At 52.5% G+C, this 461,373-nt stretch carries 395 protein-coding genes, 15 tRNA genes, 12 rRNA genes, 6 pseudogenes and 2 riboswitches (1 of these 430 running past the window's edge); of the genes and pseudogenes, 246 read left to right on the top strand and 182 right to left on the bottom strand.

The window, feature by feature from the left end; translation table 11 throughout:
* Nucleotides 1–43: 43 nt before the first annotated feature.
* From GFB57_RS04530 to GFB57_RS04515, 4 genes are all read left to right on the top strand, one after another.
* A complete protein-coding gene (locus tag GFB57_RS04530; RefSeq protein WP_003023840.1) occupies nt 44–1,225 on the top strand; it encodes an MFS transporter in 1,182 nt (393 codons plus the stop codon).
* Nucleotides 1,194–2,153 carry an HTH-type transcriptional regulator YidZ gene (gene yidZ / locus GFB57_RS04525; protein ID WP_003023837.1) on the top strand — a complete coding sequence of 320 codons (960 nt, stop codon included), beginning with the start codon at nt 1,194–1,196 and terminating at the stop codon, nt 2,151–2,153. The genes GFB57_RS04530 and yidZ overlap by 32 nt, the downstream gene beginning before the upstream one ends.
* A 166-nt stretch (nt 2,154–2,319) precedes the next feature.
* A complete protein-coding gene (locus GFB57_RS04520) occupies nt 2,320–3,066 on the top strand; it encodes a 4'-phosphopantetheinyl transferase superfamily protein (protein WP_003023834.1) in 747 nt (248 codons plus the stop codon).
* Nucleotides 3,067–3,096: 30 nt separating this feature from the next.
* Nucleotides 3,097–3,663: an NADPH-dependent FMN reductase gene (locus GFB57_RS04515; RefSeq protein WP_003023832.1), complete on the top strand. Its 567-nt coding sequence runs from the start codon at nt 3,097–3,099 to the stop codon at nt 3,661–3,663.
* Between the two features lie 54 nt (nt 3,664–3,717).
* Here GFB57_RS04515 and adeP read toward each other — a convergent pair whose 3' ends face one another.
* Nucleotides 3,718–5,055, bottom strand: a complete 1,338-nt coding sequence (adeP, locus tag GFB57_RS04510; protein WP_003023830.1) for an adenine permease AdeP — start codon at nt 5,053–5,055, stop codon at nt 3,718–3,720.
* Nucleotides 5,056–5,222: 167 nt separating this feature from the next.
* On the opposite strand from adeP, the gene yieH reads away from it, so the two are divergent.
* Nucleotides 5,223–5,888: a 6-phosphogluconate phosphatase gene (yieH, locus tag GFB57_RS04505; protein ID WP_003023827.1), complete on the top strand. Its 666-nt coding sequence runs from the start codon at nt 5,223–5,225 to the stop codon at nt 5,886–5,888.
* A gap of 84 nt (nt 5,889–5,972) precedes the next feature.
* Here yieH and phoU read toward each other — a convergent pair whose 3' ends face one another.
* From phoU to asnC, 20 genes are all read right to left on the bottom strand, one after another.
* Nucleotides 5,973–6,698: a phosphate signaling complex protein PhoU gene (gene phoU / locus GFB57_RS04500; RefSeq protein ID WP_003023824.1), complete on the bottom strand. Its 726-nt coding sequence runs from the start codon at nt 6,696–6,698 to the stop codon at nt 5,973–5,975.
* Nucleotides 6,699–6,712: 14 nt separating this feature from the next.
* Nucleotides 6,713–7,486, bottom strand: a complete 774-nt coding sequence (gene pstB, locus GFB57_RS04495) for a phosphate ABC transporter ATP-binding protein PstB (protein WP_003023821.1) — start codon at nt 7,484–7,486, stop codon at nt 6,713–6,715.
* Between the two features lie 46 nt (nt 7,487–7,532).
* On the bottom strand, nt 7,533–8,423 hold the full coding sequence (gene pstA, locus GFB57_RS04490) for a phosphate ABC transporter permease PstA (RefSeq protein ID WP_003023819.1): 891 nt from the start codon (nt 8,421–8,423) through the stop codon (nt 7,533–7,535).
* Nucleotides 8,423–9,382, bottom strand: coding sequence for a phosphate ABC transporter permease PstC (pstC, locus tag GFB57_RS04485; protein WP_003023817.1), 960 nt, complete (start codon nt 9,380–9,382; stop codon nt 8,423–8,425). Before pstC ends, pstA begins: the two co-directional genes overlap by 1 nt.
* Nucleotides 9,383–9,526: 144 nt before the next feature.
* Nucleotides 9,527–10,567, bottom strand: coding sequence for a phosphate ABC transporter substrate-binding protein PstS (gene pstS, locus GFB57_RS04480; protein ID WP_003023814.1), 1,041 nt, complete (start codon nt 10,565–10,567; stop codon nt 9,527–9,529).
* A 334-nt stretch (nt 10,568–10,901) separates the two neighbouring features.
* On the bottom strand, nt 10,902–12,731 hold the full coding sequence (glmS, locus tag GFB57_RS04475; RefSeq protein ID WP_003023813.1) for a glutamine--fructose-6-phosphate transaminase (isomerizing): 1,830 nt from the start codon (nt 12,729–12,731) through the stop codon (nt 10,902–10,904).
* 224 nt (nt 12,732–12,955) lie between these two features.
* Nucleotides 12,956–14,326 (bottom strand): bifunctional UDP-N-acetylglucosamine diphosphorylase/glucosamine-1-phosphate N-acetyltransferase GlmU, encoded by a 1,371-nt coding sequence (glmU, locus tag GFB57_RS04470; RefSeq protein WP_003023811.1) that lies wholly within the window; start codon nt 14,324–14,326, stop codon nt 12,956–12,958.
* Between the two features lie 646 nt (nt 14,327–14,972).
* The gene (locus GFB57_RS04465) at nt 14,973–15,392 is read right to left on the bottom strand and encodes a F0F1 ATP synthase subunit epsilon (protein WP_003023809.1); all 420 of its coding nucleotides are present in this window, start codon (nt 15,390–15,392) and stop codon (nt 14,973–14,975) included.
* 20 nt (nt 15,393–15,412) lie between these two features.
* Nucleotides 15,413–16,795, bottom strand: coding sequence for a F0F1 ATP synthase subunit beta (atpD, locus tag GFB57_RS04460; protein ID WP_003023806.1), 1,383 nt, complete (start codon nt 16,793–16,795; stop codon nt 15,413–15,415).
* A 26-nt stretch (nt 16,796–16,821) separates the two neighbouring features.
* Nucleotides 16,822–17,685, bottom strand: coding sequence for a F0F1 ATP synthase subunit gamma (gene atpG, locus GFB57_RS04455; RefSeq protein WP_003023804.1), 864 nt, complete (start codon nt 17,683–17,685; stop codon nt 16,822–16,824).
* Nucleotides 17,686–17,735: 50 nt separating this feature from the next.
* Nucleotides 17,736–19,277 carry a F0F1 ATP synthase subunit alpha gene (gene atpA / locus GFB57_RS04450; RefSeq protein ID WP_003023802.1) on the bottom strand — a complete coding sequence of 514 codons (1,542 nt, stop codon included), beginning with the start codon at nt 19,275–19,277 and terminating at the stop codon, nt 17,736–17,738.
* 12 nt (nt 19,278–19,289) lie between these two features.
* Entirely contained in the window at nt 19,290–19,823 is a 534-nt protein-coding gene (gene atpH / locus GFB57_RS04445; protein ID WP_003023799.1) for a F0F1 ATP synthase subunit delta, read from the bottom strand.
* Between the two features lie 14 nt (nt 19,824–19,837).
* Entirely contained in the window at nt 19,838–20,308 is a 471-nt protein-coding gene (gene atpF / locus GFB57_RS04440; RefSeq protein ID WP_003023796.1) for a F0F1 ATP synthase subunit B, read from the bottom strand.
* Nucleotides 20,309–20,367: 59 nt separating this feature from the next.
* A complete protein-coding gene (gene atpE / locus GFB57_RS04435) occupies nt 20,368–20,607 on the bottom strand; it encodes a F0F1 ATP synthase subunit C (RefSeq protein ID WP_003023794.1) in 240 nt (79 codons plus the stop codon).
* Between the two features lie 46 nt (nt 20,608–20,653).
* Nucleotides 20,654–21,469, bottom strand: a complete 816-nt coding sequence (atpB, locus tag GFB57_RS04430; protein ID WP_003023792.1) for a F0F1 ATP synthase subunit A — start codon at nt 21,467–21,469, stop codon at nt 20,654–20,656.
* A 7-nt stretch (nt 21,470–21,476) separates the two neighbouring features.
* A complete protein-coding gene (gene atpI, locus GFB57_RS04425; protein ID WP_003023790.1) occupies nt 21,477–21,857 on the bottom strand; it encodes a F0F1 ATP synthase subunit I in 381 nt (126 codons plus the stop codon).
* Nucleotides 21,858–22,471: 614 nt separating this feature from the next.
* Nucleotides 22,472–23,095 carry a 16S rRNA (guanine(527)-N(7))-methyltransferase RsmG gene (rsmG, locus tag GFB57_RS04420; protein WP_003023788.1) on the bottom strand — a complete coding sequence of 208 codons (624 nt, stop codon included), beginning with the start codon at nt 23,093–23,095 and terminating at the stop codon, nt 22,472–22,474.
* Between the two features lie 101 nt (nt 23,096–23,196).
* Nucleotides 23,197–25,086 (bottom strand): tRNA uridine-5-carboxymethylaminomethyl(34) synthesis enzyme MnmG, encoded by a 1,890-nt coding sequence (mnmG, locus tag GFB57_RS04415; protein ID WP_290366937.1) that lies wholly within the window; start codon nt 25,084–25,086, stop codon nt 23,197–23,199.
* A 372-nt stretch (nt 25,087–25,458) separates the two neighbouring features.
* Nucleotides 25,459–25,908 (bottom strand): FMN-binding protein MioC, encoded by a 450-nt coding sequence (gene mioC / locus GFB57_RS04410; RefSeq protein WP_003023782.1) that lies wholly within the window; start codon nt 25,906–25,908, stop codon nt 25,459–25,461.
* Between the two features lie 88 nt (nt 25,909–25,996).
* The gene (gene asnC / locus GFB57_RS04405) at nt 25,997–26,455 is read right to left on the bottom strand and encodes a transcriptional regulator AsnC (protein WP_003023780.1); all 459 of its coding nucleotides are present in this window, start codon (nt 26,453–26,455) and stop codon (nt 25,997–25,999) included.
* A 151-nt stretch (nt 26,456–26,606) separates the two neighbouring features.
* Here asnC and asnA point away from each other — a divergent pair, with 151 nt between their 5' ends.
* A complete protein-coding gene (gene asnA / locus GFB57_RS04400) occupies nt 26,607–27,599 on the top strand; it encodes an aspartate--ammonia ligase (protein WP_003023777.1) in 993 nt (330 codons plus the stop codon).
* 3 nt (nt 27,600–27,602) lie between these two features.
* On the opposite strand, the gene viaA is transcribed toward asnA, so the two are convergent.
* The gene (viaA, locus tag GFB57_RS04395) at nt 27,603–29,054 is read right to left on the bottom strand and encodes an ATPase RavA stimulator ViaA (RefSeq protein WP_003023773.1); all 1,452 of its coding nucleotides are present in this window, start codon (nt 29,052–29,054) and stop codon (nt 27,603–27,605) included.
* Nucleotides 29,048–30,544, bottom strand: a complete 1,497-nt coding sequence (gene ravA / locus GFB57_RS04390; RefSeq protein ID WP_003023770.1) for an ATPase RavA — start codon at nt 30,542–30,544, stop codon at nt 29,048–29,050. The genes viaA and ravA overlap by 7 nt, the downstream gene beginning before the upstream one ends.
* Before the next feature lie 329 nt (nt 30,545–30,873).
* Here ravA and kup point away from each other — a divergent pair, with 329 nt between their 5' ends.
* The 7 genes from kup (at nt 30,874) to rbsR (ending at nt 38,820) form a co-directional block, all read left to right on the top strand.
* Nucleotides 30,874–32,742, top strand: coding sequence for a low affinity potassium transporter Kup (gene kup / locus GFB57_RS04385; protein WP_003023768.1), 1,869 nt, complete (start codon nt 30,874–30,876; stop codon nt 32,740–32,742).
* Between the two features lie 192 nt (nt 32,743–32,934).
* On the top strand, nt 32,935–33,354 hold the full coding sequence (rbsD, locus tag GFB57_RS04380; RefSeq protein WP_003023766.1) for a D-ribose pyranase: 420 nt from the start codon (nt 32,935–32,937) through the stop codon (nt 33,352–33,354).
* Between the two features lie 7 nt (nt 33,355–33,361).
* Nucleotides 33,362–34,867 carry a ribose ABC transporter ATP-binding protein RbsA gene (gene rbsA, locus GFB57_RS04375; RefSeq protein ID WP_003023764.1) on the top strand — a complete coding sequence of 502 codons (1,506 nt, stop codon included), beginning with the start codon at nt 33,362–33,364 and terminating at the stop codon, nt 34,865–34,867.
* Between the two features lie 5 nt (nt 34,868–34,872).
* Nucleotides 34,873–35,838 (top strand): ribose ABC transporter permease, encoded by a 966-nt coding sequence (gene rbsC, locus GFB57_RS04370; RefSeq protein WP_003023762.1) that lies wholly within the window; start codon nt 34,873–34,875, stop codon nt 35,836–35,838.
* A gap of 24 nt (nt 35,839–35,862) precedes the next feature.
* On the top strand, nt 35,863–36,753 hold the full coding sequence (gene rbsB, locus GFB57_RS04365) for a ribose ABC transporter substrate-binding protein RbsB (protein ID WP_003023760.1): 891 nt from the start codon (nt 35,863–35,865) through the stop codon (nt 36,751–36,753).
* Between the two features lie 141 nt (nt 36,754–36,894).
* Complete coding sequence (gene rbsK, locus GFB57_RS04360) at nt 36,895–37,824, top strand: ribokinase (RefSeq protein WP_003023758.1); 930 nt, start codon at nt 36,895–36,897, stop codon at nt 37,822–37,824.
* A gap of 3 nt (nt 37,825–37,827) precedes the next feature.
* Nucleotides 37,828–38,820, top strand: a complete 993-nt coding sequence (rbsR, locus tag GFB57_RS04355) for a ribose operon transcriptional repressor RbsR (RefSeq protein WP_003023757.1) — start codon at nt 37,828–37,830, stop codon at nt 38,818–38,820.
* Here rbsR and mdtD read toward each other — a convergent pair.
* Together mdtD and GFB57_RS04345 are read right to left on the bottom strand one after the other, a co-directional pair.
* On the bottom strand, nt 38,786–40,213 hold the full coding sequence (mdtD, locus tag GFB57_RS04350; protein WP_003023755.1) for a multidrug transporter subunit MdtD: 1,428 nt from the start codon (nt 40,211–40,213) through the stop codon (nt 38,786–38,788). The two genes, rbsR and mdtD, sit on opposite strands and share 35 nt — an antisense overlap.
* Nucleotide 40,214: 1 nt before the next feature.
* Nucleotides 40,215–40,919, bottom strand: coding sequence for a FadR/GntR family transcriptional regulator (locus tag GFB57_RS04345; protein ID WP_003023753.1), 705 nt, complete (start codon nt 40,917–40,919; stop codon nt 40,215–40,217).
* Between the two features lie 478 nt (nt 40,920–41,397).
* Between GFB57_RS04345 and GFB57_RS04340 the strand changes: the two genes are divergently transcribed.
* The 6 genes from GFB57_RS04340 to GFB57_RS04315 all read left to right on the top strand — a co-directional run bounded on the left by GFB57_RS04340 (nt 41,398) and on the right by GFB57_RS04315 (nt 46,692).
* Nucleotides 41,398–42,939 (top strand): 16S ribosomal RNA (locus GFB57_RS04340).
* An 85-nt stretch (nt 42,940–43,024) separates the two neighbouring features.
* Nucleotides 43,025–43,100 (top strand) — tRNA-Glu (locus GFB57_RS04335).
* A 219-nt stretch (nt 43,101–43,319) separates the two neighbouring features.
* Nucleotides 43,320–46,226 (top strand): 23S ribosomal RNA (locus GFB57_RS04330).
* A 90-nt stretch (nt 46,227–46,316) separates the two neighbouring features.
* Nucleotides 46,317–46,432, top strand: a 5S ribosomal RNA gene (gene rrf, locus GFB57_RS04325).
* The 16S, 23S and 5S rRNA genes sit together here with 3 tRNA genes alongside, the layout of an rRNA operon.
* A gap of 55 nt (nt 46,433–46,487) precedes the next feature.
* Nucleotides 46,488–46,564, top strand: a tRNA-Asp gene (locus tag GFB57_RS04320).
* A 52-nt stretch (nt 46,565–46,616) separates the two neighbouring features.
* Nucleotides 46,617–46,692 (top strand) — tRNA-Trp (locus tag GFB57_RS04315).
* Nucleotides 46,693–46,791: 99 nt separating this feature from the next.
* On the opposite strand, the gene hdfR is transcribed toward GFB57_RS04315, so the two are convergent.
* A complete protein-coding gene (hdfR, locus tag GFB57_RS04310; RefSeq protein ID WP_085952510.1) occupies nt 46,792–47,637 on the bottom strand; it encodes an HTH-type transcriptional regulator HdfR in 846 nt (281 codons plus the stop codon).
* Between the two features lie 106 nt (nt 47,638–47,743).
* On the opposite strand from hdfR, the gene maoP reads away from it, so the two are divergent.
* Complete coding sequence (gene maoP / locus GFB57_RS04305; protein WP_003018025.1) at nt 47,744–48,082, top strand: macrodomain Ori organization protein MaoP; 339 nt, start codon at nt 47,744–47,746, stop codon at nt 48,080–48,082.
* A 24-nt stretch (nt 48,083–48,106) separates the two neighbouring features.
* Here the strand turns inward: maoP and GFB57_RS04300 are convergent, their stop codons facing one another.
* Entirely contained in the window at nt 48,107–49,627 is a 1,521-nt protein-coding gene (locus GFB57_RS04300; RefSeq protein ID WP_003018022.1) for a YifB family Mg chelatase-like AAA ATPase, read from the bottom strand.
* Between the two features lie 351 nt (nt 49,628–49,978).
* On the opposite strand from GFB57_RS04300, the gene ilvL reads away from it, so the two are divergent.
* The 6 genes from ilvL to ilvA all read left to right on the top strand — a co-directional run bounded on the left by ilvL (nt 49,979) and on the right by ilvA (nt 56,531).
* Nucleotides 49,979–50,077, top strand: coding sequence for an ilv operon leader peptide (gene ilvL, locus GFB57_RS04295; RefSeq protein ID WP_001311244.1), 99 nt, complete (start codon nt 49,979–49,981; stop codon nt 50,075–50,077).
* Nucleotides 50,078–50,216: 139 nt separating this feature from the next.
* A complete protein-coding gene (gene ilvG, locus GFB57_RS04290; protein WP_003018020.1) occupies nt 50,217–51,863 on the top strand; it encodes an acetolactate synthase 2 catalytic subunit in 1,647 nt (548 codons plus the stop codon).
* Entirely contained in the window at nt 51,860–52,123 is a 264-nt protein-coding gene (gene ilvM / locus GFB57_RS04285; RefSeq protein ID WP_003018017.1) for an acetolactate synthase 2 small subunit, read from the top strand. The genes ilvG and ilvM overlap by 4 nt, the downstream gene beginning before the upstream one ends.
* Nucleotides 52,124–52,140: 17 nt before the next feature.
* A complete protein-coding gene (locus GFB57_RS04280; RefSeq protein ID WP_003018014.1) occupies nt 52,141–53,070 on the top strand; it encodes a branched-chain amino acid transaminase in 930 nt (309 codons plus the stop codon).
* Nucleotides 53,071–53,130: 60 nt separating this feature from the next.
* Nucleotides 53,131–54,981: a dihydroxy-acid dehydratase gene (gene ilvD / locus GFB57_RS04275; RefSeq protein WP_003018008.1), complete on the top strand. Its 1,851-nt coding sequence runs from the start codon at nt 53,131–53,133 to the stop codon at nt 54,979–54,981.
* 5 nt (nt 54,982–54,986) lie between these two features.
* Nucleotides 54,987–56,531: a threonine ammonia-lyase, biosynthetic gene (gene ilvA, locus GFB57_RS04270; protein ID WP_003018007.1), complete on the top strand. Its 1,545-nt coding sequence runs from the start codon at nt 54,987–54,989 to the stop codon at nt 56,529–56,531.
* A 63-nt stretch (nt 56,532–56,594) separates the two neighbouring features.
* Here ilvA and fabV read toward each other — a convergent pair whose 3' ends face one another.
* Nucleotides 56,595–57,788 carry an enoyl-ACP reductase FabV gene (fabV, locus tag GFB57_RS04265; protein ID WP_003018005.1) on the bottom strand — a complete coding sequence of 398 codons (1,194 nt, stop codon included), beginning with the start codon at nt 57,786–57,788 and terminating at the stop codon, nt 56,595–56,597.
* 172 nt (nt 57,789–57,960) lie between these two features.
* Nucleotides 57,961–58,863, bottom strand: coding sequence for an HTH-type transcriptional activator IlvY (gene ilvY / locus GFB57_RS04260; RefSeq protein WP_003018003.1), 903 nt, complete (start codon nt 58,861–58,863; stop codon nt 57,961–57,963).
* 164 nt (nt 58,864–59,027) lie between these two features.
* On the opposite strand from ilvY, the gene ilvC reads away from it, so the two are divergent.
* Nucleotides 59,028–60,503 carry a ketol-acid reductoisomerase gene (ilvC, locus tag GFB57_RS04255; protein WP_003018001.1) on the top strand — a complete coding sequence of 492 codons (1,476 nt, stop codon included), beginning with the start codon at nt 59,028–59,030 and terminating at the stop codon, nt 60,501–60,503.
* A 119-nt stretch (nt 60,504–60,622) separates the two neighbouring features.
* Here the strand turns inward: ilvC and ppiC are convergent, their stop codons facing one another.
* The gene (ppiC, locus tag GFB57_RS04250; RefSeq protein ID WP_003017999.1) at nt 60,623–60,904 is read right to left on the bottom strand and encodes a peptidylprolyl isomerase PpiC; all 282 of its coding nucleotides are present in this window, start codon (nt 60,902–60,904) and stop codon (nt 60,623–60,625) included.
* A gap of 84 nt (nt 60,905–60,988) precedes the next feature.
* On the opposite strand from ppiC, the gene rep reads away from it, so the two are divergent.
* Nucleotides 60,989–63,010: a DNA helicase Rep gene (rep, locus tag GFB57_RS04245; RefSeq protein ID WP_003829018.1), complete on the top strand. Its 2,022-nt coding sequence runs from the start codon at nt 60,989–60,991 to the stop codon at nt 63,008–63,010.
* A 47-nt stretch (nt 63,011–63,057) separates the two neighbouring features.
* On the opposite strand, the gene gppA is transcribed toward rep, so the two are convergent.
* Together gppA and rhlB are read right to left on the bottom strand one after the other, a co-directional pair.
* Entirely contained in the window at nt 63,058–64,539 is a 1,482-nt protein-coding gene (gene gppA / locus GFB57_RS04240) for a guanosine-5'-triphosphate,3'-diphosphate diphosphatase (RefSeq protein WP_003017996.1), read from the bottom strand.
* A gap of 136 nt (nt 64,540–64,675) precedes the next feature.
* Complete coding sequence (rhlB, locus tag GFB57_RS04235; protein ID WP_003017994.1) at nt 64,676–65,944, bottom strand: ATP-dependent RNA helicase RhlB; 1,269 nt, start codon at nt 65,942–65,944, stop codon at nt 64,676–64,678.
* A gap of 143 nt (nt 65,945–66,087) precedes the next feature.
* Here rhlB and trxA point away from each other — a divergent pair, with 143 nt between their 5' ends.
* The 20 genes from trxA to GFB57_RS04135 all read left to right on the top strand — a co-directional run bounded on the left by trxA (nt 66,088) and on the right by GFB57_RS04135 (nt 83,250).
* On the top strand, nt 66,088–66,417 hold the full coding sequence (trxA, locus tag GFB57_RS04230; RefSeq protein WP_001280776.1) for a thioredoxin TrxA: 330 nt from the start codon (nt 66,088–66,090) through the stop codon (nt 66,415–66,417).
* Nucleotides 66,418–66,547: 130 nt separating this feature from the next.
* Nucleotides 66,548–66,667 (top strand): rho operon leader peptide, encoded by a 120-nt coding sequence (locus GFB57_RS04225; protein WP_071524464.1) that lies wholly within the window; start codon nt 66,548–66,550, stop codon nt 66,665–66,667.
* 87 nt (nt 66,668–66,754) lie between these two features.
* A complete protein-coding gene (rho, locus tag GFB57_RS04220; protein WP_002437993.1) occupies nt 66,755–68,014 on the top strand; it encodes a transcription termination factor Rho in 1,260 nt (419 codons plus the stop codon).
* A 238-nt stretch (nt 68,015–68,252) separates the two neighbouring features.
* Entirely contained in the window at nt 68,253–69,356 is a 1,104-nt protein-coding gene (gene wecA / locus GFB57_RS04215; RefSeq protein ID WP_003017991.1) for a UDP-N-acetylglucosamine--undecaprenyl-phosphate N-acetylglucosaminephosphotransferase, read from the top strand.
* A 12-nt stretch (nt 69,357–69,368) separates the two neighbouring features.
* On the top strand, nt 69,369–70,415 hold the full coding sequence (gene wzzE, locus GFB57_RS04210) for an ECA polysaccharide chain length modulation protein (protein WP_003017986.1): 1,047 nt from the start codon (nt 69,369–69,371) through the stop codon (nt 70,413–70,415).
* Nucleotides 70,416–70,470: 55 nt separating this feature from the next.
* Complete coding sequence (wecB, locus tag GFB57_RS04205) at nt 70,471–71,601, top strand: UDP-N-acetylglucosamine 2-epimerase (non-hydrolyzing) (RefSeq protein ID WP_003017984.1); 1,131 nt, start codon at nt 70,471–70,473, stop codon at nt 71,599–71,601.
* A complete protein-coding gene (gene wecC / locus GFB57_RS04200) occupies nt 71,598–72,860 on the top strand; it encodes a UDP-N-acetyl-D-mannosamine dehydrogenase (protein ID WP_003017982.1) in 1,263 nt (420 codons plus the stop codon). Before wecB ends, wecC begins: the two co-directional genes overlap by 4 nt.
* The gene (rffG, locus tag GFB57_RS04195) at nt 72,860–73,927 is read left to right on the top strand and encodes a dTDP-glucose 4,6-dehydratase (protein WP_003017979.1); all 1,068 of its coding nucleotides are present in this window, start codon (nt 72,860–72,862) and stop codon (nt 73,925–73,927) included. The genes wecC and rffG overlap by 1 nt, the downstream gene beginning before the upstream one ends.
* Before the next feature lie 33 nt (nt 73,928–73,960).
* Complete coding sequence (gene rfbA, locus GFB57_RS04190; protein ID WP_003017976.1) at nt 73,961–74,842, top strand: glucose-1-phosphate thymidylyltransferase RfbA; 882 nt, start codon at nt 73,961–73,963, stop codon at nt 74,840–74,842.
* Nucleotides 74,820–75,497, top strand: a complete 678-nt coding sequence (gene rffC / locus GFB57_RS04185) for a dTDP-4-amino-4,6-dideoxy-D-galactose acyltransferase (RefSeq protein WP_003017975.1) — start codon at nt 74,820–74,822, stop codon at nt 75,495–75,497. Before rfbA ends, rffC begins: the two co-directional genes overlap by 23 nt.
* A 4-nt stretch (nt 75,498–75,501) precedes the next feature.
* Nucleotides 75,502–76,632: a dTDP-4-amino-4,6-dideoxygalactose transaminase gene (rffA, locus tag GFB57_RS04180; RefSeq protein ID WP_003017973.1), complete on the top strand. Its 1,131-nt coding sequence runs from the start codon at nt 75,502–75,504 to the stop codon at nt 76,630–76,632.
* 1 nt (nt 76,633) lies between these two features.
* The gene (wzxE, locus tag GFB57_RS04175) at nt 76,634–77,884 is read left to right on the top strand and encodes a lipid III flippase WzxE (RefSeq protein WP_003017971.1); all 1,251 of its coding nucleotides are present in this window, start codon (nt 76,634–76,636) and stop codon (nt 77,882–77,884) included.
* Nucleotides 77,881–78,960, top strand: a complete 1,080-nt coding sequence (locus GFB57_RS04170) for a TDP-N-acetylfucosamine:lipid II N-acetylfucosaminyltransferase (protein WP_003017969.1) — start codon at nt 77,881–77,883, stop codon at nt 78,958–78,960. The genes wzxE and GFB57_RS04170 overlap by 4 nt, the downstream gene beginning before the upstream one ends.
* Entirely contained in the window at nt 78,957–80,312 is a 1,356-nt protein-coding gene (wzyE, locus tag GFB57_RS04165; protein ID WP_003017967.1) for an ECA oligosaccharide polymerase, read from the top strand. Before GFB57_RS04170 ends, wzyE begins: the two co-directional genes overlap by 4 nt.
* Nucleotides 80,312–81,052, top strand: a complete 741-nt coding sequence (gene wecG, locus GFB57_RS04160; RefSeq protein WP_003017964.1) for a lipopolysaccharide N-acetylmannosaminouronosyltransferase — start codon at nt 80,312–80,314, stop codon at nt 81,050–81,052. Before wzyE ends, wecG begins: the two co-directional genes overlap by 1 nt.
* A gap of 277 nt (nt 81,053–81,329) precedes the next feature.
* A complete protein-coding gene (locus tag GFB57_RS04155; RefSeq protein WP_003017961.1) occupies nt 81,330–82,715 on the top strand; it encodes an amino acid permease in 1,386 nt (461 codons plus the stop codon).
* A 102-nt stretch (nt 82,716–82,817) separates the two neighbouring features.
* Nucleotides 82,818–82,894: transfer RNA gene (locus GFB57_RS04150), tRNA-Arg, on the top strand.
* A gap of 56 nt (nt 82,895–82,950) precedes the next feature.
* Nucleotides 82,951–83,026, top strand: a tRNA-His gene (locus GFB57_RS04145).
* 20 nt (nt 83,027–83,046) lie between these two features.
* Nucleotides 83,047–83,132, top strand: a tRNA-Leu gene (locus tag GFB57_RS04140).
* 41 nt (nt 83,133–83,173) lie between these two features.
* Nucleotides 83,174–83,250: transfer RNA gene (locus GFB57_RS04135), tRNA-Pro, on the top strand.
* Between the two features lie 455 nt (nt 83,251–83,705).
* Here the strand turns inward: GFB57_RS04135 and hemY are convergent.
* Genes hemY through hemC form a run of 4 tightly spaced genes read right to left on the bottom strand, consistent with a single transcriptional unit; the run spans nt 83,706 to nt 87,783 of the window.
* Nucleotides 83,706–84,905 (bottom strand): protoheme IX biogenesis protein HemY, encoded by a 1,200-nt coding sequence (hemY, locus tag GFB57_RS04130; RefSeq protein ID WP_003017958.1) that lies wholly within the window; start codon nt 84,903–84,905, stop codon nt 83,706–83,708.
* A gap of 2 nt (nt 84,906–84,907) precedes the next feature.
* On the bottom strand, nt 84,908–86,083 hold the full coding sequence (gene hemX / locus GFB57_RS04125) for a uroporphyrinogen-III C-methyltransferase (protein ID WP_003017955.1): 1,176 nt from the start codon (nt 86,081–86,083) through the stop codon (nt 84,908–84,910).
* A 21-nt stretch (nt 86,084–86,104) separates the two neighbouring features.
* A complete protein-coding gene (hemD, locus tag GFB57_RS04120) occupies nt 86,105–86,845 on the bottom strand; it encodes a uroporphyrinogen-III synthase (RefSeq protein WP_003017952.1) in 741 nt (246 codons plus the stop codon).
* On the bottom strand, nt 86,842–87,783 hold the full coding sequence (gene hemC, locus GFB57_RS04115) for a hydroxymethylbilane synthase (RefSeq protein ID WP_003017949.1): 942 nt from the start codon (nt 87,781–87,783) through the stop codon (nt 86,842–86,844). Before hemC ends, hemD begins: the two co-directional genes overlap by 4 nt.
* 390 nt (nt 87,784–88,173) lie before the next feature.
* Between hemC and cyaA the strand changes: the two genes are divergently transcribed.
* Nucleotides 88,174–90,720: a class I adenylate cyclase gene (cyaA, locus tag GFB57_RS04110; protein ID WP_003017946.1), complete on the top strand. Its 2,547-nt coding sequence runs from the start codon at nt 88,174–88,176 to the stop codon at nt 90,718–90,720.
* Between the two features lie 94 nt (nt 90,721–90,814).
* Here the strand turns inward: cyaA and cyaY are convergent, their stop codons facing one another.
* Nucleotides 90,815–91,135 carry an iron donor protein CyaY gene (gene cyaY / locus GFB57_RS04105; protein WP_003017943.1) on the bottom strand — a complete coding sequence of 107 codons (321 nt, stop codon included), beginning with the start codon at nt 91,133–91,135 and terminating at the stop codon, nt 90,815–90,817.
* Nucleotides 91,136–91,273: 138 nt separating this feature from the next.
* Here cyaY and GFB57_RS04100 point away from each other — a divergent pair, with 138 nt between their 5' ends.
* The 8 genes from GFB57_RS04100 to corA all read left to right on the top strand — a co-directional run bounded on the left by GFB57_RS04100 (nt 91,274) and on the right by corA (nt 98,206).
* The gene (locus tag GFB57_RS04100) at nt 91,274–91,477 is read left to right on the top strand and encodes a lipoprotein (protein WP_003017937.1); all 204 of its coding nucleotides are present in this window, start codon (nt 91,274–91,276) and stop codon (nt 91,475–91,477) included.
* Nucleotides 91,478–91,526: 49 nt separating this feature from the next.
* The gene (dapF, locus tag GFB57_RS04095; protein WP_003017933.1) at nt 91,527–92,351 is read left to right on the top strand and encodes a diaminopimelate epimerase; all 825 of its coding nucleotides are present in this window, start codon (nt 91,527–91,529) and stop codon (nt 92,349–92,351) included.
* Nucleotides 92,348–93,055 carry a DUF484 domain-containing protein gene (locus tag GFB57_RS04090; RefSeq protein WP_003017931.1) on the top strand — a complete coding sequence of 236 codons (708 nt, stop codon included), beginning with the start codon at nt 92,348–92,350 and terminating at the stop codon, nt 93,053–93,055. The genes dapF and GFB57_RS04090 overlap by 4 nt, the downstream gene beginning before the upstream one ends.
* On the top strand, nt 93,052–93,954 hold the full coding sequence (gene xerC / locus GFB57_RS04085; RefSeq protein ID WP_003017928.1) for a tyrosine recombinase XerC: 903 nt from the start codon (nt 93,052–93,054) through the stop codon (nt 93,952–93,954). The genes GFB57_RS04090 and xerC overlap by 4 nt, the downstream gene beginning before the upstream one ends.
* A complete protein-coding gene (yigB, locus tag GFB57_RS04080) occupies nt 93,954–94,670 on the top strand; it encodes a 5-amino-6-(5-phospho-D-ribitylamino)uracil phosphatase YigB (protein ID WP_003017925.1) in 717 nt (238 codons plus the stop codon). The genes xerC and yigB overlap by 1 nt, the downstream gene beginning before the upstream one ends.
* 64 nt (nt 94,671–94,734) lie before the next feature.
* Entirely contained in the window at nt 94,735–96,897 is a 2,163-nt protein-coding gene (gene uvrD / locus GFB57_RS04075) for a DNA helicase II (protein ID WP_003017922.1), read from the top strand.
* Nucleotides 96,898–97,045: 148 nt separating this feature from the next.
* Nucleotides 97,046–97,102, top strand: coding sequence for a YsgD/CorL family protein (gene ysgD, locus GFB57_RS04070; protein ID WP_212723238.1), 57 nt, complete (start codon nt 97,046–97,048; stop codon nt 97,100–97,102).
* Nucleotides 97,103–97,255: 153 nt separating this feature from the next.
* Nucleotides 97,256–98,206, top strand: coding sequence for a magnesium/cobalt transporter CorA (gene corA / locus GFB57_RS04065; protein ID WP_003017920.1), 951 nt, complete (start codon nt 97,256–97,258; stop codon nt 98,204–98,206).
* A 73-nt stretch (nt 98,207–98,279) separates the two neighbouring features.
* Here the strand turns inward: corA and rarD are convergent, their stop codons facing one another.
* Both rarD and yigI read right to left on the bottom strand, forming a co-directional pair.
* Complete coding sequence (gene rarD, locus GFB57_RS04060; RefSeq protein WP_003017918.1) at nt 98,280–99,173, bottom strand: EamA family transporter RarD; 894 nt, start codon at nt 99,171–99,173, stop codon at nt 98,280–98,282.
* Between the two features lie 51 nt (nt 99,174–99,224).
* Complete coding sequence (yigI, locus tag GFB57_RS04055; protein WP_003017917.1) at nt 99,225–99,692, bottom strand: acyl-CoA thioesterase YigI; 468 nt, start codon at nt 99,690–99,692, stop codon at nt 99,225–99,227.
* Between the two features lie 165 nt (nt 99,693–99,857).
* Between yigI and pldA the strand changes: the two genes are divergently transcribed.
* The 3 genes from pldA to rhtC all read left to right on the top strand — a co-directional run bounded on the left by pldA (nt 99,858) and on the right by rhtC (nt 103,329).
* On the top strand, nt 99,858–100,727 hold the full coding sequence (pldA, locus tag GFB57_RS04050) for a phospholipase A (RefSeq protein WP_003017916.1): 870 nt from the start codon (nt 99,858–99,860) through the stop codon (nt 100,725–100,727).
* 88 nt (nt 100,728–100,815) lie between these two features.
* Entirely contained in the window at nt 100,816–102,645 is a 1,830-nt protein-coding gene (gene recQ, locus GFB57_RS04045) for an ATP-dependent DNA helicase RecQ (RefSeq protein WP_003017915.1), read from the top strand.
* Nucleotides 102,646–102,708: 63 nt separating this feature from the next.
* Nucleotides 102,709–103,329: a threonine export protein RhtC gene (gene rhtC, locus GFB57_RS04040; RefSeq protein WP_003017914.1), complete on the top strand. Its 621-nt coding sequence runs from the start codon at nt 102,709–102,711 to the stop codon at nt 103,327–103,329.
* Between the two features lie 48 nt (nt 103,330–103,377).
* Here rhtC and rhtB read toward each other — a convergent pair whose 3' ends face one another.
* A complete protein-coding gene (gene rhtB, locus GFB57_RS04035; RefSeq protein ID WP_003017913.1) occupies nt 103,378–103,998 on the bottom strand; it encodes a homoserine/homoserine lactone efflux protein in 621 nt (206 codons plus the stop codon).
* Between the two features lie 110 nt (nt 103,999–104,108).
* Between rhtB and pldB the strand changes: the two genes are divergently transcribed.
* From pldB to GFB57_RS04020, 3 genes are all read left to right on the top strand, one after another.
* Nucleotides 104,109–105,125 (top strand): lysophospholipase L2, encoded by a 1,017-nt coding sequence (gene pldB, locus GFB57_RS04030; protein ID WP_003017911.1) that lies wholly within the window; start codon nt 104,109–104,111, stop codon nt 105,123–105,125.
* 15 nt (nt 105,126–105,140) lie between these two features.
* The gene (gene yigL / locus GFB57_RS04025) at nt 105,141–105,941 is read left to right on the top strand and encodes a sugar/pyridoxal phosphate phosphatase YigL (RefSeq protein WP_003017910.1); all 801 of its coding nucleotides are present in this window, start codon (nt 105,141–105,143) and stop codon (nt 105,939–105,941) included.
* Between the two features lie 75 nt (nt 105,942–106,016).
* The gene (locus GFB57_RS04020) at nt 106,017–106,916 is read left to right on the top strand and encodes a carboxylate/amino acid/amine transporter (protein ID WP_003017909.1); all 900 of its coding nucleotides are present in this window, start codon (nt 106,017–106,019) and stop codon (nt 106,914–106,916) included.
* Here the strand turns inward: GFB57_RS04020 and metR are convergent.
* Nucleotides 106,804–107,757, bottom strand: coding sequence for an HTH-type transcriptional regulator MetR (gene metR, locus GFB57_RS04015; protein ID WP_003017908.1), 954 nt, complete (start codon nt 107,755–107,757; stop codon nt 106,804–106,806). The genes GFB57_RS04020 and metR overlap by 113 nt on opposite strands.
* A gap of 235 nt (nt 107,758–107,992) precedes the next feature.
* Between metR and metE the strand changes: the two genes are divergently transcribed.
* Nucleotides 107,993–110,254, top strand: a complete 2,262-nt coding sequence (gene metE / locus GFB57_RS04010; RefSeq protein ID WP_003017906.1) for a 5-methyltetrahydropteroyltriglutamate--homocysteine S-methyltransferase — start codon at nt 107,993–107,995, stop codon at nt 110,252–110,254.
* Nucleotides 110,255–110,308: 54 nt separating this feature from the next.
* Here the strand turns inward: metE and GFB57_RS04005 are convergent, their stop codons facing one another.
* Nucleotides 110,309–111,115: a dienelactone hydrolase family protein gene (locus GFB57_RS04005; protein WP_003017905.1), complete on the bottom strand. Its 807-nt coding sequence runs from the start codon at nt 111,113–111,115 to the stop codon at nt 110,309–110,311.
* A gap of 265 nt (nt 111,116–111,380) precedes the next feature.
* Between GFB57_RS04005 and udp the strand changes: the two genes are divergently transcribed.
* From udp to tatD, 9 genes are all read left to right on the top strand, one after another.
* Nucleotides 111,381–112,142, top strand: coding sequence for a uridine phosphorylase (udp, locus tag GFB57_RS04000; protein WP_003017903.1), 762 nt, complete (start codon nt 111,381–111,383; stop codon nt 112,140–112,142).
* Between the two features lie 140 nt (nt 112,143–112,282).
* Entirely contained in the window at nt 112,283–113,713 is a 1,431-nt protein-coding gene (rmuC, locus tag GFB57_RS03995; protein ID WP_003017901.1) for a DNA recombination protein RmuC, read from the top strand.
* 94 nt (nt 113,714–113,807) lie between these two features.
* Nucleotides 113,808–114,563 carry a bifunctional demethylmenaquinone methyltransferase/2-methoxy-6-polyprenyl-1,4-benzoquinol methylase UbiE gene (ubiE, locus tag GFB57_RS03990; RefSeq protein ID WP_003017897.1) on the top strand — a complete coding sequence of 252 codons (756 nt, stop codon included), beginning with the start codon at nt 113,808–113,810 and terminating at the stop codon, nt 114,561–114,563.
* A 13-nt stretch (nt 114,564–114,576) separates the two neighbouring features.
* Complete coding sequence (ubiJ, locus tag GFB57_RS03985; RefSeq protein ID WP_003017894.1) at nt 114,577–115,182, top strand: ubiquinone biosynthesis protein UbiJ; 606 nt, start codon at nt 114,577–114,579, stop codon at nt 115,180–115,182.
* Entirely contained in the window at nt 115,179–116,819 is a 1,641-nt protein-coding gene (gene ubiB, locus GFB57_RS03980; protein ID WP_003017891.1) for a ubiquinone biosynthesis regulatory protein kinase UbiB, read from the top strand. The genes ubiJ and ubiB overlap by 4 nt, the downstream gene beginning before the upstream one ends.
* Nucleotides 116,820–116,897: 78 nt before the next feature.
* Complete coding sequence (gene tatA, locus GFB57_RS03975; protein WP_003017888.1) at nt 116,898–117,152, top strand: Sec-independent protein translocase subunit TatA; 255 nt, start codon at nt 116,898–116,900, stop codon at nt 117,150–117,152.
* 3 nt (nt 117,153–117,155) lie between these two features.
* Entirely contained in the window at nt 117,156–117,704 is a 549-nt protein-coding gene (gene tatB / locus GFB57_RS03970) for a Sec-independent protein translocase protein TatB (RefSeq protein WP_003017886.1), read from the top strand.
* 2 nt (nt 117,705–117,706) lie between these two features.
* Entirely contained in the window at nt 117,707–118,498 is a 792-nt protein-coding gene (gene tatC, locus GFB57_RS03965; RefSeq protein WP_003017884.1) for a Sec-independent protein translocase subunit TatC, read from the top strand.
* Between the two features lie 41 nt (nt 118,499–118,539).
* Nucleotides 118,540–119,322, top strand: coding sequence for a 3'-5' ssDNA/RNA exonuclease TatD (tatD, locus tag GFB57_RS03960; protein ID WP_003017882.1), 783 nt, complete (start codon nt 118,540–118,542; stop codon nt 119,320–119,322).
* Between the two features lie 5 nt (nt 119,323–119,327).
* On the opposite strand, the gene rfaH is transcribed toward tatD, so the two are convergent.
* Nucleotides 119,328–119,816, bottom strand: a complete 489-nt coding sequence (gene rfaH / locus GFB57_RS03955) for a transcription/translation regulatory transformer protein RfaH (RefSeq protein ID WP_003017881.1) — start codon at nt 119,814–119,816, stop codon at nt 119,328–119,330.
* A 204-nt stretch (nt 119,817–120,020) separates the two neighbouring features.
* On the opposite strand from rfaH, the gene ubiD reads away from it, so the two are divergent.
* The 4 genes from ubiD (at nt 120,021) to GFB57_RS03935 (ending at nt 124,386) form a co-directional block, all read left to right on the top strand.
* Nucleotides 120,021–121,514: a 4-hydroxy-3-polyprenylbenzoate decarboxylase gene (gene ubiD, locus GFB57_RS03950; RefSeq protein WP_003017878.1), complete on the top strand. Its 1,494-nt coding sequence runs from the start codon at nt 120,021–120,023 to the stop codon at nt 121,512–121,514.
* 40 nt (nt 121,515–121,554) lie between these two features.
* The gene (fre, locus tag GFB57_RS03945) at nt 121,555–122,256 is read left to right on the top strand and encodes an NAD(P)H-flavin reductase (protein ID WP_003017873.1); all 702 of its coding nucleotides are present in this window, start codon (nt 121,555–121,557) and stop codon (nt 122,254–122,256) included.
* 227 nt (nt 122,257–122,483) lie between these two features.
* Complete coding sequence (locus tag GFB57_RS03940; RefSeq protein WP_003017871.1) at nt 122,484–123,398, top strand: ROK family protein; 915 nt, start codon at nt 122,484–122,486, stop codon at nt 123,396–123,398.
* A 7-nt stretch (nt 123,399–123,405) separates the two neighbouring features.
* The gene (locus GFB57_RS03935; protein ID WP_290366936.1) at nt 123,406–124,386 is read left to right on the top strand and encodes a LacI family DNA-binding transcriptional regulator; all 981 of its coding nucleotides are present in this window, start codon (nt 123,406–123,408) and stop codon (nt 124,384–124,386) included.
* Nucleotides 124,387–124,564: 178 nt separating this feature from the next.
* Here GFB57_RS03935 and fadA read toward each other — a convergent pair whose 3' ends face one another.
* Complete coding sequence (fadA, locus tag GFB57_RS03930; RefSeq protein ID WP_003017858.1) at nt 124,565–125,728, bottom strand: acetyl-CoA C-acyltransferase FadA; 1,164 nt, start codon at nt 125,726–125,728, stop codon at nt 124,565–124,567.
* Between the two features lie 9 nt (nt 125,729–125,737).
* Nucleotides 125,738–127,927 (bottom strand): fatty acid oxidation complex subunit alpha FadB, encoded by a 2,190-nt coding sequence (gene fadB / locus GFB57_RS03925; protein WP_003017855.1) that lies wholly within the window; start codon nt 127,925–127,927, stop codon nt 125,738–125,740.
* A 189-nt stretch (nt 127,928–128,116) separates the two neighbouring features.
* On the opposite strand from fadB, the gene pepQ reads away from it, so the two are divergent.
* The 9 genes from pepQ to rrf (GFB57_RS03880) all read left to right on the top strand — a co-directional run bounded on the left by pepQ (nt 128,117) and on the right by rrf (GFB57_RS03880) (nt 137,677).
* Nucleotides 128,117–129,448, top strand: a complete 1,332-nt coding sequence (gene pepQ / locus GFB57_RS03920) for a Xaa-Pro dipeptidase (RefSeq protein ID WP_003017853.1) — start codon at nt 128,117–128,119, stop codon at nt 129,446–129,448.
* A complete protein-coding gene (locus tag GFB57_RS03915) occupies nt 129,448–130,062 on the top strand; it encodes an IMPACT family protein (RefSeq protein WP_003017851.1) in 615 nt (204 codons plus the stop codon). The genes pepQ and GFB57_RS03915 overlap by 1 nt, the downstream gene beginning before the upstream one ends.
* A 38-nt stretch (nt 130,063–130,100) precedes the next feature.
* Nucleotides 130,101–131,552: a Trk system potassium transporter TrkH gene (trkH, locus tag GFB57_RS03910; protein WP_003017848.1), complete on the top strand. Its 1,452-nt coding sequence runs from the start codon at nt 130,101–130,103 to the stop codon at nt 131,550–131,552.
* Nucleotides 131,553–131,563: 11 nt separating this feature from the next.
* Nucleotides 131,564–132,109 carry a menaquinone-dependent protoporphyrinogen IX dehydrogenase gene (gene hemG / locus GFB57_RS03905; protein WP_003017846.1) on the top strand — a complete coding sequence of 182 codons (546 nt, stop codon included), beginning with the start codon at nt 131,564–131,566 and terminating at the stop codon, nt 132,107–132,109.
* A gap of 375 nt (nt 132,110–132,484) precedes the next feature.
* Nucleotides 132,485–134,026 (top strand): 16S ribosomal RNA (locus GFB57_RS03900).
* Between the two features lie 71 nt (nt 134,027–134,097).
* Nucleotides 134,098–134,174, top strand: a tRNA-Ile gene (locus tag GFB57_RS03895).
* Between the two features lie 108 nt (nt 134,175–134,282).
* Nucleotides 134,283–134,358, top strand: a tRNA-Ala gene (locus GFB57_RS03890).
* Between the two features lie 206 nt (nt 134,359–134,564).
* A 23S ribosomal RNA gene (locus GFB57_RS03885) occupies nt 134,565–137,471 on the top strand.
* 90 nt (nt 137,472–137,561) lie between these two features.
* Nucleotides 137,562–137,677: ribosomal RNA gene (rrf, locus tag GFB57_RS03880) — 5S ribosomal RNA — on the top strand.
* A gap of 299 nt (nt 137,678–137,976) precedes the next feature.
* Here rrf (GFB57_RS03880) and mobB read toward each other — a convergent pair.
* Nucleotides 137,977–138,480 carry a molybdopterin-guanine dinucleotide biosynthesis protein MobB gene (gene mobB, locus GFB57_RS03875; protein ID WP_003028613.1) on the bottom strand — a complete coding sequence of 168 codons (504 nt, stop codon included), beginning with the start codon at nt 138,478–138,480 and terminating at the stop codon, nt 137,977–137,979.
* Entirely contained in the window at nt 138,477–139,061 is a 585-nt protein-coding gene (gene mobA, locus GFB57_RS03870) for a molybdenum cofactor guanylyltransferase MobA (protein ID WP_003028614.1), read from the bottom strand. Before mobA ends, mobB begins: the two co-directional genes overlap by 4 nt.
* Before the next feature lie 69 nt (nt 139,062–139,130).
* Here mobA and GFB57_RS03865 point away from each other — a divergent pair, with 69 nt between their 5' ends.
* The 3 genes from GFB57_RS03865 to dsbA all read left to right on the top strand — a co-directional run bounded on the left by GFB57_RS03865 (nt 139,131) and on the right by dsbA (nt 141,103).
* Entirely contained in the window at nt 139,131–139,400 is a 270-nt protein-coding gene (locus GFB57_RS03865) for a YihD family protein (protein ID WP_003028616.1), read from the top strand.
* Between the two features lie 76 nt (nt 139,401–139,476).
* Nucleotides 139,477–140,463 carry a serine/threonine protein kinase gene (locus GFB57_RS03860; RefSeq protein ID WP_003028618.1) on the top strand — a complete coding sequence of 329 codons (987 nt, stop codon included), beginning with the start codon at nt 139,477–139,479 and terminating at the stop codon, nt 140,461–140,463.
* Between the two features lie 16 nt (nt 140,464–140,479).
* Nucleotides 140,480–141,103 (top strand): thiol:disulfide interchange protein DsbA, encoded by a 624-nt coding sequence (gene dsbA / locus GFB57_RS03855; RefSeq protein ID WP_003028621.1) that lies wholly within the window; start codon nt 140,480–140,482, stop codon nt 141,101–141,103.
* A 13-nt stretch (nt 141,104–141,116) separates the two neighbouring features.
* Here the strand turns inward: dsbA and GFB57_RS03850 are convergent, their stop codons facing one another.
* The gene (locus GFB57_RS03850) at nt 141,117–142,052 is read right to left on the bottom strand and encodes an acyltransferase (RefSeq protein WP_003028622.1); all 936 of its coding nucleotides are present in this window, start codon (nt 142,050–142,052) and stop codon (nt 141,117–141,119) included.
* A gap of 363 nt (nt 142,053–142,415) precedes the next feature.
* Here GFB57_RS03850 and polA point away from each other — a divergent pair, with 363 nt between their 5' ends.
* Nucleotides 142,416–145,202, top strand: a complete 2,787-nt coding sequence (polA, locus tag GFB57_RS03845) for a DNA polymerase I (protein WP_003028623.1) — start codon at nt 142,416–142,418, stop codon at nt 145,200–145,202.
* Between the two features lie 333 nt (nt 145,203–145,535).
* Here polA and yihA read toward each other — a convergent pair whose 3' ends face one another.
* On the bottom strand, nt 145,536–146,168 hold the full coding sequence (gene yihA / locus GFB57_RS03840) for a ribosome biogenesis GTP-binding protein YihA/YsxC (protein ID WP_003028625.1): 633 nt from the start codon (nt 146,166–146,168) through the stop codon (nt 145,536–145,538).
* Nucleotides 146,169–146,428: 260 nt separating this feature from the next.
* Between yihA and GFB57_RS03835 the strand changes: the two are divergent.
* From GFB57_RS03835 to hemN, 3 genes and pseudogenes are all read left to right on the top strand, one after another.
* Nucleotides 146,429–146,563 (top strand): annotated as a pseudogene (locus GFB57_RS03835) (hypothetical protein).
* Nucleotides 146,564–146,731: 168 nt separating this feature from the next.
* Nucleotides 146,732–147,241, top strand: a complete 510-nt coding sequence (yihI, locus tag GFB57_RS03830) for a Der GTPase-activating protein YihI (RefSeq protein ID WP_003028627.1) — start codon at nt 146,732–146,734, stop codon at nt 147,239–147,241.
* Between the two features lie 188 nt (nt 147,242–147,429).
* Entirely contained in the window at nt 147,430–148,803 is a 1,374-nt protein-coding gene (hemN, locus tag GFB57_RS03825) for an oxygen-independent coproporphyrinogen III oxidase (protein ID WP_003028629.1), read from the top strand.
* An 89-nt stretch (nt 148,804–148,892) separates the two neighbouring features.
* Here the strand turns inward: hemN and GFB57_RS03820 are convergent, their stop codons facing one another.
* From GFB57_RS03820 to glnA, 4 genes are all read right to left on the bottom strand, one after another.
* Nucleotides 148,893–149,003, bottom strand: coding sequence for a YshB family small membrane protein (locus GFB57_RS03820; protein ID WP_003028631.1), 111 nt, complete (start codon nt 149,001–149,003; stop codon nt 148,893–148,895).
* A gap of 111 nt (nt 149,004–149,114) precedes the next feature.
* Nucleotides 149,115–150,524, bottom strand: coding sequence for a nitrogen regulation protein NR(I) (gene glnG / locus GFB57_RS03815; protein WP_003028633.1), 1,410 nt, complete (start codon nt 150,522–150,524; stop codon nt 149,115–149,117).
* A gap of 10 nt (nt 150,525–150,534) precedes the next feature.
* Nucleotides 150,535–151,584 (bottom strand): nitrogen regulation protein NR(II), encoded by a 1,050-nt coding sequence (glnL, locus tag GFB57_RS03810; RefSeq protein WP_003028636.1) that lies wholly within the window; start codon nt 151,582–151,584, stop codon nt 150,535–150,537.
* Between the two features lie 281 nt (nt 151,585–151,865).
* Nucleotides 151,866–153,275 carry a glutamate--ammonia ligase gene (gene glnA / locus GFB57_RS03805; protein WP_003028638.1) on the bottom strand — a complete coding sequence of 470 codons (1,410 nt, stop codon included), beginning with the start codon at nt 153,273–153,275 and terminating at the stop codon, nt 151,866–151,868.
* A gap of 380 nt (nt 153,276–153,655) precedes the next feature.
* On the opposite strand from glnA, the gene typA reads away from it, so the two are divergent.
* Nucleotides 153,656–155,479, top strand: coding sequence for a ribosome-dependent GTPase TypA (gene typA / locus GFB57_RS03800; RefSeq protein WP_003028641.1), 1,824 nt, complete (start codon nt 153,656–153,658; stop codon nt 155,477–155,479).
* A gap of 70 nt (nt 155,480–155,549) precedes the next feature.
* Here the strand turns inward: typA and ompL are convergent, their stop codons facing one another.
* From ompL to yihU, 8 genes are all read right to left on the bottom strand, one after another.
* A complete protein-coding gene (gene ompL, locus GFB57_RS03795) occupies nt 155,550–156,242 on the bottom strand; it encodes a porin OmpL (protein WP_003028643.1) in 693 nt (230 codons plus the stop codon).
* A gap of 66 nt (nt 156,243–156,308) precedes the next feature.
* A complete protein-coding gene (locus tag GFB57_RS03790) occupies nt 156,309–157,730 on the bottom strand; it encodes an MFS transporter (protein ID WP_003028645.1) in 1,422 nt (473 codons plus the stop codon).
* A gap of 46 nt (nt 157,731–157,776) precedes the next feature.
* Entirely contained in the window at nt 157,777–159,159 is a 1,383-nt protein-coding gene (locus GFB57_RS03785; RefSeq protein ID WP_003028647.1) for an MFS transporter, read from the bottom strand.
* A 45-nt stretch (nt 159,160–159,204) separates the two neighbouring features.
* On the bottom strand, nt 159,205–161,241 hold the full coding sequence (locus GFB57_RS03780; RefSeq protein WP_003028650.1) for an alpha-glucosidase: 2,037 nt from the start codon (nt 161,239–161,241) through the stop codon (nt 159,205–159,207).
* A 48-nt stretch (nt 161,242–161,289) separates the two neighbouring features.
* A complete protein-coding gene (locus GFB57_RS03775; protein WP_003028652.1) occupies nt 161,290–162,132 on the bottom strand; it encodes an aldose-1-epimerase in 843 nt (280 codons plus the stop codon).
* Between the two features lie 18 nt (nt 162,133–162,150).
* Complete coding sequence (yihS, locus tag GFB57_RS03770) at nt 162,151–163,392, bottom strand: sulfoquinovose isomerase (protein WP_003028654.1); 1,242 nt, start codon at nt 163,390–163,392, stop codon at nt 162,151–162,153.
* A 14-nt stretch (nt 163,393–163,406) separates the two neighbouring features.
* Complete coding sequence (yihT, locus tag GFB57_RS03765) at nt 163,407–164,282, bottom strand: sulfofructosephosphate aldolase (protein ID WP_003028656.1); 876 nt, start codon at nt 164,280–164,282, stop codon at nt 163,407–163,409.
* 10 nt (nt 164,283–164,292) lie between these two features.
* A complete protein-coding gene (gene yihU / locus GFB57_RS03760) occupies nt 164,293–165,189 on the bottom strand; it encodes a sulfolactaldehyde 3-reductase (RefSeq protein WP_008323155.1) in 897 nt (298 codons plus the stop codon).
* Between the two features lie 166 nt (nt 165,190–165,355).
* Here yihU and GFB57_RS03755 point away from each other — a divergent pair, with 166 nt between their 5' ends.
* The 6 genes from GFB57_RS03755 (at nt 165,356) to fabY (ending at nt 170,080) form a co-directional block, all read left to right on the top strand.
* A complete protein-coding gene (locus GFB57_RS03755) occupies nt 165,356–166,252 on the top strand; it encodes a sugar kinase (protein ID WP_003028660.1) in 897 nt (298 codons plus the stop codon).
* Between the two features lie 33 nt (nt 166,253–166,285).
* Entirely contained in the window at nt 166,286–167,089 is an 804-nt protein-coding gene (locus tag GFB57_RS03750; RefSeq protein ID WP_003028661.1) for a DeoR/GlpR family DNA-binding transcription regulator, read from the top strand.
* A gap of 105 nt (nt 167,090–167,194) precedes the next feature.
* Complete coding sequence (gene yihX, locus GFB57_RS03745) at nt 167,195–167,794, top strand: glucose-1-phosphatase (protein ID WP_003028663.1); 600 nt, start codon at nt 167,195–167,197, stop codon at nt 167,792–167,794.
* Nucleotides 167,788–168,660: a virulence factor BrkB family protein gene (locus GFB57_RS03740; RefSeq protein WP_290366935.1), complete on the top strand. Its 873-nt coding sequence runs from the start codon at nt 167,788–167,790 to the stop codon at nt 168,658–168,660. Before yihX ends, GFB57_RS03740 begins: the two co-directional genes overlap by 7 nt.
* Nucleotides 168,657–169,094, top strand: coding sequence for a D-aminoacyl-tRNA deacylase (gene dtd / locus GFB57_RS03735; RefSeq protein ID WP_003028671.1), 438 nt, complete (start codon nt 168,657–168,659; stop codon nt 169,092–169,094). The genes GFB57_RS03740 and dtd overlap by 4 nt, the downstream gene beginning before the upstream one ends.
* Before the next feature lie 44 nt (nt 169,095–169,138).
* Entirely contained in the window at nt 169,139–170,080 is a 942-nt protein-coding gene (fabY, locus tag GFB57_RS03730) for a fatty acid biosynthesis protein FabY (protein ID WP_003825286.1), read from the top strand.
* A gap of 150 nt (nt 170,081–170,230) precedes the next feature.
* Here the strand turns inward: fabY and GFB57_RS03725 are convergent, their stop codons facing one another.
* A complete protein-coding gene (locus tag GFB57_RS03725; RefSeq protein ID WP_003028676.1) occupies nt 170,231–171,139 on the bottom strand; it encodes an alpha/beta hydrolase in 909 nt (302 codons plus the stop codon).
* Between the two features lie 205 nt (nt 171,140–171,344).
* On the opposite strand from GFB57_RS03725, the gene GFB57_RS03720 reads away from it, so the two are divergent.
* Nucleotides 171,345–171,587: a CopG family transcriptional regulator gene (locus GFB57_RS03720; RefSeq protein ID WP_162009218.1), complete on the top strand. Its 243-nt coding sequence runs from the start codon at nt 171,345–171,347 to the stop codon at nt 171,585–171,587.
* Nucleotides 171,587–171,961: a type II toxin-antitoxin system VapC family toxin gene (locus tag GFB57_RS03715; RefSeq protein ID WP_003028682.1), complete on the top strand. Its 375-nt coding sequence runs from the start codon at nt 171,587–171,589 to the stop codon at nt 171,959–171,961. Before GFB57_RS03720 ends, GFB57_RS03715 begins: the two co-directional genes overlap by 1 nt.
* A 36-nt stretch (nt 171,962–171,997) precedes the next feature.
* Here the strand turns inward: GFB57_RS03715 and fdhE are convergent, their stop codons facing one another.
* The 4 genes from fdhE to fdnG are packed head-to-tail and all read right to left on the bottom strand — an operon-like array spanning nt 171,998 to nt 177,521.
* Nucleotides 171,998–172,927: a formate dehydrogenase accessory protein FdhE gene (gene fdhE / locus GFB57_RS03710; RefSeq protein ID WP_003028685.1), complete on the bottom strand. Its 930-nt coding sequence runs from the start codon at nt 172,925–172,927 to the stop codon at nt 171,998–172,000.
* A complete protein-coding gene (gene fdoI / locus GFB57_RS03705) occupies nt 172,924–173,559 on the bottom strand; it encodes a formate dehydrogenase cytochrome b556 subunit (RefSeq protein ID WP_003028686.1) in 636 nt (211 codons plus the stop codon). The genes fdhE and fdoI overlap by 4 nt, the downstream gene beginning before the upstream one ends.
* Nucleotides 173,556–174,458, bottom strand: coding sequence for a formate dehydrogenase O subunit beta (gene fdoH / locus GFB57_RS03700; RefSeq protein WP_003028691.1), 903 nt, complete (start codon nt 174,456–174,458; stop codon nt 173,556–173,558). Before fdoH ends, fdoI begins: the two co-directional genes overlap by 4 nt.
* 12 nt (nt 174,459–174,470) lie before the next feature.
* Nucleotides 174,471–177,521, bottom strand: coding sequence for a formate dehydrogenase-N subunit alpha (fdnG, locus tag GFB57_RS03695; RefSeq protein ID WP_085952512.1), 3,051 nt, complete (start codon nt 177,519–177,521; stop codon nt 174,471–174,473).
* Nucleotides 177,522–177,713: 192 nt separating this feature from the next.
* On the opposite strand from fdnG, the gene fdhD reads away from it, so the two are divergent.
* Nucleotides 177,714–178,550 (top strand): formate dehydrogenase accessory sulfurtransferase FdhD, encoded by an 837-nt coding sequence (gene fdhD / locus GFB57_RS03690; RefSeq protein WP_003028711.1) that lies wholly within the window; start codon nt 177,714–177,716, stop codon nt 178,548–178,550.
* A 128-nt stretch (nt 178,551–178,678) separates the two neighbouring features.
* Complete coding sequence (locus GFB57_RS03685) at nt 178,679–178,891, top strand: DUF1471 domain-containing protein (RefSeq protein WP_003825262.1); 213 nt, start codon at nt 178,679–178,681, stop codon at nt 178,889–178,891.
* A 42-nt stretch (nt 178,892–178,933) separates the two neighbouring features.
* Here the strand turns inward: GFB57_RS03685 and GFB57_RS03680 are convergent, their stop codons facing one another.
* Together GFB57_RS03680 and GFB57_RS03675 are read right to left on the bottom strand one after the other, a co-directional pair.
* On the bottom strand, nt 178,934–179,257 hold the full coding sequence (locus GFB57_RS03680; protein ID WP_003028717.1) for an AzlD domain-containing protein: 324 nt from the start codon (nt 179,255–179,257) through the stop codon (nt 178,934–178,936).
* Entirely contained in the window at nt 179,257–179,916 is a 660-nt protein-coding gene (locus tag GFB57_RS03675; RefSeq protein ID WP_003028720.1) for an AzlC family ABC transporter permease, read from the bottom strand. The genes GFB57_RS03680 and GFB57_RS03675 overlap by 1 nt, the downstream gene beginning before the upstream one ends.
* A gap of 101 nt (nt 179,917–180,017) precedes the next feature.
* Here GFB57_RS03675 and GFB57_RS03670 point away from each other — a divergent pair, with 101 nt between their 5' ends.
* Nucleotides 180,018–180,566, top strand: a complete 549-nt coding sequence (locus GFB57_RS03670; protein ID WP_003028726.1) for an XRE family transcriptional regulator — start codon at nt 180,018–180,020, stop codon at nt 180,564–180,566.
* Nucleotides 180,567–180,623: 57 nt separating this feature from the next.
* Here the strand turns inward: GFB57_RS03670 and rhaM are convergent, their stop codons facing one another.
* From rhaM to rhaB, 5 genes are all read right to left on the bottom strand, one after another.
* Entirely contained in the window at nt 180,624–180,938 is a 315-nt protein-coding gene (rhaM, locus tag GFB57_RS03665; RefSeq protein ID WP_003028728.1) for an L-rhamnose mutarotase, read from the bottom strand.
* Nucleotides 180,935–182,083 (bottom strand): lactaldehyde reductase, encoded by a 1,149-nt coding sequence (fucO, locus tag GFB57_RS03660; RefSeq protein WP_290366972.1) that lies wholly within the window; start codon nt 182,081–182,083, stop codon nt 180,935–180,937. Before fucO ends, rhaM begins: the two co-directional genes overlap by 4 nt.
* A gap of 11 nt (nt 182,084–182,094) precedes the next feature.
* Nucleotides 182,095–182,919, bottom strand: a complete 825-nt coding sequence (gene rhaD / locus GFB57_RS03655) for a rhamnulose-1-phosphate aldolase (RefSeq protein ID WP_003028730.1) — start codon at nt 182,917–182,919, stop codon at nt 182,095–182,097.
* Between the two features lie 143 nt (nt 182,920–183,062).
* Nucleotides 183,063–184,322, bottom strand: a complete 1,260-nt coding sequence (gene rhaA / locus GFB57_RS03650) for an L-rhamnose isomerase (RefSeq protein WP_003028731.1) — start codon at nt 184,320–184,322, stop codon at nt 183,063–183,065.
* Nucleotides 184,319–185,788 carry a rhamnulokinase gene (gene rhaB / locus GFB57_RS03645; RefSeq protein WP_003028733.1) on the bottom strand — a complete coding sequence of 490 codons (1,470 nt, stop codon included), beginning with the start codon at nt 185,786–185,788 and terminating at the stop codon, nt 184,319–184,321. The genes rhaA and rhaB overlap by 4 nt, the downstream gene beginning before the upstream one ends.
* Before the next feature lie 303 nt (nt 185,789–186,091).
* On the opposite strand from rhaB, the gene rhaS reads away from it, so the two are divergent.
* Together rhaS and rhaR are read left to right on the top strand one after the other, a co-directional pair.
* The gene (gene rhaS, locus GFB57_RS03640) at nt 186,092–186,940 is read left to right on the top strand and encodes an HTH-type transcriptional activator RhaS (protein WP_003028734.1); all 849 of its coding nucleotides are present in this window, start codon (nt 186,092–186,094) and stop codon (nt 186,938–186,940) included.
* Nucleotides 186,941–187,097: 157 nt separating this feature from the next.
* Nucleotides 187,098–187,946, top strand: a complete 849-nt coding sequence (gene rhaR / locus GFB57_RS03635; protein WP_003028735.1) for an HTH-type transcriptional activator RhaR — start codon at nt 187,098–187,100, stop codon at nt 187,944–187,946.
* Here the strand turns inward: rhaR and rhaT are convergent.
* Nucleotides 187,943–188,977 (bottom strand): L-rhamnose/proton symporter RhaT, encoded by a 1,035-nt coding sequence (gene rhaT, locus GFB57_RS03630; RefSeq protein ID WP_003028737.1) that lies wholly within the window; start codon nt 188,975–188,977, stop codon nt 187,943–187,945. The two genes, rhaR and rhaT, sit on opposite strands and share 4 nt — an antisense overlap.
* Nucleotides 188,978–189,178: 201 nt before the next feature.
* Nucleotides 189,179–190,600, bottom strand: coding sequence for an L-fucose/L-arabinose isomerase family protein (locus tag GFB57_RS03625; protein WP_016151266.1), 1,422 nt, complete (start codon nt 190,598–190,600; stop codon nt 189,179–189,181).
* 255 nt (nt 190,601–190,855) lie between these two features.
* Here GFB57_RS03625 and sodA point away from each other — a divergent pair, with 255 nt between their 5' ends.
* Together sodA and kdgT (GFB57_RS03615) are read left to right on the top strand one after the other, a co-directional pair.
* On the top strand, nt 190,856–191,476 hold the full coding sequence (gene sodA, locus GFB57_RS03620) for a superoxide dismutase [Mn] (RefSeq protein WP_008323178.1): 621 nt from the start codon (nt 190,856–190,858) through the stop codon (nt 191,474–191,476).
* A 233-nt stretch (nt 191,477–191,709) separates the two neighbouring features.
* A complete protein-coding gene (kdgT, locus tag GFB57_RS03615) occupies nt 191,710–192,693 on the top strand; it encodes a 2-keto-3-deoxygluconate transporter (RefSeq protein WP_003028743.1) in 984 nt (327 codons plus the stop codon).
* 41 nt (nt 192,694–192,734) lie between these two features.
* Here kdgT (GFB57_RS03615) and GFB57_RS03610 read toward each other — a convergent pair whose 3' ends face one another.
* Nucleotides 192,735–193,631 (bottom strand): dihydrodipicolinate synthase family protein, encoded by an 897-nt coding sequence (locus GFB57_RS03610; protein WP_003028746.1) that lies wholly within the window; start codon nt 193,629–193,631, stop codon nt 192,735–192,737.
* 152 nt (nt 193,632–193,783) lie between these two features.
* Between GFB57_RS03610 and yiiM the strand changes: the two genes are divergently transcribed.
* From yiiM to GFB57_RS03590, 4 genes are all read left to right on the top strand, one after another.
* Nucleotides 193,784–194,458: a 6-hydroxyaminopurine reductase gene (gene yiiM / locus GFB57_RS03605; protein ID WP_003028749.1), complete on the top strand. Its 675-nt coding sequence runs from the start codon at nt 193,784–193,786 to the stop codon at nt 194,456–194,458.
* A gap of 228 nt (nt 194,459–194,686) precedes the next feature.
* Nucleotides 194,687–195,391, top strand: a complete 705-nt coding sequence (locus GFB57_RS03600) for a GntR family transcriptional regulator (protein ID WP_003028751.1) — start codon at nt 194,687–194,689, stop codon at nt 195,389–195,391.
* 8 nt (nt 195,392–195,399) lie between these two features.
* Nucleotides 195,400–196,356 (top strand): TIM barrel protein, encoded by a 957-nt coding sequence (locus tag GFB57_RS03595; protein WP_003028753.1) that lies wholly within the window; start codon nt 195,400–195,402, stop codon nt 196,354–196,356.
* A gap of 117 nt (nt 196,357–196,473) precedes the next feature.
* Entirely contained in the window at nt 196,474–197,724 is a 1,251-nt protein-coding gene (locus tag GFB57_RS03590) for an MFS transporter (RefSeq protein ID WP_085952513.1), read from the top strand.
* Nucleotides 197,725–197,767: 43 nt separating this feature from the next.
* Here the strand turns inward: GFB57_RS03590 and cpxA are convergent, their stop codons facing one another.
* Together cpxA and cpxR are read right to left on the bottom strand one after the other, a co-directional pair.
* The gene (gene cpxA / locus GFB57_RS03585; protein WP_003028758.1) at nt 197,768–199,141 is read right to left on the bottom strand and encodes an envelope stress sensor histidine kinase CpxA; all 1,374 of its coding nucleotides are present in this window, start codon (nt 199,139–199,141) and stop codon (nt 197,768–197,770) included.
* Nucleotides 199,138–199,836 carry an envelope stress response regulator transcription factor CpxR gene (cpxR, locus tag GFB57_RS03580; protein ID WP_003028763.1) on the bottom strand — a complete coding sequence of 233 codons (699 nt, stop codon included), beginning with the start codon at nt 199,834–199,836 and terminating at the stop codon, nt 199,138–199,140. Before cpxR ends, cpxA begins: the two co-directional genes overlap by 4 nt.
* Nucleotides 199,837–199,986: 150 nt before the next feature.
* On the opposite strand from cpxR, the gene cpxP reads away from it, so the two are divergent.
* Nucleotides 199,987–200,487, top strand: coding sequence for a cell-envelope stress modulator CpxP (gene cpxP, locus GFB57_RS03575; RefSeq protein WP_003028767.1), 501 nt, complete (start codon nt 199,987–199,989; stop codon nt 200,485–200,487).
* Nucleotides 200,488–200,693: 206 nt separating this feature from the next.
* Here cpxP and GFB57_RS03570 read toward each other — a convergent pair whose 3' ends face one another.
* Together GFB57_RS03570 and GFB57_RS03565 are read right to left on the bottom strand one after the other, a co-directional pair.
* Nucleotides 200,694–201,053 carry a putative T6SS immunity periplasmic lipoprotein gene (locus GFB57_RS03570; protein ID WP_003028770.1) on the bottom strand — a complete coding sequence of 120 codons (360 nt, stop codon included), beginning with the start codon at nt 201,051–201,053 and terminating at the stop codon, nt 200,694–200,696.
* Nucleotides 201,050–201,613: a hypothetical protein gene (locus GFB57_RS03565; protein ID WP_003028772.1), complete on the bottom strand. Its 564-nt coding sequence runs from the start codon at nt 201,611–201,613 to the stop codon at nt 201,050–201,052. Before GFB57_RS03565 ends, GFB57_RS03570 begins: the two co-directional genes overlap by 4 nt.
* Before the next feature lie 327 nt (nt 201,614–201,940).
* Between GFB57_RS03565 and fieF the strand changes: the two genes are divergently transcribed.
* The 6 genes from fieF (at nt 201,941) to GFB57_RS03535 (ending at nt 209,000) form a co-directional block, all read left to right on the top strand.
* Nucleotides 201,941–202,843, top strand: coding sequence for a CDF family cation-efflux transporter FieF (gene fieF, locus GFB57_RS03560; protein WP_003028775.1), 903 nt, complete (start codon nt 201,941–201,943; stop codon nt 202,841–202,843).
* Nucleotides 202,844–203,026: 183 nt separating this feature from the next.
* Nucleotides 203,027–203,989: a 6-phosphofructokinase gene (gene pfkA, locus GFB57_RS03555; protein WP_003028778.1), complete on the top strand. Its 963-nt coding sequence runs from the start codon at nt 203,027–203,029 to the stop codon at nt 203,987–203,989.
* A gap of 203 nt (nt 203,990–204,192) precedes the next feature.
* Nucleotides 204,193–205,182: a sulfate/thiosulfate ABC transporter substrate-binding protein Sbp gene (gene sbp / locus GFB57_RS03550; protein WP_003028779.1), complete on the top strand. Its 990-nt coding sequence runs from the start codon at nt 204,193–204,195 to the stop codon at nt 205,180–205,182.
* Between the two features lie 104 nt (nt 205,183–205,286).
* On the top strand, nt 205,287–206,036 hold the full coding sequence (locus GFB57_RS03545; protein WP_003028780.1) for a CDP-diacylglycerol diphosphatase: 750 nt from the start codon (nt 205,287–205,289) through the stop codon (nt 206,034–206,036).
* 73 nt (nt 206,037–206,109) lie between these two features.
* A complete protein-coding gene (locus tag GFB57_RS03540; RefSeq protein ID WP_003028781.1) occupies nt 206,110–207,414 on the top strand; it encodes an SLC13 family permease in 1,305 nt (434 codons plus the stop codon).
* A 113-nt stretch (nt 207,415–207,527) separates the two neighbouring features.
* Complete coding sequence (locus GFB57_RS03535; protein WP_003028782.1) at nt 207,528–209,000, top strand: DASS family sodium-coupled anion symporter; 1,473 nt, start codon at nt 207,528–207,530, stop codon at nt 208,998–209,000.
* A gap of 39 nt (nt 209,001–209,039) precedes the next feature.
* Here GFB57_RS03535 and tpiA read toward each other — a convergent pair whose 3' ends face one another.
* Together tpiA and GFB57_RS03525 are read right to left on the bottom strand one after the other, a co-directional pair.
* A complete protein-coding gene (gene tpiA, locus GFB57_RS03530; protein ID WP_003028783.1) occupies nt 209,040–209,807 on the bottom strand; it encodes a triose-phosphate isomerase in 768 nt (255 codons plus the stop codon).
* A gap of 111 nt (nt 209,808–209,918) precedes the next feature.
* On the bottom strand, nt 209,919–210,515 hold the full coding sequence (locus GFB57_RS03525; RefSeq protein WP_003028785.1) for a YiiQ family protein: 597 nt from the start codon (nt 210,513–210,515) through the stop codon (nt 209,919–209,921).
* A gap of 100 nt (nt 210,516–210,615) precedes the next feature.
* On the opposite strand from GFB57_RS03525, the gene GFB57_RS03520 reads away from it, so the two are divergent.
* Entirely contained in the window at nt 210,616–211,044 is a 429-nt protein-coding gene (locus GFB57_RS03520) for a DUF805 domain-containing protein (RefSeq protein ID WP_003028787.1), read from the top strand.
* 63 nt (nt 211,045–211,107) lie between these two features.
* Here GFB57_RS03520 and fpr read toward each other — a convergent pair whose 3' ends face one another.
* The 4 genes from fpr to GFB57_RS03500 form a co-directional block, all read right to left on the bottom strand.
* Nucleotides 211,108–211,854: a ferredoxin--NADP(+) reductase gene (gene fpr, locus GFB57_RS03515; RefSeq protein ID WP_290366934.1), complete on the bottom strand. Its 747-nt coding sequence runs from the start codon at nt 211,852–211,854 to the stop codon at nt 211,108–211,110.
* Nucleotides 211,855–211,949: 95 nt separating this feature from the next.
* Entirely contained in the window at nt 211,950–212,960 is a 1,011-nt protein-coding gene (gene glpX, locus GFB57_RS03510) for a class II fructose-bisphosphatase (RefSeq protein WP_003028790.1), read from the bottom strand.
* A gap of 135 nt (nt 212,961–213,095) precedes the next feature.
* On the bottom strand, nt 213,096–214,604 hold the full coding sequence (glpK, locus tag GFB57_RS03505) for a glycerol kinase GlpK (RefSeq protein ID WP_003028792.1): 1,509 nt from the start codon (nt 214,602–214,604) through the stop codon (nt 213,096–213,098).
* A 21-nt stretch (nt 214,605–214,625) separates the two neighbouring features.
* Nucleotides 214,626–215,471 carry an MIP/aquaporin family protein gene (locus tag GFB57_RS03500; protein WP_003028793.1) on the bottom strand — a complete coding sequence of 282 codons (846 nt, stop codon included), beginning with the start codon at nt 215,469–215,471 and terminating at the stop codon, nt 214,626–214,628.
* A gap of 428 nt (nt 215,472–215,899) precedes the next feature.
* Here GFB57_RS03500 and zapB point away from each other — a divergent pair, with 428 nt between their 5' ends.
* The 3 genes from zapB to GFB57_RS03485 all read left to right on the top strand — a co-directional run bounded on the left by zapB (nt 215,900) and on the right by GFB57_RS03485 (nt 217,292).
* Nucleotides 215,900–216,145: a septal ring assembly protein ZapB gene (gene zapB, locus GFB57_RS03495; protein ID WP_088732415.1), complete on the top strand. Its 246-nt coding sequence runs from the start codon at nt 215,900–215,902 to the stop codon at nt 216,143–216,145.
* A gap of 92 nt (nt 216,146–216,237) precedes the next feature.
* On the top strand, nt 216,238–216,906 hold the full coding sequence (locus tag GFB57_RS03490; protein ID WP_003028796.1) for a hypothetical protein: 669 nt from the start codon (nt 216,238–216,240) through the stop codon (nt 216,904–216,906).
* Complete coding sequence (locus tag GFB57_RS03485; protein ID WP_003028797.1) at nt 216,903–217,292, top strand: hypothetical protein; 390 nt, start codon at nt 216,903–216,905, stop codon at nt 217,290–217,292. Before GFB57_RS03490 ends, GFB57_RS03485 begins: the two co-directional genes overlap by 4 nt.
* A gap of 37 nt (nt 217,293–217,329) precedes the next feature.
* Here GFB57_RS03485 and rraA read toward each other — a convergent pair whose 3' ends face one another.
* The 7 genes from rraA to priA all read right to left on the bottom strand — a co-directional run bounded on the left by rraA (nt 217,330) and on the right by priA (nt 225,322).
* A complete protein-coding gene (rraA, locus tag GFB57_RS03480; RefSeq protein ID WP_003028798.1) occupies nt 217,330–217,815 on the bottom strand; it encodes a ribonuclease E activity regulator RraA in 486 nt (161 codons plus the stop codon).
* A gap of 92 nt (nt 217,816–217,907) precedes the next feature.
* Nucleotides 217,908–218,837: a 1,4-dihydroxy-2-naphthoate polyprenyltransferase gene (gene menA, locus GFB57_RS03475; RefSeq protein ID WP_003028801.1), complete on the bottom strand. Its 930-nt coding sequence runs from the start codon at nt 218,835–218,837 to the stop codon at nt 217,908–217,910.
* A 67-nt stretch (nt 218,838–218,904) separates the two neighbouring features.
* Nucleotides 218,905–220,236, bottom strand: coding sequence for an HslU--HslV peptidase ATPase subunit (hslU, locus tag GFB57_RS03470; protein WP_003028803.1), 1,332 nt, complete (start codon nt 220,234–220,236; stop codon nt 218,905–218,907).
* 9 nt (nt 220,237–220,245) lie between these two features.
* On the bottom strand, nt 220,246–220,776 hold the full coding sequence (gene hslV / locus GFB57_RS03465) for an ATP-dependent protease subunit HslV (RefSeq protein ID WP_003028805.1): 531 nt from the start codon (nt 220,774–220,776) through the stop codon (nt 220,246–220,248).
* 91 nt (nt 220,777–220,867) lie between these two features.
* Nucleotides 220,868–221,848 carry a cell division protein FtsN gene (gene ftsN / locus GFB57_RS03460; protein WP_003028806.1) on the bottom strand — a complete coding sequence of 327 codons (981 nt, stop codon included), beginning with the start codon at nt 221,846–221,848 and terminating at the stop codon, nt 220,868–220,870.
* Nucleotides 221,849–221,941: 93 nt separating this feature from the next.
* Nucleotides 221,942–222,967 carry a DNA-binding transcriptional regulator CytR gene (gene cytR / locus GFB57_RS03455; protein ID WP_003028807.1) on the bottom strand — a complete coding sequence of 342 codons (1,026 nt, stop codon included), beginning with the start codon at nt 222,965–222,967 and terminating at the stop codon, nt 221,942–221,944.
* A 156-nt stretch (nt 222,968–223,123) separates the two neighbouring features.
* Entirely contained in the window at nt 223,124–225,322 is a 2,199-nt protein-coding gene (gene priA, locus GFB57_RS03450) for a primosomal protein N' (protein ID WP_003028808.1), read from the bottom strand.
* Nucleotides 225,323–225,526: 204 nt separating this feature from the next.
* On the opposite strand from priA, the gene rpmE reads away from it, so the two are divergent.
* The 3 genes from rpmE to GFB57_RS03435 all read left to right on the top strand — a co-directional run bounded on the left by rpmE (nt 225,527) and on the right by GFB57_RS03435 (nt 228,259).
* Nucleotides 225,527–225,739, top strand: coding sequence for a 50S ribosomal protein L31 (gene rpmE / locus GFB57_RS03445; RefSeq protein ID WP_003028810.1), 213 nt, complete (start codon nt 225,527–225,529; stop codon nt 225,737–225,739).
* A 336-nt stretch (nt 225,740–226,075) separates the two neighbouring features.
* Nucleotides 226,076–226,756, top strand: coding sequence for an oligogalacturonate-specific porin KdgM family protein (locus tag GFB57_RS03440; RefSeq protein WP_003028811.1), 681 nt, complete (start codon nt 226,076–226,078; stop codon nt 226,754–226,756).
* Between the two features lie 78 nt (nt 226,757–226,834).
* Nucleotides 226,835–228,259 (top strand): MFS transporter, encoded by a 1,425-nt coding sequence (locus GFB57_RS03435; RefSeq protein WP_290366933.1) that lies wholly within the window; start codon nt 226,835–226,837, stop codon nt 228,257–228,259.
* Nucleotides 228,260–228,311: 52 nt separating this feature from the next.
* On the opposite strand, the gene metJ is transcribed toward GFB57_RS03435, so the two are convergent.
* Nucleotides 228,312–228,629 (bottom strand): met regulon transcriptional regulator MetJ, encoded by a 318-nt coding sequence (metJ, locus tag GFB57_RS03430; protein WP_003028816.1) that lies wholly within the window; start codon nt 228,627–228,629, stop codon nt 228,312–228,314.
* Nucleotides 228,630–228,893: 264 nt separating this feature from the next.
* Here metJ and metB point away from each other — a divergent pair, with 264 nt between their 5' ends.
* Nucleotides 228,894–230,054, top strand: a complete 1,161-nt coding sequence (metB, locus tag GFB57_RS03425; protein ID WP_003028818.1) for a cystathionine gamma-synthase — start codon at nt 228,894–228,896, stop codon at nt 230,052–230,054.
* 2 nt (nt 230,055–230,056) lie between these two features.
* Complete coding sequence (gene metL, locus GFB57_RS03420) at nt 230,057–232,489, top strand: bifunctional aspartate kinase/homoserine dehydrogenase II (protein WP_003028820.1); 2,433 nt, start codon at nt 230,057–230,059, stop codon at nt 232,487–232,489.
* Between the two features lie 35 nt (nt 232,490–232,524).
* Here metL and GFB57_RS03415 read toward each other — a convergent pair whose 3' ends face one another.
* Nucleotides 232,525–233,700 (bottom strand): hypothetical protein, encoded by a 1,176-nt coding sequence (locus GFB57_RS03415; RefSeq protein ID WP_003028822.1) that lies wholly within the window; start codon nt 233,698–233,700, stop codon nt 232,525–232,527.
* Nucleotides 233,701–233,833: 133 nt separating this feature from the next.
* On the opposite strand from GFB57_RS03415, the gene GFB57_RS03410 reads away from it, so the two are divergent.
* Nucleotides 233,834–235,390: a bifunctional UDP-sugar hydrolase/5'-nucleotidase gene (locus tag GFB57_RS03410; RefSeq protein ID WP_003028824.1), complete on the top strand. Its 1,557-nt coding sequence runs from the start codon at nt 233,834–233,836 to the stop codon at nt 235,388–235,390.
* Nucleotides 235,391–235,428: 38 nt separating this feature from the next.
* Here the strand turns inward: GFB57_RS03410 and GFB57_RS03405 are convergent, their stop codons facing one another.
* Nucleotides 235,429–235,806, bottom strand: coding sequence for a carboxymuconolactone decarboxylase family protein (locus GFB57_RS03405; RefSeq protein WP_003028825.1), 378 nt, complete (start codon nt 235,804–235,806; stop codon nt 235,429–235,431).
* Between the two features lie 89 nt (nt 235,807–235,895).
* On the opposite strand from GFB57_RS03405, the gene GFB57_RS03400 reads away from it, so the two are divergent.
* The 3 genes from GFB57_RS03400 to katG all read left to right on the top strand — a co-directional run bounded on the left by GFB57_RS03400 (nt 235,896) and on the right by katG (nt 240,196).
* The gene (locus GFB57_RS03400) at nt 235,896–236,804 is read left to right on the top strand and encodes a LysR family transcriptional regulator (RefSeq protein ID WP_008323183.1); all 909 of its coding nucleotides are present in this window, start codon (nt 235,896–235,898) and stop codon (nt 236,802–236,804) included.
* A gap of 157 nt (nt 236,805–236,961) precedes the next feature.
* A complete protein-coding gene (metF, locus tag GFB57_RS03395; RefSeq protein WP_003028830.1) occupies nt 236,962–237,849 on the top strand; it encodes a methylenetetrahydrofolate reductase in 888 nt (295 codons plus the stop codon).
* A gap of 166 nt (nt 237,850–238,015) precedes the next feature.
* Nucleotides 238,016–240,196, top strand: coding sequence for a catalase/peroxidase HPI (gene katG, locus GFB57_RS03390; protein WP_003028832.1), 2,181 nt, complete (start codon nt 238,016–238,018; stop codon nt 240,194–240,196).
* Nucleotides 240,197–240,282: 86 nt separating this feature from the next.
* Here katG and GFB57_RS03385 read toward each other — a convergent pair whose 3' ends face one another.
* From GFB57_RS03385 to argE, 6 genes and pseudogenes are all read right to left on the bottom strand, one after another.
* Complete coding sequence (locus GFB57_RS03385; protein ID WP_003028836.1) at nt 240,283–241,386, bottom strand: glycerol dehydrogenase; 1,104 nt, start codon at nt 241,384–241,386, stop codon at nt 240,283–240,285.
* A 12-nt stretch (nt 241,387–241,398) separates the two neighbouring features.
* Complete coding sequence (gene fsa, locus GFB57_RS03380; protein ID WP_003028839.1) at nt 241,399–242,061, bottom strand: fructose-6-phosphate aldolase; 663 nt, start codon at nt 242,059–242,061, stop codon at nt 241,399–241,401.
* 252 nt (nt 242,062–242,313) lie between these two features.
* Nucleotides 242,314–243,156: pseudogene (locus GFB57_RS03375) on the bottom strand (AraC family transcriptional regulator); the annotation flags it as partial.
* A 151-nt stretch (nt 243,157–243,307) separates the two neighbouring features.
* The gene (locus tag GFB57_RS03370) at nt 243,308–245,041 is read right to left on the bottom strand and encodes a phosphoethanolamine transferase CptA (protein WP_008323184.1); all 1,734 of its coding nucleotides are present in this window, start codon (nt 245,039–245,041) and stop codon (nt 243,308–243,310) included.
* A 212-nt stretch (nt 245,042–245,253) separates the two neighbouring features.
* Nucleotides 245,254–247,905 carry a phosphoenolpyruvate carboxylase gene (gene ppc / locus GFB57_RS03365; RefSeq protein ID WP_003028845.1) on the bottom strand — a complete coding sequence of 884 codons (2,652 nt, stop codon included), beginning with the start codon at nt 247,903–247,905 and terminating at the stop codon, nt 245,254–245,256.
* Between the two features lie 269 nt (nt 247,906–248,174).
* Nucleotides 248,175–249,326 (bottom strand): acetylornithine deacetylase, encoded by a 1,152-nt coding sequence (gene argE, locus GFB57_RS03360; RefSeq protein WP_003028848.1) that lies wholly within the window; start codon nt 249,324–249,326, stop codon nt 248,175–248,177.
* 155 nt (nt 249,327–249,481) lie between these two features.
* Between argE and argC the strand changes: the two genes are divergently transcribed.
* The 4 genes from argC (at nt 249,482) to oxyR (ending at nt 253,932) form a co-directional block, all read left to right on the top strand.
* A complete protein-coding gene (gene argC, locus GFB57_RS03355; RefSeq protein ID WP_008323185.1) occupies nt 249,482–250,486 on the top strand; it encodes an N-acetyl-gamma-glutamyl-phosphate reductase in 1,005 nt (334 codons plus the stop codon).
* 9 nt (nt 250,487–250,495) lie between these two features.
* Complete coding sequence (gene argB / locus GFB57_RS03350; RefSeq protein ID WP_003028854.1) at nt 250,496–251,269, top strand: acetylglutamate kinase; 774 nt, start codon at nt 250,496–250,498, stop codon at nt 251,267–251,269.
* A gap of 108 nt (nt 251,270–251,377) precedes the next feature.
* Complete coding sequence (argH, locus tag GFB57_RS03345) at nt 251,378–252,751, top strand: argininosuccinate lyase (protein ID WP_003028856.1); 1,374 nt, start codon at nt 251,378–251,380, stop codon at nt 252,749–252,751.
* A gap of 263 nt (nt 252,752–253,014) precedes the next feature.
* Nucleotides 253,015–253,932 (top strand): DNA-binding transcriptional regulator OxyR, encoded by a 918-nt coding sequence (oxyR, locus tag GFB57_RS03340; protein ID WP_003028858.1) that lies wholly within the window; start codon nt 253,015–253,017, stop codon nt 253,930–253,932.
* Here oxyR and sthA read toward each other — a convergent pair.
* Nucleotides 253,915–255,315 carry a Si-specific NAD(P)(+) transhydrogenase gene (gene sthA / locus GFB57_RS03335; RefSeq protein ID WP_003028860.1) on the bottom strand — a complete coding sequence of 467 codons (1,401 nt, stop codon included), beginning with the start codon at nt 255,313–255,315 and terminating at the stop codon, nt 253,915–253,917. The two genes, oxyR and sthA, sit on opposite strands and share 18 nt — an antisense overlap.
* Nucleotides 255,316–255,506: 191 nt before the next feature.
* Here sthA and fabR point away from each other — a divergent pair, with 191 nt between their 5' ends.
* On the top strand, nt 255,507–256,142 hold the full coding sequence (gene fabR / locus GFB57_RS03330) for an HTH-type transcriptional repressor FabR (protein WP_003028862.1): 636 nt from the start codon (nt 255,507–255,509) through the stop codon (nt 256,140–256,142).
* Between the two features lie 15 nt (nt 256,143–256,157).
* Nucleotides 256,158–256,517, top strand: a complete 360-nt coding sequence (locus GFB57_RS03325; protein WP_003028863.1) for a YijD family membrane protein — start codon at nt 256,158–256,160, stop codon at nt 256,515–256,517.
* Between the two features lie 82 nt (nt 256,518–256,599).
* Here the strand turns inward: GFB57_RS03325 and trmA are convergent, their stop codons facing one another.
* Nucleotides 256,600–257,700 carry a tRNA (uridine(54)-C5)-methyltransferase TrmA gene (gene trmA, locus GFB57_RS03320; protein ID WP_003028866.1) on the bottom strand — a complete coding sequence of 367 codons (1,101 nt, stop codon included), beginning with the start codon at nt 257,698–257,700 and terminating at the stop codon, nt 256,600–256,602.
* Nucleotides 257,701–257,815: 115 nt separating this feature from the next.
* Nucleotides 257,816–258,003: riboswitch (cobalamin riboswitch) on the top strand.
* Between the two features lie 64 nt (nt 258,004–258,067).
* On the opposite strand from trmA, the gene btuB reads away from it, so the two are divergent.
* The 9 genes from btuB (at nt 258,068) to birA (ending at nt 268,506) form a co-directional block, all read left to right on the top strand.
* Nucleotides 258,068–259,924 (top strand): TonB-dependent vitamin B12 receptor BtuB, encoded by a 1,857-nt coding sequence (btuB, locus tag GFB57_RS03315; protein WP_003028868.1) that lies wholly within the window; start codon nt 258,068–258,070, stop codon nt 259,922–259,924.
* On the top strand, nt 259,869–260,720 hold the full coding sequence (gene murI, locus GFB57_RS03310) for a glutamate racemase (RefSeq protein ID WP_003028870.1): 852 nt from the start codon (nt 259,869–259,871) through the stop codon (nt 260,718–260,720). Before btuB ends, murI begins: the two co-directional genes overlap by 56 nt.
* A gap of 378 nt (nt 260,721–261,098) precedes the next feature.
* Nucleotides 261,099–262,640, top strand: a 16S ribosomal RNA gene (locus tag GFB57_RS03305).
* A 71-nt stretch (nt 262,641–262,711) separates the two neighbouring features.
* Nucleotides 262,712–262,788 (top strand) — tRNA-Ile (locus GFB57_RS03300).
* A gap of 108 nt (nt 262,789–262,896) precedes the next feature.
* Nucleotides 262,897–262,972, top strand: a tRNA-Ala gene (locus GFB57_RS03295).
* 206 nt (nt 262,973–263,178) lie between these two features.
* Nucleotides 263,179–266,085: ribosomal RNA gene (locus GFB57_RS03290) — 23S ribosomal RNA — on the top strand.
* A 90-nt stretch (nt 266,086–266,175) separates the two neighbouring features.
* Nucleotides 266,176–266,291 (top strand): 5S ribosomal RNA (gene rrf, locus GFB57_RS03285).
* 227 nt (nt 266,292–266,518) lie between these two features.
* Nucleotides 266,519–267,547, top strand: coding sequence for a UDP-N-acetylmuramate dehydrogenase (murB, locus tag GFB57_RS03280; protein ID WP_003031102.1), 1,029 nt, complete (start codon nt 266,519–266,521; stop codon nt 267,545–267,547).
* Nucleotides 267,544–268,506: a bifunctional biotin--[acetyl-CoA-carboxylase] ligase/biotin operon repressor BirA gene (gene birA, locus GFB57_RS03275; protein WP_003031105.1), complete on the top strand. Its 963-nt coding sequence runs from the start codon at nt 267,544–267,546 to the stop codon at nt 268,504–268,506. Before murB ends, birA begins: the two co-directional genes overlap by 4 nt.
* A 31-nt stretch (nt 268,507–268,537) precedes the next feature.
* On the opposite strand, the gene coaA is transcribed toward birA, so the two are convergent.
* Nucleotides 268,538–269,488: a type I pantothenate kinase gene (gene coaA, locus GFB57_RS03270; RefSeq protein ID WP_003031107.1), complete on the bottom strand. Its 951-nt coding sequence runs from the start codon at nt 269,486–269,488 to the stop codon at nt 268,538–268,540.
* 302 nt (nt 269,489–269,790) lie between these two features.
* Nucleotides 269,791–269,859: pseudogene (locus GFB57_RS03265) on the bottom strand (hypothetical protein); the annotation flags it as partial.
* Nucleotides 269,860–269,878: 19 nt separating this feature from the next.
* Between GFB57_RS03265 and GFB57_RS03260 the strand changes: the two are divergent.
* The 13 genes from GFB57_RS03260 (at nt 269,879) to rpoC (ending at nt 284,068) form a co-directional block, all read left to right on the top strand.
* Nucleotides 269,879–269,954: transfer RNA gene (locus GFB57_RS03260), tRNA-Thr, on the top strand.
* Between the two features lie 8 nt (nt 269,955–269,962).
* A tRNA-Tyr gene (locus GFB57_RS03255) sits at nt 269,963–270,047 on the top strand.
* 114 nt (nt 270,048–270,161) lie between these two features.
* Nucleotides 270,162–270,236, top strand: a tRNA-Gly gene (locus GFB57_RS03250).
* Nucleotides 270,237–270,241: 5 nt separating this feature from the next.
* Nucleotides 270,242–270,317 (top strand) — tRNA-Thr (locus GFB57_RS03245).
* A 118-nt stretch (nt 270,318–270,435) separates the two neighbouring features.
* The gene (gene tuf, locus GFB57_RS03240) at nt 270,436–271,620 is read left to right on the top strand and encodes an elongation factor Tu (RefSeq protein WP_003031109.1); all 1,185 of its coding nucleotides are present in this window, start codon (nt 270,436–270,438) and stop codon (nt 271,618–271,620) included.
* A 230-nt stretch (nt 271,621–271,850) separates the two neighbouring features.
* The gene (secE, locus tag GFB57_RS03235; RefSeq protein WP_003033128.1) at nt 271,851–272,234 is read left to right on the top strand and encodes a preprotein translocase subunit SecE; all 384 of its coding nucleotides are present in this window, start codon (nt 271,851–271,853) and stop codon (nt 272,232–272,234) included.
* Between the two features lies 1 nt (nt 272,235).
* On the top strand, nt 272,236–272,781 hold the full coding sequence (gene nusG / locus GFB57_RS03230; protein ID WP_003033125.1) for a transcription termination/antitermination protein NusG: 546 nt from the start codon (nt 272,236–272,238) through the stop codon (nt 272,779–272,781).
* Between the two features lie 154 nt (nt 272,782–272,935).
* Entirely contained in the window at nt 272,936–273,364 is a 429-nt protein-coding gene (gene rplK / locus GFB57_RS03225; RefSeq protein ID WP_003033122.1) for a 50S ribosomal protein L11, read from the top strand.
* 3 nt (nt 273,365–273,367) lie between these two features.
* A complete protein-coding gene (gene rplA, locus GFB57_RS03220; RefSeq protein WP_003033119.1) occupies nt 273,368–274,075 on the top strand; it encodes a 50S ribosomal protein L1 in 708 nt (235 codons plus the stop codon).
* Nucleotides 274,076–274,489: 414 nt separating this feature from the next.
* Entirely contained in the window at nt 274,490–274,987 is a 498-nt protein-coding gene (rplJ, locus tag GFB57_RS03215; RefSeq protein WP_001207203.1) for a 50S ribosomal protein L10, read from the top strand.
* Nucleotides 274,988–275,053: 66 nt separating this feature from the next.
* The gene (rplL, locus tag GFB57_RS03210) at nt 275,054–275,419 is read left to right on the top strand and encodes a 50S ribosomal protein L7/L12 (RefSeq protein ID WP_003033114.1); all 366 of its coding nucleotides are present in this window, start codon (nt 275,054–275,056) and stop codon (nt 275,417–275,419) included.
* Between the two features lie 320 nt (nt 275,420–275,739).
* A complete protein-coding gene (gene rpoB / locus GFB57_RS03205) occupies nt 275,740–279,768 on the top strand; it encodes a DNA-directed RNA polymerase subunit beta (RefSeq protein WP_003033111.1) in 4,029 nt (1,342 codons plus the stop codon).
* A 76-nt stretch (nt 279,769–279,844) separates the two neighbouring features.
* Nucleotides 279,845–284,068, top strand: a complete 4,224-nt coding sequence (rpoC, locus tag GFB57_RS03200) for a DNA-directed RNA polymerase subunit beta' (protein WP_003033107.1) — start codon at nt 279,845–279,847, stop codon at nt 284,066–284,068.
* A gap of 111 nt (nt 284,069–284,179) precedes the next feature.
* Here the strand turns inward: rpoC and GFB57_RS03195 are convergent, their stop codons facing one another.
* Nucleotides 284,180–284,497, bottom strand: a complete 318-nt coding sequence (locus tag GFB57_RS03195; protein ID WP_003033104.1) for a PTS lactose/cellobiose transporter subunit IIA — start codon at nt 284,495–284,497, stop codon at nt 284,180–284,182.
* Nucleotides 284,498–284,501: 4 nt separating this feature from the next.
* Entirely contained in the window at nt 284,502–284,807 is a 306-nt protein-coding gene (locus tag GFB57_RS03190; protein WP_003033102.1) for a PTS sugar transporter subunit IIB, read from the bottom strand.
* A 1,091-nt stretch (nt 284,808–285,898) separates the two neighbouring features.
* On the opposite strand from GFB57_RS03190, the gene cspG reads away from it, so the two are divergent.
* The gene (gene cspG / locus GFB57_RS03185; RefSeq protein WP_003033098.1) at nt 285,899–286,111 is read left to right on the top strand and encodes a cold shock protein CspG; all 213 of its coding nucleotides are present in this window, start codon (nt 285,899–285,901) and stop codon (nt 286,109–286,111) included.
* Between the two features lie 119 nt (nt 286,112–286,230).
* On the opposite strand, the gene thiH is transcribed toward cspG, so the two are convergent.
* The 7 genes from thiH to GFB57_RS03150 form a co-directional block, all read right to left on the bottom strand.
* Nucleotides 286,231–287,364: a 2-iminoacetate synthase ThiH gene (gene thiH, locus GFB57_RS03180; RefSeq protein ID WP_003033093.1), complete on the bottom strand. Its 1,134-nt coding sequence runs from the start codon at nt 287,362–287,364 to the stop codon at nt 286,231–286,233.
* The gene (gene thiG, locus GFB57_RS03175) at nt 287,361–288,131 is read right to left on the bottom strand and encodes a thiazole synthase (protein ID WP_003033091.1); all 771 of its coding nucleotides are present in this window, start codon (nt 288,129–288,131) and stop codon (nt 287,361–287,363) included. The genes thiH and thiG overlap by 4 nt, the downstream gene beginning before the upstream one ends.
* A gap of 1 nt (nt 288,132) precedes the next feature.
* The gene (thiS, locus tag GFB57_RS03170; RefSeq protein WP_003033088.1) at nt 288,133–288,333 is read right to left on the bottom strand and encodes a sulfur carrier protein ThiS; all 201 of its coding nucleotides are present in this window, start codon (nt 288,331–288,333) and stop codon (nt 288,133–288,135) included.
* The gene (locus GFB57_RS03165; protein WP_003033085.1) at nt 288,314–289,072 is read right to left on the bottom strand and encodes a HesA/MoeB/ThiF family protein; all 759 of its coding nucleotides are present in this window, start codon (nt 289,070–289,072) and stop codon (nt 288,314–288,316) included. The genes thiS and GFB57_RS03165 overlap by 20 nt, the downstream gene beginning before the upstream one ends.
* Nucleotides 289,065–289,700: a thiamine phosphate synthase gene (gene thiE / locus GFB57_RS03160; protein WP_003033082.1), complete on the bottom strand. Its 636-nt coding sequence runs from the start codon at nt 289,698–289,700 to the stop codon at nt 289,065–289,067. Before thiE ends, GFB57_RS03165 begins: the two co-directional genes overlap by 8 nt.
* Entirely contained in the window at nt 289,700–291,598 is a 1,899-nt protein-coding gene (thiC, locus tag GFB57_RS03155; RefSeq protein ID WP_003033079.1) for a phosphomethylpyrimidine synthase ThiC, read from the bottom strand. Before thiC ends, thiE begins: the two co-directional genes overlap by 1 nt.
* Nucleotides 291,599–291,678: 80 nt before the next feature.
* Nucleotides 291,679–291,904, bottom strand: a riboswitch (TPP riboswitch).
* Nucleotides 291,905–291,954: 50 nt separating this feature from the next.
* Nucleotides 291,955–292,443, bottom strand: coding sequence for an Rsd/AlgQ family anti-sigma factor (locus GFB57_RS03150; RefSeq protein ID WP_003033077.1), 489 nt, complete (start codon nt 292,441–292,443; stop codon nt 291,955–291,957).
* 96 nt (nt 292,444–292,539) lie between these two features.
* On the opposite strand from GFB57_RS03150, the gene nudC reads away from it, so the two are divergent.
* The 6 genes from nudC (at nt 292,540) to GFB57_RS03120 (ending at nt 296,905) form a co-directional block, all read left to right on the top strand.
* Entirely contained in the window at nt 292,540–293,313 is a 774-nt protein-coding gene (gene nudC / locus GFB57_RS03145) for an NAD(+) diphosphatase (RefSeq protein WP_003033074.1), read from the top strand.
* 50 nt (nt 293,314–293,363) lie between these two features.
* Nucleotides 293,364–294,428 carry a uroporphyrinogen decarboxylase gene (gene hemE / locus GFB57_RS03140; RefSeq protein WP_003033073.1) on the top strand — a complete coding sequence of 355 codons (1,065 nt, stop codon included), beginning with the start codon at nt 293,364–293,366 and terminating at the stop codon, nt 294,426–294,428.
* Nucleotides 294,429–294,437: 9 nt separating this feature from the next.
* On the top strand, nt 294,438–295,118 hold the full coding sequence (gene nfi, locus GFB57_RS03135) for a deoxyribonuclease V (protein ID WP_003033072.1): 681 nt from the start codon (nt 294,438–294,440) through the stop codon (nt 295,116–295,118).
* Between the two features lie 33 nt (nt 295,119–295,151).
* Nucleotides 295,152–295,742, top strand: coding sequence for a YjaG family protein (locus GFB57_RS03130; RefSeq protein WP_003033071.1), 591 nt, complete (start codon nt 295,152–295,154; stop codon nt 295,740–295,742).
* Between the two features lie 186 nt (nt 295,743–295,928).
* On the top strand, nt 295,929–296,201 hold the full coding sequence (hupA, locus tag GFB57_RS03125; RefSeq protein ID WP_001044509.1) for a nucleoid-associated protein HU-alpha: 273 nt from the start codon (nt 295,929–295,931) through the stop codon (nt 296,199–296,201).
* An 11-nt stretch (nt 296,202–296,212) separates the two neighbouring features.
* Complete coding sequence (locus tag GFB57_RS03120; RefSeq protein WP_003033064.1) at nt 296,213–296,905, top strand: DUF1481 domain-containing protein; 693 nt, start codon at nt 296,213–296,215, stop codon at nt 296,903–296,905.
* A gap of 61 nt (nt 296,906–296,966) precedes the next feature.
* Here GFB57_RS03120 and zraP read toward each other — a convergent pair whose 3' ends face one another.
* Nucleotides 296,967–297,410 carry a zinc resistance sensor/chaperone ZraP gene (gene zraP, locus GFB57_RS03115; RefSeq protein ID WP_003033063.1) on the bottom strand — a complete coding sequence of 148 codons (444 nt, stop codon included), beginning with the start codon at nt 297,408–297,410 and terminating at the stop codon, nt 296,967–296,969.
* An 18-nt stretch (nt 297,411–297,428) separates the two neighbouring features.
* Nucleotides 297,429–297,617, bottom strand: a complete 189-nt coding sequence (locus GFB57_RS03110) for a hypothetical protein (RefSeq protein WP_153983833.1) — start codon at nt 297,615–297,617, stop codon at nt 297,429–297,431.
* Between the two features lie 58 nt (nt 297,618–297,675).
* Here GFB57_RS03110 and zraS point away from each other — a divergent pair, with 58 nt between their 5' ends.
* Complete coding sequence (zraS, locus tag GFB57_RS03105; protein ID WP_003033061.1) at nt 297,676–299,061, top strand: two-component system sensor histidine kinase ZraS; 1,386 nt, start codon at nt 297,676–297,678, stop codon at nt 299,059–299,061.
* Between the two features lie 5 nt (nt 299,062–299,066).
* Complete coding sequence (gene zraR, locus GFB57_RS03100; RefSeq protein ID WP_003033059.1) at nt 299,067–300,392, top strand: sigma-54-dependent response regulator transcription factor ZraR; 1,326 nt, start codon at nt 299,067–299,069, stop codon at nt 300,390–300,392.
* On the opposite strand, the gene purD is transcribed toward zraR, so the two are convergent.
* Both purD and purH read right to left on the bottom strand, forming a co-directional pair.
* The gene (purD, locus tag GFB57_RS03095; protein ID WP_003033057.1) at nt 300,389–301,678 is read right to left on the bottom strand and encodes a phosphoribosylamine--glycine ligase; all 1,290 of its coding nucleotides are present in this window, start codon (nt 301,676–301,678) and stop codon (nt 300,389–300,391) included. The two genes, zraR and purD, sit on opposite strands and share 4 nt — an antisense overlap.
* A 15-nt stretch (nt 301,679–301,693) precedes the next feature.
* The gene (gene purH / locus GFB57_RS03090; RefSeq protein WP_003033054.1) at nt 301,694–303,283 is read right to left on the bottom strand and encodes a bifunctional phosphoribosylaminoimidazolecarboxamide formyltransferase/IMP cyclohydrolase; all 1,590 of its coding nucleotides are present in this window, start codon (nt 303,281–303,283) and stop codon (nt 301,694–301,696) included.
* Nucleotides 303,284–303,904: 621 nt separating this feature from the next.
* Here purH and GFB57_RS03085 point away from each other — a divergent pair.
* The 3 genes from GFB57_RS03085 (at nt 303,905) to rrf (GFB57_RS03075) (ending at nt 308,792) form a co-directional block, all read left to right on the top strand.
* Nucleotides 303,905–305,446: ribosomal RNA gene (locus GFB57_RS03085) — 16S ribosomal RNA — on the top strand.
* Between the two features lie 233 nt (nt 305,447–305,679).
* Nucleotides 305,680–308,586 (top strand): 23S ribosomal RNA (locus GFB57_RS03080).
* Nucleotides 308,587–308,676: 90 nt separating this feature from the next.
* Nucleotides 308,677–308,792: ribosomal RNA gene (gene rrf, locus GFB57_RS03075) — 5S ribosomal RNA — on the top strand.
* A 258-nt stretch (nt 308,793–309,050) separates the two neighbouring features.
* Here rrf (GFB57_RS03075) and GFB57_RS03070 read toward each other — a convergent pair.
* On the bottom strand, nt 309,051–309,488 hold the full coding sequence (locus GFB57_RS03070; protein ID WP_003031603.1) for an acetyltransferase: 438 nt from the start codon (nt 309,486–309,488) through the stop codon (nt 309,051–309,053).
* Nucleotides 309,489–309,644: 156 nt separating this feature from the next.
* Between GFB57_RS03070 and metA the strand changes: the two genes are divergently transcribed.
* The 4 genes from metA to aceK all read left to right on the top strand — a co-directional run bounded on the left by metA (nt 309,645) and on the right by aceK (nt 315,631).
* Entirely contained in the window at nt 309,645–310,574 is a 930-nt protein-coding gene (gene metA, locus GFB57_RS03065) for a homoserine O-succinyltransferase (RefSeq protein WP_003031605.1), read from the top strand.
* Nucleotides 310,575–310,842: 268 nt separating this feature from the next.
* Nucleotides 310,843–312,444 carry a malate synthase A gene (aceB, locus tag GFB57_RS03060; RefSeq protein ID WP_003031607.1) on the top strand — a complete coding sequence of 534 codons (1,602 nt, stop codon included), beginning with the start codon at nt 310,843–310,845 and terminating at the stop codon, nt 312,442–312,444.
* A 31-nt stretch (nt 312,445–312,475) separates the two neighbouring features.
* Nucleotides 312,476–313,780, top strand: coding sequence for an isocitrate lyase (aceA, locus tag GFB57_RS03055; protein WP_003031609.1), 1,305 nt, complete (start codon nt 312,476–312,478; stop codon nt 313,778–313,780).
* 102 nt (nt 313,781–313,882) lie between these two features.
* Nucleotides 313,883–315,631 (top strand): bifunctional isocitrate dehydrogenase kinase/phosphatase, encoded by a 1,749-nt coding sequence (gene aceK / locus GFB57_RS03050; protein ID WP_003031611.1) that lies wholly within the window; start codon nt 313,883–313,885, stop codon nt 315,629–315,631.
* 21 nt (nt 315,632–315,652) lie between these two features.
* Here aceK and iclR read toward each other — a convergent pair whose 3' ends face one another.
* Entirely contained in the window at nt 315,653–316,477 is an 825-nt protein-coding gene (iclR, locus tag GFB57_RS03045; RefSeq protein WP_003031613.1) for a glyoxylate bypass operon transcriptional repressor IclR, read from the bottom strand.
* Between the two features lie 194 nt (nt 316,478–316,671).
* On the opposite strand from iclR, the gene metH reads away from it, so the two are divergent.
* Both metH and GFB57_RS03035 read left to right on the top strand, forming a co-directional pair.
* Complete coding sequence (gene metH, locus GFB57_RS03040) at nt 316,672–320,355, top strand: methionine synthase (RefSeq protein WP_003031615.1); 3,684 nt, start codon at nt 316,672–316,674, stop codon at nt 320,353–320,355.
* 239 nt (nt 320,356–320,594) lie between these two features.
* Nucleotides 320,595–322,226, top strand: coding sequence for a Na/Pi cotransporter family protein (locus GFB57_RS03035; RefSeq protein WP_003031618.1), 1,632 nt, complete (start codon nt 320,595–320,597; stop codon nt 322,224–322,226).
* A gap of 65 nt (nt 322,227–322,291) precedes the next feature.
* On the opposite strand, the gene pepE is transcribed toward GFB57_RS03035, so the two are convergent.
* Nucleotides 322,292–322,981: a dipeptidase PepE gene (gene pepE, locus GFB57_RS03030; protein ID WP_003031620.1), complete on the bottom strand. Its 690-nt coding sequence runs from the start codon at nt 322,979–322,981 to the stop codon at nt 322,292–322,294.
* 212 nt (nt 322,982–323,193) lie between these two features.
* On the opposite strand from pepE, the gene GFB57_RS03025 reads away from it, so the two are divergent.
* Together GFB57_RS03025 and GFB57_RS03020 are read left to right on the top strand one after the other, a co-directional pair.
* A complete protein-coding gene (locus tag GFB57_RS03025) occupies nt 323,194–323,553 on the top strand; it encodes a type II toxin-antitoxin system RelE/ParE family toxin (protein WP_003031622.1) in 360 nt (119 codons plus the stop codon).
* Nucleotides 323,543–323,860 carry a helix-turn-helix transcriptional regulator gene (locus GFB57_RS03020; RefSeq protein ID WP_003031625.1) on the top strand — a complete coding sequence of 106 codons (318 nt, stop codon included), beginning with the start codon at nt 323,543–323,545 and terminating at the stop codon, nt 323,858–323,860. The genes GFB57_RS03025 and GFB57_RS03020 overlap by 11 nt, the downstream gene beginning before the upstream one ends.
* A gap of 9 nt (nt 323,861–323,869) precedes the next feature.
* Here the strand turns inward: GFB57_RS03020 and GFB57_RS03015 are convergent, their stop codons facing one another.
* Nucleotides 323,870–324,148, bottom strand: a complete 279-nt coding sequence (locus GFB57_RS03015) for an addiction module antidote protein (protein WP_008324306.1) — start codon at nt 324,146–324,148, stop codon at nt 323,870–323,872.
* 57 nt (nt 324,149–324,205) lie between these two features.
* Here GFB57_RS03015 and GFB57_RS03010 point away from each other — a divergent pair, with 57 nt between their 5' ends.
* Complete coding sequence (locus GFB57_RS03010; protein ID WP_003031631.1) at nt 324,206–324,388, top strand: hypothetical protein; 183 nt, start codon at nt 324,206–324,208, stop codon at nt 324,386–324,388.
* 45 nt (nt 324,389–324,433) lie between these two features.
* Here GFB57_RS03010 and GFB57_RS03005 read toward each other — a convergent pair whose 3' ends face one another.
* The 8 genes from GFB57_RS03005 to GFB57_RS02970 all read right to left on the bottom strand — a co-directional run bounded on the left by GFB57_RS03005 (nt 324,434) and on the right by GFB57_RS02970 (nt 330,979).
* Nucleotides 324,434–325,246: a shikimate 5-dehydrogenase gene (locus GFB57_RS03005; protein ID WP_003031633.1), complete on the bottom strand. Its 813-nt coding sequence runs from the start codon at nt 325,244–325,246 to the stop codon at nt 324,434–324,436.
* A gap of 1 nt (nt 325,247) precedes the next feature.
* Entirely contained in the window at nt 325,248–326,471 is a 1,224-nt protein-coding gene (sorE, locus tag GFB57_RS03000; protein WP_003031639.1) for an L-sorbose 1-phosphate reductase, read from the bottom strand.
* Between the two features lie 67 nt (nt 326,472–326,538).
* A complete protein-coding gene (locus GFB57_RS02995; protein ID WP_003031641.1) occupies nt 326,539–327,363 on the bottom strand; it encodes a PTS system mannose/fructose/sorbose family transporter subunit IID in 825 nt (274 codons plus the stop codon).
* A gap of 11 nt (nt 327,364–327,374) precedes the next feature.
* The gene (locus GFB57_RS02990; protein ID WP_003031643.1) at nt 327,375–328,172 is read right to left on the bottom strand and encodes a PTS mannose/fructose/sorbose transporter subunit IIC; all 798 of its coding nucleotides are present in this window, start codon (nt 328,170–328,172) and stop codon (nt 327,375–327,377) included.
* A 65-nt stretch (nt 328,173–328,237) separates the two neighbouring features.
* Nucleotides 328,238–328,732 carry a mannose/fructose/sorbose PTS transporter subunit IIB gene (locus GFB57_RS02985; protein WP_003031646.1) on the bottom strand — a complete coding sequence of 165 codons (495 nt, stop codon included), beginning with the start codon at nt 328,730–328,732 and terminating at the stop codon, nt 328,238–328,240.
* On the bottom strand, nt 328,732–329,139 hold the full coding sequence (locus GFB57_RS02980) for a mannose/fructose/sorbose PTS transporter subunit IIA (RefSeq protein ID WP_003031647.1): 408 nt from the start codon (nt 329,137–329,139) through the stop codon (nt 328,732–328,734). Before GFB57_RS02980 ends, GFB57_RS02985 begins: the two co-directional genes overlap by 1 nt.
* Nucleotides 329,140–329,148: 9 nt before the next feature.
* Nucleotides 329,149–329,955, bottom strand: a complete 807-nt coding sequence (locus GFB57_RS02975; RefSeq protein ID WP_003031649.1) for an SDR family oxidoreductase — start codon at nt 329,953–329,955, stop codon at nt 329,149–329,151.
* A 70-nt stretch (nt 329,956–330,025) separates the two neighbouring features.
* Nucleotides 330,026–330,979, bottom strand: coding sequence for a sugar-binding transcriptional regulator (locus tag GFB57_RS02970; RefSeq protein WP_003031652.1), 954 nt, complete (start codon nt 330,977–330,979; stop codon nt 330,026–330,028).
* A gap of 469 nt (nt 330,980–331,448) precedes the next feature.
* Here GFB57_RS02970 and rluF point away from each other — a divergent pair, with 469 nt between their 5' ends.
* Nucleotides 331,449–332,330 (top strand): 23S rRNA pseudouridine(2604) synthase RluF, encoded by an 882-nt coding sequence (gene rluF, locus GFB57_RS02965; protein ID WP_003031653.1) that lies wholly within the window; start codon nt 331,449–331,451, stop codon nt 332,328–332,330.
* On the opposite strand, the gene GFB57_RS02960 is transcribed toward rluF, so the two are convergent.
* Nucleotides 332,327–332,599: a DUF3811 domain-containing protein gene (locus tag GFB57_RS02960; protein WP_003031655.1), complete on the bottom strand. Its 273-nt coding sequence runs from the start codon at nt 332,597–332,599 to the stop codon at nt 332,327–332,329. The two genes, rluF and GFB57_RS02960, sit on opposite strands and share 4 nt — an antisense overlap.
* Nucleotides 332,600–332,790: 191 nt before the next feature.
* On the opposite strand from GFB57_RS02960, the pseudogene GFB57_RS02955 reads away from it, so the two are divergent.
* A pseudogene (locus tag GFB57_RS02955) lies at nt 332,791–333,143 on the top strand (type II toxin-antitoxin system RelE/ParE family toxin).
* Nucleotides 333,140–333,478 (top strand): XRE family transcriptional regulator, encoded by a 339-nt coding sequence (locus GFB57_RS02950; protein ID WP_003031661.1) that lies wholly within the window; start codon nt 333,140–333,142, stop codon nt 333,476–333,478. The pseudogene GFB57_RS02955 and the gene GFB57_RS02950 overlap by 4 nt, the downstream one beginning before the upstream one ends.
* 20 nt (nt 333,479–333,498) lie before the next feature.
* Here the strand turns inward: GFB57_RS02950 and rtcR are convergent, their stop codons facing one another.
* Complete coding sequence (gene rtcR, locus GFB57_RS02945) at nt 333,499–335,085, bottom strand: RNA repair transcriptional activator RtcR (RefSeq protein ID WP_008324298.1); 1,587 nt, start codon at nt 335,083–335,085, stop codon at nt 333,499–333,501.
* Nucleotides 335,086–335,533: 448 nt separating this feature from the next.
* Between rtcR and GFB57_RS02940 the strand changes: the two genes are divergently transcribed.
* Entirely contained in the window at nt 335,534–336,661 is a 1,128-nt protein-coding gene (locus tag GFB57_RS02940) for a slipin family protein (RefSeq protein ID WP_008324295.1), read from the top strand.
* Between the two features lie 5 nt (nt 336,662–336,666).
* On the top strand, nt 336,667–337,452 hold the full coding sequence (locus tag GFB57_RS02935) for a nucleotidyltransferase domain-containing protein (RefSeq protein ID WP_003031665.1): 786 nt from the start codon (nt 336,667–336,669) through the stop codon (nt 337,450–337,452).
* 42 nt (nt 337,453–337,494) lie between these two features.
* Here the strand turns inward: GFB57_RS02935 and lysC are convergent, their stop codons facing one another.
* Nucleotides 337,495–338,844: a lysine-sensitive aspartokinase 3 gene (gene lysC, locus GFB57_RS02930; RefSeq protein WP_003031667.1), complete on the bottom strand. Its 1,350-nt coding sequence runs from the start codon at nt 338,842–338,844 to the stop codon at nt 337,495–337,497.
* A gap of 314 nt (nt 338,845–339,158) precedes the next feature.
* Between lysC and pgi the strand changes: the two genes are divergently transcribed.
* The 5 genes from pgi (at nt 339,159) to GFB57_RS02905 (ending at nt 345,058) form a co-directional block, all read left to right on the top strand.
* The gene (pgi, locus tag GFB57_RS02925) at nt 339,159–340,808 is read left to right on the top strand and encodes a glucose-6-phosphate isomerase (RefSeq protein ID WP_003031668.1); all 1,650 of its coding nucleotides are present in this window, start codon (nt 339,159–339,161) and stop codon (nt 340,806–340,808) included.
* Between the two features lie 419 nt (nt 340,809–341,227).
* Nucleotides 341,228–341,470 (top strand): exopolysaccharide production protein YjbE, encoded by a 243-nt coding sequence (gene yjbE, locus GFB57_RS02920; RefSeq protein WP_003826562.1) that lies wholly within the window; start codon nt 341,228–341,230, stop codon nt 341,468–341,470.
* A gap of 119 nt (nt 341,471–341,589) precedes the next feature.
* On the top strand, nt 341,590–342,228 hold the full coding sequence (locus GFB57_RS02915) for a YjbF family lipoprotein (RefSeq protein WP_003031669.1): 639 nt from the start codon (nt 341,590–341,592) through the stop codon (nt 342,226–342,228).
* Nucleotides 342,225–342,962, top strand: coding sequence for a capsule biosynthesis GfcC family protein (locus GFB57_RS02910; protein WP_003031670.1), 738 nt, complete (start codon nt 342,225–342,227; stop codon nt 342,960–342,962). Before GFB57_RS02915 ends, GFB57_RS02910 begins: the two co-directional genes overlap by 4 nt.
* Entirely contained in the window at nt 342,962–345,058 is a 2,097-nt protein-coding gene (locus tag GFB57_RS02905) for a YjbH domain-containing protein (protein WP_003031671.1), read from the top strand. The genes GFB57_RS02910 and GFB57_RS02905 overlap by 1 nt, the downstream gene beginning before the upstream one ends.
* A gap of 97 nt (nt 345,059–345,155) precedes the next feature.
* Here the strand turns inward: GFB57_RS02905 and GFB57_RS02900 are convergent, their stop codons facing one another.
* Nucleotides 345,156–345,611, bottom strand: a complete 456-nt coding sequence (locus tag GFB57_RS02900; RefSeq protein WP_161799279.1) for an acyltransferase — start codon at nt 345,609–345,611, stop codon at nt 345,156–345,158.
* 135 nt (nt 345,612–345,746) lie between these two features.
* Here GFB57_RS02900 and psiE point away from each other — a divergent pair, with 135 nt between their 5' ends.
* Nucleotides 345,747–346,157 carry a phosphate-starvation-inducible protein PsiE gene (psiE, locus tag GFB57_RS02895; RefSeq protein WP_003031674.1) on the top strand — a complete coding sequence of 137 codons (411 nt, stop codon included), beginning with the start codon at nt 345,747–345,749 and terminating at the stop codon, nt 346,155–346,157.
* 44 nt (nt 346,158–346,201) lie between these two features.
* Here the strand turns inward: psiE and xylE are convergent, their stop codons facing one another.
* The 4 genes from xylE to malE all read right to left on the bottom strand — a co-directional run bounded on the left by xylE (nt 346,202) and on the right by malE (nt 351,773).
* Nucleotides 346,202–347,677 carry a D-xylose transporter XylE gene (gene xylE / locus GFB57_RS02890; RefSeq protein WP_003031675.1) on the bottom strand — a complete coding sequence of 492 codons (1,476 nt, stop codon included), beginning with the start codon at nt 347,675–347,677 and terminating at the stop codon, nt 346,202–346,204.
* Between the two features lie 324 nt (nt 347,678–348,001).
* On the bottom strand, nt 348,002–348,892 hold the full coding sequence (gene malG, locus GFB57_RS02885) for a maltose ABC transporter permease MalG (RefSeq protein ID WP_003031677.1): 891 nt from the start codon (nt 348,890–348,892) through the stop codon (nt 348,002–348,004).
* A gap of 14 nt (nt 348,893–348,906) precedes the next feature.
* On the bottom strand, nt 348,907–350,451 hold the full coding sequence (malF, locus tag GFB57_RS02880; RefSeq protein WP_003031679.1) for a maltose ABC transporter permease MalF: 1,545 nt from the start codon (nt 350,449–350,451) through the stop codon (nt 348,907–348,909).
* A 131-nt stretch (nt 350,452–350,582) separates the two neighbouring features.
* Nucleotides 350,583–351,773 (bottom strand): maltose/maltodextrin ABC transporter substrate-binding protein MalE, encoded by a 1,191-nt coding sequence (gene malE / locus GFB57_RS02875; protein ID WP_003031680.1) that lies wholly within the window; start codon nt 351,771–351,773, stop codon nt 350,583–350,585.
* A gap of 360 nt (nt 351,774–352,133) precedes the next feature.
* Here malE and malK point away from each other — a divergent pair, with 360 nt between their 5' ends.
* The 9 genes from malK to GFB57_RS02830 all read left to right on the top strand — a co-directional run bounded on the left by malK (nt 352,134) and on the right by GFB57_RS02830 (nt 363,005).
* Nucleotides 352,134–353,243 carry a maltose/maltodextrin ABC transporter ATP-binding protein MalK gene (gene malK / locus GFB57_RS02870; protein ID WP_003031682.1) on the top strand — a complete coding sequence of 370 codons (1,110 nt, stop codon included), beginning with the start codon at nt 352,134–352,136 and terminating at the stop codon, nt 353,241–353,243.
* Between the two features lie 78 nt (nt 353,244–353,321).
* The gene (locus GFB57_RS02865) at nt 353,322–354,677 is read left to right on the top strand and encodes a maltoporin (protein WP_003031683.1); all 1,356 of its coding nucleotides are present in this window, start codon (nt 353,322–353,324) and stop codon (nt 354,675–354,677) included.
* Nucleotides 354,678–354,790: 113 nt separating this feature from the next.
* Nucleotides 354,791–355,738 (top strand): maltose operon protein MalM, encoded by a 948-nt coding sequence (gene malM, locus GFB57_RS02860; RefSeq protein WP_003031686.1) that lies wholly within the window; start codon nt 354,791–354,793, stop codon nt 355,736–355,738.
* A 180-nt stretch (nt 355,739–355,918) separates the two neighbouring features.
* Nucleotides 355,919–356,416: a chorismate lyase gene (gene ubiC / locus GFB57_RS02855; RefSeq protein WP_003031688.1), complete on the top strand. Its 498-nt coding sequence runs from the start codon at nt 355,919–355,921 to the stop codon at nt 356,414–356,416.
* 13 nt (nt 356,417–356,429) lie between these two features.
* Nucleotides 356,430–357,302, top strand: a complete 873-nt coding sequence (gene ubiA, locus GFB57_RS02850; protein WP_003031690.1) for a 4-hydroxybenzoate octaprenyltransferase — start codon at nt 356,430–356,432, stop codon at nt 357,300–357,302.
* A gap of 725 nt (nt 357,303–358,027) precedes the next feature.
* Nucleotides 358,028–358,591 carry a fimbrial-like protein gene (locus GFB57_RS02845; protein ID WP_003031691.1) on the top strand — a complete coding sequence of 188 codons (564 nt, stop codon included), beginning with the start codon at nt 358,028–358,030 and terminating at the stop codon, nt 358,589–358,591.
* 170 nt (nt 358,592–358,761) lie between these two features.
* Nucleotides 358,762–361,209, top strand: a complete 2,448-nt coding sequence (locus GFB57_RS02840) for a fimbria/pilus outer membrane usher protein (protein ID WP_231877175.1) — start codon at nt 358,762–358,764, stop codon at nt 361,207–361,209.
* Nucleotides 361,210–361,215: 6 nt separating this feature from the next.
* Nucleotides 361,216–361,962, top strand: coding sequence for a molecular chaperone (locus tag GFB57_RS02835; RefSeq protein ID WP_003031695.1), 747 nt, complete (start codon nt 361,216–361,218; stop codon nt 361,960–361,962).
* A complete protein-coding gene (locus tag GFB57_RS02830; protein WP_003031697.1) occupies nt 361,962–363,005 on the top strand; it encodes a hypothetical protein in 1,044 nt (347 codons plus the stop codon). The genes GFB57_RS02835 and GFB57_RS02830 overlap by 1 nt, the downstream gene beginning before the upstream one ends.
* Nucleotides 363,006–363,044: 39 nt before the next feature.
* On the opposite strand, the gene plsB is transcribed toward GFB57_RS02830, so the two are convergent.
* Nucleotides 363,045–365,465 (bottom strand): glycerol-3-phosphate 1-O-acyltransferase PlsB, encoded by a 2,421-nt coding sequence (plsB, locus tag GFB57_RS02825; RefSeq protein ID WP_003031699.1) that lies wholly within the window; start codon nt 365,463–365,465, stop codon nt 363,045–363,047.
* A gap of 171 nt (nt 365,466–365,636) precedes the next feature.
* Here plsB and GFB57_RS02820 point away from each other — a divergent pair, with 171 nt between their 5' ends.
* The 4 genes from GFB57_RS02820 (at nt 365,637) to GFB57_RS02805 (ending at nt 368,520) form a co-directional block, all read left to right on the top strand.
* The gene (locus GFB57_RS02820) at nt 365,637–366,005 is read left to right on the top strand and encodes a diacylglycerol kinase (RefSeq protein ID WP_003031701.1); all 369 of its coding nucleotides are present in this window, start codon (nt 365,637–365,639) and stop codon (nt 366,003–366,005) included.
* Between the two features lie 109 nt (nt 366,006–366,114).
* Nucleotides 366,115–366,723, top strand: coding sequence for a transcriptional repressor LexA (lexA, locus tag GFB57_RS02815; protein WP_003031703.1), 609 nt, complete (start codon nt 366,115–366,117; stop codon nt 366,721–366,723).
* A 131-nt stretch (nt 366,724–366,854) separates the two neighbouring features.
* Entirely contained in the window at nt 366,855–368,174 is a 1,320-nt protein-coding gene (dinF, locus tag GFB57_RS02810) for an MATE family efflux transporter DinF (protein ID WP_003031705.1), read from the top strand.
* A 136-nt stretch (nt 368,175–368,310) separates the two neighbouring features.
* On the top strand, nt 368,311–368,520 hold the full coding sequence (locus GFB57_RS02805) for a CsbD family protein (RefSeq protein WP_003031706.1): 210 nt from the start codon (nt 368,311–368,313) through the stop codon (nt 368,518–368,520).
* Nucleotides 368,521–368,568: 48 nt separating this feature from the next.
* Here the strand turns inward: GFB57_RS02805 and zur are convergent, their stop codons facing one another.
* Nucleotides 368,569–369,087, bottom strand: a complete 519-nt coding sequence (gene zur, locus GFB57_RS02800; RefSeq protein ID WP_003031709.1) for a zinc uptake transcriptional repressor Zur — start codon at nt 369,085–369,087, stop codon at nt 368,569–368,571.
* 115 nt (nt 369,088–369,202) lie between these two features.
* On the opposite strand from zur, the gene GFB57_RS02795 reads away from it, so the two are divergent.
* The 3 genes from GFB57_RS02795 to pspG all read left to right on the top strand — a co-directional run bounded on the left by GFB57_RS02795 (nt 369,203) and on the right by pspG (nt 371,173).
* On the top strand, nt 369,203–369,691 hold the full coding sequence (locus tag GFB57_RS02795; protein ID WP_003031710.1) for a cupin domain-containing protein: 489 nt from the start codon (nt 369,203–369,205) through the stop codon (nt 369,689–369,691).
* 107 nt (nt 369,692–369,798) lie between these two features.
* The gene (gene dusA, locus GFB57_RS02790) at nt 369,799–370,797 is read left to right on the top strand and encodes a tRNA dihydrouridine(20/20a) synthase DusA (RefSeq protein ID WP_003031712.1); all 999 of its coding nucleotides are present in this window, start codon (nt 369,799–369,801) and stop codon (nt 370,795–370,797) included.
* A gap of 133 nt (nt 370,798–370,930) precedes the next feature.
* Complete coding sequence (pspG, locus tag GFB57_RS02785; RefSeq protein ID WP_003031713.1) at nt 370,931–371,173, top strand: envelope stress response protein PspG; 243 nt, start codon at nt 370,931–370,933, stop codon at nt 371,171–371,173.
* A gap of 301 nt (nt 371,174–371,474) precedes the next feature.
* Here pspG and GFB57_RS02780 read toward each other — a convergent pair whose 3' ends face one another.
* Entirely contained in the window at nt 371,475–372,458 is a 984-nt protein-coding gene (locus tag GFB57_RS02780; RefSeq protein WP_003031714.1) for a quinone oxidoreductase, read from the bottom strand.
* Between the two features lie 64 nt (nt 372,459–372,522).
* Here GFB57_RS02780 and dnaB point away from each other — a divergent pair, with 64 nt between their 5' ends.
* The 5 genes from dnaB to GFB57_RS02755 all read left to right on the top strand — a co-directional run bounded on the left by dnaB (nt 372,523) and on the right by GFB57_RS02755 (nt 377,801).
* Nucleotides 372,523–373,938, top strand: a complete 1,416-nt coding sequence (gene dnaB, locus GFB57_RS02775) for a replicative DNA helicase (RefSeq protein WP_003031715.1) — start codon at nt 372,523–372,525, stop codon at nt 373,936–373,938.
* A gap of 16 nt (nt 373,939–373,954) precedes the next feature.
* The gene (alr, locus tag GFB57_RS02770; protein ID WP_003031716.1) at nt 373,955–375,034 is read left to right on the top strand and encodes an alanine racemase; all 1,080 of its coding nucleotides are present in this window, start codon (nt 373,955–373,957) and stop codon (nt 375,032–375,034) included.
* A gap of 128 nt (nt 375,035–375,162) precedes the next feature.
* Nucleotides 375,163–376,356: an aromatic amino acid transaminase gene (gene tyrB, locus GFB57_RS02765; RefSeq protein ID WP_008324291.1), complete on the top strand. Its 1,194-nt coding sequence runs from the start codon at nt 375,163–375,165 to the stop codon at nt 376,354–376,356.
* A 247-nt stretch (nt 376,357–376,603) separates the two neighbouring features.
* The gene (gene aphA, locus GFB57_RS02760; protein WP_003031718.1) at nt 376,604–377,317 is read left to right on the top strand and encodes an acid phosphatase AphA; all 714 of its coding nucleotides are present in this window, start codon (nt 376,604–376,606) and stop codon (nt 377,315–377,317) included.
* 127 nt (nt 377,318–377,444) lie between these two features.
* Entirely contained in the window at nt 377,445–377,801 is a 357-nt protein-coding gene (locus GFB57_RS02755; RefSeq protein ID WP_003031719.1) for an MmcQ/YjbR family DNA-binding protein, read from the top strand.
* Nucleotides 377,802–377,916: 115 nt separating this feature from the next.
* Here the strand turns inward: GFB57_RS02755 and uvrA are convergent, their stop codons facing one another.
* The gene (gene uvrA / locus GFB57_RS02750; RefSeq protein WP_003031720.1) at nt 377,917–380,739 is read right to left on the bottom strand and encodes an excinuclease ABC subunit UvrA; all 2,823 of its coding nucleotides are present in this window, start codon (nt 380,737–380,739) and stop codon (nt 377,917–377,919) included.
* Nucleotides 380,740–380,990: 251 nt separating this feature from the next.
* Here uvrA and ssb1 point away from each other — a divergent pair, with 251 nt between their 5' ends.
* Together ssb1 and GFB57_RS02740 are read left to right on the top strand one after the other, a co-directional pair.
* On the top strand, nt 380,991–381,515 hold the full coding sequence (ssb1, locus tag GFB57_RS02745) for a single-stranded DNA-binding protein SSB1 (protein WP_003031723.1): 525 nt from the start codon (nt 380,991–380,993) through the stop codon (nt 381,513–381,515).
* 481 nt (nt 381,516–381,996) lie between these two features.
* A complete protein-coding gene (locus tag GFB57_RS02740; RefSeq protein ID WP_290366932.1) occupies nt 381,997–384,306 on the top strand; it encodes an autotransporter outer membrane beta-barrel domain-containing protein in 2,310 nt (769 codons plus the stop codon).
* Nucleotides 384,307–384,390: 84 nt separating this feature from the next.
* On the opposite strand, the gene GFB57_RS02735 is transcribed toward GFB57_RS02740, so the two are convergent.
* Nucleotides 384,391–384,672 carry a YjcB family protein gene (locus GFB57_RS02735; RefSeq protein WP_003031727.1) on the bottom strand — a complete coding sequence of 94 codons (282 nt, stop codon included), beginning with the start codon at nt 384,670–384,672 and terminating at the stop codon, nt 384,391–384,393.
* A gap of 551 nt (nt 384,673–385,223) precedes the next feature.
* On the opposite strand from GFB57_RS02735, the pseudogene GFB57_RS02730 reads away from it, so the two are divergent.
* A pseudogene (locus GFB57_RS02730) lies at nt 385,224–386,810 on the top strand (EAL domain-containing protein).
* 2 nt (nt 386,811–386,812) lie between these two features.
* Here the strand turns inward: GFB57_RS02730 and soxS are convergent.
* Nucleotides 386,813–387,136, bottom strand: a complete 324-nt coding sequence (gene soxS / locus GFB57_RS02725; protein ID WP_003031731.1) for a superoxide response transcriptional regulator SoxS — start codon at nt 387,134–387,136, stop codon at nt 386,813–386,815.
* 86 nt (nt 387,137–387,222) lie between these two features.
* Between soxS and soxR the strand changes: the two genes are divergently transcribed.
* From soxR to GFB57_RS02710, 3 genes are all read left to right on the top strand, one after another.
* The gene (gene soxR, locus GFB57_RS02720) at nt 387,223–387,681 is read left to right on the top strand and encodes a redox-sensitive transcriptional activator SoxR (protein WP_003031733.1); all 459 of its coding nucleotides are present in this window, start codon (nt 387,223–387,225) and stop codon (nt 387,679–387,681) included.
* A 713-nt stretch (nt 387,682–388,394) separates the two neighbouring features.
* Nucleotides 388,395–389,744, top strand: coding sequence for a guanine/hypoxanthine transporter GhxP (ghxP, locus tag GFB57_RS02715; RefSeq protein WP_003031735.1), 1,350 nt, complete (start codon nt 388,395–388,397; stop codon nt 389,742–389,744).
* Nucleotides 389,745–389,901: 157 nt separating this feature from the next.
* Complete coding sequence (locus GFB57_RS02710; protein WP_003031737.1) at nt 389,902–391,548, top strand: Na+/H+ antiporter; 1,647 nt, start codon at nt 389,902–389,904, stop codon at nt 391,546–391,548.
* Nucleotides 391,549–391,631: 83 nt separating this feature from the next.
* Here the strand turns inward: GFB57_RS02710 and GFB57_RS02705 are convergent, their stop codons facing one another.
* Nucleotides 391,632–392,522, bottom strand: coding sequence for a LysR family transcriptional regulator (locus tag GFB57_RS02705; protein WP_003031740.1), 891 nt, complete (start codon nt 392,520–392,522; stop codon nt 391,632–391,634).
* 101 nt (nt 392,523–392,623) lie between these two features.
* Between GFB57_RS02705 and GFB57_RS02700 the strand changes: the two genes are divergently transcribed.
* Entirely contained in the window at nt 392,624–393,034 is a 411-nt protein-coding gene (locus tag GFB57_RS02700) for a CidA/LrgA family protein (protein WP_003031742.1), read from the top strand.
* A complete protein-coding gene (locus tag GFB57_RS02695) occupies nt 393,027–393,716 on the top strand; it encodes an LrgB family protein (RefSeq protein ID WP_003031745.1) in 690 nt (229 codons plus the stop codon). Before GFB57_RS02700 ends, GFB57_RS02695 begins: the two co-directional genes overlap by 8 nt.
* Nucleotides 393,717–393,761: 45 nt before the next feature.
* Here the strand turns inward: GFB57_RS02695 and actP are convergent, their stop codons facing one another.
* From actP to acs, 3 genes are all read right to left on the bottom strand, one after another.
* Entirely contained in the window at nt 393,762–395,411 is a 1,650-nt protein-coding gene (gene actP, locus GFB57_RS02690) for a cation/acetate symporter ActP (RefSeq protein ID WP_003031747.1), read from the bottom strand.
* Nucleotides 395,408–395,722: a DUF485 domain-containing protein gene (locus GFB57_RS02685; RefSeq protein WP_003031750.1), complete on the bottom strand. Its 315-nt coding sequence runs from the start codon at nt 395,720–395,722 to the stop codon at nt 395,408–395,410. Before GFB57_RS02685 ends, actP begins: the two co-directional genes overlap by 4 nt.
* Before the next feature lie 236 nt (nt 395,723–395,958).
* Nucleotides 395,959–397,917 (bottom strand): acetate--CoA ligase, encoded by a 1,959-nt coding sequence (gene acs, locus GFB57_RS02680; protein ID WP_003031753.1) that lies wholly within the window; start codon nt 397,915–397,917, stop codon nt 395,959–395,961.
* A 433-nt stretch (nt 397,918–398,350) separates the two neighbouring features.
* Here acs and nrfA point away from each other — a divergent pair, with 433 nt between their 5' ends.
* From nrfA to gltP, 7 genes and pseudogenes are all read left to right on the top strand, one after another.
* Nucleotides 398,351–399,787 (top strand): ammonia-forming nitrite reductase cytochrome c552 subunit, encoded by a 1,437-nt coding sequence (gene nrfA, locus GFB57_RS02675; protein ID WP_003031755.1) that lies wholly within the window; start codon nt 398,351–398,353, stop codon nt 399,785–399,787.
* Between the two features lie 44 nt (nt 399,788–399,831).
* Nucleotides 399,832–400,398 (top strand): cytochrome c nitrite reductase pentaheme subunit, encoded by a 567-nt coding sequence (gene nrfB / locus GFB57_RS02670; RefSeq protein WP_003031758.1) that lies wholly within the window; start codon nt 399,832–399,834, stop codon nt 400,396–400,398.
* The gene (nrfC, locus tag GFB57_RS02665) at nt 400,395–401,066 is read left to right on the top strand and encodes a cytochrome c nitrite reductase Fe-S protein (RefSeq protein WP_003031761.1); all 672 of its coding nucleotides are present in this window, start codon (nt 400,395–400,397) and stop codon (nt 401,064–401,066) included. The genes nrfB and nrfC overlap by 4 nt, the downstream gene beginning before the upstream one ends.
* Nucleotides 401,063–402,019: a cytochrome c nitrite reductase subunit NrfD gene (nrfD, locus tag GFB57_RS02660; protein WP_003031764.1), complete on the top strand. Its 957-nt coding sequence runs from the start codon at nt 401,063–401,065 to the stop codon at nt 402,017–402,019. The genes nrfC and nrfD overlap by 4 nt, the downstream gene beginning before the upstream one ends.
* Nucleotides 402,020–402,027: 8 nt before the next feature.
* Nucleotides 402,028–404,254: pseudogene (gene nrfF, locus GFB57_RS02655) on the top strand (heme lyase NrfEFG subunit NrfF).
* The gene (gene nrfG / locus GFB57_RS02650) at nt 404,254–404,865 is read left to right on the top strand and encodes a heme lyase NrfEFG subunit NrfG (protein ID WP_003031771.1); all 612 of its coding nucleotides are present in this window, start codon (nt 404,254–404,256) and stop codon (nt 404,863–404,865) included. The pseudogene nrfF and the gene nrfG overlap by 1 nt, the downstream one beginning before the upstream one ends.
* Before the next feature lie 344 nt (nt 404,866–405,209).
* Complete coding sequence (gltP, locus tag GFB57_RS02645) at nt 405,210–406,523, top strand: glutamate/aspartate:proton symporter GltP (protein WP_003031773.1); 1,314 nt, start codon at nt 405,210–405,212, stop codon at nt 406,521–406,523.
* Nucleotides 406,524–406,627: 104 nt separating this feature from the next.
* On the opposite strand, the gene yjcO is transcribed toward gltP, so the two are convergent.
* Nucleotides 406,628–407,317 carry a Sel1 family TPR-like repeat protein YjcO gene (gene yjcO / locus GFB57_RS02640; RefSeq protein ID WP_003031775.1) on the bottom strand — a complete coding sequence of 230 codons (690 nt, stop codon included), beginning with the start codon at nt 407,315–407,317 and terminating at the stop codon, nt 406,628–406,630.
* 103 nt (nt 407,318–407,420) lie between these two features.
* Entirely contained in the window at nt 407,421–409,568 is a 2,148-nt protein-coding gene (gene fdhF / locus GFB57_RS02635) for a formate dehydrogenase subunit alpha (RefSeq protein WP_080602221.1), read from the bottom strand.
* Nucleotides 409,569–409,855: 287 nt separating this feature from the next.
* Between fdhF and GFB57_RS02630 the strand changes: the two genes are divergently transcribed.
* Nucleotides 409,856–410,587, top strand: a complete 732-nt coding sequence (locus tag GFB57_RS02630; RefSeq protein WP_003031783.1) for a response regulator transcription factor — start codon at nt 409,856–409,858, stop codon at nt 410,585–410,587.
* 48 nt (nt 410,588–410,635) lie between these two features.
* On the opposite strand, the gene GFB57_RS02625 is transcribed toward GFB57_RS02630, so the two are convergent.
* The 3 genes from GFB57_RS02625 to GFB57_RS02615 are packed head-to-tail and all read right to left on the bottom strand — an operon-like array spanning nt 410,636 to nt 413,195.
* A complete protein-coding gene (locus tag GFB57_RS02625; protein ID WP_085952516.1) occupies nt 410,636–411,640 on the bottom strand; it encodes a carbohydrate kinase family protein in 1,005 nt (334 codons plus the stop codon).
* The gene (locus GFB57_RS02620) at nt 411,637–412,497 is read right to left on the bottom strand and encodes a ketose 1,6-bisphosphate aldolase (protein ID WP_003031787.1); all 861 of its coding nucleotides are present in this window, start codon (nt 412,495–412,497) and stop codon (nt 411,637–411,639) included. Before GFB57_RS02620 ends, GFB57_RS02625 begins: the two co-directional genes overlap by 4 nt.
* Before the next feature lie 14 nt (nt 412,498–412,511).
* Nucleotides 412,512–413,195: a D-lyxose/D-mannose family sugar isomerase gene (locus GFB57_RS02615; protein ID WP_003031789.1), complete on the bottom strand. Its 684-nt coding sequence runs from the start codon at nt 413,193–413,195 to the stop codon at nt 412,512–412,514.
* Between the two features lie 549 nt (nt 413,196–413,744).
* Here GFB57_RS02615 and vgrG point away from each other — a divergent pair.
* From vgrG to GFB57_RS02580, 7 genes are read left to right on the top strand one after another with little or no spacing between them, the layout of a single operon-like run.
* The gene (gene vgrG, locus GFB57_RS02610) at nt 413,745–416,285 is read left to right on the top strand and encodes a type VI secretion system Vgr family protein (protein ID WP_008324248.1); all 2,541 of its coding nucleotides are present in this window, start codon (nt 413,745–413,747) and stop codon (nt 416,283–416,285) included.
* Nucleotides 416,278–418,374: an alpha/beta hydrolase gene (locus GFB57_RS02605; RefSeq protein WP_003031793.1), complete on the top strand. Its 2,097-nt coding sequence runs from the start codon at nt 416,278–416,280 to the stop codon at nt 418,372–418,374. Before vgrG ends, GFB57_RS02605 begins: the two co-directional genes overlap by 8 nt.
* Nucleotides 418,375–418,383: 9 nt before the next feature.
* A complete protein-coding gene (locus tag GFB57_RS02600; protein ID WP_003031795.1) occupies nt 418,384–419,163 on the top strand; it encodes a hypothetical protein in 780 nt (259 codons plus the stop codon).
* Between the two features lie 46 nt (nt 419,164–419,209).
* The gene (locus GFB57_RS02595) at nt 419,210–419,995 is read left to right on the top strand and encodes a hypothetical protein (protein WP_048231907.1); all 786 of its coding nucleotides are present in this window, start codon (nt 419,210–419,212) and stop codon (nt 419,993–419,995) included.
* Between the two features lie 46 nt (nt 419,996–420,041).
* On the top strand, nt 420,042–420,821 hold the full coding sequence (locus tag GFB57_RS02590; protein ID WP_009364108.1) for a hypothetical protein: 780 nt from the start codon (nt 420,042–420,044) through the stop codon (nt 420,819–420,821).
* Between the two features lies 1 nt (nt 420,822).
* Complete coding sequence (locus GFB57_RS02585; RefSeq protein WP_003031798.1) at nt 420,823–421,083, top strand: PAAR domain-containing protein; 261 nt, start codon at nt 420,823–420,825, stop codon at nt 421,081–421,083.
* A complete protein-coding gene (locus tag GFB57_RS02580) occupies nt 421,080–422,486 on the top strand; it encodes a hypothetical protein (RefSeq protein WP_003031800.1) in 1,407 nt (468 codons plus the stop codon). The genes GFB57_RS02585 and GFB57_RS02580 overlap by 4 nt, the downstream gene beginning before the upstream one ends.
* A gap of 81 nt (nt 422,487–422,567) precedes the next feature.
* Here GFB57_RS02580 and GFB57_RS02575 read toward each other — a convergent pair whose 3' ends face one another.
* The 3 genes from GFB57_RS02575 to GFB57_RS02565 form a co-directional block, all read right to left on the bottom strand.
* On the bottom strand, nt 422,568–423,509 hold the full coding sequence (locus tag GFB57_RS02575) for an ABC transporter substrate-binding protein (protein WP_003031801.1): 942 nt from the start codon (nt 423,507–423,509) through the stop codon (nt 422,568–422,570).
* Nucleotides 423,510–423,597: 88 nt separating this feature from the next.
* On the bottom strand, nt 423,598–424,593 hold the full coding sequence (locus GFB57_RS02570; protein WP_003031803.1) for a ribose ABC transporter permease: 996 nt from the start codon (nt 424,591–424,593) through the stop codon (nt 423,598–423,600).
* Entirely contained in the window at nt 424,586–426,109 is a 1,524-nt protein-coding gene (locus GFB57_RS02565) for a sugar ABC transporter ATP-binding protein (protein ID WP_003031804.1), read from the bottom strand. Before GFB57_RS02565 ends, GFB57_RS02570 begins: the two co-directional genes overlap by 8 nt.
* A gap of 114 nt (nt 426,110–426,223) precedes the next feature.
* Here GFB57_RS02565 and GFB57_RS02560 point away from each other — a divergent pair, with 114 nt between their 5' ends.
* Together GFB57_RS02560 and yjdP are read left to right on the top strand one after the other, a co-directional pair.
* Nucleotides 426,224–428,488: a hybrid sensor histidine kinase/response regulator gene (locus GFB57_RS02560; protein ID WP_003031806.1), complete on the top strand. Its 2,265-nt coding sequence runs from the start codon at nt 426,224–426,226 to the stop codon at nt 428,486–428,488.
* A 69-nt stretch (nt 428,489–428,557) separates the two neighbouring features.
* Nucleotides 428,558–428,887 (top strand): DDRRRQL repeat protein YjdP, encoded by a 330-nt coding sequence (yjdP, locus tag GFB57_RS02555; RefSeq protein WP_003031807.1) that lies wholly within the window; start codon nt 428,558–428,560, stop codon nt 428,885–428,887.
* 201 nt (nt 428,888–429,088) lie between these two features.
* On the opposite strand, the gene phnP is transcribed toward yjdP, so the two are convergent.
* The 16 genes from phnP to GFB57_RS02475 all read right to left on the bottom strand — a co-directional run bounded on the left by phnP (nt 429,089) and on the right by GFB57_RS02475 (nt 441,078).
* A complete protein-coding gene (gene phnP, locus GFB57_RS02550; RefSeq protein WP_003031808.1) occupies nt 429,089–429,847 on the bottom strand; it encodes a phosphonate metabolism protein PhnP in 759 nt (252 codons plus the stop codon).
* Nucleotides 429,848–429,855: 8 nt separating this feature from the next.
* Entirely contained in the window at nt 429,856–430,290 is a 435-nt protein-coding gene (phnO, locus tag GFB57_RS02545; RefSeq protein WP_003031809.1) for an aminoalkylphosphonate N-acetyltransferase, read from the bottom strand.
* The gene (gene phnN / locus GFB57_RS02540) at nt 430,277–430,831 is read right to left on the bottom strand and encodes a ribose 1,5-bisphosphokinase (RefSeq protein WP_003031810.1); all 555 of its coding nucleotides are present in this window, start codon (nt 430,829–430,831) and stop codon (nt 430,277–430,279) included. The genes phnO and phnN overlap by 14 nt, the downstream gene beginning before the upstream one ends.
* A gap of 2 nt (nt 430,832–430,833) precedes the next feature.
* Nucleotides 430,834–431,970 (bottom strand): alpha-D-ribose 1-methylphosphonate 5-triphosphate diphosphatase, encoded by a 1,137-nt coding sequence (gene phnM / locus GFB57_RS02535; protein WP_003031811.1) that lies wholly within the window; start codon nt 431,968–431,970, stop codon nt 430,834–430,836.
* Entirely contained in the window at nt 431,967–432,647 is a 681-nt protein-coding gene (gene phnL, locus GFB57_RS02530; RefSeq protein ID WP_003031813.1) for a phosphonate C-P lyase system protein PhnL, read from the bottom strand. Before phnL ends, phnM begins: the two co-directional genes overlap by 4 nt.
* A gap of 89 nt (nt 432,648–432,736) precedes the next feature.
* Entirely contained in the window at nt 432,737–433,495 is a 759-nt protein-coding gene (gene phnK, locus GFB57_RS02525) for a phosphonate C-P lyase system protein PhnK (RefSeq protein ID WP_003031816.1), read from the bottom strand.
* The gene (gene phnJ / locus GFB57_RS02520) at nt 433,492–434,283 is read right to left on the bottom strand and encodes an alpha-D-ribose 1-methylphosphonate 5-phosphate C-P-lyase PhnJ (protein ID WP_230472398.1); all 792 of its coding nucleotides are present in this window, start codon (nt 434,281–434,283) and stop codon (nt 433,492–433,494) included. Before phnJ ends, phnK begins: the two co-directional genes overlap by 4 nt.
* Nucleotides 434,284–434,329: 46 nt before the next feature.
* Nucleotides 434,330–435,397, bottom strand: a complete 1,068-nt coding sequence (locus tag GFB57_RS02515; RefSeq protein ID WP_003031821.1) for a carbon-phosphorus lyase complex subunit PhnI — start codon at nt 435,395–435,397, stop codon at nt 434,330–434,332.
* Nucleotides 435,397–435,981 carry a phosphonate C-P lyase system protein PhnH gene (gene phnH / locus GFB57_RS02510; protein ID WP_003031824.1) on the bottom strand — a complete coding sequence of 195 codons (585 nt, stop codon included), beginning with the start codon at nt 435,979–435,981 and terminating at the stop codon, nt 435,397–435,399. Before phnH ends, GFB57_RS02515 begins: the two co-directional genes overlap by 1 nt.
* Nucleotides 435,978–436,430, bottom strand: coding sequence for a phosphonate C-P lyase system protein PhnG (gene phnG, locus GFB57_RS02505; RefSeq protein ID WP_003031825.1), 453 nt, complete (start codon nt 436,428–436,430; stop codon nt 435,978–435,980). The genes phnH and phnG overlap by 4 nt, the downstream gene beginning before the upstream one ends.
* Entirely contained in the window at nt 436,431–437,156 is a 726-nt protein-coding gene (gene phnF / locus GFB57_RS02500) for a phosphonate metabolism transcriptional regulator PhnF (protein ID WP_003031826.1), read from the bottom strand. It lies immediately after the preceding gene.
* A 20-nt stretch (nt 437,157–437,176) separates the two neighbouring features.
* Nucleotides 437,177–437,956, bottom strand: coding sequence for a phosphonate ABC transporter, permease protein PhnE (gene phnE, locus GFB57_RS02495; RefSeq protein ID WP_003031827.1), 780 nt, complete (start codon nt 437,954–437,956; stop codon nt 437,177–437,179).
* 104 nt (nt 437,957–438,060) lie between these two features.
* Nucleotides 438,061–439,077, bottom strand: coding sequence for a phosphonate ABC transporter substrate-binding protein (gene phnD / locus GFB57_RS02490; RefSeq protein ID WP_003031828.1), 1,017 nt, complete (start codon nt 439,075–439,077; stop codon nt 438,061–438,063).
* 155 nt (nt 439,078–439,232) lie between these two features.
* Nucleotides 439,233–440,021, bottom strand: coding sequence for a phosphonate ABC transporter ATP-binding protein (gene phnC, locus GFB57_RS02485; protein ID WP_003031830.1), 789 nt, complete (start codon nt 440,019–440,021; stop codon nt 439,233–439,235).
* 132 nt (nt 440,022–440,153) lie between these two features.
* A complete protein-coding gene (yjdN, locus tag GFB57_RS02480; RefSeq protein WP_003031832.1) occupies nt 440,154–440,603 on the bottom strand; it encodes a VOC family metalloprotein YjdN in 450 nt (149 codons plus the stop codon).
* 139 nt (nt 440,604–440,742) lie between these two features.
* Complete coding sequence (locus GFB57_RS02475; protein ID WP_003031835.1) at nt 440,743–441,078, bottom strand: zinc ribbon domain-containing protein YjdM; 336 nt, start codon at nt 441,076–441,078, stop codon at nt 440,743–440,745.
* Nucleotides 441,079–441,617: 539 nt separating this feature from the next.
* On the opposite strand from GFB57_RS02475, the gene crfC reads away from it, so the two are divergent.
* Together crfC and GFB57_RS02465 are read left to right on the top strand one after the other, a co-directional pair.
* Nucleotides 441,618–443,975 carry a clamp-binding protein CrfC gene (crfC, locus tag GFB57_RS02470; protein ID WP_003031837.1) on the top strand — a complete coding sequence of 786 codons (2,358 nt, stop codon included), beginning with the start codon at nt 441,618–441,620 and terminating at the stop codon, nt 443,973–443,975.
* Nucleotides 443,972–444,865 carry a diguanylate cyclase regulator RdcB family protein gene (locus GFB57_RS02465; protein ID WP_008321467.1) on the top strand — a complete coding sequence of 298 codons (894 nt, stop codon included), beginning with the start codon at nt 443,972–443,974 and terminating at the stop codon, nt 444,863–444,865. Before crfC ends, GFB57_RS02465 begins: the two co-directional genes overlap by 4 nt.
* A gap of 30 nt (nt 444,866–444,895) precedes the next feature.
* Here GFB57_RS02465 and kdgT (GFB57_RS02460) read toward each other — a convergent pair whose 3' ends face one another.
* Nucleotides 444,896–445,894, bottom strand: a complete 999-nt coding sequence (gene kdgT, locus GFB57_RS02460; protein WP_003031841.1) for a 2-keto-3-deoxygluconate transporter — start codon at nt 445,892–445,894, stop codon at nt 444,896–444,898.
* Nucleotides 445,895–446,593: 699 nt separating this feature from the next.
* On the opposite strand from kdgT (GFB57_RS02460), the gene proP reads away from it, so the two are divergent.
* Together proP and pmrR are read left to right on the top strand one after the other, a co-directional pair.
* Nucleotides 446,594–448,096 carry a glycine betaine/L-proline transporter ProP gene (gene proP, locus GFB57_RS02455; protein ID WP_003031844.1) on the top strand — a complete coding sequence of 501 codons (1,503 nt, stop codon included), beginning with the start codon at nt 446,594–446,596 and terminating at the stop codon, nt 448,094–448,096.
* A 157-nt stretch (nt 448,097–448,253) separates the two neighbouring features.
* On the top strand, nt 448,254–448,343 hold the full coding sequence (gene pmrR, locus GFB57_RS02450) for an LpxT activity modulator PmrR (RefSeq protein ID WP_008321468.1): 90 nt from the start codon (nt 448,254–448,256) through the stop codon (nt 448,341–448,343).
* Here pmrR and pmrB read toward each other — a convergent pair.
* From pmrB to melR, 7 genes are all read right to left on the bottom strand, one after another.
* Nucleotides 448,337–449,419, bottom strand: a complete 1,083-nt coding sequence (gene pmrB, locus GFB57_RS02445) for a two-component system sensor histidine kinase PmrB (RefSeq protein ID WP_003031847.1) — start codon at nt 449,417–449,419, stop codon at nt 448,337–448,339. The two genes, pmrR and pmrB, sit on opposite strands and share 7 nt — an antisense overlap.
* On the bottom strand, nt 449,420–450,088 hold the full coding sequence (gene pmrA / locus GFB57_RS02440; RefSeq protein WP_003031849.1) for a two-component system response regulator PmrA: 669 nt from the start codon (nt 450,086–450,088) through the stop codon (nt 449,420–449,422).
* Nucleotides 450,089–450,092: 4 nt separating this feature from the next.
* Complete coding sequence (gene eptA, locus GFB57_RS02435; RefSeq protein WP_003031851.1) at nt 450,093–451,730, bottom strand: phosphoethanolamine transferase EptA; 1,638 nt, start codon at nt 451,728–451,730, stop codon at nt 450,093–450,095.
* Nucleotides 451,731–451,876: 146 nt separating this feature from the next.
* Complete coding sequence (gene adiC, locus GFB57_RS02430) at nt 451,877–453,214, bottom strand: arginine/agmatine antiporter (protein ID WP_003031853.1); 1,338 nt, start codon at nt 453,212–453,214, stop codon at nt 451,877–451,879.
* Nucleotides 453,215–453,341: 127 nt separating this feature from the next.
* A complete protein-coding gene (locus GFB57_RS02425) occupies nt 453,342–454,103 on the bottom strand; it encodes an AraC family transcriptional regulator (protein WP_003031855.1) in 762 nt (253 codons plus the stop codon).
* Nucleotides 454,104–454,414: 311 nt separating this feature from the next.
* Entirely contained in the window at nt 454,415–456,682 is a 2,268-nt protein-coding gene (gene adiA / locus GFB57_RS02420; protein WP_008321469.1) for an arginine decarboxylase, read from the bottom strand.
* Between the two features lie 237 nt (nt 456,683–456,919).
* Complete coding sequence (melR, locus tag GFB57_RS02415) at nt 456,920–457,852, bottom strand: transcriptional regulator MelR (RefSeq protein ID WP_003031859.1); 933 nt, start codon at nt 457,850–457,852, stop codon at nt 456,920–456,922.
* A gap of 269 nt (nt 457,853–458,121) precedes the next feature.
* Here melR and melA point away from each other — a divergent pair, with 269 nt between their 5' ends.
* From melA to GFB57_RS02400, 3 genes are all read left to right on the top strand, one after another.
* Nucleotides 458,122–459,477, top strand: coding sequence for an alpha-galactosidase (gene melA / locus GFB57_RS02410; protein WP_003031864.1), 1,356 nt, complete (start codon nt 458,122–458,124; stop codon nt 459,475–459,477).
* A 92-nt stretch (nt 459,478–459,569) separates the two neighbouring features.
* Nucleotides 459,570–461,000 (top strand): melibiose:sodium transporter MelB, encoded by a 1,431-nt coding sequence (gene melB, locus GFB57_RS02405; protein WP_290366931.1) that lies wholly within the window; start codon nt 459,570–459,572, stop codon nt 460,998–461,000.
* 2 nt (nt 461,001–461,002) lie between these two features.
* On the top strand, nt 461,003–461,257 hold the full coding sequence (locus GFB57_RS02400; protein WP_003031867.1) for a SemiSWEET transporter: 255 nt from the start codon (nt 461,003–461,005) through the stop codon (nt 461,255–461,257).
* A gap of 20 nt (nt 461,258–461,277) precedes the next feature.
* Here GFB57_RS02400 and GFB57_RS02395 read toward each other — a convergent pair whose 3' ends face one another.
* Nucleotides 461,278–461,373 carry the end of a DUF2238 domain-containing protein gene (locus GFB57_RS02395; RefSeq protein WP_003031870.1) on the bottom strand. It continues 528 nt past the right edge of the window, so only the last 96 of its 624 coding nucleotides appear in the window; the start codon falls outside the window, past its right edge; it ends in the stop codon at nt 461,278–461,280.

Below are 461,373 nucleotides of genomic sequence, written 5' to 3'. Positions count from 1 at the left end.
TCTCTGACCGTATGCTTAGCGCCACATTTCTCATGAGGTCGCTATGACACGCTTTCTAATCTGCAGTTTCGCCCTGGTTCTTCTTTATCCTGCCGGTATTGATATGTATCTGGTGGGGCTGCCCCGTATTGCGGCCGATCTACAGGCCAGCGAGGCGCAACTGCATATCGCGTTTTCGGTTTATCTGGCGGGAATGGCGACGGCGATGCTTTTCGCCGGAAAAGTTGCCGACCAGTCAGGACGTAAACCAGTCGCCATTGTCGGTGCACTCATCTTTATTTTCGCCTCTGCGCTGTGTTCATTTGCCGAGAGCGGTACGCCGTTCCTGGTAGGCCGCTTTATTCAGGGTGTGGGCGCCGGCTGCTGTTATGTGGTGGCTTTCGCTATTCTGCGCGATACGCTCGACGATCGTCGCCGGGCGAAGGTACTGTCGTTGTTGAACGGTATTACCTGTATCGTGCCGGTGCTGGCTCCGGTGATGGGGCATCTGATCATGCTCAAATACCCGTGGCAGAGCCTGTTCTACACGATGATGGGAATGGGTGTGGCTGTTTGCCTGCTGTCGGTGTTTGTCCTGCGAGAATCGCGCCCACCAACGCTTATGGCGACGATGGAAAAGAACCACACAACCGAATCACTGGTAAACCGCTTTTTCTTAAGCCGTCTGGCCATTACCACCCTCAGCGTGTCGGTGATCCTGACCTTTGTGAATACGTCTCCGGTGCTGCTGATGGAAGTGATGGGCTTCGACCGCGGCGAGTACGCCACTACCATGGCCATGACCGCTGGCATCAGTATGGCGGTCTCTTTCTCTACGCCATTTGCTCTGAGCGTGTTTAAGCCTCGCGTTATGATGCTGACCTCGCAGGTGCTCTTTCTGTGTGCTGGCGTGGTGTTAACCCTTGCTACTTCACACGCAGTAACGTTGTTCGGGTTAACCTTAATCTGCGCCGGATTCTCGGTCGGTTTCGGTGTTGCGATGAGCCAGGCGCTGGGACCGTTCTCGCTGCGCGCGGGCGTCGCCAGCTCGGCATTAGGTATTGCACAGGTTTGCGGTTCCTCGCTGTGGATTTGGCTGGCGGCTGTTCTTGGCCTTGATGCGCTGAATATGCTGATCGGGATTCTGATTGGCTGTAGCATAGTGAGTATCATGCTGATTATCACTGTTGCACCTAACCGGTCCGCGCCAACTCATGAAGAAATCCCTCAGCAGTCTCGATCTTAATTTATTGCTCTGTCTGCAGCTGTTGATGCAGGAACGCAGCGTCACTAAAACCGCTAAACGGATGAACGTCACACCGTCGGCGGTCAGTAAGTCGCTGTCGAAGCTGCGGGCCTGGTTTGACGATCCCTTGTTTGTGAACACCCCGCTGGGGCTATCGCCGACGCCGCTGATGGTCAGCATGGAGCAGAGCCTGGCTGAATGGATGCAGATGGGCAATCAGCTGCTCGATAAGCCGCACCATGAATCGCCGCGCGGGCTGAAGTTTGATCTGGTGGCCGAAACGCCGCTGGTGATGATCATGTTCAACGCGCTCTCCCGGCAGATTTACCAGCGCTATCCTCAGGCGACGATCAAAATACGCAACTGGGACTATGATTCGCTGGATGCCATTATTCGCGGTGAAGTGGATATTGGCTTTACCGGACGCGAAAGTCATCCGCGTTCGCGAGAACTGCTGAGTTTGTTGCCATTGTCGATCGACCATGAAGTGCTGTTTTCCGATCTGCCCTGCGTCTGGCTACGTGAAGATCATCCCGCACTGCAGGAAGAGTGGAATCTGGACACCTTTCTGCGCTATCCGCACATCAGCATTAGCTGGGAGCAAAGCGATACATGGGCGCTGGATGAAGTCCTGCAAGAAATGGGGCGCGCACGCAATATCGCGTTATGTCTGCCTGGTTTTGAGCAATCGCTGTTTATGGCAGCGCAGCCAGATCACGCGCTGATTGCCACCGCACCGGTTTATTGCCAGCGTTATAACCAACTCCATCAGCTTCCACTCGTTGCGCGGCCGATGCCATTTGATACGGCGCAACTGGAAAAAATGCGCGTACCGTTTACTCTTCTTTGGCATAAACGCAACAGCCACAATCCTAAGATCGTCTGGCTAAAAGACACGATCAAGGCGCTTTATCGCGATATATCCTGACGATCCGTCATTTTGGTGTTTCTAAATCGACCATTCTGGCAACAGAAATGTAAATATCGCGTAATGTATCCCATTTCCGCTTATTTTTTGGGCAGCAAAGCCTGCCCGGAAGCCGTGTAAATGTTACTCTGGTGATAATCACGGACCATTAATCACGGAGCGAAAAATGGCGACACATTTTGCCAGAGGGATTCTTACGGAGGGACACCTGGTTTCAGTTCGTCTCCCTACTCCATGTCACATTGAAGCAAGAGATCTACCCGCCCACCGCCGAACACGCTTCCTGGCCTCCCGAAGTCTTCTCGCCGAACTGATGTTCATGCTTTACGGCACCAGCACGTTACCTGAGATTGTTACTGAGGCGAAAGGTAAGCCCGTTTTTCGCGATAAGAATCTACCGGGATTTTCGATCTCTTATGCCGGAAATATCGTCGGCGTTGTGCTAACGACTGAAGGAACTTGCGGCCTGGATATGGAACTTCAGCGGGCAACCCGCGGGTTTAACAATCCAAATTCAGCGGAAACGTGGCGCTTCTCCAGTAACGAAAACCTGTGGATCAATAATCAAAACGACCCCAATGAAGCGCGTGCGCAGCTCATTACATTGCGCCAGAGCGTACTCAAACTCACTGGCGATGTATGCAATGACGATCCGCGCGAGCTCCAGCTTTTACCCGGCGCAGGACGACTGAAATGTGCCCATGTGGCGCAGGTTGAAGCCATTTGCGATGCGGAAGATGTACTGGTGTGGTCAGTTGCGGTTACGCCAACCATTGAAAAACTCAAGGTTTGGGAGTTTGATAGTAAACAGGACTGGAAAAGTTTGCCTGATATCCAGACTCGCGCCAATGAGCCAACGGGTCGTCTGATCCGGTTCTCTCAATTATGCGCAGCGAAAAGCCATACGCTTTGATTTAACCTTCATGATGAAACAGGAGTCACCATGTCTGAAACATTGAATGTTGTTACGTTACTGGGAAGTCTGCGCAAAGGTTCGTTTAATGGAATGGTTGCCCGTACACTGCCCAAGATTGCTCCCGCAGGAATGGAAGTGAGCGCGTTACCGTCGATTGGTGATATCCCACTGTACGATGCCGATCTCCAGCAGGAAGAAGGTTTTCCGGCCAGCGTAGAAGCACTGGCTGAGCAAATCAGAAAGGCTGACGGTGTCGTCATCGTCACACCTGAATATAACTATTCTGTTCCGGGCGGACTGAAGAACGCCATCGACTGGCTGTCTCGCCTGCCCGATCAGCCATTATCCGGCAAACCGGTGCTGATCCAGACCAGCTCCATGGGTGCCATTGGCGGCGCGCGCTGCCAGTACCATCTGCGTCAAATCCTGGTGTTCCTCGACGCCATGGTAATGAACAAGCCGGAATTTATGGGCGGGGTCATTCAAAACAAGGTGGATCCGCAGACGGGTGAAGTGATTGACCAAAGCACGCTGGACCATCTGACCGGCCAGTTGACCGCATTTGGCGACTACATCCAACGCGTGAAAGCCTAAAAGAAAACGCCCGCCAGCAACGATGCCTGGCGGGCAGTTGTCCAGACCGATATTTTAGTGCGCGTCGATAAACACAATCTTCAGTACAAACAGCAGCGCGACAACGATGACGCACGGGCTGAGATCGCGGAAACGTCCAGTACCGATTTTCATCACGCAGTAAGAGATAAAGCCCAGCGCAATACCTTCGGTAATTGAGAAGCTAAACGGCATCATCACGGCGGTAATAAACGCCGGAACCGCTTCAGTCAGATCATCCCACTTCACGCGAGACAGGCTTGATGTCATCAGGACGCCAACGTAAATCAGCGCACCTGCAGCTGCATAGCCCGGAACCATTCCCGCCAGCGGCGACAGGAAGATAACCAGCAGGAACAACAGGCCAACAACGACTGCAGTCAGGCCGGTACGGCCACCAACCGACACCCCGGAAGAGGATTCAATATAGGCGGTAACGGAAGAAGTCCCGATAAACGCCCCGGTAACCGACGACACGCTATCCACATACAGCGCCTGCTTCATGCGTGGGAACTTGCCCTTCGCGTCCGCCAGACCGGCTTTATCCGTCACACCAATCAGCGTACCGGAGGAGTCAAACAGGTTGACCAGCATGAACGAGAAAATCACACCCGCCAGGCCAATGTTAAACGAACCGGCCAGATCGACATGTCCGATAACGGACATCACGCTCGGCGGTGCAGAAACGATACCGTTGTAATGGACATCGCCCAGCATCCAGCCCAGCAGCGTGGTTACAATGATGGAAATCAGCACCGCCGCATGAATGTTACGTGACGCCAGAATCGCGATGATAAAGAAGCCCAGAATACCGAGCAGTACGCTGTGGGACGTCAGGTTACCGATAGACACCAGCGTGTCTTTGTTGGCGACGATAACACCTGCGTTTTTCAGCCCCATCATGCCGATGAACAGACCGATACCGCTGGTGATCCCCACGCGCAGGCTCACCGGGATATTGGCAATCATCCAGTAACGTACGCGGAAAATGGTCAGCAGCAGCAGACCTACCGCGCCCCAGAAGATAGCACCCATACCGATCTGCCATGACAGGCCCATCGCGCCGACGACCACGAAAGCGAAAAATGCGTTCAGGCCCATAGCAGGCGCAAGTGCGACCGGCAGGTTAGCAAATAGCCCCATCAGGATGCTACCAAAGGCAGCAATAAGGCAGGTGGTAACAAAGACGGCGCTGGTATCCATGCCAGCCACGCCAAGAATTTGCGGGTTAACAAAAACGATATACACCATCGTCAGGAAGGTGGTTAAACCGGCGATCACTTCGGTCCGTGCCGTCGTGCCATGTTCGCGCAGTTTGAACACGCGTTCCAGCATCCCCTGGCCAGAAGCCTGGGTTGTGTGTTGTTGACTCATTATCAATTTCCGAACAAGGAGGGAAAATTCGTCGCTATCCTATACCAAAATGCGACAATAGGGTTGGGTTATGAGCAACTTTTTTCATTGATTTTGCTTATACGGCAACGATTGCGTCGCCCAATAATGCATTACGAAAACGTTAAACTTGTTAAAACGGAAATGACATGTCCCAGATAGAAGCCGTATTTTTTGACTGTGACGGTACCCTTGTCGACAGTGAAGTGATTTGTTCTCGCGCGTATGTCAGCATGTTCCAGGCGTTTGGCATTACGCTCGATCTTGAAGAAATTTTCAAACGCTTCAAGGGGGTAAAGCTGTACGAGATCATCGACATTATCAACGAAGAGCACGGTATCGAACTGGCAAAAGCCGATTTAGAACCGGTTTACCGCGCTGAGGTCGCACGTCTGTTCGATACCGAGCTGGAAGTCATTGCTGGTGCGAACACGCTGCTGGACAGCATGGCTGTGCCAATGTGCGTGGTGTCTAACGGTCCGGTCAGCAAAATGCAGCATTCGCTGGGTAAGCTGGGCATGTTGCACCATTTTCCTGATTTACTGTTCAGCGGCTACGATATCCAACGCTGGAAGCCCGATCCGGCCCTAATGTTCCATGCGGCAAAAGCAATGGACGTTAATGTTGAGAACTGCATTCTGGTTGATGATTCCAGCGCAGGCGCGCAGGCGGGGATTGCGGCGGGGATGGAAGTGTTCTACTTCTGCGCAGATCCGCATAACAAACCGATCGATCATCCCAAAGTCACGACTTTTACCGATCTGGCACAGTTGCCGGAATTGTGGAAGGCGCGGGGTTGGGATATTACCCGGTAATTTTTTGTAGGCCCGGTAAGCTTGCGCCACCGGGCAATTGCCGGATGGCGCTAACGCTTATCCGGCCTACTTTCTACGTTTTTATCACTCTTTAGGATCTTTGCCCGCCAGCAGCTTATCCAGCTCATCGCCGCCCACGTGACGGAAGTCTTGTCCCTTCACGAAATAGAAGATGTATTCGCAGATATTCTGGCAGCGGTCACCGATACGTTCGATGGAACGTGCGCAGAACAGCGCGGTCAGCACGCTTGGAATGGTACGTGGGTCTTCCATCATATAAGTCATCAGCTGACGCACGATGCCTTCATACTCCTGGTCGACTTTCTTATCTTCGCGATAAATACGTACCGCTTCGTCGAGATCCATACGCGCAAACGCATCCAACACGTCGTGCAGCATCTGCACGGTGTGACGACCCAGCGACTCCAGACTTACCAGCAGCGGCTGGTGCTGTTGCGAGAACTTCTCCAGCGCGGTGCGGCAAATTTTATCTGCCACGTCACCAATACGTTCCAGCTCAGCGATGGTTTTGATAATCGCCATCACCAGACGCAGGTCGCTCGCTGTCGGTTGACGCTTGGCGATGATACGCACGCAGGCTTCGTCGATCGCCACCTCCATCATGTTGACGTTCTTATCGCCTTCAATGACGCGCTTCGCCAGCTCGCTGTCCTGGTTGTGCATCGCCGTGATTGCATCAGAAAGCTGCTGCTCGACCATGCCGCCCATGGTCATCACCTGGGTACGGATGCTTTCCAGCTCTGCATTGAACTGGCCGGAAATATGTTTATTAAGGTTAAGGTTATCCACAACAAGCTCCTGAATCAGCCGTAACGACCGGTGATGTAATCTTCAGTTTGTTTCTTCGCGGGCTTGGTGAACAGATCGTCCGTGTTACTGAACTCAATCAACTCGCCCAGGTACATAAATGCCGTGTGATCGGAACAACGCGCAGCCTGCTGCATGTTGTGGGTAACGATAACGACGGTGTAATCCTCTTTCAGCTCAGTGATCAGCTCTTCGATACGCCCGGTAGAAATAGGGTCGAGCGCTGAACATGGCTCATCAAGCAGAAGCACTTCCGGGCGAATGGCGATGCCACGCGCAATACACAGTCGCTGCTGCTGACCACCCGAGAGAGAGTACCCGCTCTGGTGTAATTTATCTTTGGTTTCATTCCACAATGCGGCCTTGGTCAATGCCCACTGCACGCGTTCGTCCATATCCGCACGCGAGAGTTTCTCAAACAGACGTACGCCAAAAGCGATGTTGTCGTAGATGGACATCGGGAACGGCGTGGGCTTCTGGAATACCATGCCCACTTTGGCACGCAGCAGAGCGATATCCTGGGTATTGGTGAGAATATTGTCGCCATCCAGCAGAATTTCACCTTCCGCACGCTGCTCCGGGTACAGTTCAAACATTTTGTTGAACGTACGCAGCAGCGTCGATTTACCACAGCCAGAAGGCCCGATAAACGCCGTTACCTGGTTTTTCGCGATATCCAGGTTGATGTTCTTCAGGGCATGGAATTTGCCATAGTAGAAGTTCAAATCACGAACCTGAATTTTACCTGGGGCAGTATCAACCATACTCATTTCAATCTTTTCCTCATCCGGCGCCGCATCAGCCACGCCGTAAAAATTAACCGTGTTTCTTCTTCGCGAAAATGACGCGCGCCAGAATGTTCAGCAGCAGTACGCACAGGGTAATAATCAGTACCCCGGCCCAGGCCAGTTGCTGCCACTCAGCAAACGGGCTCATCGCAAACTTAAAGATAGTGACCGGCAGGTTGGCGATAGGCTGCATCATGTCGGTGCTCCAGAACTGGTTGGAGAGCGACGTAAACAGCAGCGGAGCCGTTTCACCTGCGATACGAGCAATTGCTAACAGAACACCTGTAATGATCCCCGAGACAGATGCCTTCAGGGTGATCGCAGAAATCATCTTCCATTTCGGCGTACCCAGTGCATAGGCGGCTTCACGCAGACTATCTGGCACCAGCTTGAGCATGTTCTCTGTGGTACGAATAACAATAGGCACCTGCAGCAGCGCCAGCGCGATCACGCCCGCCCAGCCGGAGAAATGCTCCATTTTTGCTACCACGATGGTGTAAACGAACAGACCGACCACGATAGATGGCGCAGAAAGCAGGATGTCATTGATAAATCGGATGACCTCAGCCAGCCAGGACTTACGCCCATACTCCGCCAGGTAGATACCCGCCATAATACCGAGCGGGGTACCAAACACGGTCGCCCACAGAATCAACAGACCGCTACCGGCCAGGGCGTTCGCCAAACCACCGCCCGCCGTATTCGGCGGCGGCGTCATTTCGGTGAACAGCGCCAGCGACATACCGTCAATACCGCGGGTGATCGTGGACATCAGGATCCAAATGAGCCAGAACAGACCGAACGCCATGGTCGCCATAGAGAGCGTCAGCGCGATGCGGTTTTTCAGACGACGACGCGCCTGCATTTTACGGCGGGATTCCGCAAGCTGAGCGGTGTTTTGCATTTCAAGCGTAGCCATTAGCGTGCCCCCTCGTTCTTCGCAAGGCGCATGATCATGAACTTAGACGCAGCCAGCACGATGAAGGTGATCACAAACAGAATCAGACCCAGCTCCATCAACGCTGCAACGTGCAGCCCAGATTCCGCTTCGGCAAATTCATTCGCCAGCGCAGAGGTAATACTGTTGCCCGGCATGTACAGCGAGGCACTGTCGAGCTGGTAGGTGTTACCGATGATAAAGGTCACCGCCATGGTTTCACCCAGCGCACGCCCCAGACCCAGCATCACGCCGCCGATCACGCCATTTTTGGTGAACGGCAGGACGATACGCCAGATAACTTCCCAGGTGGTACAGCCGATGCCGTAGGCCGACTCTTTCATCAGTACCGGCGTTTGTTCGAACACATCACGCATAACCGCCGCAATGTACGGGATGATCATGATGGCGAGGATCACGCCAGCCGCCAGAATACCGATACCAAAAGCTGGGCCGGAGAACAGTGCGCCAACAAACGGAATGTTGGAAAGGATGTTTCCGACCGGCTCCTGGAAATAAGTCGCAAACAGCGGGGCAAAGATAAACAGCCCCCACATGCCGTATACGATACTCGGAATTGCCGCCAGCAGTTCAATAGCGATACCCAGCGGGCGACGCAGCCAGCCAGGTGCAAGTTCAGTCAGGAACAGCGCAATGCCGAAACTCACCGGAACGGCAATCAGCAGTGCAATAAGTGAGGTAACCAGCGTACCGTAAATCGGTACTAAAGCACCGTAGATATCGTTCGGCGCATCCCAGTCTTTGGTCCACAGAAAGGAGAAACCAAATTTCTGAATGCTTGGCCAGGAGGAGATAACCAGAGAGACAATAATGCCACCCAACATCAATAGCACAATCAGCGCAGCCAGTCTTACCAGCGCGCTGAAGATCATGTCACCCTTTTTACCCGGTGGGTTAAAAGCAGGCTTGGTTGCAGCCATAAATCACTCTTTAAGTTAAACGCGTTTACGAAGTTGCCCATGCCGGATGGCGCTACGCTTATCCGGCCTACAAAGCGGGCCTACAGTCGAAACCGTAGGGCGGATAAGCGTAGCGCCATCCGCCAACTCGTTAAAGATATTCTATTAGTACAGCGCTTTACCGCTGCTGTCTTTCACGTTGGTCTTCCATGCAGCACGAACCTGCTCAACCACGCTGTCTGGCAGGCTGGCGTAATCCAGGTCGTTAGCCTGTTTGCCGCCATTTTTGTACGCCCAGTCGAAGAACTTCAGCACTTCTGCGCTCTGCTCTGGTTTCTTCGACTCTTTATGGACCAGGATGAAGGTGGTGGAGGTGATTGGCCACGCGTCGTCACCTTTCTGGTTAGTCAGATCCTGAGCGAAGGTTTTGCTCCAGTCAGCGCCTTTTGCGGCGTTAGCAAAGCTCTCTTCTGTCGGGCTTACCGGTTTGCCATCAGCAGAGACCAGCTTGGTGTACGCCAGGTTGTTCTGCTTAGCGTAAGCGTACTCAACGTAGCCGATAGAACCCGGCAGACGCTGTACGAACGCAGCGATACCGTCGTTACCTTTACCGCCCAGACCGGTCGGCCAGTTCACGGTAGAGCCGGAACCAATTTTAGATTTCCACTCTTCGTTTACTTTTGCCAGGTAGCTGGTGAAAACGAAGGAAGTACCGGAACCGTCAGCGCGACGCACAACGGCGATATTCTGTGAAGGCAGCTTCAGACCCGGGTTCAGTTTGGTGATGGCTTCATCATCCCACTTCTTAATTTTACCGAGGTAGATGTCACCCAGCGTTTTACCGTCCAGCACCAGCTCGCCGGATTTCAGGCCCGGGATATTCACAGCCAGCACTACGCCACCGATCACGGTCGGGAACTGGAACAGACCTTCTTGCGCCAGTTTTTCGTCAGACAGCGGTGCATCAGAAGCGCCGAAATCAACGGTATTGGCCGTAATTTGTTTTACACCACCGGAGGAGCCGATACCCTGGTAGTTTACTTTGCTACCGGTCTCTTTCTGATAGGTATCTGCCCATTTGGCATACACTGGCGCAGGGAAGGTTGCACCTGCACCTGTCAGGCTCGCTGCTGCAAACGCAGAGAACGCGCTCATGGATAAGGTCGCGGCGACAACAGTTGCGACAGTGGTACGCATAACTTTCATAATGTCTCCTGCACGGTTTTCGTAAATCGTTGTTTGAGTTGCTACTGTGAGCAAAATAGGACAAACAGGTGACAGTTAAATGTACGAAATATGACAGTTTTATGACAACGAAAAATACGGGAAGTTTTTTATCTAAAAACACATTCAAAACAAAAAGTTAGTCGATATCATGACAATAACATTTCGTTAAAATTTTCTTTTTATGACACTGAAAACAGTAGTTGAAGATGACGGTTTGTCACATAAAACAGGCGGGATAATTGATTAAAAACAGAACAAGTTTAAAAAAATGCCCCGCTTGTAGCAGGGCATTTCCAGTTCAGTTAAGCACGGATTACTCTACGGTAACTGACTTCGCCAGGTTACGCGGCTGATCGACGTCGGTGCCTTTAATCAGTGCCACATGATACGCCAGCAGCTGCAGCGGAACGGTGTAGAAGATCGGTGCAATCACCTCTTCCACATGCGGCATCTCGATGATGTGCATGTTTTCGCTGCTGGTAAAGCCAGCATCCTGGTCAGCAAAGACGTACAGCTGACCGCCACGGGCGCGAACTTCTTCAATGTTGGATTTCAGTTTTTCCAACAGTTCGTTGTTCGGCGCAACCACGATAACCGGCATATCGGCATCAATCAGGGCCAGCGGACCGTGTTTCAGTTCACCTGCGGCATAAGCTTCAGCGTGAATATAAGAGATCTCTTTCAGCTTCAGCGCGCCTTCCAGCGCAATTGGATACTGATCGCCACGGCCAAGGAACAGCGCATGATGTTTGTCAGAGAAACCTTCTGCCAGAGCGGCAATGCGTTTGTCCTGAGACAACATCTGCTCAATACGACTCGGCAGCGCCTGCAGACCGTGAACGATCTCCTGCTCAATAGACGCATCAAGGCCTTTCAGACGGGACAGTTTCGCCACCAGCATCAGCAGAACGGTCAACTGAGTGGTAAATGCCTTCGTGGAGGCCACACCGATTTCGGTACCGGCATTGGTCATCATCGCCAGGTCAGATTCACGCACCAGAGAAGATCCCGGTACGTTACAGATAGCCAGCGATCCCAGATAGCCCAGCTCTTTAGATAAGCGCAGGCCCGCCAGGGTATCCGCCGTTTCACCAGACTGAGAAAGGGTAATCATCAGGCTGTTACGACGCACGGCGGATTTGCGATAGCGGAATTCGGAAGCGATTTCGACATCACAAGGAATACCCGCCAGCGATTCAAACCAGTAGCGGGACACCATACCGGAGTTGTAAGACGTACCGCAGGCGATAATCTGGATATGCTCAACCTGAGACAGCAGCTCGTTGGCACGCGACCCCAGCTCGCTTAAATCCACTTCACCGTGGCTAATGCGCCCGGTCAGCGTATTTTTAATCGCGTTCGGCTGTTCGTAGATCTCTTTCTGCATGTAGTGGCGATAAATACCTTTTTCGCCCGCGTCATACTGCAGATTCGATTCGATATCCTGACGTTTCACTTCTGCGCCAGACTTGTCGAAAATAGAGACAGAACGACGAGTCACTTCCGCGATGTCACCCTCTTCCAGGAAGATGAAGCGACGGGTTACCGGCAGCAGCGCCAGCTGATCGGAAGCGATGAAGTTTTCGCCCATACCCAGACCAATCACCAGCGGGCTACCAGAACGGGCCGCCAGCAGAGTTTCCGGGTTACGGGTATCCATGATCACTGTGCCGTAGGCACCGCGCAGCTGCGGAATAGTACGCAGCACGGCTTCACGCAGCGTTCCACCCTGTTCCAGTTCCCAGTGCACCAGGTGAGCAATCACTTCGGTGTCGGTTTCAGAAACAAAGGTATAGCCACGCGTTTTCAACAGCTCACGCAGTGGTTCATGGTTTTCAATGATGCCGTTATGCACCACAACAATGTGTTCAGAAACATGGGGATGCGCGTTCGCTTCTGAAGGTTCACCGTGTGTCGCCCAGCGGGTGTGAGCGATACCTGTACCACCATGCAACGGATGTTCTTCCGCAGCAGCAGTCAGCATCTGCACTTTACCCAGACGACGCAGACGGGTCATGTTACCTTCAGCATCGACGACGGCCAGACCAGCAGAGTCATAACCACGATATTCCAGACGACGTAAACCTTCGAGAAGGATTTCAGCTACATCACGCTGCGCGATAGCGCCAACAATTCCACACATATTTTTTGATTCCGAATTTAGGCATTATGCCTGTCGTTGTCGCTGACCTGTATTTGCCCATTTCGGGCGCCCCGAGCCTTGTAGAGAGTGGGGTTATTTTTATGGTACTGCTTGTTGAGCGGAGGATTATGTTATCCCCTCATCTCTTGTGTGCCTGATGGCGCTTACGCTTATCAGGCCTATAGAACGTCACCGCACGTAGGCCGCCATCCGGCAAAAATCACTTACTTCTTCTTCACCGGACGCTGCCAGCCCTGTTTATGGACCTGAGGTACACGGCTTAATACCAGTTCGTTATCGGCGACATTACGCGTTACGGTGGTTCCGGCGGCGATCGTTGCACCTTTACCCACGGTGACAGGCGCCACCAGCTGAGTATCAGAACCCACAAACACATCATCACCAATAATGGTTTTAAACTTATTGGCGCCATCGTAGTTGCAGGTAATCGTACCCGCGCCGATATTCACGTTATCGCCAATTTCCGCATCGCCCAGGTAGGTCAAATGACCGGCTTTGGAGCCTTTACCCAGACGCGCTTTTTTCATTTCGACGAAGTTACCCACGTGTGCGCCTTCCTGCAGCTCAGCACCCGGGCGCAGACGTGCGAATGGACCAATGGTGCAAGCGGCTTCCAGATGGGCATCTTCCACCACACTGTATGGGCTAAGCTCGCAACCCTCACCAATCACGCTGTTTTTGATGATGCAACCGGCGCCAATCTTGACGCGATCCCCAACGGTTACGTTACCTTCAATGATAACGTTAGTATCAATTTCAACATCGCGCCCGTGAATAAGCGTACCGCGAAGATCAAAACGTGCCGGATCGCGCAGCATCACGCCTGCCAGCAGCAGTTTTTCTGCCTGCTCGGACTGATAAACACGTTCCAGACGGGATAGCTGAAGACGGTTATTCACCCCTTCAGTTTCGCTAATGCGTGCCGGATGTACTGCAGCAATTTCACGTCCTTCCTGATACGCCATCGCGATGATATCGGTGATGTAGTATTCACCCTGCACGTTGTTGTTGGTCAGTTTAGACAGCCAACGCTTCATGTCAGCGCCGTTGGCAATCAGGATACCAGTGTTTATTTCCTGGATTTGACGCTGCTCGTCGGTGGCATCTTTATGCTCAACGATACCCGTGACATTGCCGTTATCGCGGGTAATTCGGCCATAACCGGTTGGGTCATCAAGTTTTACCGTTAGCAAGCCAATGCCGCCCTGCGGTTTGGCTTCACGCAGGCGACGTAAGGTATCGGTAGAGATCAGCGGCACATCGCCATAGAGCATTAAAATGTCTTCATCATCACCAAAGAATGGCGCCGCCTGCTGCATTGCATGGCCGGTACCCAACTGTTCCGCCTGCAGAACCCAGTTCAGATTGCCATCTTTCAGCGTCTGCTTGAGCAAATCACCACCGTGCCCGTAGACCAGATGTACGTGAGTCGCACCTAATTCATTAGCAGCATCAATGACATGCTGAACCATCGGTTTTCCTGCGAGGGTATGCAGCACTTTAGGGAGATCGGAATACATACGCGTGCCTTTGCCTGCGGCAAGGATCACGACGCTCATAGCTTTATTCAACATACACGTCCTGACTGTAATTTGAGAACGAATTTATACCGTTTCACATTGAAAATACTACATTTTTTTCATCGTGAAATGGACCGAAGATAAAACGTTCAACAGGGGTAATTCCCCATCTGATAACTCACTATTTTCGTCTAAATCAGTGTCTTTTGTCTGCCAAAAACCTGGGGTCTGCTCTTATTAAAGCCTTAGGTTAATGTTTTTGCTATTTTTTTACCGCATGAATAAAGAGTTACACATGCAAAGCCCGATTTTATTTATGTGATTCAGTGAGAAACCGAAAATGCGTACGCGAAATAAAAAGTTGAGGGAGAAGAGTAGGGGAGGGGATTTATAACAACAAGTGGCGCTGACTGATAAACCATATCAAGCATCGCGCCAGAGGATAGGCAGGTAAGTCTAAAAGCTCATATTGCTGAACATGGCGATGATTTTATTGAGTAATTTCATGTTGGCATCTCTTTTTATCTGATTTTATTATGTGACATACATCACATAAAAAGAGTCTACGCCGCATTTTTTAGCCAATCAATATTTTTATGATCTAAATCACAAAACAGCTTTCAATTTAAATGTTCTTGCAGCAAAAACAAAAAAAGCCAGCCTGGAAACCAGACTGGCCTTTGTGCTTTTCAAGCCGGTGTTACATCGCTTTTTTGGTCAACTCGATAACGCGCAGTTTCGCGATCGCTTTGGCCAGTTCCGCAGATGCCTGAGCGTAATCCACGTCACCATGAGAGCTCTTGATGTGCTCTTCAGCCTTACGCTTCGCTTCCAGGGCTCTCGCTTCATCGAGATCCTGTCCGCGAATCGCGGTATCAGCCAGAACGGTCACGCTGCCAGGCTGCACTTCGAGAATGCCGCCGGACAGGTAGATAAACTCTTCATGACCGAACTGTTTAACGATGCGGATCATACCAGGCTTAATGGCGGTGAGCAGCGGTGCGTGACCAGGGAAAATACCCAGTTCACCTTCACTACCCGTTACCTGGATTTTCTCGACCAGACCAGAGAACATTTGTTGCTCTGCGCTGACGACGTCCAGGTGGTAAGTCATTGCCATATCACCCTCCGATTAAGGCGTTAAAGTTTTTTGGCTTTTTCCACGGCTTCGTCGATAGAACCAACCATGTAGAACGCCTGCTCTGGCAGGTGGTCGTATTCGCCTTCCATGATGCCTTTAAAGCCACGGATGGTGTCTTTCAGGGAAACGTATTTGCCCGGAGAACCGGTGAATACTTCCGCAACGAAGAACGGCTGGGACAGGAAGCGCTGAATCTTACGTGCGCGTGCTACCACCAGTTTATCTTCTTCAGACAGTTCATCCATACCCAGGATGGCGATGATGTCTTTCAGTTCCTGATAACGCTGCAGCAGGGACTGTACGCCACGCGCGGTGTCGTAGTGTTCCTGACCAACAACCAGCGGATCCAGCTGACGGCTGGTGGAGTCCAGCGGGTCAACTGCCGGGTAGATACCCAGAGATGCGATCTGACGGCTCAGTACCACGGTTGCATCCAAGTGAGCAAAGGTGGTTGCTGGGGATGGGTCAGTCAAGTCATCCGCTGGTACGTATACCGCCTGAACGGAGGTGATAGAACCGGTTTTGGTGGAGGTGATACGTTCCTGCAGAACACCCATCTCTTCCGCCAGGGTCGGCTGGTAGCCTACCGCTGATGGCATACGACCCAGCAGTGCAGATACTTCTGTACCGGCCAGGGTGTAACGATAGATGTTATCAACGAACAGCAGAACGTCACGACCTTCGTCACGGAACTTCTCAGCCATGGTCAGACCGGTCAGCGCAACACGCAGACGGTTTCCCGGCGGCTCGTTCATCTGGCCATATACCAGGGATACTTTGTCCAGAACGTTGGAGTCGGTCATTTCGTGGTAGAAGTCGTTACCCTCACGAGTACGTTCACCTACGCCCGCAAACACGGAGTAACCGGAGTGTTCGATCGCGATGTTACGGATCAGCTCCATCATGTTTACGGTTTTACCTACCCCCGCACCACCGAACAGACCAACTTTACCGCCCTTAGCGAACGGACACATCAGGTCGATAACTTTGATACCGGTTTCCAGCAGTTCCTGAGAGCTTGACAGCTCTTCGTAGGAAGGTGCTGCACGGTGGATAGCCCAACGCTCTTCTTCACCGATATCGCCTTTCATGTCGATCGGGTGACCCAGGACGTTCATGATACGACCCAGCGTTGCTTTACCTACCGGGACTTCGATCGGGTGCTCGAGGTCTTTAACTTCCAGACCACGACGCAGACCGTCAGAAGAACCCATGGCGATGGTACGTACGATACCGCCGCCGAGCTGCTGCTGAACTTCCAGCACCAGGCTCTCTTTACCATTCATAACCTCAAGAGCATCGTACACGCGCGGTACGGCATCCTGAGGGAATTCGACGTCAACCACGGCGCCGATTACCTGGACAATTTTTCCAGTAGCCATCTTGAATCCTCTACGAATTAACCTGGTTATACCGCGGATGCACCACCGACGATTTCGGTGAGTTCCTGAGTAATGCTGGCCTGACGAGCTTTGTTGTATACCAACTGCAGCTCTTTAATCAGGCTGCCGCCATTGTCGGTCGCGGCTTTCATCGCCACCATACGTGCGGCCTGCTCGCTGGCCAGGTTTTCTACCACGCCCTGATAAACCTGAGACTCGACATAACGACGCAGCAGGGTATCCAGCAGCGCTTTCGGGTCTGGCTCATACAGGTAATCCCAGGATTTACGCTTCAATTCATCATCATCTGATGCCGGCAGAGGCAGCAGTTGGGTGATGGTTGGCGTCTGAGACATGGTGTTAATAAATTTGTTGCTGACAACGTACAGTCTGTCCAGGCGACCTTCATCGTAGGCCTGCAGCATCACTTTAACCGGACCGATCAGTTCGGACAGGGAAGGGTTATCCCCCATACCGGTTACCTGAGCAATCACATTACCGCCAACGGAGTTAAAGAAAGACACGCCCTTAGAGCCGATCATTGCGATATCGCACTGAACGCCTTTATCGGACCATGTTTTCATATCCGCCAGCAGCTTTTTGAACAGGTTAATGTTCAAGCCACCGCACAGACCACGGTCGGTCGACACCACCAGGTAGCCCACGCGTTTAACGTCGCGTTCTTCCAGGTAAGGGTGCTTATATTCCAGATTACCATTCGCAAGGTGACCAATCACTTTGCGCATGGTCTCTGCATAAGGACGGCTGGCCGCCATGCGATCCTGCGATTTACGCATTTTGGAAGCGGCGACCATCTCCATCGCTTTAGTGATCTTCTGCGTGTTCTGGACGCTTGCGATCTTACTACGTATCTCTTTTGCGCCGGCCATGAGCTTCTCCTCAATGCCTTGCGGTCCACCCTAAAGCAGACCGCCAGACGTTACCAGGACTGGGTTGCCTTGAAGGAATCGAGGATAGCTTTCAGCTTGCCTTCGATTTCATCGTTATAGCCACCGGACTGGTTGATCTCTTGCATCAGCGGAGCGTGGTCACGGTCAACGTAAGCCAGCAGAGCGGCTTCGAAGCTACCGATTTTCGCCAGTTCCACATCTTCGAGGTAACCGCGTTCAGCCGCGAACAGCACCACACCCTGCTGTGCAACAGACATTGGCGCATACTGTTTCTGCTTCAGCAGTTCAGTTACTTTCTGACCGTGGCTCAGCTGCTTACGAGTAGCTTCATCCAGGTCGGAAGCGAACTGAGAAAACGCTGCCAGTTCACGATACTGCGCCAGTGCGGTACGAATACCACCGGACAGTTTCTTGATGATCTTGGTCTGCGCTGCACCACCAACACGAGATACGGAGATACCCGGGTTAACTGCCGGACGAATACCGGAGTTAAATAGGTTGGTTTCCAGGAAGATCTGACCATCGGTAATAGAAATTACGTTGGTCGGAACGAACGCAGAAACGTCACCCGCCTGGGTTTCGATAATCGGCAGAGCGGTCAGGGAGCCAGTTTTACCTTTAACTTCACCATTGGTGAACTTCTCAACGTATTCCGCGTTTACGCGGGATGCGCGTTCCAGCAGACGGGAGTGGAGGTAAAATACGTCGCCCGGGAATGCTTCACGTCCTGGTGGACGACGCAGCAGCAGGGAAACCTGACGGTAAGCAACAGCCTGTTTAGACAGGTCATCGTAAACGATCAGTGCATCTTCACCGCGGTCACGGAAGTATTCGCCCATTGCGCAACCGGCATATGGCGCCAGGTATTGCAGTGCAGCAGATTCAGACGCGGTCGCCACAACAACGATGGTGTTGGACAGTGCGCCGTGTTCTTCCAGTTTACGAACCACGTTAGAAATGGTGGACGCTTTCTGGCCGATAGCCACGTACACACATTTGATGCCGGAATCACGCTGGTTGATGATGGCATCGATTGCCATCGCGGTTTTACCTGTCTGACGGTCACCGATGATCAGCTCACGCTGGCCACGACCGATTGGGATCATGGCATCAACAGATTTATAACCGGTCTGTACTGGCTGGTCGACGGACTGACGTTCGATTACGCCTGGTGCGATAACTTCGATTGGCGAGAAGCCATCGTTATCAACCGGACCTTTACCGTCAATCGGGGAACCCAGAGTGTTCACCACACGACCCAGCAGGCCACGGCCAACCGGAACTTCCAGAATACGACCCGTACACTTAACCTTCATGCCTTCGGCGAGGTCAGCGTATGGACCCATCACAACTGCACCTACGGAGTCGCGCTCCAGGTTCAGTGCGATAGCGTAACGGTTACCCGGCAGGGAAATCATCTCACCCTGCATACAATCGGCCAGGCCGTGAATGCGGATAACACCGTCACTTACAGAAACAATAGTACCTTCGTTGTGAGCTTCGCTCACAACATTGAACTGAGCAATGCGCTGCTTGATCAGTTCGCTGATTTCGGTGGAATTCAGTTGCATGCTCCAGTCCCCTTAAGACTGCAAGACGTCTGCAAGGCGTTCAAGACGGCCGCGTACGCTGCCATCAATGACCATATCACCCGCTCGGATGATTACGCCTGCCATTACAGACTTATCGATTTTGCAATTCAGCTTAACTTTGCGTGACAGACGTTTTTCCATCGCTGCGCTAATCTTCTTAAGCTGTTCATCACTCAGTGCATTGGCAGAAGTAACTTCTACCTCAGAGATAGCCTCACTGGCTGCACGCAGGTGAATAAACTGCTCAAGAACATCCGGGAGCGCATTCAGACGGTTATTTTCAGCCATTACCCGAATCAGGTTTTGGCCGCTTTCGTCCAGTTGCTCACCGCATACGGCGATAAACGACTCAGCGAGCGTTTCCGGCGCCAGCGCGCCAGAGAGAAGCTCTGCCATTTGTTCGTTTTTTGTCACCTCAGCGGCAAACATCAGCATATCCTGCCAACGGTCAACGCTTTGGTGCTCAACGGCAAAGTCAAAAGCTGCTTTGGCGTAGGGGCGAGCTACCGTAACAAATTCAGACATCAGCCCCTCCCTCCTTACAGTTCAGCGACAAGTTTGTCCACGATGTCGCTATTAGCAGCTTCATCCACGGAACGTTCGATGATCTTCTCGGCGCCAGCAACAGCCAGGATAGCAACTTGCTTACGCAGCTCTTCGCGAGCACGTTTACGCTCGGCTTCAATTTCCGCCTGCGCCTGTGCCACGATTTTAGTACGTTCCTGCTCTGCTTCAGTTTTAGCTTCGTCCAGGATCTGAGCACGGCGTTTGTTCGCCTGCTCGATGATTACCTGAGCTTCCGCCTTCGCTTTTTTCAGCTGGTCGGTCGCGCTGGCCTTTGCAAGGTCAAGATCCTTATGTGCTCGTTCTGCAGAAGCAAGGCCGTCAGCAATTTCTTTTTGACGTTTTTCGATGGCAGCCATTAAAGGCGGCCATACGTACTTCATGCAGAACAGAACGAACAGGACAAACGCGATGGCCTGGCCGAGGATTGTTGCGTTAAGATTCACAGCACAATGCCTCTATCTAGTTAACGTTCTGATATTGCTCTTAATTCAAGCAACGCTTACTACGCGACAGCAAACATCACGTACAGACCCAGACCTACAGCGATCATTGGGATTGCATCCACCAGACCCATAACGATAAAGAACTGAGTACGCAGCAGAGGAATCAGATCCGGTTGACGCGCTGCGCCTTCCAGGAATTTACCCCCGAGGATGCCGATACCGATCGCAGCACCGATTGCCGCCAGACCCATCATCACAGCGGCAGCAATGTACAGCAGATCCATATTCAGGTTTTCCATGACAGTCTCCAGTTTGTTTCAGTTAAAACGTAGTAGTGTTGGTAAATTAATGCTCTTCAGATGCCATCGACAGATAGACAATCGTCAGAACCATAAATATGAAGGCTTGCAGCGTGATAATCAGTATGTGGAAAATGGCCCACGGCACATTCAGGATCCACTGTGACCACCACGGCAACAGACCAGCAATCAGAATGAAAATCAGCTCACCAGCGTACATGTTACCGAACAGTCGCAGACCAAGTGAGATTGGTTTGGACAGCAGGCTTACCCCTTCAAGGATTAAGTTGACAGGGATGAACGCCCAGTGATTGAACGGCTGCAGCGTCAACTCTTTCGCGAAGCCACCGATGCCTTTCATTTTGATGCTGTAGAACAGAATGAGGATAAATACGCCCAGCGCCATCGACAGGGTGATGTTCACGTCAGCAGACGGAACCACACGCAGAGCCGGTAGGCCAAAGATATGCTCACCGATGTACGGCAGCAGGTCGATAGGCAGCAAATCCATCAAGTTCATCAGGAATACCCAGACGAAAATCGTCAGGGCCAGCGGAGCAATCAGCTTGCTTTTGCCATGGTACATGTCTTTCACGCTACCATGCACAAAGCCGATTACCAGCTCAATCGCAGTCTGAAATTTACCTGGTACGCCGCTGGTCGCCTTTTTGGCTACGCTACGGAACATAAGCAGGAACAACAGACCCAGAACCACCGAGAAGAAAATGGAGTCAATATTGAGCGTCCAGAAGGTGGCTGGGGGGTTGTGCGGATCCACCAGCGAGAATGTACGTAGGTCCAACTGAAGGTTATTCAGATGGTGTCCTATGTAATCCTGCGGCGTCATATTTTCTGAAGCCATGATGCCTTTACCCTTTGTTGTTAATTACAGCCGGCGCCAGTATCTGAACCACCAGCACCAAAACCCACGTAACGATCAGCGGCATGAATACCGCTTTCAAAACAGCCAACGCCACCACCAACAACACCAGCATAGCTAATACCTTGAAGGCTTCGCCGAAAGCGAACGTCCAGGCTACTCGGCCTTTAGCTGGTGTATGTGCCTGGTGACGCCAGGCAAATATCATAAACAACACATTAGGCAGTAACACTGCCAATCCACCGCACAATGCGGAGATGCCCCAGAAAGGGTCTTTGAGGCTAAATAGCAGTCCACTTGCTATTACCGCCAGAAACTGTGTGAGCAAAAGCTTACGAGCAACGTTTCGACTCAAGAGCGACATAGACATCACGTTTTTACTCCTGCTCCCTTCGAGGTATGCCGCGTGTCGTATAAAACGTTCTTTATGGCTTAGAGTCAAGCATCAAAAAGCGGTCAAATTATACGGTGCGCCTTCTCGATTTCAAACAATAAGTAGCTAAAAAGTGAATAAATGTTTAAATATTTTTCGCTACGCCACATTTATCACTTTTATGCAAACTGTGAACGATCATGCAAAACTGCAAAAGCCGCGTAAACACTGGCTGCAAAGCGTGCACCAGATCACATATTAAGCATATTCGCCCCGGCACTATTTATTTACTTGGCAAATGATGCCATTTCAACTTTTTGATATTTAAGCCTAAAATTCGTTACTGTTTTAAAAATAGCGAATAACAACAAAAAAACCACCCATTGACATTTATAATAAAAAATTAACACGAGCGGTGATTCTTTGATTCTATTTTTAGCAGGCTGATATTTTCACAGCTGACTTGTTTCACTTTTAACAAAAAACGGTACGTTATAGTTATGATGCAAAACCGTAAGGCATTAGTGAAATGTAACGACATTTAACCACACTATTCCTTATGACTTTTAACACCCGAAGAACCGTTTTTTTTCTATTTTTTTTGATAAAAATTAAATTTTGTTTGGCTTAATAACCACCAGATGACGTTCACCATCCAGTTGCGGAACGCGTAATTTTTCGACCGACTCGACGCTGAATTCTGCAGGCAACGAGGCAATTTCATCTTCAGGCAACTGCCCTTTTAGCGCATAAAAACGCCCTTCCTGACCAGGCAAATGATGGCACCAGCTCACCATATCATTGAGTGACGCGAAAGCACGGCTAATCACCCCATCAAACGGCGGCTCTGAAGGGAATTCTTCAACGCGACTTTGCACTGGAGTGATGTTAGTAAGCGCAAGCTCATGCTGCACCTGGCGCAAGAAACGAACGCGTTTTCCCAGGCTATCCAGCAGTGTGAAATGCGCTTCAGGACGTACGATGGAGAGAGGGATTCCCGGTAGGCCCGGACCAGTGCCGACATCGATAAAACGCTCGCCCTTCAGGTACGGCGCGACGACAATGCTGTCCAGAATATGGCGCACCAGCATTTCGTTGGGATCACGCACCGACGTCAGGTTGTACGCTTTGTTCCATTTATGCAGCATATCGACATACGCAATCAGCTGATTTTTCTGGTGATCGGTAAGAGAAATACCGGCATCAGCCAGCAGACGAGAGAGTTTGTTGAGCACGGTCGTTACCTGTAAATAATCTATTGCCCGACGCGCTGTCGCTTATCGGGCCGACAAATTTGTAGGGCGGGCAAACGAAGCACTCCCGCCAAAAAGTGATATCAAGCGCTGCGACGCAGCATACCTTGTTTTTTCAGCCATACCAGCAGAATGGAGATGGCGGCAGGTGTTACGCCGGAAATACGCGATGCCTGGCCGATCGATACCGGTTTGTGATCGTTCAGTTTGGCAATGACCTCATTCGACAAGCCGGAGACCTGACGATAATCCAGCGTTGCAGGCAACAGGGTGTTCTCATTACGCTGTTGTCTCTCGATCTCTTCCTGCTGACGGGCGATATATCCTTCGTATTTCACCTGAATTTCAACCTGTTCCGCGGCCTGAGCATCATCAAGCGCAGGTGCAAACGCAGATAAAGAGGTCAACTGAGCATAGGTCATATCCGGGCGACGCAGCAGATCTTCACCGCTCGCTTCACGTGACAGAGGTGTCGCCAGGTGAGCATTCACTTCTGCAGCGGACTCCGCTAACGGATTCACCCAGGTTGATTTGAGACGCTGGCGTTCTTGTTCAATACGCTCCAGCTTCTCGTTGAAGCGAGCCCAACGCTCATCGTCCACCAGTCCCAGCTCACGGCCAATTTCGGTCAGACGCAGGTCGGCGTTATCTTCGCGCAGCATCAAACGGTATTCCGCGCGTGAGGTGAACATGCGGTACGGTTCTTTGGTGCCCAGCGTACACAGATCGTCCACCAGCACACCAAGATAAGCCTGATCGCGGCGCGGCGCCCAGCCGTCTTTGTCAGCAGACAAGCGTGCGGCGTTCAGACCAGCCAGCATCCCTTGCGCGGCAGCTTCTTCATAACCGGTCGTACCGTTGATCTGACCAGCAAAGAACAGACCCTGGATGAATTTGCTTTCCAGAGTAGGTTTCAGGTCGCGCGGATCGAAGAAATCATACTCAATCGCGTAGCCAGGACGGACGATTCTGACATTTTCCATCCCCTGCATGGAACGGACTATTTGCATCTGCACATCGAACGGCAGGCTGGTGGAGATGCCATTCGGGTAAATTTCGTTAGACGTCAGTCCTTCCGGTTCGAGGAAGATCTGATGCTGGTTACGATCGGCAAAGCGCATCACTTTGTCTTCGATCGACGGGCAATAGCGTGGGCCGATACCTTCGATCACGCCTGCGTACATCGGGCTACGATCGAGGTTATTACGGATCACATCATGGGTTTTTTCATTGGTATGCGTGATATAACACGGCATCTGGCGCGGATGTTGAGATGCATCGCCCAGGAATGAGAAGACCGGCATCGGGTTATCGCTGTTTTGCTGGCCGAGCACGCTGAAATCAATCGTGCGCGCATCGATTCGCGGCGGTGTACCGGTTTTCAGGCGACTGACGCGCAGCGGCAGTTCACGCAGACGACGTGACAGCGGAATAGACGGCGGATCGCCAGCGCGGCCACCGCTGTAGTTGTCCAGACCAATATGAATTTTGCCGTCGAGGAAAGTCCCCACGGTTAACACGACCGCTTTGGCACGGAACTTCAGTCCCATTTGGGTCACTGCGCCCACGACACGATCGTTTTCAACAATCAGATCTTCAACCGCTTGTTGGAAGATCATCAGGTTGGGTTGATTCTCCAGTGCGGTACGTACCGCCTGTCGATAGAGCACACGATCGGCTTGAGCGCGAGTAGCACGAACGGCAGGCCCTTTGCTGGCGTTTAGTATCCTAAACTGGATACCCGCATGGTCGATCGCTTTTGCCATCAACCCACCAAGCGCATCCACTTCTTTTACCAGGTGTCCCTTCCCAATACCGCCGATCGCCGGGTTGCAGCTCATCTGTCCCAGAGTGTCGATATTGTGTGTCAAAAGCAGAGTCTGTTGACCCATTCGCGCCGCGGCCATTGCGGCCTCGGTGCCTGCATGACCCCCGCCAATGATGATGACGTCAAAAGGATCCTGATAAAACATGGTGATTGCCTCGCATAACGCGGTGTGAAAATGGATTGAAGCCCGGGCCGTGGATTCTACTCAACTTTAGTCGATGGAGAAAGACCTGGGATCCTGGGCATTAAAAAGAAGATCTTTTTATTTAGAGATCTGTTTTATTGTGATCTCTTATTAGGATCGCACCTTTCTGTGGATAAGGTCGATCCTTTAAGTAAGATCAACAGGTTGCTGAGGATCATTAGCTGTGAATGATCGGTGATCCTGGTCCGTATAAGCTGGGATCAGAATGAAGGGTTATACACAACTCAAAAACTGAACAACGGTTGTTCTTGGGATAACTACCGGTTGATCCAAGCTTTTAACCAGAGTTATCCACATAAAAAAGTACGATCTTTACAAATCTCTGAGCAACGGATGCCACGATCCCAGCCAAATTTCAGCCGGATCTTCCGGAATTTCATGTTCCAGTACGTTGATCCTGAGTGTTTCGCCGATCTGTTTTGCCCCACAGGCCTTCAATTCGGCTTCCAGCTTGTCGATTGCGCCGCAAAAGGTGTCATATTCACGACTGCCGATCCCGATTGCACCAAAGTGCACTTGTGACAGGTTCGGTTTCTGCTCGCGTAAGGCATCATATAAAGGCTGCAGGTTGTCAGGAATGTCTCCTGCTCCGTGTGTGGAGCTGATAATCAGCCAGATCCCGTCAGTCGGAACCTCTTCAAGCATTGGCCCATGCAGTATTTCGCTGGAAAAACCGGCGTCGTCCAGCTTTTCAGCCAGATGCTCTGCTACATATTCCGCACTGCCAAGCGTACTACCGCTGATAAGAGTGATGTCTGCCATGATCGCCCACCTTTATAAAGAGGGCGTATTGTACGCTGTGTGCGAGCTGGGATCTACCTGTGGAAAAATAGGGGATTAAAAAAACCGATCATGGCTTGATGGTACGCATAATCGGGTTCTGCAAGACGATCAGGGTTTCAGTGGACTGAATTTCGTCAATTGTTTGGATCTTGTTGATAAGTACCTGCTGCAACGCGTCGATCGATTTGCACATTACCTTAATAAAGATGCTGTAGTGCCCGGTGGTGTAATACGCTTCGGTCACTTCATCGAGGCTTTCCAGTCTTGCAAGTGCTGACGGATAGTCTTTCGCACTTTTCAGAATGATGCCGATAAAGCAGCCGACGTCGTAACCCAATTGTTTGGGACTAACATCAATCCGCGCGCCGGTAATGATCCCGGCCTGCTTCATCTTTTCTACGCGAACGTGAATTGTTCCTGGGCTGACGCCGAACTGTTTGGCTAATTCTGCGTAGGCAGTACGGGCATTTTCCATCAGGGCATCAAGAATGCCGCGGTCCAGATTGTCGATCTGATAATTTTCCATAGGTTTTTCTTATGTAGATTAATGATTCCCTCTATTTTAGTCGTTAATTTTAACGAATCAAAATCGAAGTCGGCTTTTTGTTTGTTGATTATTGAATATTACCTCCATTCTGTTGCTTAATCATAGGCAACAGGACACAGGAGTACACATAATGAAAACCGCTTACATTGCCAAACAACGTCAAATTAGCTTCGTAAAATCTCATTTTTCTCGCCAGCTGGAAGAGCGTTTAGGTCTGATCGAAGTTCAGGCTCCGATCCTCAGCCGCGTTGGAGATGGCACGCAGGATAACTTGTCGGGCTGTGAAAAAGCGGTGCAGGTGAAGGTTAAAGCATTGCCAGACGCTCAATTCGAAGTGGTTCATTCACTGGCGAAGTGGAAGCGTCAAACGTTAGGACAACACGACTTTAGCGCAGGCGAGGGGCTGTACACGCATATGAAAGCCCTGCGTCCCGATGAAGATCGCCTCTCCCCGCTGCACTCAGTGTACGTTGACCAGTGGGACTGGGAGCGCGTGATGGGCGACGGTGAGCGTCAATTCTCCACTCTGAAAAGCACGGTAGAGGCTATCTGGGCGGGAATTAAGGCCACCGAAGCTGCGGTTAGCAAAGAGTTTGGTCTGGCACCGTTCCTGCCAGAGCAGATCCACTTTGTTCATAGCCAGGAGCTGTTATCTCGTTATCCGGATCTTGACGCAAAAGGTCGTGAACGTGCGATCGCTAAAGAGCTGGGCGCGGTATTCCTGGTGGGAATCGGCGGTAAGCTCAGTGACGGTCACCGTCATGATGTACGTGCGCCGGATTATGATGACTGGAGTTCAGAGTCTGAGCTGGGTCATGCCGGTCTGAACGGTGATATTCTGGTCTGGAACCCGGTTCTGGAAGATGCGTTTGAGCTGTCTTCTATGGGGATCCGTGTGGATGCTGACGCTCTGAAACACCAGCTGTCTTTGACTGGTGATGAAGATCGCCTGAGTCTGGAATGGCACCAGGCGCTGCTGCGTGGTGAAATGCCGCAGACGATTGGTGGGGGGATTGGGCAGTCGCGTCTGACCATGCTGTTGCTGCAATTACCGCACATTGGCCAGGTTCAGTGTGGCGTATGGCCGGCCCAGGTACGTGAAAGCGTCGCTTCTCTGCTGTAACAATTAACGCCGCCAGCGTCTGAGCAGGCGGCTTCGCATCCCGGTATCAAAGCGCCAGATATGATCGAAAATGCGCATGATGCCGGGTTTGCCATGTGCTGACATCGCTACCGCATGAAAACGGTGCTGGTGCACCCGCTGTAATTCCCCCACTTTGCTGACGACTTCATCGGGTAATCGCTGAGCGATAAAATCTGAGATAACCACCGCATCGGCATCAAACCATTCCCGACCCTGCATGCGTTCAATAATGGCGCGAAAACAGCTGGCAATATCAGTGCCACCACGAAAGCGTTGACTTAAAAAGCGGATCGCCTGTTCGATGCCCTCCGGACCGGAAAGCTCATAGCGCACCACTTCTGTTGAAAACAGCATAATGAAACAACGCCGGTTATCGGCAAGGGCGACGCGCATTAGCGCCAGGCAAAAGGCTTTCGCACACTGCTCATTAAACCCGCCCATCGATCCTGATGTATCAACGCAGACGATAAAAGGTCCGCGCGGCTGCTCGTCAAAATCCTGATGCACCACCGGACGTTCTGTTACTTTCTCACGCCATGCTTCGCCGTGCAGGCGGTAGGTCAGCAGTTGCTTTTCCACCAGCCGTCGGTAGAACTCGTATTCCAGTTCGGTAATGCCCAACGTGGCCAGTTCTGGCGGTAGCAGGCGCAGGATATCGTCACTTTGCTGGATGCCATCCACCTGCTCCGGGACGGTTGCCGGTTCGCGCACCAGGGTACGGAAGGTTTCCATTGGCGCATCTTTACGCGGCACGGATTTCGCCTCTCTGGAACGACCTAACTGCTCGGCCAGGCGCTGGAGTTCGGGTTGTTGCGTCAGAAATTCACCGTATTTCACCATCAACTGATAATCACCTCGCTTGATTTGGCCCGCGCTCATATCCCACAACCGGCCTGCAGCGTTGTCATTTTCCGCCAGAACGGGTTCCAGTTGTCCGCTAAGGGTCATCCGTTCCTGTACTTCACTGAGCAAATGCTCGCGCTCTTCTTCCAGCAGTTGCTGATTCAGCGTTGTGGTTTGCACCACCAGGCTCAGGCGCCAGCGCTGGAGAAAAAGCGTATGCAGGGCGGGCGTAAAGGTGCTGTTGTCATTGACCAGTTGCTGCGCTTGCCCAGCCCAGGGCGAATGGAGTCGGTGCAATAGCGATAATATTTGCGGTAGTTGAACGATAAACTGCGCATGAGAGAGGAGCTGGCTTTGTTGATAACAAATGACCTCTTCTGCCAACTCTGGCGGCACATGGGTATCTTTGAGGCGGCTACGCAAAGATTCGCGCCAGCGGGGAATATCGTCAGTGATCGCTTTTTTAAGGCGAGGAAATTTTTTAAAAAATACCACCATCTTTGGGGAAGCCAACAGGGCGACGATCATCTCTTCGATCATCGCCTCTTCGCTGACTGCCAGCATTATGTTGAGTGTATCAAGGGTCAGCATTGTTGCGCCTGGCGGATTTGCGCCCCGACATCCTGCAGGCTGGCCTCAATGCGGCCTAACCAGTCGCTATGAATAAACAGGCATTTTTGCTGTTCGCTGAATGCGCTGTGCTGCTGATGCCACTCGTTATCGAGGGCTTCAAGCTCCTGTTTTATCTCTGCGGGCATACTCTCTTGCGAAGCCCCCGGCAGCGCCAGGCGAGAACCCTGTAAACTGACATCGCGCACAACCAGATGCTGTGCACTATCGACTTCCATATTCAGCGTTTGGGCAAAGCCGATCCCGTTTAATTTTCCGCGGATTTCACCGCCTTTTGTTAGCCACAGTTCCAGCGCACTGCGTTCGAAAGCAATATGGATAACTTCCATATCATGCAGCTTTAATGGCTTTTGTAGCAGTAATGTCACGACTGAGGACGTAGCTTCCGGTGGTAAATCATAATGAGGACGACGACTGAACATGCCACCCTGACGGATTACCGTGAACGCCGTTTTGTCGCTTTGTTGCTGCTGGAGTTGAATGCGGCGCTGCACAATACTGCCCAGGCGCGTCAGCATGGCTTGCTGCTGCCAGGCGTGTCCGGTCATCAATATTTCAAGCTGCTGTTGCATCAGATTCAGGCTTTGCGCGTCGTACCACAGACAATCTTTCAGCAGGATCAGGTCGATAGGTACTACCGCATCACGTCCGCTAAAGAAAGCGCTGGCCTGGAGTAAGCGGATCGCTTTTTTCCAGCGACGATCGGACACGTAGGGGGCATTCGGTAGCGTGTCCAACTGCTGGCGTAGGGTGAAAATAAGCTCAAACACGCGATCGGGAAGCTTGATGGCGCCAATGTCTTTTTGCCACTGGTGATACTCTTCATCCGTCACCTGCAATGATGCGGGGACCGGGTTGTCGCTTTCATCCTGCTGACTTAGCAGCATGGAGCGGAAATTGGCCTTGTCCTGAACTTTATCCAGCCACAGACGAATCAGCATTCGGTCGTACAGTGCTTCCAGGCTGCTGTCGGCTTCAGGCAGTTCGTTGGATGCGGCCACCAGCAAACGCATCGGAATTTTTTCTTCATACGCGCCGTTGCGAAAGTGACGTTCGTTAATGGCGGTCAGCAGGGTGTTAAGAATTGCCGGGCCTGCTTTCCAGATTTCATCGAGAAAAACGATTTCAGCTTCAGGAAGATAGCCCGCCGTTAAGCGTTCATAGCGACCTTCGTCTTTAAGGGCCTGAATGGACAGCGGGCCGAAAACTTCTTCCGGCGTAGAGAAGCGCGTCATCAGGTATTCAAAAGCGCGTGCATTTTGGAAGGCAAACTTTAGTCGGCGGGCAATTAAGCTCTTTGCGATCCCCGGGGGCCCTAATAAGAAAACGCTCTCGCCGCTGAGTGCTGCCAGCAGACACAGACGAATGGCGTGGCTACGTTCATAAAGTCCCTTTTCCAGCGCATTGCTCAGACGGGAAATTCTTTCCGCTAATAAATGTGGGTGAGCCATAATGAAGTGGCGTCCTTTCGCCAAATGTACTGCATAAACTGCGAGTATAGATGCTTCACACCATTGCAGTAATAGACTGAAGGTGCGCTTATTTTTCTTTGAGCCAGATTAATCTGGTCTCATTTAGGGGTACGATTTTGTGATTAATCGTGCATACTGTGCGCCTTTTTGTGGGCCAAGGGACGACGCACACATTTCTTATATATACACCAAATCAATCAAGCTGCACCAAGGCGGCAATGGAGTTTTCTCCTGGGATGGGGGGAATAACGAATGCAGCCCACACGGAGTGGCTTGAAAGATGATGTGTATAAACGAAAGACGAGTCTATGAGCACTGATAATAAACAATCATTGTCTGCGATTACCCTTGCAGCCATTGGGGTTGTCTACGGTGATATTGGTACCAGCCCACTTTATACGCTTCGTGAATGTTTGTCCGGCCAGTTTGGTTTTGGCGTTGAACGTGATGCCGTATTTGGTTTTCTCTCGCTGATTTTCTGGCTGCTGATCTTTGTTGTCTCCATTAAATACCTGACGTTTGTCATGCGCGCAGATAACGCCGGAGAAGGCGGGATCCTGACGCTGATGTCATTGGCCGGGCGCAATACCTCGGCGCGAACAACCTCCATGCTGGTCATTATGGGATTGATAGGCGGCAGCTTCTTCTATGGTGAAGTGGTGATTACGCCAGCCATTTCTGTGATGTCTGCGATTGAAGGTCTGGAGATTATTGCCCCGCAACTGGATACTTGGATTGTTCCGCTCTCGATAATCGTACTGACCCTGCTGTTTTTGATTCAAAAACACGGTACCGGCATGGTCGGTAAGCTGTTTGCGCCGATTATGCTGCTGTGGTTCCTGACGCTGGCGGTTTTAGGCGTGCGCAGTATTATTGGCAATCCGGAAGTACTGCAGGCGCTAAATCCGTATTGGGCGGTGCATTTCTTCCTCGAATTCAAAACGTTGTCTTTTATTGCGCTAGGTGCGGTGGTGCTGTCGATTACCGGTGTTGAAGCGCTGTATGCGGATATGGGCCACTTCGGTAAGTTGCCGATTCGCCTGGCATGGTTCTCTGTGGTGTTGCCTTCACTGGTACTGAACTATTTTGGTCAGGGGGCGCTATTGTTAAAGCATCCTGAAGCGATCAAAAACCCGTTCTTCCTGTTGGCGCCAGACTGGGCGTTGATCCCGCTACTGATCCTCGCCGCGCTGGCGACGGTTATCGCTTCGCAGGCGGTTATATCCGGTGTCTTCTCGCTGACGCGTCAGGCCGTGCGTTTGGGATATTTATCGCCAATGCGCATTATCCATACCTCGGAAATGGAGTCGGGCCAGATCTACATTCCTTTCGTTAACTGGATGCTCTATTTTGCGGTGGTTATCGTGATTGTGAGTTTTGAACACTCCAGTAATCTGGCCGCGGCGTACGGGATTGCGGTAACGGGGACGATGGTGCTGACCTCTATTTTGTCGACCACCGTGGCGCGCAAAAACTGGCACTGGAATAAATACTTCGTCTTCCTGATCCTGGTGGCATTCTTGTGCGTTGATGTTCCGCTGTTCTCCGCGAACCTCGATAAACTGATTTCCGGCGGTTGGCTGCCTCTGACGTTGGGTCTGGTGATGTTCACCATCATGACCACCTGGAAAAGTGAACGCTTCCGTCTGCTGCGTCGCATGCATGAGCACGGTAACTCTCTGGAGGCGATGATTGCTTCTCTGGAGAAATCGCCACCGGTACGCGTGCCGGGAACGGCGGTGTATATGTCCCGCGCACTGAACGTCATCCCGTTTGCGCTTCTGCATAACCTCAAACATAACAAGGTGCTGCATGAGCGCGTTATTCTGCTGACGCTGCGCACGGAAGATGCGCCCTATGTTCACAACGTGCGTAGGGTGCAGATTGAGCAGTTATCGCCCACCTTCTGGCGCGTAGTTGCCAGCTACGGTTGGCGTGAAACGCCGAACGTGGAGGAAGTGTTCCATCGCTGCGGTCTGGAAGGCTTAAGCTGCCGGATGATGGAAACCTCCTTCTTCATGTCGCACGAGTCGCTGATTGTCGGCAAACGACCGTGGTACTTGCGTCTGCGCGGTAAGCTGTATCTGCTGCTACAGCGCAATGCGCTGCGTGCGCCGGACCAGTTTGAAATCCCACCGAACCGGGTTATTGAGCTCGGTACTCAGGTCGAGATTTAATCTCATCGACGCCCTCTTTCATCGCGAAAGGGGGCGTTTTGTTTTGCCCCTCCCAGTTTTCATTTCATCTAATGATAATCCTTGCGAAACGTTTCGATGGCGATCACATTTTCGTAACGTCGCGGTGGTTTTCTGTCCACTCTTCGCACTACACTTATCTCCAGCGAAACGTTTCGCTAGTGGGGAAAGAAAATGAAGAAAGGCACGGTACTCAACTCTGAAATTTCATCGGTGATCTCCCGTCTGGGGCATACCGATACGCTGGTGGTGTGTGATGCAGGTTTACCCATCCCGAACAGCACAACGCGTATCGATATGGCATTAACCCAGGGCGTACCTTCTTTTATGCAGGTACTGGATGTGGTCACACGTGAAATGCAGGTCGAGGCGGCCATTCTCGCGTCGGAAATTAAACAACATAATCCGCAACTCCACGAAACGTTGCTCAGCCACATTGAGCAACTGCAACAACACCAGGGAAACACCATAGAAATTCGTTACACCACGCATGAACAATTCAAAAAACAAACCGCAGACAGTCAGGCGGTAATTCGCAGCGGAGAGTGTTCTCCGTATGCGAATATTATTCTCTGTGCTGGCGTCACGTTCTGAGGCCATCATGAACGCATTACTGCAACTCAAAGGGATCGATAAAGCGTTCCCGGGCGTAAAAGCGCTATCCGGCGCCGCGCTGAATGTCTACCCAGGCCGCGTAATGGCGCTGGTGGGCGAAAACGGCGCGGGTAAATCCACCATGATGAAGGTGCTGACCGGAATCTACACCCGTGATGCCGGTTCCTTATTGTGGCTGGGGAAAGAGACCACCTTTAACGGCCCGAAATCCTCCCAGGAAGCCGGAATCGGTATCATCCACCAGGAGCTGAACCTGATCCCGCAACTCACTATCGCTGAAAACATTTTTCTCGGTCGTGAGTTTGTGAATCGCTTTGGCAAAATTGACTGGAAGAAGATGTACGCCGAAGCCGATCTGCTGCTCGCCAAACTCAATCTGCGCTTTAAAAGCGACAGGCTGGTCGGTGAGCTGTCGATTGGCGATCAGCAGATGGTCGAAATTGCTAAAGTGCTGAGCTTTGAATCGAAGGTCATCATTATGGATGAACCGACGGATGCCCTCACCGATACTGAAACCGAATCCCTGTTCCGCGTCATTCGCGAACTGAAATCCCAGGGACGCGGCATTGTCTATATTTCTCACCGCATGAAAGAGATCTTCGAGATTTGCGACGACGTAACCGTCTTCCGCGATGGGCAGTTTATTGCCGAGCGTGAAGTCGCATCGCTTACCGAAGACTCGCTGATTGAAATGATGGTGGGACGTAAGCTGGAAGATCAGTACCCGCGTCTGGAAAAAGCGCCGGGTGATATTCGCCTGAAGGTCGATAATCTGTGCGGTCCTGGCGTAAACGATGTGTCATTCACGCTGCGTAAAGGCGAGATCCTTGGCGTATCGGGGCTGATGGGGGCCGGACGTACCGAGCTGATGAAAGTGTTGTACGGCGCATTGCCACGCACCAGCGGCTACGTCACGCTTGATGGCCATGAAGTGGTTACCCGTTCGCCGCAGGATGGACTGGCTAACGGCATCGTCTATATTTCTGAAGACCGTAAACGCGATGGTTTAGTGCTCGGCATGTCGGTGAAAGAGAACATGTCACTGACCGCGCTGCGCTATTTCAGCCGTGCAGGCGGAAGCCTTAAACATAAAGATGAGCAGCAGGCGGTAGGGGATTTTATTCGCCTGTTCAATGTTAAAACGCCATCGATGGAACAGGCTATCGGCCTGCTCTCCGGCGGTAACCAGCAGAAAGTGGCGATTGCGCGCGGTCTGATGACCCGGCCAAAAGTGCTGATCCTTGATGAACCAACGCGCGGCGTTGACGTTGGGGCCAAGAAAGAAATCTATCAGCTTATCAACCAGTTTAAGGCCGATGGGCTGAGTATCATTCTGGTCTCTTCTGAGATGCCAGAAGTATTGGGCATGAGCGATCGAATTATCGTTATGCATGAAGGGCATCTCGGCGGTGAATTCACTCGCGAGCAGGCCACTCAGGAAGTATTAATGGCTGCCGCTGTGGGCAAGCTTAATCGCGTGAATCAGGAGTAAAAAAGATGACTACCCAGGCTGTTTCTGGTCGCCGTTATTTCACTAAAGCATGGCTTCTGGAGCAAAAGTCGCTCATCGCTCTGTTAGTGCTGATCGCGATTGTTTCCACCATGAGCCCTAACTTTTTTACCGTTAATAACCTGTTCAACATTCTTCAGCAAACGTCGGTGAACGCCATCATGGCGGTTGGCATGACGCTGGTTATCCTGACGTCGGGTATCGATCTGTCCGTCGGTTCATTGCTGGCGCTGACCGGTGCGGTTGCGGCTTCGATTGTAGGGATTGAAGTCAATGCGCTGGTGGCTGTTGCTGCGGCCCTGGCGCTCGGCGCTGCCATTGGCGCGGTGACCGGAGTGATTGTCGCGAAAGGTCGCGTGCAGGCGTTTATCGCGACTCTGGTTATGATGCTGCTGCTGCGCGGTGTGACCATGGTCTACACCAACGGCAGTCCGGTAAACACCGGGTTTACTGACAATGCCGATCTGTTTGGCTGGTTCGGGATTGGTCGTCCGTTAGGCGTCCCTACGCCGGTGTGGATCATGGGGATTGTCTTCCTCGCGGCGTGGTACATGCTGCACCACACGCGTCTGGGGCGTTATATCTATGCGCTGGGCGGTAACGAAGCGGCAACGCGTCTGTCCGGTATCAGCGTCAGTAAAATCAAAATTATCGTTTACTCACTGTGCGGCCTGCTGGCATCACTGGCGGGCATCATTGAAGTTGCGCGCCTCTCCTCTGCGCAACCGACGGCAGGTACTGGCTATGAGTTGGATGCTATCGCTGCGGTGGTATTAGGCGGAACTAGCCTGGCGGGTGGTAAAGGACGAATTGTTGGGACGCTGATCGGCGCATTGATTCTTGGTTTCCTCAATAATGGGTTGAATTTGTTAGGTGTATCCTCCTATTACCAGATGATCGTCAAAGCGGTGGTGATTTTGCTGGCGGTACTGGTAGACAACAAAAAGCAGTAACAACGATTACAGGACATCTTAAATATGAACATGAAAAAACTGGCTACCCTGGTTTCTGCTGTTGCGCTGAGCGCCACCGTGAGTGCGAATGCGATGGCGAAAGATACCATTGCGCTGGTGGTCTCCACCCTCAATAACCCGTTCTTTGTTTCTCTGAAGGATGGGGCGCAAAAAGAGGCGGATAAGCTGGGTTACAACCTGGTGATTCTGGACTCGCAGAACAACCCGGCGAAAGAGCTGGCTAACGTTCAGGACTTAACGGTTCGTGGAACTAAAATTCTGCTGATCAACCCAACCGACTCTGATGCCGTTGGTAATGCTGTGAAGATGGCTAACCAGGCAAAAATTCCGGTTATTACCCTTGACCGTGTTGCCTCCAAAGGCGAAGTGGTAAGCCACATTGCGTCTGATAACGTGTTGGGCGGCAAAATTGCGGGTGATTACATCGCGAAGAAAGCTGGTGAAGGCGCAAAAGTTATCGAACTGCAGGGGATTGCCGGAACTTCAGCGGCGCGTGAGCGTGGCGAAGGTTTCCAGCAGGCCGTTGCGGCACACAAATTTAACGTACTGGCCAGCCAGCCGGCAGACTTCGACCGCACTAAAGGTCTGAACGTTATGCAGAACCTGCTGACCGCGCATCCTGATGTGCAGGCCGTATTTGCTCAGAACGATGAAATGGCGCTGGGTGCGCTGCGCGCACTGCAAACCGCGGGTAAATCTGATGTGATGGTGGTTGGATTTGACGGCACTCCAGATGGCGAAAAAGCAGTAAATGATGGCAAACTGGCTGCGACCATTGCTCAGTTGCCGGATCAGATCGGCGCGAAAGGCGTTGAGACTGCGGATAAAGTCCTGAAAGGCGAGAAGGTTCAGGCTAAATATCCGGTTGACCTGAAGCTGGTCATCAAGCAGTAATACCGATTCAGGTCGCTCGCGGCCTGATGGAGACATAAATACGCCATCCCCGTATCTGGTTTTGGGGATGAAAGCGTAAAAAGAAAAGCAGGGCACGCGCCACCCTAACCCGGTGGCGCACTTTGACTTGGAACACCAAATATGAAAACCGCAGGCAACCTCGTTGTTCTTGGCAGTATCAATGCCGATCACATCCTTAATCTTAACTCTTTCCCGACACCTGGTGAAACCGTAACCGGTAGTCATTATCAGGTCGCATTTGGCGGTAAAGGCGCGAATCAGGCTGTTGCTGCGGGTCGTAGTGGTGCGAATATCGCATTCATTGCCTGTACGGGCGATGATGATATTGGCGAAAGTGTGCGTAAACAGTTAGCCAAAGACAACATTGATATTGCGCCGATTAGCGTAATTTCGGGGGAATCGACCGGTGTTGCGTTGATTTTTGTGAATGGTGAAGGTGAGAACGTTATCGGCATTCATGCTGGAGCTAACGCAGCTCTTTCGCCAGCGCTGGTGGAAGCACAGCATGAGCGTATTGCGCAGGCGTCCGCTTTACTGATGCAGCTAGAGTCGCCGATCGAAAGCGTTCTGGCTGCGGCAAAGATTGCACATCAAAATAAGACCATGGTCGCCCTAAACCCGGCTCCGGCACGTGAACTTTCTGACGAGCTGTTGGCGCTGGTAGATATTATTACCCCGAATGAAACCGAGGCTGAAAAGCTGACGGGGATCCGGGTTGAAAATGATGAAGACGCGGCCAAAGCGGCGCAGGCATTGCATGCTAAAGGAATCCATACTGTACTGATTACCTTAGGGAGTCGCGGTGTGTGGGCCAGCGTGAATGGCGAAGGTCAGCGAGTGCCCGGTTTTAAAGTGGAAGCCGTTGATACTATTGCCGCCGGAGACACCTTTAATGGCGCGTTAATTACAGCGTTACTGGAAGAGACTCCACTGCCTGAAGCGATCCGTTTTGCGCATGCCGCTGCGGCGATTGCGGTTACCCGTAAAGGCGCACAGCCTTCCGTTCCGTGGCGCGAAGAAATAGAAGCGTTTTTAAGTCAACAGAGGTAACGCTTGGCTACAATGAAGGACGTCGCCCGCCTGGCGGGTGTTTCCACGTCGACGGTTTCTCACGTCATTAATAAAGATCGCTTTGTCAGTGAGTCTGTCACTGACAAAGTAGAAGCTGCGATTAAAGCGCTTAACTACGCTCCCTCCGCGCTGGCGCGTAGCCTCAAGTTAAACCAGACCCGCACGATTGGCATGTTAATCACTGCCAGTACCAATCCCTTCTATTCTGAGCTGGTGCGCGGCGTTGAACGTAGCTGTTTTGAGCGCGGCTACAGCCTGGTGCTGTGCAATACCGAAGGCGATGAACAGCGCATGAACCGTAATCTGGAAACGCTAATGCAAAAACGCGTGGATGGCTTGCTGCTGCTCTGCACGGAAACACATCAGCCTTCCAGAGAGATAATGCAGCGTTATCCTTCTATACCGACCGTGATGATGGACTGGTCGCCCTTTGATGGTGAAAGCGATCTGATTCAGGATAACTCCCTGCTGGGCGGGGATTTAGCCACGCAACATCTTATCGAAAAAGGTTTTACGCGCATTGCCTGCATCACCGGGCCGCTGGATAAAACCCCGGCGCGTTTGCGCCTGGAAGGATATCGGGCGGCAATGAAGCGGGCGGGCTTGCCTGTCCCGGAAGGCTACGAGATTACCGGTGACTTTGAGTTCGGTGGCGGCTTTGAAGCTATGCAAACGTTGCTGTCGCATAAACAGCGACCGCAGGCCGTTTTTACCGGTAATGATGCAATGGCGGTTGGCGCGTATCAGGCTCTGTACCAGTCGGGATTGCGCATTCCGCAGGATATGGCGGTGGTGGGTTATGATGATATCGAGCTGGCGCGCTATATGACGCCTCCGCTGACGACCATACATCAACCAAAAGATGAATTGGGCGAACTGGCCATCGATGTATTAATCCATCGGATGGCCCAGCCCGCATTACAGCAACAGCGTTTGCAGCTTACTCCTGTTTTGATGGAGCGGGGGTCGGTTTAGGTTTATGCCGATCTTTGATCAGGTTACGTCCATCTTTGGCTTTTAGCAGCATGAACATCAGCGCGGATATTACCGTGATAGCGCCCATCGTCATAAAGGTGTAATGGAATTGCTCGACCGTATTAGTTCCTTCCATACCTTCATAGATACGTAGAACGGCGGCGCTGATGGCAACCCCTAAACTGATTGATAACTGCTGAGTAACGGCCAATACGCTGTTGCCGCTGCTGGCGTTTTCATCGGTCAGATCCGCCAGAGTGATAGTATTCATTGAGGTAAACTGGGTGGACATTGCCATACCTAAAATGAACAACGGCAGGATCAGCATCCAGACCGGCATGGCAGGAGATTGCAAAGCGAACTGCGCAATCATCAGGCCGATAAAAACCGTAACACCCACCAATGTGGTCCTGTAGCCGAGTTTGCGCAGAACCTGCGTCACCATGGATTTTGCCAGAATTGAACCCAACGCCGTTGGCGCCATCATACAACCAGCTATCAGAGCCGGATATCCAAAGCCTACCTGCAACATCAGCGGCATTAAGAAGGGCACGCAGCCTGTGCCCAGGCGAGTGGCGAGGTTGCCGGCGATCCCAACAGAAAAGGTTCGAGTCTTAAATATCGGAAGAGATATAAGTGGCGTTGGGTGACGACGAGCATGGCGAATATAGGCGAGTAGTAACAACACACTGGCAAGAATAATACCGAGTGCGATCCAGGTAGCGACAAGCTTCTCACCGAACAATTCAACGCCGCTGGAAAACAACACCAGGCTCAAACCAAACAGAAAGAAACCGGTCATATCAAAACCGCGGCGTGGGGTGGTGAAGTTCGGCATATATTTGCGGGCATAGAAGATACCGGCAATGCCAATTGGAATATTAATCAGGAAGATCCAGTGCCAACTGGCCCATGTAACCAGTACACCGCCCAATACCGGACCTAAAATCGGCCCCACAAGTCCAGGCATGGTGACGAAGTTAAGCACGGGAAGCAGTTCACTGCGAGGGTAGGCACGCAATAACGCCAGACGGGCAACGGGCATCATCATGGCGCCACCGATCCCCTGAATGACACGGAAAATCACCAGCTCGCTTAGGGAGCTGGACAGCGCACAGGCCAGCGATCCCAACGTAAACAGGCTAACAGCAATCATAAAGACGCGTCGGGTACCAAATCGGTCTGCCAACCAACCACTTACCGGGATCAGCATCGCGACCGTCAGGGTATAGCTGATAATGGCCGACTGCATGGCGAGCGGAGAGCGGTTAAGACTATGTGCTATTGCGGGTAGGGCGGTATTGAGGATAGTGGCGTCTAGTGCCTGCATAAAAAAGGCCATGGCTGCTATCCACGGTAGCCCGGCCATACTGCGTGATTTCTTTTCTGACATATTATTTATCCGGTAGCACGTTCGGTGCTATCAGCAATGCCTGACAAGCAGCAAAGGCACGATCGCCATCGTTATCATCTATTGCATCGACAATGGCCTGGTGCAAATCCAGTTTCACCACATCGTTATAGGTAATAGAGGTAAAGTAGGTCTGGTAAACCGAATGGAACAGAGATGCAAAGGAAATAAGGAACGGATTCGCACTCATTTCATAGATGTGTTCATGCCAGGCGATATCAACCTCAATCCAGCGTTCGCGTCTGAAGTTTCTTTTCAGCTCGACCATCTCTTCCATCAGCGTGTTGAGGTGCGCTTTCTGTTCAGCCGTACCAATGGTCGCCGCCAGTAAACACGCCTGAGGCTCCAGGCTGATACGCATCACCAGAAAATGTTTAATGACCTGCGGGAAATTATCTTCCGTCATCCACCAGGTGAGCAGCTCCTGATCGAGGAAGTTCCAGTTTGCTTGCGGCATGACGCGTGTGCCGATACGTGGGCGTGGTAATACCATACCTTTTGCCGTTAACGTTTTTACCGCCTCTCTTACCGCGGTGCGACTCACACCAAACTGATCGCCCAGCTCTATTTCGCCAGGCAATATAGCGCCCGGCGCGTATTCACCTTTTAATATTCGCTGAGCCAGCTTTTCGGCCAGAACGTAGGACAAGTTTTTCTGTGCGGCTAGCTGTTGGGCATTTAATGGCATGAATGTTCTTCCTTACTCTTTTTCTTATTCATTAGTATGCCACCTGGAAGTGTGATTGCGGCTGCAAAAACGGCAATTTGCTTATTTTATGGCATGTTAATGGTTGTTTTGGTGAAAAAACACGCACTCAGAAAGTTATTTTAAATTTCTCCTTGTCAGCCTGAAATAACTCCCTATAATGCGCCTCCACTGACACGGAACAACGGATTACAAGCCGCCGGGTCAGCGGGGTTCCACTGAGAACTTCGGCGAAGAAAGCGAAATTAAATGCTTGACTTCGTAGCGGGATGGCGTAATATGCACACCCCGCGCCGCTGAGAAAAAGCGAAGCGGCACTGCTCTTTAACAATTTATCAGACAATCTGTGTGGGCACTCGAAGATACGGATTCTTAACGTCGCAAGACGAAAAATGAATACCAAGTCTCTGAGTGAACATACGTAATTCATTACGAAGTTTAATTCACGAGCATCAAACTTAAATTGAAGAGTTTGATCATGGCTCAGATTGAACGCTGGCGGCAGGCCTAACACATGCAAGTCGAACGGTAGCACAGAGGAGCTTGCTCCTTGGGTGACGAGTGGCGGACGGGTGAGTAATGTCTGGGAAACTGCCCGATGGAGGGGGATAACTACTGGAAACGGTAGCTAATACCGCATAACGTCGCAAGACCAAAGAGGGGGACCTTCGGGCCTCTTGCCATCGGATGTGCCCAGATGGGATTAGCTAGTAGGTGGGGTAACGGCTCACCTAGGCGACGATCCCTAGCTGGTCTGAGAGGATGACCAGCCACACTGGAACTGAGACACGGTCCAGACTCCTACGGGAGGCAGCAGTGGGGAATATTGCACAATGGGCGCAAGCCTGATGCAGCCATGCCGCGTGTATGAAGAAGGCCTTCGGGTTGTAAAGTACTTTCAGCGAGGAGGAAGGCGTTGTGGTTAATAACCGCAGCGATTGACGTTACTCGCAGAAGAAGCACCGGCTAACTCCGTGCCAGCAGCCGCGGTAATACGGAGGGTGCAAGCGTTAATCGGAATTACTGGGCGTAAAGCGCACGCAGGCGGTCTGTCAAGTCGGATGTGAAATCCCCGGGCTCAACCTGGGAACTGCATCCGAAACTGGCAGGCTAGAGTCTTGTAGAGGGGGGTAGAATTCCAGGTGTAGCGGTGAAATGCGTAGAGATCTGGAGGAATACCGGTGGCGAAGGCGGCCCCCTGGACAAAGACTGACGCTCAGGTGCGAAAGCGTGGGGAGCAAACAGGATTAGATACCCTGGTAGTCCACGCCGTAAACGATGTCGACTTGGAGGTTGTGCCCTTGAGGCGTGGCTTCCGGAGCTAACGCGTTAAGTCGACCGCCTGGGGAGTACGGCCGCAAGGTTAAAACTCAAATGAATTGACGGGGGCCCGCACAAGCGGTGGAGCATGTGGTTTAATTCGATGCAACGCGAAGAACCTTACCTACTCTTGACATCCAGAGAACTTAGCAGAGATGCTTTGGTGCCTTCGGGAACTCTGAGACAGGTGCTGCATGGCTGTCGTCAGCTCGTGTTGTGAAATGTTGGGTTAAGTCCCGCAACGAGCGCAACCCTTATCCTTTGTTGCCAGCGGTTAGGCCGGGAACTCAAAGGAGACTGCCAGTGATAAACTGGAGGAAGGTGGGGATGACGTCAAGTCATCATGGCCCTTACGAGTAGGGCTACACACGTGCTACAATGGCATATACAAAGAGAAGCGACCTCGCGAGAGCAAGCGGACCTCATAAAGTATGTCGTAGTCCGGATTGGAGTCTGCAACTCGACTCCATGAAGTCGGAATCGCTAGTAATCGTGGATCAGAATGCCACGGTGAATACGTTCCCGGGCCTTGTACACACCGCCCGTCACACCATGGGAGTGGGTTGCAAAAGAAGTAGGTAGCTTAACCTTCGGGAGGGCGCTTACCACTTTGTGATTCATGACTGGGGTGAAGTCGTAACAAGGTAACCGTAGGGGAACCTGCGGTTGGATCACCTCCTTACCTTAAAGAAACGTTCTTTGTAGTGCTCACACAGATTGTCTGATGAAAAGTAAATAGCAAGGCGTCTTGCGATTGAGACTTATACGTCCCCTTCGTCTAGAGGCCCAGGACACCGCCCTTTCACGGCGGTAACAGGGGTTCGAATCCCCTAGGGGACGCCACTTGCTGGTATGTGTGAGTGAAAGTCGCCGACCCCAATATCTCAAAACTTACCTTCGGGTGACGTTTGAGATATTTGCTCTTTAAAAATCTGGATCAAGCTGAAAATTGAAACGACACACTGTTTCATTTCTCCGTAATAAGAAATGAAAAGCGGTGTGTTCGAGTCTCTCAAATTTTCGCAACACGATGGTGTTTTACGAAACATCTTCGGGTTGTGAGGTTAAGCGACTAAGCGTACACGGTGGATGCCCTGGCAGTCAGAGGCGATGAAGGACGTGCTAATCTGCGATAAGCGTCGGTAAGGTGATATGAACCGTTATAACCGGCGATTTCCGAATGGGGAAACCCAGTGTGTTTCGACACACTATCATTACGTGAATACATAGCGTAATGAAGCGAACCGGGGGAACTGAAACATCTAAGTACCCCGAGGAAAAGAAATCAACCGAGATTCCCCCAGTAGCGGCGAGCGAACGGGGAGCAGCCCAGAGTCTGAATCAGCTTGTGTGTTAGTGGAACGGTCTGGAAAGTCCGACGGTACAGGGTGATAGTCCCGTACACCAAAATGCACAGGTTGTGAACTCGAAGAGTAGGGCGGGACACGTGGTATCCTGTCTGAATATGGGGGGACCATCCTCCAAGGCTAAATACTCCTGACTGACCGATAGTGAACCAGTACCGTGAGGGAAAGGCGAAAAGAACCCCGGCGAGGGGAGTGAAAAAGAACCTGAAACCGTGTACGTACAAGCAGTGGGAGCCTCTTTATGGGGTGACTGCGTACCTTTTGTATAATGGGTCAGCGACTTATATTCTGTAGCAAGGTTAACCGTATAGGGGAGCCGAAGGGAAACCGAGTCTTAACTGGGCGTTAAGTTGCAGGGTATAGACCCGAAACCCGGTGATCTAGCCATGGGCAGGTTGAAGGTTGGGTAACACTAACTGGAGGACCGAACCGACTAATGTTGAAAAATTAGCGGATGACTTGTGGCTGGGGGTGAAAGGCCAATCAAACCGGGAGATAGCTGGTTCTCCCCGAAAGCTATTTAGGTAGCGCCTCGTGAACTCATCTTCGGGGGTAGAGCACTGTTTCGGCTAGGGGGTCATCCCGACTTACCAACCCGATGCAAACTGCGAATACCGAAGAATGTTATCACGGGAGACACACGGCGGGTGCTAACGTCCGTCGTGAAGAGGGAAACAACCCAGACCGCCAGCTAAGGTCCCAAAGTCATGGTTAAGTGGGAAACGATGTGGGAAGGCACAGACAGCCAGGATGTTGGCTTAGAAGCAGCCATCATTTAAAGAAAGCGTAATAGCTCACTGGTCGAGTCGGCCTGCGCGGAAGATGTAACGGGGCTAAACCATGCACCGAAGCTGCGGCAGCGACACTATGTGTTGTTGGGTAGGGGAGCGTTCTGTAAGCCGTTGAAGGTGTATCGTGAGGTATGCTGGAGGTATCAGAAGTGCGAATGCTGACATAAGTAACGATAATGCGGGTGAAAAACCCGCACGCCGGAAGACCAAGGGTTCCTGTCCAACGTTAATCGGGGCAGGGTGAGTCGACCCCTAAGGCGAGGCCGAAAGGCGTAGTCGATGGGAAACAGGTTAATATTCCTGTACTTGGTGTTACTGCGAAGGGGGGACGGAGAAGGCTATGTTAGCCGGGCGACGGTTGTCCCGGTTTAAGCATGTAGGCGGAGGTTCCAGGTAAATCCGGTACCTTTTTAACGCTGAGGTGTGATGACGAGGCACTACGGTGCTGAAGTAACAAATGCCCTGCTTCCAGGAAAAGCCTCTAAGCATCAGGTAACACGAAATCGTACCCCAAACCGACACAGGTGGTCAGGTAGAGAATACCAAGGCGCTTGAGAGAACTCGGGTGAAGGAACTAGGCAAAATGGTGCCGTAACTTCGGGAGAAGGCACGCTGATATGTAGGTGAAGTGATTTACTCATGGAGCTGAAATCAGTCGAAGATACCAGCTGGCTGCAACTGTTTATTAAAAACACAGCACTGTGCAAACACGAAAGTGGACGTATACGGTGTGACGCCTGCCCGGTGCCGGAAGGTTAATTGATGGGGTTATCCGTAAGGAGAAGCTCTTGATCGAAGCCCCGGTAAACGGCGGCCGTAACTATAACGGTCCTAAGGTAGCGAAATTCCTTGTCGGGTAAGTTCCGACCTGCACGAATGGCGTAATGATGGCCAGGCTGTCTCCACCCGAGACTCAGTGAAATTGAACTCGCTGTGAAGATGCAGTGTACCCGCGGCAAGACGGAAAGACCCCGTGAACCTTTACTATAGCTTGACACTGAACACTGGTCCTTGATGTGTAGGATAGGTGGGAGGCTTTGAAGTGTGGACGCCAGTCTGCATGGAGCCATCCTTGAAATACCACCCTTTAATGGCTGGTGTTCTAACGTGGACCCGTAATCCGGGTTGCGGACAGTGTCTGGTGGGTAGTTTGACTGGGGCGGTCTCCTCCTAAAGAGTAACGGAGGAGCACGAAGGTTAGCTAATCCTGGTCGGACATCAGGAGGTTAGTGCAAAGGCATAAGCTAGCTTGACTGCGAGAGTGACGGCTCGAGCAGGTGCGAAAGCAGGTCTTAGTGATCCGGTGGTTCTGAATGGAAGGGCCATCGCTCAACGGATAAAAGGTACTCCGGGGATAACAGGCTGATACCGCCCAAGAGTTCATATCGACGGCGGTGTTTGGCACCTCGATGTCGGCTCATCACATCCTGGGGCTGAAGTAGGTCCCAAGGGTATGGCTGTTCGCCATTTAAAGTGGTACGCGAGCTGGGTTTAGAACGTCGTGAGACAGTTCGGTCCCTATCTGCCGTGGGCGCTGGAGAATTGAGGGGGGCTGCTCCTAGTACGAGAGGACCGGAGTGGACGCATCACTGGTGTTCGGGTTGTCATGCCAATGGCATTGCCCGGTAGCTAAATGCGGAAGAGATAAGTGCTGAAAGCATCTAAGCACGAAACTTGCCCCGAGATGAGTTCTCCCTGAGACTTTAAGTCTCCTGAAGGAACGTTAAAGACGATGACGTTGATAGGTCGGGTGTGTAAGCGTAGCGATACGTTGAGCTAACCGATACTAATGAACCGTGAGGCTTAACCTTACAACGCCGAAGATGTTTTGGCGAAGAGACGACATTCAGCTTGATACAGATAAGATTAACCGGCGAAAAGCGGGTTAATAACAGAATTTGCCTGGCGGCTGTAGCGCGGTGGTCCCACCTGACCCCATGCCGAACTCAGAAGTGAAACGCCGTAGCGCCGATGGTAGTGTGGGGTCTCCCCATGCGAGAGTAGGGAACTGCCAGGCATCAAATTGCAGTAAACCGGGATGAAGAATCCGGGTAGTGACAAAGAAATTCGGTGGAGCGGTAGTTCAGTTGGTTAGAATACCTGCCTGTCACGCAGGGGGTCGCGGGTTCGAGTCCCGTCCGTTCCGCCACTTATTAGAAAATTAAGCCTGCTTAGTAGCAGGCTTAATGATAAGAAAATTTAGGGGCGTAGCTCAGTTGGTAGAGCACCGGTCTCCAAAACCGGGTGTCGCGAGTTCGAGTCTCTCCGCCCCTGCCAGAAACAATCCTTAGCATTCTTGCTAAGGATTTTTTTTATCTGCAATTTGCGCTGTGCCTTCCAGTTGTTTTATTCCCGGCATCCTTGCCCGTATTTTCTTTAATCTTCCAGAATATTCGTTCTCAGCAAGTCGCAAATCAGTGCATGTTTATCGCTGTTTTGCAGCCAAACTGCATATAACGGGCGCGAAAGGGTTGTACTGTCAGTAACCGTATGGAGATCGCTTTTACCTTTAGCCCAACTGACCGGAAGCCAGCTAAAGCCTCTAAGGACTGAAAGTTGCTGCCTGGCCAATTCTGCCGAACTGGTGGTGAGTACCGGCACTTCATCTCCCGCAATCAATCCCGCTTCGTGTTGCTGAAAGTCAGGTCCCCATTCCAGACGCAGATAATTCAGTTCATCCTTGGTTTGCGAAGGAGAACTGCAATAGAGCGCCAGCGTGAAATATCCCAACAGTTGGCTGCTAAATTCGTCCATTTTGGGCGTTTCGGTAGTAATCAGTAGATCAAGCTGTCGTTCATGGAGCTGTTTTACTAACGACTGTCGCTGAGCGATCCTCGCTTCAAACTGCAGGCTGGATTGCGGCTCCTGGGATTGGTACAAACGCCCCAGCCAGCCATTAAGCATGCATTCCCAGAGGGATGCGCTGGCACCAATAGAAAACTCGTTATGCCGCGAGGTATTCGCAACCTCCTTACGTGCGGCTTGCCACGTATTCATCAGCGTTTCAGCGTAAGGCAGTAATTTTTCACCTGCAGCGGTTAAACGGATATTGTTTCTGTGTCGGGTGAACAGGTTTACACCCAATTGATTTTCCAGTTGTCTGATCCGGAAACTAACCGCTGATTGGGTCAGATAGAGCGCTTCAGCAGCTCTGCCAAAGTGGCGTGTCCGGCTAACTTCCAGGAAAGTTTTTAACAATTCCGTATCCACAACTCGCTCCATAAAATTATTTGTCGTTATGATTTAAATCTTTTGTTTGACGCTCTGTCAAGCGTAACTAATACTCCGCGCCATAAATAGCTCGGCCAAAGAATTAGGAGCGTGCAGGATGGCGGAAAGCTTTACGACGACTAATCGATATTTCGATAATAAATATTATCCCCGCGGATTCTCCCGTCATGGTGATTTCACCATTAAAGAAGCACAACTGCTTGAGCGTCACGGTTATGCTTTCAATGAGCTGGATCTGGGCAAGCGTGAGCCGGTAACGGAAGAAGAAAAACTGTTTGTTGCGGTATGCCGTGGTGAGCGCGAACCGGTTACCGAAGCTGAACGTGTGTGGTCCAAATACATGACGCGCATTAAGCGTCCAAAACGCTTCCACACGCTGTCAGGCGGGAAACCTCAGGTGGAAGGTGCGGAAGACTACACCGAATCTGATGATTAATAAAAAAGGGCGAAAGCCCTTTTTTTATGCCAGTAGTTTTTGCAAATGAATGAGTAATCTGTCTATCGCCCGATACCCAACAGCCTCCTGTAAGTGCTGGCGAGAGATATGGTCAGATTGTTCTATATCCGCGATCGTTCGAGCAACCTTTATCAGGCGTAACCAGGCGCGGATAGATAATCCGAGATGCGCGAGCGTTTCTTCAAGCCACTGTGCATCGTCGCTGCGCAGTGGACAGTATTTATGGATATCCTGACTGTCCAGATGCGCGTTTAACTTATTTTGTCGTCGATACTGACGATCTCGCGCTGCCATAACACGTTGCTTCACCGTTGCGCTATCTTCCCCTTTTACCTGGTTCTGGCTGAGTATCCCGGGCGGTGGCAAAGGGATTTCGAGAGAGAGATCGAAGCGGTCAAGAAATGGACCGGATAATCGATTGAGGTAGCGTAGCGTCTGCTCTGGGGTACAGCGGTTATGGTTCCCCTGATAATGGCCTGTTGGGCTGGGATTCATGGCGGCTATGAGTTGAAAGCGAGCGGGATAGGTGATTTTTGCTCTGGTGCGGGATAGATGTATCTGTCCGGACTCAATGGGTTCGCGCAGTGCATCCAGCGTGCGTCGCTCAAACTCGGGTAGTTCATCCAGAAATAGTATGCCGTTATGCGCCAGAGAGATCTCGCCTGGCGCAGGAATAGAGCCTCCACCGACCATGGCGGTTAATGAAGCACTGTGATGCGGAGAGCGAAAAGGGCGTTGTTTCCACTGTTTCTGTAGCGTGTCGGAATTGACCAGACTAAGAATCGCGGCGCTTTCCAGTGCCTCATCGTTACTCAGTGGCGGAAGCAATCCTCTCAGGCGACTGGCCAGCATGGTCTTACCCGTACCCGGAGGGCCGATGAGTAAGAGGTTATGACCGCCAGCAGCGGTAAGCTCCAGCCCGCGTTTACCCTGTTCCTGGCCGATAACATCGCTCAGATCATCTGCTAATGCGCAGGGGGTAAAATCTGCCGATGATGGTTTGTCTAAATCATGCTTACCTTCGAGGAATGCGCATACTGTCTGTAGATGATCGGCTATCAGGCACCCTTCACCGTGTATTAGTCCAACTTCAGCTGCATTCTCTTTTGCGACAATAATTCTTCTGCCTGCGCGAATGGCTTCGGTTGCACTTGATATCGCACCGGGAACGCCGCGTAACGCGCCTGTAAGCGCTAATTCGCCTACCAGCTCATATGTATCGAGATTATGGGGAGTAAGCTGCTCAGAAGCGGCCAGAAGCGCAACTGCGATAGGTAAATCATATCGTCCCCCTTCTTTTGGGAGATCGGCTGGAGCGAGGTTTATGGTTATCTTCTTTGCCGGGAATTCATAACCGCTATTAATTACCGCACTGCGAACCCGATCGCGGGCCTCTTTCACCGTTGTTTCGGGTAATCCCACCATGGTTAAACCAGGCAAACCATTGCTGATATGTACCTCGATGGTAATGGCCGGCGCATTCACGCCCAGCGCAGCGCGTGTGTGAACAATCGATAGTGACATAAGCCCTCCTGATGAAAGCATTATGTCGCAATACATCGCGGCAAGATTTCACATAATTACGGTTTTTAGAGGCTTATTCCCGTGTTTTTATGTGGCTCAACACTGATTACATTAAGTCTGGAATAGCGCTCGCAAACGCTTTTGAATGGCGTTTTTAGTAGGGAATGGTTGCCGAGAATCACCTGAAACGTGAAATATTTTCACCTTTGATTTTTTGTTTAAAAAACAACGATATTTATCTAAACCGTTAACGTCGTCAGAAAAACGAATAAAAAAATATCTTGTGTCATTTGCAAATTCTATGGTAACTCTTTAGGTATTCCTTCGAACAAGATGCAAGAAAATACAAAAATGACAGCCCTTCTACGAGTGATTAGCCTGGTCGTGATTAGCGTGGTGGTGATTATTATCCCACCGTGCGGGGCTGCACTTGGACGAGGAAAGGCTTAGAAAACAAGCCTTAACGAACTAAGACCCCCGCACCGAAAGGTTCGGGGGTTTTTTTTGACCTTAAAAACATACACGAGGAGCAGAAAGTGAACGGTAGCATAAAATTCTGTTTCTCAAGATTTCCGGCGGGGATGTAACTATGAATGGGGCACAGTGGGTGGTACATGCGTTGCGTGCACAAGGGGTTCAAACCGTCTTTGGTTATCCTGGTGGCGCAATTATGCCGGTTTACGATGCGTTATATGACGGCGGCGTAGAACACCTGTTGTGCCGACACGAGCAGGGCGCGGCAATGGCAGCAATTGGCTATGCCCGTGCGACCGGTAAAACCGGCGTGTGTATCGCCACTTCCGGGCCTGGTGCTACCAACCTGATCACGGGCCTTGCTGATGCGCTGTTAGATTCAGTTCCTGTGGTGGCGATCACCGGCCAGGTGGCATCACCTTTCATCGGAACGGATGCGTTCCAGGAAGTGGACGTTCTGGGTATGTCTCTGTCCTGCACCAAACACAGTTTCCTGGTGCAGTCACTGGAAGAGCTGCCGCGCATCATGGCTGAAGCTTTCGCTGTAGCGAATTCCGGTCGTCCGGGGCCGGTTCTGGTTGATATCCCGAAAGACATCCAATTGGCCAGCGGTACGCTGGAGCCGTATTTTACGACAGTCAAAAACGTAGAGGTTTTCCCGCACGCTGACGTTGAGCAGGCGCGTAAAATGCTGGCACAAGCGCAGAAACCTATCCTGTACGTAGGTGGTGGCGTTGGTATGGCGCAGGCGGTCCCGGCCCTGCGTGAATTTATCGCGGTAACCCAAATGCCGGTCGCCTGCACGTTGAAGGGGCTGGGCGCAGTAGAGGCTGACTACCCATACTATTTGGGTATGTTGGGAATGCACGGCACTAAAGCGGCAAATTTCGCGGTGCAAGAATGTGATTTACTGATTGCAGTGGGCGCGCGTTTTGATGACCGGGTGACCGGCAAGCTGAATACCTTCGCACCAAACGCCAGCGTGATCCACATGGATATCGACCCTGCGGAAATGAACAAGCTGCGCCAGGCGCACGTAGCATTGCAGGGTGATTTAAATTCTCTGCTGCCGGCATTGCAGCAATCGCTGAAGATTGACGCATGGCGTCAGCATAGTGCTGAACTGCGCACAGAGCATACCTGGCGCTATGATCATCCCGGTGAGGCTATCTACGCACCACTGTTGTTGAAGCAGTTGTCCGATCGCAAACCCGTGGACAGCGTAGTGACAACGGATGTTGGCCAGCATCAGATGTGGTCGGCGCAGCATATGACCTACACCCGCCCGGAAAATTTTATCACCTCGAGCGGCCTGGGTACGATGGGCTTTGGCTTGCCAGCAGCGGTTGGCGCGCAGGTTGCTCGCCCGAACGATACGGTAATCTGTATCTCCGGTGACGGTTCCTTCATGATGAATGTACAGGAGCTCGGCACCGTAAAACGCAAGCAGTTGCCGCTGAAGATAGTTTTACTCGACAACCAGCGGTTAGGCATGGTGCGACAATGGCAGCAGCTGTTTTTCCAGGAACGTTATAGCGAAACCACCCTTACCGATAACCCCGATTTCCTCATGTTGGCCAGCGCCTTCGGCATACCAGGTCAACACATCACCCGTAAAGACCAGGTTGAAGCGGCACTCGACACCATGCTGAACAGCGAGGGGCCATACCTGCTTCATGTCTCAATCGACGAACTTGAGAATGTCTGGCCTCTGGTACCGCCAGGTGCCAGTAACTCAGAAATGCTGGAGAAATTATCATGATGCAACATCAGGTCGCCGTTGAGGCTCGGTTCAATCCGGAAACGTTAGAACGTGTTTTACGCGTGGTACGCCATCGCGGTTTTCAGGTGTGCTCCATGAATATGGAAGCTGCCAGCGATGCGCAGAATATAAATATCGAATTGACCGTTGCCAGCCCCCGGTCGGTCGACTTACTGTTTAGTCAGTTAAGTAAACTGGTAGACGTTGCACATGTTGCTATCTGCCAGAGCACAACCACATCACAACAAATCCGCGCCTGAGCGCAAAAGGAAGAAAAATGACGACGAAAAAAGCTGATTACATTTGGTCTAATGGCGAGATGATTCGTTGGGAAGACGCTAAGGTTCACGTGATGTCCCACGCGCTGCACTACGGTACTTCTGTATTTGAAGGCATCCGTTGCTACGATTCTCACAAAGGGCCGGTGGTGTTCCGTCATCGTGAACATATGCAGCGTCTGCGTGATTCAGCCAAGATCTATCGTTTTCCGGTTTCTCAGAGCGTTGATGAGCTGATGGAAGCTTGCCGTGAGGTGATTCGTAAAAACAATCTGACCAGCGCCTATATCCGTCCGCTGGTGTTTGTTGGCGACGTGGGGATGGGCGTTAACCCGCCAGCGGGATACACCACTGACGTGATCATCGCTGCGTTCCCGTGGGGCGCTTACCTTGGTGCTGAAGCGCTGGAACAGGGGATCGACGCGATGGTTTCTTCCTGGAACCGCGTTGCGCCGAACACCATCCCTACAGCGGCTAAAGCGGGCGGTAACTATCTGTCTTCGCTGCTGGTGGGTAGTGAAGCGCGTCGTCATGGCTATCAGGAAGGTATTGCGCTGGATGTGAATGGTTACATCTCTGAAGGCGCGGGTGAAAACCTGTTTGAAGTAAAAGACGGCATTCTGTTTACCCCGCCGTTTACCTCTTCTGCACTGCCGGGTATCACCCGTGACGCGATCATTAAGCTGGCGAAAGATCTCGATATCGAAGTGCGTGAGCAGGTGCTGTCCCGTGAATCGCTGTACCTGGCCGACGAAGTGTTCATGTCCGGTACCGCGGCCGAAATCACCCCAGTACGTAGCGTCGATGGTATCCAGGTGGGCGAAGGCCGCTGTGGTCCGGTCACCAAACGCATCCAGCAGGCCTTCTTTGGCCTCTTTACCGGTGAAACGGAAGATAAATACGGCTGGTTGGATCAGGTTAATCAATAAACATAAATTTGGGACGGCACGCACCGTCCCAATTATTAGACAGACGGGAGTTAATCAAGCATGCCTAAGTATCGTTCTGCTACCACCACCCACGGCCGCAATATGGCGGGTGCCCGCGCACTGTGGCGCGCCACCGGGATGACCGATGATGATTTCGGTAAACCGATTATCGCTGTGGTGAACTCTTTTACCCAGTTTGTGCCGGGTCACGTCCACCTGCGCGATCTCGGTAAACTGGTTGCCGAACAAATCGAAGCCTCAGGCGGCGTGGCGAAAGAGTTCAACACCATTGCTGTGGATGATGGTATCGCCATGGGGCACGGTGGCATGCTGTATTCACTGCCGTCGCGCGAGCTGATCGCCGATTCAGTGGAGTACATGGTTAACGCCCACTGCGCCGATGCGATGGTCTGTATCTCTAACTGCGACAAAATCACCCCTGGGATGTTAATGGCCTCTTTGCGCCTGAATATTCCGGTGATCTTTGTTTCCGGCGGTCCGATGGAAGCCGGGAAAACCAAGCTCTCTGACCAAATCATCAAGCTCGACCTGGTTGATGCGATGATTCAGGGCGCTGACCCGAAAGTCTCCGACTCACAAAGCGAGCAGGTTGAACGTTCCGCCTGTCCAACCTGCGGCTCCTGTTCCGGCATGTTCACCGCCAACTCGATGAACTGCCTGACCGAAGCGCTGGGCCTGTCGCAGCCGGGTAACGGTTCGCTGTTGGCGACTCACGCCGACCGTAAAACGCTGTTCCTTAACGCGGGTAAACGCATCGTCGAGCTGACCAAACGCTATTACGAGCAGGATGATGCCTCCGCCCTGCCGCGCAACATTGCCAGCAAGGCGGCGTTTGAGAATGCCATGACGTTGGATATCGCCATGGGCGGCTCCACCAACACCGTTCTGCACCTGCTGGCGGCAGCGCAGGAAGCGGAAATCGACTTCACCATGAGTGATATCGACAAGCTGTCCCGCAAAGTCCCACAACTGTGTAAAGTGGCGCCGAGCACGCAGAAATACCATATGGAAGACGTGCACCGCGCAGGCGGCGTACTGGGTATTTTAGGCGAACTGGATCGTGCCGGACTGCTGAACCGCGACGTGAAAAATGTGCTGGGTCTGACTCTGCCGCAAACGCTTGATCGGTATGACGTGATGTTGACCAAAGACGACGCGGTGAAAAAAATGTTCCGCGCCGGACCGGCGGGCATCCGTACCACCCAGGCGTTCTCGCAGGACTGCCGTTGGGATACGCTGGATGACGACCGCGCTGAAGGCTGCATCCGCTCGCTGGAACATGCTTACAGCAAAGATGGCGGTCTGGCAGTCCTGTACGGTAACTTTGCGGAAAACGGCTGTATCGTAAAAACTGCAGGCGTGGATGACAGTATCCTGAAATTCACCGGCCCGGCAAAAGTGTATGAAAGCCAGGACGATGCGGTTGAAGCAATCCTCGGCGGTAAAGTGGTGGCTGGCGACGTGGTTGTCATTCGCTACGAAGGGCCGAAAGGCGGGCCAGGCATGCAGGAAATGCTCTACCCAACCACCTTCCTGAAATCGATGGGCCTCGGCAAGGCTTGTGCGCTGATTACCGATGGTCGTTTCTCCGGCGGTACTTCGGGGCTTTCCATCGGTCACGTTTCCCCGGAAGCGGCCAGCGGCGGTAATATCGCGATTATCGAAGATGGTGACATGATTGCCATCGATATCCCGAATCGTGGCATTCAACTGCAACTGAGTGATGCGGAAATCGCAGCGCGCCGTGAAGCGCAGGAAGCTCGCGGTGACAAAGCCTGGACGCCAAAATATCGTCAACGTCAGGTCTCCTTTGCACTGCGCGCCTATGCCAGCCTGGCAACCAGTGCCGACAAAGGTGCGGTGCGCGATAAGTCGAAGCTCGGGGGATAATGACCATGGCGGATTCACAACCTCTATCCGGTGCTCCTGAGGGCGCTGAATATCTCAGAGCGGTACTGCGTGCGCCGGTATACGAAGCGGCACAGGTAACGCCGCTACAGAAAATGGAAAAGCTCTCTTCGCGCCTCGATAACGTCATTCTGGTGAAGCGCGAAGACCGTCAACCCGTTCATAGCTTCAAGCTACGCGGTGCCTATGCCATGATGGCGGGCTTGACCGAAGAGCAAAAAGCGCATGGGGTCATTACCGCATCGGCGGGTAATCATGCTCAGGGTGTCGCGTTCTCTTCTGCGCGATTAGGCGTGAAGGCGCTGATTGTCATGCCAACGGCTACCGCCGATATCAAAGTCGATGCCGTTCGCGGCTTCGGCGGAGAAGTGCTGTTGCACGGCGCGAATTTTGATGAAGCCAAAGCCAAAGCGATTGAACTGTCACAGCAGCAGGGTTTTACCTGGGTTCCACCGTTTGATCATCCGATGGTGATTGCCGGGCAGGGCACGCTGGCGCTGGAGCTGCTCCAGCAGGACGCTCATCTCGATCGCGTATTCGTGCCTGTTGGTGGTGGCGGATTAGCGGCAGGTGTTGCGGTGCTGATTAAACAGCTGATGCCGCAAATCAAAGTGATTGCCGTGGAAGCGGAAGATTCGGCCTGCCTGAAGGCGGCGCTGGATGCCGGTCATCCGGTGGATCTGCCGCGTGTGGGTCTCTTTGCCGAAGGCGTAGCGGTGAAACGTATTGGCGATGAAACCTTCCGTCTGTGCCAGGAATATCTCGACGATATTATCACTGTCGATAGCGATGCTATTTGTGCGGCAATGAAAGACCTGTTCGAGGATGTACGTGCGGTGGCTGAGCCTTCCGGGGCGCTGGCGCTGGCGGGGATGAAAAAATACATCGCCCAGCATAATATTCGCGGCGAGCGTCTGGCGCATGTTCTTTCCGGCGCTAACGTTAACTTCCACGGCCTGCGCTACGTTTCCGAACGTTGCGAGCTGGGGGAACAACGTGAAGCCCTGCTGGCGGTGACCATCCCGGAAGAGAAGGGAAGTTTCCTGAAGTTCTGCCAGCTGTTGGGTGGCCGTTCGGTAACGGAGTTTAACTACCGCTTTGCCGATGCGAAAGACGCCTGCATTTTTGTCGGTGTACGCCTGAGCCGTGGGCTGGAAGAGCGTAAGGAAATCCTGCAACTGCTCAACGAGGGCGGCTACAGCGTGGTGGATCTGTCTGATGACGAGATGGCGAAGCTACACGTGCGCTATATGGTCGGTGGACGTCCGTCGAAACCCTTACAGGAACGTCTCTACAGCTTCGAATTTCCTGAATCGCCGGGGGCGTTGCTCAAATTTCTGCATACCCTGGGGACGCACTGGAATATTTCATTGTTCCACTATCGCAGTCACGGTACCGACTATGGTCGCGTACTGGCGGCGTTTGAGTTGGGTGAACACGAGCCTGATTTCGAAACGCGGCTAAATGAACTGGGTTATGACTGTCACGATGAAACACATAACCCGGCGTTCAGGTTCTTCCTGGCGGGTTAACAACAGCCATTAAAAAAGGGTTCATGTAAAAACATGAACCCTTTTTGCTATTGTATCAGCAGATTACAGCGTGATAACGTCGAATTCGACTTCGGTGTTCACGTCAGCGTCGTAGTCCACGCCGTCGAGGCCAAAACCGAACAGGTTCAGGAATTCCTGCTTGTAGCCTGCATAATCGGTTTCTTGCGCCAGGTTTTCGGTGGTGATCAGCGGCCACAGGTCGCGACATGCCTGCTGAATGTCATCACGCAGTTCCCAGTCATCCATACGGATACGCTGGTTGTCATCAAGCGCCACTTTGTCACCGTACAGGCTGGTGGTCATCAGACGGTTGATTTGCTCGATACAACCTTCATGAATCCCCTGTGCTTTCATCAGCTTGAAGACCATGGAGATGTACAGCGGCATCACTGGAATGGCGGAAGACGCCTGAGTGATAACGGATTTCAGTACGGCAACGTTCGCGGAACCGTTCAGCGGAGCCAGCTGGTTACGCAGTTCGCCCGCGGCGCGATCAAGGTCTTCTTTCGCTTTGCCCAGCGCGCCGTGCCAGTAGATTGGCCAGGTCAGGTCGGTACCGATGTAGGAGTAGGCTACGGTTTTCACTCCGTCAGCCAGCACGCCCGCTTCGCTCAGCGCGCCCATCCACAGTTCCCAGTCCTCGCCGCCCATTACGGTAACGGTGTTCTGCACTTCTTCTTCGGTTGCCGGCTCAATGCTGGCGGTGATGATCTGATCTTTGTTGGTATCGATCGCTTTAGAAGTGTAAACCTCACCGATTGGCTTCAGCGCAGAACGGACGATTTCACCGGTTTTCGGCATTTTACGCACTGGGGAAGCCAGTGAATAAACGACCAGGTCAATCTGACCCAGGTCTTCTTTTATCAGTTTGATCACTTCATCACGGCATTCGTCAGAGAACGCATCGCCGTTGATGCTTTTGGCGAACAGACCTTCACGCTTAGCGGCTTCATCGAAGGCGGCAGAGTTATACCAGCCTGCGGAACCCGGTTTGGTATCCGTGCCCGGTTTTTCGAAAAATACGCCGATAGTGGCGGCTCCGCTGCCAAAGGCGGCAGAAATTCTGGAAGCCAGACCGTAACCGGTGGAAGCACCGATCACCAGCACGCGGGACGGGCCGTTCTCGATTTTCCCGTTCTGCTTAACATACTCGATCTGCTTTTCCACGTTGACTTTGCAGCCAGTCGGATGGGTCGTTGTACAGATGAATCCACGAATTTTTGGTTTGATTATCATAATGATGGCTAATTAAGTTTGTATTTTCGCTGTCAAGTGCGCAATGACACCGTCTGTTCTGGCCTGCTTAACGCGATGGTTAACAAGCCCCCCACTACAATGGATCACGACATTATACAGAAAAGGAGCGCCAATACTGAATCTACCACTGATTTTAGGCCTGACGCTGGCGCTAGTCGGCAGATTTACGTTCCAGAACAATCTTCCAGAACGCGTCGATCAGCGGTTCATGCAGCCGCTTTTTCGGCGCGCAGACGCCGAGCTCGAACGGCGTTTTCTCGTCGCTGCGTTCTAAAATCATCACGCGGTTACGTACCGGCTCTGGGCTGTTTTCCAGCACCACTTCCGGCAGCAGCGCCACGCCGCAGCCCAGCGCCACCATTGAGACCATCGCTTCATGACCGCCTACCGTAGCGTAAATCGATGGGTTGCTGATTTTGTGACGGCGGAACCACAGCTCAATGCGGCGGCGGACCGGCCCCTGGTCGGCCATGATAAACGGCACCGTCGACCAGTCGGGTTTCTCGACGGAAACCTGATTACGCACCGGGCAGGGCAGCGCCGGGGCGATCAGCACCACCGTCAGATTCTCCAGCATCGAGAACGCTACCGCGCCGGGCAGTGTCTCGGGCTTACCGGCAATCGCCAGATCGGCTTCACCAGTGACCACTTTGTCCATCGCATCGGCGGCATCGCCGGTGGTGAGCTTGATTTCAACCGACGGGTGTTCAGCGCGGAAGCGATCAAGTATCGGTGGCAGGTGGCTGTACGCGGCGGTGACGGAGCAGAAGATATGTAACTCGCCTGACAGTGACGGTCCTTGCTGATCGAGGGTGTGGCGCAACTGCTGGTATTGCAGCAGCGTCTGCTGGGCGAATACGCGCAGCTCTTCGCCCGCTTCGGTCAGCGTGACCGTACGGTTATCGCGCACAAACAGCGGCTGGCCGAGATCTTCTTCCAGGCGCTGAATCTGGCGCGAAAGCGTGGAGGGGCTGACGTGCATTGCCCGTGCGCTGCGGCCAAAGTGGCGACTTTCAGCCAAATGCAGGAACATTTTCAGATCGCGTAAATCCACAGACGAGCCTCCGATTTTCTACGTTGCATAAATTGCAACGTGATGTTGTGAATATATCAATTTCCGCAATAAATTTCCTGTTGTAATGTGGATTCAATCTCGCAAATACAAATCTGCGAACCGAATAATAAGCACCACAACACAACATCACGGAGTACACCATCATGGCTAACTACTTTAATACACTGAACCTGCGCCAGCAGCTGGCACAGCTGGGTAAATGTCGCTTTATGGGCCGCGACGAATTCGCCGATGGTGCGAGCTACCTTCAGGGTAAAAAAGTGGTCATCGTCGGCTGTGGCGCTCAGGGTCTGAACCAGGGCCTGAACATGCGTGACTCCGGTCTGGATATCTCCTACGCACTGCGTAAAGAAGCCATTGCTGAGAAGCGTGCTTCCTGGCGTAAAGCGACCGAAAACGGCTTCAAAGTGGGTACCTACGAAGAGCTGATCCCGCAGGCTGACCTGGTGGTTAACCTGACGCCAGACAAGCAGCACTCCGACGTTGTACGTTCGGTACAACCGCTGATGAAAGATGGCGCGGCGCTGGGCTATTCACACGGCTTCAACATCGTCGAAGTGGGCGAGCAGATCCGTAAAGACATCACCGTTGTGATGGTGGCACCGAAGTGCCCGGGTACTGAAGTTCGTGAAGAGTACAAACGTGGCTTCGGTGTACCGACCCTGATCGCCGTTCACCCGGAAAACGATCCGAAAGGCGAAGGTATGGCGATTGCTAAAGCCTGGGCTGCGGCCACCGGCGGTCACCGTGCGGGCGTGCTGGAGTCCTCCTTCGTTGCGGAAGTGAAATCTGATCTGATGGGTGAGCAGACTATCCTGTGCGGTATGCTGCAAGCCGGTTCTCTGCTGTGCTTCGATAAGCTGGTGGAAGAAGGTACTGACCCGGCATATGCTGAAAAACTGATTCAGTTCGGCTGGGAAACCATCACCGAAGCGCTGAAGCAGGGCGGCATCACCCTGATGATGGACCGTCTGTCTAACCCGGCGAAACTGCGTGCTTATGCGCTGTCCGAACAGCTGAAAGAGATTATGGCGCCGCTGTTCCAGAAACACATGGACGACATCATTTCCGGCGAATTCTCTTCCGGCATGATGGCTGACTGGGCTAACGACGATAAGAAACTGCTGACCTGGCGTGAAGAGACCGGTAAAACCGCGTTCGAAACCGCCCCGCAGTTTGAAGGTAAAATCGGTGAGCAGGAGTACTTCGATAAAGGCGTTCTGATGATTGCGATGGTGAAAGCGGGCGTTGAGCTGGCGTTCGAAACCATGGTGGATTCCGGCATCATCGAAGAATCTGCGTACTACGAATCACTGCACGAGCTGCCGCTGATCGCGAATACCATCGCCCGTAAGCGTCTGTACGAAATGAACGTGGTTATCTCCGATACCGCAGAATACGGCAACTACCTGTTCTCTTACGCTTGCGTACCGCTGCTGAAAGAGTTCATGACCACCCTGCAGACCGGCGACCTGGGCAAAGCGATTGCCGAAGGTGCGGTAGACAACGCGCAGCTGCGCGACGTGAACGAAGCAATCCGTAGCCACGCTATCGAGCAGGTTGGTAAGAAACTGCGCGGTTACATGACCGATATGAAACGCATTGCCGTTGCTGGCTAAATAGGATGTCGGGTGGCGCTTGCGCTTACCCGACCTACGCACAGCAGATGTAAGCCGGATAAGGCGTAGCCGCCATCCGGCAAAAAAATCCCGGTGCCTGAACGCTCCGGGATTTTTTATTAGTTACGGTACAGCACCTTAATGATGTGATAACCGAACTGGGTATGCAGCGGGCCGGTCGGCTCCAGCACCGGGCAGGAGAAGACGACTTTATCGAACGCCGGAACCATCTGGCCCTGACGGAATTCACCTAAATCACCGCCGCGTTTGCCTGATGGGCAGATAGAGTGTTTCTTCGCCAGTTTGCCGAAGTCTGCGCCGTTTTTAATCTGTTCCAGAAGATCCAGTGCCAGTTTCTCTTCTTTAACAAGGATATGCACTGCTGCTGCTGTTTTTGCCATGATCGTGCCTTGAGTGGGGTGGTTAAGGCTGGCTATACTACCACGCTGTTATTCTCCCCTCCCGACTTTCATGAGTGACCCTTTATGCGTTTGAACCCCGGACAACAACAAGCCGTCGAATTCGTCACCGGACCTTGCCTGGTGCTGGCGGGAGCGGGTTCCGGCAAGACGCGTGTTATCACCAACAAAATCGCCCATCTGATCCGTGAATGTGGTTATCAGGCACGCCATATTGCAGCCGTGACCTTTACCAATAAGGCTGCGCGCGAGATGAAAGAGCGCGTGGCGCAAACGCTGGGTCGTAAAGAGGCGCGTGGGTTGATGATCTCCACCTTCCACACCCTGGGACTGGATATCATTAAGCGTGAATATGCGGCGCTGGGGATGAAGTCTAACTTCTCGTTGTTTGACGATACTGACCAGGTGGCCTTGCTCAAGGAACTGACCGAAGGGCTAATCGAAGACGATAAGCTTATCCTCCAGCAGTTGATCTCGACGATCTCCAACTGGAAAAACGATCTGATGACTCCGGCACAGGCGGCAGCCAGCGCCAAGGGCGAGCGCGATCGTATTTTTGCCCACTGCTATGGTCTGTATGACGCGCATATGAAGGCGTGTAACGTCCTCGATTTTGACGATCTGATCCTGCTTCCCACGCTGCTGCTACAGCGCAATGAAGAAGTGCGTGAGCGCTGGCAAAACAGAATCCGCTACCTGCTGGTGGATGAATATCAGGATACCAACACCAGCCAGTACGAGCTGGTGAAGTTGCTGGTAGGTAAACGCGCGCGCTTTACCGTCGTGGGCGATGACGATCAGTCGATCTACTCCTGGCGCGGCGCCCGTCCACAGAACCTGGTACTGTTAAGCAAAGATTTTCCGGCTTTGCAGGTGGTGAAGCTGGAGCAAAACTACCGTTCATCAGGTCGCATCCTGAAGGCGGCGAACATCCTTATTGCGAACAATCCACACGTCTTTGAAAAGCGACTCTTTTCCGAGTTGGGTTACGGTGCTGAACTGAAGGTACTGAGTGCCAATAATGAAGAGCACGAAGCGGAACGCGTGACCGGGGAATTAATTGCCCATCATTTTGTGAACAAGACGCAGTATAAAGACTACGCCATCCTGTATCGCGGTAATCATCAGTCGCGCGTGTTCGAAAAGTTTCTAATGCAGAACCGTATCCCGTACAAAATTTCCGGCGGAACGTCGTTCTTCTCGCGTCCGGAGATTAAAGATCTGCTGGCTTATCTGCGCGTGCTGAGCAACCCGGATGACGATAGCGCATTTTTGCGGATCGTAAACACGCCAAAACGTGAAATCGGCCCGGCCACGCTGCAAAAGTTGGGGGAATGGGCGATGACACGTAATAAAAGCCTGTTTACCGCCAGCTTTGATATGGGGCTTAGCCAGACACTAACCGGGCGCGGGTATGATTCTCTGACTCGCTTTACGCACTGGCTGGGGGAAATTCAGCGTCTGGCGGAGCGTGAGCCGGTTGCCGCTGTGCGCGATCTTATCCACGGTATTGATTACGAATCCTGGCTGTATGAAACCTCGCCGAGTCCGAAAGCGGCTGAAATGCGTATGAAAAACGTCAATACGCTGTTCAGTTGGATGACGGAGATGCTGGAAGGCAGTGAGCTGGAAGAGCCAATGACCCTGACCCAGGTTGTTACCCGCTTTACCCTACGCGACATGATGGAACGTGGAGAGAGTGAAGAAGAGCTGGATCAGGTGCAATTAATGACACTGCATGCCTCAAAAGGGCTGGAGTTCCCATACGTGTTTATGGTGGGAATGGAAGAAGGATTTTTGCCGCACCAGAGCAGTATCGATGAAGACAATATCGACGAAGAACGTCGTCTGGCTTATGTAGGGATTACGCGTGCACAAAAAGAGCTCATCTTCACGCTATGTAAAGAGCGTCGTCAGTACGGTGAGCTGGTGCGTCCGGAACCGAGTCGTTTCCTTCTGGAGCTGCCACAGGATGACGTTATCTGGGAGCAAGAGCGAAAAGTGGTGAGCGCAGAGGAACGGATGCAAAAAGGTCAGGCCAGCATCGCTAATATTCGGGCAATGATGGCGAAAGCTAAAGCGAAGTAGGTATTTTATGGGCCGGATATGTGTAAGCACTATCCGGCAACCAACATCTAATGAACGTCCAGCGGCCAATGGACATAGCTTTGCCACTGGCTTTCCTGATCGATTAACTCTTTACCCAGCGGATGATGTTCCAGCCAGCCTTCTGGTAGAGTGACCGTCAGGTGCTCGTTTCTTGCATCCAATTGAATTTCCGGCACAAGATCGTCACGGCGACGACTGGCGAAGATGATCGCCAGGCGTAGCAAACGACAAAGATGCTCCGCGATGCGCGGTGGCACTGCGTTTTGCTGGTGGAGCGAAGAGAGATCGACGGGATTGGTCTGGTTGAGTAACAGCGTCGCTAGCAGTTTCTTTTGCGCAGGGGTAAAACCCGGGAGATCGAGATTGCGCACCAGATAAGCGGCATGCTGTGGTGCCTGTTTAAAATCAACGCTTAGGCCAATTTCATGCAGCTGACAGGCACTAATCAGTAATTCGCGGCTAATCGGTTCAAGATGCCACTTTTTTTCTACCTGATCGAGAAATTTAGTCGCTAAATTGGCAACGCGATGTGCTTGCTCTGTATCGACCATAAAGCGACGCTGGATATTGCGTAATGTGCGGCTTCGAATATCCTGATCCACCGCCAGATGCAGCATACCGTAGACCAGACCTTCACGTAATGCGCCGCCGGCCAGGGTCATGCATTGAATGTTCAGTTCGGTGAAAATAGCAATCAGAATGGCCAGCCCGCTGGGGAAAACCAGCGCACGTTCCAGCGTTAACCCTTCGATTTCCAGCTCTTCCAGACGACCGCAGTGAATGGCGCGCTGCTTAAGCTGCTGAAGTTTGGCCAGCGTAATGCGCTCATCCATGCCCTGCGCCATCATGATTTCCTGCAACGCCTGGACGGTGCCAGAGGCACCAACGCAAACTTTCCAGCCATGAAAACGCAGTTTGTCGGCGACCGGGCGCAGAACTTCGCGAGCCGCTTTCTCGGCCTCGTCAAAGTTTTCCTGTGCCAGATTACGATCGGTAAAATAGCGTTCGAGCCAGGTGACGCAGCCCATTGACAGGCTGAACAGGGAAGTGGTTTGCGCGCCAGAACCGGTAACCAACTCTGTGCTGGCCCCGCCAATGTCGACGACCAGACGCTGATCTGCGCCGCCGGTAGTGTGGGCCACACCTTGATAAATCAGGCGCGCTTCTTCTTCACCGCTAATCACCTGGACAGGGCAGCCGAGGATCTCTTGCGCTTTAGCAATAAACACATCGGCATTTACGGCGATGCGTAATGTTGCCGTGGCGACCACGCGGATTTGTGGATGCGGGATATCCTGCAGACGTTCTGCAAACAGGCGCAAACATTGCCAGCCGCGCTCCATTGCTTCAACAGAGAGCTCGTTGTCACCGTTGAGTCCAGCAGCCAGACGCACTTTGCGTTTGATACGAGTGAGCGTCTGGATGCTTCCTGCCACCTCGCGTACAACCAGCATATGAAAACTATTTGATCCGAGATCGATTGCCGCATACAGCGAAGTAGAATTCATACACTTCATCCTTCAACCTGTATCTGTGTTGGCTGCGTTCTCTCACCCGAATCACTTACTAAAGTAGGTTCATCAGGATTCGTTTTCTTGCCGCCTTGATACAGGCTGAATGATTTTGTGTATGGCATAACTTTTTTTAACCTGAACGACGACGATTACGCGGAGCACCACCGGTACGGCGTGGGCCATTGCCTGTGCGCGGGCGCGTTAAGCGCAAAGGCTTCGGCAGATCGGTCATCAGCGCATCCGGGTTATATTTGCTGACCGGAATCGAGTGGCCGATATAGGTCTCGATTGCGGGTAAATTTAGCGCGTACTCTTCACAAGCGAGGCTGATAGAGTGACCGCTTGCGCCAGCACGACCGGTACGACCGATACGGTGAACGTAATCTTCACAGTCATCCGGCAGGTCATAGTTAAATACGTGCGTTACGGCTGGGATATGCAGACCACGTGCAGCAACATCCGTCGCAACGAGAATGTCGATATCGCCACGGGTGAATTCATCAAGGATTCGCAGACGTTTTTTCTGCGCCACGTCACCGGTCAGCAGACCGACACGATGGCCGTCTGCAGCAAGGCTGCCCCAGATATCTTCACAACGATGCTTGGTGTTAGCAAAAACAATGGCGCGATCTGGCCACTCTTCTTCAATCAGCGTTTGCAGCAAACGCATTTTCTCTTCGTTGGAGGGGTAGAAGAGCTCTTCTTTAATGCGATGGCCAGTTTTCTGTTCCGGTTCGACTTCAACGTACTCAGCGTTATTCATTTGTTCGAACGCCAGTTCGCGAACGCGATAAGAGAGGGTTGCAGAAAACAGCATATTCAGACGTTGGGTGGTTGGCGGCATACGACGGAACAGCCAACGGATATCTTTAATAAAGCCCAGATCGTACATACGATCGGCTTCATCCAGCACCACGACCTGAATCGCGCCCAGATTAATGTGGTTCTGTTTTGCATAGTCGATGAGACGACCGGTCGTGCCGATAAGAATATCGACGCCGCTTTCCAGCACTTTCAGCTGTTTATCGTAACCGTCGCCGCCATACGCCAGGCCTAATTTCAGACCAGTGGTCTGTGCCAGCGGCTCGGCATCGGCGTGGATCTGCACGGCTAACTCACGCGTTGGCGCCATAATTAACGCACGCGGTTGGTTCACCTTGCGATCGGCAATCGCGGGATGAGAGAGAAGATAATGAAACGTTGACGTCAGGAACGCCATCGTTTTTCCGGTACCGGTTTGCGCCTGCCCGGCAACATCACGACCAGCCAGCGTTAGCGGCAGCGCGAGGGCCTGAATGGGCGTACAGTTATGAAAGCCTTTGTTTTCAAGGGCTTCTATCACCTTTGGGTGCAGGGCGAAGTCGGAAAACTTCTGTTCTGTTAAATGTGTTTTGCTCATAGTGTGGTAGAATATCAGCTTACTATTGCTTTACGAAAGCGTATCCGGTGAAATAAAGTCAACCTTTAGTTGGTTAATGCTACATCAACACGTCGTTGATTAATGCTACACCAATGCACCAGGCTTATTCCTGTGGAGTTATTATGAGCGATAAAATTATTCACCTGACTGACGACAGTTTTGACACGGATGTACTCAAAGCGGACGGAGCAATCCTCGTTGATTTCTGGGCAGAGTGGTGCGGTCCGTGCAAAATGATCGCTCCGATTCTGGATGAAATCGCTGACGAATATCAGGGCAAACTGACGGTTGCTAAATTGAACATTGACCAAAACCCAGGCACCGCGCCGAAGTATGGTATCCGTGGCATCCCGACCCTGTTGCTGTTTAAAAACGGCGAAGTTGCGGCGACAAAAGTCGGCGCGCTGTCCAAAGGTCAGTTGAAAGAATTCCTCGACGCTAATTTAGCGTAAGGAAGTCTCATGATCGGGCGACCATACTTCGAAATGATTCGGATGACTGGACGCCCGACTTGAGTCGTGCTAAGTTAGTGTTGACTTCGTATTAAACATACCTTATTAAGTTTGAATCTAGTTATATCCAATACTTCCCGTTGTTTATCGCGCGAGAAGTGGACAGATTCCTGGCTTGTCACTCAATCCGTCTTGTCGTTTCAGTTCTGCGTACTTTCCTGTGACCAGACAGCGAACAGACATGAGTTGATGGCCGTAAACAGGCATGGATGACCCTGCCATACCATTCACAACATTAAGTTCGAGATTTACCCCAAGTTTAAGAACTCACACCATTATGAATCTTACCGAATTAAAGAATACGCCGGTTTCTGAGCTGATCACTCTCGGCGAAAATATGGGCCTTGAAAACCTGGCTCGTATGCGCAAGCAGGACATTATTTTTGCCATCCTGAAGCAGCACGCAAAGAGTGGCGAAGATATCTTTGGTGACGGTGTGCTGGAGATATTGCAGGATGGATTTGGTTTCCTCCGCTCTGCAGACAGCTCCTACCTCGCCGGTCCTGATGACATCTACGTTTCTCCCAGCCAAATCCGCCGTTTCAACCTCCGCACTGGTGATACCATTTCTGGTAAGATTCGCCCGCCGAAAGAAGGTGAACGCTACTTTGCGCTGTTGAAAGTTAACGAAGTTAACTACGACAAACCAGAAAACGCCCGTAACAAAATCCTCTTTGAGAACTTAACGCCGCTGCACGCAAACTCTCGTCTGCGTATGGAGCGTGGTAATGGTTCTACTGAAGATTTAACGGCGCGTGTACTGGATCTGGCATCGCCGATCGGTCGTGGCCAACGTGGTCTGATTGTTGCTCCGCCGAAAGCGGGTAAAACCATGCTGCTGCAGAACATCGCGCAGAGCATTGCATACAATCATCCTGACTGCGTGTTGATGGTGCTGCTGATTGACGAACGTCCGGAAGAAGTTACCGAGATGCAGCGTCTGGTGAAAGGTGAAGTGGTTGCGTCTACCTTTGACGAACCTGCCTCCCGCCACGTTCAGGTTGCGGAAATGGTTATCGAGAAGGCGAAACGTCTGGTTGAACACAAGAAAGACGTTATCATTCTGCTTGACTCCATCACCCGTCTGGCACGTGCATATAACACCGTGGTTCCTGCTTCCGGTAAAGTACTGACCGGTGGTGTGGACGCCAACGCCCTGCATCGTCCGAAGCGTTTCTTTGGTGCTGCACGTAACGTGGAAGAGGGCGGTAGCCTGACCATCATCGCGACTGCGCTGATTGATACCGGCTCTAAAATGGATGAAGTTATCTACGAAGAGTTTAAAGGTACCGGCAACATGGAACTGCATCTCTCCCGTAAGATTGCTGAAAAACGCGTCTTCCCGGCTATCGACTACAACCGTTCTGGTACCCGTAAAGAAGAGCTGCTCACCACCCAGGAAGAGCTGCAGAAAATGTGGATCCTGCGCAAAATCATCCATCCTATGGGTGAAATCGACGCAATGGAATTCCTCATTAACAAACTGGCGATGACCAAGACCAATGACGACTTCTTCGATATGATGAAGCGTTCCTGATTCGGGCATCATCTGAAAACGCCACGTTTTTACGTGGCGTTTTGCTTTTGTGGATGTAATCTTAACGACACAATAATAATAATCCGGTATGACATACCGCCTGGTGACGAAGGGTTGTAATTCGTATTTTGTGGTTAATAATCATACAGAACCACCTGATATGGAGTCGGGTTTCTCTTCTGAATAATCGCCTGGATGGTTATACTTCATATATTGATATTCTCTGAGAGTATGTATAGTGAATTTACTGACAGCAAGTACTGATCTCATCAGTATTTTTTTATTCACAACGCTGTTTCTTTTCTTTGCCCGCAAGGTTGCGAAAAAGATTGGATTGGTGGATAAACCCAACTTCCGTAAACGTCATCAGGGACTGATTCCGCTGGTTGGGGGGATTTCGGTTTACGCAGGCATTTGCTTTACCTTCCTCATCGCCGATTATTATATCCCGCATGCTACTCTCTACCTGGCCTGTGCCGGTGTACTGGTGTTTATCGGTGCCCTGGACGATCGTTTTGATATCAGTGTAAAAATCCGCGCGACCATCCAGGCCCTTATTGGCATCATTATGATGTCAGTGGGCAAACTCTATCTGCTAAGCCTTGGCTATATTTTCGGCCCTTGGGAGATGGTGCTCGGTCCTTTTGGTTATTTCCTGACCCTGTTTGCCGTCTGGGCGGCGATTAACGCCTTCAATATGGTCGATGGGATCGATGGTCTGCTCGGTGGGCTATCCAGCGTCTCATTCGCAGCGATGGGGCTTATTCTGTGGTTCGATGGCCAGACAAGCCTGGCAATCTGGTGTTTTGCCATGATCGCCGCCATTCTGCCTTACATCCTACTGAACCTGGGGATTCTCGGACGCCGCTATAAAGTCTTTATGGGGGATGCAGGAAGTACGTTGATTGGCTTCACGGTGATTTGGATTCTGCTGGAGACTACCCAGGGGCCAACGCATCCTATTAGCCCGGTCACGGCTCTGTGGATTATTGCCATTCCGTTAATGGATATGGTGGCAATTATGTATCGCCGTTTACGTAAAGGCATGAGCCCTTTCTCCCCGGATCGTCAACATATTCACCATTTAATCATGCGCGCCGGGTTTACTTCCCGACAGGCTTTTGTCCTGATTACGCTGGCTGCTGCGATCCTGGCTTCTATCGGCGTGTTGGCTGAATATTCTCGTATTGTCCCGGAATGGGTGATGTTGGTGCTCTTTTTACTGGCGTTTGTCCTGTACGACATCTGTATAAAACGCGCCTGGAAGGTGGCGAGATTTATCAAACGCTGGAAGCGCAAGTTGCGTAGAAACCGTGACAGTAAACCAAACTTAACCAAATAAATTGAGGGTACGATGACACAACCATTACCGGGGGAACATGCCATGAGCGCTGAAAATGAACTGGACATCCGTGGGTTGTTTCGTACTTTGTGGACAGGGAAGGTGTGGATCGTCGGTATGGCTCTCGCCTTCGCGTTAGTCGCTCTCGCCTATACGTTTTTTGCTCGTCAGGAGTGGAGCGCAACGGCGATTTCAGACAGGCCAACGGTTAATATGTTGGGCGGCTATTACTCTCAGCAGCAGTTCTTACGTAACCTGGACATCAAGGCCAGTCTTGCATCAGCGGATCAGCCGTCAGTGATGGATGAAGCCTATAAAGAATTCATCATGCAACTTGCTTCCTGGGATACGCGTCGTGAATTCTGGCAGCAGACTGATTATTACAAGCAACGTATGGTGGGTAACAGCAAAGCCGATGCGGCGATGCTGGATGAACTGATCAATAACATTCAGTTTATGCCTGGCGATGCGGTTCGTAATACCAATGACAGCGTGAAGCTGATTGCCGAGACGGCGCCTGATGCTAACAATCTGCTGCGTCAGTACGTCGCGTTTGCCAGCCAGCGCGCAGCGCGTCATCTGAATGATGAGTTGAAGGGCGCCTGGGCTGCACGCACCGTGCAGATGAAGGCGCAGGTTAAACGTCAGGAGGAAGTGGCGAAATCGATCTTCTCTAGCCGTGTTCACAACATTGAGCAGGCGCTCAAAATTGCGGAACAGCATAATATTTCGCGTACTTCTACGGATGTTCCTGCTGAAGAATTACCCGATTCTGAACTGTTCTTGCTTGGACGTCCTATGCTGCAGGCGCGACTCGAGAACCTGCAATCTGTTGGTCCCGATTTCGATCTGGACTACTTCCAAAACCGAGCCATGCTTAACACACTGAACGTTGGGCCAACTCTGGATCCGCGTTTTCAGACCTATCGTTATTTGCGTACGCCGGAAGAACCGGTAAAACGTGACAGCCCTCGTCGTGCTTTCCTGATGATTATGTGGGGCATCGTTGGGGCTCTGATCGGTGCTGGTGTCGCGTTAACCCGCCGCCGCACGATCTAGCAATATCGTTGCAGTGAGGGGCTGGGCCCTCACTGCCAATCCGAAGAGAATCGATGTGAAAGTACTGACTGTATTTGGCACGCGACCGGAGGCCATAAAAATGGCACCTCTGGTTCATGCGTTGGCAAAAGATCCTGATTTTGATGCAAAAGTTTGCGTCACGGCGCAGCATCGGGAGATGCTCGATCAGGTGTTGAACCTCTTTTCCATTGTACCTGACTACGATCTCAACATTATGCAGCCAGGTCAGGGACTAACAGAAATTACCTGCCGAATACTGGAAGGATTAAAGCCAATTCTGGCTGATTTTAAACCTGATGTGGTGTTGGTTCATGGTGATACCACAACGACCATTGCCACGAGTCTGGCGGCGTTCTATCAGCGCATCCCGGTGGGGCATGTAGAGGCTGGTTTACGTACTGGTGATCTCTACTCTCCCTGGCCAGAAGAGGCGAATCGGACGCTGACCGGGCGTCTGGCTATGTATCATTTTGCGCCAACAGAAAACTCGCGCCAAAATTTGTTACGGGAAGCTATTCCCGAAAATCGTATTTTCGTCACAGGCAATACGGTGATTGATGCGTTGATCTGGGTTCGCGACCGCGTACTGGCGAACGATGAATTGCGTGCTGAATTAGCAGAGCATTATCCTTTCCTGAGCTCGGATAAAAAGATGATACTGGTGACCGGTCATCGTCGTGAAAGCTTCGGTCGCGGTTTTGAACGCATATGCCACGCGCTGGCGGAAATTGCTGCGGCTAATCAGAACGTACAGATTGTCTATCCGGTGCACCTGAATCCTAACGTTAGCGAACCGGTTAATCGCATTCTGGGTCACGTTGAAAACGTCATCCTGATTGAACCGCAGGATTACATGCCGTTTGTCTGGCTGATGAATCATGCCTGGCTGATCCTGACCGACTCCGGTGGGATTCAGGAAGAAGCCCCATCTTTGGGGAAACCGGTACTGGTGATGCGCGAAACGACGGAACGTCCGGAAGCGATTACTGCAGGTACAGTACGTCTGGTAGGGACAGACCCGCAGCGTATTGTCGAAGAAGTCACGCGTTTGCTGCATGACGATAATGAATATCAGACCATGAGCCGCGCCCATAATCCGTATGGTGACGGGCAGGCATGTGGCCGCATTTTACACGCGTTAAAAAATAATCGGATATCGCTATGAGTTTTACGACCATTTCTGTCATTGGGCTGGGTTATATCGGACTGCCGACGGCGGCTGCCTTTGCTTCCCGTCAAAAGCATGTGATTGGCGTAGATGTAAATCAACACGCGGTGGATACCATTAATCGCGGTGAAATTCATATCGTTGAGCCAGATTTGGGCGTCGTGGTGAAAACGGCGGTCGAAAATGGATTTCTGCGTGCGACCACAACCCCTGTAGATGCGGATGCCTTTCTGATTGCTGTGCCTACTCCGTTTAAGGGGGAGCACGAACCCGATATGGTTTATGTGGAAGCCGCAGCCAAGTCTCTTGCTCCGGTGCTGAAAAAAGGCGCGTTGGTGATCCTTGAATCGACGTCGCCTGTCGGGGCTACCGAACAGATGGCCACATGGCTGGCTGAAATGCGTCCTGATTTGACTTTCCCGCAGCAGGTCGGTGAACAGGCTGACGTCAATATTGCCTATTGCCCTGAACGCGTGCTGCCAGGTCAGGTGATGGTTGAACTGATTAAAAACGACCGCGTGATTGGGGGAATGACCTCCGTCTGTTCCGCGCGTGCTAGCGAACTGTACAACATTTTCCTTGAGGGTGAATGTGTCGTGACCAACGCGCGCACAGCGGAAATGTGCAAGCTGACTGAAAATAGCTTCCGCGACGTCAATATCGCCTTCGCTAATGAGTTGTCGCTGATTTGCGCCGATCAGGGGATCAACGTCTGGGAACTGATTCGCCTGGCAAATCGCCATCCGCGCGTGAATATTTTGCAACCGGGTCCGGGTGTTGGCGGGCACTGTATCGCGGTTGATCCGTGGTTTATCGTGGCGCAGAACCCGCAACAGGCTAAATTGATCCGTACCGCGCGTGAGGTAAACGACGGTAAGCCTCATTGGGTGGTCGATCGGGTAAAAGCTGCCGTGGCCGACTGTCTGGCGGATACCAATAAACGGGCCAGCGAAGTGAAAATTGCCTGTTTTGGTCTGGCATTTAAACCGAATATTGATGATTTACGTGAAAGCCCGGCGATGGGAATTGCGCAAAGTATCGCGCATTGGCACAAAGGCGAAACATTGGTGGTGGAACCGAATATCCATCAACTGCCGAAAAAACTGGACGGTCTGTGCCAACTGGCAACGCTGGACGATGCCCTGGGAAGCGCCGATGTGCTGGTCTTGCTGGTCGACCACAATGAATTTAAAGCCATTAAAGGCGATGCGGTTCACCAGCAATATGTCGTTGATACCAAAGGGGTCTGGCGCTAATGAAACGAATTCTGGTTACCGGTGGAGCTGGATTCATCGGATCTGCGGTTGTTCGGCATATCATTCAGGAGACTCAGGATGCGGTAGTTGTGGTCGATAAGCTGACCTATGCCGGAAACCTGATGTCGCTGGAGTCGGTTGCACAGAATCCTCGTTTTGCTTTTGAGAAAGTCGATATCTGCGATCGAGCTTCGCTTGACAGGGTGTTTCAACACTATCAACCGGACTGCGTGATGCATCTGGCGGCAGAAAGCCACGTCGATCGCTCCATTGATGGTCCGGCCGCCTTTATCGAAACTAACATTGTGGGAACCTACACGCTGTTGGAAGCGGCGCGTGCTTACTGGAGTTATTTAACCAGCGAGAAAAAATCAGCGTTTCGTTTCCACCATATCTCGACTGACGAGGTGTATGGTGACCTGGAGTCTACGGATGATTTCTTCACCGAAACCACACCGTATGCGCCGAGCAGCCCTTATTCCGCGTCGAAAGCCAGCAGCGATCATCTTGTCCGTGCCTGGCTACGTACCTACGGTCTGCCAACACTGATAACCAACTGTTCTAACAACTATGGTCCGTACCATTTCCCGGAAAAACTGATTCCGCTGATGATCCTTAATGCATTGGCGGGAAAAGCGTTACCGGTATACGGCAATGGACAACAGATCCGTGACTGGTTGTATGTAGAAGATCACGCAAGGGCGCTCTATTGTGTGGTGAAAGCGGGCGCGGTGGGAGAAACTTATAATATTGGTGGCCATAACGAGCGTAAAAACCTGGAGGTTGTCGAAACGGTTTGCAGCCTGTTGGAAGAGCTGGCACCGCAAAAGCCGCAGGGTATCGCGCAGTACCGCGACTTGGTCGCTTTTGTGGACGATCGCCCGGGTCATGACTTGCGTTACGCCATTGACGCGTCGAAAATTGCGCGTGAACTAGGCTGGATGCCGAAAGAAACGTTTGAAAGCGGAATGCGCAAAACCGTGCAGTGGTATCTGGCTAATCAGGCATGGTGGAAACCCGTGCAGGACGGCAGTTACCAGGGCGAACGTTTAGGTCTGAAGGGCTAACAGCCTGGTTTTGGCTCCCGGAGGAGACAACGCATGAAAGGTATCATTCTGGCGGGGGGCTCAGGTACTCGCCTGTATCCCATTACGCGTGGCGTATCGAAGCAGCTATTGCCTATTTACGATAAGCCGATGATTTACTACCCGTTATCAGTATTGATGCTGGCGGGAATTCGCGAAATCCTGATTATCACTACACCGGAAGATAAAGGCTATTTCCAGCGCTTACTGGGCGATGGATCTGAGTTCGGCATTGAATTGCACTATGCTGAGCAACCCAGTCCGGATGGATTAGCACAGGCGTTTATCATTGGTGAAACGTTCCTTAACGGTGAACCATCATGTCTGGTGTTAGGAGACAATATCTTCTTTGGTCAGGGATTCAGTCCAAAACTGCGTCACGTAGCCGCCAGAACGCAAGGCGCGACGGTGTTTGGTTACCAGGTGATGGATCCTGAACGTTTTGGTGTTGTTGAGTTTGACGAAAATTTTCGCGCAGTCTCACTGGAAGAGAAACCGAAAGAACCGAAGTCTAACTGGGCGGTGACAGGACTCTATTTCTATGACAGTAAAGTGGTGGAATATGCAAAACGCGTAAAACCGTCTGAGCGTGGAGAACTGGAGATTACGTCCATTAACCAGATGTATCTTGATGACGGACACCTGACGGTAGAGTTGCTTGGGCGTGGTTTTGCCTGGCTTGATACCGGTACGCATGACAGTTTGATCGAAGCGAGTACTTTTGTGCAGACGGTAGAGAAACGCCAGGGCTTTAAAATAGCCTGTCTGGAAGAAATCGCCTGGCGTAACGGTTGGCTGGATGACGAAGGCGTGAAGCGTGCCGCCAGTTCACTGGCCAAAACGGGATATGGCCAATATTTGTTGGAGCTGCTCCGTGCTCGTCCGCGCCAGTATTGAGCCGCTTAGCTGGGAAAATACGTTCTTTGGCGTGCATAGCGCTATTGTGCGTTTTGACCAACACGCGTCGGTTCTGACTGCGGATGCGTTGCAGCCCTGGTCGCGGGTACAGGCAAAAATACCTGCCGCCAATACCCAAGCATTAGATGCCCTGCAACAGCTGGGCTTCTCACTGGTTGAAGGTGAAGTGGATTTTGTGCTGCCAGTGACGTGTGCGCATGGTGACCCCGGTGCGCAGGTCGCACAAACTACGGATATCCCTGCATTACGCCATCTGGCAGGACAGGCGTTCGCGCAAAGTCGTTTTCGCGCCCCGTGGTATGCCGCAGATGCCAGCGCGCGTTTTTATGCGCAGTGGATTGAAAACGCGGTGCTGGGGACGTTCGATCATCAATGCCTCGTTTTTCGTACACCAACAGGTGAGATTCGTGGCTATGTCTCGCTGCGTGAACTGAATGCGACCGAGGCGCGAATTGGCCTGCTAGCTGGGCGTGGGGCGGGAGCAGAACTGATGCAGGCTGCGCTTTGCTGGGCGCAGGCTCACGGTAAAACAGCACTGCGTGTGGCGACCCAAATGGGCAATACCGCCGCGCTTAAACGTTATATACACAGTGGTGCGAATGTGGAAAGCACCGCGTATTGGTTATACAGGTGACACGATGATTCCATTTAACGCACCGCCGGTGGTGGGCACTGAACTCGATTACATGCAGGCTGCGATGAACAGCGGCAAACTGTGTGGCGACGGCGGTTTTACCCGTCGCTGCCAGCAGTGGCTGGAACAGCATTTTGGCAGCGAGAAAGTATTGCTGACGCCTTCCTGCACCGCATCGCTTGAGATGGCGGCATTGCTGCTGGATATCCAGCCTGGCGATGAAGTCATTATGCCAAGCTATACGTTTGTCTCCACGGCCAATGCTTTCGTGCTGCGAGGCGCGAAAATTGTCTTTGTTGATATCCGCCCGGATACCATGAACATTGACGAAACGCTGATTGAAGCGGCGATCACCGACAAAACCCGCGCGATTGTGCCGGTGCATTACGCGGGCGTGGCCTGCGAAATGGATACTATTATGGCGCTGGCGACCAAACATAACCTGTTTGTGGTGGAAGATGCGGCCCAGGGCGTTATGTCGACTTACAAAGGTCGGGCGCTGGGGACGATTGGTCACATCGGTTGCTTTAGCTTTCATGAGACCAAAAACTATACCGCAGGTGGTGAAGGCGGCGCGACGCTGATTAATGATAAAAAATTAGTCGAACGTGCAGAGATCATCCGTGAAAAAGGGACAAACCGCAGCCAGTTTTTCCGTGGCCAGGTAGATAAATATACCTGGCGTGATATCGGCTCCAGTTATTTGATGTCCGATCTACAGGCCGCCTATCTGTGGGCGCAACTGGAAGCAGCGGACCGCATTAACCAGCAGCGTCTGACTCTGTGGCAGAACTACTATGATGCTCTTGAACCGCTGGCGCGTACCGGACGTATCGAGCTGCCTTCTGTACCGGACGACTGCGTGCAAAACGCCCATATGTTTTACATCAAGCTGCGCGATATCGACGATCGCACGGCGTTGATTAACTTCCTGAAAGAAGCTGAAATTATGGCGGTGTTCCACTATATCCCGCTGCATGATTGCCCGGCTGGCGACAAATTCGGCGTATTTGCCGGTGTTGATCGTTACACCACCAAAGAGAGCGAGCGTTTGCTGCGTTTACCGTTGTTCTACAACCTGTCGCCGGTCAACCAGCGAACGGTAATTTCGACCTTACTCAACTACTTCGCCTGAAATGTCGCTTGCTAAAGCGTCCTTATGGACGGCAGCCAGTACGCTGGTAAAAATTGGTGCGGGTTTGCTGGTCGTGAAGCTGCTGGCGGTGTCGTTTGGCCCGGCAGGCGTGGGGCAGGCGGGTAACTTCCGCCAGATGGTCACCGTGCTTGGTGTCCTGGCGGGGGCCGGCATTTTCAACGGCGTCACGAAATATGTTGCGCAGCACCATGACGATCCGACCCGGCTCCGCAAGGTCGTCGGTACATCTTCCGCGATGGTGCTGGGATTCTCTACGCTGATGGCGGTGATTTTTCTGCTGGCGGCCGCACCAATCAGTCAGGGGTTGTTTGGTCATACTCATTATCAGGGGCTGGTAAGACTGGTTGCGCTGGTGCAGATGGGCATTGCCTGGGCGAATCTGCTGCTGGCGTTGATGAAGGGTTTTCGCGATGCGGCGGGTAACGCGCTGTCGCTGATTGTGGGTAGCCTGGTGGGCGTAGTGGCTTATTATGGCTGTTATCGCCTGGGAGGGTATGAAGGCGCTTTGCTGGGTCTGGCGTTAGTGCCCGCGTTGGTCGTTATCCCCGCCGCTATTATGCTGATTAAGCGTGGGGCGATTCCGCTGCATTACCTGAAACCCTCGTGGGATAACGGTCTGGCTGGACAGCTAAGCAAGTTTACGCTGATGGCGCTGATTACCTCCGTAACGCTGCCTGTGGCATACGTGATGATGCGAAACCTGCTGGCGGCGCAGTACAGTTGGGATGATGTGGGGATTTGGCAGGGGGTAAGCAGTATCTCTGATGCTTATCTGCAATTCATTACCGCTTCATTCAGCGTTTACTTGCTGCCGACGTTGTCGCGACTGACTGAAAAGCGCGACATTACGCGCGAGGTGGTTAAGTCGCTGAAGTTCGTGTTACCAGCAGTTGCCGCTGCGAGCTTTACCGTTTGGCTACTGCGTGACTTTGCTATCTGGCTGCTTTTCTCCGCAAAATTCACCGCCATGCGCGATCTGTTTGCCTGGCAACTGGTTGGCGATGTACTAAAAGTTGGGGCGTATGTCTTTGGGTATCTGGTGATCGCGAAAGCATCACTGCGGTTTTATATTTTGGCTGAAATTAGCCAGTTCATGTTATTGACGGTGTTTGCTCACTGGCTGATCCCTGCACATGGTGCGCTGGGAGCGGCACAGGCTTATATGGCAACGTACATCGTCTATTTTTCTCTTTGTTGTGGCGTGTTTTTACTCTGGCGTAGGCGGGCATGACTGTACTGATTCACGTTCTGGGATCGGATATCCCTCACCATAACCAAACCGTGCTGCGGTTTTTCAACGACTCGCTTGCCGCGACGAGCGAGCACGCGCGCACGTTTATGGTTGCCGGTCAGGATGCGGGATTCAGTGAGAGCTGCCCGGCGTTATCGCTGAGTTTCTACAGCGGGAAAAAAGCGTTAGCCGAAGCAGTTATTGCGAAAGCAAAAGCGAATCGCCAACAGCGATTCTTCTTCCACGGTCAGTTCAACACCAGCCTGTGGTTGGCGCTGCTGAGCGGGGGAATTAAACCGACGCAGTTTTACTGGCATATCTGGGGTGCTGATTTATACGAAGTCTCCAGTGGGCTGAAATTCCGCCTGTTTTACCCGATTCGCCGCATGGCGCAGAACCGCGTGGGCTGCGTATTTGCCACGCGGGGCGATTTACGTTATTTCGCCGAGCAACATCCGCATGTACGGGGTGAGTTGCTCTATTTCCCAACGCGAATGGATCCTTCACTCAATAACATGAGCAATGATTGTCAGCGCAGCGGCAAGATGACGGTGCTGGTTGGCAACTCTGGCGATTGCAGCAATGAGCATGTTGCCGCGCTGCGTGCTGTCCATCAGCAGTTCGGCGACACAGTGAACGTGATTGTGCCGATGGGTTACCCCGCCAATAATGATGCCTATATCGACGAGGTTCGCCAGGCCGGTATGGCATTATTTAGCGCTGATAATCTGCAAATTTTAAGTGAAAAGCTGGAATTTGATGCCTATCTAACATTATTGCGGCAATGCGATTTGGGTTACTTTATTTTTGCCCGGCAGCAGGGGATCGGTACCCTGTGTTTGCTGATCCAGGCGGGTATCCCGTGCGTGCTCAACCGTGAAAATCCCTTCTGGCAGGATATGGTGGAACAGAATCTTCCAGTGTTATTTACCACGGATGATCTCAATGAAGGCGTCGTACGTGAAGCGCAGCGCCAGTTGGCATCGGTAGATAAAAACACGATTACCTTCTTTAGCCCGAATTATCTGCAGCCGTGGTATAACGCGCTGCGCATTGCTTCAGGAGAAACCGTATGAGCCTGATGCAATTCAGCGGTCTGCTGGTAGTCTGGCTGCTCTCTACCTTATTTATCGCCACGCTGACCTGGTTTGAGTTCCGCCGCGTACGTTTTAACTTCAATGTTTTCTTCTCATTGTTGTTCTTGCTGACGTTCTTCTTCGGATTCCCGTTAACCAGCATCCTGGTGTTCCGCTTTGATGTGGCAGTGGCTCCGCCGGAGATCCTGCTGCAGGCCTTGCTGTCAGCAGCCTGTTTCTATGCCGTCTACTACGTGACGTATAAAACGCGATTGCGTAAGCGAGTAGAGGGTAAGCCGCGCAGGCCGCTGTTTACCATCAATCGCGTTGAAGCCCATTTGACCTGGGTTATCCTGATGGCGATTGCGCTGGTGAGCGTGGGCGTCTTCTTTATGCACAACGGATTCCTGCTGTTCAGACTGCAATCCTATAGCCAGATTTTTTCCAGCGAAGTCTCTGGGGTCGCTCTGAAGCGTTTCTTCTACTTCTTCATTCCGGCCATGCTGGTGGTTTATTTCCTGCGTCAGGACAGCAAAGCGTGGTTGTTCTTCCTGGTGAGTACCGTCGCGTTTGGTTTGCTGACCTATATGATTGTGGGTGGGACGCGCGCCAATATCATTATCGCGTTTGCCATCTTCTTGTTTATCGGCATTATTCGCGGCTGGATTTCGCTGTGGATGTTGGTCGCAGCAGGCGTGCTGGGTATTGTCGGGATGTTCTGGCTGGCGTTGAAGCGCTACGGAATGAGCGTTAGCGGCGATGAGGCGTTCTATACGTTCCTGTACCTTACGCGCGACACCTTCTCGCCGTGGGAGAACCTGGCGCTGTTGCTGCAGAATTACCACAATATTGAGTTCCAGGGGCTGGCGCCGATCGTCCGTGACTTCTACGTCTTTATTCCTTCCTGGCTGTGGCCTGGGCGGCCGAGTATTGTACTCAACTCAGCGAACTACTTTACCTGGGAAGTGTTGAACAACCACTCAGGACTGGCGATTTCGCCGACGTTAATTGGTTCGCTGGTGGTGATGGGCGGGGCGCTTTTTATACCATTAGGCGCGATTGTCGTTGGACTCATTATCAAGTGGTTCGACTGGCTGTATGAGCTAGGTAACCAAGAAACCAATCGCTATAAGGCGGCGATTTTGCACAGTTTCTGTTTTGGCGCCATTTTCAATATGATCGTGTTGGCACGTGAAGGGCTGGATTCGTTTGTCTCGCGAGTGGTCTTTTTCCTCGTGATTTTTGGCGTTTGCCTACTGATGGCAAAACTGCTGTTTTGGCTATTCGATAGCGCAGGACTCATCCATAAACGAATCAAGTCGCTGCCCCGGACACAAATTGAAGGATCGTAATGACAGATAACACAACTGCGCCGCTGTATTCGCTGCGCGGATTACAACTGATTGGCTGGCGCGATATGCAACATGCGCTGAATTACCTGTTTGCCGAAGGACACCTCAGGTCAGGAACGCTGGTGGCTATAAACGCTGAGAAAATGCTGACAGCAGAAGATAATCCTGAAGTGAGGGAGCTGATCAACGCCGCGGAGTTCAAATATGCGGATGGGATTAGCGTGGTGCGTTCGGTGCGCAAAAAATTCCCGCAGGCGCAGGTTTCACGTGTGGCCGGTGCTGACCTTTGGGAAGCGCTGATGGCGCGAGCTGGGCAAAACGGAACGCCTGTTTTCCTGGTTGGTGGCAAGCCTGAAGTTCTGGCGCAAACAGAAGCAAAACTACGTGCACAGTGGCGTGTGAACATTGTGGGTAGCCAGGATGGTTATTTTACCCCAGAGCAGCGTCAGGCGTTATTTGAGCGTATTCACGCCAGCGGCGCGCAAATTGTGACGGTGGCGATGGGGTCGCCGAAACAAGAGATCTTTATGCGTGATTGCCGCAAGACTCACCCTGACGCGCTGTATATGGGCGTGGGTGGCACTTACGACGTCTTTACCGGTCACGTTAAGCGTGCGCCTAAAATCTGGCAAAATCTGGGGCTGGAGTGGCTGTATCGCTTATTGTCGCAACCGAGCCGTATTACTCGACAACTTCGCTTATTACGCTATCTCCGCTGGCACTATACAGGCAACCTCTGACGCCCTCTCTCCTCTGATAAGTAGCGTGATCTGCTAATTACGCTACTTATTTACAACATAATCGCTGCTTTCTCGCACAATATATTCATTTTTTGAATGCTTTAATTGCCATTTAGGTGATTTTAGGAAACCATTCGCAACAATCATTCCAGTGCCGTGGAGTTTTGACGCCAACCGCTAAGCGGTCGGTGTCGTATGGCCTGTTATGACATAACAAGATGTACCCATAACGAGAACCGGTAATACCGGACAGCATGCAAACACAACAAGAGGATTTATGGCCGAGAACAAACCTGAGCTACAGCGTGGGCTGGAGGCTCGTCACATCGAATTAATTGCCCTCGGGGGCACTATTGGCGTCGGGCTGTTTATGGGGGCCGCCAGTACCCTGAAATGGGCGGGACCTTCGGTTCTGCTGGCGTATATCGTCGCCGGGCTGTTCGTATTTTTCATTATGCGTTCTATGGGGGAGATGTTATTCCTCGAGCCGGTTGCCGGTTCATTCGCTGTTTACGCTCACCGTTATATGAGCCCCTTCTTTGGCTATCTCACCGCCTGGTCATACTGGTTTATGTGGATGGCGGTGGGGATCTCAGAGATTACCGCCATCGGGGTGTACGTCCAGTTCTGGTTCCCGGAAATGGCGCAATGGATACCCGCACTGATCGCGGTCGGATTGGTTGCATTGGCGAACCTCGCCGCAGTTCGCTTGTATGGTGAAATTGAGTTCTGGTTTGCCATGATCAAAGTGACCACCATCATTGTGATGATCGTCATTGGGTTAGGGGTGATTTTCTTCGGTTTTGGTAATGGCGGTCAGGCGATCGGCTTTGGCAACCTGACCGAACACGGCGGTTTCTTTGCTGGTGGTTGGAAGGGCTTCCTGACGGCATTGTGTATTGTCGTGGCTTCTTACCAGGGCGTGGAGCTGATCGGCATTACTGCAGGTGAAGCGAAGAACCCACAGGTCACGCTGCGTAGCGCGGTAGGTAAAGTGCTGTGGCGTATCCTGATTTTCTACGTTGGCGCAATTTTTGTTATCGTCACTATTTTCCCGTGGAATGAGATTGGCAGCAACGGCAGTCCGTTTGTTCTCACCTTTGCCAAGATTGGTATTACCGCCGCGGCGGGGATTATTAACTTTGTGGTCCTGACGGCGGCGCTGTCTGGCTGTAACAGCGGCATGTACAGCTGTGGGCGTATGCTCTACGCGCTGGCCAAGAATCGCCAACTCCCCGCCGCTGTTGGGAAAGTTTCTCGCCATGGCGTACCGGTTGCCGGCGTGGCCATTTCTATCGCGATCCTGCTGATTGGTTCGTGCCTGAACTACATCATTCCCAATCCGCAGCGCGTGTTTGTTTATGTCTATAGCGCCAGCGTGTTGCCGGGGATGGTGCCGTGGTTTGTGATCCTGATAAGCCAGCTGCGTTTCCGTCAGGCGCATAAAGCGGCGATTGCCAGTCATCCATTCCGCTCCATTCTGTTCCCGTGGGCGAATTATTTGACGATGGCGTTCCTGATTTGCGTATTAATTGGCATGTACTTTAATGAAGATACCCGAATGTCGCTTTTTGTTGGCATGGGTTTCTTGTTGGCCGTGACGTTCATTTATAAGGTTTTTGGTCTGAATCGTCATGGCACAGCCCATAAATTGCGGGAATAAGCGACAAAACGCACAAACCATGACCAAACGATAATTTATTTTAAAAAAGCACTAGACAGAAGACCGAGACCTCCGTAATATCCAGCCCCGCAACGGCGCTAAGCGCCCGTAGCTCAGCTGGATAGAGCGCTGCCCTCCGGAGGCAGAGGTCTCAGGTTCGAATCCTGTCGGGCGCACCATTTAGTAGGGTGCCAGAGCTGCGGTGGTTTTAATACCGCGTAAAAGATTTGCAGTGGTGGCTATAGCTCAGTTGGTAGAGCCCTGGATTGTGATTCCAGTTGTCGTGGGTTCGAATCCCATTAGCCACCCCATTAATTTAAAGTTGTGAAATGCGAAGGTGGCGGAATTGGTAGACGCGCTAGCTTCAGGTGTTAGTGTCCTTAGGATGTGGGGGTTCGAGTCCCCCCCCTCGCACCACGACTTAAAGAATTGAACTAAAAATTCAAAAAGCAGTAAAACGGCGAGTAGCGCAGCTTGGTAGCGCAACTGGTTTGGGACCAGTGGGTCGGAGGTTCGAATCCTCTCTCGCCGACCAATTTTGAACCCCGCTTCGGCGGGGTTTTTTGTTTTCTGATTTTCCCTTCTCTGCCTTTATTCCCGCGAATTACCTGATGTCTTAAAAAGTCCGAATACCTGGTTTTTGCAGTGCAATCGTGGCATGCCTTGTGCAATAATATGCAGGTAGATGCTCATTCCATCTCTTATGTTCGCCCTCTGGCCTCATAAACTCAGGAATGATGCAGAGCCGTTTACGGTGCTTATCGTCCACAGACAGATGTCGCGTAGCCTCATCAAACACCATGGACATAACGTTGAGTGAAGCACCCATTTATGTTGTCATACAGACCTGTTTAACGCCTGCTCCTTACCGAGCGGGCGTTTTTTTATGCATACACAAAATCCTTCGAGCTGCTTCTCGAATGATTTTGTGTATACGAGATGAAAAATATGTAGGCCCGGTAAGCGAAAGCGCCACCGGGCATTCAGGAGTTACTGCGGGGGATTGTTGTTCTGCAACGTCAACATCAGGCCATCACGACGCATGGTGGCGGCTTCTTCCGGCTGATGCAGTCTGTCCAGCGCGTCAGCAAGCCAGGCGTAGTCATAGGCATCCGGGCGCTGTTTGAGAGCGGCACGGAAGGCGAGCGTGGCTTCCTGCCATTCCCCATGCTTCATTAACGACTGACCCAGCGTACTCCACAGCAACGGGCGATCGCCCACGGCTTTAATCTGCTGGCGCAGCACTTTTTCTATCTGTTCCGGATTATTGGTTTTCAGACGCGGGATTGGCAGCACCAGGCGGTCATCGTACTGACGTTTCAAACCATCAATGATGACCTGCTGCGCCGTATCGTGATCGTCACACTCAATCAGATGTTCAGCCATTGCTACCTGCAAAGCAACCTGATGACGGGTTTTACGGTTCTGGTTTTTCCACCATGCACGCAGCCCCTCGCTGCCCTGATCGGCACGGACCTGATCCATCAAGCCAACCCATGCCTGTTGTTCCAGCATAGCGCGGTGCTCGTCATCACCCACATGCGCTTTTGCCATGGATGGGATGATATCCAGCAAGGAACTCCATGCGCCGGTGCGAATGTAGGCCTGCTCAGCCAGACGCAGCACCTCCGGATGACGTGGCGTTACTTCCAGCAGTTTGTCTATGCTGTGGCGTGCGGCGTGATTTTCATTACGCGCCAGTTGCAGGCGAACGCGAGCGATTTCTACCGGGATCGTATCATTTCCCGCCAGTTCGGCAGCACGCTCAAGGTGTTGGTTGGCGCGAGCTTCGTCACCGCGCTGCTGAGCCGCTTCTGCCGCCAGCAGGTAATTCACTACTGGCTGTTCTGCATGATCGGCATTTTTCGACATCAGCTTCTCAACCTGCTGATAGTCACCTTCTGCCAGTTTGAGCAGCGCCTGTTCGGTCTGCTTACGGGCGCGACGACGTTTACGACCCACAAACCACCCACGGGTATGTGCGCCAGTGCGGAAAATTCGGCGCAACAGCCATTCAATCGCAAACAGGACGACCATAGCGACGATCAGGATGATCACCAGGCCCGTCACACTGGTTTCGATATTGTAGTTATCCGTCTGGATCAACACGTAGCCCTGATGACCGGCTATCATCGGACCGACGACGATCCCGGCGATCAACAGCACAAAGAGCAACAATACTTTTAGCATCATTATTCTCCTTGCGGCGCGGTTGCCGGAGCGTCTGTCGAAGGCGCTGGCGCTGCTGCTACCGGTGCTGTGGCAGGTTGCGCCAGTAAATTACGTACGCGGGTCTGCATTAACTTGTCGAGAATAGCCTGACTCTGCAGCGTTTCCGGGACATCCATACTGATGCTTTGCTGGCTCAGTTGGTCTACTTCTTCAAGGAACGCTTTGGTCGCTGCATCGTCGGTGTCGTAGTAAGCACGCACCCATGTGGAGACATTTTCCAGCGCCTGGCGGTATGTCTCTTCCTGATGACGCGGCACGGCCTGGGCCGCTACTAACAGGCGGGAACGGATATTTTCACGTAAGTAAACGTCCTGGTTCGGTGCCAGCAGCGGTACGGCAGTTTCATCACGACGGCGCACGGTGATAAAGCTGTCCATAAAGTTCTGCCAGCTTTTTTGCAGATTGACGCGCCATTCGCTAATCGAGCTGGAAAGCTCGCTGCTGTCCGAGTCCATCGGTGAATCGTCGGTGTCGTTGTCGGCCAAACGCAGGTTATCGATCTGATTAGAGAGTTGATTCACTTTCAGGATAATGCCGTCATAGTCGACCTGAGTCACCGCGGAGAGGCTCGCGATATCGTCAGTAATCGCACGTCGCGCGGTAATTAAGCTCGGGTCGTTCATATCTGCCAGACTGGCATCGGCGCTTTTCAGCAGCGCCGCGGCGGTAGTGACGTCCTGATCGCTCCATAATTTGCGACCAGCCAGTTTCACCAGGAAATCAGCCTGCGCCAGCAGCCATGTTCCAGCATCGCTGCCGGAGATGGTGGCGACTTTTTGCTGGACTTCATCAAGCTGTTTGACCAGCGCGGCCTGCTGGCGAGTGGCTTCATCCAGCTGCGTTGCCTGCTGTTTAATAATACCTTCCAGCTCAGCTTTCTGGCTTTCCTGCGCTTTTTGCAGTGCCGTCAGCTGGTTCGCCAGCGCATCGCTGGTTGCCGTTTGTGTTGTTGCCTGTTGTTTCCCCCAGCCGTACAGCCCAACGCCTGCTGCCAGCGCAATAGCAATCGCCACAGCGCTCAGAATCAGCGCCGTGCTGTTCTTACTCTTTTTTTCAGTATTAACTGGCTGTGACGTGGTTTCCACGGCCTCCCTGGTCTCTTCAACCACGGCGGAGGATTTTTCTTGTTCCGTCATTATGGCATCCCATTATGAGAGTTATTGTAATGCGCGTAGTAGCGCATCGTTGTCGGCGTTATCAGCGACCTTAATATCTTGCCAGCCCAGTTCCCGGGCGAGGTGCGCCAGACGCTCACTGACGACCAGCAGCCGACAGCGTAGTAACCAGTGCTCACGATACCACTGTGGAATGAGCGTCCAGAGCTGTTGTAGCATCTCTCCGCTAGTGACAACCACCGTGGTTACGCCACGGGATTGCCAGCGCATCGCTTCTTCTGCACCATCGTAATATTTTGCACTGCGTTGATAACATTCACAAAAATCGACATCGGCTCCGCGTGCCGTCAGGGTTTCACCTATCAGCTCACGGCCACCGTTGCCGCGTAATATAAGCGCGCGTTTTCCCGCAATATTTTGTAATTCAGGTAATTGTAGCAAGACTTCGCTAATTTCCCGATCCAGAGGGTAGTGAATATTGAAGCCGCTAACAGTATGCAGCGCCAGCGCCGTTGTACGGCCAATGGCAAAATATTGCGGAAGGGATGGCCAGCTTTTCTCTTGCTGCTGAAGCTCGGCATCTGCAAAGGTAACGGCGTGCTGCGAGAGGGCGAAGACCAGATCGTTCTCCGTCAGCGCCGACAGTCGGGAAGCAAGCGTTGCCAGTTCCCGACCAGGTGAAAACTCGATGAGCGGAAAACTCCAGGCCACCTGCCCCAGTGTGCGCAGACGGCTCACTAACTCTTCCCCAGCGGGAGACGGGCGGGTGACCAGAATACTCATGCGGGTGCTTCTCCGTTATAAACTTCAGCCAGAATGGCGCGCGCACCGTTCTCCAGCAGTTCTTCTGCCAGAGAGATGCCCATCTGTTCGGCATCCTGTGTGGTGCCGCGACGTTCTCCGCATACCATCTGTGAACCGTCTGGCGCGCCGACCAGCGCACGTAGCCAAATCTCACCGTCGATGATTTCGGCATAGCTACCAATAGGTACCTGACATCCCCCTTCCAGGCGGGTGTTCATGGCGCGTTCTGCTTTGACGCGTAGCGCGGTTTCTTCATGGTTGAGCGGCGCTAACAGCGCCTGAGTGCGCATATCATCCAGTCGACATTCTATGCCTACTGCGCCTTGTCCGACAGCGGGCAGGGAGACTTCCGGCGGCAGAGCGGTACGGACTCGCGACTCAAGACCTAAACGTTTTAATCCAGCGACCGCCAGAATAATGGCGTCATAATCGCCGTTATCCAGTTTGCTGAGGCGCGTGCCTACGTTGCCGCGCAGCGAACGGATGACGAGATCCGGGCGACGCTTCGCCAACTGGCACTGGCGACGCAAACTGGATGTCCCAACGATGCTGCCTGCGGGGAGTTCATCCAGCGTGTTGTACTTATTTGAGACGAAAGCATCACGCGGATCCTCTCGCTCGCAAATGGTGACCAGTCCAAGACCGTCAGGGAATTCAACCGGCACATCCTTCATGGAATGCACGGCGATATCGGCGCGTTTTTCCAGCAGCGCGACTTCCAGCTCTTTAACAAACAACCCTTTCCCTCCGACTTTCGCCAGCGGGGTATCAAGGATCACATCGCCACGGGTTACCATAGGAACCAGTTCCACGATCAGACCTGGGTGGTTTGCCATTAAGGCGTCTTTGACATAATGTGCCTGCCAGAGCGCAAGGGGGCTTTGGCGTGTGGCAATTCTCAAAACATTGTCTAACATGCTTGTTACCGTCATTATCAATCATTGACCATCCTAACATCCTTATCAAAGGGATGTCAGCGTTACGCTCAAACGTAAGTGAGAGGAAAGGCGCTGCATCATCACTGTCAGTGAATAATGACGAGAAAAACCTCCCGACCGTATGAAGGAATTTACACGTAACGAACGGTGCTACACTGGTATGTAGCGCATCTTTCTTTACGGTCAATGAGCAAGGTGTTAAATTGATCACGTTTTAGACCATTTTTTCATCTGTAACTAATAAAAGTGCAGGGGAAAAAGGTAACGGTTATTTTTGACATACGGTTTATCCGGACTGATGACGAGGGTGGTGAGCGTTTGCGCCGCCGCTATCGACGCCATGACGGATGCAACATCAGGCGATACGTCTTGTACCTCTATATTGAGACTCTGAAACAGAGACTGGATGCCATAAATCAACTGCGTGTGGATCGCGCGCTTGCTGCCATGGGACCTGCTTTCCAGCAGGTATACAGTCTGCTGCCGACATTATTGCACTACCACCATCCGCTGATGCCGGGTTACCTTGATGGTAACGTTCCCAAAGGCATATGCCTTTACACGCCTGATGAAACCCAACGCCACTACCTGAACGAACTGGAACTGTACCGCGGTATGTCGCCGCAGGACCCGCCGAAGGGCGAACTGCCGATCACCGGCGTTTACTCGATGGGCAGTACCTCTTCGGTAGGGCAAAGTTGTTCGTCTGACCTTGATATCTGGGTCTGCCATCAATCCTGGCTGGATAGCGAAGAGCGCCAACTGCTGCAGCGTAAATGTAGCCTGCTGGAAAGCTGGGCGGCCTCGTTGGGCGTGGAAGTCAGTTTCTTCCTGATTGACGAAAACCGTTTCCGTCACAATGAAAGCGGCAGTCTGGGTGGTGAAGACTGTGGCTCGACGCAGCATATCCTGTTGCTGGATGAATTCTATCGCACCGCTGTGCGCCTCGCGGGTAAACGTATTCTGTGGAATATGGTGCCGGGCGACGAAGAAGAGCACTACGACGATTACGTCATGACGCTCTACGCACAGGGGGTGTTAACGCCAAACGAATGGCTGGATCTCGGCGGACTCAGTTCGCTTTCCGCCGAAGAGTACTTTGGCGCCAGCCTCTGGCAGTTGTACAAGAGTATCGACTCCCCGTACAAAGCGGTGCTGAAAACGCTGTTGCTGGAAGCCTATTCCTGGGAATATCCCAACCCACGCCTGTTGGCGAAAGACATTAAACAGCGCTTGCATGATGGCGAGATCGTCTCTTTTGGTCTCGACCCTTACTGCATGATGCTGGAGCGCGTTACCGAGTACCTCACGGCGATCGAAGATCCGACGCGCCTGGATTTAGTACGTCGATGTTTCTACTTAAAAGTGTGCGAGAAACTGAGCCGTGAGCGCGCCTGCGTGGGCTGGCGTCGTGAAGTATTAAGTCAGTTAGTGAAAGAGTGGGGCTGGGATGACACTCGTCTGACCATGCTGGATAACCGCGCTAACTGGAAGATTGACCAGGTACGTGAAGCGCATAACGAACTGCTCGATGCGATGATGCAGAGCTATCGTAACCTGATCCGCTTTGCGCGGCGCAATAACCTCAGCGTCAGCGCCAGTCCGCAGGATATCGGTGTGCTGACCCGTAAGCTGTATGCTGCGTTTGAAGCGTTGCCGGGTAAGGTCACGCTGGTGAACCCGCAGATATCTCCGGATCTCTCGGAACCGAATCTGACCTTTATCCATGTACCGCCGGGTCGTGCCAACCGTTCGGGTTGGTATCTCTACAACCGCGCGCCTAACATGGACTCGATCATCAGCCATCAGCCGCTGGAATATAACCGCTATCTCAACAAGCTGGTGGCGTGGGCCTGGTTCAATGGCTTGCTGACCTCGCGTACGCATTTGTTTATTAAGGGCAACGGCATTGTTGATTTGCCGAAGCTGCAGGAAATGGTCGCCGACGTGTCGCACCACTTCCCACTGCGACTGCCTGCGCCAACGCCGAAAGCGCTCTATAGCCCATGCGAAATTCGCCATCTGGCGATTATCGTTAACCTCGAATATGACCCGACGGCAGCGTTTCGCAATCAGGTGGTGCATTTTGATTTCCGTAAGCTGGACGTCTTCAGTTTTGGTGAAGAGCAAAAATGCCTGGTGGGTAGCGTAGACCTGCTGTACCGCAACTCGTGGAATGAAGTGCGTACGCTGCACTTCAACGGCGAGCAGGCGATGATTGAAGCGTTAAAAACGATTCTGGGCAAAATGCACCAGGATGCCGCGCCGCCAGATAGCGTCGAGGTTTTCTGCTATAGCCAGCATCTGCGCGGTTTAATTCGCACCCGCGTTCAGCAACTGGTGTCTGAGTGCATTGAATTACGCCTCTCCAGCACCCGTCAGGAAACCGGACGTTTCAAAGCGCTACGTGTTTCCGGCCAGACGTGGGGATTGTTCTTCGAGCGCCTGAACGTCTCGGTGCAGAAGCTGGAAAACGCGATTGAATTCTATGGCGCGATTTCACATAACAAACTGCACGGGCTTTCCGTCCAGGTTGAGACCAACCATGTGAAACTGCCGTCGGTGGTAGACGGTTTTGCCAGTGAAGGGATTATTCAGTTCTTTTTCGAAGAAACGGGTGATGAGCAGGGCTTTAATATCTACATTCTGGACGAAAGCAATCGGGCTGAGGTGTATCACCACTGCGAAGGTAGTAAAGAGGAACTGGTACGCGACGTCAGCCGTTTCTACTCATCGTCGCACGATCGTTTTACCTACGGCTCCAGCTTCATCAACTTTAACCTGCCGCAGTTCTATCAGATTGTGAAAACCGACGGGCGCGCGCAGGTGATTCCGTTCCGCACCCAGCCGATTAGCGCTGTTCCGCCCGTCAATCAGGACAACGACGCGCCGCAGTTGCAGCAGTACTTCTCTTAAGCATAGTGCCGGATGGCGGTGTAAACACTTTATCCGGCCTCCAAATGCGCGAGATATCCAGGCCGGATAAGCGAAGCGCATCCGGCAATCACACTTAGTGGAAGCTCACCTCTTCACCTGCCTGCTGCGTTGCCGCCTGTTCCAGCAGATCCCAGAACGTTTCGCCGCTTCGGTCGCAGATCCACTCGTCGCCTTTCAGGTCAAAGTGGTAGCCGCCCTGTTTGGTCGCCAGCCATACCTGGTGCAGCGGCTCCTGACGGTTAATGATAATTTTGCTGCCGTTTTCGAAACTGATGGTCAGAACGCCGCCGTTGATCTCACAATCAATATCGCTGTCGCCATCCCAGTCATCCAGACGTTCTTCAATGGTCATCCACAGGGTGTCAGCAAGGCGATGAAATTCACTGTCGTTCATTTTCTTATCCTATTTTTCGTGATGCCCGCAGTATAACGTGGAATAAATCGCGATGCAGTTTTTAGCCAAACTCTTGCTTTTACGCCTTCTCCTGCGATGATAGAAAACAGAAAGCATGAACTTTACAGGCAATCAATAATGAAAAACGTGTTAAAGCCACTCGCTGTCATTTTTACTCTGTTCAGCCTGACGGGCTGTGGGCTAAAAGGCCCGCTCTATTTCCCGCCAGCTGATAAAACCGCGCCGCCTCCGACCAAGAGCGTTCAGCCGCAATCGCAATCCACCACGCCTGAGAAAAACGATCGTGGGATTAGTGATGGGCCTTCTCAGGTGAATTACTAACGGCAGGAATAGATTTTACATTTCTGTACCCGCGTGAACGGAGTGAATGATGCAATTCTCTAAAATGCATGGCCTTGGCAACGATTTTATGGTCGTCGACGCGGTAACGCAGAATGTCTTTTTCTCACCAGAGCTGATCCGCCGCCTGGCCGACAGACATCTCGGCGTTGGATTTGATCAACTGCTGGTGGTTGAACCTCCGTATGATCCGGAGCTGGATTTCCACTACCGTATTTTTAATGCCGACGGCAGTGAAGTGTCACAGTGCGGCAATGGCGCCCGCTGTTTTGCCCGTTTTGTTCGCCTGAAAGGGCTGACCAATAAGCGCGATATTCGCGTCAGTACAGCGAATGGTCGTATGGTATTAACCGTAACCGACGACGAGCTGGTGCGAGTGAATATGGGCGAACCCAATTTTGAACCCTCGCAAGTTCCTTTTCGCGCTAATAAAGCAGAGAAGACCTATATTATGCGCGCGGCCGAACAGACAGTATTGTGCGGCGTGGTTTCAATGGGGAACCCGCACTGCGTGATTCAGGTTGATGATGTTGATACGGCCACGGTAGAAACACTGGGACCGGTTCTGGAAAGCCATGAACGCTTCCCTGAACGCGCCAACATCGGATTTATGCAGGTGGTAAAACGCGAGCATATCCGACTGCGCGTCTATGAGCGCGGCGCGGGTGAAACGCAGGCCTGCGGCAGCGGTGCATGCGCAGCCGTTGCAGTCGGTATCCAGCAGGGGCTGCTGGCAGAAGAAGTGAGGGTGGAATTACCGGGCGGTCGACTTGATATCGCCTGGAAAGGTCCGGGTCATCCGCTGTATATGACTGGCCCGGCGGCACATGTCTACGACGGATTTATTCACTTATGAAGCAACCAGGGGAAGAACTACAGGAAACGCTCATGGAGCTCGACGATCGGGCGGTCGTCGATTATCTGCAACGTAATCCTGAGTTTTTTATCCGTAATGCCCAGGCCGTTGAAGCGATGCGAGTTCCGCACCCAGTGCGGGGCACGGTCTCTTTAGTGGAATGGCATATGGCGCGGGCGCGTAATCATATTAACGTGCTGGAAGAGAACATGGCGTTGTTGATGGAACAAGCCAACGCCAATGAAAGCTTGTTCTATCGTCTGTTAAGTCTGCAAGGCCGGCTGGTGTCGGCCAGCAGTCTTGACGACATGCTGATGCGCTTGCATCGCTGGGCGCGTGAGCTAGGGCTGGCCGGAGCGACGGTTCGTCTGTTCCCGGATCGCTGGCGACTTGGCGCGCCATCAAAATTCACCCATCTGGCATTAAGCCGTCAGGCTTTTGAACCGTTGCGTATCCAGCGTTTGGGCCAGTCGCAGCACTATCTTGGGCCGCTCAATGGTCCTGAATTGCTGGTGATGATGCCGGAGGCGAAAGCCATAGGCTCAGTCGCGATGTCGATGCTCGGGCAGGATGGATCCCTTGGCGTGATGCTGTTTAGCAGTCGTGATGTTAATCATTACCAGCAGGGGCAAGGCACGCAATTGCTGCAGGAAATCTCGCTGATGTTGCCGGAGCTGCTGGAGCGCTGGATTGAACGCGTATGACCGATTCACCCCTTTCTCAGGATGTGGCCCGCTTTTTGCGCTATCTGGGCGTTGAGCGTCAGCTTAGCCCGATCACCTTGCTTAATTATCAGCGTCAGCTTGATGCCATCATTGCGTTAGCTGGAGAGACCGGTCTGCAAAGCTGGCAACAATGTGATGCGCTCATGGTCCGCAGTTTTGCTGTTCGCAGCCGTCGTAAAGGACTGGGGCCGGCGAGTCTGGCACTGCGTCTCTCCGCGTTACGCAGTTTCTTCGACTGGCTGGTTAATCAGGGCGAACTGAAAGCCAATCCGGCAAAAAGCGTTTCCGCGCCGAAAGCACCGCGTCATCTACCTAAAAATATCGATGTCGACGACGTTAATCGTCTGCTGGATATCGATCTCAACGACCCCCTTGCCGTGCGCGATAGAGCGATGCTGGAAGTGATGTACGGCGCGGGTCTGCGTTTATCTGAACTGGTTGGGCTGGATATTAAACATCTCGATCTCGACACCGGCGAAGTGTGGGTGATGGGTAAGGGCAGTAAAGAGCGTCGCCTGCCGATTGGCCGCAATGCGGTGGCGTGGATTGAGCACTGGCTGGATCTACGCGGGCTATTTGGCAGCGATGACGATGCGCTATTTCTGTCAAAACTGGGCAAACGCATCTCGGCGCGTAACGTGCAGAAACGCTTTGCTGAATGGGGTATCAAGCAGGGGCTGAACAGCCACGTACATCCCCACAAATTACGCCACTCCTTTGCGACGCATATGCTGGAGTCGAGCGGCGATCTGCGCGGAGTGCAGGAGTTATTGGGTCATGCCAATCTCTCCACAACTCAAATCTATACCCATCTTGATTTTCAACACCTGGCTTCAGTGTACGATGCGGCGCATCCGCGCGCCAAACGGGGGAAATAATGCGTTTTTACCGGCCTTTGGGGCGCATTTCTGCGCTCACCTTTGACCTTGATGACACCCTTTACGATAACCGTCCCGTTATCACACGCACCGAGCAGGAAGCGCTCGCGTTTGTACAGAATTACCATCCGGCGTTGAATTCGCTGCAAAATAGCGACCTACAGCGCTTGCGTCAGGCCGTTCGCGACGCCGAGCCGGAAATCTATCACGATGTTACCCAATGGCGTCACCGGGCCGTAGAACGCGCTATGCTGGAGGCGGGTTTGTCAGCGGCAGAAGCCAGAATGGGGGCGAATGCGGCGATGATGAATTTTGCCAAATGGCGTAGCCGCATTGAAGTCCCACAGACGACGCATGACACGCTGAAAGCGCTGGCTCGCAAATGGCCGCTGGTGGCGATCACCAACGGTAACGCGCAGCCGGAACTGTTTGGCCTGGGTGATTACTTTGAGTTTGTGCTGCGCGCCGGCCCCGACGGACGATCAAAACCGTTCAGCGACATGTACACGCTGGCGGCGGAAAAACTGAAAATGCCTGTAGGTGAGATCCTGCATGTGGGTGATGACCTGACGACAGACGTCGCGGGCGCCATCCGTTGTGGTATGCAGGCCTGCTGGATCAAACCGGAAAATGCCGACCTGATGCACACCGCAGACAGTCGTTTGCTGCCGCATATCGAAATTTCACAGTTGGCATCTCTGACCTCGCTGATATAATCACCAACAACTCTGTATAAATTCCCAGGGGTCCGGCTGGGCCCTGTTGATTCCGGCGGTGCCAATGGACGTTTCTTACCTGCTCGATAGCCTCAATGACGAACAGCGCCAGGCTGTGGCCGCGCCACGCAGCAACATGTTGGTTCTGGCAGGCGCGGGGAGTGGTAAAACGCGCGTGCTGGTGCACCGTATCGCCTGGTTACTGACGGTAGAGAACAACTCGCCGTATTCGATTATGGCGGTAACCTTTACCAATAAAGCGGCGGCGGAAATGCGCCACCGTATTGGTCAGATCATGGGAACCAGCCAGGGCGGTATGTGGGTGGGGACGTTCCACGGTCTGGCGCACCGTCTGCTGCGCGCGCACCATATGGATGCCAACCTGCCGCAGGATTTCCAGATCCTCGACAGCGAAGACCAATTGCGTCTGCTTAAGCGCCTGATCAAGGCGATGAACCTGGATGAGAAGCAGTGGCCGCCGCGTCAGGCGATGTGGTTTATTAATAGTCAGAAAGACGAAGGGCTGCGCCCGCACCATCTGCAGAGCTATGGCAACCCGGTTGAGCAAACCTGGCAGAAAGTGTATCAGGCTTACCAGGAAGCGTGTGACCGCGCCGGGTTGGTTGATTTCGCCGAGCTGCTGCTGCGCGCCCATGAACTGTGGCTCAACAAGCCGCATATCCTGCAGCACTATCGCGAACGCTTTACCAATATCCTGGTGGACGAATTTCAGGATACCAACAACATTCAATACGCCTGGATCCGCCTGCTGGCGGGCGATACCGGTAAAGTGATGATCGTGGGTGATGACGACCAGTCGATCTACGGCTGGCGCGGGGCGCAGGTGGAAAACATCCAGCGCTTCCTCACCGATTTCCCGGGTGCAGAAACCATTCGTCTGGAGCAGAATTACCGCTCGACCAACAATATCCTCAGCGCAGCTAACGCCCTGATTGAGAACAACAACGGGCGTCTGGGTAAAAAGCTGTGGACCGACGGTGTCGACGGTGAACCGATCTCGCTTTACTGCGCGTTCAACGAACTTGATGAAGCGCGTTTTGTGGTTAACCGCATCAAGACCTGGCAGGACAACGGCGGCGCACTTGAACAATGCGCTATTCTGTACCGCAGCAACGCCCAGTCGCGCGTACTGGAAGAGGCGTTGTTACAGGCCAGCATGCCGTATCGGATTTATGGCGGGATGCGCTTCTTCGAACGCCAGGAAATCAAAGATGCGCTCTCTTACCTGCGCCTGATCGCTAATCGCAATGACGACGCCGCATTTGAGCGCGTGGTGAATACACCGACCCGCGGGATTGGCGATCGTACTTTAGATGTGGTGCGTCAGACCTCCCGTGACCGCCAGCTAACGTTGTGGCAGGCTTGTCGTGAGCTGTTGCAGGAAAAAGCCCTCGCGGGGCGCGCTGCCAGCGCCTTACAGCGTTTTATGGAGCTGATTGACGCCCTGGCCCAGGAGACCGCCGATATGCCGTTGCACGTGCAAACTGACCGGGTGATTAAAGACTCCGGCCTGCGCATGATGTACGAGCAGGAAAAAGGCGAGAAGGGCCAGACGCGTATCGAAAACTTAGACGAACTGGTGACGGCAACGCGCCAGTTCAGCTACAACGAGGAAGATGAAGACTTAATGCCGCTGCAGGCGTTCCTGTCTCACGCCGCGCTGGAGGCGGGCGAAGGGCAGGCGGATACCTGGCAGGATGCGGTTCAGCTGATGACCCTGCACTCGGCGAAAGGTCTGGAGTTCCCGCAGGTGTTTATCGTCGGCATGGAAGAAGGCATGTTCCCCAGCCAGATGTCGCTGGACGAAGGCGGACGTCTCGAAGAGGAACGCCGCCTGGCCTACGTCGGCGTGACCCGCGCGATGCAAAAGCTGACGCTGACCTACGCCGAAACGCGTCGTCTGTACGGCAAAGAGGTTTACCATCGCCCGTCGCGCTTTATTGGTGAACTACCGGAAGCGTGTGTTGAAGAGGTACGTCTGCGCGCCACGGTCAGCCGCCCGGTAAGCCATCAGCGAATGGGCACGCCAATGGCGGAAAACGATACCGGCTATAAGCTTGGCCAGCGCGTACGCCATGCCAAGTTTGGCGAGGGCACCATTGTCAATCTGGAAGGCAGCGGCGAGCACAGTCGTTTGCAGGTCGCGTTCCAGGGGCAGGGGATCAAATGGCTGGTGGCGGCCTATGCCCGACTGGAAACGGTATAACTTTCAGAAAAATATCATTATTTTGTAACGATCTGCTAGCCTTACTGATGAGCAGGTAATTTATCCAGGCTAGCGTTTCGTTGCGTGTTGACGTCAAAATTTTGCTGGCGTAACATGCGCGCACGATTACGCTAAGAGGACATTCGCCTTGGACACACCCAGTAGATACTGGCTCATTATCCTGTCATCCAGGATCAACTCCTAAGGCTATCCCTTTTTGCTGATAGCCTTCGCGGTTGTCAGCGACCTTCTGTTTTTCCCGTCGCGCTGAGTCAGGCTGTTTAATGGTCTGAAACCCAATTTGTTTCTGTGTGCCCTCCGAACTGTCCGATAATTTTTTGCATTGGGAGTCCCGGTCATGCTGAGCGCATTTCAACTGGAAAACAATCGTTTAACTCGCCTTGAGGCAGACGAGATCGAGCACCTTGCCAGTTCGGTTTGGGTCGATTTAGTCGAGCCGGATGACGAAGAACGAAACCGTGTGCAAAAGGACTTGGGCCAGAATCTGGCTACGCGCCCTGAACTGGAAGACATCGAAGCATCCGCGCGTTTTTTTGAAGACGAAGACGGTCTGCACATTCACTCCTTCTTCTTTTATGAAGACGCCGACGATCACGCGGGTAACTCAACCGTCGCATTTACTATTCGCGAAGGCCGTCTGTTTACCCTGCGCGAGCGCGAATTGCCGGCCTTTCGCCTGTACCGCATGCGTGCGCGTAACCAGGCTATGGTGGATGGCAATGCCTACGAGCTGTTGCTCGACCTGTTCGAAACCAAAATTGAACAGCTGGCGGATGAGATCGAAAACATCTACAGCGACCTGGAAAAACTCAGCCGTGTGATCATGGAAGGGCGTCAGGGCGATGAATATGACGAAGCGCTGTCGACGCTGGCGGAACTGGAAGATATCGGCTGGAAGGTACGCTTGTGTCTGATGGATACCCAACGCGCACTGAACTTCCTGGTGCGTAAAGCGCGGTTGCCGGGCAGTCAGCTGGAGCAGGCGCGTGAGATCCTGCGCGATATCGAATCTCTGCTGCCGCACAATGAATCGCTGTTCCAGAAGGTTAACTTCCTGATGCAGGCGGCGATGGGTTTTATTAACATCGAGCAGAACCGCATCATCAAGATCTTCTCGGTGGTTTCTGTGGTGTTCCTGCCCCCGACGCTGGTGGCGTCCAGCTATGGGATGAACTTTGAGTTCATGCCGGAACTGCACTGGAGCTTTGGTTATCCTGGGGCGATTGTCTTTATGATGCTCGCCGGTCTGGCGCCGTATCTGTACTTTAAGCGCAAGAACTGGCTGTAATGGCGGTGACTTATCCGGCCTACGGTGATGTGCTTTTGTAGGCCGGATAAGCAAAGCGCCATCCGGCAATCCCCTAGCTCCGATGTACCCGTCGTTGCGTATAAATCGCATCCATTACGAAAATCGCCAGCGCGACCCAGATAAACGCGAAAGTAACCATCTTGTCCGCACCCGGTACTTCACCGTAGAACGTTATCGCCAGCAGGAACATCAGCGTAGGGCCAATGTACTGGAAAAAACCCAGCGTCGACAGACGCAGGCGGGTTGCCGCGCCGGTAAAGCACAGCAGCGGTATGGTGGTCACGACACCCGCAGCAATCAGCAGCAGATTAAGCGACATCGGGTTTTGCCCCATATGGCTGGTTGGGCTGTCCGCAATGCCAAACAGATAGATGGCTGCAACGGGTAAAAGCCACAGGGTTTCGATCAGCATGCCGGTTTGTGCTTCGACCGCAATCTTCTTGCGCACCAGGCCATAGAACGCAAAGCTGAACGCCAGTCCCAGCGCGATGATTGGCAGCGATCCGAAGGTCCACAGCTGTACCAGCACGCCGCAGGCGGCTAACAGTACCGCCAGCCACTGCATGCGACGAAATCGCTCACCGAGGAATAGCATTCCCAGTACAATATTCACCAGCGGGTTAATAAAATAGCCGAGGCTGGCTTCCAGCATATGGTGATTATTGACTGCCCAAATGAACAGCAGCCAGTTTCCGCCGATGAGCACGGCCGAGAGCGCCAGCAGGAAGATCTTCTTTGGCGTTTGGAGCAGCGTTTTGACACCCGACCATTGGCGGCTGATGCTCATCAGCACCACCATGAAGAAAAATGACCAGATGACGCGGTGCGTCAGGATCTCATCCGCCGGGACATAGTAAATCAGCTTGAAGTAGGCAGGTGCGATACCCCAAATAAAATAAGCAGCAAGAGCGAGTAACACGCCCTGCCGCGTTTGTTTAGCATCCATCGGGAAAACTCATTGCAGAAATGTAACAGCAGTTTACCTTTTTTTGGCTGCTTACCCCACCATATAAGTGGCGGTTGCGCTGGCAATATAAAGCTGTTCTTCGTTATGCAGTTCCACGCGTGCCACGGCGACTTTATTACCCGCCCGCAGCAGGCTGCTGGTGGCGGTAAAGCGATTCCCTCTCCCTGGACGCAGGTAATCAACGCGCAAATCGATGGTTCCCATGCGTGACATCCGCTGACGCAGTTCGTCCTCACTGATCGTCTCATGGCGGGTTAGCGTACTGCCAACGCACACCAGTCCGGCGGCGACGTCCAGCGCCGAGGCGATCACGCCGCCATGCAAAATGCTTTGCGCCCAGTTGCCGACCATCATCGGTTGGTTATTAAAGGCTAATTGAGCGAATTCTTTCTCATAGCGTTCAAGCTCCAGTCCCAGTGCCCGGTTAAACGGCATATGATAGACGAACATTTCACCCACTAACTTCAGCGCTTCCTCAGCAGTAAGTACGGCAGACATATGATCCCTACATCCTAATGGTTAATGAAATGTTGATATTATGCTTATTGTTTGTTGTTTTCTACTTTAGGACGGGATAACTAACGAGGAACTCGCTAAGTATGTAGAATACTTGCCAGATAATTATACAATTCATCAATATTTTGGTTCAGGAGAACAGTACCGATGCGGGCGATTCTGGGATGGTTACTACCAGCAGTCATGCTGCCGTTGACCGCGTATGCGCAGGAAGCGACAGTGAAAGAGATTCATGATGCACCGGCGGTTCGTGGCAGTATTATCGCCAACATGCTGCAGGAACATGACAACCCTTTCACGCTTTATCCTTATGACACTAACTATCTTATCTACACTAATACCAGCGACATGAACAAAGAGGCGATCAGCAGCTATAGCTGGTCCGAAAATGCGCGCAAAGATGAGGTTAAGTTTCAGCTAAGCCTGGCGTTTCCGCTCTGGCGCGGGATATTAGGCCCAAATTCGGTACTCGGCGGCTCCTATACCCAGAAATCCTGGTGGCAGCTTTCTAACAGTGAAGAGTCTTCACCGTTTCGCGAAACCAACTACGAACCGCAATTGTTCCTCGGTTTCGCCACCGACTACCGCTTTGCCGGTTGGACGCTTCGTGATGTCGAAATGGGTTATAACCATGACTCCAACGGTCGCTCCGATCCCACTTCACGTAGCTGGAACCGTCTTTATACTCGTCTGATGGCTGAAAACGGTAACTGGCTGGTGGAAGTTAAGCCGTGGTACGTCATTGGCAGCACTGATGATAACCCGGATATCACAAAATATATGGGCTACTATCAGCTCAAACTGGGTTATCACCTCGGTGACGCCGTCTTAAGTGCGAAAGGTCAGTACAACTGGAATACCGGTTACGGCGGCGCTGAGTTGGGTGTCAGTTACCCCATTACGAAGCATGTACGTCTTTACACCCAGGTTTACAGCGGTTACGGCGAATCGCTGATTGACTATAACTTCAATCAGACCCGTGTTGGTGTGGGCGTGATGCTCAACGATATCTTCTGATAAGTATTGAGAGTATTTTAATCATTGCAGTTTCTCTCTCAGGCGCTGAAAATAGCGCCTGTTTTTATTTCAGGCTAATGGGGTTAATGTGGCGCAGGCGGAAGTGTTGAATCTGGAAATGGGCGCTAAACAGGTTTTGCAAGAAACCTTTGGCTACCAACAGTTTCGCCCTGGTCAGGAAGAAATCATTGATACCGTGCTCTCTGGTCGCGACTGCCTGGTCGTTATGCCGACCGGCGGCGGTAAATCCCTGTGCTATCAAATTCCCGCATTATTGCTAAACGGACTCACCGTTGTTGTTTCTCCGCTGATTTCCTTGATGAAGGATCAGGTCGATCAACTGCTGGCCAACGGCGTGGCGGCGGCGTGCCTTAACTCTACTCAAAGTCGTGAGCAGCAGCTTGAGGTGATGGCAGGCTGTCGTACAGGACAGATTCGCTTACTGTACATTGCGCCCGAACGCCTGATGCTGGATAACTTCCTTGAGCATCTGGCGCACTGGAATCCGGTGCTGCTGGCGGTTGATGAAGCGCACTGTATTTCGCAGTGGGGGCATGATTTCCGCCCCGAATACGCGGCGCTGGGACAGTTGCGCCAACGTTTCCCAACCCTGCCGTTTGTGGCGCTGACCGCGACCGCGGATGAGACAACCCGGCTGGACATTGTGCGTCTGCTGGGACTCAACGACCCGTTAATTCAGATCAGCAGCTTTGACCGCCCGAACATTCGCTACATGTTGATGGAGAAGTTTAAGCCGCTCGATCAACTGATGCGCTACGTGCAAGAGCAGCGCGGTAAGTCTGGCATTATCTACTGTAATAGTCGCGCTAAAGTCGAGGACACCGCCGCGCGTCTGCAAAGCCGTGGCATCAGCGCCGGGGCTTATCATGCCGGGCTAGAAAATGCCGTACGCGCCGAGGTGCAGGAGAAATTCCAGCGCGACGATCTGCAAATCGTGGTGGCGACCGTGGCGTTCGGTATGGGGATCAACAAACCTAACGTACGCTTCGTGGTGCATTTCGACATTCCGCGCAATATCGAATCCTATTACCAGGAAACCGGCCGCGCCGGGCGTGATGGCCTACCGGCGGAAGCGATGCTGTTTTACGATCCGGCTGATATGGCATGGCTACGCCGTTGCCTCGAAGAGAAACCCGCCGGACAGTTGCTGGATATCGAACGGCATAAGCTCAATGCGATGGGGGCATTTGCCGAGGCGCAAACCTGTCGTCGCCTGGTGCTACTGAATTATTTTGGCGAAGGGCGTCAGGAGCCGTGTGGTAACTGCGATATCTGTCTTGACCCGCCAAAACAGTACGACGGACTCATGGATGCGCGTAAAGCGCTGTCGACGATTTACCGTGTTAACCAACGCTTCGGCATGGGGTACGTCGTGGAAGTGCTGCGCGGAGCGAATAACCAGCGTATTCGCGAACTGGCCCATGACAAACTGCCGGTCTATGGCATTGGTCGCGAGCAAAGCCACGAACACTGGGTGAGCGTTATTCGCCAGCTTATTCACCTGGGCCTGGTGACGCAGAATATTGCTCATCACTCCGCGTTACAGTTAACCGAAGCCGCGCGTCCGGTGCTACGCGGTGACGTTCCACTACAGCTTGCCGTGCCGCGTATTGTGGCGCTGAAACCGCGCGCGATGCAGAAATCCTTCGGCGGCAACTATGACCGCAAACTGTTCGCCAAATTGCGTAAGCTGCGTAAAGCCATTGCCGATGAAGAGAACATCCCGCCGTACGTGGTGTTCAACGACGCCACGCTGATTGAAATGGCGGAGCAGATGCCAGTTTCACCGAGTGAAATGCTAAGCGTTAACGGTGTGGGGATGCGTAAACTTGAGCGTTTCGGTAAAGAGTTTATGGCGCTTATTCGCGCACACGTTGATGGTGACGACGAAGAGTAGTCAGCCGGGCAAAAAAGTGCCAGGATGGTGACTCACTGAACTATTCCCCCGCGAGTCATTTTTATGTTAACGCTATTTTTCACCGTTGCGTTGGTGCACATCGTTGCGCTGATGAGTCCCGGTCCCGATTTCTTTTTTGTTTCTCAAACTGCGGTTAGCCGTTCGCGCAAAGAAGCGATGATGGGCGTGCTGGGTATTACCTGTGGCGTCATGGTCTGGGCTGGCGTGGCGCTTCTCGGCCTGCATCTGATTATCGAAAAAATGGCCTGGCTGCATACCATTATTATGGTAGGTGGGGGGCTGTATCTGTGCTGGATGGGTTATCAGATGCTGCGCGGCGCATTTAAAGAACAGGATGTTGCAGCTCCCACTCCGCAGGTGGAGCTGGCGCAGAGCGGACGCAGCTTCTTGAAAGGTCTGCTGACCAATCTGGCGAACCCTAAAGCCATTATCTATTTTGGCTCCGTCTTCTCATTGTTCGTTGGCGATAACGTGGGAACGGGCGCGCGTTGGGGGATTTTTGCTCTGATTATCGTGGAAACGCTGGCGTGGTTTACCGTGGTCGCCAGCCTGTTTGCGCTACCGAAGATGCGTCGTGGCTATCAGCGTCTGGCGAAGTGGATTGATGGTTTTGCTGGCGCGCTGTTCGCGGGTTTCGGCATCCATCTGATTATTTCGCGCTAAGTGATTGGCCCACTCGGTATTGGGTGGGCCCAGTATTTTTATCTGCTTTTAAGCATGCCTTGCCGATGCCAGCAGGGCGCCTATCAGCATAAACAGCGAGCCGAACACTTTGTTCAGCGCCTTCATTTGCTTTGGCCCTTTAATCCAGCCAGCAATGCGCGTGGCCAGCGTTGCGTAACCGATCATCACAATGATATCGACCACGATGGTCGTAACGCCAAGCACCACGTACTGCATCAGTTGCGGTTCCTGCGGCAGGATAAACTGCGGGAACAGGGCGGCAAGAAAAACAATGCTCTTGGGGTTGGTCAGATTCACAAAGACCGCGCGTTTGAACAGGCGGCTGCGTGATTGTGTATTCGCTATGGTGTTCAGATCGATAGCGCCCGCAGCCCGCCATTGTTGAATACCCAGCCAAATCAGATAGGCCGCTCCCGCCCACTTCAGCACCTCAAACGCGATCACCGAACGTGAAAATAGCGTTCCTAGCCCCACGCCTACCAAAACGATATGAATGCCCAGCCCTGTCTGTAAACCTGCAATCGACGCGCTGGCACCGCGATAACCATGGCTGATGGCAGTGGTCATAGTGTTGATTGCGCCAGAGCCTGGAGACAAGCTCAAAATAATAGAGGTCAGCAGGTAGGCGAACCACCATTCAAAGGTCATGAGAAACTCCCGGATTGTCTATTTTTATGCCACAATACGCTACTGTCGTTAGGTTGTATCAGCGACGGCGAAAAAAACGATTTTACTTGGTCAGCGAGGCTGGATACCCGATGTTTCAGCAGCAAAAGGACTGGGAAACAAGAGAAAACGCGTTTGCTGCTTTTTCCATGGGGCCACTGACAGATTTCTGGCGTCAGCGGGAAGAAGCGGAATTTACGGGTGTGGATGATATCCCCGTACATTTTGTGCGTTTTCATGCAGAAAAAAACGATCGCGTCATCGTCGTCTGTCCTGGACGCATTGAAAGCTATGTGAAATACGCTGAACTGGCGTATGACCTGTTTCATTCTGGTTTTGACGTGCTCATTATCGATCACCGTGGTCAGGGGCGTTCCGGGCGAATGCTTTCGGATCCACATCGCGGTCATGTCGATAACTTTAATGACTATGTCGACGATCTAACCGCCTTCTGGCAGCAGGAGGTGCTACCCGGCCCGTGGAGAAAACGCTATATCCTGGCGCATTCAATGGGCGGGGCGATTGCCACATTATTCCTGCAGCGCCACCCGAATCAGTGTGATGCCATCGCGCTTTGTGCACCGATGTTTGGTATTGTGATGCGCTTTCCCGACTGGATGGTGCGCCACATTCTGGACTGGGCTGAAGGGCATCCGCGGATCCGCGAAGGCTATGCGATGGGAACTGGGCGCTGGCGGGCGCTGCCGTTCGGTATGAATGCGTTAACCCATAGTCGACAGCGCTATCGGCGCAATCTACGCTTCTATGCTGATGAGCCGCGGTTGCGCGTTGGCGGTCCCACCTATCACTGGGTACGCGAAGGGATTCTGGCTGGTGAACAGGTTTTGGCTGGCGCTGGGGATGATGCGACGCCGACGCTGCTGATTCAGGCTGAAGAAGAACGTGTAGTGGATAACCGCATGCACGATCGTTTTTGTGAACTCCGCGCCGCAGCGGGCCATCCTGTAGAAGGAGGTCAGCCGCTTGTCATAAAAGGCGCGTACCATGAGATCCTTTTTGAAAAGGACGCCATGCGCTCAGTCGCGCTTAACGCTATTGTCGAATTTTTCGACAAGCATAACTCATCCAGCGGAACCCGCTTTGCCTAGAGGTTGAATTTTCTTATGTATCAGGTTGTTGCGTCTGATTTAGACGGTACGCTGCTTTCCCCCGACCATACTCTGTCCCCTTATGCCAAAGAGACGCTGAAGTTATTGACCGCTCGCGGCGTTAACTTCGTGTTTGCGACTGGCCGTCATCATGTTGATGTGGGGCAAATTCGCGATAACCTCGGCATTAAAACCTACATGATCACGTCCAACGGCGCGCGGGTGCATGATTCTGACGGGAATCTGGTTTTTTCCCATAACCTGGATCGCGACATTGCCAGCGACCTGTTTGGCGTAGTGAATGCAAACCCGGACATCGTGACCAACGTTTATCGCGATGATGAATGGTTTATGAATCGCCATCGTCCGGACGAAATGCGATTCTTCAAAGAAGCAGTGTTTAATTATTCCCTGTTTGAACCTGCATTACTGGAGCCTGAAGGCGTCAGCAAAGTGTTCTTCACCACCGACTCTCACGAAAGACTGCTACCGCTGGAGCAGGCGATTAACGCCCGCTGGGGCGATCGCGTCAACGTCAGCTTCTCTACGCTTACCTGTCTGGAAGTCATGGCGGGCGGCGTGTCGAAAGGTCATGCGCTGGAAGCGGTAGCGAAAGCGATGGGCTACAGCCTGAAAGACTGCATCGCTTTTGGCGACGGGATGAACGATGCGGAAATGCTCTCCATGGCGGGCAAAGGCTGCATCATGGGCAATGCCCACCAGCGCCTGAAGGATCTGCATCCGGAGCTGGAAGTCATCGGACTCAACGCCGACGATGCCGTGCCGCACTACCTGCGCGATCTCTTTTTAAAGTGATTGTTCTTTAGTTGACCAGTTGTCAACTAAACTCTCCGCTACAATGGATGTTCCCTGTTCTAAGAGACATCCATTGTGGCGCTACTCATCATTACCACTATTTTGTGGGCATTTTCCTTCAGCCTGTTTGGCGAGTACCTTGCCGGTCATGTCGATAGCTATTTTGCGGTGCTGGTGCGCGTTGGACTCGCGGCGCTGGTGTTCCTGCCGTTTTTACGAACCCGTGGGCACAGCGTAAAAACGATCGCGCTGTATATGCTGGTGGGGGCCATGCAGCTTGGCATTATGTATATGCTGAGTTTTCACGCCTACCTGTATCTGACGGTTTCAGAGCTGTTGCTTTTCACCGTGCTGACGCCGCTCTACATCACGCTGATTTATGACCTGATGAGCGGACGTCGTCTGCGCTGGAGTTATGCCTTTAGTGCGTTACTGGCGGTGATTGGCGCGGGGATAATTCGTTACGATCAGGTGACCAGCCACTTCTGGACCGGTCTGCTGCTGGTACAGTTGTCCAATATCAGCTTTGCTATTGGTATGGTGGGCTATAAACGTCTGATGGAAACGCGGCCAATGCCGCAGCACAACGCCTTTGCCTGGTTTTACATGGGGGCCTTTATGGTGGCGGTAGTGGCCTGGTTCATGCTGGGCAATGCGCAGAAAATGCCTGCAACCACGCTACAGTGGGGAATTCTGGTCTTTCTTGGCGTGGCAGCGTCCGGCATTGGTTACTTTATGTGGAACTACGGCGCGACCCAGGTGGATGCGGGCACGCTGGGCATCATGAACAATATGCATGTCCCGGCCGGGCTGTTGGTTAACCTGGCTATCTGGCATCAACAACCTCACTGGCCAAGCTTCATCATTGGTGCGGCTGTGATAGTGGCTTCACTGTGGGTACATCGAAAGTGGGTCGTTCCGCACTCCGCACAAACGGCAGATGATCGCAGGCGTGATTCCGCGCTGAGCGAATAAACGCTTCTGTGACCGGCTGTCGCTGCTCGCCATCACGCACGGCGGCGTACAGTCGGCTCCACAACCCATCACCCAGGGTTTTAGTCACTACTAAACCCTGGCGTTCAAAACTCTCCACCACCCAGTGCGGTAACGCCGCGATACCCATTCTGGCTGCAACCATCTGAATCAGCAGCAGGGTGTTATCCACGCTCTTCAGCGACGGACTAACACCTGCAGGCTGCAGGAAATGCCGCCATACATCCAGTCGACTCCGTTGCACTGGGTAAATGAGCAGCGTCTCGCTGGCCAAATCTTCCGGCGTGATTTGTGTTTTGCTGGCCAACGGATGGTCCGGCGCCAGTACCAGGCGGACTTCAAAATCAAACATCGGTGAGTAGTGCAATCCGCTGCGCGGCAGGATGTCGGAGGTTAATACCAGATCCAGCTCATCCTGCTGTAGCGCTGGTTGCGGATCGAACGTCACGCCGGATTTAAAGTCCATCTCCACCTGTGGCCAGTTGGCACGAAAATTCTCCAGCGCGGGCGTCAGCCATTGAATACAACTGTGGCATTCAATTGCGATTCGCAGCCGGGTTTGCTGCGGTTCGTTGCAAGCCTGCAGCGCGCGACCAATTTGCGGCAACACCTGATTGGCTAACTGCAGCAGGATTTCTCCCTGCGGCGTAAAGCGCAGAGGCTGGCTTTTACGGATAAAAAGTCGAAAGCCAAGGCGCTGCTCCAGATCGCTGAACTGGTGAGAAAGAGCGGATTGGGTCTGATGCAACGTCGCCGCGGCGGCTGCCAGCGAACCACTATTCCGCAACGCCTGGAGCGTTTTCAGGTGTTTAATCTCGATCATGAAAGTCCTTCACTTCGGCATGAACAAATTGCGCTTGAGGAATATACAGTAACTGCCAAATATAGATGTGTAAACATCTGGACGGCTAAAATCCTTCGTCTTTTAAATTTATGGTGCGTTGGCTTCGTTTCCCCACCCCAGTCACTTACTTCAGTAAGCTCCTGGGGATGAGTAAACTTGCCGCCTTCCCTAAATTCAAAATCCATAGGATTTACATATAATTAGAGGAAGAAAAATGACAATATTGAATCACACCCTCGGTTTCCCTCGCGTTGGCCTGCGTCGCGAGTTGAAGAAAGCGCAAGAAAGTTACTGGGCGGGAAATTCTTCCCGTGAAGATTTGCTGACCGTTGGCCGCGAGCTGCGTGCCCGCCACTGGGATCAGCAGAAGCAGGCGGGTGTTGACCTGCTGCCGGTAGGTGATTTTGCCTGGTACGATCACGTGCTGACCACCAGCCTGCTGCTCGGCAACGTTCCGGCTCGTCATCAGAATAAAGACGGCTCGGTGGATATCGATACCTTATTCCGCATTGGCCGTGGCCGCGCACCGACCGGTGAGCCAGCGGCGGCGGCAGAAATGACCAAATGGTTTAACACCAACTATCACTACATGGTACCGGAGTTCACCAAAGGCCAGCAGTTCAAACTGACCTGGACGCAACTGCTGGATGAAGTAGACGAAGCGCTGGCGCTCGGGCACAAGGTGAAACCTGTGCTGCTGGGGCCGGTAACTTACCTGTGGCTGGGGAAAGTGAAGGGCGAACAGTTTGACCGCCTGAGTCTGTTGAACGACATTCTGCCGGTTTACCAGCAGGTGCTGTCTGAGCTGGCAAAACGGGGTATTGAATGGGTGCAAATCGATGAACCTGCACTGGTACTGGAGCTGCCGCAAGCGTGGCTGGATGCCTTTAAACCGGCTTATGATGCCCTGCAGGGCCAGGTGAAGCTGCTACTGACCACCTACTTCGAAGGCGTAACGCCAAACCTGGATACCATTACCGCGCTGCCGGTGCAGGGACTGCACGTTGACTTCGTGCACGGTAAAGATGATGTCGCCGAGCTGCACAAACGTCTGCCTGCCGACTGGCTGCTGTCAGCGGGCCTAGTGAACGGACGCAACGTCTGGCGCGCCGATCTCAGCGAAAAATACGCGCAAATTAAAGATATCGTCGGGAAACGTGACCTGTGGGTGGCTTCTTCCTGCTCCCTGCTGCACAGCCCCATCGATCTCAGCGTGGAAACCCGCCTTGATGCAGAGGTGAAGAGCTGGTTTGCCTTCGCCCTGCAAAAATGCGGCGAGCTGGCGCTGCTGCGTGATGCGTTGAACAGCGGTGATACGGCGGCAATTGTCGAATGGAGCGCACCGATTCAGGCTCGTCGTCACTCTACTCGTGTCCACAACGCCGCAGTGGAAAAACGTCTGGCGGCAATCACCGCCCAGGACAGCCAGCGCGCCAACGCTTACCCGGTTCGCGCCGAGGCTCAACGTGCCCGCTTTAATCTGCCGGCATGGCCGACCACGACTATCGGCTCATTCCCGCAAACCACCGAAATTCGCGGTCTGCGTCTGGACTTCAAAAAGGGCAACCTGGATGCCGGTAACTACCGCACCGGTATTGCGGAACATATCAAACAGGCGATCGCCGAACAGGAGCGTCTGGGGCTCGACGTGCTGGTACACGGTGAAGCCGAGCGTAACGACATGGTGGAATACTTTGGTGAGCATCTGGACGGGTTCGTCTTTACCCAGAACGGTTGGGTGCAGAGCTATGGCTCCCGTTGCGTGAAGCCACCGGTAGTCATTGGCGACGTCAGCCGCCCGGAAGCGATCACCGTGGAGTGGGCGAAGTATGCCCAGTCGCTGACCGACAAACCGGTAAAAGGTATGCTGACCGGTCCGGTGACCATTCTTTGCTGGTCATTCCCGCGTGAAGACGTGACGCGTGAAACCATCGCGAAGCAGATTGCGCTGGCGTTGCGTGATGAAGTGGCGGATCTGGAAGCGGCGGGGATCGGCATCATCCAGATTGATGAGCCGGCACTGCGTGAAGGTTTACCGCTGCGTCGCAGCGACTGGGCGGCGTATCTGGAATGGGGCGTGGAGGCTTTCCGCATTAACGCGGCAGTGGCGAAGGATGAAACCCAGATCCACACCCACATGTGTTACTGCGAGTTCAACGACATCATGGACTCCATTGCGGCGCTGGACGCGGACGTGATCACTATTGAGACTTCACGTTCTGATATGGAGCTGCTGGAGTCGTTCGAAGAGTTCGACTATCCGAACGAAATCGGGCCGGGCGTCTACGACATTCACTCGCCGAACGTCCCGAGCGTGGAGTGGATTGAAGCTTTGCTGAAGAAAGCCGAGCAGCGTATTCCGGCAGAGCGTCTGTGGGTGAACCCGGACTGCGGTCTGAAAACGCGCGGTTGGCCGGAAACCCGCGCCGCGCTGGCAAACATGGTTAAAGCGGCGCAGAATCTGCGTCAGGCTTAAAAACAAAACGGAGGCTGATGCCTCCGTTTTGTTTATTGGTTTGCCTGGCGGGAATTATTTCTTCCCACCGTATTGCGCGAACCACTCCAGCATTCTCTGCCAGCCGTCTTTCGCGGACTCTTCGTGATAGCTCGGGCGATAATCAGCGTTGAAGGCATGTCCGGCATCGGGATAGACCACGATTTCCGCTTTCGCATTGGCGGCGCGCAGCGCCTGACGCATTGTTTCAACGGTATCTTGCGGAATGCTGGTATCCTGGCCGCCATAAAGTCCCAAAACGGGGGCGTTAAGATCGGTTGCGATATCAACGGGATGTTTCGGCGAGTTGAGGGTTTTATCACCCACCAGTTTGCCATACCACGCCACGGCCGCTTTTAACTGCGGATTATGTGCGGCATACAACCAGGTAATGCGTCCACCCCAGCAGAATCCAGTGATCATCAGTTGGTGCGCATCTCCTCCGTTGCGGGAGGCCCAGCTGGCGACGTGGTCCAGATCGGCCAGTACCTGAGAGTCAGGCACTTTGGCGACAAGGCCGCTGAGCAGCGTGGGGATGTCGGCAAAGTCATTGGGATCGCCTTCGCGAAAATAGAGTTCTGGTGCGATAGCCAGATACCCTTCCAGAGCCAGACGGCGGCAAACGTCACGAATGTGCTCATGAATACCAAAAATCTCCTGCACGACAATGACCACGGGAAGCAGGCCATCGGTTTGTTTTGGTCGTGCGTGATACGCTGGCATATCATCGCCTTGTGAAGGTATGGACGTTACACCGGCGATAATCGCGTTATCCGGAGTGTGAACCGTGGTAGACGTCGGTGGAGATACAGCAGGTGCAAAGCCAGATTGTTGTGTTGTCATGGTATTCTCCGTACCCTTAAATATTCAGCCAAAAAGCGCATTGTTAACTATAGACACATGCAACGAACCACATTGCCTTAAACGGGCTATCTTTTGTGCAGGGCTTCCTTACATCGCATCATTTATGTGATATACATCACTTTTTGATGGTAATTGAATGCAATTGATTTACATCAGAGTGATGACTGTCACGAAAATATGTTCATGCCTTCGGTAAAGTGTATTTTTGCTTCTTCTGACAAAACCGATTCACAGAGGAGTTTTTATGTCTAAGTCTGATGTTTTTCATCTCGGCCTCACTAAGAGCGACTTACAAGGGGCTACGCTTGCTATCGTCCCTGGCGACCCGGAGCGGGTGGAAAAGATCGCCGCGCTGATGGATAAGCCGGTTAAGCTGGCATCTCATCGCGAGTTCACTACCTGGCGTGCTGAGCTGGATGGTAAAGCCGTGATCGTTTGCTCTACCGGTATCGGCGGCCCGTCAACCTCTATTGCCGTAGAAGAACTGGCACAGCTGGGCATTCGTACCTTCCTGCGCATCGGTACGACTGGCGCTATCCAGCCGCATATCAACGTGGGCGATGTCCTGGTTACCACGGCGTCTGTCCGTCTGGACGGCGCAAGCCTGCACTTCGCGCCAATGGAGTTCCCGGCCGTTGCGGACTTCGAGTGCACCACTGCGCTGGTGGAAGCGGCGAAATCTATCGGCGCCACTACCCACGTGGGCGTTACCGCATCTTCTGACACCTTCTACCCGGGCCAGGAACGTTACGACACCTTCTCTGGTCGCGTCGTGAGCCGTTTCAAAGGCTCGATGGAAGAGTGGCAGTCTATGGGCGTTATGAACTACGAAATGGAATCTGCCACGCTGCTGACCATGTGCGCAAGCCAGGGTCTGCGTGCCGGTATGGTCGCGGGTGTTATCGTGAACCGTACTCAGCAAGAGATCCCTAATGCGGAAACGATGAAACAAACAGAAAGCCATGCGGTAAAAATCGTGGTGGAAGCTGCGCGTCGTTTACTGTAATTCTCCCGTCTATTCAAAAAGGCCGACGCGTTCGGCCTTTTTATTTTGCGTAGTACCTCGCAGGAAATTCCTTTTAAACTGGACGTTTATACAGCACAATTCTATTTTGTGCGGGTAAGTCGTTGCTGTAAGGGGGCGTTGTGGATATTTCAATTATGATGAGTGCCGTGCTGGCGTTAGCCGCAGGGCTGCTGGTTGGGTGGCTGGCAACAAAAGCACACGCCGACAGGATCCGTGCCGATCTCATCGAAGAACGACGTGAACTGGATATCGCGCTAAGTGCCGCCCGGCAACAACTCTCACAGGAAGCCCACTGGCGTGATGAGTGCGAACTGCTTAATAACGAATTGCGCAGCCTGCACAGTATCAACACCTCTCTGGAAGCTGATCTCCGTGAAGTCACTACCCGGCTGGAAGCAACGCAACAGCATGCGGAAGATAAGATCCGTCAGATGATCAACAGCGAACAGCGCCTGAGCGAGCAGTTTGAAAATCTGGCGAACCGTATATTCGAGCACAGCAATCGCCGCGTAGATGAGCAAAACCGCCAAAGCCTGAACAGCCTGCTGGCACCGCTTCGCGAACAACTGGACGGTTTTCGACGCCAGGTTCAGGACAGCTTTGGTAAAGAGGCACAGGAACGTCATACTCTGGCGCACGAAATTCGTAATCTCCAGCAGCTGAATGCGCAGATGGCACAGGAAGCGGTAAACCTGACGCGGGCATTAAAAGGTGATAACAAAACGCAGGGGAACTGGGGCGAGGTGGTACTCACGCGGGTGCTTGAGGCTTCTGGTCTGCGCGAAGGCTATGAATACGAAACCCAGGTCAGCATCGAAAACGACGCCCGTTCGCGGATGCAGCCAGATGTTATTGTCCGATTACCGCAGGGCAAAGATGTGGTGATTGATGCGAAAATGACGCTGGTCGCCTATGAACGCTATTTTAACGCTGAAGATGAATTCACCCGTGAGAGCGCGTTGCAGGAGCACATCGCCTCGGTGCGCAACCACATTCGTCTACTGGGCCGCAAAGACTATCAGCAGCTTCCGGGGCTGCGTACTCTTGACTATGTGCTGATGTTTATCCCCGTTGAGCCCGCTTTTTTGCTGGCGCTCGACAGACAGCCCGAACTGATTACCGAAGCGCTTAGAAATAACATTATGCTGGTGAGTCCTACCACGCTGTTGGTGGCATTGCGCACGATCGCCAACCTGTGGCGCTACGAGCATCAGAGTCGTAATGCGCAACAAATTGCCGATCGGGCCAGCAAACTTTATGACAAGATGCGGTTGTTTGTGGATGATATGTCGGCAATAGGTCAAAGCCTGGACAAAGCCCAGGACAACTACCGACAGGCGATGAAAAAACTCTCTTCAGGCCGTGGAAACGTCCTGTCGCAGGCAGAAGCGTTTCGCAGTTTAGGGGTGGAAATTAAGCGCGAGATTAATCCTGAGCTGGCTGAACAAGCCACTACGCAGGATGAAGAGTACCGTTTGCGCTCGGTCCCTGAGACGCAACAAGATGCGTCTTACCCTGATGGTGAAGCGGTAAATCAGCAATCAAACTAGTCCATTTGGGGTAGTTGAACCCGGCAGAAGGGTAGGGCAAATTGGCCCAATCTGTTACACTTCTCGAACATTTTTTGAATGAGCAGGCACTGAGATGGTGGATAATTCACAAGAAACGACGCACTTTGGCTTTCAGACCGTCGCTAAAGAGCAGAAAGCTGACATGGTGGCCCACGTTTTTCATTCTGTGGCCTCTAAATATGACGTTATGAATGACTTAATGTCATTCGGCATTCATCGTTTGTGGAAGCGCTTCACCATTGACTGCAGTGGCGTGCGTCGCGGGCAAACCGTTCTCGATTTAGCAGGCGGTACCGGCGATCTGACGGCGAAATTCTCTCGCATGGTAGGCGAAACCGGCAAAGTTGTGCTGGCGGATATCAATGACTCAATGCTCAAAATGGGTCGCGAAAAGCTGCGCAATATTGGTGTGGTGGGTAACGTTGAGTATGTTCAGGCGAATGCGGAAGCACTACCTTTCCCTGACAACACGTTTGACTGCATCACCATCTCTTTCGGTCTGCGCAACGTTACGGATAAAGACAAAGCATTACGCTCCATGTACCGCGTATTGAAGCCGGGCGGACGTCTACTGGTGCTGGAATTCTCCAAGCCGATTATCGAACCGTTGAGCAAAGCCTACGACGCGTACTCTTTCCATGTTCTGCCGCGTATAGGTTCAATGGTAGCAAGCGATGCGGACAGCTACCGCTATCTGGCGGAATCCATCCGCATGCATCCCGATCAGGACACCTTAAAAGCAATGATGCAAGATGCCGGGTTCGAAAGCGTTGATTACTACAACCTGACAGCAGGTGTCGTTGCGCTGCATCGTGGTTACAAGTTCTGACAGGAGAGTGGGGATGCCTTTAAAACCCTTAGTGACCGCAGGCGTTGAAAATCTGCTCAACACCTTTCTGTACCGCTCTCCTGCGCTCAAGTCAGCCAGAACGCGTTTACAGGGTAAAGTGCTACGTGTTGATCTCAAAGGATTTTCAACATCGTTAGTCCTGGTGTTTAGTGAGCGCCAGGTCGATGTGCTGGGGGCGTGGGAAGGCGAAGCCGATTGCACCGTAATCACATATGCCAGTGTGTTACCGAAATTGCGTGACAGACAGCAACTCACCACGCTTATCCGCAGCGGTGAACTGGAAGTCCAGGGTGATATCCAGGTAGTACAGAACTTTGTTGCGCTGGCCGATCTGGCCGAGTTGGATCCTGCAGAACTGTTAGCACCCTATACCGGCGATATCGTCGCGGAAGGGGTCAGCAAAGTCTTGCGTGGTGGAGCGAAGTTCCTGTGCCATAACTTTCAGCGCCAGCAGCGCTATGTCGCCGAAGCGATCACCGAAGAGTGGCGCATGGCTCCTGGCCCACTAGAGGTTGCATGGTTTGCTGAAGAAACGGCAGCCGTTGAGCGCGCGGTTGAATCTCTGGCCAAACGGCTGGAAAAACTGGAGGCCAAATGACGCCAGGTGAAGTACGGCGCCTTTATTTCATCATTCGCACTTTTTTAAGCTACGGTCTTGATGAACTCATCCCCAAAATGCGAATCACGCTGCCGCTTCGGTTGTGGCGTTACTCGTTGTTCTGGATGCCTAACCGACATAAAGACAAACCGCTGGGAGAAAGGCTGAGACTGGCTTTACAGGAACTCGGCCCGGTGTGGATCAAGTTTGGGCAGATGCTCTCCACCCGTCGTGACCTTTTCCCTCCGCACATCGCCGATCAGCTTGCGCTATTGCAGGATCGTGTTGCCCCGTTTGATGGGCTTAGAGCGAAAAAACAAATCGAAGAGGCCATGGGCGGGCTGCCCGTCGAGGAATGGTTTGATGATTTTGAAATCACGCCGCTGGCATCTGCGTCTGTTGCTCAGGTTCACACTGCGCGATTGAAATCGAATGGCAAAGAGGTGGTGATCAAAGTTATTCGCCCGGACATACTGCCGGTCATCAAAGCGGATTTAAAACTGATCTACCGCCTGGCTCGTTGGGTTCCTCGTCTGCTGCCAGATGGGCGTCGCCTGCGACCAACAGAAGTCGTCCGTGAATATGAAAAAACGTTGATTGATGAGCTAAATCTGCTGCGCGAATCGGCGAACGCCATTCAGCTACGACGTAATTTTGAAGATAGCCCGATGCTGTACATCCCGGAAGTGTATTCCGACTATTGCAGTCAGAACATGATGGTGATGGAGCGCATTTACGGTATCCCGGTTTCAGATGTCACCACGCTTGAGAAGAACGGCACCAATATGAAGTTGCTGGCTGAACGTGGTGTTCAGGTCTTCTTTACTCAGGTTTTCCGCGACAGCTTTTTCCATGCGGACATGCACCCCGGGAACATTTTTGTCAGTTATGAGCACCCTGAAAACCCGAAATACATTGGTATTGATTGTGGGATTGTGGGCTCTTTAAACAAAGAAGATAAGCGTTACCTGGCTGAAAACTTCATTGCGTTCTTTAACCGCGATTACCGCAAAGTTGCTGAACTGCATGTGGATTCTGGTTGGGTTCCACCGGATACCAACGTAGAAGAGTTTGAATTTGCCATTCGTACCGTGTGCGAGCCGATTTTTGAAAAACCGCTGGCGGAGATTTCCTTTGGTCATGTGCTGTTGAATTTGTTCAACACTGCGCGCCGCTTCAATATGGAAGTCCAGCCTCAACTGGTATTGCTACAGAAGACGCTGCTGTACGTTGAGGGTGTCGGACGACAGCTCTACCCGCAGTTAGATTTGTGGAAAACGGCTAAGCCATTCCTCGAATCCTGGATTAAAGATCAGGTCGGTATTCCGGCGCTCGTTAGGGCATTTAAAGAAAAAGCACCGTTCTGGGTCGAAAAAATGCCAGAAATACCTGAACTGGTGTATGACAGTTTGCGCCAGGGCAAATATTTACAGCACAGTGTTGATAAGATTGCCCGCGAGCTTCACGCGAATCATGTACGCCAGGGACAATCCCGTTATTTATTGGGCATTGGCGCAACATTGTTGCTAAGTGGAACATTCCTGCTGGTAAGCCGCCCTGAGTGGGGGCTTATGCCGGGCTGGTTGATGGTAGGCGGTGTCTTAGCCTGGTTAATCGGCTGGCGCAAAATGCGCTGAATTTTTCATCGCCCAAGGCAGGCCGTGTAACGTATACTACGGCCTTATTAATTCATCATCTATGACAGAGGAACATGTATGGGTGGTATCAGTATTTGGCAGTTGTTGATCATTGCCGTCATCGTTGTACTGCTATTTGGCACCAAGAAACTCGGCTCCATCGGTTCCGATCTTGGCGCATCGATTAAAGGCTTCAAAAAAGCGATGGGTGATGATGAGCCTAAGCAAGATAAAACCAGCCAGGACGCTGATTTTACAGCTAAATCCATCACCGATAAGCAGGGCGAAGTGAAAAAGGAAGACGCCAAAAGCCAAGATAAAGAGCAGGTATAATCCGTGTTTGATATCGGTTTTAGCGAACTGTTATTGGTGTTCGTGATCGGCCTCATTGTCCTGGGGCCGCAACGATTACCCGTAGCGGTAAAAACGGTTGCTGGCTGGGTGCGTGCTTTACGTTCCCTGGCAACTACTGTTCAGAATGAACTGACCCAGGAGCTTAAGCTTCAGGAGTTTCAGGACAGCCTGAAGAAAGTAGAGAAAGCGAGCCTGACAAATCTGACCCCGGAGCTGAAAGCGTCAATGGATGAGCTGCGTGAAGCGGCGGAATCGATGAAGCGTTCATACAGCGTGCACGATCCTGAGAAAGCGAGCGATGAAGCGCACACTATCCATAATCCGGTGGTGAAAGAAGGTGAAGCGCAGCGAGAAGGGGTCACCCCTGCCGCCGCTGAAAATCAGGCCAGTTCGCCGGAGCAAAAACCGGAATCCACGGGTGCTAAAACGCCAGAGCCGACGGAAAACGCTTCCGCCACGTTGATGGATGCAGAAAAGAAAGCCGCCGCACCTGTTGTCGAATCCTCACCCTCGTCGAGTGATAAACCGTAAACATGTCTGTAGAAGATACCCAACCGCTCATCACGCATCTTATTGAGCTGCGTAAGCGACTCCTGAACTGCATTATTGCGGTAATCGTGATCTTTCTGGCGTTGGTTTATTTTGCCAACGACATTTACCATATGGTTGCAGCGCCGCTGATTAAACAGATGCCGCAGGGCGCAACGATGATCGCCACCGATGTGGCTTCGCCGTTCTTTACGCCAATCAAGTTGACCTTCATGGTGTCGCTGATCCTGTCAGCGCCAGTGATCCTCTACCAGGTATGGGCATTCATTGCGCCTGCTTTGTACAAACATGAACGTCGCTTGGTTGTGCCGCTGCTGGTCTCCAGTTCGTTGCTGTTCTACATCGGCATGGCATTCGCCTATTTTGTCGTCTTCCCGTTGGCGTTTGGTTTTCTGGCTAACACGGCTCCGCAAGGCGTGCAGGTATCAACGGACATTGCCAGCTATCTCAGCTTTGTAATGGCGCTATTTATGGCTTTCGGTGTCTCTTTTGAGGTCCCTGTCGCCATTGTGCTGCTATGCTGGATGGGCATTACGACGCCAGACGATTTACGTAAGAAACGACCTTACGTTGTGGTGGGAGCATTCGTCGTCGGGATGTTACTGACCCCGCCAGATGTCTTCTCGCAAACGTTGTTGGCGATACCGATGTACTGCCTGTTTGAAGTGGGCGTTTTCTTCTCTCGTTTCTATGTCGGCAAGCGACGTACGCGAGATGAGGACAACGAGGCTGAAGAAGCAAAAGAAGCCGAAGCCACCGAGAAAACAGAAGAGTAAATTCAACCGCCCGTCAGGGCGGTTGTCATATGGGAGGTAGCATGTTTGACATTGGCGTTAATTTAACCAGTTCACAATTTGCAAAAGACAGGGATGATGTTGTGGCGCGCGCCTTTGCTGCGGGCGTAAACGGTATGCTTCTGACTGGAACAAACCTGCACGAAAGCCAGCAGGCGCTAAAGTTGGCACAGCATTATCCGCATTGCTGGTCCACGGCTGGCGTGCACCCGCATGACAGCAGCCAATGGCAGTCCTCAACGGAAGACGAGATTATCGCGCTGGCAAACCAGTCTGAGGTGGTCGCTATTGGCGAGTGCGGTCTGGATTTCAATCGCAATTTCTCCACGCCGCAGGAGCAGGAACGTGCTTTTGAGGCGCAGCTGCGCATTGCTGCTGAACTGCAGATGCCGATTTTCATGCATTGTCGGGATGCCCACGAGCGTTTTCTGACGTTGCTGGAGCCGTGGCTGGATAGCCTCCCAGGCGCGGTGCTGCACTGTTTTACCGGAACGCGACAGGAGATGCAGGACTGCGTGGACCGGGGACTCTATATCGGTATCACCGGCTGGGTCTGTGATGAGCGCCGGGGGATGGAACTGCGGGAACTGCTGCCGTTTATTCCGGTGGAAAGGCTGCTGATTGAAACCGATGCGCCTTACCTACTCCCTCGCGACTTAACGCCTAAACCGACGTCACGGCGCAATGAACCGGCGCACCTGCCACATATTCTTGAGCGTATTGCCCACTGGCGCGGTGAAAATCCTCAATGGCTGTCAGCAACCATTGATGCTAACGTCCGAACGCTGTTCGAAGTGACCTTCTAAACGGCTTAAATTTTTCGAAAGCCGGTATTTTTCACGCTCTGCTTAACCTCTTTATTCAACAGGTTAAGCAGTAGCATGGAACGCGCTTCGCCATCCGGTTCGGTGAAGATCGCTTTTAGCCCCTCAAACGCCCCTTCAGTAATAATCACGCTGTCCCCTGGCTGAGGAGTTTGCGGGTCAACAATTCCTTCAGGCTTGTAGATAGAAAGCTGGTGAATAACGGGAGAAGGAACGGTCGCAGGCGTCGCGCCAAAACGGACGAAATGGCTGACACCACGCGTGGCATTGATAGTCGTGGTGTGGATCACTTCCGGGTCGAACTCGACAAACATGTAATTAGGGAATAGTGGTTCACTGACTGTGGTACGTTTACCGCGCACTATTTTTTCCAGGGTGATCATAGGCGTCAGGCAGTTCACCGCCTGTCTTTCCAGGTGTTCCTGGGCTCGCTGAAGTTGCCCACGTTTGCAGTACAGTAAATACCAGGATTGCATAATAACTCTTATCCGCTTGTTCTGAGCGCCAGCATAGCAAAAGCCATGCGTTAAGTTAATTATACCCGCCTCAACGCAGGCTGAAACCCAATGGGTATATACTCCCAGGGCTTATATGTATCGCCAGAGTTCACGCTAATTTAACAAAAATACAGCATCACAATGATGAACGCCGTATAATGAAGCGCTTACGAAGAGGCCACAATGGACGCCATGAAATATCACGATTTACGCGACTTCCTGACGCTGCTTGAACAGCAGGGCGAGCTCAAACGCATTTCGCTTGAGGTGGATCCCCACCTGGAAATTACTGAAATTGCCGATCGCACTCTGCGTGCCGGTGGGCCTGCGTTACTGTTTGAGAATCCGAAAGGCTATTCAATGCCGGTGCTGTGTAACCTGTTTGGCACACCAAAGCGTGTTGCGATGGGGATGGGACAAGAAGATGTCTCGGCGCTACGAGAAGTCGGTAAACTGTTGGCGTTTTTGAAAGAGCCAGAGCCACCGAAAGGATTCCGCGATCTGTTTGATAAGCTGCCGCAGTTTAAGCAGGTGTTGAACATGCCGACTAAGCGGTTGCGCGGTGCGCCTTGTCAGCAAAAAATCTACTCAGGCGATGACGTTGATTTAAACCGCATTCCGATTATGACCTGCTGGCCGGAAGATGCCGCGCCGCTGATTACCTGGGGACTCACCGTCACGCGTGGTCCGCATAAAGAGCGGCAGAATCTGGGCATCTATCGCCAGCAGCTGATTGGTAAAAACAAGCTTATTATGCGCTGGTTGTCCCATCGCGGCGGCGCGCTTGATTATCAGGAATGGTGCGCGGCGCATCCTGGCGAACGTTTCCCGGTTTCAGTGGCGTTGGGGGCCGATCCTGCGACCATTCTGGGGGCTGTGACACCCGTTCCTGATACATTATCCGAGTACGCATTTGCCGGGCTGTTGCGCGGTACCAAGACCGAAGTGGTCAAATGTATTTCCAACGACCTGGAAGTGCCTGCCAGCGCAGAAATCGTACTGGAAGGGTACGTCGAACCGGGCGAGCTGGCTCCAGAAGGGCCCTATGGCGATCATACCGGCTACTACAACGAAGTAGATAATTTCCCGGTCTTTACCGTCACCCACATTACCCAGCGTGAAGATGCTATTTATCACTCTACCTATACCGGACGCCCGCCTGATGAGCCAGCAGTGCTCGGCGTGGCGCTGAACGAAGTATTCGTTCCTATTCTGCAAAAGCAGTTCCCGGAAATCGTCGATTTTTACCTGCCTCCGGAAGGCTGTTCATATCGTCTGGCCGTGGTGACGATGAAAAAACAGTACGCAGGCCATGCCAAACGCGTCATGATGGGTGTTTGGTCGTTTTTGCGCCAGTTCATGTACACCAAATTTGTTATTGTCTGCGATGATGACGTTAACGCGCGCGACTGGAATGATGTAATTTGGGCTATTACTACCCGCATGGACCCCGCCCGGGATACGGTACTGGTAGAGAATACGCCAATTGATTACCTGGACTTTGCCTCGCCGGTTTCCGGCCTTGGTTCAAAAATGGGGCTGGATGCCACAAATAAATGGCCGGGCGAAACCCAACGCGAATGGGGACGTCCGATTAAAAAAGATCCTGAAGTGACTGCGCGTATTGACGCAATTTGGGATGAACTGGCCATCTTTAATGACGGCAAAAGCGCCTGAGGCGCGATCGTTTTGCCTATTGATCCGACAGAGAGAGCGCATGACAACCTTAAGCTGTAAAGTGACCTCGGTAGAAGCTATAACTGACACCGTATATCGCGTTCGTTTAGTGCCAGACGCGGCGTTTTCCTTTCGTGCTGGCCAGTATTTAATGGTCGTGATGGACGAAAGGGATAAGCGTCCGTTCTCCATGGCATCAACGCCGGACGAGCAAGGATTCATTGAGCTGCACGTTGGCGCCTCTGAGCTAAATCTTTACGCCATGGCCGTGATGGACCGTATTCTGAAAGACCGGGAAATCAAGGTCGATATTCCGCATGGCGAAGCCTGGCTGCGTGATGAAGACGAGCGCCCGCTGATCCTGATTGCCGGAGGTACAGGATTCTCTTACGTGCGTTCTATTCTGCTTACCGCGCTGGCACGCAATCCCAACCGCGATATCACGATTTACTGGGGCGGGCGCGAAGAGAAGCATCTCTACGATCTCTCAGAGCTGGAAGCATTGTCGGTGAATCACCCGAACCTGCGTGTTGAGCCGGTGGTAGAGCAGCCTGAAGACGGCTGGCGTGGTCGTACGGGAACCGTGTTAACGGCAGTATTGCAGGATTACGGTACTCTGGCGGAACACGATATCTACATTGCTGGTCGTTTTGAGATGGCAAAAATCGCGCGCGACCTGTTCTGTAATGAGCGTCAGGCACGTGAAGATCGCCTGTTTGGCGACGCGTTCGCGTTCATTTAAGCGCTGTGCGCCGGAGTCCTTCCGGCGCATCCATCACCAACCTTACTTCTTCTAACAGGGTGCAAGCCCGGTCTCACAGCTCCTCTTTTCAGAACATTTTTAGTAAACATGTTTTTCCTATCTATTAACCATAAAACTGATTTTTTGTGACGGGTCTCATTTTGTTTAGTAAACAAAATAGGCAAGCTGTATCGCATCACATTGCTGGACATCAACGAGGGAAAACCATGAGGCTCGGACTGGATATCGGCGGGACTAAAATTGAAGCGGTGGTGATTGATAACGCGGGTGAAATTGTTTACCGCGAGCGATGTGCGACACCAAAGCAGAGTTACGGTGATTTTTTCCAGGCCGTGACGGAGATGATTTCTAAGGCCAGACTGGCCGTTAATCAGTCTTTATCGGTTGGTGTTGGAGTGCCTGGCGCGGTGGATAGCGAAGGTTTGATTAAGAATTCGAACATCCTGGTGTTGAATCAGCAGGCTTTTGCTCAAGACCTTGAGCGAGCGTTAGGAATACCCGTGCCTGTTACTAATGATGCCAACTGCTTTACCCTGTCGGAAGCGATGGACGGTAGCGGAAACGGGCATAGCGTGGTATTTGGCGTGATCCTCGGTACCGGTTGCGGCGGTGGACTATGCATCGATAATCGTTTGATCTCTGGGCCTAACGCCTGTGCAGGAGAGTGGGGACATAATGCATTGCCGCGCTACCACGAATCTCGGGATGGGGCTGAAGTGACATGCTATTGCGGACAGGTGAACTGTATTGAGAGCTTTATTTCCGGCAGCGGCCTGGAGCGTCAGTATATGAATCACACCGCGCAACATGCAGGTGTGCCACATATTATGCAGCGGGTAGAATCGGGTGATGTAGATGCCTGTTTGTTATGGGAACGCTATTGCGATCAGCTGGCGCGCGCGTTGGCGGGGGTGGTGAATACGCTCGATCCCGATGTTATCGTGCTGGGCGGTGGGGTATCCAATATCACTTTACTGTACTCAGGCTTGCAGGCGCGAGTGGCGCAGTACGTATTTGGTAAACAGTGCCGTACGCCGATCGTTCAGGCCCGACACGGTGACAGCAGCGGCGTACGCGGCGCGGCCTGGCTGGGGGCGCAAAAGGCCAGCGTAAATCAATGAGAGTGACATGACGAAAGCTGTACGTATCAGGGATATTGCCGAAGCTTGTGGTGTCTCGGTTGGCGCGGTTTCCCGCGCCTTGAAAGGGCAGCCAGGGCTACGTGAAGATACCCGGCTGCGCATTATTTCTGTGGCGCAGCAGCAGGGTTATGATTTTTCTCGCCTGCGTGCAGACAAGATCAAACGCGTCCTGTTTTTGCTGCACCGCCAGCACAATATCAGCCGGGCATTGCCGTTTTATTCTCAACTGCTGCTGGGGATAGAAGATAACTGTCGTGACCATGGTATTGCGCTGAGCTTTCTCTCCATTGGTCCAGGCGATGCAGTGAGTGAGCAGGTGATGTTGCACCAGCCTGATGCGCTGATCTGCGCGGGATTTTTTGAGCCTGAATTACTTGGCTTGCTGCAACAGATGAAACTTCCGTTGGTGCTGGTGGATCTCTGGGCGCCGGGCCTGCCTTGCGTGAACCCGGACAATACCCAGGGCGGTTATCTGGCCACGCAACATCTGATTGCGCAAGGGCGCAGCCGTATCGCTTTTCTTGCCAGTTCGCTTGCACACTACAGCATCCGTCAGCGCGAGAAGGGCTACCGTCAGGCATTGTATGAAGCCCGTTTGCTGATGCCGCCAGAGTATGAAGCCATTGCGCCGCCACTGCTGGATACCGAGCAATCTTTGGTGGAGGCGATTAATGAATTGCTCAGCCTGCCAGAGCCGCCCGACGCTATTTTTGCCTATAACGACGCGGCAGCGCTGGTTGTTCAACGGGTGTGTGCGCAGCAGGGTATACGTATCCCGGAAGATCTTGCGTTGGTGGGGTTTGATGATATTGATGCTGCGGCCTGGTCACATCCACCACTCACCACCATTGCGGTTGATAAACAACAATTGGGGCGTGAAGCGCTGCGTTTATTGCTGGAAGAAAATCAGGAAGAGAATCTGCTGTTGCCGGTGCAGTTAGTGGTGCGTGGTAGTTCAGGGAAATAAAAAACCCGCCCCTGACAGGCGGGAAGAACGGCAACTAAACCTTTCCCCGTCATAATTCACACTGCCTCTTTGTTGGCTGCCTTTGCTCACCCCGGTCACATAGTTATCTATGCTCCCGGGGATTCGCTCAGTTGCCGCCGCGATGCAGCGCGAATTATTTAGGGGAATTTATCTTTGATTAAACTCGCTCAAATACCGTCGCGATGCCCTGACCTAACCCGATACACATCGTCGCCAGGCCAAACTGTACGTCTTTGCGTTCCATCAGGTTGAGCAGGGTGGTGCTGATACGTGCCCCGGAGCATCCCAGTGGGTGGCCCAGAGCGATCGCGCCGCCGTTGAGGTTGATCTTCTCGTCTATCTGCTCCATCAGTCCCAGATCTTTAATGCACGGCAGGATCTGAGCGGCAAAGGCTTCGTTCATCTCAAACAAGCCGATGTCGCTGGTGGAGAGTCCCGCTTTTTTCAGCGCCAGCTTTGAGGCTGGAACCGGACCGTAACCCATGATTGACGGGTCGCAGCCAACAACAGCCATCGAACGAATACGGGCTCGTGGCGTCAGACCCAGCTCACGGGCGCGACTTTCACTCATCACCAGCATCGCCGCTGCGCCGTCGGAGAGCGCGGAGGATGTACCGGCAGTGACCGTTCCACTAACCGGATCGAACGCCGGGCGCAGGGTGGAGAGCGCTTCAACGGTTGTCTCCGGGCGGATAACCTCATCGTAGTTAAACTGCTTCAGCACGCCGTCGGCATCATGACCGCCGGTTGGGATGATTTCGTTTTTAAATGCGCCAGACTGTGTTGCAGCCCAGGCGCGAGCATGTGAACGTGCGGCGAAAGCATCCTGCATTTCACGGCTGATGCCGTGCATGCGGGAGAGCATTTCTGCGGTCAGACCCATCATCCCCGCCGCTTTTGCTACGTTGCGGCTCATGCCCGGATGGAAATCAACGCCGTGGCTCATTGGTACATGGCCCATATGCTCCACGCCACCAATCAGGCATGCCTGAGCATCGCCGGTCATGATCATACGTGCCGCGTCGTGCAGCGCCTGCATTGATGAACCGCACAGGCGGTTCACGGTGACCGCCGGAACGGAGTGCGGAATTTCCGCCAGCAGCGCGGCGTTACGGGCGATGTTGAAACCCTGCTCCAGCGTTTGCTGCACACAGCCCCAGTAAATGTCATCCAGCGCGGTTGGATCCAGTGCCGGATTACGCGCCAGCAGGCTACGCATTAAGTGTGCGGAGAGATCTTCTGCCCGCACGTTACGAAACGCCCCCCCTTTTGAACGGCCCATCGGGGTACGGATCGCATCAACAATTACAACCTGTTCCATTGTGTCTCCTTAAGCCGTTTTCAGGCTGCCAACCGGGCGGGCAGGCTCAACCTGGGGATAATACGGTTCGTTATGGCGCGCCTTATCACGCAGACCAGCCGGAACTTCATACAGCGCTCCGAGGTGCTGATACTGCTGGGCCATATCGAGATACTTCGCGCTGCCGAGCGTATCCAGCCAGCGGAACGCGCCGCCGTGGAACGGAGGGAAGCCCAGGCCATACACCAGTGCCATATCGGCTTCTGCCGGGCTGGCTATAATGCCTTCTTCCAGGCACCGTACCACTTCGTTGACCATTGGGATCATCATGCGAGCGATAATCTCTTCATCACTGAATTCGCGTTTCGGCTGGCTGACTTCTGCCAGCAGATCATCAACGGTGGCATCCTCTTCTTTTTTCGGCTTGCCCTTGTTGTCTTCTTTATAACGCCAGAATCCAAGACCGTTTTTCTGTCCGAAACGGTTAGCATCAAACAGGGCGTCTATCGCGTCGCGATAATCTTTCTGCATACGCTGAGGGAAGCCTGCGGACATCACTGCCTGCGCGTGATGTGCGGTATCAATTCCCACCACGTCCAGCAGATAAGCCGGGCCCATCGGCCAGCCAAACTGTTTTTCCATGACTTTATCGACTTTGCGGAAATCCGCCCCATCGCGCAGCAGCTGGCTGAAACCGGCAAAATACGGGAACAGCACGCGGTTCACGAAGAAACCGGGGCAGTCGTTGACCACAATTGGCGTTTTGCCCATCTGGCTTGCCCATGCGACAACTTTGGCGATGGTTTCATCCGAGCTTTTCTCGCCGCGAATGATCTCAACCAGTGGCATGCGGTGTACTGGGTTAAAGAAGTGCATCCCACAGAAGTTTTCCGGGCGCTTGAGCGCGCTGGCCAGCTCGTTGATTGGGATGGTCGAGGTATTCGACGCCAGTACGGTGTCCGGGCGTACCTGATCTTCGGTTTCCGCCAGTACCGCTTTTTTCACTTTCGGGTTTTCCACGACCGCTTCAACCACCACGTCCACACGCTCAAAACCGCTATAGTCGAGGGTTGGATGAATAGTGGAAATCACGCCCGCCATTTTCAGACCGTCAATTTTGCCGCGCTCAAGCTGTTTGTTCAGCAGTTTGGCCGCTTCGGTCATGCCCAGCGTTAATGATTTGTCGTTGATATCTTTCATGACAACCGGCACGCCTTTCCAGGCTGACTGGTAAGCGATGCCGCCGCCCATAATGCCTGCACCCAGCACTGCCGCTTGCTTTGGTGCTTCAATATTTTTGGTGAGCTTTTTGGCTTTGGCTTTCACGAACTGATCGTTAAGGAAGATCCCAACCAGCGCGCGAGCTTCACTGGTGTGCGCCAGTGGCACAAAGCTTTTATTTTCCAGATTCAGCGCTTCTTCACGGCCAAAACGAGCCGCTGCTTCAATAGTTTTTACCGCGGTAATCGGTGCGGGATAATGCTTACCTGCCGTCTGTGCCACCATGCCTTTGGCGATGGTAAAGCTCATAGCCGCTTCAATTTTGCTGAGTTTCAACGGCTCCAGTTTCGGCTGACGTTTGGCTTTCCAGTCGAGGTCGCCGTTAATCGCCTGACGTAATACCGCGATCGCGCCATCAAGCAGTTTGTCTTGCTTCACTACGCCATCGACCAGACCGATTTTTAGCGCCTGCTCAGCACCAACGTCTTTACCTGCCGCAATAATTTCCAGAGCGCTGTCCGCACCCAGCATACGTGGCATACGCACAGAGCCGCCAAAGCCCGGCATAATGCCCAGCTTGGTTTCCGGCAGGCCAATGCGCAGGTCCGGCGTTGCCAGACGATAATCGGTTGCCAGGACACACTCGCAGCCACCGCCCAACGCATAACCATTTACCGCTGAGAGGGTCGGAACAGGTAGATCTTCGAGGCGGTTAAAGACGCTGTTGGCAAAATGCAGCCACTGGCTCAGTTGCTCTTCAGGCACGAGGAACAGTGAAAGGAATTCGGTGATATCGGCACCAACAATAAAGGCTGCTTTGTTAGAGCGCAGAAGCAGCCCTTTTAAATTCGGTTGTTTTTCCAGCACATCAAGCGCATGGCCCAGGCTGGCAACGGTGGCCGTGTCGAGTTTATTGACCGAACCAGGGGCATCGAACACCAGTTCGGCGATGCCATCTTCCAGCCAGTCGAGGTACAGGGTGTCGCCTTTGTAAAGCATGTCAGTCTCCTGAATCCGCAAGGTGATCTGGTCATACCAGATGAATCGAAGTGTGTGTTTTATGTTAATAAAATGCAAATGAATGATTAAAGAAATGACGATTCGATCACGCTCGGCAGAAATCACGCACTCACAAAGCGATGTGCTAAGATGCGGAGACTTGAGGTCAAAAAAACAGAAGGGTAGAAAATGGAATCACTGGCCGCACTCTATAAAAATCATATCGTTACCTTACAAGAACGGACGCGCGACGCGCTGGAGCGCTTCAAGCTGGATGCGTTACTTATTCACTCAGGCGAACTTGTTAACGTCTTTCTCGACGATCATCCGTACCCGTTTAAGGTCAATCCGCAATTCAAAGCCTGGGTGCCTGTCACGCAGGTTCCTAACTGCTGGTTGCTGGTGGATGGCGTAAACAAGCCGAAACTGTGGTTCTACCTGCCGGTCGATTACTGGCACAACGTTGAGCCGCTGCCTACCTCTTTCTGGACGGAAGAAATCGAGATCATCGCGCTGCCGAAAGCGGATGGTATCGGTAGCCAACTGCCAGCTGCTCGCGGCAATATCGGTTACATTGGCCCGGTTCCGGAACGTGCCCTGCAACTGGACATCGCGGCCAGCAACATCAACCCGAAAGGGGTGATTGACTACCTGCATTATTACCGTGCCTATAAAACGGACTACGAACTGGCCTGTATGCGCGAAGCGCAGAAAATGGCGGTAAATGGACACCGTGCAGCAGAAGAAGCGTTCCGTTCCGGAATGAGCGAGTTTGACATCAACCTCGCTTACCTGACTGCCACCGGTCACCGCGACACCGACGTGCCATACAGCAACATCGTGGCGCTTAACGAGCATGCTTCGGTTCTTCATTACACCAAGCTGGATCATCAGGCGCCGTCTGAAATCCGCAGCTTCCTGCTCGACGCTGGCGCGGAATACAACGGCTATGCGGCAGACCTGACGCGTACCTGGTCGGCGAAAAGCGACAACGACTATGCGCATCTGGTGAAAGACGTTAACGACGAAGAGCTGGCGCTGATTGCCACCATGAAAGCAGGTACCAGCTACGTGGATTACCACATTCAGTTCCATCAGCGCATCGCGAAGCTGCTGCGTAAGCATCAAATCATCACCGATATGAGTGAAGAGGCGCTGGTAGAAAACGATCTTACCGGGCCGTTTATGCCACACGGCATTGGTCACCCGCTGGGCCTGCAGGTACATGATGTCGCTGGCTTTATGCAGGATGACAGTGGTACCCATCTGGCCGCGCCGTCGAAGTATCCTTACCTGCGTTGCACCCGCGTATTGCAACCGGGCATGGTTCTGACCATCGAACCGGGCATTTACTTCATTGAATCTCTGCTGGCGCCATGGCGTGAAGGGCAGTTCAGCAAACACTTCAACTGGCAGAAAATTGAAGCCCTGAAACCGTTCGGCGGTATTCGTATTGAAGACAACGTGGTGGTCCACGAAAACAATATCGAAAACATGACGCGGGATTTGAAACTGGCGTAATGGACAGTTGGTTAATCCCTGCGGCGCCGGTTAGCGTCGTCGAAGAGATCAAAAAAAGCCGCTTCATTACGCTGCTCGCCCATACGGACGGCGTTGAAGCGGCCAAAGCGTTTGTTGAGTCAGTCAAAGCGGAACACCCGGACGCCCGCCACCATTGCGTGGCATGGGTGGCGGGTGCGCCCAATGACTCGCAGCAGCTGGGATTTTCAGACGATGGCGAACCGGCGGGTACGGCAGGTAAACCGATGCTCGCACAACTGATGGGGAGCGGTGTCGGTGAGATTACCGCTGTAGTCGTGCGCTACTACGGCGGTATCCTTCTCGGTACTGGAGGGTTGGTAAAAGCCTACGGCGGCGGTGTGAATCAGGCGTTGCGCCAGTTAACGACACAGCGCAAGACGCCATTAACCGAATATACTTTGCAGTGTGAGTACGGTCAGCTGGCAGGCATTGAAGCCTTGCTGGGGCAGTTTGACGGTAAAGTTGTTGCCAGTGATTACCAGGCTTTTGTTCGACTCAGGGTGGCGCTTCCTTTTGCCAAAGTGGATGAGTTTTCGGCAAAACTGGCGGATTTTAGTCGTGGTTCATTGCAATTGTTAGCGATTGAAGAATAATCCCCACCTCATTTTAAAGAACTAAGGAAGCGGCAGAGATGCATTTTCGCGCCATCACCCGAATCGTTGGACTACTGGTCATCTTATTCTCGGGGACAATGATTATCCCTGGACTGGTAGCGCTCATCTACCGTGACGGGGCAGGGCGTGCATTCACCCAAACTTTCTTCGTTGCTTTGGCGATCGGCTCCATGCTGTGGTGGCCAAACCGTAAAGAGAAGGGCGAGCTGAAATCGCGCGAAGGATTTCTGATTGTCGTTTTGTTCTGGACCGTTCTGGGCAGCGTGGGTGCGCTACCGTTCATCTTTGCGGAAAGCCCTAACCTGACGATAACCGACGCTTTTTTTGAATCCTTTTCCGGATTGACCACTACCGGTGCGACGACGCTGGTGGGGCTGGATTCATTGCCACACGCGATTCTCTTCTATCGCCAGATGCTGCAATGGTTCGGCGGGATGGGGATCATCGTGCTGGCGGTGGCTATCCTGCCTATTCTTGGCGTGGGTGGGATGCAGCTCTATCGGGCAGAAATGCCGGGGCCGCTGAAAGATAATAAGATGCGCCCGCGTATTGCCGAAACGGCGAAAACGCTGTGGCTTATCTATGTATTACTGACGGTGGCGTGCGCGCTGGCGCTATGGTTTGCCGGGATGCCCGCGTTTGACGCCATTGGGCACAGTTTTGCCACGATTGCCATCGGTGGTTTTTCCACACACGATGCCAGCGTGGGGTATTTCGACAGTCCCACGATTAATACGATTATTGCTATCTTCTTGCTGATCTCCGGTTGTAACTATGGTCTGCACTTCTCTTTATTAAGTGGGCGTAGTCTGAAGGTTTACTGGCGCGATCCGGAATTCCGCATGTTCATCGGCGTGCAGTTGACGCTGGTGGCTGTCTGTACGTTGGTGCTGTGGATACACAATACCTATGGCTCGGCGCTCACGACGATCAACCAGGCCTTTTTCCAGGTGGTATCGATGGCGACGACTGCCGGATTTACCACGGACAGTATTGCCCGCTGGCCGCTGTTCCTGCCGGTGCTGCTGCTGTGTTCTGCTTTTATCGGCGGCTGTGCCGGGTCGACGGGGGGGGGCTTGAAGGTGATTCGTATCCTGCTGCTGTTTAAGCAAGGCAACCGCGAATTGAAACGACTGGTTCATCCGAATGCGGTTTACAGTATCAAACTGGGTAACCGTGCGTTGCCGGAGCGAATTCTTGAAGCCGTATGGGGATTCTTCTCTGCCTATGCGTTGGTCTTTATTATCAGTATGCTGGCGATTATTGCGACCGGCGTTGATGACTTCTCCGCGTTTGCCTCTGTTGTGGCAACGTTGAATAACCTGGGGCCTGGACTGGGGGTTGTTGCCGACAACTTTGCCAGTATGAACCCTGTGGCGAAGTGGATCCTGATTGCCAATATGCTGTTTGGTCGTCTGGAGGTCTTTACTCTGCTGGTGCTCTTTACCCCTACCTTCTGGCGTGAATAATGGAGTAACACGTGAAAACACTGATTCTTTTTTCTTCCCGGGACGGACAAACGCGTGAAATCGCGGAATATCTGGCTTCTGAACTCAAAGAGCTGGGCGTTTGGGCAGATGTTGTTAATTTGCATCGTACCGCGGAGCCGGACTGGCAAAATTATGACAGCGTGGTGATTGGCGCCTCGATTCGCTATGGTCATTACCATGCTGCTTTTCAGGAGTTTGTGAAAAAGCATGCCACACGGCTGAATTCGATGCCGAGTGCGTTCTACTCCGTAAACCTCGTTGCCCGTAAACCGGAGAAACGTACGCCGCAAACCAACAGCTATGCGCGTAAGTTCCTGATGAGTTCGCCGTGGCGACCAGATCACAGTGCAGTCATTGCGGGTGCTTTGCTGTATCCCCGCTATCGCTGGTATGACCGCGTTATGATCCAACTGATAATGAAGATGTCAGGTGGTGAAACGGATACGAATAAAGAAGTGGTGTATACCGATTGGGAACAGGTTGCGAGATTCGCGCGGGAAATAGCCCAATTAACCAACAAAACGTCGTTAAAATAAACGTAAAGAATAAAAAACACGCACTCGGAAGATTATTTTAAATTTCCCCTTGTCAGCCTGAAATAACTCCCTATAATGCGCCTCCACTGACACGGAACAACGGATTACAAGCCGCCGGGTCAGCGGAGTTCCACTGAGAACTCCGGCGAAGAAAGCGAAATTAAATGCTTGACTTCGTAGCGGGATGGCGTAATATGCACACCCCGCGCCGCTGAGAAAAAGCGAAGCGGCACTGCTCTTTAACAATTTATCAGACAATCTGTGTGGGCACTCGAAGATACGGATTCTTAACGTCGCAAGACGAAAAATGAATACCAAGTCTCTGAGTGAACATACGTAATTCATTACGAAGTTTAATTCACGAGCATCAAACTTAAATTGAAGAGTTTGATCATGGCTCAGATTGAACGCTGGCGGCAGGCCTAACACATGCAAGTCGAACGGTAGCACAGAGGAGCTTGCTCCTTGGGTGACGAGTGGCGGACGGGTGAGTAATGTCTGGGAAACTGCCCGATGGAGGGGGATAACTACTGGAAACGGTAGCTAATACCGCATAACGTCGCAAGACCAAAGAGGGGGACCTTCGGGCCTCTTGCCATCGGATGTGCCCAGATGGGATTAGCTAGTAGGTGGGGTAACGGCTCACCTAGGCGACGATCCCTAGCTGGTCTGAGAGGATGACCAGCCACACTGGAACTGAGACACGGTCCAGACTCCTACGGGAGGCAGCAGTGGGGAATATTGCACAATGGGCGCAAGCCTGATGCAGCCATGCCGCGTGTATGAAGAAGGCCTTCGGGTTGTAAAGTACTTTCAGCGAGGAGGAAGGCGTTGTGGTTAATAACCGCAGCGATTGACGTTACTCGCAGAAGAAGCACCGGCTAACTCCGTGCCAGCAGCCGCGGTAATACGGAGGGTGCAAGCGTTAATCGGAATTACTGGGCGTAAAGCGCACGCAGGCGGTCTGTCAAGTCGGATGTGAAATCCCCGGGCTCAACCTGGGAACTGCATCCGAAACTGGCAGGCTAGAGTCTTGTAGAGGGGGGTAGAATTCCAGGTGTAGCGGTGAAATGCGTAGAGATCTGGAGGAATACCGGTGGCGAAGGCGGCCCCCTGGACAAAGACTGACGCTCAGGTGCGAAAGCGTGGGGAGCAAACAGGATTAGATACCCTGGTAGTCCACGCCGTAAACGATGTCGACTTGGAGGTTGTGCCCTTGAGGCGTGGCTTCCGGAGCTAACGCGTTAAGTCGACCGCCTGGGGAGTACGGCCGCAAGGTTAAAACTCAAATGAATTGACGGGGGCCCGCACAAGCGGTGGAGCATGTGGTTTAATTCGATGCAACGCGAAGAACCTTACCTACTCTTGACATCCAGAGAACTTAGCAGAGATGCTTTGGTGCCTTCGGGAACTCTGAGACAGGTGCTGCATGGCTGTCGTCAGCTCGTGTTGTGAAATGTTGGGTTAAGTCCCGCAACGAGCGCAACCCTTATCCTTTGTTGCCAGCGGTTAGGCCGGGAACTCAAAGGAGACTGCCAGTGATAAACTGGAGGAAGGTGGGGATGACGTCAAGTCATCATGGCCCTTACGAGTAGGGCTACACACGTGCTACAATGGCATATACAAAGAGAAGCGACCTCGCGAGAGCAAGCGGACCTCATAAAGTATGTCGTAGTCCGGATTGGAGTCTGCAACTCGACTCCATGAAGTCGGAATCGCTAGTAATCGTGGATCAGAATGCCACGGTGAATACGTTCCCGGGCCTTGTACACACCGCCCGTCACACCATGGGAGTGGGTTGCAAAAGAAGTAGGTAGCTTAACCTTCGGGAGGGCGCTTACCACTTTGTGATTCATGACTGGGGTGAAGTCGTAACAAGGTAACCGTAGGGGAACCTGCGGTTGGATCACCTCCTTACCTTAAAGAAGCGTTCTTTGTAGTGCTCACACAGATTGTCTGATGAAAATTAGCAGTAAGAAAATCTCTGCAGGCTTGTAGCTCAGGTGGTTAGAGCGCACCCCTGATAAGGGTGAGGTCGGTGGTTCAAGTCCACTCAGGCCTACCAAATTCGCATCCGTGCTGTGTTACGGCGATGCTCGCATACTTCAGTATGCTTCGCACCACCGCGCCTTGCCCGGAAACGAATTAGGGTACAGAGATTAGCATTTACGATGGGGTTATAGCTCAGCTGGGAGAGCGCCTGCCTTGCACGCAGGAGGTCTGCGGTTCGATCCCGCATAGCTCCACCATCTTTACTGCAAAAACACAAGAAAACTTCAGAGTGTACCTGAAAAGGTTCACTGCGAAGTTTTGCTCTTTAAAAATCTGGATCAAGCTGAAAATTGAAACGACACACTGTTTCATTTCTCCGTAATAAGAAATGAAAAGCGGTGTGTTCGAGTCTCTCAAATTTTCGCAACACGATGGTGTTTTACGAAACATCTTCGGGTTGTGAGGTTAAGCGACTAAGCGTACACGGTGGATGCCCTGGCAGTCAGAGGCGATGAAGGACGTGCTAATCTGCGATAAGCGTCGGTAAGGTGATATGAACCGTTATAACCGGCGATTTCCGAATGGGGAAACCCAGTGTGTTTCGACACACTATCATTACGTGAATACATAGCGTAATGAAGCGAACCGGGGGAACTGAAACATCTAAGTACCCCGAGGAAAAGAAATCAACCGAGATTCCCCCAGTAGCGGCGAGCGAACGGGGAGCAGCCCAGAGTCTGAATCAGCTTGTGTGTTAGTGGAACGGTCTGGAAAGTCCGACGGTACAGGGTGATAGTCCCGTACACCAAAATGCACAGGTTGTGAACTCGAAGAGTAGGGCGGGACACGTGGTATCCTGTCTGAATATGGGGGGACCATCCTCCAAGGCTAAATACTCCTGACTGACCGATAGTGAACCAGTACCGTGAGGGAAAGGCGAAAAGAACCCCGGCGAGGGGAGTGAAAAAGAACCTGAAACCGTGTACGTACAAGCAGTGGGAGCCTCTTTATGGGGTGACTGCGTACCTTTTGTATAATGGGTCAGCGACTTATATTCTGTAGCAAGGTTAACCGTATAGGGGAGCCGAAGGGAAACCGAGTCTTAACTGGGCGTTAAGTTGCAGGGTATAGACCCGAAACCCGGTGATCTAGCCATGGGCAGGTTGAAGGTTGGGTAACACTAACTGGAGGACCGAACCGACTAATGTTGAAAAATTAGCGGATGACTTGTGGCTGGGGGTGAAAGGCCAATCAAACCGGGAGATAGCTGGTTCTCCCCGAAAGCTATTTAGGTAGCGCCTCGTGAACTCATCTTCGGGGGTAGAGCACTGTTTCGGCTAGGGGGTCATCCCGACTTACCAACCCGATGCAAACTGCGAATACCGAAGAATGTTATCACGGGAGACACACGGCGGGTGCTAACGTCCGTCGTGAAGAGGGAAACAACCCAGACCGCCAGCTAAGGTCCCAAAGTCATGGTTAAGTGGGAAACGATGTGGGAAGGCACAGACAGCCAGGATGTTGGCTTAGAAGCAGCCATCATTTAAAGAAAGCGTAATAGCTCACTGGTCGAGTCGGCCTGCGCGGAAGATGTAACGGGGCTAAACCATGCACCGAAGCTGCGGCAGCGACACTATGTGTTGTTGGGTAGGGGAGCGTTCTGTAAGCCGTTGAAGGTGTATCGTGAGGTATGCTGGAGGTATCAGAAGTGCGAATGCTGACATAAGTAACGATAATGCGGGTGAAAAACCCGCACGCCGGAAGACCAAGGGTTCCTGTCCAACGTTAATCGGGGCAGGGTGAGTCGACCCCTAAGGCGAGGCCGAAAGGCGTAGTCGATGGGAAACAGGTTAATATTCCTGTACTTGGTGTTACTGCGAAGGGGGGACGGAGAAGGCTATGTTAGCCGGGCGACGGTTGTCCCGGTTTAAGCATGTAGGCGGAGGTTCCAGGTAAATCCGGTACCTTTTTAACGCTGAGGTGTGATGACGAGGCACTACGGTGCTGAAGTAACAAATGCCCTGCTTCCAGGAAAAGCCTCTAAGCATCAGGTAACACGAAATCGTACCCCAAACCGACACAGGTGGTCAGGTAGAGAATACCAAGGCGCTTGAGAGAACTCGGGTGAAGGAACTAGGCAAAATGGTGCCGTAACTTCGGGAGAAGGCACGCTGATATGTAGGTGAAGTGATTTACTCATGGAGCTGAAATCAGTCGAAGATACCAGCTGGCTGCAACTGTTTATTAAAAACACAGCACTGTGCAAACACGAAAGTGGACGTATACGGTGTGACGCCTGCCCGGTGCCGGAAGGTTAATTGATGGGGTTATCCGTAAGGAGAAGCTCTTGATCGAAGCCCCGGTAAACGGCGGCCGTAACTATAACGGTCCTAAGGTAGCGAAATTCCTTGTCGGGTAAGTTCCGACCTGCACGAATGGCGTAATGATGGCCAGGCTGTCTCCACCCGAGACTCAGTGAAATTGAACTCGCTGTGAAGATGCAGTGTACCCGCGGCAAGACGGAAAGACCCCGTGAACCTTTACTATAGCTTGACACTGAACACTGGTCCTTGATGTGTAGGATAGGTGGGAGGCTTTGAAGTGTGGACGCCAGTCTGCATGGAGCCATCCTTGAAATACCACCCTTTAATGGCTGGTGTTCTAACGTGGACCCGTAATCCGGGTTGCGGACAGTGTCTGGTGGGTAGTTTGACTGGGGCGGTCTCCTCCTAAAGAGTAACGGAGGAGCACGAAGGTTAGCTAATCCTGGTCGGACATCAGGAGGTTAGTGCAAAGGCATAAGCTAGCTTGACTGCGAGAGTGACGGCTCGAGCAGGTGCGAAAGCAGGTCTTAGTGATCCGGTGGTTCTGAATGGAAGGGCCATCGCTCAACGGATAAAAGGTACTCCGGGGATAACAGGCTGATACCGCCCAAGAGTTCATATCGACGGCGGTGTTTGGCACCTCGATGTCGGCTCATCACATCCTGGGGCTGAAGTAGGTCCCAAGGGTATGGCTGTTCGCCATTTAAAGTGGTACGCGAGCTGGGTTTAGAACGTCGTGAGACAGTTCGGTCCCTATCTGCCGTGGGCGCTGGAGAATTGAGGGGGGCTGCTCCTAGTACGAGAGGACCGGAGTGGACGCATCACTGGTGTTCGGGTTGTCATGCCAATGGCATTGCCCGGTAGCTAAATGCGGAAGAGATAAGTGCTGAAAGCATCTAAGCACGAAACTTGCCCCGAGATGAGTTCTCCCTGAGACTTTAAGTCTCCTGAAGGAACGTTAAAGACGATGACGTTGATAGGTCGGGTGTGTAAGCGTAGCGATACGTTGAGCTAACCGATACTAATGAACCGTGAGGCTTAACCTTACAACGCCGAAGATGTTTTGGCGAAGAGACGACATTCAGCTTGATACAGATAAGATTAACCGGCGAAAAGCGGGTTAATAACAGAATTTGCCTGGCGGCTGTAGCGCGGTGGTCCCACCTGACCCCATGCCGAACTCAGAAGTGAAACGCCGTAGCGCCGATGGTAGTGTGGGGTCTCCCCATGCGAGAGTAGGGAACTGCCAGGCATCAAATAAAAGCGAAAGGCCCGGTCGAAAGGCCGGGCCTTTTGTTTTATCTGTGGTCTGTCGGTGAGCGCTCTCCTGAGGAGGACAAATCCGCCGGGAGCGGATTTGAACGTTGCGCAGCAACGGCCCGGAGGGTGGCGGGCAGGACGCCCGCCATAAACTGCCAGGCATCAAATAAAGTGAAGAAGCCCATCCTGACGGATGGGCTTTTTTGCGTGTGTGCGGGGTAAAACCGCCGGGCTGAATGTATTGTGCAGGCCTGATAAGCGCAGCGCATCAGGCAGATCACGACACCGCAGTTATCTTCTGGCCCATTGCGTAACAAAATCAGCTACTTGCTGTATGTTGTTGATATCTAACAATGGAACATCCACCGCCAGCGGAACGTCACTGGCAACCGCTATAACATAGTCATCCATCACCAATTCCTCAGGACTATGCCCGCAGCCTTCGCGGAAAAGTAGGATCTTAGCGACAGGTTCATGCTTAAATCCCTCAACCAACACCATATCCAACGTTGAAGCGTCCATCCGGCTTACCAGATACGCTAAATCCAGTTCGGGCTCTTCCGGTGTTTCTACCATTAATGCCCAACGTTGCTGGCTGGCGACCAGAGTTTGTGCTGCACCAGCTTTGCGTAACTCATAGCTATCTTTACCGGGCTTGTCGACATCCATCTTGTGATGAGTATGCTTAATCAATCCGGGACGTATACCTCTGGCACGTAGTTCCGGGATCAACTTTTTGAGCAGCGTGGTTTTTCCCGTGCCGCTCCATGCCGCAATGGCGAGTAATGGGATCATGATTTTTCCTGCCATTTTGCGAGCTCTTCGGGGGTGTTCACGTTTACGAACGCATCTTTATGATCGCTGAAATCGACAGCATGACCGCCTGCCAAACGCATAAAGACCATAACGCGTCGTTCACCGGACTGAAGATAATCCTGCAGTAAAGGCTGCATAGAGCGGTGCATCAGCGCAATGGTTGGGTGATCTCTTTCGCCATCATGCACCCAGACAACCGGTGCTGCTTTGCGCTGCTCTTTTAAACGAGCGACCAGATCGTGAGGAATATAAGGCATATCGCACGGGCAGAACAAAAACCATTCCCCCGTTTGCTGCAGGAATACCGATAGCATCCCGGCCAGTGGGCCAGGGAAATCGGCCAATGAATCGGGAATAACTTTCAGGCCGCTTTGCTGGTATATATCCCTGTGGCGATTGGCATTAACCACCACGGTTTCGACCTGCAAAGCGAGAATGTCGGCCACATGTCGCCAAAGAGGTTTACCGTCCAGCTCAAGCAGACCTTTATCGGTTCCGCCCATCCGTCTGGCCTTACCGCCAGCCAGCACAACCCCTGTTATTGCACTATCCAGAATCACTGATATCGCCTCTTTTAATGTGGGATTGACCCTGCTAACGTATCTGTATTGAGCCTAAGGAGCACAACCATGAAATGTAAACGTCTGAATGAAGTTATTGAACTCCTCCAGCCTGCCTGGCAGAAGGAACCCGATCTTAACCTGATGCAATTTTTACAGAAACTGGCGCAAGAGTCAGGTTTTGACGGCGAACTGGCGGATTTAACTGATGACATTCTGATCTATCACCTGAAAATGCGTGACTCGGCGAAAGATGCGGTCATTCCAGGTATTCAGAAAGATTATGAAGAAGATTTTAAAACTGCACTACTCCGCGCACGTGGCGTAATTAAAGAGTAAAAGCTTGTAATCGCCGCCACCGAAAGCGCTGCGAAATGATATCCTGAATCATTCGTAGTATTTTCCGGATGATGGGATGAACGACAACGCTTTTAATTTCCAGACGCTACACCCGGATACCATCATGGATGCACTGTTTGAGCAGGGGATCCGGGTGGACTCCGGGCTTACCCCGCTTAACAGCTATGAAAACCGTGTCTATCAATTCCAGGACGAAGACCGTCGACGCTTTGTCGTTAAGTTTTATCGCCCTGAACGTTGGTCTGTCGATCAGATCCAGGAAGAGCACCAGTTTGCTCTGGAACTGGTAAGCGATGAAGTCCCGGTAGCTGCTCCGCTGGTATTCAGCGGCCAAACGCTATTAAGCCATCAGGGTTTCCATTATGCGATCTTCCCCAGCGTCGGTGGACGCCAGTTTGAAGCCGACAACATCGATCAGATGGAGGCGGTGGGGCGCTATCTCGGGCGTATGCACCAGACCGGATGCAAGCGTACTTTTGCCTTCCGCCCAACGATCGGCCTTGAAGAATACCTGACTGAGCCACGTAAAGTTTTTGAACACGCACAGCTAATCCCATCAGGGCAAAAAGCGGCCTTCCTGAAAGCAACGGATGCGCTTATCGCGATCGTTACCGAACGCTGGCATACGCGTTTTACCACGTTACGCCTGCACGGTGATTGTCATGCCGGTAATATTCTGTGGCGCGATGGCCCGATGTTTGTCGATTTAGATGATGCCCGCAACGGTCCGGCTATTCAGGATTTATGGATGCTCCTCAATGGCGATAAAGCTGAACAACGTATGCAGCTTGAAACCATTATCGAGGCTTATGAAGAGTTTAGTGAGTTCGACATCTCTGAAATCGGACTGATAGAACCTTTACGCGCTATGCGTTTAGTTTATTATCTTGCCTGGCTAATTCGACGTTGGGCTGACCCTGCATTTCCAAAAAACTTCCCGTGGTTAACCGGGGAAGACTACTGGCATCGTCAGACCGCGACCTTTATTGAGCAGGCAAAAATTCTGCAAGAGCCCCCCTTACAATTAACGCCAATGTATTAACCGGAGAAACTTGAACATGAAAAAAATATGGCTGGCGCTGGCTGGTATGGTCTTAGCTTTTAGCGCATCTGCAGCGCAGTTCCAGGATGGCAAACAATACATCACTCTGGAAAAGCCAGTTGCGGGTGAACCGCAAGTGTTGGAGTTCTTCTCCTTCTACTGCCCGCACTGCTACCAGTTTGAAGAAGTGCTTCACGTATCTGATAATGTGAAGAAAAAGCTGCCGGAAGGCACCAAGATGACCAAATACCACGTCGAGTTTCTCGGGCCTTTGGGTAAAGATCTGACGCAGGCATGGGCGGTTGCAATGGCGCTGGGTGTTGAAGATCAGGTCACCGTTCCGCTGTTTGAAGGCGTTCAGAAAACCCAGACCGTTCAGTCTGTTGCTGATATCCGTAAAGTGTTTGTCGACGCAGGTATTAAAGGCGAAGATTATGATGCGGCATGGAACAGCTTCGTGGTGAAATCACTTGTGGCACAGCAGGAAAAAGCGGCGGCTGATTTACAGCTGCAGGGCGTTCCGGCGATGTTCGTGAATGGCAAATATCAGGTCAACCCGCAGGGCATGGATACCAGCAGCATGGATATCTTCGTACAACAGTATGCGGATACCGTGAAGTACCTGGTTGGTCAGAAATAAAAGCAAAAGCCGGTCACTGACCGGCTTTTTTATTTGAGGCTTTAATCGCGTCGAGCTGCGCGTCTTTCTCACTCCATAGCGTATTTAGCCAGAGCTGAAACCGACGCTTGAATCCCTTATCGTTCACGTAATCACCGTGCAACTCTTCATGAATTGGCTCCAGATTCACCCGCACGACAATCCGCGTTAACTTACCGCTCAGCATGTCGTAGAACGGTCGACTGCTGTTTTCCGGATAGCACAACGTGACGTTCAACATTTTATCGAACTGTGAACCCAGTACATTCAATGCCATTGCAATACCGGCCGCCTTAGGAGGGAGCAGGTTTTGATAGGGCGAGCGGGTTTGCTCACGTTTATCTTTGGTAAAGCGCGAACCTTCGACAAAATTCACAATGGTTGTCGGGTGTACGCGAAATTTCTCGCAGGAACGACGCGTTGTTTCGACATCTTTACCACGGCGTTCCGGATGGCGAAGCAGATAGCCACGTGAATAGCGTTTCATAAATGGCATATCCAGCGCCCAGCAGGCCAGGCCAATAAAGGGTACCCAGGCCAACTGCTGCTTGAGGAAATATTTATTCATCGGGATGTGCTTACGGAACAGAACGCAAAGCACAACGATATCGGCCCAGCTGTAATGATTACAAATGAGCAGATACCAGTTTTTCTTGCTAAGACCTTCCAGTCCTTCAACATCCCACTTTAGCCGTGGATTAAGGTGCAGCAGTAGCGCCAGACCTTCACACCAGCAGTACATCATGAAATTACAGAAGACAGAAACCTTGCGCCAGACGACAGGAATAGGCAAAAGGAGTTTCACAACCCCGGCAAGGATGATCGGCACAGAACAAAAAATCGTGACCAATATGGTCAATACGATACTCAGCAACAGCGTTATCGCAGCGAGTATTCTCGTCATAATTAAATTATTCAAAAGGTTAGCCATAGACAGTGCGCGAAAGAGGCGCAAGGGGCTGATTTTATCAGAAAACGAACCAAATGATGGATCTTCCCTCAATAGAAAAAAGAGGAATATCTATCCACATCAGGATATAAGCTGTAAAAATGGAATAAAATGCTGTGTATTTATTTAATTTATTGAAATACATATAAAAATATTATGAGGCAGTAATTGCCTTGTTATATTTAAAGAGCTGTAAATTATTTATTCACAAAGTTATCCACAGATGTCTTTGCGAGCAAAGCAGAAGATCTACAAAAGTTTTTCGACAAATGCGGCGAAAAACTCATGTTTTCATCCTGTCTGTGGCATCCTTTACCCATAATCTGATAAACAGGCACGGACATTATGGTTCAGATCCCAGAAAACCCACTTATCCTTGTAGATGGCTCATCTTACCTGTATCGCGCATACCACGCGTTCCCACCGCTGACTAACAGCGCAGGAGAACCTACGGGCGCGATGTACGGTGTCCTCAACATGCTGCGTAGCTTGATTTTGCAATATCAGCCGACCCACGCGGCGGTGGTATTCGACGCCAAGGGTAAAACCTTCCGTGATGAGTTATTCGAACACTATAAGTCGCACCGCCCACCCATGCCGGACGATCTGCGTGCGCAGATTGAACCTCTGCATGCGATGGTAAAAGCGATGGGGCTGCCATTGCTGGCGGTTTCTGGCGTGGAGGCGGATGATGTCATCGGTACGCTGGCGCGGGAAGCGGAGAAGGTGGGTCGTCCGGTGCTGATTAGCACTGGTGATAAAGATATGGCTCAGTTGGTGACGCCGAATATCACTCTTATCAACACCATGACCAATACGATCCTCGGCCCGGATGAAGTGGTGAATAAATACGGTGTCCCGCCGGAACTGATCATCGATTTCCTGGCGCTGATGGGGGATTCCTCAGATAACATTCCTGGCGTTCCAGGCGTAGGTGAAAAAACTGCGCAGGCTCTGCTGCAGGGGCTGGGTGGGCTGGATACTCTCTATGCTGAATCAGACAAAATTGCGGGGCTGACTTTCCGTGGTGCGAAAACCATGGCGGGTAAACTTGAGCAGAATAAAGAGGTGGCGTACCTCTCTTATCAATTGGCTACTATCAAAACGGATGTTGAGCTGGAGTTGACCTGCGAGCAGCTGGAAGTCCGTCAACCGGCAGCAGAAGAACTGCTTGGCCTGTTTAAACAGTATGAATTCAAACGTTGGGTTACTGACGTTGAAGCGGGTAAATGGCTACAGGCGAAAGGGACGAAGCCGGCGGCAAAACCGCAAGAAACTATTGTCGTCGATGAAACGCCTGAGGAGCCGGCTACGGTTCTTTCGTATGATAACTATGTGACGATTCTGGACGAAGCGACGCTGGAAGAGTGGATCGCGAAGCTGAAAAAAGCACCTGTCTTTGCCTTCGATACGGAAACTGACAGCCTGGACAATATTTCCGCGAATCTGGTTGGCCTGTCTTTTGCCATTGAACCGGGTGTGGCGGCATATGTTCCTGTTGCCCACGATTACCTGGATGCCCCCGATCAAATAGCTCGCGATCGCGCGCTGGAGCTGCTGAAGCCGCTGCTTGAAGATGAGAATGCGCATAAAGTCGGGCAGAACCTGAAGTACGATCGCGGTATCCTGGCGAACTATGGCATCGAGCTGCGCGGCATCACCTTTGACACCATGCTTGAATCCTACATTCTTAACAGTGTCGCTGGCCGACACGATATGGACAGCCTGTCGGACCGCTGGCTTAAACATAAAACCATCACCTTTGAAGAGATCGCTGGAAAAGGCAAAAACCAGCTGACTTTTAACCAGATAGCATTGGAAGAAGCCGGGCGTTACGCTGCGGAAGACGCCGACGTTACGCTACAGCTGCATCTGAAAATGTGGCCAGAATTACAGCAGCATAAAGGGCCACTGAACGTCTTTGAAAATATCGATATGCCGCTGGTGCCAGTTTTGTCTCGTGTTGAGCGCAACGGTGTGAAAATCGATCCGGCTGTTCTGCACAAGCATTCAGAAGAACTGACGCTGCGTTTGAACGAGCTGGAGCAAAAAGCGCACGAGATCGCCGGAGAAGCGTTTAACCTGTCTTCCACCAAGCAACTGCAAACCATCCTGTTTGAAAAGCAGGGTATTAAGCCGCTGAAGAAAACGCCGGGCGGCGCACCATCAACGTCGGAAGAGGTGCTGGAAGAGTTAGCGCTGGATTATCCGTTGCCGAAAGTTATCCTGGAATATCGTGGGTTAGCCAAACTGAAGTCGACCTATACGGATAAGCTTCCGTTGATGATTAACAAGAAGACCGGGCGCGTGCACACTTCCTATCATCAGGCAGTTACCGCAACGGGTCGCTTGTCTTCAACGGATCCGAACCTGCAAAACATCCCGGTACGTAATGACGAAGGTCGTCGTATTCGTCAGGCGTTCATTGCGCCAGAAGACTACGTGATTGTCTCTGCGGACTACTCACAGATTGAACTGCGTATCATGGCGCACCTTTCACGTGATAAAGGTCTGCTTACCGCGTTTGCCGAAGGGAAAGATATTCACCGCGCAACGGCGGCAGAAGTCTTTGGTTTACCGCTTGATTCTGTGACCAGCGAGCAACGCCGCAGCGCGAAAGCCATCAACTTCGGTTTGATCTACGGGATGAGCGCTTTTGGTCTGGCGCGCCAGTTGAATATTCCGCGTAAAGAAGCACAGAAGTACATGGATCTCTACTTCGAACGCTACCCAGGCGTGTTGGAATATATGGAACGCACCCGCGCGCAGGCGAAAGAGCAGGGTTATGTAGAAACGCTGGAAGGTCGCCGTCTCTATTTACCGGATATTAAATCCAGTAATGGTGCTCGTCGTGCAGGTGCAGAACGCGCGGCAATTAACGCCCCGATGCAGGGTACTGCCGCAGACATTATCAAACGAGCGATGATTGCGGTGGACAGATGGCTGCAAACCGAGCAACCGCGTGTGCGTATGATCATGCAGGTACACGATGAACTGGTGTTTGAAGTGCATAAAGATGACCTCGAAAGCGTCTCTAAAAAGATCCACCAACTGATGGAAAACGAGACCCAGATTGACGTGCCGTTGCTGGTGGAAGTCGGTAGTGGCGAAAACTGGGATCAGGCGCACTAAGGGTTTACTGAATAACGGCTATTTTTCGTAACTAAGCAACATAAGAGAGAACTTTTTGTGATGTCCATTAGAATTCCCTATGTAAGGAATGAAAAAAAATTACAAAAAGTGCTTTCTGAGCTGCTCAAAAAAGAGTAAAGTTATTCTCGTAGGGTACAGAGGTAAGATGTTCTATCTTTCAGACCTTTTACTTCACGTAATCGGATTTGGCTGAATATTTTAGCCGCCCCAGTCAGTAATGACTGGGGCGTTTTTTATTGTGCGAAAGAAAAGTTTTGTACATGCTGTAGGCCGGATAAGACGCGCAGCGGCGCCATCCGGCAATACGGTGGGTTATTCCCCTTCCTGCATCTCTTCAACCGGTGCCAGTTCACTAAACCAGCTATCCAGTTTTTGCCGCAGTTTGTCCACACCCAGCTTTTTCAGCGATGAAAATGCTTCTACTTGCACATCACCGTTAAATGCCAGTACGGCTTCGCGTACCATATTCAGTTGCGCTTTGCGTGCACCGCTGGCCAGCTTATCTGCTTTAGTCAGCAGTACCAGAACCTGAACGTTGCTCTCAACCGCCCACAGGATCATCTGTTGATCGAGATCTTTTAACGGGTGACGAATATCCATCAGTACCACCAGACCTTGCAGACTCTGACGTTTTTCCAGATATTCAGCCAGCGCGCGCTGCCATTTACGCTTCATCTCTTCTGGAACTTCGGCATAACCGTATCCTGGCAAATCGACCAGGCGTTTGCCGTCAACGACTTCAAACAGGTTGATGAGCTGAGTACGACCTGGCGTTTTAGATGTACGCGCCAGACCCTTTTGATTCGTCAGGGTATTTAGCGCACTGGATTTGCCTGCGTTGGAACGGCCAGCAAAAGCCACTTCTATACCAGCGTCGGAAGGTAAGTGGCGAATATCAGGCGCACTCATCACAAAGTGCGTCTGTTGATAATTCAAGTTAGTCAAAGCAGTCCTCTCCATCAATCAGGGCTTTGCAGCGATTATACCTGAACCCCAGCAAAAGGCTGGTTTTTCGACGAGTGGGCTGTGTGAGTAAAAACCCCGCGCTTTGTGAGACATTGCCGACAGTTTCTATACGAGATGACAGAGTAAAAAATGACAGAACTAAAATAAATCATAGAGTTACATTTGGGCGCTATTCTTAAAATCAGAAATTGTTACCCAGGTTACTTGTACGTTTAAACCAAAACGGTAAAGTAGCGTCCATAGCGAGGAAGCTGACAGGATAGACGACTCAGGATGAGGGTCAGGAGCGCCAGGAGGCGAAGACACAGGATTGTCAGGAAGACAAACGTCCGGAGACGTTAGTAAAAGGAAATGGAAACAACACGGAATGTTAGAGGCTAAGGGAAAAACAGGGTGTGTTGATAGCCAATAGGGATTGTAGAGCCCGTAAGGGTTGAGAGTCAGGAAAAAAGGCGACAGATTACTCTGTCGCCTTTTTTCTTTATTTCTGCTAGATTCCGGCGCAATTATATACTGAATAAAACAGCCAAAGACGAATCATGATGAAACCAACTTCTACACCACGCGGTAAAGGTCCTGCAAAAGCGCGTCGTAAAACACGCGAAGAAATTAACCAGGAAGCCCGCGACCGTAAGCGCCAGAAAAAACACCGTGGTCATGCGGCAGGTAGCCGTGCGTCCGGTAGCGAAGGCGCATCTGGTGGCGGAAACCAAAATAAGCAAAAAGATCCTCGTATTGGCAGCAAAACCCCCATTCCATTGGGCGTGACCGAAAAAGTCACCAAACAGCACAAACCGAAGAGTGAGAAACCTATGCTTTCACCACAGGCTGAGTTGGATTTACTGGAAACGGATGAGCGCCTGGATGCGCTGCTGGAGCGTCTTGAAGCAGGAGAGACCCTGAGCGCGGAAGATCAGTCCTGGGTTGATGCTAAGCTGGACCGCATTGATGAGCTGATGCAAAAGCTGGGTCTTTCTTACGATGACGAGGAAGAAGAGGAAGAAGAAGAAAAGCAGGAAGACATGATGCGCCTGCTGAAAGGCGGCAACTAACGGTTTTACACCGTGGGTCTTCCCGTCCTGCTTATAACCCTTCCGGTTATATGTTATCTGGTGTGGTTATTCGTTAAACTACAGCGGTTGTCGCGGCGACAGAAGTGGCTGCGCAACCGACTTATCACCCGTACTGGGGTTAAGTCGGTACGCCGTACCCGCCAGAGACGCCATCGGAAGGAGTGAGCATGTCAGAGCAGTTAATAGACTGGGACCTGGCCCTGATCCAGAAATATAACTATTCCGGGCCACGATATACCTCGTACCCGACCGCGCTGGAGTTTTCTGAAGACTACGGCACTGATGCATTTCTAAAGGCCGTAGCGCGTTATCCTGAGCGTCCTCTCTCGCTGTACGTTCACATCCCGTTCTGCCACAAGCTGTGTTATTTCTGCGGCTGTAACAAGGTCGTGACTCGCCAGCAGCATAAAGCCGATCAATACCTCGATGTCTTAGAACAAGAAATTATTCATCGCGCACCGCTGTTTGCCGGACGTCATGTCAGTCAGCTGCACTGGGGCGGCGGCACGCCAACGTATCTGAATAAAGCGCAAATCAGCCGTTTGATGTCGCTGCTGCGTGGCAACTTTAACTTTAACGACGACGCCGAAATCTCGATCGAAGTGGATCCGCGTGAAATTGAGCTGGATGTGCTCGATCATTTACGCGCTGAAGGTTTTAACCGCCTGAGCATGGGGGTGCAGGACTTCAATAAAGAAGTTCAGCGCCTGGTGAACCGTGAGCAGGATGAGGAGTTTATCTTTGCGCTGCTGAATCATGCGCGTGAGATTGGCTTTACCTCAACGAATATCGATCTGATTTATGGTTTGCCAAAACAGACGCCGGAAAGTTTCGCCTTTACCCTGAAACGCGTTGCTGAGCTGAATCCAGACCGACTGAGCGTCTTCAACTACGCGCACCTGCCGACGCTGTTTGCCGCTCAGCGCAAGATTAAAGACGCCGACCTGCCCAGCGCGCAGCAGAAGCTGGATATCCTGCAGGAAACCATTTCTTCACTGACCGAAACCGGTTATCAGTTCATTGGTATGGATCACTTTGCTCGGCCGGATGATGAGCTGGCGATTGCTCAACGCAAGGGTGTGCTGCATCGTAATTTCCAGGGTTATACCACCCAGGGTGATACCGATCTGCTGGGAATGGGCGTGTCAGCCATTAGTATGATTGGTGACAACTACGCACAGAACCAGAAAGAGCTGAAGCGCTATTATCAGCAGGTAGACGAGCAGGGGAATGCACTGTGGCGCGGAATTGCCCTGACCCGCGATGACTGCATTCGTCGTGATGTTATTAAGCTCCTGATCTGTAACTTCCGCCTCGACTATGCCGCTGTGGAACAGCAATGGGATCTGAACTTCGCTGACTATTTTGCCGAAGACCTGAAACTGCTGGCACCACTGGCGAAAGATGGGCTGGTGGATGTGGATGAGAAGGGGATTCAGGTTACGCCGAAGGGGCGCCTGTTGATCCGTAATATTTGCATGTGCTTTGATGCTTATCTGCGGCAGAAAGCACGCATGCAGCAGTTCTCCCGCGTCATTTAACCGGGTTGCCCGGTGGCGCTACGCTTACCGGGCCTACACGTCGCAATAATCTGTAGGCCGGATAAGCGTTAGCGCCATCCGGCGCGCCTTCAGCTGAACAGCCCAACCAGCGCTGCACACAGCACTGCGGCAACCGCAGTTTGTGGCGTATGGCTTTCGACCGCACCGCTCGACAGCAGATTAATCATTGATTCCAGCATGATGACTTCCCCCGTTTGCCGGGCACGATCATACTTAACTCATCGGAACAGTAAAGCGCAAAATAGCAGCAATTTGCGCTCAATTATCAATCTTTACACAGTGACGAATCGTCACTCCATTCCGAGTTCTTTTAACTTACGCGTCAAGGTATTACGGCCCCAGCCAAGCAGGCGTGCGGCTTCCTGTTTGTGCCCCTGGGTATGACGTAGCGCGGTGGTCAACAGCGTGCGCTCCATTTCCGGTTGAGCCTCAGAAAGCAGGTTTTGATGACCGGAACGCAAGGCCCGGTCTGCCCACTGTGCCAACAGGGTTGCCCAACTGTCTGGTTGCATATGGGACGGTGCGTCAGGCACGGTGGTTTCAAACAGCTCGGCTGGTAAGTCCTGAATTAGTACTTCCTGGCCGGCGGCCATGACGGTTAACCAGCGGCAGGTGTTCTCAAGCTGACGCACGTTACCCGGCCAAGCCAGACGGGTCAGCGCCGCCTCGGTCTCCGGGTGTAATTGTTTGGCTTCAACCCCCAGTTCGTGCGCGGCCTCCTGCAGGAAATGGCGCGCCAGACGTGGGATATCTTCCCGACGTTCACGCAGCGGCGGCAAATGCACGCGGATGACGTTCAGACGATGGAATAAGTCCTCGCGGAATTTGCCTTCCTGTACGCGTAGTTCCAGATTCTGGTGCGTGGCGGCGATAATACGTACGTCCACCTTCACGGGCGCATAGCCGCCAACGCGGTAAAACTGTCCATCGGCTAATACGCGCAATAAACGCGTTTGCACGTCCAGCGGCATATCACCTATTTCATCGAGAAATAGCGTACCGCCGTCGGCCTGTTCAAAGCGGCCCTGACGAATGGTATTCGCCCCGGTAAACGCGCCTTTCTCGTGACCAAACAGCTCAGATTCGATCAAATCTTTTGGGATTGCCGCCATGTTCAGGGCGATAAACGGCGCTTTGACGCGTGGGCTATGACGGTGCAGCGCATGGGCGACCAGCTCTTTACCGGTCCCGGACTCCCCGTTAATCAATACGCTGATTGACGATCGGGACAGGCGGCCAATAATGCGAAAGACGTCCTGCATTGCCGGCGCTTCGCCGATGATGTCGGTTGTTGGGCCGTTGATCTGAACATTGCGCGGCTGCTGCTGTTCCTGATAATGGCTGATGGCACGTTCGACCAGCGCCACGGCTTCATCAATATCAAAAGGTTTGGGCAGATAATCAAACGCCCCTTGCTGATAGGCGCTGACGGCAGCATCCAGATCGGAGTGCGCGGTCATTATGATGACCGGAAGCATCGGATGCCGCTGTTTAATCTGTTTTAACAGCGTTAGACCGTCCATGCCCGGCATGCGAATATCCGACAACAGTACGTCAGGCGTTTTGCTGGCCAGCGCGTCCAGCACCTCTTTACCACTTTCAAATGTGGTACAGCTTAGCCCTGCCCCTGCGAGCGCACGTTCAAGCACCCAACGGATGGAACTATCGTCATCAACGACCCAGACTATTCCTCGTTGCATAAACGTCACCTTATTTCCTGATAGGCAGGTAAACCGAGAACTCGGTATGACCCGGCCAACTGGTAAATTCAATTTTGCCGGAATGTTGATCAATTAAATTGCGGGCGATGGATAATCCAAGCCCGGTACCGCCTTCGCGACCGCTGACCATTGGGTAGAACAGCGTGTCCTGCAAATGCGAGGGAATACCCGGACCGTTGTCCTCAACATCAATCCGTGCCGCCAGGCGATAACGTACGCCGTGCAGCGTGAGCTGAAACGCGGTGCGGGTACGCAGAATGATCTCACCGCCTTCCGCTCCCAGCGCCTGCAAAGCATTGCGCACGATGTTTAACAGAACCTGCTCGATCTGGTCCGGGTCGTGCAGTAATTCGGGCAGACTCGGGTCGTAATCACGAATCAGCGTGACGTTTTCCGGGAGCTCCATTGAGACCAGCGCCACCACGCGCTCCGCCACCTTGTGAATACTTTCTGTGACATGCATGCCAGGCTGTTGTGGTCCCAGCAGACGGTCGACCAGATTACGCAGGCGGTCGGCCTGCTCAATAATGACTTTGGTATATTCGGTCAGCGCCGGGTCCGGAAGCGCTTTACTGAGAAGTTGCGCCGCACCGCGCAATCCACCCAGCGGGTTTTTTATTTCATGTGCCAAACCGCGCACCAGATCGCGGGCGGCAATCTGCTGAGCGTGCTGGAGCTGCTCCTGACTCAGACGGCGCTGGTTATCCATTGGCGCCATCTCCAGCAGGATAAGGCCATCAGGCAGCCTCTGAGCGGTCACTGAGAGGATATGTGAGTGGCTGTCTATCACCAGCGTCACTTCGTTATCCGTAAAGCCCTGGCCTGCTTCCAGGCTCTCTCGCATCAGCCCGATGTTTAAGGAGAAATAACTCAACAGATCGGGAAGCGGTGTACCAAACAGTTTGCGGGAGCTTTGGGCGAGCAGCTGCTGTGCCGCCGGGTTGGCGTAATGTACCGCCAGTTCATCGTCGACGAGCAAAATGCTGTTGATTAAAGAATTGAGGATCTGCCCAGCATCGGGCAGCGTGCCGGTTGCCATTCAGCAGTCTCCTGAAAAGTGTTGCACCAATTTAGTGCATTATAGCTTTTTACATCAAAAAAGCGCGAGAAAGCAGGTTGTTAGTGGAGAAAAAAGCCCATCCTGGGATGGGCTACAGATGACTGGCAAACGCAGATGCCGGATGGCGGCTTTGCTTTATCCGGCCTACAAGGTGATGTTACCGGTAGGCCTGATAAGCTTGCGCCATCAGGCGTCCTATCATTCGCCATCGATCTCAAGCCTGCCTGAGCAGGCTAAAAGTTCCACGGCAACTCAAACGATTAAACGCTGTAGTACAGCTCAAACTCTACCGGGTGCGGAGTCATACGCACACGGTCATCTTCTTCGCGACGCAGCGTAATGTACGCATCGATCGCTTCATTGGTGAACACGCCGCCTGCAGTCAGGAACTCACGGTCCAGATCCAGTTCTTTCAGTGCTTCTTCCAGAGAACCAGCAACCTGTGGGATCTCTTTCGCTTCTTCCGGCGGCAGGTCGTACAGGTTTTTGTCCATGGCTTCGCCCGGGTGGATCTTGTTCTTGATACCGTCAAGACCAGCCATCAGCAGTGCTGCGAAGCACAGATACGGGTTAGCAGCCGGGTCCGGGAAACGCACTTCAATACGACGCGCTTTCGGAGAAGCAACCACCGGAATACGGATAGAAGCAGAACGGTTACGGGCAGAGTAAGCCAGCATTACCGGCGCTTCGTAACCTGGGACCAGACGCTTATAGGAGTTGGTGGTCGGGTTAGCCAGGGCGTTGATCGCTTTAGCGTGCTTGATTACACCGCCGATGTAGAACAGCGCCTGCTCAGACAGACCCGCATATTTGTCGCCAGAGAACAGGTTTACGCCGTTCTTGGACAGGGACATGTGGCAGTGCATACCGGAACCGTTATCACCGAACATCGGTTTTGGCATAAAGGTCGCGGTTTTACCGAAACGGTGCGCAACGTTGTGCACGACGTATTTGTAGATCTGAATTTCGTCCGCTTTTTTGGTCATGGTGTTAAAGCGGGTCGCGATTTCGTTCTGGCCAGCGGTCGCCACTTCGTGGTGATGCGCTTCAACAACCAGGCCCATCTCTTCCATGATCAGACACATGGTAGAACGGATGTCCTGAGAAGAATCTACCGGAGGAACCGGGAAGTAACCGCCTTTCACACCAGGACGGTGACCTTTGTTACCACCTTCGTATTTGGTGGAGGAGTTCCATGCGCCTTCGATGTCATCGATTGCCACGTGGGAACCGGAAATAGACGCGCCGAAACGGATGTCGTCAAACAGGAAAAATTCTGGCTCTGGCCCGAACAGAACGGTGTCTGCGATGCCGGTAGAACGCAGATACTCTTCAGCGCGTTTTGCGATGGAGCGCGGGTCGCGGTCATAGCCCTGCAGTGTACCGGGTTCCAGGATATCGCAACGGATGATCAGGGTAGACTCTTCATAGAACGGGTCGATGAGTGCAGTCGACGCATCTGGCATCAGAACCATGTCTGATTCGTTAATGCCTTTCCAGCCACCGATTGAGGAGCCGTCAAACATTTTGCCTTCTTCAAAGAATTCGGCATTTACCTGATGAGCAGGAATAGTGACGTGCTGTTCTTTACCTTTGGTATCAGTGAAGCGCAAATCAACAAACTTCACTTCGTGTTCGTTCAGCATCGTCAAAACGTGTTCAGCGGACATACTTACTCTCCCGGATTGGTCATGGTCGTCGTGGTAACGAAGTCTTCAATTCTGCAAAAAATTGGCCGTGTCGCCGTAAAAAATATAAAGCGAAATCTGTGCCAACTTTTAAATTGCCCCTAAAAGGCGTTATCATGCGCACTATCGTGCAAAGGGGCTGCACCATGAAGGTTGTATTGCACCATTATAGTGCTTTAATGTGAACATTAAGCACCATATTGGTGCAAAGCATGTCAGATTACCCCTTTTAACGCTCCGTGAATGTGATCACAAAGAAACTCTGCAATACTTGTTTGCGGAGGATGTTTGTGATCCTGTTTTGTACTGCGATTAATCCGTGTACAATAACGCGCTATTTCTAAAATGCCTGAGGCAAAGTTGTGATCGAAAATTTGCGTAACATCGCCATCATCGCGCACGTAGACCATGGTAAAACGACCCTGGTAGACAAGCTGCTCCAACAATCCGGTACGTTCGATGCACGTGCTGAAACCCAAGAGCGCGTGATGGACTCCAACGATTTGGAGAAAGAGCGTGGGATTACCATCCTCGCTAAAAACACCGCTATCAAATGGAATGACTACCGCATCAACATCGTTGATACCCCGGGGCACGCCGACTTCGGTGGTGAAGTTGAACGTGTAATGTCCATGGTCGACTCCGTGCTGCTGGTGGTGGATGCAATGGATGGTCCGATGCCGCAGACGCGCTTCGTGACCAAAAAAGCCTTTGCCCATGGCCTGAAGCCAATTGTTGTTATCAACAAAGTTGACCGTCCTGGCGCTCGTCCTGACTGGGTTGTTGATCAGGTATTCGACCTGTTCGTTAACCTCGACGCTACCGACGAACAGCTGGACTTCCCGATCGTTTACGCTTCCGCGCTGAACGGTATCGCAGGTCTGGATCACGAAGATATGGCTGAAGACATGACTCCGCTGTATCAGACCATCGTTGATCGTGTACCGGCTCCGAACGTAGACCTTGATGGCCCGCTGCAGATGCAAATCTCTCAGCTGGACTACAACAACTACGTTGGCGTAATCGGCATCGGCCGTATTAAACGCGGTAAAGTTAAACCGAACCAGCAGATCACTATCATTGATAGCGAAGGCAAAACCCGTAACGGTAAAGTCGGTAAAGTTCTGACTCATCTGGGTCTGGAACGTATCGAGAGCGATATTGCCGAAGCCGGCGATATCATCGCGATTACCGGTCTGGGCGAACTGAACATCTCCGACACCATCTGCGATCCGCAGAACGTCGAAGCGCTGCCGGCTCTGTCCGTTGATGAACCGACCGTAACCATGTTCTTCTGCGTAAACACCTCTCCGTTCTGTGGTAAAGAAGGTAAATATGTTACCTCTCGTCAGATCCTTGACCGCCTGAACAAAGAGCTGGTGCACAACGTTGCGCTGCGCGTTGAAGAAACCGAAGATGCGGATGCGTTCCGCGTATCCGGTCGTGGTGAGCTGCACCTGTCTGTTCTGATTGAAAACATGCGTCGTGAAGGTTTCGAAATGGCGGTTTCCCGTCCGAAAGTTATCTTCCGCGAAATCGATGGCCGTAAACAAGAGCCGTTCGAAAACGTAACGCTGGACGTCGAAGAGCAGCATCAGGGTTCTGTCATGCAGGCTCTGGGTGAGCGTAAAGGCGACCTGAAAAACATGAATCCAGATGGCAAAGGCCGCGTACGTCTTGACTACGTGATCCCAAGCCGTGGTCTGATCGGTTTCCGTTCAGAATTCATGACCATGACTTCCGGTACCGGTCTGCTGTACTCCACCTTCAGCCACTACGACGATGTTCGTGCGGGTGATGTGGGTCAGCGTCAGAACGGCGTACTGATCTCTAACGGCCAGGGCAAAGCAGTTGCGTTCGCACTGTTCAGCCTGCAGGACCGCGGTAAGCTGTTCCTGGGTCACGGTGCTGAAGTTTACGAAGGCCAGATCATCGGTATTCACAGCCGCTCTAACGACCTGACTGTAAACTGCCTGACCGGTAAGAAACTGACCAACATGCGTGCGTCCGGTACTGACGAAGCAACGGTTCTGGTTCCGCCGGTTAAGATGACTCTGGAGCAGGCTCTGGAATTCATCGATGACGACGAACTGGTAGAAGTTACTCCAACCTCTATCCGTATTCGTAAGCGTCACCTGACTGAAAACGATCGTCGCCGTGCAATGCGTGGCGCGAAAGAAGAGTAATTAACGCTCTTTCTCAGGTAAGCATAAAAAAGCCGCTGATTATCAGCGGCTTTTTTTATCATCAGCAGTATCAGAAGAAATACTTTGCCCCAACACGAATCTGGTTTTGTTCGCGATGATAAGGTTCAACATTGCGATCTAACCAGCGTAATTCCAGGTAGGGCAACCAGTGTTCATTGATCCGATATTTAAAGGTATTGGTAATTTCCCAGTGATGATCTTTTCCGTTGCTGCTATTGAAGTCATTGACTCGCATAAAATAGTGCGGTTCAAAGGTATAGGAAAATTTATCGGTAATGGCAAAGTTCCAGTAGTTACCTATTTCATAGGTATCATTATTATCCAGGTCACCGTTCAGGTCGGTTGAACTGTAGTTATTATGATTATATCGATTACGCACGGTAAGATTAAACCATGGTGTAAATTTATAGTTAACATCCAGATAAACAGCACCGCCAGAACCAATACTCTTATCGTTTATTAGCCCGCCAGGTTGGATTGTTAATTTATCTGTCGGTTTAAATAACGGATACCAGCCCTCTATTTCGTTATAGCCGTGTTTTAGCTCATCCTTGCGTTGCATCGTGTAGGTGTTGGTGAGCATGATACCTGCGCCCATATCAGAGTTATAGCCGACGCGCATCATGACCTCTATTTGATCGGACGCCAGATTATATGCTTCCCGGTTTTCTACATAGGCTCCAGCGAAAGCAGAGGTTGATACCACAGAGGATAAGAAAATTATTGTCGTTAATTTTTTCATGATAAATCCATTTTTTAAGCGTAGGGAGGCCGCCATCCATTGGGATGGAATAGGCGGCTATTATTTTTATACGTTTACAGCAGAGGTATTCTTTTTATTGGTAATAGGGTCCGGTTGGATATTGTTTTTCTTCCGTTGGCTGATTTCCTCAATAATAAAAGCAAAACGTGTTTCGTTGAGTTTATAAAAGAAGCCCATTGTGAGTGCTGCAATAATTGCAAGTCCGCAAGGCCAGAGAAAAATGAGTTGACGCAAACCGAGCAGGGTAGCATCGCTCTGGGCTATGTTGGGGATATAACCGATTTGTGTCAGCATAATCCCAGGCAGGAAGCCTGCGAGCGCCGCGGAAATTTTGCGCGAAAAGGTATAACCCGTATATACCGAACCTTCCGCACGGATCCCCGTCTTCCATTCGCCATAATCGACCGTATCCGGAACCAGCGCCCAGTTCAGGCTGTTAACAAAAGCGGTTCCGAAGAAGGCCATGCAAGAAAACATCACGAATAAAAATGACGTGCTGCCCCAGAAAAAGTTCAGCACATCGCCGATTGCCCATAGCGCCAGACCGCCGAGGTAAACCTGTTTTTTACCGAAGCGTTTTACAGCTGTGGGAACCAGCAGTACCCCAACCAGAATGCATCCCATGCTGAAGAAACCCATCCACGACAGCAGATGTATATCGTTCAGCACGTACTGGGTGTAATACACCTGAATCGCCAGCTTAATGTTGAATGCCGCCAGCGTGCACAAGTTGGCAACACATAGCACCAATAGTGGAGGGTTACGGAAAATGGCGCAGAACGATTTGAGAATACTGGGTTTATGGTGATCCGGTACGATTTCGATATAGCGTTCCTTCACACCGCTAAAGCACCACCACATACTGAACAGTCCGCAGACAGAGAAGAGCAGTGCGGCAATCAGATAACCCAGCGAAGGCGAACTGACAAATAGCGCCTGAATTGGCATAAAGCCAACGGTACACAGTAACAGGCCTACGGTAGCGCCGCCCTGACGCCAGGCGGCGAGCTGAGCGCGTTCATGTGGATTTTTAGTAATTGCAGGCACCATCGCGCCGTAGGAACAGTTCATCAGGCTATAGAACAGGCCGAACAGCATGAACAACACCGTTGCCAGTCCCGTTTTCACTGTTAGCGTAAATCCTGTCGCTAAAAACTGCGCGCTGGCGACGACGGCGACAGGAAATGACGCATACAAAATAAAGGGTCTGAATTTCCCCTTTGCGCCAATATTACGCCTTGAGTCCAGCAACACGCCGGTCAGAATATCGGTGAAGGCGGTGAAGAACTTCGCTACTAAAAAGATAATCCCACCGTACCAGGCCGGCATCCCTAGTTCATCGGTATAAAATTTAAGCAGATACAGCGTGCCGATACACAGCATCAAATTTGAGCCGAAGTCACCCACTCCGTAGGCGAATTTTTCACGCAGGCTCAGTTTTAGCGTTAGCGGATCATGAAAAGACATAATCGCTCCTCAATAGCGCCCCGTAGAGCGCTATTCATTATTATTATCAAACGGTTTGTTTACGCGCTTCTATCTCTTCAACGATGCGGACATACATCTTCTCGTTAAGGTTGTAGAAACAGCCCATAGCTACAATGGTGATCACCGCCAACGCGCAGGGATAAATAAAGATCAGCTGACGCAATCCTTCGACCGTACTGGCAGATTGCACCACGTTGGGGACATAGCCGATTTGCGTCAGCATCCAGCCGGGGAAGAATCCTGCCAGCGCTTGTGACACTTTACGAAAGAAGGTGAAGCCGGTGTATACCGTTCCTTCCGAACGTACGCCGGTACGCCATTCGCCATATTCCACCGTGTCAGAAACCAGTGCCCAGTTCAGGCTGTTGACGAATGCTGAGCCGAAGAACGCCAAGCACGAGAAAGCGACAAAGCTGACGGAACCGCCGCCAAAGAAGTAGTTCAGCAGATCGCCCGCGACCCAAATCAACAAACCGCCGATGTAGACCTTTTTCTTGCCGAAACGTCTGACCATTCCCGGCATCAAGAAGACACCGATGAAGATACAGCCCATGCTGAAAAAGCCCATCCAGGAAAGGAGGATCGGGTCGTTCAGTACGTACTGGGTGTAATAGACCTGAATCGCCAGCTTGACGTTAAACGCGCCAAGTGTGCAAAGGTTGGCAACGCACAGAATAAACAGCGGGCGGTTACCTGCGATGGCGCGGAAGGATTGCAGCAATCCCGGTTTTTGCGCGGCATCAACGGGTTTCACTTCCACGTAGCGTTCTTTAACCCCGGCATAGCACAGCCACATAAACAGCAAGCCGAACAGAGAGAATAAGGTGGCGGCGAAGATATAACCCAACTGTGAGTTGCCTTCGATCAGGTTCATTACTGGCACAAAACCGACGGTGCACAGCAGCAGGCCAAGAGTGGCTCCGCCCTGTCGCCAGGCTGCCAGCGAGGCGCGTTCGTCCGGGTTTTTGGTGATCGCGGGGACCATCGCACCGTAAGAGCAGTTCATCATACTGAAGAACAGTCCGTACAGCATAAACAGTACCGTTGCCATCACCGTTTTACCGGTGACTTCAAATGGTGTACCGACAAAGTTCGCAATCGCCAGCAGCGTCACTGGAAATGCGGCATACAGAACGAACGGGCGGAATTTGCCTTTCGGGCCGATTTTGCGGCGCGAGTCGAGCATAATCCCAGTCCCCATATCGGTAAACGCGGTAAAAAACTTGGCGATAAGGAAAATGATACCGCCATAAGTTCCAGGTAAACCAAGAACATCGGTATAAAACTTGAGTAAATAGAGCGTACCTATGTCCAGCAGGATATTGGAACCTAAATCACCCATCCCATAGGCGAGTTTTTCTTTGAACGGCAAGCGTAGGGTTGCCGGATTAGAAGAGGTCTGACTCATTATTATTCTCCATGTGCCCGTGAGTCTCCCCACGGGCGAGCCGTTTTAGATGTTGCGTAAAGTGGCAAACAGTGACGCCCATTCACTCTTCGCGCGATAAAACACCGGAGGCTTGCCAATCGGCGCATCCACGGTAATTTCACCGCCCTGATAGGTTTCCCCGGTCCAGACATTTATCCAGCTATCTTCCGGCAGATACAGGGTCCAGTCGGATTTGCCTTGCTCGTGAACTGGCGCGACCAAAAGATCTTGTCCCAGCAGATACTGATATTTCAGGGTATAGGTACGCGCATCGTCTTCGTAATGCAGGAACAGCGGACGCATCACCGGCAGACCGGTAGCGCTGTTTTGCGCGACGGCCTGTTTGAGATACGGTTTCAGGGTGGTAAACACGGTGGTCATTCGTGCAAAGTGGGCGATGGTTTCAGCATCACCATCAAACTGCCAGTTATCGCTTGGGCGGTTACCCTCGTGGGTACGCATCATCGGCGTGAAGGCGCTGAAGTCACACCAGCGCAGCAGCAGTTCTTTGCTGCGTTTCATGTCAAACAGGGTGGTGTAGCCGCCGATATCGCTGTGGTGCAGACCGTGACCGGTCATCGCCAGTGAGAGCGCCGCAGGAACGACGGAAGCCAGACCGTCGTCAAGGCTCCAGTCCACGTTCTGATCGCCCGCCCACATCATTGTGGAGTATTTCTGGCTGCCGGTGTAACCCGCACGCATAAAGAACAGGATCTCGCCGAGTTTGCCGGTCTCCTGTAGCGCTTCGTAGTTACATTTCGCCCACAGTGCGGGCCAGGCGTTGTGCATGATCTCGGCGCTGACGCCGTTGTGCAGATACGTATCTGTCGGCAGGTATTCGCCAAAATCTGCCATCCAGCCGCCGCAGCCCAGTTCGATCATGTTTTTCTTGATGACCTCTTTGAACCAGTCGTAGGCTTCCGGGTTGGTCAGATCGACCACGCCGCCGTAAAACTCGCCAAACTCTACGAGGTAATCGCCGCCGGATGCATCTTTCGCCAGATAACCGTGTTTGGCCGCTTCGGCACAGAGATCTTTATCGCTGGCAACATACGGGTTGATGTAGGAGAGGAACTGCACGCCTTCTTCTTTCCACTGCTTAATACGGCTATCCAACTGCGGATAATTGTCGCTGTTCCATTTCCAGTTCCACATCACGCGCTTGCCAAAGGAGGTCATGCGGATCCCGGACCAGTCCTGCGCCCAGATGCCGTTTACTTTCACGCCTGCGTTACGCATGGTGTCCAGTTTGCTCTGGCAAACCTCAGTACCGCCCTGAATACCGAGCGTGACGCCATCGTAGATCCAGTCCGGCAGCTCCGGCTGGCGTCCTAACAGCGCAGTCAGTTTTTCCAGCAGAGAGATGTAGGTATCAGCGCACTCAAAGCGCAGGGTGGTTTTGTCCTCCCACAGCGCCAGTTCGTGATACTCCGGCGCGCTGAAGTCGAAATTCATATAGCAACTGTTATCAACGTGGCAGTAGTACTTCTGCGTGCTGACGAAGGTCGGCTGTGGGAAGAAGGTCCAGTAGTAGTCGCCACCGGCGTTCTCTTTACAGTCGGCTTGCCAGGTGACATAGCTGTTTTTGTTTCGGCCCACGCCCTGTTCGCTGGTCCACAGCGGGAACGGCTTACCGCGTAAGTCGAAATAAGAGAACTGTTCGCCGCAGCCGTAAATATGATCGTCCGCCCTGGCGGCCAGACGCAGCCAGATGCGGTTATGGTTGAGATCGCCGTTGTGCAGATCCAGCTTCAGGCGACCCTGTTCATCGGTGGAAATATGCAGCGTGGCGTTGATGGTATCACCGCGGCTGAAATGCACCCGCCAGCCGTCTGGGGACTCGCTTACCGTGGCGCCAGTTAGAGCAATCTTCTCATTGAGCCTGTCTTTAATGCTGAAGTTGCCGCGAAACATGTCAATGTCGGCAACGCCAGCGCCGACCCACAGGCAGGGCGTTTCTGTGCTGTGGCGTAAAATCAGGCGTTGGTGGTACGTTAAAGCAAATCCATCAGGTAATGATTTGAGTTCTAAGGCGGTTGACCGTTGTTGTAGCGAATTCATTGTCGTCTCCGTAAAAATAGGGTAATTCGGTAATTTGTCGGAAATCTGTTATTCACTGCCGATTAAAAAATGCATCTGATGTTGTTCTCCGGGCGCGAGATGAATCAGGCTAATTCCGGAGTTAAAGGCGTCAGGCGGGCAGGTCATCGGTTCAACCGCCAGGCCACGCCGTGCTAATTTTTCGCCGGTATACACTTGCAACCAGGGCTGGTGGCTGCGTAAAAAAGTGGACATGTTTTGCGATGGGCTGGTCATCCTGACTTCCCACTCAGCGTCAGGTGGCATAGTCCTGAACGTATGATCGATAGCGGTCTGCGCAATGCGTTGCGGCTTGGTGAAATATCGTTCATCACATGTTTCTTCACTCACCGGGAGTGTTAATTCACAGTCATCAATAGGTTGCAGATTGCAGGTTAAATAGGGATGTGCTCCCGCGCCATACGGCGCGATTTCATCACCCACATTCTGTGTGCGGATAAAAACTTGCAGTCCACGGGTTGCCTCCAGTCGGTAAATCACCTCTGAAACCAGCGCGAAGGGATAACCATAAGAAGGCGGCAGAAAAATCGTCAGCGACACTTCCGATGCCGACTGCTGGTTAATCTGCCAGTCCCGCCAGGCCAGTAACCCATGAATGGCGGTATGAGAAACCGAGTCGTTAACGGCAAGCTGGTAATCCTTGCCGTTATAGTGATAGCTGCCGTCTACAACGCGGTTTGGCCAGGGGATTAACACTTTCCCCAAGTGTGCCAGCGGCATTTCTTCCGGTTTGTGGGGAATAACGATATGACGCCCACGGTGCGTCAATTCCGCTAGCCCAGCGCCAACCGTGACGATTTTCGCCTGGTAGTGTCCGGCCTGAAGATGAATGGTTTTTCCACCGCTATGCATGGCAGCCCACCTTGTTACTTATTTAGCGTTGATATCCAGCAGACCGGCGGCAACAGCCGGAGCAAGGCCCGGAGCCAGCGGCAGACGTGGGATCACCAGGCAGTGCAGCAGGTGATAAATATCCTGCTTGCCGTCCCAGACTTTGGTGGTCACCTTGTTATCGGTGTCCAGCTCCTGCCACCATGAACCGGTCTCGTAATCCATCAGGTAGGTGATGCAGTAATCCCACCATTTCTGGTACCAGGCTTCGTACTGGCTGTCGCCTGTGAGGGTGTACAGGGCGTAGGCGGTACCCATCGCTTCGACTATCGGCCAGCGCACTCTTTCGCGAACGATCGGTTTGCCATCCCAATCCACCGAATAGACAAAACCGTCTGCGCCGTCCGGTGCCCAGGCGTCGCGGATAGTGGCGTGGAAAAGTCCTTTTGCATCTTCCAGCAGCCAGGCAGGAGGCGTTTCGAAGCGAGCTTCCAGCGCGGCATGTAGATGCAGCATCAGGCGGCCCCACTCGATCCAGTGACCCGGCGTGCCACCGTAGGCGCGGAAACGGTGAGCTGGGTTGTCCTTGTTGTAATCGCGGATTGGATTCCACTGTGAATCGAAGTGTTCATTGACGCGGTACTCCCCGCTACGGGCCACGTCGTGAATAATCACCGAAGCGATACGCAGTGCGCGATCGAGCCATTTACGGTCATGAGTCACGTCATACACGATCAGGAAAGCCTCGACCGCGTGCATGTTAGCGTTGCCGCCGCGATAATCTTCTGTCTGGCTGAAGGCTTCGTCCCAGGACTCCAGGCACATTTGTTCGTCTTCGCTCCAGAAGTACTTCTCAATCACCTCTATGGCGTCATCCAGCAATTTTCTGGCCTGTGGATGACCGGTAGTGACCGCGCTTGCCGCGCCAAGTAAGACGAAGAAATGCTGATAACCCTGCTTGGAGGCATCCATCACTCCTTCGTCATTGACGCAGGCGTACCAACCGCCGTAGCGTGTGTCGCGTAGCGCGCCGTTCAGCGCCTTAATGCCGTGGTCGACGAGTTGATATGCACCTGGGCGACCCATGGAGGCGGCAACGGAATAGACGTGCAGCATGCGGGCGGTGATCCACAGATGTGTTCCCATATCCGCTCTGACCTGACCACTGTTTCCTAACCAACCAAACCCGGTGGGCACCGCCGCGTTCTTACCAAAGTTAAAGATGCGATCGGTTTCTTGTTCCAGCCAGCGGTTGTGGCTTAGGGTGTTAAACCATTTCATGCTTTGATCCTCTATTAGCGGCGGGCCATCATTTCGTCGACGATATCGCCCAGACGCTGCAACTTCGGTGCGGAAACATCACGCAGCATCAGTTCGGTATCCGGCAGACCCACGACGGATGACCAGACCGCACGCCCGGCCAGGAAGCCGGATGCGCCTGCGGTCATTGCTACGCTGACCGCGCGTGGGAACAGTTTTTCATCCACACCAGAGGAGAGAATGACCCACGGCATGTTGATGTTTTCATTCAGGCGCTGAGAGGCGCTAAGCAATTCCTGTTGGGTTCCTTTGCCGTACAGCGGCATTTCGACCTTGTAGAGATCGGCACCGCTGTCGCCCAGCTCTTTCGCGGCATCGATGATGGCCTGTTCACGGCAGAACTTATCGCCACGACGCGGTGGGCGAACAACCGGCTCGATGATGCTCAGTAGCCCATTGGAATGGCATAACTCATTGAATTCTTTCACCATGTCCAGGCGCTGTTGGGCATCTTCATCGCTACGCCACAGCACCAGCAGTTTGAGAGCCTTAGCACCATCTTGCTTCACAGCCTGCGGGTTGATTTTTTTATCAATCACTACGCTATCGACCGGAATTCCGTTACCCGGAATAAACTCATCAGCGGCCACAATCATGGCGCAGCTTTTGGCAACCGCGTTTTGCTCTACAACCTGGCGGTAGCAGAACTGCTGATCGACCAGAATGGCGGAGGCATAGGGGGACAGGATCTTTGCCGCATTGACTTTGAAATCGGTCAGCACGCTGTCATTGACCGGGGATTTTGCACCCGCAGCGGCAAACATTAAGCGCATGGCTTCGCGCTGATCGACCGCCAGCATGGCAAAACCGCCGGAAGCTCGGGTGATATCTTTCAGGGTGTACTTCGTCATTGTTCAGTCCTTACTTATCTGTGTGTTTATTTAGCCCGGCGGATGCGCGAACCTGTTCAAGAATGGCCGTCCAGTCTTCCCGGCCACGTCCAGCGGCGCGTGCCTGGTTATAGACTTCGCGGGAGGCGGCACCGAGCGGCATCGGCACATGTAGTTGGTTGGCAACGTCCAGCGCGATGCCAAGATCCTTGTGAGCTAAATCGATCATGAAGGCCGGGGAAAGATCGCCTTTCAGCACTTTGTTCGGCCAGGAGGTAGTGAAGTGGCCTTTCCCGGCGGGAGTGCCGCTCATGACTTGCAAGGCCACATCGAAGGAGAGGCCGAGCGCTTCGCACAACACGGCGGCTTCAGCAGACAAGGCGTTTAACGCGATGCTCATGTAGTTGTTGATGAGCTTGACGCGAATGCCCATGCCGGGACCGCCTGCGTTGATCAATTCATTACCCATCGCCATCAGAACCGGTGTGGCGCGTTCTACCTGCTGTGCCGTTCCACCTGCCAACAGCAACAGCGTTCCCGCGATAGCGTGATCGGAGGTACGTCCAACCGGGCAATCCATCATGTCGAAGCCTTTGTCACGCATATCGGCGATCAGTTTGTCGGTTTGCAGTGGGTGAATAGTCGACATATCAATCACTAATGCCTGTGGGGAAAGGCTTTCACAGATACCCTGCTCGCCGAACAGTACGCTGCGCACCAGATCGCCGTTTGGCAGCATTGTGATGACAAATTCTGCCCCTTTTACTGCCTGAGCCGGGCTGCTGGCAGGTTGGGCTCCTTTTTCCACCAGGCGCTGAACGGCATCCGGGTTAACGTCAAAGACGCTGAGTTGATGACCCTGCTTCAGCAAGTTGCTCGCCATGGGTGAACCCATCTGACCTAATCCGATAAATGCTATAACTGCCATAACGTTCTCCTGAGACGTGGATGTCATTTTTTGTCATTTAAGGTCGTTTGTTTTTGTCTGTTTTTGATCGTATTTGTAATTTATGGTCAAAAAATTGACAGCCGTCACTTTTTAAACATTTTGTGAAATTAAAATGATCCCATCTTGAAACGCCTAAGGAATGACCATGATTCGTATTGCTTGTGTAGGTATTGCCGTGATGGATCGCATCTATTACGTGGAAGGTTTACCGACCGAAGGAGGTAAGTATGTGGCGAAGCGTTATACGGAAGTGGGCGGCGGGCCTGCTGCAACGGCCGCAGTGGCTGCAGCGAAGCTGGGCGCGCAGGTGGACTTTATTGGCCGTGTGGGCGATGACGACACCGGAAATAGCCTGCTGGCAGAGCTGGAATCCCTGGGGGTAAACACCCGCTACACCCGGCGCTATGCGGGGGCAAAATCTTCGCAATCGGCAATTATGGTTGATGCGCAAGGAGAACGGATTATCGTTAACTATCCCAGCCCGGATTTACTGCCGGATGCTGCCTGGCTGAATGAGATCGATTTTTCCCAGTGGGATGTGGTGTTGGCGGATGTTCGCTGGCACGAAGGTGCCAGGCAGGCGTTCACGCTGGCGCGTCGGGCGGGAGTGATGACGGTACTGGATGGTGACGTCACGCCACAAGATATCAGCGAGCTGGTGGCGTTGAGCGATCATGCGGCGTTCTCTGAACCGGGTCTGGCGCGTTTAACCGGGATAAATGATTCTGAAGCTGGACTTAAACAAGCAAAAACGCTCACAAATGGTCATGTCTATGTGACACGAGGGAGCGAAGGCTGTGACTGGATAAAAAATAATACGTTGCAGCATCAATCTGGATTTAAAGTCGATGTTGTGGATACTACGGGAGCTGGGGATGTTTTCCACGGTGCGCTCGCATTCAGCCTGGCGGGTGGCGATGCTCCAGAAGAGGCCGTCAGGTTTGCCAGTGGGGTTGCTGCGTTAAAATGCACTCGCCCGGGAGGAAGGGCCGGAATCCCTGACTGTGATCAAACCCGATCTTTTCTGTCACTTTTTGTATAAAATGCCAGGGCAATGGTTTTTCGAGGAAATTTCATGAGTCTTACCGAACTGACCGGTAACCCGCGGCACGATCAGCTGTTGATGCTGATTAGCGAGCGCGGTTATATGAATATCGACGAGCTGGCGAGCCTGCTGGACGTGTCCACGCAAACTGTGCGTCGTGATATTCGTAAACTCAGCGAGCAGGGATTAATTACGCGTCATCATGGTGGCGCGGGCAGAGCCTCCAGCGTGGTGAATACGGCGTTTGAGCAGCGTGAAGTTTCCTGGACGGAAGAGAAGAAGGCCATCGCGGAAGCGGTGGCTGACTACATTCCCGATGGATCAACGGTGTTTATTACCATTGGCACCACCGTTGAGCAGGTGGCCCGCGCGCTGTTAAACCATAATCATTTGCGCATTATTACCAACAGCCTACGCGTGGCGCACATTCTGTATAACAACCCACGTTTTGAAGTTATGGTACCAGGTGGAACGTTACGCCCGCACAACAGCGGCATCATTGGCCCTTCTGCTTCAGCATTTGTGGCTGATTTTCGGGCCGACTACCTGGTTACCAGCGTTGGTGCGATCGAAAGTGATGGCGCGCTGCTGGAGTTTGATGTCAATGAAGCCAGCGTAGTGAAAACGATGATGTCCCATTCAAGACACATTCTGCTGGCAGCGGATCATACGAAATATACGGCTTCTGCCGCGGTAGAAATTGGTAACGTGTCTCAGGTGACTGCGTTGTTTACTGATGAATACCCAGATCCGGCATTACACAATTTACTCCAGTCACAGCAGGTTGAAATTGTGCAGGTGAGTCCTTCACAGGATGATGCTCTGGCCGTGTAATTCCTTCTAATGATGGCTTGATAAGTTCGTAGCCATCACTCTCGCATAGTCAAACTTCTCCTTTCCCGCTACAGTTATTCATCCACGGCGAATAAGGAGAAGGGCATGCTCTATATCTTTGATTTGGGTAATGTGATTGTCGATATCGACTTCAACCGCGTGTTGGGCACATGGAGCGATCTAAGTCGTGTACCGTTGGCTTCGCTAAAGCAAAGTTTCACCATGGGGGAGGCTTTTCACCAGCACGAGCGAGGTGAAATAACGGATGAAGCCTTTGCCGAGGCGCTATGTCATGAGATGGCGCTGCCGCTAAGTTACGAGCAGTTCTCTCACGGCTGGCAGGCCGTTTTTGTCGCCTTGCGCCCTGAGGTCATCGACATCATGCAAAAGCTGCGTGAGCAGGGGCATCGGGTGGTCGTCTTGTCGAATACCAACCGCCTGCACACCACGTTTTGGCCGGATGAATATCCCGAGATCCGTCAGGCTGCTGACCATATTTACCTTTCCCAGGAACTGGGCATGCGTAAACCGGAAGCGCGGATTTACCAGCACGTCCTGCAGTCTGAAGGTTTTTCTGCGCACGATGCGGTCTTTTTTGACGATAACGCCGATAATATTGAAGGGGCTAACCGGTTAGGGATCACCAGTATCCAGGTCGTCGATAAAAAGACCATTCCTGACTATTTCGCGACGTTGTTATGCTAAAAAATGTTCAGCAGCAAGCCAGGCATCATACGCGTCCTGTACGAGACTGGCTGAAGCTATTATGGCAGCGGATTGATGAGGACAATATGACGACGCTGGCAGGGAATCTTGCCTACGTTTCGTTGCTCTCATTAGTGCCGCTTATTGCCGTCGTATTTGCGCTTTTCGCCGCATTTCCGATGTTTTCCGACGTCAGTGTCCAGTTACGTCATTTTATTTTCGCAAACTTTATCCCGGCAACGGGAGACGTCATTCAACGTTATATCGAACAGTTTGTCGCCAACTCGAACAAAATGACGGCAGTCGGGGCATGTGGGCTGATTGTCACAGCGTTATTGTTGATGTATGCCATTGATAATGCGTTGAATACTATCTGGCGCAGTAAGCGTACTCGCCCTAAAGTTTACTCTTTCGCCGTCTACTGGATGATTTTAACGCTGGGGCCGCTGTTGGCGGGGGCCAGTCTGGCGATCAGCTCTTATCTGTTGTCATTGCGCTGGGCCAGCGATCTCAACACGGTGATTGATAACGTCCTGCGTATTTTCCCGCTGGTGCTTTCCTGGCTCTCGTTCTGGCTGCTTTACAGCATTGTACCGACTGCGCGTGTACCCAACCGTGATGCGGTTATTGGTGCCTTTGTGGCTGCTGTGTTGTTCGAAGCCGGAAAGAAAGGATTTGCGCTCTATATCACGATGTTCCCGTCTTATCAGCTCATTTACGGTGTTCTGGCGGTGATCCCCATTTTATTTGTCTGGGTATACTGGACCTGGTGTATCGTCTTGCTAGGCGCGGAAATAACTGTCACTCTCGGGGAATACCGCAAACTTAAACAAGCCGCAAAAGAAGAAGAAGCAGAGCAACCATGATTGCATTAATTCAGCGCGTAACCCGTGCCAGCGTCACCGTGGAGGGCGAGGTGACGGGTGAAATTGGCCCAGGACTTTTGGTCCTGTTAGGTGTCGAAAGGGATGATGACGAACAGAAAGCGAATCGCCTGTGCGAGCGTGTACTCGGTTATCGAATCTTTAGCGATGCCGAAGGTAAAATGAACCTCAACGTGCAGCAGTCAGGCGGCAGCGTGCTGGTGGTTTCACAGTTTACGCTGGCGGCAGATACCGAGCGTGGCATGCGCCCGGGGTTTTCGAAAGGCGCAGCGCCCGAGCGTGCAGAAGCGCTGTATGAATACTTTGTTGAGCGTTGCCGCCAACAGGAAATGAATACGCAAACCGGTCGATTCGCTGCGGATATGCAGGTTTCACTGGTTAATGATGGCCCGGTGACGTTCTGGTTACAAGTATGAACCAGCTACCGGTATGGCCGCGGACAACAAGAGAGAATACGACTATGTATCACCTTCGAGTACCGCAAACAGAGGAAGAATTGGAGCGTTACTACCAGTTTCGCTGGGAGATGCTGCGTAAACCATTGCACCAGCCAAAAGGCTCCGAACGGGATGCCTGGGACGCGATGGCGCATCACCAGATGGTGGTGGACGAAGAGGGGAATCTGGTTGCGGTAGGGCGTCTGTATATCAATGCGGATAATGAAGCTTCCATACGCTTTATGGCCGTAGACCCTTCCGTGCAAGAGAAAGGGTTGGGCACGCTGATGGCGATGACTCTGGAGTCTGTGGCGCGTCAGGAAGGGGTCAAACGCGTAACCTGTAGTGCCCGTGAAGATGCGGTCGAATTTTTCGCCAAGCTCGGTTTTGTGAGCCAGGGGGAAATCACCACGCCGCAAACCACGCCGGTGCGCCACTTTTTGATGATTAAGCCCATTGCGACGCTGGACGATATTCTCCATCGCGGTGACTGGTGCGGACAGTTACAACAAGCCTGGTACGAACATATTCCATTGAGTGAGAAAATGGGCGTACGCATTCAGCAGTACACTGGGCAGAAATTTATCACCACGATGCCCGAGACAGGCAATCAGAATCCGCACCATACCCTGTTTGCCGGTAGCCTGTTTTCACTGGCTACGCTAACGGGCTGGGGACTTATCTGGCTGATGCTGCGCGAGCGTCATCTGGGTGGGACAATAATCCTGGCCGACGCGCATATCCGATACAGCAGGCCGATCACCGGGAAACCAACTGCTATTGCCGATCTGGGGTCGTTGAGCGGTGACCTCGACCGCCTGGCAAGAGGTCGCAAGGCGCGAGTTCAGATGCAGGTCGGGGTGTTTGGCGATGACACTCCGGGCGTCGTGTTTGAAGGTACTTACATTGTGCTACCTGCGAAACCGTTTGGCGCATATGAAGAAGGCGGTAACGAGGAAGAGTAGGTCCTCTGGCTAAAATGTAATGTTGGGTTCATTTGCTGATGTAAAATGCGGATTATGAAAATGCCATAATCCGCATTTTGATAAAAATCGCATGCTGTCGATGATTGTATTGACGGGTACCTTCCTTAATTTCAGAACTCATGAACATCCTTATTGGCCAAGCCTCCAGGCCACATCTCGCATCACATTTCGTGCCGCCGGGCTCACCCCTGCCAACTGGAAAAAACCGTGGATGACGCCGAGATAGCGTTGGCAAGAGCACTCCACGCCTTGCTTCAGGAACCGTTGATACAGGGCTTCACCCTCATCTCGCAGTGGGTCGAATTCAGCAGTAATGATGTGCGTGGGCGGTAAACCGTTGAAGTCTTTGCGCCAGAGTGGGCTGACTTCGGGATGTAATGGATCGGTTTTCGGCATATACATTTCGTAGCCCGAAAGCAGTGTGTCGCGAGTGATAATGTAATCCCGTCCATTATGGTCATAGCTCGCAAAGCTGGCGGTTGCGTCCAGCATTGGGTAGATCAGCATAAGCTGCGTAGGTTGCCATTGCCTGGTAGCTTTCAGGCGTAGTGCGGTGACCAGCGCCAGGTGTCCACCTGCGCTGTCGCCAGCAAGCGTAATGTTGTCCCGGTCTACTCCCAGTTTCTGGGCATACTTCCAGATAATGTTGGCCCCGGTTTCAGCATCGTTATGTGCTGCCGGGAAGGTATGCTCTGGTGCGAGACGATACTGCACCGCAATGACCCGACAGCCGCTGTACCAGGCGAGTTGCCTTAGCTGGTTATCATGTGTGGCAAATCCACCGCTGACAAAGCAGCCGCCGTGATAATAGATAACGCAGGGGAGATTTCCCGTGCTGTCCCGCGGCGAAATAACGCGAAATGCCATGGCATCGAGTTCAATATCTTCAGCCTGTACGCGGGTTTCAGTTTCTCCGGCCAGCGCCGTACTGGCAATATAGGCCGCTCTCCGGTCATCAATATTTTGCTCACGGGAAGAAGGGCGTCCCGCCGCGATAAATGCCTCAACTAACTGCGCAATCCCGCTTTCCAGTGCCATTTTTAAATACTCTTATCTGTATGGATATACAGGTTTATAACCTGGATTACTAAGAATGAAAATGGGAAAAATAGGGGTGGGAATGAATCTGGAAAGCGGCTCGCAAAAGTAAAAATCGTTCGCGTGGAGGCTATTTTCTCGCTTTTTTCAGGTGTATGTTGTGTGGAAATTAATCGCTGATGATATACTGGAGGTATATATGAGTATGATGGCTGGGGTGGATATGGGCAGAATTTTACTCGATTTATCAGATGAAGTGATTAAACGTCTTGATGATCTCAAGGTGCAGCGCAACCTGCCGCGAGCAGAACTTTTACGGGAGGCCGTTGAACAGTATCTTGAGAGACAGGATCAGGCTGAAACCACAATTTCACGTGCTCTTGGGCTGTGGCAAGGCTGTGAGGAAGATGGTGTTGAATACCAGCGTAAACTCCGTGAGGAATGGTAATGGTCAAAGGATCCGCGCTTTTTGATACCAACATCCTCATCGATCTGTTTAGTGGGAGAAATGAAGCAAAACTAGCGATAGAAACATGGCCGCCGCAGAATGCAATCAGCCTCATTACATGGATGGAGGTGATGGTGGGTGCAAAAAAATACCATCAGGAAGCCCGTACTCGTGTTGCGCTAGGTGCTTTTAACGTGATCGGCGTTTCACAGGATATTGCTGAACGAAGCGTGAGTATCAGACAGGAATATGGGATGAAATTGCCGGATGCCATTATTTTGGCAACAGCACAGATTCATCGTCTTACGCTGGTTACGCGAAATACTAAGGATTTTGCAGGCCTATCCGGTGTGGTCACACCGTATACATTATAACCCGGGCGACTTACGCCGCCCGGTAGTGCGAAGAACTTACTCCCCTTCACCCGGGAACAGGAACGGGTTGATGGAGCTGCGGGCAAAGCCCTCTTGCTCCATGTGCGCGTCCAGCATCAGTGAGGCGAGATCGTCGGCCACGGCTTCGACTTTCGGGTCTTTTTCCTGATAGAGAATCTTCAGGTAAGTCCCGCAGTCGCCGCAGCTTTCAGCTTTGATTGCCGCCTGTTCGTTATCCAGTGACCAGTAGTTCAAATCACGGCTCTGCTCGCAGTTGCTGCACTTCACGCGCACCACGTGCCACTCGGTTTCGCACAGGTTGCAGTGCAGATAACGCAGACCCTGGGTGGTACCGATTTGCACCATGCTGGAGACCGGCATTGAACCACACACCGGGCAGTACTGACGCTGTTCACCGTATTCCGCACGGGCTTTGCCGGGGATCAGGCTTGCCATCTGCGCCCAGTAGAGCGACAGGGCAGCCCAAATGAACGGTGCTTTGTCGCTGCTGACGGAGGCAAAATCAGAGGCAAACAGCGCGCTGGCCATCAGCTCCAGTTCTTGCTCTGAGGCTTTTTCCAGATTCTCGATCACCGCTAACGCGGGACCGCTCATCTCTGGCTTCAGCTCAGCAATCAACGACTGCAGCAGCTTTTGCCAGTGCTTGTCGCGTGGCAGGACGTGGATATCCAGCGGCGGTTTGCCCTGATCGTTCGCTTCTTTGATGCGCGCGGTCAGATCCATCTGCAGCGGATGGTCGTACAGCACCACTTCCTGCGCGTGGGCGATCAGCGCGGCAAAGCGCAGGTAGTCGCCCAGCGGGTTGTTCTCGGCCAACTCGCGCAGGCGCTCAGCACGGCGGTTATACAAATTTTTGAGTCTGGGGAATAATAACGGCGGAATCATATCCGCCGTGCGTTTCTCGCTCTTCTCCAGCTCATCTTGCGGGATTATGCGAATACTCATTCAGATGACTTTTCCTGTTTCTGGCGGACTTCACGGTACCAGCGCGGGTGATGTTTCTTCGCCCATGAGCTGGTAACCCATCCTTCCACCATCGCGGTAATGGTGCCTTTCACCCAAAGGGCGGCGTAAATGTGCACCATGATAACCACAATTAGCGCTACTGCGGCAAATGAATGCAGCATTAACGCGAATCGGATCACCGGGATTGAGAAAGCAGGTGCAAAATACGGACGCCAGATGACCACTCCGCTCACCAGCAACAGGACCAGGAAGATAATCGCCGCCCAGAATACGCATTTCTGGCCGAAGTTATAACGTCCCGTGTCACCTACTTCCTCGTTGACGACAATCTTACGAATATTCTTCGCCCAAAAGATATCATCCCGATTGATTAGATTGTGGTGCCAGTAACGGAAAAACATGATGATAAACGAGGCAAACATGATCACGCCGACAAACGGGTGCACAATTCGCGCCAGTTGCGGAGTGCCCATGATGTGCATCAGCCAGTTAAAAGACGGGAAGAGAAAGCCCATCCCGCTCACTGCCGCCAGAATGAAGCAGAAGGCAGTGATCCAGTGGTTGATGCGTTCCGGCGCCGTGTAGCGCACGATGGTGTCACGTCGTTTCATTTGCGCACCTCGTCTTTTTCTTCATGCAGGTTGTCTTCTTCCTCTTCCGCGCGGTTCGGGCCTACACCGACGTAGTGGAAGATACTGGCCGCAAATGTCGCTGCAAAGCCGACGGCTGCGAGAGGTTTCCAGATGCCTTTCCAGAATTTCACGGTGGCGCTGATTTCCGGGTTCTCCGGCAGGCCGTGATACAGATTCGGCTTGTCAGCATGGTGCAATACGTACATGACGTGCGTACCGCCAACGCCTGCCGGATCGTACAGACCCGCGTTTTCGTAACCACGCGTTTTCAGCTCCGCCACACGCTCGCCTGCCAGCGTTTTCATCGACTCTTTAGTACCGAAATGAATCGCGCCGGTTGGGCAGGTTTTCACGCAGGCCGGTTCTTGCCCGACCACGACACGGTCAACGCACAGCGTACATTTGTAGACGCGATTGTCTTCCGGGTTGAGGCGCGGCACGTCGAACGGACAGCCTGCGATACAGTAGCCACAGCCGATACACTGCTCGGACTGGAAGTCGACGATACCGTTGGCATACTGAATGATTGCGCCTTCAGCCGGACACGCCTTCAGGCAGCCCGGATCGGCACAGTGCATACAGCCATCCTTGCGGATAAGCCACTCCAGTTTGTCGTTTTGTTCCACTTCTGAGAAGCGCATTACCGTCCAGGATTTAGCGGTCAAATCAGCTGGGTTGTCGTACACCCCAACGTTGTTGCCCACTTCATCACGGATGTCGTTCCATTCTGAACACGCCACCTGACACGCTTTACAGCCGATACAGGTGGTGACGTCGATAAGCTTCGCCACCTCTTCCTGATGGTCCCGCGCCTGAGGCGCGGGGGTGAAACCGTTAGTGGCGGAACGACGAATGATGTCTTGCGATTGATAAGCCATAGGTCGTCTCCGTTACACCTTTTCCACGTTCACGAGGAAGGACTTAAATTCCGGCGTCTGCGTGTTCGCATCACCGACGAATGGCGTTAACGTGTTAGCGATAAAGCCTTTTTTCGCCACACCTTCGTAGCCCCAGTGAATCGGAATACCGATGGTGTCGATATCCTGACCGTTGGCCTTCAGCGTGCGAATACGTTTAGTCACCACTGCTTTGGCTTTAATGTAGCCGCGGTTAGAGGAGACTTTGACGGTATCGCCGTGAGAGATACCGAGTTTATTCGCCAGCTTCTCGCCAATTTCCACAAACTGTTCCGGCTGTGCGATGGCATTGAGCAGCGCATGCTTGGTCCAGTAGTGGAAGTGCTCGGTCAGACGATAGGTCGTACCGACGTACGGGAATTTATCTGCTTTACCCAGTGCTTCCGCGTCACCTTTAAAGATGCGCGCGGCAGGGTTAGAGATAACGTTCGGGTGCAGCGGGTTAGTCCCCAGCGGCGTTTCAAACGGCTCGTAGTGTTCCGGGAACGGACCTTCCGCCATCTTATCGATAGCAAACAGGCGTCCCATCCCTTCCGGTTGCATGATGAACGGCCCAACGTTGCTGCCAGGTGCGGCGGCGCTGTAGTCCGGAATATCCATCCCGCTCCATTTCGCCCCATCCCATTTCAGGATCTGACGTTTTGGATCCCACGGATTCCCCTGCGGATCAGCGGAAGCGCGGTTATACAGAATGCGTCGGTTGAGCGGCCACGCCCATGCCCAGCCCAGCGTGTTGCCAAGGCCTGATGGGTCGGCGTTATCGCGACGTGCCATCTGGTTGCCTTCCGGCGTCCAGCTACCGGCAAAAATCCAACAGCCGCTGGAAGTGGTGCCGTCGTCACGCAGTTGGGCGAACGAGCTAAGCTGTTGGCCTTTCTTAACGATGACTGCACCTGTTGCCGGGTCGATAATGTCGGCCAACGCTTTACCGTTGCTCTCCATCGCCACTTCTTCCGAAGCCGGTTCGTGTGGTGTGGAGTAGTTCCAGGTCATGCTCAGCACCTGTTCCGGGTTCGCGCCACCCTGCTCGGCATACATCTTGCGCATGCGCAGGAAGATACCGGCGAGGATTTCACCATCGGTAACGGCAATCCCCGGGGCATCCGCGCCTTTCCAGTGCCACTGCAGCCAGCGACCGGAGTTAACGATAGAACCGTTCTCTTCGGCGAAGCAGGTGGACGGCAGACGGAATACTTCGGTCTGGATTTTCGACGGGTCAACATCGTTCGACTCACCGTGGTTCTGCCAGAAGGTAGACGTTTCGGTGTTGAGTGGGTCGATGGTGACCAGGAATTTCAGTTTGGACAGTGAAGCCACGACCTTGTTTTTATTCGGGAATGACGCGACCGGGTTAAAGCCCTGGCAGATATAGCCATTCACTTTGCCCTGGTTCATCATCTCGAAGTACTGCAGCACGTCGTACCCTTTATCCCACTTCGGCAGCAAATCGAAGCCCCAGCTGTTTTCCGCTGTCGCTTTATCGCCAAAGAAGGCTTTCATCATCGAAACGAAGAATTTCGGGTAGTTACCCCAGTAGTTCACCTGACCTTCCAGCAACGGTTTTGGCGTGTTGGCGGCAAGGTAGGTTTGCAGGTCAGTCTGTTTTTCGCTCGGCAGTGTCATATAGCCCGGCAGGCTTTGTGACAGCAGGCCTAAGTCGGTCAGACCCTGAATGTTGGAGTGACCGCGCAGGGCGTTAACACCGCCGCCGGCCATCCCCATGTTGCCAAGCAGCAACTGGATCATCGCCATGGTACGGATGTTCTGCGCACCTACGGAGTGTTGTGTCCAGCCAAGGGCGTACAGGAACGACGCGGTTTTATCTTTGGCACTGGTTTCTGCGATGTACTCACAGACCTTCAGGAAGTCAGCCTTTGGCGTACCGCAGATATTTTCTACAACGTCCGGCGTGTAGCGGGAGACGTGCTGTTTCAGCAGGTTCCACACGCAGCGCGGGTGTTGCAGGGTGACATCGCGTTTGGCGAAGCCTTTTTCATCCAGCTCGTAGTTCCAGCTGGTTTTGTCATACTTGCGTTTGTCCGCGTCGTAGCCAGTGAACAGGCCATCTTCGAAACCGTAATCCTCACGCACGATCAGGCTGGCGTTGGTATAGGCCTCAGTGTATTCGCGGTTGAATTTTTCGTTGTTCAGCAGGTACAGCAAGACGCCTGACAGGAAAGCAATGTCAGTACCGGAACGAATCGGCGCATAGAAATCAGCCACCGCTGCGGTTCGCGTAAAGCGCGGATCGATCACAATCAGCTTCGCGCCGTTGTGAATTTTAGCTTCCATCGCCCAGCGGAATCCGACCGGGTGAGCTTCAGCGGCGTTACCGCCCATCACCACAACGAGGTTGGCGTTTTTAATGTCGACCCAGTGGTTGGTCATCGCACCGCGACCAAATGTTGGAGCAAGACTTGCTACCGTTGGTCCGTGTCAGACGCGTGCCTGGTTATCGACCGCGAGCATACCGAGCGCGCGGGAGAATTTTTGCGTTAAATAGCCGGTTTCGTTACTGGAAGCGGAAGCACACAGCATCCCGGTGGAAAGCCAGCGGTTAACGGTTACGCCTTCGGCGTTTTGTGCAACGTAGTTTGCGTCGCGGTCTTCTTTCATCAGCTTAGCGATGCGGTCAAATGCCTCATCCCAGCTTATCTGTTGCCACTTATCAGAGCCTGGTGCGCGGTATTCCGGGAATTTCAGACGACTTTCGGAGTGGATGAAGTCCACAAGTCCTGCCCCTTTCGGGCACAGCGCGCCACGGTTAACCGGGTGATCCGGGTCCCCTTCAATATGGAAGATGGATGCTTTGGCGTTTTTTGCTCCGTCACCGAGACTGTACATTAACAGTCCACAGCCAACGGAACAGTAAGTGCAGGTGTTACGGGTTTCGCGGGTACGCAGCAGTTTATATTGCCGTGTTTCCGCGAGCGCTACGCCGGGTGCAAAACCCAGTGCCGCTGCCGTGGTGCCTGCCATACCGCCAGCGCAGATCTTAAAGAACTGCCTTCTGCTGACCTGCATGGTTTGCTCCTTTTTCGACATTGTCACGTTCCCTCACTTTTCCGTTACTCGAGCGTGAGGGAAGTGGTTGTTATTTTTCTTTGCGGACGGGACCGCAAAGGTCCAGAATTGGGTGAATTTCCCTCCGTCCAGGAGGGATTTGTAAAGAATACCACAATGTTGGTATGCGTGTTCCAATATGGTTAAAAGAAAGTGAATAAGATTATTCGAGAAAACATCAAAAATGTGACGACTTTGACAGGATCGCGCCAGTTGACCCTCTGGAAACGCGAGGATTTGCAACATCCTCAGCCGGATGTCGTCGCTGAAGAAGTACCGGTTGCGCTGGTTTACAACGGGATTTCACACGTGGTAATGATGGCGTCACCGAAAGATCTTGAGCACTTTGCGATGGGCTTTTCACTTTCTGAAGGCATTATTGAGCGCCCACAGGATATCTACGCAATGGAAGTGGTTCCTTCCTGTAACGGATTAGAAGTGCAGGTTGAGCTGTCCAGTCGTCGATTTATGGGGCTGAAGGAGCGTCGTCGCGCGCTGGCCGGTCGCACCGGTTGCGGCGTTTGTGGCGTGGAGCAGCTCAATGACATTGGCAAGCCAGTCCAGCCGCTGCCGTTTACCCAGACATTCGATCTGGTGAATCTCGATCACGCTTTACGACATCTCAATGATTTTCAACCCGTGGGGCAACTGACAGGCTGCACGCACGCGGCTGCCTGGGTACAGCCGTCAGGTCATCTGGCGGGCGGGCATGAAGATGTTGGGCGTCATGTTGCGCTGGATAAACTGCTGGGGCGACGCGCAATCGAAGGCGAAACCTGGCAACAGGGTGCGGTATTAGTCTCCAGCCGCGCCAGCTACGAGATGGTGCAGAAGTCGGCGATGTGCGGCGTGGAGATCCTGTTTGCTGTTTCTGCGGCGACAACGCTGGCGGTAGAAGTTGCCGAGCGCTGCAACCTGACGCTGGTGGGCTTTTGCAAACCGGGCAGGGCGACGATTTATACACACCCTGAGCGTCTGATAGCTGAATAACAAGCATTCAATTATTTTGAATAAGACTGGCAAATCCTTCCGCTTTTAGTTGTGCGATGTGAGGGCTATTATTTATCACATCAAGGCACGGTGCCTTACTCAAACAACTAAGTTAAAGGGTTTATATCATGAAAAGCATCAAAACTTTTGTCGCAGTTATCGCTCTGGCTACTTCTTTCGGTTCTTTCGCTGCTCAGACAGTTACCGCAACCGGTTCTACGCTGGAAAGTGCTGAAGCAAAAATTGCCGCCCAGGCTGAACGTGCAGGCGCCAGCGATTATAAAATCACTCAGGCTTACACCGGCAACCGCGTGCACATGACTGCTGAACTGCTGAAATAAGATACCTCAGTACTGTCGAAAGAGCGCCCTTGGGGCGCTTTTTTAGTTTATGCCCGCTATTCTCAGCAATGCGGTCACCACCGCGGCGGCAACGATCACCACAATTAGCGGCAGCTTGCGCCAGGCGAGAAATACCGCGAAGCCAACCCCAAGAACCCGCGCCATACCGGCAAAGTGTTCGCCTTCGTAAAAGGTGGTCGCCAGCGCAACGGAGAACAGTAATACCGTTGCGGCGTCGGAAAGCAGCGCCTGCGAGCGTTCCGAGAACGCTAAACGACCCCCAAGCTTCGCTCCGCCTAAACGCATTAAATAGGTTCCCAGAGATAAGATGGCGATACCGATGATAAACAGCGTCATGTTGCCCATTATTTTTTCCTCGTCAGTAAGCCAAACAGTGAGAGCAAAACCGGTAAACCGACCGGCGCAAAGGGGATGGCGGCAAGCGACAACCCGGCACCGCTACAGGCGCGAATCAGCGTGGTGCGGTTTTTAAAGGCCGGGACCACTAAGGCCAATAAAATAGCAGGGAAGACGGCATCCAGACCGATGGTTTCTGGGGCGGGGAGCAGTTTGCCGACGCCCGCGCCGATCAGTGTGCCAACAGGCCAGAAAATAGCGACGCCCAGACCGCACAGCCAATAGGCTGCTTTACGTTGTTCGGGTGTTTTTTGCGACAGGCCGAATACTACGCTTTCGTCGTTCATGATATGACAGCCGAGGAAACTCGCAGCCCGGGAGCCCACAAGATCGCGCACCGTGACGCCAAACGGGATGTGTCGGGCGTTGACCAGTAAACCGGCAGCCGCAGCCGCCAGTGGGTTACCGCCGCTGGCGACGATGCCGATAAACATAAACTCGGATGCACCCGCTAGCACGGTAATTGAGAGCACAAACGGTACCCACAGCGGGAAGCCGTAGGCCATTGCCAGCGAGCCGTATGACATGCCGACTACGCCGACGGCCAGACAGACTAAAAATATTGCTTTTATTGTGTCGCCTTTGAGACTGGAAAAATAATGTTTCATACCATTTTAGCCATATCGAACGAATTTCCATTATAATGAACGCGACCAGTTAATATTACAAGTCGAACGATTCGTTCGATATAAAGAACATGGAGTCGTGAATGACCCAGCCCATCAGTATGATCGCGAAAAGCCTGGTGCGTGAACGTCAGCGCACCGGTTTGTCATTGGCAGAGATTGCCCGTCGCGCAGGGATTGCAAAATCGACACTCTCGCAATTGGAAGCGGGCAATGGCAATCCTAGCCTGGAAACGCTCTGGTCGCTGTGTGTGGCGTTGGATATTCCCTTTGCGCGCCTGCTGGAACCGCAGGAACAAAAAACGCAGGTGATTCGCCGCGGCGAAGGAACAAAAGTCGTGGCTGAGCAGGCCCACTATCAGGCCATTTTACTGGCCGCCTGCCCACCGGGGGCACGGCGGGATATCTATCTGCTGCTAACGCAGCCGGGCGCGGATCGGATTTCACAGCCGCATCCACCGGGATCGGTTGAACACATCATCGTGACGCAGGGTAAGGCGATGGTGGGATTGACGGAAGCGCCGGAGGAGTTAGGCGAGGGCGACTATATTTGTTACCCCGCTGACCAGGCCCATATCTTTAAAGCGCTGGAGCCTGACACCCAGGCGATTCTGGTTTCTGAGCAGAACTAACTGTTATGTTGCGTTGTGCCGGATGCGGCGCGTTAGCGCCTTATCCGGCCTACAAGACTACTGCAAATAAAACACTTCTTTTAGCTCTGCGCTGACCGGACTGTTGTCTGGGTTGGCCAGCATTACGTCGCGCATATGCTTCCACCAACGTTGGCAAACGTCGGTGCTGGCAATGGCATTCCAGCGTTCTTCGGACTCAATCTCAACGGTGGCGAACAGCAGATTGCGCGCCTGATCGAGATAAATCGCGTAGTGATGGGCGCCGTGTTCTTTCAGCACTTTTTCCAGTTCTGGCCAGATGGGGTTATGACGACGCTGGTACTCAACGTGCGCGTCGGCATTCACCTGCATTATAAAGGCCTTGCGAATCATAACGCCTCCAGATACAGCTCGCGGACCTCGTCGCAGCTGGCGGTGCGCGGGTTGCACGGCGCACACGGATCGGCCAACGCTTTATCCAGCCAGCCCTCAATATCCTCTTTCGTCACGCCAAGTGAACTAAAGCCCGCAGGAATACCGACACGCTTGCTGAGTGCACGAATCGCGTTGATGGCCTCCATACTTGCCGCTTCATCGCTCATGTCACGGGTATCGACGCCCATCGCCTGCGCTACGCGGGCAAAGCGCGCCACGGCGTTTGGACGGTTAAAGTTTTCGATTACCGGCAGCAGGATGGCGTTGCAGACGCCGTGTGGCAGATTATGGGTTGCGCCCGGCTGGTGCGCCAGCGCATGCACCAGACCGAGACCAGCGCTGTTAAAGGCCATCCCCGCCAGATACTGACCAAATGCCATTTGCTCACGCGCGTCGAGATTATGACCGTCGTCGACCGCTTTTGGTAGCCACAGGTTGATCAGGCGAATCGCTTCCAGCGCGTTAGCGTCGGTGAGCGGATGCGCACCAACGGAAACATAGGCTTCCACCGCGTGGGTTAAGGCGTCCATACCGGTTGCGGCGGTGACGGATGCCGGAATGTCCAGCATGACGCTGGCGTCATCCACGGCGATATCCGGGATGATATTCGGGTCGATGATCACCTCTTTGACCTTACGAGCAGAGTCGATAATGACCGCGTTGCTGGTCATCTCTGCTGCCGTACCGGCGGTGGTATTGATGGCGACCAGCGGTACACCCGCATTTTTAACTTTGCCTACGCCGGAGTAAGCAGTAGAAGGGCTGGGGTTGGCGGTCAGGATCTTCACCGCTTTAGCGGTATCGATCGGGCTACCGCCACCGAAGGCAATAATGTAGTGACATTCTGCGTCCTGATACGCCGCGAAACCTTTCTGCACCAGCTCTTCCGTCGGGTTTGGAAACACTTCATCAAACAGGTGGTAAGACATCTGATGTTCATCCAGCGCGGCAAACAGGCTATCCAGCAGGCCCAGTTTTACCAGTTGACCATCGGTGACGATCAGCGCTTTGCCCCATTGTTTATTCGCCACGAGGTTCGCCATATCGGCAATCGCGCCGGTGCCATGCAGGCTAATTTTTGGCAGTGCCAACATAAAGCTCATCATTATTCTCCTTACAATGCCAGTGCGCTTGCCAGCGGCGTCACGCCGAAGCGTTTGCCAAGTGCGATCAGCTCTGCACGCGTAATGGTCTGCTTCATACCGCCCATCGAGTAAATCTTGACCAGAACCTCAGCGGATTTCTCTGCGGTATCGATCAAACCGAACGCTTCGTCGAGGGTGGGTCCACTGCCGAACACGCCGTGGAATGGCCACAGTACCAGCGAGTGTTTCTGCATTTTCTCGGCGGTCGCCTGACCAATTTCATCTGTACCTGGCACCATCCACGGCAGAATGCCAACGCCATCCGGGAACACCACCAGGCACTCGGTGCTGCCTTCCCACAGCTTGCGGGTAATCAGCGCGGTGTTGTTTTCCAGCACGTAGGTCAGAGCGATCAGGTTGGTGGCATGGCAGTGCATGATCACGCGGTCTTTACCGTTCGTCGCTTTAATGCGTTCGCAGTGAGAGAGGAAGTGAGCCGGCAGTTCAGAGGTCGGTACAGCCTCGTGATTCAGGCCCCAGAGGATGTGGTAGCCCGCACCGTCGCTGTCGATTTTCACCACGCCCAAATTGGCTGCTGGATCGAGCTGGACGTTGCGGAAAAATTTCCCCGAACCGGTGACGATAAACGGCGTATTCGCCAGCAGCGGCATCGGCTGACTCAGCGCGATATAGCGTGGTTTTTCGTGGAAATCGGCGCTAAATGGCGCGATATCTGCTTCATCAAGACGCAGCGTCAGGTTACCGCCGTTACGCTCGTCCCAGCCTTTCAGCCACGCATCAGAAGTGGCTTTGATCATCCCCTGGACGAACCAGGAAGTAGTAATGTTTTGCATGTTCGGTGTTCCTGTTTATTGCCCGAACGTTATCGGGTCTTACGTAGGCCGGATAAGCGAAGCACCATCCGGCAATCGTGTTTCATTCATTGCCGGATGGCGACGCGGGGCGTCTTATCCGGCCTACAAGCCTGGTGTCACGGTTAGCTACGTTTGCTCAAAATCTCTTTTTCATAAGTGCGCACGCTGTCCAGCCACTGGCTGCCCGCTGGCGTGTCGTGACGCTGGCAATACATCTCCCAGACGGCCTGCCACGGCAGCGATTTTTGCTCTTCCAGCAGGGCCAGGCGTGCGGTGTAGTCGCCGCTGGCTTCGAGCTGGCGCAGTTGCTCGGTCGGTTCTAACAGCGCGCGCAGCAGGGCTTTTTTCATATTGCGGGTACCGATCACCCACGCGGCGATGCGGTTAATGGAGGCGTCGAAGAAGTCGAGGCCGATGTGTACGCGGTCAAACAGGTTGTGGCGCACGATCTCGCTGGCAATCGCCTGCGTTTCATCATCCAGCAGCACCACGTGATCGCTGTCCCAACGCACCGGACGGCTGACATGCAGCAGCAGGCGCGGCACGTACAGCATGGCGGCGGAGATTTTGTCGGAAATCACTTCGGTCGGATGGAAGTGACCCGCATCCAGACACAGCGCCGTCTGGCGACTGGTGGCGTAACCCATGTAGAACTCGTTAGAGCCGACGGTGTAGCTTTCCGCACCGATGCCAAACAGCTTGCTTTCGACGGCATCGATATGGTGCGCCGGGTCTAGTTTCTCGCTGATCACTTCGTCCAGCGCATCCAGCAGACGCTGGCGCGGCGCTAAACGATCAACGGTGATATCTTTCATGCCATCCGGGATCCAGATGTTCATCACTGATGGCGTACCCAACTGCTCGCCAAAATACGCCGAGACGCGACGGCTGGCTTTGCAGTGATCGATCCAGAACTGGCGAATGGTGTCATCGGCGTGGGCCAGCGTGAAACCGTCGGCGCTCAGCGGGTGTGAGAAGCAGGATGGGTTGAAATCCAGTCCTAACTGATTCGCTTTCGCCCACTCCACCCAGTTTTTAAAGTGCTCAGGTTTGATTTGATCGCGGGCAACCGGCGTATCAGATTCCAGATAGATCGCGTGCAAATTCAGACGTTTTGGACCCGGAATCAGGCTCAGCGCCTGCTCCAGATCGGCCCGCAGTTCGGTGGCGTTACGCGCTTTACCCGGATAGTTACCGGTAGCCTGAATACCGCCAGTGAGCGAACCTTCCGGATTTTCGAAACCGGCGACATCATCGCCCTGCCAGCAGTGCATGGAGACTGGCAGACGATCGAGCTGGCGTAAGGCCGCCTCGACATCAATGCCTACCGCGGCGAAACGCAGTTTTGCCAGTTCCCAGGCTTGTTCAAGTTGAGTGGTCATGCGCAAAGCTCCTTTGTCTGTCGTAGTGATTGAAACTGCGCCTGGTAGCGGGCAATTTCACTTTCAGGATTGGGAATGAAGGTGGTCAGTTCGTAGTTAGCGCGCACCACCTGACGGAAATCATCAACGTTGTTCAGCTCGTCCAGCGTCATCAGCTGGATGCCAATATTGCCGAGCGTGGAGGCCTCAATTGGCCCGGATACCACGCGAATACCGCAGGCATCTGCACACAACTGGTTCAGTAAGGTGTTCTGGCAGCCGCCACCGACAATGTGCAGTTGGCTAAATGCTGCACCACGCAGTTGTGCCAGCTCTTGCAGGATGTCGGCGTACAGCAACGCCAGGCTGTCGAAGATACAGCGCGCCAGTTCGGCGTTTTGCAGGGGTACGGGTTGGCCTGATTCACGGCATGCTGCCTGAATTTCTGCACTCATATCGTCGGGGTTGATAAAGCGGTCGTCGTTCGGGTTTATCAGGAATTGACAGGCCGGCAGCGCTTGCGTTTGGCTGATAAGCGTTGGCAGGTCGGAAATCTGGCGCTCTTTTAATACGCGCTGGAGCAGCCACAGCCCCATAATATTTTTCAGGACACGGTAGCGCCCTTCCGCGCCGCCTTCGTTGGTGATATTCGCCGCCAGCGCCGCATCGTTGGTATACGGCGTTCTGCTCTCAAAGCCCATCAGCGACCAGGTTCCGGAAGAGAGATAGGCGCTGTTTTTGTCGGCCAGCGGAGAAGCTATGACCGCGCTGGCCGTGTCGTGACTGGCGACGGCTACGACCGGAATTTGATTTTTCTGCGGGCAAATCCAGTGACCAATTACGTTCCCCGGATGCGTCGGACGACCAAACCAGGCTTTGTCTGCTCCGGTCCACGCCAGCAGAGTGTCATCCCAGTCGTCGGTATTGATATTGACTAACTGGGTGGTGGTGGCATTGGTGTATTCCCAGTTCATTTTGCCGGTCAGGCGAAAGCTGAAGTAGTCGGGGATCAGTAGGGCATGGGCCACCTGCGGGAGCAGTTCTGGCTGTTGTTCAACCAGCGCACGCAACTGATACAGGGTGTTAAAGGGCAGAAACTGAATGCCGCTACGGCGGTAAATTTCACCTTTACCCGGCTGCGCCATCGCTTGCGCCATAATGCCGGTCGTGCGGCTATCACGGTAAGAGACCGGCAGACCGACACGTTGACCGACGTTATCGATCAGAACGTAATCCACGCCCCAGGTATCAATGCCGATGCTGTCTATCCGAATGCCTTCATCGCAGACTTTTTTCAGGCCAAGACGAATATCGTTTTCCAGGCTGTCGATGTCCCAGGTGTCAAAACCGTCTGTTTTTTGCAGGCAGTTCACGAAGCGGTGGATTTCACGCAGCGTCAGGGTGCTGTGTTCACTGTCGTAACGCGCCAGCATTACGCGCCCACTGGATGCGCCGAGATCGACTGCGACACAATGGCGAAAAGTCATAGCGAGGTCCTTCTGAGTTTTATTGCACTCAGTCTAAGAACCCCAGATAACGCGTACCTTCTTGACAGTGACAGCCACAATTAGCGGCTGGCAACATGGCAAAGGTGAATGTGATGCTGTTCACAATTTCTATTAATAGGGTCGGTTTTAGCGGATGTGACGTCTTCCGCAATTCCCGATCTTTCCCGCCATTTCTTGAAGAATTGACCGTGTTTACGCACTTTGGCGTCAAAAATTTAAGGTGAGGGTGATAACCCTTAATTACTATTCAGCCATGTTCATTTGATCGGGAAGGATGTCATCATGACGATATTGCATTGCGTGGATTTTTTTCCGACAGGTAAAGCGCCAGTGGCTATTGAACCGCGGCTTCCTCAACCTGCGTTTCCAGAACATCATCATGATTTTCATGAAATTGTGGTGGTCGAACATGGAACGGGGATCCATGTGTTCAACGGACAGCCTTACACCATCAGCGGCGGTACGGTGTGTTTCGTTCGCGATCATGACCGGCATTTATATGAACATACTGACAATCTGTGCCTGACCAATGTGTTGTATCGCTCCCCGGATGCGTTTCAATTTCTGGCTGGGCTGAATCAGCTTTTACCTCAGGAACAGAATGGGCAGTATCCTTCGCACTGGCGGGTGAATCAGGGTGTGTTGCAGCAGGTTCGACAACTGGTGGGGCAGATGGAAGCGCTCGGTGAGGGGATGGACACACCAACGGCGGCAAATCGCGAGATCCTGTTTATGCAGCTGCTGGTGCTGCTGCGTAAAAGCAGCCTGATGGAAGCAGCGACCGATAACGACGCGCGGCTTAACCTCCTGATGGCGTGGCTGGAAGATAACTTTGCCGACGAGGTATGTTGGGAGGCGCTGGCCGAGAAGTTTTCCCTCTCTTTGCGTACTCTTCATCGCCAGCTCAAACAGCAAACCGGATTGACGCCGCAGCGCTACCTTAACCGCTTGCGGCTGATCAAGGCTCGGCATCTGCTTCGTCACAGTGATGATAGCGTGACAGACATCGCTTATCTCTGCGGATTCGGCGACAGTAACCACTTTTCGACGCTATTTCGCCGTGAGTTCGAGTGGTCGCCACGCGATATTCGTCAGGGGCGCGATCTCATGGCGGGAAGCAGCCTGCAGTAACGCGAAAGCTATCACCGTTTTTTACCGCCCGTTTGCTGATAATCATACCCTTTCATGCCGGATGGCGGCTGCGCCTTATCCGGCCTACGTAGATGCCCTGCCCGGTAGGCCGGATAAGCGCAGCGCATCCGGCAAGCGTTCAGGTTGAGGTGATGTGATGGCGGATCATCTGATCCTTCTGAAATCAGACTTTTTTGCGCATGAGCAGCAGGCTGTTGCCGTGGCTGACCGCTATCCGCAGGATGTCTTTGCTGAGCATACCCATGAATTTTGCGAGCTGGTTCTGGTCTGGCGCGGTAATGGCCTGCATGTCCTTAACGATCGCCCGTACCGGATAACCCGTGGCGATCTGTTTTACATTCGCGCCGAAGATAAACACTCCTACACTTCCGTTAACGACCTTGTGCTGCAAAATATCATCTACTGTCCGGAGCGGTTGACGCTGAATGTTGACTGGCAAGGGGCGATCCCCGGATTTGATGGTGCGCCAAGGCACCCGCACTGGCGACTCGGTAGCGTTGGCATGAGCCAGGTCAGACAGGTGATAAGCCAGCTTGAGCATGAAAGTAATCAACGGGATGCGCAGGCTTTTACCATGGCTGAGCTGCTGTTCGGGCAACTGGTGACCCACCTTAAGCGGCATCGTTATGCCACGGATACGCTCCCGGCGACGTCGAGCGAAACGCTGCTGGATAAACTGATCACCGCGTTAGCCGGTAGCCATGAGCATGCGTTCGAACTGAATAAGTTTTGCGAGCGCGAACGGTGCAGCGAGCGCGTTTTGCGCCAGCAGTTTCGCAGCCAGACCGGCATGACCATCAACCAGTATCTCCGCCAGGTGCGGGTTTGCCATGCGCAGTATCTTCTCAAGCATAGTCGGTTGATGATTAGTGAGATTTCCATGCGCTGCGGCTTTGAGGACAGTAACTACTTTTCGGTGGTGTTCACGCGCGAAACCGGGATGACGCCGAGCCAGTGGCGTCATCTCAGCACCCAACATGATTAGCTGGCCATTCCCAGACCCACAATGTTTGCCGCGACAATGATCACCACGCAGCCAAGGCTTAGCACACTGACCGGACGTCGTCCTGCATTGCTCCACTCTTTCATGATCAGGCCCACGATACCACCGCACAGGACGTAGAAGCTCATGTGCAGCATCCAGCTCATATAGTCATATTGCGCTGGAATTTTGGCATGGCCCCAGGCGTAAAAGAAGAACTGGAGATACCACATCAGACCAGCAAGCGCCGAGAACAGGATGTTGCTGATAATCAGCGGTTTGGCTAACGAGAAGTCGGCTTTTACTGACAGATTTTTCATTTTTGCCAGACGAATGAAGCAGTATCCCAGATTGATTACCGCACCGCCGCCCATGATGACGACGTAGCTTGGCAGGGCGACATACAGCGGATCGATACCGAGTGCTGCAGCGGCTTCGTGCATGGGTTTAGCGGCATCCATAGCAAAGGACATCCCCGCGGAGAAAAAGCCGCACATCACCGCCAGTATCAGACCTTTTTTCAGATTGAACTCTTCGGCTTTGATGCCCATCTTGCGCTCTTTTAACTGTCCGGCACGGGTGACAATCGCCACGCCGATCAGGGCGACCAGCACGCCGAGCAGGGTCATTCGCCCACCAGGCGTGCCGATGAGCACGTCAAATTTACCGGCAATGATTGGCGTCATTAAGGTGCCAACAATCAGCGTAATGCCGATAGCGATCCCGATCCCCATCGACATACCGAGGTAACGCATGGTCAGACCATAGTTGATGTTACCAATCCCCCACATGGCACCGAACAAAAATACCGGCAGCAGTGTGGACGCGCTAAATGAACTGTAATAGGTCCAGAAGTCCGGCAGCAGGATCGCGCTGACGAGCCAGGGAAGGATTAGCCATGATACAAAGCCACCGATGGACCACATGGTTTCCCAGGACCAGTGTTGTACCTTTTTAAAGGGGGCATAGAAACAAGCGGCACTAGCGGCACCGATAAGATGCCATATTATCCCCATCGTAATTGCGTTACCCATTCTGTTTCCTTTTGAATTATCGATTTGGCAGGATGAAAATCACCCGTTTTGATATTCAAAAGTCTAAAGAGTGAGCAATAAATTAACCTTCAGCATGCTGCCGCGTGATGAGTAATGCTGGCAAAATTCAGGGGATGAAAGGGATGTTGATCACAAATGCAGCTCCGCCCCTCTTTTTGTGAAGGGCGGAAATATTGAGGATTAGCAGATTCTTACTGCCTGAATACCCAGTAACCAGGCGAGTTTTTCCAGTACCTCACCATGATGCCCCAGGCCAATACTGCAATGATGGGCTGGGCCGCCCATGCACCATTGCGTGGTGAACTCGCGAGCCGATAACGGGAAGCGATAGCGGCTGTTGGTGTTGCCGATATCCAGAACTTCGCCTGCCACAGCTTCACCTTCGGCATACTGTAAACGCACCCCGTTTTCGGCATCTTCAATTACCGAAAGAAAGGTTACCGGGCCAGACTTCACGGTCATCTGGATGGACACACCTTTGCCGGGTTTACCATGATAAACCGGCAGCGGCACCAGACTCACCGGACCATCCGCCATTAGAGGATGCGCCGGACCGTCATGTCCCCACAAAACAACGTCATCGATAAATTCAATACCATAGGGTTCTGAGAATGAACCTCCAGCCCCTAAAAGTTGCTGAATTTTCATCGCCAGCACATTTTTGATTTCATATTCTCCCGCTACGGGAATACCACGGTGGGTAAGCAGCGTATTGCCGAGAATGATTGAGGTGATGATGTTCTCGTAAGCGTTACCGTTACGACCCTCATAGTAATAGGCGAGTGCGCCAAGCTTATTCCGGGCAATCAGTTTATCCATGGCACAGGCAGTGGTGAGTGCGCGGTCAAGCTCTGCAGGCTCGCATGCTGCATCCAACTGAAGTACACGGTGCATTTCCTGTTGTTTAGCATGGAGGTCTGTCTCGCTGACCTGCTCGCGATATTCCGCCAACTCACACATCTCCAGCGGCTTAAAGCGAACGCCCATTTTGGCGGACAAGTTCGTCATATTGCTGTAAACGTCCACCATGCCGTCATAATAGTGTCCGAGGACGCCGACCTGACAATTTGCCAGCATTTGTCGCGTGTTAAGGGCTTGTAGCCACTGCGCAGTTTGTTGCCAGACGTACTCATCACCCTGTAGTGCGCCAACGATCAATTGAAAGCGGATATTCGCACGGTTAAACACATTTGCCAGTTCGGGGGCGCTGCAGGCCTGACAGTGCGCCAGCCACTCTCCAGTACGCCCGCCCCGATCGGGAATTTGACGGATAGTTGAATAGGGCAGTCCTGGCTCTGGCTGTAGGGCCAGAATAATGACCGGTTTATTGATGCTCTGCACAAGGGGGAGCACCGTTGAGCTGAGCGCGTAGGTGCTGATGTAAAGGCAGACCGCATCGACTGACTGCTGTTGCAACCGCTTGATAAGGGCATCGGCTTTATCGACGTTATCAATCAGGCCGCCATTAATCACGGTGGCTTGTTGTGCCGTCAGACGCTCATCAATTGTTTGCAGATAGCCCTGAAGACGTGACTCCAGGCCTGTAAACTGGGGCCAGTATGTGTCGAGGCCGATACCAAAAAGGGCAATGTTGACAGACATAGCAATATTTCCTTGTGAGATAATTCTCAGACTATGTCGTGCTTTATCTCCCATGTCCTTCATGTCGCTGCCTGTTTTCTACACAGGTTGGCAAAATTCACCTGATTTTCCCAGTGATGCTCACACTTTTACCGCATAATAGCCCTGTAAAAAGTACGGCATTGATAATCATTTTCAATATCATTTAATTAACTATAATGACCCAACTGCTTACGCGGCGTTAACACAGGCCGCCCGACAATACTGGAGATGATTATGAGTTATACACTGCCATCCCTGCCGTACGCTTATGATGCCCTTGAACCGCACTTCGATAAGCAGACGATGGAAATCCACCATACCAAACACCACCAGGCTTACGTAAACAACGCGAACGCTGCGCTGGAAAGCCTGCCAGAATTCGCCAGCCTGTCCGCTGAAGAGCTGATCACCAAACTGGATCAACTGCCAGCAGACAAGAAAACCGTACTGCGTAACAACGCGGGCGGTCACGCTAACCACAGCCTGTTCTGGAAAGGCCTGAAAATCGGTACTACGTTGCAGGGTGACCTGAAAGCGGCTATCGAACGTGACTTTGGCTCCGTTGACAACTTCAAAGCTGAATTTGAAAAAGCAGCGGCAACCCGCTTTGGCTCCGGCTGGGCGTGGCTGGTGCTGAAAGGTGACAAACTGGCTGTTGTTTCCACCGCCAACCAGGATTCCCCGCTGATGGGTGAAGCTATCTCTGGCGCTTCCGGTTTCCCAATCGTGGGCCTGGATGTTTGGGAACACGCGTACTACCTGAAATTCCAGAACCGTCGCCCGGACTACATCAAAGAGTTCTGGAACGTCGTGAACTGGGACGAAGCTGCCGCGCGTTTCGCAGCAAAAAAATAAGTTCTATGCTTTAACGAAGCCCTGCAAGCGATGCTTGTGGGGTTTTTTTGTGATCAAACTCAATATAAAAACAATGATCCACTTAAATTGAAACAATGTTTTATTATGCGAGTGGGATCACTTTTATAGTCTCTATGAATGTCTATCTTCTTTTCATCAAGACGGGCGCATCTCAAAGCAAGATGCAATCGCCCATAAAAATTGCCCCATTTTTATGTCTACAGGTGATGGAAATGCAGATCAAACGTACGATAGAGAAAATCCCAGGCGGTATGATGCTGGTGCCGCTTTTCCTGGGCGCGTTGTGTCACACCTTTTCCCCCGGCGCCGGGAAATACTTCGGCTCCTTTACCAACGGTATGATCACCGGTACGGTACCTATCCTGGCGGTCTGGTTCTTTTGCATGGGGGCGTCGATCAAGCTAAGCGCCACCGGCACCGTGCTGCGTAAATCAGGTACGTTAGTCATAACCAAGATTCTGGTGGCGTGGGTGGTTGCAGCGATTGCCTCACGCATTCTGCCGGAACATGGCGTAGAGGTCGGATTCTTCGCTGGGTTGTCTACGCTGGCGCTGGTGGCCGCCATGGATATGACCAACGGCGGGTTGTATGCCTCGATTATGCAGCAGTACGGCACCAAAGAAGAGGCTGGGGCGTTTGTCCTTATGTCGCTGGAGTCTGGCCCGCTGATGACCATGGTGATTCTGGGAACTGCCGGGATCGCGTCGTTTGAACCGCACGTATTTGTTGGCGCAGTATTGCCGTTCCTGATTGGCTTTGCGCTGGGGAATCTGGACCCTGAACTGCGGGAGTTTTTCAGCAAAGCGGTGCAAACACTGATCCCGTTCTTTGCCTTCGCATTAGGTAACACTATTGATTTGAGCGTGATTGCTCAGACCGGCGTGCTGGGTATTTTGCTGGGCGTGGCAGTGATTATCATCACTGGTATTCCATTGATTATCGCCGATAAACTGATTGGTGGTGGCGATGGTACGGCGGGGATTGCGGCTTCCAGTTCTGCGGGGGCAGCGGTTGCTACGCCTGTGCTGATTGCTGAAATGGTTCCGGCATTTAAACCGATGGCACCGGCAGCAACTTCCCTGGTCGCCACGTCGGTGATTGTGACCTCCATTCTGGTGCCGATTATCACGTCTATCTGGTCGAAAAGGGCCAAAGCAAGGGCGGCAGAAATTGATCTTCGTGGCACCGTGAAGTAAGTCTCTTAAGCCGGATGGTCTGCACCATCCGGCTTAATTATTTACCCTTTGACGACAAACACCTCATCGATTGTTCTACACTCACTCTCGTTCAACTCTCCACCGGCATTACGTGACACGCCGGAGCAATAGCCAAACTTACGCGATACCACGGTTTTGATGGTGGTGACAAAATCTTCGCCGATGGCATAGATGGACATATAGGTGCCAATCTGGTCCTGAATATCGCGAAGCGCTGCCAGGTCGCCCTGTTTAAACGCTTCCCGCGCGCTGACAAACAGTTCCGGCATGACGTTGTTCAACCCTGAAATAATCCCTGCGCCACCTGCCAACAGGTTGGGAATATAGTATTCGTCGTAGCCGGACAGCACGGCAAAATCCTCCCGCACGGCGCGGGTGGTCTGAATCATACTGCGAGTATGAGACTGGCAGTCGACGGTGTCTTTGATACCAGCGAAATTCGGGAACTCAGCGGCGAGGGAGGCAACCAGCTCGGGGGTTAAATCGCAGCCGGTGCGTGCCGGGAAGTTATAGGCAAACCATTTGCCGCTGAGTTTCTGCCCCAACTGACGGAAGTAGCTCAGCAGCTGTTTCGCCGTTTGTCCGTAGTAGTAGGGCGGCAGGATCATCACGGCATCGTAACCTGAGCGATACGCTTCCTGCGCCATCAACAATACATCATTCTGGCAGGTGGATGAGACGTTGGCGACCATCTTCAGCGAGCTCATGGCGCGGGCCTCGCGGATCAGCAGCAGCCTTTCTTCGAGCGTAAAGGAAGCAAATTCCCCGATGCTGCCCATCAGCAAAATCACGTCGATTTTGGCCTCGGTAAGGCGTTTGAGATGCTGGCTTAGACCGTTGAGATCGATCTTACCGTCATTGTCCATTGGCGTAATGGAAGGACACCAGACGCCAGCAAATTGCGATTGATCAGTCACGTTGTCGACTCCTTATTTGAAATGATGTTTCAAAACCAGCTTACATTGATAGCATGTGTCCCTAAGTTTCATGTGAACCGTGCTCTCATTTTGAGCGACTGGGGTAAAATAAATGTGGTGTAATGGGGGAAATTTATCGGGAGAGGGAACAGATGCGATATCCGGTCGATGTTTTTACGGGCAAAGTTCGGGACTACACGGGAAGCCGTCCCAGCGCGATTGCTAAAGTCCAGATTGACGGCGAGCTGATGCTGACCGAACTGGGGCTGACGGGAGATGAACAGGCGGAAGCGAAAATTCATGGCGGGCCGGATCGCGCGCTGTGTCACTATCCGCGTGAACACTATCAGCACTGGAGACAAGCGTTTCCGGAGCAGGCGGAGCTATTTGTCGCGCCCGCGTTTGGTGAGAACCTCTCTACTGAGGGGCTGACTGAAGAGAATGTGTATATTGGTGACATTTTCCAGTGGGGAGAGGCGTTGATTCAGGTCACGCAGCCGCGCTCGCCGTGCTTTAAGTTGAATTTCCATTTTGGCATCAGCGATATGGCCTGCCAGATGCAGGATGCAGGTAAGACGGGCTGGCTGTGCAGCGTCGTCGCGGCAGGGCTGGTATCTGCAGATGCGCCGTTGATCCTGGCGTCACGCGTGAGCGACGTCAGCGTGCGGGAGGCAATTGCTATCGCCTGGCATATGCCGTTTGATGATTCGCAATATCACCGTTTACTGTCGGCTGCCGGGTTATCAAAAAGTTGGACCAGAACGATGCAAAAGCGTCGTTTAAGCGGCAAGATCGAAGACAATTCCCGCCGTTTGTGGGGGAAATAGCCCACGTCAGTCCCTGCAATTAAATCAGGTGGCGACACCTGATTTACCTCTCCCCCGCGGTTCATTTCCCTGCATACAAAACCGGGCAAAAACCTGCCGGTCACGGTTTGCTTCAAAGCCATTCTTGATACCTGGTCCACAAAAAGAAACTCTGCGTTGAAAAAAAACTTGAGTATTTCCTGCACTCAAATATCTTAGCTTCAAATTGGTTTAAACCAGATTAGCGAAATGAAAAAGAAAAACAATGTTGATGTGCTCAGAGAGCGCTTTGAAAGCTGGTTAAACGAGAAGAATTTACCAGCGGGGTCCAAACTGCCTTCGGAGAGGGAGTTATGTGAGCTTCTGGATGCAAAGCGTATGACCTTACGTCAGGTTTTGATTGAGCTCGAGATCGATGCGCGTATTTTCCGCAAGAACCGCAGTGGTTGGTTTATTTCGTCGAAGCGATTTATTTATAACCCTAAATCACTTTCCAGCTTCAATGCTGAAGCCTGTGCTCAGGGACGTGAACCTTTTTGGGATTATTTAACCAAAGAAACCATTGAAACAGCCCCGCATCATGTTGATGATGTTTTTCTCTCCTCCGGCGATCGCTATTTAGTTACTGGCTGGTGCGGTCTTGATTCACATAAAGTGTTTTACCATGAATCCTATATTGATGCCGATGTTGCGCCTGGATTCATTAATAAATTGGGCAATCAGTCTTTTGCCAGCGTCTGGGAAGATGCATTTGGCTATGTTTTAAATATCAAAGAAATGATTTTTAAACCGGTCAATATGCCAGAAGTGGCCTGCAAAGAGCTGGGAGTTGCGCCTAATACGTATGGAATTTTAGTAGAAAAACATCGGGCTACCCAAGATAAAAAAGTGGTTCAGGTTGATTTCGAATACTGGCGACTTGAATCAGTGGAGCTTGTTATTCGTGATGAATGAGAAAAATAATGGGAAAATATAACAAAGAACTTCTTGCCGAACGCGCGAGAAATATACCGCTGTACCTACATGCTTATGCTTTTCATCTGAATATGCGCTACGAGAGAGTCCTGCCGGGGGATCTTCTGGATATTGCGTATCAGCAAAAATTGAAGGGTGTAAAAATACATGTTGAGGATGGTGAGTCCCAATCACTGCAGAAACTGAACGATCAGCAGCTACACGATTTTAAAGAGAAGGCCAAAAAATATAATCTGGATGTGCATATCGAAACGAGCGCATCGGATAAGGCGACATTGACGGATGCAATCCGTATTGCTGTTGCTACTGGTGCAACTTCAGTGCGTTTCTACCCGCGTTATGAAGGGCATCTGAACGATGTTATGGCGAAGATTGCCAATGATATTGCGTGGCTGTCTCAGTATGACGATTGCGGACTAAGCTTTACTATCGAACAGCATGAAGATCTGCAAGGCCATGAGCTGGTGACGCTGGTTAACAATAGCGGGATGAAAAATCTCTCTATTCTGTTTGATTTTGGCAACATGATTAATGCTAATGAACAGCCGCTTTCTGCGTTAGAGGTTATGTCTCCATTAATCACTCAGGTGCATATCAAAGACGCCAAAATTATTAAAGAAGGTAAAGGCTGGGGGCATGAGGCTTGTCGTTCAGGACACGGCGATTTACCTATGGAAGAGATGCTCAAGGCATTATTACTTTTAGGTGAAGATAAACCGCAAGTACATGCTTTTGGTCTGGAAGAAGAAGTTGAATATTATGCCCCTGCATTTCGCTTCGACGATGAGGGTGATAATCCCTGGATCCCATGGCGCGATGCAAGTTATACACCGCTGCCTGACAGTAATATGATTGATGCGCGACTGGCGCAGGAAAAAGAGCATGCTCTTGCGCAAATCAAATATATTCGCGATTTATGCGATAAATTTATAACTAATCAATAAATTTCTTTAAATATTATTAAATGTAAGAATGACTATGCAAATAGTCTATCTGTTTTATTGATTAAATATTTTAATTAAATATTTCTCTCAACAAGCAATGAGGGTTTAATTATGTTCATGAATAAATGGGCAAGGCTCTGCTTTTTAATTTTAGGCGGCGGCACGATATTCAAGCTTTCAAGTATGAAAGATGTTTTCTATGTGCCAATGCAGAATGACTGGGGTTTAACCAATACGCAAATTGGCTTGAGTTTTACGGTTTATACGATTGTTCAGACAACCGGGCTTTTTCTTTCGCTCTATATCGCAGATCGTTACTCCAAGAAAATATTATTACCGTTAGGTCTGATTGGTGTTGGGTTATGTGGCTTATATCTGGCAACGCTACCGTCATTTACCGGCTATCTCATTTGCTTTGCCGCGATGGCTTTCTTTGCCGATGTGGTTTATTGGCCGGTATTACTGAAAGCCGTACGTCTGCTGGGAACGAAAGAAGAACAAGGGCGCATGTTTGGCTTTTTGGAGGCTGGACGCGGTGTGGTAGACGTCATTGTCGCTTCTGGTGCCCTGTTTGTCTTCGTCCATTTTGGTGAGGGGAAAGCGGGCATGCAGGCGGGGCTGCTGTTTTATACGCTCATCACCATTGCGGCTGGTATTGTGACCTACTTTATTGTCGATAATGACGAAGTTAAAGGCGGCGAGAAAACCAGTGCCAACATGGAAGTGTTAAAGGGTATCAAACATGTTTTATCCTGCCCTAACGTTTGGCTGGCTTCTTTAGGTATTTTCTTCGTTTACGCCGCGTACTGTGGACTGACTTACTTTATTCCGTTCTTAAAAGATATCTATATGCTGCCGGTAGCACTCGTTGGCGCGTACGGCATCATCAACCAGTATGCGTTAAAAATGGTAGGTGGGCCGATTGGTGGAATGTTGGCAGATAAAGTTGCTAAATCACCGACAGTGTATCTGAAGTGGACGTTCCTGATCTCTGCTGTTGCGATGCTTGTGTTCATGCAGTTACCGCATCAAACAATGAACGTGTATATCGGTATGGTGGCGACATTAGGGTTCGGAGCGATTATCTTCTCACAGCGCGCCATTTTCTTCGCGCCGATGGATGAGATCGGTACCCCACGTGAGTATGCGGGCTCGGCAATGGCATTTGGTTGCATCATCGGTTATATGCCAGCGATGTTTGCGTACACCTTGTACGGCTATTTGCTGGATACCAATAGCGGCATCACTGGCTACAACTATGTCTTTAGCGTGATGATTGCGTTCAGCTTAATGGGCTTTATCTGCTCGACCATTCTGGTGAAGCGAATTAAAAAGCAAAAGCTAGCGGCTGCAGCTGCGGCGGCATAACGTGAATGCTTCCCCGGTAATCATGTCGTACCGGGGAAGCCTGTTAAGCGCGTTTATACAGCGGTAACCAAATCACCAGCCGTAAACCACCCAGCGGGCTGTCTTCGGCCTTCACCCAGCCACGATGCTGCTGGATTGCGGTTTCAACAATCGCCAGACCCAGACCTGTTCCGCCAGACTCGCGATCGCGCGCCTCATCGGTACGATAGAACGGACGGAAAATCTGTTCTCTGTCTTCAGGGCTTACACCTGGGCCATCGTCGTCCACGGTGATGGTAATCCCGTCGATATCCACCGCGAAGCCAACTTCAATCTTCGTATGTGAATAGCGCAGGGCATTGCGCACAATGTTTTCCAGCGCACTTTCCAACGCATTTGGGTTACCGTACAGCGGCCACGGGCCCGGCGGGAAATTCACCGTGAGCGATTTACCCATCTGCTCAGCTTCAAAGGCGGCGTTATCCAGCACTTCGCCCCACAGCTGATTAGCTTTCACCGTTTCACTGACCAGCGCGTTTTTCTGCTGATTACGTGACATCACCAGTAGGTCGTTGATCATGCTGTCTAGTCGGTGTGCTTCTGTTTCAATGCGCTCCAGCTCTTTGCTCTCACCGCTACGACGGCGCAGCAGAGCGGTGCCTAGTTGCAGACGCGTTAGCGGTGTTCTCAGCTCGTGAGAGATGTCCGACAGCAGACGTTGCTGCGTGGTCATCATCCGTTCCAGCGCCGTCACCATCTGGTTAAAGCTGGCACCTGCCGCCAGAAACTCCTGCGGACCGGCTTCCAGCTCCGGATGTTGACGCAGGTTGCCCTGGGCCACTTCATCCGCCGCGTTTTTCAACTTACGCGCTGGTTTCGCCAGACTCCAGGCAAGCCAGAGCAATAGCGGAGAGCTGACTAACATGGTGACGATCAGCAACAACAGCGGTCGGTCAAACAGCAGGTTGATAAAGTCAGATTGTGAGCTGCTGGCTGGTCGAATGAGATACAGCTGGTAGTTATCTTCACCGTCTCTGACGGAGAAAGGCCCGACCATCTCAACGCGACCGTATTTTTTCTTTTGCGGATGGTCGGCGTTATCGGCCTGACCAATAAAGTTACGAATGATCTGCATTTCATTGCGTTCTGCGCCGATCACGCGTCCTTCCGTCGTAACAAGTAATAACCGCTGTCCTGGCGGCGCCCACTTGTCTATCGCCCGAAACAAGCGACGCCACCACATCAAATCGTTGGGTGGATCGTTCGCCAGTTCAGCTTCAACGTGTTGCTCAATCATTAACCCCTGGCGCTGCTCGCTGTCCAGTAGCTCGGTCATCTGGCGTGAGTCGAGCTTGGGTAACATCAGTACCAACATCAACACCAGTGCCAGCGTCAACCAGAAGATGGCAAAGATGCGCGCGGTTAAGCTCCCTATCATGAAGCGGAAACCATCAGGTAGCCGCGACCACGCAGGGTTTTAAACCACGGGTGTCCGTCTTTACGCTCTGGCAGCTTACGACGCAGGTTCGAGATATGCATATCGATAGCGCGATCGAAAGGCGTCAGGCGTTTACCCAGCACTTCCTGGCTCAGGTGCTCACGCGAAACCACCTGACCGAGATGCTGTGCCAGCAAATAAAGCAGGGTGAATTCGGTGCCGGTGAGCTCCAGGATTTGCCCGTCAAAGCTGGCTTCCTGGCGACCAGGATTAAGGCTTAACGCATCTACTTCCAGAGTCGGCGAGCCGTTATCGCTGTTCTGCTGCTGTTCGCTCCAGTGTGAGCGACGCAGAATAGCGCGGATGCGCGCGACCAGTTCACGGTCGTTAAACGGTTTGGGTAAATAGTCGTCCGCGCCCAGCTCAAGGCCAAGTACGCGATCCAATTCGCTGCCGCGAGCGGTCAGCATGATTACGGGTGTCTGGTGTGTCTGACGAAGTGCTTTCAGCGTATCAATGCCGTTTTTCTTCGGCATCATGACGTCGAGCAAAAGTAAATCGATGCTGTCATCCAGAAGCTCAAGCGCCTGTTCCCCATCATAGGCAACCAGCACATCGAAACCTTCCATTTCGAGCAACTCCTTTAACAGGGAAGTCAGCTCTCGGTCATCATCAACTAACAGGATTTTATTCATTGTTTACGTACCTCCGAGGCAGAAATTACGTCATCAGGCGTCGCTAATCTATGACTTTACGTTGTTTTACACCCCCTGACGCATGTTTGCAGCCCGAATCGTAAACTGTCTCTCGTTGAATCGCGACAGAAAAGATTTTGGGAGCAAGTGATGGGCAAAGTTAGCGCTGCCGTCATGGCCTCAACGCTGGCACTCAGTACATTTAGCCATGCAGCTGAAGTCGTCACAGGCGATCACTGGCACCTGGGTGAAGGCTCATCGCAACGTAGCGTTCAGAGCCACATGTTTGACGGTATCAGTTTAACCGAACATCAACGTCAACAGATGCGAGATTTAATGCAGCAGGCAAGACACGAACAGCCTCCTGTTAATGTTAGCGAAATGGAGACAATGCATCGCCTTGTCACCGCAGAGAAATTTGATGAAAGCGCAGTGCGCGCTCAGGCAGAAAGAATGGCGCAAGAACAGGTTGCCCGCCAGGTTGAAATAGCCAGGATCCGCAACCAGATGTATCGCCTGTTAACGCCCGAGCAGCAAGCGGTTTTAAATGAGAAACATGAACAACGAATGGAGCAACTGCGCGACGTAGCGCACTGGAAAAAAAGCTCATCGTTGAATTTATTGAGTAGTAGCAACTCACGTTCCCAGTAGTAACCCTGTTTTCCTTGCCATAGACACCATCCCTGTCTTCCCCCACATGATGTGGGGGTTTTTTTTGCCCAAATTAAATCGGATTACCAAAGATAAGCAGCTACTTACAGAAGATATTTGGAGCTTATAAACGCTTTTGTTATGCGTGATTGACCTCAATGTAACTGACTGCCTTTATGTAGAGCCGTGTAATCTGATAATAATGCTTAGCTTTTTCCTAAATCCAACACAGTACCATCATTGGTAATGATAAAGGTGTAGTAGCGGTTTTTTCCATTTAAGGTATAGCTTGCGCCATACACTAACCCTTTTTCTAAATTTACCGTAAAGCAGGTACTTGGGTAGGTGAGATACTTAAAATCGCCGACTAATAATTTTTTATATTCTCTACCATTAGTTGATAGAATATAGCGGGTTAATACATCATTTTTATCTATGGTAAAGCAAACGCGACTGCCATCTACGTAGATCGCCCGTCGTTCGCCGGACTCTGCACCCTCTCTACCTTTCCCTGGGCATCCGGCCAGAAATAAAAGTATAGGAAGAAAAAAGATCGACTTCTTCATATCGGAAAATCCCCTAATACCTTTTCATATTTCTGTATTAACTCCAGCTCAGGTTCTTCTGGGTCATAATCACGGTAAACATACAGATCGCTATGTCCATCAAACCCATAATGCTTTAACAACCAGTAATCGCTGACTAATGATGCTTGCTGCTCCAGCCTGCAATCAAGTAAGTTTTTTTCATTTAGGCTGTATGTATAATCAGCTGCCCATGAGAACGCCCCGCGTGTTCGTACCCACATTCCATATTGGTGCTGCCAAACATGCATCATTTCATGTAAAAAAAGATGCTGAGCATTTGGAGTTTGCTGTTTTGTTGGCATCGAGAAATCATCTTCGTATTTTATTTTTCTAAACCACATTTCGCCGTTGGGCGTCATCGCCTGGCCGGGGTTTTGACTATCAAAAGGAAGATAACTTTCCAGATGAACCCAAACTTGATGGTAAAGAATGCTGAAGCCAAAGAGCGAGTTTGCAAGATTTATCTCGCCAAGCCTTAACCTACGCAGCCCTCCTTCTTGGATCGGTTTCCAGTCAATAGAATTAGGGTAATACGTCATCTTAATCCCTCAAGATATGTTGATTGAGTGTTTATCGTACACCTAAAGTAAATCAGCATTGGAAGAGTTATAGAGAGGTCTTAAAAACTCAGAATAAAACGTATTCAGCTGACGTATGGTCATGCTGATCCGGCTGTAAGATAGGCCGTAATGTAGATTTTTTATTAGAATAAATTTTTAATTTAAGTGTTGCTATGTATTGCTACAACATTCCATCCCTGTCTTCCCTCACATGATGTGAGGGGGGGCCAAAATTTGTCACTCGGTTATTGCCTGACTGTTTTACTTCATCCGTTATACTAGCGGCATATTCTGGCTGGAGTGTTTATGAATCATACCTATGGGCGGCTGGTGAGCCGGGCGGCAATCGCGGCGACCGTGATGGCATCGCTGTTACTTTTGATCAAAATTTTCGCGTGGTGGTACACCGGATCGGTCAGTATTCTGGCTGCACTGGTGGATTCTCTGGTGGACATCGCGGCGTCGTTAACCAACCTGTTGGTGGTGCGCTATTCGCTGCAACCGGCCGATGATGAACATACGTTCGGACACGGAAAAGCGGAATCACTGGCGGCGCTGGCGCAAAGCATGTTTATTTCCGGTTCGGCGCTGTTTTTATTCCTGACCGGGATTCAGCATCTCATCCAACCGACGCCGATGAAAGATCCCGGCGTTGGGGTGGTTGTCACCATCATTGCGTTAGTGTGTACAATCATTCTGGTCTCGTTTCAGCGCTGGGTAGTGAAGCGTACGCAAAGTCAGGCCGTTCGGGCAGATATGCTTCATTATCAGTCTGATGTTATGATGAACGGTGCGATTCTCATTGCGCTCGGGCTGGCATGGTACGGCTGGCATCGTGCGGATGCCTTGTTTGCGCTCGGGATTGGCATCTATATTTTATATAGTGCATTACGCATGGGGTATGAGGCAGTGCAATCTTTGCTGGATCGCGCTTTACCCGATGAGGAACGTCAGGAAATTATTGATATCGTGACGTCATGGCCTGGGGTCAGCGGCGCTCACGATCTTCGCACGCGGCAGTCAGGGCCGACCCGCTTTATTCAGATTCATTTGGAAATGGAAGATAATCTGCCGCTCGTTCAGGCGCATTTAGTGGCTGAACAGGTTGAGCAGGCAATTTTACGGCGTTTCCCGGGATCAGATGTCATCATTCATCAGGATCCCTGTTCAGTCGTACCCAAGGAAGGCAAGGTGTTTGAGCTTTCATAATTCGTTGTAAAAAGTGAACCGGGCCAGCATTTTGTGTATAAATTACCACCATTTGGCCTGACCTGAATCAATTCAGCAGGAAGTGATTGTTATACTATCTGCATATTCGTTGGATCGTTTCGATATGCGGAATCGACTTCCGGCAGCAGATTTCATTTTGCATTCCAAAGTTCAGAGGTAGTCATGATTAAGAAAATCGGTGTGTTGACAAGCGGCGGTGATGCGCCGGGCATGAACGCAGCAATCCGTGGTGTTGTACGTGCAGCGTTGACGGAAGGGCTGGAAGTCATGGGGATCCATGATGGCTACCTGGGTTTGTATGAAGACCGTATGGTCCAGCTTGACCGCTACAGCGTGTCCGACATGATCAACCGTGGCGGTACTTTCCTCGGTTCAGCTCGCTTCCCGGAATTCCGCGACGAAAACGTGCGTGCGGTGGCTATCGAAAACCTGAAAAAGCGTGGCATTGATGCGCTGGTTGTTATCGGCGGTGACGGTTCTTACATGGGTGCGAAACGCCTGACTGAAATGGGCTTCCCATGCATCGGTCTGCCGGGCACTATCGACAACGATATCAAGGGCACCGACTACACCATCGGTTACTTCACCGCTCTGGGTACTGTAGTAGAAGCGATTGACCGTCTGCGTGATACCTCTTCTTCTCACCAGCGTATTTCCATCGTTGAAGTGATGGGCCGCTACTGTGGCGATCTGACCCTGGCGGCTGCAATTGCCGGTGGTTGTGAGTTCGTAGTGGTTCCGGAAGTGGAATTCAGTCGCGACGATTTGGTTGCTGAAATCAAAGCGGGCATCGCGAAAGGTAAAAAACACGCAATTGTAGCGATCACTGAACACATGTGTGACGTTGACGAACTGGCGCATTACATCGAGAAGGAAACGGGCCGCGAAACGCGTTCGACCGTACTGGGTCACATTCAGCGTGGTGGTTCCCCGGTTCCTTACGATCGTATCCTGGCATCCCGTATGGGCGCATATGCTATTGAACTGCTGCTGGCAGGTCATGGCGGTCGCTGTGTCGGTATTCAGAACGAGCAACTGGTTCACCACGATATCATCGATGCTATCGAGAACATGAAGCGTCCGTTCAAAGGTGACTGGCTGGACTGCGCGAAAAAACTGTACTGATTGTTTTTTGTTGCCCGGTGGCGCTTCGCTTACCGGGCCTACAGCGTGTACTCTTGTAGGCCGGATAAGGCGTAAGCCGTCATCCGGCACAACCTGCCTCATTTATTCCCCGAAGTTATAGCAAATCTTTTTTTATTCTTTAATGTTTAGATGCCTTTCTGGCACGCTTTGCTCATCACAACATCACATAAGAGAGCTGGGCGATGAACAAATGGGGCGTAGGGTTAACATTATTGCTGGCATCGACCAGCGTTCTGGCAAAGGATATTCAGTTACTTAACGTATCGTACGATCCAACACGTGAACTGTACGAGCAGTACAATAAAGCCTTCAGCGCGCACTGGAAGCAGGAAACGGGCGATAACGTCGTGATCCGCCAGTCACACGGCGGCTCTGGTAAACAGGCGACCTCTGTCATCAACGGTATTGAAGCCGATGTCGTGACGTTGGCACTGGCGTACGACGTGGATGCCATTGCTGAACGTGGTCGAATTGATAAAAACTGGATTAAGCGCTTGCCGGATAACTCTGCGCCTTACACCTCCACCATCGTGTTCCTGGTCCGCAAAGGCAACCCCAAACAAATTCATGACTGGAACGATTTGATCAAACCGGGCGTGTCAGTGATTACACCAAACCCGAAAAGCTCAGGCGGCGCACGCTGGAACTATCTGGCGGCATGGGGCTATGCCCTGCACCACAACAACAACGATCAGGCCAAAGCGCAGGACTTCGTCAAGGCTCTGTTTAAAAACGTTGAAGTGCTGGATTCCGGTGCGCGTGGTTCAACCAATACCTTCGTTGAGCGTGGTATCGGTGATGTGCTGATCGCCTGGGAAAACGAAGCGCTGCTGGCAACGAACGAGCTGGGTAAAGACAAATTCGAGATAGTGACGCCGAGTGAATCTATTCTCGCGGAGCCGACCGTTTCCGTGGTCGATAAAGTGGTGGAAAAGAAAGACACCAAAGCGGTGGCGGAAGCTTACCTGAAGTATCTCTACTCTCCGGAAGGCCAGGAAATTGCAGCGAAAAACTATTATCGTCCACGTGATACAGACGTTGCGAAGAAATACGAAAATGCATTTCCGAAGCTGAAGCTGTTCACCATCGATGAAGAGTTTGGCGGCTGGACGAAAGCGCAGAAAGAGCACTTCTCTAATGGCGGTACGTTCGACCAGATCAGCAAACGCTAAATAAGTCTGTGATTTACCGACCCGGTGGCCTAACGCGACCGGGTTTTTTATTTGTCATGGTTTTGCGTTACTCTTGCCCTTCAATGGGATGCAGGAAACGCGTAATGAAAAAAGCAGGCTATCTTTTACTGGCGGTGATTGTGGTTGCCGCCGCTGCAGGCATCGGGTACTGGAAATTCACCGGCAACCCGGACGCATTACGCCAGATCGTCCTTCAACAATGCTTGCCGCACCAGTTGCAGCAGCAGGATCCTGCACCATGCGCAGAAGTGAAGCCGGATGCCGGATATGTGGTGTTCAAAGATCGTAACGGCCCTTTGCAATATTTGTTGATGCCCACTTATCGCATTAACGGTACGGAAAGCCCACTGCTGTTAAAATCAGGCACGCCGAACTTTTTCTGGCTGGCCTGGCAGGCGCGTAGCTTTATGAGCCAAAAATACGGCCAGGAAATCCCTGACAAAGCAGTCTCTCTGAGCATTAACTCACGTAGCGGGCGTACTCAAAATCACCTGCATATTCATATCTCCTGCCTGCGAACCGATGTCAGAAAACAGCTGGATGACAACCTGGCGAAAATCAGCACCCGCTGGCTACCTCTACCAGGTGGGCTGCGCGGTCATGAATATCTGGCGCGTCGCGTCACGGAAAATGAACTGGCACAACGCAGCCCGTTTATGATGCTGGCTGAAGAGGTGCCGGATGCACGTGAGCATATGGGCAGCTATGCGTTAGCTATGGTGCGTCAGAGCGATGAATCCTTTGTTCTGCTGGCTACTCAGCGCAATCTGCTGGCGCTGAATCTCGCCTCCGCTGAGGAAATTCAGGATCATCAATGTGATATTCTGCGTTAACCCCACCTAATCTGGCGTTTACTCCGCATGCCTGTCCCCGTATTCTTGTTGAAAAAAACAACAGGAGACAGGCATGTCGCTCTGGCTTACACACCCTCTGTTTATCCCCTCTCTGGTGGTTGGCATCACCATTCTGCTCTGGGCTACGTCGCTGCTGCCGGAGTTTATAACGGCGCTGCTGTTCTTTGCCGTGGCGATGGTCGCCAAAATCGCGCCACCGGATGTGATCTTTGGCGGCTTTGCGTCCTCCGCATTCTGGTTGGTGTTTAGCGGCTTTGTGCTGGGTATCGCGATTCGTAAAACGGGGCTGGCGGACAGGGCGGCGAGAGCGCTGTCATCACGGTTGACCGACTCCTGGCCGTTAATGGTGGCGAGTGTGGTGCTGTTGAGTTACGCGCTGGCGTTTGTAATGCCATCCAACATGGGCCGCATTGCGCTGCTGATGCCGATTGTCGCAGCGATGGCGAAACGGGCTGGAATTAACGATGGTACGCGCGGCTGGTATGGTCTGGCACTGGCCGTTGGGTTTGGGACATTCCAGCTTTCTGCGACGATTTTACCCGCAAATGTACCGAATCTGGTGATGAGCGGCGCTGCGGAAGGCTCTTACGGCATCCACCTCAATTATCTTCCCTATTTGCTGCTGCATACGCCGGTTCTGGGTTGGCTTAAAGGCGCGGTTCTCATCGTGCTTATCTGCTGGCTGTTCCCTGGCAAGCCCCATGCGCCGCGCGATCTCACGCCGTCGGAACCGATGAGCGGAGATGAAAAACGTCTGGCCTGGATGTTAGCGGTGGTGTTGCTTCTTTGGGTAAGCGAAAGCTGGCACGGCATTGGCCCCGCGTGGACTGGGCTGGCGGCGGCAGTTATCACATTGCTCCCACGGGTTGGCTTTATCAATGGCGACGAGTTTTCCACTGGGGTCAACATTCGTACCTGTATTTATGTGGCGGGTATTCTGGGGCTGGCGATCACCGTCACGCAAACAGGTATTGGTAGCGCCGTTGGTGAAGCGCTGTTACAGGTGATGCCGCTGGATGCGGAAAAGCCGTTTACCAGTTTCCTCGCGCTGACCGGTATTACCACGGCGCTTAATTTTATTATGACGGCGAACGGTGTTCCGGCGCTGTATACCACGTTGGCGCAAAGCTTTGCCGATGCGACGGGATTCCCGCTGCTGTCGGTGATTATGATCCAGGTGCTGGGTTATTCCACACCACTGTTGCCGTATCAGGCTTCACCGATCGTGGTGGCGATGGCGCTCGGGAAAGTACCTGCAAGGGCAGGGATGCTGCTGTGTATCGCACTGGCGGCGGCAACGTATTTGATTCTTCTGCCGCTGGATTACGCCTGGTTTATGGTGTTGGGAAAACTGTAGCTGTATCAAAATGTTAATTTTAAGTTTTGTGAGTGAGTGAATTGTATTATGCGCGGCAATATCGGTTAATGCCTGAGCGCAGATTTGCGCACTGGAAACTCAAGGATTGATTCATGGACAGTTTGACCCCCATCCGCCGCTGGCCTGCCATCATCTCGCTTGTGATTACGCTGACCATCTGGTTTGTTATCCCGTGTCCTCCTGACGTAACCCCGCAAGCGTGGCATCTGCTGGCACTGTTTATTGGTACGATCGCCGCGATTATCGGTAAAGCTATGCCCATTGGCGCAATTGCGATTGTGGCGATTATGCTGGTGGCGATGACAGGCGTTACTAACCCAGGCAAACCCTCGGCGGCATTGAACGATGCATTGAGTGGTTTTTCTAACCAGCTAATCTGGCTGATTGGTTTATCCATTATGCTGTCGCAAAGTCTGTTAAAGACCGGCCTGGGCGCGCGTATTGGCTACGGGTTTATTGCGCTATTTGGTAAAAGAACGCTGGGTATTGCGTGGGCATTAACCCTTGCGGAAACGCTAATTGCACCCGTAACGCCAAGCAATACCGCGCGTGGTGGTGGCATTATCCACCCGGTAATGCGGGCGATTGCGGAGAGCCTCGGCTCGCAGCCAGGCCATGTCGAGAATGGCTCCACGGGCCGTTATCTCGCGCTGGTGAACTACAACATTAACCCGATCAGCTCGGCTATGTTCATCACCGCGACTGCACCTAATCCGTTAATCGTCAGTTTTTTGACAAAGGGGACGGATGGCGTGCTGAACATGACCTGGGGAATGTGGGCTATTGCGGCGCTTCTTCCCGCACTGGTATCACTGGTTGTCATGCCGATTGTAATCTGGTGGCTCTATCCGCCAGCTATCACGCGCACGCCAAATGCGCCGCAGTTTGCGCGGCAAAAACTGGATGCGCTGGGTCCACTTTCTTTGGCAGAGAAAATCACCCTGGGGGTGTTCATTTTGCTGCTCTGTCTATGGGCGGGTGTTCCAGCAATGCTGATGGGCAGTGCCTGGAGCGTAAACCCCACTAGCGCCGCGTTAATTGGATTGTCGATTCTATTGATGGCGGGTGTATTGAGCTGGGATGACATTCTTAAATGCCGCGGGGCATGGGATACGATAGTCTGGTTTGCCGCGCTGGTGATGATGGCGGATTTTCTCAGCAAACTGGGATTGGTAGGATGGCTGGCAACCAGCGTGGGTAGCGCAATCGACCATCTTGGCGTGCACTGGAGTGTTGCGACGCTGTTGTTGATCCTGCTTTACGTCTACTCGCACTACTTTTTCGCCAGCACAACTGCGCATATTACGGCTATGTTCGCTGCGTTCTTCGCCGCAGGCTTAGGCCTCGGCGCGCCGCCAGCGCTGCTTGGTTTAATGCTCGGTTTCTCCTCCTCCTTGATGATGTCGCTCACGCACTATGGCACGGGTACTGCGCCTATTATCTTTGGTTCGGGCTATGTCACGTTGGCGGAGTGGTGGAAAACGGGGCTGGTGATGAGTGTGGTCAACCTGACCATTTGGGGTGTGACCGGCGCCTTCTGGTGGCACTGGTTGGGATACTGGTAGTTAATACAGCGGGAGGAGGGCTCCTCCCGCCTTAACAACTTAAGCCTGTTTAGCGGCTTCTGCTGCTTTAACGATGACTGCGAAGGCGTCTGCTTTCAGAGAAGCACCACCAACCAGCGCACCGTCGATGTCCGGCTGAGCGAACAGTTCTGCCGCGTTAGCTGCGTTTACAGAACCGCCGTACTGGATGATAACTTGCTCAGCGATTTTCGCGTCAGCTTTAGCAATGTGGTCACGAATAAATTTGTGAACAGCCTGAGCCTGAGCAGGAGTTGCAGATTTGCCGGTACCGATAGCCCATACTGGTTCGTAAGCGATAACGACGCCTTCGAATGCTGCCGCGCCCTGAGTTTTCAGAACCGCGTCGATCTGACGTGCACAAACTTCTTCAGTTTTGCCCGCTTCGTTTTCTGCTTCGGTTTCGCCGATGCACAGAACTGGAGTCAGACCCTGCTCTTTCAGCACGGCGAATTTTTTAGCGATCAGCTCGTCAGATTCTTTGTGGTAAGTACGACGCTCAGAGTGACCGATAATGATGTACTGCGCGCCGATGTCTTTCAGCATTTCAGCACTTGTTTCACCAGTGAATGCGCCAGACAGGTTCAGGTCAACGTTCTGCGCGCCCAGAATGATGTGGCTACCGGCAGCGGCGTGTTTCGCCAGGTCGATATACATTTCCGGCGGAGCAATCGCTACTGCACAGCCAGCAACGCCAGCCAGTTCTTTACGCAGGTTAGCAACCAGTTCGTTTACCATGTGGCGGCTGCCGTTCAGTTTCCAGTTACCCATCACTAAAGGATGTCGCATTTCATTTCTCCACGCTTGTCAGCGAATTAAGGAATATGGCCGCCCGTGAGGGCAGCATGGTCTGTGAAACAGTATAGAGATTCATCCCCTGAAAGGCTTTGCTTTTTGTCATCAATTCGCCTTCTCAAGACTTTCTGATAGTACCAGCTTAATCGGTTCAACAGCGAAGGTCAGTCCTTTTTCACCGTTGTCAGCAACAACATAGCGAATTGCGCCTTCTGTTTCAGCGTAATAGCGCTTACCTTTGCCTGCGGCGAGCAGTTTTTGCAGCTTTTTCTGGCTCTGTTCTTTCGTCAGCAGCGGCGCGACGGTGCGGATGACGGCGGTCATGTATTCCAGCGCTTTCGCTTTGGCTGCCTTTTGTTCTGGCCCCTGAATGGGTAACCAGGTTATCTGCATGCTTTTGATTTTAAGGGTGCCGCGTTCAAGAGCGGAAGACGCATACAGGTTTTCATTGATTTTACTGGCTGCGCGGGTGAGATTTGCTCGATCGCGACTGCTGTCGATGGCACGGAACTCATTCAGAATAAGCTTCGGATTCTGCGTATTAAAGTTTTCACGAAACTGGCTAATCGACAGGTCAAAGGTCGGCGCGCCCGCCAGTAAATAGGGGGCCGTGGTTGCCGTCGACGGCTCTTCCGCCAGTACCGCAGTGCTCGCGGTTAAGGCTGAAAACAATAATAAAAACAGTGTAAATCCTTGCTTCATCAATCGTACCTTTCATTCTCATTGCTCACGATTAAAACGGTAACCGTCGAGCTTGTCAAAAGGGTAAACTGTTCTGGAAGGTAATAATAAAGGAACTTACATGACCATACAGCAGTGGTTATTCTCATTTAAAGGGCGCATCGGGCGCCGTGATTTCTGGATTTGGATTGGCCTCTGGATCGTCAGCATGCTGGTTCTGTTTTCGCTGGCGAGCAAACAATTACTCGATATTCAGACCGCGGCTTTTTGTCTGGTGTGTCTGCTATGGCCAACGGCGGCAGTGACGGTAAAACGTCTGCATGACCGGGGGCGCTCCGGAGCGTGGGCGCTGTTGATGATCCTGGCGTGGATGCTGCTGGCCGGAAATTGGGCGATTTTACCCGGCGTCTGGCAATGGGCGGTAGGCCGCTTTGTTCCAACGTTGATTCTGGTTGGTATTCTTATCGATCTGGGGGCGTTCATTGGCACCCAGGACGCGAATAAATATGGTAAGGATACGCAGGACGTAAAGTACAGAGCTGACTCGTAGGCCGGATAAGCGTAAGCGCCATCCGGCAAAATGCCCGGGTGTTTACCGGGCATTGAAACGTTCTTACCAGTAGTGCTCTGCGGTCATATGGCCCGGTCGACGGCGCAGGTGTTTGGTCATTTGCCGGGTCTCTTTCAGCAACTGCTGCGTGTCGCGTACCATTTGCGGGTTTCCGCACAGCATCACATGGCTGGTTTCTTTATCCATTGGCAACCCGACTGCTTTTTCTAGCTCACCGCTTTCAATCAACGCCGGTACACGTCCGGTCAGCGAATCTGCGGCTGTTTCACGGCTGACAACCGTCTGGATGCGTAATTTACCTTCGTAGCGTTTTTCCAACGCCTGCATCAGCGGTAGATAGCTCAAATCGGCGGCATAGCGCGCGGCGTGGACCAGCACCAGATTTTTAAAGCGATTCAGGTCCTTGCCTAACTGCAGAATCGACAAATATGGGCCGATAGCCGTGCCGGTCGCCAGCATCCATAGCGTTTCGCAATCGGGGACTTCATCCAGCACGAAGAAACCAGCAGCTTCACTCGCCACCTGGACTTCATCGCCAGGCTTCAGTGCTGCCAGACGAGGGCTGAGTTTGCCGTCGGGAACTGTCACCAGATAAAACTCTAAATCGGGGTTATCAGGGGCATTTACGTAAGAATAGGCGCGCTGGACGCGTTCGCCGTCGATCTCAAGGCCAAGCTTAGTGAACTGACCTGCAGTGAAAGGAAGAACCGGAGCTCGCACGGTCAAACTAAACAGGGCATCGGTCCAGTTTTGCACCTTTGTGACTTTGCCTGTTACCCAATCTGCCATGGTTTTCTCCTGTCTGCTTTGATTGCCTTATCTTCGTTCGTTGGACGAAAGATTTCCAGCCCATATGGGCTGGAAGGCTCTATTGATCAAATCAATTACAGGATGTGCGCCTGCACATCGGGATCTTTACGATCGAGGTAGTGAATCGACTGAATGCGACGGATCGTACGTGATTTGCCGCGGATCAGCAGCGTTTCGGTGGTCGCGATATTACCTTTGCGGCTAATCCCTTCCAGCAAATCACCTTTGGTGATGCCGGTGGCGGAGAAAATGACGTTGTCGCTACGCGCCATTTCATCGAGGCGCAGCGCTTTGCCCGCTTCAATGCCCATGGCGGCGCAACGAGCCAGTTCTTGTTCGCCAATGCGACGGTTCTCTTCGCTGTCGCCTTTGACGTCATGACGCGCCAGCAAACGGCCCTGCATGTCGCCGTCCAGTGCGCGGATCACAGCTGCGGAAACCACACCTTCAGGTGCGCCGCCAATGCCGTACAGCACGTCAACTTCACTGTCTGGCATGCAGGTCAGAATGGAGGCCGCAACGTCGCCGTCTGGAATAGCGAAGACGCGCACGCCCAGTTTTTGCATTTCGGCGATCGTTTCATCATGGCGTGGTTTGGCCAGAATGGTTACGGTCAGCTCACTCAGCGGTTTATTGAGTGCAGCGGCAACGTTATGCAGGTTGTCTTCCAGCGACAGGTTCAGGTCGATAGACCCTTTTGCGCCTGGGCCGACAATCAGCTTTTCCATGTACATATCTGGCGCATTCAGGAAGCAGCCTTTATCGCCCACAGCCAGTACGGCCAGCGCGTTTGCCTGACCCATTGCCGTCATGCGTGTGCCTTCAATAGGATCGACGGCGATGTCGACCGCATCACCAAGACCGGTCCCGACTTTTTCACCGATAAACAGCATCGGCGCTTCATCAATCTCACCCTCGCCAATCACGATGGTGCCGTCGATGTTGACCTGGTTGAGCATAATACGCATGGCGTTCACTGCCGCGCCGTCAGCGGTATTTTTATCGCCGCGGCCCAACCATTTATAGCCAGCCAGCGCGGCCGCTTCGGTCACGCGTGAAAATTCAATGGCAAGTTCTCGTCTCATTGCAAACTCGTAGCTGAAAGGAATGGCGCGAAGTGTAGCACAGGGGAGGAGGCGAGATTATTGATGTGTGTGCGGGGTTGCCCCCGCACGAAGATTTTGCCGGATAAGCCAAAGTAGCCATCCGGCAATGACGTATTACTCGTCGTGATCTTCCCATGCCATGGCGCGTTTGACCGCTTTTTTCCAGCCGCTGTAACGGAAGTTACGCTCGGTGGTTTCGATGCCTGGACGGAATTCACGCTCGATGACCGCTTTCTCCTGCAACTCATCCAGATTCTGCCAGAAGCCTACTGCCAGGCCAGCCAGGTACGCTGCACCTAATGCGGTGACTTCGCGAACTTCCGGACGCTCTACGCGGGTGCCCAGAATGTCAGACTGGAACTGCATCAGGAAGTTGTTGGCGACCGCACCGCCGTCAACGCGCAGGGCGTGCAGACGAATACCGGAGTCAGCCTGCATCGCTTCCAGAACATCACGCGTCTGATAAGCGATAGACTCAAGCGTTGCGCGGATGATGTGGTTGGAGTTTACGCCACGGGTCAGGCCGAAGATGGCGCCACGTGCATACGGGTCCCAGTACGGTGCACCCAGGCCAGTAAATGCCGGAACGACGTACACGCCGTTGGTGTCTTTCACTTTGGTGGCGAAATACTCAGAGTCGAATGCATCGCTGATGAGTTTCATTTCATCGCGCAGCCACTGAATGGATGCGCCAGCCATAAATACCGCACCTTCCAGCGCGTAGTTCACTTCCCCGGTCGGTCCGCAGGCGATGGTGGTCAGCAGTCCGTTTTCGGACTTAACGGCTTTCTCACCGGTATTCATCAGCATGAAGCAGCCGGTACCGTAAGTGTTTTTCGCCATCCCTTCCTTTACGCACAGCTGGCCAAACAGAGCTGCCTGCTGGTCACCGGCGATACCGGAGATAGGAATACGAATGCCGCCTTTACCACCAATGTTGGTCTGACCGTACACTTCAGAAGAGCGACGCACTTCTGGCAGCATGGCGCGCGGAATATCCAGCGCATCCAGCATCGTGTCATCCCAGTCCAGGGAGTGGATGTTGAACAGCATGGTACGTGAAGCGTTGGTGTAATCCGTGACGTGTACGCGTCCCTGCGTCATTTTCCAGATAAGCCAGGTGTCCACGGTACCAAACAGCAGTTCGCCGCGACGAGCGCGTTCACGCGAGCCTTCAACGTGGTCGAGGATCCATTTCACCTTGGTGCCAGAGAAGTACGGGTCAATCACCAGGCCGGTGTTGTTACGGATGTATTCTTCCATGCCATCGCGCTTGAGCTTTTCGCAGATATCTGCGGTACGACGACACTGCCACACAATGGCGTTGTAGATTGGTTTACCGGTCTCACGCTCCCAGACGATGGTGGTTTCACGCTGGTTGGTAATACCGATCGCTGCAATTTCATCGGAACTGATATCGGCTTTCGCCAGAACTTCAACCAGCGTAGAGCTTTGGGTTGCCCAAATTTCCATTGGGTCGTGTTCTACCCAACCTGCTTTCGGGTAGATTTGCTCGAATTCGCGCTGTGAAACGGCAACGATATTCGCATCGTGGTCCATTACGACCGCGCGGGAGCTGGTGGTGCCCTGGTCGAGCGCAACGATATATTTTTTTTCAGTCATAATTTTTGTCCCGTAGTCACATTACAGCGAAGCTTTTTGTTGAGTGTTGGCCGCCGCGTCTTTTTCTTCAATCACGCAGACATCGCACGGTAAATGGCGACCAATCAGTTTGCGATATGCCCATGCGCCCAAAATCGCGCCGGTAATTGGGCCAAACACCGGAACCAGGAAGTAAGGGATATCGCGACCACCTGTGAAGGCAATCTCACCCCATCCGGCCATCCAGGCGAAGAGTTTCGGTCCGAAGTCACGTGCCGGGTTCATCGCAAAACCTGTCAGCGGACCCATGGAAGCACCAATAACGGCAATTAATAAGCCAATCAGCAGTGGTGCCAGCGGACCACGAGGTACACCGTTACCATCGTCGGTCAGAGCCAGAATCAGCCCCATTAGAATAGCGGTAATGACCATTTCAACCGCGAAGGCCTGCACAAAATTGATATGCGGATTCGGATAGGTGGAGAAAGTACCCGCCAGACCCAGGCTTTCGGTAGTGCCACGCACGATATGGTTGGTTTGTTCAAAATCGATGAAAAGATTGTAATAAAGCCCGTAAACCAATGCCGCTGCGCAAAAGGCGCCGGCAATTTGCGAAATAATAAAAGGGACAACTTTGCGTTTATCAAAACAGGCGAACAGCCAGAGTGCGATGGTTACCGCGGGATTCAGGTGTGCACCAGAAACGCCTGCGGTCAGATAGATAGCCATTGCTACCCCCAGACCCCAGATGATACTGATTTCCCACTGACCAAAAGTAGCACCAGCTACTTTGAGTGCAGCGACACAGCCCACACCGAAGAAAATCAACAACCCGGTACCGAGGAATTCAGCAATGCACTGGCCTTTTAAGGTTGAGGTTTGACTCATAATCGGATCCTGAAGAGAGTTTAATGTTTATTGTGTGCGAGAAGGTCACTGACATCCCCGGAGCCGGTAGGCACACTGTTAATTTATCGTTAACGCTCAAAAACGAGAAATATCGAAATTAAAATGTGTGTGCTGCATCAACAAAATGAGCGTTTTCGCGCCATTGTGCGGTATTTGTTATACAAAAATAGTGTGAGCTGAATCATTTCACTGATCAATCTGTTAACACTTAAGAGTTATGACAGTCATGTCACCAGGAGAAAGACTAAAAGTGTTGCAAACCGCAATCTGCGCGGGATGCCGCTGGACAGGGATGACGCGGCTTCATACAATCGGTGTTAAGTAGAGTGCGCTCGTTTTTATTAAGGCGTCGCCGGTTATCGGGACGAGGATTTTTATCCATCAACGCCTTGCAATTCAGGAGAGGTATGACGATGTCATTAGAAGTGTTTGAGAAACTGGAAGCAAAAGTACAGCAGGCGATTGATACCATCACGTTGTTACAGATGGAAATCGAAGAGCTGAAAGAAAAGAACAACTCACTGTCGCAGGAAGTTCAGACTGCACAGCAGCAGCGTGAAGAGCTGGAGCGTGAGAACAACAACCTGAAAGAACAGCAGAATGGCTGGCAGGATCGTCTGCATGCCCTGCTGGGTCGTATGGAAGAAGTCTAATTCTGATTTCTTTAAAAAGGCATCCATAATGGATGCCTTTTTACTATGTAGAGATTAGGATATCGTAACTTTTAAAGTTCAAAGAATACGATATGACAAAAAGAAACGATATTATTGATAATTCGGATCGATTTATCACCAGTGATATTAAATATGGCCTTATCTATACAGAGAATCTAGGATGGATTGATTTAGGCCATGCTAATCCAGCAGGGGCTGAAAGATTATGGTTTGAAATGATAAGAGCTCGTGGTGGTGATAGCGAATTTTATGAAGTAAATTATCATCAAAGTATGTCCAAAAACATTCATGGCCTAAATATTAATACTGGTATATATCGTAGATTTATGGTGCGACGAGGATTACCGGAACGAACCTTACAAGGTATTGCTTTATCGATATTCTTAGGTACGTCACATCGCTTCGAATCCTTGCAGGATTTTTGGCCTTACGTATATTTAACGGATAGTGGCTATAGTGCTGAAGATTTGGTATCGAACTTATTTGGTTTTTACCAAGCTGTAAATTATGCAGATTACACCTCTCGTCTTCAGATCTGTTCGAAAGAAAAGGCTTATCGTATCTGGGACTTCTATGGCCCTGTTGGTGAGTTTAAAAACAAAAGCGTTATTCCTTTACTATTTCCTGACCCAATAGATAAGGATAAGAAACATGAACCCTACTCAGGGGAATTACCTTTATTTATGGATATAATAAAACCTGTTGCGAATCCAAATTATGTTCGGGAACTCCGCATATGAAGTTCAGGAAATCAGGTTTTATTATTGTATTTATGATTTTAATTTCGCTACTTTATTGCTGTTTCATGTTGAGCATCTTTACAGAAAAAATCTATACACAGCAGAATTTATTATTCTATCATCTGCTAACACCGAAACCTCTTAAACAGGTCCCAAGGGTATCCAGCGACTGGTTTTTTGTAAGCTATTCAGATGAAGGTAGCCATCTTCAACTCAGTGAAATAATTTTTATCGGAATACAAAAGAGTGACGTTCAGATAGCTGAAGATAAATTAAATGCTTATATCGAAACTTATCCTGCCAGTCGTGAGATGATGAGCGTCGTTGCCGAAGAAAAAAATGAAAAGTATGATATTAAAGTCATTCATTACGAATCAAATGAATGAAAAAAAGGCCATCAAATTTGCTGATGGCCTTTTTTACTTACTCGATATCAAGCGGGTCTTCGGAGAGGATTATCCCGGTGTTGTCGGCGTACAGGTGATCGCCGGAGAAGAACGTTACGCCGCCAAAGTTGACGCGCACATCGCTTTCCCCAATACCTTCCCCTGCGGCACCGACCGGAATTGCGGCAATCGCCTGAATGCCGATATCCAGTTCTTCCAGATCGTCTACCTGACGGACTGAGCCGTAGATGACCAGACCTTCCCATTCATTCTGTACGGCCAGTCGAGCCAGTTCGGCATCGACCAGCGCACGACGGACAGAACCACCGCCATCGACCAGCAGAATGCGACCACGGCCGTTTTGTTCGAGCAGATCGTACAGCAACCCGTTGTCCTCGAAACATTTTACCGTGATGATTTGTCCGCCAAACGACGACCGTCCTCCAAAGTTAGAGAACAGTGGTTCCACGACGTTGACATCTTCCTGATAGATGTCACAAAGCTCGGATGTATCGTATTTCATAGGCTCAACGTTCAGTTGCTGCGAGAATTTTTAGTATATCGCGCTATGTGTACTGTTGGCAAAATCATCAATTGTTAATTGATATTTGTCAGTTAAAGAGACCACTGACTTAAGAAAATTCCAACGACAAACAGCAGGTTAGTTAACAATGCCGCTTTTACGGTGCGTTCCAGCATTGGGCGCATTGCCGCAGGATCCATCTCACGCATCACGTATCGCGCCTGTTTAATCAGCAGCGGAGCGGCGAGGATAAACAGCCATCCCCACAGGCTTTGCAGTGAGAACAGGTTAAACAGGGCCAGGCAGACCAGCGTGCCCATCAGCAGACAGGCGTGGTAGCGGCGGGCATTGACAGCGCCCAAACGCACGACCAGCGTGTTCTTGCCGTTCTCTCTGTCGCTGTTGATATCGCGCAGATTGTTGACGTTGAGCACGGCAGTTGCCAGCAGGCCGCAGGCGGTAGCAGGCAGAATGAGCGCCGGAATCAACGTATGCGCCTGCAGATACCAGCTTCCCATAACGCTCAGCCAGCCGAAGAACACCAGCACGGAAATATCGCCCAGACCGATATATCCGTAAGGGCGATTGCCTACGGTATAGGTGATTGCGGCGATGATCGACAGGCCGCCGAGCACCAGGAAGCCGACAAAATCTGCCAGCGTGTGGCAGGCCACAGCAACCAGGGCCAGACCGGACAGGCAGATCAAGACCACGGTGACGATCAGCGCCCGCTTCATCTGCTGTTGGGTGATGACCCCTTTTTGCATACCGCGCAGCGGTCCTATGCGGTCGGGCTTGTCGCTGCCTTTGACGGCATCGCCATAGTCGTTAGCGAGATTGGACAGAATTTGCAGCAATCCCGCCGTAATCAATGCCAGCAGAGCAACCAGCGGATTGAAGTATCCTTGCCACCATGCTAATGCCGTACCGACGATGATCGCCGCGAAGGCGAGCGGTAAGGTCTTAGGTCGTAAACTTTCCAGCCAGGCTTGTGAGCGGCTAATTTGTTGTTGTTCAGTCATATTTAGCGCCAATAAAAATGGGGCTTTATCAGCCCCATCAACAGTGATGAAAATGCATTGAACGCGATTATAGGATAAAACGGCTCAGATCTTCATCTGCGACCAGCGCATCCAGATGTTTGCTCACATATTCGGCATCAATTGTGATGCTTTGGCCGTTCAAATCGCTCGCATCATAGGAAATATCTTCCATCAGACGTTCCAGAACGGTATGCAGACGACGTGCACCGATGTTTTCGGTGGTTTCGTTAACCTGCCAGGCCGCTTCGGCAATGCGTTTAATACCGGATTCAGTGAAGTTGATGTCCACACCTTCAGTCGCCATCAGCGCTTTGTACTGCACGGTGATGGAGGCATTCGGTTCGGTAAGGATACGCTCAAAATCGCTGGTGGTCAGCGCCTGCAGCTCGACACGAATCGGCAGACGACCCTGCAGTTCCGGGATCAGGTCGGACGGTTTCGCCACCTGGAATGCGCCAGAGGCGATAAACAGGATGTGATCGGTTTTCACCATGCCGTGCTTGGTGGACACCGTGCAGCCTTCAACCAGCGGCAGCAGGTCGCGCTGTACGCCTTCGCGGGACACGTCCGGGCCGGAGGATTCACCGCGCTTACAGATTTTGTCGATTTCGTCGATAAACACGATCCCGTGCTGCTCAACGGCATCGATAGCTTCTTGTTTCAGCTCTTCCGGGTTCACCAGTTTGGCCGCTTCTTCTTCAATCAGCAGTTTCATCGCGTCTTTGATTTTCAGCTTACGCGGTTTTTGCTTCTGACCGCCCAGGTTCTGGAACATGGACTGCAGCTGGCTGGTCATCTCTTCCATTCCCGGAGGCGCCATGATTTCAACGCCCATCGGTGCGGCCGCGAGATCGATTTCGATCTCTTTATCATCCAGTTGGCCTTCACGCAGTTTTTTACGGAACGCCTGACGCGCTGCAGAAGGTTCCTGCGGCTGCTCTGACTGTCCCCAGTTATTTTTAGCCGGTGGGATCAGCACGTCGAGAATGCGCTCTTCCGCCATCTCTTCAGCGCGGAAGCGGTTTTTCTCGATTGCCTGAACGCGGACCATCTTAATGGCAGCATCGGTCAAATCGCGGATGATCGAGTCAACTTCTTTACCAACATAGCCAACTTCGGTGAATTTGGTTGCTTCAACTTTGATGAACGGCGCGTTGGCCAGTTTTGCCAGGCGACGGGCGATTTCGGTTTTACCGACGCCGGTCGGGCCAATCATCAGAATGTTTTTCGGCGTGACTTCATGACGCAACTCTTCGTTGAGCTGCATACGACGCCAGCGGTTACGCAGGGCAATCGCCACGGAACGCTTAGCGTTATCCTGGCCGATGATGTGTTTGTTCAGTTCGCTGACAATTTCGCGTGGGGTCATTTCAGACATGGGGGATCCTTACGCTTTGGAGTTCAATTCTTCGATGGTATGGAAGTGGTTGGTATAAATGCAGATATCCCCTGCAATATCCAACGCTTTCTCAGCAATCTCGCGTGCGCCAAGCTCGGTGTTTTCCAGCAGAGCGCGTGCAGCAGCCTGGGCGTAGGGACCGCCGGAGCCGATGGCAATCAGATCGTTTTCTGGCTGGATGACGTCGCCGTTACCGGTGATGATGAGCGATGCCGTTTCATCTGCGACGGCCAGCAGCGCTTCGAGTTTGCGCAGCATACGGTCTGTACGCCAGTCTTTTGCCAGTTCAACGGCAGCCTTCACCAGGTGACCCTGGTGCATTTCCAGCTTGCGTTCAAACAGTTCAAACAGCGTGAATGCATCCGCAGTACCGCCCGCAAAGCCCGCGATGACTTTGTCGTTGTAAAGACGGCGGACTTTCTTCACGTTGCCTTTCATTACGGTGTTACCCAGTGTGGCCTGACCATCACCGGCGATTACCACATGGCCGTTACGGCGTACGCTTACTATTGTTGTCACGAGCAGACCCCTTGGTTACAAATGCAATGTACAGGCCCCGCACAGTGTGCGGGGCGTAATGCAAGTATAGATGGGGGGGATTTTGGGGGTTTCAACCCCCAGTGGCGAGTCGAATGCAGTTTGTGTGACCAGCCACCTTCAGGCGGCTGATGGTGTTGTCGGCATTCTCTTTGCCTTTGACCGGACCAATGACCACGCGATTCCAGCCGTTATTGGTGGTAATACGCGAGTTGAACCCTTCAAAGGCCAGCTGCGCGCGCACGGTTTCTGCCTGCTCAGCGCCTTTAAATGACCCGCACTGAACCATCCAGCGGCGTTCATCTTTTTTCTCCGCTGTCTGTTTTGGCGGTTGCGTTTCATTCGTTATTGGCGCGGCCGGTTGCGTTTTCGGCTGAGCGGCGGTGGTATGCGCAGGCGTTTGCAGCAAATCCTGATACGGTTGTTGCGCCGCCGGTTTTGGCTGCGTTTTCGGCTGTTGTACCGGAGCTGCTTGCGCCGTACGCGTTTGCGGCTGCTGGTAAGGCTGTTCCGCTACCCGTGGTTGCGTGCGCGGCTGTTGAGCCTGCTGCTGCGTGTTGGCCCATTGCTGTTGCTGTACCTGACGCTGGCGCTGCAGCGTTTGCTGGCGTTGTTCAGGCGTTTGTTCGTTCCACGGCACTTCGTTGAGCTGCGTTGGCTGTTGACGCATATCAGCCTGCATTTGCGCCAATAGCTGGCGCTGCTCATTGGTTAGCTGATCGGCGTTCAGCACCTCGCCGCCGGCAGACGGTTCGGTAGGCGCACGTACGCCAGGCTGACGGCTTTCCAGCTCTTTAATGTATCGCCAGCGCTCTTCCGGTTTTGGCGGGATGCCATTACCGGTGACTTTCTGGTTTTGCAGCGTTTCGGACTCTTCTTTCTTGTGATGCGTAATGAAGTACAGACCACCGATAAAGGTCACGAGTACGGCTGCAGCAATAGCAACCATTGCGGGCGATACCGCAGGCGTATTGCGTTGTTTTTTCCGTGATGTGCTCTTCTTGCGCCGCGAAGGTGCCGGTTGGCCGCGACGTACATAATCTCGTTGTGCCACTATCGTTTCGCTGTATTTATTCGTTCGTCAGCCCGCCATGTTACTTAAGCGGCGGGCCTTTGACCAGACAGGGGAGTCCGAAAGCACTTTACTTTACGTCAGTGCCCGGGTAGTACCCCGAATAATAAGCTCGCAGTCCAGTAAACGTGAGCCACTGCTGACGTTCTGTCCTTGTAATTGATCGAGCAGTAACAGCATAGCTTCACGTCCGATATCGAAACGCGGCTGTGCGACGGTTGTCAGGGGTGGATCACAAAATTCCGCGAGCGAAATGTTATCGAAGCCGATAATCGATAAATCGTCGGGCACTTTCAGACCCTGACGTTTGGCGTAAGAGAGGGCGCCAAGCGCCATGACATCGCTGTGACAAAAGACCGCGGTAGGCGGCTGTGGTAGCGCCAGGAGCTGTTTAAGCGCATTGGCTCCCGCTTCATAGGTAAAGTCACCGCGCGCGATGAAATGCGGATCGACCGTAATTCCGCTGCGACGTAGTGCCTGAACGTAACCTTGCAGACGGTAATGGCACAGCGGCATATCTTCGGGCCCGGCGATACAGCCAATGCGTTTGTGCCCCAGTTCCAGCAGATAGTTCATCGCGTTGAAGGCGGCGGTGAGGTTATCAATGTGCACGGTGGGCAGTTCCAGCTCTGGCGCGAACTCGTTGGACATAACCATCGGTGGCAAGTTGCGTTGCTCTTCCACACTGGCATCAAACGGCAGGCGCGAGCTGAGCAGCACCATGCCATCGATCTGCTTGGTAATTATGAGATTGAGGAAGGTCTTTTCCTGCTGGTTCTGGTGCGCGCAATCGCCGATAAGCACCAGATATCCCTGTTCTGCGGCGGTGACTTCGATGCCACGAATCACTTCGCTAAAAAACGGATCGCAGATATCCGGCACAATTACCAGAATGGTACGCGATTCATTACGCTTAACGTTACGTCCCATTGATTGGGGTAAATATCCCACTTCAAGCGCTGCCTGCTCAACCTTGTTACGGGTTGACTGCGAGACTTTGTCTGGGTTCATTAATGCGCGGGATACGGTTGCCGTTGAGACTTTCGCCTTCAGAGCAACATCTTTCATCGTAGCGGCGGCAACCTGCTTATTCGGTTTCACTCTTTCTCCTCGCCAGAGAGCTGCTGGCACAGACTCGTCCTTGAATAGCCTTCATCTGAAACATTTTTATCAGATAGTGAATGGAAGCGGTTACAGAATTTTCATAAAAAGTGTGATGGATATTTAATTTTACGATCCGCCTCGCATCGTGAGGGATTATCCCTCGATGGGATCGACATCCAGCACCCATTTAACCTTACGTGCATCGGGTAACGTATTAATCAGCGCCAGCGTTCCGCTGACGATATGCTGCAGGCGAATTCGCGACGGGTGCTGCAACAAAATTTGCCAGCGATAGCGACCGCCACGTTTGGGCGCCAGGGCGGGAACTGGGCCTAACACCCACAGTTTTTCATCGGCCAGTGGACTGGCCTGAATCAGATTTCGTAACTGCTGTAAGAACATCGGCGCATGCTGGTTGTTGTGATCTTCTGCCCGCACGATCACATGGCTGGTCCATGGGGGAAGCTGGAGCGTTTGTCGCTCTGCCAGCGCCTGCTCGGCAAAGGCGTCATACCCTTTATACAGCAAGGTTTGCAGCAGCGGATGTTCAGGGTGGTGCGTTTGCAGTACCACTTCGCCCTGCTTCCCGGCGCGACCGGCACGCCCGGAAACCTGCGTGTAGAGCTGGGCGAAGCGTTCTGCCGACCGGAAATCTGCGGAGAACAGCGCGCCGTCAACGTCCAGCAACGCCACCAGGGTGACGTCCGGGAAATGGTGGCCTTTCGCCAGCATTTGCGTGCCGATCAGGATTCTCGCGCCGCCGCGATGCACTTCCGCCAGATGCTGCTCCAGCGAGCCTTTGCGGCTGGTAGTGTCGCGATCGATGCGTGAGATTGGCACGCCGGGGAAAAAAGGCACCAGAGCCTGCTCAAGCTGTTCGGTGCCGAGTCCTACCGGAACCATGTGCGTAGAGCCGCAGGAAGGGCATTGACGCGGTATCGGACGCTGACTGTCGCAGTGATGGCAGCGCAGATGGTGTTGCGCCTGATGCAGCGTGTAGTAGTGATCGCAGCGCGGGCATTCAGCAATCCAGCCACAGTCGTGGCACAGCAGGGCAGGCGCAAAACCCCGGCGGTTTAAAAACAGGATCACCTGGTTATCCGCTTGCAGATGCTGACGCATACGGGCGATAAGCGCAGGGGCGAGCCCGGCCTGTACCTGCTGACCTTTGAGATCCAGCACGTGCTGAGTGGCTGGGCGTGCATTCCCGGCACGGCGCGTCAGGCGCAACATGCGGTATTTTTTCTGCCGCACGTTGCACAGCGTTTCCAGCGCAGGGGTGGCTGAGCCGAGAATGATGGGAATTTGTTCGCTATGGGCGCGATAAACCGCGAGGTCGCGCGCATGATAACGCCAGCCTTCCTGCTGTTTATAAGAGCTGTCGTGCTCTTCGTCGATGACAATCACGCCCAGATTTTTAAACGGCGTAAACAGCGACGAGCGCGTGCCGATAACAATTGCCGCTTCACCATTTTTCGCCTTCAGCCATGCCGAAAGACGTTCACTGTCATTTAAACCCGAGTGCAGAACTTCGACCGGCGCATTGAAGCGTTCGCGAAAACGGGCAATAGTTTGCGGCGTCAGGCCAATCTCCGGCACCATTACCAGTGCCTGTTTGCCCTGAGCGAGCACATTTTCCAGTACGCTTAAATAGACCTCTGTTTTACCCGATCCCGTCACGCCCGCTAATAGCCAGGCGCTAAAACTGTCAGATGCGCTGTGGATCGCCCCGACGGCGGTGGCCTGTTCGGTATTCAGCCGCAGACGCTCACCGGAAACCGCGTAGTGCGTACGCCAGTCGCTAAAGCCTGGCGTTTCGCTCGCCAGGGAGCACAGCCCTTTTTTCCGCAGTGCCTGTAATGCGGCGTCATTAAATTCCAGTTCAGCCACCTGGTCGCGCCAGATTTTTCCCTGGCGTAGCGCAGCCAGCGCCTGTTGCTGCTTGGGAGAACGCTTCAGGCTGTTGAGGTCAATAACCTGGCCTTCTTCAGTGGCAAACCAGTACCACATGGGCGCGTTTGTCGCCGGACGTCCCTGGCGCAGTAAAATTGGCAGAGCATGAAACAGTACGTCGCCGATAGGATGGTGATAATAGTCAGCCGCCCACAACAGCAGACGCCAGACGGAGGTCGAATAAACCGGTTCGCTGTCCAGTACTTCAAGAACGGCTTTTAATTCGTTGAAAGGTAGTTCGCTGCTCTCGCTGACGGAAAGGACGATACCCACGCGCTCCTGCTGCTTGCCAAAAGGCACGCGTACACGACACCCGGCTTTGGCGCTCAAGCCTTCCGGCAGGAGGTAGTCAAAGGTGCGAGGTAGCGGAACAGGTAAGGCAACGTGCGCAACGGGCATTGAATCATCCTGACTTGAAATCTGGCGGGTTAGTATACACATTAGTGGAGGGTAGAATGCGGATCAGTTTGCATGAGCAGGTTAATTTCTGTATGATTCGCCGCCTTTGATACAAATTTGTATCACTGACCTATACTATTAACATCGCGTGGTGTCTGGCGTTAGGGCTGGAAGAGCGACGCGGCCTTAAACCGAGGTTTTCCCATGAAAAAAGATATTCACCCGAAATACGAAGAAATTACTGCAAACTGCTCTTGCGGTAACGTCATTAAAATCCGCTCTACTGTCGGTCACGATCTGAACCTCGACGTGTGCAGCAAGTGCCACCCGTTCTATACTGGCAAGCAGCGTGATGTTGCTACCGGTGGCCGTGTTGATCGCTTCAACAAGCGTTTCAGCATCCCAGGCAGCAAGTAAGTTCAGCTGTCAGAAAAAAGCGCCTTATGGCGCTTTTTTTGTATCTGCGCTTGAAGACTAAAATTTATATTGATGTGTTGAATAGTGTTTTTATTTAACAAATGAAACGGTGTTTTTATTTTTCAGGTAAAATGTTTCTACTGGTGATCTGCGTCATTTTTATCTTCTGATTTCTGCCACTCATGCCAATTGTTGGCAAAATACCAAAGGTTTCTGCTTTCTTTCTAAAATACACTTTCGTGGAAATATAAAATTATTCTTAATCCTTCATCGTTTCCCATTAATGGACGGGACGAGTTGGGTAATTTCCGTTGTTGAGTGTGAAGAGGGATTGTCATGAAATTTAAATCTGCGTTATTACTGATTCCATTATTCTCTGCGGCCGCACAAGCGGGTTATGTTGATTACCGGCATGAATATTATGACGATGGGCGTAATTACGATCGTGTTTATATGTCTCACCGTTTTGCGACTGGTTTTGGTGTCGCAGTCGAAGCCATTTCACGTTCCGAAGATACGCAATCTAATGATGCGTGGAATAATATGGAAAGTAATGGCAACGAGTATACTGCAAGCTACCAGTTTACCTGGCGGGATCTTATCTGGCAGCCAGGTATTGCGATCGAAACGGGCGATAACATCACGATTTATAAACCTTACATCCGCGTGCAGTACAACATTAACGACAGCTGGTGGACCGCGTTCCGCTATCGTCAGGAGTACATGCGCAGAAACACTGACGGCAAAGATGACCGCATGGTCTATCGTCCGGAAGCCTGGCTTGGTTATAACGTCAATGACTGGATGTTTGAGCTAAATGGTATTTATAAAATTGCCGATAGCGAAGATTTATATAACAACCGGAAAGATGATTATGAATATAACTTCCGCGTGGCGTATAAACTAGGCTCTTGGGTTCCATTTGTTGAGGTTGGTAACGTTTCCTCGGGTTATAACACAACAACGACTGACGATCGTCAGACCCGTTATCGTGTCGGTCTTGGTTATAACTTCTAACCGGTAATAGCTTTCATATCGACTGATTACATCGATAAGCATAGTTTGTGTGAATAATATGTCTAAGGAGTTGACATCATGTCTAATGATGGAACTATTATCGGAAATAATGAACCCACTGCCGTCAGACCTTTCGGAATTCGAGATAAAATTGGTTATTTATGTGGTGACCTCGGAACCTGTTTTATTCTTGGCTTAGTTAATAGTTTTTTAATGATTTATTACACTAACGTCCTCGGTATTTCCGGCGTTATTGTTGGCTCACTCTATTTTGTGACCAAACTCTTTGATGCGTTCGTTGATGTTGGTGTAGGGCGCTTATGCGATACCTCTAAATTGACGGTACATGGACGTTTTAACCCGTGGGTGCGTCGCATGAAGTATCCATTTTGCATCATTGCAGTTGTCCTGTTTCTGCCGTTTGTAAATGATTTTTCTTATACGGCGAAAATTATCTACATCTGTTGCTCCTATTTCATTTACGGTTCGCTGTTATCGACCGTGAGTATTCCGTACGGCGCTATGTCTGCGGCGATTAGCTCGAATCCGGATGATCGTGTCTCGCTGTCAACCTGGCGCAGCGTTGGGTCAGCTATCGGCGGTGGGGCAACTGGCTTTTTCATTCCGATCCTGATGTACACCACCCTGGTGGACGGAAGCCAGGTGATTTCCGGGCAACACTTCTTCTGGATTTCCATTGGTTGCGCAGTGCTGGGCTTTATCTTTTTATCCTTGACCTGTCAGTTAACGACCGAACGCGTGCGCGTGGAGAGAAAAGAGAGCATGTCCGTTTCGGTGTTGCTGAAGGGACTGGCACGCAATAAGGCGCTGATTGTTTTAGTGGTTGTGGATTTGCTGATTGTGATTAATCAGGGATTGTCCGGTACCAATATGACTTACCTGTTTAATGACTATTTCCACAATAAAGAGGCGATGTCAGTCGCGTTGCTGTTTACCTTTGGTTCCCTGGTTTTGCTGGCACCATCGGCATCCTGGCTCACGAAGCGGTTTGGTAAAAAAGAGGCCAGCGTCGGCGCGCTACTCTTTGCAGTAGCGATGTATTTGATTATGTACTTCATCCACATTACCGACGCGAAAGTCTATTTGGTTTTCCTGTTCCTGGCGACGTTGGGGGCCGGACTATTCAACCTGATGATTTGGGCGTTTATGACCGATGTTTGTGATTATCACCAGTATGTCACCGGCGATCGCGAGGATGGTACCGTCTATGGTGTGAACTTCTTTGCCCGCAAGGTTGGTCAGGCGTGTGCAGGGGCCATTGGCGGCTTTATGTTGGCCATCATTGGTTATCAATCATCGTCAACAGGTGGCGCTGTGCAAACCAGCATTGTGCAGGAAAATATTTATACGATGGCGAATCTCTTGCCGGCACTATGCCTGTTTTTGGCGGCGGTCATTCTGATTTATTTCTATCCATTGAACCGTAAAGAGACGCTCAAAATGGAAGAGACATTGAATAAACTCAATGGTATCAGTAAGTAACATAGCGAGAATCGGCGGGAGCAATCCCGCCTTTTCTCATCTGTTCTAACAATCAGTATTCCCACGTTTCCGGGTTGATACCCAGTTCACGCATGATTACCTTTGCTTCTTCCGGGATTTCATCACTGCGCTCTTTACGCAGGTCTTCATCGTTGGGTAATGGTTGCCCGGTAAAAGCATGCAGAAACGCTTCACACAGCAGTTCACTGTTGGTGGCGTGGCGCAGGTTGTTCACCTGACGACGCGTGCGTTCATCGGTAAGGATTTTTAACACCTTCAGAGGAATGGAAACCGTAATTTTTTTGACTTGCTCACTCTTCTTACCGTGCTCAGCGTATGGGCTGATATATTCGCCGCTCCATTCAGCCATGAGATACCTAATCCTCTTTGTCATTAATATTGAGGCCAGAACCTGAGCCCGGACCATAATTGCGCGTAGTTTATCGTAGTGGCGCGGCCCTGACACGAAGTAGCCGACGCAGATGTACGCTAATGCATATAATTTTAACGGCTATTTCCAGTTTGCTCAATCTATACGCAAAGAAGTTTAGATGTCCAGATGTATTGACGGCTATAGTAACAATGATTACTCTGGTGCCTGACTTTTCACCGACTCAGCCAGGATCTTCTCAATATGACGCGTAAACAGGCCACCATCGCAGTGCGTAGCGGGTTAAATGACGACGAACAGTACGGTTGCGTTGTCCCGCCGATTCACCTCTCCAGCACCTATAACTTTACCGGATTTAATGAACCTCGTGCTCATGACTATTCGCGTCGCGGCAACCCAACGCGTGATGTCGTTCAACGTGCGCTGGCGGAACTGGAAGGTGGTGCAGGTGCTGTACTGACCAATACTGGCATGTCGGCGATTCATTTGGTGACCACTGTCTTCCTTAAGCCTGGCGATCTGCTGGTTGCACCGCACGACTGCTACGGCGGGAGCTACCGACTGTTTGACAGTCTGGCAAAGCGTGGCTGTTATCGCGTCCTGTTTGTCGATCAAGGAGATGAGCAGGCATTGCAGGCCGCATTGGCGGAAAAACCGAAGCTGGTGCTGGTAGAAAGTCCAAGCAACCCGCTGCTGCGCGTGGTGGATATTGCGAAAATCTGCCAGTTGGCGCGCGAGGCTGGCGCGGTCAGCGTGGTGGACAACACTTTTTTAAGCCCGGCACTGCAAAATCCACTGGCATTAGGCGCCGATCTGGTGTTGCATTCATGCACGAAATATTTAAACGGTCACTCAGACGTGGTGGCTGGTGTGGTTATAGCCAAAGATCCGGAAACGGTCACTGAACTGGCATGGTGGGCGAATAATATTGGTGTGACCGGCGGCGCGTTTGATAGTTATCTGCTGTTGCGCGGCCTGCGTACTTTGTCTCCTCGTATGGAGGTGGCGCAACGTAATGCTCAGGCGATAGTCGATTATCTGCAAACTCAGCCGCTGGTGAAAAAATTGTATCACCCGTCATTGCCGGATAATCAGGGCCATGAGATTGCTGCGCGTCAGCAAAAAGGCTTTGGCGCGATGTTAAGTTTTGAACTGGATGGCGATGAGCAAACGCTGCGCCGTTTCCTCGGCGGGTTGTCATTGTTTACGCTGGCGGAATCGTTAGGGGGCGTTGAAAGTCTGATCTCCCACGCCGCAACTATGACACACGCGGGCATGGCACCAGAAGCGCGTGCTGCTGCCGGAATTTCCGAAACGCTGCTGCGTATCTCCACCGGTATTGAAGATGGCGAAGATTTAATTGCCGACCTGGAAAATGGCTTCCGGGCTGCAAACAAGGGGTAAACATGAGTGTGATTGCGCAGGCAGGGGCGAAGGGTCGTCAACTGCACAAATTTGGTGGTAGTAGTCTGGCAGACGTGAAATGTTATCTGCGTGTCGCAGGCATTATGGCGGATTACTCGCAGCCTGATGACATGATGGTTGTTTCAGCCGCAGGCAGTACCACTAACCAGTTGATTAGCTGGCTGAAATTAAGCCAGACCGATCGCCTTTCTGCGCATCAGGTTCAACAGGCGTTACGTCGCTATCAAAGTGAGCTTATCAGCGGTTTGTTACCTCCCGAGGTGGCGGATGGACTGATTGGCGCGTTTATTCACGATCTGGAGCGTCTGGCCGGGTTACTCGACAGCGGCGTGAACGATGCCGTCTATGCTGAGGTTGTTGGGCATGGCGAGGTATGGTCCGCGCGTTTGATGTCTGCCGTCCTTAATCAACAGGGGCTGGAGTCGGCCTGGCTGGATGCGCGCGATTTTTTACGTGCTGAACGCGGTGCCCAGCCGCAGGTAGATGAAGGTCTTTCTTACCCATTACTGCAGCAACTGTTGGCGCAGCATCCGGGTAAACGCCTGGTGGTTACCGGCTTTATTAGCCGCAGCAATGCCGGTGAAACAGTGCTACTGGGGCGTAACGGTTCTGACTACTCGGCGACGCAGGTTGGTGCGCTGGCGGGCGTTTCCCGAGTAACCATCTGGAGCGATGTCGCTGGGGTTTACAGCGCGGATCCGCGTAAAGTAAAAGACGCCTGTTTGCTGCCGCTGCTGCGTCTGGATGAAGCCAGCGAGCTGGCGCGTCTGGCGGCACCGGTTCTCCATGCCCGTACCTTACAGCCGGTTTCCGGTAGCGATATCGATCTCCAGTTGCGTTGTAGCTATACCCCAGAACAGGGTTCAACGCGTATTGAGCGAGTACTGGCCTCCGGTACCGGGGCGCGTATTGTGACCAGTCATGATGACGTCTGCCTGATTGAGTTTCTGGTTCCGACTGGCCAGGATTTTAAGCTGGCTTATAAAGAGATTGACCAGGTTTTAAAACGTAGCCAGGTGCGTCCGCTGGCAGTGGGCGTGCATCCTGACCGCCAGCTATTGCAATTTTGCTACACCTCCGAAGTCGCTGACAGCGCGCTGAAAATTCTGGATGAAGCTGGCCTGCCAGGCGAGCTGCGTCTGCGCCAGGGGCTGGCGCTGGTGGCGATGGTCGGGGCGGGCGTCACCCGTAATCCGCTGCACTGCCACCGTTTCTGGCAACAGTTGAAAGGTCAGCCGGTTGAATTTACTTGGCAGTCGGAAGAGGGCATCAGCCTGGTCGCGGTACTGCGTACTGGGCCAACGGAGAGCCTGATTCAGGGTCTGCATCAGTCAATCTTCCGTGCTGAAAAACGCATTGGTCTGGTGTTGTTCGGCAAAGGCAACATTGGGTCGCGCTGGCTGGAGCTGTTCGCTCGCGAGCAGAGCACGCTCTCGGCGCGTACCGGATTAGAGTTTGTGCTGGCGGGTGTGGTTGATAGCCGTCGTAGCCTGCTGAATTACGAAGGGCTGGATGCCAGCCGCGCGTTAGCTTTCTTTGATGACGAGGCGGTAGAGCAGGATGAAGAGTCTCTATTCCTGTGGATGCGTGCTCACCCGTATGATGATTTAGTGGTGCTGGATGTGACAGCGAGCGAGCAACTGGCGGATCAGTATCTGGATTTTGCCAGCCATGGTTTCCACGTTATCAGCGCCAACAAACTGGCCGGGGCGAGCAGCAGTAATAATTACCGCCAGATTCATGACGCTTTCGAAAAAACGGGTCGCCACTGGTTATATAACGCCACCGTGGGTGCAGGTTTGCCGATCAACCATACCGTGCGCGATCTGATTGATAGTGGCGATACCATTTTGTCGATCAGCGGGATCTTCTCCGGCACGTTGTCGTGGTTGTTCCTGCAATTTGATGGCACAGTCCCATTCACCGATCTGGTGGATCAGGCATGGCAACAGGGTCTGACTGAACCCGATCCGCGCGTAGATCTTTCCGGCAAAGATGTGATGCGTAAGCTGGTGATTCTGGCGCGTGAAGCGGGTTACGACATCGAACCGGACCAGGTTCGCGTGGAATCGCTGGTGCCTGCGCATTGTGAAGAAGGCTCTATTGACCATTTCTTTGAGAATGGCGATGAGCTGAACGAGCAGATGGTGCAGCGTCTGGAAGCGGCGCGTGAAATGGGGCTGGTGCTGCGCTATGTGGCGCGTTTTGATGCTAACGGCAAAGCTCGCGTTGGTGTTGAAGCGGTTCGCCCTGAACACCCGCTGGCGGCGCTGTTGCCGTGCGATAACGTATTCGCCATAGAGAGCCGCTGGTATCGCGATAACCCGCTGGTGATCCGTGGACCGGGCGCGGGCCGTGACGTCACCGCTGGGGCGATTCAGTCTGACATCAACCGTTTAGCGCAGTTGCTGTAGTTTGTGTTGCCGGATAGCGCTTACGCTTATCCGGCTTACATATGGCATGAACCGTAGGCCCGGTAAGCGGCAGCGCCACCGGGCAAATCGCGCTGGGTGATCAGGGTGTTGTATTGCTCCGCCAGAGTCCTTATCGTCTGAAACACCGAATGAGCCGAGTAACGGGCGCTATCCCGAAACTCCGCCTGCTGCTGTAACCAGACGAGAAAATGGTGGCCTGCCGCCAGTGTGATTGACGCCCCTTTTTCAACCTGACCCTCCGTTAACAGACACATCATTTTGCGTGTGTCGCCTTGTTGCCAAATTTGCCACTGGTTTTGCCACCACCCCTGCCAGGTTTTACCCAGCAATCGCCAGGGCAGTGTGCACTTATCGCTATTGATCTCTTCATCAATAAACCAAAGCGAAGCGTGATGATCGCGATATTGCTGCGCCCATGCGGTAATCGCCGCGCCGCGCAGAAAACATTCGTGGGCAATAATGTGCGTTTTTACCTCAGGCCAGAGATGGCTCAGTATGCGGAAATGTCCGTGCGCGGTAATGACCGGGCGTAAAACTGCGCCGTTGGCATTTCGTTTGAGCATGGCACTGCCGTACTGGATTTCATCAAACTGGCTGCGGCGTAAAAACAGGGTTTCCCTCTGTCTTACTCGTTCAACGATATCGTCATGAATGACCGTAGGTTCAACGTTGTTACGCCAGCGGTATCGTAATGTATCCCCTACGAGATGGGGCGTGAAATTACTGGAAATATGCAAAATATTGCCGCGAATAGCGTCAAAACTGAGTAATACATAAAGTTTCTGGTCGGTGCAGGCTCCCTGAAAAGGGACGATTAAGGGAACCGTCGCTATTTGTTCTGGTGGAACAATGGTGGTGAGCGGCTGCTGCTTTGGTGTCCAGACTTGTTTGCAGCTCCGGCACTGAATGCGTTGGCTGCCCTGAGGATTATGCCCATAGAGGATGGTTTCCCGCTGATAACATCGTGGGCAAAAATGACCGCTTTGGGCGGCAAAATCCGTTAAATATGCTGACAACCACCCACCAAACTGTTCCTCATTAAACAGCGGGGGATAGCTGCCGCATGCCCGGCAATGCAGCGCAGCATAACCCAACCGATACTCGGGCCAGCTGTAATCTGGTGAGCTCGCCAGTCCCAGATTTTTACAGCCGAAGGACTTACAGCAATTGATGGTGAACAGTGACGTCATCGTATTACCAACGATTTTTAATGGTCGTTGATTTTGACCCGCGACTATCACCAGTGGATGTGAGTTTTCTCACATAAAAAAACCTTTCAGAACGTAACGTAGCGATTCTTTATATGACTGAAAGGGATTGATTATGAAGTTAAAAATGCTTGCTGTTGGTGTTCTGGTATCGTTGCCGCTTTGGGCGAGTGCCAAAGATGTCACGATTATCTATACCAACGATCTTCACGCCCACGTTGAACCTTATAAAGTCCCATGGATTGCTAATGGCACGCGTGATATTGGTGGTTGGGCTAATATCACGACGATGGTGAAGCAGGAAAAAACGAAAAATAGCGCCACCTGGTTTTTTGATGCCGGTGATTATTTTACCGGGCCGTATATCAGCAGCCTGACCAAGGGTAAGGCGATTATCGATATCATGAACACCATGAATTTTGATGCTGTCACCATGGGTAATCATGAATTCGATCACGGTTGGGATAACACGCTACTACAACTGAGTCAGGCGAAATTCCCCATCGTGCAGGGTAATATCTTTTATCAGAACAGCAGCAAAATGTTCTGGGATAAGCCTTACACCATTATTGAAAAAGATGGCGTGAAGATTGGTGTGATTGGCCTGCACGGCGTGTTTGCTTTTGATGATACGGTTTCTGCTGCGACACGTGTCGGTATTGAAGCGCGGGATGAAGTGAAGTGGTTGCAACGCTATATCGATGAGCTTAAAGGTAAAGTCGATCTCACTGTGGCGCTGATCCATGAAGGTACGCCAGCGCGTCAGTCTAGTCAGGGAAGTACAGATGTGCGCCGTGCATTGGATAAAGACATCCAGACCGCAGGTCAGGTAAAGGGGCTGGATATCCTGATTACCGGCCATGCGCATGTGGGCACGCCGGAGCCGATTAAAGTCGGTAACACTCTGATTCTTTCTACCGACAGCGGCGGTATTGATGTGGGTAAACTGGTGCTGGATTATCAGCAGAAACCGCATCAATTTACCGTGAAGAACTTCGAGCTGAAGACCATTTATGCTGATGAGTGGCAGCCAGACCCGCAGACGAAACAGGTCATTGATGGCTGGAATAAAAAGCTTGATAAGGTGGTACAACAGACGGTTGCAAACTCCCCGGTTGAGCTGACGCGTGCTTACGGTGAATCTTCTTCGTTGGGCAATCTGGCGGCGGATGCGTTGCTGGTGGCGGCAGGTAAAGATACTCAGTTAGCGCTCACTAATTCGGGCGGTATCCGTAATGAAATCCCAGCAGGTGCTATCACGATGGGTGCAGTCATTAGCACCTTCCCGTTCCCCAACGAGCTGGCAACAATGGATCTCACCGGTAAACAGTTGCGTAGCCTGATGGAGCACGGCGCGGGTTTAAGCAACGGTGTATTGCAGGTGTCCAAAGGACTGGAGATGAAGTATGACAGCAGTAAACCAGTCGGTCAGCGCGTCACCTTACTAACGTTAAACGGTAAACCGATTGAGGATGCCACGGTTTATCACATAGCCACCAATAGCTTCCTGGCAGACGGCGGTGATGGTTTTACGGCATTTACCGAAGGAAAAACGCGAAATACCTCCGGAGGTTACTATGTCTCTAATGCTGTCGTTGACTATTTCAAGGCGGGAAATACGCTGACGGATGAGCAGTTTAAAGGCATGCGTGTGGCAGATGTGAAACCATAGTGAGCTCAGGCCAGCAGACAATCCGCTGGCCTGTTGTTTTAGCCTCTGTGAGAGGCAAACACCTCTTTCGCGGCGAACAAACCATTGAGTGCGGCAGGGAAGCCGGCATATACGGCCATCTGCATAATCACTTCAACGATCTCATCCTGCGTTAAACCCACGTGTAATGCCGCGCCAATATGCACTTTCAACTGCGGGGCGGCATTGCCCATTGCCGTTAACGCGGCGACAGTGGCAATTTCCCGGCTGCGCAGGTCCAGACCTGGACGTGCATAGATGTCGCCAAACGGAAATTCCAGCAGGTAGCGGGCAAAATCCGGCGCGATATCCTTCAGGCTCTCAACGACGGCCTCTCCCCCTTTACCATCTACCTGTTGCAGCATTTTCTGGCCGGTAATAAAACGTTCTGATTCCATGATTTTTCCCTCGTAGGTGTGGCGTATGGCGAGAGAATAGGGGGCGTAGAATGATTTGGATAATACCGTTTCCGTGATACCTTTTCGGTATGACAACATCGCCATTACACTCTCTGGATATTCGTCTGCTGCGCTACTTTTCCGTAGTAGCGGAAGAGAACAATATGAGCCGGGCTGCGCAGCGCTTGTTCATGTCGCAACCGCCGTTGAGCCGCCACATTCGCCAGCTTGAAGAGCGCCTGGGGGTCACGCTGTTTGTCCGTCATACCCGTGGATTAACGCTGACGGAGGACGGCCAGCGCGTACTTGAAATGGTGCGCCCGCTGCTTGATCTTCAGGACAAAACCTACGCTGCGTTGAGTCAATTAACGCAAGTCGGGGAGCCATCTCTGCGCTTAGGGTTAAGCACGGCGTTTGAACAGGGCGTTTTTGCTGCGCTTGAGTCACAGCTGACTACGCATGCGCAGAAGCGACATATTGTCCGTCATGGTTCGCCTGAACTCGCGCGTATGGTGCGTCGTGGAAAGCTGGATGCCGCGCTGGTGGCGTTACCGCTTGAGACTTCGGGGCTTAGCGTCACGCCGCTCGGCTGGCAAGAATCGATGATCGTCGCCTTACCCGCGCTCTGGCCAGAGGCGGCGCTGTCGTCACTCTCATTAAAGTCGCTGAGCCACCGACCGCTGTTCTGGTTCAAACGTGAACGTAACCCTGCCTTTTTTGATTACACCCGACACATTTTTAGTCGTGCCGGTTACGCTCCTGCCTGTATTGAAGAACCGCTGGAACATGATGTGTTGTTGGCGCGGATCGCGCAGGGTGAAGGTCTGAGCCTACTTCCGGCCTCCTTTTCCGCTATCCAACGTCGGGGGGTGATATTCCTGCCGCTTACCGATACCGAATTGCGTATTAGCACGGGGTTGCTGATGCTGCCTGAAAACGTAAAAAAATTAGCATGGCTGCAGACGGTCATGGCGCAATCCCTCATCAATTCAGACTGATGTGAATTTTTTTCACGTTGGCTGAGTATTCCTCACCTTTAGCGATGATTTTTGTGTTGACGCCAGCATGCTTTTCCGTCATTTTTACATCTAGACGTCTAAACGTATAGCAGTTCACAACACAACATATAACGACAAAAGATTGATGAGGTAAGGTATGAGCTTTTTTCACGCCAACCAGCGGGAAGCCCTGAATCAGAGCCTGGCAGAAGTTGCCGGTCAGATTAACGTTTCATTTGAGTTTTTCCCGCCGCGCACCAGTGAAATGGAGCAAACCCTGTGGAACTCCATCGATCGCCTGAGCAGCCTGAAGCCGAAGTTTGTTTCAGTCACTTACGGTGCAAACTCTGGTGAGCGCGACCGTACGCACAGCATTATTAAAGGCATTAAGGATCGCACTGGCCTTGAAGCGGCTCCGCACCTGACCTGTATTGATGCAACCCGCGATGAGCTGCGGACTATTGCTCAGGACTACTGGAACAACGGTATTCGTCATATTGTTGCCCTGCGCGGTGATTTGCCGCCGGGAAGCGGTAAACCGGATATGTATGCTTCTGACCTGGTGACGCTACTGAAAGACGTTGCAGACTTTGATATCTCCGTTGCGGCTTACCCGGAAGTGCACCCGGAAGCGAAGAGCGCTCAGGCCGATTTGCTGAACCTGAAGCGTAAGGTTGATGCCGGTGCGAACCGTGCGATTACCCAGTTCTTCTTCGATGTAGAAAGCTATCTGCGTTTTCGCGATCGCTGCGTGTCTGCGGGTATCGATGTGGAAATTATTCCGGGTATCCTGCCAGTCTCCAACTTTAAGCAGGCGAAAAAATTTGCCGACATGACCAACGTCCGCATTCCGGCGTGGATGTCGACCATGTTTGATGGTCTGGATGATGACGCGGAAACCCGCAAGCTGGTGGGCGCTAATATCGCCATGGACATGGTGAAGATTCTCAGCCGCGAAGGGGTGAAGGATTTTCACTTCTATACCCTTAATCGTGCCGAGATGAGCTACGCTATTTGTCACACACTGGGTGTAAGACCGAACTAAACAGATCCCAGCCCTCTACGGAGGGCTTTTTGTTGATCATTTTGATCTACATCTCTGTAACGTAAAATATAAAAGGAATTAGCTATCGAATCTGTGGGTTATTTCGACTATATCTTATCACTGGTGGTGTATATCGTAGTCAGAACACTGTAAAGGGAGCATATAGATGAGCATGTCCGACGATAGCCAGAACACATCAACTGCCGGTAAGTGTCCTTTTCATCAGGGCGGTCACGACCAGAGCGCGGGAGCAGGAACGAACAACCGCGACTGGTGGCCAAATCAACTGCGCGTTGATCTTTTAAACCAACATTCCAACCGTTCTAACCCGCTGGGTGAGGACTTCGACTACCGCAAAGAGTTTAGCAAACTCGACTACTCTGCCCTGAAAGGGGATCTCAGAGCCCTTCTGTCCGAATCTCAACCGTGGTGGCCCGCTGACTGGGGAACCTATGCTGGATTGTTTATCCGCATGGCATGGCACGGTGCAGGGACCTATCGCTCCATCGATGGACGCGGTGGCGCGGGTCGCGGACAGCAGCGTTTTGCACCACTGAACTCCTGGCCGGACAACGTAAGCCTTGATAAAGCGCGTCGTCTGCTGTGGCCAATCAAGCAGAAATATGGCCAGAAAATTTCCTGGGCCGACCTGTTTATCCTCGCGGGTAACGTGGCGCTGGAAAACTCAGGCTTCCGCACCTTCGGCTTTGGTGCTGGTCGTGAAGATGTCTGGGAACCGGATCTCGACGTAAACTGGGGTGATGAAAAAGCCTGGCTGACTCACCGTCACCCGGAAGAACTGGCCAAAGCGCCGTTGGGCGCAACCGAAATGGGCCTTATCTATGTGAACCCGGAAGGGCCGGACCATAGCGGCGAACCGCTTTCAGCGGCAGCAGCTATTCGCGCGACCTTCGGTAATATGGGTATGAACGACGAAGAAACCGTGGCGCTGATTGGCGGTGGTCATACGTTGGGCAAAACCCACGGAGCTGCACCGGCTTCGCACGTAGGCGCCGATCCTGAATCCGCACCGATTGAAGCACAAGGCCTGGGCTGGGCGAGCAGCTACGGCAGCGGCGCGGGCGCGGATGCCATTACATCCGGTCTGGAAGTGGTCTGGACGCAGACGCCAACCCAATGGAGCAACTATTTCTTCGAGAACTTGTTCAAATACGAGTGGGTACAAACCCGCAGTCCGGCAGGCGCTATTCAGTTTGAAGCGGTTGACGCGCCAGAAATTATTCCTGATCCGTTTGATCCATCGAAAAAACGTAAGCCGACGATGCTGGTTACCGACCTGACGCTGCGTTTCGATCCTGAGTTCGAGAAAATCTCCCGCCGTTTCCTGAACGATCCGCAGGCGTTCAACGAAGCGTTTGCTCGTGCGTGGTTTAAACTGACACACCGTGATATGGGGCCAAAAGCGCGTTACATCGGACCGGAAGTGCCAAAAGAAGATTTGATTTGGCAAGACCCGCTGCCGCATGCGTTCTTCAACCCAAGCGAAGAAGATATCCTGAAGCTGAAGGCGACCATCGCCGCTTCCGGGCTGTCCGTGGGCGAACTGGTATCGGTAGCGTGGGCGTCGGCATCGACTTTCCGCGGTGGGGATAAACGTGGCGGCGCTAACGGTGCGCGTCTGGCGCTGGATCCACAGCGAGGCTGGGATGTGAATGCCACCGCAGCACGCGTTCTGCCTGTGCTGGAAGGGATTTATAAGTCTGCCCATACCGCCTCGTTGGCCGATATTATCGTGCTGGCCGGGGTTGTTGGTATCGAGCAGGCGGCTAGCGCTGCGGGCGTCAGCATTAAGGTACCTTTTGCGCCGGGCCGCGTGGATGCGCGCCAGGATCAAACGGATATTGAGATGTTTGAACTGCTTGAGCCGATCGCCGATGGCTTCCGTAACTACCGCGCCCGTCCTGACGTATCGACCACCGAGTCGCTGCTGATTGATAAAGCACAGCAGCTGACGTTAACCGCACCGGAAATGACCGTGCTGGTGGGAGGTATGCGCGTACTGGGCACCAACTTTGATGGTAGCCAGCACGGTGTCTTTACCGATCGTCCAGGCGTACTCAGCACTGACTTCTTCGTCAATCTGCTGGATATGCGCCATGAGTGGAAGGCGGTTGATGAGTCACAAGAACTGTTTGAAGGTCGTGACCGTCTGAGCGGCGAAGTAAAATACACCGCAACCCGCGCCGATCTGGTATTTGGTTCTAACTCTGTACTGCGCGCAGTGGCTGAAGTTTATGCCTGCAGCGATGCCCACGAGAAGTTCGTGAGAGATTTCGTGGCCGCATGGGTGAAAGTGATGAACCTGGATCGTTTCGATCTGCTGTAACAGACAATGCCGGATGCCGCTTGCGCGGGTCCGGCATGGTAGGAATAAAAAAATCCCCGCATTTGCGGGGATTTTCTATTTGCAGGTTATTCCCACTCTTGCAGGTAACGTTGACCGTACTGGTCAGCCACAAGCAGGGCGGCATACACCTGGTCCGGCGTTGCGCCGCCAAGCATGTTGTGGATGGTTTCGCCTTCGGCACAGGCTGCCTCAGCCACAATGCGCATTTTCGCCTGAATATCCTGTTTGATATCCAGTTGCGCCAGGGTAATCGGCAAGCCAACGGAATGGCACAGCGCGGCAACGGTTTCAATTTCATCGACCGGCGCGTTTTCCAGCACCAACTGCGTCAGCGTACCGAAAGCCACTTTCTCGCCGTGGTAATAATGATGTGCATCCGGGATTGCGGTCAGACCGTTATGAATGGCGTGAGCCGCTGCCAGACCACCGCTTTCAAAACCGACGCCACTCAGATAGGTGTTGGCTTCAATAATGCGCTCCAGTGCTGGTGTAACCACGTGCTGCTCTGCAGCCAGCATCGCTTTTTCACCTTCTTCGATCAGCGCATTAAAGCACAGCTCTGCCAGCGCCAGCGCCGCCTGAGTACACTGACCGCCCGCCATGGTGGTTGCGCCGCTGCGTGAACAGGCACGCGCTTCGAACCAGGTCGCCAGTGCATCGCCAATACCCGCAGCTAACAGACGCGCCGGTGCGCCCGCGACAATTTTGGTATCAACAATGACCCTGTCCGGGTTATTGGGCAGCAGCAGATAGCGATCGAATTCACCGGCATCGGTGTAAATGACGGACAGCGCGCTGCACGGCGCATCGGTAGAGGCGATGGTTGGCGCAATGGCGACAGGCACGCCCATAAAGTGCGCCAGCGCTTTGGCGGTATCCAGCGTTTTACCGCCACCAATACCAAGTACTGCCGCACACTGCGCTTTTTCCGCTACGACGCGCAGACGGTCGATTTCGTTTTGTGAACATTCGCCGCCAAACGGTGCAATTTCCAGCGCCAGTCCGGCATCCTGGAAGCTTTTTTCCAGTGCACCCTGGGCAAAGCCTAAGACAAACTTGTCCCCAACGATCAGCCAGCGTTCTGCCAATGGTTTGAGGTAGCTGCCAAGACGGGTAATAACATCGGCACCCTGGATGTACTTACCAGGTGATTGAATAATGCGATCCATACTTTATTTCCCTCACAGGTTGATGTGACCAAATGCGTTGTTCCAGTCCTGCTCAAACTTCTCTATTGCTGACTCTACCGCAGGGGTATTGAGCATTTGTTGCGCTACGTCTAATGGCAGGGTGATTGCTTCACATCCTGCCAGCAAGCAATCCAGCGCCTGACGTGGAGTTTTAAAGCTGGCCGCCAGTACCATGCTGTTCGGTGTATGCAGTTCCAGTAATGTTTGCAGTTCCTGTACTGTGCGAATTCCGTCGCCGCCCTGCGCGTCGATACGATTAACGTAAGGCGCGATATATTTCGCTCCTGCCAGCGCAGCCAGTAGCCCCTGAGAAGCACTGTAAACGGCGGTTCCCAGCGTGGTGATACCCTCTTTTTTCAGCATCTTGATCGCGGCCAGACCTTCGGATGTCACCGGGATTTTCACTACCAGACCGGGCACCGCATTGCTCAGGCGTTTAGCTTCTTCCACCATGCCCTGCGCATCCCGGCTCATGGTCTGGGCAAACAGAATGCCCTCTTTTCCAATGGCGTTCTGCAGGCGTGGCAGCACATCCCAGATGGATTCTTTGCTTGCTGCCACAATGCTTGGGTTGGTGGTGACGCCCGCGATAGGGAAGATGCGGGCCAGACGTTCGACTTCCGCGACGTTGGCGGTATCAAGATAAAGTTCCATACAAAAACACCCTCTACGTTTTCCGTTAGCTACCCGTTGCCGGGTTGCTTTGCTATGCACAGGATAAGAGTGTTTCGTCACGCGGCGCTATCTGACAAATCTGCCAAAAGCTGGATAAATGTAATATGGCTATAAAAGTGGGAGATACTTCACATGTAAGTGATATGTGCTGGCATATGTTTTTTGATAATACAAAAATCCAGTAAATGTTACCTTTGTCTCCGTTTTCTGTCCCAGTATGCGATTATTACTGGTCAGTTTTTTCTCCGTCAGCTGGCTGTGATACTGCCGACGATACTCTGACGGCGAACGCTCAGTATTCTTGCGAAACAGGCGGCAGAAGTAGTTGCTGTCAATAAACCCACAGGTGTGCGCCACGTCTTTGATCTTCAGCTCGTAACCCTTTAATAGCGTTTTTGCATGTTCCAGTCGCGTATGATTCAGGTATTCGTTAAACCCGATAGCGCCCGTTTTTTGAAACAGGTGGGAGAGGTAATTGGGTGAAATGTAAAACGCCTGCGCGACGGATTCTCGGGTGAGCGGCGAAGCGTAGCGTTCGTCAATATAGCCGCGAATGGCGTCGAAAAGCGCCTGACTACGTGATGCGGTTTGGATCTGGCTGCCGAGTAGATCGCGACAGTGACTCAGCAAGCTTGCAACGATTAGCCTGGCCGTTTGCTGCTCCTGTGGCTGCATTTGCATCTCATGGAGCGTTTGCAGCAGAAAAGAGCCAATACGCGGCCCACGCCGTGCGACGTGCTGGCGGGTAAGGTTTTGATATTGCTTGCCGTCCCATTGGACGACGCTGAAATCCAGTTGCTGTTTGCCGAAAAGAATGCTGAGTGTAGTGACCGATGTGACCCACTGCGGAAAATTCCAGCCGCCAGCCGGAACAAACAAGACATCGCCGGGGGTAAGCACCTTATCGATGCCAGAATCCGCAAATTCACCTTCCAGCACAATTTCCAGCCGGGGAAAATCGACCTGATACGCCAGTTCCGGCGTTGTGCTAGTGGTGCTGGCAAAATAAATCTGCCGCAGCGGCGTGGGGCCGTTAATCAGTCGGGAGAGAAGATGGCTGACGTCGTGATACATGTTAATCCCTTGCAGGCAGCAGACAGGGAAACAGTAACGTTGAAAACAATCGCCCTCAAGTGATTATTGCCGGATGGCGGCTAATGCCATATCCGGCCTACAAGTCTTTGCGAGCTGTAGGCAGGATAAGCGTAACGCATCCGGCAGACGGTTATTGATTACCGATTTGATCGCCGTAAGGCAGGGAATCGTAATCTATCAGGGCATTTTTCTTGTACGGATTGCCAATCCAGCGGGTTGTCTCTTTGAACTGCGGACTGGTAATGGCGCGAGTTGGATCGAAGCCATCGTAGGTGAAGCCCGCTAAGTCAGACCATGTATGGATAAGCTCTGAGCTGCTGTATTTACGATTCACATCCTGTGAGAAGTCGCGCGGGTGCGCGGCCTGCCATTTTTCCGAAGTCCACAACAGGAACGGCACCGTGTACATATGGCGCGTTGGGTTGTCTTCATTACGACCCTGCGTTTTGTGCGGTGGCGTATCGTAAACCTCTTCGCCATGATCGGAGAAGTACAGCAGGAAGCCGTTCGGATCGGTCGCTTTATAGTCTTTGATCAGGCTGGCAATAATATGATCGTTGTAAACATTCGCGCTGTCGTAATCGTTGTAGGCTTCCAGCTCATCGTTACTCAGGCCTGCGGGAACATGGTCGATATTATTATCGAACTTACCCTGGCCATCCGGATAGCGGAATTTGTACTTAATATGCGTACCCAGCAGATGCACGATGATGAACTTTTTCGGTGCCGGGTCGGCCAGGACTTCTTTAAATGGCGCCAGCACGTTGCTGTCATATTCGCGAGCACTTTGCGTACGCTGCTGGTTCATATAGAACTGTTTATCCGTCTGCTTAGAGAACACCGTCAGCATGGTGTTGCGGGCGGTCATCGTCTGCTGATTAGTGATCCAGAAGGTTTTATAACCCGCCTGTTTCATCATGTTCATCAGGGACGGCTGAGTCAGATACAGATCCGGGTTCTTTTCGTTAGCGAAGGTCAGCGCCTGCTGCAGGATTTCAATGGTGTACGGACGGGAAGTCACGACATTATTGAATACGGTGAAGTTAGGATCGGATTTATGCAGCGCATCCAGTTCTGGCGTCGTTTCACGCGGATAGCCATACAGGCTCATGCGGCCACGTTGCGTTGACTCACCAATCACCAGTACCAGCGTACGCGGTGCGTCACCTGAACTGTCTTTAAAGTTGGCCAGCGGCGGCAGGGCATTGTTCTCATTCAGCAGGCTATTGAGCGAGGTCAACTGCTGACGATACTGATAATACCCGGAGATGAATTGCCACGGCGCGGCGGGCTCCATACGTGAAGCAAGGCCATCCAACGTTTTTTCAAACGGCTTATGTTTGATAAATGTGTTCACTGTCATCGGATGCAGAATCAATCCGTATAACAGTGCAAACGACACCAGATAGCGCCAGGGTGATGGAATATGTACCGGACGCAGACGTGTCCATAGCAGAATTGCCATTGCTGTATATGCCAGCGCAATTAAGACGATCTTCAGGCTGAAGTATTGACTCAGGTACTCGCTGGCTTCGTTCGCATTGGTTTCAAACATTACGTACAGAACGCTTTGCGAGAACTCTTGCCCGTAAATGACGTAATAGCTCAGCGCAGCCAGCGAGGCCGCCCATAGAATTACGCCAATGACGGCAGCAATAATGCGGATACGGTTTGGAAATAAAAATACCGGGATCAACCACAGCGAGCTGAACAGCAGGGAGTCGCGTAGGCCGGTAGATCCGCTATAGCCTCTAAAATAGATAACGGCCTGTAGTAATGAGGAAAAAAACCAAAAATAGAGGAGCGCCCAACCCAGGGCTTTCCAGCTAAAGGCGGGTTTAGACTGGAGTTGTAAGGATTGCATAATGTGAGCCTGTCTTTAATCGTAGCGCCAAGAGTAGCGACTAAACATTAAGAGGAACTGAAGCATCACGATCTCAGGATCGTGTTTTGCTGTTGTAATATTCACGTAGTGAATATGTTCAGGCAGGAATATATTGAAAATGAAGTGGTTGTAACAGCGGTTTTTGCTGTCGCCTTCGTACAGTAGCACGAAGGCGACAGCAGGAGGGGACGTTAGCCTGTATTGCGCATACCGGCGGCGACACCCGCGATGGTCACCATCAGCGCTTGTTCAACGCGTGGATCCGGTGCATGGCCTTGCTCTTCGGCCTGGCGTGAGCGGTGTAACAACTCTGCCTGTAAGACGTTCAGCGGGTCAGTATAAACATTCCTTAACTGAATGGACTCGGCAATCCACGGCAGGTCGGCCATCAAATGTGAGTCGTTGGCAATCGCCAGTACGACATCGATATCTGCTGCCAGGCGTTGGCGTAGCTCTTCACCCAGCGGCCACAGCTCTTTTTTGACCAGGCGCTGATCGTAATACTCTGCCAGCCACAGGTCTGCTTTCGCGAAAACCATTTCCAGCATGCCAAGGCGTGTGGAGAAGAATGGCCAGTCGCGGCACATCGCTTCGAGTTCGCTTTGCTTACCATCTTCAACCACTTTTTGCAGCGCGGTACCAGCACCAAGCCAGGCCGGGAGCATCAGACGGTTCTGCGTCCAGGCAAAGATCCACGGTATAGCACGCAGAGACTCAACGCCGCCGGTCGGACGGCGTTTTGCCGGACGTGAACCGAGCGGCAATTTACCCAGTTCCTGCTCTGGTGTAGCTGAGCGGAAATAAGGGACGAAGTTTTTGTTTTCACGCACATATCCACGGTATAGCTCGCAGGAAATATCGGAAAGCTCATCCATGATATGACGCCAGTTATCCTTCGGTTCTGGCGGTGGTAACAGGTTGGCCTCCAGAATTGCTCCGGTATACAGCGACAGGCTGCTGATGGTCACTTCCGGCAGGCCGTACTTAAAGCGGATCATCTCCCCTTGTTCTGTCACGCGCAGACCGCCTTTCAGGCTGCCTGGTGGTTGAGAGAGCAGCGCCGCATGCGCAGGCGCGCCGCCGCGACCAATGGATCCGCCGCGACCGTGGAACAGCGTCAGTTCGATACCGGCTTTTTCGCAGGTTTTGATCAGCGCGTCCTGAGCCTGGTATTGCGCCCAGGACGCTGCCATCACGCCCGCGTCTTTTGCGGAATCAGAGTAGCCAATCATGACCATCTGTTTGCCCTGGATAAAGCCGCGGTACCAGTCGATATTCAGAAGCTGGGACATGACGTCATCGGCATTGTTGAGGTCGTCCAGCGTTTCAAATAGCGGAGCGACCGGCATAGCAAAACCAATTCCGGCTTCTTTCAGCAGCAGATGCACGGCCAGCACATCCGACGGCGTTTTCGCCATCGAGATAACATAGGCGGCAATGGAGCCATACGGGGCTTCGGCAATGACCCGACAGGTGTCGAGCACTTCACGGGTGTCATTGCTCGGCTCCCAGTTACGCGGCAGGAGCGGACGCTTGGAATTCAGTTCGCGGATCAGGAAAGCCTGTTTATCTGCTTCCGACCAGTTTTCGTAGTCGCCAATGCCCAGATAACGAGTCAGTTCGCCCAAGGCTTCAGTATGACGGGTGCTTTCCTGACGAATATCAATACGCACCAGCGGCACGCCGAAACACTTCACGCGGCGCAGGGTGTCGAGCAATTCGCCATTGGCGATGATGCCCATACCACAGGCCTGTAGAGACTGGTAGCACGCGTAAAGCGGGTCCCAGAGCTGTTCGTTTTGGGTGAGAAGTCCCGCAGGTTTCGGCAATTTCTCGCCTTTCAGACGGGCTTCAAGCCAGGCCTGGGTCGCCATCAGACGAGAACGCAGGGTTTTCATCAGGTAGCGGTATGGTTCAGCTGCGCCTTCTTCACCTACCAGCGCCATCAGTTCCGGCGTAGCATCCACCATCGACAGCTCAGAAATCAGAAACTGGATGTCTTTCAGGAACAGGTCTGTCGCTTTCCAGCGGCTGAGCAATAGCACGTGACGGGTGATATCCGCCGTTACGTTCGGGTTGCCGTCACGGTCGCCGCCCATCCAGGAGGTAAATCGAACCGGGACAAAATCAACCGGCAGCTTATATCCAAGATGCTCTTCCAGTTGTTCATTCAGCTCGCGCAGGTAGTTCGGCACACCTTCCCACAGGCTGTTTTCAACAACCGCGAATCCCCATTTGGCTTCATCAACCGGGCTTGGGCGCAGTTTGCGGATTTCATCCGTATGCCAGGACTGAGCAATGAGCTGACGCAGACGGCGCATCAGTTGGTTGCGTTCATAATCGACGAGGTCTTTGTTATCAAGCTGCTTAAGGCAGGCGTTCACTTCACCCATTTTATGGATCAGCGTACGACGAGTGATCTCGGTCGGGTGGGCGGTGAGTACCAGCTCCAGAGAGAGTGATTCTACGGCTTTCTTGATGGTGGCGTCATTGAGGTTGGGCTGCTCTTTCAGTTTACGCAGAGTGCGAGCAATCACTTCCGGGTTGCTGGCGGCTTCGCCTTTTGGCGAAATGCTGTGGTGCTGCTCGGCGGTGTTGGCCAGGTTCAGGAACTGGCTAAATGCGCGGGCAACCGGCAGCAGCTCGTCGTTAGACAGATTTTGCAGTGTGGTGAGCAATTCCTGGCGATTAATTTCATTGCCAGCGCGAGATGATTTGGACAGCTTTCGAATTGTTTCTACGCGATCAAGAATGTTCTCTCCCAACGCATCCTTGATGGTCTCTCCCAGCACTTTGCCGAGCATACTGACATTACTACGCAACGCGGAATATTGTTCGTTCATATTAACCCAGACACCCCATCTATTTTGAATATGTCCTGTATCTTTCGCGCCTGACTATCACGCAAAATCTTGCGGACTTAACTTTTTAGCCGTCTTTTATAAAGCCACGTAAAACACGTGACGTCAATTGCTGCGAAATCGGTTCAGCAAACGAATAAATGCCGTGAATTTACGTTATTTAATTCACATCCAATCAAATAAGCGTTGCTTATGGAAATGTTAAAAAATCGCCCCGCTTACCACTAAGGGATTAGCGGGGTGACAAGCAGTTAATGCCAGCAGAAATGGTGCACAACCTGGGTGATTAATTCGCGGGTTGGCTTAATAAAGCGCGTTTCCAGATACTCATCCGGCTGATGCGCCTGATTAATGGAGCCTGGACCCAATACCAGCGTTGGGCAAAGCGTCTGGATAAACGGCGCTTCGGTGCAATAGTTCACCACTTCAGTCTGTGCGCCCAGCAGTTTCTCAACCACCTCTACCAGTTGATGGTCAGGTGGGCACTCATAGCCTGGAATTGGCGGATGCAGTTCCGATACGGTCAGGCGACCCGGCCAACGTTCGCTGACAGGGGCCAGCGCTTCGTTAAGTAACCCATTGAGATCGTTTAGCGTCATACCCGGTAGCGGGCGAATATCCATATGCAATTCGCAGCAGGCGCAGATTCGGTTGGCGGCGTCACCGCCGTGGATGTGGCCCAAATTTAACGTTGGATACGGGACGGTAAAGGCATCATGGTGATAGCGCGCTTTCAGGTCATCGCGCAGATGCATGATATGGCCGATGGCATCATGCATCAGTTCAATCGCATTAACGCCACGCGCTGGATCGCTTGAATGACCCGACTGTCCCAGAATGCGTATCGCATTAGAGATATGGCCTTTGTGCGCGCGCACCGGTTGCAGGGATGTGGGTTCGCCAATGATCGCGCAGTCCGGGCGCAGAGCGGTAGTTTCAGAGAAGTAGCGAGCTCCCGCCATGCTGGTCTCTTCGTCAGCAGTGGCCAGAATGTACAGGGGTTTTTTCAGTTTCGTGACGTCGACATCACGCAACGCGTCGAGGATAAAGGCGAAGAAGCCTTTCATGTCCGCTGTACCCAAACCATACAGCTTATTGTCATGCTCGGTCAGAGTGAATGGATCGCGTGTCCAGCGTCCGTCGTCAAAGGGTACGGTATCGGTATGGCCCGCCAACAACAGGCCGCCAGCGCCCTGTCCAATGCTCGCCAGCATATTGAATTTATTTCGCGTATCGGGAACCGGTTGGACCTCAACATTGAAGCCTAAATCTTTAAACCAGCCCGCCAGCAGAGTGATTAAACCTGCATTGCTTTGATCGAGCGCTTCTTCGGTGGCACTGATCGATGGCGTGGCAATCAGAGCGCGGTAAATCTCGATAAATGGCGGTAAATTGTTTTTCATTGTTGACACACCTCGGGTCATGATAGTATCAATATTCATGCAGTATTTGTGAATAAAAATACATTAACGTTGAGCGTAATAAAACCCACCAAGTGTAAGGTGAGGTGATAAAGGCTTATACCTGGCAACAGAATCTAAGAAGGTGAGCTGCCCCGATGTTGAATACGCTGATTGTGGGCGCCAGTGGCTATGCCGGCGCAGAGCTTGTGACCTATGTAAATCGCCATCCTGATATGACCATAACCGCTTTGACCGTCTCAGCGCAAAGCAATGATGCAGGAAAATTAATCTCCGATTTGCATCCGCAGTTGAAAGGCATTGTCGATTTACCGTTGCAGCCAATGTCAGATATCAGCGAGTTTAGCGCAGGGGTGGATGTTGTGTTCCTCGCAACGGCTCATGAGGTGAGTCATGACCTGGCTCCGCAGTTTTTGCAGGCCGGTTGCGTGGTGTTTGACCTTTCGGGCGCGTTTCGCGTAAACGACGGCGCGTTCTATGAAAAATATTATGGCTTTACGCATCAGCATCCTGAGCTGCTGGAGCAGGCCGTTTATGGGCTGGCGGAGTGGAACGCGGATAAACTGAAAGAAGCGAATCTGATTGCTGTGCCAGGTTGTTACCCGACGGCGGCGCAGCTTTCGCTGAAACCGTTGATTGATGCCGGGCTGCTGGATCTCAGCCAGTGGCCGGTAATTAATGCGACCAGCGGCGTGAGCGGTGCGGGGCGTAAAGCGGCTATCTCCAACAGCTTTTGTGAGGTGAGCCTGCAGCCGTATGGCGTGTTTACCCATCGTCATCAGCCGGAAATCGCCACTCATCTGGGGACAGAAGTGATTTTCACCCCGCATCTGGGTAACTTCCCGCGCGGAATTCTGGAAACTATCACTTGCCGCCTTAAGGCGGGCGTAACCCATGCACAGGTGGCTCAGACGCTGCAACAGGCGTATGGCGATAAACCGCTGGTGCGTCTGTATGACAAAGGGGTTCCGGCGCTGAAGAATGTGGTTGGATTACCGTTCTGCGATATCGGGTTTGCCGTACAGGGTGAACACCTGATCGTCGTGGCGACGGAAGACAACTTATTGAAAGGCGCGGCGGCACAGGCGATGCAGTGCGCAAATATTCGTTTTGGCTTTGCCCAAACGCAGTCTCTTATTTAGGGTGCAACAATGAATCCATTAATTATCAAGCTGGGCGGCGTTTTACTGGATAGCGAAGAGGCGCTGGAACGCTTGTTTACCGCACTAGTGAATTATCGTGAGTCGCACCAGCGTCCGCTGGTCATTGTGCACGGTGGCGGCTGTGTGGTTGACGAGCTGATGAAGCAGCTGAATCTGCCGGTGAAAAAGAAAAATGGTCTGCGCGTCACGCCTGCCGATCAAATTGACATTATTACCGGTGCTCTTGCAGGAACGGCGAATAAAACCTTGCTGGCCTGGGCGAAAAAGCATCACATCGCGTCTGTTGGCCTGTATCTTGGCGATGGCGACAGCGTAAAAGTGACGCCGCTCGATAAAGAACTGGGTCATGTTGGACTGGCGCAGCCGGGTTCGCCTAAGCTGATTAACACGCTGTTGGAAAGCGGTTTTCTGCCGGTAGTGAGCTCTATTGGCGTCACTGATGATGGGCTGCTGATGAACGTGAATGCCGATCAGGCGGCAACAGCGCTGGCGGCAACGCTGGGTGCGGATCTGATCCTGCTCTCTGATGTGAGCGGTATTCTGGATGGTAAAGGCCAGCGTATTGCCGAAATGACCGCAGCGAAAGCGGAACAGCTGATTGAACAGGGCATTATTACCGATGGCATGATCGTGAAGGTGAATGCGGCGCTGGATGCCGCGCGTACGCTGGGTCGTCCGGTGGATATCGCCTCCTGGCGTCATGCAGAGCAACTCCCGGCGCTGTTTAACGGCACGCCAATTGGTACGCGTATTCTGGCTTAACTATTAATGTGCCGGATGGCGGCTTCGCCTTATCCGGCCTACGTGGGTTTTGTAGGCCCGGTAAGCGCAGCGCCACCGGGCAAAAATATCATATTAAGGAAATTCGTTATGGCACTTTGGGGTGGGCGTTTTACACAGGCAGCAGATCAGCGGTTCAAACAGTTCAACGACTCGTTGCGTTTTGACTACCGCCTGGCAGAACAGGATATTGTTGGCTCTGTGGCCTGGTCCAAAGCGTTGGTAACGGTCGGTGTACTGACTGCTGATGAACAGCTGCGGTTGGAAGAAGCGCTGAATAATCTGCTGGAAGAGGTTCGCGCGAATCCTCAGCAGATTCTGCAAAGCGATGCCGAAGATATTCACAGTTGGGTGGAAGGTAAGCTGATTGATAAAGTCGGCCAGCTTGGTAAAAAACTGCATACCGGACGTAGCCGTAACGACCAGGTCGCGACCGATCTCAAGCTGTGGTGCAAAGACACGGTTATCGAATTACTATCGGCCAATCGTCAGTTGCAAACTGCGCTGGTGGTGACGGCGGAGAATAACCAGGACGCCGTCATGCCGGGTTACACCCATCTGCAACGTGCGCAGCCGGTGACGTTTGCTCATTGGTGTCTGGCCTATGTTGAAATGTTGGCGCGTGACGAGAGCCGCCTGCAGGATGCGCTCAAACGCCTGGACGTCAGTCCGTTAGGCTGCGGCGCGCTGGCGGGTACGGCGTATGAAATCGATCGCGAGCAGCTGGCGGGTTGGTTGGGCTTTGCCTCGGCTACGCGCAACAGTCTGGACAGCGTTTCTGACCGTGACCACGTGCTGGAGTTACTCTCAGACGCCTCTATCGGCATGGTACACCTGTCGCGTTTTGCTGAAGACCTGATTTTCTTTAACACCGGCGAAGCAGGCTTTGTCGAGCTGTCCGATCGTGTGACTTCGGGTTCATCTTTGATGCCGCAGAAGAAAAATCCGGATGCGCTGGAGCTGATCCGTGGCAAATGCGGTCGCGTGCAGGGTGCGTTGACCGGCATGATGATGACGTTAAAAGGCCTCCCGCTGGCATACAACAAAGATATGCAGGAAGACAAAGAAGGGCTGTTCGACGCGCTCGACACCTGGCTGGACTGTCTGCATATGGCCGCGCTGGTGCTGGATGGCATCCAGGTGAAACGTCCGCGTTGCCAGGAAGCAGCGCAGCAGGGCTATGCTAACGCCACTGAACTGGCGGATTATCTGGTGGCGAAAGGTGTCCCGTTCCGCGAAGCGCACCATATCGTAGGTGAAACGGTGGTCGAGGCGATTCGACAGGGCAAACCGCTGGAGGCGCTGTCGCTTGCTGACTTACAAAAGTTTAGCCAGGTGATTGGCGATGACGTTTACCCGATCCTCTCGTTGCAATCGTGCCTGGACAAGCGTGCGGCGAAAGGCGGCGTGTCACCCCAGCAGGTTGCACAGGCGATCGACTACGCGAAGGCGCGTCTGGCATAAATTGATGGGTAATCATTCGAGCCTGGCGTCACGCCGGGCTTTTTTATGCAAAAAAAATGCGGACACAAGGTCCGCAAAAGTTCACGTTGGCTTTAGTTATTTCGAGTATGAGAGAAACTCTCAAAACGGACAGTAGCTTCAAGGGTTAAAGGGGTACCGTTCCGTTTCTGTGGTGCATTATTAAACAGAAAGCTTGATAGGGATAATCGTTCGTTGCTATGCTACCTATCGCTACGAACTATCGTGGCGATGGAGGATGAATAATGAATATTCGTGATCTTGAATACCTGGTAGCGCTAGCCGAACATCGTCACTTCCGACGAGCGGCAGACTCCTGTCACGTTAGCCAACCAACACTGAGCGGGCAGATCCGCAAGCTGGAAGATGAGCTTGGCGTCATGTTGTTGGAGCGTACGAGTCGCAAGGTGCTGTTCACCCAGGCTGGTTTGCTGCTGGTGGATCAGGCGCGCACCGTGCTGCGCGAGGTCAAAGTGCTCAAGGAGATGGCAAGCCAACAAGGCGAGACAATGTCTGGCCCGCTGCATATTGGTTTGATCCCAACGGTGGGGCCATACCTGCTGCCGCATATTATTCCGATGTTGCACCAGACCTTCCCAAAACTGGAAATGTATCTCCATGAGGCGCAGACACATCAGCTGTTAGCGCAACTGGATAGCGGCAAGCTTGACTGCGTCATTCTGGCGCTGGTGAAAGAGAGTGAGGCGTTCATCGAAGTACCGTTATTTGATGAGCCTATGCTGCTGGCGATCTATGAAGATCATCCGTGGGCAAACCGTGACTGTGTACCGATGTCCGATCTGGCGGGTGAAAAACTGCTGATGCTGGAAGATGGCCACTGCCTGCGCGATCAGGCAATGGGCTTCTGCTTTGAAGCGGGTGCTGATGAAGATACCCATTTTCGGGCAACCAGTCTGGAAACGCTGCGTAACATGGTGGCGGCAGGAAGCGGTATTACCTTACTGCCTGCGCTGGCTGTTCCGCCGGAGCGTAAGCGTGATGGTGTCGTTTATCTGCCATGCATTAAACCCGAACCGCGTCGTACGATTGGTCTGGTGTACCGTCCTGGTTCGCCGCTGCGCAGCCGTTATGAACAGTTGGCAGAGGCCATCCGTGGATCAATGGATGGCCATTTCGACAGTGCGTTAAAACAGGCGGTTTAAGCCATTTAGCGCTGCTACCCGATAGGCTTCTGCCATGGTTGGGTAGTTAAAGGTGGTGTTAACGAAGTACTCGATAGTGTTACCACCACCTTTTTGCTCCATTATCGCTTGTCCGATGTGAATAATTTCGGCAGCGCGCTCCCCAAAGCAGTGGATCCCCAGAATCTCTTTGGTTTCGCGATGGAACAGGATCTTCAGCGTTCCGACACTCATACCCACGATTTGCGCACGTGCCAGATGCTTAAACTGGGCGCGGCCAACCTCGTATGGAACTTTCATTGCCGTGAGTTGCTGTTCGGTTTTACCAACGGAGCTGATTTCTGGAATGGTATAAATCCCGGTCGGGATATCTTCAATCAGATGCGCGGTGGCTTCGCCTTTTACCAACGCCTGGGCGGCAATGCGTCCCTGGTCGTAGGCTGCCGATGCCAGGCTCGGATAACCGATCACATCCCCTACAGCATACACATGCGGCAGCGCCGTCTGGTACATGCTATTCACTTTGAGCTGCCCACGGCTGTCGGTTTTCAGGCCAATGTTTTCCAGCGCCAGCGAATCGGTATTACCGGTACGGCCATTGGCGTACAACAGGCAGTCTGCCTTCAGTTTCTTACCGGATTTCAGGTGCATGATGACGCCGTCATCGCAGCCTTCAATCTTCTCATACTCTTCGTTGTGGCGAATGACCACACCGCTGTTCCAGAAGTGGTAAGAGAGCGAGTCGGACATCTCTTGATCTAGGAACGCCAGCAGACGATCGCGGGTGTTGATTAAATCAACTTTGACGTCCATTCCACGGAAGATCGACGCATATTCACAGCCAATGACCCCCGCGCCATAAATCAGCACATGGCGGGGTTCGTGGTGCAGGCTCAGGATAGAGTCGCTGTCGTAAACCCGGGGATGCGAAAAGTCGACATCAACAGGGCGATAAGGACGCGAACCGCAGGCAATAACAAACTTATCCGCAGTCAGCGTTTCCACCGTACCGTCGTGACATTCCAGGGCGATCGTGTGTTCATCAACAAAACGGGCATTCCCCTGCAAAATTTCGCAGTGATTGCGCTCGTAAAATCCTTGCCGCATACGCGTTTGCTGATTAATAACGTTATCAGCGTGGTTGAGAATATCGGCAAAAGAAGAACGAAGGAGTCGGGAGTGGTCGCTGTACAGTGGGTTCTGATTGAATTCAATAATGCGGCTGACGGCGTGGCGGAGGGCTTTCGACGGGATGGTGCCCCAGTGGGTACAGCCTCCGCCGACGTTATGATAGCGCTCAATCACCGCGACGCGCGCTCCTTGCTTAACCAGACCCATTGCAGCGCCTTCGCCGCCGGGACCGGAACCTATTACTATTGCATCGTAATCGTAGGAATGTGACATGGTCAGGCTTACCTGTTCTTATACATAAAAGCAACAGAATAGTAACATCGTTGTCAGGATAACCCAATTATCGTTGTGCTTTTTTGCGAAGTCGAAGCACAAACTGCGCGTAAACAATCATTCACAAAGCCATGCCAACCGCCTAATCTCTGGTATAGTGCCAGCAAGGTATGTGGAAGGATTCAGACATCGTGATGGGCGTTAGAGCGCAACAAAAAGAAAAAACCCGGCGTTCGCTGGTAGAAGCCGCATTTAGTCAACTGAGCGCTGAGCGTAGTTTTGCCAGCCTCAGTTTACGCGAAGTTGCTCGTGAAGCGGGCATTGCGCCAACCTCGTTTTATCGCCATTTCCGCGATGTGGATGAACTCGGCCTGACGATGGTGGACGAAAGCGGTCTGATGCTGCGTCAATTGATGCGCCAGGCGCGCCAGCGTATCGCGAAGGGCGGGAGTGTGATCCGCACCTCGGTCTCAACATTTATGGAGTTCATCGGCAACAATCCCAACGCCTTCCGTTTATTATTGCGCGAGCGTTCGGGGACATCCGCAGCGTTTCGTGCAGCGGTCGCACGTGAAATTCAGCACTTCATTGCGGAACTTGCGGACTATCTGGAACTCGAAAACCATATGCCTCGTGCGTTTACTGAAGCGCAAGCCGAAGCCATGGTAACCATTGTTTTCAGCGCCGGGGCAGAAGCACTGGATGTTGGCGCTGAACAGCGTCGACAGCTAGAAGAGCGGCTGGTATTGCAACTGCGCATGATCGCGAAAGGCGCATTTTATTGGTACCGCCGTGAACAAGAGAAGATGACGCACCATTCCGAGTAACGAGAAGGACAAGCAATGAAACAGTCAGGTCAAGATAAAGGTACGCTGCTGCTGGCGCTGGTTGCTGGCTTATCGATCAATGGTACATTTGCGGCGCTGTTTAGCTCCATTGTGCCATTCTCCGTATTCCCGATTATTTCGCTGGTGCTGACGGTTTATTGTCTGCATCAACGCTATCAGAACCGCACCATGCCTGTGGGCTTGCCGGGCCTGGCCGCCGCCTGTTTTATTCTCGGTGTTCTGCTGTACAGCACCGTGGTACGCGCTGAATATCCGGATATTGGCTCTAACTTCTTCCCGGCGGTGCTGTCGGTGATTCTGGTGTTCTGGATCGGCTTTAAAGTGCGTAACCGTAAACAAGAAATTGTGGAGTAACAGTTGTCGCTGTAGGCCGGATAAGGCAAAGCCGCTATCCGGCAATCTGAACCGGTAGTGCTTATCCGGCCTCCGTTCAGTCTTACTTCTTCGTTAACAGTACTCCGCACTCCATATGGTGCGTATACGGGAACTGATCGAATAGCGCCAGACGTGAAACATTGTGCGTCTGGCTTAACGTTTCCAGGTTCTTACACAGCGTCTCCGGATTGCAGGAGATGTACAGAATGCGCGGATACGCCTGCACCATTTTCTCCGTTTCGCTGTCCAGACCGCTGCGCGGTGGGTCAACGAAGATAGTTTCACACTGGTAACTCTTCAGATCGATTCCCTGCAAACGGTTGAACTCGCGAACGCCGTTCATCGCCTGAGTAAACTCTTCGGCCGCCATGCGGATAATTTGTACGTTATCAATATGGTTAGCCGCGATGTTGTACTGTGCAGCAGCCACGGACGGTTTGGCGATTTCAGTGGCCAGTACGCGGTTGAAGTTTTGCGCCAGGGCTAACGAGAAATTGCCATTGCCGCAATACAGCTCCAGCAGGTCGCCTTTTGAGCCCCTGGTGACATCAATCGCCCACTCCAACATCTGAATATTCATGGCGGCGTTCGGCTGGGTGAAGCTGTTCTCAACCTGGCGGTAGATAATCTCTTTACCTGCAACCGGCAAGCGTTCGTCAATGTAGTCCTGGTCCAGCTCAATTTTGGTTTTGGTAGCCCGACCAATCAAATGCACGTTCAGGTTTTGCGCCCGCAGCGCATCTCGCAGCGCTTCGGCTTCCTTACGCCATTCATCATCCAGCTTTTTATGGTACAGCATCGAAACCACCGCCTGATCGCTCAGGGTTGTGAGGTAATCAATCTGAAACAGTTTGTGGCGCAGGACGTGGTTGTTGCGAACGCCGTCGATCATTGCCGTCATCAACGTGTTGATGAGCTCGCTGGCTGCCGGGAAGCTGTCGACACGAATACGGTTTTTGGTCTGGCTGTCGAACATGATGTGGTACAGGTCATCACCGTCATGCCACAGGCGGAATTCGGCGCGCATACGGTAATGGCTGACCGGTGAGCGAAACACTTCCGGAGCCTGTGCATAAAATGGCGTCATTAAGCTCTGCAGACGCACTACTTTCTCAGCTAACTGGGCGTCGTACTGTTCTGTCGGAAGGTGTTCGGGGGTCATGATGCGTCCTGAAAAATAAAAGTACGCGGGGATTGTAGGGATTGCTCAACAGATGTCCAGTCATTGATGATTTCCGATAATGTGATACGCGGTCTGGACACCAGGTTGTAACAAACTGTAGCATCCGTTTTCCGGTCCTGTGAGTTAAAAGGGAATCCAGTGTAAATCTGGAGCTGACGCGCAGCGGTAAGGAAGGTAAGAGATGAGCGCACCTGGTGCAGACACTGCGGATTGCCGCGGGAAGTCATCGTCTCTTTAAGTCGCCTCCAAGCCCGAAGACCTGCCGGCTAACGTCGCATCTGGTTTTCATCATCGCGTACTATCGGTGGGACCTGCGGCATCCTTCTTAAATTGTGGATGCTTTACAATGATCAAAAAATCATTGCTGTGCACGGCGCTGTCCGTCACGGCATTTTCTGGTTGGGCACAGGACACTCGCCCGGATACTCTCGTCGTCACTGCCAACCGTTTTCAGCAGCCTGTTAATACTGTTCTTGCCCCCACCGATGTGGTCACGCGTGAAGATATTCAGCGCTGGCAGTCAAAAGATCTGAATGATGTCATGCGTCGATTGCCGGGGGTAGATATCTCGCAGACCGGTGGGATGGGGAGCAGCTCTTCTCTATATGTGCGTGGGACTGAAGCGCGTCATGTGCTGGTACTGATTGACGGTGTTCCAATGGCACGGCCAGGCATTTCCAATGGTGTTGATATTGGCCAGATTCCGGTATCGCTGGTGCAGCGGGTTGAATACATTCGCGGACCGCGTTCAGCGGTGTATGGATCTGGTGCGATCGGTGGTGTGGTTAACATCATTACGATGAGTGATGAAGAGAAATCGCAGATCAACGCAGGCATGGGTAGTAACGGTTATCAGACTTACGATGGCGCTATCAACAAGCGTTTCGGCGACACGGTGGTGACCGCTGCCGGCGCATATCAGACGACGAAAGGCTTTAACATTCAGCCCGATTCACCCTACAGCGGTGACAGCGACCGGGATGGTTACCGTAACAAGTTGTTCTGGGGCGCGGTACAGCATAAGTTCGACAATAATTTCTCCGGTTTTTTCCGTGGCTACGGCTACACCGCGAATAGCGATTATGACCAAGGGGCGTGGGGTTATCCGGGCGGTAATGACGAAGCCCAGAATTACAACCAGTCCTGGGATACGGGTTTACGGTACAACTCTGGCATTTACTCTTCTCAGTTAATTGCTAACTACCAGCGCCTGAAGGATTACAACTACAGTAACGAGCTTGGCCGCTACGCAGGAGATGCCACGCTGGATGATATGGAACAGCGTTATATCCAGTGGGGGAATAGCATTGAGGTTGGACATGGGGCGATCAACGGCGGTGTTGACTGGAAACAGGAAAAACTGACCTCCAGTAGCACGACGTTATCCGACAGCTATAAACGTGATACGACCGGGCTTTATCTGACCGGACAGCAACAAATTGACAGCGTCACGCTGGAAGCTTCGGGGCGTGAAGATCATGACGAACAATTCGGCTGGCATGGCACCTGGCAGACCGCAGCCGGCTGGGAGTTTGTTGATGGTTATCGCGCAACGCTCTCTTACGGTACTGGTTTCCTGGCACCCTCGCTGGGTCAGCAGTACGGGGCGACGCGCTTTGCCTCATCCTATGGGCCGGGTATTGCCGCCAACCCGAACCTGAAACCGGAAGAATCCAAACAGTGGGAAGCAGGAATTGATGGATTGACAGGGCCGCTTGATTGGCGTCTTTCCGCATACCACTATGAAATTCAAAACCTGATCGACTACAAGAATAACCAGTACGTCAACGTTAAATCAGCCACGATTAAGGGGCTGGAATGGACCGGAAACATTACGACTGGCCCTGTAGAACATCATCTAACGCTACAATACGTTGATCCGCGCGATGATGACACAAACAAGGTGCTCTATCGCCGTGCAAAACAGCAGGTTAAGTATGAGTTAACCGGACAGGTCCAGGATCTGGGCTGGAACGTTGCGTATCAATATATAGGTGAACGTTACGATAATGATTACGACAATAATCGTGATGTTAAATTGGGCGGCGTCAGCTTATGGGATATCGGATTATCATATCCAATCACCTCACAGCTGACAGTTCGTGGTAAAATCGCCAACCTGTTCGATAAAGATTACGAGACAGTTTATGGCTACGCAACTGCAGGACGGGAATACACCTTGTCTGGCAGCTACACCTTCTGATCCCCGTCCCACCGTGCTGGTGTTTGATTCCGGCGTCGGTGGGTTGTCGGTCTATGACGAGATCCGGCGTCTTCTGCCGGATCTCCACTATATCTACGCTTTCGACAACGTCGCCTTCCCTTATGGAGAGAAGAGCGAGGAGTTTATCGTCGAGCGTGTTGTTGAGATTGTGACTGCTGTCCAGCAGCGCTATCCCCTTTCTCTTGCAGTCATCGCATGTAATACAGCAAGCACGGTGTCGCTTCCTGCGTTACGTGAGAAGTTTGCCTTCCCGGTTGTGGGCGTGGTGCCTGCGATTAAACCGGCGGCGCGACTCACGGCGAATGGCGTAGTGGGGCTGCTGGCTACGCGTGCAACGGTGAAGCGCTCGTATACCCATGAGCTGATTGCGCGGTTTGCTAACGAATGCCAAATTGCAATGTTGGGTTCTGCTGAGCTGGTGGAACTGGCGGAAGCGAAGCTGCACGGTGAAACAGTTTCTCTGGAAGATCTGCGGCGTATTCTGCGTCCGTGGCTGCGGATGTCGGAACCACCCGATACGGTAGTGCTCGGGTGCACTCATTTCCCTCTATTACAGGAAGAGCTTTTACAGGTCCTGCCCGAGGGAACGCGGCTGGTGGATTCTGGTGCCGCGATTGCGCGCCGCACGGCCTGGTTATTAGAACATGAAGCGCCAGATGCGAAATCAACCGATGAGAACGTTGCATTTTGTATGGCAATGACGACAGAAGCCGAACAACTATTGCCAGTGCTACAGCGCTATGGCTTTAAAACGCTCGAAAAACTGTCAGTTTAAGTGGTTTTGATGAAAAAACACGCACTCGGAAGATTATTTTAAATTTCCCCTTGTCAGCCTGAAATAACTCCCTATAATGCGCCTCCACTGACACGGAACAACGGATTACAAGCCGCCGGGTCAGCGGGGTTCTCCAGAGAATCTCGTAGAGAAAAGCAAAAATAAATGCTTGACTCTGAATGAGGAAAACGTAATATACGGGACCTCGCGACAGAGCGCTAAAGCGCGTCGCAACTGCTCTTTAACAATTTATCAGACAATCTGTGTGGGCACTCGAAGATACGGATTCTTAACGTCGCAAGACGAAAAATGAATACTCAAGTCTCTGAGTGAACATACGTAATTCATTACGAAGTTTAATTCACGAGCATCAAACTTAAATTGAAGAGTTTGATCATGGCTCAGATTGAACGCTGGCGGCAGGCCTAACACATGCAAGTCGAACGGTAGCACAGAGGAGCTTGCTCCTTGGGTGACGAGTGGCGGACGGGTGAGTAATGTCTGGGAAACTGCCCGATGGAGGGGGATAACTACTGGAAACGGTAGCTAATACCGCATAACGTCGCAAGACCAAAGAGGGGGACCTTCGGGCCTCTTGCCATCGGATGTGCCCAGATGGGATTAGCTAGTAGGTGGGGTAACGGCTCACCTAGGCGACGATCCCTAGCTGGTCTGAGAGGATGACCAGCCACACTGGAACTGAGACACGGTCCAGACTCCTACGGGAGGCAGCAGTGGGGAATATTGCACAATGGGCGCAAGCCTGATGCAGCCATGCCGCGTGTATGAAGAAGGCCTTCGGGTTGTAAAGTACTTTCAGCGAGGAGGAAGGCGTTGTGGTTAATAACCGCAGCGATTGACGTTACTCGCAGAAGAAGCACCGGCTAACTCCGTGCCAGCAGCCGCGGTAATACGGAGGGTGCAAGCGTTAATCGGAATTACTGGGCGTAAAGCGCACGCAGGCGGTCTGTCAAGTCGGATGTGAAATCCCCGGGCTCAACCTGGGAACTGCATCCGAAACTGGCAGGCTAGAGTCTTGTAGAGGGGGGTAGAATTCCAGGTGTAGCGGTGAAATGCGTAGAGATCTGGAGGAATACCGGTGGCGAAGGCGGCCCCCTGGACAAAGACTGACGCTCAGGTGCGAAAGCGTGGGGAGCAAACAGGATTAGATACCCTGGTAGTCCACGCCGTAAACGATGTCGACTTGGAGGTTGTGCCCTTGAGGCGTGGCTTCCGGAGCTAACGCGTTAAGTCGACCGCCTGGGGAGTACGGCCGCAAGGTTAAAACTCAAATGAATTGACGGGGGCCCGCACAAGCGGTGGAGCATGTGGTTTAATTCGATGCAACGCGAAGAACCTTACCTACTCTTGACATCCAGAGAACTTAGCAGAGATGCTTTGGTGCCTTCGGGAACTCTGAGACAGGTGCTGCATGGCTGTCGTCAGCTCGTGTTGTGAAATGTTGGGTTAAGTCCCGCAACGAGCGCAACCCTTATCCTTTGTTGCCAGCGGTTAGGCCGGGAACTCAAAGGAGACTGCCAGTGATAAACTGGAGGAAGGTGGGGATGACGTCAAGTCATCATGGCCCTTACGAGTAGGGCTACACACGTGCTACAATGGCATATACAAAGAGAAGCGACCTCGCGAGAGCAAGCGGACCTCATAAAGTATGTCGTAGTCCGGATTGGAGTCTGCAACTCGACTCCATGAAGTCGGAATCGCTAGTAATCGTGGATCAGAATGCCACGGTGAATACGTTCCCGGGCCTTGTACACACCGCCCGTCACACCATGGGAGTGGGTTGCAAAAGAAGTAGGTAGCTTAACCTTCGGGAGGGCGCTTACCACTTTGTGATTCATGACTGGGGTGAAGTCGTAACAAGGTAACCGTAGGGGAACCTGCGGTTGGATCACCTCCTTACCTTAAAGAAGCGTTCTTTGTAGTGCTCACACAGATTGTCTGATGAAAATTAGCAGTAAGAAAATCTCTGCAGGCTTGTAGCTCAGGTGGTTAGAGCGCACCCCTGATAAGGGTGAGGTCGGTGGTTCAAGTCCACTCAGGCCTACCAAATTCGCATCCGTGCTGTGTTACGGCGATGCTCGCATACTTCAGTATGCTTCGCACCACCGCGCCTTGCCCGGAAACGAATTAGGGTACAGAGATTAGCATTTACGATGGGGTTATAGCTCAGCTGGGAGAGCGCCTGCCTTGCACGCAGGAGGTCTGCGGTTCGATCCCGCATAGCTCCACCATCTTTACTGCAAAAACACAAGAAAACTTCAGAGTGTACCTGAAAAGGTTCACTGCGAAGTTTTGCTCTTTAAAAATCTGGATCAAGCTGAAAATTGAAACGACACACTGTTTCATTTCTCCGTAATAAGAAATGAAAAGCGGTGTGTTCGAGTCTCTCAAATTTTCGCAACACGATGGTGTTTTACGAAACATCTTCGGGTTGTGAGGTTAAGCGACTAAGCGTACACGGTGGATGCCCTGGCAGTCAGAGGCGATGAAGGACGTGCTAATCTGCGATAAGCGTCGGTAAGGTGATATGAACCGTTATAACCGGCGATTTCCGAATGGGGAAACCCAGTGTGTTTCGACACACTATCATTACGTGAATACATAGCGTAATGAAGCGAACCGGGGGAACTGAAACATCTAAGTACCCCGAGGAAAAGAAATCAACCGAGATTCCCCCAGTAGCGGCGAGCGAACGGGGAGCAGCCCAGAGTCTGAATCAGCTTGTGTGTTAGTGGAACGGTCTGGAAAGTCCGACGGTACAGGGTGATAGTCCCGTACACCAAAATGCACAGGTTGTGAACTCGAAGAGTAGGGCGGGACACGTGGTATCCTGTCTGAATATGGGGGGACCATCCTCCAAGGCTAAATACTCCTGACTGACCGATAGTGAACCAGTACCGTGAGGGAAAGGCGAAAAGAACCCCGGCGAGGGGAGTGAAAAAGAACCTGAAACCGTGTACGTACAAGCAGTGGGAGCCTCTTTATGGGGTGACTGCGTACCTTTTGTATAATGGGTCAGCGACTTATATTCTGTAGCAAGGTTAACCGTATAGGGGAGCCGAAGGGAAACCGAGTCTTAACTGGGCGTTAAGTTGCAGGGTATAGACCCGAAACCCGGTGATCTAGCCATGGGCAGGTTGAAGGTTGGGTAACACTAACTGGAGGACCGAACCGACTAATGTTGAAAAATTAGCGGATGACTTGTGGCTGGGGGTGAAAGGCCAATCAAACCGGGAGATAGCTGGTTCTCCCCGAAAGCTATTTAGGTAGCGCCTCGTGAACTCATCTTCGGGGGTAGAGCACTGTTTCGGCTAGGGGGTCATCCCGACTTACCAACCCGATGCAAACTGCGAATACCGAAGAATGTTATCACGGGAGACACACGGCGGGTGCTAACGTCCGTCGTGAAGAGGGAAACAACCCAGACCGCCAGCTAAGGTCCCAAAGTCATGGTTAAGTGGGAAACGATGTGGGAAGGCACAGACAGCCAGGATGTTGGCTTAGAAGCAGCCATCATTTAAAGAAAGCGTAATAGCTCACTGGTCGAGTCGGCCTGCGCGGAAGATGTAACGGGGCTAAACCATGCACCGAAGCTGCGGCAGCGACACTATGTGTTGTTGGGTAGGGGAGCGTTCTGTAAGCCGTTGAAGGTGTATCGTGAGGTATGCTGGAGGTATCAGAAGTGCGAATGCTGACATAAGTAACGATAATGCGGGTGAAAAACCCGCACGCCGGAAGACCAAGGGTTCCTGTCCAACGTTAATCGGGGCAGGGTGAGTCGACCCCTAAGGCGAGGCCGAAAGGCGTAGTCGATGGGAAACAGGTTAATATTCCTGTACTTGGTGTTACTGCGAAGGGGGGACGGAGAAGGCTATGTTAGCCGGGCGACGGTTGTCCCGGTTTAAGCATGTAGGCGGAGGTTCCAGGTAAATCCGGTACCTTTTTAACGCTGAGGTGTGATGACGAGGCACTACGGTGCTGAAGTAACAAATGCCCTGCTTCCAGGAAAAGCCTCTAAGCATCAGGTAACACGAAATCGTACCCCAAACCGACACAGGTGGTCAGGTAGAGAATACCAAGGCGCTTGAGAGAACTCGGGTGAAGGAACTAGGCAAAATGGTGCCGTAACTTCGGGAGAAGGCACGCTGATATGTAGGTGAAGTGATTTACTCATGGAGCTGAAATCAGTCGAAGATACCAGCTGGCTGCAACTGTTTATTAAAAACACAGCACTGTGCAAACACGAAAGTGGACGTATACGGTGTGACGCCTGCCCGGTGCCGGAAGGTTAATTGATGGGGTTATCCGTAAGGAGAAGCTCTTGATCGAAGCCCCGGTAAACGGCGGCCGTAACTATAACGGTCCTAAGGTAGCGAAATTCCTTGTCGGGTAAGTTCCGACCTGCACGAATGGCGTAATGATGGCCAGGCTGTCTCCACCCGAGACTCAGTGAAATTGAACTCGCTGTGAAGATGCAGTGTACCCGCGGCAAGACGGAAAGACCCCGTGAACCTTTACTATAGCTTGACACTGAACACTGGTCCTTGATGTGTAGGATAGGTGGGAGGCTTTGAAGTGTGGACGCCAGTCTGCATGGAGCCATCCTTGAAATACCACCCTTTAATGGCTGGTGTTCTAACGTGGACCCGTAATCCGGGTTGCGGACAGTGTCTGGTGGGTAGTTTGACTGGGGCGGTCTCCTCCTAAAGAGTAACGGAGGAGCACGAAGGTTAGCTAATCCTGGTCGGACATCAGGAGGTTAGTGCAAAGGCATAAGCTAGCTTGACTGCGAGAGTGACGGCTCGAGCAGGTGCGAAAGCAGGTCTTAGTGATCCGGTGGTTCTGAATGGAAGGGCCATCGCTCAACGGATAAAAGGTACTCCGGGGATAACAGGCTGATACCGCCCAAGAGTTCATATCGACGGCGGTGTTTGGCACCTCGATGTCGGCTCATCACATCCTGGGGCTGAAGTAGGTCCCAAGGGTATGGCTGTTCGCCATTTAAAGTGGTACGCGAGCTGGGTTTAGAACGTCGTGAGACAGTTCGGTCCCTATCTGCCGTGGGCGCTGGAGAATTGAGGGGGGCTGCTCCTAGTACGAGAGGACCGGAGTGGACGCATCACTGGTGTTCGGGTTGTCATGCCAATGGCATTGCCCGGTAGCTAAATGCGGAAGAGATAAGTGCTGAAAGCATCTAAGCACGAAACTTGCCCCGAGATGAGTTCTCCCTGAGACTTTAAGTCTCCTGAAGGAACGTTAAAGACGATGACGTTGATAGGTCGGGTGTGTAAGCGTAGCGATACGTTGAGCTAACCGATACTAATGAACCGTGAGGCTTAACCTTACAACGCCGAAGATGTTTTGGCGAAGAGACGACATTCAGCTTGATACAGATAAGATTAACCGGCGAAAAGCGGGTTAATAACAGAATTTGCCTGGCGGCTGTAGCGCGGTGGTCCCACCTGACCCCATGCCGAACTCAGAAGTGAAACGCCGTAGCGCCGATGGTAGTGTGGGGTCTCCCCATGCGAGAGTAGGGAACTGCCAGGCATCAAATAAAGTGAAGAAGCCCATCCTGACGGATGGGCTTTTTTGCGTGTGTGCGGGGTAAAAACCGCCGGGCTGAACGTATTGTGCAGGCCTGATAAGCGCAGCGCATCAGGCAGATCACGACACCGCACCATCGGGTGCAAAGCAATATCCTGAGCCTCCATAACACAAGCCATTCTGCAGTATATGCGGTAAACTAGGCGCGATTTTGCATCAGGAAAGCGTCTATGAATCACTCCCTTAAAGCCTGGAACACCTTCGGTATCGATCAGCAAACGAATGAACTTGTCTGCGCCGAAAATGAACAACAATTACTGAATGCCTGGCAATCAGCCAATGCATCGCATCATCCAGTACTGATTCTGGGCGAAGGGAGTAACGTCCTGTTTCTTGATACCTTCCAGGGTACGGTGATCGTCAATCGTATTAAGGGTATTGAGATTACAGAGCAACCTGATGCGTGGCATTTGCACGTAGGCGCGGGTGAAAACTGGCATCAGTTGGTGTGCTATGCGCTGGAGCGCAACATGCCAGGCCTGGAAAATCTGGCACTCATTCCCGGCTGCGTGGGTTCATCGCCAATCCAGAATATTGGTGCCTATGGCGTAGAGCTGCAGCGCGTCTGCGAATACGTAGACTGCGTTGAGCTTGCGACTGGCAAACATCTGCGCGTTAACGCAGCAGAATGCCGTTTTGGTTACCGTGACAGCATCTTCAAGCATGAATACCAGGATCGTTTCGCAATTGTAGCCGTTGGTCTGCGCTTACCTAAACAGTGGCAGCCCGTTTTGACTTACGGTGACTTGACGCGTCTGGATCCTACAACAGTAACACCTCAGCAGGTTTTTGATTCTGTCTGCCATATGCGCACGACAAAACTACCCGATCCGAAAGTAAACGGTAATGCGGGTAGCTTCTTTAAAAACCCTGTTGTCGATGGGTATATTGCGCAGGAGCTCCTGGCTAAATTCCCAACAGTACCTCATTACCCGCAGGCTGATGGTTCTGTGAAACTGGCAGCAGGCTGGCTTATCGATCAGTGCCAGCTAAAAGGTATGCGCATTGGTGGCGCGGCGGTACATCAGCAGCAGGCACTGGTGCTGATCAATGCAGATAATGCGACGAGTCAGGATGTAGTGCAACTTGCACACCATGTGCGCCAAAAAGTCGGTGAGAAATTTAATGTCTGGCTCGAACCAGAGGTCCGGTTTATTGGTCCGCAGGGTGAAATGAATGCTGTGGAGATCATTGCATGAAGGATAATACCGTCCCTCTGACGCTTATTTCATTATTGGCCGATGGAGAATTTCATTCCGGTGAGCAGCTCGGTGAAACGTTGGGAATGAGCCGTGCCGCAATCAATAAGCATGTCCAGACGTTGCGCGACTGGGGGGTTGATGTCTTTACTGTTCCTGGTAAAGGATACAGCTTACCGGAGCCTATCCAACTATTAGATGCCTCACTTATTCATTCTCAACTGGATGGTGGAAATATCACTGTCCTGCCGGTTATCGACTCAACCAATCAGTACCTGATGGACCGAATAGGTCAGCTGGAGTCAGGGGATGCCTGCGTCGCTGAATATCAGCAGGCCGGGCGCGGCCGCCGTGGACGTAAATGGTTCTCTCCCTTTGGTGCTAACCTATACCTCTCGATGTTCTGGCGGCTGGAACAAGGCCCGGCCGCTGCAATTGGTCTGAGTCTGGTGATTGGTATCGTCATGGCTGAGGTTTTGCGCGATCTGGGTGCGGATAAAGTCCGTGTAAAATGGCCCAACGACCTCTATTTACTCGACCGTAAACTGGCAGGGATCCTGGTAGAACTCACTGGTAAGACAGGTGATGCCGCGCAAATTGTTATTGGCGCGGGTATTAATATGTCCATGCGCCGGGTTGAAGAAAATGTGGTTAATCAAGGCTGGATTAACCTGCAGGAAGCGGGCATTAACATTGACCGCAATACCCTTGCTGCCCGACTGATACGTGAGTTGCGCGCTGCGTTGGTGCTCTTTGAGCACGAAGGTTTAGCTCCGTATCTGTCTCGCTGGAAGAAACTGGATAACTTTATCGACCGCCCGGTAAAACTTATTATTGGTGATAAAGAAATATTTGGTATCTCTCGTGGAATAGACGCGCAAGGTGCATTATTGCTTGAACAAAATGGCGAGATCAAACCCTGGATGGGTGGAGAAATATCGCTGAGAAGTGCTGAATAATAAGAAGGGGAGCTGAGGCTCCCCTTCTTATTTATTTACGTAGCCTGACTTGCTCAACGGCATGATTGGCGCTTTTAGTCATAATCAAGCTGGCTCTTTCACGTGTTGGTAAAATGTTTTGCTTTAAATTCAGCCAGTTAATTTCTTTCCATAGCGATGTGGCAGTATTGATAGCCTCATCTTCTGATAATTTTGCATAGTTATGGAAATAAGAGTCCGGGTTGGTAAACGCCCCTTCACGGAATTTCAGAAAGCGGTTGATATACCACGTCTGGAGTAATTCTTCTGGCGCATCAACATAAATAGAAAAGTCGACAAAGTCAGAAACAAATACATGATGTGGATCGTGAGGATAGTCCATCCCGCTTTGTAATACATTTAACCCTTCGAGTATTAATATGTCGGGCTGGGCAACGGTTTTGTCGCCATCAGGGATCACATCATAGATGAGATGGGAATAGACCGGCGCCGTGACGTTAGGTACGCCTGATTTCAGATCGGAAACGAATTTAACCAAGCGATGCATATCATAGGACTGGGGGAAGCCTTTCTTCTTCATTAGTCCACGATCTTTCAATACCTGGTTAGGGTGGAGAAAGCCATCGGTAGTAATCAATTCAACCTTACGATGCTCTGGCCAGCGACTGAGTAAGGCCTGCAAAACACGCGCTGTCGTACTTTTACCGACGGCAACGCTGCCAGCAATACTAATAATATAAGGAATACGCTCGCCATTCGTGCCTAAAAATTGCTCCAGCACTGCCTGACGTCGCAGGTTTGAACTGATGTAAAAGTTTAGCAAACGCGAGAGAGGCAAATAAATCTCGGCAACTTCTTCCAGCGATAAGTCTTCGTTAATGCCTTTAAGACGAGCAATCTCTTCCTCGGTCAGGGTCATCGGCACGGAATCACGAAGCGCAGCCCACTGGTTGCGATCAAACTGTAGGTAAGGCGACGTTAACGCTTGCTCTTTTATACTCATACGCATGGTCTGGCTGTCATTGCTATATCAGGTCTGCGGTAAAAAACGAAATCATCCCCGGTACGCAATGGCACACACATTTCAGTTAATTTGGACAATGGGCAGGAGGGTAACACCAGATGGAGGGGAATAATAAGAAAAAATCATCCTCTGAAATGCAATGTGACGGGTATTCCAGATGTATAAAGATGTGCTTTCTCTCTATCGACGCGTGCATGCTGGAGCAAAATTCCTCCCTGAGGTGGCACCTTGCGTTGGAAATTTGTCCAATCCAAAGAAGAAATAGATTATTTATCGGTCGCATAGTGCAAAATGTGAGCGATAGAACATTTTATGCAATTTTTTAGTTGCATGAGTGCGCATGTCTCCATAAAATGCGCGCTACTTGATGCCGACTTAGCTCAGTAGGTAGAGCAACTGACTTGTAATCAGTAGGTCACCAGTTCGATTCCGGTAGTCGGCACCATCAAGTCCGGTGGGGTTCCCGAGCGGCCAAAGGGAGCAGACTGTAAATCTGCCGTCACAGACTTCGAAGGTTCGAATCCTTCCCCCACCACCACTTTCTGGCAGCGTTATCGCCGCCTGAGTTGATTAAAAAATTAATCAGCTCGAACAGAAAAGAGAGAAATCTCTTTTTTGTTACAGAAAGAACTGGGTAGCCGAGTTTCAGGATGCGGGCATCGTATAATGGCTATTACCTCAGCCTTCCAAGCTGATGATGCGGGTTCGATTCCCGCTGCCCGCTCCAGACGTGCTGATATGGCTCAGTTGGTAGAGCGCACCCTTGGTAAGGGTGAGGTCCCCAGTTCGACTCTGGGTATCAGCACCACTTCACTTCTCCTTCCCGTTTCTCTCTGTTTACTTTTAAAAGCATTCAACAGCTCAGGTATATTGCCTGGTTGATGTGGTGATATCACCGATTTATCCGTGTCTTAGAGGGACAATCGATGTCTAAAGAAAAATTTGAACGTACTAAACCGCACGTTAACGTCGGTACTATCGGCCACGTTGACCATGGTAAAACAACGCTGACCGCTGCAATCACTACCGTACTGGCTAAAACCTACGGCGGTGCTGCTCGTGCATTCGATCAGATCGATAACGCGCCGGAAGAAAAAGCTCGTGGTATCACCATCAACACTTCTCACGTTGAATATGACACCCCGACTCGCCACTACGCACACGTAGACTGCCCGGGCCACGCCGACTATGTTAAAAACATGATCACCGGTGCTGCGCAGATGGACGGCGCGATCCTGGTTGTTGCTGCGACTGACGGCCCGATGCCGCAGACTCGTGAGCACATCCTGCTGGGTCGTCAGGTAGGCGTTCCGTACATCATCGTGTTCCTGAACAAATGCGACATGGTTGATGACGAAGAGCTGCTGGAACTGGTAGAAATGGAAGTTCGTGAACTTCTGTCTCAGTACGATTTCCCGGGCGACGACACTCCGATCGTTCGTGGTTCTGCTCTGAAAGCGCTGGAAGGCGAAGCAGAGTGGGAAGCGAAAATCATCGAACTGGCTGGCTTCCTGGATTCTTACATCCCAGAACCAGAGCGTGCGATTGACAAGCCGTTCCTGCTGCCTATCGAAGACGTATTCTCCATCTCCGGTCGTGGTACCGTTGTTACCGGTCGTGTAGAGCGCGGTATCATCAAAGTTGGTGAAGAAGTTGAAATCGTTGGTATCAAAGAGACTGCTAAGTCTACCTGTACTGGCGTTGAAATGTTCCGCAAACTGCTGGACGAAGGCCGTGCTGGTGAGAACGTTGGTGTTCTGCTGCGTGGTATCAAACGTGAAGAAATCGAACGTGGTCAGGTACTGGCTAAGCCGGGCTCTATCAAGCCGCACACCAAGTTCGAATCTGAAGTGTACATTCTGTCCAAAGACGAAGGCGGCCGTCATACTCCGTTCTTCAAAGGCTACCGTCCGCAGTTCTACTTCCGTACTACTGACGTGACTGGTACCATCGAACTGCCGGAAGGCGTAGAGATGGTAATGCCGGGCGACAACATCAAAATGGTTGTTACCCTGATCCACCCAATCGCGATGGACGACGGTCTGCGTTTCGCAATCCGTGAAGGCGGCCGTACTGTTGGTGCGGGCGTTGTTGCCAAAGTAATGAGCTAATTGCCGAATAACATTTGACGCAATGCGCAATAAAAGGGCATCATTTGATGCCCTTTTTGCACGCTTTCACACCAGAACCTGGCTCATCAGTGATTTTTTTTGTCATAATCATTGCTGAGACAGGCTCTGAAGAGGGCGTTTAGTCCGAAACGCACCAGAGCATTTCGGTTTGGATCGCCTCGCTTACGCGGGGTGAAAATATTTGTAGAATACTTCTGACAGGTTGGTTTATGAGTGCGAATACCGAAGCTCAAGGAAGCGGGCGCGGCCTGGAAGCGATGAAGTGGGTTGTTGTCGCTGTATTGCTGCTTGTAGCTATCGTTGGCAACTACCTCTATCGTGACATGATGCTGCCGCTGCGTGCGCTGGCCGTAGTGATTCTGATTGCCGCAGCGGGTGGTGTCGCGCTGTTGACAACAAAAGGTAAAGCGACCGTTGCTTTTGCCCGTGAAGCGAGAACCGAAGTCCGTAAGGTCATTTGGCCAACTCGCCAGGAAACATTGCACACCACATTAATTGTGGCTGCGGTTACCGCAGTAATGTCACTGATCCTGTGGGGACTGGATGGTATTCTGGTTCGCCTGGTATCCTTTATCACTGGCCTGAGGTTCTAAGATGTCTGAAGCCCCTAAAAAGCGCTGGTACGTCGTTCAGGCGTTTTCCGGTTTTGAAGGCCGCGTAGCCACGTCGCTGCGCGAATATATCAAGTTACAAAATATGGAAGAGCTGTTTGGCGAAGTCATGGTGCCGACCGAAGAAGTGGTCGAAATCCGTGGTGGCCAGCGTCGCAAGAGCGAACGTAAATTCTTCCCGGGCTATGTACTGGTCCAGATGGTGATGAATGACGCAAGCTGGCACCTGGTGCGTAGCGTGCCGCGTGTGATGGGCTTTATCGGCGGTACATCTGACCGTCCGGCGCCGATCAGCGACAAAGAAGTTGATGCGATCATGAACCGTCTGCAGCAGGTTGGTGATAAACCGCGTCCGAAAACGATGTTTGAGCCAGGTGAAATGGTTCGCGTTAGTGACGGTCCGTTTGCTGACTTTAACGGCGTGGTTGAAGAAGTGGACTACGAGAAGTCCCGCCTGAAAGTCTCTGTTTCTATCTTTGGTCGTGCGACCCCGGTAGAACTGGACTTTGCCCAGGTAGAAAAAGCCTAAACAGCGATCAAAAAAGCGGCGATTTAATCGTTGCACAAGGCGCGAGATTGGAATACAATTTCGCGCCTTTTGTTTTTATGGGCCCTGTCCGTAAAACGAATTTAATCACGGGGAGCCTCCTTGAGGCGCTATAACCCAACTAGAGGAATTTAGAATGGCTAAGAAAGTCCAGGCCTACGTCAAGCTGCAGGTTGCAGCTGGTATGGCTAACCCGAGTCCGCCGGTAGGTCCAGCACTGGGTCAACAAGGCGTGAACATCATGGAATTCTGCAAAGCGTTCAACGCAAAAACTGATTCCATGGAAAAAGGTCTGCCGATCCCGGTTGTTATCACCGTTTACGCTGACCGTTCTTTCACTTTCGTTACCAAAACGCCTCCGGCAGCAGTTCTGCTGAAGAAAGCGGCTGGTATCAAGTCTGGTTCCGGTAAGCCGAACAAAGACAAAGTGGGTAAAATTTCCCGCGCTCAGCTGCAGGAAATCGCGCAGACCAAAGCTGCCGACATGACTGGTTCCGACATTGAAGCGATGACTCGCTCCATTGAAGGTACTGCACGTTCCATGGGCCTGGTAGTGGAGGACTAAGAAATGGCTAAACTGACCAAGCGTATGCGCGTGATCCGTGACAAAGTTGATGCAACTAAACAGTACGACATCAACGAAGCTATTGCTCTGCTGAAAGAGCTGGCCACTGCTAAATTCGTAGAAAGCGTAGACGTTGCCGTTAACCTCGGCATCGATGCTCGTAAATCTGACCAGAACGTACGTGGTGCAACTGTACTGCCGCACGGTACTGGCCGTTCCGTTCGCGTAGCCGTATTTGCCCAGGGCGCAAACGCTGAAGCTGCTAAAGCTGCAGGCGCTGAGCTGGTAGGTATGGAAGATCTGGCTGACCAGATCAAGAAAGGCGAAATGAACTTTGACGTTGTTATTGCTTCCCCGGATGCAATGCGCGTTGTTGGCCAGCTGGGTCAGGTTCTGGGTCCGCGCGGCCTGATGCCAAACCCGAAAGTTGGTACTGTAACCCCTAACGTTGCTGAAGCGGTTAAGAACGCTAAAGCAGGTCAGGTTCGTTACCGTAACGACAAAAACGGCATCATTCACACTACCATCGGTAAAGTGGATTTTGACGCTGACAAACTGAAAGAAAACCTGGAATCTCTGCTGGTTGCGCTGAAAAAAGCGAAACCGACTCAGGCTAAAGGCGTGTACATCAAGAAAGTTAGCATCTCCACCACCATGGGTGCTGGTGTTGCCGTTGATCAGTCCGGTCTGACTGCGACTGTGGCGAACTAATATTCGCCTTTACGTGGGCGGTGATTTTGTCTACAATCTTACCCCCACGTTTCTGCTAATTGCAGACGTATATCCGAGATATTCAGGCTGTGGCAAGGCGACAACTGAGTGAATCGCCAGGAGCATAGTTAACTATGTGACTGGTGTGAACGAAGGCAGTCAACGCCGGCACAGATTGAATAGCGACAGATAGACAAGATTTGTTCGTTGGAGCCTGGCCTATCCAGGCCTCCGTCGAAGACCGCAGGTGTTTCGTAAGAAACTTAATGCCCTGCGTAGACGGTGACAGAACGCTAAGATTATTTCTGATACTCTGGCTTGTTTCTGCTCACCGTATTTAGACGCTCTCTCCGTTGGGGAGAGTGAAGTGAGTTCCGGAACATGAGTTCCGGCAAACATCCAGGAGCAAAGCTAATGGCTTTAAATCTTCAAGACAAACAAGCGATTGTTGCTGAAGTCAGCGAAGTAGCCAAAGGCGCGCTGTCTGCAGTAGTTGCGGATTCCCGTGGCGTAACTGTAGATAAAATGACTGAACTGCGTAAAGCAGGTCGTGAAGCTGGCGTATACATGCGTGTTGTTCGTAACACCCTGCTGCGCCGCGTCGTTGAAGGTACTCAGTTCGAGTGCCTGAAAGACACGTTTGTTGGTCCGACCCTGATTGCATACTCTATGGAACATCCGGGCGCTGCTGCTCGTCTGTTCAAAGAGTTCGCGAAAGCGAATGCAAAATTTGAGGTCAAAGCCGCAGCCTTTGAAGGTGAATTGATCCCGGCATCGCAAATCGATCGCCTGGCAACTCTGCCGACCTACGAAGAAGCAATTGCACGCCTGATGGCAACCATGAAAGAAGCTTCGGCTGGCAAACTGGTTCGTACTCTGGCTGCTGTACGCGATGCGAAAGAAGCTGCTTAATCGCAGTTATCTTTCTCAAGCATCTGCTTACGTATAAACTTATTCTGATTTTCAGGAACAATTTAAATGTCTATCACTAAAGATCAAATCATTGAAGCAGTATCCGCTATGTCCGTAATGGACGTTGTAGAACTGATCTCTGCAATGGAAGAAAAATTCGGTGTTTCCGCTGCTGCTGCTGTAGCTGTAGCTGCTGGCCCGGCTGAAGCTGCTGAAGAAAAAACTGAATTCGACGTAATTCTGAAAGCTGCTGGCGCTAACAAAGTTGCTGTTATCAAAGCAGTACGTGGCGCAACTGGCCTGGGTCTGAAAGAAGCTAAAGACCTGGTAGAATCTGCTCCGGCTGCCCTGAAAGAAGGCATCAGCAAAGACGACGCAGAAGCACTGAAAAAATCTCTGGAAGAAGCTGGCGCTGAAGTTGAAGTTAAATAAGCCAACTTTTCTGGTTGCAGCCTAAGAAATTAGGCTGATGGCTGGTGACTTTTTAGTCACCAGCCTTTTTGCGCTGTAAGGCGCCAGTAGCATTTCACACTGTTTGACTACTGCTGTGCCTTTCAATGCTTGTTTCTATCGACGTCTTAATATACTGCGACAGAGCATCAGTTCTGTGTAAATCGCAATGAAATGGTTTAAGCGTGATAGCAACAGGCATTGCGGAAAGTATTCGATTTTCCGGTCAACAAAATAGTGTTGCACAAACTGTCCCTTCGTCGGACAGATGGGTCGACTTGTCAGCGAGCTGAGGAACCCTAATGGTTTACTCCTATACCGAGAAAAAACGTATTCGTAAGGATTTTGGTAAACGTCCACAAGTGTTGGACATACCTTATCTCCTTTCTATCCAGCTTGACTCGTTTCAGAAGTTCATCGAGCAAGATCCTGAAGGGCAGTATGGTCTGGAAGCAGCTTTCCGTTCCGTTTTCCCGATTCAGAGCTACAGCGGTAATTCCGAGCTGCAATACGTCAGCTACCGCCTTGGCGAACCGGTGTTTGACGTTCAGGAATGTCAGATCCGTGGCGTGACCTATTCCGCACCGCTGCGCGTAAAACTGCGTCTGGTGATCTACGAGCGCGAAGCGCCGGAAGGCACCGTAAAAGACATTAAAGAACAAGAAGTCTACATGGGCGAAATTCCGCTCATGACTGACAACGGTACCTTTGTAATCAATGGTACTGAGCGTGTTATCGTTTCTCAGCTGCACCGTAGTCCTGGCGTTTTCTTTGACTCCGACAAAGGTAAAACCCACTCTTCGGGTAAAGTGCTGTATAACGCGCGCATCATCCCTTACCGTGGTTCCTGGCTGGACTTCGAATTCGATCCGAAGGACAACCTGTTCGTACGTATTGACCGTCGCCGTAAACTGCCTGCGACCATTATTCTGCGTGCACTGAACTACACCACTGAGCAGATCCTTGACCTGTTCTTTGAAAAAGTTGTTTTCGAAATTCGCGACAACAAGCTGCAGATGGAACTGGTGCCGGAACGCCTGCGTGGTGAAACCGCCTCCTTTGACATTGAAGCTAACGGCAAAGTCTACGTCGAAAAAGGCCGTCGCATCACTGCGCGCCACATTCGCCAACTGGAAAAAGACGATATCAAACATATCGAAGTTCCGGTTGAATACATTGCTGGTAAAGTTGCGGCTAAAGACTACGTTGACGAATCTACTGGCGAGCTGATCTGCGCAGCTAACATGGAGCTGAGCCTGGATCTGCTGGCTAAGCTGAGCCAGTCTGGTCACAAGCGTATCGAAACGCTGTTCACTAACGATCTGGACCACGGTCCGTACATTTCTGAAACTGTACGCGTCGACCCAACCAACGATCGTCTGAGCGCGCTGGTAGAAATCTACCGCATGATGCGCCCTGGTGAGCCGCCGACTCGTGAAGCTGCTGAAAGCCTGTTCGAGAACCTGTTCTTCTCCGAAGACCGCTATGACCTGTCTGCGGTCGGTCGTATGAAGTTCAACCGTTCTCTGCTGCGCGACGAAATCGAAGGTTCCGGTATCCTGAGCAAAGACGACATCATCGAAGTGATGAAGAAGCTCATCGATATCCGTAACGGTAAAGGCGAAGTCGATGATATCGACCACCTCGGCAACCGTCGTATCCGTTCCGTAGGCGAAATGGCGGAAAACCAGTTCCGCGTTGGCCTGGTACGTGTTGAGCGTGCGGTGAAAGAGCGTCTGTCTCTGGGCGATCTGGATACCCTGATGCCTCAGGATATGATCAACGCCAAGCCGATTTCTGCAGCAGTGAAAGAGTTCTTTGGTTCCAGCCAGCTGTCTCAGTTTATGGACCAGAACAACCCGCTGTCTGAGATTACGCACAAACGTCGTATCTCTGCACTCGGCCCAGGCGGTCTGACCCGTGAACGCGCAGGCTTCGAAGTTCGAGACGTACACCCGACTCACTACGGTCGCGTATGTCCAATCGAAACGCCTGAAGGTCCGAACATCGGTCTGATCAACTCCCTGTCCGTGTATGCACAGACTAACGAATACGGCTTCCTCGAGACTCCGTACCGTAAAGTGACCGACGGTGTTGTAACTGACGAAATTCATTACCTGTCTGCTATCGAAGAAGGCAACTACGTTATCGCTCAGGCGAACTCCAACCTGGATGACGAAGGCCACTTTGTAGAAGATCTGGTTACCTGCCGTAGCAAAGGCGAATCCAGCTTGTTCAGCCGTGATCAGGTTGACTACATGGACGTATCCACCCAGCAGGTGGTATCCGTCGGTGCGTCCCTGATCCCGTTCCTGGAACACGATGACGCCAACCGTGCATTGATGGGTGCGAACATGCAACGTCAGGCGGTTCCGACTCTGCGCGCTGATAAGCCGCTGGTTGGTACCGGTATGGAACGTGCTGTTGCCGTTGACTCCGGTGTTACTGCAGTTGCTAAACGTGGCGGTACTGTTCAGTACGTGGATGCTTCCCGTATCGTTATCAAAGTTAACGAAGACGAGATGTACCCGGGCGAAGCAGGTATCGACATTTATAACCTGACCAAATACACCCGTTCTAACCAGAACACCTGTATCAACCAGATGCCTTGCGTATCTCTGGGCGAGCCGGTTGAACGTGGTGATGTGCTGGCAGACGGTCCGTCCACCGACCTCGGTGAACTGGCGCTGGGCCAGAACATGCGCGTGGCATTCATGCCATGGAATGGTTACAACTTCGAAGACTCCATCCTCGTATCCGAGCGTGTTGTCCAGGAAGACCGTTTCACCACCATCCACATTCAGGAACTGGCATGTGTGTCCCGTGACACCAAGCTGGGGCCAGAAGAGATCACCGCTGACATCCCTAATGTGGGTGAAGCTGCACTCTCCAAACTGGATGAATCCGGTATCGTTTATATCGGTGCGGAAGTGACCGGTGGCGACATTCTGGTTGGTAAGGTAACGCCGAAAGGTGAAACCCAACTGACGCCAGAAGAGAAGCTGCTGCGTGCGATCTTCGGTGAGAAAGCGTCTGACGTTAAAGACTCTTCTCTGCGCGTGCCAAACGGTGTTTCCGGTACGATTATCGACGTTCAGGTCTTTACTCGCGATGGCGTAGAAAAAGACAAACGTGCGCTGGAAATCGAAGAGATGCAGCTGAAGCAGGCGAAAAAAGACCTGTCTGAAGAACTGCAGATCCTCGAAGCTGGCCTGTTCAGCCGTATCTACGCTGTGCTGGTTTCTGGTGGTGTTGAAGCTGAGAAGCTCGACAAACTGCCGCGTGACCGCTGGTTAGAACTCGGCCTGACCGACGAAGAAAAACAGAATCAGCTGGAACAACTGGCTGAGCAGTACGACGAACTGAAACACGAATTCGAGAAAAAACTCGAAGCGAAGCGCCGTAAAATCACTCAGGGCGATGATCTGGCACCGGGCGTGCTGAAGATTGTTAAGGTTTATCTGGCGGTTAAACGTCGGATCCAGCCTGGTGATAAGATGGCAGGTCGTCACGGTAACAAGGGTGTAATCTCTAAGATCAACCCGATCGAAGATATGCCACACGATGCTAACGGTACGCCGGTAGATATCGTACTGAACCCGCTGGGCGTACCATCGCGTATGAACATCGGTCAGATCCTTGAAACCCACCTGGGTATGGCTGCAAAAGGTATCGGCGATAAGATCAACGCCATGCTGAAACAGCAACAGGAAGTCGCGAAACTGCGCGAATTCATCCAGCGTGCTTACGATCTGGGTTCAGATGTTCGTCAGAAAGTTGACCTGAATACCTTCAGTGATGAAGAAGTTCTGCGTCTGGCTGAAAACCTGAAAAAAGGTATGCCGATCGCAACGCCGGTATTCGACGGTGCGAAAGAGTCTGAAATCAAGGAACTGTTACAGCTGGGTGGCCTGCCGACTTCCGGTCAGATCACACTGTTCGACGGTCGTACCGGTGAGCAGTTCGAGCGCCAGGTTACCGTTGGCTACATGTACATGCTGAAACTGAACCACCTGGTTGATGACAAGATGCATGCGCGTTCTACCGGTTCTTACAGCCTGGTTACTCAGCAGCCGCTGGGTGGTAAGGCGCAGTTCGGTGGTCAGCGCTTCGGGGAGATGGAAGTGTGGGCGCTGGAAGCATATGGCGCAGCATACACCCTGCAGGAAATGCTCACCGTTAAGTCTGATGACGTGAACGGTCGTACTAAGATGTATAAAAACATCGTGGACGGCAACCATCAGATGGAACCAGGCATGCCGGAATCCTTCAACGTACTGTTGAAAGAGATTCGTTCGCTGGGTATCAACATCGAGCTGGAAGACGAGTAACTCTCGATCAAACAGGTCACTGGTGCTGGCGTAGCAGCCAGCGCCAGATTGTGCTAACTCCGACGGGAGCAAATCCGTGAAAGATTTATTAAAGTTTCTGAAAGCGCAGACTAAAACCGAAGAGTTTGATGCGATCAAAATTGCTCTGGCCTCGCCAGACATGATCCGTTCATGGTCTTTCGGTGAAGTTAAGAAGCCGGAAACCATCAACTACCGTACGTTCAAACCTGAACGTGACGGCCTTTTCTGCGCCCGTATCTTTGGGCCGGTAAAAGACTACGAGTGCCTGTGCGGTAAGTACAAGCGCCTGAAACACCGTGGTGTGATCTGTGAGAAGTGCGGCGTTGAAGTGACCCAGACTAAAGTACGCCGTGAGCGTATGGGCCACATCGAGCTGGCGTCTCCGACTGCTCACATCTGGTTCCTGAAATCTCTGCCGTCCCGTATCGGTTTGCTGCTTGATATGCCGCTGCGTGATATCGAACGCGTACTGTACTTCGAATCTTATGTGGTTATCGAAGGCGGTATGACTAACCTGGAACGTCAACAGATCCTGACTGAAGAGCAGTATCTGGACGCGCTGGAAGAGTTCGGTGACGAATTTGACGCGAAGATGGGTGCGGAAGCAATCCAGGCCCTGCTGAAGAGCATGGATCTGGAGCAAGAGTGTGAAACTCTGCGCGAAGAGCTGAACGAAACCAACTCCGAAACCAAGCGTAAGAAGCTGACCAAGCGTATCAAACTGCTGGAAGCCTTCGTACAGTCTGGCAACAAGCCAGAGTGGATGATCCTGACCGTTCTGCCGGTTCTGCCGCCAGATCTGCGTCCGCTGGTTCCGCTGGATGGTGGTCGTTTCGCAACGTCGGATCTGAACGATCTGTATCGTCGCGTTATCAACCGTAACAACCGTCTGAAGCGTCTGCTGGATCTGGCTGCGCCGGACATCATCGTACGCAACGAAAAACGTATGCTGCAGGAAGCGGTTGACGCCCTGCTGGATAACGGTCGTCGCGGTCGTGCGATCACCGGTTCTAACAAACGTCCTCTGAAATCTTTGGCCGACATGATCAAAGGTAAGCAGGGTCGTTTCCGTCAGAACCTGCTCGGTAAGCGTGTTGACTACTCCGGTCGTTCTGTAATCACCGTAGGTCCATACCTGCGTCTGCATCAGTGCGGCCTGCCGAAGAAAATGGCACTGGAACTGTTCAAACCGTTCATCTACGGCAAGCTGGAACTGCGTGGCCTGGCCACCACCATCAAAGCCGCTAAGAAAATGGTTGAGCGTGAAGAAGCTGTCGTTTGGGATATCCTGGACGAAGTTATCCGCGAACACCCGGTACTGCTGAACCGTGCACCAACACTGCACCGTCTGGGTATCCAGGCATTTGAACCGGTACTGATCGAAGGTAAAGCTATCCAGCTTCACCCGCTGGTTTGTGCGGCATATAACGCCGACTTCGATGGTGACCAGATGGCTGTTCACGTACCGCTGACGCTGGAAGCCCAGCTCGAAGCGCGTGCGCTGATGATGTCTACCAACAACATCCTGTCTCCGGCGAACGGCGAACCTATCATCGTTCCGTCTCAGGACGTTGTATTGGGTCTGTACTACATGACCCGTGACTGTGTTAACGCCAAAGGCGAAGGCATGGTGCTGACTGGCCCGAAAGAAGCTGAGCGTATCTATCGCGCAGGTCTGGCCTCTCTGCATGCGCGCGTTAAAGTGCGTATCACTGAATACGAAAAAGATGAAAACGGCGAATTCGTTGCGCACACCAGTCTGAAAGACACGACCGTTGGTCGCGCCATTCTGTGGATGATCGTACCGAAAGGTCTGCCTTTCTCCATCGTCAACCAGGCGCTGGGCAAGAAAGCTATCTCCAAAATGCTGAACACCTGTTACCGCATTCTGGGCCTGAAGCCGACCGTTATCTTCGCTGACCAGACAATGTACACCGGCTTTGCTTATGCAGCGCGTTCAGGTGCATCTGTTGGTATTGATGACATGGTCATCCCAGAGAAGAAACACGAGATCATCTCTGAAGCGGAAGCTGAAGTTGCTGAGATCCAGGAGCAGTTCCAGTCTGGTCTGGTAACCGCGGGCGAACGCTATAACAAAGTTATCGATATCTGGGCTGCGGCGAACGATCGTGTATCCAAAGCGATGATGGATAACCTGCAAACCGAAACCGTTATTAACCGTGACGGCGTAGAAGAGCAGCAGGTTTCCTTCAACAGCATCTACATGATGGCCGACTCCGGTGCGCGTGGTTCTGCAGCACAGATTCGTCAGCTGGCCGGTATGCGTGGTCTGATGGCGAAGCCAGATGGCTCCATCATCGAAACGCCAATCACCGCGAACTTCCGTGAAGGTCTGAACGTACTCCAGTACTTCATCTCTACTCACGGTGCGCGTAAAGGTCTGGCGGATACCGCACTGAAAACAGCGAACTCCGGTTATCTGACTCGTCGTCTGGTCGACGTTGCGCAGGACCTGGTTGTTACTGAAGACGATTGCGGCACTCTGGAAGGCATCACCATGACCCCGGTTATCGAGGGTGGTGATGTTAAAGAGCCGCTGCGCGATCGCGTTCTGGGTCGTGTGACTGCTGAAGACGTTCTGAAGCCGGGTACGGCGGATATTCTGGTTCCACGCAACACGCTGCTGCACGAACAGTGGTGTGACCTGCTGGAAGAGAACTCCGTTGACTCCGTCAAAGTCCGTTCTGTTGTATCTTGTGACACCGACTTTGGTGTATGTGCGCACTGCTACGGTCGTGACCTGGCGCGTGGCCACATCATCAACAAAGGTGAAGCAATCGGCGTTATCGCGGCACAGTCCATCGGTGAACCGGGTACACAGCTGACGATGCGTACGTTCCACATCGGTGGTGCGGCATCTCGTGCGGCTGCTGAATCCAGCATTCAGGTGAAAAACAAAGGTAGCATCCGTCTGAGCAATGCGAAGTCGGTTGTGAACTCCAGCGGCAAACTGGTTATCACCTCACGTAACACCGAACTGAAACTGATCGACGAATTCGGCCGTACCAAAGAAAGCTATAAAGTGCCTTACGGCTCCGTTATGGCGAAAGGTGATGGCGAACAGGTTGCTGGCGGCGAAACCGTAGCAAACTGGGATCCGCACACCATGCCGGTTATCACCGAAGTGAGTGGTTTTGTCCGCTTCACTGACATGATCGACGGCCAGACCATTACTCGTCAGACCGACGAGCTGACCGGTCTGTCTTCTCTGGTGGTTCTGGATTCTGCAGAGCGTACTGCGGGTGGTAAAGACCTGCGTCCGGCACTGAAAATTGTTGATGCTCAGGGCAACGACGTTCTGATCCCAGGCACCGATATGCCTGCTCAGTACTTCCTGCCGGGTAAAGCGATTGTTCAGCTGGAAGATGGCGTACAGATCAGTTCTGGTGACACCCTGGCGCGTGTTCCGCAGGAATCCGGCGGTACCAAGGATATCACCGGTGGTCTGCCGCGCGTTGCTGACCTGTTCGAAGCACGTCGTCCGAAAGAGCCGGCAATCCTGGCTGAAATCAGCGGCATCATTTCCTTCGGTAAAGAAACCAAAGGTAAACGTCGTCTGGTTATCACCCCGGTAGACGGTAGCGAACCGTACGAAGAGATGATTCCGAAATGGCGTCAGCTCAACGTGTTCGAAGGTGAACGTGTAGAACGTGGTGACGTTGTTTCCGACGGTCCGGAAGCGCCGCACGACATCCTGCGTCTGCGTGGTGTGCATGCTGTAACTCGTTACATTGTTAACGAAGTTCAGGACGTATACCGTCTGCAGGGTGTTAAGATTAACGATAAACACATCGAAGTTATCGTTCGTCAGATGCTGCGTAAAGCCACCATCGAAAGCGCTGGTAGCTCCGACTTCCTGGAAGGCGAGCAGGTTGAATACTCCCGCGTCAAGATCGCTAACCGCGAGCTGGAAGCGAACGGCAAAGTGGGTGCAACGTTCTCCCGCGATCTGCTGGGTATCACCAAAGCGTCTCTGGCAACCGAGTCCTTCATCTCTGCAGCATCGTTCCAGGAAACCACGCGTGTCCTGACCGAAGCCGCTGTTGCAGGTAAACGTGATGAACTGCGCGGTCTGAAAGAGAACGTAATCGTGGGTCGTCTGATCCCGGCAGGTACCGGTTACGCGTACCACCAGGATCGTATGCGCCGTCGCGCAGCGGGCGAACTGCCAGCTGCACCGCAGGTGACTGCTGAAGATGCGTCTGCCAGCCTGGCAGAACTGCTGAACGCAGGCCTGGGCGGTTCTGACAACGATTAATCGTTGCCGACCATAATAAAAAACCCGCTTCGGCGGGTTTTTTTATGTCCAGGTTTATTTCTGATGGCGCTTATCTGGTCTATGAGGCTACGAAGCCATCCGGCAGTGTCATTAATTTACCGGCGGTAACCGCCGATAAAGCTCAATCATATCTCCCGCCAAATCCTGAATCACCATCGCGTTCATCAGGTGATCCTGCGAATGGACGGTGATGAGATTAACCGGTAGCTTGCCGGTTCCTTCGTCAATTCCGATCAGCTGGGTCTGGATTTTATGCGCTTGTTTAACGTACTCGCGTGATTCCGTCATCGCTTGTTCTGCACCGGAGAAATCACCTTTACGCGCCAGTTGCAATGCCGTCAGGGCCTGGCTGCGTGCAGCGCCAGCGTTTACCAATAACTCCATGATGATCGTTTCTAACTCTTCCATACCATCACTCCAGTAGTTTCAGCGCCTTGTCCAGTACCGCATCGCCTTTCATCATGCCGTAATCCATCATGTCTATAACGGCGACCTTTTTGCCTAGTGGGTCGGCGATCGCCTGTAGCTTGGCCTGTTCATACTTAACCTGTGGACCGAGCAAAACGATATCCGCTGTAGCGATATTCTCTTCAAACTCGGCCACCGGGACGGCTTTGATAGTGACGTCGACGCCTTTTTTCTGGGCGGCATCTTTCATCCTTTGCACCAGCATGCTGGTGGACATTCCGGCGGCACAGCATAAAACGATGTTTTTCATAAGCAGTCTCGATCAACATGTGTGAGTTGATAATTATCGCGAGCCAGCTATAGCAACAACTGCTTTGCAACGATTGTGTGCAAGGCATCACAAAGAAAGCCACTTTTTCTGAAACCGGTTACAAAAAGAGGTCAAACCCTGCGATCTGGACCGGGACCAGCGGCTTTTTGACTCGCTTATCACATGCTGGAATATATAATTACTGTCAATAAAGACATGTTATAAAAAACAGTATTGACAGCGTTTTTTAAACCCGTATGTTAATACTTAACAGCGGAGAAATTGTAGTTTGCTGTTAACGTAGTAAGTGTTAGTAGAGCTTGATTGGGGTTTGCGATAAAGGCCACGAAGTATTTTTGTATGGGATAGTCGATGCTGAAAACGCTATTTTTTCACCTCGACAATGCTTTCAGGCCACGTAGTTGATATATCTAATCGCAAAAAATCAGTAAAACGCGACGATGTAACGCCATGATTTAATAGTAATTGTTCGTGATTTCTGCTTTTTAGTTATCACGAGGGAAATAAGGCAACGCATCAAAGAGTATGTGTCGCGAGGGGAAGTGTACTTGTTTAGGTCACCAGCCTTGAGTTCTATTATCAAGCGGGTGGAATGTGTTTAACGGTAAATAGAGGAAAGCTTTAGTTAGTATCAATATCCAATATTATCTGTAGTAAACGTGTACATTTTAAAGTAGTACCATCAGCAGTATTAAATCGTTAAGTTTATTAATGTTAAATTTGAAGTGTGTAGTAACGTAAAGCCCTGACTGCAATAGTCGGGGCTTTTGTTCATTGTAGATCAAGCTGTTATCCAGGATGCTTAGCCGCGTTGGTTCAACATTGCATCACTCAGTGGGTATTAAAAAAATTAATGCTTGCTTAATGATTAGAAGTAGGTCTACTATAGCGGCATCGGTTTGGAACACAGACCTTATGCAAGCAGTTTTAGTAAAGCAGTTCTCAGTTCAAGCGTTATCCTCAGATACTCTTCTTCATGAGCCTCCTCCCTAAGTGCCCCATAAGTTAATTTCTGCAAAACAGGCCATCTTCGCTGCATAAGCGGCTCAAAAACATGAAAGGAAGTATCTATGTCTAACAAAATGACTGGTTTAGTAAAATGGTTTAACTCTGATAAAGGCTTCGGCTTTATCACTCCTCAGGACGGTAGCAAGGATGTGTTTGTGCATTTTTCCGCTATCCAGAGTAACGATTTTAAAACGTTAGACGAAGGTCAAAAGGTGGAGTTCTCCGTGGAGAATGGCGCTAAAGGCCCGTCTGCTGTTAACGTTGTCGCGCTGTAAACGCCGATAATTTCACGAAGGCTTACGATAGCGATGAAGGCCAGAGCCCGAGCAGTTAAGCACCAGTGAAGAAAAAACCCGCGAAAGCGGGTTTTTTTGTTTATGCGATAGCGTTGGACTTAGGGCATCTGTGCCGCGCGTCCCAGATAGCTGTCCCAGTCTTTCCACACGGGCTGTAATCCCTGCGCCATCAGTGCTTCAGCAACGGCTTCCGGGCGACGATCGTCGTGCGGGGAGAACTGTTCCAGTTCGGGGTGGTTATCGGCATAACCACCGGGCTGGGTTTTTGAGAAGGCGCTGACGTTGTTGATCGCCAACGGGATCACATGGTCACGAAACCATGGCGATTCGCGGGTGGAGAGCGACAGCTCAATTTCTGGTGCCAGTAAACGAAACGCGCAAATGGTCTGGACCAACTGTCGCTCATCCATGATCGATGCAGGCTCAACGCCTCCGGTGCATGGGCGCAGGCGAGGGAAGGAGATAGAGTAGCGGCTCTGCCAGTAATGCTGCTGCATCCACAGCAGATGTTCAGCTACCATATAGCAGTCAACCCGCCAGCTGTCGGACAAACCAATCAACGCGCCAAGACCGATTTTGTCGATCCCTGCGCGGCCCAGCCGGTCCGGCGTTTCCAGTCGCCAGAAGAAATCCTGCTTTTTCCCCTTCAGATGGTGGCGGGCGTAAATCGCCTCATGATAGCTCTCCTGATACACCATCACGCCATCCAGCCCCAGCGTCTTCAGCTCCGCATATTCAGCCTCTGACAGCGGCTGTACTTCCATCTGTAAAGAGGCAAACTGGCGGCGAATGGCAGGCAAATGGCGACGAAAGTAATCCATCCCCACTTTGGCCTGATGTTCACCGGTGACCAGTAGCAGATGCTCAAAGCCCAGCTCACGGATAGCCGCACACTCACGTTGTATCTCATCTTCGTCCAGCGTTTTGCGTTTGATACGGTTGCTCATCGAAAAACCGCAGTAGGTGCAGTCGTTGGCACAAAGGTTGGAGAGATACAACGGCACGTAAAAGCTCACCGTGTTGCCAAAACGCTGGCGGGTGAGCTTTTGCGCCCGTTGCGCAAGCGGCTCCAGATAATCGGCGGCGGCAGGAGAGAGCAATGCCATCAGATCGTCGCGACTAAGATGCGAAGCGTTGAGGGCGCGCTCCACGTCAGCGGCGGTTTTACCGTTGATGCGCAGGCGGATGTCGTCCCAGTCCAGCTGTCGCCAGCGGTCGCTGAACGTTTTCATGCGAAGGCCTCCAGGAATCCGGTTAGCGGGCTGGTGGGATTTGCCTGCCAGCTTTTGCTTCCAGGTACCGCCTGGCGCGCCAAAAGGCCTGCTTCAACTGCCAGACGGAAAGCGGTGGCCATCATTACCGGGCTGTCGGCTACCGCGATTGCCGTGTTGACCAAAACCGCGTCGGCGCCCATTTCCAGCGCCTGCGTGGCGTGGCTGGGGACGCCGATGCCTGCATCAACCACCACCGGCACGGTCGCCTGTTGGATAATAATCTCCAGCATCGCTTTGGTTTCCAGCCCCTGGTTGGAGCCGATAGGCGCGCCGAGCGGCATCACCGCCGCGCAGCCCACGTCTTCCAGCCGCTTGCACAGTACCGGATCCGCGCCGCAGTAGGGCAGCACCACAAAGCCCTGTTTCACCAGCGCTTCGGCAGCTTTTAGTGTTTCAATCGGATCCGGCAATAGCCAGCGGGCATCCGGGTGGATTTCTAATTTCAGCCAGTTTGTGCCCAGCGCTTCACGCGCCAGTTGGGCGGCGAAAATCGCCTCTTCAGCGGTTTTCGCTCCGGAGGTGTTAGGCAGCAGCGTCACGCCCGCGTCGATAAGCGGGGCCAGAATGGCATCGTTATGCTGGCGCAAATCCACGCGCTTCATGGCCAGCGTCACCAACTGGCTGCCGGAGGCGCGAATCGCCTCGACCATCAGCTGCGATGAGGCAAATTTTCCGGTACCGGTGAACAGATGTGAATCAAACGTTTTGTCGGCAATACGTAACATATCAACCCCCTGCAATAACCTGAAAAAGCAGGATCTGGTCGCCTTCCTGCACGATTTGCTGCTGCCACTGCTCGCGCGGCAGGATCTGCTGATTGAGCGCCAGCGCCGCGCCCGGTTTAAGCTGATTAAGCTCGGTGAGCAGCCCGCTGACGGTTTGTCCCTCGGCGCACTGCATCGGCTCATCATTGAACTGAATCTGCATGTTGCCCTCCACATACCGGGCAGCCGCTGGCACGTCGTAGTGCGAAGCTGCGCCACTGGCTGGTTTTACCGTCAAACAGGCGTAACTCGCCACTGGGCGTCGCAATGCCGCTAAGCAGTTTGATGGCTTCCAGCGCCTGCAAGGTGCCCATCACGCCGACAACCGGGCCGACGATACCGGCGGTACGGCAGTTGCGTTCAGGCTCTACATCATCCGGCCACAGGCAGCGGTAACAACCTTGCTCCCACGGTGGCGTGAGCACCATCAACTGGCCGCCGAAACCGACGGCGCTGGCGGTAACCAAAGGTGTATTCAGCGACACGCAGGCGGCGTTAATTTCCTGACGCGTGGCCATGTTGTCGGTACAGTCGAGCACCACGTCGGCACGCGCTACCGCATGCCGGAGCGCATCGCCTTTCAGTCGCTGCTGGAGCGATACCAGTTCGATATCCGGGTTGAGCCGCGTCAGGCGCTGCTGGGCAATCTGCGATTTTGAACGCGCGATATCATCAGTGGTAAACAGGATCTGGCGCTGCAGATTGCTCAAATGAATGTCGTCATCGTCTACCAGCGTCAGTTTGCCGATACCTGCTCCCGCCAGATACAGCGCGGCAGGCGAACCTAACCCGCCTAAACCGATAATCAGCACATGGCTGTCGAGCAGCTTTTGTTGGCCCTCAATCGCGATATCGCCGAGCAGGATCTGCCGGCTGTAGCGCATAAAGTCGCGGTCATTCATCGCCGACTCCCGCTATGTCGAGCAGCTGCGCCGTGGCTGCCTGCCAGTCGGCCGCCTGGGTAATGGCGCTGACCACGGCAATGCTGCCAACACCGGTCGCCAGCACCGATGGTGCACGTCCCAGGCTGATGCCGCCGATGGCGACGGTCGGGTAATCGGCCAGTCGGTTAATATGGCTTGCCAGCTGCGTCAGCCCCTGCGGGGAGGAAGGCATCTGCTTGGTTTGCGTGGGGAAAACGTGGCCGAGTGCGATATAAGAAGGCTTAGCCGCCAGCGCGACGTCGATCTCCATATCATCGTGAGTGGATACACCCAGGCGCAGCCCCGCCGCCTGAATCGCCTTCAGATCGGTGGTTTCAAGGTCTTCCTGGCCCAGATGCACGCCGTAAGCGTTGTGCTTAATCGCCAGCCGCCAGTAGTCGTTGATAAACAGGCGGGCGTCATAGCGACGCCCCAGTTCAATGGCGGCCATGACGTCGGCTTCCACCTCTTCATCACGCTTATCTTTAATGCGCAGTTGGATCGTGCGTACGCCCGCCTGCAGCAGGCGTTCAATCCACGCCACGCTGTCCACCACCGGGTAAAGCCCGAGGCGGAACGGCACGGTCGGGAAATCAGGCTGGTACATTATGCCTCCTCTTTTTTGAGGTAGATTTCACCGCCTTTGGCGCGGAAGTTCTCCGACATATCTGCCATTCCCACTTCAATAGTCTGCGCGGCGGCGTAGTCGCGTACTTCCTGGCTGATTTTCATTGAGCAAAACTTCGGCCCGCACATCGAGCAGAAGTGGGCGACCTTGCCGGACTCCTGCGGCAGGGTTTCATCGTGGTAGGCGCGGGCGGTGAACGGGTCGAGTGCGAGGTTAAACTGGTCTTCCCAGCGGAATTCGAAGCGCGCTTTCGACATCGCGTTATCGCGGATCTGCGCGCCCGGGTGGCCTTTGGCTAAATCCGCGGCGTGAGCGGCAATCTTGTAGGTGATCAGCCCTTGCTTCACGTCTTCTTTGTTCGGCAGGCCGAGGTGCTCTTTCGGCGTGACGTAGCACAGCATCGCGCAGCCAAACCAGCCGATCATCGCCGCGCCAATGCCTGAGGTGAAGTGGTCATAGCCCGGCGCGATATCTGTCGTTAACGGCCCTAAGGTGTAGAACGGCGCTTCGTGGCAGCTCTCCAGCTCTTCGGTCATGTTGCGTTGGATCATATGCATCGGCACATGCCCTGGGCCTTCAATCATCACCTGCACGTCGTATTCCCAGGCGATTTTGGTTAGCTCGCCCAGCGTATGCAGTTCGGAGAACTGCGCTTCGTCGTTGGCATCCTGAATCGAACCCGGGCGCAGGCCGTCACCGAGAGAGAGCGAGACGTCGTAGGCGGCGCAGATTTCGCAAATCTCGCGGAAATGTTCGAACAGGAAGTTCTCTTTGTGATGAGAAAGGCACCATTTCGCCATAATTGAACCGCCGCGCGAGACAATTCCGGTCAGGCGTTTAGCGGTCATCGGCACGTAGCGCAGCAGCACGCCAGCATGAATGGTGAAGTAGTCGACGCCCTGTTCGGCCTGTTCCAGCAACGTATCGCGGAACGCTTCCCAGGTGAGATCTTCGGCGATCCCATTGACCTTCTCCAGCGCCTGGTAGATCGGTACGGTGCCGATCGGCACCGGGCTGTTACGCAGGATCCACTCGCGGGTTTCGTGAATATAGCGACCGGTGGAGAGGTCCATCACCGTATCTGCGCCCCAGCGGGTCGACCACACCAGTTTTTCGACCTCTTCTTCGATAGAGGAAGTGACCGCCGAGTTACCGATGTTGGCATTCACCTTCACCAGGAAGTTGCGGCCGATGATCATCGGCTCGGATTCCGGGTGGTTGATGTTGGCGGGAATAATCGCCCGGCCCGCAGCGACTTCATCACGCACGAATTCCGGGGTGATATTTTCCGGCAGACGAGCGCCAAAGTTCATCCCCGGATGCTGGTGGCGCAGCACTTCACTACGAATACGCTCGCGGCCCATATTTTCACGGATGGCGATAAACTCCATCTCCGGCGTGACGATCCCCTGACGGGCGTAGTGCAGTTGGGTCACGCGCTTACCGGCTTTGGCGCGCTTTGGCGTCAGCAGGCCGCTGAAACGCAGCTCGTCCAGGCCATCGTCGGCCAGGCGCTCTTTGGTGTAAGCGGAGCTGCGGTCGTCTAATTCTTCGCTGTCGTTACGCGCCGCAATCCACGGCTGGCGCAGTTTCGCCAGGCCCTGCTGGACGTTAATCGCCACGTCAGGATCGCCATATGGCCCGGAGGTGTCGTACACCGGCACGGCTTCGTTGTCTTCAAATTGCGGGTTGTCTTTGCTGCCGCTAATCAGCGTCGGGCTAAGCTGGATTTCGCGCATCGGAATGCGGATATCCGGCTGCGAACCGGTAATATAAATGCGTTTTGAGTTAGGGAAGGCGGTCCCTTCCAGGGTATCGATAAAGTGTTGGGCTTGCGCGCGCTGTTCGCGGCGTGATGGTTTAGTAGTGGCAGACATAGCTCATTCCAAAAAAGTAAGGACGTGGCTTGTCAGACGACGGATGAAGCAAGAGAGGCGATCGCCCAAAGGCGAACGGTTGTAGATTGACTCTTGTTCCCTTCGCAGGTCTTAACCTGATCAGGTTCCGCGGATCCCGAATTAACGGTCTCAGCCTTTTCCACGTCATCCTTCGCGCTGCCTCTTTGTTGGCTTCGTCCGCTCACTCCAGCCACTTACTTAGGTAAGCTCCTGGAGATTCACTGACTTGCCGCCTTGACGCATCACGAATGCTTTTGTGGAAAATAAGCACTCCGACAAGAAGTAACCTCAGTAAAGAGGTAATGAATGTAAACTACGCGTTAATGCGACAAATCTCAAGCAGGACGTTTGAGAGTGCCACTCTCGTGCATCGCATCAAATACCAGCATGATCAGCTTATCTTCGAGCACGAACCGGGCTTCCAGCGCTTCGCCGAGATCCGATAAAACCTTTTGAAACTCAAGGAAGTTATCATGATCAATCGCAGTTTCCAGGCTGGAGTCATAGTAGTCCATGATCAGCTGCGTATTGGCTTCCAGCAGCGGCCAAATTTTTGTGGCTTTTAAAAGCTGCCCGTTCCCTTCCAATTTATGGAGAATACGTTCATAAATACTGAAGTGTCCGGTGGAGAGGTAATCGACCAGGCTCTGACAAAAATCATCCAGCGCCTTTTCATTGAGTCGCATGTACGATTCTTTGCCAGGCTTAATGCCAACCAGATTGTAGTAAGCCACGAGCAGGTGCTTACGTACATGTAGCCAGCGATCAACCAGTTTATTACTTCCTCCGACGTGCTCCGTCAGGCTTTCCAGCTGGTTTAGCATGATTGACTCCGCAAGATGGTGTTTAGGAACTGCTCACCCGTAAATGTAAAAATAATGTAAACAACATGCCTGTGAAGCAAAGGTTGCGCAAGAGATATGGATCGTATAATTGAAAAATTAGATAGCGGCTGGTGGATTGTCAGTCATGAGCAAAAGTTATGGTTACCTCATGGCGAGCTACCTTATGGCGACGCAGCCCGTTTTGATCTGATTGGTCAGCGCGCGCTGCCAATAGGCGAGTGGGAAGGGGAAACTGTCTGGCTGGTGCAGCAGCAGCGTCGACACGATATGGGGTCGGTGCGCCAGGTCATTGACCAGGACGTTGGCCTGTTTCAACTGGCCGGACGAGGCGTACAGCTGGCGGAGTTTTACCGCTCGCATAAATTCTGCGGTTACTGCGGCCATCCCATGCACCCGAGTAAAACGGAGTGGGCGATGCTCTGTAGTCACTGCCGTGAACGTTATTATCCTCAAATTGCTCCCTGCATAATCGTCGCTATTCGCCGAGATGATTCCATCCTGCTCGCCCAACATGTTCGCCATCGCAACGGCGTGCATACCGTGCTGGCGGGTTTTGTCGAAGTGGGCGAGACCCTCGAGCAGGCGGTGGCGCGTGAAGTCATGGAAGAGAGCGGCATTAAGGTGAAAAACCTGCGTTATGTCACTTCTCAGCCGTGGCCGTTCCCACAGTCTTTGATGACCGCATTTATGGCGGAGTATGATAGCGGCGAAATCGTCATCGACCCGAAAGAGCTGCTGGAAGCGAACTGGTATCGCTATGACGATTTACCGCTCTTGCCCCCGCCGGGTACTGTCGCGCGTCGATTGATTGAAGATACTGTGGCAATGTGTCGGGCTGAGTACGAGTAAAGAGCGAGTGGTGATACACTGATGGACTGACGCAATAAGGAACTGCAAAAATGACCGAACTGAAGAACGATCGTTATCTGCGTGCGCTGCTGCGCCAGCCCGTTGATGTCACTCCGGTATGGATGATGCGCCAGGCAGGCCGTTATCTACCGGAATACAAAGCTACCCGTGCCGAAGCGGGCGATTTTATGGCGCTGTGCAAAAATGCCGAGCTGGCCTGCGAAGTCACGCTGCAGCCGCTGCGTCGCTATGAACTTGATGCCGCGATCCTCTTCTCCGATATCCTGACGATCCCGGATGCGATGGGACTCGGGCTGTATTTTGAAGCAGGAGAAGGTCCACGCTTCACCTCTCCGATTACCAGCAAGGCTGACGTCGACAAACTGCCGATCCCGGACCCGGAAGATGGGCTTGGATACGTGATGAACGCGGTGCGCACTATCCGCCGTGAACTGAAAGGCGAAGTGCCGCTGATCGGCTTCTCCGGTAGCCCGTGGACGCTGGCGACCTACATGGTTGAAGGCGGCAGCAGCAAAGCCTTCACCGTGATTAAAAAGATGATGTATGCCGACCCTAAAGCGCTGCATCTGCTGCTTGATAAGCTGGCGAAGAGCGTCACGCTGTACCTGAACGCGCAGATCAAAGCGGGCGCGCAGTCGGTGATGATTTTCGATACCTGGGGCGGTGTGCTGACCGGTCGCGATTATCAGCAGTTCTCCCTGTACTACATGCACAAAATCGTCGATGGCCTGCTACGCGAGAACGAAGGTCGTCGCGTACCTGTGACCCTGTTTACCAAAGGCGGTGGTCAGTGGCTGGAAGCGATGGCGGAAACCGGCTGTGATGCGTTAGGTCTCGACTGGACCACTGACATTGCTGATGCGCGTCGTCGTGTAGGTCATAAAGTGGCGCTACAGGGCAATATGGATCCGTCCATGCTGTATGCACCGCCAGCCCGCATCGAAGAAGAGGTGGCGACAATTCTGGCCGGATTCGGTCAGGGCGAAGGGCATGTCTTTAACCTGGGCCACGGCATTCATCAGGACGTCCCGCCAGAACATGCGGGTGTCTTTGTGGAGGCGGTACATCGGTTGTCCGAACAGTACCACCGCTAAGGAGTCATTATGGATCTCGCGTCATTACGCGCGCAGCAGCTTGAACTGGCCTCTTCATTGATCCGCGAGGATCGTCTGAAGAACGATCCGCCGGATCTGATCGGCGGGGCGGACGTTGGGTTTGAGCAGGGTGGCGAAGTGACGCGAGCCGCGATGGTCTTACTGAAGTATCCCACGCTTGAACTGGTTGAATACAAGGTGGCGCGCATCGCCACTACCATGCCCTACATTCCCGGTTTTCTCTCCTTTCGTGAAACCCCCGCGCTGATGGCCGCCTGGCAACTGCTCTCGCACAAGCCAGATCTGCTGTTCGTTGACGGGCACGGCATTTCGCACCCGCGCCGTCTGGGCGTGGCCAGCCATTTTGGCCTGCTGGTGGACGTCCCAACGATTGGTGTGGCGAAAAAACGGCTGTGTGGCAAGTTTGAACCGCTCGCTGCTGAACCCGGTGCGCTAGTGCCATTGCTGGATAAAGGCGAACAGCTGGCATGGGTCTGGCGCAGCAAAGCGCGCTGTAACCCGTTGTTTATCTCTACGGGCCACCGCGTGAGTATGGACAGCGCACTGGCGTGGGTACAACGCTGTATGAACGGCTATCGTCTGCCGGAACCAACGCGCTGGGCAGATGCGGTGGCATCCGAACGCCCGGCTTTTACGCGGCTTGCAGCAAAAGCGCCCCATATCGGGTAAACTGCGGCTAATTTCCGTATTTGAGAACTCATCATGTTACAAAATCCGATTCACCTACGTCTGGAGAAGCTGGAAAGCTGGCAGCACGTCACATTTATGGCCTGTCTGTGCGAACGCATGTACCCGAATTACGCCATGTTCTGCAAGCAAACTGAATTTGGCGATGGACAGATTTACCGCCGAATTCTGGATCTGATTTGGGAAGCGCTGACGGTTAAAGACGCGAAAATCAATTTCGACAGCCAGTTGGAAAAGTTTGAAGAGGCCATTCCTTCTGCAGACGATTACGATCTGTACGGCGTTTATCCGGCGATTGATGCCTGTGTGGCATTAAGCGAACTGATGCATTCACGTCTTAGCGGTGAAACGCTGGAGCATGCAATTGAAGTTAGTAAAGCTTCGATTACGACGGTAGCGATGCTGGAAATGACCCAGGCTGGTCGCGAAATGACCGATGAAGAGCTCAAAGAGAACCCTGCCGTTGAGCAAGAATGGGATATTCAGTGGGAAATTTTCCGACTTTTAGCCGACTGTGAAGAACGCGATATTGAGCTGATAAAAGGGCTGCGTGCAGACCTGCGCGAGGTTGGCGAGAGCAATATTGGTATAAATTTTCAGCAATGACACCACAAAACGTGATTTAACGCCTGATTTGTCGTGCCTGAAGGCTTCCCATCCGCCCCCGGTCTGGTCTACATTTGGGGGGCGAAAAAAAGTGGCTATCGGTGCGTGTATGCAGGAGAGTGCTTTTCTGGCATTTCCGTCGCACTCGATGCTTAGCAAGCGATAAACACATTGTAAGGATAACTTATGAACAAGACTCAACTGATTGATGTAATTGCAGACAAAGCAGAACTGTCTAAAACACAGGCTAAAGCTGCTCTGGAATCCACTCTGGCTGCTATTACTGAGTCTCTGAAAGAAGGCGATGCTGTACAACTGGTTGGTTTCGGTACCTTCAAAGTGAACCACCGTGCTGAGCGCACTGGCCGCAACCCGCAGACCGGTAAAGAAATCAAAATTGCCGCAGCTAACGTACCGGCATTTGTTTCTGGTAAAGCACTGAAAGACGCGGTTAAGTAATTCGCGTGGCAGTGAACAGTTTTAACGAAGGGGCGGTTTCGCCCCTTTTGTCCATCTGGCGTCATACGCTTTGGCTTTCAGGTGTTCTGTTACTGTCTGCCTGCGGTAGCCATTCTGAGCTTCCTCCGTTCACGGCCAGCGGCTATGTTGGCGATCAGGGGGCGGTACGCATTTGGCGTAAAGACTCCGGTGACGATGTTCACTTGCTCTCGGTATTTAGTCCGTGGCGAAAAGGCGAAACCACTACCAGTGAATACCGCTGGCAGGGTGATTCGCTCTCTCTGATAGAACTCAACGTTTACAGTAAACCGGCTGAACATGTCCGTATACGCTTTGATGACCGGGGCGAACTGAGCTTCATGCAGCGTGAAGTCGACGGGCAAAAGCAGCAGCTTTCCAGCGATCAAATCGCGCTTTACCGCTATCGCGCCGATCAAATTCGCCAGACCAGCGATGCGCTGCGTCAGGGACGGGTGATATTGCGTCAGGGACGTTGGCATGCGGATAACACGGTCACAACCTGTGAAGGTGAAACGCTGAAGCCAGACCTGGAGTCGTGGGCGATAAACCATATCGAGCGCCGCCAGAAACATTCATCCGTAGAGGTGAGTGTGGCATGGCTGGAAGCGCCCGAAGGGTCGCAGATACTGCTAGTCGCCAATGAAGATTTTTGTCACTGGCAGCCTACAGCCAAAACTTTCTGAAAACCTGAAGACAGGTAGTCAGCAGGCCTGAACCGTATGGCGTCATCAGGCATCAAGTCTTTTACCAGTGACCCATTCCCATATGGCCGCCGCCGCGATGGTTACTGCCACCGCCGCATCCGCCGTAGCCCATTCCCGCGCCACGTGGCACGCCAGCCTGCGCCATTGCGACATCGCGTTTAACGCGCTGCTCGTCCAGAGACTGATTCAACGCTTCCATCTCTTTTGCAACGGCATTAATTTTTGCCGTGTCCGGCGAGCTGGCCGTTAATAGTGCATTGTACTCATAACGTTTGGATGTCAGCTGTTGGCGCAACGCGCTGGTCTGGGAGTAGTAATCATCATAGATTTTCTGTGCGGCAGCCTGCTGCTCAGCGGTCATTGGGGTACTGCCCCGTTGCTGCATTCCATCACCATATCCCCAGTGATTCTGCGCCAGTACCGGGGGGGAGCCCAGTGCGATAAGAGAAAGCGCAATCAGTGCCAGTTTGTTGTTCCGTTTCATCGTTCGTTCTCCTGTTGGTTAGCTTACATTCCCTGTTGCATCTTCCGTGCCAAAGCGGCAATCCCAGTCCTGCGGGCGTCGTACCCGCCGTCTTTGCAGGAAAACGAGTAAAAATGACCCGCCAGAACGCGCCAGCGAGTCATTTTTACCCGGTACTTTCAGCTGTTTGTGTCTGAGGGCAGGGTTATCAGGGGGAAAAAATGGCATGATTTCTGCTGTATACCTGCAACGATGAAAGGAACAAGTGGGGGGGAAGGGAGAGCGTATGCGTCTTTATAAGGATACGGTGGCAAAGTGGTTGAGCCGACTCTTGCTGGCGGCAATCCTGATTTTGGTCGGATGGTTTTCGATTATGACTATTCGGGACTATGGGCGGGAAAGTGGCGCCGCGCGGCAAACGCTACTGGAAAAAGGCAGCGTGCTCATTCGCGCTCTGGAGTCTGGTACGCGTGTAGGCATGGGGATGCGCATGCATCATGCCCAGCAGCAGACGCTACTGGAGGAAATGGCCGTACAACCAGGCGTGCTATGGTTTGCCGTCGTCGATGAGCATGGTGTCATTATTACTCACAGCAATTCCGCGATGGTCGGGAAAACGCTCTATTCACCGGATGTCCTGCGACAGCTTAGTCCTGGGGAGCAAGAAAGCTGGCGGAATATTGAAATTCCAGCGAGGGATGGTGAAAAAACGCCGGCCCTGGAAATTTATCGCCAGTTTCAGCCGATGTATGGTCCAGGACGCCACGGCATGGCGCGCTGTGCCAGCAATGACGGGCAGCTTATCACCCCAGCGCAAACCATATTTATCGCCTTTGATGCCAGCGATCTGACAGCGACTCAGGCAAGAGAGTGGCGTAACACACTGATAGTCCTCTGTGCGCAGGCGGCTGTGTTGCTGGCCACCGTACTGACGTTCTTCTGGTATCAGCGCTATCAGCGCTCGTACAAAGAACTTCAGGATGCGATGAAGCGTAAAGAAAAACTGTTAGCGCTCGGGCATCTTGCGGCTGGAGTGGCGCATGAAATTCGTAACCCGCTTTCATCGATCAAAGGTCTGGCGAAGTATTTTGCCGAGCGAACCCCGGCAGGAGGCGAGTCGCATGAGCTGGCACAGGTGATGGCGAAAGAGGCGGATCGTTTAAATCGGGTGGTGAGCGAGCTGCTGGAGCTGGTGAAGCCTGCACATCTGACGCTGCAACAGGTGGATCTCAATGAGGTTATCACCCACTCATTACACCTGGTGAGTCAGGATGCGGCAAGCAGGGAAATCCAGCTCCGCTTTTCGGCCAATTCTACGTTGCCCGCTATCCAGGCCGATCCTGACCGACTGACTCAGGTTTTGTTGAATCTGTATCTGAACGCCATTCATGCGATTGGTCGTCAGGGCACGATCACGGTTGAAGCGAATGAAAGCAGCGGCGATCGCGTTAAAATTGTGGTTACCGATAGCGGGAAGGGAATTGCAGCGGAACAGTTGGAGGCCATTTTTACGCCTTACTTTACAACCAAAGCTGACGGAACCGGCCTCGGGCTGGCGGTAGTGCAGAACATTATCGAACAGCATGGTGGCACCATTCAGGTGGCAAGCGTTGAGGGCAAAGGTGCGACCTTTACCCTTTGGCTGCCGACCAAAGCGAAACAACAGGATTAACAAGGATGACGCGCGGAAAAATCAATATTCTGGTAGTAGATGACGATATCAGCCACTGCACCATTTTACAGGCGCTGCTGCGCGGCTGGGGTTATGAGGTCGCGCTGGCCTATAGCGGGCGAGCGGCGCTGGAACAGGTGCGCGAACGCGTATTTGATTTAGTGCTGTGTGATGTACGCATGGCGGAGATGGACGGTATCGCAACGCTGAAAGAGATTAAAGCGCTGAATCCGGCGATTCCGGTCTTGATCATGACGGCGTTCTCCAGCGTAGAGACCGCCGTTGAGGCGCTTAAAACCGGGGCGCTGGACTACTTAATCAAGCCGCTGGATTTTGACCGTCTGCAGGAGACGCTGGAAAAGGCGCTGGCGCATACGCGGGAAATGGGCGCTGAATTGCCGTCAGCGTCGGCTGCGCAGTTTGGCATGATTGGCAGCAGTCCGGCGATGCAGAAGTTGCTCAATGAAATCGCGATGGTTGCGCCCTCAGATGCGACAGTGCTCATTCACGGAGACTCCGGCACGGGGAAAGAACTGGTGGCCCGGGCGCTGCATGCCAGCAGCGCCCGTCGCGATAAGCCGCTGGTGACGCTCAACTGCGCGGCGCTTAATGAATCGCTGCTGGAGTCCGAGCTGTTTGGTCACGAGAAAGGGGCGTTTACCGGGGCGGATAAACGCCGGGAAGGGCGCTTTGTGGAAGCCGATGGTGGCACGTTATTTCTTGATGAAATTGGCGATATCTCACCGCTGATGCAGGTGCGTTTGCTGCGGGCTATCCAGGAGCGAGAAGTACAGCGGGTTGGCAGCAACCAGACTATTGCGGTTGATGTCCGGCTGATAGCCGCTACGCATCGCGATCTAGCAGAGGAAGTCAGCGCCGGGCGCTTTCGTCAGGATCTCTACTATCGTCTGAACGTCGTCACCATTGAAATGCCAGCGCTGTGCCAGCGCCGGGAAGATATTCCGCTGTTAGCCGAACATTTTCTCCAGCGTTTTGCCGCGCGTAACCGTAAAGCGGTGAAAGGCTTTACTCCGCAGGCGATGGATCTGCTGATCCACTACGACTGGCCGGGCAATATCCGTGAGCTGGAAAATGCGATTGAGCGCTCGGTGGTGCTGCTGACGGGGGAATATATTTCCGAACGTGAACTGCCGATGGCGATTGCCGCGACGCCGATAAAAACGGAATTCAATGGCGAGATCCAACCGCTGGTGGATGTCGAAAAGGAGGTGATTCTGGCGGCGCTTGAAAAAACGGGCGGCAATAAAACGGAAGCCGCCCGTCAGTTAGGCATTACGCGTAAAACGCTGCTGGCGAAAATTTCGCGTTAGCGTTGCTCGCGTTCAATGGCACGCCAGCCGATGTCGTTACGGCTGAAGCTGCCATCCCAGCGGATGTCGGTCATCAGGGCGTAAGCGCGTTTCTGCGCTTCAGCCACGGTGTTACCCAGCGCGGTGGCGCACAGCACGCGACCACCGTTGGTCAGCACGCGATCGTCTGCAGACAGTTTGGTACCCGCGTGGAACACTTTACCGTCAGCGACGTCTTCCAGCGGCAGACCGTGGATCTCATCGCCGGTATTGTAATTACCCGGATAACCTCCGGCGGCAATGACCACACCCAGCGAGGCGCGTTCGTCCCACTCGGAGGTTTTCTCATCCAGCTTGCCGTCACAGGCGGCGAGGCACAGCTCCACCAGATCGGACTTCATGCGCAGCATGATCGGCTGGGTTTCCGGATCGCCGAAGCGGCAGTTAAACTCGATAACCTTTGGGTTGCCCTGCTTGTCGATCATCAGGCCCGCATAAAGGAAACCGGTGTAGGTGTTACCTTCCGCCGCCATGCCTTTCACGGTTGGCCAGATGATGCGTTCCATGGTGCGCTGATGCACTTCATCAGTTACCACCGGCGCTGGTGAGTAAGCACCCATCCCGCCGGTGTTTGGGCCGGTATCGCCATTGCCCACGCGCTTGTGGTCCTGGCTGGTGGCCATCGGCAGCACGTGCTCACCGTCGACCATGACAATAAAGCTCGCTTCTTCACCGTCGAGGAACTCTTCAATCACGATGCGGTGGCCCGCGTCGCCAAACGCGTTACCGGCCAGCATGTCATGAACCGCGGCTTCGGCTTCCTCCAGCGTCATCGCCACGATAACGCCTTTCCCGGCAGCCAGACCATCGGCTTTGATAACGATCGGCGCGCCTTTCTCGCGCAGGTAAGCCAGCGCTGGTTCGATTTCGGTGAAGTTCTGGTACTCCGCCGTTGGGATCTGGTGGCGCGCGAGGAAATCTTTGGTGAAGGCTTTGGAGCCTTCCAGCTGCGCGGCGCCTTCGGTTGGGCCGAAGATTTTCAGACCGGCGGCGCGGAACGCATCGACCACGCCAATCACCAGCGGCGCTTCCGGGCCAACGATGGTCAGATCGATCTTCTCGTTCTGGGCAAAGTCCAGCAGCGCTGGAATATCGGTTACGCCGATGGCCACGTTTTGCAGCGTGGGTTCCAGCGCGGTGCCCGCATTGCCCGGGGCGACAAATACTGTTTCGACTTTTGGCGACTGCGCCGCTTTCCACGCCAGGGCGTGCTCGCGCCCGCCGTTGCCAATCACTAATACTTTCATCGTCTGCTCCGTGGATTAATGGCGGAAGTGGCGCATATCGGTAAATACCATCGCAATGCCGTGTTCATTGGCGGCGGCAATCACTTCGTCATCGCGAATAGAACCACCCGGCTGGATCACGCAGGTCACACCGGCGGCAGCAGCGGCATCAATCCCGTCGCGGAACGGGAAGAAAGCGTCAGAAGCCATTGCAGAACCTTTCACTTCCAGGCCTTCGTCGGCCGCTTTGATCCCGGCGATTTTCGCGGAGTACACGCGGCTCATCTGGCCTGCGCCTATGCCAATAGTCATGTTCTCTTTGGCATAAACAATGGCATTGGATTTCACGAACTTCGCCACTTTCCAGCAGAACAGCGCATCGCGCAGCTCCTGCTCGGTCGGCTGGCGTTTGGTCACTACGCGCAGTTCAACTTCGCTCACCATACCGAGGTCACGGTCCTGAACCAGCAGGCCGCCGTTAACGCGTTTAAAGTCCAGGCCCGGAACGCGCTGCGCCCATTGGCCGCAGACCAGCACGCGAACGTTCTGCTTGGCAGCGGTAATTTTCAGTGCTTCTTCGGTGGCGGATGGGGCGATGATCACTTCCACGAACTGGCGGGAAATGATCGCCTGCGCGGTTTCAGCATCCAGCTCGCGGTTAAAGGCGATGATGCCGCCGAACGCGGAGGTCGGGTCGGTTTTATAGGCGCGGTTGTAAGCGTCAAGAATAGAGGTACTTACTGCTACGCCACACGGGTTAGCGTGCTTAACGATCACACAGGCTGGCTCGTTGAATTCTTTCACGCACTCCAGCGCCGCATCGGTATCGGCGATGTTGTTGTAGGAAAGTGCTTTGCCCTGTACCTGCTGCGCGGTGGCAACGGAGGCTTCTTTAACATTCTCTTCTATATAGAAGGCAGCCTGCTGGTGGCTGTTCTCGCCGTAGCGCATATCCTGCTTCTTAATGAAGTTCAGGTTCAGCGTACGTGGGAAGCGACCGGCGGCTTCTTTGCTTTCACCGTGGTAGGCCGGAACCATGCTGCCGAAGTAGTTGGCAATCATGCTGTCGTAAGCGGCGGTGTGTTCGAAGGCTTTAATCGCGAGATCGAAACGGGTGTCGAGGGTCAGAGAACCGTCGTTGGCATCCATCTCTTTAATAATGGCGTCGTAGTCGCTGCTCTTCACAACGATAGCTACATCTTTATGGTTCTTGGCAGCGGAGCGCACCATGGTCGGGCCGCCAATATCAATGTTCTCTACCGCATCTTCCAGAGAACAGCCTTCGCGGGCGACGGTCTGGGCGAATGGATACAGGTTAACAACCACCATATCGATAGGCGCGATACCATGTTGTTCCATTATTCCGTCATCCTGACCGCGACGACCAAGAATGCCACCGTGGACCTTCGGATGCAGGGTCTTCACGCGTCCATCCATCATTTCCGGGAAGCCGGTGTAATCGGAAACTTCGGTCACTGGCAGACCTTTCTCCGCTAACAGGTGCGCAGTGCCACCTGTAGATAGCAGCTCCACACCACGTGCGGAAAGTGCCTGAGCGAATTCGATGATACCGGCCTTGTCAGAAACACTGAGCAGAGCGCGGCGGACTGGACGACGTTGTTGCATGGTAAATCCCCTGGATTTGACTATTACAGAGAGCGTTAGGTGAATTCTTGGCTAAAAACTCAGCTAACGCCCCTTACGGGGCATCCTTGTTGTGCGGGGGCATTGTAACGAAAACGTTTGCGCAACGCTCGCGAATTTTTAATTTTCGATTTTGACCTCTTCTTTTTCTGTTGAAAGAGGCTGATATAACGAGAGGATCGTAGAAACGATCGTGTGGTTTGTGGATAACTCTGTGCGTAAATAGGTATAAGGCGGGGTTTTGCTGTGGAATGCAGCAGTCAGTCATTTTTCTGCAATTTAAGGGTTGCGGGCCACAGGAAACTCCCTATAATGCGCCTCCATCGACACGGCGGATGTGAATCACTTCACACAAACAGCCGGTTCGGTTGAAGAGAAAAACCTGAAAATGAGGGTTGACTCTGAAAGAGGAAAGCGTAATATACGCCACCTCGCGACAGAGCGCTAAAGCGCGTCGCAACTGCTCTTTAACAATTTATCAGACAATCTGTGTGGGCACTCGAAGATACGGATTCTTAACGTCGCAAGACGAAAAATGAATACCAAGTCTCTGAGTGAACATACGTAATTCATTACGAAGTTTAATTCACGAGCATCAAACTTAAATTGAAGAGTTTGATCATGGCTCAGATTGAACGCTGGCGGCAGGCCTAACACATGCAAGTCGAACGGTAGCACAGAGGAGCTTGCTCCTTGGGTGACGAGTGGCGGACGGGTGAGTAATGTCTGGGAAACTGCCCGATGGAGGGGGATAACTACTGGAAACGGTAGCTAATACCGCATAACGTCGCAAGACCAAAGAGGGGGACCTTCGGGCCTCTTGCCATCGGATGTGCCCAGATGGGATTAGCTAGTAGGTGGGGTAACGGCTCACCTAGGCGACGATCCCTAGCTGGTCTGAGAGGATGACCAGCCACACTGGAACTGAGACACGGTCCAGACTCCTACGGGAGGCAGCAGTGGGGAATATTGCACAATGGGCGCAAGCCTGATGCAGCCATGCCGCGTGTATGAAGAAGGCCTTCGGGTTGTAAAGTACTTTCAGCGAGGAGGAAGGCGTTGTGGTTAATAACCGCAGCGATTGACGTTACTCGCAGAAGAAGCACCGGCTAACTCCGTGCCAGCAGCCGCGGTAATACGGAGGGTGCAAGCGTTAATCGGAATTACTGGGCGTAAAGCGCACGCAGGCGGTCTGTCAAGTCGGATGTGAAATCCCCGGGCTCAACCTGGGAACTGCATCCGAAACTGGCAGGCTAGAGTCTTGTAGAGGGGGGTAGAATTCCAGGTGTAGCGGTGAAATGCGTAGAGATCTGGAGGAATACCGGTGGCGAAGGCGGCCCCCTGGACAAAGACTGACGCTCAGGTGCGAAAGCGTGGGGAGCAAACAGGATTAGATACCCTGGTAGTCCACGCCGTAAACGATGTCGACTTGGAGGTTGTGCCCTTGAGGCGTGGCTTCCGGAGCTAACGCGTTAAGTCGACCGCCTGGGGAGTACGGCCGCAAGGTTAAAACTCAAATGAATTGACGGGGGCCCGCACAAGCGGTGGAGCATGTGGTTTAATTCGATGCAACGCGAAGAACCTTACCTACTCTTGACATCCAGAGAACTTAGCAGAGATGCTTTGGTGCCTTCGGGAACTCTGAGACAGGTGCTGCATGGCTGTCGTCAGCTCGTGTTGTGAAATGTTGGGTTAAGTCCCGCAACGAGCGCAACCCTTATCCTTTGTTGCCAGCGGTTAGGCCGGGAACTCAAAGGAGACTGCCAGTGATAAACTGGAGGAAGGTGGGGATGACGTCAAGTCATCATGGCCCTTACGAGTAGGGCTACACACGTGCTACAATGGCATATACAAAGAGAAGCGACCTCGCGAGAGCAAGCGGACCTCATAAAGTATGTCGTAGTCCGGATTGGAGTCTGCAACTCGACTCCATGAAGTCGGAATCGCTAGTAATCGTGGATCAGAATGCCACGGTGAATACGTTCCCGGGCCTTGTACACACCGCCCGTCACACCATGGGAGTGGGTTGCAAAAGAAGTAGGTAGCTTAACCTTCGGGAGGGCGCTTACCACTTTGTGATTCATGACTGGGGTGAAGTCGTAACAAGGTAACCGTAGGGGAACCTGCGGTTGGATCACCTCCTTACCTTAAAGAAGCGTTCTTTGAAGTGCTCACACAGATTGTCTGATGAATGATGAACTTCTGAATGTACTTTCGAGTGCATTAAGAAGTTTTGCTCTTTAAAAATCTGGATCAAGCTGAAAATTGAAACGACACACTGTTTCATTTCTCCGTAATAAGAAATGAAAAGCGGTGTGTTCGAGTCTCTCAAATTTTCGCAACACGATGGTGTTTTACGAAACATCTTCGGGTTGTGAGGTTAAGCGACTAAGCGTACACGGTGGATGCCCTGGCAGTCAGAGGCGATGAAGGACGTGCTAATCTGCGATAAGCGTCGGTAAGGTGATATGAACCGTTATAACCGGCGATTTCCGAATGGGGAAACCCAGTGTGTTTCGACACACTATCATTACGTGAATACATAGCGTAATGAAGCGAACCGGGGGAACTGAAACATCTAAGTACCCCGAGGAAAAGAAATCAACCGAGATTCCCCCAGTAGCGGCGAGCGAACGGGGAGCAGCCCAGAGTCTGAATCAGCTTGTGTGTTAGTGGAACGGTCTGGAAAGTCCGACGGTACAGGGTGATAGTCCCGTACACCAAAATGCACAGGTTGTGAACTCGAAGAGTAGGGCGGGACACGTGGTATCCTGTCTGAATATGGGGGGACCATCCTCCAAGGCTAAATACTCCTGACTGACCGATAGTGAACCAGTACCGTGAGGGAAAGGCGAAAAGAACCCCGGCGAGGGGAGTGAAAAAGAACCTGAAACCGTGTACGTACAAGCAGTGGGAGCCTCTTTATGGGGTGACTGCGTACCTTTTGTATAATGGGTCAGCGACTTATATTCTGTAGCAAGGTTAACCGTATAGGGGAGCCGAAGGGAAACCGAGTCTTAACTGGGCGTTAAGTTGCAGGGTATAGACCCGAAACCCGGTGATCTAGCCATGGGCAGGTTGAAGGTTGGGTAACACTAACTGGAGGACCGAACCGACTAATGTTGAAAAATTAGCGGATGACTTGTGGCTGGGGGTGAAAGGCCAATCAAACCGGGAGATAGCTGGTTCTCCCCGAAAGCTATTTAGGTAGCGCCTCGTGAACTCATCTTCGGGGGTAGAGCACTGTTTCGGCTAGGGGGTCATCCCGACTTACCAACCCGATGCAAACTGCGAATACCGAAGAATGTTATCACGGGAGACACACGGCGGGTGCTAACGTCCGTCGTGAAGAGGGAAACAACCCAGACCGCCAGCTAAGGTCCCAAAGTCATGGTTAAGTGGGAAACGATGTGGGAAGGCACAGACAGCCAGGATGTTGGCTTAGAAGCAGCCATCATTTAAAGAAAGCGTAATAGCTCACTGGTCGAGTCGGCCTGCGCGGAAGATGTAACGGGGCTAAACCATGCACCGAAGCTGCGGCAGCGACACTATGTGTTGTTGGGTAGGGGAGCGTTCTGTAAGCCGTTGAAGGTGTATCGTGAGGTATGCTGGAGGTATCAGAAGTGCGAATGCTGACATAAGTAACGATAATGCGGGTGAAAAACCCGCACGCCGGAAGACCAAGGGTTCCTGTCCAACGTTAATCGGGGCAGGGTGAGTCGACCCCTAAGGCGAGGCCGAAAGGCGTAGTCGATGGGAAACAGGTTAATATTCCTGTACTTGGTGTTACTGCGAAGGGGGGACGGAGAAGGCTATGTTAGCCGGGCGACGGTTGTCCCGGTTTAAGCATGTAGGCGGAGGTTCCAGGTAAATCCGGTACCTTTTTAACGCTGAGGTGTGATGACGAGGCACTACGGTGCTGAAGTAACAAATGCCCTGCTTCCAGGAAAAGCCTCTAAGCATCAGGTAACACGAAATCGTACCCCAAACCGACACAGGTGGTCAGGTAGAGAATACCAAGGCGCTTGAGAGAACTCGGGTGAAGGAACTAGGCAAAATGGTGCCGTAACTTCGGGAGAAGGCACGCTGATATGTAGGTGAAGTGATTTACTCATGGAGCTGAAATCAGTCGAAGATACCAGCTGGCTGCAACTGTTTATTAAAAACACAGCACTGTGCAAACACGAAAGTGGACGTATACGGTGTGACGCCTGCCCGGTGCCGGAAGGTTAATTGATGGGGTTATCCGTAAGGAGAAGCTCTTGATCGAAGCCCCGGTAAACGGCGGCCGTAACTATAACGGTCCTAAGGTAGCGAAATTCCTTGTCGGGTAAGTTCCGACCTGCACGAATGGCGTAATGATGGCCAGGCTGTCTCCACCCGAGACTCAGTGAAATTGAACTCGCTGTGAAGATGCAGTGTACCCGCGGCAAGACGGAAAGACCCCGTGAACCTTTACTATAGCTTGACACTGAACACTGGTCCTTGATGTGTAGGATAGGTGGGAGGCTTTGAAGTGTGGACGCCAGTCTGCATGGAGCCATCCTTGAAATACCACCCTTTAATGGCTGGTGTTCTAACGTGGACCCGTAATCCGGGTTGCGGACAGTGTCTGGTGGGTAGTTTGACTGGGGCGGTCTCCTCCTAAAGAGTAACGGAGGAGCACGAAGGTTAGCTAATCCTGGTCGGACATCAGGAGGTTAGTGCAAAGGCATAAGCTAGCTTGACTGCGAGAGTGACGGCTCGAGCAGGTGCGAAAGCAGGTCTTAGTGATCCGGTGGTTCTGAATGGAAGGGCCATCGCTCAACGGATAAAAGGTACTCCGGGGATAACAGGCTGATACCGCCCAAGAGTTCATATCGACGGCGGTGTTTGGCACCTCGATGTCGGCTCATCACATCCTGGGGCTGAAGTAGGTCCCAAGGGTATGGCTGTTCGCCATTTAAAGTGGTACGCGAGCTGGGTTTAGAACGTCGTGAGACAGTTCGGTCCCTATCTGCCGTGGGCGCTGGAGAATTGAGGGGGGCTGCTCCTAGTACGAGAGGACCGGAGTGGACGCATCACTGGTGTTCGGGTTGTCATGCCAATGGCATTGCCCGGTAGCTAAATGCGGAAGAGATAAGTGCTGAAAGCATCTAAGCACGAAACTTGCCCCGAGATGAGTTCTCCCTGAGACTTTAAGTCTCCTGAAGGAACGTTAAAGACGATGACGTTGATAGGTCGGGTGTGTAAGCGTAGCGATACGTTGAGCTAACCGATACTAATGAACCGTGAGGCTTAACCTTACAACGCCGAAGATGTTTTGGCGAAGAGACGACATTCAGCTTGATACAGATAAGATTAACCGGCGAAAAGCGGGTTAATAACAGAATTTGCCTGGCGGCTGTAGCGCGGTGGTCCCACCTGACCCCATGCCGAACTCAGAAGTGAAACGCCGTAGCGCCGATGGTAGTGTGGGGTCTCCCCATGCGAGAGTAGGGAACTGCCAGGCATCAAATAAAAGCGAAAGGCCCGGTCGAAAGGCCGGGCCTTTTGTTTTATCTGTGGTCTGTCGGTGAGCGCTCTCCTGAGGAGGACAAATCCGCCGGGAGCGGATTTGAACGTTGCGCAGCAACGGCCCGGAGGGTGGCGGGCAGGACGCCCGCCATAAACTGCCAGGCATCAAATAAAGTGAAGAAGCCCATCCTGACGGATGGGCTTTTTTGCGTGTGTGCGGGGTAAAACCGCCGGGCTGAATGTATTAGTACGGCTACCCGTGTACGAGGTTGAGCAACGGGTGCGCTCGTCCGAGATCGTCCACCTCTGTACGTCCCGTCACAGTAAATCCCATCTTCTTATAGAATCCAACTGCCTGCTCATTCTGTTCATTAACGTTGGTTGTCAGCGTTGAACTCATTGATAAAGCATGTTCAATTAGCAGTTTACCAACGCCACTACCACGCACATCCGGATCGACAAACAACGCATCCATATGCTGATCGGTCAGAAGCATAAAGGCGACAGGCTCATCTTGTTCTGTCACTGCAACCCATAGCGGAGCTTCTGGTAAAAATGAACTTACCAGCTCTTCCAGCTCAATCCGATACTCCGCAGAGAGGAAACGGTGCGTCGCATCGACAGAACGACACCAAATAGATATGAGCTTATCACCTTCGTCCTTACGCGAACGACGAATGGTAAAGGGCATAGCATTCTCCTTTTATCTTTACTGCACTATTCTACAGCAAGGGCCGTGAAACTTTCTCAACTTGAGGATGCAGGCTCGACATTCGCATGATTCCTGGGTATCTTCAGCTATCTGGATGTCTAAACGTTTAAACGTATGTAGTGAGGTTATCAGGTTATGCCAATTCGCGTGCAGGACGAGCTACCCGCCGTCAATTTCTTGCGTGAGGAAAACGTCTTTGTGATGACGACATCCCGCGCTTCCGGTCAGGAAATTCGACCACTGAAGGTGCTCATCCTCAACCTGATGCCCAAGAAGATTGAAACGGAAAACCAGTTCCTGCGCTTACTGTCTAACTCACCGCTACAGGTAGATGTTCAGCTATTGCGCATCGATGCTCGCGAGTCACGTAACACCCCTACGGAGCATCTGAATAACTTTTACTGTAATTTCGAGGATATCTGCGAGCAGAACTTTGACGGACTGATCGTGACCGGCGCGCCGTTGGGTCTGGTTGAATTTAATGACGTGGCTTACTGGCCGCAGATTCAACAAGTGCTTGAATGGGCGAAAGATCACGTTACCTCAACGCTATTTGTTTGTTGGGCGGTGCAGGCCGCGCTGAATATCCTGTACGGAATTCCTAAGCAAACCCGTACGGACAAACTTTCAGGCGTCTATGAGCACCATATTCTGCATCCTCATGCGCTGCTGACGCGTGGATTCGATGATGCGTTCCTGGCTCCGCATTCGCGCTATGCGGATTTTCCTGCTGCGCTTATTCGCGACTACACCGATCTCGAGATTTTTGCTGAAACCGAAGAGGGAGATGCCTACCTGTTTGCCAGCAAAGATAAACGAATTGCCTTTGTGACGGGCCATCCGGAATATGATGCCCATACGCTCGGCAGTGAGTATTTTCGTGACGTCGAAGCGGGCCTAACGCCGGAAGTGCCCTATAACTATTTCCCGAAAGATGACCCGCAAAACAAACCGCGGGCAACCTGGCGTAGCCACGGTAATCTGTTGTTTACCAACTGGCTCAACTATTACGTCTACCAGATCACGCCATATGATCTGCGTCACATGAATCCAACGCTGGATTAATCTTCTGTAGCAGACGATCCTTAAGCGTTTCAGCATATTGAATCAGGCACCTTCGGGTGCCTTTTTTATTTCCGAAACGCACCTCACGGTGTAATTAAATTTTATTTATATTGTTATCAATAGGTTAATTGATAATTAAATTAAAAATGGAAATTGTTTTTGATTTTGAAATTTAAATGAGTAGTCTTAGTTGTGCTGAACGAAAAGCGCACAACGATCCTTCGTTCGCATTGGGGATGTGTTTGGATCAATGACGAGGAACTACGCAATGAATCAACAGGCAACGACAACCGATGAACTGGTCTTCACCAGGCCGCGTGGCGAACAGGAGCAACAAATTCTGACCGCTGAAGCAGTAGAGTTTCTGACTGAACTGGTGACAAGATTTACGCCAAAACGCAATAAACTTCTGGCTGCACGTATTCAGCAGCAGCAGGATATTGATGACGGTAAGTTGCCTGATTTTATTTCGGAAACAGCTTCCATTCGTGAAGGTAACTGGAAGATTCGCGGTATTCCTGATGATTTACTGGATCGCCGCGTAGAGATAACCGGGCCTGTTGAGCGCAAGATGGTTATCAACGCGCTGAACGCGAACGTCAAAGTCTTTATGGCTGACTTCGAAGATTCGCTGGCTCCTGAGTGGAGCAAAGTTATCGACGGGCAGATAAACCTGCGCGATGCGGTCAATGGCACCATTAGCTATACCAACGAAGCGGGTAAAATTTACCAGCTCAAACCTAATCCGGCTCTGTTGGTATGCCGCGTTCGTGGTCTGCATCTGCCGGAAAAACACGTCACCTGGCGTGGCGAATCCATCCCGGGCAGCCTGTTCGATTTTGCCCTCTATTTCTTCCACAACTACAAAACGTTGCTGGCAAAAGGCAGCGGCCCTTACTTCTACCTGCCAAAAACGCAAGCCTGGCAAGAAGCAGCATGGTGGAGCGAAGTGTTCAGCTATGCAGAAGATCGCTTTAATCTGCCGCGCGGCACCATCAAAGCGACTCTGCTGATTGAAACGCTGCCGGCTGTCTTCCAGATGGACGAAATTCTGCACGCCCTGCGTGACCATATTGTCGGTCTGAACTGCGGTCGCTGGGACTACATTTTCAGCTATATCAAAACGCTGAAGAACCATCCGGATCGCGTGCTGCCGGACCGTCAGGTGGTGACGATGGATAAGCCATTCCTCAGCGCCTATTCGCGTCTGCTGATTAAAACCTGTCATAAACGTGGCGCATTCGCGATGGGCGGCATGGCAGCGTTCATTCCCAGCAAAGATGCGGAACGTAACAACCAGGTTCTGACCAAGGTAAAAGCGGACAAAGCGCTGGAAGCCAATAACGGTCATGACGGCACATGGATTGCCCATCCGGGACTGGCAGATACCGCAATGGCGGTGTTCAACGACGTGCTCGGTGAAAACAAAAATCAGCTGTTCGTGACCCGTGAAGAAGATGCGCCGATTACTGCAGAACAACTGCTGGCGCCTTGTGAAGGTGAGCGTACTGAAGAAGGCATGCGCGCCAACATTCGTGTTGCGGTGCAGTACATCGAAGCGTGGATCTCCGGTAACGGCTGCGTACCGATTTACGGTCTGATGGAAGATGCGGCCACTGCCGAAATCTCCCGTACCTCCATCTGGCAGTGGATCCACCACCAGAAGACGCTCAGCAACGGCAAGCCGGTTACCAAACCGCTGTTCCGTCAGATGCTGGCCGAAGAGATGCTGGTGATTCAGGACGAGCTGGGCGAACACCGCTACAGCAGCGGACGTTTTGACGATGCCGCGCGCCTGATGGAGCAAATCACTACCTCTGATGAATTGATCGATTTCTTGACCCTGCCAGGCTACCGCCTGCTGGCGTAATCCACCACATAACAATATGGAGCATCTGCACATGAAAACCCGTACTCAACAAATCGAAGAATTACAGAAAGAATGGACTCAACCGCGCTGGGAAGGCATCACCCGTCCATATAGCGCGGAGGAAGTGGTGAAATTACGTGGCTCGGTCAACCCGGAATGCACGCTGGCTCAGCTTGGCGCGGCGAAAATGTGGCGTCTGCTGCACGGCGAATCGAAGAAAGGTTATATCAACAGCCTCGGCGCGCTGACTGGCGGTCAGGCGCTGCAGCAGGCGAAAGCCGGTATTGAAGCGGTCTACCTTTCAGGCTGGCAGGTGGCGGCAGATGCCAACCTGGCATCCAGCATGTACCCGGACCAATCGCTGTATCCGGCGAACTCCGTCCCGGCAGTGGTGGATCGGATCAACAACACATTCCGTCGCGCCGATCAGATCCAATGGTCAACCGGTATTGAACCGAACGATCCGCGCTATGTGGATTACTTCCTGCCGATCGTTGCCGATGCGGAAGCGGGTTTTGGCGGCGTACTGAACGCGTTTGAACTGATGAAATCGATGATTGAGGCTGGTGCAGCGGCCGTTCACTTCGAAGATCAGCTCGCATCGGTAAAAAAATGTGGTCACATGGGCGGCAAAGTTCTGGTGCCGACTCAGGAAGCTATCCAGAAACTGGTGGCCGCCCGTCTGGCAGCCGACGTCATGGGTGTTCCGACGCTGGTTATTGCGCGTACTGATGCTGACGCAGCCGATCTGATAACGTCTGACTGCGACCCATACGACAGCGAGTTCATCACCGGCGAACGTACCAGCGAAGGGTTCTACCGTACGCATGCGGGTATTGAGCAGGCGATCAGCCGTGGTCTGGCCTATGCACCTTATGCGGATCTGGTGTGGTGTGAAACCTCCACGCCGGATCTCGAACTGGCGAAGCGCTTTGCCGATGCGATTCACGCGAAATTCCCCGGCAAACTGCTGGCCTACAACTGTTCGCCGTCATTTAACTGGCAGAAAAACCTGGACGACAAAACCATTGCCAGCTTCCAGCAGCAACTGTCGGATATGGGTTACAAATACCAGTTCATTACCCTGGCGGGCATCCACAGCATGTGGTTCAACATGTTCGACCTCGCACACTCCTATGCGCAGGGTGAAGGCATGCGCCACTATGTTGAGAAGGTTCAGCAGCCAGAATTTGCGGCGGCTAAAGACGGTTACACCTTCGTGTCCCATCAGCAGGAAGTGGGTACAGGCTACTTCGACAAAGTCACTACTATCATTCAGGGCGGCGCTTCCTCGGTGACCGCGCTGACCGGCTCGACCGAAGAATCGCAGTTTTGATTAATGCCCGGTGGCGCTGCGCTTACCGGGCCTACGAAGGGATGTAGGCCGGATAAGCGAACGCGCCATCCGGCATGACGTTGTGCCGGATGGGAGAAGTCGATGACGCGTGGCCTGGAATTACTGATTGCTCAGACGATTTTGCAAGGTTTCGACGCCCAGTACGGGCGTTTTCTGGAAGTCACCTCCGGCGCGCAGCAGCGTTTTGAACATGCCGACTGGCATGCGGTTCAGCAGGCGATGAAAAGCCGTATTCACCTTTATGATCATCACGTAGGTCTGGTGGTGGAGCAGTTGCGCTGCATTACAGACGGCAAAAGTACCGACGCGGATTTTTTACTTCGCGTAAAAGAGCATTACACCCGGCTACTGCCGGATTACCCGCGCTTCGAGATTGCGGAGAGCTTTTTTAACTCCGTTTACTGTCGGTTATTTGACCACCGCTCGCTGACTCCCGAGCGGCTGTTTATTTTCAGTTCTCAGCCAGAGCGTCGTTTCCGCACGATCCCACGCCCGTTGGCGAAAGACTTTTTTCCTGATACCGGCTGGGAGTGGCTGCTAACTCGCGTCCTTAGCGATCTTCCCCTGCGTCTTCCATGGCAGAATAAACATCGTGATATCCACTACATCATCGAACACCTGACCGAAACCCTGGGAACGGATGTGTTGCCAGGCTGCCATTTACAGGTGGCGAATGAACTGTTTTATCGTAACAAGGCCGCCTGGCTGGTCGGTAAGCTGATTACCCCTTCTGGAACGCTGCCGTTTTTACTGCCAATCCACCGGACAGACGAAGGTGAGTTGTTTGTCGATACCTGCCTGACCACGACGGCGGAGGCGAGCATTGTGTTTGGCTTTGCCCGCTCCTACTTTATGGTGTATGCCCCGCTGCCCGCGGCACTGGTGGAGTGGTTGCGCGAGATCCTGCCCGGTAAAACCACCGCTGAATTGTATATGGCGATTGGCTGTCAGAAGCATGCAAAAACGGAAAGTTATCGGGAGTATCTGCTCTACCTGGCCAACTGTGATGAGCAGTTTATTGAAGCGCCGGGGATCCGCGGTATGGTGATGCTGGTGTTTACCCTGCCGGGCTTTGACCGGGTGTTTAAAATCATTAAAGACAAATTTGCGCCGCAAAAAGAGATGTCTGCCGCCCACGTCCGCGCCTGTTATCAACTGGTCAAAGAGCACGATCGTGTGGGGAGGATGGCTGACACCCAGGAGTTCGAGAATTTTGTGCTGGATAAACGGCAAATCGATCCGGCGCTGATGGCGCTGTTATTGCAGGAAGCCCCGGAAAAAATTACCGATCTTGGCGATCAGATTGTCATTCGCCATCTGTATATCGAACGACGGATGGTGCCGCTGAATATCTGGCTGGAGCAGGTCGAAGGTCAACAACTGCGCGATGCCATTGAAGAGTACGGCAACGCGATTCGTCAGCTGGCCGCCGCCAATATTTTCCCCGGCGATATGCTGTTTAAGAACTTCGGCGTCACCCGTCACGGGCGCGTGGTGTTCTACGATTACGATGAAATCTGCTACATGACGGAGGTTAATTTCCGTCATATCCCGCCGCCACGCTACCCGGAAGATGAGATGAGCGCTGAGCCGTGGTACAGCGTATCGCCTGGAGATGTCTTCCCGGAAGAGTTTCGCCACTGGCTATGTGCCGACCCGCGTATCGGGCCGCTATTTGAAGAGATGCACGCTGAGCTGTTCAGCGCCGACTACTGGCGTGGTCTGCAAACGCGGATTAAAAACGGGCATGTGGAAGATGTTTACGCTTACCGACGCAAACAGCGTTTCAGCGTGCGTTATGAAACAGACCGTAGGCCGGGTAAGGCGTAGCTGCCACCCGGCAACCCCATCTTAACGAAATCCGCCGTACGCCAGCGTGACTTCTTTCGCTGCTTTGATTGCCATTGCGCCAAACTCGGTCACACGGTCATCGGTAATGCGTGAGATTGGCCCGGAAATGGAGATGGCGGCGAACGGCTGACGGTGCTCGTCATAAATGCACGACGCCACGCAGCGCAGACCCAGCGCATGTTCCTCATCATCAAAGGAATAGCCGCGCTTGCGCGTCTGAGCCAAATCCTCTTTCAGATGCACTGGCGACACCAGCGTGGCGTGGGTATAAGCGTGTAGTCCTTTGCGGTGCAGCAGCCCTGTCACCTGTTCTTCGCTCAGTTGGGATAAAAACGCCTTACCCGCGCCGGAAGCATGCATCGGCAGTTTGCCGCCGATAGGCGCGGACATGCGCATCAGTTGGGTGCACTGCACCTGGTCGATAATAATGGCCTGATGATCGCTTTGATCCAGCACGGCGAGGTTGACTGTCTCACCGGAGTCTTCCATCAGCTTGCGCAGGATTGGATGCACAATCGCCAGCAGATTACGGCTTTGCAAAAAGCTGCTGCCGACGATAAACGCATGTGCACCCACGGCCCAATGCCCTAATTCACCGACCTGACGAACAAATCCCTGCTGCTGCATGGTGGTCAATAATCGGTGAGTCGTGGAGTTTGGCAGGCCGGCCTGCTGCGCCAGCTCGGTCAGCGCCACGCTGCCGTTGGATTCCGCAATCCACTCCAGTAGCTTCAGGCCGCGCGTCAGGGACTGAACCTGCCCGGTTGCGGGCGCAGTAGTAGCGGCGGGTTTTCTACCGCGTTTCGCGGGAACGGGGGCAACCATGGCAGACTCCTTTTCTGTATCGTGGAAATCATTTTCGTTTTATTCAATTATAATGCAAGAATTCCTGTACTGATCGGATGAGTGAAGCTGAACATGTCTCATGTTGGCCGTTGTTCTCTTTTCCGCCTCTCAGGTTTGTGCCAGTATGGCCTGTTGAGTTTTTTCGGTCTGGTTGAGCGTTGTCGGGAGCGAGTGTGAGCAGCAAAGTAGAACAATTACGTCAGCAGTTAAATGAACGTATTCTGGTGCTGGACGGTGGGATGGGCACCATGATCCAGGGATATCGTCTGAGCGAAGAGGATTTCCGCGGCGAACGCTTTGCCGAATGGCCGTGCGATCTGAAAGGCAACAACGACCTGTTGGTGCTCAGCAAACCGGAGGTGATCGCCGCGATTCACAACGCCTACTTCGAGGCGGGCGCGGACATAATCGAAACCAACACCTTTAACTCCACGACTATCGCCATGGCGGATTACCAGATGGAATCCCTGTCGGCGGAAATCAACTTTGCGGCAGCCAAACTGGCGCGCGCGGCGGCAGATGAATGGACGGCACGCACGCCGAACAAACCGCGCTACGTCGCGGGCGTGCTTGGCCCAACCAACCGTACGGCGTCTATCTCGCCCGACGTCAACGACCCGGCTTACCGCAATATTACCTTTGATCAGCTGGTGGCCGCCTACCGCGAATCCACCAAAGCGCTGGTGGAAGGCGGCAGTGACCTGATCCTGATTGAAACCGTTTTCGATACCCTCAACGCCAAAGCCGCTATTTTCGCGGTTAAAACTGAATTCGAAGCGCTGGGCGTTGAGCTGCCGATTATGCTCTCCGGCACCATCACCGACGCTTCCGGGCGTACGCTCTCCGGCCAGACCACCGAAGCATTCTACAACTCCCTGCGCCACGCCGATGCGCTGACTTTTGGTCTGAACTGTGCCTTAGGCCCGGACGAACTGCGCCAGTACGTGCAGGAACTGTCGCGTATTGCCGAATGCTACGTTACCGCACACCCGAACGCCGGTCTGCCGAACGCCTTTGGTGAGTACGATCTCGATGCCGACACCATGGCGGCGCAAATCCGCGAATGGGCCGAGGCGGGCTTCCTGAATATTGTTGGCGGCTGCTGCGGCACCACGCCGGAACACATCGCCGCCATGAGTCGCGCAGTGGACGGACTGCCGCCACGCCGCTTGCCGGAAATCCCGGTTGCCTGCCGCCTTTCCGGCCTTGAGCCGCTGAACATCGGCGACGACAGCCTGTTTGTGAACGTCGGCGAGCGTACCAACGTTACCGGTTCGGCGAAGTTTAAACGCCTGATCAAAGAAGAGAAATACAGCGAAGCGCTGGATGTCGCCCGTCAGCAGGTGGAAAGCGGCGCGCAGATCATCGATATCAACATGGATGAGGGGATGCTCGACGCCGAAGCGGCGATGGTTCGTTTCCTCAACCTGATTGCCGGTGAACCGGATATCGCCCGCGTGCCGATTATGATCGACTCCTCGAAATGGGAAGTAATCGAAAAAGGGCTGAAGTGCATTCAGGGTAAAGGCATCGTTAACTCCATCTCGATGAAAGAGGGGGTTGAGACCTTTATCCATCACGCGAAGCTGCTGCGTCGCTACGGTGCTGCAGTGGTGGTGATGGCCTTTGACGAGCAGGGCCAGGCCGACACCCGCGCGCGCAAAATTGAGATCTGCCGTCGGGCGTACAAGATTCTTACCGAAGAGGTGGGCTTCCCGCCGGAAGATATTATCTTTGACCCGAACATCTTTGCCGTCGCGACCGGGATTGATGAACACAACAACTACGCGCAGGACTTTATCGGGGCCTGTGAAGACATCAAACGCGAACTGCCGCACGCGCTGATCTCCGGCGGCGTTTCTAACGTTTCATTCTCGTTCCGTGGCAACGACCCAGTACGTGAAGCCATTCACGCAGTATTCCTCTACTACGCCATTCGCAACGGTATGGACATGGGGATCGTCAACGCCGGACAACTGGCAATTTACGACGACCTGCCCGCCGAGCTGCGCGATGCCGTTGAAGATGTGATCCTCAACCGCCGTGACGATGGCACCGAACGACTGCTGGAGCTTGCTGAGAAGTATCGCGGCAGTAAAACCGACGACACGGCGAATGCCCAGATGGCGGAGTGGCGCAGTTGGGACGTGAAAAAGCGCCTCGAATACTCGCTGGTGAAAGGCATAACCGAGTTTATTGAGCTGGATACCGAAGAAGCTCGCCAGCAGGCCGCGCGCCCGATCGAGGTTATTGAAGGACCGCTGATGGACGGCATGAACGTGGTTGGCGACCTGTTCGGCGAGGGCAAAATGTTCCTGCCGCAGGTGGTGAAATCCGCCCGCGTGATGAAGCAGGCGGTGGCATACCTTGAACCGTACATTGAGGCCAGCAAAGAGAAAGGTTCCAGCAACGGCAAAATGGTCATCGCAACCGTGAAGGGCGACGTGCACGATATCGGTAAAAATATCGTCGGCGTGGTGCTGCAATGTAACAACTACGAAATCGTCGATCTTGGCGTGATGGTGCCCGCGGAGAAAATCCTCAGAACGGCGCGTGAAGTGAATGCCGATCTGATTGGCCTTTCCGGGCTGATTACCCCATCGCTGGACGAAATGGTCAACGTGGCGAAAGAGATGGAGCGTCAGGGCTTCACTATTCCGCTGCTGATTGGCGGCGCCACCACCTCGAAAGCGCACACCGCGGTGAAAATTGAGCAGAACTACAGCGGCCCGACGGTGTACGTGCAGAACGCCTCGCGTACCGTTGGCGTCGTCGCTGCGCTGCTCTCTGACACCCAGCGTGATGACTTTGTCGCCCGTACGCGTAAAGAGTATGAAACCGTGCGTATCCAGCATGCGCGTAAGAAACCGCGTACTCCGCCCGTAACGTTACAGGCTGCCCGCGACAACGATCTGGCCTTTGACTGGGAAAACTACACCCCGCCGGTGGCGCACCGTCTTGGCGTACAGGAAGTGGAAGCCAGCATCGAAACCCTGCGCAACTACATCGACTGGACGCCGTTCTTTATGACCTGGTCGTTGGCCGGGAAATATCCGCGAATCCTCGAAGATGAAGTAGTGGGCGAAGAGGCGAAGCGCCTGTTCAAAGATGCCAACGACATGCTGGATAAACTCAGCGCTGAGAAGACGCTGAATCCGCGTGGCGTGGTGGGTTTATTCCCGGCCAACCGCGTGGGTGACGACATCGAGATTTACCGTGACGAGACGCGTACGCACGTCATCAACGTGAGTCATCACCTGCGCCAGCAGACGGAAAAAGTCGGTTTCGCCAACTACTGCTTGTCTGACTTTGTTGCGCCGAAACTGAGCGGTAAAGCGGATTACATCGGTGCTTTTGCGGTCACTGGTGGTCTGGAAGAAGACGCGCTGGCAGATGCTTTTGAAGCGCAACATGACGACTACAACAAGATCATGGTGAAAGCGATCGCTGACCGTCTGGCGGAAGCGTTTGCAGAATATCTGCATGAGCGCGTGCGTAAAGTCTACTGGGGCTATGCGGCGAATGAGAATCTCAGTAACGAGGAGCTGATCCGCGAAAACTACCAGGGGATTCGCCCGGCACCGGGCTATCCGGCGTGTCCGGAACACACCGAAAAAGCCACCATTTGGGAACTGCTGGACGTGGAGGCGCATACCGGGATGAAGCTCACCGAATCCTTCGCCATGTGGCCAGGTGCGTCGGTTTCCGGCTGGTATTTCAGTCATCCGGACAGCAAGTACTACGCTGTGGCGCAAATCCAGCGCGATCAGGTTGAAGATTATGCCTTCCGTAAAGGGATGAGCGTGGCAGAAGTGGAACGCTGGTTAGCGCCGAACCTCGGCTACGACGCCGACTGATTCACAAAACTGTCATCTTTCTTTACAACAAACAGGGCGCTCAATGAGTGCCCTGTCTCTTTATTACGTTTAAACCCTTATACTGAAAGAAGGTTCGCGAGCGCTATTTGCCGGCTGGCGGCGTAAACGCCTTATCCAGCCTACAAGGGACATTCTGTAGGCCTGATAAGCGCAGCGCCATCAGGCACGCTATCTGCGCCGAGCCCAGGAACATATAACGATAAGGAGTACTTGATTCCGTGTTAACTCTGTTACACCTGCTTTCTGCCGTCGCGATGCTGGTTTGGGGTACGCATATTGTGCGTACCGGCGTGATGCGCGTCTTCGGCGCCCGCTTGCGTACCGTGCTCAGCCGTAGTGTTGAAAAGAAGCCGCTCGCCTTTTGTGCGGGTATCGGCGTGACTGCGCTGGTGCAAAGCAGCAACGCCACCACCATGCTGGTGACCTCGTTTGTTGCACAAGATCTCGTGGCGCTGACTCCTGCGCTGGTGATTGTGCTCGGTGCCGATGTGGGGACCGCGCTGATGGCGCGTATCCTGACCTTCGATCTCTCCTGGCTGTCGCCACTGCTGATTTTTATCGGCGTGATCTTCTTTCTCGGCCGTAAGCAGTCCCGCGTGGGGCAACTGGGGCGGGTCGGTATTGGACTGGGGCTGATTTTACTGGCGCTGGAGCTGATTGTGCAGGCAGTAACGCCGATCACTCAGGCTAATGGCGTACAGGTTATTTTCGCCTCACTTACCGGCGATATCATGCTGGATGCGCTGATTGGCGCCATGTTTGCGATTATCAGTTACTCCAGCCTGGCGGCGGTACTGCTGACGGCAACGCTGACCGCGGCGGGCATTATCTCGTTCCCGGTAGCGTTGTGTCTGGTGATTGGCGCCAACCTCGGCTCTGGTCTGTTGGCGATGCTCAACAACAGTGCTGCGAATGCTGCTGCCCGTCGTGTGGCGCTCGGCAGCCTGCTGTTTAAGCTGGTGGGCAGCCTGATTATCCTGCCGTTTGTTCATCCGCTGGCCAATCTGATGGATGAACTGCCACTGCCGAAATCTGAACTGGTTATCTACTTCCACGTCTTCTACAACCTGGTGCGCTGCGTGGCGATGGTGCCGTTCGCCGAACCGATGGCGCGTTTTTGTAAGCGCATCATCCGCGATGAGCCGGAGCTGGATGCACATCTGAAGCCCAAACATCTGGACGTCAGTGCGCTGGATACGCCGACGCTCGCTCTGGCTAATGCCGCTCGTGAAGCGCTGCGTATTGGCGACGCAATGGAGCAGATGATGGACGGGTTGAAGAAGGTGATGCACGGCGAGCCGCGCGAAGAGAAAGAGTTGCGCAGGATGGCGGATGACATCAACGTGCTGTACACGGCGATTAAGCTCTATCTGGCGCGGATGCCAAAGGATGAACTGGCGGAAGAGGAATCACGCCGTTGGGCGGAGATTATCGAAATGTCGCTCAACCTCGAACAGGCTTCCGATATCGTTGAACGTATGGGCAGCGAGATTGCCGATAAGTCGCTGGCCGCCCGTCGGGCATTCTCGGTAGAAGGGCTGAAAGAGCTGGATGCACTTTACGATCAGCTGCTCAGCAATCTGCAGCTGGCGATGTCGGTGTTCTTCTCGGGCGATGTGACCAGTGCCCGTCGTCTACGCCGCAGCAAGCACCGTTTCCGTATTCTCAACCGTCGTTATTCGCATGCGCACGTTGACCGACTGCATCAGCAGAACGTGCAAAGCATCGAGACCAGTTCCCTGCACCTGGCGCTGTTGGGCGATATGCAGCGTCTGAACTCGCTGTTTTGCTCCGTGGCCTACAGCGTGCTGGAACAACCGGATGAAGACGATGAGCGGGATGATTATTGAGTGAGGTGAAGCGGTAGGCCGGATAAGGCATTTATGCCGCCATCCGGCATCAGACAACAAATCAACTAAAAGCAGTGGCCTGCTTCAACAGCAACCGCCTTTTCACCCGCTTTAAAGATATACGTGGTGTTCGGGCCGCCGAGCACGGACTTACCGTTACTCACCTTGATCCAGTTACCTTCCGGCAAGCCAATCACCGTCAGCTCCGGTGCCACAACCAGCAGTTCGCGGATACGCTGTTCACGCGTTTCGCCTTTGTGGCCTTCCGGCAGCGCGTTGGTGAAATGTGGGTTAATCTGCAGCGGGAACAGACCCAGCGCATCAAAGCCTTTGGGATCGACAATCGGCATGTCGTTGGTGGTGCGGATGGTCTGGCAGGCAAGGTTGGAACCCGCGCTCCAGCCGATGTACAGCGCACCGCGTTTGACGACATCCACGATCGGCGCCAGCAACCCGCGCTCACGACTCTCTTTCAGCAACTGGAAGGTATTCCCGCCGCCGACAATCACCAGCTCGGCGTTTTCAATGGCTGCAATTGGATCGGCAACGGTATGAATACCGGTAACGTTAACGCCCATTGGCGCAAAGATGGCTGCCGTTTTCGCCGTGTACTCATCCCAGGTTTGCGTCACGCCGGCGAACGGAATAAACACTGCCGTACGGCGACCATTCAGTTGCTCTGCGATCAGCGGCAGCGCATGTTCCATCCAGCCTTTGCCCGGCAGCGTCGAGTTACTCAATAAAAGCAGTTCCATCATTTCTCCATGTAATCAGAAAATTACAAACCGCGCTAATGCTACCACTATCAGCCTGACGCCTTACTGATATGGCTCACGATGTTGGAAGTGAGGTTCTGGAAAGCGCCTCGCAGACTGGCGTTTTATTTCGGCTGAAAGGGAGATTGTTGATTTATTCTTCTGGTGGGCAATGGCATTTTATACCTAAATGGATATAATTAAGGGGGAGGATGACGAAACCACTTTACTGGGTTGGGCATGCCTGGAAAGATCTACAGGGAATGCCAGAACATGTTCGGGATACGTTTGGGTTTGCTCTTTGGCTTGCGCAGCAGGGTAAACAGCATTCACAGACTAAACCATTAAAAGGATTTGGTGGCGCGGGGGTTCTGGAAGTCGTTGAGGATTATCACGGCAACACCTGGCGGGCGGTTTACACCATCCAGTTGAAAAATGCGGTTTATGTTCTCCATGTTTTTCAGAAGAAGTCCGTTGCCTGGAAGGCAACGCCCAAACCTGAAATTGACCTGATTTATCAGCGGCTCAAGGCTGCACAGCGCCATGCGCAGGAGAGTGGATATGTCACATGAAGTTGAAGCCAGTAGCGGAAATGTTTACGCCGATTTAGGCGTGTATGACGCAGAACAGATGCAGTTGAAAGCGCAACTGGCAATGGTGATTGGTGAGATTTTGCAACGCAAAGGGTTAACGCAGCAGCAGTCCGCGCAGCTACTGGGAATGACGCAGCCTAAACTTTCCAACCTGCTACGTGGTCAGTTTCGTGGTATCAGTGAAGTAAAGATGCTCGAATGCCTGGTGAGACTGGGTCGTGATGTAGAGATTGTTGTTGGGAAAGAGGGCAATATGTCAGGAAAGCTGAAAGTGAAATTTGGCTGATATCCAATTTCAAACCTTAACTGTCAATCCAATACCGAGCGCCTTCATCACTGCCAGCGTGGTTTTCAGCGTCGGGTTTCCTTTCTCACTAAACGAGCGGTAGAGTTGTTCGCGGGATAATCCCGTTTCTGCCGCGATGTTCGCCATTCCTTTAGCGCGTGCCACCACGCCCAACGCTTTTGCAATGTACGTTGCATCGCCTGTTTTGCGTCTTCTTCTCTCATACCGCAAGCCGATCTGTTTTATTCTCCACTCGCCGAGGCGTTTCGCCATCTTGATTGTCGCCATCTCACCACCGAAGAAAATCTGGCGCTATCGTTTGGCTGTGAAGAGGTGCTGGCAGGGTTGTACCAGACGCTGAATTTTATGGGCGAAAGCCTGCTGACTATGTCAGGTGAAAGTCAGGGACATTTTTCCCATGAGAGCGTATGCCAGTTAGGACACAGTCTGGTAAACATCAGCCAGTTGATTCCCGCACTGGCGCGGTTGGAAGCGAAAGCCGATCAGACGCTGTTTGCTGTTGCGTAGAACTTAAAAAAGAGCGCCCATCCCCGGCGCTCTGTTCCTGCTCCTTTACCCCGCCCGCGCAAATTCTGCTGCTTCGGCAATCAGCGCGTCATCCGGGCGCACGTCGGTGTACATGGCGAATTGCTCTACGGCCTGTAAGGCAATCACCTCTGCGCCGCTGATGGTCTTTTTACCCAACTGCTGTGCCAGCTTAATCACCGGCGTTTCCGGCGGCAGAGCGACCACGTCAAACACTATGCTGGCGGTCGCAACCATCGCTTCGCTGTAGGCCAGTTCATCACACTCTTTCCCGCCCGCCATGCCGACGGGCGTCACGTTGACCAGAATATCGCAGGCAATTCCATCCGGCTGCGGCTGCCACTGGAAACCGTACTGTTTTGCCAGCGTAGTGCCGCTCTCTCGATTACGTGCGGCAATGATTACATCCGTAAACCCCGCATCGCGAAAGGCGGCAATCACAGCTTTGCCCATGCCGCCGCTGCCGCGAATCATGACGCGAGCGCTGCTATCGAGCTGGTGGCTGGCAATCAGGCTTTTTACCGCAATATAGTCGGTGTTAAATCCTGTCAGCGTACCGTTGTCATTGACGATGGTGTTGACGGAATCAATGACGCTTGCGGAAGGATCGATGGTATCCAGAAACGGCATGCAGCTCTCTTTAAACGGCATTGATACCGCGCAACCGCGGATACCCAGCGCGCGAATGCCTTTCACTGCGGCCTCAATATCCTGCGTGGTAAAGGCTTTGTAGATAAAATTTAACCCTAATTTTTCATACAGATAGTTGTGAAAGCGAGTGCCAAAGTTGCCGGGGCGACCGGCAAGCGACATGCACAACTGGGTGTCGCGGTTAATCATGTTAAATTTCCTCGGCGTGAGACAATATGTACTGTTCGGCTTCCTGCGACCAGACCCCCTGATGACGCTCCAGGATATCGCGCAAGGCTGGATCATCAATCTGAGTGAGCGCGGTTAATGGTAAGGCTTTGCCGGTGTAAACCAGTTTTTTCCCGCCGCCGATTTTTGGCAGTTCCAGCGTTGTTTCACCTGCCGCATTTAACCCCAGAATGTGCGTCACCACTTTTGCCGCCTGAACTTTCTTCTCTTCGATCAGTTTTACCGCCGCGCGCATGTCGTCGGTATTGCCGCCAGACGTCCCAACATAATGGGTGAAGGCGTAGTGTACGTCGTAGAAGTTAATCGGCGCGCTAAACTGCTTATCCTGCGGACCAGCAAAGAAGTTCATGCAACCATCGGCAGCCAGCAGGGAAGAGGCCAGCGTAACCAGCTGTTCGTTGGGCACAAACACAAAGATGTCATCAAACCCGTGCCCGCCGCTCAGCGCCATCAAGGTGTCATAACTCGCATCCTGGGCGTGGAGATAATGGATCAACGTTTGTGGTTCTGATGGATAGTGCTTGCGGGCGTAGCTCAACTTGTCGTTATTGGTGTCGGTTACCACCAGCAGCGCCGGGTTAACCGGGCCATGCAGTGCATAGTCGATCGCCAGTAGTCCCATCGGACCGGTGCCGCCGAGTATCAGTGTATGTCCCTGCGGACGAATGCCCATCTTATGGTTATAAGAGCCTTCCTGCAGGTGATAGTTGGCGTTGAATGCGCCAATCACGCAGGATAGCGGCTCAACCAGCGAACCTTCAAAATAGGTTTCACCTTCGTAGGCCAACAGGCAGTCCTGCTCCATGACTTCATCAGGAATGATGACGTGCGTGGCTTCACCGCCCACCCACGGGAAGGAGTAGCCGGGACAGTCCGGGCGATCCGGCAGTTGCAGGTTAGCCTGAATGACATAGCGCTGGCCGGGCTGAAACTTATGCTGCCATTTTTTGCCTACGGCAATAATGTCGCCGCAAAACTCATGACCGATGATGATCGGGTTGGTGGCCACATCGTCCGGCACCTTTTTGTGGTTCTCGCCCTGGTTAGCCTCTTTCCAGGAAGAAAGGCACAGGCTGTCGGTTACGACTGAGGCCAGAATTTCGTCATCCCGCATTTCAGGAAGGTCGAAAGTTTCCAGGCGCAGATCACGTTTACCATAAAGACGTAAAGCTGTTGTTGTTTGCATTGTTACCACCTCTTCCTCTTTCGAGGACTATTTGTTGAAGTTGCCCCGGCATTGCCGGAGCGAAAAATCAGGACAGGAAGCCCAGTGCGTTACCGATAATTCCCAGCGCAAACAGGGCGAATATTAGCCATACCGGATTAATTTTCTTGTTGAGCAGACGCACCATCAGCAGCGTCAGACCCAACGCCAGCAGGCCGGGGCAGAGTTGGTCGAGAATGTTCTGCACGGTCATGGTGACGGTGGTGCCGTCTGCGCCAGGCGTTTGCGATACCACCAGCGGCACGTTGATGCTGGTCCATTTGGTGACCAATACTCCCATCACAAACAGGCCGAGAATCGATGCGCCTTCGGTCAGTTTCTGTAGCAGGTTGCCGCCCATGTCGCTGACGATGTTGACCCCTTTACGAAAGCCAAGCTGTAAGCCGTACCACTTCATTGCCAGACGTACTGCATTGAAAATAAAGAAGAACAATAGTGGGCCGAGAATGTTGCCGGACAGCGCCAGCGATGCGCCGAGCGCGGCGGTAATCGGGCGCAGCGTTCCCCATACCAGCGGATCGCCGACGCCGGCCAGCGGACCCATCAGCCCAACTTTGATACCGTTGATGGCACCGTCGTCAATTTCCGCACCGTTGGCGCGAGCTTCTTCCATCGCGGCGGTCACGCCAATCACCGGGCCGCAAACGGCAGGTGTGGTATTGAAGAACACCAGGTGCCGTTTGAGTGCTGCAACCTGGTCTTCTTTCAGCGGATACAGGCGCTTGATGGCAGGGATCATGTCGTAGCAAAAGCCCAACCCATGAATGCGTTCAAAGTTGAATGACGCCTGTTGCAGGTTGGAGCGAACGAACATGCTAAACAGGTCGGATTTGGTCAGTTTTTTCTGTTCCATGGCTGGCTCCATTAGTCATCAAGCTGATCGATAGCTTGAGAAGAGGCGGGTTGCGCCTGCGGTTCGGCTTTACGCCACTGTGGGTTCAACTGGATGTAGACCAGCGCGATAATCACGCCAACCCCACCGAAAGCCAGCAGGCTCAAATCGAGATAACCCCCAGCGATAAACCCGAGGAAGAAGAAGGGCATCAGGTACTTCACCCCCATCATGCGCAGCACCATGGCGTAGCCGACCACCACGATAAAGCCACCGGCAATCTGCAATCCGCGGGTGACGAATTCCGGAATGGCATTGAGCATATTGCTGACCATATCGGCGCTGACAAACAGCGAGACGATTAATGCAGGAATGGCAACGCGCAGCGCCTGTACACCGAGAGCGGAAACGTGCAGCAAGTCGATGGTACGAAAGCGGGCGTCTTCGGCGGCTTTATCCGCCGCGTGCTGGAACACCACGGTGATGGTACGGGCGAATACCGTCAGTACCTGACCTGCCGCCGCCACCGGCAGGGCGATGGCGATACCGGTAGCAATGCTTTGCTGACCGACGATAACCAGAATGGCAGAGATAATACTGGCGAGCGCCGAATCGGGAGACTGCGCTGCGCCGACGTTCATCCAGCCAAGAGCGATTAACTCCAGCGTGCCGCCGAGCATAATCCCGGTTTTTAAATCACCGAGGATCAGGCCGATAACGGTACAAGCAATTAGCGGACGGTGGGTCTGGAACTCATCCAGCACGCTACCCATTCCGGCAATACAGGAAAATAGGAATATGGCGATAATTTGTAGGGTACTTATTTCCATAATATGTCACCTTGTGAATGTGATCATCCCTGCCTGTTAAAGCATAAGTACACAGGCATTTTTATTTATTCAGCGAACGATTGTTCTTCTATTTTTTCGAGAATATTAATAGATGGATCGGATGCGACGACGCGTAAATCCAGCGTGACACCCAGTTTATCTAACTCACGAAACGCATGAATATCGTCGTTATCTAAAGAAACGGCTTTGGTTAATTGTTTTTTACCTGGTCGCCAGGCCATGCCGCCAATATTTAATGTGGTAATTTTTACCCCTTGTTTTACCATTGCTAATGCATCCTGCGGGCGGGTAAATAGATAAAAAACGGTTTCGTTCTGGTATTGCGGATTATGGTAAACTGCGACCGCCTTTTCGATATTAACAACGTTCACTTTCATTCCCGGCGGGGCGGCCTGACGTAATAATGTACGACGTACTTCATCGTTATAAACGTCGTCATTACAGATAATAATCCGTTGGGCATTTGCCACCTTCGACCAGACGGTGGTGACCTGACCGTGGATCAGGCGGTCATCAATACGAGCAAGGGTAATGTTCATCAGAAATCCTCTTCGGCCGTTTCCAGATGTTTCCAGACGACACAGGTTTGTTGAGCAATGGTCGTCAGGTGTTCGCACAGTTCATCCACATTCATGCTGCTTTGGTTGTCTACCAGCTCCAGCGCCAACGGCAGTGATAACCCGCTAATGACCCGTATCGCCGGATTGTGCATTGCCAGCGTCGCGGCAGCATTCCAGGGACTGCCACACTGCAAATCGACGGCAATCAGCCATTCATCGCCAGTGTGAATACTTACTAACTTTTTCAGCTTTTCCACGATGTCGCTGGCGTTCTCTCCGGGGACAAATGCCACGGCTTCAACGTTGGCATCACCGTAGACCATCTGTACCGATTCCAGCATGGCGCAGGCCAGTTTGCCGTGAGCACAGAAGATTGCATTGACCATAAAACCTCCTTAGCCGCGCGTTTTTCCGCCAGCAATGTTAGTGGTTACTCCGGTTATGTAACTGGCGCGCTCAGACAAAAGATAACAAACAAAATCAGCGACTTCGCTTAAGCGCCCTGAGCGACCAATTGGGATCGCGTTCTTGGTGTAGCCCTCGCGCAGCTGTTCGACGGTGATGTTGCGAGTCCAGGCCAGCGCTTCTTCATATTCGGGGGTACGCAGTCCGGTTTTTTCCAGAATGCCAGGTGCAATGCCCACCACACGAATGCCGTGTTTGCCCAACTCTTTCGACCAGGAACGGGTAAAGCTATTCAATGCGGCTTTGGTGGCGGCATAGCAACTTTGGCCCTCTGAACCTTCCAGCCCGCTTTCTGAAGAGACATTCACAATCACGCCGTTACGCTGTTTTACCATTTGGCGTGCCGCTGCTTGCGACATTAAGAACACACCTTTCTGGTTGATATTCACCATTTTTTCAAAAGCGGCTTCGTTGAGTTCATATTGCCCGGCGGGGGCTTTTTCATCGACCAGCAGCCGTGGAAAATTAACGCCTGCGTTATTCACCAAACCATCGATACGCCCATAGCGGTGGATAATTTCGGTAACGGTATGATTAACTTCTTTGGCGCTGGAAATATCTGTCGGCCAGAAATGATATCCATTATGGCCTTCATATTTACCGTCACCACCGTGAATATCCGCCATTTGCACATTAGCGCCCTGCGCTAATAACTCTTCAACAATCGCCAGCCCAATACCGGATGCACCACCGGTAACAATAATGACTTTGCCCTGCAAGTTTAACCACGTTTGCATAATTAACTCCCGATTTCAGATAAGGGGATCCCACATAAAATTAATTATGGCAGGACCAATTAGAATTTATTTACTTCAACAATAATTCAGCGGTATGGCTGTTGGTGACTAAACAGTTAATATAATTCCCACGTAATGCGCCTAATATCCCACTGTATTTTTCTTCACCCATTGCAATGCCAATGGAGTAACGCGTCTGTTTTAATTTATTGGTTTCGATGGAGAGCGTCTTTTCACTCATATTGGTTTCTACGGTTACACCGTTGATATCGTAAAAGCGCGAGCAAATGTCTCCGGCGACCTGGCGAGCATGCAGGTCATCACTCTCTTCACTGCCGTAAAAAGCGTGCCAGTTGGCGCCATCACGTATTGCCGGAGATCCAATCCCGACCAGCGCGATGTCCAGATTATCCCAATAAGCGGAAATCGATTTAAAATGTCGTGACTGCATGATCCCGTTACGGATCAGCGGGTTTTCCAGCAGTGCCGGGAAATCTGCCAGGTGTGATTCCCCTTTAAGCTTTGCCGCAGCGCCGTAGGTCAACGTATTGACGTGGTAGCGGCTTTCAAGCTTGCCGGACGGTCCGCCGATAATCGGCACGCAGATCAGCTGGCGCGACTGGCTGGCAGGGGATAACCCTTCCACCAGTCCCCGCACCGCGCGGCCCCATGAGAACCCGATAATGTCCCCAGGTTCCAGTAAGCGTTCCAGCAACTGTGCGCCGTGCACACCCATCATTGTGAGTTGTTCGTCTTCCTGTTCACTGTCGCAGGAAACCACCACCGCTTCTTTCAAGCCAAATTTCTGTTTTAGCTGCTGTTCCAGCCACAGATTTTCGTTGTAGTCGTAATTAATGGCGATGGTGACGATACCCTGCTCGCGTCCACGTTTTAGCAAACGGCTGATCGTGGTGCGGTAAATACCCAGCTCGCGGGCGATTTGCGCTTGTGTCATATCCTGTTCGTAATACAGCTGCGCTATCTTTACGATTAGGCGGATATCATCGCTGTTTTCCGTCGCCATTTTTGGACTCCTGCACATTTGTGCAAATCACGAAATTGTCTTCTTGATCTGATATAACCCCAACTGTTCTCCATCTCAAAGCTATTTTCACTTATTTCAGTGCCCTGTAATGATCGATTGTGTTGCACATTTGATGTGGTGATGGCGTGCTGTCGGCACAGATGTGCTTGTCTCTCTAATGTATTGATTCTGCTTGTTTTCACCCAACAAAATTGCAGGGATGGATCGCTGACACTTTTGTGTCAAAAGGTGTGACGGATCACAAATAGCGCGTGGGCAGTCGAACACGATTATTTTTTATCGTCCGCAAGGTAGGGTATATTTCGCTTTTAATACACAAAAGCATTCAAGTTGTATCAAGGCGGCAAGGGAACGAATTCCTGGGAGCATAGATAACTATGTGACCAGGGTGAGTGAGGGCAGCCAACGCAGAGACGGCTTGAAGGATGAAGTGTATACAGGAGAAATTATGCTGCCCGACTCATCCATCCGATTAAATAAATACATCAGTGAAAGCGGAATCTGCTCGCGTCGCGAGGCGGATCGCTTTATCGAACAAGGGAATGTCTTCCTGAATGGTAAACGCGCCACCATCGGCGATCAGGTGATGCCTGGCGACGTCGTAAAAGTGAATGGTCGGTTGATTGAGCCGCGTGAAGCGGAAGATCTGGTTTTTATCGCGCTGAACAAGCCGGTAGGGATTGTCAGCACCACCGAAGACAGCGAACGCGACAACATTGTTGATTTCGTTAACCACAGCAAGCGCGTGTTCCCCATTGGCCGTCTGGATAAAGATTCCCAGGGACTGATCTTTCTGACCAACCACGGCGACCTGGTGAATAAAATCCTGCGCGCCGGTAACGATCACGAAAAAGAGTATCTGGTGACGGTCGATAAGCCGGTTACTGACGACTTTATTCGTGGGATGGGAGCCGGTGTGCCAATCCTCGGCACCGTCACCAAGAAATGTAAGGTGAAGAAAGAAGCGCCGTTTGTGTTTCGCATCACGCTGATTCAGGGGCTCAACCGCCAGATCCGTCGTATGTGTGAGCACTTTGGTTATGAAGTGACGAAGCTTGAGCGCACGCGCATCATGAACGTGAGTTTGTCCGGTCTGCCGTTGGGCGAATGGCGCGACCTGACGGATGACGAACTGATCGATTTGTTCAAGCTGATTGAGAATTCTTCTTCAGAAGCGAAACCGAAGGCGAAAGCGAAGCCAAAAGCCGCCACAGCAGGCATCAAGCGCCCGGTAGTGAAAATTGAAAAATCGGCGGAGAAAGAGAAATCGCGCCCGGCGGCAAACGGCAAGCGTTTTATCTCACCGGGGCGTAAGAAGAAAGGACGTTAACGTCTGCCGCGCGTTGGTGTATTCGCCGACCAGGAAAATGACGCCTCTGAATCCGGTTTATAAGCCTGCTTTTTCTTCAATTGGCGGGCTTTTTTAGCTTCTGCTTCGCGCAAGGCCATCAGTTTATCGATGTACTCTTTCTTGATGCTGTTTGTTTCAGCGTTGGTCAGCAGGCGACCATGTGCAATGCGCGCGCGGTCAAGCAGCGTTTTCAGTTCACGCTGTTCGCGCTCGGTCATCTCTTTTTGGGTAATGCGGGGGAGTGCCATACGGGTGCCCTCTGTTAGCCGATATCCTCAGTGTACGGTAATTCGTGCAGAATAAAACTAATCCTGAAAGAGCCTCGCAAAATATAGCTTGTTGAAGTGACGGAATTTCTATTCTGATTTAGCGTAATGACAGGAAAACGTGTGGGTTACACATTTTATTGTTTGTATAAAATTTTATACAAGGATGTGTTATGCTTTCAATAAGGCGAGCCTTAAAGCCCATTGTCTGGATTGGCAGTTCATTTGATGATTTACGAAGCTTTCCTGAAGATATACGTAAAACCGCTGGTTTTCACATCGTTTACAGGCGGGATTAGAAGCTGCTGACTGGAAGCCGATGCCAGAGATAGGTCGCGGTGTTGAGGAGGTAAGGCTCAGGTATGAATCTGGCGCATACCGAATCATCTACATTGCTCGCTATGCTAACGCGGTCTATGTATTGCATTGCTTCAATAAAAAGACAAAACGTACTTCTGAGCACGATAACCACATTGCTAAAGTTAGATATCGAACGGCTTTGCAAGAAGACAGGAATCAGAAATGAACAATACCGTTGATAATAAGGTTCGCCATGTAACCTCTCCGGATGTCAATATTTTTGCCGAACTGGGATTTGCAGAAGTGGAAGCGAAGAGCCTAAAGCATGATGCTGAATGTGAGGTAGAACAACTCATTCTCCTGAAGCAGCAGTTGATGCAAGAAATTTCCGGATGGATTCATGAAAACCATCTGAAACAAGCGGAAGCTGCTGTGAAACTGAATATTTCCCGGCCCCGTGTTTCAGATGTTGTTAATCAGAAAACCAACAAATTTACCCTTGATGCGCTGGTCATGATGCTGGTGAAATTAGGAAAACCAGTAACAGTTCAGATTGGGTAATATTAGATCTAGATATTGTTTCATTGTATCTGATCGCTGCGAGCGCTTTCCCAGCTCAGCCCGAAGCGGGCGAGATATTTTCGCAGGCGGTCTGCATCGTTAGGATTGGCTTTTTTCTGCCGTGAGACGGCAAACAGTTCGCGTCCGGCTTCCGACAGCGACGCGCAGCGGCGGCACACTTCCAGTACCGTTTCTAACTGGCGGCGATCGAACAGGTCAATGTCCATATTCAGTTCAGGCTGTGGAGTGGCTATCTGCCAACTCTCCTTTAGCAGCTCAATCTCTTCTTCGACAAGGGATAAGGTGATGCGACCTTGTTCGGCAAGCGTCGCCATGCGCGCGATGGATGAACTTAGCTCGCGAAAATTGCCACGCCACTGCGCCTGTGAGGAACAGGCAAATGCCAGATAGGAAGCGCGTGCCTCTTTGTCGAAACGGATCTGCATCTGTTTACTGCTGGAAAAACGGTGTAGCTCATACTCGACGTTCGGCGCGATATCTTCCCGCCGCTGCGCCAGACCGGGCAGGGCGAAGCTCCACATATTGATACGCGCATGGAGATCTTCGCGAAAACGGCCTTCAGCGACCCATTGCCGCATGTCGCGATGGGTGCCGGCAATCAGCTGAAAATCGCTGTGTACCTCTTTGTCCGATCCAAACGGGAAAAAGGTTTTTTCTTCAATCGCTTTTAGCAGCATGGCCTGCTCATCCAGCCCTAATTCGGCGATCTCATCGAGAAACAGCACGCCGCCATCGGCCTCTCGCAGTAATCCGCTACGCGCCGTGAGCGCACCGGTAAAGGCTCCCTTCACGTGACCGAACAGCGTGGACATCGCATTGTCGCCGCGCAGGGTCGCGCAGTTAACCGCCACCAGTTTTCCCGCTACCAGATGCCGCGACTGGCGTAGCTGGAAAATGCGTTTCGCGAGGAAGGATTTGCCCGCGCCGGTAGGGCCGGTGAGCAGGATCGGGTCGGTCGAACGCAGAGCGACCCGCTCAATGCGATCGATCAGTTTATTGAAGGTGGCGTTGCGCGTATCAATCCCGGCTTTCAGAAAAGAGACCGACTGCTGCTGTTCGCGCTGAAAACGACTGGTGAGCGTGGCGTAGCGGCTTAAATCGAGATCGATAACCGAGCAGACGCCAGCGGCGACGGCCTCATCTGATGAACCGCGTGGCGCCGGGCCGGTTTGCAGCAGGCTGGCGGGCAGGTAGCGGGCTTCCGTCAGCAAAAACCAGCAGATTTGTGCCACGTGAGTCCCGGTGGTGATGTGCACCAGATACTCTTCGTTTTCCGTATCAAATTCATAATGCGTGGCAAAGTCGAGAAACGCGGCGTAGACCTCTTCAAAGTCCCACGGATCGTTAATGGTGACGGCATGCGGGCGAACCTGGGTGTGCGGCGAAAGCAGCGCGACGTCTTCAATCAACCGTTGCGCCATGCTCTCATCGCGTGGCTGGTGGAGGAGTTCCAGCCTGTCGACAGGGAAATCGGGTTGTTGGCATAGCCCAACCGTGGGTCGCCACTTCTTAAACCGATTGGCCCGCTTGCCGCGCTTATCGAGCACCGTTCCCAGTACGCCAATCACTACCCGCCGTTTTTTCATGGTTTATCCAAAAAGATAAATAAGAGAATAAAAGATAAAAAAATTAACCCGTCGAGACAACCGCCATTATTGGCATCAATAATTAAAATTATAAAAATCAATTAATTAACAATTAAATATGCCTTTTTTAATTCCTGGCACGCTTCTGGCAATAACACTTGCGTCAATCACGCTGAAAGCGCAGGGGGTTAAACCCCGCCGGCACGTCAGGAACGGCACAGGCTGTTTTCCGGGAGTGTTCCGTCAGCTGATGACACACAGTGGGTTCGATTCCCAATTTCATCCCCGAATGAAAACTGGTTGTTAATCATAGAAATAAAGCGGAGTGATGTGCAGTTAGCACGCTCCAGAACAGGCTGCCGGTAATGATGCCGTGTGACAGGCAAAAGGGAATTCCCCTGTCGCTTCGCCCCTGCACCCGCGCCTGAACGATATTAAGGAATATACAATGGCTAAGAAAATCACTATTCAAAAAGCGCAGTTAGGTCTTTTATCCCGCGAGGGTGATTACTATCAGGTGTTGGAAGCGGGTCAGCATCGTTTACCGTGGTTTAACACCCCGGAAGTGCTGATCGTCAACAGGGATGGCGGCGAAGTACCGCAGGCATTAGCGGAGTATTTACGCCGCTTTCAGCCCGAGTGGGTGGCGCGTTTCTGCCTGGTCGCGGATACAACGGATACCGAAGCCGCGGCGCTGTATGTGAACGGCGTTTTGCAGGAGATCCTGCCACCGGCATCGCGCCGTCTGTACTGGCAGGCTGATGAAGCACTGAAGCTGGTACGGATGGATACTCGTCAGGTTTTGGTTCCTGTTGACGTGATGAACGCGGTGTTACAGCCACGTCGCAGCGGTGCGGTGAAAGGTCGCGAAGCTATCTTAACGGTGCAGGTCCCGGCGTGGCACGTCGGTGTACTGAAAATTGATGGTGAAACTCAGGCCCTGTTGCTGCCGGGATTAACAGCATACTGGAAGGTAAACCATCTGATTGAAGCGGAAGTGGTGGATACCCGTTTGCAGGTGCTGGAGGTTGGCGGTCAGGAGATCCTGACCAAAGATAAGGTCAACCTGCGTTTGAACCTGGCGGCGAACTGGCGTTATCGCGATGTGCTGCTGGCATTTGGTCAACTGACTAAACCGCTGGATCACCTTTACCGTGAATTGCAGTTTGCGCTGCGTGAAGCGGTGGGAACGCGCACACTGGACGAATTACTGGAAGATAAGCAGGTGATCGATGAAGTAGTGAGCGCGCAGGTGAAAGCCCGTATGACGCCGTTTGGTATCGAAGTGGCTTCACTGGGGGTGAAGGATATTGTCCTGCCCGGCGATATGAAGGCTATTTTGTCGCAACTGGTTGAAGCGGAAAAATCCGCCCAGGCCAACGTGATCCGACGTCGTGAAGAGACTGCCGCCACGCGATCGCTGTTAAATACGGCAAAAGTGATGGAAAACAACCCGGTAGCGCTGCGCTTAAAAGAACTGGAAACCCTCGAAAGAGTTGCTGAGCGTATCGATAAAATCTCGGTGTTCGGGGGCCTGGATCAGGTGCTGCACGGCCTTGTGAACATAAAAGGATAAGAATAATGAGTTACAACACAGTGGACGGCGCAATGCGTGAAAGGGTATTGCGCCAGCTAAAAGAGGTTGAGCAGCGCTATGGCGTCAGGGTGCTGTATGCCTGTGAATCCGGCAGCCGTGGCTGGGGATTTGCCTCGCCGGACAGCGACTACGACGTGCGATTTCTCTATGTTCATCCCCCTGAATGGTATCTGCGGATCGAAGCGCCACGCGATGTTATTGAGCTGCCGATAGATGATGAGCTGGACGTGTGCGGCTGGGAATGGCGCAAGGCGCTGGGGTTACTCAAAGGCGCAAACCCGACGCTTATCGAGTGGCTGGATTCGCCGGTGGTCTATCAGCAGGATGACGTGACCGTTTCGGCGCTGAAAGCGCTGGTGCCCAAATGGTTTTCTCCGCTACGTGCCCGCTGGCACTACTACTCTATGGCGCGGAAAAACTTCCGTGGTTATTTGCAGGGTGACGACGTGCGATTGAAGAAGTACTTCTACGTTCTGCGACCCCTGTTGGCGGTGCGTTGGGTGGAAGCGGGCAAGGGCGTACCGCCGATGCGTTTTGCCGACCTGCTGGCGGGAAGTGAACTGGATGCGCCATTGCGTCATGAAATTGATGAGCTGTTGGAGCGCAAGCAGTGTGCGGGTGAAGCGGAGTACGGCCCGCGTCGTCCACTGTTGCATGCGTTTATCCGCGCCGAGCTGGAAAGAGGAGAGATTCCACCGGCGTTACCGGATTGCCGGGAAGGCGATGTCAGGGAGCTGGACAGATTGTTATATGAAACGGTGATGCGGTGAAAATGCCCGATGGCCTAAGAACCATCGGGCGTTGACGTCTACTTATTCAAACAAGTTATGGTGTAGCTTCTGTACAACCTGCTCGGCTTCAGTACCGGGTACCAGGAAGCACAGGTTATGGCTGGACGCGCCGTAGCAAATCATTCGAATGTTGAATGGCTCCAGTACGCCGAACACCTCTTTACCCACGCCACAGGCTTTGGACAGGTCATTGCCAATCAACGCCACCAGCGCCAGGCCTTCTTCCACTTCAACCCGACACAGGGCAGACAGTTCCATCAGCAGAGACTGTGTTAACAGTGTATCGCCGGTGGACGTTGAACCAGTGGTATCCAGCGTCAGCGCCACGCTGACTTCGGATGTGGTAATTAAATCGACCGAGATATTGTGGCGTGCCAGGATGCCGAACACTTCCGCCAAAAAGCCGCGAGAGTGCAGCATATTCAGGCTATGCAGTGTCAGCAGCGTCTGCTTACGGCGTAATGCCAGCGCCCGGAACAGCGGTGGATTCGCGGTTTTATTACATACCAGCGTACCGCCTGCTTTTGGATCCTTACTGGAGCCCACAAATACCGGAATATCGCTACGTACGGCTGGCAACAGGGTTGCCGGGTGCAGAACTTTCGCGCCAAAGGTCGCCATTTCCGCGGCCTCTTCAAAGGCAATTTCATCAATACGCTGCGCAGCCGGAACCACGCGCGGATCGGTCGTGTAAATGCCGGGAACGTCGGTCCAGATATCAACGCGCGTTGCGTGTAGGGCTTCTGCCAGTAAGGCGGCGGTATAATCGCTGCCGCCGCGTCCCAGCGTGGTGGTGCGGCCCTTGCCTTCACTGCCGATAAAGCCCTGAGTAATCACCAGACCTTCGCTCAGACGCGGGGCCAACTGGAGCGTTGCCAGTTCAGCCAGCGCCGTGACGTCGGGTTCTGCACGACCAAAACGATCGTTGGTGCGCATCACTTTACGCACGTCAAACCACTGCGCTTGCACGTTGCGTTCACGCAGGATCTCGACGAACAGCAGAGTAGACATCAGTTCACCGTGGCTGACCAGTTCGTCGGTCAGCGCGGTTGAGGTCGCCAGTGACGCCGCTTCTGCCAGCGTGGTGATGTTTTCCAGCAGACGTTCGATCTCTTCACGGATCACGTTTGGATAACGCAGGCGTTCCAGAATATTGAACTGAATTTGACGAATGGCATCGAGTTTTTCGAAGCGCGCGGTTGGCTCCAGCCCTTCAGCCAGTGCGACCAGCAGGTTGGTGATTCCCGCAGAAGCGGAAAGTACCACCACACGGACGTTAGCATCAGAAAGCACTACATCAGCGCTGCGATTCATGGCATCAAAATCCGCCACGCTGGTACCACCAAACTTGGAGACAACTACATCAGTCATAACTACCTCGTGTCAGGGAATGAATAGAGCGACCATGGCACATAAGGCAGAACGAAAACCGGTGCAGGCGCAAATGCAAATACCGTATTTATAAATAAAATGTGTAGCTTGCACTGTCAACGCTGGGATTATGCGGATTTTTCATGCTGCAACTGCGTTGAGTAACGGTACTAATAACAACGCTGATAACCGCTATACTTTTTAGCCACGTTTGGCGGATGCCCTGGCAATGGCATTAAAACAATCACACTTTTCTGTGACTGGCGTTACAATCGATCTCAGTCACAATTCTCAAAATCAGAAGAGTATTGCTAATGAAAAACATCAATCCAACGCAGACCTCAGCCTGGCAGGCACTACAAAAACACTTTGAAGAAATGAAAGACGTTACTATCGCGGATCTTTTCGCGAAAGATAGCGATCGTTTCACTAAGTTTTCCGCGACGTTTGACGATCTGATGCTGGTGGATTTCTCCAAAAACCGCATCACTGAAGAGACGCTGGCTAAACTGCAGGATCTGGCGAAAGAAACCGATTTGGCGGGTGCCATCAAGTCCATGTTCTCCGGTGAGAAAATCAACCGTACTGAAGACCGTGCCGTGCTGCACGTGGCGCTGCGTAACCGTAGCAATACGCCGATCATCGTTGACGGCAAAGATGTGATGCCGGAAGTGAATGCGGTACTGGAGAAGATGAAATCTTTCTCTGAAGCGATCATCTCCGGAAGCTGGAAAGGCTATACCGGCAAAGCCATCACTGATGTAGTAAACATCGGTATCGGCGGTTCTGACCTTGGCCCGTTCATGGTGACCGAAGCGCTGCGTCCGTATAAAAATCACCTGAACATGCACTTTGTGTCGAACGTCGATGGTACGCACATCGCCGAAGTGCTGAAAAAAGTGAACCCGGAAACCACGCTGTTCCTGGTCGCTTCCAAAACCTTCACCACCCAGGAAACCATGACCAATGCCCACAGCGCGCGCGACTGGTTCCTGGCGACCGCTGGCGACAACAAGCACGTAGCCAAACACTTCGCAGCGCTTTCCACTAACGGTAAAGCGGTTGGCGAGTTTGGTATTGATACTGCCAATATGTTCGAGTTCTGGGACTGGGTTGGCGGTCGTTACTCCCTGTGGTCTGCAATCGGTCTGTCCATCATCCTGTCCGTAGGCTTCGACAATTTTGTTGAGCTGCTCTCCGGCGCACATGCGATGGACAAACACTTCTCCACCACCCCGGCTGAGAAAAACCTGCCGGTGCTGCTGGCGCTGATCGGTATCTGGTACAACAACTTCTTCGGTGCCGAAACCGAAGCGATTCTGCCGTATGACCAGTATATGCACCGTTTCGCGGCCTACTTCCAGCAGGGCAACATGGAATCCAACGGTAAATACGTTGACCGTAACGGCAATGCGGTGGATTACCAGACTGGCCCAATCATCTGGGGTGAGCCGGGTACTAACGGCCAGCATGCGTTCTACCAGCTGATCCACCAGGGTACCAAAATGGTGCCGTGCGATTTCATCGCGCCGGCAATCACCCACAATCCGCTGTCGGATCACCATCCGAAACTGCTGTCTAACTTCTTCGCGCAAACCGAAGCGCTGGCTTTTGGTAAATCTCGTGAAGTGGTTGAGCAGGAATATCGCGACCAGGGTAAAGATCCGGCTACGCTTGAGCACGTTGTGCCGTTCAAAGTGTTCGAAGGTAACCGTCCAACGAACTCCATTCTGCTGCGCGAAATCACGCCGTTCAGCCTGGGTGCGCTGATTGCGCTGTACGAACACAAAATCTTCACTCAGGGCGCGATCCTGAACATCTTCACCTTTGACCAGTGGGGCGTTGAGCTGGGCAAACAGCTGGCGAACCGCATTCTGCCAGAGCTGAACGATGATAAAACTGTTTCTTCCCATGATGTTTCTACTAATGGGTTGATTAACCGTTACAAAGCCTGGCGCGCCTGATGGCGCTGCGCTTATCCGGCCTACAGACACATATCCTGTAGGCCGGATAAGGCGTTTCGCCGCCATCCGGCATTAATGAAATAAAAAAGCCGATAATAATATCGGCTTTTTTATAAGATTACTCCAGGATATCTATGTTTTTACTTCACCCTTTAATTGAGCTTAATCCTAAAATAATTTATTCAACGTTATCCTGTTTCTGATATTTTCAGATTTACCGGGTATTGTGTTTTTATTATTATATTTTAACTCTTTGAATTCATTTATTTTTATTATTTATTGTTAATCATATTTTCTCTCATTATCTAATTGTCCTAAATTCCCTCTCGACCTAATTTACAAACTTCGCTTGTGTATACTCGATCTCGCCCGAAATTCTTTTGGGTAAATCTCCATTCATACAATGAAGGGAATTTGTGATGAAAAAAGTTCTGTATGGCCTTTGGGCTATATCTGCGCTTGCGGCGACCTCTGTCTATGCCGCCCCCGTTCAGGTGGGTGAGGCTGCAGGGTCGGCTGCTGCGTCGGTTTCGGCAGGAAGTTCCTCCGCAACCAGCGTGAGCACCGTAAGTTCTGCGGTGGGGGTTGCCCTGGCGGCGACCGGCGGCGGCGATGGTTCTAATACCGGAACCACAACCACCACAACCACCAGTACCCAGTAATAAAGGTACGTTTAATTCTAACCACACTTCGGTGTGGTTATTTTGGAATTGCCAAAAGTCTGTGGGATTTGTAGGCCGGGTAAGCGTCGCGCCACCCGGCAATAATGCGGAGAAACGTCGTGAAGCGACCAGCGATCATAATGGTTTGCCTGCTACTGCAGGCGTGCTCAGCCACTACCGAAGGGCTGGGTCATTCGCTGTGGGATAGCGTGTTTGGTACTCCCGGCGTACAGATGACGGACGATGAAATTCAAAACATGCCTTACGCCAGCCAGTACATGCAGCTCAACGGCGGTCCCCAACTGTTTGTGGTACTCGCGTTTGCAGAAAACGGACAGCAGAAATGGGTGACTCAGGATCGGGCTATTCTCGTCACGCAGCATGGGCGCATTGTGAAAACGCACCTTGGCGAGGACAACCTAATCGAGGTGAATAATCTGGCGACAGACCCGCTCATCAAACCAAATCAGATAGTCGACGGCACAACGTGGACCCGCACGATGGGCTGGACTGAACATCAGCAGGTACGCTATGCCACCGCGCGCTCGGTTTTCACATGGGATGGCGCAGACACCATCAAAGTCGGCAGCGATAACACGCCGGTACGGATCCTTGATGAAGAGGTCACCACCGATCAAACGCGCTGGCATAACCGCTACTGGGTAGACAGTGAGGGCATGATTCGCCAGTCGGAACAGTATCTTGGCGCAGGTTTCTTCCCGGTGAAAACCACGCTGATCAAGGCGGCGAAACCATGATGAAACGAATGATTACCGCGCTGACATTCAGCCTGTGCGCGGCATCTGTTTTTGCTGCGGGCAGCGTAAAAGTGATTACGACAGGTAGCACAGAAGCAAAAACGCTGACCGGGGCTGAACATCTGCTCGACCTGGTTGGACAGCCGCGGTTGAGCAATAGCTGGTGGCCAGGCGCGGTTATCAGCGAAGAGCGGGCAACAACTGAGGCACAACGTCAGCAGCAGGCATTACTGGCTCGTCTGGCGACGTTGAGCGCTGAAGCAAGCGGTGAGGATGCTGGCGCTATCAACGCATTACGCCAGCAAATTCAGGCGCTGAAGGTGGCCGGTAGACAGACGATTAATCTCGACCCGGATGTAGTGCGTACCAGTGAGCCAGGCAACCCGCCGTTGCAGGGTAATTACACACTGTGGGTCGGACCGCAGCCCACGGATATCACGCTGTTGGGTTTGCTAAGCCACACGGGTAAACAGCTGTTTATACCCGGACGTGATGTTGCCAGCTATCTCGATGGGCAGCATCGGCTCAGCGGCGCGGATCGTAGCTACGCCTGGGTTGTCTATCCCGACGGACGCACACAAAAAGTACCGGTCGCCTACTGGAACAAACGTCACATTGAGCCGATGCCCGGCAGCATCATTTTTGTCGGGCTGTCGGACTCTGTCTGGAGCAGCACCCCGGATGAAATCAATGCCGACATTCTTCGCACCCTGACCCAGCGGATACCCGAATAATGAGAAAAACTTATCTGCTCAGCCTGTTGGCGCTGGGTATTAGTGCGGCCTGTCACGGTGAAACGTATCCTGCACCGATTGGTCCTTCCCAGTCCGATTTTGGCGGCGTGGGGCTGCTGCAAACCCCAACCGCACGCATGGCGCGTGAGGGCGAAATGAGCCTTAACTACCGCGATAACGATCAGTACCGCTATTACTCTGCGTCGGTGCAGCTCTTCCCGTGGCTGGAAACCACGCTGCGCTATACCGATGTTCGCACTAAAAAATACAGCAGCGTGGAGTCGTTTTCTGGCGATCAGACTTACAAGGATAAAGCTTTTGATCTCAAACTACGTCTGTGGGAAGAGAGCTACTGGATGCCGCAGGTGGCAGTTGGCGCGCGAGATATTGGCGGAACGGGCCTGTTCGATGCGGAGTATATTGTGGCGAACAAAGCCTGGGGACCGTTTGATTTTTCACTCGGTCTTGGCTGGGGATACCTCGGGACCAGCGGCAACGTCAGCAATCCGTTTTGCTCATACAGCGATAAATTCTGTCATCGCGATAACAGTTACAAGCAGGCGGGTTCCATTGACGGCAGCCAGATGTTCCACGGCCCGGCGTCGCTGTTTGGCGGCGTGGAATATCAGACACCCTGGCAGCCGCTGCGTCTGAAACTGGAGTATGAGGGTAATAATTACCAGCAGGATTTTGCGGGCAAGCTGGATCAGAAGAGCAAGTTTAACGTCGGCGCTATTTATCGCGTCACCGATTGGGCCGACGTTAACCTCAGCTATGAGCGCGGCAACACCTTTATGTTTGGGGTCACGCTGCGGACTAACTTTAACGATCTGCGACCAAACTATAACGATAACGCCCGTCCGAAGTATCAGCCGCAGCCGCAGGATGCGATCCTGCAACATTCGGTAGTGGCGAATCAGCTAACGCTGCTGAAATACAATGCCGGGCTGGCGGATCCTAAAATCCAGGTGCAGGGCGATACGCTGTATGTAACAGGCGAACAGGTGAAATACCGTGATTCGCGCGAGGGGATCGAGCGTGCCAACCGGATCGTGATGAACGATCTTCCTGACGGGATCCGCACGATCCGTATTACGGAAAATCGCCTTAACTTGCCGCAGGTGACGACCGAAACAGAGGTTTCCAGCCTCAAGCGCCATCTGGAAGGCGAGCCCTTGGGCCATGAGACTCAACTGGCGCAAAAACGCGTGGAGCCCGTGGTGCCGAAAACGACCGAGCAGGGCTGGTATATCGATAAGTCGCGCTTCGATTTCCATATCGATCCGGTGCTAAACCAGTCGGTGGGTGGCCCGGAAAATTTCTATATGTATCAGTTGGGCGTGATGGGTACGGCGGATTGGTGGGTGACCGATCATCTGCTGACCACCGGGAGTTTGTTCGCCAACCTCGCCAATAACTATGACAAGTTTAACTACACCAACCCGCCGCAGGATTCGCATTTGCCGCGTGTGCGTACCCATGTACGTGACTACGTGCAAAACGATGTTTACGTGAATAACCTGCAGGCCAACTACTTCCAGTCACTCGGCAACGGCTTTTACGGACAGGTGTACGGCGGCTATCTGGAGACCATGTACGGCGGCGCGGGGGCAGAAGTGCTGTATCGTCCGCTGGACAGCAACTGGGCGTTTGGTGTTGATGCCAACTACGTGAAACAGCGTGACTGGCGTAGCGCGCAGGACATGATGAAATTCACCGACTACAGCGTGAAGACCGGGCATTTGACCGCGTACTGGAATCCTTCTTTCGCCCAGGATGTGCTGGTGAAAGCCAGCGTGGGTCAGTATCTGGCCGGGGATAAGGGCGGAACGTTGGAGATCGCCAAACGCTTCGACAGCGGTGTCGTGGTGGGTGGTTATGCGACTATCACTAACGCCTCGCCGGATGAGTATGGCGAGGGTGATTTTACTAAAGGGGTGTACGTTTCCGTGCCGCTGGATCTGTTCTCGTCAGGCCCAACCCGCAGCCGTGCGGCGATTGGCTGGACGCCGTTAACGCGTGATGGCGGTCAGCAGCTTGGGCGTAAGTTTGGTCTGTACGATATGACCAGCGATCGCAGCGTGAATTTTCGGTAATCGAGCTGTTTGCCAGCCGGATGGCGCTACGCTTATCCGGCCTACAAAGTGCCTGTATTGCAGGCCGGATAAGGTATTTACGCCGTCATCAGGGAAGTTACAGGCGACGCAATAATTTTGCTGGATTTCCCGCGTACACGCCTTTCTCGGTGATCGATTTGGTCACTACGCTTCCTGCGCCGATGACCGCGCCATCGCAGACAGTGACCGCCAGAATGGTCGCTCCACTGCCGATCGAAACATCGTCGCCAATCGTAATTCTTCCCCAACTGTTGCGGTCGGCGTTGGGTTTTCCTTCGCGGAACATATCGTTGGCGAACATCACGCCATGCCCGATAAAACAGCGGGCGCCGAGGGTGACATATTCGCAGATGAAGGTGTGCGACTGAATTTTGCTGTCTGCGCCAATCTGCGTGTTGCCCTGGATTTCAACAAATGGTCCGACAAAAACGTTGTCTCCCAATGTGCAATCGTAGAGATTGGCGGGTTCATAAATCACCACGTTCTCACCGCAGGTAACGTTGCGGACAGCGGATTGTCTTAGCTGCATAATTCATCCTGTGAAATGTATCGTGGCATTCATCATTCTCCGTTGACCTTTCTTGCACAAAATATAAACAAAAAATGTAGATCTCTGTCACATTTTTGCGTTATACAGGAACCTCGCCACTGAGTAAGAGGTGCTGCTATGACGTCGCTATCTCGTCCGCGCGTGGAGTTTATCTCCACTATTTTACAGACCGTGTTGAATCTGGGACTGCTGAGTCTGGGCCTGATCCTGGTTGTATTCCTCGGGAAAGAAACGCTGCATCTGGCGGACGTGCTGTTCGCGCCGGAACAAACCAGCAAGTATGAGCTGGTGGAAGGGCTGGTGGTTTACTTCCTCTACTTTGAATTTATCGCGTTGATTGTGAAGTACTTTCAGTCAGGGTTTCACTTTCCGTTGCGCTACTTTGTCTATATCGGGATCACCGCGATTGTGCGGTTGATCATTGTCGATCATAAAGCGCCGATGGATGTGCTGATCTATTCTGCAGCGATCCTGCTGCTGGTGATCACCCTGTGGCTGTGTAATTCCAAACGGCTGAAGCGAGAGTAAAAGACAACACGCCGCAATCGGGCTGCGGCGTGTTCAGGTCAGGATTACTGCGCAGAGGCAGGCTGGGTTTTCTCTGCGGCGGGTTCCCACAGTTCTTCAAGTTCTTCCAGCGTTTTGCCTTTGGTTTCCGGCACAAACTTCCACATAAACAGCGCGGCCAGAATGCCCATGCAACCGTAAATCCAGTAGGAGAAACCGTTGTGGAAATGGGAAACCAGCCACGAATTTTTGTCCATCATCGGGAAGGTCCAGGAGACGAAGTAGTTCGCCAGCCATTGAGCGGCAACGGCGATGGCGAGCGCTTTGCCACGAATCGCGTTCGGGAAGATTTCAGCCAGCAGCACCCAACAAACTGGTCCCCAGGACATGGCGAATGCGGCGACGTAAAACAGCATCGACAGCAGAGCAACCAGCCCGGAAGCCTGGGTATAAAACGCGGTACCGAGACTGAACATACCGATGGCCATGCCCAGAGCGCCAATAATCTGCAGCGGTTTGCGACCAAATTTATCCACCGTCATGATAGCCAGCACGGTGAAGCTCAGGTTGATCACGCCAACTATAATGGTCTGTAACAAGGCCACGTCGGTGCTGGCTCCCAGCGTTTTAAACACCTCCGGGGCGTAGTAGAGCACGACGTTAATACCGACGAATTGCTGGAAGATAGACAGCATTACGCCGATGACGATAACGCCTGCGCCAAACATCAGTAGGCGACCACCGGTTTTACGACCATGTTCCAGAGACTGATTGATCTCCTGCATGGCCTGGGTGGCGAGGGTGCTGCCCATAATTTTGCGCAGAATACCTTCCGCTTGTTCGTGTCTGCCACGCGCCATCAGCCAGCGCGGGCTTTCTGGTACGGTGTACAGCAGCAGTAAAAACAGCAGAGCGGGAATACTTTCGGACGCAAACATATAGCGCCAGCCATCGGTATTCAGCCAGTTCGCATCACCCGAACGGGCGATAAAATAGTTAACGCAATACACTAACAGTTGACCAAAAATAATGGCGAATTGGTTAAATGACACCAGTTTCCCACGAATGTGTGCGGGTGCCAGTTCAGCAATATACATTGGTGAGAGCATTGAAGCTAAACCTACCCCAATACCCCCAATGATACGATAAATAACAAATTCGGGAACGTATCCGGCTAAATAAACGGGTACGGCGTTATCTGGATTAATAGTTGTAAAGCCTAGTTCCGGCCAGGCGGAACCAATACCAGAAATAAAGAACAGCAGCGCCGCGATTTTCAGCGAGTCCCGGCGGCCAAACCGGTTACTGCAATAGCCGCCCAGCGCACCGCCGATGATGCAGCCAATCAACGCACTGGCGACGCAAAAGCCCAACAGCGAGTTGGCGGCGGATTCACTTAAGTGTTGTGGGGCGACAAATACGGTATTTAAGGACTCTACCGTTCCGGATATGACTGCAGTGTCGTAGCCGAATAATAGCCCTCCTAATGTTGCCACTAATGTAATCGAAAAAATATAACTGGAATTATATTGAGTGTTCATTCAGACCTGCCTTAGAGGATACAGCTCTTTTGATCAGTGCCGTGATGTTGAATTTAACAGGCAGGGAAGACAATTATCATTTTTTACATTGCAATTACGTTTTGTCTTTTCTGTGATCTTAATTCTGTTTAATTTTATTGCGTTCGGGTGAAAAATAGAATTGCAGTGATGGGGAGCACGAAAGGAAATAATCGTAAGCGTAATACAAAATAACATAAAAAAAGGGCGCTCCGTAGAGCGCCGAATAACAGTCACAGGTTGGGATAACATAAGTTGAGGGTTGCAGTGGCATTGCCCGTTGCCGGGCAGTTACTTCGGTAAAACTTAACCTTTCACACCACCTGCCGTCAGTCCGTTGACCAGCCAGCGCTGCGCCAGCAAGAACACCAGAGTGATCGGAATGGCTGAAAGTACAGCTGCGGCGGCAAAGTCGCCCCACAAATAGTTCTGTGGATTGAGGTACTGCTGCATACCTACCGCGAGGGTATAGCTGTTCACATCACGCAGCAGCAGTGACGCGACCGGTACTTCGGTAATAGCGGCAATGAAAGACAGAATAAACACGACCGCCAGAATCGGAACGGAAAGCGGTAGCAGCACCAGGCGGAATGCCTGCCACGGCGTTGCGCCATCCAGCGCGGCCGCTTCTTCCAGCGAACCGTCGATGGTTTCGAAATAACCCTTAATCGTCCATACATGCAGCGCAATACCGCCAAGATAGGCGAAGATCACGCCGCCGTGCGTGTTCAGGCCGATAAACGGAATGTACTGACCCAGGCGGTCAAACAAAGCATATAACGCGACCAGAGACAGCACCGCCGGGAACATCTGGAAAATCAGCATCCCTTTCAGCAGGGTTGCTTTGCCCGGGAAACGCATACGCGCAAAGGCGTAAGCACAGGTGGTGGAAAGCGTCACGATACCGATCGCGGTAATGCTGGCCACTTTCACCGAGTTCCACAGCCATAACAATACCGGGAATGGCGGTGGCGTCACGCGGCCATCCGCGTGTTCAACGCTAAAGCCCAGTGCCAGTTTCCAGTGTTCCCAGGAGATGTTTTCCGGGATCAAACTGCCGGTGGCAAAGTTACCTTCGCGTAGCGAGATAGCGATAACCATCAGCAACGGGAACATGATCGCCGCGATGAAAATCAGCAGCAGCAGGTGCGTTGTTAAGAGACGCAGTTTCTGAGATTTGGGTTGTACCATAGCCATGTTCGTTGTCTCCCTTAATCAAACTTCATACGTGTGGCTTTCAGGTTCACAATCGCCAGCGCGCCGACCAGCAGGAAGATCAGCGTGGCAATCGCCGCCGCCAGACCGAAGTCCTGACCACCGCCGCCTTCAAAGGCAATACGGTAGGTGTAGCTCACGAGCAGGTCGGTATAACCGGCTGGCGTGGTGGTGCCGAGTCGGTCCGGGCCACCGTTGGTCAACAGCTGAATCAGCACGAAGTTGTTAAAGTTAAAGGCGAAGCTGGCGATCATCAGCGGTGTCAGCGGCTTAATCAGCAGCGGTAGCGTTATCTTAAAGAAGTTCTGGAACGGACCTGCACCATCCATCGCCGAGGCTTCATACAGATCGTCAGGAATCGCTTTCAGCAGACCCATGCACAGGATCATCATGTATGGATAACCGAGCCAGGTGTTGACGATAATAATCATCGAGCGTGCGGTGGTTGGGTCGCTGAACCAGGCCGGTTTGATACCAAACAGTGCGCTCAGCATCATGTTGATTTCACCAAAGCTCTGGTTGAATAAGCCCTTGAAAATCAGAATCGAGATAAACGACGGTACGGCATACGGAAGAATCAACAGGACACGGTAAATCGCTTTGCCTTTGAGAGATTCCCACTGTACGAGACAGGCCAGCACCATCCCCACAGCAACGGTGAGGATAACCGTCAGAACGGAGAAGACCACCGTCCAGACAAAGATGGCGAAGAACGGTTTCTGGATGCCTTCGTCGGTAAACACGCGAGTGAAGTTATCCCAGCCGATGGCAACGGTATAGCCTGGACTGAGTTTTTCGCTACCCCAGCTACCGTCAGCGTTAATCGCCTGATAATAACCAATATCGTTATTGGCGCGGTATTTTACGCCGCTCTGGCTGTTGGTGAGCGTACCGTCATCAGCGAGCGTATAAAGTGGCTGCGTGCCGGAAAACTGGCGCAGTGAACTCATAATCACTTTGCTTTCATCCGGCAGGATGGCGGTCAATTGGGTTAATGCCTGGCGATTTTGCGTGATGATACGCAGCGTTGCACGCTCGCCCGCTGGCAGCGCTTCGGCTTCTTTCAACTGCAGTTTCTGTTCGCCGCCAAATTTAAAGGCGTCGGAGAGATAATTCTTGCCGGTTTCACCGTCGGTGAGAGCCAGTTGCCACTCATCACCCGCCGGATACAGGCCAAAGTTGTAGGTTTTCCCAGCCTGATACGAACGATCCATCAGGACTTCCTGAGCACGTTCAAAGGTCAGCTGGTTGGTACTGCTGTAGTTGGTAAAGGCAATGGCGATCGTACAAATCAGCGGAAACAGGACAAACAGCCCCATACCGGCAACGCCCGGGTAAACATAGCGCCAGGCATAGGCTTTACGGTTAGCGAAAATATACAGGCCAGCAGAGCTTAAAATCAGCGTCATGATGGCAAACAGGTACTCCCCCTGAGCGTACATCAAAACAACAAGGTAACCGACCAGCAGCCCAAGCAGACCCATCACTGACCATTTCAGCGTGTCGCTTTGCCACCAGTGTTTCTTTTTAATGACATCCATGGGGTTCAATCCTCAACAACAATGAAAACCTGTTGGTCAGCGTGCCTGATGGCGCTGCGCTTATCAGGCCTACGGTGTGTTGTAGGCCGGATAAGGCATTTATGCCGCCATCCGGCACGTGTGCTACAGCATTACTTGGTGATACGACCTTGTGCATCTTTCAGCGCGGCATCGACGGTCTGACGGCCGCTGGCTGCGTTGATCACTGCGGTACGAACGGCATACCAGAATGCGGACATCTGTGGGATGTTCGGCATGATTTCGCCTTTCTGGGCGTTATCCATGGTGGCGGCGATGCGTGGGTCTTTCGCTAACTGATCCTGGAAGGATTTCAGCGCAACGGCGCCCAGCGGCTTGTCCTTGTTCACTTCATCCAGACCCTGATCGGTCAGCAGGTAGTTTTCGAGGAACTCTTTCGCCAGTTCTTTGTTCGGGCTGGCGGCGTTGATACCGGCGCTCAGAACGCCAACAAACGGTTTAGACGCTTTGCCTTTGAAGGTTGGCAGCAGCGTGACGCCGTAGTTGATTTTGCTCTTGTCGATGTTGGACCACGCCCACGGACCGTTGATGGTCATCGCGGTATCGCCCTTGTTAAAGGCCGCTTCGGCGATGGAGTAATCCGTATCCGCGTTCATATGTTTGTTCTTGATCAGGTCAACCAGGAAGGTCAGGCCCGCTTTCGCGCCGGCGTTATCCACGCCCACGTCTTTCACATCGTACTTGCCGTTTTCAAACTTGAATGCGTAACCGCCGTCGGCGGCAATCAGCGGCCAGGTGAAGTACGGCTCTTGCAGGTTGAACATCAGCGCGGATTTACCTTTCGCCTTCAGCTCTTTATCCAGCGCAGGAATTTCTTCCCAGGTTTTCGGTGGGTTTGGCACGAGGTCTTTGTTGTAAATCAGCGACAGCGCTTCAACCGCGATCGGGTAGGCAATCAGTTTGCCGTTATAGCGTACGGCATCCCAGGTGAACGGATAGAGTTTGTCCTGGAACGCTTTGTCAGGCGTGATTTCAGCCAGCAGGCCAGACTGAGCGTAACCGCCAAAACGGTCATGAGCCCAGAAGATGATGTCCGGGCCGTCGCCGGTCGCGGCAACCTGCGGGAATTTCTCTTCCAGTTTGTCCGGGTGCTCAATAGTGACTTTGATCCCGGTGTCTTTCTCGAATTTTTTGCCCACTTCAGCGAGGCCGTTATAGCCTTTGTCGCCGTTAATCCAGATAACCAGCTTACCTTCTTCAATCTTGGCGAGAGCCGAGGCGGAAAACATCATCGTCGTTAATGCAGACAATGCGAGGATGCGTGCGCCAGTTTTGATTTTCATAGTTCCCATCCTGTTTGGTGATTTTGCAGAGGTGGCTTAACGGTTACTAGTTTCTTTATACGACAACCTCTTTCCATCCTCCTTACCCCTACGCCCCACCCGCTCTTTATGTGATCTGTGTTACATAAATGTGAGTATTGCGTACTGGCGCACATAAAAACCCACCGATTTTTGCAGGCTGCATCACGAAATTCCTCTGAGGCGGGTAGCCCGGGTCTCAGACGCTGCTCTCTCATCCTCCCGCCTCCTCCCCCATAAAAAAGCCGGGGGGTGGAGGATTCATGCAGTCAAGTGATCGCGCATAGTCAGCCCATCATGAATGTTGCTGTCGATGACAGGTTGTAACGAAGGGAGAAGGGCATGGCGAGCGTACAGCTGCGAAATGTAACAAAAGCCTGGGGTGACGTGGTGGTATCGAAAGATATCAATCTCGACATTCACGAAGGGGAATTCGTGGTGTTTGTCGGACCGTCAGGCTGCGGTAAGTCGACCTTGCTGCGTATGATCGCCGGGCTTGAAACCATCACCAGTGGTGACTTGTTTATCGGGGAGACCCGGATGAACGACATTCCGCCCGCCGAACGCGGTGTGGGCATGGTCTTTCAGTCCTACGCGTTATACCCCCATTTATCTGTCGCGGAAAACATGTCATTCGGCCTCAAACTGGCCGGGGCGAAAAAAGAAGTGATGAACCAGCGTGTGAACCAGGTTGCGGAAGTTCTGCAACTGGCACACCTGCTGGAGCGTAAACCAAAAGCGCTTTCCGGCGGACAACGTCAGCGTGTGGCGATTGGTCGTACGCTGGTCGCCGAACCGCGTGTATTCCTGCTGGACGAACCGCTGTCAAACCTCGACGCCGCGCTGCGCGTGCAGATGCGTATTGAAATCTCCCGCCTGCATAAACGTCTTGGTCGCACGATGATTTACGTCACCCACGATCAGGTCGAAGCGATGACCCTGGCTGACAAAATTGTGGTGCTGGATGCCGGTCGCGTAGCGCAGGTCGGTAAACCGCTGGAGCTATACCACTACCCAGCTGACCGCTTTGTTGCCGGGTTTATTGGCTCGCCGAAGATGAACTTCCTGCCGGTGAAAGTCACCGGGACGGCCATCGATCAGGTGCAGGTTGAACTGCCTAACCGCCAGCAAATATGGCTCCCGGTAGACAGCCATGCGGTGCAGGTTGGCGCCAACATGTCTTTAGGTATCCGCCCGGAACATCTGCTGCCCAGCGATATCGCCGATGTCACCCTCGAAGGTGAAGTGCAGGTGGTCGAGCAGCTTGGTCACGAAACACAAATTCATATCCAGATCCCCGCCATCCGTCAAAACCTGGTTTACCGCCAGAACGACGTGGTGTTGGTAGAAGAGGGTGCCACATTCGCTATCGGCCTGCCGCCAGAGCGTTGCCATCTGTTCCGTGAGGATGGCAGTGCATGTCGTCGGTTGCATCAAGAGCCGGGTGTTTAAGGTATCCCATTAAAAAAAAGCGCAAAACCGTCAAGGTGAAGCGTTTAAAGAAAAGCAATGATCTCAGGAGATAGAACGATGATTACTCTGCGCAAACTCCCTCTGGCGGTTGCTGTGGCGGCAGGCATTATGTCTGTTCAGGCAATGGCTGTGGATTTCCATGGCTATGCACGTTCCGGTATTGGCTGGACGGGTAGCGGCGGTGAACAACAGTGTTTCCAGGCAACCGGCGCCCAAAGTAAATACCGTCTTGGTAACGAATGTGAAACCTATGCGGAAATTAAATTAGGTCAGGAAGTGTGGAAAGAGGGCGATAAGAGCTTCTACTTCGACACTAACGTTGCCTATTCCGTCGCACAGCAGAATGACTGGGAAGGGACTGACCCGGCCTTCCGTGAAGCCAACGTGCAGGGTAAAAACCTGATTGAATGGCTGCCAGGCTCCACTATCTGGGCAGGTAAGCGCTTCTATCAGCGTCATGATGTTCACATGATCGACTTCTACTACTGGGATATTTCAGGTCCTGGTGCTGGTATTGAAAACATCGATCTGGGCTTCGGTAAACTGTCTCTGGCCGCGAGCCGTTCACAGGAAGCGGGTGGTTCATATGCTTTCAGCAGCCAGAATATCTATGATCGTACCAAAGACACCGCCAACGACGTATTTGACGTTCGTTTAGCACAGTTGGCAACTAACCCGGATGGGATGTTGGAACTGGGCGTTGACTATGGCCGTGCGAATACCACCGATGATTACCACCTGGCAGACGGCGCATCTAAAGATGGTTGGATGTTCACCGCTGAACATACCCAGAGCATGCTGAAGGGCTACAACAAGTTTGTTGTTCAGTACGCGACAGATTCTATGACCACTCAGGGTAAAGGTCTGAACCAAGGGTCTTACGGTTCATCCTCCTTCACCGTTACTAACCCAGACGGTAGTAAAACGAATTACGCCAATAACGTTATTAATAACAACGGTAGCCTGTTCCGCGTACTTGACCACGGTGCAATCTCCCTGGGCGACAAATGGGATCTGATGTACGTCGGTATGTACCAGAACCTCGATATGGATAACGACCTGGGGACCGAATGGTACACCGTCGGTATCCGTCCGATGTACAAATGGACACCGATCATGAGCACCCTGCTGGAAGTCGGTTACGACAACGTCAAATCTCAGCAGACTGGCGATCGCAACAGCCAGTACAAAATCACCCTGGCGCAACAGTGGCAGGCTGGCGACAGCATCTGGTCCCGCCCGGCAATTCGTGTCTTTGCAACCTATGCCAAATGGGATGAAGAGTGGGGCTACGTTAAAAATGGTAACGACGTAACCAAATACGCCGCTGCAACCAACTCTGGTATCAGCACAACCAGCCGTGGCGACAGCGATGAGTGGTCCTTCGGTGCCCAGATGGAAATCTGGTGGTAATTCAGCACTAACCTGACGTAAAGACCGAAAGAGGGGCGCCAGCCCCTCTTGATTACGGTTTAGCGCGCTATTGCCTGGCCACCGCTGAACCCATGCTATCTGAGGTGATAACAATGAAAATGAAGAAAAGTCTCGTTGCCCTTTGTTTATCTGCAGGGTTATTTGCCAGCGCGCCTGGCATCAGCCTGGCCGATGTAAATATTGTTCCGCAGAACACCACCGCGGCTCCAACTATTCCCACTGCTGCGCTACAACAGTTAACCTGGACGCCGGTTGATCAATCCAAAACCCAGGCGACACAACTCGCGGCAGCGGGTCAGCGTCTGGATGTTGCTGGTATTACTGGCCCAGTCGCCGCGTACAGCGTCCCCGCGAATATTGGTGAGTTAACCCTGACGCTGACCAGTGAAGTCAACAAACAAACCAGTGTATTTGCACCAAACGTTTTAATTCTTGATCAGAACATGACGCCATCTGCGTTCTTCCCCAGCAGCTATTTCACCTACCAGGAACCCGGCGTGATGAGTGCCGATCGTCTGGAAGGCGTAATGCGTTTGACGCCAGCGCTGGGCCAGCAAAAGCTCTATGTTCTGGTCTTTACCACAGATAAAGATCTCCAGCAGACCACGACCCTGCTTGACCCGGCAAAAGCCTATGCCAAGGGGGTAGGTAACGCTGTTCCGGATATCCCTGACCCGATCGCCCGTCATACCACCGACGGTCTGCTGAAGCTGAAAGTCAAAACCAGTTCCTCCTCCAGCGTGCTGGTAGGGCCGCTGTTTGGCTCATCCGGCCCTGGCCCTGTCACGGTGGGTAATACCGCAGCGCCTGCAGTTACTTATGCGGCTCCGGCGGCAGCCGTTGCCGCTCCAGCGCCACAACCGGTGAAGAAAAGTGAGCCGATGTTAGATGACACGGAAAGTTATTTTAACCAGGGCATTAAGGATGCCGTGGCGAAAGGCGATGTCGATAAAGCGCTGAAGCTGCTTGATGAAGCTGAACGTCTGGGATCCAAATCTGCCCGATCCACCTTTATCAGCAGTGTAAAAGGCAAGGGGTAAACGTCTCCCCGCAGTGCTGATTTTGCAACAACTGGTGCGTCTCCTGGCGCACCTTTTTTTATCCTTCGGTGCTAATTGTTACACTTATGTTGCTCTGACGATCACTTAATTGTGTTTGCTCACCCCGTAATGCATTTTCTGCGATACAATGCCTTCAGGTTATAAATCGGAGAGTAAGGCATGCCACACCCTGCGTTAACGCAACTGCGTGCGCTGCGTTATTTTGATGCGATCCCGGCGCTGGACCCCCAACTGCTCGACTGGTTGTTACTGGAAGATTCCATGACCAAACGTTTTGAGCAGCAGGGGAAAAAGGTCACCGTAACGTTGATTCGCGAAGAATTCGTTGGGCAAAATGAGGTGGCTGAAGAACTGACGCTGCTGCCTAAAGAGTCTCGCTATTGGTTACGTGAAATCCTGTTATGTGCGGATGGTGAACCCTGGCTTGCCGGACGGACCGTGGTGCCTGAATCAACCTTGTGCGGCCCTGAACTGGCCTTACAGAACCTGGGGAAAACCCCGCTCGGACGCTACCTGTTTACGTCATCGACATTGACCCGAGATTTTATTGAGATTGGCCGCGATGCAGCGCTATGGGGGCGTCGTTCCCGCCTACGGCTGAGCGGTAAGCCGCTGATGCTTACCGAGCTTTTTCTGCCTGCATCGCCGTTGTACTAAGAGGAAGATAAAGATGGAGTGGAGTCTGACGCAGAATAAGCTGCTGGCGTTTCACCGCTTGATGCGTACGGATAAGCCGATCGGCGCCTTACTGCTGCTCTGGCCAACGCTATGGGCATTGTGGGTGGCGACCCCAGGCATGCCGCAACTGTGGATCCTGGCGGTATTTGTCGCCGGCGTTTGGTTAATGCGCGCCGCTGGATGTGTGGTAAATGATTATGCCGACAGGAAGTTTGACGGACACGTTAAACGCACCGCGAATCGACCGCTGCCGAGCGGTGCTGTCACCGAAAAAGAAGCCCGAACGCTGTTCGTCGTATTGGTGTTGCTCGCCTTCCTGCTGGTTTTGACGCTCAACACGATGACCATTTTGTTGTCCGTTGCGGCGCTAGCGCTGGCGTGGGTCTATCCCTTCATGAAACGCTACACGCATCTGCCGCAGGTGGTGCTGGGCGCGGCTTTTGGCTGGTCTATACCGATGGCGTTTGCCGCCGTGAGCGAGTCTGTACCACTGAGCTGCTGGCTGATGTTCCTCGCCAACATTCTCTGGGCGGTGGCCTATGATACACAGTATGCGATGGTTGATCGGGATGATGACCTGAAGATTGGCATTAAATCGACCGCGATCCTGTTCGGCCAGAACGACAAACTCATTATTGGTATTCTGCAGGTCGGTGTACTGGTGCTGATGGCGCTGGTTGGGTGGCTGAACGGACTGGCGTTAGGCTATTACTGGTCTTTGCTGGTGGCGGGTGCGCTGTTTGTGTATCAACAAAAGCTGATTGTTCACCGTGAACGTGATGCCTGCTTTAAAGCGTTTATGAACAATAATTATGTAGGGCTGGTACTGTTTTTAGGACTGGCGATGAGCTACTGGCATCTTTGATCGCTTTTGTGAGACAAAAAACCGGTCGTTGACCGGTTTTTTTATGCCCTATCGGTTTCATATGCAAACACCCATGAAAGCGGATTTGGCTTTAATTAACGTTCAAACGGTCACCTCAACGGCTTTGTGTGATGAGGTAGTCATTGTCATTGGCGAAAAAAACACCGCATCAATACTTCTGCTAATAATGTGATATATCAATTTTCCCCCTCTATAAAAGAGCTATTTTATAAAGCATAAGCAATTCTAAACGAATCGTCTTTTGTCCTCTGGATATGTAAATTTTCGTTTCACCGGTAATAATCTTTAAGGCTTAACATATCTAAAATTTATTATTATTTAGTAATCTAATGTTTTTAGTTGTTATATTTGGTCGGTAAATATTTATTGGTGAAATAGTTAAGAAAATCGTGACTATCCAATGATGCTGATGAGTTGATGCTCGTCAAAATGCTGCTTTATAACGTGGGGTGTTTAAGGATTTCCTTATTTTTAGCTAAGCCTTGGTCTTTTTTGATATATTTATTATGAATATATGTAGATTTTCTAAAAATGAATTTAGTTTATCTAACGTGATAAATAAAATCCTCCATGATAAATTCTCTCCTGTCATTCAGTACTCGATTAAATTTTAATCTTATCGACGGCTCTGTTTGTTATCATCAAATCAGTATCTAACTCTATAAAAGTATTTTGATTTTATTTATTGTAAAGGATTATACACAATGTTTAAGAAAACACTATTAGCTGTTGCTGCAACTTCTCTTCTTTCCAGCATGGCTTTTAATGCATCAGCTGCTGATCAGGGGCATGGTAAAATTTCTTTTGAAGGTATCGTAATTTCCGCGCCTTGCTCTATTGCTCCGGGTGACGAAGACCAGACTATTAGCCTGGGTGAAGTGGCTGATACCGCTCTGAACGGCGGTAAATTCTCCCTGCCGGTTCCTGTTCAGATCCACCTGCAAGATTGTACCCTGACTGGCGGTACCACTGAAGCGCCGACCACTATCACTAAGGCAAAAGTTACATTCTCTTCTGCTAACGCAGATGCAGATAGCCTGTTGAAAAACACCGCTGAAGGCAACTATGGCGGCGCTGAGCACGTAGGCGTGCGCCTGCTGACTGAAGGCAATGAAAAGGTGGTAATGGGAACTGCGGTTGAATTCGCTCTGATGGCTGATAACTCTTATCAGGTGCTGAACTTCAAAGCTCGTATGGAGTCTCCGACTACTAATGCGACAGCGGGTAACGTAGCCTCTGACGTTAATTACGTTCTGGCATACCTGTAATTATTTTTATATAGATGATTGTATGAATCAAGCCGGTGGAGGAATCACCGGCTTTTTAGGCTTTTTTAACTGAAAAGGATTTTATGAAAAATACAATTATAAAGACCGGGTTAAGAAAGCTTCCTGTTTTAATTAAGCAATCTCTGCGTCCTGCAATTATTACCGCCATTATGTTTACCCCGGCTTGGGCGGTTGAATTCAACACAGGTATGATAGATGCTGAGGATAAAGAAAATATCGACCTCAGCCAGTTTGAAAAGAAAGGTTTTATCCCACCAGGACAATACATTACACGTGTTGAAATAAACAAAAAGAAACTCCCGAATGTCTGGTCCTTTGAGTGGATTAAAGCAGATAATGAAAGCGGTTCACAAATTTGTCTGACCAAAGATGATCTAATGTCTTTTGGCTTTGCTGATGAATTCATCCAGTCATTGCGCTCAATCAATGAGCGAGGATGTCTGGATCTCGCCAGTAAACCTGAACTGATTGTCAGGCTTGATAAGGGCGATATGGTTGTTACCATCATTGCACCTCAGGCATGGATGAAATATCAGGCAACAAACTGGACGCCGCCAGAATTCTGGGATGACGGTGTTGCGGGATTCATACTCGATTACAATGTTTATGCCAGTCAGTATAATCCGGACGAGGGCGATAAGAGCCAGAGTATCAGCTCCTACGGCACGCTTGGCTTCAACCTTGGCGCATGGCGCTTACGTTCTGATTACCAGTACGACAAATCCTACGAAGACGGCAAATCTGTTGGCAGTAACAGCAGCATGGATCGCACCTATCTGTTTCGCCCGATCCCGTCTATTGCCTCGAAATTGACGCTGGGTCAGTACGATCTGAATTCAGACATATACGATACATTTCATTTTACCGGTGCTTCGCTTGAGAGCGATGACAACATGCTGCCGCCAGATTTGCAGGGATATGCCCCGCAAATTACCGGTATCGCACAGACGAATGCCAAAGTGACGGTAACCCAGAACGGACGAATGGTTTATCAAACCACCGTCGCGCCGGGACCGTTTAACATTACCGACATTGGCGATACCTTCCAGGGGCAGTTGGATGTGACGGTTGAAGAAGAAGATGGGCGTAAAAGCACCTTCCAGGTTGGGGCGTCCTCAATACCGTTCCTGACGCGCAAAGGACAAGTACGCTACAAAACCTCTACCGGTAAACCGACAGCTGTAGGAAGTACCGATGTTAATAATCCGATGTTCTGGACCGGTGAGTTTTCCTGGGGCTGGACGGGGGATACCTCACTTTACGGTGGGGCACTGCTGACGGCTGATGATTACCAGGCGGCTACGGCGGGTATTGGTTTTAACCTGAACAGCTTTGGTTCTCTCTCTTTTGACGTGACTCGCGCAGAAGCCACTCTGCGTGGAGAAAATGATGAGAACAATGACAAGCAGCGTGGCTATAGCTACCGCGTGAACTATTCCAAGCGGTTTGAGTCCACAGGAAGCCAGGTGACATTTGCCGGCTACCGTTTCTCGGATAAAGAATATATCACTATGAACGAGTATTTAACGGCTCGCAGCGGTGATGACTCCTCCGGCAACCAAAAAGAGAGCTATGTGCTGTCTTTCAACCAGTATATTGAATCGCTGGCGATCAACACTTATCTCAATCTGACGCGTAACACTTACTGGGATGATTCTGCCAGCACTAACTATACGGTATCGATGAGTCGAAACTTCGACATTGGTAGCATAAGAGGGATCTCTTCTTCGTTTACGGTTGGTCGTTCCACATGGGATGACACAGAAGAGATGCAATACTATCTCTCGTTTTCTGTACCACTGGAGCAGAACCGCAGCCTCTCCTGGAGCATGCAGAAAAATGGCAGCGACAGTATGTCCCAGACGATGTCTTACTATGACTCTTCAGATCGCAACAACACCTGGAACATTTCTGCGACAGGCGATGCGAGTGATTTCCGCGAGGCCGAACCTGCTATTCGCGGGGGCTACCAGCACTATTCGCCTTATGGTCGCCTGAGCGTTAACGGCAGCGTACAGCCTAATGTATACCGTTCAATCACGGCGGGCTGGAATGGTTCATTTACCGCTACACGTTACGGTATGGCATTGCATGATAACGCCTACGGCAACAACGCCCGCATGATGGTAGACGCGGACGGCGTTGCTGACGTTCCGCTGAGCGACAAGCGCACGGTAACCAATATGATGGGGATTGCCGTAACCAACTCGGTCAGTAACTACACCACCTCCGCGGTACGCGTCGACAGCAACAAATTGCCTGACGGCGTCGATATTAATAACTCCGTAATTAGCACTACGCTCACTGAAGGTGCTATTGGCTACGCGAAGCTGAACGCCACAAAAGGCTATCAGATCATCGGCATTGTCAGACTGGCAAATGGTCGCTTCCCTCCATTGGGCGTTACCGTCGTGGATATTGACAGCGGCAAGGACGTTGGCCTGATTGCTGAAGACGGTTACGTCTACCTCAGTGGGCTTCAGGAAGACAGTAAATTGCGTCTCCAGTGGGGGAATAACGTTTGCGAAATAACGCCGCCTAACCAAAGCAATACTGATGGTCAGGCAGTAATTTTACCTTGCAAAACAGTAAACTAATTCAGGATGAATAAGATGAAACCAACATTTATTGTGAAAGGACTTTTGGGTTTACTCAGCGTTTGCTCTGTGGCAAACGCGACTGTCTCACCAGACAGAACACGCATTATCTTTAATGAAACGGATAAAAGCGTCAGCATTAAATTAACGAACCAGAGCAAAACGCAGCCCTACCTGGCGCAGTCATGGGTTGAAGATAAAAATAATCAAAAAACGCGCGAATATATTTCGCCGTTACCACCGTTAGTACGCCTTGAAGCGGGAGAACAAACTCAGGTTCGCCTGATGGGACAGCCGACGTTGCAGCAGCTTCCTGCGGACAGAGAGTCGTTGTTTTTTTATAACATACGTGAAATTCCGCCGCGTACGGAACAAAAAAATACCATGCAACTGGCAATGCAAAGCCGCCTGAAATTATTCTGGCGACCCAAAGCCATTGTGCTGAAAGAAGGCCAGGCAGTACCGATGGAAAAAGTTGAGGTTTCGCGGACGGCTTCAGGCATAACGATTAAAAACGATACCCCTTACCACGTAACAGTGGGTTATATCGGCATTGACGGCAAAACGCTTTTACCGGGAGCCGATGGATTTATGGTCAACCCCTTTGAGCAGGCCACTTCAGAGATTAAAAATCTGCCGGCTAAATTTCAGATTGGCTATATCGGTGACTACGGTGGCTTAAATATGTTCAGCGTAAGCTGCACATCCGTCCAGCCCGTTTGCCATAGTGAACCTGCGCAGAAGGGTAAATGATGAAAACGATTTTAACCTTTCTGGGGGCCGTACTCTTACTGTGTTCATCTTCTGCCTGGGCAATAAACTGCTATAAAGATGTGGTGAATGGGCAAACATCGTTCGGTGTAGAATTACCCAGTTTTACCGTTCCGTCCAACGCGGTGCTTGGCAGTAAAATATGGGAAAGCTCGGATATCAACGTCACAGTGTATTGCGATGGTGCGACAGGCTGGAGCACAAGCAATCAGACGGAGGACATCTTTGCGTGGATTAAACTGACGGCTAAGAACAGTGCTGATGTGTTGAATAACCCTCTGTTCACCTTTGGTGTAACCTATAATGGTGTTGACCATGAGGGGATCGATGAGGGGATTGATACTGGCGCGTGCCTGGATACATTCGAGCAATATTACGATGGGTTTTGGCATGACCCTGTTTGTAATGGAAGCACAGTGCAGAAGAATATTACCTTTCCAGCCCGTTTTCGTTTGTATGTAAAACTCAAAGGCTTTCCTGATAACCCTGATACCGTCTATGACTTTGGTAATATTAATGTTCTGCAGTTTGATGGTAAGGGAGGGGCGAACCTGGCGGCTAATGCGAAAAACCTGCGTTTTAACATTACTGGGATGAACAACGTTCACTTTCTCGACTGCGGCGTGGATATTCAAATCTTCCCTGAAAGCCAGGTGGTCAATTTTGGTCAGGTGAATAACGTTGAAGTGTTGTCGCAAAAAGCGCCGTTTAGCGTATCAACCATACGCGACGCAACTGCAGCCTGTTCTCAGCAGTTTGATGTCACCATGAGCTTTAACACCGACGATTTGTATGACACCAATCGTGTGGATATGGGGAATGGTCTGCTGATGCAAATTCGGGATGAAACGTTAGGCGAAGACCTCCTGATGAATACCTACTATCCGTTTGCCACCTACTATCCGGATGGCGGTGCCAGCACGGTTACCCATAATTACATGGCAAAACTGACGAAAAAACCGGGTAGTGATATACAGTTAGGACCGTTCAGCAAGGATCTTGTACTGAAAATAAACTATCAGTAGCCTAAAAAAAACCGGTCATTTCGACCGGTTTTTTTATGCTTACTCGCCCTGTGTGGCGCTCTCGATGGTCAGACGCACATCTGACGTCACCAGTTCGGCCAGCATCTGGTAGATCTTCATCGTCTCTTCCGGCTCGGCATCCCCGGTATCGCTGATGAATCCTTCGTCACGCAGCGTCAGCACCAGAGAGCTGAACACCGCTTTATCGAAGAATTCCGGCGCGTTAATGCCGTGCAGCACGGAGAGGCGTTGTGCCACGGTGCGGCTCTCTTTCTCCAGCGTGCCACGGTTGATGGACGGGTTGGCGCTCAGTAGCCAGCAGGTGATAGCGTAGCGTTGCAACGTCTCGCGAGCACCCGCAGCCAACAGCTGCAGCGTACGGGAGCGGGCAGGATTAATATGCAGCTCGCCATCCTGTAGAGTAATCAGTCCCTGGCGCTGCATTTCGCTGGCCAGTTCGTCAATCACTCCGGCAAGTTCATCGCGCTCCCAGCGCAGGAACAACTCGGCTTTTAGCATCGGGTACAACGCATCAATATGCTGCTGTAGCGCGACGCGTGAAATACGACGGTGCTGAGTCACAATGGCTGCCATCAACGAAGGCAGAACCAGCATATGCGCAATGTTATTGCGGTAGTACGTCATCAAGACGGCCTGCTCGCGCGGCAGAATAATGATGTCACCGATGGTGTCTTTCTCGACCTCAAACTTGTTCATCTGCAAGGCGTGGTCGATCAGTTCACTGGCACTTTGCGCAGGAACGGTTGAGTCCGCCGCGTACGGCACGTTGCGCAGCAGGCTCAGGTAGCAGTCGAGCTGCTCGGTTAACTGTTCACGGGTCAGAGAGCGCTGGCGGGAAGCCAACAGCGCGGTACAACACAGGTTCATGGCGTTGGCCGCGCCGGCGTTGTTAATGCGCACCATCAGATCGGCGGCAATGTTATTCACCGTCGGCGTCAGCCAGGCCGGGCGAATCGACTCGATAGGATCGATAGATTCACGCCACTCTGGCACATGCTGGTTGAGGTAAGTCATCAATGGCATTGGTTCACCAAAGTTGACGTAGCCCTGACCCAGGTTACGCAGCTTGCTTAAGCCACGCAGCATTTGTGGCAGACTTTCTTTCTCTTTCGTCGCGCCACGCAGCTCTTTTGCGTAGGTGCCCACTTCCATTACGTGCTCGTAGCCGATGTAGATCGGTACGAGAGTAATAGGACGCGTACCGCCGCGCAGCATCGCCTGAATAGTCATCGACAGGGTGCCGGTTTTCGGGTCGAGCAAACGACCAGTACGTGAACGTCCACCCTCGACAAAGTACTCAACCGAGTAGCCGCGGCTGAACAATTCGCCCAGGTATTCGCGGAATACGGTGGAGTAGAGCTTGTTGCCCTTGAAGGTACGACGAATAAAGAACGCACCCAGACGGCGGAAAATCGGGCCTGCCGGCCAGAAGTTCAGGTTGATACCGGCAGCGATGTGCGGCGGAACCAGTCCCTGGTGGTACAGAACGTATGACAGCAGCATATAGTCCATATGGCTGCGGTGGCAGGGCACATAGACAATTTCATGGCCGTCGTGCGCCAGTTGGCGTACACGCTCCGCATTGTGAACATTAATGCCCTGATACAGACGGTTCCAGGTAAAGCCCAGAATACGGTCCGTCAGGCGGATCATCTCATAGGAGAAGTTGGCTGCAATCTCTTCCATCAGCGCAATGGCATTTTGCTGCGCTTTTTCGTGGGAGATTTTTTTACTGCGCGCTTCATCTTCTACCGCGCGAGCGATCGCTTTTGAAGCTAACAGCTTATTAAACAGATCCTGGCGGGCAGGGAGGCGCGGGCCGACAGCGGCCAGACGCTGGCGAGCAAAGTGCATACGCGCCACGCGTGCCAGCTTCTGGGCAATGATCTTATCCGTACCGTGTTCATCCGCCATACGACGCAGAGAGACCGATGGGGAGAAGCGGACAAAACTGTCGCGACCCAGCCAGGATACCGCAAAGAATTTCTGTACGCCATTTAGCATACGTAACGGCGGATTAACTTCACCTTTTTCACGCCCTGGCGCACGGCCAAACATCACCGAAACCGGCACCATCTGCACATCCAGGTCTGGATTGCTGCGATGTAAGTCGAGATAGTTATGGAACAGCTTGATGGACTCTTCTTTTGGCGTGTAATAGGTGAACACACGCGGGCCGCCGTGAATAAACACGTAGCGCGGCAGTAAAGTCCCGTCTATCTCCAGCGGTTCCAGGGGATCGGGGAGATCGTGCACCAGACATTGGGCACGCAGCGTCAGCAAGTCTGCTTTTGAATTGTACGGTAGGACGTACATAATGGGACGAGACGTATCGAGTCCCAATTCCGGGGCAGGTTCTGCCGGAATAGACTTGCTTTTTACCAGGACGCTTAATGGTAAATTCAGTAATTTGTAGTAAATTCGTGGCCAGCCGGACATAAACGATGTAAAGCCTCTGGTTAATAATGCAAATGCGCTGCAAGGATATCAGAAAGTTTAGTGAATTTCTGTGGTATCCGGTCATACTTCGCGCTGCTTTGCCACACCCTGAAACAAACGGGGTAACGTTACAATGACATTGACGCTAATAATGTAAAAAGGTTCTTTTTGATGGCCAATAATACCACTGGATTTACCCGAATTATCAAAGCTGCAGGCTATTCCTGGAAAGGTTTTCGCGCCGCATGGATCAATGAGGCGGCATTCCGCCAGGAAAGCGTTGCCGTACTACTGGGCGTAGCCATCGCCTGCTGGCTGGACGTCGATGCGATTACCCGCGTGCTGTTGATTGGTTCCGTGATGCTGGTGATGATCGTTGAAATCCTCAACAGTGCGATTGAGGCGGTGGTTGACCGTGTTGGCTCTGAGTATCACGAACTTTCCGGTCGGGCGAAAGATATGGGGTCGGCGGCAGTGTTGCTGTCTATTTTCGTTGCTCTGATCACCTGGGGCATCCTGTTGTGGTCGCATTTGCGATAAGGATTCCACATCTTTATAAATCTCCTGTTTTTTGTGCAGTTTGCGGTTCCAAAATCGCCTTTAGCTGTATATACTCACAGCATAACTGTATATACACCCAGGGGGCGGAATGAAAGCGTTAACGGCCAGGCAGCAAGAGGTGTTTGATCTCATTAGAGATCACATCAGCCAGACAGGTATGCCACCGACGCGTGCGGAGATCGCGCAGCGTTTGGGGTTCCGTTCCCCAAACGCAGCTGAAGAACATCTGAAAGCGCTGGCGCGTAAAGGTGTGCTGGAAATTGTATCTGGCGCATCGCGCGGTATTCGACTGCTGCAGGAAGAAGAAGAAGGATTACCGCTTGTCGGCCGCGTGGCGGCAGGTGAGCCACTTCTGGCGCAGCAGCACATCGAAGGCCATTATCAGGTCGATCCTTCACTGTTTAAACCGAACGCCGATTTTCTGCTGCGCGTTAGCGGTATGTCGATGAAAGATATTGGTATTATGGACGGTGATTTACTCGCTGTGCATAAAACTCAGGACGTGCGTAACGGTCAGGTTGTTGTTGCCCGTATTGATGACGAAGTTACGGTTAAACGCCTGAAAAAGCAGGGCAACAAGGTTGAACTTCTGCCAGAAAATAGCGAATTTAAACCTATCGTTGTCGACCTGCGTGAGCAAAGCTTCACCATTGAAGGGCTGGCGGTAGGTGTCATTCGTAACGGTGAATGGCTCTGATTTTCTGCTGAATCTCTGTAGGCCGGATAAGACGATTACGTTGCCATCCGGCAATGTGCCCGGTAGCGCTGCGCTTGCCGGGCCTGCATCACATTGTCCAGTACGTCTAACTTCTTCTCAGGCCCTCCTGTATGCCTTTCTTTACCTCTTCTGATAAAGCACTCTGGCACCTCGCCTTACCGATGATCTTCTCCAATATCACTGTTCCCCTGCTGGGACTGGTGGATACCGCGGTGATTGGTCATCTGGATAGCCCGGTCTATCTTGGCGGTGTTGCGGTTGGTGCTACGGCAACCAGTTTTCTCTTTATGCTGCTGCTTTTCCTGCGCATGAGCACCACGGGTCTTACTGCGCAGGCATTTGGTGCGAAAAATCCTCAGGCGCTGGCGCGCGCACTGGTGCAGCCGCTAATGCTGGCGCTGGGCGCGGGGTTGCTTATCGCACTGTTTCGTACGCCGATTATCGATGTCGCGCTGCATATTGTCGGGGGAAGTGAAGCGGTACTGGAACAAGCCCGGCGTTTCCTTGAAATCCGCTGGCTCAGCGCACCCGCCTCGCTGGCTAATCTGGTGCTGCTCGGCTGGCTGCTTGGCGTTCAGTATGCGCGTGCGCCGGTTATCCTGTTGATTGTTGGCAATATTCTTAACATTGTGCTCGATTTATGGCTGGTGATGGGTCTGCATATGAACGTGCAAGGTGCGGCACTGGCGACGGTGATTGCTGAATATGCCACCTTACTGATCGGTCTGATGATGGTGCGCAAAGTCCTGCATATGCGCGGAATTTCGCTGGCAATGCTGAAGCAGGCGTGGCGTGGCAACTTCCGCCGTTTGTTGGCGCTTAACCGTGACATCATGTTGCGCTCGCTGCTGCTGCAGCTCTGTTTTGGCGCTATCACGGTGCTGGGTGCACGTCTGGGAGGCGATATTATTGCGGTTAATGCCGTTCTGATGACCCTGCTAACCTTTACCGCCTACGCGCTGGATGGATTTGCCTATGCCGTGGAAGCGCATTCGGGCCAGGCCTATGGGGCGCGAGATGGCAGCCAGTTACTGGACGTCTGGCGGGCGGCTTGTCGGCAGTCCGGTATTGTGGCTATTCTGTTTTCGCTGGTTTATACCCTGTTTGGCGAGCAGATTGTTGCGCTACTGACCTCGCTGCCGCAAATCCGACTACTGGCCGATCGCTATCTCTTCTGGCAGGTGGTGTTACCGCTGGTGGGTGTCTGGTGTTATCTGCTCGACGGCATGTTTATTGGCGCGACGCGCGCGGCAGAAATGCGCAACAGTATGGCCGTTGCCGCCACAGGATTCGCATTAACGCTGCTGACTTTACCGTGGCTGGGAAATCATGGCTTGTGGCTGGCGTTAACCGTTTTCCTCGCGCTGCGTGGGCTTTCACTGGCCTTTATCTGGCGACGCCACTGGCGTAATGGAACCTGGTTCGCCTGAGCAGGATGGTTAAAAATTCCGAATAGTAAATAAAACCCAGAATCCCTGACTACACTTATTCTCACGTCCAGAGAAAACAGCATGTGTCTGGACATGGCACTCTCGCTATTCACAACCTAACGATGAGGACTTGATGATGAATAAAGACGAAGTCGGCGGCAACTGGAAGCAGTTTAAAGGTAAAGTGAAAGAGCAATGGGGCAAACTGACCGATGATGATATGACGGTCATTGAAGGTAAACGTGACCAACTGGTCGGTAAAGTCCAGGAACGTTACGGTTACGCGAAAGATCAGGCGGAGAAAGAAGTTAACGATTGGGAAAAACGTAATGATTACCGCTGGTAATTAACCCCTCCCTCCTGAGAGTACAAGGATGTACGCTCTCCCCCTTACCTAGCGCCCAACTTTCTTCTTCACCTGAATCGTATGGTCATGCTGGCACTCGCCAGGATGGCGGCATGACTCAACTTCTACACAGGCCGGACACAGCCCGTGTGCTTCAATAACATTATGTCGCAGAGCAAAGCCCATTTTGGCCGCCAGCGTATGCATGATGTCTTCCACACCTTCTGCGCACTCTTCTTTTACCACGCCACAGCGGTCACAAATGAACATCGCGGAACTGTGGGTTGGCTGATCGAACAGATGGCAAAGGACATAGCTGTTGGTGGATTCCACCTTATGCACAAACCCTTGTTCCAGCAGAAAATCGAGCGCGCGATACACGGTTGGCGGCTTGGCCTGCGGCTCGGTTTCCCGCAACAGGTCGAGCAGATCATAGGCGCTGATAGCCCCTTCCTGCAGGCTCATCAGGCGCAGCACTTCGAGACGTTGTGGCGTAAGCCGCACGTTGCGTTGCGCACAGAGTTTTTCAGCTTGAGCCAATAACTCTTGCGTAGTGGTTTTGTCCATTTGGCGCCTCGATTTGCGTGGAAGGTTAATCCCTTACTTTAACATGTTCTGCTTAAAACGCCGAGATCCACCGCGGTGTGCTATACCTGACGCATCGCAATACTGGAAAATAACCATGAAAAGACCCGATTGTATTCGCCACTGGCGTGAGGTTGAGGGGGCTGATGACTCCACTTATCCCGACAGTGATGAGCTATTTGCTATTGGCGCGCCGCTTGCCCGCAAGTTGGGGTTAGGACGACTCGGCATTCATCATGAACGCCTGCCGCCGGGTCGGCGCACGTCGTACCCGCACGCTGAAAGCGATGAGGAAGAGTTTATCTATGTGCTGGAAGGTTATCCTGAGGCCTGGATTAACGGGTATTTATGGAAGCTAGAACCGGGCGACAGCGTCGGTTTCCCGGCAGGTACAGGCGTGTGCCATACCTTTATCAATAACACCAGTGAAGAGGTGCGTCTGTTAGTCGTGGGTGAGGCGAACAAAAAATATAACCGCATTTATTATCCGCTTAACCCGGTCTATGCCGCTACACGTGAGGATCGCTGGGTCGACCATCCGCCGCAGTTTTTCGGATCACATGACGGAAAACCGGGGCGTAAATAGCGTTTGTTGAGGAGCAGGGGGAGTGAGCCGCGAGGATGTGGCTCACTATCGTAACGGTCTATGCTATAGTAGCGCCCCTTTTTTAACCGGATGCTTGAATATTCGCCATGCTGCCTGAATCTCAGTCTACCGCTTTTCCCGCTCATCGTTTTTCTATCGCGCCGATGCTCGACTGGACGGACAGACACTGCCGCTACTTTTTGCGCTTACTGTCCAGCCAGACGTTGCTCTATACGGAGATGGTAACCACCGGCGCGATCATTCATGGTAAAGGCGATTATCTGGCGTATAGCGAAGAAGAGCATCCGGTCGCATTGCAACTGGGCGGGAGCGATCCTGCGGCGCTGGCGCAGTGCGCAAAGCTCGCTGAACAGCGGGGTTATGACGAAATCAATCTCAACGTGGGTTGTCCTTCCGACCGCGTGCAGAATGGCATGTTTGGCGCTTGCCTGATGGGGAATGCGCAACTGGTCGCCGATTGCGTCAAAGCAATGCGCGACGTGGTGTCGATTCCGGTAACGGTGAAAACGCGTATCGGCATTGATGACCAGGACAGTTACGAATTCCTCTGCGATTTCATTAACACGGTATCTGGCAACGGCGAATGTGAGATGTTTATCATTCACGCCCGCAAGGCCTGGCTGTCCGGGTTAAGCCCGAAAGAAAACCGCGAAATTCCACCGCTGGATTATGACCGTGTTTATCAGCTAAAGCGTGATTTCCCGCATCTGACTATGTCGATCAACGGCGGCATTAAATCGTTGGAAGAAGCGAAAATTCATCTGCAACATATGGATGGCGTGATGGTAGGGCGCGAAGCTTATCAAAACCCAGGAATTCTGGCGTCCGTTGACCGTGAGATTTTTGCAGCTACCACCGAAGATACCGATCCGGTTACCGTGGTGCGCGCCATGTACCCGTACATTGAGCGTGAACTGAGTAAGGGAACCTATTTGGGACATGTGACGCGCCATATGTTGGGGCTGTTTCAGGGGATCCCTGGGGCTCGTCAGTGGCGTCGCTATCTGAGCGAAAATGCGCATAAAGCCGGGGCAGATATTAACGTACTGGAGCACGCGCTGAAGCTGGTGGCAGACAAGCGTTAAGTTTTCACCAAAAGTTAGTTAATTTCACCACGCCCTGTGCTTTGTCGCGGGGCGTTTTCTTTATAAATCAATGCATTATTTTTGGCATGTTTCTTGTAAAGCAATGGAGAGAATTTCATTTCGGGAGAGAGCCATGCTGGAACTACTTTTTGTGATTGGATTTTTTATCATGCTGATGGTCACCGGCGTATCTTTGCTGGGCGTTCTGGCCGCATTGGTCGTAGCCACCGCAGTGATGTTTCTGGGCGGACTATTTGCCTTGATGATTAAACTGTTGCCCTGGCTGCTACTGGCTGTTGCCGTGGTGTGGGTTATCAAGGCGATAAAAGCGCCAAAAGTCCCACAGTATCAGCGCAATAACCGTCGATTTTACTAAGGTATTGAGCGGTGCGTCACAACCTGCAACATTGCCTTTAGAACCAAATAGGAATTGATTATCAAATCTGTCACTATTGCCAGGTTAACGAATTCATCGAGCTGTACCCTACATACAGCCGAACTAAAAAAAGAAAGGGCTTCCCACGGGAAGCCCTAATTCTTTACTTCCCCGTCATAATTCAAACCGCAGGTGTGTTGGCTGCTTTCATTCACCCCAGTCACTTACTCCAGTAAGCTCCTGGGGATTCATTCAATTGCCGCCTTCCTGCAATTTGAATTATTTAGGGGAAGTCGAAGCATTATGGGATTAGCAAACTCGATCCCTGCGTTGCCCGGCTTTCCAGTACTTCATGAGCACGCTGTGCATCGTGCAGTGCGAACGTCTGACCAGGCGCGACATCCACTTTGATTACTGCGCTGGCAATTAGCGAGAATAGCTCATTGCTGGCTTCGGTTAATTCGCGGTGATTGGTGATATACCCCTGGAGTGAAGGACGGGTCACGTACAGCGAACCTTTCTGGTTCAGAATACCTAAGTTCACGCCAGTCACCGGCCCGGAAGCATTACCAAAGCTGACCATTAGTCCCCGGCGCTGTAAACAATCCAGCGAGGCTTCCCAGGTATCTTTCCCCACCGAGTCATACACCACCCGTACTTTTTTTCCACCGGTTATCTCTTTCACTCGCTCAACTATACTTTCTTCACGATAGTTAATGACCTGCCATGCGCCGGCCTGCAGCGCAATTTGCGCTTTTTGCGCACTGCCGACGGTACCAATCAGCTTCGCGCCCAATGCTTTTGCCCACTGGCAGGCAATCATCCCGACGCCGCCCGCAGCCGCATGGAACAAAAACGGCTCATCAGGCTGAATTTCATAGGTTTTACGCAGCAGATAAAAAACGGTTAACCCTTTCAGGAATGAGGCTGCGGCTTGTTCAAATGAGATAGCGTTGGGTAGGATGGCGGCTTTATCGGCCGGAACGTTATGCACTGAGCTGTAGGCACCAAGGGCAGACTGGGCGTACACCACGCGATCGCCAGCTTTAATGTGTGTCACTTTGCTGCCGACTTTGCTGACTACGCCGGCAGCTTCGGTACCCAGGCCGCTGGGCAGAGATGGCGGCGGATAAAGACCACTGCGGATGTAGGTGTCGATATAGTTGATCCCAATAGCTTTGTTCTCGACCTGGATTTCATTTTCCGCCGGGTCTACGGGTGTAAACTCCACCGCCTTGAGTACATCAGGGCCACCATGCTTGTGAAATTCAATACGTGTTGCCATGCTTCCTCCAAAAGAAATGTGGTAATCTTTCGACCCAATCATTATCTCGGTAACTCCATTCACTATGGCAGGAAATAAACCCTTCAACAAACAACAGACTGATGCTCGTGAGCGCGATCCCCAGGTCGCCGGGCTGAAAGTACCGCCGCACTCGATTGAAGCGGAACAGTCGGTGTTGGGCGGTTTAATGCTGGATAACGAACGCTGGGACGATGTCGCCGAGCGTGTGGTGGCGGAAGATTTTTATACCCGGCCGCACCGGCATATCTTCACGGAAATGCATCGCCTGCAGGAGATGGGGAAACCCATCGATCTGATCACGCTGGCAGAGTCGCTGGAGGTTCAGGGACAACTGGACAGCGTCGGCGGTTTTGCTTACCTGGCTGAGTTATCTAAAAATACGCCAAGTGCAGCGAATATTAGCGCTTATGCGGATATCGTCCGCGAACGTGCCGTTGTTCGTGACATGATTTCGGTTGCGAACGAAATCGCGGAAGCCGGGTTTGATCCGCAAGGCCGTTCCAGTGAAGATCTGTTGGATCTTGCTGAATCCCGTGTCTTTAAAATCGCGGAAAGCCGCGCAAATAAAGACGAAGGGCCGAAAAATATTACTGATGTGCTCGACGCCACCGTCGCGCGTATCGAGCAGTTGTTCCAGCAGCCGCACGACGGTGTCACCGGGGTGAACACCGGTTATGACGACCTCAATAAAAAGACGGCTGGTTTGCAGCCGTCAGACTTAATTATCGTTGCCGCGCGTCCGTCGATGGGTAAAACGACATTTGCGATGAACCTCGTCGAAAATGCAGCGATGTTGCAGGATAAGCCGGTTCTTATCTTTAGTCTTGAAATGCCCTCGGAACAGATCATGATGCGTACCCTGGCCTCGCTCTCACGCGTAGACCAAACCAAAATCCGTACCGGTCAACTGGATGATGAAGACTGGGCACGAATTTCCGGAACAATGGGTATTTTGCTGGAGAAACGAAACATCTATATTGATGACTCCTCCGGCCTGACGCCAACGGAAGTGCGCTCGCGTGCCCGTCGTATCGCCCGTGAACATGGCGGTATCGGACTTATCATGATCGACTACCTGCAGCTGATGCGCGTGCCGTCGCTCTCCGACAACCGTACGCTGGAAATTGCAGAAATCTCCCGCTCGCTGAAAGCGTTAGCGAAAGAATTGCATGTGCCGGTGGTGGCGCTGTCGCAGCTTAACCGCTCTCTGGAACAACGCGCCGACAAGCGTCCGGTTAACTCGGATCTGCGTGAATCCGGCTCCATCGAACAGGATGCCGACTTAATCATGTTTATCTATCGTGATGAGGTTTATCACGAAAACAGTGACTTAAAAGGCATCGCCGAAATTATTATTGGTAAGCAGCGTAACGGTCCGATCGGTACGGTGCGCCTGACGTTTAACGGACAGTGGTCCCGCTTCGACAACTATGCCGGTCCTCAATATGATGATGAGTAATTTCTAAGGAATACAAATGCAAGCGGCAACTGTAGTCATTAACCGCCGCGCTCTGCGACACAACCTGCAACGTCTGCGTGAACTGGCTCCTGCCAGTAAACTGGTTGCGGTCGTGAAAGCGAACGCCTACGGCCATGGTCTGTTAGAGACCGCGCGAACGCTCCCCGATGCGGACGCTTTTGGTGTCGCTCGTCTTGAAGAAGCCCTGCGGTTGCGAGCGGGAGGGATCACGCAGCCCATCCTGCTGCTGGAGGGATTTTTTGATGCCTCCGATCTGCCGACTATTTCCGCGCAGCGTCTGCATACAGCCGTCCATAACCAGGAGCAGCTCGAAGCCCTGGAAGCCGCTAATCTGGTTGAACCCGTTACCGTCTGGATGAAGCTCGACACCGGTATGCACCGCCTGGGCGTACGCCCTGAGCAGGCCGAGGCGTTTTATCAGCGCCTAACTCAATGTGAAAATGTGCGCCAGCCGGTCAATATCGTCAGCCATTTTGCGCGCGCAGACGAACCTGAATGCGGCGCGACCGAAAAACAGCTCGATATCTTCAACAGCTTTTGCGAGGGCAAACCTGGGCAGCGTTCGATTGCCGCATCGGGCGGTATTCTGCTGTGGCCACAGTCTCACTTCGACTGGGCGCGTCCGGGACTGATTCTGTATGGTGTGTCGCCACTGGAAAATCACTCCATCGGTGCTGATTTTGGCTGTCAGCCGGTGATGTCGTTGACCTCCAGCCTGATTGCGGTGCGTGAGCACAAAGCGGGCGAACCGGTTGGCTATGGTGGAACCTGGCAGAGCGAGCGCGATACGCGTCTGGGCGTTGTGGCAATGGGCTATGGTGATGGTTATCCGCGTGCGGCGCCGTCTGGGACGCCGGTACTGGTCAATGGCCGTGAAGTGCCGATCGTCGGTCGCGTTGCGATGGATATGATCTGCGTCGATTTAGGCCCCGAAGCGCAGGATAAAGCCGGCGATTCGGTGATTCTGTGGGGGGAGGGACTGCCCGTTGAACGCATTGCTGAAATGACGAAAGTAAGTGCTTACGAACTTATTACGCGCCTGACCTCAAGGGTGGCGATGAAGTATATCGATTAGCAGAATGATGTGCTGGACAGGCGGTTACGCCGCCTTCCGGCAATATTACCCTCAACATCCTCTCGATCTTCTCCCGCTTCCGGTTTATTGTGTTCTTAACCCTTGCCTGTAAACCTGGAGAACCACACGTGTTTCAGAAAGTTGACGCCTACGCCGGCGACCCGATTTTATCGCTCATGGAGCGCTTCAAAGAAGATTCACGTAGCGACAAAGTGAACCTCAGCATCGGCCTGTATTACAACGAAGACGGAATTATTCCTCAGCTTAAAGCGGTGGCGGAAGCGGAAGCTCGACTTAATGCCAAACCGCATGGTGCTTCGCTGTATCTGCCGATGGAAGGTCTGAACACGTATCGTCATACTATTGCGCCGCTGCTGTTTGGCGCAGATCATCCGGTTCTCCAGCAGCAGCGCGTCGCAACTATTCAGACGCTGGGCGGCTCCGGTGCGTTAAAGGTTGGCGCAGACTTCCTGAAACGCTATTTCCCTGATTCTGGCGTATGGGTCAGCGATCCGACCTGGGAAAACCATATCGCGATTTTTGAGGGGGCTGGATTCGAAGTAAGCACTTACCCCTGGTATGACGACACGACTAACGGCGTGCGTTTCAACGACCTGCTGGCAGCGCTGAATACTTTACCGGCGCGCAGCATCGTGCTGCTGCATCCGTGCTGCCATAACCCGACGGGTGCGGATTTAACTCCTGCGCAGTGGGATAGCGTTATTGAGATCCTGAAAGCACGCGATTTGATTCCGTTCCTGGACATTGCTTACCAGGGCTTCGGTGGTGGAATAGAAGACGACGCCTATGCGATTCGCGCCATTGCCAGCGCCGGATTGCCCGCTCTGGTCAGTAACTCATTCTCGAAGATTTTCTCCTTGTACGGCGAGCGTGTCGGCGGACTGTCTGTAGTATGTGAAGATGGTGATACTGCCAGCCGCGTTCTGGGGCAGCTAAAAGCGACGGTACGCCGGAACTACTCCAGCCCACCAAACTTTGGTGCGCAGGTAGTTGCCGCGGTACTGGGTGATGACGCGCTGAAAGCCAGCTGGCTGGCGGAAGTCGAAGAGATGCGTACCCGCATTCTGGCGATGCGTCAGGAGCTGGTTAACGTATTGAATGCAGAGATCCCGGGCCGTAACTTTGACTACCTGCTGCAACAGCGCGGTATGTTCAGCTATACCGGGCTTAGCGCAGCCCAGGTTGATCGCCTGCGCGATGAGTTCGGTGTGTACCTGATCGCCAGCGGTCGCATGTGCGTAGCTGGGTTGAATCACGGTAACGTGCAGCGCGTGGCAAAGGCATTTGCCGCCGTCATGTAACCGGCTTTGTATGTTGCCGGATGGCTGCGTAAATGCCTTATCCGGCTTACAAAGGTATATGGATTTTCGTTTGTAGGTCTGATAAGCGTCGTGCCATCAGGCACGCTTTCCTGTGTGATCGTGCTCCTTTTCCAGGGCAAAACCAGAGAAAATCCTTCCTTTCCCTCCCCCTAAGGGGTAAGGTCAGATAGTTTTTTGACCAGTTGTTAATAAAAAATGATAACTAACTGACTACTTAGGGAAAAATATGCGCAAGTTTACGTTGGCACTGAGTGCCGTTTGTTTATTGTTCACGCTAAATCAGCCAGCCCAGGCACTCGTTTCTTCTCCCTCTCAGCTCAATCCAGGCACCAATGTTGCAAAACTCGCTGAGCAGGCTCCCATTCACTGGGTCTCCGTGGCACAAATTGAAAACAGCCTGGCCGGACGTCCGCCGATGGCGGTCGGGTTTGATATTGATGACACAGTCCTCTTTTCCAGCCCAGGCTTCTGGCGCGGTAAAAAAACGTATTCTCCGGACAGTGAGGATTACCTGAAGAATCCGGCCTTCTGGGAAAAAATGAATAACGGCTGGGACGAGTTCAGTATTCCAAAAGAAGTCGCGCGCCAGCTAATTGATATGCATGTGCGTCGTGGTGACAGCATCTTTTTCGTGACCGGGCGTAGCCAGACGAAGACTGAAACGGTGTCGAAAACGTTGTCTGATAACTTTCACATCCCGGCAGGCAATATGAATCCGGTCATTTTTGCCGGCGATAAGCCGGGCCAGAACACCAAAACGCAGTGGTTACAGGATAAAAATATCCGCATGTTTTACGGTGACTCCGATAATGACATCACTGCCGCTCGCGACGTGGGTATTCGTGGTATTCGCATTTTGCGCGCCTCTAACTCCACTTATAAGCCGCTGCCACAGGCCGGTGCGTTTGGTGAAGAGGTGATCGTCAACTCGGAATATTGAGGACACTGGCTGCGGATTGCTGTTTTTTTAAACAAATTTACATTGCTGGCTTTTACCTTTTGCGGACTTGCTGCACACTGAATAAATGATGTTCTCATTAGGCAATATGCTGGTAAGGGGAATAAAGATGACGAATTCGGAGTTGCTGCAATACTGCATGGCAAAAATGGGCGCGGAGCAGAGTGTTCACAGTGACTGGAAGGCCACGCAAATCAAAGTCGAAGATGTGCTTTTTGCCATGGTAAAAGAGGTGGAAGAACGCCCGGCGGTGTCTCTGAAAACCAGCCCAGAACTGGCAGAGTTGTTGCGCCAGCAGCATAGCGATGTTCGGCCAAGCAGGCATCTCAATAAGGCGCACTGGAGTACGGTGTATCTGGACGGCTCGCTGCCGGATTCACAGATTTATTATCTGGTCGACGCTTCTTATCAGCAGGCTGTGAACACGCTGCCTGCTGATAAACGGCGGATACTGACGCAGCCCTGAACGGTCTTGTTAAGCGTAGCGCCATCAGGCACAACCGTTGCCTGATGCTGCGCAAGCGCCTTATCAGGCCTACAAGCTTTATGCGTGTTCTGTGGGCCTGATAAGTGTTGCGTAGTTACAACAGTGGTTTGAGGAAACGTGCCGTGTGTGAGGCTTCACACTCAGCGACCGTTTCTGGTGTGCCGGAGACAAGAATTTCGCCGCCGCCGCTGCCACCTTCCGGACCGAGATCGACAATCCAGTCAGCGGTTTTAATCACGTCCAGATTGTGCTCAATCACCACGATGGTGTTGCCCTGATCCCGGAGCTGATGCAGTACGTCCAACAGTTGCTGAATATCCGCAAAATGCAGACCGGTGGTCGGCTCATCGAGAATATACAGCGTTTGCCCGGTACCGCGTTTTGACAGTTCGCGCGCCAGCTTCACGCGCTGCGCCTCGCCGCCCGAGAGTGTGGTAGCGGACTGACCCAGTCGGATATACGTCAGGCCAACGTCCATTAGTGTTTGCAGCTTACGCGCCAGCGCTGGAACGGCATCGAAGAACTCGCGTGCTTCTTCAATCGTCATATCCAACACTTCGTGGATAGTCTTGCCTTTGTACTTAATTTCCAGCGTTTCGCGGTTATAGCGCTTGCCTTTACATTGATCGCACGGCACGTAGATATCCGGCAGGAAGTGCATTTCGACTTTGATCACGCCGTCGCCCTGACAGGCTTCACAGCGTCCGCCGCGGACGTTAAAGCTGAAACGCCCCGGGGTGTAACCGCGTGCACGTGACTCCGGCACGCCGGCAAACAGTTCGCGCACTGGCGTAAACACGCCGGTGTAGGTTGCCGGGTTAGAACGCGGCGTACGGCCAATCGGGCTTTGGTCAATGTCGATCACTTTGTCGAAATGTTCCAGGCCCTGAACGTCGCGATACGGCGCAGGTTCAGCCAGCGTCGCACCGTTCAGCGCCGTCTGCGCAATCGGGAACAGAGTATCGTTAATCAGTGTCGATTTACCCGAACCGGAAACACCGGTAATGCAGGTAAATAAACCTACCGGCAGCGTCAGGGTGACATCTTTCAGGTTGTTGCCGCGTGCGCCGGTGAGCTTCAGCACTTTCTCTGGGTCAGCCGCAACGCGCTGTTTAGGCACTTCAATCTTGCGTTTACCGCTCATGTACTGGCCGGTCAGCGACTCAGGCACTGCCATGATGTCGTCGAGCGTCCCTTCGGCGACGACCTGACCGCCGTGAACACCCGCGCCGGGGCCGATATCGATAACGTGGTCAGCGGCGCGAATCGCATCTTCATCGTGCTCGACTACAATGACGGTATTACCCAGATTACGCAGGTGGATAAGCGTACCCAGCAGACGCTCGTTATCGCGCTGATGCAAACCGATAGACGGTTCATCCAGCACGTACATTACACCGACCAGACCCGCGCCGATCTGGCTTGCCAGACGAATACGCTGGGCCTCACCGCCGGATAGCGTTTCCGCCGACCGCGATAGCGTCAGGTAGTTGAGGCCGACGTTGACCAGGAACTTCAGACGATCGCCAATCTCTTTAAGAATTTTCTCGGCAATCTTCGCCCGCTGACCCGCAAGCTTCAGATTGTTGAAGAAATCCATTGCATGACCGATGCTCATGTCAGAAATTGCAGGCAGCGGCGTATTTTCAACAAATACGTGGCGGGCCTCGCGACGTAAACGCGTCCCTTCACAACTGGCGCACGGTCGGTTACTGATGAATTTGGCTAATTCTTCGCGTACCGCACTGGATTCCGTCTCTTTATAACGACGCTCCATATTGTGCAGCACACCTTCAAACGGGTGACGACGTACGGACGTATCGCCGCGATCGTTCATGTATTTGAATTCGATATTTTCTTTACCCGAACCGTACAGCACCACTTTATGCACGGTAGGGCTCAGGCTGGCCCATGGGGCTTCAACGTCGAATTTATAGTGTTCAGCCAGAGACTTAAGCATCTGGAAATAATAGAAGTTACGGCGATCCCAACCACGAATAGCACCACCGGCCAGCGACAGTTCCGGGTTTTGAATCACCCGGTCAGGATCGAAATACTGCTGCACGCCGAGACCGTCACAGGTTGGACACGCGCCCGCTGGGTTGTTAAACGAGAACAGCCGAGGTTCCAGTTCGCGCATGCTATAGCCGCAGATAGGGCAGGCGAAGTTAGCGGAGAACAGCAGCTCTTCCGCTTTCGGGTCGTCCATATCGGCGACCACCGCCGTACCACCGGACAGTTCCAGCGCGGTTTCAAAGGATTCAGCCAGTCGTTGGGTGAGATCGTCACGAACTTTAAAGCGGTCAATCACCACTTCAATAGTGTGTTTCTTTTGCAGCTCAAGCTTGGGCGGATCGGAAAGGTCACACACTTCGCCGTCGATACGGGCGCGGATATAGCCCTGGCCCGCCAGGTTTTCCAGCGTTTTGGTGTGCTCGCCTTTACGCTCCTTAATTACCGGTGCCAGCAGCATCAGACGTTTGCCTTCCGGCTGGGACAGGACGTTGTCCACCATCTGGCTAACGGTCTGCGCTGCCAGGGGAACGTCGTGATCCGGACAGCGCGGCTCGCCAACGCGGGCAAACAGCAGACGCAGATAGTCGTGAATTTCGGTAATTGTACCTACCGTGGATCGCGGGTTATGGGACGTCGATTTTTGTTCAATTGAGATGGCAGGAGAGAGCCCCTCAATGTGGTCGACATCCGGTTTTTCCATCAGCGACAGAAATTGACGCGCGTACGCGGAAAGGGATTCAACGTAACGACGCTGCCCTTCGGCATATAAGGTGTCGAAAGCGAGCGAAGATTTGCCTGAGCCCGAAAGCCCGGTGACGACAATCAGCTTGTCGCGCGGGATGACGAGGTTGATGTTTTTGAGATTATGGGTGCGGGCGCCCCGAACTTCGATCTTATCCATTCATCTTTCCCGGATTAAACGCTTTTTTGCCTGGCTGCATGGTGCTACCGGCGATCACAAACGGTTAATTATGACACAACCTGACCTGAATGGATATACAGTATTGGAATGCAAAACGCATGTTCCTGTGCAACAATGTCTGGCGGGGGTTGTTTACTGGAATCAACTTCGCAACGTAGTAAAAGCGCTATTGGAAATGCTACAATCCCGCGCTTACACTTATTCAGTAACGTTTTTCAGGAGACACGATCATGGCCAGCAGAGGCGTAAACAAGGTGATTCTCGTCGGTAATCTGGGCCAGGACCCGGAAGTACGCTATATGCCGAATGGTGGCGCAGTTGCCAACATTACGCTGGCTACTTCCGAATCCTGGCGTGATAAAGCGACCGGTGAAATGAAAGAGCAGACTGAATGGCACCGCGTTGTGCTGTTTGGCAAACTGGCGGAAGTGGCCAGTGAATATCTGCGTAAAGGTTCCCAGGTCTATATCGAAGGTCAGCTGCGTACCCGCAAATGGACCGATCAGTCCGGCGTAGAAAAGTACACCACTGAAGTTGTTGTTAACGTTGGCGGCACCATGCAAATGCTGGGCGGTCGTCAGGGCGGTGGTGCTCCGGCAGGTGGCGGCCAGCAGCAGGGTGGTTGGGGTCAGCCTCAGCAGCCGCAGGGCGGCAATCAGTTCAGCGGCGGCGAGCAATCTCGTCCGCAGCAGTCCGCTCCGGCAGCGCCGTCTAACGAACCGCCGATGGATTTCGACGACGATATTCCGTTCTAAGATAGCTGAACGTATTAACGTTCGTACTAATGAAAACCCCGTTGCGACGGGGTTTTTTTACATCTCTTATTCAGAATTAATTATTCGGTATTTTCTGGTTTATCATCGTTGCTTGATGATTCATTTAATGCGAGCTGATTGGCGCTAACATTCGATAATATTTATTTATAACCATGGGGAATAAAAATAAATGTAGGTATTATCGAATAATAAAAGAAAATATGAAGATAATAATTGGTGGATATGTGTCGTACATTCAAATTCTTCTTTTTGAGATAGTTTCCCGGCGAATAATATTTAATTAAATTAATGGAAAAAATGTATTTTACTGCATGGTAAATATTGACAAATTAATGTCTGGCTTTAAATAATACTTTTGGCTTATCAATTCTTCGTTAATGAAAATACGTTTATTATCCGCTGCTTTTTATTGGTGGGGGTTGATAAATGCTTTGATAAACTATTTATTATGGAGCTGATTATGTATCAACGGAAGATAAACCCTAAAGCAATAATACCCTTCGCACTTTCATTTACCGCGGCACAGTTGGTTTGTGCTGGATTAGCGAGTGCAAAAAACTATGAACTAAATTATATAGATGTTGATGGTGGTCAGGAAGGGATCATCATTCGGGATACGATTGCTGATGACAAAAACTATGACATCACGGTGAATATTGATAACCCTGTGCGAGATGAAAACAACGGTCTTGAGGTGAAGATTGGCAGCATCACCAAAGACCAGGCGGGAGAGTATCACATTGGCAATTACAACGTTAATATTAGCGGAACCACACAGCAGGAACACCGCGCAGGACTGGCTTTTTTTGGCGTATCCGCCGAAGGTCAGAACACCAACGTCACCATTGATAACTTTAGTCTGAAAAATACTTTCTTAATCGGTTCTAAATATACCCATAACAATACCGCGTTGTATGCGGGAAGCGGCGCGAATATCTCTGTAAACGGCAATGTGTACATCCGTTCAGAGGTTGAACATACCAACGATGGGGAAGATGCCACGCTGGCAAATAATGGAATCTATGCTCGCGGTGCAGGTTCAACTATTACGGCGAACGGTGGCGATGTTTACATTAATACTTACGCCAGTAATTTTAAAGAACTGCTGGAGAACAACAGCGGTTATCCTGATGGCTCATCAAAAAGCGATGCAGTCAGTGCTAAAGATGGTGGTATCGTTAATATTAATCAGTCGGGCGAGAACAAGGTTAATTTATTGGGAAATATAGACTTCGGCGATAAGTTATATACTCACACCAGTCAGATGAATATTACCCTCAATGGCGCAGAGTCATTCTGGCATGGGCATGAAGCGAATTACCTGGACACCGACAGCGGTAAATGGACGGGAGATTTGAATCTGACGCTGACGAATCATGCCTACTGGATCCCGGATGGCCAAGACGCTCTGATAAGCGCCATTACGTTGCAAGACGGCGGGACGGTAAACCTGCACGGTTTTAACCTGCATACTAATCAGAGCATCAACGAAACCGTGAAGATTCACGATCTGAAAGGCAACAACGGTATTTTCCTGATTGATGTAAACACCAATAAAACCGATGAGCAGCGGCGTAATGGTAGCGACTTTATCGAAGTCGTTAAGAGCAGCACCGGGGGAACTCATGCCATTGAGGCGTTAAATATTAATAAGCTCAGCGATCTGCAAGACGATATCTGGGTTGCCGATGCTGCCAGCAATGTGACGTTCGAAGCGTACGATAAAGTCGATATCACTAACGAGTATGTATATGACTATAAACCGCTACTGCGTTCTGATATCCGGGAGGGCGATCCGGCAAGTCAGTATGGCACAAACTGGTATATCACGGGGGTTTCAACGAAAGCCAGTGCGGCGAGCAACACCGCGATTGCCAATGCCGGGTTGAACTACGCGGCGGCCACCGCTCGTCTCGAAATCGACAGCCTGAATAAGCGTTTAGGGGAATTACGCCAGAATCAGCAGCAAAATGGTCTGTGGATACGCTACAAAGGTGGCGAAATGGAAAGCGATAATGGCAGCTATTTCAAAAACCTGTATAGCTTCTGGCAGCTTGGCTATGACAATAAAGAGGAAGGTGAACACTCAGTCTGGACACGAGGCATTGCGGCGCATTACATGAGAGGTAACGCTGACTTTACTTATGGCACGGGTGATAACAAGAGCTACGGTGGTTCACTTTATGCTGCATGGAATCGTCCGGAGAAACAGGACTACCTGGATCTGGTGCTGAAATATAGCCGCCATGAGAGTGATTTTAACTACCGAAATGTGTATGGCAACACGGGGATGGCGGATAGCAGCACGTGGTCAATCAGCGCCAGCGCAGAATACGGTCGTGAGTTTAGTCTGGGAGAGTCCTCTTTCATCGAACCGCAAGCGCAGCTCGTATATACCCGGTTGGATGAAGCTCGTTATACCACCAGCAGCGGGCTGCGGGTTCGTCAGAACGATATCGACAGCGTGATTGGTCGCGTCGGATTGCGCGGAGGTTATCGCTTTGAAGAACGTCCGGACAGCGACATTTATGTGAAGCTGGATCTGCTGCACGAGTTTGCCGGCGATCGTGATGTCACCGTGTGGGGTAAAGATGCGTCCATGACGGTTCGCGAGGGAGGAAGTGACTCGTGGATTAACTACGGTATTGGAACCAATATCCATCTTACTCAGAACAATAATTCCCGACTGTACGTTGACCTGGAAAGATCGGCTGGAGGCGACATTGATATGAACTGGCAGGTGAACGCAGGTTTCCGTATGGAGTGGTAAGCGGTTAGCGGAATGTCAGTTCCATCGTTATCGCTTAAAACCGTGTCCGACCGGGTATGTTCCTGGTCGGACACGCTGTTGTTATCAGTTCAACACCATCGGCCAGTCTGGCGGTGTATGGCTCATCACATCAACCATCACGGTTTCAATATTCTTCCAGATCGTGGACATATCCACCAGGGTTATGCCGAGCAATCCTGTCGCAAACCAGCAGGCAAAAACCAACCCTAAACCGCTGCTAATGACGGCCAGGCCAATATAGTCTGATTTACGAAAACGGATATTGAGCGTACTGGCTAAAAACATCAGCACCGCGCTGAGTAGTTGCCACCGCAGAAGAACCACGCCAGTTGTTATTGTTGCCATGAAAAACGTCCTCAGAAAGTCTGGATGCCCAGGACAGCGCGGGGGTGTTCACCGAGGGTGTGATACTCTGGCTATCGACGGGCAATAACATGAATGAAACATTGTTTCTGTTACATTATTTTGTGAACTATATCACATATGGTCGTTTGTTCACCACTATCGGACGCTATTTTTGTAGGCCTAAAACCACTCTGATTGTGTGGTTTAATTTAATGAAGGGTTGATAGTAAATAACCATGTTTTAAACATGTATGTAATCTGCTTGTTATATTTATCCTAAATTAAACGTTAAAAAACTTTAATGAATTTCTTAAACGCAGCCAGGATAATGCTCATAAAAAATTACTCCGTGGGGATAATCACGTTATGAAATAAGCATAACTTTAAGTTTGCCTTACGGAAAAATAATATCATCATCAACTATTATCAGACTTTTACATAGAGAAGTCTGTTGCTAATACTGATAGATTCATGCAACTTAATCAGTCGGTGTTTATAGCATCCTGCCTTGATGGGTTCTGGCATATACGAAACAGGGAAATAGGGCTGACATGAATCACAGTGCGCGACGCAAGATGCTGAAGTTTCTGGGAACATTCATGGTGGTATTGTTCCCCGTGGTGCTGGCGATTTGGTTTGCACATATCCGGGCGATGACCGAAACCCATAACCAACTCCGCTCTTTTGCTCAACTGGTGTTAAATAAAACAGAATTGGTAATCCTACAAGCCGATTTGGCGCGTGATATGGCCCAGTTGTATCAGGGTAAGATGTGTACCCCGGCACATCAGAAAAGTATGCTGAATATTATTCGCGGTCGTTTATATATCAGTGAGCTAATTTATGCGCAGGGCGATCATTTTTTGTGCTCTACGTCTATGGCGCCGCCTGTTACTTATATTATGCCGACAGCCGACTATAAACGTACGCCGGATATCGCCATCTATTACTACCGCGATACCCCTTTTTTCGCTGGCTACAGAATGACGTACATGCAACGTGGGAACTACGTCGCAGTCATAAATCCATTATCCTACAGCGAAGTCATGTCAGATGATCCGGATCTGTCCTGGGGCGTATATGACACAGTAACAGATACGTTTTTCTCTGCCAGCGAAGCGGCAAATATTGCGCAATTCGCGCCTCTCGTACGCGGTGAAGCCTCGACCTTTCAACAAGACGATCGCTTTTACACCATCGTGCATTCAGAAAAACGCCCAATTGCGATCATTGTGTCGACCTCACACAACCGCGTAAGTCAGATTTTCTATCACGAGGCGGCGTTAACCATTCCCTTCGGGATTATCTGCAGCATCCTGATACTGCTAATGTGGTGGCGCACGCGTCAGGAATACTTATCTCCCCGGCGCTTACTAAAACGCGCGATCAAAAAACGTCAGCTTTGCCTGCATTACCAGCCGATCATTGATATTAAGAATGGGCAATGTGTTGGTGCTGAAGCTCTGCTGCGCTGGCCGGGTTGTAAAGGTGAGGTGATGAGCCCGACGGAGTTTATTCCGTTGGCTGAAAAAGAGGGAATGATTGAGCGGATCACGGATTATGTCGTTGAAGAGGTGTTCAACGATTTGGGGTATTTTCTTTCGGCGCATCCTCAGCTTTATATCTCGATTAACCTTTCCGCTTCTGACTTTCATTCATCCCGATTGATTGCTCTGATTAACGACAAAAATCGTGAGTACTCCGTGGCGGCCCAGCAAATTAAAGTCGAAGTGACGGAGCGGGGGTTCATAGATGTACATAAAATGACCCCAGTAATCCAGGCGTTCCGCAAGGCGGGTTATGAAGTGGCGTTTGATGATTTTGGCACGGGATATTCCAATCTGCATAATTTATCAGCGCTGAATGTCGATATCCTGAAGATCGACAAATCGTTTATTAGCACGTTGTCCACTAACAGCACCAGTCACTTGATTGCCGAACATATTATTGAGATGGCGCAAAGCTTACACCTGAAGACGATTGCGGAAGGGGTGGAAACGAAGGAACAAATCGAATGGCTGCTTGAACGCGGCGTACAGTATTGTCAGGGCTGATATTTTGCGAAGGCGCTGCCGTCGCAGGAGTTCATGCACTGGATACAACGGTCGCCCGCCATACTGACGCAGAGCGGGCAATAAGCTTACAGGCGGTGGCGGTAATCGCTGGGGGTACGATCAAACTCGCGGCGAAACACGCGCGAGAAGGTTTGTTGCGATACATAACCAAGATCCATCGCGATATCGAAAATAGGTCGCTCAGTCGTCCTCAGTTCAACCGCCGCCAGCAGAAGTCGTCGCTGGCGGATGTAGTCACCCAGCGTCTGGCGCGTCACCGTGCGGAACATTCTCTGTAAATACCACTTCGAGTAACCTGATTTTTTCGCAACCGCCTCAATGTTCAGCGGCTGATCGATATGTTCATCAATCCATTCAATAAGGGTCTGAATAATCTGCTGATGGGACATAGGGCTGCCTCTTTCTCAGTATTCGATTCGTCGTTTTGTCTGTGGGCGAGTATAATTCCTCAAGTTAACTTGAGGTAAAGCGATTTATGGAAAAGAAATTACCCCGGATAAAAGCGCTGCTCACGCCAGGTGAAGTTGCAAAGCGTAGCGGCGTGGCAGTTTCGACCCTGCATTTCTATGAAAGCAAAGGGTTAATCAGCAGCATGCGCAACAGCGGTAATCAGCGTCGCTACAAACGTGATGTGTTGCGTTACGTGGCGATTATCAAGATTGCTCAACGTATTGGGATCCCGCTGGCAACGATTGGCGACGCGCTGGGCGTATTACCTGAAGGACATTCACTTAGCGCTAAAGAGTGGAAACAGCTCTCTTCGCAATGGCGTGAAGAGCTGGACCGACGCATTCATACTTTGGTGTCGCTACGTGATGAGCTGGATGGATGTATTGGTTGCGGCTGCTTGTCGCGCAGCGATTGCCCGTTGCGTAACCCAGGCGATCAGCTGGGCGAGCAAGGAACCGGGGCGCGACTGCTGGAAGATGATTGATTGGTTTAAATATATGACGGATATATACCCTAAATAATTCGCGTTGTGGGAAGGCGGCAAGAGCACGAATCCCTAAACTAAGTGATTCGGGTGAGTAAACGCGGCCAACACACCTGCAACGTGAAGTATGACGGGTATAAAACTAAAGCGCCACAGAGGGCGCTTTAGTTTGGTTCCGGTCTTCGTCTTTCACTCTATCCCGCTGGTTCACGGGAGGGTTTCCCCCGACATCAACACCCCTCAGTCGAGCACATTAGGGGAGGTTCCGGTCTGTGTTGATAATGTAAGTGTAAGCTACCTCCCTCCATTTGCCAGTGAAACGATGATTTTTTAGCCAAAAAATTTACCGCATCTTCATCGGTTTTCTTGCGCGAGTTTGCGCGAAAAATAAGAACGATTGTTGCGACAATCTGGCGAAATTTGTTACCAGATTGCGCATTGACGATAACGTTTGCGCATCGACTGGTTGTTTATTGTGCGTTATAAGAAGAAATGAGTAAAAAGCGGCAAAGTTCAGTTGAAAACCGGCGTATGATCGCTGGATAATCGTTTGCTTTTTTTTACCACCCGTTTTTTATGCGCGGAGCTAAACGTTTGCTTTTTTGCGACACCCCTAATGACGCAAACCTGGCACATGGAGAAAACGTTTAGCAGGCAGTGGATTGTCCAGCACGCATAATGACGAAAAAATAAACTCTCAGGGGATGTTTTCTATGTCTACGCCTTCAGCGCGTACCGGCGGTTCACTCGACGCCTGGTTTAAAATTTCGCTTCGCGGCAGTACCGTTCGTCAGGAAGTCGTTGCCGGATTAACGACGTTCCTCGCCATGGTTTACTCCGTTATTGTGGTTCCAGGGATGCTGGGTAAAGCCGGATTCCCGCCTGCCGCTGTATTTGTGGCAACCTGCCTGGTCGCGGGCGTCGGTTCTATTGTCATGGGCCTGTGGGCAAATCTGCCGCTGGCGATTGGTTGCGCCATTTCTCTGACGGCGTTTACCGCATTCAGCCTGGTATTGGGACAACATATCAGCGTGCCCGTTGCGCTGGGCGCGGTGTTCCTGATGGGGGTCCTGTTTACCATCATTTCCGCGACGGGTATTCGTAGCTGGATCCTGCGCAATCTGCCGCAGGGCGTTGCGCACGGTACGGGAATCGGTATCGGCCTGTTCCTGCTGCTGATTGCGGCAAACGGCGTTGGTCTGGTGATTAAGAATCCGCTGGACGGTCTGCCGGTTGCGCTGGGCGACTTCGATACCTTCCCGGTGATTATGTCGCTGGTTGGTCTGGCGGTGATTATTGGCCTCGAAAAACTGAAAGTACCGGGCGGCATCCTGCTGACTATTATCGGTATTTCCATTGTTGGCCTGATTTTCGACCCGGCCGTGCATTTCTCCGGTATTTTTGCCATGCCGTCTCTGAGCGACGAAAACGGCAACTCGCTGATCGGCAGCCTGGATATAATGGGCGCACTGAATCCTATCGTTCTGCCGAGCGTGCTGGCGCTGGTCATGACCGCCGTCTTCGATGCGACCGGCACCATCCGTGCCGTAGCCGGTCAGGCGAATTTGCTGGATAAAGACGGACAGATTATCGACGGCGGCAAAGCGCTGACCACCGACTCCCTGAGCAGCGTGTTCTCTGGTCTGGTGGGCGCTGCTCCTGCGGCGGTATACATTGAATCCGCAGCGGGTACGGCGGCAGGCGGTAAAACTGGCCTGACGGCGATCACCGTTGGCGTCCTGTTCCTGCTGATCCTGTTCCTCTCCCCGCTCTCTTATCTTGTACCGGTATACGCAACGGCGCCTGCACTGATGTATGTGGGCCTGTTGATGCTGAGCAACGTTGCGAAAATCGACTTTGCTGACTTTGTCGACGCAATGGCGGGTCTGGTAACGGCCGTATTTATCGTGCTGACCTGTAACATCGTTACCGGCATTATGATTGGCTTTGCTACCCTGGTGATTGGCCGTCTTGTCTCTGGTGAATGGCGCAAGCTGAACATCGGCACGGTGGTTATCGCTATCGCGCTGGTGGCCTTCTACGCGGGCGGCTGGGCTATCTGATTTTTATTCGATAAAGATCCTCAAAACGGGTGGCTTTGGCCGCCCGTTTTTATTTTCAGAACACACTCGTTGTCTTTTGCGTTACTCTCAATTAGATAGAATTGAGGCACGACGCCTCTCATCACCAATCATAAGAAACATCGCAAACAGGGAACGCATGGAAATCTTTTTCACCATACTCATCATGACCCTTGTGGTCTCGCTGTCGGGGGTATTTACTCGCGTATTGCCCTTCCAACTCCCTTTACCCCTAATGCAGATCGCCATCGGCGCCTTGCTGGCGTGGCCGACGTTTGGTTTGCATGTGGAATTCGATCCTGAGCTGTTTTTGGTGCTGTTCATCCCGCCGCTGCTCTTTGCCGATGGCTGGAAGACGCCAACGCGTGAGTTTCTCGAGCATGGGCGAGAGATCTTCGGCCTTGCGCTGGCGCTGGTGCTGGTCACGGTGGTCGGCATTGGATTTATGATTTACTGGCTGGTGCCGGGGATACCGCTTATCCCAGCCTTTGCGCTGGCCGCCGTCCTTTCGCCAACCGATGCTGTTGCCCTTTCCGGCATTGTGGGGGAGGGGCGCATACCGAAGAAAATCATGGGCATCCTGCAGGGCGAAGCGTTGATGAACGACGCCTCCGGTCTGGTCTCTCTGAAGTTTGCCGTCGCCGTGGCGATGGGGACGATGGTATTCACCGTTGGTGGCGCAACGCTTGAGTTCTTCAAAGTGGCGATTGGCGGCATCCTGGCTGGTTTTGTCGTCAGTTGGCTGTATGGGCGCTCCCTGCGCTTCCTCAGCCGCTGGGGCGGTGACGAGCCGGCAACGCAAATCGTCCTGCTGTTCCTGCTGCCGTTTGCGTCTTACCTGATTGCGGAACACATCGGCGTTTCCGGTATTCTCGCGGCGGTCGCTGCCGGGATGACGATCACCCGTTCCGGGGTGATGCGCCGCGCACCGCTGGCGATGCGTTTACGTGCTAACAGTACCTGGGCAATGCTGGAGTTTGTGTTTAACGGTATGGTCTTCTTATTGTTAGGGCTACAGTTACCGGGGATTCTGGAGTCTTCCTTAGCGGCGGCAGAGGTCGATCCGAACGTTGAAATCTGGATGCTGTTTACCGATATCGTGCTGATTTACGTGGCGCTGATGCTGGTACGTTTTGGCTGGCTGTGGACGATGAAAAAATTCAGTCTGCGCTTCCTGAAGAAAAAGCCGATGGAATTCGGATCCTGGACGACGCGTGAAATCCTGATTGCCTCCTTTGCCGGCGTGCGCGGGGCAATCACCCTCGCCGGTGTGCTCTCCATTCCACTGTTGTTACCGGATGGTAGCGGATTCCCGGCGCGATATGAGCTGATCTTCCTTGCCGCAGGCGTGATTCTGTTCTCGCTGTTTGTTGGCGTGGTGATGTTGCCGATTCTGCTACAACATCTGGAAGTGGCAGACCACTCGCAGCAGCAGAAAGAGGAACGTATTGCTCGCGCTGCCACGGCAGAAGTGGCGATTGTCGCGATCCAGAAAATGGAGGAGCGACTGGCCGCGGACACCGAAGAGAACATCGATAATCAGTTACTCACCGAGGTGAGTTCCCGCGTGATTGGTAACCTGCGTCGTCGCGCCGACGGACGCAACGATGTGGAAAGCTCGATGCAGGAAGAAAACCTCGAGCGACGTTTCCGCCTGGCAGCGTTGCGTTCAGAACGCGCAGAGCTTTATCACCTGCGCGCGACGCGGGAAATCAGCAATGAAACGCTGCAAAAGCTGCTGCACGATCTGGACTTGCTGGAAGCGCTGTTGATCGAGAACCAATAAACGAGAGTGCCTGATGCGCTACGCTTATCAGGCCTACAAAACCGATGTAGGCCGGATAAGGCGTTTGCGCTGCATCCGGCATTTTACGACGCTTGCGGTAGCCAAAACCCTTCACAGCATTTGAGCCACGCCTGAGCGCTGTGCGACAGATACACGCCTTCGCGCCAAATCATGCCCAATTGCCAGCGTAAATCACTCTCCAGAGGGATCCAGCGCAACGTTTGCTTATCCAGGCGCTGGCAAATCGGCTCCGGTAAAATGGCAATTCCGACTCCGGCTTGTACCATCGCAGCCAGAAAATCCCACTGCCCGCTGCGCACCGCGATGCGGGGCTTGACGTTGTGTTGGCTAAACAGCTCAAGCAATTGGCGGCTCAACGCGAAATCTTCGTTGTAGATCAGTAGCGGATGTTCCGCCAGTGCCTCGGGGGAAATGGATTCGCATGTTGTCCACTGACCGGAGCAGGGGACCAGCACGCAGAGCGGATGACTGAAAAGCGGTAAGGTCGCCAGACCACTCTCTTCTTCAACCGGCAGCGCGGTCATCGCAACATCCAGATCGCCGTTCATCACCGCCTGCTGGACGGTTAAGCCGCCAAATTCAGAGACCTTCAGCTCAACGCCGGGATAGCGCTGGCGAAACAGGCTGATGGGCCCGGCCATCAACATACCGACCATCGGCGGGATACCGAGGCGCAGCACACCCCTGTTGAGGTGATTAATGTCGCTAAGTTCGGCTTCAAGCTGGCGAAACTCAGCGAGGATCGCCAGGCCGCGTTCGAAAACGACCTGTCCGGTGTCGGTTAACAACAATCGCCGCCCGTCGCGGATGAGCAATGTGCAATTAAGCTCGTCTTCAAGGTTCTTCAACATCTTGCTGATGGTGGGCTGGGTGACAAAAAGCTTCTCCGCTGCGCGAGTAAAGCTCTGCTGACGAACCACCTCAACAAAATATCGCAGCGTTCTGATATCCATGATTATTCCTTAAGACTATGCCTGCAATGAGTTTAATTCATTTCAGTCCTGGACGGGGGCTCTCTATACTGGCGCTCTCTATTTTTTAAGGACATACCCTCATGGCTGTGGCGATAAGCCGCGTGACGCCTGCTGTTATTCATCGACTCCAGATCCCCGTTCAGGTTCTGTTGTACGCAGGTCTCTTTGTATTTGCTCAATATCTTGTCTCCTGGCTGCATCTGCCGCTTCCTGCCAACCTGGTAGGGATGGTGCTGATGCTGGCGTTAATTGTCTGCCGGGTTATCCCGCTGAACTGGATTCGCGCAGGTGCTCGCTGGTTACTGGCTGAAATGCTGCTGTTTTTTGTCCCGGCGGTGGTCGCCGTTGTGAATTACACGCAGCTGTTGCTGGTTGATGGCTGGCGTATATTTGCCGTCATTGCGATCAGTACGCTGATGGTGCTCGGCGCAACGGCGTGGGTGGTGGATAAAGTTTATCGCTATGAAATGAGCAGGTTAAACCGTGAGTAATTTTCAGCTAAGCGTGCTGTGTCTGGTGATTACGCTGGGTATCTACTTTGCTAATAAGCGTTTGTATCGCCGTTTTCGTAAATTACCGCTGATGCCATTAGTTCTCACCCCGGCCCTGCTGGTGCTGATGCTAGTCTTCGGCCATATCTCCTGGCAAAACTATATTGGTGAATCGCACTGGTTGCTGTGGCTGTTAGGACCGGCGACCATCGCCTTTGCCGTTCCGGTGTATGACAACCTTGCGGTGATTAAGCGTCACTGGATGTCGCTGACGGCGGGCGTGGTAACGGCAACGCTGGTGGCCGTTACCAGTTCCGTGTGGCTGGCGCGCCTGTTTATGTTGCCTGATGAGATCCAACGCAGTCTGGCGGTGCGTTCCGTCACCACGCCATTTGCGCTGGCAGCGGCAGAGCCATTGGGCGGGCAGCCGGACCTGGTGGCCTTGTTCGTGGTGGTGACCGGCGTATTCGGCATGGCGGTCGGCGATGTGCTGTTTTTACGCCTTTCCATTCGTGAAGGCATGGCGAAAGGCGCAGGATTTGGCGCCGCATCGCACGGGGCAGGCACGGCGCGCTCTTATGAGCTTGGTCAGCAAGAGGGCGTAGTTGCCAGCCTGGTGATGATGCTTTCCGGTGTGGTGATGGTATTGGTGGCGCCGCTGGTCGCGAGGCTGATGTTCTAAGAAAGGATGTAATCCTCCGGCCCGAAAGCCGGAGGAGAGGGGAGGTTAGTGCGCGCGACCTTGTTCTACGCCGTACCCGGTCTGGGAGCGGATGAACTGAGCACGGAACTGCTCGCGTTCGCGGTTGCCTTCTTCTGAGTTGTCGGTAGCAGAGAAGAACCAGATCCCGAGGAACGCTATGCTGATGGAGAACAGCGCTGGATATTCATACGGGAAAATGGCTTTTTCGTGACCGAGGATCTGGACCCAAATGGTTGGGCCGAGAATCATCAATACTACCGCTGTTAACAGACCTAACCAGCCACCCAGCATTGCGCCACGGGTGGTCAGACGCGACCAGTACATGGAAAGCAGGATGATCGGGAAGTTGCAGCTGGCCGCGATGGCGAACGCCAGACCCACCATGAAGGCGATGTTCTGGTTCTCAAACAGCACGCCGAGCAGGATGGCTATCACACCCAGTACCAGTACGGTGATTTTTGACACCTTCAGCTCTTCACGTTCGGTTGCGCCTTTGCGGAATACGTTGGCGTACAGGTCGTGAGAAACTGCCGAAGCACCCGCCAGCGTCAGCCCGGCAACCACCGCCAGGATGGTGGCAAACGCCACTGCAGAGATGAAGCCGAGGAACAGGTTACCGCCCACCGCATTCGCCAGGTGAACCGCCGCCATGTTGTTACCACCGATCAGTGCGCCTGCAGCATCTTTGTACTCTGGATTAGCGCCTACCAGCATGATCGCGCCAAAGCCGATAATAAAGGTCAGGATGTAGAAATAACCCATAAAGCCGGTGGCATAGAATACGCTCTTACGCGCTTCGCGGGCATCGCTGACCGTGAAGAAACGCATCAGAATATGCGGCAAACCTGCTGTACCGAACATCAATCCAAGACCTAACGACAGGGCGGATATCGGATCTTTTACCAGACCGCCCGGGCTCATAATCGCGGAGCCTTTTGGGTGTACTGCCATCGCTTCGGTGAACAGGTTGTTGAAGCTGAAGCCGACGTGCTTCATTACCATGAAGGCCATAAAGCTGGCGCCGAACAGCAGCAGAACAGCTTTAATGATCTGTACCCAGGTGGTTGCTAGCATGCCGCCAAACAGAACGTACATCATCATCAGTACGCCAACCAGTACGACGGCGATGTGATAGTTCAGACCAAACAGCAGCTCAATCAGTTTACCTGCGCCGACCATCTGGGCGATCAGATACAGCGCGACCACCACCAGGGAACCACAGGCCGACAGAATACGGATTGGACCCTGTTTCAGACGATAAGAAGCAACGTCAGCAAAGGTGTAACGACCGAGGTTACGCAAACGCTCAGCAATCAGGAACAGGATAATTGGCCAGCCGACCAGGAAGCCGAGTGAGTAAATCAGCCCGTCATAACCGGAGGTAAATACCAGCGCGGAAATTCCAAGGAACGATGCCGCCGACATATAGTCGCCCGCAATCGCCAGCCCGTTCTGGAAACCGGTGATGTTACCGCCGGCGGTGTAGTAGTCATTACGCGAACGTACGCGTTTAGACGCCCAGTAGGTAATGCCGAGCGTAAAGATGACGAAAATCAGGAACATAACAATCGCCTGCCAGTTGGTTGGCTGGCGTTGAACTGCACCGCTAATAGCATCCGCCGCGTTTGCGGCGAAGGGCAGTGTGGCGGCAAGCGCCGTCAGGACTCTCTTCATGATGCTTTAACCTCGTGCAAAACCGCATTGTTCAGGCGATCAAATTCACCGTTTGCCCGCCAGATATAAATCCCGGTCAGAATGAAGGAGATAAGGATCACACCGACCCCAATCGGAATACCCCGGGTGACGCTGGTTCCCGCGTGGAGCGGCGTACCCAGCCAACCAGGCGCAAAGGCAATCAGTAAAATAAAGCTGATATAAACTGCCAGCATGATGATGGACAGAATGGTGGCAAACCGTTGCCGTTTTTCTACTAACTCCCTGAAACGCGCACTGTCTTCTATCCGCTGATAAATTTGGTCATTCATCACAGAGTTCTCCAGAGGCCCCCTTCGTTTTTCACGCCGCAGGTGCGTTGGCCGCACTCGCCCACCCCAGGCACATAGTGAACTATGCTCCTGGGGATGTGCTCGCTTGCCGCCTTCCTGCAACGCGAAATCCTTTGGGGGAGGGTTTTTATATTTCCCTCCCGGTCAGGGGAGGGGTAGGGATAGGATTTGTAGACCCGATAAGCTGCGCGCCATCGGGCATTTCACAGTTATGGTTATGATGGCATCGCGATGGCCTGCTTCTCTTCGAGCAGTTTCTCCACGACGCCAGGATCGGCGAGGGTCGAGGTATCGCCCAGATTGCTGGTATCGCCCGCCGCGATTTTACGCAGAATACGGCGCATGATTTTGCCGGAGCGGGTTTTCGGCAGTGAGTCGGTCCAGTGCAGCACGTCTGGCGTTGCCAGCGGGCCAATTTCTTTACGCACCCAGTTGCGAACCTCGGCGTACAACTCAGGTGACGGCTCTTCACCGTGATTCAGCGTGACGTAAGCGTAGATCGCCTGGCCTTTAATATTATGCGGAATCCCTACCACCGCGGCTTCGGCAATCTTCGGATGCGACACCAGCGCCGATTCGATTTCAGCTGTTCCCAGACGGTGGCCGGAGACGTTCAGCACATCGTCCACACGTCCGGTGATCCAGTAATAGCCATCTTCGTCACGGCGCGCGCCGTCGCCGCTGAAGTACATATTCTTGAAGGTAGAGAAGTAGGTTTGCTCAAAGCGTTCGTGATCGCCAAACAGCGTTCTCGCCTGGCCCGGCCACGAGTCGGTAATCACCAGATTGCCTTCGGTCGCGCCTTCCAGCGGATTACCTTCGTTATCGACAATCGCAGGCTGTACGCCAAAGAATGGACGGGTTGCAGAACCGGCTTTCAGTTCGGTGGCGCCCGGCAGCGGGGTGATCATGAATCCACCGGTTTCAGTCTGCCACCAGGTATCGACGACCGGGCATTTTTCGTTGCCGATCTTCTTCCAGTACCACTCCCATGCTTCCGGGTTGATCGGCTCGCCAACTGAACCCAGGATACGCAGTGACGAACGGTCAGTGCCTTCAATCGCTTTATCGCCTTCCGCCATCAGGGCGCGAATGGCGGTCGGTGCGGTATACAGAATATTGACCTGATGCTTGTCCACAACCTGCGACATACGCGCCGGGGTAGGCCAGTTTGGCACGCCTTCGAACATCAGCGTGGTTGCGCCGCAGGCCAGCGGACCGTACAGCAGGTAGCTGTGCCCGGTTACCCAGCCTACGTCAGCGGTACACCAATAAATATCGCCCTGATGGTAGTCAAACACGTACTTAAAGGTGGTGGCGGCGTAGACCAGATACCCGCCGGTAGTGTGCAGTACGCCTTTCGGCTTACCGGTTGAGCCAGAGGTATACAGGATAAACAGCGGATCTTCCGCGTTCATCTCTTCCGGCTGGTGTTCTGAGCTGGCCTTCTCGATAAGATCGGACCACCACAGGTCGCGACCTTCCTGCCATTCCGTTTTTCCACCGGTACGTTTGAGAACGACTACATGTTCAACGGTTTTCACATTTGGATTTTTCAGCGCATCATCCACGTTCTTTTTCAGTGGGATAGCGCGCCCGGCGCGTACGCCTTCGTCGGCGGTGATCACCAGGCGTGAATTGGAGTCGATAATACGTCCGGCGACGGCTTCCGGTGAGAAACCACCGAAGATGACCGAATGCACCGCGCCAATACGGGCACAGGCCAGCATGGCGACCGCAGCTTCCGGCACCATCGGCATATAAATGGCCACCACGTCACCTTTTTTAATGCCTAAATCCAGTAGCGTATTGGCGAAACGGCAGACATCGCGATGCAACTCGCGATAGGTAATGTTTTTGCTTTGGGTTGCGTCATCGCCTTCCCAGATGATGGCGGTACGATCGCCGTTTGTCTGCAGGTGGCGGTCAAGACAGTTTGCGGCCAGATTCAGGGTGCCGTCTTCGTACCATTTAATCGACACGTTGCCTGGTGCGAAGGAAGTGTTCTTCACCTGGCTGTACGGCTTGATCCAATCAATAATTTTTCCCTGTTCGCCCCAAAATGTGTCGGGTTCGTTAACGGATTGCTGGTATTTCTCTGCGTACTGCTCCGGATTTATCAGGCAACGATCCGCAATGTTTGCGGGAATAGCGTGTTTATGTATTTGGCTCATGGCTTTTGTTCTCCTTGTAGGATGTTAATAATATGTCTCATAAACGTTAAATGTAGGGGCTTTGAGAGTTTTGTTTAGTATTTGCGCGGCAGATCACGCAATAAACGAATTGTGCAAATTAGCGACAAACTGAATTTTGAAGGGAGCTAGCAAAATTGACTAAATCTCGCGATAACATGTAGTTATCTAAAGGATTGTTGAAAAGGTGATCTGTATCTGAATTAGACAAAAGAGGGAGCAATTAAAGGGTGTCACTAACTCTAAAGTGGTATTTTACATACACTTACAATTGATTAAAGACAACATTTTCAGTGTGGTTTCTTGTTACAAATAGGGTGGAGCAATGTCATGACAGTATTCGTGTGGTTGCTGTTATGGAAAACAATAAAAGAACCGCCATTGCAGATAATGGCGTCATCTGGATGAGACCCCTATGGCAAGGATAAAATCACGCGTACGCCGTTTCTTCAGCCTGTTAGTACCTTTATTATTTATCTCTGCAGTTCACGCTGAACAAACCCCCGTACCCGCAAAAACCGTCACCGTTGAAGCGAAGAATGAAGTCTTCGCCCCTCAGCATCCCGATCAATATCTCTCCTGGAAAGCCACGTCTGAGCAATCAGCCCGTGAAGATGCGCTGGCAGAAGATCCTCGTCTGGTGATCCTGTGGGCGGGATATCCCTTCTCGCGCGATTACAACAAACCGCGCGGGCACGCGTATGCAGTGACCGATGTTCGTGAAACCTTACGTACCGGCGCACCCAAAACGGCAGAAGATGGTCCGTTGCCGATGGCCTGCTGGAGCTGTAAAAGCCCGGATGTGGCGCGTCTGATCCAGAAAGACGGTGAAGATGGCTACTTCCACGGTAAATGGGCGCGCGGCGGTCCTGAAATTGTTAATAATCTTGGTTGCGGCGATTGCCATAACACCGCGTCACCAGACTTTGCCAAAGGCAAGCCAGAACTGACGCTGTCGCGTCCTTATGCTGAACGCGCGATGGAAACAATCGGTAAACCGTTTGAGAAAGCCGGTCGCTTTGACCAGCAATCCATGGTCTGCGGCCAGTGCCACGTGGAATATTACTTCGACGGTAAAAACAAAGCCGTTAAGTTCCCGTGGGACGACGGCATGAAAGTCGAGAACATGGAGAAGTACTACGACACCATCGCCTTCTCTGACTGGACCAACTCCCTGTCTAAAACCCCGATGCTGAAAGCGCAGCACCCGGAGTATGAAACCTGGAGCGCAGGCATTCACGGCAAGAACAATGTGACCTGTATCGACTGCCACATGCCGAAAGTGCAGAACGCGGAAGGCAAGATTTACACCGACCATAAGATTGGTAATCCGTTCGATAATTTCGCTCAGACCTGTGCGAACTGCCACACCCAGGACAAAGCGTCCCTGCAAAAAGTGGTCGCCGAGCGTAAACAGGCCATTCATGACCTGAAAATCAAAGTTGAAGACCAGCTTGTTCGTGCGCACTTCGAAGCGAAAGCCGCATGGGATGCGGGTGCGACCGAAGCGGAAATGAAGCCGATTCTGGAAGATATCCGTCACGCGCAATGGCGTTGGGACCTGTCTATCGCCTCACACGGTATTCACATGCACGCCCCGGAAGAAGGTCTGCGGATGCTGGGTAGCGCAATGGATAAAGCCGCTGACGCACGTACCAAACTGGTCCGTCTGCTGGCGACCAAAGGCATCACGCATGAAATCCCGTTACCGGATATCTCTACCAAAGAGAAAGCCCAGGCGGCGATTGGTCTGAACATGCAGCAAATCAATGCTGAGAAGCAGGACTTCATCAAAACGGTGATTCCGCAGTGGGAAGAACAGGCGCGTAAAAACGGTCTGTTAAGCCAATAACCCCATTTCGCCCCGCAAGGGGCGGATAACTCAACGGAGTGAATATGAGCGTATTACGTTCGTTATTAACTGCTGGGGTGCTGGCGTCAGGCTTGTTATGGAGCCTGAGTGGAATCACTGCCACGCCAACGCCGCAGGAGTCGGATCAACGCTGGACGGTTACCCAACAGCGTAATCCGGATGCCGCCTGTCTGGACTGTCACAAGCCGGATACCGAAGGCATGCATGGTAAGCATGCGGAAGCCATCAACCCGAATAACAAACTGCCTGTCACCTGCACCAATTGTCACGGCCAGCCGTCACCGAACCACCGCGAAGGGGTGAAAGATGTGATGCGCTTTAATGAGCCGATGTACAACGTGGAGCAGCAGAACAGTGTCTGTATGTCCTGTCACCTGCCTGAGCAGTTGCAAAAAGCGTTCTGGCCGCACGATGTCCACGTAACCAAAGTGGCGTGTGCCAGCTGTCACTCACTGCATCCGAAGCAAGACACGATGCAGACGCTGAGCGATAAAGGACGGATCAAGATTTGCGTCGATTGCCACAGCGATCAGCGTAACAATCCGAACTTTAATCCGGCGTCGGTTCCGTTGCTTAAGGAGCATCCATGAGTTGCTCTCGTCGCCAGTTTATCACCGGCGTCGGCGCGCTGGTGGCAGTGAGCGGGACGGCGGGGCGCGTTGTGGCGAAGACGCTGAACATCAATGGCGTGCGTTACGGTATGGTTCATGATGAGTCTTTATGCATTGGCTGTACGGCCTGCATGGATGCTTGTCGGGAAGTTAACAACGTGCCGGAAGGCGTATCGCGTCTGACGATTATCCGCAGTGAGCCGCAAGGGACATTTCCTGATGTGAAGTATCGCTTCTTCCGTCACTCGTGCCAGCATTGCGACCACGCTCCCTGCGTTGACGTCTGCCCGACGGGGGCATCGTATCGCGATGCCGCCAGCGGCATTGTGGATGTGAACCCGGACCTTTGCGTTGGCTGCCAGTACTGTATCGCCGCGTGTCCTTATCGCGTGCGCTTTATCCATCCGGTGAGCAAAACGGCGGATAAATGTGATTTCTGCCGGAAAACCAACCTGAAAGCGGGCAAACAGCCTGCCTGCGTTGAGTCATGCCCGACGAAGGCGCTGACGTTTGGTAATCTGGACGATCCCAACAGCGATATATCCCGTTTGTTGCAGCAGAAAACTACCTACCGTTACAAACTGGCGTTGGGTACAAAACCGAAGGTCTACCGCGTTCCCTTTAAATTTGGGGAGGTGAGCCAATGACATCCGCTTCTGCATTTCATTTTGAATCACTGGTGTGGGACTGGCCCATTGCCATCTATCTGTTCCTGATAGGTATCTCTGCCGGACTGGTCACGTTGGCGATTCTGCTGCGTCGCTTCCATCCGGAGGCGGGCGGTTCAGACAGCACGCTGCTGCGCACCACGCTGGTGTTAGGGCCGGGGGCAATTATCCTCGGTTTGCTGATTCTGGTGTTCCACCTGACGCGTCCATGGACTTTCTGGAAACTGATGTTCCACTACAGCTTCACTTCGGTGATGTCGATGGGGGTCATGCTGTTCCAGTTGTACATGGTGGTGTTAGTGCTGTGGCTGGCAAAAATCTTTGAAAAAGAGGTGATTGCCCTGCAACAGCGGTTCGTGCCGCGACTGACGATTGTGTCAAAACTCCTGACGCTAATCACGCCGTTCCATCGCGCGCTGGAGACATTGATGCTGGTGCTGGCGGTTCTGCTCGGGGCGTATACCGGGTTCCTGCTGTCGGCGCTGAAATCCTACCCGTTCCTGAATAACCCGATCCTGCCGGTGCTGTTCCTGTTCTCCGGGATCTCCTCCGGTGCGGCGGTGGCACTGATCGCCATGGCGTTACGTCATCGTAGCAATCCGCACAGTACGGAAGCGCACTTTGTGCATCGCATGGAAGTCCCGGTCGTATGGCTGGAGATCTTCCTGCTGGCGGCGTTCTTTGTTGGTCTGGCGCTGGGCGATGACGGCAAAATGCGTGCGCTGGCGGCGGCACTGGGCGGCGGATTCTGGACCTGGTGGTTCTGGCTTGGCGTGGCCGGGCTTGGGTTGATACTGCCGATGCTGCTAAAACCCTGGGCCAACCGCAGTTCGACGTTTCATGGCGTGCTGGCAGTGTGCGGTGCCAGCCTGACCGGCGTACTGCTGCTGCGCTTTTTTATCCTCTATGCGGGTCAGCTAACCGTTGCGTAAGGTGATATCTGGACGTTCTCCTTCCTGAAGCCGGTTTTCTGGCGCTGTTATTAAGCCTCGGGGTCAACGTGTTGACCCCGCTTGCCGTGTTGGTAGGTGTCCGGCAGCGCTGGCAAGGGGTGATGCGCCTGGCAAGCGTGGGCGTGTGGACGCAATTTGCCCTGCTGCTACTGGCCTTTACCATTCTGGTATTCTGCTTTTTGACCAGCGATTTTTCGGTGGTCTACGTTGCCCAGCACAGCTACAGCCTGCTGCCGTGGGGATTAAAACTGGCGGCGGTGTGGGGCGGTCATGAAGGATCGCTGCTGCTGTGGGTGCTGTTTCTTTCAGCCTGGAGCGCGCTGTTTGCTCTTCGCTATCGGCGTAATACCAACGCGCTGTTTCCGCTGACGCTCTGCGTCCTTTCAATGATAACGGCCCTGCTGCTGCTGTTTGTGGTGGTATGGTCCGATCCGTTCGTGCGTATCTTTCCGCCAGCCATTGAAGGGCGCGACCTTAACCCGATGCTGCAACATCTCGGGTTAATCCTCCATCCACCGCTGCTGTACCTGGGTTACGGTGGTTTGATGGTGGCGGCAGGCGTGGCGCTGGCCTCGCTGCTGCGCGGTGACTTTAATGCGCAGAGCGCCTGGGTGTGCTGGCGCTGGGCCTTGCCCGGCTGGTGCGCGCTGACGCTGGGGATTATCCTCGGCTCCTGGTGGGCCTACTGCGAGTTGGGCTGGGGCGGCTGGTGGTTCTGGGACCCGGTAGAAAACGCTTCCTTATTACCCTGGCTTTCCGCCAGCGCGCTGCTACATAGCCTGTATATCACGCGCCAGCGCGGGATCTTCCGCCACTGGTCGCTGCTGCTGGCGATCGTCACGCTGATTTTATCGCTGCTGGGGACGCTGATTGTGCGTTCCGGCATTCTCGTTTCGGTGCATGCTTTCGCGCTGGATAACGTTCGTGCCGCGCCGCTGTTTGCGCTGTTTACCGTGTTGAGTCTGGCGTCGCTCGGGCTGTACGCCTGGCGGGGCCAGCAAGTCCGGCAGAATGCTCGTTTTGGCGGTTGGTCACGCGAGATGCTGATTCTGGTTGCGCTGCTTCTCTTTAGTGCAGTGCTGCTGATTGTGCTGATTGGCACGCTCTACCCGATGATTTACGGGCTGTTCGGCTGGGGGCGGCTTTCCGTGGGCGCACCGTACTTTAACCGCGCTACGCTGCCCTTTGGCCTACTGATGCTGCTGGTTATTGTGCTGGCAATGGTCAGAAGCCGCAAAGTGTCTTTCCGCATCCAACTTCCGGCACTGCTGGCGCATGCCGGAGTGCTGGTGTTTGCGGCGGGGATCGTCTTTTCCAGCGGGAGTCGTCAGGAGATAAGCCTGAACCTGAGCCCTGGGCAGCAGGTTGAACTGGCGGGTTACATTTTCCGTTTTGAGCGTCTCGACCTGGAAGCCAAAGGTAACTACACCAGTGAAAAAGCGCAGATCACGCTGTGGCACAATGAGAAACGCATTGGCAGCCTGCAACCTGAAAGGCGCTTCTATGCCGCGCGTCGTCAACAGATGATGGAGCCGGGGATCCGCTGGAACCTGATGCATGACTGGTATGCGGTAATGGGTGAAAAAACCGGACCAGACCGTTATGCCATGCGCTTGTACGTGCAGACCGGCGTGCGCTGGATTTGGGGTGGGGGACTATTAATGGTCTTTGGCGCGCTGCTGAGCGGATGGCGAGGGAGGAAGCGTGATGCGTAAATTAATCACAGCGTTGCCGGATGGCGGCGTAAACGCCTTATCCGGCCTACAAGGTGCGCAAACCGTAGGCCGGATAAGCGCAGCACCATCCGGCAGAAAGTTATTACTCCTAACGCTCGTCCTGTTTTTCATTACTTTCGCTACGCATGCCCAGGTTGTGGATACCTGGCGCTTTGAAAATCCGCAACAGCAGGAACAAGCGCTGTCTATTGCCAGCCAACTGCGTTGTCCACAGTGCCAAAACCAAAATTTGCTGGAATCCAATGCGCCGGTAGCGGTCAGTATGCGCCATCAGGTTTACAGCATGGTGGCGGAAGGGAAAAGTGAAGCCGAGATAACCACCTGGATGACCGAGCGTTACGGTGACTTCGTTCGTTATAATCCGCCGCTGAATGAACAAACGCTGCTGCTGTGGGCGTTGCCGTGCCTGTTGTTGTTGCTGGTAGGTGTAGTGGTCTGGCGAGTGAGAAGACGTCAGCATACGGAGGAAGGTGAATAATGAGCCAGTGCGAGCCGCTGTTACGCCCAATGCCCGTGAAGCGGTTGACCGCTGCGGTGGTACTGATGGTTGTGGCCTGCATTGGAGGTTACCTGTTGACGCCAAAATGGCAGGCGGTTCGTCAAGAGCAGACGCGACTGGCGGACCCTTTACATGCTTTCTCTGATGAAAATATTCAGGAAAAACAGTTGCTTTTGCTGCAATCGCAGATTCGAGCCAATCCACAGGACGGCGTGAAATGGGCGCAACTCGGGGAGTACTATCTTTGGCAAAACGCGTATCATAATGCGCTGCTGGCCTACGAGCAGGCGCTGCGTGTCGGCGGTGAAAATGCTGAGATCTATTCAGCGATGGCAACGGTATTGTATTACCAGGCCGGACAACATATGGCGCCGCCCACTCGCGAGATGATTGATAAGGCCTTGGCGCTGGACCCGGCAGAGGTCACCGCGCTGATGTTGTTAGCCTCAGATGCGTTTATGCAAGCAGACTACGCCCAGGCTATTTCAGTTTGGCAAAAAGTTATGGATTTAAACTCGCCGAGGGTGAACCGGGCACAGCTCGTTGACTCTATTAATATGGCGAAGTTGTTGCAGAATCGGCAAAAATAAATTTGTTTTATTTGTGATTTGTATCATTTTGCCTGTTTAAAAAACAGGCAAACGAACAGGTGAGCGAAAAAAACTCACGCTATGACTTCTTCATTTTTGAACATATTAAAATTCTTTTATAACAAAAAGTTATTCATCAATACCGCGATAAAATTGCATTTTTATGCATAAATTCAGCCAAAAGCCCTGTTCTTAGAGGGTTGCGCGGAATGCCATGCAGATGATAATGATAATAAGCGTTAAAAAACTCCATAAACGAACGCAACACAATTCATACCCTTTCAGTATGTACTATTCCCACACACCGCATGTGGAATAGCGCTCCATCGAGGAAGTCCGTTGTTATGAAAAATTTGAAAGTCAGCCTGGCATGGCAGATTCTAATCGCCATGGTGCTGGGCATTCTGCTAGGGAGTTACCTGCATTACCATAGCGACAGCCGCGAATGGCTGGTGGTCAACCTGCTGTCTCCGGCGGGCGATATCTTTATCCATCTGATCAAAATGATCGTCGTGCCGATTGTTATCTCCACGCTGGTGGTTGGTATTGCCGGGGTGGGTGATGCAAAACAGCTGGGCCGTATTGGCGCCAAAACCATTCTCTATTTCGAAGTGATCACCACCGTAGCGATTATTCTTGGCATCACGCTGGCGAATGTTTTCCAGCCGGGTTCCGGGATTGATATGTCGCAACTGGCGACCGTGGATATTTCGAAATATCAAAATACCACCGCAGAAGTGCAGAGCCACGCGCATGGCCTGATGGGCACGATTGTGTCGCTGGTGCCGACTAATATCGTCGCGTCGATGGCGAAAGGCGATATGTTGCCGATTATCTTCTTCTCGGTGCTGTTTGGTTTAGGCTTGTCTTCACTACCAGCAACCCACCGCGAGCCGCTGGTGACTGTGTTCCGCTCGATTTCAGAAACCATGTTTAAAGTGACCCACATGGTGATGCGTTATGCGCCAGTCGGTGTTTTTGCGCTGATTGCTGTGACCGTCGCGAACTTCGGTTTTGCCTCACTGTGGCCGCTGGCGAAACTGGTGCTGTTGGTGCATTTTGCCATCCTGTTCTTCGCGCTGGTGGTGCTGGGGATTGTGGCGCGTATCTGCGGTTTGAGCATCTGGATCCTGATCCGCATTTTGAAAGATGAGCTGATTCTGGCTTACTCTACCGCCAGCTCCGAGAGCGTACTGCCGCGTATTATCGAGAAGATGGAAGCCTATGGCGCACCGGCTTCAATCACCAGCTTTGTGGTGCCGACCGGCTACTCATTCAACCTTGATGGTTCAACGCTGTACCAGAGTATTGCCGCGATCTTTATTGCGCAGCTGTATGGTATCGACCTGTCGCTGTGGCAGGAAATCGTATTAGTACTGACGCTAATGGTTACGTCGAAAGGGATTGCGGGCGTGCCGGGCGTCTCCTTCGTGGTACTGCTGGCTACGCTTGGCAGCGTCGGGATCCCGCTGGAAGGTCTGGCGTTTATCGCCGGTGTTGACCGTATCCTCGACATGGCGCGTACCGCGCTGAATGTAGTGGGGAATGCGCTGGCGGTGCTGGTTATCGCCAAGTGGGAGCACAAATTTGACCGCAAGAAGGCGCTGGCTTACGAGCGCGAGATGCTGGGTAAATTTGATAAGACCGCTAATCATTAATTAATGAAAGATTGCCGGATGGCGCTGCGCTTATCCGGCCTACGGAAGACGGTGAACTGTAGGCCGGACAAGGCGTTTATGCCGCCATCCGGCAATGCAAACCATTACCCGTTTGTTAACTTTTCAAACTCTTCGCAGCCGGTATCGAACCCTTCCATACAGCTCAGATTCAGCCAGTGCAGCGCCTTCTGTTTATTCTTCACGATAAAACCCTGCTCGCCGTTTAAGAACATCATTCCGGCCCAGTACTCGGAATAACCGGTGCGGGAGATGGCGGAGCTGCGTTTGAAATACCATGTCGCTTTTTCATCGTCTGCGGGGATCCCCACGCCGTTGGCGTAAATCAGCCCGAGCAGCATTTGCGCGTCGACGGCCGAGTCATTTTCCAGATCTTCAGAGGCGTTTTGCAGCAAGGTAATGGCTTTGGGGTAATCTGTGTGTCCTGCCTGGGTGTTGACCAGAATCCGCGCCAGGGTGAGTTCTCCTGCTTTACTGCCCGCTTTGGCTGCCTTTTCCGCCAGAGTTTTGGCCTGGGGGTAATCCAGACTGACCGGATTCGTAATTTTGATTTGCGCCAGGAGCGCGCAGGCGTCGGCATCGCCATTGTCGGCGGCTTTTTGCGCCCAATACTCGGCTTTGCTCAAATCGCCCGAACTGAACCAGGTATCGGCAAGAAAGTACTGTGCGCGACGGTCCCCTGCCTCAGCGGCCTGTAAGTACTGGCTTCCTGGCTCAGTATCACTGGCATGGGCAAAGAATGTCATAAAGAACATCAATGCAATGAGTTGTTTCATTTTGAGTTTTATTTAGGGTACGGAATGAACAGTATAAAGAGATCGTATGGATAAAAAAACAGCCTCCGGGCGGAGGCTGTTGCAGAACAGGTACGTAAACGGACTAACCCATCGCGCTTTCGCGCAGACTGGCTTTCAGCTTGTTGTACTCATCAATAACATACTGCTCGGCAGCGCGCTGATCGGCAATGCGTTCAACGTTAACGGCACAGTACTTATACTCTGGCGTTTTGGTAATCGGGCTTAAGTTCTCGGTTACCAGCTCATTACATGCGCCAATCCACCACTGGTAGGTCATGTAAATCGCGCCTTTGTTTGGACGATCGCTGACTGCCGCACGGGTAATGACCCGACCTTTACGCGAGTTAACCCACACCAGTTCTTCGTCCTGGATGCCCAGGCGTTCTGCGTCGGCGGTGTTGATCTGGGCATAGCCCGGTTCATCCGCCAGCGCGGCCAGCGCCGCACAGTTACCGGTCATCGAACGGCAAGAGTAGTGGCCGACTTCACGCACCGTAGACAGTACCATTGGGTACTCTGGGGTGAGTTTGTCGATTGGCGCTACCCAGTCGCAGGTGAAGAACTGCGCCAGGCCGTTCGGGGTGTCGAACTTCTCTTTGAAGAGATAAGACGTCCCTTGATCGGCTTCTGAGGTGTCGCGGCAAGGCCACTGGATATAACCCAGTTCGCCCATTTTCTCGTAAGTGGCACCGTAGAAATCCGGGCACAGATGACGCAACTCGTCCCAGATTTCCTGGGTGTTGTTGTAGTGCATCGGATAGCCCATACGGGTGGCGATTTCACTGATAATCTGCCAGTCCGTTTTCAGATCCCACTTCGGCTCAACGGCTTTAAAGAAGCGCTGGAAGCCACGGTCAGCCGCGGAGAATACGCCTTCATGCTCACCCCATGACGTAGACGGTAAAATAACGTCTGCGGCAGCGGCGGTTTTGGTCATGAAGATATCCTGCACGATGACCAGTTCCAGATCCTCAAAGCCTTTGCGCACTGCGGAGAGTTCAGCATCGGTCTGTAATGGATCTTCACCCATGATGTACGCCGCGCGTACTTCGCCATGCGCAGCACGGTGCGGCAGTTCGCTGATGCGATAACCGGTATGTGCAGGCAGACTTTCCACGCCCCAGGCTTTAGCGAATTTCTCGCGGTTTTCCGGGAACTTAACGTACTGATAGCCCGGATAGGTATCCGGCAGCGCACCCATGTCACATGCACCCTGAACGTTGTTCTGGCCACGAACCGGGTTAACGCCCACGCTTGGCTTACCGAGGTTGCCGGTCAGCATTGCGAGGCTGGTCAGTGAACGCACGGTTTCCACGCCCTGATAGAACTGGGTAACGCCCATGCCCCACAGGATAGCCGCGCTTTTTGCCGTGGCATACATACGTGCAGCCTGACGAATATCCTGCGCGCTAACGCCAGTGATATCTTCGACGGACTCCGGCGTGTAGCCTTCGACAATCTTGCTGTACTCTTCGAATCCTTCCGTACGGGAGGCGACGAACGCCTGGTCGTACAGTTTTTCTTCGATGATGACATGACCCATGGCGTTGAGCAGCGCGATGTTCGAGCCGTTTTTCAACGCGATGTGCATGTCGGCAATACGCGCGGTTTCAATTTTGCGCGGATCGCAGACGATGATTTTCGCCCCGTTACGTTTAGCGTTAATCACGTGATTCGCCACGATCGGGTGGGAATCCGCCGGGTTATACCCGAAGATGAACACTAAATCTGTGTTATCAATTTCATTGATAGCATTACTCATTGCGCCGTTACCGACCGATTGGTGCAGACCTGCAACCGATGGGCCGTGTCAGACGCGAGCGCAGCAGTCAACGTTATTGGTACCAATAACGGCGCGCGCGAATTTTTGCATTACATAGTTGGTTTCGTTACCCGTACCGCGAGATGAACCGGTCGTCTGAATAGCGTCCGGGCCATACTTCGCTTTGATGGCGCTCAGACGAGTGGCGACGTAATCAAGCGCTTCATCCCAGGAAACAGATTCCAGTTTGCCGCCACGCTGGCGACGGATCATTGGGGTTTTCAGACGAGGGGTCAGGATCTGGGTATCGTTGATAAAATCCCAGCCATAGTAGCCCTTCAGACACAGGGTACCCTGGTTGGTTTTCCCCTGCGCCGCTTCAGCCCGGACGATTTTGCCGTTATCGACCACCAGGTTGATTTTGCAACCTGATGCGCAATATGGGCAAACCGTGACGACTTTTTTCATCGGTCTCGCTCCAGTTAATCAAATCGCGCATACGCGCTGTCGCCCTCAGTATGCATCTTCTATGCCACTTTTTTATTGTGGGCATTCCCTGATATTACGGGTGATTTTTGGTCAAAACCCTGACGAAAAACAGGCTGTCGTCATATTTGACGTGTCGAATCTCCAATACGTGACTCCCCGGCAGTGTGACCGAGGTTATGTTTCCCACATATCCTTGTGCCTTATCGCTGTCACTCTGGGCAGAATCAATCACACTCATTTAAGTTGGCCAGAAATGGGGAAAAACAATGAAGCCAGCCATACTGGTTGTGGATGATGACGTGGCAGTCTGCTCGCTTTTACAGGATGTGCTGAACGAACACGTCTTTGCGGTGACCGCTTGTCACACCGGGCAGGAGGCGTTGCGCTGCATTGAGACTCAGCCGGAGATCGCGCTGGTATTGCTGGATATGATGTTGCCCGACATCAACGGTCTGATGGTGCTGCAGCAGGTGCAAAAGATGAGGCCCGGATTACCGGTGGTGATGCTGACCGGGCTTGGTAGCGAGTCGGATGTGGTGGTCGGGCTGGAAATGGGCGCTGACGACTATATCGGTAAACCGTTCAATGCGCGGGTGCTGGTGGCTCGGGTAAAGGCGGTGCTCAGACGCGTTGGCGTGTTAACGGCAGAAAGCGGCGGCCCACAGACCACGGGGCTTTCTTTCAATGGCTGGCATCTCGATACCGCCGGTTGCCAGCTTCGTAATCCTCAGCAATTGAAGGTGGACCTGACGCAGGGGGAATACAGCCTGCTGTTGGCGCTGGCCCAAAATGCCCGCCGGGTGCTGAGCCGGGAACAACTGCTGGAGCTGACGCGTAGCGACAGTGTTGAGGTGTTTGACCGCACCATTGACGTGTTAATCATGCGCTTGCGGCGAAAAATAGAGATTAACCCGCATCAACCGATGTTGATCAAAACCCTGCGCGGGTTGGGTTATGTGTTTGCCGCTGACGTGCAGCATCACGATAAGGCGGCGTGATCGTGTGCACTTGCCGGATGCGGTCGTAGGCCTGATAAGCGCAGCGCATCAGGCGTCAACCATTTCTGCTTTTAGCTCTGCCAGCGTCTTCGCGCCGTCTATCGCATTGGCGCACAGCAAGCTTGCCCGCGCACAGGCGTGTGCCAACCTGACGCTGTCCGTCAGCGACCAGCGCTCATGACAGCCATACAAAAATCCGGCGCAAAACGCATCACCCGCCCCGACGCTGCCAACGATCTCCTCCTGCGCCAGGTACTGCGACGGGATCCAGACGCCCGGCAGATCCGGCGCTTCACCCCAGGCACCTTCCGGACAGTGAATAACCACCCGCTGGCGTACGCCTGCATCCAATAATTCGCGCGCGGCGGTAGCGATATGCGGGATATGCAGCTCGCCGTTGGGCTGGCGGATCTCCAGCCCGCTAAATTCTCCGGCTTCCAGCTCGTTAATCACCAGATAGTCAAGATGGCGCAAGGCTGGCATCACCAGTGGTTGGTAGCGCGGGTCGCCCTTGCGTGAGACCAGATCCAACGACGTTTCAAAGCCGTTGTCGCGCATTTGCGCCAGCAGCCTTGCGCTACGCGTCCCGTACTCCTCATCCGGCATGTCCAGACTGTCGAGCAGCAGCAGATATCCCAGATGGAAGATTTTCATCGAGGTATCCAGTTGCTCAAAAGCGGGCAAATCCAGCAGTCTGTTGGCGCCCGGCGAGTGGAAAAAGGTGCGCTGACCGCTGGGATCGGTCATCACCTGCGACATTGACGTGGGCGCGAATGTCGTGCGCTGCACGTGTTGGCGATTAACGTGATACTGCTCCAGCATCGCCATGATGTAGTCGCCATCGCTGTCCTGACCGATTAACCCCACCGCCTGCAACGGCAGCCCAGTGTGCATTTTTGCCAGCGTCAGCAGCACATTAAGCGGCGCACCGCCCGTGGCGCGTTCGCTACGGGTGATTTCCGCCAACCAGCCGCGTTCCGGCCACTGCACAATTTGATGCACATGATCGACCAGCATGTTGCCTGCGGCGATAACGCCTTTGCGTTCCATCAGACCCGTCCCGCGCTGCCAAAAATGCGCATCTGTTCTGAAACGGTATCGGTAATGGCTTCCTCAATGCCGAGCAGCAGTTCGGCGAATTCGTCGTATAAGGGCTGACGATTCGCCATCCGCGTCTCCACTGCCGACAGCGCCGCCTGCGACATGCCGGTATAGAAGTTGATTTTGTGAATGCCGAGTTCAATTGCGCGCTTGAAATCGTCGTCGCTGATGCCGGAGCCACCGTGCAGTACCAGCGGGATTGCCGCCTGCTGGCGAATGGCGTCCAGACGCGGGAAGTCGAGCAGCGGTTCGCCTTTATATTTGCCGTGGGCATTGCCAATGGCGACCGCCAGCGCGTCAATCCCGGTTCTGTCAACGAAATCACGCGCCAGCATTGGGTCGGTAAACAGTGATTCGTCGGCATGACCGTACAGCGCACCGCCTTCATCGCCACCGACTGCGCCCAACTCAGCTTCCACCGACACGCCGACGGCGTGGCACATCTTTACCACTTCGCGGGTCTGACGGATATTTTCTTCGTACTCCAGCGTGGAGCCATCGAACATCACTGAGCTGAAACCTAAGCGTAACGCTCGCACCACCGACTCAAAGTGCAGGCCGTGGTCAAGATTCAGCACCACCGGAATGTCATGCCGCGCGGCTTCGAATTTGACCGCTTCGACCAGAGAATCCAGCGAGATATATTTAAAATGCACCTCGGCAATGTTGATAATAAACGGCGAACGTTCCTGCTTTGCCGCGGCAAACAACGCGCGCAGGAAATGTGAATCCAGAACGTTAAACGCCCCTAAGGCATAGCGGTGCTCGCGGGCATGGGCAAGGCCATCAGCGAGTGAGATCAACGGCATAATGTGCTCCTTGGTTAGCGGAACAGGCGATATTCGTTACACAGCACCAGCAGCGCCGGTTCGTCTTCTTCAATGTCGTTGTAGCGGGAAATCGGTTGCAGAAAATGGTTGTCGTGGTCGTCGTCATTAACAGAAGAGACCTCGCCAACCAGCACGTCACCAAAACCTTCTTCCGCCCAGAAGCTGTGATACAGGCCCGGCGGCAGGCAGATGCTTTCACCCGGCGTCAGGCGCAGTTGACTGCCTGCGGCATGGGTTTGCCGACAGCCGTCAATCACCACGCTAACGTCGCTGTCTTCCGTTTGCTCGCGGATCCCTGCATTCCACAGTTCTACAATGAGATTGCCGCCGCCGCGATTGATAATGTCTTCGCGTTTGCGCCAGTGAAAATGCATCGGCGTGACCTGTGCATCGCGAACATGCATGATTTTCTCGGCGTAGCATTTCTCGTAAGGCATGCCTTTCGGCGAACCATTACGCAGGGTGAACAGCGTTAATCCTTGCGCGGCGAAATTATTGCCGCCAAACGCAGTGACATCCCAACCGAGCTTAAGGTCGAACACTTCGCTCCAGGCAGCGGCATCAAGCTTGCGCCATTGGGTCGGGGGGAAGCTGGCAAAAGGGGGGAGATGCACGTCGTGCTGAGAGAAAAACTGGCGCGTGTGGCCAAGGATCTCGTTTATTGCGGAGCGTTTCATTGATTCTCCTGTGGCTGATAAGATGACCTTTATGCGGCCCTCTCTCAAAGGGAGAGGGAGAAAATCAAAAGCTTTCCCATGGATCAAATGGGATACCATCCGGTTACCTCTCCCTCACAGCAGAACAGGGAATCGTTATATTTTATTGTGTTTTTTTATGGGGTGGTGTGATTCATTCAATAAAATGATAAATGAAAAGAATATTTTCATAAATGTTATTGTAAATCATTGGGTTAATGCGTTCGTTTTTTTAGTCACATCTCAGTTTTCTGGAACCATTTGGATATGAACGCTGGATTGTTGCCTCGCGGTGAAAAAACGAATGCGGCGTTTTATAAATCTTTTTGTTAAAAAATCAATTTCATTGAATATAAAATCTCGCCAGTTAATCGTTTATTTATATTCCAGGGTTATATTACGTGTTTGACTAATAATAATTAAATCACTTCCAGATTTTTTCAATAAAAAATAACCTTTTTTAGTTATTATTGATATGCTGACTGGACTTTATTTCTTATGTATTACTTTCTTTTGGCAAGGGATGCGATAATGAAAAAAGGTTCAGGGTTCTATAATCTGGAAGGTATAGTTTCAAAGGAGAGTATAAATAAATATTTATTCTCCGTAAGGGGCGAAGGTAAGTTAGGGTGGCTTGATGTTGAAACAATTGAAGGTCATGAAAATTTAAGTAAACCATACAGTTATAAGATTACATTTACATCAAAACTAAAAAACATCCCTCCTGATTCACTTCTAAATATTGAAGGCTCGCTGAAAATCAGAGCACCTAATCATAATTGGAGTAAATATATTCAGGGTTCTGAAATGTGGCTATATGAACGACAAATTGAAGGCGTCATTACGTCATTTTCGCTTATTAGCACATCAGCGGATGAATCACTGTACGAAATCAGGCTGGAGCATAAGCTTGCATTACTCTCTCGACGCAAGCGATCGGCTATTTACCTGAACATAAATGTGCCGAATTTGGTCACGCAGATCCTCAAAGAACATGCTTTTGCCGATTATGAAATCGACTTTGATAATCTTGTTTGTATGTATCCTAACCGGGAAATGATCGTCCAGTGGGATGAGTCAGATTTAGCGTTTATCAGCCGCATCCTGTCAGAAGTTGGGATCTGGTTCAGAATTGAAAATCATCATGCCGTTCCGCACATTATGGTGCTTATCTTCAGCGATTCACAAAGCCGGTATATCTTCGATCAAAAGATTATGCATGCATCTCATGCGGGTCTGACAGCAAATGATTATTCGATCGATAAGCTGGTATCAAAGCACAACGTTGTTTCCGCAGCCGTTAAAGCAAAGAACTTTGACTATCGGCTTGCCAATTCGCTAATACTCAATGTTGATGCCGAGGGAGCTGAACAAACGTCGACGACGTATGGAGTGGATTATCGTTATGCGGATATTCATCACCAGCCGGGATCGAAATTTGCGGAGGAACAACCAGGCGAATCAAGCTGGTTCTACGCCAAACTGCATCACGAAATTATTCTTAATAATCAGTCCGTTTTAAGCGGCGTGACCACCAGTCCATCGATCGTGCCAGGTATGGTGCTTAAAATCGACGGTACCATTCCGCAGGCGTTCACTTCGGGCTTTGTGGTAACGGCAATGCGAGTGACGGGCAGGCGTGATGCAGCCCTGCAATCCCAACTGTTCGGTATTCCCTACAATGAGCGCGTTTGCTTTCGACCGCAGCCGCTACCCAGACCGCGTATCGCGGGTACGGTTCCGGCAATTGTTTCATCTCGAATAGACAATGACCAATATGCCCACATCGATCTGCAGGGGCGCTATTGGGTGAAGTTTGATTTTGACCTCGACCAGCACAGGCAAGGTTATGAAAGCATGCCCGTTCGTCTGGCGCGGGTTTATGCCGGTGATACTTATGGTCATCACTTTCCGTTAATCCAGGGCACAGAGGTCGCCATTGCGTTTGAAGGCGGCGATCCGGAAAGACCTTTTATTGCGCACGCTCTGCATCATGCTCCAAAGCCTGATCCCGTTACCAGCCGCAATAATACCCGCAATGTCATCCGCACTGCGGGTCTTAATAAGCTGCGGATGGAGGACTGGCGCGGGCAGGAACACGTCAAACTGAGTACCGAGTACGGCAAAACGCAGTTGAACATGGGCCATCTTGTAGATGCTGGCGGTAAACCTCGCGGCGAAGGCGCAGAACTGCGCACCGATGACCGCGCGGTCCTGAGGGCGGCAAAGGGGATACTACTCACGACTGAGGCGCAGCCAAAAGCCCAGGGTAAGCAGCTCGATATGAGCGCAGTGGTTCAGCAGCTTCAGGCCGCGCTTACGCTGGCAACGTCGCTTCAGCAGAGCGCGCTGACGGCACAGGCGTTAAATGTCGAACTGGGACCGCAGCAGCAGCTTAACGCCGCGCTTCAACAGCTCACCCGCTCGGGGCTGGTGGCCTATGCCGATCACGGTATGGCTCTGCTCACACCGGAAACCATGGCGCTGTCGGCAAACAAAGATCTGTCGCTGAACGCGGCCAACAACGGCAGTTTTAACGTTTTTAAGAAACTCTCCATGGCAGTCGGGCAGGGGTTATCGCTTTTCAGCAGAGCGATCGGGATCAAAATTATCGCCGCAAAAGATGATATTTCCGTCCAGGCACAGCGCGGGGAAATGGGCCTGCTTTCGGATCAGCATTTTCATATTCAGAGTATGAACGGCAACGTAACCATCAGCGCCAAAAAGAATATTCAGTTGCTGTGTGGAGGCGGCGGTATTCGAATAAATGAAGATGGCTCAGTAAAAATATTCTCTCCCGCAAAAGTGCAGTTGAAAGGCACCACTCTTGACTGGAGCGGACCGGAGTCGGCAAAAGATAAAACCCCTGTCTTTCAGGAAGAACAGTTTCATCGCCGCATTAAATTACATGGCTCTGGCAACCCAGACGATGTTCTGAAAAATACAAAATTCAGACTGACTAAGGCCTCCGGTGAAATCATTGAAGGTGTTACCGACGATGAAGGCATGACGCCGTTACTGGATATGACGGAAATGGATGAAATGAAAATGGAGATTTTGCCAAATGAGTAACAGTCCCTTTAATCCGCGGGTCGTGGCGACAGGTGTACAAGGCGTACCTAAATCCACCGGCGGAAAAATGGCCGTCTGCGAAGTGGCGGTTAAAAACCCTATGCCCTGTATTGTGATCCTTGTTCATGGCGTCAACGATGTGGGCGAGGCGTATCAAAATCAGGAGCAGGGGATTATTGCCGGCCTGAATGAACGTATGGGCCGCACGGATATGTATCCGCATGAGTGGCATCAGTACAAAATGGATATGGGGGATGGCGAGCAGCAGCAGGTGAAAATGCCCGGGCGCAGTCCGGTGATCCCATTTTACTGGGGATATAAACCCGTCGATCATGCAACGTATATTGACGATCAGCGGCGTTACCGCGATGAGCGGGCTAAATCAGGAGACGCCGCAAAGCTGCCTTATAACGCCTACCAGGAAGATGACAACGCAACGCTGGCAAAGTTAGGACACATTCCTCAAACCACGTTGAAATTTCAGAATGATAATTTCGGCAACGTGCTGGACGATGTGTACGCCAAAGGCGGGGGGACCTTTGCCAATGCGACAACCACTATTCCGGATATGCTAGGCCCTGGCTCCGGCGGCCCTGCGAACGCTACGGCAGGATTTGCTTCATTTCATCTGAATGGCGGGGATTTTACGCACCCTATTTATGATAACCCGCACCGAATTTATCAGTTTTTTGCCGCGCAGCGGCTGGCCGATTTAATCCTGATGATTCGAAGAGAACCGGCAACAAAATTCGATCCCATTAATATCATTGCGCACTCCCAGGGAACGATAATCACCATGCTGGCCAATATGCTGGTAAAAGCAGCAGGTGCCGATCCTGCCGATTGTGTGATACTTAACCATTCTCCCTATGCACTGGAAAAAACGGCTGCTGAAAGTGTCACACCTGGACATCACCAGACGGATCGCGCCCGACAGCAGACGTTCCGCAATTTCTGCCAGTTGATGGCGACCAACGCCAGATACGGCAAGGGGGAATATCACACGCAGGCCGAGATTGATGAATTAGAAGGCGCGCTGTGCCTGAGTAAAACCAATTCACAGTGGCGGCAGAATAAACTCTATACGCGTAATAACTTTGGCAAGGTATATAACTATTTTTGCCCCAATGACAGTGTGGTTTCATTACTTAACGTCCAGGGTTTGGGCTGGCGGGGAGTCCCTCATGACATTGCCAGCGGCATAGACAATCTGCGCCAGCGGGTTTTCTGCGAAAATGGTCCGGAAATAGGCGGCAGCCCACTGAGCGTGCCTTTTGAAATGCCGGCGTTAAAAAAGGATTGTTTTGATCAGGATACGCTGGCGACCAGACAATATACGTTTGCGGATGTTGTTGTGAATGGTGAGCAGCTCCCCGTCACCTTCAGACACCAGTTACAGGGCGCGGGAAGTCAGTATAAATATTCGATAGCGCCGGGTTCACCCGATCAGGACATCTCATTTTCTGCAAAAGCCACGGTTATTGCGCGCACTGAGACAGATTTCAAAAATCTCAGCGGCGCAGGTTTCGATTATTTACAGCCGGGCCAGGAATTAACGCCCACTGAACTTACGATGTTCGCCAAAAAATATGGCAAGCCTTATACCAAAGGCGTTGTTCTGGGCGGGGGATACAATAAGACCGTTCAGTTGATTTATGAAAAAACGCCGGATGAGCTGCCAAAAGAATGGATGCAATCAGAGCAGGTTGGTTACAGCCAGCATTCCTCTATTGTTATGTCGAAAGATGCCCCCGCGAAAGCGATGCCTTTCGATCTGGCGGTGGGAATATGCAGAGCATTTGATCACCGCTGCGGAGAATTCTGGACCGAGCTACTCCTGCGCGGGGACTGGCGTATGAAGCGTAACGGTCTTCAGGAAGCAGTTGAATATTATAAATCAGGAGAGCTAAACGACAGGAAAACAAAAATATATATGAATAAACCAGATGATATTTTACCGACAGGAACGTTTGGCGTGGTTAACGAATATTGCCATTCAACAACGGTTAAACCTGCCAGACATAATGAAATATATAATACCGAGACACCCAATCTGCAATGGGATATGCCCAAAATACTTAACGTTTAAGGATGAGTTATGATAATGGGAAATGTGGTAAGCGTAATCGTCGTAGCAATTTCACTATGTGTTATCTCTGGCTGTACAAAAAAAACACCCTCACAGGTTATTTATCGTTATGACGATAATCGTTATCTGGAGTTAAAAGGCTATTATTGTGAGGGAGCACTTTGGTATCACGATGGTAAAAAAAATATTCATAAAGAGATATATGATGGAGTATTTGCTTCCTTCAGGATATTCTCTGGGATATATATCCATCCATCGGATAAATACATCTTTATTCCTGAATGGGAACCCGGTGCATATACAATATCTAAAGACTATGGACAAACGTGGCAGGTCGCAACGTATATGTCCCCATCTCAGGGGCAAGAGAAAAATTCTGATGGGAATATGGTAGATAGACCTGAAGGAAAAGAAATAAAAAGAGTGGTGGTGGTTAATAATCAGGCATTTATTTCCACTGCACAAGGACATTTATATCTGAGCTCATACCCTTTTGACGACCCGCGCTTAAAGCCGGGTGGTCCGGGTATAGATTATCAATACTTTGATGACACGTATTATCTCTACAGACCAGGCAAGCATAAATCCAGTGGCGAGTATGTGAACGGCCATATGAGACCTGAATCGCCAGGTGCTGCCTGGGGAACGGTGGTGTTTATGAAAGCATCCCTGGCCCATTTAACGGAGGGATATAAGGCCAACTATCAAAACCTGCCGGACAAAGAACCAGAAGTGGTGGGCTATAAGGGCTGGACCCGGATGTACTGCGATATGGATGCAGGGAAATAATCTGCAATGGGATATGCCCAAACCGCTTAACGTTTAAGGATAAATTATGAATAAGGGAAGTGCGTTAAAAATAATGATCGGAACTATTTCGCTATGTGCTATCGCTGCCTGTACAAAAAGAACACCCTCACAGATTATTTATCGCTATGATGATAACCGATATCTGGAATTAAAAGGCTATAATTGTGAGGGAGCGCTTTGGTATCATGATATCAGGCGGAATATACATAAAGAATTAGTAAATGGCGTTTATTCAACGTATCAGATCTTTTCCGGTGTATATATTCACCCATCAGATAAGTATATTCTGATACCACGATGGGAGCCAGATGCTTACAAGATATCTAAAGATTACGGACAAACGTGGCAGGTAGCAGACTATATGGCCTCTTCCCGGGCGCTGGAGAGAAACTCCGATGGGGTTATGCGTGACTATCCTGAAGGAAAAGAAATCAAAAGAGTGGTGGTGGTTAATAACCAGGCATTTATTACCACGGCGCAGAATCATTTGTATATGAGTTCATACCCTTTTGACGACCCGCGTTTAAAGCCGGGTGGTCCGGGTATAGATTATCAATACTTCGATGATACCGACTATCTCTCTATATATACAGACGGAAAGAAAAAATCTAAAGGAAAATATTATTATGGTCATACCCGTCCTGAATCTCCAGGTGCTGCCTGGGGAACAGTGGTGTTTATGAAAGCATCCCTGGCCCATTTAACGGAGGGATATAAGGCCAACTATCAAAACCTGCCGGACAAAGAACCAGAAGTGGTGGGCTATAAGGGCTGGACCCGGATGTACTGCGATATGGATGCAGGGAAATAATCTGCAATGGGATATGCCCAAACCGCTTAACGTTTAAGGATGAATTATGAAACCAGGAAATACGGTAAGAATAATTGTTGGAGTGATTTCGCTATGTGCTATCTCTGCCTGTATAAAAAAAATACCCTCGCAGGTAATTTATCGGTTTGATGATAATCGCTACCTGGAGTTGATAGGATATGATTGTGAAGGATATGTTGTTTACCATGACATAAAAAGAAAAATCCACAAATCAATTTATGGTAATCCAATCTATAGAGTGTTCTCGGGTGAGTTTATCCATCCCTCAGAACAGTACGTTCTGGTGCCTGAATGGGAACCCGGGGCATATAAAATATCTAAAGATTATGGGCAAACATGGCAGGTAGCAAACTATATGGCCTCTTCTCAGTCGCAGGAGAGAAACTCCGATGGGGTTATGCGTGACTATCCTGAAGGAAAAGAAATAAAAAGAGTGGTGGTGGTCAATAACCAGGCGTTTATTACCACGGCGCAGAATCATTTATATATGAGTTCATACCCATTTGACGACCCGCGTTTAAAGCCGGGTGGTCCGGGTATAGATTATCAATACTTCGATGATACCGACTATCTCTCTATATATACAGACGGAAAGAAAAAATCTAAAGGAAAATATTATTATGGTCATACCCGTCCTGAATCTCCAGGTGCTGCCTGGGGAACAGTGGTGTTTATGAAAGCATCCCTGGCCCATTTAACGGAGGGATATAAGGCCAACTATCAAAACCTGCCGGACAAAGAACCAGAAGTGGTGGGCTATAAGGGCTGGACCCGGATGTACTGCGATATGGATGCAGGGAAATAATATGAAAGGTGTAATCAGACTAAATGACCCGCAGGAAAACGGTGGGTATGTGAACAAAGCTTCTGGTAGCAAGTTTATGGGAATTCCCGTCGCTTTAATGGGGGATACTGTTGTTTGTATTGCGCATAAAGGGACCTTTCCCATACTTGATTTTGAACCAACCTGGACAATGGACGGTAGAGGTGTTGTTGTGGATGGGTGTAGGGCTGCATGCGGTTGTGCAATAAAAACCACACTGCCAACAGCGGGGACAAGCAAATGAATAAATGGAAGAGACCAAACAAGAATCCGTATCAGGATGTAGGAAAATTTCCGCTGATTACTATGCTGGTCATTAGCTTTGGTATATTTTTAGTTTTTACAACATACAGTATATTAAATTGGCAGCAGGGAGAAAAAGTTACTGGTGAATTGATATCGATTACATTATCAACCCCGTTGATACTAGTATTAGTGATCTGGTGCGCTGTAGGGATGGCTTACTGTTTTATAGCTTATCCATTTTGTTATGCGGATTTCCTTGAAAAATATGGTATGAATCGATGGCAAAATTGGGCCAGACAGGCGTTACCTCTTTTAGATTACTCATCAATTCTTCCAGTATCAGAGCTGGCGCTAAAGATGCAAAAACTAGAGGGTGAGGCACCTACAGGCGCCGCAACGCCGTTAAGAATTGCTATTGAAGTTGATTCTATGGATGACATCAGAGTTGATAAAGTACTAAGGCAGTTGATCGAGCCACTCAAAAACTCTCTTGTTAGACAATATTCTCCCTTTAAGACCTGGCTATATGTTAAGGGAGCAGATGACTCTATAGGTAATAGCTTCAAAACGGTGCTTGAAAGCTTGAGCGTCCCCAAAGATAAAATTGGGGAAATAAAAATCCTCCATGAATGCCCTGATTATTATTTAATCAACGACTGGATTGGTTTTAATATGTTTGAAAATAATCTAATTGTTACAGTTGAATTGCACAGCGAAAATGACTCTGATTTTTTTGAAAGTGCAAACGCATTTGTTTTCACCGATGACAGGTTCCTTGAAAGTAAAGATACACCATTATATTTATTACGCATGATGGACAGTACACCGTATTATCTCGATGAAATAGTGAATACATATCTCTCCGCTCAGCAAGTGGTAATTGATAAAATTAAAAGATTATGGTTCAACTCGCTGGATAAACAGTCAAAATTCGTAATATCTGGTGCAATAGAAAATGCAAAAACGGGCATTCTCCCTGATAGCAGATATGATCTGGAAACCGTCACCGGGAAAGGCTCTGAGGTTCAGCGCTGGGTCGTATTAGCGTTGGCTGCGGATGCTGCAAAATACGGGCAAGGACACCAATTATTCGCCAGTAAATCTGCAGATACTATTCAATCCGGGATAATCGCGGCTAAATATCCAGGGCGTAAACCTGCTCCTGACATAGCAGACTTCTCGAATTATTGGAAAATTATATCCGCATGCTCAATTATTTTATGGTGTACTGGGTATCTCTGTTTAGTGTCAGAGGAAACCTTCAACATTCATCCCTGGTATTCTATTGTTCCTTTTGTGGTTGGTATATTGGTTATTTTTATAGCGGTATTGTTTTTTTCTATATTCGTGAGTGATAAAATTGAGCAGGAAATGGGTATTTACTATGTTCCATTTTTATGAGGAAAGCGCCCTGACGGGCGCTTATTCTTCAATTTCTTATACTGTCTTTACCGTGGGGAGAGGTATCAGGCGGCCCAGCACTTATTTCACCGTCCAACCCTTATAACTGCCGACGTTGTTTTTATCGATCATCGTCACTGGGATCAGCACGGGTTCTTTCGGGGCGGGTTTCCCCTGTAATATGTCATAACCGATTTCGACCGCTTTGGCAGCCATCACCTGCGGATCTTGTGCTGGCGTCGCCACAAATAGTGAGTTTTCGCGCTTCAGGGCTTCTTCGCCGTCCGGGCTGCCGTCTACGCCGACAATAAAGAATTCGCTACGTTGCGCCTGCTTTGCCGCCAGATCGGCACCGATCGCCGTGGGATCGTTAATGGCGAATACGCCGTCGATCTTCGGATTCGCCGCCAGCAACGCGGTCATGATCTCCAGCCCGCCTTCGCGACTGCCTTTGGCATTTTGGTTATATGACAGCACCTTGATGTCCGGGTGGCGTTTAAACTCCGTCTGGCAGCCTTCCACGCGGTTCTGGACGGCGGAAACCGGCGGCCCGTTGATGATGACGACGTTGCCTTTGCCTTTCAGACGGTCGGTAATATATTTACAGGCCATTTCTCCCGCCTGGGTGTTATCGGAGGTGATGGTGGCGTCTGCGCCTTCCGCCGCCACGTCAACGGCGACCACCACAATCCCGGCGTCTTTCGCGCGTTTTACCGCCGGGCCGATGCCTTTGGAGTCGGCGGCGTTAAGGATAATCATGTCGACTTTGGCGGCAATAAAGTTGTCGATTTGCGACACCTGTTGCCCCAGATCGTAGCCGCTGGAAACCAGCGTTACTTTAACGCTATCACCTGCCAGTTTGCGTGCTTCCAGCTCCGCGCCTTTGGTGATCTGCACGAAGAACGGGTTGGCCAGATCGCCCACCGTAACGCCGATGGATTTCAGTTCTTTTGCCTGCACAAATGGAGCTGCAGCAAGTAGGGCGCCAGCACAGAGCGCGGTCACTAATGGCTTCAAACGCATACTCGTTTCCTCACGTAGGGTATTGTTGTTATACGCCTGATGGCGCTGCGCTTATCAGGCCTACGAATGAGTAGGCCAGTAAGCTTGTCTATGCACTTTGATGGTGTCGGGTACGGTATTTGTCGATCAGCACCGCTATGATGATCACCGCCCCTTTGATCACCAATTGCCAGAAATAGGAGACGCCCATCAGCGTCATGCCGTTATTGAGCGTGGCGATGATCAACGCCCCCACCAGCGTGCCGGTGATGGTGCCGATCCCGCCAACAAAGCTGGTGCCGCCGAGGATCACCGCCGCGATGGCGTCCAGTTCGTAACCCATACCTAAGTTGCCGTTGGCGCTGTACAGCCGCGAGGCGCTCATCACCCCGCCAAGACCTGAGAGCAAACCGCTCATGCCGTAGACGAACAGCAGCACCAGCCACACTTTGATCCCGGTTAAGCGCGCGGCCTGCATATTGCCGCCAACCGCATAGATATGAACGCCGAGCGTTGTGCGCCTAAGAATGAACCAGCACACCACCACCACCGCCAGCGCAATGACCACCAGCCACGGAACCGGACCGAGATAGTTGTTGCCGATCCACTCAAAGCTGATGTTGGAGTTAATCACCGTCGTGCCATCCGCCAGCAGATAGGCCGCGCCGCGCAGCGCCGTATAGGTTCCAAGCGTGACGATAAACGGCGGCAGGCCGGCAAAAGCGACCAGCGCGCCGTTAAACAACCCCAGCACCATGCCGAGCAACAGTGCAGCAGGGACTGACAGCATGGCAAACTCAGGAATGAGAGAAACCACCATGGCTGCGACGGCGGTGGTGCCGAGAATCGAACCAACCGAAAGATCGATGCCGCCGGTTAAAATAATGAAGGTCATGCCAGCGGCCAGCACGATGTTGATCGACGCCTGACGGGTAATATTCAGCAGGTTGCTTTCGGTAAAAAAGTTAGGCGCGATAAAGCCAAACACCGCCACTATCAGGATGAGAATCGGTAAGATACCGACCGTTTGCATCAGATCGCTCATCAGCATTTTTTTTGCGGAGGCGGATTTCGCCACCTGCTGGGGAGTGGTTGGATTATTCATGGGGCACCGCCTGATGATGGGAGTCGTTCACGCCGGTTGCCAGCGTCATAATATTTTCCTGGGTAATACTTTGTCCGTTCAGCTCGCCGGCAATACTGCCTTCGCGCATGACGTACACGCGGTCGCTCATCCCGACCACTTCCGGTAGTTCGCTGGAGATCATCAGGATCGCCACGCCTTTGCGCGCCATATCGTTCATGATCCGGTAGATCTCGCTTTTGGCGCCGACGTCCACGCCGCGCGTCGGTTCATCGAGGATCAAAATGCGTGGCCCGATCGCCACCCAGCGCGAAATCAGCAGCTTTTGCTGGTTGCCACCGGACAAGCCGCCTGCGCGGACCTGGGCATGCGGGACGCGAATATTGAGCAATTTGATGGCGTCATCGGAAATCGCCTGCGCCTTTTTGCGATCGAGCATGCCCCAGTTCGCGTCACGTTCCAGCGTTGCCATGGTGATGTTTTCTGCCGCTGCCAGCTCTAAAAATAATCCCTGCTCTTTGCGGTTTTCCGTCAGAAAGCCAATGCCGTGGTCAATTGCTTCGCGCGGGGAGTGGATCACCACCGGTTCACCGTCCACTTCAATCATGCCGCCGATGGCTTTGCGCACGCCAAAAATCAGCTGCGCCAGTTCAGAACGCCCTGCGCCGACTAACCCGGCCAGGCCGACGATCTCCCCGGAGCGCACCAGCAAGCTGCACGGCTGGACTTTATGGCCGTCGGTAAGGTGATGGACGTTGAGGCGTGCTTTACCTAAGGGAATATCGCGCTCTTTGTTGAACAGATCGCTCAACGGACGGCCCACCATCATGCGCACCAGTTCCGAGGCGTTGAGCTTGTCGCGGGTCAGGCTGCCAACATATTGCCCGTCTCGCAGGACGCTGACGCGATCGGAGAGTTCGTAAACTTCCGCCATGCGGTGGCTGATGTAGATAATCGCCATCCCCTCATCGCGCAGGCGCATGATCAGTTCAAACAGGCGGTGGGTTTCACGTGAGGAGAGGGCGGCGGTGGGTTCATCCATCACCAGAATGCGGCTGTTACGGTGCAGGGCACGGGCAATTTCAACCTGCTGCTGTTCGGCGATGGTCAACGTCATCACACGGTCGCTGGCCTTAAACTGGGCACCGAGTCGGTCGATGACTTTCTGTGACTGCGTGACCATCTCTTTACGCTGGACCAGACCGCCGCGCGACAGCTCGCTGCCAAGAAAGATATTTTCTGCCACCGTCAGGTTCGGCGCGAGCTGCATCTCCTGATAAATCAGCGTGATGCCCGCGCTGAGTGCATCTTTGGGACCGCGAATGTGAAACGGCTGACCGTCAATCAGGATTTCACCGCTGGTGGCGGTATAGGCACCCGCGAGGATCTTCATTAGGGTGCTTTTCCCCGCACCGTTCTCGCCCATCAGGGCATGAATCTCGCCCGGCCAGACCGTTAAATCGACCCCTTTCAGCGCGTAAAATTTGCCAAACGCTTTAGCAATGTTGCGCATCTCCAGAACCGGTGTCCTGCTCATGGCGGATCTCCTGTGGGGTGGCCGATATCAGCAGTCCATCACAGGAATGTAAATGCAAAATGTCAGAAGCCGTTCATATTTGTCATATTGCGATTTTTCTTCACGGAGCGTGATATGCCGCAACCGGGACGTCACTTTTTCGCCAGTGCGCGTGGACGATTGCTGTTCTTCAATCTGCTGGTGGTGGCGGTCACGCTGATGGTGAGCGGCGTGGCGGTGCTGGGGTTTCAGCACGCAAGCCAGATCCAGGAGCAGGTGCAGCAGCAAACCGTTGACGACATGACCGGCAGCATGAACCTGGCACGGGATACGGCGAACGTCGCGACAGCGGCGGTGCGGTTGTCGCAGGTAGTCGGGGCGCTGGAATACAAAGGGGAAGCGGAGCGGCTGCAGGAGACGCAAAGGGCGCTGAAGCAGTCGCTGGAACAACTGGCTACCGCGCCGCTGGCACAGCAAGAGCCGGTGCTGGTCGAGCGAATTATCCAGCGCAGCCAGGAGTTACAAAGCAGCGTAGAAGGTATGTTGCAGCGCGGTCAGCGGCGGCACCTGGAACGTAACGCGCTGCTCAGTTCGCTGTATCAGAATCAAAGCTATTTACGTCATCTGCAAAAGCTCACCGGCGCGCAGGACGATGTGCTGCTGGGGCAGATGGACCGCTTAATTGTTGCCGCCATCGACACGCCCACGCCGCGTTCAGTGGTGAAACAACTGGATGCGGTGATGCCCGCTCTTCCCTTGTTTCATGCCAATCCGCTGATTAGCGGTATCCTCAACGACTTCAACCAGGAGCTGCATAAGCTGGAGCCGCTCTCTTCCGCGCTGGAGCAAAGCGATTTGGCCATCAATTGGTATATGTTCCACATCAAAGCGTTGGTGGCGATCCTCAACAGCGATATCAACCAGTATGCCTCGCAGGTGGCGCTGATCTCAGAGCAGCGGGTGGCGCAAAGCCATCAGGAACTGCAATCCGGCGCGTTGTTTATTTTAGTGTTTGCGCTGCTGGCGGTGGTGATCACCGGTTTTGCCGGGTGGTATATCTACCGTAATCTCGGCTCCAACCTAACGGCCATTTCGCGGGCGATGACCCGGCTGGCGCACGGTGAATCAGACGTCAGTGTCCCGGCCCTGCAGCGGCGCGATGAGCTGGGCGAGCTGGCCCGCGCCTTTAGCGTCTTTGCCCGCAATACGGCATCGCTGGAGCACACCACCCGACTGCTAAAAGAAAAAACCAGCCAGATGGAAATCGATCGCACCGAGCGTCAGGGGCTGGAAGAAGCGCTGTTGCACAGCCAAAAGCTGAAGGCGGTGGGGCAACTGACGGGTGGATTAGCGCATGATTTCAATAACCTGCTGGCAGTGATTATTGGCAGTCTGGATTTGGTGAATCCGGAGTCGCCCGATGCGCCACGGGTCAATCGGGCGCTAAAAGCCGCCGAGCGCGGGGCGCTGCTTACCCAACGGCTGCTGGCCTTTTCGCGCAAACAGTCATTGCACCCTCATGCGGTGGAGCTGAAAACGCTGCTGGAAAACCTGGGCGAACTGATGCGCCACTCTCTTCCGGCCACGTTGACGCTGGAGATTGAAGCCCAGTCGCCTGCCTGGCCCGCGTGGATTGACGTCAGCCAACTGGAAAACGCCATTATCAATCTGGTGATGAACGCCCGTGACGCCATGGACGGGCAGGCGGGCACGATAAAAATCCGTACCTGGAATCAACGGGTTACGCGCAGCGATGGGCGTAAGCAGGACATGGTGATGCTGGAGGTAGCCGACCAGGGAAGTGGGATGTCGCAGGCAGTGAAAGCGCAGGTCTTCGAGCCCTTTTTCACCACCAAACAGACCGGCAGCGGCAGTGGGCTGGGGCTGTCGATGGTTTACGGTTTTGTGCGCCAGTCCGGTGGCCGGGTGGAGATTGAAAGCGCCCCCGGGCAGGGAACGACTGTCCGGCTGCAACTGCCTCGCGCCGTTGTTCCGGTGCAGGCTCAAGTGGAAGCGGTAGCGCAACACACAACGACCAACGATGAAAAACTGGTGTTGGTGCTCGAGGATGAGGACGATGTACGCCAGACGTTGTGCGAGCAATTACACCTGCTGGGCTACCTGACGTTAGAGGCCGCCAACGGCGAACAGGCGATGCATATGCTGGCGGCTTCATCCGAGATTGATATTTTTATCAGCGACTTAATGCTGCCAGGTGGTTTAAGCGGCGTGGATGTGGTTAACCATGCCCAGGCACATTATCCGCAGTTGTCCATCCTGCTGATGAGCGGTCAGGATTTACGCCCGGCGCATAACCCGGCGCTGCCGGATGTGGCACTATTGCGTAAGCCTTTTACCCGGGGAGAACTGGCGCAGGCGCTGCGGCATTCGCGTAATTGAGATTCCTCCGCTACCCGCGCAAATACGCTTTGGTTACCGTGGGGCGAGTTTCTTGATGAGGCTGGTTTTATGCAACGCTCCGCGACATTCCTTCTTTTTAGTTTGCTGATGCTGACCACCGTATCGGCGCAGGCGGATATTATCGATGACGCCATTGGTAATATTCAGCAGGCGATAAACGACGCATACAAACCGGACAACGGGCGGGATTATGATGATTCCCGTGATGAAAGCTGGCAGCGCCAGATGAGTGACGACCGGCGCAGGCAATATGACAATCGCCGCCGCCAGTTTGAAGATCGACGTCGCCAACTGGATGACCGTCAGCGCCAGCTTGATCAAGAACGGCGTCAGTTAGAAGACGAAGAACGCAGAATGGAAGAAGATTACGATCGTTAACTGTAACTATCTAAATGTAAGAATATTTTATCCCCTGTAAGGGATTTCGCTGTCAGCTCAACATCTCGCCATTTTATGTCAATGCATGCACTTGAGCACAGTGCATGTATGCATTGCAATCTCTCTATGCTTATGGAAAAGTCGCCTGGCTGTCGTCTTGTCGGCCGGATAAGATGTTTTCATCGCATCCGGCAAATTTCCTTACTCCAGCATAATCTCCATTCCGTCATATCCTGCCTCAAACCCTGCGGGAAGCTGGTTTTCCATTATCCACAGGTCGAACTGATGGCTGATATGCGTCAGGATCACCCGTGGACAGCGGATAACGTCGTTCAACGCGATAACGGTATTTAAATCACAGTGATTGCGCGGTGGCTCGGTGCGCGGGGCATGGCTGCAGTCGATGATAATCACCTGGGGTTGGTTATTGTGGAGAAACTTCAGCGTCTTGTCGGGAAGTCTGGCGGTATCGGAGAGCCACGCCACGCGGCTATGTGCGGTCTCCAGCAGATAACCAAACGTCAGCTTTGAATGGTTGAGCGGTAGCGGCGTGACCTGCAATCCTTGCAGGTCAAACACTACGAATGGCGCGACGGTATGGCTAAAATCGAGGATGCCGTGATGCTTAAACAGATCGTCGCAACCCTGTTCATCCGGCGGTCCGTACACCGGGATAGTCGCCCCCACGCCCCAGCGCAGCGGAAACAGCCCCTGCACGTGATCCATATGATAGTGGGTCAACAGAAACTGCTGGAAGCTGCCCGCTGGCCAGTCGTCCATCAGATGCGGGATCCCCGCGTCCAGCAGCGTCACCGCATTGTTGAATTTGACCACCCCGCTACAAGGGCGTCGACGATATTGCGCCTGTAAGCGTGCTCGTTGGCAGGCCGCACAGTCGCAGCCAAATGTCGGCACCAGCTGTGCGCCGCCCGTTCCCGTTAGCGTAATGGTCAGACTCATGGCTCCCCCTACAGCGGTTTGGTGAAGCGAAAATGGCTCATGGTATAGCCTTCGCGCTGGTAAAAACGGTGTGCGTCAAGGCGTTGGGTGCTGGTGGAAAGCTCGGTGACTTCTGCGCCCGCTTCGCGTGCGGCGGCTTCGGCCCAGGCCAGTAGCTGGCTGCCAACCCTTAACCCTCGCGCCTGCGGCATCACCACCAGTTCCTGGATTTCGCCAATCCAGTTGGCGTGGTGAAGATGAAACTGCAGGTGTAGACCGATCAAGCCGACGACCTGTCCGTCGATCAGTGCCAGCTGGTAGTGCATATTGGCATCTTGCAGATTAGCGGCGTAACCAGCGCTAAAAGCCTGCAGGTCAAATTGACCCTGCTTCAACTCGCAGATGAGCGCGTAAACCGCATCGGTATCGTAGAGCGTGGCGCGGCGTAATTCACAGACAGACATGTTTCTTCTCCTTGCGTCCCATCAGTGCGAGCAGTGTATCGACAGACTGTAGCAAACTACCATCGTTATTCAGGACGTGGCAGTCATACGGGGCGTAGCGGGCTGCGCGTTCAAGACGGGCGGCGATTTCCGTTTCGCTCTCCCGCCCACGAGCCTGCAGGCGCTGGCGGAGAATTGCCGGAGAAACCTGTAAGCAAATGGGAAGCAAAGAAGCGCCATAACGGGCCTGCGCCTGGGGCAGATGCGCACGCGAGCCGTTGACCACCACATCAAAACCAGTGTGCAGCCAGAGGTCTATCTCCACGCCGACGCCGTAGTAGAAACCGTTGGCGTGCCAGCTCAGCGCCAGCAGATTCTGCCCGGCGCGGGTAAAAAACTCTGGTTCACTTAGCGCAATATGATTTTCATTCCCGGCGTTGGCGGCGCGGGTGATGTAGCGATGCGCCACCAGCAGTTGCGCCGGTTCCTGCTGGCGCAATTCTGCCAGCAGACTGTCCTTACCGGAGCCGGACGGCCCCATCAGCCAGATCAGTTTACCCATAGTCAGAATACCCTTTTGCCCTGACGCCAGACGTGGTCGATATGGATGTTGCCGCCTTTGCGATGCGCCAGCACCAGATCCGCGCGTTTACCTTCGGCAATAACGCCGCGATCGTCGAGATTTAAGGCCCGCGCCGGATTGCGGGTCACCAGACGAATAGCCTGCGACAGCGTAAAGCGGTTAGCGTCGTCATCCGCTACGCGAAATGCCGCATCGAGCAGGCTGGCGGGGTAGTAGTCGGAGGAGAGAATATCCAGCAGCCCCAGCTCAGCCAGCCTATGTGCCGCCACGTTGCCGGAGTGAGAACCGCCGCGCACGATGTTAGGTGCGCCCATCAGCACGTTCATGCCATGCTGGCGTGAGGCATCGGCGGCTTCGAAAGTTGTGGGAAATTCGGCGATCACGCTGCCAAGTTGATGCGATTCCAGCACATGATCGCAGGTGGCATCGTCATGGCTCGCCAGCGCAATCTGGCGCTCACGGCACATCTGGGCAATCGCCGTGCGGTTGGGCTGTGACCAACGCGCAGCCAGCGCTAACTGTTCTTCTTCATAACGGGCCATCTGCTCGTCGGTGAGCGAATACTTGCCCTGATAATACTCGCGGTACTTCTCACGATTGGCGAACTGACGCTGGCCGGGGGAATGATCCATCAGCGACACCAGCGTCACCGGCTCACGACCGACCAGTTTTTCAAACAGCGGCAGGGTAGTGTGATGCGGCAGCTCGCAGCGCAGGTGCAAGCGGTGCTCGGCGCGATTGACCCCACGCTTTTGCGTCTCTTCCACCGCGTTGATCATCTTCTCCAGATTTTCCAGACGGTCACCACCGTCGCGCACATCGCCAATCGCCACTGCGTCCAGCACGGTGGTAATGCCGCTGGCGACCATTAGCGCGTCGTGGCTGCTCATCGCCGAGTGGGCAGGCCAATCTACCTTCGGGCGCGGGGTAAAAAATTTGTCGAGATTATCGGTATGCAGCTCGATAAGCCCTGGCAGCAGCCAGCCGCCTTCGCCGTCCAGCGCCTCAGGTAGGCTGCTCGGACTTTCAGCAAAGGCGCGAATGACCCCGCCCTCGATTTCCAGCGATCCTTGCACCACGTCATCTTCCAGTACCAGCTTTACATTATTGATAATCATGCTGTTGTTCCCATCAGATGCAGACGATCCGCTACGCGGTCGCGCACGGTTTGATCGTGAAAAATACCGACAATTGCTGCGCCGCGGGCTTTTGCTTCTTCAATCAATGCGACGACGGCGGCGCTATTTTTGGCGTCCAGCGAGGCGGTGGGTTCATCGAGCAGCAGAATCGGGTAATCGACGATAAACCCGCGGGCGATGTTGACGCGCTGCTGTTCGCCACCGGAGAAGGTCGACGGTGCCAGGTGCCACAGCCGCTCCGGCACGTTCAGGCGGGTAAGCAGGTTAGCCGCTTTGGCTGCACACTCCTCACGGGAGACACCCAGATCCAGCAGCGGTTGCATCACCACATCCAGCGCGGAAATCCTCGGGATTACGCGCAGGAACTGGCTCACCCAGCCGATGGTTGAACGGCGAACTTCCAACACTTTGCGCGCTGGGGCCTGCACCAGATCGACCCACTCATCGCTGTGGCGAATGTGGATGTGTCCTTCATCCGGCAGATAGTTGGCGTACAGCGATCGCAGCAGCGTGGACTTGCCGCTACCCGAGTGACCGTGCAGCACCACGCATTCGCCATTTTTCACTTCCAGCGTGGCGTTTTGCAGCACCGGCAGACGCACGCCGTTTTGCTGATGCAGGACAAAAGTTTTACTGATGTTTTCAACGCGAATCATTTGAGCCTCATGGTTCTTATTGCCGGATGGCGCTGCGCTTATCCGGCCTACAAACAGCGCCCCGTAAGCTGCCATCCGGCATCCGATGTTTAATTTTGCAAAACGGACGACACCAGCAACTGGGTGTACGGATGGTGCGGGTCGTCGAGCACGCGGTCGGTTAACCCACTTTCCACCACCTGACCCTGCTTCATCACCAGCAAACGGTCTGCCAGCAGACGCGCCACACCCAAATCGTGGGTGACAATGACCACTGCAAGATCCAGTTCCACCACCAGGCCGCGCAGCAGGTCCAGCAGTTTGGCCTGTACCGAAACGTCCAGCCCGCCGGTGGGTTCGTCCATAAACACCAGTTTGGGATGGGTGACGAGGTTGCGGGCGATCTGCAGGCGCTGCTGCATACCGCCGGAAAAGGTGGTTGGCAGGTCGTCGATACGCGAGGCAGGGATCTCCACCTCCTCCAGCCAGCGCTGCGCGGTGGAGCGGATGTCGCCGTAGTGACGCGCGCCAGTGGCCATCAGGCGTTCGCCGATATTGCCTCCGGCGGAGACCTGACGGCGCAGGCCATCCAGCGGATGCTGATGCACCACGCCCCATTCGGTGCGCAGCAGACGGCGACGGTCGGCCTCGTTCATGCCGTACAGCGAACGGTTCTGATACAAAATCTCACCGCTCTGCGGCGTCAGCCGTGAAGAGATCGATTTCAGCAGCGTGGTTTTGCCAGAACCGGACTCGCCGACGATACCCAGCACTTCGCCTGGCCACAGGTCAAAAGAGACATCGCTGAAGCCCTTGCCCGGCGCGTAGAGATGGGTCAGGTTGTTGACTGAAAGCAGCGGTTGCGTCATTTGCTGAGGGCCTCGCTCTGTTGGCGGCAGTAATCGGTGTCGGAGCAGACAAACATGCGTTTGCCGCTGTCATCGAGCACCACTTCATCGAGATAGCTGTGGGTTGAGCCGCAGATGGCACAAGGTTCATCCCAGCTCTGCACGGTAAACGGGTGATCGTCGAAATCGAGACTTTCCACGCGGGTGTAAGGTGGAACGGCATAGATGCGTTTTTCGCGGCCTGCGCCAAACAGTTGCAGGGCCGGCATCATGTCCATCTTCGGATTGTCGAATTTCGGGATGGGCGACGGGTCCATGACGTAGCGGCCGTTGACCTTCACCGGATAGGCGTAAGTGGTGGCGATATGACCGAAGCGGGCGATATCTTCATACAGTTTCACCTGCATGATGCCGTACTCTTCCAGCGCGTGCATCGTGCGAGTTTCCGTTTCACGCGGTTCGATAAAGCGTAGCGGCTCGGGGATCGGTACCTGGAAGATGATTATTTGATCTTCCACCAGCGGCGTCTCCGGGATGCGGTGGCGGGTCTGGATCAGCGTCGCATCTTCCGTACGCTCAGTGGTATTCACTCCGGTCACACGCTTGAAGAAATTACGAATCGATACGGCGTTAGTGGTGTCGTCCGCGCCCTGGTCAATCACTTTCAGCACGTCCGGCTCGCCAATCACGCTGGCGGTAAGTTGAATGCCGCCGGTTCCCCATCCGTATGGCATCGGCATTTCACGTCCGCCAAACGGTACCTGGTAACCGGGGATCGCTACCGCTTTCAGAATTGCGCGGCGGATCATGCGTTTGGTCTGCTCATCAAGATAGGCAAAGTTGTAGCCGGAGAGGTTAGTGGTCACAGGTGGCCTCCTGTTGCAGGCGTTTGAGCAGTTCCAGTTCGGCCTGGAAATCGACGTAATGGGGAAGTTTGAGGTGCGAAACAAAACCCGCCGCCTCGACGTTATCCGCATGCGCCAGCACGAACTCTTCGTCCTGCGCCGGTCCTGTGACCGTTTCATCGTATTCGGCTGCCTGTAGGGCGCGGTCCACCAGCGCCATCGCCATCGCTTTACGTTCGCTCATACCGAACACCAGCCCGTAGCCGCGGGTAAAATGGGGGGATTCATTTTCTGGCGCGACAAATCCGTTGACCATTTCACATTCCGTCATCAGCAGTTCGCCGACGTTCACCGCAAATCCCAGCTCTTCCGGTACGGTTTCCAGTGCCACATAGCCGCTACGGATTTCGGCGGCAAACGGGTGGTTGCGCCCGTAGCCGCGCTGGGTGGAGTAGGCCAGCGCCAGCAAATATCCCTCGTCACCACGCATCAGCTGTTGCAGACGTGAAGCGCGTGAGCAGGGGTAAACCGGCGGCGTGCGGGTGATGTCGTCGGGTGTTGCGCCATCATCCTCTTCACGTTTAGCCAGGCCCTGGTTCGCCAGCAGGGAAAAGACGTGCGGGGAGGCATCTTGTTCGCTCTCAGCGGTGCGCAGCGGCGGCGCTTCACCGTTCGCCAGCAGGGTAAAATCCAGCAGACGATGGGTGTAGTCGTAGGTTGGACCCAACAGCTGCCCGCCGGGAATATCCTTGTAGACCGCGGAGATTCTGCGCTCAAGACGCATTTCTGCGCTGTTAACCGGTTCGCTGACAGCGACCTTTGCCAGCGTAGTGCGGTAGGCGCGGAGCAAAAAGATGGCCTCGACGTTATCGCCGCTGGCCTGTTTGAGCGCCAGCGCAGCCAGTTCGCGGTCGGCGATGCCGCCTTCGGTCATCACCCGATCAACGGCCAGGTTCATCTGCTGTTCGATTTGCGCCACGCTCAGTTCAGCAATGGTCTCATCGCCCCGGCGTCGGTTTTCCTGCAGGGCGTGGGCGTTGGCTATCGCCTTTTCGCCCCCTTTGACGGCGACGTACATCAGCACACCTCCACATGGGTGGTTCGCGGAATAGCCAGCAGGCGTTCGCCACAGGTGAGGATCAGATCGACCCCCAGTGGGAACGGATGCGGGCGTTCGGTGAGTTCGTGAATCAGGCATTCCGGCAGCTGTGGCGCGATCATGCGCTCTTCGGCGATGCCCGCGCCGGTCAGACGCAGCATGCGTCCGCCGCTTAAGCCAGAGACCTGCACAATCAACGTGGCGCTGGTTTCTGGCGCGACGGCGGAACCGGCGGAGAGGGCGTTAAGCTGTTCGCTGCTGATACGTTCGTCGGCGACGGCAAAGGCCGCCAGCTGTGGCTGATCCACCAGCGGCGCGTTGGTGTGAAAACGCAGGTTCTGCCGGGCGATATCGTTATCCATCGACGGTGCCAGCCAGACCGGCGTGTCGCCATCGACCAGGGTCAGCAGCACGCTGGTGGTTGCCAGACCCAGCGGCTGCCAGCCGTGTTTCAGCTGATGCAGGGCGACGATTACGCCCGGTTCGCTCATGGCTTTCAGCAGGCGACGAAAGCTCTGCTGAGCATCCTGAACGGGTAAATTAAATGCGGTCTGTAAGGTCATGCGTTATCTCCGCGTACCAGCGTGAAGAAGTCGACCCGGCTGGCGTTGACTTCGGCACAGCGTGCGTTAATCAACGCATCGCGTTCCGCTTCCAGCGGGGCAATTAAGGTTTCCATTAGGTTCTGGAAATGCGTTTGTTCCTGCAGTAGCGCGTCAATTACCGCGCACTGCTCGGCATGTTGCTTATTGCGTCCCAGCAGGTAGCTGTAACCCAGCGTGCCGCTCTTCAGGCGTACCACTGCGCGGGTAAGCGTGGTGTCACCGGCAAAGAAGCGGTTACCGGTACCGCCCATACGGGCCTGGATCTGCATCAGTCCGCTTTCCGGTGCGCGGATAAGTTCATAGTCCGGCGTCAGTTTGAGCGCGTTGATACGGGCGTTCAGGGCATCGGCATTGCTGTAAGCCAGCGCGCGCATCCAGCGCTGGCGGGTGGCGGTATCGAAATGCATTCAGTGCTCCATAGTGAATTCGATCATGTCGGCGCGGGTCAGGCTGACGGAGTATTCCGCCGCGTGTTCTTCGCCTTCACGGTGGTTCAGGGTGCGCACGCACAGCAGCGGCGCCATATTGGGGATTTCCAGCACCTTGCTCTCTTTGGCCTGCGCGCGGCGAGCGCTGATGCGCGTTTGCGTGCGCAGCAGCGTCAGACCTGATTGTTGGCGCAGATAGTCGTGCAGTGAGCCGCTGTTAAAGCCTTGCAGCAGCGGCCACAGCGTGAGGTCGGAAAAATAGTGGTCGATCTGGCACAGTGCGATCCCGTTAACCCGACGCAGGGTGCGCAGGTGAATCACGTTATCGCCCTCGTTTATGCTGAGCGCATCGGCAATGTGGCTGGAGGCCGGACGCAGCACCGCCAGCAGTTTTTCGCTGGTGGGGTGGCTGCCCTGGTCCAGCAGGTTCTGACTAAAGCGTGCCTGGGCATTAAGCGGGTAATCGAACGGGCGCATCAGCACCAGCACGCCGACTCCTTGGCGACGCTGAACCCAACCGCGTTCAACCAACTGGTCAATGGCGCGGCGCAGGGTGTGGCGGTTTACCTCGAAGCGCGCGGCAAGCTGATGCTCGGCGGGCAGATAGTCACCGCAGCGATAATGTTGACGTAGCTCCTGCTCAAGTCTCGCGGCAATTTCCTGATAACGCGTTGGATAACTGGTCGGATGTGTAGACAAGTGCATAGCAATCAATGCCTCGCTAATCAGATAAAGTGCTTACGCAAACGCTGGGAAAGGAAATCCAGCAGGCTGACGGTGACGATGATTAACACCATCAGGGCGCAGGTTTGCTGGAACTGGAAGCCGCGAATCGCTTCCCATAAGGTCACGCCAATACCACCTGCGCCCACCATGCCGACTACCGTGGCTGAGCGAACATTGGATTCAAAGCGATACAGCGAGTAGGAGATAAGCAGCGGCATGACCTGTGGCAGAACGCCGTACAGAATCTCTTCAATTTTGTTGGCTCCGGTGGCGCGAATACCTTCTACCGGACCCGGCTCAATGGCTTCTACCGCTTCGGAAAGCAGCTTGGAGAGTACCCCGGTAGTGTGGATAAACAGTGCCATCACCCCGGCGAATGGCCCTAACCCGACGGCGACCACGAATAGCATCGCGAAGACCATTTCATTGATGGCGCGGCAGGCGTCCATCAGGCGACGCATCGGCTGGTAAATCCACCACGGCACCAGGTTATCGGCGCACATCAGGCCGAAGGGAATCGACAGTACAACGGCGAGGGCGGTCCCCCAGACGGCAATTTGCAGGGTGACGGCCATTTCACCGAGATAGTTCTGCCACTGGCTGAAATCCGGCGGGAAGAAGTCGGCGGCGAAGGTCGCCATATTGCCGGAATCTTCGATCAGCGTGAGCGGAGCCATTTCGGCACCTTTCCACGAGACCACCAGTACGGCGAGCAGAATGGCCCAGCTCAGTAGTGAGAACCAGCTACGTTTGGGCGGGGCGACGGTGATGGTTTGCATGTTTAGCTCCGTGCATAGGTTATTGCCGGATGGCGGCGCAGGGGCCTTATCCGGCCTACAAAACATCGTAGACCCGGTAAGCGAAGCGCCACCGGGCACCAGGGTTACTGCACCGCTTTGGTGACGCTGGTCATAGCGCCCAGTGCGGCGGTCAGACGGTCAAGGTCATCGAGCTGCGCTTTCAACGCCGAGGTTTTGCTGGTTTTCTCTTCCTCGTTCAGCCCTTTGTTGTCCTTCACACCCTGCATCTCTTTAAACAGTGCCAGCTGGCGAATCGGCACCAGTTGCAGATCGCTGGAGGCGCGGAACGGTGCCCATCCAAGGCGTTCCAGTACGGTTTTCTGTTCCGGCGTTTTGCCGTAATTCATAAAGAAGTCGTACACCTTGTCCTTGGTGGTTTCGGAGAGGTTTTTACGCCAGACGATCGGATCGCCCGGGATCAGCGGTGACTTCCAGATCACCTTCAGCTCTTTCAGCTTTTCCGGCGCGGAAGTTTTCAGCTTGTCGAGGTTTTCGGTGTTGTTGGTGGCGACATCGACTTGCTTGTTGGCGACTGCCAGGGCGTTGGTTTCGTGTCCGGCGTTAACGGTGCGTTTGAAATCGCTCGCGGAGATGTTGTTTTTGGCAAAGACGTAGTAGCCGGGAACAAGAAAGCCTGACGTTGAGTTGGGATCGCCGTTGCCGAAGGTCAGATCCTTACGTTTGGCGATCAGATCGTTCAGGTTATTGATCGGACTGTCTTTGTTAACGATCAACACGCTCCAGTAACCCGGGGATCCGTCGGCGGCGACGGTCTGGGCAAACACTTGCCCGTTAGCGCGATCCACCGCTTCCATTGCCGAGAGGTTGCCGTACCAGGCGATATCCACTTTGTTAAAGCGCATGCCCTGGATGATCCCGGCGTAGTCCGGGGCGAAGAAGGCGTTCACTTTCACGCCCAGTGATTTTTCCATGTCCTTCAGGAACGGTTCCCACTGCGGCTTCAGGTTTTGCTGTGACTCGGTCGAAATAATGCCAAAGTTCAGCGCTTTTTCTTGCTCTTCGGCATGCGCCGGGCTTAACAAGGTACTGACGCTAAACATGCTGGTGAAGGCCAGCGCGGCAACTGTCTTATAGCTCATGTCGTTTCCTTAATTAGTCATTGTTCCAGGCTATTTCACTTGCCAGCCTGAATCCGGGCAGTGCTCAAAATCCTCACGTACTGCGTGTACGCTCCGGTTTTTCCGCGCTGGCCGTCTCCAGCCTGGCTGCGCCAATAACGCCTGGTTTTTTAGAACTATGCAGCCTGCGCGTTCTGTTCGACGCGGTTCATGCTGCGGTAAAGATGGTCAAAACGATCGTTATCAAAATGCTGGCTGCTGCCATCAAAGAAGACGTTGCCCTGGCGCAGCGCGACGATGCGTTCGCAGTAGCGCAGGGCGTAATCCACCTGATGCAGCGTGACGACCACGGTGATGCCGTCGGTCTGGTTGATGTCGCGTAGGGTGTCCATCACGATGCGTGCGGATTCCGGGTCCAGTGAGGCAATCGGCTCATCGGCAAGGATCACTTTGGCCTGCTGCATCAGCGCGCGGGCGATTGCGACGCGCTGCTGTTGTCCGCCCGAAAGCGTGGAAACACGCTGGTATGCAAAGTGCGCCATGCCAACGCGGGTTAACGCTTGTAATGCACGCTGTTTCTGCTCAGCGGTAAACCAGTTAAAACAGGTGCGCCAGAACGGCGTGCTGCCGAGCGCGCCAATCAGGACGTTCTCCAGCACTGTCAGGCGGTTCACCAGATTGAACTGCTGGAAGATGTAGCCGGTGTGGGCGCGGCTTTTGCGGATATCGCGCGCCAGGCGGCCTTCATGTTGAACGGTGCGGCCCAGCAGCTCGACGCGGCTACCGGGTGATTTATCACCGACGATCAAACCGCTTAAATGACGTAAAAGGGTGGATTTGCCGGAGCCGGACGGCCCAAGCAGAGCCACCATCTCACCGGAACAGATATTCAGATCAACCGCATTGAGCGCCTGATGTTGATTGAAGGACTTGGAGAGTTTTTCGACGCGAATAATCGTTTGCATGCTGCGGCCTCCCTAAAAAAGTGGCCCCATCGTGGCGGATCAATGTGACGTTTTCGTTAAGGGATAGTTACTCGATGATGAAGAGTTGAGCGCTATTTGATGACAGTACGGGAGGGCTGGCCTCCCGTTGGATTACTCTGTAGGGGGTTGCTGTTGTTTGACGACGTTGATCATCCACGGCACGCCATACTGGTCGCTCACTTTACCGAAACCGTGGGCCCAGAAGGTTTCCTGCCAGTCCATTTCGATTTTTCCGTTTGCTGCCAGGTTATCGAACCAGCGTTTGCCTTCATCGACGTTTTGCGTGTCGAGCACCAGCGTAAAGCCAGAGTAGTGAGCATTTCCGTCCGGGGCGCTATCGCTCATCATGATGTCGCTGCCCGCAACGCGCAGGTTGGCGTGGGCGATGGCGGTGTCGGGGAATTTCATGCCTGAAGGGCAACCATCTTCACTATCCTGCGCCGATTTGGGCATTTCACCGAAGTTGATTTTGTAGAGCAGTTCAGCGCCTAACGTTTTTTGATAGTAGGCGATAGCGTCAGCGCAGTTGCCTGCAAAGGAGATATAGGGACTTAACGGCATAATCTTTACCTCAGGTAAAAGAAACCAGTTAAGTGTAGTTATCGTCTGCATAAATAAACCAGGCGGGAAGTATGAGCTTCCCGCCTGGCAGATGAGCTGGTGTAGACCTGATGAGCGTAGTGCCATCAGGCAATTTGCATCAGTTCTTTTTCACAAACTCAGATTTCAGCTTCATTGGGCCAAAGCCATCGATTTTGCAATCGATGTTGTGGTCACCTTCAACCAGGCGAATGTTTTTCACTTTGGTACCGATCTTCAGCATGGAAGAGCTACCTTTTACCTTCAGGTCTTTCACGACGGTAACGCTGTCGCCGTCGGCCAGCAGGTTGCCGTTGGCATCTTTAACGATCAGTTCGTCGCTGTCCTGTGCCGGTTCAGCATCGTTCCATTCGTGCGCGCATTCCGGGCAGATGAACATGCCGTTATCTTCGTAAGTGTATTCGGAGTTGCATTGTGGGCAGTGTGGTAATGACATGTGGATTTCCTCAAAAGTCAGCAGGGGCAAATGCGCCCAAAAAATGGCAGATTGCCGAAAAAGGCCGCAATTATACATAAAATCCCTGCTTTTGTCGGGACTACTGCGTGATTATGCAAATGATCTGCTGTAAAGACCCTTTGCTTTTACCTCAATGAAAGTATGGGGTAATATTTTTTAAGGGAAATTGCTACGTCAGGTTATTTAAGATAAGGTGAGGCGAAATATCTGATATTCATAGGTAACATCGCCTGCGGATGTCTAAGTCATTGTGATTGAATATCTCAATCCCCCTTAATTTTAGTAGGGGGATTAAGCTGGCATTTTTTAAAACTGAACTACGCTGTTTATCTTTCTTACTTATTACATAAGTGAGAGGTTTCAGGCCAGCGGTTGTACGCCAAACTTATTTTAATAATATCAATTGGTTGTTTTGATTTTAATTATTTCCACACGTAATTATAAAAGCCAAAAAATCTATAAATAAAACGATTGGGCTAAATAAAAGCAATGCTATTTGCGTTAAGGAAAGATTTTCCATGCACACACAGACAATATATGAATTAAGTCAGGAAGCGGAACGCTTGCTGATGCTCTCGCTTGAACATCTCAGGCAATTGCAAAAATTGCCCATGACGTCGTTGGATGATGTCGCGCTAAAACAAGGAGAGCATAGCAGTCAGGTTGTTCAGCCCCTGCATTTCAGCGCGCGTGGCATGGATGTCCAGCAAGCAACGCTCAATAATGAGTTGCGCAAGATTACGCGTCTGGAAATGGTGCTGGCGATTGTTGGCACGATGAAAGCGGGAAAATCGACTACGATTAACGCAATTGTAGGGACAGAAGTTTTACCTAATCGTAATCGCCCCATGACGGCGTTACCAACGCTAATTCGTCATACGCCGGGGCAGAAAGAGCCGGTCCTGCATTTTTCACATGTCGCGCCGATTGATGCCTTAATGAAGGTTTTACAGCAGCGTGTGCGCGAGTGCGATCGCCTGCGTCTTACGCAGACCCTGGAAATTGACAAGGATATGAATGTCCTGCTGCAGCATATTGAAAACGGCGTGGCATTTGAACGGTATTATCTTGGCGCACAGCCTATTTTCCATTGCCTTAAAAGCCTGAACGACCTGGTGCGCCTGTCAAAAGCATTGGATGTTGATTTTCCTTTTGCTGCCTATGCCGCGATTGAGCATATTCCGGTTATTGAGGTTGAGTTTGTCCATTTGGCCGGACAAGCAAGCTACCCAGGGCAATTAACGTTGCTGGATACGCCGGGGCCGAACGAGGCGGGACAACCGCACTTACAAAAAATGCTTAATGAACAGCTGGTACGGGCCTCTGCGGTGCTGGCGGTGTTGGATTACACCCAATTGAAATCGATTTCTGATGAGGAAGTGCGTCAGGCGATTATGGCGGTTGGCAAGTCAGTACCGCTGTATGCGCTGGTGAACAAGTTCGATCAGAAAGACCGCAACAGTGACGATGAAGAGCAGGTGCGGGCGTTGATTTCTGGCACGTTGATGCAAGGTGGTATTGCCCCTGAGAGAATCTATCCGGTTTCCTCAATGTGGGGCTATCTGGCAAACAGGGCGCGTCATGAGCTGACGGCCCGTGGGCGACTGCCGGATCATCAGGTGCAACGTTGGGTGCAGGATTTTGCCGAAGCGGCGCTTGGCAGACGCTGGCGTACCACCGATCTTGAAGATACGGAGCATATCCGTCATGCCGCCGACCTGTTGTGGGAAGACTCGCTGTTTGAACAGCCTATCCAGAAAGTGATTCACGCCGCTTACGCCAATGCATCGCTGTATGCGCTACGCTCAGCGTCACATAAGTTATTGAACTATGCGCAAAGCGTGCATGAATATCTGGAGTTTCGTGCCCACGGGTTAACGGTCGCCTATGACAAACTGCGGCTGAACATCACGCATATTGAAGAGGATATGCAGCAGTTAGAAGTGAGCCAGGGGCGGGTAAGCGATGAAGTCAGCCATGAAGTAGAACTGGCGCTGGAAGCTGCTGCAGCCTATCTCAGAGAGCAACAAACCGAGATTCTTTGCGGTATCAACACCTTCTTTATCAAAGAAAACGTCCTGATGATGTCACAACATAGCCTGGGAGCTGGCGTCTCCTCGGCAGAAATGTCCGGAGAAATGCTGGTGCTGCACGATGAAGGCCAGGCGAAAATTGTGTTAGATAAAATTCGCTCGTCCTGTGAGGGGGTATTGCTGGCGGCGCAGGAAAGCATCAGCCGTGACTTAGCCCTGCGTTTTGAACAGCTTGAGTCGACGCTCTCCCGGGCGCTAAATGACGCGATGCGGCCAATTGAGCAAAGGGTGAAAGAGGAGCTAAACCACGCCGGTTTTCGTGCGCGGATCCGTTTTCCAGCGTTCCATACAGCGATGTTTAATTTCAATACCCGCCAATTGTTTAACGAAGCCATTGAACAGGATATCCCGGTGGAAAATCCACCGTCTACTGGTGGTGCGGTGCGTGACACTTTCTCTCGTTGGCTAAATCAACCCAACTGGGGATGGAATGATTACGTCGAAACAAAAACGCGTTATCTCATTGATATGGGCGCTTTGCATAAGAACCTTGTGCAGTATGTCTCCCAGTTTTGCCAACAAATTCGTAAAGCTTTAGTTGCTCAGGTCGATATTTCCGTTACGGCAGGCATGGCCACGTTTTTTGCAGATTTTTCACTGTGTCTGGCGCAATTGCAGGCGAGTCTGAGTGAGAGTCTGACGCTACGCCAACAAAATGAATCCGCGGTGAATGCAATGAATGAGCAATTGCAGCAGCGCATTACGATTGCGGCATGGCTTTATGAAGATTCCCGTTTGCTGCGTGACGATATCAATACCCTTTTTGCAACCGAGCACACATGACTAACGTTTTACTGGAAGGCCCCGGGAGGACGCTGGAGTGTGTCTACCCGAAGTTTATGGTCGATCTGGTTCAGGGAGATGAAACCAAACGTTCCGGCGGTTTTCTGCAACAGCAGCAGCGGCTGCGCGCGCGTCTGACGCAGGAGGTGTTATCCCAGACACAACTGCGGGCGTGGGTGATGGCGGGAGTGTCCAGCGAGCATCTGGTGATGCGTCTTAAGCTGGTAGAAAAGTTGGCGGGCATGATCGACCCAGGCCATCTGGCGCTGGTGCGTATTGCCGAAGGGCTGAAGTTTTTACAACAAACCGAACACCCGCGTGGGCTTTCAACCCCCGGTCTTTTACAACAAATAAATTCACTGACTGACTGGTTTACCCAACGCGCTGCGTATAAAGAGAAGGCGCTGACCCAGCGTGGCCTGACGGTTCAGGCGGGCGAACACAGCGAACAAATTTTTACCCGCTGGCGGGCTGGCGCATATGACGGTTGGTCGTTACCTGGACGCTGTTTTGTTGCGCTGGAGGAGTTGCGCTGGGGAGCCTTCGGTGACGCCTGCCGGTTAGCGAATGCCGATGTGGTGTTAATGCTAAAAGACAACCTGCGAACCATGGCCGCTCAGGCGTTGGCGGACAGCGTGAATGCGGCGCCTGCTACGCGTCATTACTATCATCATTGGCTCAGCACGCCAGTTGTCGGCGGATCGGGCGAGTATAACGATATGCTGAGCTGGTTAGGCGACTGGTGCGATGCGCAGCGTCATCCGGTGAGCTGGTCGGTGACGCAGCGTTGGCAAAATGTGGCGTTAGGAATGCCGCGATTGTGTTCGGCGAAACGACTGGCTGATGCGATGGTTGAGGAGATTTTTGCACCGTCCCCACTCATCAATTGAGCAGGGACGGTCAGTGTGGCTAAGACAGAGTTAGTGGTGCAGAGAGTCTGCCGGGGTGGACACCGTTTCGTTGGCGACCAGGTTTTTATTAAAACGTTTGGCGTACAGCGCGGTGATAATCGGCACCAGAATGGCGGTGACAATTACGCTGGCGGCAACCAGCGCCGTAGCGGATGCGGCAACCGGTTCGAACGCCGGGTTAATCTGGGCGATAATCACCGGGTTTGCTACCGCAGCGCCTGCTGCTGAAGAGGCTGCTACGCCTGCCGTACCGTTCCCGCCACCAATAACACGGTCTGCAATAATCAGAGGGATACCGGTGATGACGATAACCGCGACACCCAGCAGGATACCCAGCAGACCGGTATCAACGATTACGCTCAGGTTAATGGTGTTACCCAACGCGAAGCCGAAGAACGGGATCAGCACCGGAGTGGCTTTGCTGAAGAAAGAACGCAGGTCATGATCCAGGTTGCCTAATGTAAAGCCAATCAGGAACGGTAATACCGCGCCGATGAAATGGTGTGGCTCGAAGGAGGCCAGACCCGCGGAGCCGAGGATCACCATGGTCATTAACGGGCCGGATTCCAGAGACATCAACACAAATGCGCCGGACTCTTCTTTGGTGCCGTACTGGTTCATCAGGCTGGCGTACAAACCACCGTTGGTCATGTCCATTGCGGAGACAATTGCCAAAACTGAGAGGCCTGCAAAGAACCCGGTTTGAATACCGGTATCAGGAATGAATGAAGCCGCAATCATTGCCACTACCCACGCCACGGCTATTTTGGTTATTACCAGCGTACCGGACTTGCGTAATACCGTGCCGGTTGCCCGTAAATCAATAGATGCGCCGATACAAAAAAACCACACTGCCAGAATCGGTACCGTTCCGCTGATCATTCCTTTGGTAAACGAACCGAAATACGCACCGGTATCCGGAGCTAACGTATTTAACACTGCGCCTAATAACAGAGGAATCAACATCATTCCGCCGGGGATGCGTTCAATCGTGGCTTTAATTTTCATAAACGTCCTCATGTCTTGTCGCCGCTAATACTAGCGCAAGAGAGTAAAAATTAATAAATTCAACTGGTTACTGGTTTTTCTTAACAAAGAAACTCGCTATCTCTTTGTTTTATAAAATCTAACGCGGCATACGTTGAGCGTGTTGCTGCTCCCAGGGATATTGCGTCTGGAATTAGTTTGCATTCATGGGAACATTGATTCAATCAAAATAAAACGATGTTTTAGTTATCTTCATCACATATTCCGAGCAAAAGTTCCCGGTCACTCTGATTATTAAAAAAGCTGTGATCTTTTTGTGAAGGGATTAGGTGTTTTTTTTGCTAGCAGAATAATAATGACCGCTGTGATTGTTGGTGCAATAAAGCGATTTATTCTTGTATTTAATTGTCAGTAAATCGCAAGCGTTACATGTAAAAAAGATGACTAAGAATGACCTAATTTACGCATGTTGACGAAATGAAAAACTATATGTGAAGTTGATCACAAATTTAAACGCTGTTAGGGTAAAGAGGTCATTAACCGCCCAATCAGGCGTCAACAGGTTCGGTTGTACTGTGCGTTTCTCGTCAGTGTAAGTAAACCTGCTACGCTTGTTACAGGGAATGCGCCTGTGCGTTCCCCGCTCGGTGATGACCTTGACGCATGGGCGTTGGGGGATTCGAACTGGAGCGTGACAGGGCTAAGTCTATGAGGACGAGTATGCTAAAAAGGAAAAAAATAAAACCTATAACGCTGCGCGACGTTACCATCATTGATGACGGTAAATTGCGAAAAGCCATTACCGCAGCGTCGTTAGGTAATGCGATGGAATGGTTCGATTTTGGTGTTTATGGATTTGTTGCTTACGCATTAGGTAAAGTGTTCTTCCCGGGGGCTGACCCCAGCGTGCAGATGGTTGCTGCACTCGCCACCTTCTCTGTTCCCTTTCTGATTCGACCGCTTGGCGGATTGTTCTTCGGTATGCTCGGCGATAAATACGGTCGTCAGAAGATACTGGCTATCACCATTGTGATTATGTCGATAAGTACCTTCTGTATCGGTCTTATTCCCTCGTATGCCTCGATTGGTATCTGGGCGCCGATTCTGCTGCTGCTGTGTAAGATGGCACAGGGATTCTCGGTCGGCGGAGAGTACACCGGGGCGTCGATTTTTGTCGCGGAATATTCGCCGGACCGTAAGCGTGGATTTATGGGCAGTTGGCTGGACTTCGGATCGATTGCCGGGTTTGTGCTGGGTGCGGGCGTGGTGGTTCTGATTTCAACCGTCGTCGGCGAGGAAAATTTCCTTGACTGGGGCTGGCGTATTCCGTTCTTCCTGGCGCTACCGTTAGGGCTGATTGGTCTGTACCTGCGTCATGCGCTGGAAGAGACGCCGGCGTTCCAGCAGCACGTGGATAAACTGGAGCAGGGCGATCGTCAGGGTCTACAGGAAGGTCCGAAGGTTTCGTTTAAAGAGATTGCGACTAAGCACTGGCGCAGCTTGTTGGCATGTGTTGGTCTGGTGATTGCTACCAACGTCACCTACTACATGCTGCTCACCTATATGCCGAGCTACCTGTCGCATAACCTGCATTACTCCGAAGACCACGGTGTGTTGATTATTATCGCCATCATGATTGGTATGCTGTTTGTGCAGCCGATTATGGGGTTGCTCAGCGACCGCTTCGGGCGTCGTCCGTTTGTGATCATGGGCAGTATTGCGCTGTTTGTGCTGGCGATTCCGGCATTTATCCTGATTAACAGTAATGTTATCGGTCTGATTTTCGCCGGGTTGCTGATGTTGGCGGTGATCCTCAACTGCTTTACCGGGGTGATGGCGTCCACGTTACCGGCGATGTTCCCGACGCATATTCGCTACAGTGCACTGGCCGCCGCGTTTAATATCTCGGTATTGATTGCTGGTCTGACTCCGACATTGGCCGCATGGCTGGTGGAAAGCTCGCAGAATCTGATGATGCCTGCTTATTATCTGATGGTGATTGCGGTGATTGGTTTAATTACCGGCGTGACTATGAAAGAGACCGCCAATCAGCCGCTGAAAGGGGCCACGCCTGCAGCTTCGGATATTCAGGAAGCGAAAGAGATCCTCGGCGAACACTACGATAACATTGAACAGAAAATCGAAGATATCGATCAGGAAATTGCTGAGCTACAGGTTAAGCGCACGCGTCTGGTGCAGCAGCATCCGCGTATTGATGAGTAATCGTGTCATTGCCTGATGGCGCGCAGCTTTTAGGCCTACGGGTAGCATTGTACTTTGTAGGCTGGATAAGGCGTCAGCCGCCATCCGGCGCGTGGCCTTAAGGTTGGCTTAATATCCTTCAGGCAAACTCTCCTCCATAGTTTCGGAGGAGAGTGTCATGAAAACCCGTATTTATGAAAGTTTGACCACCGTGTGCAGTTTGCTGATCGTCAGCAGCTTTTTGTATGTATGGGTGAGCTCTTACTGAATTTTCGCCAATTTCACCCATGCGCGAGTGCCGTTGGCTCCCTGGCGATTTTGCAAATAGAAATGCCCTTGATGTAACTGGGTGATGCGACTGACAATGCTCAGCCCCAGTCCAATTCCGCCAAAGCGGCTGTCCATACGCACAAACGCTTTACTCAACTCCCCACATTTACTTTCATCAATGCCCGGCCCTTCATCTTCGACGGCAAGGACGGCATCATGCTCTGTGTTCAGGCTAATTGTAATATGGGTGCCTTCCGGGCTGTAACGATGCGCGTTTTCCACCAGATTTCGTAGTAGCATCCGCAACAGCGTAGCATCTCCAGGCACAACAACGTCCGCCGCGCTTTGTGGCAGGAGCAGCGTCTGTTTACGTTGGTCCAGCATGGTGCTGAGTTCATCGTAGGAGGGCAGAATAACATCCTCCAGCAGTTTGACATGCTGGTAGCTCCCGGCCGAAAACGACTGTCCGACGCGGGCGAGTTGCAGCAGTTGCGACACGCTGTCCATCATTTGATCCAGGCGGGCAATTAGCGGCGAAACGTCGACCTTATGGGTTTTGGATAATAATTCCAGATGCAGGCGTACGCCTGACAGCGGTGTGCGCAGTTCGTGAGCGACATCGGCGGTAAATAAGCGTTCGTTTTCAATCGTGCTGGTTAGCCGCGTTACCAGGTCGTTGAGCGCGGAGACAACCGCCTGGATCTCAATGGTTGAGCTGTGAATTTCAATCGGGGTCAGGTTATCGGCTGCCCGCGCCTCCAGCTCTTTTTGCAGATCTGCCAGCGGGCGAGTAATACGTCGCACTGCCTGGTAGCAAATCAGCAGTGCCAGGCTGACCATAAAGATGCCGGGGACGATCAGACTGGCGATGGCCTCGCGGATCTCATGCATGATGTGGCGATCGTTGTTGCGATTTTCGCGCAATGCCTGTTCGAATAACTGTATTTGCTCGGTACTTTCATGCCACAACCAGAAGGTGCTAATCAGCTGAAAGACCAGCAGAATAAGACCAATCGTCAGCATCAGGCGATGACGAAGCGGGAGCGGTTGTTTTAGATATTGCAGCAGCTTCACTTAGCTTTCCTCAGTGGCAACCAGCATATAGCCAAATCCCCTGACCGTGCGGATGCGAGATTTTCCGACTTTGTCGCGCAGGTTGTGAATGTGCACTTCCAGCGTATTGGTCGACGGTTCGTTATCCCAGCTGTAGATGTCGTTATACAAAATTTCCCGGTGTACCGGGCTGCCCGCTTTGAGCATCAGGCGCGACAGGAGCGCGTATTCTTTCGGCGTTAAGATAACCTCTTGCCCGTCCATCCACACCTGGCGCCGACCGATATTCAGCGTCAGATTGCTGACAATGAGTTCACTTTCACCCTGATTGTTGTGACGACGCAGCAGTGCCCGGATGCGGGCATGCAGTTCTTCCAGTGCGAACGGTTTGACCAGATAGTCATCAGCACCCACGTCCAGTCCGCTGACCCGGTCTTTCACCGTGTCGCGGGCGGTGAGGATAAGTACCGGCACGGTGTATTTTTTCTGCCGGATCCGGTTCAGGAAATGCAGACCGTCTTCATCCGGTAAACCCAGGTCCAGAACAACCAGACTGTAATGTCCGCTCTCCAGACACTGCTCCGCTGCACGGGCCGTGGATACGCCGTCGCAGGCGTAGCCTTCTGTTTGCGCGGCGAGTATCAGTCCCTGTAATAACAACGTATCATCTTCAACAATCAGGATTTTCATTCGTTTAGCCTCCCCGGCAGGGTTGCAGAATATCATCTGCTGCCTGGTATTTCTGTGTTTGTACGCCCGTTAATCCCAGCAGGGTCGAGAAGAGATTATCCTGTGAGAAATCTTCTGAGCTTGCCCGTTTTTGCAAACATGTCTGAGAGACCTGATAGCGTTGCTGATAATCCTCGGAGAGCCACAGCAGCATCGGCACATGTTTTTGCGTATCAGGTGCAATCGAATACGGCAGGCCGTGCAAATAGACGCCATTTTCCCCTAAGGATTCACCGTGATCGGAAAGATAAACCAGGCTGGTGGTGAAATTATCCTGGTGCTCTTTCAGTATATTGATTGCTTTATCAACAATATAGTCAACGTAAAGAATAGTGTTGTCGTAAGTATTGACCAACTGTTGCTGTGAACAGGTCTGGATTTCGTTGGTATCGCAGGTTGGCGTAAATTTCTTAAACTGCGCAGGATAGCGGTTGTAATAGGTCGGACCGTGGCTGCCGATGGTATGCAACACAATCACGCCGTCGCCTTTCAGGTTATTAATGTACTCTTCCAGCCCGTGGAACAGGACTTCATCGTAGCATTCACCGTCAATACACTGCCCCGGCAGGTTCAGCTTAGTCATATTCTGGTGTGGAACCCGGTCACAAGCCCCTTTGCAGCCGCCGTCGTTATCGTTCCACAGAACGTTAATTCCCGCCCGTTGAATAATGTCGAGCACGCCTTCCTGATGCTGCGCCAGTTCTTCGTCGTAGTGCGCGCGTGGCATATCCGAGAACATGCAGGGTACTGATACTGCCGTTGCCGTTCCGCAGGACGTTGTGCGGGGGAAATAGACCACATTATCTTTTTCCAGCAGCGGGTTGGTCTGGCGCGAATAGCCTGACAGCGAGAAGTTATCGCCACGTGAAGTCTCGCCGAGAACCACAATCGTCAGGTTCTTACGCTTTTCTTTCACCATCAACGGATTGCGGTGTGCATCTTCGCCAATGCGTACCAGCGGCAGGTGGGCCAGCCTCTGGTGTGAATACCAGGATGACGTCGCCACAATGCTGTTGGATGGACTGAGGGATTTCACCAGTTCTTTGTTGTTGCGAAACAGTGAAGCGTAATCTTTATAGAAGAACGCAGCGACCAGCACGATCAGCAGTGCGGAGATCAGAATGTTCGCGCCACGGAACAGTATGCTGCGCATGACAGACGTGATCGGTTTGATTTTTACCCAGCAGGCAATAAGTGCGGCCAGAATGCCGCTCACCCCGAGCGTGATGAGCAGTTGTGGCGTCAGCAAAGCAAAGGTTTCGGCGGGGGTGGTGTCCATCATATTGGCGATCATTGAGCGGTCGATGATGATGCCGTAGGTCATGATGAAATATTGGGCCGATGCGCCAACCAGAATGAAAATGCACGCCACCAGGCGATTAAGCCACAGGAATGAGGCCAGCGTCAGCACAATGTTCATGACGCTGAACGCGACCACCGGCATTGATAAAAACACCAGCACGTTACGCACAGAGTCCAGAGGCAGGTCTTGCAGCACTTGTTTATAGAACGCAATGTTCAGGAAGGTCGCAAGATAAAATGAGATCAGCAGAAGCCAACTGATTAGCCCGAGAGTGGGCCTTTTAAACAAAAGCTTTAACATTAAGGGGGTTCCATCGACTATGTGGCGCAAATCCTCTCAAAGTAAAATTAAGCAAACCTTAAGTTCTTAATGTTGATTTTTCGAAGAGCGGTGGGAGAACGTTGGCCCGATGAACTTACGCCATCGGGCCACGACGATTGTTGGTGTTAGTTATTGTTTACCGGGGCATCCAGTGGATACGGGTTTTTATGGATCCGGTTGTAGTTCAGTGCGTACAGCGCGGTGATGATCATCAACGTGACGAACGACCACATCACTTCTTTGGCTCCGGAACCGACAACCGCCCAGATGCAGTAGACAAAGGCGATGAAGGTCACCAGTAAGTACATCGGGCGTGCTTTACCAAAGTGACCATGGCCGAGCAGCAGCAGCGCGGCGCAGGTGTACAGATACGGCACCAGGGTGAAGATAACGGAGACCGAAGAGACCAGACCAAACTCTTTCGCTGCGTTCGGCGACATGCTGCTGAACTGGAAGATGGTCATCAGAATGCCGACGATAATTAACCCGGCCACTGGTGTACCGGCTTTGTTCACGCGGGCAAAAATCGGTGGGAACAGGCCGTCATCGGCTGCGGCTTTGGCGGTTTGCCCGGCAAGCAGCGTCCAGCCGCCCAGAGAACCAAGACACCCGGCCGCAGCGCAGAAGGAGACAATTGCCCCTGCGGTGTCACCCAGCGCCATGCGTGCGGCATCACCGAACGGAGAGGCTGAAACACGTAGCGCCGCGTTAGGGATCATACCCATGATCGCGGTGGTGGAGAGCACGTAGCAAACAGCGGCAATCAGCACGCCGCCCATGGTGGCGATAGGTACGTTACGTTTGGGGTTTTTAACCACGCCAGCCGCGACGGAGGCGCTTTCTACCCCGATAAATGACCATAAGGTAACATTCAGAGTGCTTTGAATCGCGCCGAAGGTGTTCATGCCGCTGACGTTCCAGGCCGCCATATAGGTTTCACCGCGGAACCAGAACCAGCCGAAGACGGCAATCCCGACAATTGGTACCAGTGCCAGTACCGTTGCGACGGCCTGCACGCGGGTGATCATTTTCGGTCCGACAATGTTCAGTAATACGAAGATCCACAGCACTACGACACAGGTCAGCGTCAGGACCAGCGGATCTTTTAAGATGGGGAAGAAGTAGCTTAGGTAACCGACGCCAATGACCACCATGGCGATGTTACCAATCCAGCAGGCCAGCCAGTACAGCACGTTGGTCTGGTAGCCCAAAAAAGGACCGAAGCAGCGGCGGGCGTAAGCATAAGAACCACCGGGACTGGAGTCTAAGGACGACATTTTGGCGTACACCATCGACAGTGCCAGAGCACCGATAATCGTGACCAACCATCCGTAGATTGCAATCCCGCCAGTTGACGCAAGGTTTGCGGGTAGCAGGAATACACCGGAACCCATAATATTCCCCGACACCATAAGGGTGACGGGGATTAAGCCCACTTTGTGAGCATCAGCATCCGTCGACATATTTTCTAACTCCTGATAAGGATAAATGACGCCTTATCATACCTCGTCAAAAGTCTGTTTAATGATGACGGAGCTGGGGTATCGCTAATGCTGATATTATTATGGCTTATCGCTAACTGATTAAAAATCAGGCGGCGGATGGCTCCCTATGTTGACTAACATAATGCAGAGGCGTCATCCCATAGAACTCTTTGAATACGGAGATAAAGTATGAGGTACTGTTATATCCACATAGTTGAGAGACCTGGGAAATGTTTTTGCCGTCCATCAGTAATTGATTGACGGCATATCGCATGCGACAGGTGGTAATTATTTGGCTGTAACTTGTATTTTCACTTTTGAGCTTTTTCTTTAACAAACTGGGACTCAGGCATAAGCAACTGGCAACCATGCTTAAATTCCAGTCTTTATGTATATCGCTCTCAATAATGTGATAAACGCTGTCGCTGATACAGTTGCGCAGCATATACATGAGCAAAGAGATAAACTTTTTGCTGTCGAGAAAGCGTGATAACACCGTGAACAGTAGCGAGCGCGTACGCTCTCTTTCAGCTTCGTTCACTGTGTCCATTACGCTATGTTGGGCAGCCACCCTGAAGACATCCGGCGTCAGACACGCTGAGGTCATTACTGGGCTGGCACTGCGTTGCCAGAGTGGGATCTGTGAAAGGTCTTTATTTAAAAAGCGCAGATAGTCTTTAATGATATCGCGGCTAATATGTACGACCAATGCGTTATTAAGTGATGAAAAATCGATAATATTATTATCGCATGCCACCAGTGCCATATGATTAGCTTTTAAACTGATGGCTTCTTTACCGTTAATCCTTAACCAAACATCCTTCTCCGTTAATACAACAACACAAGCTTCTTTGCTGCAAAGCTTCATACCCAACTCCAGGAATATGAAAAAACACCGTAGCTCAACATCAGATGAGCCAAATCGGCTAAATTGAAATTGTATGATGAAACCAGGACCGCAATAAAATAACGTGTCTGAAATTAATTACAATGTTTGGTGGGATTTTTCTTATGTACACATTTTTTTACGCAAGTGGAAAGATGCTATTTGCGTATAAAAAAAGCGCGGGGTGGTCCCGCGCAAAAAGGTATGACAGTGTTATTGTTTTGCAGCAATACTCAGGAATTACTCAAGAATGACATGTCTACCTTAAACATCGGACTATCTAAAAAGAGACATTATGCTTTCACGCACATAACGTGATAAACACCGTCAATAATTTCCGTTCCTTCGGTTTCATGTTCAAATCCAGGGAAGTGGTGGTCCCAGGACTGCAACGAACGCAGGTACCCAATTTGCGGGCTGTTGGCATCGCCAAAGTTTTCACCGGACAGCAGCATCGGAATTCCCGGTGGGTAAGGGATCACGGAGTTTGCCGCAATACGTCCCGCCAGATTTTCAATCGCCACCATCTCAACGTTATCGCTGACTATCGCGTTGTAAGCGTCACGCGGAGTAATATCCGCATCCGGCAGACCGGAGTAGGCTGCATTGAGACGGCTGCCTGGGTTGTTCTCTTTCAGCCAGGCGAACATGGTGTCGCCCAGATCGTGAATACCCATGTTGGCATAAGTGTCAGGATGTTCCTCAACCAGTTCTGGCATCACCTGTGCCAGCGGGGTATTGGCATCGTAATGGTGTTTGAAAGAGCACAGCGTGTTGATCAGTGTGCCCCATTTCCCGCGGGTAATCCCCATGGAGAACAGGAACATAATCTGGAAATCGGTGGTTCGGGTCGGCACGATGCCGTGGCGGCCAAGCCAGGCGGTAACCAGTGCGGCCGGTACGCCGTTCTCTTCCAGTTCGCCATCGTCGCCCATCCCCGGTGCCAGAATGCTGACTTTGATCGGGTCCAGCATGCTCCAGTTATCCGGCAGGTCTTTAAAGCCGTGCCAGGATTCACCCGGACGCATCACCCAGCAGTTCTGATCGGTTGCCAGCAATGTGGCTGGCGCGTCGGCAAAGTCATAGGTTTTACCGGTCTGCGGATCGGTTACCACTTCTTTGTTCCACGGTTTGAAGAACCAGTCGCCTTCGGCGGTAAACTCTTTGTACAACCGTGCCATGGCCTGACGGAAATCGACTGCTTCGTCGATCACTTCCTGAGTGAGCGACAGGCCGCTGTTACCGTCCATCATGGAGACCGCCACGTCGTTTGAGGCGCAGATAGCATACAGCGGAGAGGTGGTGGCGTGCATCATGTACGCCTGGTTAAAGCGGGAGAAGTTCACGGCCCCACGCCCTTCACGAACGTGAATGTAAGATGCCTGAGAGAGCGCATTCAGCAGTTTGTGGGTCGAGTGGGTGGCAAAAACGGTAGGACCGTTATGATCGCCCGGCGCGCCACGCATGGCGTAGTGATCGGCATAAATTGGGTTGAAGCGAGCATAGCCGTACCAGGCTTCATCGAAGTGGATGCGATCGCTGGTTTGTGCGAGCAGATCCTGCGCCTCTTTGGCGTTGTAGCAAACACCGTCGTAGGTACAGTTGGTCACAACGCTGTAAGACGGTTTTTGCCCAGCTTTGCCTTTGGTCAGCGGGCTTTCGCTGATTTTTTTCTGTAAAGTTTCAGGCTGCATTTCTTGCGGGTAGATAGGCCCGATAATGCCGTACCGGTTGCGGCTTGGCACCATGTACACCGGTTTTGCCCCTGTGAGGATCAGCCCCTGTTCGATGGATTTATGGCAGTTACGATCCAGCACCACGACGTCGTTGTCGGTCATACAGGCCTGCATGATGGTGCGGTTAGAGCCGGAAGTCCCGACCACTACGGACCAGGAACGGTCGGCACCGAACACGCGGGCAGCATTTTTTTCACTTTCCCCAAATGCGCCTGTATGGTCGAGTAAAGAACCGAGATTGGTACGTTCAATCCCCATGTCGGTACGGAAGAGATTCTCACCGTAGTAGTCATGGTACAGTCGACCGGCAGGTGTTTTGGTGAAACCGACACCGCCCTGGTGACCCGGTGCAGCCCAGGAATACTCATGGACATTGCTGTATTTCATCAGGGCGTTGAACAGCGGTGGTAACAACTGCTGACGATAGCGAGTCATCGCTGCGATGGCACGGCCAGCGATAAAGTCAGCGCTGTCCTCCAGAATCCAGGCGAATTCATCGACAAGCTCCAGCAGGTCGCGATCCAGCGATGCGGTGGCTTTTTCGCGATCGCCCAGCAGGAATACGGGAACGTTTTGCTGGCGCTCGTGGAGCTTGCCGATCAATTGCCTGACGTTCAGATGTTCGTCTTGTTGTTCCATTTGATAGCTGAACATCAGGCAATCAATGGCTTCATTGGCGGCGAGGATTGCGTAGCCATCGTCGAATGAGGTGGACTTAATGACGGTAACATTTTGGCGGCTTAATGCGTCAGCCAGACGTTCGACAGCGCTACCGACCCAGGTGTCCTGATGCAGAAACTCACTTTCAACAATTAATACTTTCATCATCTTTTACCCGGTTGTGGAAAGGTTGCAATCTATGAATTGCAGACACACCGTATGAATGTGACGCAGGCAAGTATTATCCTGTCAAAACGGGCTGTAAAGCGGGTGAAAAATAGTCTGATTTATGTTTAATTTGTTTTTAAACATATGGTTACGTTTGCTTATTGGCGGTTTTTCACCACCGTTTATCGACAGGGGGATTATTTTTTTGGCTGATACTGATATGGCCGAATGATATCAACCAGCCATTGTTTGCCGATGCTGCTGGCTTAGTTTGCGGTACTGCTGCGGCGACATGCCGACAAACTTGCTGAAGGTGTCATAAAAACGGCTGCTGGAACGGAATCCGGCGGTCAACGCAACGTCGAGAATGGTTTTATCGGTATCGCTTAGCAATGCGCGGACGTGATTGATCCGCATTGCCGTGATGTACTGCTTCAGGGTGAGTTGCATTACGCGTTGGAAAATCCCCATCGCGTAGTTGGCGTTGAGCTTCACGTGTTCCGCGACGTCGTTGATGGTGAGCGCCTGATCGTAGTTATCGGCAATAAAGCTCAGCATTTGGCTGACGTAAAACTGGGCGTGCCGCGACACGCTGTTTTTGTGGGTCCGCGAGGTTTTATTGACGAGTATAGGCTGCCAGCCGGAAAGGCTAAACCGCTTGAGCATCAGACCAATTTCATCAATGGCGAGCTGGCGAATTTGTTCGTTCGGGTTGTTCAGTTCCTGTTGCCAGCGCTGAACTTCAAAGGTGCTCAACTGCTGCGACGCCAGCGATTTGATGACCATTCCATGGGTAACATGGTTGATCAACACGCGATCCAGCGGCCAGGAGAGGAAAAGGTGCATCGGTAAATTGAAGATAGCCATACTTTGGCAACTGCCCGGACGCGTGAGTTGATGCGGTGTGCAGGCCCAGAATAGCGTGATGTGTCCCTGTTTTATCTGTACGACTTCGTTGTTGATCAGGTACTCGACGTCACCATCAAACGGCACATTGATCTCCACCTGCCCATGCCAGTGGCTGGCTGGCATAGCATGCGGTGAGCGCAACTCGATATCCATCCGTTGATATTCTGAGTACAGCGATAGTGGGCTGCGGGTTTGTTCTTCATCGCTACTGCACATGTGCGGATCGGGGGGAAGAGGCGATGTCGGTAATGTACTCATGGTTGCTCCATTTCCTGAATTATCAGAATCATGTCATTTAACACGTATTAAGGCTGAGAATCAGGACACAAATTGGACCGTTACCATTGAGCATAGCGACATTTTGCGGCCACATACTCTGCTTTTTGGGTAATTTTGTCCCATAAACTCAGATCCAATAGGGTGCAGAGTGATGATCTGAGTTTATGGGAATGGTCAGCAGAGAAGTCGGAAGTTTTCAGCTATACGCTGTGCCACCATGACTGTGTTTACTAATGTTCTGGAGAGTCATGATGTCTGCACCCAAAATTACCTTTATCGGCGCCGGTTCCACGATTTTCGTCAAAAATATTCTTGGGGACGTCTTTCACCGCGATGCGCTTAAATCTGCGCATATCGCCTTGATGGATCTCGATCCTACGCGTCTGGAAGAGTCACACGTTGTTGTGCGCAAGTTGATGGATTCTGCGGGCGCGTCTGGACGAATCACCTGCTATACCGATCAAAAAGCAGCATTACAGGATGCTGATTTTGTGGTGGTCGCTTTCCAGATCGGCGGCTATGAACCCTGTACCGTCACCGATTTTACGGTGTGTAAACGCCATGGTCTGGAGCAGACGATTGCCGACACGCTGGGGCCGGGCGGCATTATGCGCGCGCTGCGCACCATTCCGCATTTATGGCAGATTTGTGAGGATATGACCGAAGTCTGTCCGCAGGCCACCATGCTTAACTACGTTAACCCGATGGCGATGAACACCTGGGCAATGTATGCGCGCTATCCGCATATTAAGCAAGTTGGGCTGTGTCATTCGGTGCAGGGGACGGCGGAGGAGTTGGCCCGCGATCTGAACATTGACCCTGCCTCTTTGCGCTATCGCAGTGCCGGGATCAACCATATGGCATTTTATCTGGAGCTGGAGCGCAAAACGGCGGACGGCGCCTATGTGAATCTCTACCCGGAGCTGCTGGCGGCCTATGAATCCGGTCAGGCGCCGAAACCGAATATTCACGGAAATACCCGTTGCCAGAACATTGTGCGCTATGAAATGTTCAAAAAACTGGGGTATTTCGTCACCGAATCGTCGGAGCACTTCGCCGAATATACACCGTGGTTTATCAAACCGGGGCGTGAAGATCTGATTGAGCGCTATAAGGTGCCATTGGATGAATATCCGAAACGTTGTGTGGAACAGTTGGCGAACTGGAAAAAAGAGCTGGAAGAGTACAAAACGGCTGAGCGGATCGACATTAAACCGTCGCGCGAATATGCCAGCACTATCATGAACGCTATCTGGACCGGTGAACCAAGCGTCGTCTATGGCAACGTTCGCAATGACAATCTGATCGATAACCTGCCGCAAGGTTGCTGTGTTGAAGTCGCTTGTCTGGTTGATGCGAATGGTATTCAGCCAACGAAAGTCGGAGCTCTCCCGTCACATTTGGCGGCGATGATGCAAACCAATATCAATGTTCAGACTCTGCTAACGGAAGCCATCCTGACGGAGAACCGCGATCGTGTTTATCACGCGGCGATGATGGATCCGCATACCGCCGCGGTACTGGGGATTGAAGAGATTTATGCGCTGGTGGACGACCTGATCGCGTCTCACGGCGACTGGCTGCCGGCCTGGCTGCACCGTTAATACACAATCACGCCGGGCAGAGCATCCGGCGTTTAACCTCTGACGTTTCCTCTTACAGAAGGCGGGCGCTGGTAACAGCGACCCGATACCCTATGAGCATCTCTCTGACAACAAAACTCAGTTACGGATTTGGAGCGTTCGGTAAGGATTTCGCCATCGGTATTGTGTACATGTACCTGATGTATTACTACACCGACGTGGTGGGATTATCGGTGGGCGTCGTCGGAACCTTGTTCCTGGTGGCAAAAATATGGAACGCGTTTAACGATCCGGTGATGGGGTGGATAGTGAATGCCACCCGGTCGCGTTGGGGAAAATTTAAACCCTGGATCTTACTCGGTACGCTGGCGAACTCGTTGGTGCTGTTTTTGCTTTTTAGCGCACATCTGTTTGAGGGTACTGCGCAGGTCGTATTTGTTTGCGTGACGTATATTTTATGGGGGATGACCTACACCATTATGGATATTCCATTCTGGTCGCTGGTCCCCACGATTACGCTGGATAAACGCGAACGTGAACAACTGGTGCCGTTCCCTCGTTTTTTCGCCAGCCTTGCAGGGTTTGTCACCGCGGGCGTGACGCTACCCTTTGTAAACTATGTTGGCGGCGCGGATCGCGGGTTCGGTTTTCAGATGTTTACGCTGGTGCTGATCGCATTTTTTATTGTTTCTACCCTCGTAACCTTGCGCAATGTGCATGAAGTGTATTCCTCTGACAGCGAATCTACCGCAGACAGCACCCGGCTGACGCTGAAATCAATCCTTGCGCTTATCTACAAAAACGATCAGCTTTCCTGCCTGCTGGGGATGGCGCTGGCTTACAACGTGGCGTCCAATATCATTACAGGTTTTGCGATTTACTACTTCACCTACGTGGTGGGTGATGCTGACCTTTTCCCATACTACCTCTCCTATGCCGGAGCAGCTAACTTGCTGACATTGATTCTCTTTCCCCGTCTGTCAAAGGCGCTTTCTCGCCGGGTACTGTGGGCTGGCGCTTCGGTTATGCCAGTTCTCAGCGCAGGCGTATTGCTGATTATGGCTCTGGGGGCATTCCACAATACTTTCCTGATTGTTACCGTAGGGATCCTTCTGAACATTGGTACGGCGCTGTTCTGGGTACTGCAGGTGATTATGGTGGCGGACACCGTAGATTACGGTGAATACAAGTTTAACGTCCGCTGCGAGAGTATTGCCTATGCCGTGCAGACAATGGTGGTCAAAGGTGGCTCGGCGTTTTCCGCTTTCTTTATTGCGGTGGTGCTGGGATTGATTGGTTATGTTCCGAATGCGACGCAATCTGCTGAGACCATCCTCGGCATGCAGTTCATCATGATCGCGCTGCCCACGCTTTTTTTCGTTGTGACACTGGTGCTCTATTTCCGTTACTACCGGTTGAATGGCGATATGCTGCGTAAGATTCAGATCCACCTGCTGGATAAGTACCGAAAAGTGCCGTCGCCCGTCAAACAGTCGAATACTCCGGAGATTCCGGTGGTAGTAGCCAGCGATGTGAAGGCCTAGCTATGGAGTGGCATTCCTGGATTGGCTATCTGGCGGCAACGCTGACGACGCTCTCTTTTTTGCCGCAGGCGATTAAGGTTATTACCACCCGCAACACGCAAGGCATCTCCGGTTTGATGTATGTGATGTTTGTGTGCGGGCTGGTGTTGTGGCTGGCTTATGGGTTATTGATTGAAGATACCGCTGTCAGCATGGCGAACTTTCTGACACTGTTGTTCGCCTTGCCGATTCTGGTTATCAAGTATCGCAGTAGGTAGCGCAGATTGCCGGAGAAGCGTTAGCGCTCTCCGGCCGTTTTCAACTGCCGATTGTGCCAGCCCGCCAACGCGAGGATCGTTGTTAACGCACCGAGCAGGGCGCAGAACATGTCCGA

The sequence above is a fragment of the Citrobacter sp. S39 genome (genome assembly GCF_009495675.1).
Classification (GTDB): Bacteria; Pseudomonadota; Gammaproteobacteria; order Enterobacterales; family Enterobacteriaceae; genus Citrobacter; species Citrobacter freundii.
Note: the sequence above shows the minus strand (reverse complement) of the source record. Positions and strands in the feature narration are given on the sequence as shown.

Coding starts and splice junctions, on each gene's coding strand:
- GFB57_RS03070 (WP_003031603.1), bottom strand. CDS start 309,488: ATGCCCTTTACCATTCGTCGTTCGCGTAAGGACGAAGGTGATAAGCTC.
- GFB57_RS03670 (WP_003028726.1), top strand. CDS start 180,018: ATGACCCAGCCCATCAGTATGATCGCGAAAAGCCTGGTGCGTGAACGT.
- phnC (WP_003031830.1), bottom strand. CDS start 440,021: ATGCAAACGATTATTCGCGTCGAAAAACTCTCCAAGTCCTTCAATCAA.
- ubiD (WP_003017878.1), top strand. CDS start 120,021: ATGGACGCCATGAAATATCACGATTTACGCGACTTCCTGACGCTGCTT.
- cspG (WP_003033098.1), top strand. CDS start 285,899: ATGTCTAACAAAATGACTGGTTTAGTAAAATGGTTTAACTCTGATAAA.
- GFB57_RS03775 (WP_003028652.1), bottom strand. CDS start 162,132: ATGCATAGCGGTGGAAAAACCATTCATCTTCAGGCCGGACACTACCAG.
- GFB57_RS02795 (WP_003031710.1), top strand. CDS start 369,203: ATGAAAAGACCCGATTGTATTCGCCACTGGCGTGAGGTTGAGGGGGCT.
- fdhE (WP_003028685.1), bottom strand. CDS start 172,927: ATGAGTATTCGCATAATCCCGCAAGATGAGCTGGAGAAGAGCGAGAAA.
- zraR (WP_003033059.1), top strand. CDS start 299,067: ATGACGCGCGGAAAAATCAATATTCTGGTAGTAGATGACGATATCAGC.
- phnM (WP_003031811.1), bottom strand. CDS start 431,970: ATGATTATCAATAATGTAAAGCTGGTACTGGAAGATGACGTGGTGCAA.
- zraS (WP_003033061.1), top strand. CDS start 297,676: ATGCGTCTTTATAAGGATACGGTGGCAAAGTGGTTGAGCCGACTCTTG.
- hupA (WP_001044509.1), top strand. CDS start 295,929: ATGAACAAGACTCAACTGATTGATGTAATTGCAGACAAAGCAGAACTG.
- pldB (WP_003017911.1), top strand. CDS start 104,109: ATGTTTCAGCAGCAAAAGGACTGGGAAACAAGAGAAAACGCGTTTGCT.
- ilvM (WP_003018017.1), top strand. CDS start 51,860: ATGATGCAACATCAGGTCGCCGTTGAGGCTCGGTTCAATCCGGAAACG.
- fabV (WP_003018005.1), bottom strand. CDS start 57,788: ATGATAATCAAACCAAAAATTCGTGGATTCATCTGTACAACGACCCAT.
- tuf (WP_003031109.1), top strand. CDS start 270,436: ATGTCTAAAGAAAAATTTGAACGTACTAAACCGCACGTTAACGTCGGT.
- hemC (WP_003017949.1), bottom strand. CDS start 87,783: ATGTTAGACAATGTTTTGAGAATTGCCACACGCCAAAGCCCCCTTGCG.
- GFB57_RS03385 (WP_003028836.1), bottom strand. CDS start 241,386: ATGGATCGCATTATTCAATCACCTGGTAAGTACATCCAGGGTGCCGAT.
- yjdP (WP_003031807.1), top strand. CDS start 428,558: ATGCAACGCTCCGCGACATTCCTTCTTTTTAGTTTGCTGATGCTGACC.
- fdoI (WP_003028686.1), bottom strand. CDS start 173,559: ATGAAACGACGTGACACCATCGTGCGCTACACGGCGCCGGAACGCATC.
- hemY (WP_003017958.1), bottom strand. CDS start 84,905: ATGCTAAAAGTATTGTTGCTCTTTGTGCTGTTGATCGCCGGGATCGTC.
- thiS (WP_003033088.1), bottom strand. CDS start 288,333: ATGCAGATTCAGTTCAATGATGAGCCGATGCAGTGCGCCGAGGGACAA.
- fpr (WP_290366934.1), bottom strand. CDS start 211,854: ATGGCAGATTGGGTAACAGGCAAAGTCACAAAGGTGCAAAACTGGACC.
- nrfB (WP_003031758.1), top strand. CDS start 399,832: ATGAGCGTATTACGTTCGTTATTAACTGCTGGGGTGCTGGCGTCAGGC.
- udp (WP_003017903.1), top strand. CDS start 111,381: ATGTCTAAGTCTGATGTTTTTCATCTCGGCCTCACTAAGAGCGACTTA.
- ubiE (WP_003017897.1), top strand. CDS start 113,808: ATGGTGGATAATTCACAAGAAACGACGCACTTTGGCTTTCAGACCGTC.
- GFB57_RS03005 (WP_003031633.1), bottom strand. CDS start 325,246: ATGATTAACCGCGACACCCAGTTGTGCATGTCGCTTGCCGGTCGCCCC.
- murB (WP_003031102.1), top strand. CDS start 266,519: ATGAATCACTCCCTTAAAGCCTGGAACACCTTCGGTATCGATCAGCAA.
- malF (WP_003031679.1), bottom strand. CDS start 350,451: ATGGATGTCATTAAAAAGAAACACTGGTGGCAAAGCGACACGCTGAAA.
- rbsC (WP_003023762.1), top strand. CDS start 34,873: ATGACTACCCAGGCTGTTTCTGGTCGCCGTTATTTCACTAAAGCATGG.
- GFB57_RS03685 (WP_003825262.1), top strand. CDS start 178,679: ATGAAAAGCATCAAAACTTTTGTCGCAGTTATCGCTCTGGCTACTTCT.
- GFB57_RS03600 (WP_003028751.1), top strand. CDS start 194,687: ATGAAAAAGAAAAACAATGTTGATGTGCTCAGAGAGCGCTTTGAAAGC.
- crfC (WP_003031837.1), top strand. CDS start 441,618: ATGCACACACAGACAATATATGAATTAAGTCAGGAAGCGGAACGCTTG.
- phnN (WP_003031810.1), bottom strand. CDS start 430,831: ATGGGTAAACTGATCTGGCTGATGGGGCCGTCCGGCTCCGGTAAGGAC.
- wzyE (WP_003017967.1), top strand. CDS start 78,957: ATGAGCCTGATGCAATTCAGCGGTCTGCTGGTAGTCTGGCTGCTCTCT.
- GFB57_RS02615 (WP_003031789.1), bottom strand. CDS start 413,195: ATGAAACGCTCCGCAATAAACGAGATCCTTGGCCACACGCGCCAGTTT.
- menA (WP_003028801.1), bottom strand. CDS start 218,837: ATGACTGAACAACAACAAATTAGCCGCTCACAAGCCTGGCTGGAAAGT.
- trmA (WP_003028866.1), bottom strand. CDS start 257,700: ATGACCCCCGAACACCTTCCGACAGAACAGTACGACGCCCAGTTAGCT.
- GFB57_RS03400 (WP_008323183.1), top strand. CDS start 235,896: ATGACAACATCGCCATTACACTCTCTGGATATTCGTCTGCTGCGCTAC.
- GFB57_RS03195 (WP_003033104.1), bottom strand. CDS start 284,497: ATGGAAGAGTTAGAAACGATCATCATGGAGTTATTGGTAAACGCTGGC.
- GFB57_RS03370 (WP_008323184.1), bottom strand. CDS start 245,041: ATGCAATCCTTACAACTCCAGTCTAAACCCGCCTTTAGCTGGAAAGCC.
- GFB57_RS04300 (WP_003018022.1), bottom strand. CDS start 49,627: ATGTCACTATCGATTGTTCACACACGCGCTGCGCTGGGCGTGAATGCG.
- corA (WP_003017920.1), top strand. CDS start 97,256: ATGCTGAGCGCATTTCAACTGGAAAACAATCGTTTAACTCGCCTTGAG.
- GFB57_RS03680 (WP_003028717.1), bottom strand. CDS start 179,257: ATGGGCAACATGACGCTGTTTATCATCGGTATCGCCATCTTATCTCTG.
- pgi (WP_003031668.1), top strand. CDS start 339,159: ATGAAAAACATCAATCCAACGCAGACCTCAGCCTGGCAGGCACTACAA.
- rbsD (WP_003023766.1), top strand. CDS start 32,935: ATGAAGAAAGGCACGGTACTCAACTCTGAAATTTCATCGGTGATCTCC.
- nrfC (WP_003031761.1), top strand. CDS start 400,395: ATGAGTTGCTCTCGTCGCCAGTTTATCACCGGCGTCGGCGCGCTGGTG.
- pspG (WP_003031713.1), top strand. CDS start 370,931: ATGCTGGAACTACTTTTTGTGATTGGATTTTTTATCATGCTGATGGTC.
- adeP (WP_003023830.1), bottom strand. CDS start 5,055: ATGAGTCAACAACACACAACCCAGGCTTCTGGCCAGGGGATGCTGGAA.
- malK (WP_003031682.1), top strand. CDS start 352,134: ATGGCGAGCGTACAGCTGCGAAATGTAACAAAAGCCTGGGGTGACGTG.
- GFB57_RS03165 (WP_003033085.1), bottom strand. CDS start 289,072: ATGAATGACCGCGACTTTATGCGCTACAGCCGGCAGATCCTGCTCGGC.
- GFB57_RS03790 (WP_003028645.1), bottom strand. CDS start 157,730: ATGTCTTTTCATGATCCGCTAACGCTAAAACTGAGCCTGCGTGAAAAA.
- GFB57_RS03520 (WP_003028787.1), top strand. CDS start 210,616: ATGACCATACAGCAGTGGTTATTCTCATTTAAAGGGCGCATCGGGCGC.
- GFB57_RS02570 (WP_003031803.1), bottom strand. CDS start 424,593: ATGAATAATCCAACCACTCCCCAGCAGGTGGCGAAATCCGCCTCCGCA.
- phnH (WP_003031824.1), bottom strand. CDS start 435,981: ATGACCTTACAGACCGCATTTAATTTACCCGTTCAGGATGCTCAGCAG.
- thiH (WP_003033093.1), bottom strand. CDS start 287,364: ATGAAAACGTTCAGCGACCGCTGGCGACAGCTGGACTGGGACGACATC.
- ilvA (WP_003018007.1), top strand. CDS start 54,987: ATGGCGGATTCACAACCTCTATCCGGTGCTCCTGAGGGCGCTGAATAT.
- GFB57_RS04520 (WP_003023834.1), top strand. CDS start 2,320: ATGGCGACACATTTTGCCAGAGGGATTCTTACGGAGGGACACCTGGTT.
- asnC (WP_003023780.1), bottom strand. CDS start 26,455: ATGGAAAATTATCAGATCGACAATCTGGACCGCGGCATTCTTGATGCC.
- mdtD (WP_003023755.1), bottom strand. CDS start 40,213: ATGTCAGAAAAGAAATCACGCAGTATGGCCGGGCTACCGTGGATAGCA.
- GFB57_RS03025 (WP_003031622.1), top strand. CDS start 323,194: ATGACGAAACCACTTTACTGGGTTGGGCATGCCTGGAAAGATCTACAG.
- GFB57_RS02575 (WP_003031801.1), bottom strand. CDS start 423,509: ATGCGTTTGAAGCCATTAGTGACCGCGCTCTGTGCTGGCGCCCTACTT.
- soxR (WP_003031733.1), top strand. CDS start 387,223: ATGGAAAAGAAATTACCCCGGATAAAAGCGCTGCTCACGCCAGGTGAA.
- GFB57_RS02565 (WP_003031804.1), bottom strand. CDS start 426,109: ATGAGCAGGACACCGGTTCTGGAGATGCGCAACATTGCTAAAGCGTTT.
- ppiC (WP_003017999.1), bottom strand. CDS start 60,904: ATGGCAAAAACAGCAGCAGCAGTGCATATCCTTGTTAAAGAAGAGAAA.
- ppc (WP_003028845.1), bottom strand. CDS start 247,905: ATGAACGAACAATATTCCGCGTTGCGTAGTAATGTCAGTATGCTCGGC.
- nfi (WP_003033072.1), top strand. CDS start 294,438: ATGGATCTCGCGTCATTACGCGCGCAGCAGCTTGAACTGGCCTCTTCA.
- rfaH (WP_003017881.1), bottom strand. CDS start 119,816: ATGCAATCCTGGTATTTACTGTACTGCAAACGTGGGCAACTTCAGCGA.
- GFB57_RS03860 (WP_003028618.1), top strand. CDS start 139,477: ATGAACGACAACGCTTTTAATTTCCAGACGCTACACCCGGATACCATC.
- GFB57_RS02685 (WP_003031750.1), bottom strand. CDS start 395,722: ATGAATGACCAAATTTATCAGCGGATAGAAGACAGTGCGCGTTTCAGG.
- GFB57_RS02590 (WP_009364108.1), top strand. CDS start 420,042: ATGAAACCAGGAAATACGGTAAGAATAATTGTTGGAGTGATTTCGCTA.
- soxS (WP_003031731.1), bottom strand. CDS start 387,136: ATGTCCCATCAGCAGATTATTCAGACCCTTATTGAATGGATTGATGAA.
- gppA (WP_003017996.1), bottom strand. CDS start 64,539: ATGAATTCTACTTCGCTGTATGCGGCAATCGATCTCGGATCAAATAGT.
- eptA (WP_003031851.1), bottom strand. CDS start 451,730: ATGTTAAAGCTTTTGTTTAAAAGGCCCACTCTCGGGCTAATCAGTTGG.
- nrfD (WP_003031764.1), top strand. CDS start 401,063: ATGACATCCGCTTCTGCATTTCATTTTGAATCACTGGTGTGGGACTGG.
- rtcR (WP_008324298.1), bottom strand. CDS start 335,085: ATGAAAAAACGGCGGGTAGTGATTGGCGTACTGGGAACGGTGCTCGAT.
- yihT (WP_003028656.1), bottom strand. CDS start 164,282: ATGACGAAGTACACCCTGAAAGATATCACCCGAGCTTCCGGCGGTTTT.
- GFB57_RS02705 (WP_003031740.1), bottom strand. CDS start 392,522: ATGGATATCAGAACGCTGCGATATTTTGTTGAGGTGGTTCGTCAGCAG.
- iclR (WP_003031613.1), bottom strand. CDS start 316,477: ATGGTTGCCCCCGTTCCCGCGAAACGCGGTAGAAAACCCGCCGCTACT.
- cpxR (WP_003028763.1), bottom strand. CDS start 199,836: ATGAATAAAATCCTGTTAGTTGATGATGACCGAGAGCTGACTTCCCTG.
- rplL (WP_003033114.1), top strand. CDS start 275,054: ATGTCTATCACTAAAGATCAAATCATTGAAGCAGTATCCGCTATGTCC.
- oxyR (WP_003028858.1), top strand. CDS start 253,015: ATGAATATTCGTGATCTTGAATACCTGGTAGCGCTAGCCGAACATCGT.
- phnF (WP_003031826.1), bottom strand. CDS start 437,156: ATGCACTTGTCTACACATCCGACCAGTTATCCAACGCGTTATCAGGAA.
- adiA (WP_008321469.1), bottom strand. CDS start 456,682: ATGAAAGTATTAATTGTTGAAAGTGAGTTTCTGCATCAGGACACCTGG.
- GFB57_RS03325 (WP_003028863.1), top strand. CDS start 256,158: ATGAAACAGTCAGGTCAAGATAAAGGTACGCTGCTGCTGGCGCTGGTT.
- atpA (WP_003023802.1), bottom strand. CDS start 19,277: ATGCAACTGAATTCCACCGAAATCAGCGAACTGATCAAGCAGCGCATT.
- katG (WP_003028832.1), top strand. CDS start 238,016: ATGAGCATGTCCGACGATAGCCAGAACACATCAACTGCCGGTAAGTGT.
- GFB57_RS03485 (WP_003028797.1), top strand. CDS start 216,903: ATGAAGTTCAGGAAATCAGGTTTTATTATTGTATTTATGATTTTAATT.
- trkH (WP_003017848.1), top strand. CDS start 130,101: ATGCATTTTCGCGCCATCACCCGAATCGTTGGACTACTGGTCATCTTA.
- GFB57_RS04515 (WP_003023832.1), top strand. CDS start 3,097: ATGTCTGAAACATTGAATGTTGTTACGTTACTGGGAAGTCTGCGCAAA.
- rplA (WP_003033119.1), top strand. CDS start 273,368: ATGGCTAAACTGACCAAGCGTATGCGCGTGATCCGTGACAAAGTTGAT.
- malE (WP_003031680.1), bottom strand. CDS start 351,773: ATGAAAATCAAAACTGGCGCACGCATCCTCGCATTGTCTGCATTAACG.
- wecG (WP_003017964.1), top strand. CDS start 80,312: ATGACAGATAACACAACTGCGCCGCTGTATTCGCTGCGCGGATTACAA.
- ubiA (WP_003031690.1), top strand. CDS start 356,430: ATGGAGTGGAGTCTGACGCAGAATAAGCTGCTGGCGTTTCACCGCTTG.
- gltP (WP_003031773.1), top strand. CDS start 405,210: ATGAAAAATTTGAAAGTCAGCCTGGCATGGCAGATTCTAATCGCCATG.
- kdgT (WP_003028743.1), top strand. CDS start 191,710: ATGCAGATCAAACGTACGATAGAGAAAATCCCAGGCGGTATGATGCTG.
- atpH (WP_003023799.1), bottom strand. CDS start 19,823: ATGTCTGAATTTGTTACGGTAGCTCGCCCCTACGCCAAAGCAGCTTTT.
- GFB57_RS04090 (WP_003017931.1), top strand. CDS start 92,348: ATGAAGCAACCAGGGGAAGAACTACAGGAAACGCTCATGGAGCTCGAC.
- tpiA (WP_003028783.1), bottom strand. CDS start 209,807: ATGCGACATCCTTTAGTGATGGGTAACTGGAAACTGAACGGCAGCCGC.
- GFB57_RS02995 (WP_003031641.1), bottom strand. CDS start 327,363: ATGGAACAGAAAAAACTGACCAAATCCGACCTGTTTAGCATGTTCGTT.
- GFB57_RS03410 (WP_003028824.1), top strand. CDS start 233,834: ATGAAGTTAAAAATGCTTGCTGTTGGTGTTCTGGTATCGTTGCCGCTT.
- sorE (WP_003031639.1), bottom strand. CDS start 326,471: ATGCAAACAACAACAGCTTTACGTCTTTATGGTAAACGTGATCTGCGC.
- ssb1 (WP_003031723.1), top strand. CDS start 380,991: ATGGCCAGCAGAGGCGTAAACAAGGTGATTCTCGTCGGTAATCTGGGC.
- GFB57_RS02780 (WP_003031714.1), bottom strand. CDS start 372,458: ATGGCAACACGTATTGAATTTCACAAGCATGGTGGCCCTGATGTACTC.
- yiiM (WP_003028749.1), top strand. CDS start 193,784: ATGCGATATCCGGTCGATGTTTTTACGGGCAAAGTTCGGGACTACACG.
- metR (WP_003017908.1), bottom strand. CDS start 107,757: ATGATCGAGATTAAACACCTGAAAACGCTCCAGGCGTTGCGGAATAGT.
- GFB57_RS04155 (WP_003017961.1), top strand. CDS start 81,330: ATGGCCGAGAACAAACCTGAGCTACAGCGTGGGCTGGAGGCTCGTCAC.
- sbp (WP_003028779.1), top strand. CDS start 204,193: ATGAACAAATGGGGCGTAGGGTTAACATTATTGCTGGCATCGACCAGC.
- GFB57_RS04100 (WP_003017937.1), top strand. CDS start 91,274: ATGAAAAACGTGTTAAAGCCACTCGCTGTCATTTTTACTCTGTTCAGC.
- yigL (WP_003017910.1), top strand. CDS start 105,141: ATGTATCAGGTTGTTGCGTCTGATTTAGACGGTACGCTGCTTTCCCCC.
- GFB57_RS02595 (WP_048231907.1), top strand. CDS start 419,210: ATGAATAAGGGAAGTGCGTTAAAAATAATGATCGGAACTATTTCGCTA.
- rplK (WP_003033122.1), top strand. CDS start 272,936: ATGGCTAAGAAAGTCCAGGCCTACGTCAAGCTGCAGGTTGCAGCTGGT.
- GFB57_RS02605 (WP_003031793.1), top strand. CDS start 416,278: ATGAGTAACAGTCCCTTTAATCCGCGGGTCGTGGCGACAGGTGTACAA.
- vgrG (WP_008324248.1), top strand. CDS start 413,745: ATGAAAAAAGGTTCAGGGTTCTATAATCTGGAAGGTATAGTTTCAAAG.
- ilvC (WP_003018001.1), top strand. CDS start 59,028: ATGGCTAACTACTTTAATACACTGAACCTGCGCCAGCAGCTGGCACAG.
- GFB57_RS03150 (WP_003033077.1), bottom strand. CDS start 292,443: ATGCTAAACCAGCTGGAAAGCCTGACGGAGCACGTCGGAGGAAGTAAT.
- hslU (WP_003028803.1), bottom strand. CDS start 220,236: ATGTCTGAAATGACCCCACGCGAAATTGTCAGCGAACTGAACAAACAC.
- secE (WP_003033128.1), top strand. CDS start 271,851: ATGAGTGCGAATACCGAAGCTCAAGGAAGCGGGCGCGGCCTGGAAGCG.
- rarD (WP_003017918.1), bottom strand. CDS start 99,173: ATGGATGCTAAACAAACGCGGCAGGGCGTGTTACTCGCTCTTGCTGCT.
- GFB57_RS02585 (WP_003031798.1), top strand. CDS start 420,823: ATGAAAGGTGTAATCAGACTAAATGACCCGCAGGAAAACGGTGGGTAT.
- phnJ (WP_230472398.1), bottom strand. CDS start 434,283: ATGATCCGCCGCGCAATTCTGAAAGCGGTAGCGATCCCCGGTTACCAG.
- GFB57_RS04005 (WP_003017905.1), bottom strand. CDS start 111,115: ATGACAACACAACAATCTGGCTTTGCACCTGCTGTATCTCCACCGACG.
- phnK (WP_003031816.1), bottom strand. CDS start 433,495: ATGACGCAACCGCTGCTTTCAGTCAACAACCTGACCCATCTCTACGCG.
- GFB57_RS02400 (WP_003031867.1), top strand. CDS start 461,003: ATGGAGTGGCATTCCTGGATTGGCTATCTGGCGGCAACGCTGACGACG.
- GFB57_RS03780 (WP_003028650.1), bottom strand. CDS start 161,241: ATGAATTCGCTACAACAACGGTCAACCGCCTTAGAACTCAAATCATTA.
- GFB57_RS03755 (WP_003028660.1), top strand. CDS start 165,356: ATGATTCGTATTGCTTGTGTAGGTATTGCCGTGATGGATCGCATCTAT.
- fabY (WP_003825286.1), top strand. CDS start 169,139: ATGTATCACCTTCGAGTACCGCAAACAGAGGAAGAATTGGAGCGTTAC.
- rhtB (WP_003017913.1), bottom strand. CDS start 103,998: ATGACCTTTGAATGGTGGTTCGCCTACCTGCTGACCTCTATTATTTTG.
- glpK (WP_003028792.1), bottom strand. CDS start 214,604: ATGACTGAAAAAAAATATATCGTTGCGCTCGACCAGGGCACCACCAGC.
- malG (WP_003031677.1), bottom strand. CDS start 348,892: ATGGCTATGGTACAACCCAAATCTCAGAAACTGCGTCTCTTAACAACG.
- kdgT (WP_003031841.1), bottom strand. CDS start 445,894: ATGAAAATTAAAGCCACGATTGAACGCATCCCCGGCGGAATGATGTTG.
- tatD (WP_003017882.1), top strand. CDS start 118,540: ATGTTTGACATTGGCGTTAATTTAACCAGTTCACAATTTGCAAAAGAC.
- phnD (WP_003031828.1), bottom strand. CDS start 439,077: ATGAGCTATAAGACAGTTGCCGCGCTGGCCTTCACCAGCATGTTTAGC.
- GFB57_RS02710 (WP_003031737.1), top strand. CDS start 389,902: ATGGAAATCTTTTTCACCATACTCATCATGACCCTTGTGGTCTCGCTG.
- pepE (WP_003031620.1), bottom strand. CDS start 322,981: ATGGAACTGCTTTTATTGAGTAACTCGACGCTGCCGGGCAAAGGCTGG.
- rhlB (WP_003017994.1), bottom strand. CDS start 65,944: ATGAGCAAAACACATTTAACAGAACAGAAGTTTTCCGACTTCGCCCTG.
- hemX (WP_003017955.1), bottom strand. CDS start 86,083: ATGACGGAACAAGAAAAATCCTCCGCCGTGGTTGAAGAGACCAGGGAG.
- nusG (WP_003033125.1), top strand. CDS start 272,236: ATGTCTGAAGCCCCTAAAAAGCGCTGGTACGTCGTTCAGGCGTTTTCC.
- yihI (WP_003028627.1), top strand. CDS start 146,732: ATGAAACCAACTTCTACACCACGCGGTAAAGGTCCTGCAAAAGCGCGT.
- zapB (WP_088732415.1), top strand. CDS start 215,900: ATGACGATGTCATTAGAAGTGTTTGAGAAACTGGAAGCAAAAGTACAG.
- fdoH (WP_003028691.1), bottom strand. CDS start 174,458: ATGGCTTATCAATCGCAAGACATCATTCGTCGTTCCGCCACTAACGGT.
- GFB57_RS02600 (WP_003031795.1), top strand. CDS start 418,384: ATGATAATGGGAAATGTGGTAAGCGTAATCGTCGTAGCAATTTCACTA.
- glnG (WP_003028633.1), bottom strand. CDS start 150,524: ATGCAACGAGGAATAGTCTGGGTCGTTGATGACGATAGTTCCATCCGT.
- argH (WP_003028856.1), top strand. CDS start 251,378: ATGGCACTTTGGGGTGGGCGTTTTACACAGGCAGCAGATCAGCGGTTC.
- rffA (WP_003017973.1), top strand. CDS start 75,502: ATGATTCCATTTAACGCACCGCCGGTGGTGGGCACTGAACTCGATTAC.
- GFB57_RS03590 (WP_085952513.1), top strand. CDS start 196,474: ATGAATAAATGGGCAAGGCTCTGCTTTTTAATTTTAGGCGGCGGCACG.
- GFB57_RS02975 (WP_003031649.1), bottom strand. CDS start 329,955: ATGCAAACGTGGTTAAACTTGCAGGGCAAAGTCATTATTGTTACCGGT.
- ravA (WP_003023770.1), bottom strand. CDS start 30,544: ATGGCTCACCCACATTTATTAGCGGAAAGAATTTCCCGTCTGAGCAAT.
- rhaS (WP_003028734.1), top strand. CDS start 186,092: ATGACGATATTGCATTGCGTGGATTTTTTTCCGACAGGTAAAGCGCCA.
- rbsA (WP_003023764.1), top strand. CDS start 33,362: ATGAACGCATTACTGCAACTCAAAGGGATCGATAAAGCGTTCCCGGGC.
- fadB (WP_003017855.1), bottom strand. CDS start 127,927: ATGCTTTACAAAGGCGACACCCTGTACCTCGACTGGCTGGAAGATGGC.
- metB (WP_003028818.1), top strand. CDS start 228,894: ATGACGCGTAAACAGGCCACCATCGCAGTGCGTAGCGGGTTAAATGAC.
- birA (WP_003031105.1), top strand. CDS start 267,544: ATGAAGGATAATACCGTCCCTCTGACGCTTATTTCATTATTGGCCGAT.
- rluF (WP_003031653.1), top strand. CDS start 331,449: ATGCTGCCCGACTCATCCATCCGATTAAATAAATACATCAGTGAAAGC.
- pldA (WP_003017916.1), top strand. CDS start 99,858: ATGCGGGCGATTCTGGGATGGTTACTACCAGCAGTCATGCTGCCGTTG.
- ilvG (WP_003018020.1), top strand. CDS start 50,217: ATGAATGGGGCACAGTGGGTGGTACATGCGTTGCGTGCACAAGGGGTT.
- phnL (WP_003031813.1), bottom strand. CDS start 432,647: ATGATTCGCGTTGAAAACATCAGTAAAACTTTTGTCCTGCATCAGCAA.
- GFB57_RS02465 (WP_008321467.1), top strand. CDS start 443,972: ATGACTAACGTTTTACTGGAAGGCCCCGGGAGGACGCTGGAGTGTGTC.
- metJ (WP_003028816.1), bottom strand. CDS start 228,629: ATGGCTGAATGGAGCGGCGAATATATCAGCCCATACGCTGAGCACGGT.
- GFB57_RS03110 (WP_153983833.1), bottom strand. CDS start 297,617: ATGCCATTTTTTCCCCCTGATAACCCTGCCCTCAGACACAAACAGCTG.
- rhaT (WP_003028737.1), bottom strand. CDS start 188,977: ATGGGTAACGCAATTACGATGGGGATAATATGGCATCTTATCGGTGCC.
- wecC (WP_003017982.1), top strand. CDS start 71,598: ATGAGTTTTACGACCATTTCTGTCATTGGGCTGGGTTATATCGGACTG.
- actP (WP_003031747.1), bottom strand. CDS start 395,411: ATGAAGAGAGTCCTGACGGCGCTTGCCGCCACACTGCCCTTCGCCGCA.
- GFB57_RS03435 (WP_290366933.1), top strand. CDS start 226,835: ATGTCTAATGATGGAACTATTATCGGAAATAATGAACCCACTGCCGTC.
- yihX (WP_003028663.1), top strand. CDS start 167,195: ATGCTCTATATCTTTGATTTGGGTAATGTGATTGTCGATATCGACTTC.
- rbsB (WP_003023760.1), top strand. CDS start 35,863: ATGAACATGAAAAAACTGGCTACCCTGGTTTCTGCTGTTGCGCTGAGC.
- pfkA (WP_003028778.1), top strand. CDS start 203,027: ATGATTAAGAAAATCGGTGTGTTGACAAGCGGCGGTGATGCGCCGGGC.
- atpD (WP_003023806.1), bottom strand. CDS start 16,795: ATGGCTACTGGAAAAATTGTCCAGGTAATCGGCGCCGTGGTTGACGTC.
- uvrD (WP_003017922.1), top strand. CDS start 94,735: ATGGACGTTTCTTACCTGCTCGATAGCCTCAATGACGAACAGCGCCAG.
- GFB57_RS03625 (WP_016151266.1), bottom strand. CDS start 190,600: ATGTCTGTCAACATTGCCCTTTTTGGTATCGGCCTCGACACATACTGG.
- melB (WP_290366931.1), top strand. CDS start 459,570: ATGAGCATCTCTCTGACAACAAAACTCAGTTACGGATTTGGAGCGTTC.
- aceK (WP_003031611.1), top strand. CDS start 313,883: ATGACGCGTGGCCTGGAATTACTGATTGCTCAGACGATTTTGCAAGGT.
- hdfR (WP_085952510.1), bottom strand. CDS start 47,637: ATGGAGCGAGTTGTGGATACGGAATTGTTAAAAACTTTCCTGGAAGTT.
- GFB57_RS03850 (WP_003028622.1), bottom strand. CDS start 142,052: ATGGCTAACCTTTTGAATAATTTAATTATGACGAGAATACTCGCTGCG.
- ompL (WP_003028643.1), bottom strand. CDS start 156,242: ATGAAAAAATTAACGACAATAATTTTCTTATCCTCTGTGGTATCAACC.
- xylE (WP_003031675.1), bottom strand. CDS start 347,677: ATGAACACTCAATATAATTCCAGTTATATTTTTTCGATTACATTAGTG.
- glmU (WP_003023811.1), bottom strand. CDS start 14,326: ATGTTGAATAAAGCTATGAGCGTCGTGATCCTTGCCGCAGGCAAAGGC.
- dnaB (WP_003031715.1), top strand. CDS start 372,523: ATGGCAGGAAATAAACCCTTCAACAAACAACAGACTGATGCTCGTGAG.
- GFB57_RS03715 (WP_003028682.1), top strand. CDS start 171,587: ATGGTCAAAGGATCCGCGCTTTTTGATACCAACATCCTCATCGATCTG.
- pepQ (WP_003017853.1), top strand. CDS start 128,117: ATGGAATCACTGGCCGCACTCTATAAAAATCATATCGTTACCTTACAA.
- rho (WP_002437993.1), top strand. CDS start 66,755: ATGAATCTTACCGAATTAAAGAATACGCCGGTTTCTGAGCTGATCACT.
- GFB57_RS03405 (WP_003028825.1), bottom strand. CDS start 235,806: ATGGAATCAGAACGTTTTATTACCGGCCAGAAAATGCTGCAACAGGTA.
- thiE (WP_003033082.1), bottom strand. CDS start 289,700: ATGTACCAGCCTGATTTCCCGACCGTGCCGTTCCGCCTCGGGCTTTAC.
- GFB57_RS03720 (WP_162009218.1), top strand. CDS start 171,345: ATGATGGCTGGGGTGGATATGGGCAGAATTTTACTCGATTTATCAGAT.
- pstB (WP_003023821.1), bottom strand. CDS start 7,486: ATGAGTATGGTTGATACTGCCCCAGGTAAAATTCAGGTTCGTGATTTG.
- fucO (WP_290366972.1), bottom strand. CDS start 182,083: ATGAGCTTTATGTTGGCACTGCCAAAAATTAGCCTGCATGGCACCGGC.
- GFB57_RS02475 (WP_003031835.1), bottom strand. CDS start 441,078: ATGTCATTACCACACTGCCCACAATGCAACTCCGAATACACTTACGAA.
- GFB57_RS02980 (WP_003031647.1), bottom strand. CDS start 329,139: ATGGTCAATGCAATCTTCTGTGCTCACGGCAAACTGGCCTGCGCCATG.
- adiC (WP_003031853.1), bottom strand. CDS start 453,214: ATGTCGACGGATGCTGATGCTCACAAAGTGGGCTTAATCCCCGTCACC.
- malM (WP_003031686.1), top strand. CDS start 354,791: ATGAAAATGAAGAAAAGTCTCGTTGCCCTTTGTTTATCTGCAGGGTTA.
- GFB57_RS02845 (WP_003031691.1), top strand. CDS start 358,028: ATGTTTAAGAAAACACTATTAGCTGTTGCTGCAACTTCTCTTCTTTCC.
- priA (WP_003028808.1), bottom strand. CDS start 225,322: ATGCCCGTTGCGCACGTTGCCTTACCTGTTCCGCTACCTCGCACCTTT.
- GFB57_RS02940 (WP_008324295.1), top strand. CDS start 335,534: ATGGCTAAGAAAATCACTATTCAAAAAGCGCAGTTAGGTCTTTTATCC.
- dapF (WP_003017933.1), top strand. CDS start 91,527: ATGCAATTCTCTAAAATGCATGGCCTTGGCAACGATTTTATGGTCGTC.
- cyaY (WP_003017943.1), bottom strand. CDS start 91,135: ATGAACGACAGTGAATTTCATCGCCTTGCTGACACCCTGTGGATGACC.
- cpxA (WP_003028758.1), bottom strand. CDS start 199,141: ATGATAGGGAGCTTAACCGCGCGCATCTTTGCCATCTTCTGGTTGACG.
- GFB57_RS03525 (WP_003028785.1), bottom strand. CDS start 210,515: ATGAAGCAAGGATTTACACTGTTTTTATTATTGTTTTCAGCCTTAACC.
- mnmG (WP_290366937.1), bottom strand. CDS start 25,086: ATGTTTTATCAGGATCCTTTTGACGTCATCATCATTGGCGGGGGTCAT.
- GFB57_RS03545 (WP_003028780.1), top strand. CDS start 205,287: ATGAAAAAAGCAGGCTATCTTTTACTGGCGGTGATTGTGGTTGCCGCC.
- GFB57_RS02755 (WP_003031719.1), top strand. CDS start 377,445: ATGACGAATTCGGAGTTGCTGCAATACTGCATGGCAAAAATGGGCGCG.
- murI (WP_003028870.1), top strand. CDS start 259,869: ATGGCTACGCAACTGCAGGACGGGAATACACCTTGTCTGGCAGCTACA.
- rhaD (WP_003028730.1), bottom strand. CDS start 182,919: ATGCAAAACATTACTACTTCCTGGTTCGTCCAGGGGATGATCAAAGCC.
- GFB57_RS02910 (WP_003031670.1), top strand. CDS start 342,225: ATGATGAAACGAATGATTACCGCGCTGACATTCAGCCTGTGCGCGGCA.
- GFB57_RS02805 (WP_003031706.1), top strand. CDS start 368,311: ATGAATAAAGACGAAGTCGGCGGCAACTGGAAGCAGTTTAAAGGTAAA.
- proP (WP_003031844.1), top strand. CDS start 446,594: ATGCTAAAAAGGAAAAAAATAAAACCTATAACGCTGCGCGACGTTACC.
- GFB57_RS03940 (WP_003017871.1), top strand. CDS start 122,484: ATGAGGCTCGGACTGGATATCGGCGGGACTAAAATTGAAGCGGTGGTG.
- mioC (WP_003023782.1), bottom strand. CDS start 25,908: ATGGCAGACATCACTCTTATCAGCGGTAGTACGCTTGGCAGTGCGGAA.
- GFB57_RS03415 (WP_003028822.1), bottom strand. CDS start 233,700: ATGACGTCACTGTTCACCATCAATTGCTGTAAGTCCTTCGGCTGTAAA.
- GFB57_RS02630 (WP_003031783.1), top strand. CDS start 409,856: ATGAAGCCAGCCATACTGGTTGTGGATGATGACGTGGCAGTCTGCTCG.
- GFB57_RS03595 (WP_003028753.1), top strand. CDS start 195,400: ATGGGAAAATATAACAAAGAACTTCTTGCCGAACGCGCGAGAAATATA.
- pstC (WP_003023817.1), bottom strand. CDS start 9,382: ATGGCTGCAACCAAGCCTGCTTTTAACCCACCGGGTAAAAAGGGTGAC.
- rhaR (WP_003028735.1), top strand. CDS start 187,098: ATGGCGGATCATCTGATCCTTCTGAAATCAGACTTTTTTGCGCATGAG.
- metF (WP_003028830.1), top strand. CDS start 236,962: ATGAGCTTTTTTCACGCCAACCAGCGGGAAGCCCTGAATCAGAGCCTG.
- GFB57_RS02560 (WP_003031806.1), top strand. CDS start 426,224: ATGCCGCAACCGGGACGTCACTTTTTCGCCAGTGCGCGTGGACGATTG.
- tatA (WP_003017888.1), top strand. CDS start 116,898: ATGGGTGGTATCAGTATTTGGCAGTTGTTGATCATTGCCGTCATCGTT.
- nudC (WP_003033074.1), top strand. CDS start 292,540: ATGGATCGTATAATTGAAAAATTAGATAGCGGCTGGTGGATTGTCAGT.
- yihS (WP_003028654.1), bottom strand. CDS start 163,392: ATGAAATGGTTTAACACCCTAAGCCACAACCGCTGGCTGGAACAAGAA.
- lexA (WP_003031703.1), top strand. CDS start 366,115: ATGAAAGCGTTAACGGCCAGGCAGCAAGAGGTGTTTGATCTCATTAGA.
- argC (WP_008323185.1), top strand. CDS start 249,482: ATGTTGAATACGCTGATTGTGGGCGCCAGTGGCTATGCCGGCGCAGAG.
- atpE (WP_003023794.1), bottom strand. CDS start 20,607: ATGGAAAACCTGAATATGGATCTGCTGTACATTGCTGCCGCTGTGATG.
- GFB57_RS02740 (WP_290366932.1), top strand. CDS start 381,997: ATGTATCAACGGAAGATAAACCCTAAAGCAATAATACCCTTCGCACTT.
- nrfA (WP_003031755.1), top strand. CDS start 398,351: ATGGCAAGGATAAAATCACGCGTACGCCGTTTCTTCAGCCTGTTAGTA.
- GFB57_RS02950 (WP_003031661.1), top strand. CDS start 333,140: ATGAACAATACCGTTGATAATAAGGTTCGCCATGTAACCTCTCCGGAT.
- polA (WP_003028623.1), top strand. CDS start 142,416: ATGGTTCAGATCCCAGAAAACCCACTTATCCTTGTAGATGGCTCATCT.
- yigI (WP_003017917.1), bottom strand. CDS start 99,692: ATGTCTGCCGTACTTACTGCTGAGGAAGCGCTGAAGTTAGTGGGTGAA.
- glpX (WP_003028790.1), bottom strand. CDS start 212,960: ATGAGACGAGAACTTGCCATTGAATTTTCACGCGTGACCGAAGCGGCC.
- uvrA (WP_003031720.1), bottom strand. CDS start 380,739: ATGGATAAGATCGAAGTTCGGGGCGCCCGCACCCATAATCTCAAAAAC.
- GFB57_RS02865 (WP_003031683.1), top strand. CDS start 353,322: ATGATTACTCTGCGCAAACTCCCTCTGGCGGTTGCTGTGGCGGCAGGC.
- tatC (WP_003017884.1), top strand. CDS start 117,707: ATGTCTGTAGAAGATACCCAACCGCTCATCACGCATCTTATTGAGCTG.
- GFB57_RS02935 (WP_003031665.1), top strand. CDS start 336,667: ATGAGTTACAACACAGTGGACGGCGCAATGCGTGAAAGGGTATTGCGC.
- aphA (WP_003031718.1), top strand. CDS start 376,604: ATGCGCAAGTTTACGTTGGCACTGAGTGCCGTTTGTTTATTGTTCACG.
- rhaM (WP_003028728.1), bottom strand. CDS start 180,938: ATGATTCGCAAGGCCTTTATAATGCAGGTGAATGCCGACGCGCACGTT.
- ubiC (WP_003031688.1), top strand. CDS start 355,919: ATGCCACACCCTGCGTTAACGCAACTGCGTGCGCTGCGTTATTTTGAT.
- rpoB (WP_003033111.1), top strand. CDS start 275,740: ATGGTTTACTCCTATACCGAGAAAAAACGTATTCGTAAGGATTTTGGT.
- GFB57_RS03440 (WP_003028811.1), top strand. CDS start 226,076: ATGAAATTTAAATCTGCGTTATTACTGATTCCATTATTCTCTGCGGCC.
- GFB57_RS02700 (WP_003031742.1), top strand. CDS start 392,624: ATGGCTGTGGCGATAAGCCGCGTGACGCCTGCTGTTATTCATCGACTC.
- GFB57_RS03190 (WP_003033102.1), bottom strand. CDS start 284,807: ATGAAAAACATCGTTTTATGCTGTGCCGCCGGAATGTCCACCAGCATG.
- rfbA (WP_003017976.1), top strand. CDS start 73,961: ATGAAAGGTATCATTCTGGCGGGGGGCTCAGGTACTCGCCTGTATCCC.
- GFB57_RS04530 (WP_003023840.1), top strand. CDS start 44: ATGACACGCTTTCTAATCTGCAGTTTCGCCCTGGTTCTTCTTTATCCT.
- hemN (WP_003028629.1), top strand. CDS start 147,430: ATGTCAGAGCAGTTAATAGACTGGGACCTGGCCCTGATCCAGAAATAT.
- yieH (WP_003023827.1), top strand. CDS start 5,223: ATGTCCCAGATAGAAGCCGTATTTTTTGACTGTGACGGTACCCTTGTC.
- aceA (WP_003031609.1), top strand. CDS start 312,476: ATGAAAACCCGTACTCAACAAATCGAAGAATTACAGAAAGAATGGACT.
- fadA (WP_003017858.1), bottom strand. CDS start 125,728: ATGGAACAGGTTGTAATTGTTGATGCGATCCGTACCCCGATGGGCCGT.
- thiC (WP_003033079.1), bottom strand. CDS start 291,598: ATGTCTGCCACTACTAAACCATCACGCCGCGAACAGCGCGCGCAAGCC.
- GFB57_RS02835 (WP_003031695.1), top strand. CDS start 361,216: ATGAATAAGATGAAACCAACATTTATTGTGAAAGGACTTTTGGGTTTA.
- GFB57_RS02425 (WP_003031855.1), bottom strand. CDS start 454,103: ATGAAGCTTTGCAGCAAAGAAGCTTGTGTTGTTGTATTAACGGAGAAG.
- rraA (WP_003028798.1), bottom strand. CDS start 217,815: ATGAAATACGATACATCCGAGCTTTGTGACATCTATCAGGAAGATGTC.
- GFB57_RS03500 (WP_003028793.1), bottom strand. CDS start 215,471: ATGAGTCAAACCTCAACCTTAAAAGGCCAGTGCATTGCTGAATTCCTC.
- GFB57_RS04345 (WP_003023753.1), bottom strand. CDS start 40,919: ATGCCATTAAATGCCCAACAGCTAGCCGCACAGAAAAACTTGTCCTAC.
- GFB57_RS03015 (WP_008324306.1), bottom strand. CDS start 324,148: ATGGCGACAATCAAGATGGCGAAACGCCTCGGCGAGTGGAGAATAAAA.
- pstA (WP_003023819.1), bottom strand. CDS start 8,423: ATGGCTACGCTTGAAATGCAAAACACCGCTCAGCTTGCGGAATCCCGC.
- psiE (WP_003031674.1), top strand. CDS start 345,747: ATGACGTCGCTATCTCGTCCGCGCGTGGAGTTTATCTCCACTATTTTA.
- GFB57_RS03750 (WP_003028661.1), top strand. CDS start 166,286: ATGAGTCTTACCGAACTGACCGGTAACCCGCGGCACGATCAGCTGTTG.
- dusA (WP_003031712.1), top strand. CDS start 369,799: ATGCTGCCTGAATCTCAGTCTACCGCTTTTCCCGCTCATCGTTTTTCT.
- phnP (WP_003031808.1), bottom strand. CDS start 429,847: ATGAGTCTGACCATTACGCTAACGGGAACGGGCGGCGCACAGCTGGTG.
- dtd (WP_003028671.1), top strand. CDS start 168,657: ATGATTGCATTAATTCAGCGCGTAACCCGTGCCAGCGTCACCGTGGAG.
- metA (WP_003031605.1), top strand. CDS start 309,645: ATGCCAATTCGCGTGCAGGACGAGCTACCCGCCGTCAATTTCTTGCGT.
- rplJ (WP_001207203.1), top strand. CDS start 274,490: ATGGCTTTAAATCTTCAAGACAAACAAGCGATTGTTGCTGAAGTCAGC.
- rhaA (WP_003028731.1), bottom strand. CDS start 184,322: ATGACCACTCAACTTGAACAAGCCTGGGAACTGGCAAAACTGCGTTTC.
- glnL (WP_003028636.1), bottom strand. CDS start 151,584: ATGGCAACCGGCACGCTGCCCGATGCTGGGCAGATCCTCAATTCTTTA.
- ubiB (WP_003017891.1), top strand. CDS start 115,179: ATGACGCCAGGTGAAGTACGGCGCCTTTATTTCATCATTCGCACTTTT.
- dsbA (WP_003028621.1), top strand. CDS start 140,480: ATGAAAAAAATATGGCTGGCGCTGGCTGGTATGGTCTTAGCTTTTAGC.
- atpI (WP_003023790.1), bottom strand. CDS start 21,857: ATGTCTATGTCGCTCTTGAGTCGAAACGTTGCTCGTAAGCTTTTGCTC.
- GFB57_RS02515 (WP_003031821.1), bottom strand. CDS start 435,397: ATGTACGTCGCCGTCAAAGGGGGCGAAAAGGCGATAGCCAACGCCCAC.
- rffG (WP_003017979.1), top strand. CDS start 72,860: ATGAAACGAATTCTGGTTACCGGTGGAGCTGGATTCATCGGATCTGCG.
- phnG (WP_003031825.1), bottom strand. CDS start 436,430: ATGCATTTCGATACCGCCACCCGCCAGCGCTGGATGCGCGCGCTGGCT.
- GFB57_RS02840 (WP_231877175.1), top strand. CDS start 358,762: ATGTTTACCCCGGCTTGGGCGGTTGAATTCAACACAGGTATGATAGAT.
- GFB57_RS03725 (WP_003028676.1), bottom strand. CDS start 171,139: ATGGCACTGGAAAGCGGGATTGCGCAGTTAGTTGAGGCATTTATCGCG.
- GFB57_RS02580 (WP_003031800.1), top strand. CDS start 421,080: ATGAATAAATGGAAGAGACCAAACAAGAATCCGTATCAGGATGTAGGA.
- GFB57_RS02905 (WP_003031671.1), top strand. CDS start 342,962: ATGAGAAAAACTTATCTGCTCAGCCTGTTGGCGCTGGGTATTAGTGCG.
- yjdN (WP_003031832.1), bottom strand. CDS start 440,603: ATGCCGTTAAGTCCCTATATCTCCTTTGCAGGCAACTGCGCTGACGCT.
- thiG (WP_003033091.1), bottom strand. CDS start 288,131: ATGTTACGTATTGCCGACAAAACGTTTGATTCACATCTGTTCACCGGT.
- GFB57_RS03865 (WP_003028616.1), top strand. CDS start 139,131: ATGAAATGTAAACGTCTGAATGAAGTTATTGAACTCCTCCAGCCTGCC.
- GFB57_RS03535 (WP_003028782.1), top strand. CDS start 207,528: ATGGACAGTTTGACCCCCATCCGCCGCTGGCCTGCCATCATCTCGCTT.
- GFB57_RS02970 (WP_003031652.1), bottom strand. CDS start 330,979: ATGGCGACGGAAAACAGCGATGATATCCGCCTAATCGTAAAGATAGCG.
- viaA (WP_003023773.1), bottom strand. CDS start 29,054: ATGCTGACCCTTGATACACTCAACATAATGCTGGCAGTCAGCGAAGAG.
- atpB (WP_003023792.1), bottom strand. CDS start 21,469: ATGGCTTCAGAAAATATGACGCCGCAGGATTACATAGGACACCATCTG.
- argE (WP_003028848.1), bottom strand. CDS start 249,326: ATGAAAAACAATTTACCGCCATTTATCGAGATTTACCGCGCTCTGATT.
- cpxP (WP_003028767.1), top strand. CDS start 199,987: ATGGGCAAAGTTAGCGCTGCCGTCATGGCCTCAACGCTGGCACTCAGT.
- melA (WP_003031864.1), top strand. CDS start 458,122: ATGATGTCTGCACCCAAAATTACCTTTATCGGCGCCGGTTCCACGATT.
- sthA (WP_003028860.1), bottom strand. CDS start 255,315: ATGTCACATTCCTACGATTACGATGCAATAGTAATAGGTTCCGGTCCC.
- metL (WP_003028820.1), top strand. CDS start 230,057: ATGAGTGTGATTGCGCAGGCAGGGGCGAAGGGTCGTCAACTGCACAAA.
- kup (WP_003023768.1), top strand. CDS start 30,874: ATGAGCACTGATAATAAACAATCATTGTCTGCGATTACCCTTGCAGCC.
- glnA (WP_003028638.1), bottom strand. CDS start 153,275: ATGTCCGCTGAACACGTTTTGACGATGCTGAACGAACACGAAGTGAAG.
- melR (WP_003031859.1), bottom strand. CDS start 457,852: ATGAGTACATTACCGACATCGCCTCTTCCCCCCGATCCGCACATGTGC.
- aceB (WP_003031607.1), top strand. CDS start 310,843: ATGAATCAACAGGCAACGACAACCGATGAACTGGTCTTCACCAGGCCG.
- zur (WP_003031709.1), bottom strand. CDS start 369,087: ATGGACAAAACCACTACGCAAGAGTTATTGGCTCAAGCTGAAAAACTC.
- plsB (WP_003031699.1), bottom strand. CDS start 365,465: ATGTCCGGCTGGCCACGAATTTACTACAAATTACTGAATTTACCATTA.
- yihU (WP_008323155.1), bottom strand. CDS start 165,189: ATGGCAGTTATAGCATTTATCGGATTAGGTCAGATGGGTTCACCCATG.
- ubiJ (WP_003017894.1), top strand. CDS start 114,577: ATGCCTTTAAAACCCTTAGTGACCGCAGGCGTTGAAAATCTGCTCAAC.
- GFB57_RS02990 (WP_003031643.1), bottom strand. CDS start 328,172: ATGGAAATAAGTACCCTACAAATTATCGCCATATTCCTATTTTCCTGT.
- rpmE (WP_003028810.1), top strand. CDS start 225,527: ATGAAAAAAGATATTCACCCGAAATACGAAGAAATTACTGCAAACTGC.
- GFB57_RS03820 (WP_003028631.1), bottom strand. CDS start 149,003: ATGCTGGAATCAATGATTAATCTGCTGTCGAGCGGTGCGGTCGAAAGC.
- fieF (WP_003028775.1), top strand. CDS start 201,941: ATGAATCATACCTATGGGCGGCTGGTGAGCCGGGCGGCAATCGCGGCG.
- btuB (WP_003028868.1), top strand. CDS start 258,068: ATGATCAAAAAATCATTGCTGTGCACGGCGCTGTCCGTCACGGCATTT.
- alr (WP_003031716.1), top strand. CDS start 373,955: ATGCAAGCGGCAACTGTAGTCATTAACCGCCGCGCTCTGCGACACAAC.
- atpG (WP_003023804.1), bottom strand. CDS start 17,685: ATGGCCGGCGCAAAAGAGATACGTAGTAAGATCGCAAGCGTCCAGAAC.
- asnA (WP_003023777.1), top strand. CDS start 26,607: ATGAAAACCGCTTACATTGCCAAACAACGTCAAATTAGCTTCGTAAAA.
- fsa (WP_003028839.1), bottom strand. CDS start 242,061: ATGGAACTTTATCTTGATACCGCCAACGTCGCGGAAGTCGAACGTCTG.
- argB (WP_003028854.1), top strand. CDS start 250,496: ATGAATCCATTAATTATCAAGCTGGGCGGCGTTTTACTGGATAGCGAA.
- GFB57_RS03570 (WP_003028770.1), bottom strand. CDS start 201,053: ATGAAGAAGTCGATCTTTTTTCTTCCTATACTTTTATTTCTGGCCGGA.
- metE (WP_003017906.1), top strand. CDS start 107,993: ATGACAATATTGAATCACACCCTCGGTTTCCCTCGCGTTGGCCTGCGT.
- pstS (WP_003023814.1), bottom strand. CDS start 10,567: ATGAAAGTTATGCGTACCACTGTCGCAACTGTTGTCGCCGCGACCTTA.
- GFB57_RS03675 (WP_003028720.1), bottom strand. CDS start 179,916: ATGAAACATTATTTTTCCAGTCTCAAAGGCGACACAATAAAAGCAATA.
- rep (WP_003829018.1), top strand. CDS start 60,989: ATGCGTTTGAACCCCGGACAACAACAAGCCGTCGAATTCGTCACCGGA.
- rbsK (WP_003023758.1), top strand. CDS start 36,895: ATGAAAACCGCAGGCAACCTCGTTGTTCTTGGCAGTATCAATGCCGAT.
- GFB57_RS03020 (WP_003031625.1), top strand. CDS start 323,543: ATGTCACATGAAGTTGAAGCCAGTAGCGGAAATGTTTACGCCGATTTA.
- ilvD (WP_003018008.1), top strand. CDS start 53,131: ATGCCTAAGTATCGTTCTGCTACCACCACCCACGGCCGCAATATGGCG.
- yjbE (WP_003826562.1), top strand. CDS start 341,228: ATGAAAAAAGTTCTGTATGGCCTTTGGGCTATATCTGCGCTTGCGGCG.
- phnO (WP_003031809.1), bottom strand. CDS start 430,290: ATGTCTGTCTGTGAATTACGCCGCGCCACGCTCTACGATACCGATGCG.
- purH (WP_003033054.1), bottom strand. CDS start 303,283: ATGCAACAACGTCGTCCAGTCCGCCGCGCTCTGCTCAGTGTTTCTGAC.
- GFB57_RS03935 (WP_290366936.1), top strand. CDS start 123,406: ATGACGAAAGCTGTACGTATCAGGGATATTGCCGAAGCTTGTGGTGTC.
- GFB57_RS03565 (WP_003028772.1), bottom strand. CDS start 201,613: ATGACGTATTACCCTAATTCTATTGACTGGAAACCGATCCAAGAAGGA.
- GFB57_RS03785 (WP_003028647.1), bottom strand. CDS start 159,159: ATGAGTCAGACCTCTTCTAATCCGGCAACCCTACGCTTGCCGTTCAAA.
- sodA (WP_008323178.1), top strand. CDS start 190,856: ATGAGTTATACACTGCCATCCCTGCCGTACGCTTATGATGCCCTTGAA.
- GFB57_RS02620 (WP_003031787.1), bottom strand. CDS start 412,497: ATGCCGTTGATCTCACTCGCTGATGGCCTTGCCCATGCCCGCGAGCAC.
- phnE (WP_003031827.1), bottom strand. CDS start 437,956: ATGCAAACCATCACCGTCGCCCCGCCCAAACGTAGCTGGTTCTCACTA.
- GFB57_RS03130 (WP_003033071.1), top strand. CDS start 295,152: ATGTTACAAAATCCGATTCACCTACGTCTGGAGAAGCTGGAAAGCTGG.
- dinF (WP_003031705.1), top strand. CDS start 366,855: ATGCCTTTCTTTACCTCTTCTGATAAAGCACTCTGGCACCTCGCCTTA.
- nrfG (WP_003031771.1), top strand. CDS start 404,254: ATGAGCCAGTGCGAGCCGCTGTTACGCCCAATGCCCGTGAAGCGGTTG.
- GFB57_RS03490 (WP_003028796.1), top strand. CDS start 216,238: ATGACAAAAAGAAACGATATTATTGATAATTCGGATCGATTTATCACC.
- pmrA (WP_003031849.1), bottom strand. CDS start 450,088: ATGAAAATCCTGATTGTTGAAGATGATACGTTGTTATTACAGGGACTG.
- GFB57_RS03540 (WP_003028781.1), top strand. CDS start 206,110: ATGTCGCTCTGGCTTACACACCCTCTGTTTATCCCCTCTCTGGTGGTT.
- hemE (WP_003033073.1), top strand. CDS start 293,364: ATGACCGAACTGAAGAACGATCGTTATCTGCGTGCGCTGCTGCGCCAG.
- wzxE (WP_003017971.1), top strand. CDS start 76,634: ATGTCGCTTGCTAAAGCGTCCTTATGGACGGCAGCCAGTACGCTGGTA.
- hemD (WP_003017952.1), bottom strand. CDS start 86,845: ATGAGTATTCTGGTCACCCGCCCGTCTCCCGCTGGGGAAGAGTTAGTG.
- GFB57_RS02735 (WP_003031727.1), bottom strand. CDS start 384,672: ATGGCAACAATAACAACTGGCGTGGTTCTTCTGCGGTGGCAACTACTC.
- yjcO (WP_003031775.1), bottom strand. CDS start 407,317: ATGAAACAACTCATTGCATTGATGTTCTTTATGACATTCTTTGCCCAT.
- acs (WP_003031753.1), bottom strand. CDS start 397,917: ATGAGCCAAATACATAAACACGCTATTCCCGCAAACATTGCGGATCGT.
- yigB (WP_003017925.1), top strand. CDS start 93,954: ATGCGTTTTTACCGGCCTTTGGGGCGCATTTCTGCGCTCACCTTTGAC.
- GFB57_RS03740 (WP_290366935.1), top strand. CDS start 167,788: ATGCTAAAAAATGTTCAGCAGCAAGCCAGGCATCATACGCGTCCTGTA.
- ghxP (WP_003031735.1), top strand. CDS start 388,395: ATGTCTACGCCTTCAGCGCGTACCGGCGGTTCACTCGACGCCTGGTTT.
- GFB57_RS02830 (WP_003031697.1), top strand. CDS start 361,962: ATGAAAACGATTTTAACCTTTCTGGGGGCCGTACTCTTACTGTGTTCA.
- ilvL (WP_001311244.1), top strand. CDS start 49,979: ATGACAGCCCTTCTACGAGTGATTAGCCTGGTCGTGATTAGCGTGGTG.
- yidZ (WP_003023837.1), top strand. CDS start 1,194: ATGAAGAAATCCCTCAGCAGTCTCGATCTTAATTTATTGCTCTGTCTG.
- GFB57_RS04280 (WP_003018014.1), top strand. CDS start 52,141: ATGACGACGAAAAAAGCTGATTACATTTGGTCTAATGGCGAGATGATT.
- wzzE (WP_003017986.1), top strand. CDS start 69,369: ATGACACAACCATTACCGGGGGAACATGCCATGAGCGCTGAAAATGAA.
- GFB57_RS02960 (WP_003031655.1), bottom strand. CDS start 332,599: ATGGCACTCCCCCGCATTACCCAAAAAGAGATGACCGAGCGCGAACAG.
- GFB57_RS04465 (WP_003023809.1), bottom strand. CDS start 15,392: ATGGCAATGACTTACCACCTGGACGTCGTCAGCGCAGAGCAACAAATG.
- pmrR (WP_008321468.1), top strand. CDS start 448,254: ATGAAAACCCGTATTTATGAAAGTTTGACCACCGTGTGCAGTTTGCTG.
- coaA (WP_003031107.1), bottom strand. CDS start 269,488: ATGAGTATAAAAGAGCAAGCGTTAACGTCGCCTTACCTACAGTTTGAT.
- zraP (WP_003033063.1), bottom strand. CDS start 297,410: ATGAAACGGAACAACAAACTGGCACTGATTGCGCTTTCTCTTATCGCA.
- glmS (WP_003023813.1), bottom strand. CDS start 12,731: ATGTGTGGAATTGTTGGCGCTATCGCGCAGCGTGATGTAGCTGAAATC.
- GFB57_RS02820 (WP_003031701.1), top strand. CDS start 365,637: ATGGCCAATAATACCACTGGATTTACCCGAATTATCAAAGCTGCAGGC.
- GFB57_RS04170 (WP_003017969.1), top strand. CDS start 77,881: ATGACTGTACTGATTCACGTTCTGGGATCGGATATCCCTCACCATAAC.
- GFB57_RS02985 (WP_003031646.1), bottom strand. CDS start 328,732: ATGAACATTACCCTTGCTCGTATTGATGACCGCCTGATCCACGGTCAG.
- rhtC (WP_003017914.1), top strand. CDS start 102,709: ATGTTAACGCTATTTTTCACCGTTGCGTTGGTGCACATCGTTGCGCTG.
- fre (WP_003017873.1), top strand. CDS start 121,555: ATGACAACCTTAAGCTGTAAAGTGACCTCGGTAGAAGCTATAACTGAC.
- trxA (WP_001280776.1), top strand. CDS start 66,088: ATGAGCGATAAAATTATTCACCTGACTGACGACAGTTTTGACACGGAT.
- mobB (WP_003028613.1), bottom strand. CDS start 138,480: ATGATCCCATTACTCGCCATTGCGGCATGGAGCGGCACGGGAAAAACC.
- xerC (WP_003017928.1), top strand. CDS start 93,052: ATGACCGATTCACCCCTTTCTCAGGATGTGGCCCGCTTTTTGCGCTAT.
- rhaB (WP_003028733.1), bottom strand. CDS start 185,788: ATGACTTTTCGCCATTGTGTCGCAGTCGATCTCGGCGCATCCAGTGGG.
- maoP (WP_003018025.1), top strand. CDS start 47,744: ATGGCGGAAAGCTTTACGACGACTAATCGATATTTCGATAATAAATAT.
- lysC (WP_003031667.1), bottom strand. CDS start 338,844: ATGACTGATGTAGTTGTCTCCAAGTTTGGTGGTACCAGCGTGGCGGAT.
- purD (WP_003033057.1), bottom strand. CDS start 301,678: ATGAAAGTATTAGTGATTGGCAACGGCGGGCGCGAGCACGCCCTGGCG.
- GFB57_RS03915 (WP_003017851.1), top strand. CDS start 129,448: ATGGACAGTTGGTTAATCCCTGCGGCGCCGGTTAGCGTCGTCGAAGAG.